Origin of the sequence: Mycobacterium sp. EPa45 (assembly GCF_001021385.1) — a bacterium.
GTDB lineage: Bacteria > Actinomycetota > Actinomycetes > Mycobacteriales > Mycobacteriaceae > Mycobacterium.
Map to the genome: position 1 here is coordinate 5,839,603 of NZ_CP011773.1, position 337,804 is coordinate 6,177,406.

The following is a 337,804-nucleotide window of genomic DNA, read 5'->3' on the forward strand; positions in this document are numbered from 1 at the left end:
GGTGCCCGGCGCCATCTGGAATTCGATCTCGATGCCGTCGATGGTGTGCTTCTCACCGGTGGTGGTGATGTCGACGGTCGGCACGATGATCGCGACCTCACCGGTCGACGGTGTCTGCCCGAGCCCGCAGCCGACCTGCCCCTGCGGCCCGCGGTCGAGGACCGCGCCGTACATGTAGCCGGCCCGGCGGGCCATCGCGGTCCCGGCGTAAACGTTCTCCTGCACCGCGTGTTCAGTGAAGCCCTCGGGCGCGAGCACAGCGACCTTGCCGGCGTCGACGTCGGCCTGCGTGGTCACCCCGAGGACACCGCCGAAGTGGTCGACGTGCGAATGCGTGTAGATCACTGCGACGACGGGGCGGTCACCGCGATGCGCGCGATAGAGCGCGAGGGCGGCCGCGGCGGTTTCGGTGGAGACCAGCGGGTCGATCACCACGATCCCGGTGTCGCCCTCGATGAAGCTGATGTTGGACAGGTCCAGGCCGCGGACCTGGTAGATGCCCTCGACGACCTCGTACAGACCCTGCTTGGTGGCCAGCATGCTCTGTCGCCACAGACTGGGGTGGACCGATGTCGGTGCGTCCCCGTCGATGAATCCATAGGCGTCGTTGTCCCACACCACCCGTCCGTCGGCGGCTTTCACCACGCACGGCGTCATCGCGGCGATGAAGCCGCGGTCGGCATCGGCGAAGTCAGCGGTGTCCTCGAACGGCAGGGACTTCAGGTGCTCGGCATGTGCGGCCTCGATGACCGCGGACGGCGGCTTGCTTGTCATACCGCCATCTTCGCTCAGAGCGGTGAACTCAGGCCCAGAATCCGTTCAGCGGTTGGGCGTACTTGTCGTTGTTGGTCATCGGGGACAGTCCGAAGGCGTCCTCGATGGTGCGCAACGTGCTGTAGTGGTCGTAATGATCGGTGACGACGAAGGCACCGCTCTTCATGCCGGCGTCGCTGATCGCCTTGGGCGACGGAATCACCACTGTGACAACATGGTTGCCCTCGTTGCCGAAGCCCAGCGTGATGTTGTTGTTGTCCTCGTCGAACGTGACGATAAGCGCCGACTTGGTGTTCTTCCAGACGTCAGAATTGATGATCGTCGGCACATTGTCCGCCAAGAACTGGTCGAGCGCGGAGACGTTGTACTGATGGCGCGGATCGATCTGCGACAACGCGAAGCGCGCCACCCCTTCCAAGGTGTTGACCGGCCCCTCGCCGTTGGAATCCTCGTCCGCGGCGAACCATACGAAGTTCGGGATGGTCCCCGCCTGGAGATCGGCGGACATCTTCGTCAGCGGGAACATGTGCGCGGCCGCGTAGGCCTGGTTGTCACCGATTCCGGCGAAGGCCGGCCATGGTGTCTGGTCCGGCGAGTAGTCCGCAGTGGCCTGCAACGGCTGCCCGAGCGTCATGCCCTGCGCATAGGCCGCCCACGTCACACCGGCATGGTCCATCGTGAAGGCGAGGTTGTTCGGGTCGTTGATGCACACCGACGCACAGTTGTAGGTCTTGCCGTAGACCTGTCCACCGGCGATCGCGTAGTAGTTCGGCAGGCTGGGATGGGTCACCGCGTAATAGTTGTTGGCGAGCCCGTAGGCATTGATCAAGCTGTTGAGGAACGGCGCGTTGGGACTCCCGACGATGTCGTCGTAGCCCTTGTTCTCCATGTAGACCAGGAACACGTGGTCGAGCGCCTGGACATCGGACAACGGCGGCGCCGGATCAGGCGGTGCGGATTGGGCCGTGCCGATGCTGAACGACAGGTTGTCGGCGTAGGCGTTGTTGTATCGGGCGGTGAAGCCGATCACCACCGGATTGAGGTCGTGCATGGTCAGGGTCACGACGGCGGTACGTGTGTCGACCGGAAGGGTACCGATGGCGGTCCGTTGCTGGAATCCGGTCTGCCCCCAACGTTCCAGGTTGGAGACCGGCCCGATCGTTGCACCACCGAGGTAGAGCTTGTTCTCGTCGAGGAACTCGACTTTCACGGTGGCAAAAGACGGATCCAACAGGTAGCCGCCCAGATAGCCGCTGAGGTTGAATGGCACGCCGCCGCTGTCGATATCGGTCTTCGAAGCGCTGAGGTCCACCGTCTGCGAGAGTGCCGACGTGGCCACATCACCGCCACCGAAGAACTGGTTACCGCCGCCGGGCGGTGCCGCGTTCACGCCGGGGAACGACACGATGGCGGGAAGATTCGGCCACGCGAAGCTCAGGCCCACCGGCCACGCATTGCGCAGCTCACCGTACTGAACCACCGTCGGAGTGCCGCTCGCCGTCCACCCGGGCACGCTGACCGTGCTGTTCCCGTATCCGGCTGGATCGCCGAGCTCGGCGCCCGGATTCGTCAGGAGGTTGGGGCCCGTGGCGGGGACTGCGGTGGTGGTCACCGCACCCGCCTTTCCGATGCCGGTGATGCGCCGCAGCTCGTCGCCCAGATAGGCCAGCATCGACGAGAGTGGCGGTGGCGGCGGCGGCAGCGTGCCCCCCGGCAATGAGCGCGGGCTTGTGGCGATCGGATGAACCGACGCGGCGCGCACGGCCGGAGCCGAAAGTTGCTGTGGTTTACCCGCTTTCGCTGACGACGGGGCCGTCGACAAGTTGGGCGCCACACGGTTTGATCTGGCCACCGACGCCGGCTTGGGGTTCGCCGCCGCCGCTGTGCTTCCTGAAGCAGTCGAGGTGTTCGACGGCTGGGCGTCTGCCACAGGCGCCGTGCTGGCCAACCAGGAACCGATTCCGAGGGCTACTGCGAGTGCCCCAACCCTGCCGATATGTGCTGCGCTGCCCATGACCCGTACTCCCGCCGCCCGATACATCAGGATGGTACGAAGTATGGGCCCTGCGCGGACCGTAATTGACGAGTTAGTTCGGCATGTTCAGGTCGTAGACCTCCGTGCCGCCGATGTCCTGGGCAGTGAAGTGCTGCTGAACCCACTTCGTGATCTGCGTACCGGGGCCCGAGTCGCCGCCGGGGCCACCGTGATGGCCGCCGCCGGGACCACTGCCGACGATGAAGTAGTGGACCTGTCCCGTGGCGACGTAGTTCTGGAACTGCTCCAGAGTGGGCGCGTTGTCACCGCCGCTGAAGCCCCCGATCGACATGATCGACTTGCCGGTCGCGAGTTCCAGCGGGCTGGTGCTCATCGACCCGATAGTCGCTGCGGCCCAACGGTTGTCGGCCTGAGTGAGCATCGTCTTGAGTTCGGTGTTATCGGACGCCTGCTGGCCGCCAGGACCACCCGGGCCGCCGAAACCCATACCCCCGTCCGCGCGAGCCGGTCCCGATGTCGGAATCGGTCCGGTGTGGCTGCCCGCCACGGTCTCGACGGTGTAGGCGGCTGTGGCACCGAGCCCGAAGAGTAGACCCGCCGCCGCCAGCGTGGCCGTCCAACGCCCGAGGCGATGTCCGCCCGCCACAAACACCGCGGTGACCGCGATCGAGCCGGCCAACACCACCCAGCGCAGCCACGGAAGCCATTCTGGTGTGCGGTCAAGAAGGATGAAGTTCCACACTCCGGTGGTCACCAATATCGCCCCGAGTACGACCCGCGATGACACAAACTGCTTGCCGCGCCATAGTTCTCGAACGCTGATGCCGATCACGGCGGCGATCGCCGGTGCCAGGGCGATGGTGTAGTAGGGGTGCATGATCCCCTTCATGAAGCTGAAGACCGCTGCGGTGACCAGTAACCAGCCTCCCCACAGCAGCAGGGCCGCCCGGGTGCGGTCGGTGCGCGGCGCCCGGCGGGTGAACCACAAGCCGGCAACCAGGCCGATCAGTGCGGCAGGCAGCAGCCAGCTGATTTCGGTGCCCATCGAGGTGTCGAACATCCTGGCTATGCCGGTGGACCCACCAAACATCCCGCCACCGGGACCGCCGCCCTCGCCGGCGCCGGAGCTCGAGCTCCCGCCCGGATTTCCGTCGCCGCCGAACACCCGGCCCAGGCCGTTGTAACCCAGCGCCAGCTGAAGCAGGCTGTTGTCGGTGGACCCGCCGATGTAGGGGCGAGAGTCGCTGGGCCACAGGCTGACCAGTGCCAGGTACCACCCGGCGGAGAGCACGATTGCGATCAATCCGACGGCAATATGATGCAGCCGCAGCCAGACACTGCCAGGAACCGCGACCAACACCACCAGCGCGAAGGCCGGCGTGACGAGCAGGGCCTGCAGGAGCTTGGCCAGGAACGCGAATCCAATGGCCACACCGGCCAGGGCGATCCAGCGAGTGGCGTTGGCGTCCAGCGCGCGGACCACGCAGTAGGCGGCCACCACCATCAGCAGGACGAGAAGCGCGTCGGGATTGTTGAAGCGGAACATCAACGCCGCCACGGGCGTGAGCGCCAGCACCGCACCCGCCAACAGGCCGGCGCCGTAGCCACTGACGCGCCGTACCGCGCCATAAATCAGCGCTACGGAGGCAACACCCATCAGGGCCTGCGGCACCAGCATGGACAGCGTGCCGAATCCAAAGACCCGCCCGGACAATGCCATCACCCACAGCGCAGCCGGTGGCTTGTCCACCGTGATCGCGTTGCCCGCGTCGAGGGACCCGAACAGCAACGCCTTCCAGCTCTGGGTGCCGGCCTGCACGGCGGCCGCGTAGTAATCGTTGGCCCACCCGGCGGCGTCGAGTCCCCACAGGTAGAGCACGGCGGTGACCGCGAGGAGCAGCCCCAGCGCGGGGCGCACCCAACGCGGCCGCAGCGAGCTCGGCTGTTCGTGGGGCTGAATGTCCGTCGGCCTTTCTGTGAACTCGGCGAGCACGGTCATCACTTTCCTCCAACAGTCTGGCCGGTGCGCCGGGGGTGGAAGACCCAGCCGCGCAACAGCACGAAGCGAACGACGGTAGCCATCAGGTTGGCCGCGATCAGCACCAGGAGTTCGACGGCGCGGTGCGGTTCGCCCATCATGTGCAGCAGCGCCAGTGCGCCGCTGGTCAGGCCCAACCCGATACCGAAGACCACGAATCCCTCGAATTGATGGCGTGCCACGCCGCTGCGGCCGCGGACTCCGAAGGTGAACCGCCGGTTGGCGGCGGTGTTGGCGATCGCGGTCACCAGCAGCGCGACGAGGTTGGCGCCCTGGGCGCCGATCGGGCGCAACAGCAGGAACAACAGCAGATAGGCCAGTGTGGAGCCGATGCCGATGGCCGCGAACCGCACGCCCTGGTTCAGCAGTGACTTCGGCGCACCAGCCCGGCTGCCGAACTGGGCACCGATCGCCTTCACCGGAATCTGCCCAGTACCGAAACCCTTGAGCAAGCGCGCAATTCCCTTCAGATCGGCGATGGCGGTCGCCACGATGTCAACACGGCTGTCGGGATCGTCGATCCAGTCGACGGGGACTTCGTGGATACGCAGTCCACTGCGTTCGGCGAGGACCAACAGCTCGGTGTCGAAGAACCAGCCGGTGTCCTCGACGTACGGCAGCAGCTCCGCGGCGACATCGGAGCGGATTGCCTTGAACCCGCACTGGGCGTCACTGAACTTGGCGGACAACGTCGAACGCAGGATCAGGTTGTAGCACCGCGAGATGACCTCCCGCTTGGCTCCACGCACTACTCGCGAGCCGCGGCTCAGTCGCGTCCCGATGGCCAGATCCGAATGTCCCGACACCAGCGGTGCCACCAGCGGCGCCAGCGCGGCCAGATCCGTCGAAAGGTCGACGTCCATGTAGGCCAGCACCGGTGCATCTGAGGTTGACCACACCGCGTGCAGCGCCCGTCCGCGGCCCTTCTGCTCCAGGCGTACCGTGCGCACCTCGGGCAGTTCCTCGGCCAGCCCGGCGGCCACCGAGGCAGTGCCGTCGATGCTGGCGTTGTCGGCGATCGTGATGCGGAACGAGAACGGGAAGTCCTCGCGCAGGTGGCGGTGCAGCCGGTGGACCGAGTCGGCCAGTACGGCCTGCTCGTTGTACACCGGCACGACGACATCGAGCACCGGCACACCGCGGTCGGCGGCGATCAGTGCGGCATTGCGTCGGCGTGCCACGGGGACGTCGGTGATGGTCATGCTTTGATAGTCGGCCGTGGCGGTGAGGGCTCAATTTGTGTTTGCTATGCGGCAGCTGTGAATCCCGACGACAGGTCGTAGACGGTGACGCTGTCGACCTCGCGGGGCGTGAAATTCGCACTCACCCAACGCTGAACCTGCTCGGCCGCGTCACTGCCAGACCGGTTGCCGAACATGAATCCGGGCATGTCAGCGCGGATGAACCAGTGGATGCGACGCTGGCTGACGTAGGCCTGGAACTGCTCGAGGGTCGGAGCGGGATCGGTGCCGTTGAAGCCGCCGACGGCCATCACCGGCAGGCCGGTCGCAAGCTGATATCCGGCGGCATTGCTCGAACCGACGACGGCGGCGGCCCAGGTGAATTGGCCGGCGTCTTGGCGCAACGACGCCGTCAGCGCCGCGCCCGGTCGAGGCGCGTCGAACATCCCGCCCGGCGGCCCGCCCTGCCCGCTCGATGGCCCGACCGACGGGATGGCACCGCTATGGGGCGCCGCGACGGTAGCCAACGAGAACGCGACCGGGCCGGCCAGCGCGGCTACCACGGCCACCGTCCCCACCGCGATACCGACCCGCCGCGGCAGGCGCACCACCACAAGCAACAGGAGGGCGCAGCCGATCGCGGTGACCACCACGGCCACCCGAAGCCACGGCATCCACGGCGAATCTCGCTGCAGCAAAAGGTAAGCCAGCACGCCGGTGATGACAGCCATGCCGGAAAGCGTGGTTGCGGCGCGGATATCGGTGCGGTACCGCCACAGCAGTGCCGTCCCGATCGCCAGGCCGCCGCCGATTGCCGGGGCCAGCGCCACGGTGTAGTACGGGTGCAGAATGCCGTTGGCGAAGCTGAAGACCACCGCGGTGAGGACCAGCCAGCCGCTCCACAACAGCAGCGCAGCCCGGGTGATGTCGGTACGCGGCGCGCGGCGGGTGATCACCAACCCCGCCACGATCGCGATGACCGCTGCGGGCAGCAGCCAGGCGATGTGGGTGCCCATCTCGGCACCGAACAGCCGTGCCCAGCCGACATCGGAGTTCATGTTACCCAGCCCGCCGGTCTCCGCACCGGTGATACGCCCAAGGCCGTTGTAGCCCAACGTCAATTCGACGATCGAATTATGTTGCGAACCACCGATATACGGCCGCGCTGCCGGCGGCCACAGCGCGACCAGCAGCAGATACCACCCACCGGACACCACCAGTGCGCCCACGGCCGCCGCCAGCCGAACGAACCGCGTCCGCAACGGCGCGTCGGCAGCGATCAGGAACACCGCGCCCAAGGCAGGCAACACCAGGAAGGCTTGCATCATCTTGGCCAGGAAGCCGACCCCGACCGCCACTCCCGCCAGCGGCATCCACCACCACGCGGCGCCGTCGTCTAGTGCGCGCAGTGTGGCATAAGCGCTCACGACCAGCGAAAGGACCAGTAGCGCATCGGGATTGTTGAACCGGAACATCAGCGCCGCCGCCGGGGTGAGGGCCAGCACCGCCCCGGCCAACAGTCCGGCCCAGGGCCCGCTGACGCGGCGTACCGCGGCGTAGAGCACCGCAACCGCGGTCACACCGAACAGCGCCTGCGGCACCAGGATGCTCCAGGGATTGACCCCGAACATGCGAGCTGACAGGCCGGTCACCCACAGTGCGGCAGGGGTTTTGTCGACGGTGATCGCATTGGCTGCGTCGCTGGACCCGAACAGCCACGCCGTCCAGTTCTCGGCGCCGGCCTGCGCAGCCGCCGAATAGAACGGATTCGCCCAGCCGCTCGCGCCCAGGTTCCACATGTACAGCACGGCTGTGACTGCCAGCAGCACGCAGGCAGCGCCATAGTGCTTGCGACGAATCATGTCTGGGCCGACCTGGGCAGCCGCACCGTGAATTCGGTCAGGCCCGGCACGCTGTTCAACTCGATGCTGCCGCCGTGGGCGCGCACCACCGCGGACGCGATCGCCAGGCCAAGCCCGGTCGAGCCACCCTTACGGGATCGCGACGTGTCCCCGCGCGCGAATCGCTCGAACACCTCGGACTGCAGCTCCGCAGGGATGCCCGGACCGTCGTCGACCACCCGCAACACCGCGGCGTCGGGCTCCGCGTGCAGCGACAACGTGACCGTCGTTCCGGGCGGGGTGTGCGTGCGGGCGTTCGCCAGCAGGTTGGCCACCACCTGGTGCAGTCGCGCGTCGTCGCCGGTGACATACAGCGGATCCGATGGCACGTCGAGGTTCCACTCGTGGTCGGGTCCGGCGATGTGCGCATCGCTGGCGACGTCGGCCGACAGCCGGGAAAGGTCGACCGGCTCGCGTTCGAGCGGGCGACCGGAGTCCAACCGCGCCAGCAGCAGCAAGTCCTCGACCAAGTTGGTCATGCGCTCGGCCTCGGACTCCACCCGGCCCATCGCGTGTGCTACGTCGTCGGGTACCTGGTCCCGTTTGCGTTGTGCCAGTTCGGTATAGCCGCGGATGGCGGCAAGCGGGGTACGTAGCTCATGGCTGGCGTCGGCGACGAATTGGCGCACCCGGCTCTCGCTGGCCTGCCGCGTCGACAGTGCGGTCGAGATGTGGTCGAGCATCCGGTTCAAGGCGAGCCCCAGGCGGCCCACCTCGGTATAGGGATTCGCGTCGGCTTCGCGCACGCGCACCGGCAGCTCCACTTCGCCGCGGTCCAACGGCAGGTTCGCCACCTCGCCCGCGGTGGCCACGACCCGGGTAAGCGGCGCCAGCGCTCGACGGTTGATCAGGATGCCGACGGTGGTGGCCACCGCCAGCGCGGCCGCCGTGACCACCGCGAACGTCAATGCCACCCGCAACAACGTCGCGTTGAGATTGCCCAAACTCAGGCCGATCACCAGAGTCTCACCGGTCAGCCTGCTCCGAACCGCGATCACCCGGTAGTCGCCCAGTTCGTCGAGGTGGCGCGTCACCGGCCGGCGTTGTTCCGCGTTCTGCGTCAGTTCGGCGATGGCGCCGGGCGGTACCTGCACGCGCACGCCGCCCGGACCGAGCATGCCGGCGTCGCTGGGGGTGCCGTTGGTGAGGACGGCAGCGACCATTCCGATCGGCTGCCCGGGAGCGTCCAGGAACTGCGGCCCGGGCCCCGGCCGCGGCCACGGCGGCCGGTTCTCGCGCAACGACGGCGGGAGCGGCGGAGGCGGTGGTTCACCGTAGATGATGGCCGAACGGTGGGCGGTCTCGCGCAGCTGACTGTCGACTTCGCCGATCAGATACTGGTGCAGTGCAAGGATTGTCACCGCGCCGATGCCTAGGCAGACGACCAGCAGCAGGCACAGCTGACCGATCAGCAGCCGCGCACTGAGAGACCGGGTGTTAGCTCGCAGGTTTGAGAACATAACCCGCGCCGCGCAACGTGTGGATCATCGGATCGCGGCCGCTGTCGATCTTCTTGCGCAGGTATGAGATGTACAGCTCGACGATGTTGGACCGACCGCCGAAGTCATAGCTCCAAACCCGGTCCAGGATCTGAGCTTTCGACAGCACCCGCTTGGGGTTGCGCATGAGGAAGCGGAGCAGTTCGAACTCGGTGGATGTCAGCGAGACCGGTTCACCGGCTCGGGTCACCTCGTGGCTGTCCTCGTCGAGCACCAGATCGCCGACGACGATCTGTGCGCCACTGTCCTCGGTGGTCACGCCGGTACGACGCAGTAAGGCCCGCAGCCGCAGCACGACCTCCTCGATGGAGAACGGCTTGGTGACATAGTCATCGCCGCCGGCGGTCAGCCCGGCGATGCGATCTTCCAATGCGTCTTTGGCGGTCAACAGCAGCACCGGCAGTTGGGGGTTCTGTTCGCGCAGCTTGCGCAGCACGTCCAAGCCGCTCATGTCGGGCAGCATGATGTCGAGGACCACCGCATCCGGACGTGCGCTGCGGGCGGCGGCGATCGCCGACGCGCCGTCCGCGGCGGTGGCGATGGTCCAGCCCTCGTAGCGCAGCGCCATCGACACCATCTCGGCCAGCACGGTTTCGTCGTCCACCACCAGCACCGTGATCGGGTTTCCGTCGGCCCGGCGCATCACCACACGTTCCGCCGCTGAAGAGGTCATGTTCTCCAGTATGGGAGCGGCGATGAGCGGTTCCTATGGCATTCCTATGCGCCCACTGTGAAACCGCACGCATAGTGAGCGCTGACCGAGGACACAGCGGGCGCACAGCTTGACTGCCCACCGTGGGGGCATGAGTGTCGAACAGCAGCCCGTATGGGGAGCGCCTGCGGAGCACCCCAAGACCTGGTCAACCCGCACGACTGTGGCTGCGGTCGCAATCGCGGCCGCGCTTGCCGCGGTCGGTGGCGCGGTGGTGTACGCCGCTACCGGCGGTGGCGGACACGCGGGCGGCCCGCCCGGTTGGGGTGGCGGCGGGCCGGGTGGTCCCGGTGGCCCGGGTGGCCCCGGCGGCTTTCAGCGGCCGCTGCACGGCGAGAACGTCGTCTCCGACGGCAAGGGCGGATTCACCACCGAACTGACCCAGACCGGCGACGTCACCGCCGCGTCGGACACCTCGGTCACCGTCCGCAGCCAGGACGGCTACAGCCACACCTACGTGCTGAACACCGACACCCGTAAGCCGCCGCAACCGCTGCAAACCGGCAGCCAGGTTTCAGTGAAGGCGACCGAGCAGGGCGGCGCGGCTACAGCGACGGTCGTGATGCCCGCCAGATAATCGTTCGGTGAACTTTTTCGAGGTCATCGAGACGGTGGGCAAAGCGATCGACGCGACGGGGGTCGCCGCCATCGCGATCGGAGCGTTGCTCTCCGCTGCGGGTGTGCTCCGGCGCTTGCGAACCGGCGACGCCTATCGGGCGTTCCGCCAACAGCTCGGACGTTCGATCCTGCTGGGACTGGAACTGCTGGTCGCCGCGGACATCATCCGCACCGTCGCCGTGACACCGGACGCCCGCAGTGTGGCGGTGTTGGCCGGCATCGTGCTGATCCGGACGTTCTTGAGTTTCTCGCTGGAGCTGGAGATCACCGGCTATTGGCCGTGGCAGAAAAACCGCCAGCCGCAAGCCACGCCTGACCCCGCCGAGCCGACGCCCGGGACAGCCACGCATCCGCAATGAGCTCACGCAATTCGGCTCGCCCGATTTCACCGAGACGGCCGGCGCGGACGAGCACCGACGGATGCCCACCGAAATGTTCGGTGGTGAAGAACGGTGAGTTCGGGTCCTGGACGAGGCTGAGCTTGTCGGCCTCGGACTCCACCCAAAGGATGACATCGGTGTAGCGTTCGCCGGTTTCCGGATCGGCCGCGTCCGGCCGCGGAGTGCGGAAGTACACGAACGACTTTCCGCCGACCTGATAGATCGGGTTGCCCTTGGGGCCTTCGATCCGGGTGACGTGCGGCATCGACGCCGCGAACTCGTGGACATCGCTGACCTTCGCCGGACGGTCATGCATACCTTGACGCTACCGGTTCGCAATGATGCGGATATGGACGAAAAGCGGCATGCCCGGCGCACACGGATCTTCGATGCGATCCGCAAGACTCCCCCGGAACCGCTTGGTCCGCCGGATTCCCACGACCAGGCCGAGGTGGCGGCGATGCTGCGGGAGATCGGTATCGCACTGATCGAGGTAGAACAGCCGACGCAGCTGGTGTTTTCACGGCTGATGGAGATCGCCACGCAGTACACCACCCAACCCGTGCGCCTGGTCGTGTTGCCCACTGTGCTGATGATTCAGGTGGGCACCGTCGGCTATGAGGTCGACACCTCCACGACGTACTCGCTGCAGCTGGACATGGCCGGGCGCATCGACGACATCGCCAGCCTGGCCGCGGTCGGCGCGATCACCCCCGCTGACGCGATCGCGGCGATATCCCAGGCGCGCAGTCTGCGCCCGCGGTTCGGTCCGGTCACGACCACGCTCGGATATGCCCTCACCACAATCGGTTTCGGCATGATCATCAATCCGACCTGGGCATCGCTGCCGGGGTACCTGTTCCTCGGCCTCATCGTCGGGGCAATCGCCCAACTCGGCAGGCCCTTCCCGTCGCTGAACCCGGTGCTGCCGACCGCGGCGGCGATGATCGTGACGATGCTGGCGACCTGGTTCGTCGCGGACACCGCCAACGACGGCCTGCTGCGCGTGATCGCCCCAGCACTGGTCGCGATGCTGCCCGGAATGTCGCTGACCATCGGCGCGATGGAGCTGGCCAGCAACCAGCTGATCAGCGGCACCAGCCGGCTGGTCTACGGCGTCGCCCAGCTGGCGCTGCTGGTGTTCGGGGTGGCATTGGGCGTCCACGTGGCGGGAGAGGTCAGCCCGCAGACTCCGTCGACGCAAATGGGTCCGTGGTCGTTGTACGTGGCGATCATCGTGGTGGCGATCGGGCTCTACGTGTATCTATCCGCCCCGCGCGGATCGCTGATCTGGCTCGCGGCCGCCATCGGAGTTGCACTCGTCGGTCAGGCAATCGCCGGAAAGTTCGTCGCCGCAGCCTATTCCGGCTTCATCGGCGCCTTCCTGACCGTTCCGTTCGCAATGCTCGCTGCCCGGATCAGAACCTCTCCGCCGGCAATCGTGATGATGCTGGCGGCGTTCTGGGCCCTGGTTCCCGGCGCGCTGAGCTTCGAATCGGTGAGCGTGGCCGCGACCGGCACCCGCGTCGGCACAGCGAGTCTGGGGGTCACCGGTGCGGCAATCCTGTCGATCGCGTTGGGCACCGTGATTGGCTGGAGTGTGTTCCATACCATCGACAGCCGGTTGCCGTGGCCGAAAGGATTGGCTCAACCAACCGTACGGTAGGTTCACCGGGGTGGACGAGCTGAGCGCAGTCAGCGCATGGATGTCGAAGCAGGGCCTGGGTGAGGGCCCGCTCGAAAACGTCTCCGAAATCACCGGCGGCACCCAGAACGTCATGCTCCGCTTCACCCGGTCGGACCGCGAGTACGTGTTCCGCCGAGGCCCCCGCCACCTGCGTCCCGTGAGCAACAAGGTGATCCTCCGGGAGACCCGGGTCCTGCACGCACTGGCCGGCACCGATGTCCCGCACCCGCGGTTGATTGCAGTGTGTGACGACACGTCCGTGCTGGGCGAAGCGGTGTTCTATCTGATGGAGCCGGTCGACGGATTCAACGCCGGATCGGTGCTGCCGCCACTGCACGCCAATGATCCCGGCATCCGGCACGGAATGGGCCTGTCGATGGCCGATGCGGCGGCCAAACTCGGCGCCGTCGACCATGTCGCGGTCGGCCTGGCCGATTTCGGCAAGCCCGACGGATTCTTGGAACGCCAAGTGCCGCGGTGGCTTTCCGAGCTGGAGTCCTACAGCGGGTTCGACAACTACCCGGGGCCCGACATCGGCGATGTCGACGCCGTCGCCACCTGGCTGCAGAAGAATCAGCCCGCCACGTGGCAGCCGGGCATCATGCACGGCGATTACCACGCTGCCAACGTGATGTTCTCGCCGACCGGCCCCGAGGTGGTGGCGATCGTCGACTGGGAGATGTGCACCATCGGCGATCCCCTGCTGGACCTCGCCTGGATGCTGGCCACCTGGTACTCGCCGGGCCGCGACTCGGTGCTGGGCAACGCCCTCATGGGTGCCGGCGACCTGGCCGGCCCTGACGAGCTGATCGAGCGCTACGCCCAGAACACCACCCGCGACCTGTCCAATATCGACTGGTACACGGTGCTGGCCTGTTTCAAGCTCGGCATCATCCTCGAGGGTTCGAATGCCCGGGCCGCTGCAGGCTTGGCGCCCAAGGAAATTGGCGACCACCTACACACCGCGACGGTGCGCTTGTTCGAGCGAGCTGTGGCACTGATGGAGGGACAACGATGATCGATTTCGAGATTCCCAGCGACACCGCGGCGTTGCGCGACGAGATTCGCGCGTTCGTCGTCGACAAAATCATTCCCTACGAACGAGATCCGCGCATCACGCGGCACGGACCGAACGAGGAGCTGCGCACCGAACTGGTCGGACTGGCACGGGACGCCGGCCTGCTGACCTTCCAGGCGCCGCACCGATTCGGTGGCCGTGAGCCGTCCCACCGCGACCAGGCGGTGCTCTTCGAAGCCGCCGGCTGGTCCACGCTCGGCCCGGTCGCGCTGAACTGCGCAGCGCCCGACGAGGGCAACATGTTCGTGCTGTCCAAGATCGCGACCGAAGAGCAGGCAGAGAAGTTCCTGGTTCCGGTGATCGACGGCAGGCAGCGGTCGGTGTTCGCGATGACCGAGCCGGGCGGGGCCGGATCCGACCCGAATCAACTTGCCACCGAGGCTGTTTTCGACGGCACCGACTATGTGATCAACGGCCGCAAGTGGCTGATCACCGGTGCCAATAAGGCACGGACGTGGATCATCATGGCTCGGGTAGCGCCGAATCCCCATGGTGCGGACGGCCCGACGTTGTTCCTGTGCGATGGACAGACGCAGGGCATCGAGCTCGAGCGGGTGATGGACACCATGGACCGCAATTACGTCGAGGGCCACGGCGTGATCCAGTTCAACAACCTGCGGCTGCCCGCCTCAGCGGTGCTCGGCGAGGTCGGCCAGGCCTTGCGCTACGCCCAGTTACGCTTGACGCCGGCTAGATTGACCCACTGTATGCGGTGGCTGGGTGCGGCATCACGAGCGCACTCGATCGCGGTCGAACATGCCCGAACGCGCACCGGTTTCGGCAAGCCGCTCGGAGAGCATCAGGGCGTGAGCTTCATGCTGGCCGACAACGAGATCGCACTGCAGCAATGCCGGCTGGCGATCTGGTGGGCCTGCTGGGCGCTGGACACCGGGGCCAAGGGCCGCCACGAGAGTTCGATGGTGAAGGCCTACGTGTCCGAGGAATTGTTCAAGGTGGCCGACCGCTGCGTGCAAATCCTGGGCGGCATGGGCATTTCCGACGAGACACCGGTCGGCATGATCTTCTCCGATATGCGCGCGTTCCGGATCTACGACGGCCCGACCGAAGTGCACAAGTATGCAATCGCCCGCCAGGTACTGAGGAACCCGTCATGAGCATCCTGGATAACTTTCGGCTCGACGACAAGGTTGTCATCGTGACCGGCGCGTCGTCCGGATTGGGAGTGTCGTTCGCGAAGGCCTTCGCCGAGGCGGGCGCCCACCTGGTGCTGGGCGCCCGGCGGGTGGAGCAGATGGCGGGCACCGCGGCGCTCGTCGAAGAGGCCGGCCGCAAGGTCTACACCCGCAAGACCGATGTGGTCGATCCCGACCAGTGCCAGCAGCTGGTCGAGTCGTCTATGAAGGAATTTGGCCGGGTCGACATCTTGGTCAACAACGCCGGGGTGGGCACCGCGGTGCCGGCCACCCGCGAAACGCCCGAACAATTCCGCAAGGTCGTCGACGTGAACCTCAACGGTTCGTACTGGATGGCACAGGCTTGCGGTCGCGTCATGCAGGCCGGGAGCTCGATCATCAATATTTCCAGCATTCTTGGCATCACGACCGGCGGTCTGCCGCAGGCCGCGTACAGCGCGTCGAAAGCCGCCGTGATCGGCCTGACCAGGGATCTGGCCCAACAGTGGGGACCGCGCAAGGGAATTCGCGTCAATGCCCTCGCTCCCGGCTTTTTCCAGAGCGAGATGACCGACGAATATCAGCCCGGCTACCTCGAGACCCAGCTACCACGCGTCATGCTGGGCAGAATGGGGGATCCCGCCGAATTGGCCGCTACCGCAGTCTGGCTCGCGTCGCCGGCTGGTGGGTATGTGACGGGCCAGACAATTGTTGTCGACGGCGGGCTGACCATCACCTAGTGATAACGATCACGCGTCAGTTCAGCGCCTCTTAGGACTCTCACATGATTGTGACACCCGCCCTTAAGACCGATCTGGGACTCTCGTTTCATGGGGTTCGACCTGTACGTGGTGTCGGCGGTCATCGCGACCGTCGGCGTCTGGCTGGTCAGCCCGCGCTTTCAGTCCTATGACCCGCCGGGCGACCTCGCCCGCGGCTTTTGGTCGGTGGTCGCCGGAGCGCTCTGGCCACTCATCTTGGTAGGCGCCGCTCAGGTCGTCGCCGTTCGCTACCTCGCGCGCCGTTCCACCCACGTCGAAGCGATGGATCTCGGTCCGTCAGTCGCTCTGCCGCACGCCAGCTTGCGTTCCTGACCGTCGCACACGCTCGACGCACGGCTGTTTGCGTGGAAATCTCGTCCCACCGGCCGAGTGTCGGCGACTATTGACTCCTAACGAAAAGGAGATCGTCGATGATGATGCGCCAAAGACTGGCTTCGGTGGGTTTTGCGGCCATCGCAATGACCGGCATCATGCTCTCGGCCGCAGCGACAGCCTCTGCTGACGACTCGGGGAGCGGCCTGTTGTGGCCGGACCCCAACGAGCCGTCCTACTGGGATGCCAACGAGAATCCCGGCAGCACGGGGCCGGCGCCGCTGCCCACCGACGATCTGTATTGGAAAGAAGGCCAGGACGCGGGCGGCACGGGCAATGCGCCGCAGCCGAGCGGTCCTGAGTACACCGATGAGGGTGAGAACGCCGGAGCTGTCTAGCCCGGGCCGATTACGACGACCAGACGAGTAGCGCGTCGCTGCGGGATAGCTCTGCCCGCGCGCGGCGTTCGACCAGGAGCGGCACGAACTCGCGAATCCGGCTGTCCTGGAAGCGTTTGTGGGCTTCGGCGACGGTCTGCGCTACATCGTCACGAGGTACCTCGGCATAGGCCGCGGCCAGGCGGTCCACGAGCTGCTCGATCAGCATAAGTTCACTTACGTTTCCCACTCTGACTACTTTGCTGGATCCCACAGGGCCCGTCAATTGGATGTTCGTCACGCCGGAATGCACCCCAAATCGAGGTCCGGGAATCGGGCGCGAACGGGCGGCGAGGGCGGGGCCGACGGGTGGGAATGGTGGCCCGGGCGAGAGTGAGTGCGCCCGAAGGGATTCGAACCCCTAACCTTCTGATCCGTAGTCAGATGCTCTATCCGTTGAGCTACGGGCGCCGTCTGTCTTCAATTGTTCGTGGCTGACGAATCAGCCGCGGCGGAGGCGAGAGGATTTGAACCTCCGGTCCCCTGTAAGGGGGACAACTCATTAGCAGTGAGTCCCATTCGGCCGCTCTGGCACGCCTCCTGAACTACCTGAGCGTACCGGAGCCTGACAGATGCCCCGAACCGCCGATGGATGAGAGTACACAGCGGTGACGGCTCGTGGCAAAGCAGCTTCCGGCCGGACCCTAGACTTGACCGAGTGACCGCCCGTCTGCGCCCTGAACTGGCCGATCTACCGGCCTACGCCCCGGGTAAGACGGTCCAGGGTGCGATCAAGCTGGCCAGCAATGAAACGGTGCACGGCCCGCTGCCCGGTGTGCGCGCAGCCATCGCCGCCTCGGCCGAGACCATCAACCGCTATCCCGACAACGGCTACGTGGAGCTCAAAGGGCACCTGGCCAAGCATTTGGACAAAGACGGGCCTTTCGCCCCGGAGAACATCGCGGTCGGCTGCGGGTCGGTCAGCCTGTGCCAGCAGCTCATCCAGATCACCTCATCGGTCGGTGACGAGGTGGTGTTCGGCTGGCGCAGCTTCGAGATCTACCCGCTGCAGGTACGGGTGGCCGGCGCCACCGCGGTCCAGGTGCCGCTGCGCGACTACACCTTCGACCTCGACGCGATGCTGGCCGCGATCACCGACCGGACCCGCCTGATCTTCATCTGCAATCCGAACAACCCGACCTCGACCGTCGTGGACCCTGAGGACCTGGCCCGGTTCGTCGCCGCGGTGCCGTCGGACATCCTCATCGCCATCGACGAGGCCTATGTCGAATACATCCGCGACGGCATGCTTCCCGACAGCCTGGGCCTGATTCGGAGCCACCCCAATGTCGTTGTGTTACGCACTTTTTCGAAGGCGTACGGCCTGGCCGGACTGCGTGTCGGCTACGCCGTCGGGGACCCCGACGTGATCACCGCGCTGGGCAAGGTCTACGTGCCCTTCAGCGCGACCACGGTCTCGCAGGCCGCCGCGATCGCCTCGCTGAGCGCCGCCGACGAACTGCTGGCGCGCACCGACACCGTCGTCGCCGAACGCCGCCGGGTCTGCGCCGCGCTCACCGCACTGGGTTACACGTTCCCGCCGTCACAGGCGAACTTCGTGTGGCTGCCGATGACGCCTGAGCAGACACCCGACTTCGTCGAGCAGGCCGCGGACGCCCGCGTGCTGGTGCGTCCGTACGGCACCGACGGTGTCCGGGTGACGATCGGCGCGGCCGAGGAGAACGACGCGTTCCTGGCGTTCGCCGGGAAGTGGATCGCTACCCGCTGACGGGCGTCCTGCCGGTGAAGGCCACCAGCCGGTCCAGTTTGGAGGCGTGCTCGGCGACATCGACAGGGTCGTCGAAGCCGGCTCGGACACGGCCCTCCGGGGTGATGATGCGGTGCGCCAGGCCCGAGACGTACTCGGTCAACGAATCCGGGGCATCGATCGGACGACCGATCGCCGACGCGTAGTCCCACGCGTGGATCAGGAATTCAATCGAGAGGATGCCGGCCATGAGCTGCGCGGGCGCCTCGTTCTCGCCGAACGGAACCGTGCCGTCCAGCCCGCGGCGTCGCCAGGCGTCGACTGCAGGCCGGGCAGCGGCGATCACCTGGCGCTCGACGGAGTCATCGGGGTTGCGCTCCGGGATCTGCGCGCCGGCCGCACCCCCGAGCAGCGTGATCGAATTGAGTAGGTGATCGGTGAGCCCGGCGACGTCGAACTCGCGGCACGGCGTCTGCTTTTTTAAATCATCGGAAGCAATACCGTGCATCGCTTGTTGGAGAACCTGTAGCGATGCTTCGGCACTGGCCAGTTCGTCGGTGGGCGGAGCTTCCGGTCCTGAGGTCAGTTCGTCAGCCATGCCCCAACCGTACGACCAGCGGCCGACAGAATAGTGTTCGGTGGGGTGCCACGAGGAAGGGACGCGCAGCATGGGCAAGATCTATGACAACGTCACCGAGCTGGTCGGCCACACGCCGCTGGTCCGACTCAACCGGCTGACCGAGGGCCTGGATGCCCAGGTCGCGGTCAAGCTCGAGTTCTACAACCCGGCCAACAGCGTCAAGGACCGCATCGGCGTGGCGATCATCGACGCCGCGGAGGCGTCCGGTGAGCTGAAGCCCGGAGGCACCATCGTCGAGGCCACCAGCGGCAACACCGGTATCGCGCTGGCGATGGTCGGCGCGGCCCGCGGCTACAAGGTGATCCTGACGATGCCGGAGACGATGTCGACCGAGCGCCGGGTGATGCTGCGCGCCTACGGAGCCGAGATCGTCCTCACGCCTGGCTCCGAGGGCATGGCCGGCGCGGTGGAGAAGTCCCGCCAGATCATCGCCGAAACAGAGAACGCCGTCTCGGCGAACCAGTTCGGAAACCCGGCCAACCCGGCCATCCACGAGAAGACCACCGCCGAAGAAGTCTGGAACGACACCGACGGCAAGGTCGACATCTTCGTCGCGGGCATCGGCACCGGCGGGACCGTGACCGGGGTGGGCCACGTGTTGAAGCAACGCAAGCCTGACGTCCAGATCGTCGGGGTCGAGCCCAAAGACTCCCCGCTGCTCACCGAGGGAAAGGCCGGCCCGCACAAGATCCAGGGCATGGGCGCCAACTTCGTACCCGAGGTGCTCGATCGCGGCGCCTACGACGAGATCGTCGACGTCGAACTCGACGACGCCATCAGAGTGGCCCGCGACCTGGGAACAGACGAAGGCATCCTGGGCGGCATCTCGTCCGGCGCGATCGTGTGGGCAGCACTGGAGATCGCCAAGCGCCCGGAGAACGCCGGCAAGCTCATCGTGGCGGTGGTGTGCGACTACGGCGAGCGCTACATCTCCACACCGCTTTTCGAGCACATCCGGGACTGATTTCATGGGCCTGCTGTCGACACTGCGTGAAGACCTGAGCAACGCGCGCAGTCATGATCCGGCTGCGCGCGGTGACGTCGAGAACGCGTTGGTGTATTCCGGCCTCCACGCAATCTGGTCCTATCGGCTGGCGCACCGCCTGTGGGCCAAGCCGGCATTGCGTGGTGTGGCACGGGTGCTGTCCCAGTTGACCCGTTGCGCCACCGGAATCGAAATCCATCCGGGGGCCGCCATCGGCCGCCGGTTCTTCATCGACCACGGAATGGGCGTGGTGATCGGCGAGACCGCGGAGATCGGCGACGACGTGATGCTCTATCACGGTGTGACGCTTGGCGGGCGGTCTCTGCAACACGGCAAGCGCCATCCCACCCTCGGGAATAGGGTGGTCGTGGGCGCCGGGGCAAAAATATTGGGCCCCTTGGTGATTGGTGATGACAGTGCCATCGGCGCGAATGCCGTGGTGACTCACGACGTGCCGGCGGACTCGATCGCCACCGGCATCCCCGCCGTAGTGCGTCCGCGCACGGAAAAGCAGCGCGAACAGCTGGTGGACCCGACGACATACGTCGACCCGGCCATGTACATCTGAGCGGGCATCGAATCCCGCTGATCCGAATTGTCTGATCCTGCCCCGCTCGGGATTAGCGTCTGCAGGCGCGAATCCAGCGAAAGGGCACCATGTCGAACCAGATTGATCAGGGCACTGCCCCGGATGCGGTGGATAGTCCGCACCGCAAGCTTCGCGGGACGCTCGGCGTGTGGGGCATCGTCTTCGTGGTGGTGGCCGCCGCCTCCCCACTCGGCGTCATGGGCGGCCCGGTTCCGCTCGGCATCGCCAACGGCAACGGGATCGGTTTCCCCGCCATATTCGTCGTCAGCACGCTGATCATCCTGCTGTTCGCAGTCGGATTCACTGCTCTGACGCCCTATGTTCCCGACGCGGGCGCCTTCTACTCCTACATCGGCAAGGGGCTGGGCCGGGTAACCGGTTTCGGCTTCGCGTTCGTTGCGCTGATCTCGTACCTGACGCTGGAGATCGCCGTATACGGCCTGATCGGTCAGGGCGCCCAGGCCTTGTTCACCTCCTATGGACTTCCCAATATCCATTGGGGCATATGGGCTTTCGTCGCATTTGCGATCGTGACGGCACTGGGCCATTTCAACATCGACCTGTCGCGCAACGTTCTCGGCGTCCTCCTGATCGGCGAGGTGGCGATCGTGCTGGCACTCGACGCCGCCGTCGTCGTCAGCGGCGGCCACGAAGGTTTGTCCACCGGCATCGTGGCGCCATCTGAAATCCTCTCGGGCGCACCAGGTATCGCGTTGCTGTTCGCGATCCTGAGTTTCATCGGATTCGAGGCCACCGCGGTGTTCCGCGACGAGGCGCGCGAGCCACTGCGCACCATCCCGAAGGCCACCTATCTGGCCGTCATACTGATCGGGGTGTTCTACACGGTCTCGACATGGGCGCTCATCAGCGCGGTGGGCGACAGCAAGGCCGTCGAGCAGGCCCAGGCCGACCCGTCGGCCCTGCTGCCGGATGCGACTGAGCAATACCTCGGCGCTGTTGGCCTCCACATCGTCCAGGTGCTGTTCGTCACCAGCCTCTTCGCCTGCATCCTGTCGTTCCACAACATCGTCGCGCGTTACGTCTTCACGCTGTCCAACCGCCGGGTGTTCCCGAACCGGTTGGGGCAGGCGCACGCCGCGCACGGCTCTCCGCACGTCGCCTCCGGGGTCGACGCGATCGTCGTGGCGGTGGCCATCGTTGTGGCGGTCCTGTTCCAGCTCGACCCGGTGACGCAGTTCTACACCTGGCTGGCCGGCATCTCCACCGTCGGCATCACGATCCTGCTGATCGCCACCACCATCGCCGTGCTCGCCTTCTTCGTCCGCCGCAAGCGTGCCGGCCGGCTGGAGGTGTCGACCTGGCGCGCGTTCGTCGCACCCGGCCTGGGCCTGCTCGGCCTGTTGATCTCCTTCGCGCTGATCCTGCAGAACCTGCCGGGCCTGGTCGGCGACTCGACACCCATCGCGATCGGCGTCGTCGCGCTGCTGGTCGCATTCTTCGCCCTGGGCGCCGGTATCGCCGCACGCCGACCACACGTGACCCTGGAGTGACGCAGGCGCCGCCGGGCGTCGTAGCCTTCAGGGCATGAGCCAGCAGTATGAATCCCTCACTGTCGAGGTCAAGGACCACGTCGCCCAGGTCACGCTGATCGGCCCGGGTAAAGGCAACGCCATGGGCCCGGCGTTCTGGACCGAGATGCCGGTAGCCTTCGGCGAGCTGGATGCCGATCCTGACGTCCGGGCAATCGTGCTGACCGGCTCCGGCTGCAACTTCAGCTACGGCCTGGACCTGATCGCGATGGGCGACACCATCGGCGGTGCGATGTCCGGAGAGGTGACGGCCCGGCCTCGCGTTGAATTCCACGGCAAGCTCAAGCGCATGCAGCAGTCGATCACCGCGGTGGCCGACTGCCGCACCCCGACGATCGCGGCCATACACGGGTGGTGCATCGGCGGGGGCGTCGACCTCATCAGCGCGGTCGACATCCGCTACGCCAGCGCCGACGCCAAGTTCTCGGTGCGCGAGGTCAAGCTGTCGATCGTCGCCGACGTCGGCAGCCTCGCCCGGTTGCCCTACATCCTGTCCGACGGACATCTTCGCGAATTGGCGTTGACAGGCAAGGACATTGACGCGGCACGCGCCGAGAAGATCGGTCTTGTCAACGACGTCTACCCGGACCCGGATGCCACGCTGGCCGCAGCCCACGAGACTGCAGCCGAGATCGCCGCGAACTCGCCGCTGGTGGTGCACGGCATCAAGGACGTCCTCGACGAGCAGCGCACCGCCGACGTGGCGGCCAGCCTGCGCTACGTCGCGGCCTGGAATTCGGCGTTCCTGCCCTCCAAGGACCTCAACGAGGGCATCGCGGCGATGTTCGCCAAACGCAAGCCGGAGTTCACCGGCGAATAGCCGCTACTTGCCCGCCTTCACGGCCGGTGTCGCCTTGGGCGTCGCCAGCGCGGTCGGCTCATCGGTCGGCTGCGTGGTCGTGGTTGCACCGAGGTTCATTCCGGCGACGGCCGGTGATGAGAAGGTGGGGAACTTCGTTTCCGAACCGGAGTCCGCGGTGAGGTTTCCGGTTATCGAGGCCGGGGCGGGGTGAGTCAACCCGAACAAGCCGAGGACGGCGATCGCACCGCCACCCACGACAACACCCAGCAACCTCTTATCCAGAGCCAAGCTATTCCGAAGTTTCTGTGGGGTGGACATGTTGAACAGCACCTTTCGGGAATTTTTAGACGGCGCCACCCCGCCGGGCCAGTCAGCAGAATTGGTCCGGCAACCTTTCGGGCGCCTATATCCTTTGTATGCCCCGACACGGGTCGAATGCACGCGTCCCAAGCTGATCCACAGACGTCCTGATCCCGCTCCACAGCTGATCGGCAGCGGCCGTCAACTCGGAAGGCAAACCTGAGCGGTGGCGGAGGGATTTGAACCCCCGGACGGTGTTAGCCGTCTCTCGCTTTCAAGGCGAGTGCATTAGGCCGCTCTGCCACGCCACCGCCGACAAGAGTAGCGGTTAGACGCGGCCGACCCTTGCCGAGCTGCCACCGTTCTTCAACGCCGCACTGATGCGGCGGCAGTTCTCCCCCATCGCCGCCATCTGCGGACGAGACAGCGGCGTCAGAAAGTTTTCCCGAACACCCTTGGCGTAGGTCAGCATCGCGTCCTCGACCACCTCACGACCAAGGTCGGTGATGCTCGCCAAGACTCCGCGGCCGTCGTCCGGACTGGCCTCTCGACGCACCAGGCCCGCCGTCTCCAACCGACGAATCTGACGCGTCACCCGACTCGGCAGCGACATGATCTGTTCGGCCAGATCTCCCATCCGTGCCGCGCCGGTCTCCGAGTTGTCCAGAATTTCCAACAGCCGGACGTCAACCAAGCTCAACTTGTGCTTGTCGACGAGCCCCCGATTCAGTGTTCCGTACAGACGCAGTGCGGCGTCGAGGAAGTTCTGCCAAGACCTTTCCTCGGCTATATCCAACCCCGGCATCTCACTAGCGGTCCGCCCCGCAATGATCCCTCCCATTGCGCAATCGTAAGCGACACAGCGCCGTACAAGGCCGGAATGACTCGGGAGTAACCTGACGCCCATGTTGGCCATCGTCGCTGAATCTCCCGATCGACTGACCTGGAGCGAAGTGCCTGACGTGTCGCCCGGACATGGCGAAGTTCTGATCAAAGTCAGCACCGCGGGTATCAACCGTGCCGACCTCCTGCAAGCGGCCGGGAATTACCCGCCGCCCCCGGGAGCCAGCAACATCCTGGGCCTCGAAGTTTCCGGCGTGATTGCGAACGTTGGTGACGGCGTCTCGGGATGGACTGTCGGACAAGATGTTTGCGCCCTGTTGGCCGGAGGCGGTTACGCCGAGTACGTCGCGGTCCCCGCCGGGCAGGTGATGCCGGTTCCGCTCGGGGTCTCGCTGCCCGACGCGGCCGCGCTGCCGGAGGTCGCCTGCACGGTGTGGTCCAACATCGTGATGACCGCCCGCCTGGCCGAGGGCGAGTTGCTGCTCGTCCACGGCGGCGCCAGCGGGATCGGCACGCACGCGGTCCAAGTGGCCACCGCTCTGGGCAATCGTGTGGCGGTGACCGCGGGCTCGCGATCGAAGCTCGAACTGTGCGGCGAACTGGGCGCCGACGTCCTAATCTCTTACCGCGACGAGGATTTCGTCGCACGCGTCAATAACGAAACAGACGGTCGCGGGGCCGACGTCATCCTCGACATCATGGGCGCGGCGTACCTCGATCGCAATCTCGATGCGCTCGCACCAGACGGCCGGATGACGATCATCGGCATGCAGGGCGGCATCAAAGCCGAATTCAATATCGCCAAGGCGGTCGCCAAGCGGCTGCACGTGATCGGTACGTCGTTACGCGGCCGGCCCGTCGACGGTCCGCACGGCAAAACGGCCATCGTCGACGAAGTGGTGTCATCGGTCTGGCCGATGATCGCCGACGGCCGAGTCCGTCCCATCATCGGTGCGAGGTTCCCGATCGCCGAGGCCGCCGAAGCGCACCGAGTGCTGTCCGCCGGGGAGACGTTCGGGAAGGTCCTGCTGACTGTCAGCGAGTGACGCCGGCTGAAATTCAGCCCAGTGACGCCAGCGCCCGCACCAATTGATCGACTTCGGCCATCGTCGAGTAATGCGCCAGCCCCACGGTGACCGCACCACCGATGTCGTTGACGCCGATGACGTCGAGCACACGTGAGTTGGCATTGCACACGGCCAGGATTCCGTTGTCGGCAAGCCGCTGGACCACCCGTTCGGCGGGCACTCCGGTCACCGCGAAACTGACCACCGGGATGTGCGCCTCCGGCCGGCCGATGACCATGACCAAGGGCAGCGATCGCAGCGAGGTCATCAGATAGTCGAACAGGCCGTTGAGGTAGGAACCCGCGGATTGCATTGAGACAGCAAGTCTTTCGCGGCGGCTTCCCCGCGCGGCCTCATCCAGTCCGGCCAGATATTCGATGCTGGCGACCACGCCGGCCAACAGACCGTACTGATGACCGCCGAGTTCGAGCCGTTCCGGTCCGCTGGCGTAGGGATTCATCGACACCGACCCGAAGCTGTCGATGAGCGACGGGCTGCGGAACACCAGCGCGCCGATCGGTGGGCCGCCCCACGCCGGTGCGTTGAGCGCGATGACATCGGCTTCTGTCTCGTTGAGGTCCATCAGCTGATACGGGGCGGCAGCCGAGTGATCCACGACGACGAGTCCGCTGACATCGTGGACGAGTTTGGTCACCGCATTCACGTCGGTGATCGTGCCCAGCGTCGAGGATGCCGACGCCATGGCCACCAATCGGGTGGGCGGCGTGATCAAGCTCTCCCACTGCCACGACGGCAGCTCGCCGGTCTCGATGTCGACCTCGGCCCACTTGACCTTGGCCCCGTATCGGTTGGCCGCCCGCAGCCACGGCGCGATGTTCGCCTCGTCGTCGAGCCGGCTGACGACCACCTCGTAACCGATGCCCGCGCGGGACGACGACGCGTCGGCCAGCGACGTCAGCAGGATCGAGCGATCGGCTCCGAGCACGACCCCGCTCGGATCACCGTTGACGAGGTCCGCGACCGCCCGGCGGGCGGCGTCCAGAACGGCGACGCTGCGCCGGGCCGACGGGTGCGGACTGGCCGTATTCGGGACCGAGCCGCGGAACGCCGTGGAGACCGTGGTGGCGACCGACTCGGGGATCAACATCCCGGCCTGAGCGTCGAAACGCATCCAGCCGTCGCCCAACGCGGGGTGCAGACCACGCACCCGGGCGACGTCGTATGCCATGAGCCCACCTTAGAGCGTCGGTGATTGCGCTATTGAGACAGCGAGGGCGCCTGCGGCCCTCGCCGATGGGCGATAAGGGCAGGTTCACCTGGCCAGCCATACTAGTCCAGTGAGCTTCGGGTTCGGAGTCCTGATCGCGGTCTTGTTGCTGATCCTGCCGGGTGCGGTGGTGGCGCTGGCCGGGCGGCTGCGCTGGTACGTCGCACTAGGCGTTGGGCCGGTGCTGACGTACGGCGTTGTGGGCCTGGCCATCATCCCGTTCGGTGCGATCGGCATCCCTTGGAATGTCTGGACGGCGCTGCTTGCACTGGCCATCGTGACAGCAGTTGTGTTTGGTTTGCGGGTTCTGCTTGCCCGGTATCGTGCCGCCGACCCGGCTGTCGACGAGGTGTCGCTGTGGCCCGCCCTCATGGTGGGGGCCGGGGTGCTCTTGGGCGCACTGTTCGTCGGTGTCGCGGCCTGGCGCGGGATGCCGTACTGGCAATCCATCCCCAGTAACTGGGACTCCGTCTGGCACGCCAACACCATCCGTTGGATCCTCGACACCGGCCAGGCGTCGTCGACGCACATGGGTGAACTACGCAACGTCGAAACCCACGCAGAGCTGTACTACCCCTCGGTCTTCCACGCGCTGGGCGCTGTATTGGCTCAGCTGACCGGCGCCGCGCCCACCACGGCGTACACCCTGAGCTCGCTGGCCGGAGCGGTGTGGCTGTTCCCACTCAGCGCGGGGCTGCTGACGTGGCAGCTGCTGCGGTCCTCCGGCGGGCAGGAGCGAAGCGACCGGGGGATCAACAGAGCGTCGCAGTGGCGCACCGCGGGAGCCGCGGCTACCGCAGCCGCGCTGTCGGCCTCCTTCACCGCGGTGCCCTACGTCGAATTCGACACCGCCTCGATGCCGAACATGGTGGCGTACGGCCTCGCCATACCGGCCTTCGTGTTGGTCACGTCGTCGCTGCGGGACCGCGACCGCATACCGCTGGCGGTGGTCTCGCTGGTCGGGGTGTTCTCGGTGCACATCACGGGTGGCGTCGTGGTGGTCACGTTCGTGGTCGCGTGGTGGCTGCTGGAAGCGCTGGTACGGCCGGTACTGGGCCGGCTGCGCGACTTCCTCACGCTGGTGGTCATTGCCATTCCGACGTTGGCGGTGCTGCTGCCCCAGTTCCTCGGGGTGCTGCAGCAGGCCGAGGTCATCGCCGGGCACGCCTTCGTCACCCACCAGGGCCGCAAGCGGACGCTGTTCAATGCGGTCGTCCAGCACACCCGGCACCTCAACGACTATCCGATCCAGAACGTCATCATCGCGCTGGCCGCTGCCGGCTTCGTCCTGCTGCTGACCAGGCGGATCTGGTGGCCGGCGGCGGTGTGGCTGGTCCTGATCGTGGCGATCGTGCACTCCGGGGCGCCATTCGGCGGTCCGGTCGGTGAGATCGTGGGTAAGTACAGCGACCTGTTCTACAGCGACCCGCGGCGGCTGTCGGCGGTGGTCACGCTGCTGCTGACGCCGATGGCCGGGTACGCCCTGTACTCGTTGGCGTTGGTGGTGGTCGCGGGAGCTCGCCGGCTGACCCGGCGGTGGGCCGCCGCGCGGGAGCCCGACCGCGGATTCTGGATCGGCGCGACCGCGGTGCTGCTGGTCGCCGTGGTCTTCGGGCTGACCTGGCACTACTTCCCGCGGCACCGGTACCTGATGGGCGAAAAGTACGACCGCGTGATCGTCGACAACAAAGATCTGGAAGCGATGGCGTACCTGGCCACCTTGCCCGGGGCCCGCGACACCCTGATCGGCAATGCGAACGTCGACGGCACCGCGTGGATGTACGCGGTGGCCGGTCTGCACCCGCTGTGGACGCACTACGACTACCCCGTGCAGCAGGGTCCGGGCTACAACCGGTTCGTGTTCTGGGCCTACGCGGATGACGCCGACCACGATCCACGGATCGCCAAGGCGGTGGAGGCACTCAACATCCGCTATGTGTTGACCAGCGCACCGGTGGTTCGCGGGTTCGTCATGCCCGACGGACTAGTGTCACTAGACAAGTCCAAGTCGTGGGCGAAGATCTACGACAACGGCGAGGCCCGCATCTACGAATGGCGCGGATCTGCGCCGCAGGACACCCAATAACCGTGGGACACGAGGGAACGCTTAACGCATGACAGCCAACGCAGACGACGACAACATCGAGATCATCACCGGCGGCGACGAGGGCGGGGACGAGGATGGCCGCGCCGTGACCGACCTGGTGGAGCAGCCGGCCAAGGTGATGCGCATCGGCACCATGATCAAGCAGCTGCTCGAGGAGGTGCGGGCCGCGCCGCTGGACGACGCCAGTCGCAGCCGGCTCCGCGAGATCCACGCGACGTCCATCCGTGAACTCGAAGACGGCCTCGCCCCCGAGCTGCGCGATGAGCTCGAGCGGCTGGCGCTGCCGTTCACCGACGACAGCATCCCGTCGGACGCCGAGCTGCGGATCGCGCAGGCTCAGCTGGTCGGCTGGCTCGAGGGTTTGTTCCACGGGATCCAGACCGCACTCTTCGCTCAGCAGATGGCGGCGCGCGCTCAGCTGGAACACATGCGTCAAGGTGCGCTGCCCCCGGGCATCGCGCAGCCCGGCCCCCCCGGAGTGCCCGGTCACGGCACCGGGCAGTACCTGTAGACATAAGACGCACCGGTGTCCTCCCCCGACCCCTACATCGAAACCCGCGACGCCTGGGTTGAGTTTCCGATCTTCGACGCGAAGACGCGGTCGCTGAAGAAGACCTTCCTGGGCGCCGCCGGTGGCGCGATCGGGCGTAACACCGAGAACGTCATCGTCATCGAGGCGCTGCGCGACATCACGCTGTCGCTGAAGATGGGCGACCGGGTGGGCTTGGTCGGCCACAACGGCGCGGGCAAATCCACGCTGTTGCGGCTGCTGTCGGGGATCTACGAACCCACTCGCGGGTCGGCCACTGTGCGGGGCCGGGTCGCGCCGGTGTTCGACCTCGGCGTCGGGATGGACCCGGAGATCTCCGGCTTCGAGAACATCATCATCCGTGGCCTTTTCCTGGGGCAGACCCGTAAGCAGATGATGGCCAAGGTCGACGAGATCGCCGACTTCACCGAGCTCGGCGAATACCTGTCGATGCCGCTGCGGACGTACTCCACCGGTATGCGCGTGCGACTGGCCATGGGCGTGGTCACGAGCATCGACCCGGAGATCCTGCTTCTCGACGAGGGCATCGGCGCGGTGGATGCGGACTTCCTGAAGAAGGCGCAGTCCCGGCTGCAGCGTCTGGTAGAGCGGTCCGGAATCCTGGTCTTCGCCAGCCACTCCAACGAATTCCTGGCACGGCTGTGCAAGACCGCCATGTGGATCGACCACGGCACCATCAAGATGTCCGGTGGCATCGAAGATGTCGTGCGGGCTTACGAGGGTGAGGATGCGGCCCGGCATGTGCGAGAAGTGCTGGACGAGCACAAGTCCGATTGGTCCGACGGGGTCGCCACCCCGTGACCGAATTGGTGTGCGCCGTCGTCGTCACGCATCGGCGTCCCGATGAGCTGGCCAAGTCCCTCGACGTACTGTGCACACAGACCCGGATGGTCGACCACCTGATAGTCGTCGACAACGACAACGACGAGCGGGTGCGCGACCTCGTCGTGGGCCAGCCGGTCCCGTCCACCTACCTTGGTTCCCGCCGAAACCTCGGCGGTGCAGGCGGTTTCGCGTTGGGCATGCTGCATGCGCTGACGCTGGGTGCGGATTGGGTGTGGCTGGCCGACGACGATGGCCGACCCAAGGACGCCGAAGTGTTGGCGACGCTGCTGGATTGCGCTTCGCGGCATCAGCTGGCGGAGGTGTCGCCGATGGTGTGCGATCTCGACCAGCCGGACCGGCTGGCCTTTCCGCTGCGCCGGGGCCTGGTGTGGCGGCGGCACGTCTCCGAACTCGGCGATCAGGACCTGCTGCCCGGGATAGCGTCACTGTTCAACGGTGCGCTGTTTCGCGCTTCCACGCTGGAATCGATTGGTATACCGGATATTCGCCTCTTCATCCGCGGCGACGAGGTGGACATGCACCGCAGACTGGTGCTGTCGGGGCTGCCGTTCGGGACATGTCTGAAAGCTACATATCTGCATCCCCAAGGCAGTGACGAGTTCAAGCCGATTCTCGGTGGCCGCATGCACACCCAATATCCCGATGACCCGACCAAGCGATTCTTCACCTATCGCAACCGCGGCTACCTGCAGGCGCAGCGGGGCATGCGCAAGCTGGTGCCTCAAGAGTGGGTGCGATTCGGATGGTTCTTTTTAATACAGCGCCGCGACCCGAAGGGCTTCGCCGAGTGGATCCGGCTGCGGCGCCTGGGTAGGCGGGAAAGGTTCAGTAGATGACGTTCGTAGACGCCGCCGCACAGTCGAAGACCTTCACCCGCGCCTGGGGTGACCTGCTCGACGGGTACCGCAAGCGCGAACTGTGGTTGCACCTCGGTTGGCAGGACATCAAGCAGAAGTACCGACGCTCGGTGCTCGGCCCGTTCTGGATCACGATCGCGACCGGAACCACGGCCGTGGCGATGGGCGGGCTGTATTCGCAGCTGTTTCACCTCAAGCTGTCCGAGCACCTGCCGTACGTCACGCTCGGGCTGATCATCTGGAACATGATCAACGCCGCGATCCTCGAGGGCGCTGACGTGTTCATCGCCAACGAGGGCCTCATCAAACAGCTTCCGACGCCGCTGAGTGTGCACGTGTACCGCCTCGTGTGGCGGCAGATGATTCTGTTCGGGCACAACATCGTCATCTACGTGGTGATCGCGATCATCTTTCCGAAACCCTGGTCGTGGGCGGACTTGTCGGCAATCCCGGCCCTGCTGCTGATCATGCTGAACTGCGTATGGGTGTCGTTCTGTTTCGGCATTCTGGCGACCCGCTACCGCGATATCGGGCCCCTGTTGTTCTCGATCGTGCAACTGCTGTTCTTCATGACGCCGATCATCTGGAACGACAACACGTTGCAGCAGCAGGGTGCCGGCAAGTGGGCCAAGATCATCGAACTCAACCCCCTGCTGCATTATCTCGACATCCTGCGCGCTCCCCTGCTGGGCGCTGACCAACACTTGCGGCACTGGGCGGTCGTGATCGGGCTGACGGCGCTCGGCTGGCTGGTGGCGGCGTTCGCGCTGCGGCAGTACCGGGCTCGCGTGCCGTACTGGGTCTGACTTTTTGTCACACCCCGGTGGCATACTCGAACATATGTTCGATACTCGTTCGGCGAGCGATGCGGCGGTGGTGGATGCCATCGGCGACTTCGCGCGGGCCGAGGCTCAGCATGCCGCCCGTCGGTTGGCCTGGATCGGGGAGTTGGTAGCCCGGCGGTGCAGTGATGACGAGCGGGCGCATTGGGCCTGCGATGCCTGGGACGCCGCGGCGGCCGAGGTGTCGGCAGCTCTGGCGATCACGACCGGCCGGGCCTCGAATGAGATGTTGATGGCGACGTCGTTGCGGCACCGGCTGCCCCGCGTCGCGGCACTGTTTCTAGCGGGGTCGCTGAGCTACTGGGTGTGCGCGGCGATCACCGATCGCACCGACTTGATCCGCGACCGCGCGACATTGGCATTGGTGGACAAGGCGATCGCCCAGGACGCGGTCGCGTGGGGTGCGTTGTCGAAGCTGAAGTTGCAGCGCGCCATCGATTTCTGGGTGAATCGCTACGACCCGGGGGCGATTCGGCAGGTGCAGGCACGGGCCCGGGATCGCGACGTGATCGTCACCGTGGACGCCGCTGCCGGCACAGCCGAGATCGCCGGTCGGCTCTCGGCCGCCGACGGTGAGATCGTCAAGCGCAGGTTGACCCGCATCGCGTATTCGGTGTGCGACGACGACCCCCGCACCATCGCCCAGCGCCGCTCCGACGCCATGGGCGCCCTGGGGGCCGGCGCGGACCGGCTGGCCTGCCTGTGCGGCAACCCCGACTGCCCGGCTGCCGTCGACGACGCACGCGCAGCCGCCGTGGTGGTCCACGTGCTCGCCGAGGCCGACGTGCTCGACGCCGCGCCGGATCCGCAGATGCACGGGGACGGTCAAGAGGCGCAACCCGCTGAGCCGGCACGCCCGCCGGCGGCCAGTGCGGCGATCACCGGCAACCGGGGCATCGTGCCCGCCCCACTGCTGGCCGAGGTGATCAAGACCGGGGCCACAGTGCGAATGGTGCGCCGCCCGAAGGACGAACCCGAACCGCAGTACCGGCCCTCCACTGCATTGGATGAATGGGTGCGGATGCGGGACATGACGTGCCGATTCCCGAATTGCGACGTGCCCGCCGAATTTTGCGATGTCGACCACACCATCGCCTGGCCCTTCGGCCCCACCCATCCGTCGAACCTGGCGTGTATGTGCCGAAAACACCACCTGCTCAAGACTTTCTGGGCCGGCTGGTCGGACCGTCAACACCCCGACGGCACCATCACCTGGACCTCACCAACCGGACGCACCTACACCACCAGGCCCGGCAGCCACCTGCTGCTGCCCACCTGGAACACCACCACCGCCACCCTGCCACCACCACCACGCGAGCCCCCACCCGCCATCGGCATCCTGATGCCCACCCGACGCACAACCCGGGCAGCCCAACGCACGCAACGCATCACCCGCGAACGCAAACTCAACGACACCAACGTCGCCGAGCGCAACAGACCACCACCGTTTTAACAGGGGTATGACCCTCGCTCAGGCTCCGGCCCGAAGACAAAGCGCCTGCCGGACATCTCACTTGGGGTGATGCGCACGAAGCGCAGCTTCTCGGTCGCAATCCACGGCATCAGCTGCGCGCGTTCGGCGTCGTGTATTTCATCGGACGAACTGAGCACGCGCGCGGTGCCGCGGATGATCACGCTCCAACCCCCGGCGACGTTGTGGTCGTCGACTTCGAAGAGCACCTTGTCGTTCATCACAGTGCTGAAAAGCTTGGTGCCCTCGGCCGTACGGAACAGCACCGTATGGTTCTGAGTCACGAAGTTGACGGGAAAAATCTCGACCTGATCGCCGATCTGCGTGACCAACCGCCCCAGCGCGGCGCTCTTCAGCAGATCCCAGCTTTCGTGGTCGCTGAGCACCACGATCGGATCTTGTTCGACTGTCATGAACAGATCTTCCCGCCGCAAACACGCACGGTCATAGGGTCGAACGGCCCTCCGCGGGGGTCAGCCGTCACCACGCGTGTCGATGCCCCGGTCCGCGACATCCTCGCGGGCCCTTCAGCCGGTCAACATCGCGAGCTCGGCCCGCAGATTGCCCTGGGCCAGCGCTTCCCACTCGCGGCGCGCGTATTCGGTGCGGAATACTCCCGGGCCGCCCAGCAGGGTCACCAGCACCTGAACCCGTCCGCGGCGAAAGGCCTCGCTGGGCACGTGGTCGTACTCGGCGCGAATCGCCGCCGTGTTTCGCTCGTAGCGGTCCCTCGGCACGGCCAGCGCCGCCAGATCAGCATCGGACAGAACCTCGCCGTTGTGATCCCCCGGCGCGGGATCGTGTGTGATGGTCAACCGAATCAGCCTGGCCACCTCGTCGACCAGCTGCGGCTGCAAGCCGAGTCGGGACAGGTCCTGCTCGGCGCGTTGGGCGCTTCGTTCCTCGTCGTCGGGGAGACCGGCGTAGACGGCATCGTGATACCAGGCGGCGAGGCGCACAGCGTCCGGATCCTCGGCGAATTCGGCCAGCTCCTCGACGTGGCGGAGGATGTCGCGAAGGTGCTCCAGTGAGTGGTAGCGACGGTGCGGCTCGGACCAGGACGCCAGCAAGGCACGGCCGACCTCGGCCACCCTTGGTTCGTCGGTATGCCGGGACAGCAGCGTCGCCCACGCCTCATCCAGATCCTGCACACCACCATGGTGCACTCGCCGGCGCGCAGGAGTGAAGCGACCCGAGGATCAGGTTGTGCGGTCGGAGGCCGGCGAGTCAGTAAGTAAGCTTCCGCCGTGGCCGAATTAGCCCCGTCAACGCCGTTGAGCCTCAAAACCCAGGTGCTGCGCTTCATTCTCACCGGCGGGTTGTCGGCGATCGTCGACTTCGGGCTCTACGTGCTGTTCCTGAAGCTCGGGCTGCAGGTCAACGTAGCCAAAACACTGAGCTTCATCGCCGGCACCACCACGGCGTACCTGATCAACCGCCGGTGGACCTTCCAGGCCCCGCCGAGCACGGCACGCTTCGTCGCCGTGATCGTGCTGTACGCCCTGACGTACGCCGTCCAAGTCGGCATCAACTACCTCTTCTATCTGAAGTTTGCCGGCCATTCCTGGCAGGTCCCGGTGGCCTTCGTCATTGCCCAGGGCACAGCCACGGTCATCAACTTCGTGGTCCAGCGAGCAGTGATATTCCGGTTGAAGTAATCACGCCGGGTAACCTTTGGCACTGATATGGCTACCGCACTCCCCCTCACCCCGCGTTCCCTGACCGGATTCGGGCGGACCGCGCCGAGCGTGGCACAGGTGCTCTCCACGCCCGACGTGGCAGTGATCGCCGACGCCGTCCGGCAGGTCGCCGACGCCGATTCCGCCAGCCCGTCGTACCTACGACGCGGCATCGTGGCTCGCGGACTCGGCCGGTCGTATGGCGACCACGCGTGCAACGGCGGAGGCATCGTCGTCGATATGACGCGGCTGAACCGCATCCACTCGTTGTCCGCGGAGACCGCCGTGGCCGACGTGGATGCCGGGGTGAGCCTGGATCAATTGATGAAGGCGGCACTGCCCTTCGGCTTGTGGGTTCCGGTGCTTCCGGGCACCAGGCAGGTGACCGTCGGGGGTGCCATCGGCTCGGATATTCACGGTAAGAATCACCACAGCGCAGGCAGTTTCGGCAATCACGTGCTGTCGCTGGACCTGTTGATGGCCGACGGCGAGGTGCACACACTGACCCCGGACGGCCCCGACACCGAGCTGTTCTGGGCCACGGTGGGTGGAAATGGCTTGACGGGCATCGTGATTCGGGCGCGCATCGGGATGACCCGGACCGAGACCGCATATTTCATCGCCGACGGGATAGCCACCGCCGACCTGGACGAGACGGTCGCGGTCCACCAGGACGGCAGTGAAGACAACTACACCTACTCCAGCGCCTGGTTCGACCTGATCAACCCGCCGCCGAAGCTCGGTCGTGCGGCGGTCAGTCGCGGCAGCCTGGCCCGGCTGGATCAACTGCCGCCGAAATTGGCGAAGAACCCTCTGCAGTTCACCGCGCCGAAACTGCCCGCGATACCGAACCTGTTCCCGGTCAGCGTCATGAACAAGCTGTCGCTGAGCCTCGTCGGCGAAGCGTTCTACCGGGTCAGCGGGAACTACCAGAACAAGATCGTCAATCTGACGCAGTTCTACCACATGCTGGATATCACGATCGGATGGCAATATGCCTACGGCCCAGCCGGTTTCGCGCAGCACCAATTCCTCGTGCCACCCAATGCGCTGGACGAGTTCAAGGACATCATCCGGTGGATTCAGACCCAGGGCCACTATTCAGCGCTGAACGTGTTCAAGCTGTTCGGCCCGGGCAACCCGGCGCCGCTGAGCTTCCCGATGGCCGGCTGGAACGTGGCCATGGACTTCCCCAACAACGTCGGCGTCAACGCATTCCTCAACGAACTCGACGACCGCGTCATGAAATTCGGTGGGCGGGTCTATACCGCCAAGGACTCCCGGGTGAGCGCCGAGAAGTTTCATCGGATGTACCCGCGGGTCGACGAATGGATTGCCACGCGGCGCAAGGCGGATCCCAATGGCGTCTTCGCCTCCGATATGGCCCGTCGCCTCGAACTGCTGTAGAAAGGCATCCCTCGCAACCATGATCGACGCCACGGGTAACCCCCAGACCATCCTGCTGCTCGGCGGAACGTCCGAGATCGGCCTGGCCATCGTCGCGCGCTATCTGCGCAACGCGAAGGCCCGGGTCATTCTGGCCGATCTGCCGAACGCACCCAAGCGTGACGCTGCCATCGCCCAGCTGCAGGCCGCGGGCGCCAAATCGGTCGAGTACCTCGACTTCGACGCCCTCGACACCAAAAGCCACCCCGATGTCATCGAAAAGGCTTGGGCGAACGGAGATGTCGACGTAGCTATCGTCGCGTTCGGCATTCTCGGCGACGCCGAGGAGCTCTGGCAGAATCAGGCCAAGGCCGTCCTGAGCGCACAGATCAACTACACCGCGGCCGTTTCCGTGGGGGTGTTGATCGGCGAGAAGATGCGCGCGCAGGGCTTCGGCCAGATCATTGCCATGTCCTCGGTGGCCGGTGAGCGGGTGCGCCGCAACAACTTCGTCTACGGCTCCACCAAGGCCGGTCTGGACGGTTTCTACCTCGGTCTCGGAGAAGCGCTGCGCGAGTACGGGGTTCACGTGCTCGTCATCCGCCCGGGCCAGGTGCGCACCACCACGACGCTGGAGCACTGGAAGGCCACCGGCGCCAAGGAAGCGCCCTTCACGGTGAACGCCGAAGACGTCGCCGAACTGGCGGTGACGTCGGCGGCCAAGGGCAAAGACCTCGTGTGGGCGCCCGGGCAGGTCCGTGTGCTGATGTCCGTGATCCGGCACATCCCGCGGCCCCTCTTCCGCAAGCTGCCGATCTAGCAGCCCCCGAATGGGCAGGAGCGCACTGGCCACCGCGGGCCAGATGGTCGCGGCAGTTGTTGCAGCCGTCGTGGTTTCGACTATCGCGCTGATCGCGATCGCCCGGGTCCAGTGGCCCGCATTCCCGTCGTCGAACCAGCTGCATGCGCTGACCACCGTCGGCCAGGTGGGGTGTCTGGTGCTGCTGCTGGGTACGGCGTTCGTGTGGCGGCGGGGATATGCCTGGGCCGCGCGGATCGCCGCCGCGGTGTTCCTCTCCGCGTTCACGGTCGTCACCCTCGGGATGCCGCTCGGCGCGACCCGGCTCTATCTGTTCGGCATCTCCGTCGACCAGCAGTTCCGCACCGAGTACCTGACCCGGCTGGCGCAGAGCCCCGCACTGCACGACATGACCTACATCGGCCTGCCACCGTTCTATCCGGCCGGCTGGTTCTGGCTCGGTGGCCGGGTCGCCGCGCTGACCGGGACACCGGCCTGGGAGATGCTGAAACCGTGGGCCATCGTCTCGATAGCGATCGCCGTCGTGCTGGCAATGGCGTTGTGGTCGGCCCTGATTCGCTTCGAGTACGCACTGATCGTCACGATCGCCACCACCGCGGTGACCCTGGCATACAGCTCGCCGGAGCCCTACGCCGCGATCATCACCGTCCTCATCCCGCCGGTCCTGGTGCTGGCGTGGTCGGGCCTGCGCGGCAAGACCAGACAGGGCGGCTGGGCGGCAGTCGTCGGAGTCGGGCTGTTCCTCGGTATCTCGGCCACCTTCTACACACTGCTCGTCGGCTACACCGCGTTCACTGTGGTGGTGATGGGCCTCATCGCCGCAATCGCGCGGCGCAGCGTCGAACCGCTGCTGCGGCTGCTGGTAGCCGGCGTCATCGCCGTCGCCATCGCCGCCATCACCTGGTTGCCGTTCCTGCTGCACGCCGCGCGGCACCCGCTCAGCGACACCGGCAGCGCCCAGCACTATCTGCCCGACGACGGCGCGGTGCTGACCTTCCCGATGCTGCAGTTCTCCCTCCTCGGCGCGCTCTGCATGCTCGGCACGCTCTGGCTGGTGTGGCGGGCCCGCACGTCGGTGCGCGCCGCAGCACTCGGCATCGGCGTCCTGACGGTCTACGCCTGGTCGATGCTGTCGATGCTGACCACTCTGCTGGGCACCACCCTGTTGTCGTTCCGGTTACAACCCACCCTCACCGTGCTGCTCTCGGCGGCCGGGGTGTTCGGTTTCCTCGACGTGACGCTGGCCCTCGCGGCGCGGACCAATCGCAAGGTCATCGGAGTCGCCGCGGCGATCGGGCTGATCGGTGCCATCGGCTTCAGCCAGGACATCCCGGACGTGCTGCGCCCGGACCTGACCGTTGCGTACACCGACACCGACGGCTACGGCCAGCGTGGCGACCGCCGGCCACCCGGAGCAGAGAAGTTTTATCCCGAGGTCGACGCCGCCATCCAGAAGATCACCGGCCGGCCCCCCCAGGACACCGTTGTGCTGACCGCCGACTACAGCTTCCTGTCCTACTACCCCTACTACGGGTTTCAGGGGCTGACGTCGCACTACGCCAACCCGCTCGCCGAGTTCGACAAGCGGGCGGCCGCCATCGAATCCTGGGCCGAGCTGAAGAACGCCGACCAGCTCGTCCACGCCCTCGACACCCTGCCCTGGCAGCCGCCGACGGTGTTCCTCATGCGTCGCGGCGCCAATGACACCTACACCCTGCGGCTGGCCCAGGACGTCTACCCCAACCAGCCGAATGTGCGCCGCTACACCGTCGACTTCGACGTCAACCTGTTCAGCGGGCCGCACTTCACCGTCAAGACGATCGGGCCGTTCATACTCGCCATCCGGAATCCGTAGCGATGGTCGCCCACGCCCGCCAATTACCATCTAGCTCCGTGGACCAGACGCGGGCGAATTACCGGAACGCCCGACTTGTCGCCGTCATCGCAGGCCTGCTGGGCGCCGCGCTGGCGATTCTCACGCCGCTGCTGCCCGTCAAGCAAACCACCGCAGAGCTGAACTGGCCGCAGAACGGCGTGCTCAGCAGCGTCACCGCACCGCTGATCAGCTACGTGGCTACCGACTTGACCATCGACGTGCCGTGCCGCGCCGCGGCCGGGCTGAACAGTCCCGACAAGACGGTGTTGCTGTCCACGGTCCCCAAACAGGCACCCAAGGCTGTCGATCGCGGACTGCTCATCCAGCGCGCCAACGACGACCTCGTCGTCGTGGTGCGCAACACCCCTGTCCTCGTCGCCCCCATGCGCCAGGTGCTGAGCCCGGCGTGCCAGAAGCTGACGTTCACCGCCCACGCCGACCGGGTGAGCGCCGAATTCGTCGGCCTCACCCAGGGCGCCGACAGCAGCGCGCCTGGCAAGCCGCTGAAGGGCGAACGCAGCGGTTATGACTTCCGGCCCCAGATCGTGGGTGTATTCACCGACCTGTCCGGACCGGCGCCCGACGGTCTGACTCTGCGCGCCACCATCGACACCCGCTACAGCAGCGCCCCGACCGCACTGAAGATGGCGGCGATGGTGCTCGGTGTCGTGCTGACACTGATCGCCCTGATCGCCCTGCACGTCATGGATCGGGCTGACGGCGTGCGGCAGCGACGCTTCCTGCCGGCGCGCTGGTGGTCGGTCGGCCCTCTCGACGGGCTGGTGCTCGCCGTCCTGGTCTGGTGGCACTTCGTCGGGGCCAACACCTCCGACGACGGCTACATCCTGACCATGGCCCGGGTGTCCGAACACGCCGGCTACATGGCCAACTATTACCGCTGGTTCGGCACCCCGGAGTCGCCGTTCGGCTGGTATTACGACCTGCTGGCACTGTGGTCGCACGTCTCCACCACCAGTGCCTGGATGCGGCTGCCGACCCTCGGCATGGCCCTGGTGTGCTGGTGGCTGATCAGCCGTGAGGTGATTCCGCGACTCGGCCACGCGGTCAAGACCAGCCGCGCCGCCGTCTGGACGGCGGCAGGCATGTTCCTGGCCTTCTGGCTGCCGCTGAACAACGGCCTGCGGCCGGAACCGATCATCGCGCTGGGCATCCTGCTGACGTGGTGCTCGGTGGAACGCGGGGTGGCCACCAGCCGATTGCTGCCGGTCGCATTCGCCTGCATCATCGGCGCGCTGACCCTGTTCTCCGGGCCGACCGGCATCGCGTCGATCGGCGCGCTGCTGGTGGCGATCGGCCCGCTGCGGACGATCCTGCACCGACGCTCCCGCCAGTTCGGCCTTCCGGCGCTGTTGGCCCCGATCCTGGCCGCAGCGACGGTCACGATCATCCTGATCTTCCGAGACCAGACTCTGGTCGGCGAGGTCGACGCCAACATGCTCAAGTCGGCGGTCGGTCCCAGCCTCAGCTGGTTCGACGAGCACATCCGCTACGAGCGGTTGTTCATGGCCAGCCCCGACGGGTCGGTGTCGCGACGCTTCGCGGTACTGGCTCTGCTGGTCGCGCTGGCGGTGTCGGTGGCAATGATCCTGCGTCGCGGCCACATCCCCGGAACGGCCGCCGGCCCAAGCCGGCGGATCATCGGGATCACGATCATCTCGTTCCTGGCCATGATGTTCACCCCGACGAAGTGGACCCACCACTTCGGGGTTTTCGCCGGGCTGGCCGGTTCGCTCGGTGCACTGGCCGCCGTCGCGGTCACCGCCCACGTACTGCGCTCCCGAAGAAACCGGGCGATATTCGCCGCCGCGGTCCTGTTCATCACCGCGTTGTCGTTCGCCAGTGTCAACGGCTTCTGGTACGTCTCGAACTTCGGCGTGCCCTGGTCGAACCAGTTCCCCGAGTGGCACTTCGGATTCACCACGATGCTGCTCGGCCTGACGGTCGTCGCCCTGCTGGTGGCCGTGTGGTTCCACTTCTCCGGCCCGGACACCGGCGAGTCCGGACGCACCCGGTGGTGGTCGCGATTCGTGGGCTCGCCGTTGGCGACGATGGCGTGGCTGCTGGTGGTCTTCGAGGTGGTGTCGCTGACGCTCGGAATGACCGAACAGTGGCCGGCGTGGTCGGTCGGCCGCTCGAATCTCCAAGCAGTTGCCGGTAAGACGTGCGGCCTGGCCGACGACGTCCTCGTCGAGGAGGACCCGAACGCCGGGACACTCGCCCCGATCGCCGGAGTGTCGGTCGGTGATGCGCTGGCCGCGACGACGGCCGAGGGCTTCACACCCGACGGAATTCCCGCGGACGTGTCGGCCGACCCGGTGCTGGAGCCGCCCGGCGGCGGCAGCTTCGTGGACAGCGACGGCATGGTCACCAGCAGCGAGGCCGGCACCGAAGGCGGCACCACCGTGGGTGCCGGGGTCAACGGATCTCGCGCCCGGCTGCCCTATGGTCTCGATCCGGCCCGCACTCCGGTGATGGGTAGCTGGCGCCCGGGCGTACAGCAGCCGGCGGTGCTGCGCTCGGCGTGGTATCAGCTGCCCGCCGACTGGGCCGCCTCCCCGCTGCTCGTCGTCGCGGCGGCCGGCCGCTTCGATCAAGACGAAGTCCAGGTCCAGTGGGCGACCGACCAGCAGGCGGCCGAGGGCAAGTCGGGCGGCTCAGTGCTGTTCGGCGACGTCGGCGCCGCACCCGCGTGGCGCAACCTGCGGGCTCCGCTGGCCGCGATCCCGCGCGATGCCACCCACATCCGCCTCGTCGCCACCGATGACGACCTGGCGCCTCAGCACTGGATCGCGATCACCCCGCCGCGCATCCCGAAGCTGCGCACCCTGCAGGACGTGGTCGGGTCGAAGGACCCGGTTCTGCTGGATTGGCTTGTCGGACTTGCCTTCCCCTGCCAGCGACCGTTCGCCCACCAATACGGCGTCATCGAGCCGCCGAAGTGGCGGATCCTGCCCGACCGGTTCGGCGCGGAGGCCAACTCGCCCGTGATGGACAACATCGGCGGCGGACCGCTCGGTATCAGCGAGCTGCTCTACCGCGCGGTCACCGTGCCGAGCTACCTGCGCAACGACTGGTTCCGCGACTGGGGTGCGCTGCAGCGGCTCAACCCGTTCTATCCCGACGCCCAGCCGGCGCGCCTGGATCTCGGCACCGCCACCCGCAGCGGACTGTGGAGCCCGGCTCCGCTGCGACCTACCTAACATTCGCCTCTCGATTCGCGTCGGCGCCCGCAGGCCTTCCCAACCGGCATAACTTCGTCGCCTACCATCGACCCTCGTGCCAAGCGACAGAGCCGACTCCACCCGGATCGCTCGGCTCGTCGCCGTCGTGGCCGGCATCCTCGGTGTGCTGCTGTGCGGTGTCGTGCCGTTGCTGCCGGTCACCCAGACCACCGCCACCATCGTTTGGCCGCAGGCCCCCGGCCCAGACGGCATGATCAGCGACATCACCGCACCGCTCGTCTCCGGTGCGCCCCAGTCGCTCGAGGTGTCGATTCCCTGCCAGGTCATCGCGACGTTGCCGGCCGAGGGCGGCTTGGTCTTCTCGACGATCCCTCCCGCGGGTATCGACGCCAGCCGCAACGGGCTGTTCGTCCGGGCCAACGCCGCGACCGTCGTCGTCGCGTTCCGCGACACGGTCGCTGCTGTCGCGCCCCGCCCCGCCATCGCGGCGGGTGGCTGCAGCGATCTGCGCATCTGGTCCGGTCCCGGCGGCGCCGGCGCCGATTTCGTCGGCATCCCCGGTGCCACCGGCACGCTGCCCCCGGAGAAAAAGCCCGCGATCGACGGCATCTTCACCGATCTCAAGGTGGCATCGCAGCCGGGCCTGAGTGCGCGCATCGACATCGACACCCGGTTCATCACCAGCCCCGGCACGCTGAAGATCGCGGTCATGGTGCTCGGCATCGCCTGCGTCGTGGCGTCGATCATCGCGCTGGCGGTACTGGACCGGGCGTCCGGCCGGCGGATACCGGGCGCTTGGCGGAGGTTCCTTCGCGTCGGGGTGGCCACCTGGGTGGCTGATATCGGCGTGATCGGCGGTCTGCTGCTCTGGCATGTCGTCGGCGCCATCTCCTCCGACGACGGCTACAACCTCACGATCGCGCGGGTGTCCGGTGCGGCCGGGTACACAGCCAACTACTTCCGGTTCTTCGGCGCCACCGAAGCGCCGTTCGACTGGTATCAGTCGGTGCTCGCCCACCTCGCCGCGATCAGCACCGCCGGGGTGTGGATGCGACTGCCCGCCACCATCGCCGGCATCGGCACCTGGCTGATCCTGAGCCGTTGCGTCCTGCCCCGGCTGGGTAGGCGGTTGTCGCACAACCGGGTCGCGGTGTGGACCGCCGGCGCGGTGTTCCTGGCCGCATGGCTGCCGTTCAACAACGGGCTGCGACCGGAACCGCTGATCGCGTTCGGCGCATTGGCAACCTGGATTCTGGTGGAGAACGCGATCGCCACCCGGCGGCTGGTCCCGGCGGCCTTCGCGATCATCGTCGCGGTGTTCAGCGTGACGCTGGCCCCGCAGGGCCTGATCGCGCTGGCGCCGCTGCTGGTCGGCGCCCGCGCCGTCGCGCGGGTGATCAAGTCGCGACGCGGCACCGACGGGCTGCTCGCACCGCTGGCCGCGCTGGCCGCCTCGTTGGCGGTGATCTTCGTGGTCGTGTTCCGCGACCAGACCCTGGCCGCGGTCGCCGAATCCGCCCGCATCAAATACGTCGTCGGGCCGACGATCGCCTGGTACCAGGACTTCCTGCGGTACTACTTCCTGACCGTCGAAGACAACGTGGAAAGCTCGCTCACCCGCCGATTCGCGGTGCTGCTGATGATGCTGTGCCTGTTCGGCATGCTGGCGGTTCTGCTGCGCCGCGGCCACGTCCCCGGGGTGGCCGGAGGTCCGGTGTGGCGGCTGCTCGGCAGCACCGCGATCGGCCTCCTGCTGCTGCACTTCACCCCGACCAAGTGGGCTGTGCAGTTCGGTGCGTTCGCCGGGCTGGCCGGTGCGCTCGGCGCGGTCACCGCGTTCGCCTTCGCGCGGGTCGGCCTACATAACCGACGCAATCTGGCGCTGTACATCACCGCCCTGCTGTTCGTGCTGGCGTGGGCGACCTCGGGCACCAACGGCTGGTTCTACGTCGGCAGCTACGGAGTGCCGTGGTTCGACCGCCAGCCGGTGATCGCCCACCAGCCCGTGACGTCGATGTTCCTCGGGCTGGCGATCCTGTCCGGTCTGCTCGCCGCCTGGTTGCACTTCCGAATGGACTACGCCGGACACACCGAGGTCAAGAACACCGGGCGTAACCGGGCTTTGGCGTCCACTCCGCTGCTCGTGGTCGCGATCATCATGGTGCTGCTCGAAGTCGGCTCGATGACGAAGGCCTTCGCCCAGCGCTATCCCGCCTACACCACCGCGTCGGCCAACCTGTCGGCACTGAAGTCCGGCCTCTCCGACACCAGCTGCGCGATGGCCGACGCCGTTCTGGTCGAAGCGGACCCGAACGCCGGGATACTGCAACCGGTTCCGGGTCAGAAGTGGGGCCAGTACGGCCCGCTCGGCGGGGAGAATCCGGTCGGCTTCACTCCCAACGGCATCAGCGACACCCTGGAGCCGGCCGAGCCCTTCGTGGCCAACCCCGGCACCGTAAACTCCGACGGTTCGCCAAACAAGCCCAATGCCGGCATCGCGTTCGCGGCCGGTACCGGCGGCGGCTATGGACCCGTCGGCGTCAACGGCTCGCGAGTGTTCCTGCCGTTCGGGTTGGACCCCAAGACCACCCCGGTGATGGGCAGCGCAGGCGAGAACACCGTTGCGGCCAAGGCCACTTCGGCGTGGTACCAGCTGCCGCCGCGGACCCCGGACCGTCCGTTGGTGACGATCGCGGCTGCCGGCGCGATCTGGTTCTACGACGAAGAGGGCCAATTCAACTATGGGCAGTCGCTGAAGCTCCAGTGGGGTGTTCAGCGTCCGGATGGCAGCTTTGCGGCCCTGAACTCGGTGCAGCCCATCGATGTGATCGCCCAGAAGGCCTGGCGCAACTTGCGTTTCCCGCTCGCATGGGCACCGCCGGAGGCCAACGTCGCGCGCGTCGTGGCCGACGACCCGAACCTGAGCACCGACCAGTGGTTCGGCTTCACCCCGCCTCGGGTGCCGGTGCTGCAGACCGCTCAGCAGTTCCTGGGCTCGCAGACCCCGGTGATGATGGACATCGCCACCGCCGCGAACTTCCCGTGCCAGCGACCGTTCTCCGAACATCTCGGTGTCGCCGAGGTGCCGGAGTATCGGATCCTGCCCAACCTCAAGCAGGTGGTGGTGTCGAGCAACATGTGGCAATCCGCCCGCGCCGGTGGACCGTTCCTGTTCATCCAGGGACTGCTGACGACCGCGACCGTCCCGACGTATCTGCGCGACGACTGGTATCGCGATTGGGGCGCCATCGAGCGGTACATCCGGTTGGTGCCGTCGTCACAGGCACCCGACGCCGTCATCGACCAGGGTGCCAAGACCGTATTCGGTTGGAGCCGTAGCGGACCGATCAGGGCACTGCCATGACACGAGACGTCACCATCGCGCGTTGGGTGGCCACGATCGCCGGACTGGTCGGCTTCGTGCTGTCGGTGCTCACGCCGCTACTTCCGGTGGAACAGACCACCGCGACGCTGAACTGGCCGCAGGCCGGTCAGTTGAACAATGTCACCGCGCCGTTGATCTCGCAGGCGCCGGTGTCGCTGACGGCTACGGTTCCGTGTGAGGTGATCCGGTCCATGCCGCCGGCCGGCGGTCTAGTGCTGGGCCTGGCCCCGCAGAAAGGCAAAGAGGCAGCGCTGAACTCGCTGTTCGTGAATGTGAACGCCCAGCGCGTCGACATCACCGACCGCAACGTGGTGGTCGCCAGCGTTCCGCGTGCCAGGGCGGCCTCGCCTGAGTGCCGGCGCATCGAGATCACCTCCACCACGGACGGCACGTTCGCCACATTCGTGGGGTTGAACGATCCGACCACCGGCAAGGACCTGCGCAGCGGGTTCGCCGATCCCAATCTGCGGCCCGCGATCGTCGGGGTGTTCACCGACCTGGTCGGTCCGGCACCCCCGGGGTTGAGCGTGTCGGCGACGATCGACACCCGCTTCTCCACCGCGCCAACGGTTCTCAAGCTCGCCGCGATGCTGCTGGCGATGGCCGCCACCGTGATCGCGCTGCTGGCCCTGTGGCGGCTGGACCGCCTCGACGGGCGCCACATGCACAAGTGGATCCCGCAGCGCTGGCGGACGTTCACCGCGGTCGACGTGACCGTGGTGGCGGGCTTTCTGATCTGGCATGTGATCGGCGCCAACTCGTCCGACGACGGCTACATCCTGCAGATGGCCCGGGTGGCCGACCACGCCGGCTACATGTCGAACTACTTCCGCTGGTTCGGCAGCCCCGAAGACCCGTTCGGCTGGTTCTACAACGTGCTGGCGCTGATGACGCACGTCAGCGACGCCAGCATCTGGATGCGGTTGCCGGACTTGATCTGTGCGCTGGTCTGCTGGTTGCTGTTGTCCCGCGAGGTGCTGCCCCGGCTGGGTCCGGCCGTGATCGCCAGTCGCCCGGCGCTGTGGGCTGCGGGCCTGGTGCTGATGGCGGCGTGGATGCCGTTCAACAACGGCCTGCGTCCGGAAGGCCAGATCGCCACCGGCGCGCTGATCACCTACGTGCTCATCGAACGCGCGGTGATCTCCGGTCGGCTGACCCCGGCCGCGTTAGCGATCGTCAGTGCGGCGTTCACCCTCGGCATCCAGCCGACCGGCCTGATCGCCGTCGCGGCGCTGATCGCCGGTGGCCGTCCGATCCTGCGGATCGTCGCGCGCCGCCGTGCCATTGTCGGCACCTGGCCGCTGGTGTTGCCGCTGCTGGCCGCGGGCACCATCATCCTGACCGTGGTCTTCGCCGACCAGACGTTGGCAACGGTGTTGGAAGCGACCAGGATTCGCACCGACATCGGACCCAGTCAGGCCTGGTACACCGAGAACCTGCGCTACTACTACCTGATCCTGCCGACCGTGGACGGGTCGCTGTCGCGGCGGTTCGGCTTCCTGATGACGGCGCTGTCGCTGTTCGTGTCGATGTTCATCATGTTGCGCCGCAAGCGCGTTCCCGGCGTAGCCCGGGGACCGGTGTGGCGACTGATGGGCGTCATCTTCGCGACGATGTTCTTCCTGATGTTCACCCCCACCAAGTGGGTGCACCACTTCGGCCTGTTCGCCGCGGTCGGTGCCGCCATGGCGGCACTGGCCACCGTACTGGCCTCACCGGCGGTGCTGCGGTGGTCGCGCAACCGGATGACCGTCGTCACCGCGGTGTTCTTCCTGCTCGCTCTGTGCTTCGCCACCACCAACGGCTGGTGGTACGTCTCTAGCTACGGTGCACCGTTCAACAACGCGATGCCGAAGATCGCCGGGATCACGGTCAGCACAATCTTTTTCGCGCTGTTCGTGATCTCGGCGCTCTACACGATCTGGTTGCACTTCAGCACCCGCGATCACGGTGAGGGCCGCTTCGCCCGCGCCGTGACCACCGCACCCATCCCGGTGGCCGCCGGCTTCATGGTGCTGGTGTTCATCGCCTCGATGGCCGCGGGTGTGGTGCGCCAGTACCCGACCTACTCCAACGCGTGGGCCAACCTGCGATCGTTCTCCGGCGGCTGCGGACTGGCGGACGACGTCTTGGTCGAACCGGACGCCAACGCCGGGTTCCTCACCCCGCTGCCCGGTGATTACGGACCGCTGGGGCCGCTGGGCGGCACCAACGCGGTCGGCTTCACACCGAGCGGGGTGCCGGAACACATTGTTGCCGAAGCGATTCGGATGACCAATCCGCAACCCGGCACAGACTACGACTGGGATCAGCCGATCAAGCTGGACAATCCGGGCGTCAACGGCTCGACCGTGCCGCTACCGTACGGCCTCGACCCGGCGCGGGTCCCGATGGCCGGCAGCTACCTCGTCGGACCGCAACAGGACGCCACCCTGAACTCGGCGTGGTACCAATTGCCGCCCAACGACAGTGGGCATCCGCTGGTCGTCGTCACCGCCGCCGGCACCATCGCCGGCATCAGCGTGCTCAACGGCTTCACCGATGGCCAGACGGTCGAACTCGAGTACGGCAAGCCCGGGCCCAACGGCGCGCCAGTGCCCGCCGGGCGAGTCAGCCCCTACGATCTCGGTCCGGCCCCGTCGTGGCGGAATCTGCGCTTCCCCCGCTCGGAGATTCCGCCCGATGCCACCACCGTGCGGATCGTGGCGCAGGATCGCTCGCTGTCGCAGGGCGACTGGCTGGCCGTGACCCCGCCACGGGTGCCCGAACTGCGGTCGGTGCAGGAATTCGTCGGCTCCACGCAGCCGGTGTTGATGGACTGGGCGGTGGGGCTCGCGTTCCCGTGCCAGCAGCCGATGCTGCACGCCAACGGCGTCACCGAGGTGCCGAAGTTCCGCATCACCCCGGACTACACCGCCAAGAAACAGGACACCGACACCTGGGAGGACGGCCGAAACGGCGGCTTGCTGGGGATCACCGACCTGTTGCTGCGTGCCCATGTCATGGCGACCTATCTGTCACATGACTGGGGACGCGACTGGGGTTCGCTGCGTCAGTTCGAGACGATCGTGCCGGCCGAACCGGCACAGATCGACCTGGGCACAGCAACGCGAAGCGGCCTGTGGAAGCCCGGCCGGATCAGGATTAAGCCCTAAAATGCAGTAGCCCGTTACTTACATCTCCTCGCCCCGGCTGATTAGCGTGGCGTGATGGACCACATCCGCAGGAGTCGACCAGCGGTCGCCACGGTGGCGGCGACCGCTGCAATCGCAATCATGCTGACCACCACCACGGCCCCGCCGTCGAACCCGAATCCGGCCGAACCATCGCCTCGGATTTCAATCGAGGCGGTTCATCTCGCCGCACTTCCAACTGCCCTGGACGCCGCCGCACGCAACGGGGTCGATGCGAGTCAGGTCGCCAACGACGGCGCCGACCCGGGCGGTCCGCTGAAAGCTGCCCTGGGGACGATAGTAGTGAGCGCGATAGTCGCGGTTTACCAAGCCACCCTGCTCGGTGCCCGATTGGCTGGCAGCGTCGCGAACGTCCCGGTAATTGGACCGTCGCTCAGCGGGGTGGTGTTCTACGCCGCCCTCATCTGTGCCTGGGTCATAGGTCCTCCGATCGGCGCGGTCGTCGGGGCTCTCTACGCCGTGCAGAGTTTGGTGCCCGGCCTCGCATCACCGCCGGCGCCGGCAGCCTCGGCTCGCCCGGCCGCCGCCGGCCGTAACACGGTCACCACACCGCACCGGTCGGCCAAGTCGGGCACGCGGTCCAACCGGCACACCGCGAAGTCGGCCCTACCGGCGAAACCCACGGCACCACAACAGGATTCGATCCGGTCGCGAGCCGGCAGCGGTCGCGGGCATATCGCGAGCTCGAATCGGGCCGCCAGTCGGACTCGCTGAGTCGGGTCGGATCCGGCACACGACGTAAATGCAGTAGCCCAGTACTTACATCACCCCGACTTGGTGCTGTCAGCGTGAAGACACTCTAAGGAGGACACCATGGACCACACCATCAAAGGCCGGCCGCTGGCCGGTGCGGTAGCGGCGGCAGCTGCAACCGCGGTAATGCTGACCACCACCACGTTCGCACCGCCGCAACCGAATGTGGCCGCGCTATCACCTCGAATTTCCATCGAGGAGGTTCAACTCGCCGCGCTTCCAGCGGTCCTCACCAGCACCTCGCCCAAGACGACTGGCGCTGGTGTCGTCGCGAACGACCTCGCCGATTCGTGGGCGGCGATTCCTCAAGCGATCACGATGGGGATCGGCGCCGGAGTTTTCGGAGGATTCATCATCGGTGGACTTCTGGCAGGCAACATCGTCTCGCAGATCCCGGTGATCGGTCCAGCGCTCATGCCGGTCGTGCCGATCGCCGCCGTCATCGGCGCACTCGTGGGAATTCCGATCGGTGCGGTCGTCGGGACGTTCTACGCAATCCAGAATTTGGTGTCGAGCCTGGCGCCTGCACCGCCTTCACCGCCTTCACCGCCGGTGGCATCGGCCCGCCCGGCCGCCGCCAGCCGTAACACGATCACCACACCGCAGCGGTCGGTCAAGTCGGGTACGCGCTCCAACCGGCACACCGCGAAGTCGGCGCTACCGGCAAAAGCCACAGCACCACAACAGGATTCGATCCGGTCGCGAGCCGGCAGCGGTCGCGGGCATGTCGCGGCGTCGAATCGAGCGGACCGGCACTGAGTCGGCTTTTGCCGTAGCGCGGCCAATCTACGGTTGCGGTGACAGAATCCCGCACATGGCGCAAGACTCAGCAACCGTCGACCCGTTGATGCATGGCCTGCGATCCAAGGGGCTGAAGAAGGGCTCGGTCTCCCTCGTCGGAGCGGTGGCAATCGGTCTGGCGGCCACCGCCCCGGCGTATTCGCTGACCGGCGCTCTCGGGCACGGCGCGGAGGAGTCGGGCTATCAACTGCCGATCGTCTTCGTTCTGGCGGTCATCCCGATGTACTTCGTGGCCTTGGCGTACAAGCACCTCACCGACGCCGCCCCGGATGCCGGCACCGTGTTCACCTGGGGATCGAAGGCCATCGCGCCGCACATCGGCTGGATGGGCGGCTTCGCCCTGGTGCTGTCCTCCGTCCTGGCCGGCGTCGGCGCCGCCGGAATCCTGACCAATGCGGCCGCCGTGCTGCTGGACATGGACTCCTCGCCGAAGTGGTTCGACATCCTCGTGGCGACGATCTTCATCCTGCTGACGACGTGGCTCGTTGCCCGCGGCGCGGAAGAATCCTCCCGCACCACGCTGATCCTGACGATCGTCCAATACGGCGGGCTGCTCCTGTTCGCAGTCGTCATGGGAGTCGCGGTGGTCCGCGGCCAGCAGAGCCCTGATGCCGCGACATTCTCGTGGGAGTGGTTCAACCCGTTCGCAATTCACGACTTCAGCAGCCTGTTCGGCGGATTCCTGGTGGCCATCTTCATCTTCTGGGGCTTCGACGCCTCCCTGGCCATGTCCGAGGAGACCTCCGGAACCTCCGCCGAGGCCGGCCGCAGCGGCGTCACCGCGATCCTGATCACGGTTGCCACCTACGTCATCTTCAGCGTGGCCGCGCTGTCGTTCGCGGGAATCGATCCGAACAGCGAGACGAGCCTGACCCATGAGGGCAATATCGACGACGTCTTCACCACGCTGGCCACCCAGTCGATCGGCGAACGCGGTGCATTGTTGGCGGCGCTGGTGGTCGGGTTGTCCGCGTTCTCGGCGACGATGTCCACGGTGATGCCGACGGCTCGCGGTCTGTTGTCGATGGCGACCTATAGGGCGCTGCCGGACCGGTTCGCCTCGGTGAGCGCTGTGAGTTCGACACCCAAGTTCGCGACCTGGATGATCGGCCTGACCAGCCTGGCGATCTACTGCGTGCTGGACGTGATCAGCGACAGCGTCGTGTCGGATTCGGTCTACAGCGTGGGGATCGCGATCATGACGTACTACTCCGTGGTGGCGATCTCCTCGGTGGTGTACTTCTGGCGGACCGCTTTTCGGTCATGGCGCACCGCGATGGGGCAGGTGATCCTGCCCGGTATCGGCGCGTTGATCCTCATCCCGGTCGGCGTCGTCGAGGCGTACCTGATGGCGGACCCGAGCACCGGTTCAGGAGGGTCCCTTCTGGGTGTCGGCACCGCATTCGTCGTCGGTGTTCTCAGCCTGGCTTTGGGCGTTGTGCTGATGATTCTGTGGAACCTGAAGGCCCCGGCCTTCTTCCGCGGCGAAACCCTCCCGAAGGAACGCACCTAGCATCTCCCGCCGCTTGACATTTTGTTAGGTGCCTAACATGATCGTTAGGTGGCTAACAAACATTCCGGATCTCGCGACGCAGCTGTCGGAATGTGGGCGAAGCGGTGTTATCTGGCAGCCCGCGCGACAATGGAAGATGCCCTGCGCCCCCACGGCCTTGGCGCGACGCAGTGGTATGTCCTCTACCAGCTGGCCCACGAAGGACCCACGTTGCAGCGCGATCTGCAGCGGATTCTCCAGGTTGAGCGGGCAACGCTGAGTGTCGTCGTGACTACATTGGTCCGCAAGGGTCTTGTCGAGCAGTTACCGGATCAGGCCGACCAGCGACAGAAGCTTCTGCGGATGACGGCCGCCGGAACTCGCTTGTGGAACACGTTGCCCGACCTGTCCCAAATCGAGGACCTGGCATTCAGCGGAATGAACTCGGCCGATCTTGCAACCGCGGCTCGTGTTCTCCGCGCGGCCACCGAGCGACTCGAAAAGACTACCCAGGAGAGGATCTAGGCCGATGACTGTATTGCTCACTGGCGCAACCGGGCTGGTCGGCAAACGGCTTCTTCCCCGGCTGCTGGCGCAAGGCGTGGAATGTCGCGTTCTCGTACGCGGCGACAACCCCGCACCCCACGGAGCCACGGCGGTGCGCGGGGACCTTCTGGACGGCGGCACACTAGCCGCCGCAGTCACCGACGTCAGCGCCATCATCCATCTCGCGGCGAGCTTTCGAACCACCGACACCGGCCTCATCTGGAAGAGCAACCTGGAGGGGTCACGCAATCTCATCGCCGCGACCCAATCCCATGCACCGCGGGTGCGGTTCATCATGGCGAGCACTGCCTGGATTTACGACGCCGACGCCAAACGACCTGGGCGCGAGGACGATCCGGCGGCTCCGACACTAGACTATCCGGCGAGCAAGCTGGCCGCCGAGAACGCACTGCGCGGCAGCGGATTGAATTGGTCGATCCTGCGGTTGGGCTTCGTCTACGGCGACAAAGACGGGCATCTGGAAGCGCTACCGCAACTTGCTCCCGGCAGGTTTCATCCGGCCCAACGCATGAGTATGGTCCATCACCGCGACATCGCGACTGCCATCTCCTCGGCACTCGACGGCACCTTCGACGGGCAAGTCGTCAACATTGCCGACGACGCACCGACGTCGGTCTACGAACTCGTCGAACTGGTCGGTGGCTCCATGGAGCCTTCATCGGACCCGTTGATGAATCCGTGGTCCATCCATATGGATTGTTCGCTGGCGCGCCGGCTCGGTTTCCGACCGGTGGTGCGCACCGTCTATCAGGCCGTGCAGGAAGATCTTCTATGACACACGGCCGGCGAGACATTCGGACCATTCGCCGTTGCGATTGCCGAAACCATCAGGGCAGAACGAAAGTTGACGTCCGGCGAGGTTCCTGATGCCGAACCGTCTTCGATACGTTATCGCTCCCCTAGGTGGCGCCCACGCGTGTTACAGCTGGCACAAATCCACGATCCATAACGTCGTCATCGCAAGAGCAATCCGAGCGACGAAAACGGAGATGACGATGAACCTCAAACGATTGGTCTACGCCTCGACCGCGGCGATCGGTATCGGTGCCGCCGGACTGTTCGGGCTCGGTATCGGAACGGCGAGTGCCGATCCCGGCCAATGCGGCGGACCGGGCCCGCAGAGCTGCCAGGGCCCCAACAACGGGCACGACAACAACTGGAACAACGGCCCGGACAACCGGAGCGACGGGCCCGTCGACTGGCAGCACCGGAACGTGGACCAGGCTCGCCAGGACCATCAGCCGTTCAACTGGAACGGTCAGTGGGTCCAGCCGATGCCGGCCGGCAACGGGGTGGGCTGGGGCTTCTGGTTCCTGGGGCAGTGGATCCCGCTGTAAGGGCTGGCGCGATCGGCGGAACGCGGCGCTATCCCGTCCCGCCGGTCACCAGCTTCTCCGGCTGCAAAGACCACACGATTGCACCGCCGCCCGGGGTGGCGTGCGCACAGTAAGCCGGCGCGCCCTTCTCGCTGACCGCGGCCGCGCCCAGCACGGCACAGTTCGCCCCGATCACCACGACGGGCAGATCCATCCGGCTCGATACGGCGGGCGGCGGTGGAGTCGTGTGCGCCGACTGCGCGGTTGCCGTGTTCCGGTGGCCCAACATCGAAAGGCCTGCGGCCGCACCGGCAATGATGACCACCGCGCCCAGGATCGCCGGGATCAGCAGCCGCCGGCGCGACGGCGAGCCCGACTCCGGCTTGGCGTGACGACCCGCGCCGGCCTTCTCGGCGGCCGCGGACGCCATCGCGGCGCTCGTCACGTCAGTCGCCCCAGTCTGCTCTTCCGCCGTGCCGATACCCTGCCGCAACGCCCGCGCGAAGTCGATGCAACGGGCGTAGCGTTTGCTGGCGTCCTTTGCAAGCGCGCGAGCGAAAACCGGACTCAGACAAGCTAACTCGGGTCTCTTGGCCCCGATGGACGGCGGGTCGGAGCTCAGGTGCTGGCTGATCACAATCGCCGGATTGGTGTGCTGGAACGGCGGGATTCCGGTCAGCAGGTGGTAGGCCGTCGCGGCCAGCGCGTACTGGTCGGCATGACCGTCGATCTGCTCGCCTTTGAGTTGCTCGGGCGCAGCATAAGCGACGGTTCCGACGGTCATGTTGGTCCCGGTCAGATCGCTCGATTGCCCCATCCATCGTGCGATGCCGAAGTCGGCGAGCATGACTCGCTCGTCGCCGGAGCCGGGACGGCCCAACAGGATATTGGCGGGCTTGACGTCGCGGTGGAGCAGGCCGCGGCCATGCGCGTAGTCCAGCGCCTCGGCGACCCCGGTGATGATTCGGACGACCTCATCGGGCGGCATTCCGTATGGGTAGCGCTCCGCCAGCAGACGGGACGCGTCGGTGCCGTCGATGAATTCCATCGCGATCCACAGCTTGTCGTCGAACTCGCCGCGGTCGTAGATCGTGACGATATGCGGATTCGACAGCGTGGCCACCATGTCGGCCTCGAGATTGAAGCGCTTGCGGTATTCGTCGTCGGCGCTGACCGTGGAACCGAGTACCTTCAGCGCGTCGTGCCGGGGCAGCCGCGGGTGCTGGACGAGGTAAACCTCGCCCATCCCTCCGGCGCCCAGTGTCCGCAGGATGGTGTAGCCCGCGACGATCTGGCCGTCAGCTAACGGCATTGGGGCATTTTAAGGGGTGGATGCGCCGATCCTCGATCCGAATCAGCAAACCCGGCGCCGTCAGGCACCGACCGGGGCGGGCGCGCTGGCCTTCAATGCGGCCAGGGCGGCAACGGTGAGGCGGGCCAGTTCGTCGGCCTCATCCGGGGTCAGTGCGGACTGGTAGATCTGCGCCATCCGCCGGTTGGTGATCTCCTCGACCTCGTCGTAGACGCCTTCCTTGCCCGCCGCGTCGACGAACGGCGGCTGCCATCCCATGAATGCGGCGTAGTCCGTCCCGTGATTGAGGATGTGCGCTTCGACGGGGCTCAGCCCCGAGATCGTGAGCGCGTTGAAGTGGACGGCGGCGCGCAGTTCGCGCAGCACCATCATGACCTGAAGTGCCCGTGCGGGTGCGTCCTCGGCCAGCGGCATGGCCCGCCAGCCGGCATACAGCGGCAGACCGGGTTCTGGCGCGTCCGCGATGACCTTTTCGCCCAGCGCCGCGATGCGGTCCAGCCCCTCGGCGCCGCTCAGGTATCTCCTGCCGAAGTCAGCGAGCTGATCCCAGTAGAGACGGCAGCTCTCGGACGCGGCGTGAACGGCGACGCCGTTCTCCCAACACGACTGCGCCAGATTCGGTTCGAAAACGGCGAACACCGCGCTGACCGTGGTGCCGGTGGCATCACCGAGCACACCGCCCCGGCCCGCGAAATACGCGGCGAACGGGTCCGGGTAGCCGGCCGCCAGGCTCTTCTCGAAGGTGTCCGGGTTGAGCATGAAAACGCTGATGGCTTCGCCGATGGCGGCCCCCGCAGTCCGGATCGATTCGACGTCGATATCGCTCATTCGCCGGAGTTTACGGACTGGGCGGCGGCCGCCGAGGCCGAACGAGACCTACGCGTGCTACGTGCCCCGGCAGGCCGCGGCGGGGGCGACGGTCACCGGGATCCCGTTGAGCGCGCCGTTACCCGACGGTTCGTCCAGGAATGTCGGCGGCGACAGGATGTTGGTGTTGACCCCTGGCGAGCCGTTGGCCACCGACATCCGGGTGCCCGGCTGGCCGTGTCCCCAGCCGTGCGGCATCGACACCACGCCGGGTTTGATGGCGTCGGTCAGCTCCACCGGCACCTCGATGCGCCCGGCCGACGACTCGACCAACACCGTGTCGCCGGCGGCGACCCCACGGCTGGCGGCATCGTCGGGATGCATGAGCAACGTGCACCGGTCGCGGCCTTTCATCAGCGCCGAAACATTGTGCAGCCATGAGTTGTTCGACCTCAGGTGGCGCCGGCTCACGAGCACCAGCCCGTCGGGTTCGCGCTCTACGCGGCGGCCGAGTCGCGGAATGTCGTCGAGCAGATACTGCGGGGCGAGCCGGATCTTCTTGTCGGTGGTGTTGAGAATCTCGGGCACCTGGGGCACCATCGGCCCGAAGTTGATGCCGTTGGGTTGTTCCTTGAGTTTCGCCAGGGTCAGCCCGTCGGCGATTTCGCCGTAGCGATCACCGAACGGGCCTGTGCGCAACGTCAGATCCAGGATGCGTTCCGGGCCGCCATGTGTGTAGTGGCTGCGGACCTGCGCGCCGTCGAGACCCTGGGTGAAGCACAGGTAGTCGAAGAAGCCGTCATCGATCGCGGCGACGTCGACGTCCTCGGCCGGCATCCCCGCGCACAGGCCGGTGAGCCGGACCAAAATCTCCCACTCCTGCGGCCGGTCGGGGTCCTCCGGGGCGAACACCGGCGCGGAATAGTTGGCGATGCTGTTGATCGCGAACGCCAGGATCAGGTCGTCGTGATGCGGTTGCTCCAGCGGTGAGAGGCCGGGCAGGATCACATCGGCGTGCCGGGTGGTTTCGTTGAGCCACAGGTCGACCGAGATCATCGCGTCCAAGCCGGGGAGCAACTCGTCGAGCCGATTCCCCTGCGGGGTGGAGAGCACCGGATTGCCCGCCACGGTGATCAGCGCCCGGATCTGCCCCTCCCCCGGCGTTTCGATCTCCTCGGCGAGACAGGACACCGGTACCTGACCGAGCACCTCCTTGGCGCCGCGTACCCGGGTCTGCCAGCGGCCGAACTCGGGCAGCCCACCCTCCAGGCCAGGTTGCGGCTGCGCGGTGACGGTCCACACCGCCGGCCGCGGGAACATCGCGCCGCCCGGGGTGTCGAAGTTCCCGGTGAGAATGTTGACGACGTCGACCAGCCAGCTGGCCAGGCTGCCGAACTCCTGATTGCACAACCCGATTCGGCCGTACACCACCGCGTTCTCGGTACCGGCGAGCTGGCGGGCCAGGCCCTTGATCCGCTCGGCGGCGATACCCGTCACCGGGGCGACCCGTTCCGGAGGCCAGGCCCGGGCGACCACCCGCAGCGTGTCGACACCGTCGACGTGGTCGGCCAGTGCGCCGAGCCGGACCAGGTCCTCCTCGAACAGGGTGTGCACGACGGCCAGCAGCAGCGCCGCGTCGGTGCCCGGCGTGATCGGCAGCCATTCGTCGGCTTTCGCCGCGGTCGCGGTGCGCACCGGGTCGACCACGATCACGGTGTCGATCGCGCCGAGAATGCCCATGACGTCCGGGGCGGCCAACAGCGATCCCTGCGAGGCAGCCGGGTTGGCGCCCATCACCACCAGCAGGTCGGTGCGCTCGATGTCGGGAACCGGGAAGCCCCACCAGTTTCCGTACATCAGATGAGACGTCAGGTTCTTCGGCCACTGGTCGACGGTTCCGGGCGAGTAACTGACCGGGATGCCGGACATGCCCAGCAGCACACCGGTGTAACGGCCCAGGGAGAACGAGTGCGCCAGCGGGTTACCGGTGTAGCAGGTGACCGCCCCGATACCGTGCTCGGCGATGACCGGGCCCAGCAATTCGGTGCAGCGGCGGAACGCAGCCTCCCAGCTGACCTCCTGCCATTGCCCGTCGACCTTGATCATCGGCTTGCGGATCCGGTCGGGGTCCTCGTGGATGGCGCCCAGCGAAGCGCCCTTCGGGCACAGGTGCCCTCGGCTCCACACGTCATCGCGGTTGCCGCGGATGCCGTCGACGCGGCCGCCGGAGACCTGAATCTCCAAGCCGCACATGGCCTCACACAGCGGGCAGGTGTAGAGGTGGCGGCCGTCTTGGCCGATGGCGGCCAGCTCGATGTGCTCGGTGGTCACCGACCCACGGTAAGTCGGCCGAGCCTTCGATCAGCGCGGTTTCGTCAACTTTGACATTGACGCGCCACGCGGCAAGCGAATTACACAGGTGTGAGTAAAAGCTGGGGATAACCCGCCGGCCGCTTAGATCGGGATCAGGCCGTGCTTGCGCTGCACACGCAGGATCTGCTTGTCCCGCAGGATCCGCATCGCGCCGCGCAGTTGCAGGCGGGTCTTGTGCGGCTCGATCACCGCGTCGACGTAACCGCGCTCGGCAGCCACGTACGGGGTCGCCATGTCACGGTTGTAGCCCTCGATGAACTGGCGCCTGATCTCCTGGACCTCGGGGGCCTTGGGGTCGGGGAACCGCTTGACGATCAGCTGCGCCGCGCCCTCGGCGCCGATGACGGCGATCCGGGCCGTCGGCCACAGGAAGTTGAAGTCGGCCGTCAGCTGCTTGGAACCCATCACCGCGTACGCACCGCCGTACGACTTACGGATGGTGATCGTCACCTTCGGCACGTCGGCCTCCACGACGGAGTAGAGGAAACGGCCACCACGCTTGATGATGCCGTTCTTCTCCTGCTCGACGCCCGGCAGGAAGCCGGGGGTGTCGACGACGAAAACCAAGGGCGTGTTGAACGAGTCGCAGAATCGCACGAACCGCGCGGCCTTGTCGGACGCCTCGTTGTCGATGGCACCCGACAGGTGCATCGGCTGGTTGGCGACCACGCCGACCGGACGGCCGTCGACACGGGCGAAGCCGGTGATGATGGCCTGGCCGGCTTGGGCGGCCACCTCGAGGAAATCACCGTCGTCGAAGATCCGCAGCAGGATCTCGTGCATGTCGTATGCGACGTTGTCGGCATCGGGGACCAGGCTGTCGAGCTCCAGGTCGTGCGGGGTGATCTCGGGCTCGAGACCCGGGTTGACGACCGGTGCATCGTCAAAAGTGTTGGAGGGCAAGAACTCCAGGTAGTCCCGGACGTATTGGAAAGCGTCCTTCTCGGAGTCGACGACCTGGTGGATGTTGCCGTACTTGGCCTGCGCATCGGCGCCACCGAGCTCGTCGAGCGTGACATCCTCGCCGGTGACGTCCTTGATGACGTCCGGGCCGGTGACGAACATGTAGCCCTGGTCGCGCACGGCCACGATGAGGTCGGTCTGGATCGGTGAGTACACGGCACCACCGGCGCACTTGCCCAGGATGATCGAGATCTGCGGCACCAGACCGGACAGCAATTCGTGACGACGGCCCAGCTCGGCGTACCAGGCCAGCGAGGTCGCCAGATCCTGGATGCGGGCGCCGCCGGAGTCGTTGATGCCGATGATCGGGCAGCCGACCATCGCCACCCATTCCATCAGCCGAGATACCTTGCGGCCGAACATCTCTCCGACCGAACCACCGAAGACGGTGTAGTCGTGGCTGAACACGCCGACCGGGCGGCCGTTGATGGTGCCGTGCCCGGTGACCACACCGTCGCCGAACAATGCATTCGGATCACCCGGCGTGCGGGCCAGCGCGCCGATCTCCAGGAAACTGCCGGGGTCCAGCAGCGCGTGGATTCGCGCCCGCGGGCTGGGGATGCCGCGCTTGTCGCGCTTGGCGGCGACCGCAGGACCGCCCGGTTCCTTGGCGAGTTCCAGCTTTTCGCGGAGTTCGGCGAGCTTTTCGGCAGTTGTGACCGGATGGTGGGCGGGAGCGCTCTCAGTGGTCACTTGCTCTCGTTCTCCTCGGCATCGATTCGGTTGATGGCTTCGCTCATATGGGCCCCGACCTTGGCGATGTACGGCTCGTCGATCGCCTGGATGTGCTCGCCCCCGATGGGGACGATCTCCAGATCGGCGACGAATTCACCCCAGCCGCCGTCAGGCCGGCGGACTGCGTAGCGCGGCTCGAACATGATCGCGTCGTCGTGATAGCGATCGGCCATGTACAACGCGACGTGTCCGTCATAGGGCTCGATGGTGGCGGTGTCCAGGGCGCGGTTGTCCAGATAGGACGTGCGCTGGTGCTCGATGATGCCGCCCGGGATGTCGACCCCGCTCTCCTTGACGGCGTCGAGCACGAACCGGACCTGACCTTCGTCGTCGAGTTGTTCGAGCTGCTCGTAAGGGATCTCGGGGATCTCGACGTTGAAGGTGCGCGAGGCGAAGACCGCGTAGCGGTCCCAGCGCGCGCGGATCTCCTCCTTGGTCTGCGGCACCTCTTCGCCGGCGCGCACGGTGTCGATCAGCCCGACGAAGCGGACGTCACAACCGTTGCGCTTGAGACCGACCGCGCAGGCGTAGGCCAGTGCCCCGCCCAGCGACCAGCCGGCGAGAATGTAAGGCCCCTTGCCGTTGATCTCCATCAGCTTGGGCACATACTCGGCCGCGCGCTCCTCGATCGAGCCCTCGACCCGCTCCAGGCCGTAGATCGGGGTGTGGGGGGGAAGGCGCTTCATCAGCGGCTCGTAGACCACCGACGACCCGCCCGCCGGGTGGAAGACGAACACCGGGACGTGCTTGGTCCCCTCCGCGGGCGCGCGCAGCGTGCGCACGAAGCCGTCGACCACACCCTCCTCGAGCTGGGCTCGAACGATGTCGGCCAGCGCCTCAATCGTCTTGGCGGACTTCACCTCATCGACGCTGATCTCGCCCTCGGCACGCTCGGAGAGCCGTTCGGAGAGCTTGGTCGCAATGTCATCGTTGATGGCGGGCAACTCGTTGAAGATGCCGCCCGGTGACTTCCCGGTGACGATCGCCCACGTCGCGAACGTGACCCGCTCCGCGGCGTCACGCGGCGGTACGTCGGCCCCGAGCGCTTCGGTGACGGCCTCCTGGGTCAGCACCTTCGCGGCCGCGGCCGCGGCAGTGGACTTCACCTCTCCGGTCGCTTTGCTCGCCCCGGCGGCTGGCCCGGCCGGATCAGTCGGCGGCGGTGGGATGTTCGGCTCGGCCTCTGCCTCGGTCTCTGCCTCCGTCGCGATCGGGTGGCCGGCCTGGGCGAGCTTGGCCTCCAGTTCGGCGACCGTGCTGGCCCCGCCCATCAGCTCGGCCTGCTCGGCGGCGATCTCCTCGGCGGACTTACCCTTCTGGGCCTCGGCCAGGTCTTCGACCTCGTCGCGATGCTCGATCGCGTACTGGATCAGCTTCTCGACGGCATAAAGGTTGGCGTCCCGCACCGCGGTCAACTGGATCGGCGGCAGGTCGAAGTCGTACTCGACGCGGTTCTTGATGCGCACCGCCATCAGCGAATCCAGACCCAGCTCGATCAGCGGGACCTCCCACGGCAGGTCCTCGGGCTCGTAGCCCATGGCACCGCCGACGATCGCGGCGAGTCGGTCATGCACAGTCTCACCAGAATCCGGCGACCACTTGGCGAAGCCGGCCGCCAGGCCGGCACCGGCAGTGAGGTTGTCGGACAGGATCTCTGCGTCGTCATCCGGCTCGTCGGCTTCTGCGGCGTCGACAGCAGGTGCGGTGACCGCGACACCGGTCGCGACCGCCGACGGCAACGCCGAGACCGCACCGCCGCGGGTGACGACGGCGTCGTATACCAGCGTGAAGGATTCGTCGATCCGGGCGTGCACCTGCACCGAGGCGCCGCCGGGATGGCGGGTCAGCGTCGTCACCAGCCGGGCGCCGTCGCCGGGTACCGCGCGCTGTTCGGATGCCGTCAGCTTGGCATCCGGGAGCACTTGTGCCGCAGCTGATTTCACCAACGCGGCGAGATCGGTCTGTCCCTTCGGGGAGTACTCCCAGACGTGCCGGCCGTCGGGGGTGGCCACGTGATTGCCCGGCATCATCACCGAGCTGTCGCCGGTGAACTGCGCGTCCAGCCAGTGTTCTTTGCGCTTGAACCGGGTCGGCGGGATGTCGGCGTACTCGCCGGCCTCGAAGAGGGTCCGGAAATCCAGGTCGTGGCCGTAGACGTAGAGCTGCGCCATCGCGGCGAGCATCGACTCGACCTCGTCCTGCTTGCGGGCCAGGGTGGCGATCAGCTGTCCGTCATGCAGCCCGGCAGCAGCCGTGGTGAGCCCAACCTGCATGAGCGCCACCGGGTTCGGCGCCAGCTCCAGGAACGTGGTGTGCCCGTTGTCGACCGCGTTGCGAATGCCATGGGTGAAGTAGACGCTGTGCCGCAGCCCCTTCTTCCAATACTCGACATCGTGGATCGGCTCGCCGCCCGGGCGGATGTAGCTGCCCTCGTGCACGGTCGAGAAGTAGCCGGTGTGCAGCGGATGCGCCTCGATACCCTGGATTTCCGCGGACAGCTCACCGAGCAGCGGGTCCATTTGCTGAGTGTGGCTGGCGCCCTTGGTCTGCAGCTTGCGGGCGAACTTGCCCTCGGATTCCGCGCGGGCGATGATCGCGTCGATCTGCTCGGGCGGACCGCCGATGACGGTCTGGGTGGGGGCGGCGTAGACGCACACCTCCAGCCCCGGGTAGTCGGAGAAGACGGTCTTGATCTCGTCGGCCGAGTACTCCACCAGGGCCATCAGCCGGATGTACTCACCGAACAGCATCGCTTCGCCCTCGCCCATGAGGTGTGCGCGCGAGCAGATGGTGCGGGTGGCATCGGCCAGCGACAGGCCACCGGAGAAGTACGCGGCCGCTGCTTCACCGAGCGACTGGCCCACCACCGCACCGGGTTTGGCGCCATGATGCTTGAGCAATTCACCGAGCGCGATCTGGATGGCGAAGATCACCGTCTGGACCACTTCGATGGGGTACTCGCAGGTTTCGTTCGTGTAGTCGATCGCGTCGTCGAGGATCAGCTCGACGATCGAGTAACCGCGCTCGTCCTGGATGAGCGCGTCGACCTTGTTGATCCACTCGGCGAACACCGGGTCGCGCAGGTACAGGCTCTTGCCCATCTTGCGGTGCTGGGCACCGAATCCGGCCAGCACCCACACCGGCCCGTTGGTCACCGGCCCGTCGGCGCTGTAGACCAGCGGACTCTGCTTGCCTTCGGCGATCGCCCGCAGGCCCTTGACCGCCTCGTCGTGGTCGTGGGCCATCACCACGGCCCGCGAACGGCCGTGGTTGCGCCGCGACAGTGAGCGGCCGATGGCCTCCAACGACGACGCCCGGCCCGCCGGGCTGTCGATCCAGTCGGCCAGCTCGGCCGCCGTCGCGCGTTTGCGCGACGTCAAGAATCCCGAAACAGCCAGCGGCACAACAGGAACGGGCTTCTCCGAGGCCTCCCACTCGGCGCGGGCGGCCTCGATCAGCTCCAGTGCCTCGTCGGTCAGGCCCGGCAGCTCGGGCTCGTCCTCGTATGCGACAGCTGATGCGTACTCCTCGGCCACGTCCGCGGCGCTGTCATCGACGAACTCGCCGTACTCGTCCATCCGCACTCCGCCGACGTAGACGGCGTTGGCGTCGGACGTCGACGTCTCGTCGACCGGTGCGGATTCCGCCTGCGGTTCAACCAGATCCGCCGGCAACACCTCCCGTAGCACCAGGTGGGCGTTGGCGCCGCCGAAGCCGAATCCGGATACGCCGGCGATCGCGTGGCCGCTGTATCGCGGCCAGTCGGTGACTTTCTCGACCACCCGCAGCCGGATCGCGTCGAAGTCGATGTAGGGGTTGGGCCCGGCGTAGTTGATCGACGGCGGAACCTTGTTGTGGGTCAACGACAATGCGACCTTGGCCAGGCTCGCCGCACCGGCGGCCGACTCCAGGTGACCGAGGTTGGACTTCACCGCACCGAGCAGCGCGGGCTGGTCGGCGGGGCGGCCCCTGCCCACGACGCGACCGAGCGCGTCGGCCTCCATCGGGTCGCCCAGGATCGTGCCGGTGCCGTGCGCCTCGATGTAATCGACGCTGCGCGGGTTGACTCCGGCATTCTTGTACGCCTTGCGCAGCACATCGGCCTGGGCGTCCGGGTTCGGCGCGAGCATGCCGTTGGATCGGCCGTCGTGGTTGATCGCGCTGCCGGCGATGATCGCGAGGATCTCGTCACCGTCGCGACGGGCGTCGCGCAGGCGCTTGAGCACCAGCATGCCGCCGCCCTCGGAGCGCGAATAGCCGTTGGCGTCCGACGAGAAGGACTTGATCCGGCCATCCGGCGCGAGCACGCCGCCGACCTCGTCGAAGCCGATGGTCACCAGCGGGGTGATCATCGCGTTGACGCCTCCGACCACCGCCATATCGGCCTCACCGGATCGCAGCGCCTGCACACCCTGGTGGGCGGCGACCAGGGAGCTGGAGCACGCGGTATCCAAAGCCATTGAGGGACCGCGGAAGTCGTAGAAGTAAGAGACCCGGTTGGCGATGATCGAACTCGTGGTGCCGGTGATCGCGTATGGGTGTGCGGTGGTCGGATCGGCCACCGCGAGGAACTGGTAGTCATTGTTCGACGCGCCGATGTACACACCAACGCATGCGCCCCGCAGGGTCGATGCCGGAATGCGAGCGTTCTCCAGCGCTTCCCAGGTGAGCTCGAGTGCCATCCGCTGCTGCGGGTCGATGTTGTCGGCTTCCATCTTCGACAGCGCGAAGAACTCGGCGTCGAAGCCCTTGATATCGGAGAGGTAGCCACCGCGGGTGGCGGCCTTGGCGACTCGCTCGGCGATGCGCGGTTCGGCGAGGAATTCCGACCAGCGCCCGTCGGGCAGATCGGTGATCGCATCGCGGCCCTCGAGCAGCGCCTGCCACATCTCGGCCGGAGTGTTCATGTCGCCGGGGAATCGGGTGGCGACGCCGACGATCGCGATGTCTTCGACATCGGCTGCGCGCGACCAGTCCTCGCCCGTTTCGTCGAACTCGATCTCCGGCTCGCCCTCGATGATCACGGTGGCGAGCGACTCGATGGTCGGGTGGCGGAAGGCCACCGTCGCGGTCAGCGTGACACCGGTGAGGTCCTCGATATCGCTGGCCATGGCGACCGCGTCCCGAGACGACAGACCCAGCTCCACCATCGGGGTGGACTCGTCTACCGCGTCAGGAGCCTGCCCGGTCGCGTTGGCCACCCAATTACGCAGCCACTCGCGCATCTCCGACACCGTCATGTCGGTGCGGGCAGGGGCCGGCGCGTCCTGGGACGAGGCCAGCGTGATCTCGGGCGTTTCGGGCGTTTCTGATTCAGACATGAGGCCTCTGAGTACTTCCTTGGGTCGTCATTCCTCGTCGTCGGGGAAGGCGTTGGCCACCTTGCCGCTGCGCAGGGTGCCGTCGAGGTAAGCCGAGCGGCAGGCGCGCCGGCCGATCTTGCCGCTGGAGGTCCGCGGGATCGCACCGGCGGGGGTCAGCAGCACATCGCGAACCGTGACGCCATGGCGCACCGCGATCGCTGCGCGGATGTCATCGGAGATCGGCCCCAGCTCCATCTTGTGGGAACCCGGCGCGCGCTCGGCGACGATCACCAGCTGCTCGGAGCTGTCGTTGGCGTCACGCTTGAGCCCGGCGTGCGCGTTCTCGAACACCTCGTCGGGCAGCTGGTTGGCCGGCACTGAGAACGCAGCGACGAATCCGGTCCGGACAGCCTTGGTGGCTTCCTGAGCGGAGTACTCCAGGTCCTGCGGGTAGTGGTTGCGACCGTCGATGATCACCAGGTCCTTGACGCGGCCGGTGATGTAGAGGTCACCGTCGTAGAACGCGCCGAGGTCACCGGTGCGCACCCAGGTGGCGTCGTCGGCGGCACCTTCGGCGTGCGACGGGCTGGTCCGCGACTTGAGGATGTTCTGGAACGTCGCGACGGTCTCTTCCTTCTTGTTCCAGTAGCCGGTCCCCATGTTCTGGCCGCTGATCCAGATCTCGCCGATCTGCCCGTCGGGCAGTTCGGTGGCGGTCTCGTTGTCCACGATCACCGCCCACTCGGCGACGCCGACCTTGCCGGCCGAGGCCTGAGCCACCGCCGTGGGTGAATCGTCGGGCACCACGACGAAGTGGCCCGCGTTCAATTCGTCACGATCGACCGAGACGATCTTGGGCTCTTCCGACGATGGCGTCGTCGACACGAACAATGTCGCCTCGGCCAGGCCGTAGGACGGCTTGATGGCCCTCGGCTGGAAGCCGAACGGGCGGAACGCGTCGTTGAAGCGCTGCACGGTGGCGGCCGAGATCGGCTCACTGCCGTTGAGGATGGCCTTCACGTGCGACAGGTCCAGCGGTTCTTCGTCATCCTTGGGGACACCGCGGGCTGCGGCGTGGTCGAACGCGAAGTTCGGGGCTACCGAGATGGCACCGCCGGTGTCGCCTTCCCGCCAGGCGAGCTCGCGAATCCAGCGACCGGGGCGGCGGACGAAGGCCGCGGGTGTCATGAACGTGAAGTAGTGGCCGATCATCGCCGGCAGCAGCGCGGTGACCAGACCCATGTCGTGGAAGAACGGCAGCCAGGAGACACCGCGGTCGCCTTCCTCGCCTTCGAGGGCCTCGATCACCTGCACCACGTTGGTGGCCATGTTCAGGTGGGTGATCTGCACGCCGCTCGGGATCCGCGTGGAGCCGGACGTGTACTGCAGATAGGCGATGGTGTCCTCGTTGACCGCGTCGAACGGTTGCCAGGTCACACCGACCTCGTCGGGGATGGCGTCCACGGCGATGACGCGAGGCCGCTCTTTGGCCGGACGGCTGCGGAAAAACTTGCGCACACCCTCGGCTGAGTCGGTGGTGGTCAGGATCGCCGAGGCACCACAGTCGTCGAGCACCGCGTGCAAGCGGCCGACGTGCCCGGGCTCGGCCGGGTCGAAGAGCGGAACCGCGATTCGGCCGGAGTACATGGTGCCGAAGAAGGCGATCAGGTATTCGAGGTTCTGCGGGCACAGGATGGCTACCCGGTCACCGGGCTGGGTCACTTGTTGCAGCCGAGCTGCGACGGCCCGGTTGCGGCTGCCGAAATCTGCCCAGGTCAGCTCGCGAACGACGCCGTCACGTTCGGTGGAGAAATCCAGGAAGCGGTAGGCGATCTTGTCGCCGCGAACCTTGGCCCAGCGCTCCACGTGCTTGACCACACTGGCGCCCTCGGGGAAGGTGATCAGGCCGTTCTTGATGAACGGATTGTGGAACGGCATACCAATCTCCTGTCAGAACAACATCTGTGTCGGGCCCCGCGGCGGCCGCGCGAGATCGCGCCACCGGTCACCCTGCGTCGCCGGCCCCAAACCTCCAAGATCGTACAGATCCATCCCAGGTCCTTCTGGGACCTCGATGGCCCTGCGGGCCGCTCACGCATGCAGCTCTTATTTTCTTCTTAATGTTAGGCGTAGTCGCGGCGGCGGCCAAATCCATCAGCCGAAGGGCTTCCACGTCATCCATGTTTTGGATGTGGCGCGTTCTCGATCAGATCGCGCGCCCAATTCAGTGTCCACTGCGTCGAGGTTTGACCGTCGAGGTTCCAGAACTGCGGCGTGTTGTAAAGCGCGTGCACCGGCTGTCCGGCGCCGCCCGCCAGGACGTCGAGCGTCGTCGGCAGATTGGTGATGTTGAACGCCTCCTGGGGCGAAGCGCAGATCAGGTCTCCGACGGCGCAGATCTCATTGGTGCGGTTGTTCAGCGCACCGAAGCCGCCCGGCCGCTCGCCCGTCATGGTCAGGCCCATCGCCGACAGCACCGGAACCTCGTGCAGGGTGATCTCAGCGCCGGTGCCTGGCGGGTTGGGGCCGATGTCCTGCCCGACCCCCAGCTGGCGGCGCCCGTCGGCGATCAACGTCACACCCAGGACCAGGTCCTCGTCGACCGGACCGCGCCCATTGCCGATGTCGCTGGCAATATCGCCCCCGATCACCGCGCCCTGCGAGAAGCCGGCGATCACGTAGCTGGTCAGCGGGCAGCGATTGTTCATGTCGGTCATGGCCTTGACCGCGGCGCGGGTGCCCTCGGCGCGACTGTCGTTGTAAGACATCTGGTTGTCCTGCGACAGCGGGTTATGGAACTGCGCGGTGTACGGGACGGTGTAGATCTGGAGCCGGTCGGGGCCGAACTGGCCGGCGAGCGGCCGGGTGACGTTGCCGAGCAGGGCCAGCGGGAACTGGGTCGGGTTCAGCGGATCGTCGGTCGGCCACGATTCCCAGGTCCCGGGGATGACGACCATCTGGACGTCCGGGCAGCTGGCGTCCTGGAATTCCGGCCGCGGCTTGTGCTGGCCCGGTGAACTGGTGGGCGGGAGCGCGGTCGGCGGCACCGCCGTCGGGGGTGCTTCGGGCCGGCGGACGACGATCACGATGATCGCCACGACGAGCGCCACCGCGACGGCCATGGCGCCGGCGGCGATCAACCCGAGGATGCGGTGACGTTTGCGCTGGGCGGCGGTTCGGGAGTTTCGAGCCATTGAGAGAAAGGGGTCTTCCTGTTAGCAGAGCTGCTGGGTGGCGATCCGGATGTAGTCGGCGGTGGCCTCAGTCACCTGCGGATCGGGGGCAGTGTGCGGCGGCGATCCCGCGTCGACGACGTCACTGCGCACCATCGGAGCAATGTAGTCCCATACCGCCTGGTCGCTTTGACCGGCCGCGTGGGCCTGACAGACGTGAGAACCGATGCTCAGTGCTTCCAGCTCACTCGAGGGATGCACACCGGCGGCGGTCAGCGCGTCGAGGAACCCACGCTGCGTCGGTGTGACGTTGAACTTGGTGGACTGCAGGTCGGCGTCCGCGGGTAGCGGCGCGCCGTGACCGTGGACGGCGCCGCTGGTCTGGGCGGTTGGCGGCACGGCGGTGGTGACCAGGTCCTCACCGGAAGTGCAGGCCACCAACAGCACGGCCGCCGGGCCGAGCAGTCCGGCCATCAGCAGAGCGTGACGGACGGCGCCGGCAGCGTTGCCGTTCACCAAACCGTCCGAGCGCTGCACGTCTCCACGTTACCGGCTGGCGCTGCGTCGCCCCGAGCACCGCAAGATTGCGGAAAGTTAACATTTCAAATTTGTCTGGGCGATCCGAGCGACTTACTTGATCGCTGCCGCAACATCTCCCGACATCGCGGCCAGCTGCGCGGCCCAGTTGCCCCAGTCGTGGTTGCCGCCGGCCGGGAAGTCGAAGTGGCCGTTGCGCCCACCCACCGAGCGGTAATGCGCGTAGAAGGTGCGGTTGCTGCCCTGGGCCTGATCGCAGTAGCCGATCATGGCCGGCACGTCGCTGCACGTCAGCGTCTGGGGGCTGAACACCCACAGCCGGGTGTTGTTGTCGACCAGCAGCTGCACGTGCACCTCGGGGTCATGCCACTTCCACCGGCCCAGCTGTGCGGCACCCCACATGGCTTGGGTGTTCACGCCGCCGAACTCGTTCATACCGGCCGTGATCGCACCGTTCAGGAACGTGTTCGACGGGGTCAGGAAGCCCGACATGGACCCGGCGTAGCGGTAGCGGTCGGGGTGGAAGGTCGCTTCCATCATCGCCCCGAGACCACCCTGGGCGGCTCCAACGATCGCATGGCCACCGGGCGCCAGGCCCTTGTTCGCCGCCAGCCAGCTGGGCAGCTCGTCGGACAGGAACGTCTCCCACTGCCGAGTGCCGTCGGCCTCCCAGTTCGTGTAGAGGGTGAACGCACCGCTGGCGGGCGCCACGACCGAGATGCCCTTACCGGCCAGGGTGTTCATCGCGTTGCCCGCGGTAACCCAGTTGCTGACGCCCTCGCCGGCGTTGAACGCATCCAGCAGCACCACGGCGTGCGGACCGCCGCCCATGAAAGCCACCGGGATGTCGCGGCCCATGGCCGGCGACGGCACCATCAAATACTCGACGTCGGCGGCGTCGCCGCGCGGCGCGGTAGCACTCATGAGGCCGAGCGCCAGAACCGCGGCGCACATTCCCCGAAACAGGCCCGACAGACTCTTCATAGTCACCTCAATGTCGACTTGTCGCATTTCACAGCCCCGCCCCACCTGCACATGAGTGAATCACACTGCTTAGTCGGTTGGTCCGGATATGCCAACGGCGACGACCCGAAGGTCGCCGCCGTTGGTGTGTCGATACCTGATGATCAGGCGGTCGGCGTAGCACCCAGCACGCGCTGGATGTCCGGCTTCATCTGCTGCAGCTGCTGACCCCAGTAGTTCCACTGGTGGGTGCCGTTGGCGGGGAAGTTGAACACCCCGTTGCTGCCACCCTTGGCCAGATAGGTGTCGCGGAACGTCTTGTTCGTGCGCAGTGTGAAGCTCTCCAGGAACTTCGCGTTGAACAGGTTCCCACTGCTGGTTCCGGCGTCCAGGTCGGACGGCTTGCCGTCACCGCAGTAGATCCAGATCCGGGTGTTGTTGTCGATCAGCTGCTGGATGTTGACCAACGGGTCGTTGCGCTTCCAGGCACTGTTCGGATCCTCGGTCGGGCCCCACATGTCGTTGGCCTTGTACCCGCCGGCGTCACCCATCGACAGGTTCACCAGCATCGGCCACCAGCCCTCGGACAGGTTGAGGAAGCCGGACAACGCGCCGGCGTACGGGAACTGCTGCGGGTGGTAGATCGCCAGGGTCAGCGCGGCCGAGCCGGCCATCGACAGACCGACAGCCGCACTGCCGGTCGGCTTGACCTGCTTGTTGGTGGCCAGGTAGGCGGGCAGCTCCTGGGTCAGGAACGTCTCCCACTTGTAGGTGCTGCAACCGGCCTTGCCACACGCGGGCTTGTACCAATCGGAGTAGAAGCTGGACTGGCCACCGACGGGCATGATCACCGACAGGCCCGACTGGTAGTACCACTCGAACGCCGGCGTGTTGATGTCCCAGCCGTTGAAGTCGTCCTGAGCACGCAGACCGTCGAGCAGGTAGACCGCAGGCGAGTTCGGACCGCCACTCTGGAACTGGATCTTGATGTCGCGTCCCATGCCGGCGGACGGCACCTCGAGGTACTCGACCGGGAGGCCCGGCTTGGAGAATGCTCCCGCCGTTGCGGAGCCGCCGACGACGCCGATCAGGCCGGGCAGCACGGCAGCAGCCGCCGCGGCGACCGTGAGCCGGCGCAGCCAAACGCCGCGCAACTTCTCAACGAACTTCATGTATTTCCATCCTTTTTCGGGGGCCGCACCGCATGCGATCCACGCAGCCGTGCCCTGGTAGTCAACCACAGGTGTCGTGATCGTTCCTCTTCACAGATGTTGTCGTGACCGCCCTCTCACCGATTGATCGTGGCGATGAGGTCGGGTTTCAGTGCCGCGAGTTGAGCTCCCCAGTACGGCCACGAATGGTTGCCGGACGAGGGGAATTCGAAGGTCGCGTTCGTGCCGCCGGCGGCGGTGTAGGCCGCCTGAAAATCCTTGTTGCTCTTGATCGCCATCGACTCCAGGCTGGTGGCGCTCAGCGCTGCGCCTGGGTCTGCGCCGACGTCGAGATCGGTCTGTCCACCAGGCGCGCAGTAGATCCAGAGCCGGGTTCCGTTGTGCGCGATCGTGGCGGCCTGCACCACCGGGTCGTTGCGCTTCCACGCCGGATCCCAAGGGGGACCCCACATGTTGTCGACGTTGTAGCCACCGGCGTCGAGCATGGCCACTCGGATGGCTTGCTGCATCAGCACCGCCGAGGGATTGAGGAATCCCGACAACGAGGCTGCGTAGGTGAACTGCTGGGGGTGGTAAGCCGACAAGATCAGTGCTGCACCGCCGGACATCGACAGTCCGACGACGCCGTTACCGGTCGCGGAGACGCCCTTGTTGGCGGTCAGCCACTGCGGCAGCTCGCTGGTGAGGAATGTCTCCCACTTGTAGGTGTAGGTCTGCTTGTTGAAGCTCGACGGCGAGTACCAGTCGGTGTAGAAGCTCGACTGCCCGCCGACGGGCATCACCACCGAAACTCCCGTGTTGTAGAACCACTCGAAAGCCGGGGTGTTGATGTCCCAGCCGCTGTAGTCGTCCTGGGCACGCAGACCGTCGAGCAAGTAGACGGCTTTCGAACCCGACCCTTGGAACTCGACGCGGATGTTGCGGCCCATCGACGGCGAGTACACATCGAGGTACTCCACCGGAAGGCCTTCTCTGGAGAAAGCTTTGGCGTGCGGAACCACGCCGAGGACCATCGCAAGTGCGGTCATCAGCAGGACGGCGGTGAGGGAGGCTCTCACGGCACGAACCATCGGTTGCTCAACTCATTCATTCACGGCATGGCAGAACCACTGTCGACACTGACGTTGGTCTCGCCAAGCGCTCTCACACTTGACCTGTGTATCGCCGCAAACTGACCGCAGCGTTACCGGCTGGAGCCCGGCTGGCAACCAAAGCTACCGCGTCGACCTGGGAATCGTGAAAACCGCTGCACGGCAGGCGTGCCCTGCAGTGTGTCGTGCGTAACAACTTGCACTCAGCCCACATTGGCCACACGAGGGCCCCCAGCAGTGCGACAGAAACTGACGCGAGAGTCAGCCAACGGATACTACGGGCCGGTGGCCGGCAAGCCGGTATACGGAGTGCCCTTCAACGGCGGCTCGGGCAGATTGCAGCGCTGCAGCTCGTACTGCGGCACGCGATCGATGCGGTACCGGGTGAAATCGAGCGCGTGCAACACATTTGACACGAAGCGGCGGACGCCCAGGGGGGCGCGGATCGATTTGAGCATCGCATCGGTCTCGGGGCAACCCAGGGCCACCCCCGCCTCGGCGATCCAGCCCTCGTCGAGATAAGGCGGGACATACGGATGCTCTTTGAGCCAGGGGCCCTCGGCCACCGCCCAGTCCGGAAAGAGGTTCTTGTCGTGCCCGATCCGGCCGTCTTCCAGCCGCGCGGTGTGCGCTGCGATCGGGTTCGCGAGACCGATCTGGTCGATCACCCTGACATTCAGGCCGACGTTCATGCCGAGCATGCCGAGGTTGGTGAAAAAGACTGTGTGCGGTGCTATTTGGCGACGCCAGGTGTCCATCGAGACACCGGGGGGCGGCGGTGGCGGCGGGTAGGCGGGCACCACATCCCACACGTCGTAGTTGCCCGCCGGCAGCAGCAGCGCGCCGTCGGGGGTGTTGTTGATCGCGGTCAGCACCGCGCGCATCCGCGGGTAGTCGAGGTAGTCCGCCGCGGTCAGCGGGTGGGCATGACCGGTCGCCTGCGAATAGAACCGCCGCTCATCGACGATTCCCGAATAGGTGACCCGGGTGGCGTCGCGACCCATCCCCGGTGAGTTCGCGGCCCACAGCGACCAACCGACCAGCGCGAGCCACAATGCCACCGTCGTGCCGGCCAGCACGGTGGCACGCTCACGGGAGAACCTGACGGCGTCCGGCAGCACGACGGGAATCAGGGCAACCGGAGTCAGCAGGCAGAACACCGGCGTCAACAAGACCCGGCCATGCATGAAATCGCCGCCCTGCCGGATCCAGTACAGGGCCTGCAGTACGCCGCTGACGAGCATGAAAATCACGACGGCAGTGGGGCTTTGGATGCGACGAGCCAACCGTCGGGCGCTTCGGGATGCGTCCGGCGGGCCGGCCGCGGCTCGGCGTGCCGCCACCACCATCGCGCCAAGCGCCATCACGAGCAGGGCCGCCAGCCACAGCGCATACGGCTGGTTGAAGTTGGCCAGATAGATCAGGCCTTGGCCCCACTTGTCCCCCGAGGCATCCTTGGCCAACGCGGTCTGCGGGAAAAGCAGCCCGTAGTAACCCATTCGGAAGATCTGATAGCCGACCGGGAACAGGCCGCCGGCGACGAGGATGAGCAACCGGGTGATCCAGCCGCGGGCGGCGATGAGAATCATCACCAGCGCCAGTCCGCCGATCAGGGCGAGTTCGGGCCGGACCAGCACGCTCAAGCCGGCGACGAAGGCCAGCGCGGCGGTGAAAACGGGGCCGCTGCGGTGCAGCCGGGGCTGCTGCGACCAGACGACCATCATCCACCACAGCAGGCCGATCCAGGCGAGCACCAGGCCGTTCTCCAGCCCCGAGGTGGCGAAGTCACGCGCGGGCGGGATCGCGATGTACACCAGCGCGCCGGCCGGGAGAAACACCGCCCGGCGACCCTGCAGACCGGGCGCGAACAGCCTTGCGGTGCCGAGCATTACGAACACCACACCAGCCACCGACAAGCTCAGCGCGAGTGCCAGCGCCACGTACTCCAGCTGCACCGGGCCGGCGATCAGGGCACCGACATAGTTCAGGTAGGTCCACAGCGTGGAGGTGTTCGACTCCACCCGCTCGCCGGCATTGAACACCGGGCCGTTGCCGGCCAGCAGGTTGCGCACCGTGCGCAGCACGATCAGACCGTCGTCGGCGATCCACCGTCGTTGCCAGGCACCCCAGGTCCACAGCGCCGCGACCACACCGACACTGACCCACAAGCTGATCCGGGCCGCCCGAAGGTACGTGGGCTGCGCCGAGGCCGGCTCGGGCGTCAGCCGCTCAACTGAAGGCGATCGCTGCACCGATGGTCCCGATCCACGCCAGCAACAGCAGTTGCAGCACCCGATCCTTCAACGCGATGTCCTCGGGTTCACCGGCCAGTCCACCGTCGACGTCGACGGCGTAGCGCAGGATCGCGATGGTGATGGGAATGATCGTGACCGCGTACCACGACGCGTTCGCCCCGTCCCGCTCGAAGGCCCACAGGCTGTAGCAGACCACCATCGCGGTGGCCGCCACCGTCCAGACGAACCGGAGATAGGAGGCCGTGTAGCTCTCGAGCGACTTGCGGATCTTGGCGCCGGTGCGTTCGGCGAGTTGCAATTCGGCATAACGCTTTCCGGCCACCATGAACAGAGAACCGAATGTCATCACCAGTAGGAACCACTGTGACAGCGGAATGCCCGCCGCGGCGCCACCAGCGATGGCTCGGATCAAGTAGGCCGACGACACGATGCAGATGTCCAGCACCGCTTGATGTTTGAGCCCGAAGCAGTAGGCCAGCTGCATCCCGATGTACACAGCGATCACGATGAGGAGATTCACCGAGGCCAGTAGTGACAGCGCCAGCGCGCCGACACCAAGGACGACCGCGACGGTGTAGGCCAGCCATTCGGGGACCACGCCCGCGGCGATCGGGCGGAACCGTTTGGTCGGATGCTGGCGATCGGCCTCGACGTCACGCGAGTCGTTCACCAGATAGATGCACGACGCCGCCAGCGAGAAGGAGGCGAACGCGATCAGGATCTTGATCGCGACTTCGTCGTAGTCGTAGTTGATGTCACCGCCGAGTGCCGCGATCGGGGCGAGCAACACCAGCAGGTTCTTGACCCACTGGCGCGGGCGGATGGCCTTGATGAGCCCGGTGAACACATTGCTCGGCGGTCGGCCGACCGGCGCCGCTTCATTACTCATGGGCGCTCACTTCCGCGTCTCCTCCTGCGATGAGGCGAAACAACCGGCCGTCCTCGCGACAACGGCGCCGACCGCCGCCCCGGCCAGGACGTCAGTCGGATAGTGCACGCCGAGCACCAGCCGCGACAGGGCCATCGCGGGCACCACCACCAGTGGCAGTCGCGAGCGGGTGGCTCGGCTCAGCAGCATAGCGCCGGCGGTGGTGGACGTGGCGTGCGCAGACGGAAAGCTGAGCGCGCTGGGCGTACCGACATTGACCGCGACCGCCGGGTGACTGGGCCGGGCGCGGTGCACCACCAGTTTGATCGCGATCGCGGCCGCGTGCGCTGCGACGGCACCGACGCCGACCAGGATCCAGTCTCGTCGCCGCTTCGGCATGGCGAGCGCACCCAGCGCCGATAACGCGATCCAGCCCTGGGCATGCTCACCGAAATGCGACATCGCCCGCGCCACCTCGATCACCTGCGGGGTACCGAGCGTGGACTGCACGGCGACCAGGGCGGCGACTTCGCCGGTCGCCGGCGGCGCGACGGGTTCGGCGTCAGGCATGGGTGGAGGAGTTCTGGATGAGCACCGTTTCCCACTTCTCCTTGCTGGACAACACCGGCAGCGCGTCTCGATAAACCTTGCGCATCCGGTTGAACTTGCGGGCCAGTCGCAGCTGACGACGCGTCGAAGCACGCAGCAGTGCAAACATTTTCGCGCGATCACGCTGCCGGTAGACCACGCCGCGGCCGTCGGCGGTGGTGACTGTGACACCGTCGACCCGCGACAGCGAGAACCACCGGGCGTCCTGGGTCGCCACATTGATCTGCGGCCGCTGGTGATGCACCGGGTCGTGCGGCCGGAGCTGGTGAGCCACTCCGCGGGCGAGGCGCACCGAGATCGACAACGGATTCGTCGGGATGCTCACTTTCTTACGCCAGCGCTTGTCCGACGGAGTGGGCAGCGTGGTGGCACTGGGCAGCACGACGGCGTCCGGGTACTGCGACCGCAGCTGGCGCACCTCTGGCAACGCGGCCTCGAGGATCGAGAAGATGTGCTCGGGCCCGGCGAGGAAGTCGTCCATCGCCTTGTTCTGAATCGCGACCGTCGAATACTCAAGGCAGAGAAGGTGTTTGAGGGTCGCCTTCATGTGGCTGGCGATCAGCCCACGGACGTTGCCGTCCCAGTGTAGGGCGGCGACGACCAACCGGTTCCGCAGGTGGAAGTAGGCCTGCCAATCGATGGCGTCGTCCTTGTCGCTCCACGCCATATGCCAGATCGCCGCACCGGGCAGTGTGACGGTGGGGTAGCCGTGTTCACCGGCCCGCAGGCCGTAGTCGGCGTCGTCCCACTTGATGAACAGTGGCAGCGGCTGGCCGAGCTCCTCGGCGACCTGCCGCGGGATCATGCACATCCACCAGCCGTTGTAGTCGACGTCGATCCTGCGGTGCAGCAACTTGCTGCGGTATTCCTCTTCGTCGTTGAGCGGATACTTGGCGAAGTTGTGGTCGTACTCGGTGTTGACCGCGTTGGTCCACATGAAATTCTGCGAGTCGACCATCTCACCCATCACGTGCAGGTGCGAGGGCTCCTGCAGGTTGAGCATCTGTCCGCCGACCAGGGTGGGCGTCTTGGCGAAGCGGTTGAGCGCCAACGCCCGCAGCACCGAATCCGGCTCGATGCGGATGTCGTCGTCCATGAACAAGATCTGTTCGCAGTCGGTATTTTTCAGCGCCTCGTACATCACCCGGCTGTAACCGCCCGAGCCACCGAGGTTGGGCTGGTCGTGGATGGACAATCGGTCACCGAGCCGTTCGGCGGCCGCCGCAAAGCCGGGATGATCCTTGGCCTTGGAAGTCCCCTGGTCGGTGACGATGACCGCACTGATCACAGTGTCCACCAACGGATCCGAGGTCAGCGCCGCCAGTGCGTTGACGCAGTCCGCGGGCCGGTTGAATGTCGGTATTCCGACGGCGACACTGGCCCGGCCGGGTGCCGCCACCGGCGCGTACCAGCCTGCGCTGTGCACTGTGACCTTGCTGTTGCTGGTGATGTCGAACCAGATCCAGCCGCCGTCTTCGAACGGGCCGAGGTCGATCTCGAACTCCGCGGCCGTCGGGGTTGTCGCATCCACACTGCCGACCTCGGTGCCGCCCACGGTGATTCGGGCTCCGGTGGCCTTGGACCGGTAGACGTCGACACGGGCCGAGCCGGTGAGTTCGACGCGCAGCACCACCGACTCGAGCATCGACCAGCGCCGCCAATAGCTGGCCGGGAAGGCATTGAAGTACGTGGCGAACGACACCTCGGACTCCGCGCCGATCTCCAGCGTGGTGCGGGTGGGCGCGTGCGCCCGGCGCGCATTCGTGTCGGACTCTTCGATATAGAGCTTGCGGACGTCGAGCGGTTCGCCGGGGCGCGGGAGGATCACCCGGCTCAGGAGACTGACGGCCTTGGTTTCACCGGCCGCGATCGGACCGGACGGAATCTCGCTCATTCTGTGCTGCTTTCGGTCAGCGGAGTCCCGTCGCGCAGGTGTGGCGCCAGGATGTTGTCGTACATGTTCAGCGCGCTGGCGATCGCCATGTGCATGTCGAGGTATTGGTATGTGCCCAGCCTGCCACCGAAGAGCACCTTCTTCGCGGATGTCTCCTGACGGGCCCTGTCCCGATAGGAGGCCAGCAGCGCGCGGTCGGAGTCGGTGTTGATCGGGTAGTAGGGCTCGTCGTCATCGGCGGCGAACCGGGAGTATTCGCGCATGATGACCGTCTTGTCGGTCGGGTACTCGCGCTCGGGGTGGAAGTGGCGGAACTCGTGGATGCGGGTGTACGGCACGTCGAGGTCGTTGTAATTCATGACGGGTGTGCCCTGGAAGTCACCGGTCTCCAGCACCTCCAGCTCGAAGTCCAGGGTGCGCCAGCCCAGCCGGCCGTCGGCATAGTCGAAGTAGCGATCCAACGGCCCGGTGTACACCACCGGGGCATCAGGGCTGGCGCTGCGCAGTTCGTCGCGAACATCGAACCAATCGGTGTCCAGGCGCACCTCGATGCGGTCGTCGACCGCCATGTTCTCCAGCCACTTCGTGTAGCCCTCGACCGGCAGGCCCTCGTAGGTGTCGTTGAAGTAGCGGTTGTCGAAGGTGTAGCGCACCGGGAGGCGGCTGATGACGGCCGCCGGCAGTTCGGCGGGATCGGTCTGCCATTGCTTGGCGGTGTAGCCCTTGACGAACGCCTCGTAGAGCGGGCGCCCGATCAGTGAGATGGCCTTCTCCTCGAGGTTGGCGGCCTCGTCGGTCTTGAACTCGGCGGCCTGTTCCTGGATCAGCCGGCGGGCCTCGTCGGGCGTGAAGTACTTGCCGAAGAACTGCGCCACCAAGCCGAGCCCCATCGGGAACTGGTAGGCCTGCCCGTTGTGCATCGCGAACACCCGGTGCTGGTACCCGGTGAAGTCGGTGAACTGCCGGACGTAATCCCACACCTTCTGGTTGGAGGTGTGAAACAGGTGGGCACCGTAGCGGTGGATCTCGATGCCGGTCTGCGGCTCAGGCTCGGAGTATGCGTTGCCGCCGATGTGCGACCGGCGTTCGACGACCAGTACCCGCTTACCGAGCTGGCTGGCCACCCGCTCGGCGATGGTCAGGCCGAAGAAGCCGGAGCCGACGACGAAGAGGTCGAAGGAGCCTGGAGCGGTCCCGGAATTAGAAGAGCTCATCGGCGCCTAGGTTATCGGACCCGGGCGGTGTGACCCGCATCGCAAGCCCGGGCGCCGATGGGAAATCACGTGCGCTCGTACCGATTCAAGGTCGCAATTGGCTCACGATTCCGCATCGTCACTCTAGACACACCAGTCACACCCTTACCATCGATCACGTTGGCTTCGGTTCCGGCGCACGGCCGTTTTCGGGGCTCACGAAGTAGTCAGACACGAAACGTTGTCTAGATATTGAGGAGACTTCCGTGCCTAACCGCCGTCGACGCAAGCTCTCGACAGCCATGAGCGCAGTCGCCGCAGTGGCCGTCGCAAGTCCTATTGCCGCTATTGGTGTGGTCGAGCTGACCGCGACCCCGCAGAAGGCACCCGAACAGCGCGAGTTCGTCCGCGCTGCGGTGGTGACCGATCTGCCCAACGAGTTGATGTCCGCGCTGCAGCAGGGCCTGTCGCAGTTCGGGATCAACTTGCCGCCGCTGCCGACCGGGTTGAGCCCGGCCGGTGCCCAGCCCGCGCAGGCGGGCCCGGCGCTGACCACCCCGAGTCTGGGCGCGCCCGGACTCACCACGCCGAGCCTGACCACGCCCGGTCTCACCACCCCGAGCCTGACCACACCCGGTCTCACCACACCGAGCCTGACCACGCCCGGACTCACCACCCCGAGCCTGACCACGCCGGGTCTCACCACACCGAGCCTGACCACGCCGGGTCTCACCACGCCGAGCGTCAGCACGCCAGGGCTCACCACACCCAGCCTGACCACGCCCGGACTCACCACACCGAGCCTGACCACCCCGGGGGCCACGGTGCCGTCGGCGTCGGCGTCGCTGACCGATCCCGGGTTGACCAACCCGGCGCTGACGACCCCGCAGCTCGGGGCCGGCACGCCGTCGCTGGCCACGCCGGGCTTGACCAGCCCGTCGGCGACCGGCCTCGGGCTGCCCAACGAGGTGCCGATCAGTGCGCCCGCGGCAGGGACGTACCCGATCCTCGGGGGCGATCCCTCGCTGGCCATCCCCAGCGCGCCGGCTCAGTCCGGCGGGATCATCAGTGATCTGAGCAGCGCCGCCAACCAGCTCGGCGTCGGGCAGGCCATCGATTTGCTCAAGGGCGTGGTCATGCCGTCGATCACCCAGGCCATGCAGAGCGCCTCGTCTGCCGCCGCCGCTGCCCCCGCGGCAGCCCCAGCTCCGGCCGGTTAACGAAGACCTGCGTCGGAACGGCACCGCAGGGTGGGTCAGGCCGCTAGGTCAGTGAACCCGGAGAGGCCCCTGCGGTGCCGTTGCAGGCTTCTGATGTCACTTTCTTCACACTGGCCCGTGTCGAAACACTGGTATCAAAGGGCACATACGTAACATCGCCTTGTGTTGTCCCGCCGACCTGCGCCGACGCTCGTGTTCACTGCGATCGCGGCGACCGTCGTGATCTTGCCGTGGGCGGTCACCGGCGTGCCCGGCTCCCAGCCCTCGGATGGACCGAAGGCCGCTGACACGGTTCTCGCGCAGCAACCGCTGACCGGAGTGGGTGGCGGAGTGACGGTCCGCGAGATCAGCCAGCAGAAACCTTTCTCCATGGTCGCCCTGACGGGGACCGACCTGACGGGAACGTCAGCCCGGGTGCGCGCGAAGCGACCCGACGGTTCCTGGGGTCCGTGGTACGACGCCGACACCTTGGAGTCCAACGCCGACGACAGCCAGCGCGGCGGTCCGCGCGGCACCGACCCCGTTTTCGTCGGGACTACGACGTCGGTGCAGATCGCGGTCACCCGGCCGCCCAATGCACCGGTCACCACCGCTCCGCCGGAGACCGGACTAGATGCCGGCAAGGAACTCGGCTACGTGCCCGCCACCGCCGAACAGCCTTTTGCACAGAATATTTCGGCGGTCTTGATCACCCCACCCAAGGCGCCGGTCGATTCACAGTGGCAGCTGCCGACGGCGGCGTTGGGACCGGGTCAGCCGCCGAACATCATCAGCCGCGCCCAGTGGGGTGCCGACGAGCACATCCGTTGCGGTAACGCCGCCTACGGCAACGGGATTCGGGCCGCGGTGGTCCATCACACCGCGGGCAGCAATGATTACGCGCCCGAGGACTCGGCCGAAATCGTGCGCTCGATCTACGCCTATCACACCCGCACCCTGGGCTGGTGCGACATCGCGTACAACGCGTTGGTCGACAAGTATGGCCAGGTGTTCGAGGGCCGGGCCGGCGGTATCACCAAGGATGTATTGGGTTCGCACACAGGCGGTTTCAACACCGACGTGTGGGGCGTATCGATGATCGGGGATTTCGAGGAGGTGCCGCCCACCGAAATCCTGGTCCGAACGGTCGGCAGGCTGCTCGGTTGGCGGCTGGGCCTGGACCACGTCAACCCGACGGGCACGGTGATGCTGCGGTCGGCCGGCAGCGACTACACCTTCTTCCCCGCCGGGGCGACGCCCACACTGCCCACGATCTTCGCCCACCGTGACGTCGGCAACACGGCGTGCCCGGGCAACGCCGGCTATGCGGCACTCAACCAGATCCGCGACATCGCATCGAGATTCAACCGGCCACCGGACCTGATGGACTCGCTGCGCGGCGGCGCGATCCTGGCCAAGTGGGAAGCCATGGGCGGCAAAGACAGTCCGCTCGGGATGCCGACCACACCGGAGGCGGCGGCCGACGGCAATGCGCGGTACGTGACATTCGAACACGGCGCCATCTACTGGTCACCGACCACCGCCGCGCAGCCGCTGACCGGTGCAATCTACGAAGCCTGGGCATCGCTGGGCTACGAGCGCGGTGCCCTGGGCCTGCCGACCAGCGGTGAAATTCAGGAACCCGAATGGATCGTGCAGAACTTCCAGCACGGAACGCTCAACTTCGACCGGCAGACCCACAACGTGTTGCGGGTGGTCGATGGGCTCACCCTGGTGATGCCGCCACCCCCCGCCGACGGGCCCCCGGTGCAGCTGGAGCGGTTCAGCCGAATCACCAACCCGGTGACCTAGCTAGAGCCACCAACGTTCGAGGACTCGCGCCAGCCCGTCGTCGGAGTTCGGTGCGGTCACCTCGTTGGCGGCCGCGACCGCATCGGGGTGGGCATTGCCCATCGCGACGCCGAGGCCGGCCCAGCGCAGCATCGGGACATCGTTGGGCATGTCACCGAACGCGACCACCTCATCGGCGGCGATACCCAGGGGTCGGGCGATGTGTTCGACGCCCGTCGCCTTACTGGTCCCGGTCGGGTTGATTTCGATCAAGCCGTTATTGGTGGAGTAGGTGATATCGCCGTGAGGCCCGATGTGTTCGGCGAGCGCGGCCGCCATATCCGCACTGCGGGCACCGGCCTTACGAATCAGGAGCTTCACTGCGGGTGCGCTGAGCAGGTCCTCGATCGCAACCTCGGTGTTGTCCGGGTTGAGCCAGGCGTGCTCGTATCCCGGTGAGCTGACGAATTGCGGTGTCGCCGAGTCGTGCGCGCTGCGGCCGACCCGCTCGACGGCCAGGCCCGCATCCGGGATCACCCGAGTAGCGATGTCCGCGAGCTCGCTGAGGACCTCGATGCTCAACGTGCGCGCGGAGATGATGCGGTCCTGCTCGGGGTCGTAGATCACGGCACCGTTGGCGCACACCGCCATCGGCGCGAACCCCAGCTCTTCGACGATCGGCGGGATCCACCGCGGCGGGCGGCCGGTGGCCAACACGAACTGAACACCCGCGGCCACCGCGGCCTGCACCGCGCGGCGGGTGCGCGCGGTGACGTGCTCGTCCTCGTCCAGAAGGGTGCCGTCCACGTCGGTGGCGATCATCGCGGGCAGCATCAACGGTGTTCCGTTGCGCGGCGCGCACGTTCGGCCAACTCGGCCTCGTCGAGTTTCTTGGCCTCCTCGAGGGTGGGCGCCCCGCCCCCGAGTTCCGCCGGCACCCAGTACTCACCGTCCGGATGCGGATACGCCGTCTGCACCTCACGCAGGATCGTGCTCATCTGCTCTCTGAGCGTCGCTTCCAGTTCCGTTGCCGTGCCCACCGGCGGCAGCGGCCGACCATATCGGACGGTGAACGGAATCCCGTTGCGTCCCAATTGTTTCGGATGATCCTTGGTCCACACCCGGTGGGCTCCCCAGACAATGCAGGGGACGATGGGCACCTGTGCCTCCAGCGCCATGCGCGCGGCTCCGCTCTTGAAGTCCTTGAGTACGAACGCCCGGCTGATCGTTGCCTCGGGGTACACCCCGACGAGCTCACCCGCCTTGAGCCGGCGCACCGCCTCGGCGTACGCGTCGGCACCGGCCTGCCGGTTCACCGGGATTGTGCCGGTGTGCTTGATGAGGAAGTTGACCACCCGCACGTTTTGCATCTCCGCCTTGATCATGAATCGGATGCGACGCCTGCGCCGCCGGGTGCCGAGCGCGGCGGGCAGGAAATCGACGTAGCTGGTGTGATTGATTGCGACAACGGCGCCGCCGTGGGCGGGGATGTTGTCGAGACCCTCGAATGTGATCTTGGTCCCCGCCGCCCGGACCGCCATCGAGGCTGCGATCTCCAGGGTGCGGAAAACGGGTTCCATGCTGGCTACCCCGGCGGCCCTGGGGGGTCCGGGCGCTCGGCCCGCCTGGCGGCTTTCTCGGCGGCCTCGGCGGCGTCCATGGCGGAGGCTTCGGCCAGCGTCGGAGCACTCCCGCCCAACCGCCGCGGCACCCAGAATTCGCCGGGCGGGTAAGGGCCGTAGTCGTCCTGTACGCGTTCGAGCAGATGTTGCATGCGCGAGTGCAGCAGCGCGGTCAGCTCATTGGCCGGCAGCGTCGGCTCGATGGGCTCGCCGACCGCGATCGAGATCGGCACCTTGGGACGCCACATCTTGCGCGGGTGCCCCTTGGTCCAGATGCGCTGGGCGCCCCACACGATGTGCGGGATGATCGGCACGTCGGCTGCCAGAGCCATCCGCGCCGCCCCGGACTTGAACTCCTTGAGCTCGAAGCTGCGGCTGATCGTCGCCTCGGGATAAACACCGACCAGCTCCCCGGCCTTCAGCGCCAGGCACGCCGCGTCGAAAGAGGCGGCGCCGCTGGCCCGGTCCACCGGGATGTGGCGCAAGCTGCGCATGATCGGGCCGGTGGCCTTGGCGTCGAACACCTCGCGCTTGGCCATGAACCGCACCTTGCGGCCGTGGCCCTGCAGATAGGCAGGCAGTCCGGCGAAGGTGAAGTCGAAGTAGCTGGTGTGGTTGATCGCCACGACCGCCCCACCGGTGGCGGGCAGGTTCTCGACGCCGGTGACCGTGAACTTCAAGCCCTGCACGCGCCAGATCAGGCGGGCGAGCTGAATGACCGTTCCGTATACCGGTTCCACAGCGGTCAGCCTATCTCGCGAACTTCCGGCAGCTAAGCTCGTGGCGGGTACAGCTACCACGGAAAAGGGGATTTGTGCAGGTCACCAGCATCGGCCATGCCGGTTTTCGGATTGACACAACGGCGGGAAGCATTCTGTGCGACCCGTGGCTGACGCCTGCGTATTTCGGCTCGTGGTTCGTCTTCCCCGACAACAGCGGCCTGGACTGGGCTGCACTGGGTGACTGCGACTACCTCTACGTTTCGCACTTGCACAAGGATCACTTCGACCCCAAGTTGCTCGCCGAGCACGTCAACAAGGACGCCGTGGTCTTGTTACCGGACTTCCCGGTGCCCGACCTCAAGCGCGAACTCGAAGCGCTGGGCTTTCACTCGTTCTACGAGACGGCCGACTCCGTCAAGCACCGGATCAGTGGACCAAAGGGCGAGCTGGACGTGATGATCGTCGCGCTGCGCGCCCCGGCCGACGGGCCCATCGGCGACTCCGGGTTGATCGTTTCCGACGGCACCACGACGGTGTTCAACATGAACGACTCTCGGCCACTGGCGGTGGACGTACTGGCCGAGGCCTTCGGCCACATCGACGTGCACATGCTGCAGTACTCGGGCGCGATCTGGTATCCGATGGTCTACGACATGCCCGAGCGTGCCAAGCAGTCGTTCGGCACTCAGAAACGGCAGCGTGGAATGGACCGCTGCCGGCAGTTCATCGCCGATGTCGATGCGACCTGGGTCATCCCGTCGGCAGGCCCGCCGTGCTTCCTGGACCCCGAGCTGCGCTACCTCAACGACGACCACGGCGATCCCGCCAACATCTTCCCCGACCAGATGGTGTTCCTGGACCAGATGCGGCGGAACGGCAATGACGGCGGTCTGCTGATGATCCCCGGTTCGGTGGCCGATTTCACTGGGCGGGAATTGAATTCGCTGGAGCACCCGATCCCCACCGTCGAGGTCGAGGCGATCTTCACCACCGGCAAGGCCGACTACATCGCCTCCTACGCCGAGCGGATGGCTCCGGTGCTGGCCGCCGAGAAGGCCCGGTGGGCGCCGGCGACAGGCGAGTCACTGCTGGAACCGCTGCGCGCGAAGTTCGAGCCGATCATGCTGCAGAGCGACCAGATCTGCGACGGCATCGGCTATGCGGTGGAGCTTCGGCTCGGGCCCGAGACTATCGTGCTTGACTTCCCGAAACGCGCTGTGCGCGAGCCGATTGCCGACGAGAAGTTCCGTTATGGCTTCGAGATCGCACCGGAACTGGTGCGGACGGTGCTGCGCGACGACGAGCCCGACTGGGTCAACACCATCTTCCTGTCCACCCGGTTCCGGGCGTGGCGGGTCGGCGGCTACAACGAGTATCTGTACACCTTCTTCAAGTGCCTGACCGATGAGCGGATCGCCTACGCCGACGGCTGGTTCGCCGAGACGCACGACGACACCAGCGACGTGGAGTTGGGTGGCTATAAGATGCAACGTCGGTGCCCGCACCTGAAGGCTGACCTGTCGAAATTCGGCGTGGTGGAAGGCTCGACGTTGACGTGCAATCTGCACGGCTGGCAATGGAATCTGGAGACCGGACGATGCCTGACGACCAAGGGTCACGAGCTGCGGTGTTCCCGGCAATGAGCGCCCCGCCACAGCAGCACTACGACGACGGCCTGGTGCAACTGGATCGCCACGCATTGACGTTGCGGCGCTACCACTTTCCATCGGGCACGGCCAAAGTGATTCCTCTGCAGTCGATTCGCGGTTACAAGTCCGAGCCGCTGGGGTTCTGGATGCAGCGCTTCCGGCTCTGGGGCAGTTCGGATCTGCGACGCTGGCTGCCGCTGGACATCTACCGTCCGGTGAAGTCGACACTGGTGACGTTGGATGTGCCCGGCACCTATCCGAGTCCGGCGTTCACCCCGGTCAAACCGCGCGAGTTCCTGTCGGTTCTGGACGAACTGCTCGGGCGGTAACGCCTACACATCACGATCTTCGCCGAGATCGACGAAATGCTGCGATCGACTCGAACTTTCCCTGCCAAACGTCGGTTTGGGCGCGGGGATACGAAAGACTAGGGCTGCCAGACCAGCTGTCGCAGTTCGGATGCCGCGTCGCTGTCGGTGTCATAGACCCGCACGATGGCCTCGTCACCGGGCTGCAGATACGTCGATTCGCCAAGCTTCGTGTAGCGGGTGGCGCCGATTCCGATGAGCACCCGCTGCGGGCGCCCGCACGCCACCATCAACGCGCCAACATCTTCCAAAGGCGTATCGGGAGAACCCTTTTGGTTCGCCAGCCGCTCGACGATCCAGTCCAGCAGCACCTCGCCATAGTACGAGTAGCCCAAAAGCGGGCTGTCGACCCCGTATTCGTGGTGTACGCCGTCGGCAGTACGCAGATGGCACAACAACCGCAGTGTCGCGGTCGGCCCGTCCGGGGTGAGGTCGTGGGTGTCGAAGAACTGCTGCGCAACGCCTTTAGATGCCGGGCCCCAGTTCTTCTTGTAGCTGATCTTGGGTGCGTTCGGGCGGCGGATCGAGCAGTCGTTGAACGCTCCGAGCGCGAAGGGCCGCAGTGTGACCACGGTGTCGCCCTCCCACACCACGTCACAGGCCAACCCGACCTCGGGCTCGATCTGCAGGTTCAGCGGGCCGCCATCCTCGGCGCCTTCCGTGGGCACGATCAGCGCGTCGTGGGACAGCGGGAACTCCCCCAAAAAGCTGTCGTGACCGGGCGCGTACCAGGGGAAGATCCCCTTGGGCGCAGCACCCTCGCTGGCGACGTTGACGAAATCGACTGCTTCACCGGCTTGTTCGAGGTGGCCGGCGAAGTTGCCGGCGACGCCGAAGCCGAACCAGCTTTTGACCTCGTCGAGGTCGAGTTCGATCACGGTTGCAGGACCTCCGTCCCCACGTAAGGCACCAGGGCGGCGGGAACACGCACGCTGCCGTCAGGCTGTTGATGGTTCTCCAGGATCGCGACCAGCCACCGCGTTGTGGCAAGCGTCCCGTTGAGCGTCGCCGCAATCTGCGGCTTGCCGTTCTCGTCGCGATAGCGGGTGGCCAGCCGGCGGGCCTGGAACGTCGTGCAATTCGACGTCGAGGTCAGCTCGCGATAGGCCTGCTGGGTGGGAACCCATGCCTCGCAGTCGAATTTGCGCGCCGCCGATGAGCCGAGATCCCCGGCGGCCACATCGATCACCCGGTAGGGCACGTCGATGAGCTCGAGCATCTGCCGCTGCCAGCCCAGCAGCCGCTGGTGTTCAGCCTCGGCGTCCTCGGGGCGGCAGTAGACGAATCCCTCCACCTTGTCGAACTGGTGCACCCGGATGATGCCGCGGGTGTCCTTGCCGTAACTGCCGGCCTCACGGCGGAAGCAGGACGACCACCCGGCGTAGCGCAGCGGACCGCTCGACAGGTCCAGGATTTCGTCGGAGTGGTAGCCCGCCAGCGGCACCTCGGAGGTGCCGACCAGATACAGGTCGTCGTCCGCGAGGTGGTAGACCTCGTCGGCGTGGGCACCGAGGAATCCGGTGCCTGCCATCACCTCGGGCCGCACCAGCACCGGCGGGATCATCAGCGTGAAGCCGTTCTCGGTCGCCACCCGCACCGCCAGCTGCAGCAGGCCGAGCTGCAGCAGCGCGCCGCGACCGGTCAAGAAGTAGAACCGCGACCCGGACACCTTGGCGCCGCGCTCCATATCGATCAGCCCGAGCGATTCGCCGAGTTCGAGGTGGTCCTTCGGGTTCGCCATGTCCCGCGGCTGACCGACCACGTCGAGAACGACGAAATCGTCCTCGCCGCCGGATGGAACGCCCGGGATGATGACGTTCTGAATGCCCAGGTGAGCGGCGGTGAACGCCGCTTCGGCCGCGGCCTGCTCGGCTTCGGCCGATTTGACCTGCGCGGCAAGCTCTTTAGCGTGTTCGAGCAGCGCGGGCCGCTCGTCCGGTGAGGCCGAGCCGACCTTCTTACTGGCGGACTTCTGCTCGGCCCGCAGTGAGTCGGCCTTCGATATCGCCGCCCGACGGGCGGTGTCGGCATCCAGCAAGGCGTCGACGAGGCCCGGGTCCTCACCACGGCTGAGCTGGGACCGCCGTACCGCATCGGGGTCGTCGCGCAGCAGTTTCAGGTCGATCACGCCCGCAACCCTAGCTATTGGCGTCGGCCGCCGCGTCGGCCCCTCCGGCCGATCGCACAGCACAACCCCATAACAGTACAACTGCATCACTTGTCACAGACCTCGGCGCGCCTGCCACAATAGAGGCGATGCTGCAGTTATCCGAGCACGAGGACGTGACGCCTGAGCTGCCCGAACCGGGCGCGCCGAGGCGAACGTTCCTAGGCACTTTCCAGGCCACGTCGACCCGACGGGCGCTGTTGCTGACCGCGCTCGGCGGCCTGTTGATCGCCGGTGTCGTCACCGCTTTGCCGATCGGCTACAACAACCGGCTCGCCGGGTACGCCGGCTCGGACCCGTTGTCGGGAGCAAAGGGCACAGCAGCCTTCGCCAACGCCAAATCCGGTAGCTGCCTGACGTGGCCGGACAAGAGTCCGGACGCGGCCACCATCGTGGACTGCAAGGGCGACCACAAGTTCGAGGTCGCCGAATCGGTCGACATGCGCACCTACCCCGGGACCGAGTACGGGCCGAACGCCGCGCCGCCGAGCGCCGCGCGGATTCAGCAGATCAGCCTCGAGCAGTGCCAGCCGGCCGTCGAGCGCTACCTCGGCACCAAGTTCGACCCGAACAGCAAGTTCTCGGTAAGCATGCTGTGGTCCGGTGACAAGGCGTGGAAGCAGGACGGCGAGCGGCGCATGCTCTGCGGTCTGCAGCTGCCGGGGACCGACAACCAGCAGACTGCCTTCAAGGGTCGGGTGGCCGAGATCGACCAGTCCAAGGTCTGGCCTGCCGGCACCTGCCTCGGCATCGATCCGCCCACCAACCAGCCGAATGACATCCCGGTCGACTGCGGCGCCCCGCACGCCATGGAGGTCACCGGTGCGGTGAACCTGGCGGAGAAGTTCTCCGGCGGGCTGCCCTCGGATGCCGAGCAGGACGCCTACATCAAGGATTCCTGCACTCGGATGACCGACGCCTACCTCGCGCCGCTGCAGCTGCGGTCGACCACGCTGACCCTCATCTACAGCACGATCGCGCTGCCCAGCTGGACCGCGGGCAGTCACCAGGTGGCTTGCAGCATCGGCGCCACCCTGGGCAACGGCGGCTGGGCGACCCTGATCAATCCCGCCAAGGGGGCTCTGCTGATCAACGGCATGCCCCCCATCCCACCGCCGGATATCCCGCAGGAGCGGCTGAGCCTTCCGTCGATCCCGCTGATGCCGGACGTTCCGACGACGCAGTACTCGCCGTCGACCACCGACAGCAGTAGCAGCGGGTCGAGCCAGTCCACCCAGTCGACCCAGACCCAGCACCTGCCGCAGCAGCAGACCCAGGCGCCCACGTCGACTGCGGCACCCACCACGGCCGCCGCGGTGCCGCCGCCGACCGACGGCAACGTGGTCAACGGGGAGCCGGTGCCCGCTGGCCCGCCGGCGCCGGCGCCGGGTGCGCCGCCGATGGACGGGCCCCCGCCGGCCGCTGGTCCGCCGCCCGGGCCGGCCGACGCCCCCGTTCCGCCGCCGGCCTAGTGCCCGTCCGGATGGAGCCGGCGCGGTTCGAGGAATTGGTCGGCGACGCGCTGGATTTGATTCCGCCCGGGCTGGCCAAGGCGATCGACAACGTCGTGATCATGGTCGAGGATCACCACCCGGACGATCCAGAGCTGCTGGGCCTCTACGAGGGAATCGCCCTCACCGAGCGTGATTCGAGCTATGCCGGATCACTTCCCGATACCGTCACGATCTATCGGGCGCCGCTGCTCGACATGTGCGACACCGAAGCAGACGTAGTCGAGGAGGTCGCGATCACCGTAATCCACGAGATCGCACACCATTTCGGCATCGATGACGACCGGCTGCACGAATTAGGTTGGGGCTGAACGACGTCAGCGTTGCGGGTCACCCTGCCACGTGAAGCTGTTCACGTACTTGCCCATGTCCTGGGCGATCTGCAGGTTTGCCCCCGACGGTAGGCCGGGCCCGAAGTCCGGGCCGAACGCGTGATACGGACCGGTCGCGCCCGCGACCAACGCCAGATCGTTCTTGATCGACACCAGCAGCACCGTGCGAAGCCGGATGTAGCTGTTCGACGTGCCCTGCGGCCAGGTGTCGGCCACCTCCCCGTATCCGGGCTGATAGCCGACCATCGCATTGGGGATCTCGTAGGCGATCTTGGCGTCGGGGAATTTCTTTCTCAGCAGGTCGCGGGCGATGGTCTGCGGATCGCGTCCATTGGCCGGTTCGGAAAACAGCTGCAGCACACCGGTATCCCCGCCGGTGAATTTCGCGGTCACGCCGTTGGCCTGGGTGGAGACCTCATAGGCCGAATTCGGTGTCGGATACGACACCGAGAACGATCCGTCGGGCGCAGTGAAGCGGGGCAGACCCGTCACCGGTGTGCCCATCGGTGGAGCACCGCATTCCGGCGGGCACATGTAGCGCGGAACCTTCTTGGTGACCGACAACGACACCCCGACCAGAATCAGGGCGACGACGACGATCCCCGCCGTCCACAGCCCGATCGTGCGGCTGAATCGGGTATGCCGAATCTCCGGGGCGACGTACATGCCCGCCGGCAGTGCGTAGCCGACGAACTGCTCCGAATCGGAAGCAGCCGAAGGTGTGGTCACGACCCCTCCGCGGCGACCTGCCGCACCGGGCGCAGCTCGCGCCGCTCATGTCGCGACGCACGCGACGACGCCCTGGTCGCCACGCCACACGCCGGACAGAAGGCCATGTCGGGCACCACGTGCTGACAGTGGATGCACAGTATCGGCTCGTCTTGCTCGATCGGATCGTGAGCCTCATGAATCAGCGCCAGCTGCAACCCGATTCGCAGCAGCACCAACACCACCGCCGTCATGACGAGGTGAACCGTGAGCATCCGGAGTTGCGGCATCCCCATGATGTCGGTGACCGCTACCCCGACGTGGATGAGCACGACCACGATGGCCAGGACGAAAAGCAGGGCACGGATCCGGCTCGGGCGCTCGTGGGGGTTGGAGTTCTGGCCCTTGAACCACAAGGCGATACCGATCATGCCACCGGCCGCCGCGGCGGTGAGTGGAATCGTCACCCCGCACAGCAGAGCTTCGACGATGAGCCCCTTGATTGGCCGGCTGCGCGCCAAGAGCCCGGTGGCGAACTGCGGAGCCAGCCGGGTCAGAGTCGCGCCGGCGGCGAAGGTCAATGCCGTCAGCGCACCAACCACGAAGCCGTCCAACGATTCTCGTGAGTTTGGTCGCAGCAGGCGCACGAGAACGATGGGCACCAGCATCAGCACCATTCCGCCGGCGGGAATGATGATGCCTTCACGCACGAGGTGGTGAATGGCCATGCCTGCGGCCATCGGGACGCCGTAGGCGCGGGCGACCATCTGGCCGGTCAACAGCGTCCAGCCCACACCGAGTGCCGCGCCCAGCGTGCCGGCCAGCGCCAAAGACCATGGCGACATGTCGCGATAGACCGCCGATTCGGCGAGATACAGCACGAACAACAGCGGCAGGCCGAGCGCCGCGACCGTGATCAGCGCGGCCGGCATCTTGACGACGGCGAAGACGACGAGGCCGAGCAGGATGAGAGCCAGCCCTACCCGGAACGGCGTGCGCGAGCGCTGTGGCAAATGAGGGAACAGCGAGCTGGCGATCGCTGGCAGCAACACGCTTTCGCCGGGCGACGCGCCGAAGGTGTCGCCGCGCAACCGGGCCAACCAGCGCGGCCCCCGCCGGTGTTCGTCGGTGGCGTGGGCACCGCAGTAGCCGCAGAACGCTCCGGCCGGGACGTCGATCTGACAGACCGAACACTCCATCTTCGGGACGTCATCGATCCCGTTCTCCGGCGAACTCATCCGACCACCTTCTGAGTCACGAGAATATTCTGCGCGAGGTTCTCGACATTCGGAGTACCCAGGCCGGTCACCAGGTCGTATCCGGGCCCGGCGTTGGCCACGGCGTTGCCGCCCAGAACGACGTCCCGAAACGCGGGCAGCGGTGTGCCCTCGGCGATGGTGTACAGCACCGGGTTGATGTTGCCGATCAGTGAGCCACCCTTGTCGACCACGAACTGGTTCATCAACGCGGTCAGCCCGGCCCAGATGGGCGCCGCCAGCGACGTGCCACCACCGACGATGACCTGCTGGTTGAACACGATCTGCACACCGGTGAAGGGGTCGGCGACGGCCGCGATATCGGGGGTCAACCGCTTCCCGTCACCCTTGGGGGCGGTGAGGTTCTGCTGCCACTCGGGACGTTCGAAGAGGGCCGACACTCCCCCGCCGGTGCCCTGGGACAGCGGCGGGTCGAACCAGGACTGCTCGGCCAGCCAGTCGCCCTTGGCGTCGGTGGACACCGTCGTGCCGCCGACGTCGGTCATCTCCGGCATCGAGGCCACCGCGTCCAGCCCGACATCGTTGTCGCTCGGCGGGGCTGACCATTCGTCGCCGCCCTTGCAGTCGAGTCCGGCCAAGTCGCCGCTCGCGTCGTACGCCGTGGTGCCCGACCGGTGCGCAGCCGACAGCGCCGCGCGCACCGGCACCAGGTCGGCGGCGGTGATGAGCTTGTCGCAGCCCCAGCCGATCGAGAAGCTCCACACCGCGCCCGGATACGTGCGTTCGGTGTCTTCCATCAGTTTGGCGATCTTCTCGTAGGACCCGTCGCCCTCGACCGTGGACCGCGCGTTGACGAGCACCTTCTTGGCGTCGGGGGCGATCGCGTGGACCGCCTCGAGGTCCATCGTCGCCTCGCCGCGGCGCGCGGGTGGCATGCCGCCCACCACGTCCGGGGTGAACTTCGGCAAATTGAAGGTCGTCGCGAAGGTGTCGAGGTCGGCCTGATCGAACCCGTCGAATGCGAAGACGACGACCGTCGTGCCCTTGCCCCTATACCCCTTGTCGTGCAATGGCATCGCGTTGTAGGTGCGTAAGAGCGCGCTGGGGCTCAGCCCTTGATCCGGCACCTCGAGCGGCAGCATCCAGGTTTTGGATTCGCGGTGCGGCGTGTAGCCGAGGATCCGGCCGAGGCCGGCCACCTCCACATCGAGGGCCTGCGGAACCGATGGCTGTTGGGGCGAGGCGTAGAACACCTGGCCGCGCTTACCGCGGTAGTCGTGAACGTCCACATCGAAAGCACCGGACACCGCGTCGGGCGCGCCTTCCAGGATCGCCCAGCGGTCGCCGGGACGCCATCGCACTGAAAGGCCTTGTTGGACAGCCCATCCCATGAGAAGGTCCGGGCGAGAGTCGTCACGCAGTGCGGCAGTCAGCTGAACGTGATCGGTGCGCGCCGGGCCGAGGTCGACGGAGCTGGCAAGCAAAGACGCGTACGGGCCGCTGATCGCACCACTGTCGGCGGGCGCCGGCGAACGGTGCAGATCAACGACCAGCACGACGGCAGCGGTCAGCATCGCCGACAGCGCCACCACAGACAGCACCCGGAGGCGTTGAACCCCGATCACTGTCGGTGGCGGGCTGAGGGCGGATGCAGACCGAGCGGCTTAGTTGCCGCCGGTGATGACGTTGCCCGGCAGCGCGGTCGGCGCCGGCGGAGCCTTGACCGTGGGCGTGAACGAGTTGGGGCCACCGGGCGACACAGCCTTCTCAGTGGGCGACGGCGCGGGAGCGCTCGTCGTCGTGGTCGGCGTAGTGCTCTCCGGCGACTTTTCCTTGTCCTTACCGCACGCGGTCAGCGTGCCCATCCCGACAATCGCGAGCCCGCCAGCGAAAAGCGCAATCTGCCGAGTCAAACGACCTGACATCATGATCAGTCCTTACTTCGTATGCCGGGGTTAATCCCTGAGTTGCTGGCTGGCCCGGCAGTTCACCAGCCCACCCCCGAAGGGCCGAGGACACTCAAGATATCTCACCACACCAGCTATTGCATAGCTAATTTCGCGACGGGCGAAAATGAGCTTGCTGGCATCAGCGTGGCAACGGCGCGCCGTCGGGCCGCAGTGCTATGAACGAACCATGGAACCGAGCTGCCGAGAATGCACTGCTGGCCTGGCACATTGCCACGGTACCCTGATCGTCCACGCCCTGCATCGCGGCGAGTGCACGGAGCCGGAATGCGATGGTCCCGAGCTGGCACTCCACACCTTGATCATCGATTGCGAAGCGGTCGGGTGTGACTGCTCTCAGCAAACGATGCACTCGTTGGCTGTGTGAGGTCGCCTCACCCCATCGGGTCGACGGATTCCAGTGCGTCCTGGACCGGATGCGCATCAGGTTCGGGGTAGAACGGCGGGCTGAGCGATCCCCACTGCACACAGCTCCACCGGCCGTCGGTGATCGGCGACAGGATCACCGACTCGGTGTTGGCCAGATGGTGGTCGAGGACGAAACTGCTCTCCACCCCCGCGAGGGTGGCCGCGATCAACCGGATCGCGGCGCCGTGGCTGACCACCACGATGTCATCGGTCCAGGCATGGTTGTCCAGGTAGCGCAGCCGCAGATCGGTGATCGTCGGTAGATAGCGCTCCAGCACGTCGTCGGCACTTTCACCGCCGGGCATGGGGACGTTCAATTCGCCCTGGTGCCAACGCTGGTAGATCGCATTGAACTCCGCGATCGCCTCGTCGTCGTTGCGGTCTTCCAGTTCGCCGGCCTGCACCTCGTGGATGCCCGGGAACTCCTCTGCCGACAACCGCAGTTGGGCGGCGATCTCTTCGGCGGTCTGGGCGGCACGCCGGGCGACCGAGTGCACCAGCAGCCCCGGTCGGCGACTGCGGGACAGCGCGAAGTCGCGCGCCTGCTGCCGGCCGAGGTCCGTCAGGTCCGCTCCGGGCGGACGGGTGTCGAGGCGCCGCTCGACGTTGCCGTGCGACTGCCCGTGACGCAGCAGGATCAGCCGTCCGCTCATGCCGGGCCGCCTTTGAGTCGCATCAGCCAGCGGTCGGCCTCATCGGGTTGCGGCGGCGTCGCACCGGTCGCCGATTCCGTCGGCCACGAACCCAGATACCGCACATCGGTGCAGCGGCGATGCAAGGCCTTGAGCGCCTCGGCCACCGCGGAGTCGTCGATGTGGCCGACGCAGTCCAGGAAGAACACGTACGTGCCCAATTCGATTCGGGTGGGCCGGGATTCGATGCGAGTCAGGTCGATGTCACGGATGCTGAACTCGGTCATCGCCGACACCAGCGCACCGGGGGTGTTGGCGAGTCGCAGCACCACTGAGGTGCGGTCGGCGCCAGTACGCGCCGGCGGCGGCCCGGGCCGGCCGACCAGGACGAACCGGGTCCTGGCGTTGGGCTCGTCGACCACGCCGTCAGCGAGGGTGGCCAGTCCGTACCGCTGCGCGGCCAGGGCCGTGCTGACACCGGCATCGGCGCGACCGGCGGCAACCTCCTGAGCGGCAGCGGCATTCGAGTTGGCCGGGACCAGTCCTGCGTCGGGCAGGTGCTCGGCCAGCCACCGGCGCACCTGCGCCGCGGCGATGGGAAACGCGGCGACGGTCCGTACCGCGGCGCCGTCGTTGTCGTCGCGCACGACGATGCTGAACGCGACATCGAGCGTCAGCTCGGCGTAGATCTGGAGCGGTTCGCCGCTGGCCAGGCTGTCCAGGGTCGGCAACACGCTTCCCTCGATGGAGTTCTCGATCGGGACACATGCGAAATCGGCCGTGCCGTCCCGAACGGCCGCCAACGCCGCCGGAGTGCTGTCCATCGGCTCGGGCTGCGTACCGCCGTCACCCGGAATCACTCCGGCAGCGCACATCTTGAGCAGTGCCGCTTCGGTGAACGTCCCCTCTGGACCGAGGTAGGCGATGCGGGCCACGGTTCAACCCTATCGGGTCCGTGCCACGGGAAAGCCTTGCGCGACCACCGCTGTGTAGTTAACTTAGGCTTACCTCACTAACCCGGAAGGTGCGCGATGACATCAGCGACGCTCGAAACGCCGACCACCGCCGAACGCGTCCGCAGTGCCTGTGCGCGCGCGACCGGAGCGATGCTGGTCGCCGACGGCGTCGCCCCTGCCACCACGCCCTGCACCACCTGCTGCCAGGCGGATCCTTCGCGGTCAGCCTCGCCAACGAATCGGCCCTGGCAGTCCGCGCTCGGGAAGCACGCACCGACGGCATCGCCGGAGTGCTCGAGCTCGCCGACTACGCCCCGCTGCCGCTGCGGGAACCCGTGCGGTCGCTGGTCTGGATCCGCGGCCGGGTCCAGTGCGTGCCCGACCATGCGGTGCGGTCGATGATCGACATGATCGCGACCGACCACCCGAACCCTGCCCTGCTGGACATCGGGTCCGGGCAGGCGCTTTTCCTGCTCGAGGTGGAGTCGGTCGTCGTGGCCGACGCCGCGGGCGCGGAGACCGTCGTCCTGCACGAATTGCTGACCGCACAACCGGACCCGTTCTGCGAGTTCGAGTCGGCGTGGCTGCGCCATCTGGACAACGACCATCCGGAGGTCCTCGCGCGGCTGGCCGGCAAGCTGCCCGCTTCGCTGCGGCGCGGCCGGGTGCGTCCGCTCGGCCTGGACCGCTACGGGGTACGGCTGCGCGTCGAGGGCACCGACGGCGATCACGACGTGCGCCTGCCGTTCACCGCTCCGGTGCACGACGTCCCAGCCCTCGGCCGGGCGATCCGGCTGCTGATGGGCTGCCCGTTCGTCAACGGGCTGGGCGCACGGCGCACGTAGGGGCCGTTACCGTGTCGGGGTGACCGCGTCCCGCGACGATTTCCTCGCCACCGACCGCCGCGGACTGCGCATCGAAATCGGCGTGATGCTCGCGGTCACCTTCGGTGTCAGCGCCGTGACCGCCGTCCTGCAGCTCATCGACGGGGTGCTCTCCGGACTGGCCGGCCGTCGAGTTCGGTTGAACCCCAACCTGTCTCGCTACGACCTGGTCAACCTCGGCCTGAACCTCGCCTCGGTGGCCCAGCTGGTGGCCTGGGGCGCCCTCGGCCTGTATCTGTTGTGGCGCAGCGGAACCAGCCCCACCCGACTCGGGCTCGGCCGGATACGGTGGCGCGCCGACGTGCTGGGCGGTCTGGGGTTGGCTGCTCTGATCGGGATTCCCGGCCTGCTGCTGTATCTGGCGGCACGCTGGCTGGGCATGAACGCCGACGTCGAACCCTCGGCGCTGCATGACAGTTGGTGGCGCATCCCGGTGCTGATCTTCTCCGCATTCGCCAACGGCTTCGCCGAGGAAGTAGTGGTCGTGGGTTACCTGATCACCCGGTTGAAGCAGCTGGGGCTGACGCAGAATCGGGCGATCCTGGCGTCCAGCCTGCTGCGTGGGCTGTACCACCTCTATCAGGGCTTCGGAGCGGGGCTGGGCAACCTCGCGATGGGCCTGGTGTTCGGGTACGCCTGGTGCCGAACCGGACGGTTGTGGCCGCTGGTGATCGCCCACGGCGTCATCGACACCGTTGCATTCGTGGGTTACGTCGCACTCGCCGGTCATCTTGGCTGGCTCACGTGAGCCGGGCACGTAAATTGACCTGGTGAGCGACGACTGGCAGCGGCGACCCGCGCCGGATCCGCCGACCGAGCGGATACCGCGTTCCGCGCCGCCCCGGCGTGAGCCGTCACAGGTGATTCGTCGCGACCCCACCCACCGGCCGCCACCACCACCCCCATCACCGCCTGCTCCGCCCCGTCAGCCCCCGCCGCGCCAGGCTCCGCCACCGCCGCCACCACCGCGGCGGCCACCCCCACCACCACCCGCGGTCCGACCATCCGTTCCGCCGCCGCCCGTCGCCGCCGCGCCTAAACGCAAAAGGCGTTGGGGCCGAAGGTTTTTCGTCACGCTGGTCATCGTTGTCCTGCTGGTGGCGGGCGGGCTGGTCGGGGGCGCCATCTGGATCGACACCTCGCTGCACCGAACCGCGGTCTTCGACTACTCCGGCCGTCCGGCGGCAGGCACGGGCACCACCTGGCTGCTCGTCGGGTCCGACAGCAGGGCCGGACTGACCCCCGAGCAGCAGGCCGAGCTGACCACCGGCGGCGACCTCGGCAACGGCCGGACCGACACCATCCTGGTGGTCCACATCCCGGGCTTGGGTTCCGGAGCCCCGACCACGATGGTCTCGCTGCCGCGCGATTCTTACGTGAACATCCCGGGCCACGGCAAGGACAAGATCAACGCCGCCTTCGCCGAGGGTGGCGCGCCACTGCTGGCTCAGACCGTCGAGAACGCGACCGGTCTGCACCTCGACCACTACGCCGAAGTGGGTTTCGACGGCTTCGCGGTGGTGGTCGATGCCCTCGGTGGTGTCGACGTGTGCCCGGCCGATCCGATTGACGACCCACTGGCCGGCATCAACATTGCCGCGGGCTGCCAGACCCTCGACGGGCGCACCGCACTGGGCTACGTGCGCACCCGCGCGACGCCGCGCGCTGACCTCGACCGCATGATCCATCAGCGAGAGTTCATGGCCGCGGTCATGCACCGGGCGAGCAGTCCGCTGGTGTGGGTCAACCCGTGGCGGTGGTACGCGGTGCCACGCGCTGCGGTCGGATCACTGACCGTCGACACCGATGACCACGTCTGGGACCTGGCTCGGCTGGGCTGGGCGCTGCACGGCTCGACCACCGCGATCACGGTGCCGATCGGGGAGTTCACCGGCAGCGACTCCGGTTCGGTGGTGGTGTGGGATTCCGACGCCGCGGACCAACTGTTCCAGGCACTTCGCACCGACTCCGCCATTCCGCAGTCGGTGCTCGACGCGCAGCCCTAATCGCCAGGTACGGCGAGCGGGTTCTCCAGCCAGGTCTTGGTGCGTCCCGGATGGTTGGTGGCGATCCAGCCGACCCCGAGGTCGCGGCAGTATCCGACGTCCTCGTAGTGGTCGACGGTCCAGCAGTACATCGCTCGGCCCTGAGCGGCGGCCCGGTCGACGAGTTCGGGATGCTCACGCAGTGTGGCGATCGACGGGCCGACAGCCGTGGCCCCGACGGTCGTGGCGGCGCCGCCGCCCAGATATCGCGACGTGTCTCCGAGCAGCACCGTCGGCAGGAGCGGCGCGGCACGCCGGATCCGCCAGACCGCCGCGGCCGAGAATGACATCACCACCGCACGGGACAGATCAGCCGAGGCCGGCGCGGCGATGCCGTAGCGGTGCAGCAGGGCCAGCACCTTGCTCTCCACCAAACCCCCGTACCGGACCGGGTGCTTCGTCTCGATGAACAATTTCACCGGCCGGTTCCAGTCCAGAACCAGGCGGACCAGGTCGTCCAGGGTGAGCAGCCCGGTGCCCTCGGGCGGGTTCTCGGTGCGGGCGCTGCTGTGCCATGCGCCCCAATCGAGCCGTTTGAGTTCGGCCAGCGTCATCTCGCTGACCAAACCGGTGCCGGTCGACGTGCGGTCCACCCGCCGGTCGTGCACGCACACGAGGTGACCGTCGCGCGTCAGGCGGACGTCACACTCGACCCCGTCGGCGCCTTCCCGCAGTGCGAGGTCGTAGGCGGCCAGGGTGTGCTCGGGGCGGTCGGCCGAAGCGCCGCGGTGGGCGACCACGAAGGGGTGCCCGCCGTGCGGTTCGCCGGCCGAGTCCATGTGCCTATGCTGCCGGTTCCCGCTGGTCTGGCTCAACCGCTGGCGGCGTTTCGGATTCGGCGGGCCGGGGTTGATCCGGCTTGGGTTCGTCTTGCCCGACGATCACCCACCGGTGCAGCGGTCGTTCCACCGGCTTGCGCACGAAAGCATTGAAGACCTGCCACAACAACACCAGCACCGCCGCGCCCAACAGGTAGGCGATGATCACGGCCACGGTGTTGTCGGCGACGCCTTGAGGCTTGGTGGTGAAGCTGGTGGCGATCGCGAAGATCGAGACCGCGGTCGACAGCACCCAGGCGATCCACCAGGCGGCGATCGGTCCGCGCAGGCGGTGCTGCGACTGCTCGGCATGGGCGAGTTCGACGACATACACCGGCGCCCAGACCAGGTTGACGACGGGCACGAGGCAGCCGGCCCACAGCGCCCAGGCCGGCCGCGGGTCGTCCTGCCCCAGGTGCGCATAGACCGCCGCTCGGCGCGTGATCAGCCACCAGGTCACGACGGTGGCAGTCAAGATCACCGACACGATGGCGGCCAGACTGGCCAACACGCCGAGCCAGAGCGCCGCGCCGGCAACCAGCGGCGGCAGCAGAGTGGTCCGATTGATCAGCAGCAACACGTAACGAACGATGTGGATCGCCGCGGCGACGCCGAAAATCGCGATCGCCGACAACAGCGCGGCCCGGACGGTGACGAGCGCCGGGCCCTCTTTCGCCCGTGCCTCGTCTTCCGGCGACACGGGCGGGAGGTGGTCGCCGAGGCCCCAACGCGGGATATAGGCATAGCGGGGTGTCGGGCCGAGATGACGACGCGGACGGCGCGGCGGCGGCGGCGGGCCCGGCCGGACCGCGATCCACCGGAATCCAGACGGCAACCGCGTAGCGGCTCCCTGCTGCGCAGGCGGACGAGTAGGTGGGTGCGTGGTGGCGCCGGGACTCCAGCGTGAGTCCGGCGGACCGGTCGGTGCCATCAGTGCGCCATTGCAACGGGGGCACCAGGCGCGCTGCCGGTCGCGCACGTTCCACCGTGTCCCGCATTGGGAGCACACCTGAATCACGCGGACCAGCCTAGCGAGCGCACGCGCCACTGGGTGCGATGCGCGAGACCTCTGCCGGGGCGGATTGTGGCACGCAGTGCATCTTCGATGATCCGGGACGTGCAGCAATGACTCGGCTATCCACAGTTTCCACAGGTTTATCCACAGGGTTCTTCGCGGTTGAGAGCCAGTGAGCGCACCATCTCCCCATGAAGACGGGGGGTATCTGTGGATAACCGCGCACCCGCGCAGCGCGCTGATCAACAAGTTGGTGACGGGCGAGCGAAATCGGTCGCCTCGCTAACCGTCCGAACCACCGGGGCGACGCGCCGAGCGACACGCCGACACCGGCGGACCCACTGTGATCTTCAATACCCTCGAACGCGGATCGCCAAACCAAGATTTTTTCGCGGGCTGGTCAAGGGGCGGCCCGATTTTTCTACTGCCACTCGAGGGGTTATGATCGCGCTCACAGTTAGCCTGTGACGATTTTCACTGGGGGCGGTAGTTGAACATGCTGGTCAGGACGGTGTGATGGCATCTCACCCATACCGGGCGCGGTCCGCGTCGCAGCCGTCGCAGTGGTACACCTCGTCCGCGACCTGTAACCGGTCGTACATGCTGGCCGCCCTGCGTGCCGGCGTCATCGCTTTGGTGTTGCTGGGCATTCTCGCCCTGATCGTTCTGTTCTGACGCCCGTCGAAAGCCTTTCCGGCGCGCTCGCTCTCCGGAGGCGACTTCCCTCTCGTTAGCACTCGTGTCCTCTTGCGTGCCACGTACCAGGTGCCTCATCCTGATCGAACCGACCCACTGTCGAGTCGCACTGGCATATCGAGTGTCGCGGAGGCGAGATGGAAACTGGTTCCGGGCGTGCGGTCGAGATCGCTCCCTTTCATTCTCGTGGTGCCCTCAAGGGGTTTGTGGTGTCCGGCCGGTGGCCGAATTCGACCAAAGAATGGGCCCAGCTTCTGATGGTCGCGGTGCGTGTCGCATCACTTCCCGGATTGCTCTCCACGACAACGATTTTTGGTGTTCGAGAGGAATTGCCTGACAAGCCGCAGCCGGGCACGGTCGGCCTCGTGCTTGCCGAAGGCACCGTCGTCGGTGAATCAGCCGTTCCGCCAGGGCATTTCGCCGAACGGCAACCACCGGCCCTGCTGATGCTGCACCCGCCGTCGGAGACCACGCCGTCATTGCCCGAATGTTCCGGTGCGGCATCGGGTTGCGTTCTGCTGCCCGGCATCCCGCATCTGGGACTGGAACACCGCGCCGCATGGGTCGAGGCGGAATCAGACGGCACGATCACCGGCATGGTCAGCCGGGTCGGCGTCGACCCGATCAGCCATCCCGACACCGCGATCCTGGCGATGTTGCTGGCCGCCTAGCGATTGTGAGGGCGGCCGAACTTTCCCACGCGGTGCGCCAAATTTATTGCTGCGGTTAGTCTTTCGCTGATCCCGAGTTGCGGGGTTCGCACTGATGCACGTAGAGTTGGCCTCAGCGAAGGGGAGTAGCCCCCAATCGGACAATCGACATACTGGCCCTGGCACGTTGCGGGGCCCGGTTGTCCGGCCGGTAGTAATACCGGTGGGCGAGACCTTCGGCCGTAGACCGTTAGTGGTTGCCGGCCGGAGGCATCTGTACCGCCCCTGACGACAGCCACCCGATCGAGGAGTTCCGGGTGCTCGCCGCGCTGATCCTGAGTTTCGCCGTCATCTTCGTCGCCGAGTTGGGCGATAAGTCACAGCTGATGGCGATGACGTTCGCTCTCCGCCATCGCTGGTGGGTCGTCTTGAGCGGCATCACCGTCGCCACCACCGCGGTGCACCTCATCTCGGTCGCCGTCGGCCACTACCTCGGCGCGGCGCTGCCGACGCACCTGTTGGGCATCCTCGCCGGCGTCGCCTTCGTCTTGTTCGGCCTGTGGACCCTGCGTGGCGACTCATTGTCCGACGACGAGGCCAGCAAGGCCCAGCGCAACAGCGCACCGGCCTTCTTCGCCGTGACCTCGGCATTTCTCCTGGCTGAGCTGGGCGACAAAACGATGCTCGCGACGATCACCCTGGCCGCCGACCATGACTGGGTCGGCGTCTGGATCGGGTCGACCATCGGCATGGTGGCCGCCGATGCACTGGCCATCATGGTGGGCGCACTGGCTGGCAAGCATCTCCCGGAACGGTTCATCCAGGTGGCCGCCGCGGCACTGTTCCTCGTGTTCGGGCTATCGATGCTGATCGAAGGCGCCTTCCCAGCCGCGTCCAGCGTTGTCGTCGGCGCAGTCTCGCTCGCGACGGTGGTGCTGGGCGCAGCCATCCTGCGGATGCTGCCGGCCCGCCTGCGACCCGCCGCCCTGCGTCCCGCTCCCGAGGGCGCCGAACTGCCCGGCGAATCTGCCGAGGCTGCGTCGTCGGTGGTCGGCGGCGAGCGCGGCCGAGGATCGGCGCCGCAATCATCCGGTGACCCGACATAACCGCACTTACAGCAAAGTGGTTTTCGGCGATCGCCAACGACAGCCTCGGTTGCTCAGGGTACTCTCAGGTTCTTGGTCGAGCGATTATCGATCACGCTCTGCGCCAAGATGCGCCCTACCATGCGTTTCTTTGCCTCGCCGCGCGTCCTCAGTAGGTGCCCACCTCGGGAATTGTCCACACCATTGTTTGCCAGATCGCCGAAAAAGCACGCACGCGTCAATTATCTAGTAGTTTGCACTTGGTTGTCGGGGGATGTGTCGCTACGATGATCAGCAAATAAGCCAACGCAAACGACCGCTCTTCCGCATGTGGAGGTCAATAAGATGAGCACGACGTTCTCGGCGCGACTGAATCGCCTGTTCGACACGGTGTATCCGCCCGGCCGGGGTCCTCATACCTCCGCGGAAGTGATCGCCGCGCTGAAGTCGGAGGGCATCACCATGTCGGCTCCGTACCTGTCTCAGCTGCGTTCAGGCAACCGGACGAATCCGTCAGCCACCACCATGACGGCGCTTGCCAACTTCTTCCGGATCAAGCCGGCCTACTTCACCGACGACGAGTACTACGAGAAGCTCGACAAGGAACTCACCTGGCTGGCCAACATGCGCGACGAGGGTGTGCGCCGCATTGCCGCGCGCACTGTCGGGCTGTCGCCGGAAGCCCAGCAGGACATCGTCACCAAGGTCGATGAGCTGCGTCGTCGGGAACACCTGGACGATTAGCCCGCCGACTCCGGCACGGGGCCTTCGGCAACGTTAGATCTCTTTCACAGTGCAACGGTTGGCTTGCGCTGGTCCAGCGCGCGGTACTGGCGCGCGATTTCGAGGATCCATTCCCGGTCCGAATAGGTTTCCGGCTGCCCGAGCCAGGTCATGCCGGGAAACTGTCCCTGCCCGGCGGGCCGCGCCACGCGCGGTGTGCTCCGCCCGGCATGGATCCACTTCGCGATCGCCCTCGCCTGGTCGGCAGGGCTGACCCCGACGCACTCGACGTCGGACAACACGTGCACGCCGGTACCGTCCGACGCGCCGGCTCGGAGGTGCTCGGCCATCGTGGCCTCCATGTACAAGGCGTCTGAGATCAGCGACAGCCGCTCGGCGACTCGGAAAACCAGCGGACCGCGCGGCCGTTCGCCGATCCCGACTTCGGGCTGACGTCGCTCGAGCTCGGTCAGCAGCGGCTCGATGAGGCGCAGTTCGCGCCGGCCACCGAACCAGTCCTCGATCGCGGGCAACAACGATCCCGCCGCGACGATCGCCATCGCTGCACCCAGGAGCGTCGCCGCGGTTCCCACACCCACCAGATGCGACGTGCCGGCGGCGCGAATCAGGAAGAACGCAGTGGCTGCGACCAATAAAGCAATGCCGAGGGTGAACACGAACAGCGCGCGGCCGCGGCGCGTCCGGTTTGAATGTCGCATGCCCGCCCACAACACCAATGTGAAGGCCAGCATCACGTACAGCAGCGGCAGCAACCACGGCAGCGACGTGTTGGCCGATCCCAGGTTGCGCCGCAGATACTCCTCTGGCGACATCTCCGGCTGCTGTCCGGACAGGAAGAACAGCACCAGGCTGCCGACGCCGATCACCGCGGCCACGGCGTACTGCACCGCTGCGATCCGGCGGATGACGGCGGGGCTACGGGTCGACGCGACGCTGGTGATCATCACGCAGCTACCGGCCGCGCAGCCGATCAGAGCCAGCTGACTCAGTCCGATCGAGATGTTGGACCAGTGCAGTGCGCTGTCGATCAACAGCGTCAGCGGCGGCCAGTTCAGCGCGGCGACCGCGGCCAGGCTGCCCAGTGCGAGGATCATCGCCGAGCTGACCACCGACTGCTTGTTGACCAGCGCCCACCCGATGCGCAGCCCGGTGGCCATACCCAGCAGACCGGCGATCACCCAGACGATCAACCAAACGCCTCTCCGAGGCGGACTTGCACAATCGACGACCGATCCGACGGCGAGCGACCCAGCCGGTACAGCAGCAGTGCGGCGAAGTCCTCCGCCTCCTGCTCGATGTCCTCTCCCCCGGGCCCCATACATCCGGTGCGCTGGTTGAGCATGTAACCGATGAGGTCGTCGCTGGCCAGCTCTGCGAGATCACGCGCGGCCTCGGTAACCGGAATGCCGTAGTGGCCGAGGACCAAATGGCCGAGCTCGTGAGCCAGCGTGCGGTCCCAGGTGGGCAGGCCGTTCTGGATCAGGAAGACGTCATGGTCTTCGTATTGGCGCCACTGGCCGCACACACCGGGGGGCAGGTCAGCCATCGTGACCTCGATCGGACGGTCTCGGTCCGCGCTGACCGCCGCCACCAACCGAATCAGGGAGATCTCCCCCTGTCGGGGCGCAAGATCAAGAACGTCGTTGACCGCAGTGGTGACCCGGCGGCTGGCCGACACCTTGTCCCCCTTCCCCGACGGTGGGTGGCGATGCGAACTGCGCTATTGCATGAACCGCGTCGTCCCGGCGGTCCGTACGAGCTGGCCGGCCTTGGCTTGGCGGTACCCGAGAAAGCCACCGAGACCGGTCAGGGCGAGCAGTCCGGCGAAACCGGGTAGAGCAACCGCCGCGACCTCACCGATCTTGGCATCCTGAAGGTATTTCGGATAGCCAACCCTAGACGACGGCGGGACTTCTGTACCGGCTCCGGCGGACGTGGCCGGCGGACGTTCGCGCGTCGGCTGGGATTCCCGGCCGGGTCCGCTTCGAGGCCCCGGCTCCACACCCGGACCGGGCGGGCGTACAGGCGCCTCGAACACCGGCGGCAGTCCGATCAGTGGCGGCATCGTGATGGGCGGCGGCTCGGTACCTGCGGGTCCGACCGCCCCGCTCGACGCATCGATCACCGGTGGCTCTCCCGGCTCCCCCGGCTCGCCGGGCGGCGGAACCGTCCGCGGCGCGGCGTCGATGAGCCCGCCACTGCCGCCGCCGCCACCGCCTGCCGCCTCCGGTGGCCCAGCGATGCGGGCGCTCGGCGGCGCGGCCACGCCGATACCGTCACCGATTGCGGCTTGCGGCCACTGCAACGGCGGTAGTGGGGGTAAGGGGGGAAACGGCGGCAGCACGATCGGGGGGAATTGCGGCAACGGCAGGCACGGCCACGCCGGCGGCTGCCAGCCTTGATCAGCGGGATTCTCGGGATGCCATGCGGCGGAGGGGATTTGGTCGGCCGGTTGGAAAGATCGGCGAGGGCCACTCGCCACACCAGCGTCCGGGCGGACCGAACCCGTGGTGGCGTCATCGGTACGCGGCTTGTGCGGTCCGTTGTGGCGCCGGCTGCCCTCATGCCTATTACCCGGTGGGGCGTTGCTGTCCGAGTCGCCGTGCGCCCCTTGGCCGCCGTCACTGCTACCAATCGTGCCGGGAGCGGCACCGGCGGGCGCGGCCACGAGCATGGCCGCACCGCTGCATAGCAAACCGCACGCGATCACCCAGCTAATCGCTGCGGCACTCATCGGCGAGCGGTTCACGACGTTCCTCGGGTTAGCGGCGCAGGTCGCCGCCGCATCGGACAGTTCGGGATCATTGTGGCATATCCGCAGGTCGTGGTAGGCCTCGTTGAGCCGGGCGATAGGGTTGACTGACCCGGTCGCGAGCGCGTCTCGCCGATCGCCGACGACCTACTCGGGAGGCATCAGGTATGGGCCTGTTCACCAAGCGCAAAAGCCGTGCGACCCGCCGCGCGGAGGCTCGGGCGATCAAAGCCCGCGCCAAACTCGAGGCCAAGCTGTCGGCCCGGAACGAGGTCAAGCGCATCAAGGCCGCCGAGCGGTCCGAGAACAAGGTGCTCAAGGCGCAGCTGAAGGCCGCCCGCGAAGCCGACCGGGCCGCGGTCAAGGTCGCCGAGGCGCAACTGAAGGCGGTCCGCGAGGGCAAACTCCTGTCACCCACCCGGGTGCGACGGGCGTTGACCGTGTCCCGGTTGCTGGCGCCCGTCGTGGTCCCGGTGGCCTACCGGGCTGCGATCGCGGCGCGCGGCATCATCGACGAACGCCGGGCCGACCGTCTCGGCGTGCCGCTGAGCCAGCTCGGGCAGTTCTCCGGCCAGGGCGGCCAGCTGTCGGCGCGGATTGCCGGCGCGGAGAACTCGCTGCGGCTGGTGGCCGAGAAGAAGACCAAAGACGCCGAGACCAAACAGTTCGTTGCCGCGATGACCGAACGGCTGAACGCCCTCTCGGCGGCCATCCCTGCCGCAGAGAACATGCCGGGGCAACGCCGGCGCGATGCACACGCCGCGATCGCCGAACAGCTCGACGGAATCGACGCCGATCTGATGGCGCGCCTCGGCGTGCTCTGATGGGCCGCGATCGGGTGCTGACCCGTGCGCTGGCCCTGGCCGCGTTGCTCACCCTCGGATCGTGGACTGTCGCGGCGACCGCGGGCGCGCACGTCCATGTCAGCGCCGAGCACGCCGTGCGCGGCGACTACGCGCTGATTACCTTTCAGGTGCCCAACGAGTCCGAAAAAGGCGTTCCCACAACCACAGTCACGATCACGCTGCCCAATGTCGCGTCGGCGAGCACCGACGTGATGCCCGGCTGGACCGCCGCCCTCGACCGCGATCCGGCCAGCGGCGCCTACCGATCCGTCACGTTCACCGCGACCGCCAATGCCGGCATCGGCGCCGCCGAGTTCGAGTTGTTTCCGCTGTCGATCAAGTTGCCCGACGCCGATTCGGTGTCGTTTCCGGTGACGCAGACGTACGCCGACGGCACCAAAGTCAACTGGGACCAACCGCCGCTGCCAGGCGGTGGCGAGCCCGAATACCCTGCCCCGGTCTTGCCGCTGACGGCCGGACCGCACGAGCCCGAGGAACACCACGGGACCCCGCCGGGGGCCGCGGGGCCGTCGGTGACCGCAGCACCGCCGGCGGACGCGCAGGCGCCGGCGCGCGGCGGCTCCGACAACACCGCCCGAGCGTTGGCCGGCGGTGCACTGTTGCTGGCCGCGATCGGTGTCGGCGTCGCATTGGCCCGCCGGCGGACATGACCAGTCTGCGGCGGGCCGTGGCCGCGGTGCTGTTGATGTCTGCGATGGCATTGGGCGGGGCGGCCGTGGCGTGGGCGCACGCCGCGCGAGTTGCGGCCGATCCGTCGCCCGACGCCATCCTCACTTCTGCGCCGTCGCGGGTCAGTGCCACCTTCAACGAGCAGTTGCAGACCGATTTCGCTGCGATGACCGTGGTGGGTCCCGACGGCAATCTGTGGTCCGACGGGCCGCCGCAGGTCCAGGGCGCGGTGGTCAGCGTCGGGGTGCGTCCGCTGGGCCCGGCCGGGCCATACACCGTGAATTACCGGGTGACTTCCGCCGACGGCCACGTCGTGTCCGGCTCCTGGGCATTCACCATGACCGTCACCGGCAGCGGTACCCCAGGTCCGTCGGCTTCGGCGTCGGCCCCTGCCGTCGAGCGGGCGCTGCCGGTGTGGCCGTTCGTCGTCGGCGCCGTAGCGGTGATTGCCCTCGGGGTCATCTGGTCTCGGCTTCGCCGTTCGTGACCCTGGCATGATGGGTGCCACTGCCGGCGACGACAAACTGCAAAGGAGCGCACCTGATGGCAGACGAGCAGGACCGGCCCGATGAGGGTCGCGATGCCACGCCGCCGGGGCCCCCGCCTCCGGAAAAGGCCGTTGCCAAGAAGCAGCCGGCCAAAAAGGCGCCGGCCAAGAAGGCTGTGAAGAAAGCGCCTGCCAAGAAGGCGCCCGCAAAGGGCGGCGAGGCCGCGAAGAAGGCTCCGGCCAAGAAAGCACCGGCCAAGAAGGTTGCCCCGCCGCCACCAGAACCGCGCGCTGACTCCACCTCGCTTGCCGCGGGAAACGGCTCACCGCCGCTGGCGGAAGGCGCCCGTGCGGCGGCCGCCAGCGCCAAGGCGTCGGTCGAACAGGCGGCCGACCCGGTATCCACCCCGGCGATCGTGCCGGCTCCGCAGACCTCGCGCTCTCCGTTGCCGTTCGCGGTGGCCTTCGCCGCGACCGTACTGATCGCTCTCCTGGTGCGTCGGATGCACGCACGGAACGCCGAATGAGCACGCGGAACGCCGAATGAGCACGCGGAACGCCGAATGAGCATGAGTGTGACCTTCCGGCCCACCGCCGACCTCGTCGACGACATCGGTCCGGACGTTCGCAGCTGCGATGTGCAGTTCCGCCAATTCGGCGGCCGCGCCGAATTCGCCGGGCCGATCAGTACCGTGCGGTGTTTTCAGGACAACGCGCTGCTGAAGTCGGTGCTGTCCGAGCCGGGCGACGGCCGGGTCCTGGTGATCGACGGCGATGCCTCGGTGCACACCGCTCTTGTCGGTGACGTGATCGCCGAGCTCGGCCGCTCCAACGGCTGGTCGGGGCTGATCGTGCACGGCGCCGTGCGGGACGCATCGACGCTACGCACCCTCGACATCGGCATCAAGGCGCTGGGCACCAATCCGCGCAAGAGCACCAAGACCGGCGACGGCGAGCGCGACGTTCCGGTCAGCTTCGGCGGCGTCACGTTTACCCCCGGCGACATCGCCTTCAGCGACGACGACGGCATCGTCGTCACTGGAGCGGACTAAACACCCACTGCGACAGGGTGTTTGGTGAAGCTCAGCGCTTCGTCGTCGACCTTGCCGTGCCGGATCAGCCGCAGGTCGAGCAGGTAGTTCTGCTTGAGCCGCCACGGCGCGCGCGATCCGGCCTTGGGCAGCCGGTCCAGTGCCCGCAGGACGTAGCCGGGGGTGAAGTCCATCAGCGGGCGTTCCTCGATATCGGCCGACGGCTGGCTGGGGGCGACCCGGTCGTAGCCTCGCGCGTCCATGTGATTGAGGACGCGGCAGACGAATTCGGAGACCAGGTCGGCCTTCAGCGTCCACGACGCGTTGGTGTAGCCGATGGTGAAGGCCATGTTGGGCACACCGGAGAGCATCATGCCCTTGTAGGCCATCGTGGAATTGAGGTCCAGCGGCTCGCCGTCCATCGCGATCTCCGCGCCACCGAACAGCTGTAGGTTCAATCCTGTTGCGGTGACGATGATGTCGGCGTCGAGCTGCTGGCCTGAGGCGAGTTTGATCCCCGTCGGCGTGAAGCGTTCGATGGTGTCGGTGACCACATCGGCCTTTCCTTTGCGGATCATGCGGAACAGATCCCCGTTGGGCGCCAGGCACAGTCGCTCGTCCCACACCCGATAACTGGGACCGAAATGCTTGTCGACGTCGTAGCCCTCGGGCAGCCGGCGCTGCGCCATGGTCATCAGCTGCTTGCGCATGAAGTTGGGGAACCGCCGGGCGATCCGGTACTGCGCGGACTGGAACACGATGCTCTTCCAGCGGTTGGCGACGTAGGCGGGTTTGGTGGGCAGCAGCTTGTTCATCCGCACCGCGAACGGGTCGACGTCGGGCAGCGAGCCGATGTAGGTCGGCGAGCGCTGCAGCATAGTCACGTGCCCGGCACCTGAATTGGCAAGGGCGGGAATAAGAGTCACGGCGGTCGCGCCGCTTCCGATGACCACGACGCGTTTGCCGGCGTAGTCCAGATCCTCCGGCCAGTGCTGCGGGTGAACGATGGTGCCGGTGAAGTCGTCGGCGCCGGGGAACTCCGGCGAGTACCCCTCGTCGTAGTTGTAGTAGCCGCTGCAGGCGAACAGGAACGAGCAGGTGATGTCCTTGAGCTCACCGTCCGCCTCGACCCGCACGGTCCACTGATTGTCGGCGGTGGACCATTCGGCGCGAACCACGCGGTTACGAAAGCGGATGTGCTTGTCGATGCCGTACTCGCGCACCGCCTCCTTCAGGTACGACATGATCGAGGGACCGTCGGCGATCGCTTTCTCCGACGTCCAGGGCTTGAATCGGAAGCCCAGGGTGAACATGTCGGAATCCGATCGGATGCCCGGGTACTTGAACAAGTCCCACGTGCCGCCGAGGTCCTCGCGGCGCTCGAGCATCAGGAAGCTCTTCGACGGGCAGCGGTCCAACAGGTGCCAGGCGGCGCTGATGCCGGAGATGCCGGCTCCCACGATCACAACATCGACGTGTTCGGTCATGTCGGCGACGCTATCAACACCATGTTGAATAGGTCAACACCGTGTCGAAAAAATCAACACACTGTAAAGTAGAACGCGTGCCAGCAGTCAGCCCGGCCCGCGTTCGCGGGCGGCGCGCCACCCGCCCGTCCGGTGACGATCGCGAAGCGGCCATCCTGCGCACGCTGGAGGACATGCTCGGGCAGCGGTCATTCGCGGAGATCTCCGTAGACGACCTCGCCAAGGGCGCCGGCCTGTCGCGCCCGACGTTCTACTTCTACTTCGCCTCCAAGGACGCGGTGCTGGTGCGATTGTTCGCGCGGGCCATCACCGCCTCCGGAGCCGAAGTGCAGCAGGCCGCCACTGTGCCCCTGGACCCGCGGCGGGCCTGGCATGACGGCATCTACGCCTTCTTCGATTCCCTGCGTCCACACCGGGCGGTGGTACTGGCCGGACTGGGCGTTATGGCCACCAACACCGAGTTACAGGAGTTGTGGTCAGGCTTCATGACGGGCTGGATCGACTACACGGCCGGATTGATCCTCCGGGAACGGGAGCGCGGTGCCGCACCCGGCACCATCCCGGCGCACGATCTGGCGACCGCGCTGAACTTGATGAACGAGCGGGTCATGGTCGCCGCCCAAGGAAGCCAACAACCGGCGCTCCCGGAGGAAGCCGCGCTGGAGGCGCTGGCCCACATCTGGATCACCAGCATCTACGGCGGGCCATCGGCCTCGGTTTGATTCCGGCTTCGCATATTGAATTCGCCGCCCGCGCGGGTGGCCCTAGTCTGGCGGCATGTCGGAGCCACGCCCAACGAGGGGTGCCACCGTTGGCAAGCTCGCGTTGTACTGCCTGCTGGCCGGTGTCTTGGTGGCCGCCATGCTGTTTCCCCTCGCAGGTGGCGCGGGGATCGTGGTCAATCACGCATCCGACGTGGCCGCGCAGGACTCCGCCGACCTGATGACGGGCGAGGTGCCCACGGTCACCACGATGGTGGACACCGCCGGAAATCCGATCGCCTGGATCTACGCGCAGCGCCGCTGGCCGGTACCCACCGACCGGATTGCCGACACGATGAAATTGGCAATCGTCTCGATCGAGGACAAGCGCTTCGCCGACCACAACGGCGTCGACGTCCAGGGCACCCTCACCGGCCTGATCGGCTACCTCAGGGGTGATCTCGACACCCGGGGCGGGTCGACGATCGAGCAGCAGTACGTCAAGAACTACAACCTGTTGGTCAACGCCCAGACCGACGCCGAGCGGCGGGCGGCGGTCGAAACGACGCCCGCCCGCAAGCTGCGTGAGATCCGGATGGCCCTGGCCCTGGACAAGGCGATCTCCAAGCCCGAAATCCTCACCCGGTACCTGAACCTGGTCTACTTCGGCAACGGGGCCTACGGAGTCCAGGACGCGGCGAAGACCTACTTCGGTATCAATTCGACCGACCTGAATTGGCAGCAGGCCGCGCTGCTCGCAGGCATCGTGCAATCGACCAGCGCGCTGAACCCGTACACCAACCCCGACGCCGCGCTCGCCCGCCGCAACGTCGTCTTGGACACGATGATCGAGAACCTGCCGGACCGGGCCGACGAGCTACGCGCCGCCCGCCGGCAGCCGCTGGGCATCCTGCCGCAACCGAACTCATTGCCGCAGGGCTGCATCGCCGCCGGGGACCGAGGCTTCTTCTGCGACTACGTGCTGCAGTATCTGGCCCGCGCGGGTCTGTCCAAGGACGATGTGGCGCGCAACGGCTACCTGATCCGCACCACCCTGGACCCGAAGGTCCAAGACAGCGTGAAGAAGGCGATCGACACCGTCGCCAGCCCGAAGCTAGACGGCGTGGCCAGCGTGATGAGTGTCATCCAGCCCGGCAAGACCAGTCACAAACTGCTCGCGATGGGCGACAACCGCGGATACGGCCTGCAGCTCGACGCCGGCCAGACCGTTCAGCCGCAGCCGTTCTCGTTGGCCGGTGATGGCGCGGGCTCGATCTTCAAGATCTTCACCACCGCCGCCGCTCTGGAGATGGGCCTGGGCATCAACGCTCAGCTCGATGTGCCGGGGTCGTTCCAGGGCAAGGGCTTGGGTACCAGCAACACGCCTGGTTGCCCGAAGGAGACCTGGTGTGTGAAGAACGCCGGCAACTACCGCAGCCCCATGAGCGTGACAGACGCGCTGGCGCAGTCACCGAACACCGCCTTCGCGAAGCTGATCCAGCAGATCGGCGTCACCCGCGCCGTGGATATGGCGGTACGGCTGGGGTTGCGCTCCTATGCCGAGCCGGGCACAGCGCGCGCCTACCAGCCCGACAGCAATGAAAGCCTGGCCGACTTCGTCAAGCGCCAGAACCTTGGTTCGTTCACACTGGGACCGTTTGAGCTCAACGCACTCGAATTGTCCAATGTGGCAGCCACACTGGCGTCTGGCGGTGTGTGGTGCCCGCCGAGCCCGGTGGACAAGATCTTCGATCGACACGGCCGTGAGGTCGCCGTCGAGACGCAGGCCTGCGAGCAGGTGGTACCCGAGGGGCTGGCCAATACCCTGGCCAACGGGCTGTCCAAGGACTCCACCGGCGGCACTGCGGCCGGTTCGGCCGGCTCGGTCGGCTGGAACCTGCCGATGTCAGGCAAGACCGGCACGACCGAATCACACCGCTCCTCAGGGTTTTTGGGATTCACCAACCAGTACGCCGCGGCCAACTACATCTTCGACGACTCCACCAACCCGGGCGGCCTGTGTTCATTTCCCCTGCGCAAGTGCGGATACGGCAACCTTTACGGCGGCAATGAGCCGGCCCGGACATGGTTCCTGGCGATGAAGCCGGTCGCCGAAGCCTTCGGCCCGGTCGTATTGCCGCCCGTCGACAAACGCTACGTCGACGGCGGCCCGGGCAGTGTGGTTCCCAGCGTCACCGGGCTGAGCTTCGATGCCGCCCGAAAGAGGTTGCGGGAAGCGGGTTTCCAAGTACCTGACCTGCCCACGCCGGTCAACAGCTACTCCTCGAAGGGTGCGGTCGTCGGGACGACGCCGTCAGGCAAGACCATCCCCGGTTCGATCATCACGATCAACACCAGCAACGGAATCCCGCCTGCGCCGCCCCCGGATCTCGGGCCGCCAACGCCTCCCCCACCGCCGGATGCCCCGCCGCCCGACGTCAACGTCATCAACATCCCCGGCCTGCCGCCCATCACGCTGCCGATGTTTCCGCCGCCGGCACCGCCGGCACCGGAACCTGCGCCGCCTCCGCCGCCGGCACCCGAGCCGCCGCCCCCGCCGCCCCCGCCGCCGGCCGACGCGCCCCCGCCGCCATAGGTTGTCGGACCGGCATGCGAACATATGTTCGTGTCCGGCGACCGGGCGACCATCCTGCACGCTGATCTCGACTCTTTCTACGCCTCGGTCGAGCAGCGCGATGACCCCACGCTGCGTGGCCGCCCGGTAATCGTGGGCGGTGGCGTGGTGCTCGCCGCCAGCTACGAGGCCAAGGCCTACGGAGTGCGCACCGCAATGGGCGGTCACCAGGCCCGCCGGCTGTGCCCCGCGGCGGTGGTCGTACCGCCGCGGATGTCTGCCTACAGCCAGGCCAGCGACGATGTCTTTGCAGTCTTCCGCGACACCACACCGCTGGTCGAACCACTCTCGGTCGACGAGGCGTTTCTCGACGTGTCCGGCTTGCGGCGGCTGGCCGGTAACCCGGTGCAGATCGGGGCGCGACTGCGCGAGGAGGTGCGCGACCGCGTCGGACTGCCCATCACGGTGGGCATCGCGCGTACGAAATTCCTGGCCAAGGTCGCCAGCCAGGAAGCCAAGCCCGACGGGCTGCTGCTGGTGCCGCCCGAGGGCGAGCTGGCATTCCTTCATCCGCTGCCGGTGCGCCGACTCTGGGGAGTGGGACCCAAGACCGCCGACAAATTGCACGCGCACGGCATCGAGACCGTCGCCCAGGTTGCCGAACTCGGGGAGACCATGTTGGCGTCGATGGTCGGCCCGGCGATGGGCCGACAGCTGTATTCGCTGTCGCGCAACATCGACCGGCGCCGCGTCGACACCGGCCGTCGCCGCCGCTCGGTCGGTGCCCAGCGGGCACTCGGCCGACGCCGGATCACGCCCACTGAGCTGGATGCCGTGGTGATCGGCCTCGTCGACCGGATCACCCGCCGGATGCGCTCGGCGCAGCGCACCGGGCGAACAGTCGTGCTGCGCTTGCGTTTCGACGACTTCACCCGCATCACCCGCTCGCATACGATGGCCCGCGCCACCGGCTCCACCGCGCCGATCCTGGCCGCCGCACGCGGTCTGGTCGCAACGGCCGAACCGCTGATCGCCGAGCGCGGCATCACGCTGATCGGGTTCGCGGTATCGAATATCGACCCCGGCGGCGCGCAGCAGCTGGAACTACCTCTCGACGGCGCGCGCCCCGAGACACTGGACCTCGACGCCGCCGTCGACCGGGTTCGGCGGCGCTACGGCAATGCGGTGCTCACCCGCGGTGTGCTGGTCGGCCGGGACCCCGGCCTGGAGATGCCGCACCTGCCGGACTAGCGAGTTGGCGCCCGTTGGCAATTAGCTTGCGGCCCAACCCAACAGCTTCTCGACCGGCCAGGTGTTGACGATCCGTTCGACGGGCACGTCGCTGTCGACAGCACGCTGCGCACCGTAGCCGAGGAAGTCCAGCTGGCCCGGTGCGTGGGCATCGGTATCGATCGAGAAGTTGCACCCGATATCCAACGCCAGCTTGAGCAGCCGGGTCGGCGGGTCACGCCGCTCGGGGCGCGAATTGATCTCTACGGCGGTGTTGTTGTCCCGGCACGCGGTGAACACCTTCTCGGCGTCGAACTTCGACTCCGGCCGCAGGCCGCGGCTACCGGTCACCAGCCGCCCTGTGCAGTGCCCGAGGACATTGACCCGAGAGTTCGTGACCGCGCGGATCATTCGCCGGGTCATCGACGGCTCGTCCATCGCCAGCTTCGAGTGCACGCTGGCGACGACGACATCGAGGCGGTCCAGCAGCTCGGGCTCCTGGTCCAGGGTTCCGTCTTCGAGGATGTCGACTTCGATGCCGGTGAGGATCCGGAAGGGCGCCATCGTCTCGCGGAGTTCGTCGATGACGTCGAGCTGATGGCGCAGCCGGTCGGGTGAGAGCCCGTTGGCGATGGTCAACCGCGGTGAGTGGTCGGTGAGCACGCAGTACTCGTGGCCCAGTGCAGCCGCGGCGGCCATCATCTCCGGGATCGGTGCCGAGCCGTCCGACCAATTCGAATGCAGATGCAGATCGCCTCGCAGCGCGGCGCGAATGTCGCCGCCACCGAGATCCTCGGCGCCGCCCCGCAACTCGACCAGCACGTCGGGTTCCTGGCCGGCCCAGGCCTGCGCGATCACCTTGGCCGTCTTCGGTCCGATGCCAGGCAGGCTCTGCCAGCTGTTGGCGCGGCCGTGCCGGTCGCGGGTCTGCTCGTCCAGCGCCTCGACGATGTCGGCGGCCTTGCGATAGGCCATCACGCGTCGGGAGTCTTCCCGCGCACGGTCCTTGTAGTACGCGATCTCACGCAGCGCGGCCACGGGGTCCATGACTCCAGTGTGCCCCGCGCGGTCCGGACGATTTGCCTGGGAGACGGGATCCGGGATACATTGGATTGAATATTTCGTCAATCCGTCAAGTGATCAATCCGAGGCTGCTTGTGCCCACCAACTTCCCCGGCGGCGGCGAGCGGCCGCTCTATGAGATCAAGGCCAACCTGTTCAAGGCGCTCGCGCACCCGGCCCGTATCCGCGTCCTGGAGATCCTGTCGGCCAGCGCCGGGCCGACACCGGTCAGCGAGATCCTCGCCGCCACCGATATCGAGCCCACGCTGCTCTCGCAGCACCTGGCAGTCCTGAAACGTCATCACGTCGTTTCGGCCGAACGCACCGGCAATGCGGTCTACTACGAACTCGCCCATCCCTCGATCCGGGATCTGCTGGTGTCCGCCCGCGGCTTCCTGGCCGACACCCTCAAGGCGCGCCATGATCAACTCACGGCGTTCGACGCGCTACCGCCGGTGGGGAATCCGCGGTGATCGCCAGGGCCACCGGTCAACTGGCGCGGCTGCTTCCCCGTCTCAGTGACTATGCCGACCTACCCCGGTCGTGGCGTCGGGACATCCTCGCCGGGATCACGGTGGGTGTGGTCGCGCTGCCACTGGCGCTGGCATTCGGCATCAGCTCCGGTGTCGGGGCGGCCGCCGGATTGATCACCGCGGTGATCGCGGGAGTGGTCGCCGCGGTGTTCGGCGGCTCCCACGTCCAGGTCTCGGGGCCGACGGGCGCGATGGCGGTGGTGCTTGCCCCCATCGTGGCTCAGCACGGCGTCGGCAGCGTCGCGCTGGTCACGGTGTCGGCCGGGGTGATCGTCCTGACCGCTGGCATCACCGGCCTGGGTCGCGCGGTGACATTCATTCCCTGGCCGGTCATCGAGGGCTTCACGCTCGGCATCGCGGCGATCATCTTCCTGCAGCAGGTGCCGGCCGCATTCGGCGTCGTCGCCCCGGCCGGGCAACGCACGCTGGCCGCCGCCTGGACGGTCACCGTCCATGCCGACTGGTCGTCGGCGTGGCGCACCCTGGCCGTCGTGGGCTTCGTCGCCGCCGTCATGGTCGCTCTGCCGCGACTGCACCGCGGCATTCCCGCATCGCTGACCGCCGTCGTCGCCGCCACCCTGATCGTGGTGGTGTTTCACCTCCAGGTGGGGACGATCGGGACCCTGCCGTCACATCTGCCCGCGCCCGTCATGCCGCACACTGACCCCGGCGCGCTGCGCACGCTGCTCGGCGCCGCAGTGGCCATCGCCGCGCTCGCCGCGATCGAATCGCTGCTGTCGGCGCGAGTGGCGGCGACCATGTCGCCTACCGGCCCCTACGATCCCGACCGCGAACTCGTCGGGCAGGGTCTGGCGTCGATGGCGTCGGGGCTGTTCGGCGGCATGCCGGCCACCGGCGCGATCGCCCGCACCGCCGTCAACGTTCGCTCGGGAGCTCGCACCCGCGTGTCGGCCATCGCGCACTCGCTGTTGTTACTGGGCGTCGTCTACCTGGCCACCGGTCCAGTGGCGGCAATCCCGTTGTCCGCCTTGGCCGGAGTGCTGATGGTGACGTCGTTTCGGATGATCTCGGCGGCCACCATCCGCAAGATCGTCCGGTCCACCCGCTCGGACGCACTGGCGTTCGTTCTGACGGCCGTCATCACCGTGTGCTTCGACCTCGTCGAGGCAGTCGAGATCGGGATCCTCATCGCGGCGTTCTTCGCGCTGCGCACGGTGGCACGGCGCAGCAGCGTGGCCCGCGAGGATCTGCCCGGCCCACACCAGCCGGGCGACGAGCGCATCGCGCTGCTGCGGCTGGACGGCGCGATGTTCTTCGGTGCGGCCGAGCGCCTCTCCGCTGCGATCACCACTCACCCCGACGTGTCCGTCGTCATCATTCGCATGTCGCAGCTGGGCATGCTGGACGCCACCGGCGCCCACACTCTCGCCGAGATCACCGAGGAGCTCGAGGCGCAGGGGGTCACCGTCATCGTCAAAGGGGTGCAGCCCGAGCACATGTCCCTGCTCACGAACATCGGCATCCTCGACGCGCTGCGCCACGAGAACCACCTGATCGACTCCCTCGACGACGCGATCGCCCACGCACGATCCCACGTGACCCCGCTGGTTTATCCCTGACGACCTCCGGGTACAGGACGTGCCATGTCGTCCCTGCAGTGGGTGATCGCCTATCTGTGCGCAGCAGCGCTCGTCGCCGGCGGCGCGATGGCGTTCGCCGCCTGGTCACGCAAGAGCGAATCAACCAATCCGAGCGTCACCGCCGTTCCAGCCGTTCTCGCAGGCGCGTTGTGGCCATTGATCGTTGCCGGCCTGGCCCAATGGCTGCTCGTGCACGCACTCGGCAAAGCGTTGCGCCGCGAGACCGTCCGCGGCGGCCAGCTGACCCAGCTGGACACCGCCGCCTGACAGGTGTCCCTCAGCGAACCGGACTAGGCTCGACCCAGTGCAATTCGCCTTCAAGACTTCACCCCAAAACACCACGTGGCACGACATGCTGGCGGTTTGGCGTGCTGCCGATGACATCGACGTCTTCCATTCCGGCTGGACCTTCGATCACTTCTATCCGATCTTCTCGGACCCGACCGGCCCCTGCCTTGAGGGCTGGACCACCCTGACCGCGCTGGCGCAGGCGACCTCTCGGCTGCGGCTGGGCAATCTGGTCACCGGCATCCACTACCGGCACCCCGCCGTGCTGGCCAACATGGCCGCAGCGGTGGACATCATCTCCGGCGGTCGCCTGGAGCTGGGCATCGGCGCCGGCTGGAACGAAGAGGAGTCCGGCGCCTACGGCATCGAACTGGGCAGCGTCAAGGAGCGCCTGGATCGTTTCGAAGAAGGGTGTCAGGTGCTCATCGGCCTGCTCAGCCAGGAGACCACGTCGTTCGACGGCACGTTCTACCAGCTCAAGGACGCACGCAATGAGCCCAAGGGTCCGCAACGGCCACACCCGCCGATCTGCATCGGCGGCAGCGGCGAGAAGCGCACGCTGCGCATCGTCGCCAAGTACGCCCAGCACTGGAATTTCGCCGGCGGTACGCCCGAGGAGTTCGCCCACAAGCGCGACGTGCTGGCGTCCCACTGCGCGGACATCGGCCGCGACCCGAGCGAGATCATGCTCTCCGCGCACATCCGGCTCAGCGAGGACCACGATTACGCGAAGGCGATCGACGAAGCCGCGGCGCTGGCAGCCGAAGGCCTGGATCTGGCGATCGTCTATCTGCCCCCGCCCCACACTCCGGCGGTGTTGGAGCCACTGGCCGAAGCGATCCGGGAGTCGGGACTGTAGATAACAGCTTGGTAACGGCGGGCAAAGCTGCGCCGGCGTCAACCCGCCGCGAATTCAGTTGCTAGAAACCGAAGCGGACGAGTTCGTCGGCCGTAACGAGCCGCTCGTGCTTGGCCGGCCACTCGCGGCTTTTCACCGGGTGACGGAAGAAGGACCAGGCTATACGCCCGACCCGCGAACGAGATATCGGGTTGAGGTACACAAGGATCACTCCTGTGGTCGGATCTCGATTCAACCGGAGCCCCACGTTACCGCAACGCTCGCTCCAGCAATTAGAGCCAAAGCTAACCGCAAACGTCAATAGGCGCGCCGGTCAAAAAGCAGATGATTCTGCTGTTACAGAAGTGATCAGAGTTTCCTATGGCTGATCAGCGCTGCGGGGCGGCCGTCGGCTTGATCGGCGCCGGCAACGCGGAGTGCCCCATGAGATAGCGGTCGACGCCCTTGGCTGCGGCGCGGCCTTCGGCGATCGCCCAGACGATCAGCGACTGGCCGCGACCCATGTCACCGGCGACGAACACGCCCGGTACCGAGCTGGCGAACTCGTTGTCGCGGGCGACGTTGCCGCGATCAGTGAGGTCAACGCCGAGGTCGGTGAGCAGACCCGGCTTCTCCGGGCCGACAAAGCCCATCGCCAGCAACACCAGGTCGGCCTCGAGCTCGAAGTCAGAGCCGTCGACCTTCTCGAACTTGCCGTCCTTCATCACCACTTCGTGGGCACGCAGCCCGGTGACCTTGCCCTCGTGGCCGACGAACTTCTCGGTGTTCACCGAGAACACTCGCTCGCCGCCCTCCTCGTGAGCCGAGGACACCCGGTACATCAGCGGGTACGTCGGCCACGGGGTCGAGTCGGCGCGCGTCTCGGGCGGGCGCGGCATGATCTCGAACTGGTGGATGCTGACCGCGCCCTGCCGGTGGGCGGTGCCCAGGCAGTCGGCGCCGGTGTCGCCGCCACCGATGATGACGACCTTCTTGCCCTTGGCGGTGATCGGGGGCTGACCGTCCTCATCGACAACGGGATCACCGTGGGTGACCTTGTTGGCCCACGGCAGGTACTCCATGGCCTGGTAGACGCCCTCGAACTGGCGGCCGGGAATCGGCAGATCGCGCCAAGCGGTGGCTCCGCCGGCGAGCACGACGGCATCGAAGTCGGCACGCAGCTGATCGGCGGAGATGTCGACCCCGACGTTGACGCCGGCGCGGAACTTGGTGCCCTCGGCCTCCATCTGAGCCAGGCGCCGGTCGATGTGCCGCTTCTCCATCTTGAACTCGGGGATGCCGTAGCGCAGGAGCCCGCCGATGCGGTCGGCCCGCTCGAAAACGGTGACGTCGTGGCCGGCGCGGGTCAGTTGCTGGGCAGCGGCCAGCCCGGCAGGCCCGGATCCGACGACGGCGACCTTCTTGCCGGTGATGACGTGCGGCGGCATCGGAACGACCCAGCCCTCGTCGAAGGCGTTGTCGATGATCTCCACCTCGACCTGCTTGATGGTGACCGCATCCTGATTGATGCCCAGCACGCACGAGGCTTCACACGGCGCCGGGCAGAGCCGGCCGGTGAACTCGGGGAAGTTGTTGGTGGCATGCAACCGCTCGATCGCGTCGCGCCACCGGTCCCGGTACACCAGGTCGTTCCATTCCGGAATCAGATTGCCCAGGGGGCAGCCGTTGTGGCAGAACGGGATTCCGCAGTCCATGCAGCGGGATGCCTGGTGCTCGAGGGCGTCGTGGGAGAAGTCCTCGTACACCTCTTTCCAGTCCTTCAGGCGCAGCTCCACGGGCCGGCGTGCCGGCGTCTCGCGGTGGGTGTACTTCAAGAAGCCGGTCGGGTCAGCCATGAGCAGCCGCCATGATCGCCTTGTCGACGTCTTCGCCGGCGGCTTCGGCCTCGGCGATCGCCTTCAGCACTGCCTTGTAGTCGCGCGGCATCACTTTCACGAAATTCCCCACCTGTCCGGACCAGTCAGCCAAGATGCGCTGGCCCACAACCGAATCGGTGGCATCCACGTGCGCGACGATGATGTCGCGCAGCCACTCGACGTCGGCGTCGTCGAACTCATCGATATCGACCATCTCAGTGTTGAGGTTGGCCGGCAGTTTGCCATCGGGGTCGTACACGTAGGCGATACCACCGGACATGCCTGCCGCGAAGTTACGCCCGGTCTCCCCGAGGATCACCACCCGACCGCCGGTCATGTACTCGCAACCGTGGTCACCGACACCCTCGACGACGGCGTGGGCACCGGAGTTGCGTACCGCGAACCGCTCGCCGACCGTGCCGCGGATGAAGGCGGTACCGCTGGTGGCGCCGAACAGGATCACGTTGCCGCCGATGATATTCGCTTCGGCGACATAGTCTTGTGGCGCGTTGTCCGACGGCCGCAGCACGAGCCGCCCACCGGAGAGGCCCTTGCCGACGTAGTCGTTGGCATCGCCGTAGACCCGCAGTGTCACACCCTTGGGCACGAATGCGCCGAAGCTGTTACCCGCCGACCCGTCGAACGTGATGTCGATGGTGCCGTCCGGAAGACCGTTGGCGCCATAGGCTTTCGTCAGCTCGTGACCGAGCATTGTGCCGACGGTGCGGTTGGTGTTGGCGATGGTCGTCGAGAACCGGACCGGGGTGCCGGAGTCCAGCGCTTCGCGGCTCATCACGATCAGCTGCTGGTCCAACGCCTTGTCCAGACCGTGGTCTTGACGCGAGCTGCAGTACAGATCCTGGTTCATGAACGCCGAATCCGGCTCGTGCAGCACCGGGGTCAGGTCCAGCTTGTGGGCCTTCCAGTGCTCGGCGGCCTGTGCGGTGTCGAGCGCGTTGACCTGGCCGACCATCTCGTTGACGGTGCGGAAGCCCAGCTGCGCCATCAGTTCGCGGACCTCTTCGGCGATGAACAGGAAGAAGTTCTCGACGAATTCCGGCTTGCCTTCGAAACGCTCACGCAGCACCGGGTTCTGGGTGGCCACACCCACCGGGCAGGTGTCGAGGTGACAGACCCGCATCATGATGCAGCCCGACACCACCAGCGGCGCGGTGGCGAAGCCGAATTCCTCGGCGCCCAGCAGCGCCGCGACCACCACGTCTCGACCGGTCTTGAGCTGGCCGTCGACCTGCACCACGATCCGGTCGCGCAATCCGTTGAGCAGCAACGTCTGCTGGGTTTCGGCCAGGCCGAGCTCCCAGGGCGCACCCGCGTGCTTCTGAGACGTCAGCGGCGTAGCACCGGTGCCACCGTCGTGGCCGGAGATCAGCACCACGTCAGCGTGCGCCTTGGAGACGCCTGCGGCGACGGTCCCAACACCGTTCTCACTCACCAGCTTCACGTGCACCCGGGCCTGCGGGTTGGCGTTCTTCAGGTCGTGGATCAGCTGCGCCAGATCCTCGATCGAGTAGATGTCGTGGTGCGGCGGCGGCGAGATCAGACCGACGCCGGGCGTTGAGTGCCGCACCTCGGCCACCCACGGGTAGACCTTGTGGCCCGGGAGCTGGCCGCCCTCACCGGGTTTGGCGCCCTGAGCCATCTTGATCTGGATGTCGGTGCAGTTCGTCAGGTAGTGCGACGTCACACCGAAGCGGCCTGACGCTACCTGCTTGATCGCGCTGCGGCGCCAGTCGCCGTTGGGCTCGCGCTCGAAGCGGCTGACGGCCTCGCCACCCTCGCCCGAGTTCGACCGTCCGCCAAGGCGGTTCATCGCGATCGCCAGGGTCTCGTGCGCCTCGGCCGAGATCGAGCCGTAGCTCATGGCTCCGGTGGAGAACCGCTTGACGATCTCGCTGGCCGGCTCGACTTCGTCGATCGGAATCGACGGGCGCACACCATCTTTGAACTTGAGCAGACCACGCAGCGAAGCCATCCGCTCGCTCTGGTCGTCGACCAGCTGGGTGTACTCCTTGAACACCTCGTACTGCCCGGTGCGGGTGGAGTGCTGCAGCTTGAACACCGTGTCCGGATTGAACAGGTGATACTCGCCCTCGCGGCGCCACTGGTACTCGCCGCCGACCTCGAGCTCGCGGTGCGCGCGCTCGTCGGGGCGGTCCAGGTAGGCCAGCTGGTGGCGGGTGGCGACGTCGGAGGCGATGTCGTCGAGGTCGATGCCGCCGACCGGGCAGCTCAGCCCGGTGAAGTACTCGTCGAGCACCTGCTGGGAGATACCGATGGCCTGGTACAGCTGTGATCCGGTGTAGGACGCCAGAGTGGAGATGCCCATCTTCGACATCACCTTCAGCACACCCTTGCCTGCGGCCTTGATGTAGTTCTGCAGCGCCTTCTCGCGGTCGATGTCCTCGATCACACCGCGGTCGATCATGTCGCTGATCGACTCGAAAGCCATGTAGGGGTTGATGGCCGCGGCGCCGAAGCTGACCAGGGCCGCCATGTGGTGCACCTCGCGGGCGTCGCCGGCCTCGACGACCAAGCCCACCTGGGTGCGGGTCCGGGTGCGAACGAGGTGGTGGTGGATGGCCGCGACCGCCAGCAGCGACGGGATCGGCGCCAGGTTCTCGTTGGACTCACGGTCGGAGATGATCAGGATCCGGGCGCCCTCGGCGATGGCCTTCGACGCCGCATCGCGGATGTCGTCAAGCGCACGGCGCAGGCCCTCGCCGCCCTTGGCCACGGGATACAGACATCGGATGACGGCCGAACTCATGCCGTGCTTGCGGCCGCGCACGGTGTCGTCCGGGTTGAGGTTGATCAGCTTGGCCAGTTCGTGGTTGCGCAGGATCGGCTGGCGCAGCCCGATCTGGTGGCACGACTCCGGCTGCGGGTTGAGCAGGTCGCCCTCCGGGCCGACGGTGCCCTGCAGGCTGGTCACCACCTCTTCGCGGATCGCGTCCAGCGGCGGGTTGGTCACCTGGGCGAACAGCTGCTGGAAGTAGTCGAACAGCATCCGTGGCCGCGACGAGAGCACGGCGATCGGAGTGTCGGTGCCCATCGAGCCCAGCGGCTCGGCGCCGGTCCGCGCCATCGGCGCGACCAGGAGGTTGAGCTCTTCGTAGGTATAACCGAACGCCTGCTGGCGCAGCACCACGCGGTGGTGCGGCATCCGCACGTACGGGCCCTGGGGCAGGTCGTCGAGGTGGAACTGCTGATCGTCCAGCCACTCCTGATACGGCTCGGCGGACGCCAGCTCGGCCTTGATCTCCTCGTCGGAGACGATGCGGCCCTGCGCGGTGTCGACCAGGAACATGCGGCCGGGCTGCAGACGCATGCGCTTGACCACCGTGGATGGATCCAGGTCCAGCACGCCGGCCTCGGAGGCCATCACCACGAGGCCGTCCTCGGTGACCCAGATGCGCGACGGACGCAGCCCGTTGCGGTCGAGCACCGCGCCGACGACGGTGCCGTCGGAGAAGCACACCGACGCCGGTCCGTCCCACGGCTCCATCAATGAACCGTGGTACTGGTAGAACGCCCGCCGGGCGGGGTCCATCGTCTCGTTGCGCTCCCAGGCCTCCGGGATCATCATCAGCACCGCGTGCGCCAGGCTGCGCCCGCCGAGGTGCAGCAGCTCGAGCACCTCATCGAAGCGCGCGGTGTCCGAGGCGCCCGGGGTGCAGACCGGGAAGATCTTCTCGACGTCGGTGCCGAAGATGTCGGTCTTGATGAGCGCCTCCCGGGCGCGCATCCAGTTCTCGTTGCCGGTAACGGTGTTGATCTCACCGTTGTGGGCGACCCGGCGGAACGGGTGGGCCAGCGGCCACGACGGGAAGGTGTTGGTGGAGAACCGCGAGTGCACGATGCCCAGCGCGCTCTCCAGCCGCTCGTCCTGCAGGTCCAGGTAGAACGCCTTGAGCTGCGGGGTGGTCAACATGCCCTTGTAGACGAAGGTCTGCCCGGAAAGGCTTGGGAAGTAGACGGTTTCGCGACCCGGGCCGTCCTGGCCGGGCCCCTTGTTGCCCAATTCGTGCTCGGCGCGCTTGCGGATCACGTAGGACTTGCGCTCCAGCTCCATGCCGGAGGCGCCGCCGATGAACACCTGGCGGAAGGTCGGCATCGCGTCACGGGACAGCGCCCCCAGCGACGAATCGTCGGTGGGCACGTCGCGCCAGCCGATGACCTCAAGACCCTCGGCCTCGACGATCTTCTCGACGCCTTCGCAGGCGGTGGCCGCGTCGCGGGAGGATTGCGGCAGGAAGGCGATACCGGTGGCATAGGCGCCCTCGGCCGGAAGATCGAAGTCGACAACGGCGCGCAGGAAAGCGTCGGGAACCTGCAGCAGGATTCCCGCGCCGTCACCGCTGTGCGGCTCGGCGCCGGCGGCGCCGCGGTGCTCGAGGTTCAGCAGCGCGGTGATCGCCTTGTCCACGATGTCGCGGCTCCGGCGGCCGTGCATGTCCACCACCATCGCGACGCCACATGAGTCATGCTCAAATGCGGGGTTGTACAGCCCGACACTCCTGGGCATTCGCACCTGACCCTTCACAAGCTTTTATGCGCGGTGGTTCGTCGACGTCACCGCGCCCCGCCAGGGATTCCTCCGTGCGTCACTGAACGGGGCTCCACTGTGGTGTCAACAAGTTGTAAAACGATATGCCAAACCCCGCCTGACATGCCAACTTAGTCTAGGCTAACTCGGTTGCTCCGCCGCCATTCGCGCTGCGCCGTCGGCGCGTGGCCTTGGTCTACGGAATCCGTTGCTGCCGCTGGCTTTTGGTGGCGTGATCGGTTCATTTCACACTGCCGGCCCGGCAGGCTCCTCCGGCAGTGACGCCGCACGTTGTTTGCTGAGGGCGTAGAAGGCCCACGGCAACGCTATCGGATGCATCACATTGTGACTCGTCACCGGCGCTCTGACGTGCAGCGACGCCCGGTCCGGGACTTTGCGCAAACTCTGGTCGGATTCTTAGCTTTTGCGCGGGTGGAATCCGCGAAACCGCCGATGTGGCGCACGAGCGATACTGAACACGATGACTGACCGCGACGACTACCGATACCGGCAGGGCCCGCCCCCGCCGGGGTACGGCGGCCCGCCCACAGAGCGGCTTCCCCGCATCGAGGTCCCGACGCCGCCGATGCCCCAGACGCCATATCCCCCACCACCCCCTTCCACTCCCGCGCGCCAGGTCAAGCCCAAGCCGACGCGGGGTTGGCGTCGCGGTGTGCACGCCGCGACGTTCGGGCTGGTGAATCCCGGTCCCTCGCGGGAGGACAAACGGCAGGCGGCGATGGAGGCCATGGTGGCTGCCCCGCTGCGGGGGCATTACAAGATCGGCGTGCTGGGCAAGGGCGGAGTCGGCAAGACGACGGTGTCCGCCAGCGTCGGGTGCGTGCTGGCCGAGTTGCGTCGCGGTGACCGCGTGGTGGCAGTGGACGCCGATACCGCGTTCGGCCGGCTGGGCAGCCGGATCGATCCGCGCGCCGACGGTTCGTACTGGGAGCTGGCCAAGAACAAGAACCTGCAGTCCTTCGCCGAGGTGCTCACCCGAATGGGCAGCAACTCGTCGGGATTGTTCGTGTTGGCCGGGGAGAACGGCAGCCGCCGAGGAATTCTCGACCCGGCGATCTACCGCGAGGCCACCATGCGCCTGGACCGGCACTTCACCATCTCGATCGTGGACTGTGGTTCGACGATGGACGCCCCGGTCACTCAAGAGGCGATGCGGGACATGGACGCGCTGATCGTGGTGTCCTCGCCGTGGCCCGATGGCGCTTCCGCTGCCGCCCAGACAATGGAATGGCTTGCCGCTCATGGCAAGACCGGATTGATGCAGCGGTCGGTGATCGTGCTCAACGACTCCGACGGCCATTCCGACAAGAAGACCCGCGGGATCCTGGCCGACCAGTTTCGTTCTCGGCGGCAGGCGGTGGTCGAGGTGCCGTTCGATCCAGGCCTGCGCCCGGGTGGGGTCATCAACAACACGAGTGAGATGTCTCTGCCGACCCGGCGCGCATTCGTTGAAGTGGCAGCGGTCATTTCGCAGTTCTTCGCGACCATCCCGGCCCGTGGCCCGTACGCCCGCTAGCCTCGGCGGATACGAGATCCAATCGGTGCTGGGCACCGGTGGGACGGGCACGGTCTACCTGGCGCACAACTCCTCCGGGCTGGTCGCACTGAAGGTCTTCGATTCCGGTTTGGCCCCGCCGTACGACCTCAACCATCCCAATATCGTGCCGGTATACGAGCACGGCCTGCTGCCGGACGGAACCCGTTGGCTGACAATGCAATACATGTCCGGAGGTGACGCCGACAGCGAGTTGCGGGCAGGCCGGATGCCGCCCGCGCGGGCGGTGCACATCGTCGGGCAAGTCGCGTGCGCCTTGGATCACGCCCACGATCGGGGCGTGGTGCACGGTGATGTCAAACCGTCCAACTTCCTGCTGTCCGACGACGGCAGGGCGCTGCTGGCTGACTTTGCGGTAAGCCCGATCGTTCGCGCCGCAATGGTACTGACGTCGGCGGCTTACGCATCGCCGGAGGTGTTGCGCGGCAAGGACCTCGACGCACGCTCCGATGTGTACTCACTGGGCTGTTCGCTGTTCCGGCTGCTGACCGGAAAGCCACCGTTCTTCGACGGGGGGTCGAAGGACGAGGTGGTGCAGGCACACCTGTACCGTGCCGCGCCTGAACCCACCCGATTCGCGCCGTGGCTAACCGTGGCAATGGACGACATTATCGCCAAGGCCATGGCGAAAGATCCCGATGAGCGCTTTCAAAGTGCGCGAGCGTTGGCGGCGGCGACCGCCGCCGCGTTGCACCGCGGCGACTGATCGGATGTGGAACAGCTCGGCGGTCGGCGGCGAACCAGCTGAACCGCAACGGTCATCGCGTCCTCCCGAGGATCTCGGAGAGCACGGCGGTGAGCTGGCCCTCGCGCGTAGAGTACGGAAGCTTCTCGGCGCGCCAGGCGACGAAGTCGTCGGGGCGCACCAACAATGCTCCGTCCGGCGTGAGTCCGGTGGCGGCAGACCAGGACCCATCGATATCTCGCTCAGTTCCGATGCGCTGGACACTGATTGGCAACCCCAAGGACTTCGACGCACTTTTCGCGGCGTCCGACCACATCGCATCGTGGTCTCCGGTAACCAAGGTGAAGCCGTGACCGAGTAAATCGAGTGTAGAGACCCGCTTCCCGCTCTCGATGACCCAAGCGTGCGGGACCCGGGTACCTGGCTGTCCGCACAATTCCTTCACCAGCGACACCGCGTCAGTATCTTTCGGAGCAGGTTCGTTGGAAACCACTGCGGCCGAGCGGTACTGATAGCCGATCAGCAAGGCGAACATCGACACCTCTTCGCCCGGTTGCAACCGCGGCCGGCTGTCATCCAGTCGCAGAAAGCTCAGCGCCGGCCCCGTGAGCGATTGCCGGGCATTGAGGCGCCCGACCGGATGTCGCTCATCGTGGTAGGTGGTCAGCAAGGCCGGGGCGGCGGTCCCGTTCAGGACTGCGGCCAGCTTCCAGGCCAGGTTGTGTGCACTCTGGATGGCGGTATTGGCGCCGCCGGCCTTGAACGGAGGCATGGTGTGGGCCGCGTCGCCAACGAGAAACACCCGGCCGCTTTGAAATTGGTCGGCTACCAGCTCGTAGGGTTGCCACGGCGCAACGTCAACGACGTCCACGTCGATCGGCTCGCCAATCGCGTTGATCAGGAGCTCGCGACAATGCTGAGGGGTGAACTGATCGGCGTTTTCCCCCCGAGCTGGGAAGTACGTGGTGATGAACATGCCGAAGTCGCCACGTACCGGGAGAAAGATTCCCGATACGTTGGGGTTGCTGACTTGGATGCCGGCGCCGACGTCCAGCTCTGGAACGAATTTTCGCCACGGCGCCCGAAAATAGATGAACACGACGTAGATCGGCAATGCTCCGTAGCCGGAGGTGGTGACCCCAGTCGCGGCGCGGATCGTGCTGTGCACCCCGTCGGCGGCAACAAGGTAGTCGGCGCGCAGTGTCTCCGTTGCGCCCGACAATCGGTCGCGTATCACCGCCGTGATGCCGCTGGGGTCATGCTCGAACGATGCCAACTCCGCGTTGTAGCGCACCGGGCTACCGTTCCGGCGGATATGCGCCAGCAGGATCGGTTCGAATGCGCTTTGCGGACAATATTGCCCACCCGGCTCGGGGCTCAGATCTTTGAACGGCGCGAAGATCGCATTGGCGTCGAATACCTGACGCAGTTCGGCGCTGTTCAGCGTCTGCTTGGCGAGCATGTCCGAGACGCCGGGTGCGATCGCATGAACTTCGTCGGCCAGTCCCAGACCGCGCAGGATCTCGAGGCTGCGAAAGCTCAGGTTGCGCGCTCTCGGGTAAATGAAGACCTCATTGCGCTTCTCGACCAGCAACGAGCGAACACCGTGTTGGGCTAGCAACGCAGAGGTCGCCAACCCGGCGGCACCACCGCCGACGATCAGGACCGGAACATGCTCGACGGCCATCGTCCTCCCATCTAGGCGGAACTGATCAGTTCCGCCTAAATGTCAGAGTCCCACCGCGAGATGGAAAACGCAACAACTAAGGCGCCGGCGCTCCGGCAAGCGGCAAGATCACGTCCTCGAGCACACGCCGGACATAGACGCGGTCGACCGGCCGCCCCGTGATCACCCGCAAGACATTGAGCCCCAACGCAACATCCGGTATCAAGCTCAGGTCCCGCCCGGCCGGTATCTCGCCGCGTGCAACCGCATGGTCGAGCACCGCTCGGACCACCTGGCGCGGGGTGGACAACACAAGATCGTCCAGCGCGGCCGCCAGAACAGAATTGTGCATGGCAGAGGTTGCCACCCCGACCACGACACGGATCATCTGCGAGTCGGCGTCATCGATGTTCGGTGTGGCGGCAACCAGCGCATCTATGTCACCACGAAGGCTGCCTGTGTTGGGGGGCTCAACGGGTCCCAGCCGCCGTCGCCAGTGGGCGATCGCATCGGCAACCACCAGGGCCTTCGATGGCCAACGACGGTATATCGCCGCCTTACCGACGCCGGCGCGCGAGGCGACGACGTCCATGCTCAACTGGTCGTAACCCACTTCGGCAACCAGCGCCAGCGTCGCGTCGAGGATGGCGGCGTCCAACGATCGGTCCAGGCGCCCAGGCCTTCGCGCACGGCTTTTCGCGCTACCGGGCTGGCCGCTTTCGAGTTCCATGGTCGTCCCTGACGATACGCGCTAGTTCCGTTGGATAATACCGAGGGCCGCAGTCGCCCTAGCGTTACGCTCGGCGGCGGCCAACTTCAAAGCTGCACCGGCACATTCTTTTCCGCACAGGCATCGGCAACCGCCGCGATGAGGTCCTGCGTCCGTAGCGTCTCGAGATCCTCGACCGTCACCGAGCCGCGGCTGGTGCGGTTCTGCGCGGCGACCCGCGAGTCGCGCAGGCGCTCCGCGCGTTCGACGACGTTGCGGGCGAACCGGCCGTTCTGCATGACGTCGATACCGTGGGTGCCGTCCGGGGCGAGGTAGGCCCGCAACTTGCGGCAGGCCGCGTTCAATGCATCCTGCGCGGCGGGTTCGATCACCGTGGCGCGCGGTCCGCCGTAGCGGATGGCGATCTCCACCAACTCATCGGGACTGTACGACTCGAACCGGAGCTTACGGTTGAACCGTCCCGCCAAACCTGGGTTCACGGTGAGGAATTCGTCGACTTCCTTCTCGTAACCGGCACCGATGAAGCAGAAGTCGAATCGGTGCACCTCCAAGGCGACCAGCAACTGGTTCACCGCCTCCATACCGATCATGTCCGGACGACCGTCGTGATGGCGCTCGACCAGGGAATAGAACTCATCCATGAACAGGATCCGGCCCAACGAACGCCTGATCAGCTCATTGGTTTTCGGCCCCGACGACCCGATGTGCTCACCGCAGAAGTCTGCGCGTTTGACCTCGATTATCTCCGGATGCCGGACGATCCCCAACCCCGCGTAGATCTTGCCCAATGCTTCGGCCGTCGTCGTCTTACCGGTACCCGGCGGGCCCACCAGCAGCATGTGGTTGGTCTGGTTGGTCACCGGTAGACCGTGGGCCAGCCGCAGCTCGCGCACCTCGATCTGGTCTTCGAGTTCGGCGACGGCCCGTTTGACGTCGGCCAGACCCACCTGATTGTTCAGCAGCGCACGGCCCTCGGCCAGCAGCTCGGCTCGCCGTTCGGCGTTCTCTTCCTCAGCCCGCTCGTTCTCGGACTGCTCGGTGCTGACGTCCCACTTGTTGGTGCGGCTGTTGATCGTGTCCTCGTCGGTCACCACGAGCTGTAACCGCTGATCGGCCAGCGCCTGCTTGGCCGGCTCGATCAGCACACCGTTGATCGTGGCCTTGGACAACCAGATCTGCGCCTTGTCCTCTTCGCCCAGCTGACGGTGCGCCATCCCTCGCACATACGCCAGATCAGCTGCAATCAAAGGGAATTCGAGTGGATCGATTGCGGTTACGGCAGTGTCGAGGAGGCTATGCCTGCGGGCTTCGGTCCCGCGCTCGGAGCGCAGGTCCACCCGGTCGGCCCAATCCAGGGCCACCCGGCCCTGCCCAAGATGCGCGGCGGCATGCGCGGCCAGCGCGTTGGTGGCCGCTGTCACCGCCGACATGATGATGGCCTGTGGTGGCAGCACCCGCGCTGCCTCCGCAATCACGTCCGGCCAGCGCTGCGTGGCGAACATCAGATACGCCCGCACGTACTGCTGCCACTGGTGGTTCTCCCACGTGTCCAGCAGCGCCGAATCCTCAAGCACCGCTTCGGCTTTTTCGAACTGCTTATCGTCGACCAGTGCGCTGGCCAGCGCCAGCCCGGCATGCGAGGACTCGGTGACGGTGATCGACAGGTACGGGCCCGCCTTGATCGGTGCACCCAGCCGCACACCGAGCCGATTGGACTCGCGGTGCAGCCGTGAACCATAGGCGTACAGCTGCTGGAGGGTGTCCAGTGCGTCGTCACCCGCCGAGATGCGGCCCAACCACGCGTCGGCCATCGACGGGTCGATGCCGGTGGCATCCCGGAAATGCCGCAACGCGGTGGCCGGGTCGGTTTCCAGCACGGCCATGGCCTGGTCGAACTGGCGCCTGGCCGCCGCGGTGTCGGTACTACTGGTCATGACTAGTCCGCCAGTTCCAGCTCTTCCGAGCGCAGACTGGTTGGTTCTGTTGACACGTAACGGTTCTCGGCACGGAACAGTTCGACCTCCACCATGTACACCTGTCCGGCGGCGTTCACCTCGACGGTAGCAGGACCGATCTGGGTGATCACCACGTCGGCCGTCCCGCGCTGCGCCTCCCCGGGCCGGCCCACCGAGATCACCGTATTGGGGCGCGGTGCCGGCGAGACGGTTCCGTCGACCACGCTGACAGTGGTTCCCGACGCCGGCCGCGGCTGATCCGACACGGCGATGTGCGGCATTCGGACACTTTCCCAGCGCTGCAGGTCGCGGGTGTGCACGGTGATCCGGTCACCTGCTCCTGCCGTACGGATGATGATGCGTTTGGCGATGGGATCCTCGGCCGCGATGTGGACGCGGCTGAACTCGCCCGGATCGCCGAGCGGCAGCAGAAGCCGATCACCGGCGTTGACCTTGCCCAGCAGCACCCCGGACGGACCGATCGGCACATCCAGTGTCGCCGGGGCTCGGCCACGGGAAAGGCCGTGCAATTCCGGTCTCGGTCCGCAGAGATTCGCGGCGACCGCGCTGGCCTGCTCGCCCGGCAGGGTCTTGAGCCTGACGCTCGGCGGGGCCGTCGGCGGCTGCGCACTGCGGACGGTGATGGTCGCGGTCGCCGTTCCGTCCGGGAACAACGTGATGTTCTGGATGATCCCGTCGGCGCGCAGTGCCCACGCCTGTGAAAGCAGTTCGGCGGTGATGTCGCGCGGCGGATAGGCGTAGGTGGTCAACCAGCCGGCGTCGCTGCGGGCGGTCTTCCACCTCTGGTTGTGCGACTCGAGCGCGGTGCGACCCAGTCGGCGTTCCAGCTCCACCATGTCGGTCGCGGTGGCGACCTTGGCGCGAATCCCGCTGCAGCGCAGGCTTGCCGCGATGCGCTGGGCGGCGGCCAGCGCCGCGGTCCCCACGGTCGCGCGCCGCCTTAAGGCGTCGGCGTTCGCCAGCGCCCGCAGCCGGATCACCAGCCAGGTCTCGCGTGCGCCGGCATAGGGCGGTGTGCCGATCAGGGTGTCGTAGACCCGCGGATAATCGCCGGTGCTGCGGCGCCGGGAGCCCGCGGTAACCACGGACAGCGACTCGATGGTCAGCCCGAGACTCTGATGCATCGCCGGCAACAACTCGCTCACGTCGAGGGTGTTGCGCGTCACGGCCGCGGCGGAACCAGTGAAAATTGTTGGGGTGTGCGCCTTTCCGATCAGCTGAACGGCGACGATAGCGACGCCGTCCTGATAGCGGACGCCACCTCCGGAGCGGTCGTTGGCCACCGTGACCGGCTCGCTCAGCCGTATCGGGCGGTTGCGCCGCAGATACAGGCCGGCCCACGACCACAGCGGTTGGCGCCGCCACGGGACCGCAAACAGGATCAGACCCAGGGCGAGTCCCACCCCCGCACCGATCGGGCCGTAAACGATCCACCCGATCAGCCCCAGCGCCAACACGGCGAGGATCACCGCGAGCTGGATGGTGTGCCGTTTCATCTTGCCCGCCTGGCCCGAGCGATGATGCTCGCCAACAACACCGCCCCGACAACGGCCCCGGCGAAGATCAGCGCCACGTTGCGGGCGCGATGATCAGGCGCGACCGGGGGTGGCGGCGGCGCCATCACCCGGGTCATCGAGCCGGGAGCCAGCCGGTCCCCGGGCGGAACGTTGAACGTCAGTGCCGCAACGGGATCGACGACGCCGTAGCCCACCTGGTTGTCCACCCCGCGGGGCGGATTGTGTGCCGTCTGCAGAATGCGGTGGATGATCTGGTTCGCGGTGAGTGTCGGGTACTTGGCCCGCACCAGCGCCGCGACACCGGACACGTACGCTGCCGAGAAGCTGGTGCCCCAGAACGGCATGTTCCGCTCGCCGGGACGCACCGGCGGGTAGGCGTTGACCGGTCCCCCGGTCTGCGGCGAGAGACCCATGACGCCGACGCCGGGCGCGGCCGCAGCCACCCACGGCCCGGCCAGACTCTTGTTGATCGGTGCGCCGGTGTTGTCGACGGCGCCGACCGAAAGCACGTAGTCGGAGAACCACGACGGCGAGGACACCGTCTTCACTTGATGCCAGTCGCGGGGGTCCGAGGTGTCCAGCGGGTCGAATGAGGGGTTCTGTGCGCAGCCGTCCTCACCCTCGTTTCCGGCAGCGGCGACGATCACCGCGTCCTTGATCGTCGCCGCGTACCAGACCGCGGCACCCAACGCGCGCTGATCCAACGGGTCGGCGGCCGAGACGCAGGACGTCACGCTGATGTTGATGACCTTGGCGCCCATGTTCGCGGCGTGCACGATCGCACTGGCCAGTGTGGCCACGGTGCCCGCCTTCTTGCGTGCCTCGTTGTCACCCGGGCCCGGGTTTTCCGGCTCGTACGCCCGCGACGACTGGCGGATCGAGATCACCACCGCGTGTGGAGCCACCCCGGCGACCCCGTCCGGGGCTCCCGGTGGGGGCGGCGGTACCTCAGGATCTTCCGGCCCGTTGGGATCCGGGTCGCCCGGACCTGCGGACGGCTCGTCCGGTGGCGGCGGCGGTGGTGGCGGCGGCGGGGGTGGGGCCGGCTTGGTCTCGGTGACCGTCACCGGGACGGGTGGGGGCGGCGGCGCGGGAGGGGCGGGCGGCGAGCCCGGTGGGGGTGGCGCGGCGATGACCGGCGGCGGGCCGGCGGGCGGCGGGAAGGCGGGCGCGGGCGGCATGGGAGCCGGCGGCGGGCCGCCCTGCAGCGTGGCCCCGATGAGCGAGGCGACGATCGTGCCGTGCGCATCGCAGTCCATCAGGCCGTCGCCGCCCATGATGTAGTCGCCGCCGGGCACCACCGGTAGCCGCGGGCTGGGGTTCACCCCGGTGTCGATGACCGCCACCGGGACACCGTTGCCCGTCGAGTACTGCCACGCCTTGACAATGTTGAGCATCGCCAGGTTCGGCGCGGGCAGCGCCACGTTGGGCTCGGCCACCGTGATCGTCCTGGCGCAGATGTTGCTCTGCCGCATCGGCTGATCCGGACGCGGCGGACCGTCGGGCGGAACCATCGACGGATCCACGGTTGGCGGCGGAATTGCTTGTGCTGCTGGAATATTGGCGATCAGACCGGTCAGCAGGATGACCATCGCCGTTGCGGCAAACCGCTGTCCGATCATCGCATCCTGACCCAGGTGAACAAACCGCCGATCCACGCGGCCAGCGGGAAGGCGGCCACGATCGCCGCCAGTTCCAACCACTCGGCGACCATACGCACCAACGGAGTGAACCGGGTGACCGGAACCAGCAGTGCGGCAGCCAAACCGGCGCCGGCGAAGATCGCCACGGCCAGCGCACCCCACAACAGTGCCGCACCGGAATCGGCCGGCTCGTGCAGCACGTAGCGGATGACCCCGACGCACAGCGCGGCCGCGGCGCCCAGCACCAGTGCCACGGCCTGACGCTTGTCGGCGAACGCCCGGCCACGGCTGATGAAGATGAGCACGAACAGTCCGGCCAGGACGGCGGCGGCAATGCTCTTGCCCTGCCCCGGCATGAGGGTTGCCCACACCGCCGCGGGCAGCGTGATCGCGGCGGCCACGCAGATGCCGGTCAGCACGCTGTTGGCTCGCCTCGCAGCCTCGGCGATGATCGCGCCCGTCGGCGTGGTGTCCGGGTTCGGTTCGTCTTCGGCCTCGTCGTCGACGGGTGAGACGGTGTCGACCGGCAGTCCGTCACTTCGGCGGAACAGGTCGCGCCCGGTGATGGAACCGAAGTGCGGCGGGCGAATTCGCGCCGTCCACAGCGCGAAGGTCGGCGCGAGCGTCAGCAGCAGGAGCAGGCCGATCAGCGCGCACATGCCCAGCCATTGAGCCGGGATCGGATTCCACATCCGTGCGAGACCCACCAGGGCGCCGATGCCGCACAGGGTTACCACCGTCGCGGCGACCGTGACGTGACGTCCGGTCATCGTGACCACGCCGACGGTGAGCACTGCGGCGGCCAGCGCGGCAATGAACACGTGCGCAGCCCCGACTCCGCCGGGGGCCGCAGCCGCAAAGCCGAACGCCAACAACGGAACAGCCAGCCACGCGAAACCGCTCAGCAGATCTGTGCGCTGCGGCCACCACCGCCACACCGAACCGGCGCCCACCGCGAGAAGCAGGCCGGTCACGCCGGTGACGATGGCCGGGATCGCCGAATCGGTGTGCAGCCGGGTATGGACGCCGAGCCCGAGTAGGGACAGCACCACCATCGCCAGGATCGCCATCGCGGTGTGCGCGGCGGTCTCGGCGGTCACCGGAGCGAACAGTCTCTTACCGACCCTGGCCAGACCGGTCGACAGCGATTCGTACTGCGGCTCGAAGGACTCGCCCTCCTGCGCCGGGACCAGGACCAGCGTGGCCCCGTCCTCGACACCGAGCTCGTCCAGCGTCTTGGTGACGTCGAGCCGAGTGCCGTTGGCCCGGTTCAGCTCGTACGCGATGCCGGGGTCCAGACCTGGCACGCCACGACGCTTGAGCTCTTCGTTGAGCAGCTCCACGACATTGTCGATGAAGACTTCGACCGGCACCGACGCCGGATAGACCTGGGAGACAAGGTGTTCGCCGCAGATCACCGCGACCGCGCAGCGAGCCGGAAACGAGACCTTCGCCATCAGCGCGGCCTATCGGCGTCCGGGATGTACTTGTCGGCCAGTGCGGCAGTGATCTCGAACAACCGCAGCCGAGTCTTCTTCTGCAGTTCGTGCTGGGCGTCGATGATGCCGCCCTTCGCCAGATGTGGGTCGTAGGGCATGAATTCGACCGATGCACCCGACTGACTGAACCGTTCGGTCAGATATTTCCGCGCGTCGGAGTCGTAGTTGTTGCGGCTGTCGTTGAGGATCACCATGCTGCGGCTTACCAGCTCGTGGTAGCCCAGCGAGCGCAACAGATCGATGGACCTTGTGACCGGCAGCGAGGTGTCGGCGGTGAGTCCGGACACGAACACCAGGGTGTCGCACGCGTCGAACACCGCCTTCATGACGGGGTGCTCGAGATCGTCGGCGGTGTCCACCAGAATCACGTTGTGGGTGCGACGCAGCCGCGACAGCACGCCGGTGAACATCGCGGGCACCAGCGGGCGGGGCTGGTCGGAGGCGCGGTTGCCCGCCAGCACGTCGAGTCCGATCTGGTTCTGCCCCAAGTGCTCCCGGATGTCGGCGTAACCCTGTACGTCGGTGTCGTTGAGCACGGCGGAGTAATCACCCGGCGGCGCCTCGTCGATCCGGCCGGCCAGCGTCCCGAAGCCGGGTGCGGCGTCGATGGCCACCACGTTCTCCGGACGACATTCCCGGAATACCGCGCCGACACTGGCGGTCATCGTCGTTTTTCCGACGCCACCCTTACCGGAGACGAAACCGATCACGTACTGCTTGCGGATGTGCCTGCGGATCCGTTCGCGCAGTTCGCGATAGTGCCGCTCGGCAGGTGACTCACCGAGGTTGATGGTTTTGAACGACGCGTTGTAGATGAACTTGCGCCACCCCGAGCCGGGGGGAATCTTGCGCGGCGCCACCATGTCCGAGATGCGCAGGGTGCCGGACACCGAGTCGGAGTGTCCGCGATGGTGTGCGCCGAAGCTTTCGCGGCCGACCGGATCGCGAGGGTCGGCGGAACGCGGCGGTTCGTTCCAGGGGTTGGTCACCTAGACAACCTTTCTGTGCGAGTACCACTCGTCTTCGGCGGGCAGTCGGCGAACCATCTTCAACACCGCGGACGCGATGTTGGCGGCTGACCCAGGCGAGATGATCATCCACGATTTTCCACCGCGCGTGACGTGTTCGGACACCAGCCTGCCCTGCGGGGTGTCCATGATGGTCACCGCCCCGGAGTCGATGTACGTGCGGGCTGGGCCACCGGAGATACCGGATTGCAGGGCCACTACCGAGGCTTGTGCCGACTGGTCGGTGTCGGCAGCCATGGTCAGCAGGGCGATCTGGTCGCTGTCGACTTTGCGGTCGAGCAGGAAGGCTCGCAGACTCACCCGATCATGCACGGCGGCAAGCAGTTCCGGGACATCGAAGGTCACTGGCCGCAGAGATGCGGCCTTCATCTGCCCGCACAGCCGTTCGATCTGGGAGTTGATCAGCATGCCGGCCGACTCTTCGGAACTGGCGGTGCCGACACCGGACAGCCGCACCAGGATCCCGTTACGTTCCAGCGCAACCCACCACTGGGCGAAGCGCGCCAGCAGGACTCGTTCTGATTCCACCCCGGGCGAGGGTGTCTGGGCATAGATCAGCAGGGCGACATCCCGGCGGGACAACACTGTCAGCCATTCCAGCACCGCCTCGTCGACCCGTCCCGCGTCGGTGATGACGCCGGCAGCGCGCAACTCGTCGGCAATGGGGTGCGCGAGGGCCATCTCAGCGGTCTCGACACTAGGCAGATGTGGCCGAAGGCCGAGCTCAGGCGCCACTACTTCGATGCCGGACAACACCTGCAGGACCCACAGGCCGTCCACCGTCGTCGTCAACATATGTTTCCCCGAATTAGATCCCGTACCAAGACAGACAGCAGGGGCGCACCGACCGTGCGCCCCCACCGGCTGAAAATGTCGGTGTTAGAAGAGATTGCCCATCTGGAGGTCGGTCTGATGGGCGCTGTCGTTCACGTTGCTGATCGTGGTGCCGTGCTGGTTCATCGTCTCGACGAGACCCTGCAGGCCCTGCAGCATCTGCATCTGGGCCTCGTGGAACGAGCCCGCTGCAGCACCCTGGAAGAAATCAGCAATTGCGTTGGTGCGCTGCAGGATATCGTCGTGGATCTCCATGAGCTGAGCTGAACGCTGGCCGACGTCGGAGGCGAAATCGGCAACGCCGCCGTGGTTGTACGTGATGTTGTCCATGATGAAGTCCTTTTCGTAGGTGGTCTGGGGATCAGGCGTTCGCGGCGAAGCTGGTGAGGCTGTGAGCCGCGTCGGCCTCGTGCTGCTCCATCATGGAAGCCGCCTGGCTCAGACCGTGGGCCAGCCGGGTGCCACCGGTGATCGTCTGCTGCAGGTCGTGATTGATCTGTGCGGCGGTGTTCACCGACGCCAGCTGCGCCTGTCCGCCCCAGACCGCGGAGCCCAGACCTTCGTGGCTGCTGAGGTAGCCGTTGGCGATGGCGGTGGCGTGCTCGAGCGCGGACTCGATGGCCTGCTGGGTGCTACGCAGCACCTCCGGTGTGACGACGAGTGTCATGTGCTTCTCCCTTTTGCTGAGTGTGGTGCCGTTATGTGGACGTGTTGTCGAGTATCGGATGGGGTGGACCAGCTGTCACTTCACCCTCTGGCAAACGTTGACGGACGCACCCCCTAAAACCAAGCCCTTAGCTGATCCGCTAGTTCCGTTGCGAATCATGCCCGACGACGACCTGTACCCGTGCGACGTCGTCTTTGCTGTTCTCTCCCTTGCCCTGACCGAGCATGCCGGCATGCGCGGGCGACATCGGCATCGCGCCGCCGCCCATCGGCGACGTCGTCGGCCCTTTGACTTCAGCAGCGCTCAGCAGCCCGGTCTTCAGCGACGTCGGCCTGCCTGAGCTCTCTGGAGCAAAGCTGCTCGTGGGCCGGGTGTAGCTCGTGAGGCCCGCGCCGGGCACTCCACCGCCACCGCCGCCACCAATGCCGCCGCCGGCGCCCCCACCGCCGATTCCGCCGGCCCCGCCGGCAGGCGCGCCGGCCTTGACCAGGTCCGCGGCCGGCATCGCCGCGTCAGCACCCTTCATCCCGCTCATCAGGCCGCCGAGCTGACCCATCATCGACTGCGGAAGACTCGACAGGCCCTGGAACGCCTGCATCGGCGCCTGGAACATGCCCATCAGCGGCTGCATGGCGCCCATCGCCGCCTGCATCGGCTGCATCATCATCGAGCTCATCTCACCGCCCGCTGCTGCCGGAGCAGAGGCGGTCTGACCGGCCATCTGGGTGACCTGCCCGGTGCCCTGCGTGGCAGCCTGCATCCCCGTGGTTCCGGCAGCCTGCGCGACTGCCGCGGCGGCAGATGCTCCCGCGGCCGGCGAGGCGCCCAGCGGTGCGAGCGGGGGTGGGATGGCCAGCGCCGCGATCAGAGCGGCGAGCGCGGCACCATATGCCGCTCCGGCGCCGGCGTTGTGCGGCCAGTGCTCGCCGTAGTACTCGGTGTCCAAAGCGACAATCGCCGGCGTCAGCGCGCCCCAGACGGCGGGGTTGATCGCCACGTCAGACGCCTGTTCGGTGCGATTTGCGATGGAGACTTCCGCCGGGATCATCGACGACACCGCGGTCTCGTACGCCGAGACCGCGCTGGCGGCGATCGGTGGCTTCTCCTGCACCCACCCGGCCAGCAGCTGCAGTGCGGTGTTGAGGCCGGTGACCGCTGTCATCGAACTCAATCCGCCGACACCCTCGAAGTTCAAGGCAGTGACCGCGGTGTTGAGCTGGGACATCGAGAAGGCCAGCTCGTTGCTGCCCATCAGAGCCTGCCAAGCAGCGCCGCTGGCCATCGTCGTCGCCGTCCCACCCGCCCCCGGCCCCACCAGCCGGAGGTAGTTCATTTCAGGCGTGAACGTCGGCCATGACGGATCGGGCATCGCTCTAGAGGGCCAGCGCCGTGTTGTTGAGGATGTCCGTGGCGGTGTATGTCGCCGCCGCCAGCTCCTGCGCTCCCGCGAACATGCCGCGATTGGCCAGGTGCTCGGTGGCAGTAGTGACATATGAGGCGCCTGCGGCATTGAGCGCCGCAGCGAACTGGGCCGAGTCCAGATCCGCACCCATGGGCAACACACCCATCAGCGCCTCGGACGCGGCCGACGTGGCAGCACCCATTTCTGCGCTGAGGCTCGTCTCGGTTGTCGCAGACGTCGAGACCGTAGCCGCATTTACATTCAAAACCATGTTGCTCTCCTCCCGGTAATCACAGGCGTACCTGCGATCTTGCCTGATACTAGAGTGTGCTGGCGACCTAAGGCTACTTATGTCTTTTCGTACGCAGCTAATTCACCGACGGTCGCTCACTCCGGTGTTCCAACCAATACTCCTTCCATTGCGCCATCGGTAGTCACCATCAATCCGCGACCCGGTGGCAGTTGCTGGGCACTGGTTCGTCCGAACACCTTCACGGTCTGCGGATCGTTGTCCATGAACAGCGTGGGAGCCCGAGAACCGGTGAGCTTCTGGAGGAATGGGCTCATCGCCGACACCCCTGCCCAGTTTCCTGGCAGCCGGGCGGCGATCACGTGTAGCCCGATCTCCCGACTGCGTTCGATCAGCGGCCACAGCGGTGCCGTCGCAGCGGCCTTCCCGATGGCCCCGCTCGGCCGCAGTTCCTGCTCATCGTCGATCAGCACATAGTGGTGCGGGCCGGTCCAGGTCGATCGAGTCAGCAGCTCTTCCTGACTCAGCCCAGACGGTGGCAGCCGGTCCCGCATCATCTCGGCCAGCTCGGCCAGCACCTGGTCGATGTCGTCCGGGGTGTAGGCATAGGCCCGCACGTGTGGCCCCTGGATCTTGCCGATCAGGCTCGTCTTCGGGTCGATGATGGTGATCTGCGCCTGTTCCGGTGTCAACCGCGCGGCGATCGCCTGCCCGAAGGCGGCCAGGCTGCTGGTCTTACCGCAGCCCTGCCGGCCCACCACCAACAAGTTGGGTGTCTGCCGGCTCGGCAGGGCCACCGCTTGCAGCGCGCTCTCCCCCATCGCGAACGGGATGTCCAGGCTGTCGGCGGTCGTCGGATACGCCGCGATGATCTCGCGCAGGCCGATGCGCTCGGGCAGCCGGGCCAGCGTCTCGATCTTGCCCGCACCGGTCTGCGCAGCGATCACCTGACCGACCTGCCGGGTGGGGATCCGCTCGCCGCCGGGACCGACAATCTCAGGCAGGCCGATCAACAGTTCCTGGCTGAGCCTGGTAACGCCGAAACCGGGACGGTCCAACGTGTTTCGCGCAGCCCGGCGGTGTTCCATGCCGGTGCCCATCTGCGTTTCGTCGGGGTTGCTCAGCCGCAACTGGATTCGCGCGTTCGACACGTTCAGCAGCGCCTGCTTCTGGCCGACCAGCCAGCCGCTGGCGCTGGTGGCGACGTGGATGCCGTAGGACAGACCCTGGCGCGCGATCGAGATGGCCCGATCCCCCATGCCGTTGTCCTTGTCGTACAGGTCGCCGAAGTTGTCGATGACGAGGAAGATGTCGCCGAACTTGTCCTCGGGATCGGTCCCCCCGCCGCCGGCCGCCCCGAAGCGGCGCTCGCGAAACTCGCCGATGTCCATCTGATAGCGCTTGAACGACGCCTCCCGCGCCCGGATCAGGCCTTCGATCGTGGCCAGCGTGCGCGACACACCCTCGGTGTCGGTGAGGCTGACGACGCCCGCCACGTGGGGCAGATCCTCGATCGGGTACAGCGACGCCCCCAGACAGAAGAACGTCACCCGCTCGGGCCGGTACATCAGTGCCGCCGCGGTGATCAGCGTCATCAGCGTCGTGGACTTACCGCGCTGCGCTGTCGCCACCACCATGATGTTGTCCATCTCGGCGTCGATGACGTGCACCCGCTGGGCGTGGTCCTCCGGGAAGTCTTCGATACCGACCGGAATGATCAACCCCGGGTTCTGGCCGTAGTCCACCCACCACGGCTTGCCCCGCCAGCGCTCCACCAGGGCGTCCGCAGTCTCGCTGACTTCCAGCGGCGGCAACCAGATCTGGTGCGGCGCACGGGCCGGGTGCGAAATCAACGACTCCCTGATGACGTCGAGCAGCTTCTTTTTCTTGAAACCGTCTGCGTGGTAGAGGAATTCGTCGGGCTCCTCGGGAGCATCAGCCTCGGCGAGTGCCGCGTTGTCCTCGGGGGACAACGGCTGGTACTCCCACGTCAGTGGGCGCGGCTGAGTGAAGCTGACGTCCACCGTGGTGTCGGTGGTCACCACCTTCTTCGGCACCACGAACGGCGCCGAGACATAGAAGCAGCGGAACTGTTCGAGTTCGCGCGGCCCGACCTTGAGCAGTCCGTAACCGGCCTCTTTGGAGGGCAGGTGCAGGGCGGCGTCGCTGCCGATCACATCGCGGGAATCCTCGGCGGTCTCCGCCCGTAGCGCGACCCGGAAAGCGATGTTGCTCTTGGCTTTACTCAACGACGACAAATCCAGCCGCTGGCCGCCGAGCGTGAAGAAGACGTTGCACCCGCGGCCCTCCTGCCCGATGTGGATGACCAGGTCGATCCACTCGGGGTGATGATGGAACAGCTCGAGGTACTCATCGATGATGACGAGCAGAATCGGGACGGGCTCGAGGTCTCGGCCGGCCAGTCGCATCTCTTCGTACTCGTTGGCGTCACGGGCACCGGCATCCTTGAAAAGCCGGTAACGACGGGCTATTTCGCCGTCGATGGCTTTGCGCATCCGCTCGGCGAGGTGCCGGTCATCCTTGCCGAGGTTCGACAGCGAGCCCGCCACGTGGGGCAAGCCCGCGAGGTCTTGGGCGGCCGACTCGAACTTCATGTCGACGAAGATCACGATGAACGTCTCCGGCGAGTGGGTCAGCGCGATTCCGTTGCACAGTGACAGGAAGTACTCGGACTTGCCCGAACCCGAGGTGCCGATCACCACGGAGTGGAAGCCGAAGCCACCGAAGTCCTTGGCTCGCAGCACGATGTACTGGAGTTCGCCACCCGGCTTGACGCCGACCGGCACCACCGCCCACTTCGGATCGCCGCGGCCGCGGCTCTCGGCCCACAGCCGGTCCACGTCCAGCCGGCGCGGATCGGTGATCCCCAACGCCCGCAGCAGCTCTCCACCCTGGCTGTCCGTTTCCGACAGCTCACCCGCGGTCATCGGCGACCACCGGGCGAGTGAGCGGGCATACCGGTCGGCGGTGCTCTCGGCGAGCATGTCGGCGACGGCGTAGAACGCGTTGCGGTGCCGCAACCGCCCTTCACGCATGCTGAAGCGTTCCTCTTCGTCGGAGAAGCCGACCCCGACGCCGGGCCGGGATGCCAGGCGCAGCACGGTGATTCCAGCCATTCCCTTCTGGCCGGTGATGCCCTCCCACTGCTCGGGGGTGCCGACGTTGTCGTCGACGATCACCCAGTGCGGGCCGAGCGCGTTGCCGGACAACGCCTCCATCGGCGATCCCATGGTGGTCGGGCTGGAACCGCTGGGCGGCGCCCACGGCCCTCGGCCCTTGCGGTGGAGCTCGGCATCGAGCGCGTCCTCCAGCTCGGTGGGCGAGGTGAAGACCAACCGGCGCAGTCCGCAGGCGTCGAACATCTCGTCATGCTGATTGTGCGGCAACCACACCAGCCACGACCACAGTTCGGGGTGCCGGGTGACGACCATCAGCTTGATGTCGTTCGGGCTGTGATATACCGCCAACTCGCACAGGACCGCCCGCATGAAGGCGTGTAGTTGCTCGGGGTCGTCGCCGACGAAGCTGAATCCCGGCCGCGACCGCAGGCTCAACACCTTGCCGATGCCCCGGATCTTGCTCTGCTCGAGGATGAAGTCCCGCAACGCCCGCCCGGTCACGGGTTCGAGCTCCTCGCCGACCGGCACCTCGGGCCACTGCAGGGACACCGCGGAATCGGCGGCCGACTGAACCCCGATGCCCAGCCGCACGTCGAGGAAGTCGGCGTCAGCCGGCCTGCGCTCCCACATGCGCGGTCCGCCGATGACGGTGTCGAGCTCCTGCGGATCGCCATGAACGAACAGCTGGCTCCGGCGCTGGTCCTGGGCAGCGCGCTGCACCTCGTCACGGTCGTCGTCGAGCTGGCGCAGATACATCCGCCGCTGCTTTTCCTGCTCGCCCCAGCTGATTCGTCGACCGCGGCCGAGCCGGCCGCTGAACATCAGCGCGCCGAACCCGACCAGACCGACCATCGGAAAGAAGCCGGACTGCAGCGAACGAACGCCGGAGGTGTACATCACGACGAGGGTGCCGATGATGCCGACCAGGAGCGCCGGCAGCGCGATCATCAGCAGGATGTTGCGGGGCTCGCGCTCCGGCAGTGCCAGCGGCGGAGCGATGGCCACCCGCACCGGCGGGACCGGGGGCGTCGACTTACGTGCACCGCGGACGAATCCCCTTTTCGACACCGCTATCCTCCCGCGTTCTGTTGGCCGGGTGCAGCCACCGGGGCCACTGCGCCGCCCGGATCGATGGTGTCGCGCGCCAATAACGCGGTCGCGCGATTGATGGCCGGGCCCGCGGCGAAGGTGCGCAATATCGGCCACGGAGCCTGGACCGCCTGACGCGGATCCAATCCCAGCGCTTGCAGCGTGCTCTGGTCCCACTCGATGCCGAACCGAACCCCTTGCGGCGAAACCCAATACAGGCTCTCCCGGGTGTCCGAGGCGACCGCGGCACTGGTTGACGCGACGAAGTTCGCCGCTCCCGGCAGGATCAGCGTCTGGGTGGCCTCGACGGAATCGGAATCGCGGCTGTCTCGGACCAGCCGCACGATGTGCGAGTCCATGGCTTCCGGGCTCGGCAGTCCACGCCCGCTGAAGAACGTCACCGCCGCCTGCCGGTCGGTGGTCTGCTTCTGCCAGCCCACGCAGGTCACCGGATTGGCGTCGGTGTCGATGAAGTCCAGTTTGCCGGTCGGATAGAAGTCGACGTTGAGCGCCGTGACCACAGGGATGTCGACCAGCTTGTCGGGCGAGATCAGTTGCGGCGTCGTCGAACCCTGGCTGTTGGCAGTTCGCAGCAGGTCGGCGACGAAGGCGGTGATCTTCTGCACCCCGTCGGGGAGCAAGGCATAGAACCCGCTGACATTGCCGCCCGCGTCCCTGGTCTCCAGGACGCTGCCCACCACCGAGCCGGCCAACAGCCGCGACGGCGTTCCGGCCTCCGGAATGGCTGGTACCACAAGGGGTTCCGTCGCCGGCATCGCGTCGAACAGGGCGTTGGAGATCTGGATGGGACGCGTCACGCCCGGGTCAAGCCCGAGGTTGAAGGTGACAGAACGGTCGGCCGGGTCGATCTGCGTGCGCTGACCGTTCCACACCAGATACGTGCTGGCGCCGTGGGTGGCCAGGACCGCCTGCGTAGGCCGGATCGGCTGAGCCCGGCCGCCGCCGTAGATCTCGCCGGCGATGGCCGTCACCATGGGTGGCTGGCCGCTGCCGCGCGTCGCGGCGGTGTCGCACAACGACCACGCGGAGACCGTGTTCGCCGCAACGGTCAGGTCGTCTGGGATGCCCGGGATCCCGATCATCGGTCCGGTCGGGTACTTGGCGATCTCTTTGGCGTTCACCCAGGTCGGCGCCGACGAGCTACCGGTCGCCAGTCGGGCGGAGGTCAGATTCAGTGCCGGATACAACCGGTTGTCGATCTTCGCGTACAGCGCGCCGGTGTCGCGGTTGCCGATGATGTTCGACTGGCCCACCAGACCGGCCGGCTTCATGAAGTGCAGCAGGGCCATCCACCCACAGCCGATCAACACGAAGACGATCGACAACGCCACGGCCGCCTGCTGCTTGCGATCGTCGTGCTTCATTCGTACGGAGAAGCGGGTGATCGCTGCCCGCAGCCGGCGGTTGTAGAACAGGTGCCCGGAGTTCTGGTCCCGGTTGGACAAATTCAGCGGCACGGGTGGTGTCCCTCCGCCAGGTCTGCTGGGGTCACCGCAATCCACCTCCGTACCGTGCCTGGTTGTCCGTTTGGGCTTCCTCGCGCAGGGCGGCGAATGCCAGGTTCAGCCGGTCGCCGAGCTCACGGTGGCTGTAATCGGTGACGACCGCCGGGTGCAAGGTGAGCTCGATGAGTTTGCCATCGGAGTTTGCCACCGCGTGAATGTCCCCCAGGTCGACGCTGTACGTGATGGTCTCGGCCTGCGCGACGAGCGCCTCCCAACGCTCGGCAGCCTCGCTCAGTTCCTTCAAGACCGCGTCGACGAGATCCCTGTCGCTAAGCTCGCGATCGCTGCTGGATCCCGCCACGTGACAAGTATGTCGACCGTCGCTACCTGCGTCAATTCACCTTCGCAGCATCCGCTGCCGGGATGGGCGAAAATCGCCCCAGCAACCTCCGAATTTCTCACGCGTCACGTCGCGGTGCCCCAGTGGCTGGCGGGCGGAGCGCTGAGCGCCTCGAACCAGGCGAAGTGATAGTTGGCGGAAACCTCATCACGCACGGCGATCGCCTCGGTCGCGGCCAGCAGGAGGCAGTTGCTCAGCAGGGCGGCATCGACGTCCGGATACTGGGCCATCAGTTGATAGCGCGCAGTGTCCGAATGCACTCGTAGTACGTCGACTTCGGCATCGAGGACGCCGGTGCGGCCCGCGCCCGCCTTCGCGAGCGTGTGCACCATCCGGGGCAGGCCATCGCGCCAGTGGGTGGCCTCGACCAGCTTCCAGCCCAGGTCATCGACGCGGGGCAGCTCGCGGCCCCTGGCCGAGGTCGCCACCGGGTCGGCCCGGCCGGCGGGGAACGGGTCACCCGGGTGGTAGACCACGGACCGAACGACGTCGCCGAGAAGTTCGCCGATCCGTCCCGGACGTCTGGCCGGCGGCAGCAGTGCGACGCCGGTGGGCACCGCGACGCCCGGCGGGATCCAGCCGTGCGCGAGGTCGGTCACCAACAGGGTTGTCCCATCAGTGCGCTCCCCGACCGCCCACCGCAGGCCGGGTTCCTGCCGGGCAACAAACTCCAGCACGCGTTCCAGACTGCGCTCGTCGAGTTTCGGTTCCGGCTCGGGTTCGAGCGCAACGGGCTCGGGCTCCGGCTGCAGCTCGATGACCGTCGGCTCGACATCCGGTGTGACTATGGGAATTGCCGGATCGGTGTCGAGATCAATTGCCGCAGAGCGTAATTGGCGAATCGTCGACTCGACGCGCTGCACCGCATAGGACCTGGCCGTCTCGATGATCCGGACTTCCTCGGCACGACGGGCGAAGTCGGGAACATCGGCGTGCCGCAGCGCGCGCAGCCGCTCGTTGGCCGAGTCCGCGATGCGCTGCAGGGCAATCTTCAGGTGTTCGGCGACGGCCGCGGTCGCCTGACTCACCGTCTCCAGCTCGGCGGGCCACAGTCCCCCGATCACCCACGGCGTGGCGTCCGGGGGCGCGTCGAAGGTCGGCACGGAGAGGGCCTGCCGCGTCGCCCTCTTCAAGCGCTGGCGCGCCGTGTTCCGACCGAAGATCGCCACGGCCAGAAGCCTACCGTCGATCACGGCGCTGTCAGTTCGGCCGCAACCGCCCGTACCAGCTGGGTTCAGGCCAGCGGCTGATTCTCTCGGACGCCCTTGTAGATGCCGCGCCGCACGATCCACGGCATCAGGATGCGGTCGATCGACCACGCCGGGAATCGGTAGGCGGTGCCGTTGGGAGCGAACACCTCCAGCCCGTCGGCCTGGATCCCGACGATCGACCCCCACCGTCGCCGGGGCGCTCGGTACTGCTTCAGCGGACGGTCGGCGAGCGTCGCGCGGATGTTGTGGGCCAGCAGCGAGTCGGCCCGCGCCCGCGCCGAGGCTCGCAGCGGGTCGGTGGCGGCCACGTCGCCGATCGCGAATACGCGGTGATGCCCGCACAGCTGCAGCTCCGGAGTGACTTTGACGAAGCCCTGCTCGTCGAGCAGCTCCGGCGGCAGCCACTCGGTGTTGGGCTTGACGCGTCCGATCGCCCACAACACCGCGTCGGCCTTGGCGTCCGGCTGTCCGGTGCTCCACTGCACCCGGGCGTCGGTGATCTCGTCGCCGTCGAACCCGTCGGGCAGTACCGCACGGTGCCCGGGGTGCACGCCGACACCCAGGTGAATCAGTTTGTCGTGCAACCGTTCCCATGCCCGGTGGTGATGCTCGGTCAAAGCCCGCTCGCCCGGGAAGTACAGGTCCACCTTCTTGCCGGGCCACCTGGTGGCGATATTGGCGGCCGCACTCACTGCCGCGGCACCGCCGCCGATGATGACCACCGATTCGGCGGCGGCCAGCCGCTGATGCGTCCCGGTCAGGTCGGCGGCGATCTCCTCGGGGGTCTGCAGCGTGGGCTGGCGCCAGAAGCCGTTGCGCACTCCGGTCGAAATCACCAGTACGTCATAGGTTTCGGCGACCGGCGACCCGTCCGGCGCGGTTGCCAGCACGGTACGGTTCTCCAGATCCAGACCGGTGAGCGTGGCCTGCACGGTGCGCACGCGATCCAGGCCCCGGTACTTGTCGAATGAGATCCAGTTGTCGCGAGCCCAATCCGTAGGCCGGGCCAGCCGCAACCCGAGCTCCTGACCACTGACCAGGGCCGGCTTGACAGTGATTCCGACCACGTCGGCGTGGCGGGCCAGTTTGATCGCGGTGAGCAGCCCGCTGTCACCGAGCCCCGCGATCACAACGCGCGGCTTATCAGTCATACGACGGCCTTTCGCGGCGGGCGGGGAATGAGCATCGGCACCCGGTCGATCACGTCCTGGTACTGCGGACGCCGGGCCAGGCTGCGCTTCTCCATCATCGGGATACTCGCGCCGAGGAACATCGCGACCATCGCCACCACCCCGACGAACAGCCACCAGGCGTCGTCCGGTGCGGCCGCGACTCCGAAGAGGGCCAGGGCGAACCAGAAGCTGATCTCGCCGAAGTAGTTCGGGTGCCGCGACCATGCCCACAGGCCCCGGTCCATCACGGCGCCGGGTTTCTTGTCGCGGACGAAGCGGTGCATCTGGGTGTCGGCGACCAGTTCGAGCGTCACCGCCGCGATGCCGATCGCGAACGCGACCCAGCTCAGCCAGATCAGGCCGGTTCCGGGCCGGGTGACCGCGACGTACACCGGCAGCATGCCGAGGAACACCTGCACAGTCGGGATCAAATGGATACCGAACAGGTCGGCGAGTAATTCCCAACGGCCGGCGCTGTCGCGTAGCTGCGGATAGCGCCAGTCCTCGTGGTGCAGCCCGGGGAAGCTGTAAACCCAGTTGCCGGTCAGGCGGATGGCCCAGTACATGACGACGACCGCGACCAGCCAGCAGCGCACCGAGTCCAGTCCCAGCGGCCCGGCCGCCCACCAATAGATGAGCAGCAGGGGCGGGATCACGCTCCAGAAGGCGTCGTAGAAGCTGGAGTTGCGATACGCCCGGCTGAACACGAACACCACCAGGGTGGCGATGACATCGGCGATGAACGCGTCTAGCCACAGCCGCCCGGTCGCCGACGGACCGTACAGCAGCCAGGCCGCGCCGGCCGCGACCGCGATGGCGTAGGCCGCCGTGACCAACCACAGCGAGTGCGCTTTGCTCCGGTTCACCATTTCCAGCCTCCTGCCGCGGCCGAACTGTAACACGTTCTAGTTGTAGTTCGACCCTGCAACCTCGGCATCGACTCTGCACTCAGCGCGCGTTTCCGGGTCCGATTCACGCTCCGGTCGCAGGCTCGATGCGGTGCCCCCACCCAAAACTTGACACCTGCCAACAACCGGCCGCGGGGGGCTGCTTATCGTGTCGGAATGAGCACCGTCGCTGATGCCGACCGGGTCGAAGACCTGGCCCGGCGGGTTGTGGCCGACCACGACCCGAAGAAGGTCCCGATTCCGGAATTCCTCGGCGCCTGTTACGACGCCGGCCTGTCCTGGGTGCATTTCCCCGAAGGTCTTGGCGGGCTCGGCCTGTCGCGTGGCCTGCAGGCGGTCGCCGACCAGATCCTGCAGGGCGCGGGCGGCCCGGTTCCGCTGGGCCTGAACCCCATGGGCTACGGCATGGCCGCGCCGACCGTGCGTGAGCACGCCCAGTCCGACGACCTCAAGAAGTCACTGCTGCGGCCATTGGCCACCACCGAGGACATCTGGTGTCAGCTGTTCTCCGAGCCCGGCGCCGGCTCCGACCTGGCCGGCCTGGCCACCTCGGCGGTGCCCGACGGCGACGAGTGGGTGATCAACGGCCAGAAGGTGTGGACCAGCCTCGCGCACCGCGCCCGGTGGGGTCTGCTGCTGGCTCGTACCAATCCCGACATCGCCAAGCACAAGGGCCTGACCTACTTCGTGCTCGACATGCACGCCCCCGGTGTCCAGACCCGCCCGCTTCGCCAGATGACCGGGCAGGCGGAGTTCAACGAGGTCTACATGACCGACGCCCGCATCCCCGACAGCCACCGCCTCGGCGCGGTCGGCGACGGCTGGCGGGTGGCCATGACCACCTTGATGAACGAACGCAGCGCCCTGGGCGCCAGTGGCAACCGGCGCGGCAGCGGCACCATCAAGGAAGCCGTCACGCTGTGGGCGTCACGCCCGGACCTGCAGACCCCGGTGCTGCGGGATCGCTTGACGCAGTTGTGGTTACGCTCGGAGGCCCAGCGGCTGACCTCCGAGCGCTCGCGCGCCTCGGCCACCGCGGGCGGCCCGGGTCCGGAAGCCTCCATCGGCAAGCTGGTCGGCGCGGAACTCAACCAGCACATCTACCAATGGTGCATGGATCTGCTTGGGCCCGAAGGCATTCTGTACGACAGCTACGCGATGAGCGACGGTACCGCCGACGCAGGCGACTGGCGCGGGCCGATCCAGCAGCGATTCCTGCGCAGCCGTGCCAACACCATCGAAGGCGGCACGTCGGAGGTCATGCGCAACATCCTCGGCGAGCGGGTACTGGGCCTGCCCGGTGACCTGCGTGCCGATGCCGGCATGCCGTGGAAGGAGATCCCGCGTGGCTGAGAACGCTGAGTTCAGGTTCACCGATGAGCAGCAACAGCTGCGCGCCGCGGTGCGCAAGTTCTGTGCCGACAACTTCGACGAGTCGACCGTGCGCCGGTTGATGGAGTCCGAGGTGCCCTTCGACGCCAAGGTGTGGAACCGCCTGGGCGCTGAGCTCGGCGTGCTCGGACTTTCGGTGCCCGAGGACGACGGCGGCGCCGGCGGTTCGCTCGTCGACCAGGCCGTCGCGGTCGAGGAGTTCGGCGCCACTCTGGCCTGCGGGCCGCTGGTCGGCACTGTCTATCTCGCGGTTCCCGCGTTGGTGGCCAGCTCGGCCGGTGCGGCGCGGGATGAACTGCTGGGCCAGCTGGTCGAGGGCACGACCACCGCCGCCTTCGCCGTCGCCGACAGGGCCGGCGCATTCGATCCGGCCGCGGTGACAGTGACTGCCGCCGGTGACACGGTGTCCGGCACCGTCGAGCGGGTGGTAGACGGTACTGCTGCCGACGTGATCCTAGTCGCCGCAACAGGTTCCGATGGTGTCGGGCTGTACGCGGTCGACGCCAAGGACGTTGCGCGGACGCCGCTGGCGACTCTGGACCTGACGCGTCCGCAAGCCACCATCGCCTTCTCCGACTCCCCCGCCCGGCTGCTGGCCGGTCCCGAGGAAGCCGAGCGCGTGATCACCCATGCACTACAGGTGGGTTCGGCTCTGCTGGCCGTCGAACAGGTCGGCGCCGCACAGCATCTGCTGGATCTGGCCGTCGAGTACGCCAAGTCCCGCCTGCAGTTCGGCCGCCAGATCGGCTCGTTCCAGGCGATCAAGCACAAGCTGGCCGACATGCTGGTCGATGTCGAGCACGCCCGCTCGGCGGCCTACCACGCGGTGTGGGCCTTGACCGACGGCTCCGACGACCCGGCCCTGGCGGTCAGCATCGCCCAGGCCACGGCATCGGCGGCGCTCAGCCGCGTCGCCGCCGACACCATCCAGGTGCACGGCGGGATCGGCTTCACATGGGAACATCAGGCACACCTGTACTTCAAACGGGCTGCCACCGATGCCGCACTCTTGGGCACGGCCGAACAGCATCGGTCCCGGGTTGCCGCCATGGTGCTGGACGAGGCGAGCGCCGAAGGGGCCACCCGGGTGGCCGACGGACTACCCGTCTGACACCGGAAATACGAAAAGTTCGGGTGCGAGAAGTGCTGAGAACTTCTCGCACCCGAACTGTTTCCGTGGTACGCCCGGCTCGTCAGCCGCGATGGCGATTCCACTGGTGGTGATGATGGATCGAGGAACCCGGGACCGGCTGGTTGTGCTGGTGGGGGAACGCGGCGTGCGGCGTCGGCGAGCTCATGTTGGGTCCGGTCGTGTCGGCGTGGCCGGCGCCGGCCGCGCCAATCGCCACCATCGCGGAGCCCGCGGCCAGAACTGCACCCGCGGCAATGCGCTTGAACCAGAGATTTGTCGAGTTGTCGGCGTTCATCGTGATCGTCATGTCCTGCAATGTCCTTGCTTCGTCTTTTCATCGGCTGGCGGTGATCTAACGATCCCGCAGATCCGCGCCGACGTCTGTCGGGTGACCAGCCCAAAGCAGGGGTGAAACCGGCGTCCACCGATCGGGGGACGCCCGCTGCAGTAAGTTCTGAACGCGATGACGATGCAGTTGGTCACCTCCGCCCCCGCCGCAATGGGTCCCGGGGAGATCGGCCCGTGGGCGGGCCGCGCCGAGCGGCTCGGATTCGACGTCATCCACATCTCCGAGACCATCCACGATCCGTTCACCGTGGCCGCACTGGCCCTGCAGCACACCGAGCGGGTGCTGGTGCGGACCAGCATGGTGCTCGCTTTTCCGCGCAGCCCGATGATCACCGCTTATGCCGCATGGGATTTGGCGCAGTACTCCGGCGGCCGGTTTCAGCTCGGCATCGCCTCGCAGGTGCGCGGCAACATCGTCGGCCGGTTCTCGGCGCAGTGGTCCGAGCCGGTCGCCCGCCTCGCCGACTACATCCGTGCCCTGCGGGCGATCTTCACGTCGTTCCAGACTGGAGCCAAGCTGAATTACATCGGGCCGCATTATCGATTCGAGCGTCTGCAGCCGTACTTCAATCCCGGGCCCCTCGAGCACCCTGCCCCGCCGATATGGACTGGCGCGGTGAACACCCGAATGTGCGAGATGGCAGGCGAACTGGCGGACGGTTTCGTCTGCCATCCGACCAACTCGCATCCCATCGTGCTGCGATCGCGCACCCTGCCGGCGTTGAAAGAGGGCGCATCCCGCGCCGGCCGCACCCTGGACGACCTGGCGGTCATCGCCAACCCGCACGTGATGACCGGCGCCACCCGCGAAGTCGTCGCCGCGATCCGCGACGACCGCCGCTCGGAGCTGGCCTTCCTCTACAGCACGCCCGCCTACCGCAGGCAGTTGGAGGACTTCGACTTGGCCGAGATGGGAACCACCCTGTCCGAGATGGCGCGACGCTCCGAATGGGACGGCCTGCCAAGCGTTCTCACCGACGAGGTGATGGATCGCCTTGTTCCGCAGGGCACCTACGACGAAATCCCTGATGTGCTGCGTCAGTGGTATTCGGGGCTGTGCAGCGGAATCAACCTGCCGGTACCCGCCGAGGAAGCCGACGACGACCGCGTCGCCGCCATGCTGGCGGTCTGCCGTCAGATTCCGGCAGCCGCACGCAATTCCTCGTAGGCGGCGTCGATACAGTCTGCGAGTCCGGCGATGTCGGGCAGCGCATTCGGATCGGTGCACAGCCCGATTCCCATGTCGCCGGCACACGAGATGGCCGAGATCCGCAGCGCGTGATGAGCGGCCGGTTCTGATGACGAGAACAGATGCTGCACACGACGGCCGGCCACCTGAACCGGATGACGAGGTCCGGGCACGTTGGAGATCGACAGGCAGAATTCCTCTGCGCTGCCGGCCAGCCGCCGGATCGCCGCCTCGAGACGCGGGACGCAGCCCAGCGCATGAAACAGGTCGTACATCTCGTCGGCATCGTCGAGGCGCTTGCGCTCGCGGGTCTCGGCACTGATCCGGTCCAGTCGCGCGAGCGGATCCACCTGCGTCAGCGGCAGATCGATGTTGAGGAACGAATCCCGGTTGCCCAGACCGGTTTCGCCGCGGTGATGCAGACTCACCGGGATCTGCGCCCGCAGGTCTCGTGCCCGGGTTTCCCCGAGCCAGCGCCGCAGGGCCCCGGCGATCACGGCGAGCAGGACGTCGTTGACGGTGGCGGGGGTGGGCCGCGACGCACCGACAGCCTTGAACTCGGCCAGCGGGGCGACGGCGAATGCCAGTTCCCGCGCGGCGGTGACGGGCCGGTCGAACGGCGAGTTGCCACCGGGATGACCCAGCTCGCGCAGCAGAGCCGACGGCATTCGCCAGGCTTCCTGCAGCGGCGTCAGGGTGGGCGAATCATGCTGACCGGGGCGGCTTTCCGTGGCAGCTGGCTCTTGGTGTGCGTCGAATAGCACCGAGTTCAAGAAGCGAACGCCGGCGATCCCGTCGGCCATCGCATGGTGAATGCGCGCCGCGATCGCCTCTCGGCCGTCGGCCAGCGGCCCGATGACGTCGAAGGTCCACAGCGGGTTGCGGCGATCGAGGTGCTCCGACATCAATGTGCTGACGATGCGCCACAGGTCTGCCCGGCTGACGCAGTTCGGGTCGGTGTGACGCCGGACGTGGTCGGTGATCTGGAAGTCGGTGGCGGGCACCCACCGGGGTGCGGGCCCCGAGGTGTCGACGCGGTAGGTGGCACGCGGTTGGCTCGGCAGCCGCTCGCCCACTGCGGCCCGCAACGCCTCGACGTCGAGGGCACCGGAACTGGGTTCCAGGACCACCAGTTTCAGCGTATGGCCGGTGATCGACGCGGATTCCACGCCGAGGATGCGCGCGTCGTCGGCGGAGAGCAGTTCGGAATCGTCGGGCCCCACCCAAGCCAGCCTAGGTCCGGAAGCGTTCGAGGTAGGCCCGCTCGTCCCAGGTGGACAGAAACGTCGTCGCCGCGTCGTGGCCCGCTGTGTAGAGGGCGTCGATCTGCGGCTGCTTGATGTCGAAGTCGAGCACGCCGACCTTCGCCGAGTCGACCCGGATTGTCCTGGCACTCACCCATGGCAGGTTCAGGTAAGCCTGGTCGCGGCCGACGAGGATCGTGGTGATGACGTCCTCGAGCAGACTCGGGCCGCCGAACAACCGCAGCGGGGCCAGCGCGGAGATCACTTTGTCGTTGTGTTCGGGCAGGTCGGGCAGCAGCGTCACCCCGAAGGTCGGCCACCGGGGTTTCTTGCCGTCGCAGCGGTCCAACGAGTCGATCGGGTAGTTCGACAGCAGCCCGCCGTCGACGAGGGTCGACTCGCGCCCCGTCGAGCTGGTCAGGGTGACGGGCTTGAAAAAGAACGGGATCGACATCGAGGCACGCACCGCATCGGCGACCGGCTGCTCGTCCGGGTCGAGGCCGTAGAGCCGGAGGTAGTCCCACGGCAGGCGGACCAGCTGGCCGGTCGTCACGTCGGCCGCGGTCACCACGAGCCGGTAGCGCTGCTCTGGGGGAAGTTCGTCATCGTCGAGCCGCAGGTCGCCGAACGTGGTGACGCCGAGTTCGCGCATCTGGTCGGCGATGAAGTCGTGCGCGTAGGCGCCCCGGTAGATGCCGGTGCCCTGCAGGATCGCCCAGCCGGCGCCGAGCAGTGGCACGCGCTCGACGGGTCCTGGATCCAAGAACTTGCGGTAGTCGATGCTCAGGGTGAGGTCGCGGACGTCGTCCGGGGTCAGCTGGTCGTTCTTGGCGGCGGCAGCCACGATCGAGCCGACGATCGACCCCGCCGAGGACCCGGCGACGCGATGCGCCCGATAACCGGACTCCATCAGCTTGACGACGGCACCGGCCAGGCCGATGCCCTTCACCCCGCCGCCGGCCAGGACCAGGTCGATGGGCTTCGTCGCGGTGTCGGGCATCGCCCCATGCTAGGAGTCAGCGGTTAACCGGCGTGGTGCCACTGGTGGTGATGGTGTTCTGGCGAGCCCGGCGCCGCAGGATGCTGGCCGGGGAAGGCCTGGTGATGTCCGGGCTGACTCATGTTCGGGCCCCCGTTGAAGGAGCTGCCGTCGGCGAGGGCGTCGGTGGCAGAACCGAAGGCGAACAGTGCCGAGCCCGCGGCGAGGGCGCTGCCGGCGGCGAATCGCTTCAGCCAGGTCATGGTGGTCATGTCGTATTCCTCTTGGTCGTCGTTGACTGTGACTTGGCCGTTGCGCTTCGCCAGTGCCTAAACGGTCTCGCATCCGGGCATCGTTGTCTGTCGGGCAGCCGGCGGAGGGCCGGGGGGAATTCGCTGTCCCCCGATCAGCCGACACCGCTCAATTTCTGCCAACCGGCGATCATCTGCTGCCAGCGGAATTACCACGCCCCTACCTGATGTTGAGACAGTCAGCGGCCCGGAAACCCCACACCGGACGCAGACGAAGAAGAGGGAATGACATGAAGAAGTACGCAATCACCACAGCGATCGCAGGCGCGATGACCGCAGCCGTTCTCGGCCTCGCCGGACCCGCACAGGCCGACCTCGGTCACAACGACTGGGTCAACAACATGGGCCCGACGGCGACCGCGCCGCACGTAGACACAACCGTCCACGGAAGCCGTTGATCGCCAACGAACTCAAGAGGGGCACCCGATCCGGGTGCCCCTCTTTCGTTGTCAGGCCAGGATCGCGTCGATCGCCCGGTAGATGCGTTGCTCACTGACCGGCCGCGGGGTGCCGAGCTGTTGGGCCCACAGGCTGACTCGCAATTCCTCGATCTGCCAGCCGATGTCCCGAACGTCGGAGGCCGCGGCGCGGGCAGGCGAGAGTGCCTGACGCAACTCGGAATACGCCTCCTGGACGGCGTGTACGCGGTGCATGCGCTCACGATCGGCCTGAGGGGCCTGCGGCAGCCGGTCCAGGCGACGTCCGATCGCCGTCAGGTAGCGGGTCAGGTCGGTGAGGCGCCCCGCCCCGGTCGCGGTGACGAAGGGAGTCGAGACCAGGCCGGCGAGCTGCGCACGGATGTCGGCGACCGCGTCGGCCTGCGCCGCCGACGGCGTGTCCGGCAGCGCCAACTGCACCTCCTGCAAGGCGGTCAGCGCCCTCTGTACCCGGGTCACGATTTCCCGAGTCGCCGACGGCAGTGCCGCGGCCACCCGGTCGCGCAGCACGGCGAAGTCCGACTTCGTCCAAACCGGTTGGTCGGCAAGCACATCGACAGCCGCGTCGGCGCAATCTTCCAGCAACGCGGCCAACGACCCGTCGGGGTTGGTCCCCAACATCAGTCGGGTTCGCGGGTCCAGGCCCTTCTCCACCGCCTTCACCGGCGAGGGCACCGCCAAACGCAGCAGCCGCCTCGTGCCCGCACGCATCGCGGCGTCACGCTCTGCCCCGGTGGCGAAGACCCGCACATCCACCGTGGTGCCGGCATCCACCAATGCCGGATACCCGCGGACGATGTGGCCGCCGACCGTGCGCTCGACGCTGGCCGGTAACCGGTCGAGATCGTCGGGCCAGGCGCGCAACCCCTTTCGCTCCACGTCACCGGCCACCGCGTCGGCCACCGCCTTGCGGGCGGATCCGGCGAGCTGACGCTGCAGTACATCGAGATCCTTGCCGCGGGCCACCTCGGTTCCATCCGGTCCCTCGACGGCGAAGGTGACCCGCAGGTGAGCGGGCAGCTTGTCCAGATCGAAGGCGGTGATCGGCACCAGAACACCGGTGCGACGATGTAATTCGCGCTGCAAGGCTTCCAGGAGAGGTTCGCGACCCGCTTGGATGTCGGCGAGAACAGCACGCGCGGTGTCGGGGGCCGGAACGAAGTTGCGGCGCAGGTCTTTCGGCAGGGACTTGATCAGCGCGGTCACCAGCTCCTCGCGCAACGCCGGTACCTGCCAGCCGAATTCGTCGCCACCCAGCCGGGCCAGCACCTCGACCGGGATGTGTACGGTGACTCCGTCGTCGGCGGCGCCGGGGTCGTACCGGTACGTCAGTGGCAGCGACAGATCCCCGGCCTGCCAATTGTCCGGCCGCTCGGCGGCGTCGTCGTCGACCCGCAGCAGGTCGTCACGGGTGAAGGTCAGCAGGCCGGGAGTGCGGTGCCGCTGCTTCTTCCACCAGCCGTCGAAATGGCGCGCGGAAACCACCTGTGGCGGAATCCTGCTGTCGTACCAGGCATAGATGTCGTCCTCGCCGACGAGCAGGTCGCGCCGCCGGGCACGCTCCTCCAGCTCCGCCAGCTCGGTCCGCAGCCGTGCGTTGTCGGCGAAGAAGTGGTGGCGTGTCTGCCACTCCCCCTGCACCAGCGCGTGCCGGATGAACAGCTCGCGGGACACCGCCGGGTCGACCGTGCCGTAGCCCACCCGCCGGCGTGGGACGAGCGGGAGTCCGTAGAGCGTCACCCGTTCGAAGGCCATGACGGCACCGCGCTTGGCGTCCCAGTGCGGTTCGCTGTAGGTGCGCTGCACCAGATCGCCGGCGACCCGCTCGACCATCTCGGGTTCGACGCGGGCTGCGATGCGTCCGTACAGCCGGCTGGTCTCCACCAGGTCGGCCACCACGAGCCAGCGCGGCGGCCGTTTGGTCAGCACCGATCCCGGCGCGAGTACGAAGCGTGAGTTGCGCGCACCGGTGTACTCCCGCGAGTCCCCTTCCCGCAGGCCGATATGCGAAAGCAGACCGGCGACCAGCGCTGCGTGTATCCGCGCCGGATCGGCGGGCTCCGGGTCATCGGATTCCCGAATACCGATGTCACGGGCAATACTGCGTAGTTGCCCGGTGAGGTCCTGCCACTCCCGAATGCGGAGGTAGTGCAGAAACTCCTCGCGACACATACGCCGGAAAGCGTTGCCGGAGCGGGCTTTCCGCTCCTCACGCAGATATCGCCACAGATTCAGGTAGGACACGAAATCGGAATGCTCGTCGGCGAATCGGGCATGTTTCTGTCGGGCCGCCTCTTCGCGGTCGGACGGCCGCTCACGCGGGTCGGGAATCGATAGTGCCGCGGCTAGCACCAGGACTTCACGAACGCAGCCTTCGGTGTCGGCCTGCACGATCATCCGCGCCAACCGCGGATCGACGGGCAACTGCGCCAGCCGCCGGCCGATATCGGTGATGGCGCCGGCGGAGTCGAAGGCGCCGAGTTCCTGCAGAAGCTGAACGCCGTCGCGGATGCTGCGCTGTTCCGGCGGGTCGAGAAACGGAAAGCTTGCGATGTCGCCGAGTTGCAGCGCCGCCATCTGCAGGATCACCGCGGCCAGGTTGGTGCGCAGAATCTCCGGGTCGGTGTAGCGCGGACGGGCCGCGAAGTCTTCCTCCGAGTACAGCCGGATGCACACCCCCGGTGCGGTACGACCCGACCGCCCGGCCCGCTGCGCTGCCGAGGCCTGCGAGATCGGTTCGATCGGCAGACGCTGCACCTTGGTCCGCCTGCTGTAGCGGGAAATCCGTGCAGTGCCGGGGTCGACGACGTACCGGATGCCCGGCACCGTCAGTGATGTCTCGGCGACGTTGGTGGCCAACACGATCCGGCGTCCGGTGCGCGACGGCTGGAACACCCGCTGCTGCTCGGCGGTCGGCAACCGGGCATACAGCGGGAGCACCTCGGTGTTCCTCAGGTCACGCAGCGCTTCGGCGGTGTCCCGGATTTCGCGCTCTCCGGACAGGAACACCAGCACGTCGCCGGGCGGCTCGGCCTCCAACTCGCGGACGGCGTCGACGATGGCCTCGGTCTGATCGCGAATCTCGGTGCGCACGATCTCGTGGTCGGGATCGTCGGGGTCGTCTGAATCATCGCTCACCACAGGCACTTCCAGCGGTCGATAGCGGATCTCCACCGGGTAGGTGCGCCCCGATACCTCGACGATCGGCGCGCCGTTGAAATGCCGCGCGAACCGTTCCGGCTCGATCGTCGCCGACGTGACAATCACCTTGAGATCCGGCCTGCGCGGCAACAGTTCACGCAGATAGCCGAGTAGGAAATCGACGTTGAGGCTGCGCTCGTGTGCCTCGTCCAGGATCAGCGTGTCATACCGCAGTAGCCGCCGGTCCCGCTGGATCTCGGCGAGCAGGATGCCGTCGGTCATCAGCTTCACCAGGGTGCGGTCGCTGGCTTGGTCGGTGAAGCGGACCGTGTAGCCGATCGTGTCACCCAGCGCAGTGCCCACTTCGTCGGCGATGCGCTGGGCCACCGTGCGCGCCGCCAACCGGCGTGGTTGGGTGTGGCCGATGGTTCCGCGGATTCCGCGACCGAGCTCCAGGCAGATCTTGGGCAGCTGGGTGGTCTTGCCCGAACCGGTCTCACCGGCGACCACAACCACCTGGTTTTCGGTGATGGCCTTGGCGATCTCGTCGCGGCGGTCGCTGACCGGCAGGTCAGGGTAGGTGATCGCCGGCACCGCGGCTTCCCGGGTGGCGATCAGAGCCTCGCCCGCGGTGATTTGGTCCGAGATCTTCTGCAACGTTTCGGCAGGCACCTCACCGCGCAGGGACTTCAGCCGCCGGCCGAGCCGGGCCGCGTCGCGGAACGTCAACCCGTCGAGGCGGGCGCGCAGCTGACGCACCTGCTCGACGGAGACCTCGGACACTGGCGCCACAATAGCGGCGAGCGCCGCTGCGAGCGTCTCGGAGTGCGTAGGCTCGACAGCGATGACCATTTGGATCGTCGTAGGTCTGCTGCTGGTAGGCCTCGGAATCGTGGCCAGTCAGCTGTTTCGGCTCAAGGACTGGCTCAATAGGCCAGCCCCGCCCAGCGAGCCACCCATTGAGCATCCCGACGAACCCGAGACGTGAGCGACGTGCCCGCGGGGGTGCGGGCGATGGCCGCGCGCGGACCGCAGTGGGCGGCATGGATCGACGCGTTGCCGCGGTTCACCCGTGACGCCGTCGCGCAGTGGCAGCTTCGGCCCGACGGTCCCCCCACCCACGGTTACTGCTCGCTGGTGCTGCCGGTCCGCGCGGCCGACGGGGCGAGCGCCGTGCTCAAAATCAGCTTTCCTGACGGCGAATCCGAACACGAGCACCTGGCGCTGCGGCGCTGGGGCGGCGACGGCGCCGTCAAGCTGCTCAGTGCGGACCCGCACCGGCGCGCCCTGCTGCTCGAGCGGCTCGGCACCGAAGACCTGACCCACGTCGACGATGTCGAGGCCTGCCAGATCGTCGCAGGCTTGTATCGGCATATCCATGTCCCGGCCATGCCCCAGCTGCGGACGCTGACGTTCTACCTCGACCGGTGGACCGCCGAACTCGCCGATCTGCCGCGCGGCGCGCCGATACCGCACCGGCTGGTCGAGCAGGTACTGAGCCTGTGCGCCGACCTGACCACCGATCCGCTGACCACCGCACGGGTCATCCACGGTGATCTGCACTACGCGAACGTGCTTTCCGGCCGTCGCCGGCCGTGGCTGATCATCGATCCCAAGCCGGTCAACGGCGACCCGGCCTACGAGATCGCACCCATGCTGTGGAACCGCTTCGACGAGCTCGCCGGTGACGTCCGGGACGGCGTGCGACGGAGGTTCTACACCCTGGTCGACGCCGCCGGGTTCGACGAGGACCGAGCGCGAGCCTGGGTCATCGTGCGAATGGTGCTCAACGCGATGTGGGCAATCTACGACGGCGACCGGGCCGAGCCGGGCTGGCTGACCACCTGCATCGCGGTCGCCAAAGCCGTGCAGGACTGAAAGCCAAGGGCCACAACAACTATCGAGGCGGGTCGCCGCGCCACATGAAGCTGTTGACGTACTTGCCCATGTCCTTGGCGATGTCGAGGTTCGCCGGTGACGGCGGTCCCGGCCCGTCGTCGGGCCCGAACTGGTGGAACGGCCCCACCGCACCGGCCACCAGAGCGAGGTCGTTCTTGACCGCGACGATCAGGAGGATGCGCAGGTGCTGCGCGTCAGTCGTGGTTCCCTTCGGCCAATCGTCAGCGACCTCGCCATACCCGGGTTGGTATCCCAGGATTGCGTTCGGCAGCTCGTAGGACGTCACCGCGTCGGAGAACATCTGACCCTTCAAGTCGGCGGCGACCTGGCGCGCGTCACGACCCCTCGCCGGCTCACTGAACAACCGCAAGGTCCCGCCGTCGCCGATGTTCAGTTCGGCCCGCACCCCGTTGGGTTCGGTGGTGACGTCGTAGGCGGTCCCCGGCGCCGGATACGACACCGAGAACGATCCGTCCGGAGCGAAGAAGCGGGGGTTGACCGCCACCGGCAACCCCGTCGGTGGACGACCGCAGTCGGGTGGGCAGTGGTAGGTGGTCGTGGTCGGCGTGATGCGGGTCGCGAGGACGCTCAGCGCCATCATCGCCGCCACCAAGACGACCACCCAGAGGCCGATCGTCACGAAGTAGGCCGGGCTGCGTTCCCGGCGGGCCCGGTAGTCGCCTGCTGGTACCGCGTAACCGCTGAACGACTCGGCATCGTCGGAGAATGTCGTCGTGTCGTTCATCGGCGCAACGACTTCAGGACGAGGAGAGCCTTGACCAGGTTGTCGACGTTAGGCGTGCCCAGGCCGGTGATCATGTCGTAGCCGGCCATCACCGGAGTCACCGCGTTGGCACCGAGAAAGATGTCCCGGAAGGCGGGGAACTGGGCGCCGCCGGCGATTTCGTACAGCAGCGGGTTGAAATCGCCGAGCTGCCCCAGCCCGCGCGCGGTGAGAAATTGATTCATCACCGCGGCCATTCCGGCCCAGATCGGCGCGGCCTGCGAGGTGCCCCCGCCGACGAGTATCTGCCCGTTGAATACGAACTTCACCCCGGTGAACGGATCGGCCACCGCCGCAATGTCAGGGACCAGTCGCTTGTCGTGCGGGCCGGTCCGCATTCCGATGTCCTGCCAAGACGGCCGCGCGAACAAGACGGATGCGCCGCCGCCGCTGCCCTGGGTCAATGGGACGTCGTACCAACCCTGTTCGGCCAACCATTGGCCCTGCGAGTCGGTCGACAGCGTGGTGCCTCCGACTCCGGTCACCTCCGGCAGGGACGCCATGACGTCCACGCCGTAGTCGTCGGGGCTCGGCGGATCGGACCAGGTCTTGCCGCCTTTACATTCCAGGCCTGCCAGATCCCCACTGGCGACGAAGGCCGTCGTCCCGTGGCGCTGCGCGCGGGCCAGCGCCGACCGCACCGGCGCCAGATCCGCACGAGCGAGCAACCGATCGCAGCCCCAGCCGATCGAGAAGCTCCACACCGCGCCCGGATACCTGTGGTCGACGTCCTCCATCAGCTTTCCGAGCTTCACGTACGGCGCGTCGCCTTCGGCGGTGGACCGAGCGTTGACCAGAACAATCTTCGCCGAGGGCGCTATCACGTGGGCGAACTGGACGTCCATGGTCGCCTCGCCGCGCCGCTCCGGCGGCATCTCGCCCATCACCTCCACGCTGAGCGGCGGCAGGGAGAACCACTCGGAGAACCTGTCCAGGTCACGCTGGTCGACACCGTCGAAGGTGAAGACGACGACGGTCTGGCCCTTACCCGTGTAGCCGGCGGTGGTCAGCGGGATGGCGTTATAGGCGGTGAGCAACTCGGTTGGCGCGAGCCCGGCATTGGGGACATCCAGCGGCGGGGTCGGCGGCAGGCCCTCATGAAATGGTGTGTAGCCGAGGATCCGGCCCAGCTCGGTCACTTCGCCGCTCAGCTGGGGCGGGACGACGGGCTGTTGAGGCGACGCGTAGAACAGGACCCCGTTGTTGCGGCGGTAGTCGTGCACAGCGACGTCGAGGGCACGGGCCACCGCGCGGGGTGCGCCCTCGACGACTGCCCAGGCGTCGCCGTCGCGCCAGTGCACCCTCAGGTCGTGCATGGCGGCCCAGTCGGTCAACGCCGCCGGCCGGGTGGGCGATCGCAGCTCGACGGTCAGCTGCACGTCTTGGGTGCGGGCCGGTCCGAGGTCGACGGACTGAGCGAGCAGGCGGGCAAACGGCCCGGCAATCACGTTGTAGGGCAGCGGCGGGGTCGGGCGGTCGGCGGCGAACACCACCATGACCATCACCAGCGTCGCAAGTAATGGTGTCAGCGGGCGCCCCTGGCGACGCCGGTGCCACAAGCGTCTCAGCATCACGGAAACGATCCCACACCGATGCTGCACGCACCTGCCGCGACAGGCGCGTGCGTTAACGATCTCGTTCGCCGCCGCGATGAACTGGGTATCCGAACTTCACTTGAGGTTTGTCGTCGAGGAGGTGGACGGTGAAGAAACTCGGTTCATTGGTGATCTGCGCGATCACCGCCATTGGTATCGGTGTCATCAGCGCGCCCACAGCGAGCGCGGGATGCCAGGGACTGTGGACGCCGTGGGGTGGCGGCGAGCGCTGTGACGGCCCGATCGATTCCAATGGCTTCTTCCAGCGCTGCGAGACGGGCGGCGCGTTCGGCTTCAACACGCCGCAGCAGTGCTACCAGGTGGACGCCAACAATCTGGGCAACAGCCAGCCCTGGATCGCACCCTGAGCTACAGCGGGATGGCCAGCTGACTCCTGATCAGCGGCGCGATCTTGTCGGCCATATAGGCGTGGCCCGCATCCGTGGGATGCACGCCGTCGGGCCCGATCAGTTCGGGGCGCCCGACGAACCAGCCTTCGGCGAGGGGGTCGACGAAGACCGCGCCGACGGCCTTGGCTTGGCCGCGCAGGCTGTCTCGCAGGGCCAGCACCTCGGGCGGCGGATCCGCTGTCGGCCAGGGCGGGCCGATGACCAGAACCTTCGCATTGGGCGCTACCCGGCGGGCGATCTGGAACGTCTCCCCGACCAGCACCGGATACTTCTCCATGTCGACGGGCTGGTCGTTGCGGGACCCGAAGAAGACCACGAGGGCGTCGTCACGGTCCACGGCTCGCACGGTGAGATCCTCGAACAGGCTGCCCTGGTTTCCTCGGATCCCGTAGCCCGCACCGCCCTCGGCGGCCACGTCGGCGTCGATCCTGGCGCCCTGACCGGCAAGCAACAACCAGGCGCGCGATGTCCACGACTGCGGTCCCTGGCCGCCCTCGTCGGTGCCGGTCGTATAGGAGTCACCGATCACCGCGACGCGACTGAAAGCTGAACCGCGATTTGCCAATTCGTAGCCCGCGACCGAATGCGAGTAGCCGACGACAGCGGCGATCACCGCGGCGGCCGACAGGCCCGCCGTGATGACGCGCAGAAGTCCTTCGCTGCGGATCAATGACACCCCACTGAGTTTTGCGCCCGACGGAGGCAGCCTACTGCCCCGAAGATGTTGTCGCACACGGATGCTGGGTCGTTACTACCCGGCCCGCGCCGAGGTCTGCGGCGGACGGGCGTCACGGGCCTGGTCGACGGATGCCAGGCGGGTGCCCTCGGCCCCCGGCGGGCCGGTGTGCTTGTCGTGTTTGACGTCGCGGAAATCGATCATCCGGCGCATCCACCGCCGAGCCGGTTCCTCCACCCAGTGATAAAGCGCCACAGCGCCGAGGACCGCAGCGACGATAAGCCCGACGACCACCACTTTCTGCACCGATTTCGGCAGTTCGATCTGATACTCCTGGACCGCCCAGTTCCACGAGGTGTGCACGATCTCGTGAACCATGTAGAGGCTGAACGAGATCTGGCCGCCGTAGACCAGGAGCCGGGTGGACAGCAGCGCGGGAAGCGTGCCCACGCCGATCGCCAGCGTGACCACCAGTGGCATGAACAACACGTCGACCAGTCCGCCGGGGTCGATCATCCCGGCGACCGGATGTGCGTCGTAGTAGTAGAGGATCCCCACCATCGCGGCGGTCAGGAGCACCGCGGCGATGCCGGCGCCGTGTTGCGTCCGTCGACCGATCTGCAGCCGCCGCACCGCCGCGCACGCCAGCGCGCCCGCCAGGAACTGGGCGACGATGCGCGGCAGCCAGCTCCACGGGGTGTAGAACTGTCCGCTGGCCAGCAGCAGCAGGGTCGGCGGCAGCGCGGCCACGAAAGCGAGGAGCAGCAGTGTGCGCGCCCGGGAGACCCGTGCCATCCGGAAGATCACCAGGATGATCGCGCCGAACAGCAGGTACGCCAGCCACTCCGCACTGATCGACCAGGCCGGCCCGTCCCAGCTGGTGCCATCGAAGAACGGTTCGAACCACAGTTGCACCATGAACAGCTGGCGCACGTAGCTGATCGCGGTGAGCTTCTCGACAGCGGGCGATGGGGTGGCGCCGAAGTGCAGCGTGAAGATGATCCACGCGGCCGCGAGATGCATCGTCACCAGATAGACCGGCCACACCCGGGACAGTCGCAGCCACAGGAAGTGCAGGGTGGCCCGGCCGGAGAAATGCGATCCCATTCGGTCGAGATAGTTCCAGGTCAGTACGAATCCGCTGAGGATGAAGAACAGGTCGACACCCTGCGCCCCGGCGTTGAGCAGCGGCGCGAGGTCGTCCTTGAGTCGTGGGGACGCTTCCCAGATGAGCGGACGGAAGTGAAAGAGCACCACCCACAGGGCGGCGACGAAGCGAAGACCGGTCAGCGCCTTGATTTCTCCGGTTCGCACAACACCCATTCCGGCTTCAGCTTTACGTTTCGACGCCACTCCGTCAGACGGGTCGGACCCCGCCGCCCCCGCGATTCCACCTGGCAGCGTATCAGCGCGGCCGTCGCCGGCCTGGTCTCGCAATGCTGTGGGATTGCTGGACACACCCCTGTCGCGACGTTTGCTGGCGTGTGATCCCGGCAACACCGCGTGGGTTGGCACCCGTTTGACTACGACTTTCTCGACGCAACTCACGGTTCAACTGATCGATCAGGTTGCCGCCCAACCACCGTCGACGCTGAGCACGGTTCCGTGGATGTTGGCGGCGTCGTCGCCGGCGAGGAAAACCACCGCGGCCGCGACCTCCTCGGGGGTACTCACCCGCCGCGACGGCAGGCGGCTCAACGTCGGCGCGATGTGGTCGGCGAACTCCGCCTGCCGCTCGGTCCCGATCGGGCCGGGTGCCACAGCGTTGACCCGCACACCGCCGGGGCCGTACTCGTCGGCCCAGGACTGGGTGAACGAATGAATGGCGGCTTTGTTGGCGCTGTAGACCGCCGACCCGCTGGATCCACGCAGGCCGGTGATCGACCCGATGTTGACGATCGCACCGCCACCCTGGGCAACCATGCGCGGTGCCAGCACGCCGGTCAGCAGGAACGGAGCGAACACGTTGACGCCGAACACATCTCGGAGCTCCTGCTCACCGACGTCGGCGGTCGGGCTGGGCATCAGCAAGGTGGCCGCGTTGTTCACCAGAATGTCGATGCCGCCGGCCGCCTCGGTGGCCTCATCGGCAAGACGGCGGGCAGCAGCACCTCCGGCACCCAGATCGGCGGCGACAAATGCGCCGTTCCCGCCTGCCGAACGGATCGCGGCGACGACGGCATCGCCGCGGGTCTTGTCCCGTCCGCTCACCACCACGAACGCGCCGTCAGCGGCCAGGGCCGTTGCGATGGCCACCCCGAGGCCGCCTGTGGAACCGGTGACAAGTGCTCTGCGCCCGGCCAACCGGGTATCTTTTGGACTCATGAGTCCATATGCTTCGCCTCCAAAAATGGACCTGCAAGTCCAAAATTTGACGGCAAAGGGCCGGGCCACCCGCCAGCGGATCATCGAGGGAGCTGCCGCCGAGATCCGCGCCCGCGGCGTAGCGCTGACCACACTCGAAGACGTCATGGCGCGCACCCGCACCTCCAAGAGCCAGCTCTTCCACTACTTCCCCGGCGGTAAGGAACAGCTGCTGCTGGCCGTCGCCGCGCTCGAGTCCCAGATGGTGCTCGACGACCAGCAGCCTCACCTCGGTGCACTGACGTCCTGGGCCGCCTGGCAGCGGTGGCGGGATTCGGTGGTCGACCGCTACCGCCGACAGGGCCAGAACTGCCCGATCGCGGTACTGATGTCCGAGATCGGGCGCACCACCCCGGGGGCCGGGGCTGTCACCGCCGAGCTCATCGTCCAGTGGAGCGGTGCGATCGCGGCCGGCATCCGGTCGATGCAGGAGCAGGGCAAGGTGGCCGACTCGGTCAATGCCGAGCGCGCCGCAGCAGCATTGCTGGCCGGAATCCAGGGCGGGGTCGGCATCATGCTCGCGACCGGCGACCTGAGCTATCTGGAAGCCGCCCTCGACGAGGGTATCGGCGCGCTGCGAGCGGCGTGAGGGCCGGAGATCCCGAGGGCCTAGCCGCCGTTCTGCGCCATCGCCCAGCACGTGACCGAGTGCCACAGGTTGCAGGGGATGCCGTTCATCGTGGGGATCTGGTTGGGCTGGATGTTCGTCGTGACGTTGTCCGGACCGACCGCCTGCGGCACCTGGCCGCCCGACTGGCCGGACGTGCACACCCCGGGGAAACGGCTCGGGACCGTGCCGTACGGGCAGTCGGCGGACGCGGGTGCGGCGAGCACCAGCGAACCCGACGCGAGCGCCACTGCACACACGCCGATGGAAAGTCGCTTCACAGTCACCTGATTCCGCCTCGGGAAATCCGCGGGTCCAACTACTTAAGCACGATATCGACGGCGCAGCCAGATTCGTTAGCGGTTATCAGTGACGACGCCCTACGGACTGAGCACACCGGCGGCCGGCAACGTCAGCGACGGGGCGCTCGCACCGTTGAGCGTATTGAGTGCGCCCGACGCCTGGTTGGCGGTGCTGAGCATCTGCATCAGCGGCCCGAAGTTCCCGTTGCCGAGTTCGGCCATCACCGCCGGACATTGGGATCGGATGGCTTGCTCGGCCACGAACCCGGTCACCTGGGAGGCAAGGCCGCCGTGTCCGCTGGCCGTCGTGGCATTGGAAACCAGGCTGCTACCCGGCTGGACCAGCATCGGGCAGATCTGTTGGCCAATTTGCACGATCAGCTGACTGATACCGGTCGAGTTCAGCAGGCTACTGACGCCGGCCGTATCCGCGTGGGCGGGCGCCGGCCACACGGAGGCGGCGAGAAACGTTCCCGTCAGCACGGCCAGCGATCGCAGCGCGAAGGAAGCGCCCCTGGTCGATTCACTGCCGAATGTGCACCCGGTCATGTGGTCCTACTCTCGCTCGACGGGCTCAAGAGCGAGAGCCACTGATGTCACTTGAGTAACAATGGGCTGCTCAGGTCACACTTCTGGCACGGAACGGTAAAGGTTCGAAGCCTATGCGTTTCCTTTGCGTGTTCCTCCCGGACCGGTGCGACACTTCCCAGTTTCGGCGGCACTACTCGGCCCGCGCCGTTACAGGGCGTCGTTGATCTCGTTCTTCAGCACCTCGGCCTGGGTCCCGAAGACGGCCTGCACACTGGTGCCGACCTCGATCACACCCGCGGCGCCCATGCCCTTCAGCCGGTCGTGATCGACCTTGCCGGGGTCAACGACTTCCATGCGCAGCCGCGTGATGCACGCGTCGACGCTGCGCAGGTTTTCCCGGCCGCCGAACGCGGCGATGAGCTGTTCGGCCTTGCTGTCGACGGCCACCGGGGCCGTTGCCACCGCACCCCCGCCCTCGACCGGGGTTGCTGACGCGGCACCCTCGCCGAGGTTGGCCCGTTCCTCGGCATCAAATTCGGCTTCCGGCTCGCGGCCGGGCGTGCGCATGTTCCACCTGGTGATCGCGAACCGGAACAGCAGGTAATACACCGCGAAGAAGACCAGGCCCATGACGATCAGCAGGGGGATGTTCTTGGCGGCGGGTGCGGTGCCGTACAGCAGCAGATCGATCAGGCCGGCCGAAAACGAGAACCCGAGATGGATGTCGAGTAGGTACGCGATAGCCAGCGACAGTCCAGTCAGCACCGCGTGCACGATGTAGAGCGGGAACGCCACGAACATGAAGGCGAACTCCAGCGGTTCGGTGACGCCGGTGAGGAACGCGGTCAGCGCGGCGGCCGACAGGATGCCGAACGCGACCTTGCGCTGCTTGGAGTTCGCGACGTGGATCATGGCCAGCGCCGCACCGGGCAGACCGAACATCAGGATCGGATAGAAGCCCGACGTCAACAGCCCGGCGCTGGGATCGCCCGCGGCGAACCGGCTCAGCTCGCCGGTGACGACATGACCATCGCCGCTCGGGTAGCTGCCGTAGATGAACCACACGTAGGAGTTCAGGATGTGGTGCAGGCCCAGCGGAATCAGCATGCGGTTGGCGAAGCCGTAGACAAAGGCGCCCAGCGCACCGGCGCCGCCGATGAAGTGGCCCAGTCCGGTCAGACCGGCGTCGAAAATCGGATAGAAGTAACTCATCGCGAAGGCCACCACGAGACTCGCCAGCGAGACCACGATCGGCACGAAGCGCCGACCGCCGAAGAACCCGAGATATGACGGCAGTTGGATGGTGTGGTACCGGTCGAACAGCCATGCGGTGAGCAGGCCGACCACGATCCCGCCGAACACGCTGTAGTTGATCTGCGCCTGTTCGCCGGCCTTGTCGAGCTGACCGGCCAGTACGAACGGTGACATCGTCTTGAACACCGCCTGCATCACCAGGTAGCCGACGACGGCTGAGAGCGCGGTAGAACCATCGGCCTTGCGGGCGAAGCCAATCGCGACGCCGACGGCGAACAACAACGCCAGATTGTTGAACAATGCCCCACCGGCGGCGCTCATCGCCTGGAAGAACGGGCCGATCACCGGCGCTTTGATCCGGCCCAGCAGGTCATCTTGGCCGAGGCGCAGCAGGATGCCGGCCGCCGGGAGCACGGCGATCGGCAGCATCAGACTCTTGCCGAGACGCTGCAGCTGGGCGAAGCCCGGTATGCGCAGTCCCGACTTTTGCTGTGCCCCGGACTTTTTCGTGGTGTCGTTCATGACCGCCCGGCCTCCCTGTGTCGCAGCACAGCCGAAGCCTAGACAACGGCGGGCAGATGAGACGTTGTTTCGGCCACCCCCGCAGGTACGGACTCTCTATTGTTGACGACCAGGGGTAAGGAGTCGATGTGAGCACAACGCCTGTCCACGCGCCGGTGTCCGGGCGTGCCGTCGCACTCGGTGACGTACCCGATCCCGTTTTCTCGCAAGGCATGGTGGGTTACGGCGCCGCGATAGATCCGCCGCACGACGTCATCGACGCGGTCGCGCCGGTCAGCGGTCGCCTCCTCAAGCTGATGCCCCACGCCTACATCATCATGACGAGCGAGAACGTCGGCGTGCTGGTCCATCTCGGACTCGACACGGTGACGCTGAGCGGCGCCGGCTTCAGTGCCCGTGTCGCCGAGGGCGATACGGTGACCGCCGGCCAACCGGTCATAACCTATGACGTGCCCTCGGTGGTGGCGGCGGGGTTGAATCCGATAGTTCCCGTCGTGGTAATGGATGAACGCGAGCCGGGCAATGTCACGGTAAGCGCAGCGGTCACCGCGGGTGCCGAAATCAGCTCGGGCTCAGTGCTTTTCACCGCGAACAAGTAGGGGCCGATGGAAGTCGTCATCCTCGAGGACGCCGCACAGATCGGCGCCATCGCGGCCGATGCCGTCGAGTCGCTGCTCACTCGCAAGCCGGCGGCGGTGCTGGGCCTGGCCACCGGCTCGTCACCGCTGGCGATCTACGACGAACTCGCAGCCCGCCACAACGCGGGCCGCATCTCATTTCGGCAGGCCCGCGGCTTCACCCTCGACGAGTACGTCGGGTTGCCCGCCGATCATCCCGAGCGCTACCGCAACGTCATCGACACCGTGTTCGTCTCACGTGTCGACTTCGCGCCTGGCGCCGTTGCGGGTCCCGATGGGTTGGCCGAAGACATCCCCGTGGCGTGCGGCACCTACGAGGCGGCCATCGCCGCGGCCGGCGGTATCGATCTGCAGATCCTGGGTATCGGCACCGACGGCCACATCGGCTTCAACGAGCCGGGGTCGTCGCTCGCGTCACGTACCCGGATCAAAACGCTGACCCGGCAGACACGCATCGACAACGCCCGCTTCTTCGGTGATGACCCCGACCGGGTGCCGACCCACTGCCTAACCCAGGGCCTGGGCACGATCATGGCGGCCCGGCACGTGGTTCTGGTGGCCATCGGCCGCACCAAGGCCGAGGCCGTGCACCAGCTGGTCGAGGGCCCGGTCAGCGCGATGTGGCCGGCCACCATCCTGCAGCACCACCCCCATGCCACAGTGCTCCTCGACGGCGGCGCGGCCCGGCGACTGCAACTGGCCGACTATTACCGGGAGACCTACCGCTCCAAACCACACTGGCAGGGCATCTGAATTGCTGCTCATCGCCGAAACCTTGCTGACCGGCCGAGAGTTGTTGCGCCCCGGCTGGATTGAGGTGTCGGGTACGACAGTTCGAGCGCTCGGCCAGGGAGTGCCACCCCACGCCGCCGACCGCGAGCTGACCACTGTGGTGCCCGGCTTCGTCGACACCCACGTGCACGGCGGCGGCGGCTCGGATTTCTCGGCGGCGACAGCGGCGGACACCGCCGCTGTGGTGGAGCTGCACCGCCGGCATGGCACCACCACCTTGATCGCCTCGCTGGTATCGGCCGGTCCGGCCGAGCTGCTGCACCAGGTCAGGGTGCTCGCCGGCCACGTGCGGGACGGTTTGATCGCCGGAGTTCACCTGGAGGGGCCGTGGCTCGCGGTGCAGCGCTGTGGGGCGCACGATCCCGTGCTGCTCCGCGATCCGGACATCGACGAGGTCGACCGGCTGTTACAGGCCGGTGGTGGAGCAATCCGAATGGTCACCCTGGCGCCGGAACGGGTGGGCGCGCCGGCGGCGATCGAGCGAATCGTCGCCGCCGGTGCGGTGGCTGCGGTCGGCCATACCGAGGCGACCTACGAGCAGACGCGCGCAGCGATCGCCATGGGCGCGACGGTGGGCACGCATCTGTTCAACGCCATGCGCCCGATTCACCACCGTGAGCCGGGCCCCGTGATCGCGCTGCTGGAAGACCCGCGTGTGACGGTCGAGTTGATCGCCGACGGCGTGCACGTCGACGCCGCCCTGTACCGGCACGTGGCTCACGCGGCCGGCCCCGACCGGATGTCACTGATCACCGACGCCATGGCCGCAGCGGGAGTCAGCGATGGTCGCTATCGGATCGGGAGGATGGACGTCGAGGTCGACGACGGGGTGGCCCGGTTGGCCGGCACGTCGACGATTGCGGGCAGCACCGCCACCATGGACCGGGTGTTCGCGTTCGCCGTCGCCCACAGCGGGCTGCCCGACGACGAGGCACTGCTGCTCGCGGTACGCCAGTCTTCGGTGAATCCGGCTCGCGCACTGGGGCTTCCGTGTCCCGAACTGACCCCGGGAGCGCGCGCCGACCTGGTCGCGCTCGGCGCCGACCTCACGGTAACCGACGTCCTGAACGGCGGCGCCTGGGTTACACGCTGAGCCGACGAACGCCCGTTCGAATTCTTGTCGGACCCCTCGGGCATGGTGTCTGAAACGCCGTCGCGCCGACGAAAGGGGCCCGCAATGTGCTGGTTGTGCGACCATCCGGACAACACCGTTGCCGACTACCTCGACGAGGTCCGTGCCAAGATCCTGCGGCGGGGCTGGGCGGTGCAATACGTCGAATCGTCCACGATGCCGTTCGCGTACACGATCGGCTTGAGCGATTACGACGTACCGGAGCTGCTGATGACGAACGTGTCGCCGCAACGCGCCGCTCGCCTGCTGAGTCGGTCAGCCGAGCTTGTGGTGGGCGGTGCCGACCTCACGGCCGGTCAGCAGTTCACCCTGTGCGGCGGCCCGATGCTCGAGGTCGTCGAGGTCGAACATCCTGATGCGCACATGGGCTTCGCGATTGCCCTGTACGGCAGGGATATTCGTGCGCTGCAATTGGTCTGGTCGGACGGTCGCGGCCGGTGGCCGTGGGCGGCCGATTTCTGCGATCGGGAAAGCCGTCAACCGGTATTGGGGGTGCGCACCAGAGCCGCGTGATATCGGTGGTCACAAAGCAATCACGGCAGGCGTGCCAGGGCCGGCCGACGCTGTCGGCGTTGTTACGTTGCTGGCTGTGAGGACCTTCGTGCATCGCGCGACCCGCTGGTTGCGGCGGCTCGGGATCCTCACCACGACCCTGCTGCTGGCCCCCGGACTGGTCGGCGTCGTAGGCCAGACCGCCCCCGCCGCCGGGTACTCCCGGTCCGGTCTGCCGGTGGAAGCCTTCGATGTGCCATCACCGGCGATGGGCCGCACCATCCGGATCCAATTCCAGGGCGGTGGCGCGCATGCGCTCTACCTTTTGGACGGCTTGCGCGCCCGCGACGACGAGAACGGCTGGGACATCAACACCGCCGCGTTCGAGTGGTATTACCAATCCGGGCTGTCACTGGTGATGCCGGTCGGTGGCCAATCGAGCTTCTACAGCGATTGGTATCAACCGGCGGCCGGGTCGAACGGGACCTTGACCTATAAGTGGGAGACGTTCCTCACCCAGGAGCTGCCTGCCTGGCTAGCGCTCAACAAGGGTGTCACTCCGATCAACAATGCGGTCGTGGGTCTTTCGATGTCCGGCAGCGCAGCACTGACGCTGGCGATCTGGCATCCCCAACAGTTCATCTTCGCGGGCTCGCTGTCGGGATTCCTCAACCCCTCACTGGGATTGTGGCCCACGCTGATCGGGCTGGCGATGAAGGACGGCGGCGGTTATCGCTCCACGGACATGTGGGGCCCCACCAACGATCCGGCCTGGCAGCGCAACGACCCGATGGTCAATGTCGCACGGCTGGTCGCCAACGGGACCGCGGTGTGGATCTATTGCGGCACGGGCGCACCGTCGGAACTCGACAACACCGACGACCCCACCTTCGGCGGACTGTTCACGGCCGGATACCTGGAGAACATCACCTTGAACACCAACAAGGAGTTCCAGCGCAAGTATCAAGCCGCCGGCGGCCGCAACGCGGTCTTCAACTTCCCGCCCAGCGGTACGCACAGTTGGGGGTACTGGGGCGCACAGCTGCAGGCGATGAAGGGCGATCTGCAGCGGGTGCTGGGAGCAACCCCGACCGCCTGATACTGCGAAGTCCCCTGCGCGCGCGCCGGGGTCGCATACCATCCACGAATGGGTGGGATCTCGTTGCAGTCAGTCGAGCGTTCCGTCGCCCAGACGCCGTTGATCGGTCAGATCCTGGCTCGGCTCGCTGACGCTGAGCGAGCCGTAATCCGTGCGATAAAAGCACATCTCGCCGAGATCGACCCGCCGCCCGACGAGCCGCCGGAACTCTCCACCGATCAGCCGCCCGCAACTCCGACCGACGTCCTGCGTGACCTACTCGACCGGTCTATGTACAGCCGCCCCGACGACAGCCGGACGGCCCTCTACCTGTCGCTGCTGCAGGAGCTCCTACCCGACGAGGCGCGCATCCTCGCCGCGCTGTCCGACGGCGCCTCCTACCCCGTCATCGATATCGCCGAGCCGCTGCTGGGCACCAGCACCGCACTGGTCCTGACCAACGCCTCGACGGTGGGGCGCGCCGCCGGCGTCTCGCTTCCTCATCACACCCCCCTCTACGTCAGTCGCCTCGTTCTCGCCGGGCTTGCGGTCATCGGGCCCGAAGGCGGGAACGCGATGTACGACGACTACGAGATGCTGCTCACCGATGCTGTCGTGAACATGGCAATTGCCAAGGCGCGGCGCGGTATCCGCTCCGCACGTGTGATCCGGCGAACCGTCCGGATATCCGAGCTCGGCCAAGAGCTGTGGGAGGCCGCCAAGTGAGTATCGACATGGCCCACGTCTTCACCTATCCGTGGTGGGTCTATGTGTCCATACCGCTCGGGGCGGCGTTGGTCGGCTGGGCTACGAAGATCCTCGCGCTGAAGATGATGTTCTATCCCGTCGAATTCAAGGGCATCAAGCCGTATCTGGGATGGCAGGGCCAGATCCCCAAGCGGGCGCCGAAAATGGCTGCCGTTGCCGTGGATTCACTCACCTCGGGGATCCTGAAACCCGAGGAGATGTTCGATAAGATCGATCCCGACGAGCTCGTGAAGGAACTTGGCGAGCCGCTCAACGCGGCGGCCACCGAACTCGTCGACACCATGATGATGGCGCTTCAACCCCAGTTGTGGCGTGCCACACCAGACCAGGTCAAAGACCTCATCGTAGCCAACGTGAACAACCGTATCCCGGCCGCCTCACGGGCGATGTTCGCCGAGCTGCGCGGTCAGGTGGACCAGATCTTCGACATCAAGCACATGGTCGTCACCAACCTGGTCCGCGACAAGGCCAAGCTCAACCGCGTGTTCCAGGACATCGGCCAGTCCGCGTTCAAGTTCCTGGTCCGGGCCGGTTTGTGGTTCGGGTTCACCATCGGCCTCGTCCAGGTTCTGGTCTTCGGCTTCACCGGATGGGTATGGACGTTGCCTGCGTTCGGACTCTTGACCGGTGGCCTCACCGATTTCGTTGCGTTGCAGATGATTTTCCGTCCACTGGAACGGCGTACGGTGTTCCCCGGCATCAAGTGGCAGGGCGTTTTCCAGGCTGAACGCGATGACGTGATCAAGGGGTACGCCGCGTTGATGGCACGGGAGATCTTCACGCCGAAGGCCATCATGGAAAGCGTGCTGACCGGTCCGATGTCGGACAAGTTCTTCGATCTCATTCAAACCGAGATCAGCAACACGATCGACGCTCAACTCGGCAGAGCTGTCCGGGTGATCAATGCTGTGGGCAGTCGGCAGTACCAGCAGATGAAGCAGCAGATCGCGGCCTCCATCATCGCGAAGCTGCCCGAGACATCAAGCTACATCGAGGGATACTTTCAGGAGCGGCTCCAACTCGAAGACATGATGGTCGAGAAGATGCGCGACCTCGACGCACAGTCCTACGAGAATCTGCTGCGGCCCGCGTTCAAGGATGACGAATGGATCATCGTCGTGCTCGGCGCCGCCCTCGGCTTCCTGTTCGGCGAAGTGCAAGCCGAACTGATCGTGATGCTCGCCGGCCACTAGTCCCGGTGTGCCACAACGTTGATGACGTTGCCGTCCGGATCGCGAACGAAGAAGCGCCGCACTCCCCACGATTCCGTCGTCAGCGGGTGCACGATCTCGTAGCCACGGGCGCAGGCTTGCTGGTACGCGGCGTCGACGTCATCGGTCGCGACCGAGATGACGGGCGCCGCAGGCGCGGTCGCGTCATCGGTCAGCAGCTGCAGGTTCGCACCGGTGTCGGGGCTGGTGAAGCGGGCCACCCAGCCGAGGTTGAACTCTTCGGTCGTCAGCCCCAGGTAATCGGTGTAGAAACCCTTGGCCGCCTCGATGTCGGCGACCTGGAGGTCGGCAATGATCCGGTTGACACGCATCCGTCCATTCAACCCTCCGCGGCATCGCGATGGGAGACTCATTTCGACCAGGAGGCCCGCATCATGCACACCGTCGTGTTGGTAGACAGCAGAACCGCTAGCACGCTGGCTCAGGTGCTGCCCCTGCTTTTGCTCACGCTTGTGGTGGAAGTGCGCCGTACGCAACGACATCGCCGCTTGTCGCAGCTGGGCATTGGCGCGTTCCTGGCGATCTTTGGTCTGGTTGAGGTCATCTTGGTGCTCTCGATCGACGGTGCGTTCTACCCGTTCCAGTGGTTCGACTTCTTCTCGGCGGCGATCATCTTCGGGCTGATGTACCTGATCGCCTCGCTGTCGTTGTCGGACCCCTCGAACGATGACAGCGGCGAGAACTTCCAGGCCTAACCACCTTCGTCGCTTTTCGGCAGGAAGCGTTCTGGATGGTGGAAGTCGTTGACGCCGCCGACGTGGATCGGCAGGTGTGGTGGTGGTATCCATTCGGTGTCGCCGTTGGGTTGTTTTCGGGTGGTCCAGCCGCCGGTTTCGACGAGTTGGTTATCGGGTGGGCAGGCAAAGGCGAGTTCGTCGATGTTGGTGGCGCCGCCGTGTTTCCAGTCTTTGGCGGCGTGGTGGACCTGGGCGGCATAGCCCGGGACGGTGCAGCCTGGTTTGGTGCAGCCGCGGTCTTTGGAGTGCAACACGATTCGTTGATCGGCCGAGGCGATGCGTTTGGTGCGGCCCAGCCACAATGCTTGGCCGGTGACCCCGTCGAAGATCGTCAGGTAGTGGTAGGCGTGTCGGGCCATCCGGATGACGTCGGTGATCGGCAGCATGGTGCCGCCGCCGGTCACCCCGTGGCCGGTCTTGGTCTGCAACTGCTGCAAGGTGGTGGACACGATCACGGTGACGGGTAGCCCGTTGTGCTGGCCCAGTACCGGGTCGCCGAGGGTGCGGCGCAGCATCGCCATCAGGGCGTCGTGTTGGCGTTGGCCGAGCGTGCGGGTGTCAGCCTGCGCGTGTTCGGCGGTGGGCTCACCTTCGGTGACCGCGGTCTGATCGGCCGGGTTGCACATACCCAGCGTGGCGTACTTGGCGAATGCCGCCTCGACGTACGAGCTCATCTCCGGGGTGGCCTGGATACGGATCTCGGTCATCCCGTCGGGCTGCTGGCGCCCGACGACCACGGTGCGTTTACGGGCCCGGTCCTCATCGGAGAACTCCCCGTCAGGGTTGATCTCCAACGCCAGCCGGTGCGCCACTCGGCTCAACTGATCCGGACGCATTCGCAGTGCGTGCTCGGCCAGGAACCGTTCAGCGTCTTCGCGGACCTCGCCGGGGACGTCGACCGGCAGCGCACCCAGGAATTTCTGGATGATCCGCACATGCTCGCCGTCGAGGAGCCCGCCGCGCCATGCCTCGGCCGTGCCCGGCTGACGCGGCGCCACCGGTTCACCGGTCAGGCTGGTGCGCGGGGTCAGCGGCTCGATGACCTCGGCGCGGCGGCGGGCTTCGGCCGGGGTGATCCGCAACCAATCCGCGAGCAGTTTGCCCGGCTTGCCACCAAGCTCGCTGAGCTCACGCCGATGCAGCTCATGGCTGAGGTCGTAGCGCACCACATCATGACGGCGGGTTGCCTTCTCACACCGAGCGGCCAACTCCAACACGTCGATCACCGCAAGCCCGGCAAGATCGACCTTCGCCAGCGTGGTCAACGCCGCCTCGATCGAATCGAGCGCCTCATCCACTTCGATCGAAAGCATGTTCGAATCCTATGCCCGCCGGGGCCGGCGGAAACCGACGTCAGATCCGATCTGTGGACGAACCCGAGACTGGGGATAACAGCGCTAATCGCCGAAGCTGATGACCTCGCCCCGGTTGATGGAGACCCAGTCGCGCGCCTCCAGATACGGGCGGAAGGTCTCGGCGATCAATCGTTCATCGGTCGGCGTCTTGGGCCGCTGAAGCTCGTAAAGGTGCGGAAATTCGGTCCACGCGACGACGGCGTCCCACAGCCGCACCGCGGCATCCCCGGTCGGCGGGTCGATGAGCACCGGCCCGAACAGGCACTGCCCGTCGGGGAAGAACAGCGTCGGTACCCCGTAGCCATCCGCCGCCACGACCCGATTGTGGTCGGCCAGGACTTCGTCACCCGTGGTGGGATCCGCGATGGCCTGGTCCACCAGTGCAGGGTCGAATCCCAACTCCGCCAGCAAGTGCCGGGCCACCGCCGGGTCGTGCGGTTTGTGACCATCGACGTGCAAGGCCCGCCCGGCACGTTGGTACCAGGCCTCCACAGCCGCCATCGACTCGCGGCGCAACAGCGCCCCGACGCGCATCATCGACCAGCCGTAGGACCAATCGCGTTCCCAGGGGTGCTTTTTGCCCTCCTGGCGATTGATCTCCTCAAGGCTGAAGAAGCGCCAGTTCACCACCACCCCGGTCCGGTCCCGCACCTCGCGGATCCAGAGCGACGTCTGGTAGGCGTACGGGCACATGACGTCGAAGTGGAAGTCGACGGACTCGGGCCGCCCGCTCACATCGTGAACCTCAGGTTGCGGGCGGCGCGTTCACCGAGCTCGGCGTCGCCGGTCCAGCTGACCGCACCGGAGTCGATCTGCGCCTGGGGATCGATGCGGCCACACGCGAGCATGATGAAGGTGGTCGAGTCCGTCGTCAGCGTCGCTGTCGGGTTATCAAGGTGGTCAACCTGTTTCGCCCGTCCGTTGACGGCGACATCGATCTCCCGAACCAGCGGCCCGGTCAGCTGGAAGGCGATGCTGCTGCCCTCGGGGACACCGACCTTCTTACCGGCGATGTAGCCGATCGAGCTTTCCACCTGCGCCAGCGCCAGTTCGGCGGCCAGGCCGGTGTCGTCGGTGGGCCGGCCGAGTGGAATCGTGATGTCGCGCACGTGAACCCAGAAGTCGAAGACCCGGATCTCCAGGAATCGGCCGTAGGTTCCGCGGCCGGTGGGCATCCACGATGGCCGGTCGAGGTCGGCGGCCGTCAGCGTGCTGAGGTCGCGCCGCCGCTCGGCGAAGACGGAAGTGACCTTGTCGGCCAGGATCGCGGGATCGTCCGTGCCGGCCAGGAACTCTGCCGCCCGGCCGAACGGCGGCGGGGTGGCATCGTCCTGCGGCAGCCAGCCCGCCATGACGGCTTCAATGCTGACAACGTGCTGAATGACATCGCGGACGACCCAGTCCGGGCACAGCGACTGTGCCTTCCAATCGGCCTCGCTCAGGTCGGCGCACAGGCCCTCGATAGCGCCGTAACACGCCTCGAGTGCGGCGCGGATCTCGTCCAGACTCCTCATGACTCGATCAAACTACGCGCGGCGGACGGCCGGGTCTGATCGGGCTGATCCGTCAGCCCGCGGCGTTGGTCAGCATCGGCGGGCAGTTGCCCGCAGGATCGGTCGCCAGCTCGAAATGCCACACCTCGTTGGCGTAGATGCGGCACAGCCCGAACCGCGCACCGTTGGCCGTCAACCACTGGTCAGCGCCCACGCCCCCCACGTCGACCGCCTCGCCGACGACATGCCTGGACGCCTCCGGAGTCTGCACGTACTCACGCGCGGCCGCCAGGCTGCCGTACTGAGCCACTGCGCTGTCAAGCAGACGCTGCTGGAACTCCGGCGACCGCCACCCGGAGGTGATCGTCATCGTGATGCCGGCGGCCGACGCCGCCGTGGCCGCCTGCTGAATCGCGTCGAGCAGGCTCGGGTCCAAGCGCCCGATGGCGGGGTTCTGCACATCGAACGGCGTCACGATCTGGCCGTCTGCCAACGATCCGTCACCGGCGATAATTGCCGGCGGATCGACGCTGACTGTGTTGTCCGCCAGGGCAATTCGGGTCGCCGGGGCGGCACCCACCACGACCGCCGCCGCGATCGCCGCGCCAACCATCCCGGCCGCCACGAACGTGCCATCTATCCGCATGATCTCCTCATCATCGCAGACCGAATCCTGGTGCTCACCGCTGCGATGCGACAGACTTCAGCGGTGCGCACCCGACTGTCCCTCCTACTCGCCGCGGCCCTGCTGGCCGTGACCGGGTGCACGCCACGGACGGTCGACTCTGCGACAACACCGGTAGCGGGCCCGTCGGCCACCTCTGTACCCGCGGCCGCCCTGGACGCCACAACCACTCCCGGCGCGCTCGCGGGTGCCCAGCCCCGGCTGGCATCGGATCCCGCCCAGCTGGCCGACGACCTGGTCGCCGATGAGCTGGCCATCCGCGACCCGTCGACCCCGGAAGCCGCTCTTGCGGCGGCTGCGCGGCGTCAGCAGGTCGCCTACCGCAGCATCGGACGCCACCCCGAGTGGGATGGGACCATCCGGTCGCGGATTCCCGCGACGCTGATCGACGCCTACGACCGCCATGTCGACGCGCGGCGACAGCTCGCCGCGATGGCAACCACGCGAGACACCCTGCCTGCGTGGCGCGTCCAGCCGCCGCCTCCGGCCGACGAACTGCTCGGCTACTACCACGAGGCGGAAGCCGCGACTGGCGTCGGTTGGAATTACCTGGCGGCGATCAACCTGATCGAGACCCGCTTCGGCAGCATCGCGGGACTGAGCACCGCCGGTGCGGATGGACCGATGCAGTTTCTGCCGTCGACCTTCGCCGCCTACGGCGACGGTGGTGACATCCGCTCGCCCCGCGACAGTGTCCTGGCCGCCGGACGGTATCTGGCTGCCAACGGCTTCGACGCGGACCCCGATCGCGCCATCTTCCGCTACAACCACGCCGACCAATACGTGGCCGCCGTCAAGGATTACGCCGCGGTCCTCGCCGATCCCGCCACATTCGCGGGCTTTTACCGGTGGGACGTCTACTACGTGACCACTGACGGTGACGTAGTCCTGCCGATCGGGTACGCAGCGGATGCGCCCATCCCGGTCGGCGAGTACCTGGCCACCCACCCGCAGTAGCTCAGGTCTCGTCTGCGACCTGGTGCCGATCTACCTTTCCGGGCCCAGCTGGATCATCGTCCTGATGATCCAGCTGCTCCTGGAGGACGCGCTGCTCTTCGCTCGCTTTCCTGGCGTCCACCGGCGTTGCCGGCGGCTCGTTGCGAAGTTCCATTACTTCTTGAAGGCGTCTTTGACCTTCTCGCCCGCGTCCTTGAGGCTGGACTTGGCCTGATCGAGCTTGCCCTCGTTTTCGGTGCTCTTGTCACCGGAGGCGCGGCCTACTCCCTCTTTGGCCTTGCCTGCGACGTCGTCGACCTTATTGCTGATCTTGTCAGAGATACCCATGCCCCGGGTGTACCTCGGTAACCCGATTACGAAACTCGCACTCAGCCCTGGACGTGCCGGACCGTCCACACCACAAGGTAGGAACCGACCGCCGGCACCCAGCCGAATCGCCGCGAATCGACGACGCCCGGCGCGCGGGGATTGTCCGAGCATGCTTGGAAAGTGGCGGCGCGACCGCGCCCCCGAACCTCCCCCACCCGTTTGATGAGCCACCGCGACGGCTGCGTGGGATCGGGGAACACCCGCAACTGGCCCTGGCGGACGCGACCACCGCGCACCGCCAACAGTCCGTCACCAGGGCGAAGGGTGGGTGCCATCGACTCCTCGACCACCTGGAAACGGCGCATCGGCCAGTACCCGAGCCCATGGTTCTCGCGCATATTGAAAGGGTAAGTTAGGGCCATGCTGCAAAGACTTTTCGCCAACGCCACCCCTGCCCACGCTCACTGCGACCTGTACTGCGGCGTCTACGACCCCGCCCAGGCCAAGATCGAGGCGCTGTCGTGCCTCAAGACCATCCAGAAGTACAACGACTCCGATGACGAGCACTTCCGGACTCGCGCGATCCTCATCAAGGAGCAGCGTGCCGAGGAGGTCAAGCATCACCTCATGGTGCTGTGGGCCGACTTCTTCGCCAAAGAGCACTTCGAGCAGTTCCCCAACCTGCACCAGCTGTTTTGGGACGGCGTCCACGGTGCCGGCGAGGTCAAGAAGTCGACCGACGCCGCCGTCGCTCAGAAGCTGCTCGACACCATCGACCAGATCTCGGATATCTTCTGGCAGACCGAGAAGGCCAAGGGCATGGGCGTCTACCCGCCTGCCTGACAACTGCTGTTCTTGAGTGCCGCGCGGTCGCAATGGCCGCGCGGCACTTACGTTCCGGGGCCTATTTCCAGGCGAACAGCGGCTGCTCGAGTTCGTCGACCGGGTCGTGCCGGCCTTCCAGGCACAGCCACCGAAGCTGCAGCAGCACAGCGCCGGTCGGCGCGTGGATGAGGTCATTGCCCAACGGCAGCTGCACAACTGGCCGAGGACTTTCCGCAATCGTGATGAACCGCGGCGAGTCCGGCCGCTGCAGTTGATGCAGCCCCACCCGATAGACGGCGACGACCTCGTCGGGGGAAGGGCGGGGGTCCAGCCGGCCGCCACCCCAGATCACCACCGGCGTGATGATGTAGCCGGAGCGCGTCGAGTAGTCGTCAAGGAGCCCCAACACCGATGAATCGGGCAGCCTGACGCCGATCTCCTCGTCGAGTTCTCGCAGCGCCGCGTCGACAACGGTCTCCCCCGGGTCCAGCCGCCCGCCCGGAAGAGCCCACTGTGCGGCGTGCGAACTGAGTCGGGAAGCTCTGCGGCACAGGAAGAATGCGGCGCCACCGGATACCCCGACCATCCGGCCGTCCAGACCGGCCTCCATCGGCCGCCCCGCGATCCAGTCGTCGACGGGAGCTGGATCCACCCGATCCTCGCCGATTTCGGAGTCGACGAGCACCACCGCGACGGCGGCATGGCGCTTCGTCGGGTCGGCGACCGCGCGGCGTTCATGCCGGGCCAGGTGGCCGTGAATCTGTACCCGCAGCGCCTCGTCGTAGGTGATCGTCACCGTTCGACCATAGAGCCGGATCCTCGTCGCTCAGACACGAGGACGGAGATCAATCAGTAGGTCGGAATGAAGACGTTGTTGATCCAAACGCCCCAGTGGTTCCAGCCCGTGTCCCATACCTGCTTGTTGCCGTTGGCCCACGATGGGTCGACCGGCTTCGGGGGCGCCCAGGCCGGCGGGCTACCGGCTTCGGGTCCGGCCGGCGGAAGTGCGGGCTGTCCCGGAGCGGGCGGCGGCGGCGGCGGGTTGGCGCCCGCGGTCGCGGGGCTCAATCCCAATGCGCCTGCAGCCAGTCCACCGGCGATCGCAGCGCCGGCAACAATGTCGAGCAACTTCATGGCTTCGTGCTCCAATCGTGCGTCAATCGTGCGTGAGTAACGACCCGCCTGGCACCGATATACCTATCCAGATCTGCAATCGATAAACATCCGGCGTCTGATCTGGGCAAATTTTGGGTCGTTCAGTCCGACCCCATCGCCGCCGCGATGGACTGCGCCATCAGTCGCGCAGCATCGTTTCGGTCCATCGATGCCAGTAATTGCCCGATGCCGCGCATCTGCTCGCCGACGAGAACGGTGGGGCCGTTGGTCAGGTTGGCGAATGCTTCGGTAACCACCTCCCCGACGGATACCGCGTCGGCCGGCGTCTCGTCCTCAGAAGAGAGCGTCCCGCGTTGGTATTCGAGCTTGCGCAACGCGGGCGTGTCGGTCTTGCCGAGGAGAAGGCCGATGACGTCAACGCCCTTGCCGTGCAGTTCACTCCACAGCGCCTCGGCGAACACCATGTCGAAGGCCTTGGACGCGCCGTACGCCACCATGTTGGGACCGCCGACAAAGCCTGCCCCGGACCCGAACACCACGATCCCACCTCGGCCCCGCTCGACCATCGGGGCGGCGAAGTGATGGCAGAGTTGCATGGGCACCACACAGTTGCGCTGTACCATCGCCTCGGCCGCTTCGATCGAATTGGCGAGGAACGGCTTGAAGTCGGGGTCGGCGCCGGCGCAGTACACCAGGAAGCCGACCTCGAGGCCCGAGACCGCATCGATCAGCGTCGCCGCCGTACCGGGTGCGGCGAGATCGATTGCCAGTGTTTTGGTTTCGACGCCGTGCCGGTCGCGGATGCCCGTTGCCACGTCGTCGAGCACAGCCTGGCGGCGGGCGACCAATACCACGTTGACTCCACGCTCGGCGAGGGCGTCGACGAAGGCCGCACCCACGCCGTCGGACGCGCCGGCGACCAATGCCCAGGGGCCGTAGCGGTTGGCGAAGTCGTCACTCATCAGTTCGCCACCCGCACCGACGTGAAGGTGCGCCGTGCGATGCGCCAGCCGGCATCGGTACGCACGACCTCGTCATCGTAGAAACCCATCGCGTTCACCCCGGAAGCATTGTCAGCCATCATGATCCACGCATCGACGTAGCATCGCGTGACCGCTTGGTCGCCCTGCAGATCGATCGCGATATTGCTGATGCGATGCATCAGGTAGCCGAGCTCGGCATGGACGACGTCCATGAACTCGGTGATCGCTTCCACGCCGTCCCACACGCCGATCTGGCCGTAGTCGGCGTGGCAGTCGGGGGTGAACACAGTCCGGAACAAGTCCCAGTCGCGGCGATCGATACCGCTTGCGTAGCGGATCAGCAGATCCGAAATGTCCTGGCGGTCTTGCAATTCATTCATGCGATGTCTCCGTTCGGGTGCACGATGATGCGCGGCGGCCCAACGGAGCGCCGGGCCATGTCGATCGCTTCCGGTACCTCGTCGAGGGTCACGATCCTACCCACGCTGGGCAGGGGGTCGAGGCGCTTGGCCGCTATCGCGTCCAACGTCCCGTACCAGTCCTGCGGCATCGGTCCGCCGCCGAATTGGATCGTCACCCCCTGACGCGTCGCGGTGGTGATGTCGAGGGTGTCACCGGTGTACCAGCCACCGGCACAGTAGATCCGGGTGGCCATGTCCGCGGATTCGACGAGCTTCTGGATCAGCCCAGCGGCCCCGACACACTCGAAGACGACGCACGGTCCCCACAGATTGCGCTCGACCCGCAGTTGTCGCCACACGTCGAACGGGGACTGTTGCGCCGGATCGACGACGACGTGCGCACCGAAGGCGTCGCGTGCCAGGTCGCGGCGGTCCTGTTGGTAGTCCGACACGACGATGGGGTCGATCCCGCGGGCCGCCAGCGCGGCGACCGCCGAGAGGCCGATTGCGCCCGCCCCGATGACGATCGGGATCTCACCCGGCTGCACGTCGGCCGAACGCACATAGAACTCGCCCACGGCGAACGCGTCGACCAACGCCGCGGCATCGCTGGAGACATCGCCTTCGACCACCCGGGCAATCGACTCGGCTACCACCAGGAACTCGGCGAAGCTGCCCTGCGCCTCCGGGTGCTGGCCGATGATGCGCGCCCCGTCAGCTCCCCCGTTGACCAGACGGATGGGAATCGAGGTCACCCGGGCACCAATCGGGATCTGCTCGCTGCAGCCGGGCCCGCGGGCGACGACCTCCCCGACGAACTCGTGCCCGAGCACGATGTCGCGCTCCGCGTCATAGAGGGAGCGGCCGGTCGGATCGTCGAGGCTCAGTTGCGGGTGGTCCATGAAGTGCACGTCCGAGGCGCAGATCGCGGTGCTCAACGTCCGCAGGAGCAGTTCGCCCGGACCGGGAACGGGATCCGGTGTCTCTCGCACCTCGATCGTGCCGTGTCGCAATACCGCTGCCCGCACGTACTGCACCTCCGGTGGCTTTTCTCTAATAATCGAGATACGATCTCGATCATTCAAAATGACAGTAGGAACAGCGACGGCTGGAGTCAAGGATGAGAGGGGCAACGTCCGCGCCGACCGAACGCGTCCTCGACGTCGTCGAATTATTGGCCAAGCCCGGCAACGAGCAGCTTCGGTTCTCGGATATCGTGCGTGCGCTGGACCTGACCCAAGCCACCGCGCATTCGATCCTGAAGACCCTCAGCGACCGGGGCTGGGTGACTCGGGATTTGGTGAGCAAGGCGTTTCGCCTGGGCCCAGCGCTCGCCGTCGTCGCCGCGCGCACCGACGCGGCACGGCCGTTGGCGCATGCCGCCCACTCTGCCGCCGTGCAGTTGTCCGCTGAAATGGGTTATGCCGCTTCGGTGGTCGAGCGCGTCGGTGATGCACTGATCATCACCGCATTCGAAGGACGCGAAGCCGGCTTGCACACCACTCCGCCCGGGGAACGGATCGCCTACGCCCCGCCCTTCGGCGTCGCCTTCGCGGCCTGGGACACCCCGTCGGAACAACAGGCCTGGATCGAGCGCTCGGGTTCGTCGAATCCCGAACTGGCGGAGCGTCTCGAGCGGGTGCTGGTTCGCACCCGCGAACGCGGTTTCGACATCGACTGGACCACGCCGGCGCTGGGTCAGATGACGCAATTGGTCGGTGCCTTGCGCGACGATGTGCCCGAACACATGCGGGCGATGCTCGATCAGTTACTGGTGGAATGCGCCACGATCGGGCTGCTGCCCGAAAATGACTCGGCGCCAAGGCCACAACCCATCGCCTCGATCTGCGCACCGGTCTTCGACGAGCGTGGCGCTGTGCCGATGATCCTCGCGGTCCATCCGTTCGTGGCGCTGCCGATGCGTCAGGTCACCGCGATCGGCAAGCGGCTGGTCGCGGCCGCGTCCGCAACGCACTCTGGGAAGTGAACCTATTTGCGCGCGAGCGGGCTGTAGAAGACCAGTCCGTTGCCCTTGTTGTCGTAGACCACCGCTCGACGCTCGTGCGCGTCATCGTAGGGGCCCTTGACGATTCCGCCACCGCTGGCCTCGACGGCTTTCGCGGCGGCGTCGACATCGGCGGTCTTGATCCCGACCACGACCTGGCCGGGAATCGGGTGGTCGATCTCCGTGGCCAGGGCCAGGGTGACCGGCCCGCCGTCGAGCGCCGCGAAATGCGCGCCGTCGCGGAACTTCAAGGCCATACCGAGGGTGTCGCTGTAGAACCGGATCGATTCATCCAAGTCGTCGGTCGACAGGATGATCATCTTCACTTCGTGCTCGCTCACGGGCGCCTCCTGTGTCTGAAGCGCTTCTCAGATTACGACAACGAGGCGTGCGTCATGGGGGCTGCGTCGGCCCGTAGGCGGCGGGATCAGGCGGTGTGCGCGGTCAACTCCACGGGCGAGGTGGGCTCAGCGGCCGTCACGAGGGTGTACAGCGGCGTGCCCCACGCGTGCGGGCCACTGAGGGCCGGCGCATACGAGGTGTGGATCGCGATGGCGGCTTCGGAGACCTTGCCGGTATCGGGGTTGTAGTCACACACCGGATCGCCGACGTCACAGACGCTGATCGTGCGGGTGCCGATCACCGGCGGCAGTTGCGAGGTGTTGGTCGACGCCAGAAACGAGTGGTCCTGCGCCACACCCTCGCCGTGGCCCAGCGCGACGGCCGTCGACCCCAGTTTGATCGTGGTGTCGACAGGCAGCCGGTCGCCGTCGGCGATCAGCAAGGCCGCCGCCAGGTGCGGGTCAGCGGCCAGGTCGTACAGGTTGCGGTGGACGACCATCGCGCCCTGCGAATAGCCGGCCAGGATCACCTTGCTGTCGGGGCAGCGCTCGGTGAACGCCTTGTACTGCTTCTCAGTCGCGTCAGTGCCGTCACCGACGCTGCCGAGGAAGCCCAGCCAGCCACTGATCCCACCCTCGAGCGGGACCGGGGCCGCCGGGTATTGGACAGCCTCGGCATCGATCGTCCGGCCGTCCGCAGCCAGTTGTGCCTTGAGCTGCTGGTAGGACTGGTACACCACCGAGCCCATTCCGCCATTTGCCGTCAGGCCTGCCGCGTCGCGCTGACCAGATCCGGCTGCGCCGATCCAGTGGTAGTCGGCGCACCCCGGCGCGGCCGACGCGGTTCCGGCGGTCAGCCCGGCCAATGCGATACCTGCCGCGAGCACGGCCGATCCCAGGCGCCCAATCACGATGTGTTCCCTCCACGGTTGTCAGCATGTTGATCGCCCGTGACCACGCCCGGCGTTACCGCGCATGGTCAAGGTGACCCGCGATGAGCTCCTTCGGTGAGGTTCGGGGCAACTGGCGACAGCCGGCCGCGGCGACCGCGGGACTGAGCGCAGGGCTGAGCCTGAGCGCCTGCACGAATGCTGCGATGGCACCACATTTTCTCGCCGCATTTCACTGGCAACGCTCGGACTTGGCCCTCACCAGGTGGTGAGCGCGTCCGCCGAGCCCGAGCCTTAAGGCCGTCGAATGTGGGTGTTAAGCAGTACTTTTGGCGTTCTTGGGTGCATAGTGCCCACCCTCGAGCGTCTCGCGCCGTACCTCAGCCAGGAGCGCCCGGGCCACCCACTCAACGTGATTGAGCGATTCGTCCAGCGTCAGCCGGCCCGCACGCAGACCCGCGAGCGCGGCGCTCAGCGCAGCATTGAGGCCGAAGGTCACCTGGGGAATGGCGTCGGGGGCCACGCCGGCAAGCAGGCGGTTGAACAGCTCGACGTTCGTGCGCTCCATCTGATCGATCGATGAGCGCACCTCGGGATCGGTCGACGTCATCATCTGCAGCATCAGCGCCGTCATCGCCGGGTTGCGGTTGAACGCCCGCTGCGCGCGGCGCAGATAGTCCAGGACACCAGGGAGCGGATCGCTGTCCGGTGGCCCACCGCCGGACAGGATGCGCCGAGTCAAACGTTTCTGCCAGTCCGCCAGCGCCGCGGCCAACAAGTTCTCTTTGGACGAGAAGTAACGGTAGAGCGTGGCCAGCGCGACCCCCGCTCGCTGAGCCACATCCCGCATCTGGACCGCGTCGGCGCCGACCGCGCCGATCAGGTCGATCACCTCTTCGATGATCTTTGCGCGGCGCGCGAGTTGGCCGCTGGTCATATCTGACAGCGGGATGACACGTCCGGCCGGCGACATCAGGTCGGGAGCTGGCGTATTGACGATGTCACCTCCGACGAAGGTAGAACGTTCTTCTGCGATGCTACGACAAAGTAGCGCGAGATAGACCAGTAATAGCAGCTAGAGACCTTGACACCAAGTAGAACCGTGTTTCACTATAGGTCTTCGCGGCGGTATCCCGCCGGTCTCTTCGTGATGGGAGGACGCCATGGCCGGACCGGTAGGTCTGCCGGTGATCGACACGATGATCGGCTTCCCGCACGAGGGGACCGCTCAGTACGACTTCATCCGTAAGCAGACGAAGGATCGCGAGTCCAAAGAGGACTTCGAGTTCCCGGTCGAGTACATGTTCAAGGACGTGCCCAAGGGCCTGCCCACCGACGATCCCGTGTCACTGCTCCTGCAGCAGATGGACCGGTTCGGAATCGAGAAGTCGATGATCGGCGTGAGCGAAGGCAGCGCGGCGGAGGTGGCGCTCAAGATGTTCCCCGACCGCTTCATCGCCTCGGGCAATGTGAACGACCCGAACGACGTCATGGGCACCGTCAACAGCATCCGCCGCGAGTACGAAACCTACGGGATCCGTGCAGTGTCGTGTTTCCCGTCGGGCACCTTCCCCCAGGTGCCGATCGACGACCCGAAGATGTACCCGGTCTACGCCACGTGTGTCGAACTCGGCCTCCCGATCTTCTGCTGCGCCGGCGTCCCCGGGCCACGCATACCGATGGCGCCGCAGGAGGTTTCGCGGATTGACATCGTCATGTTCGACTTCCCCGACTTGGTCTTCGTCACCCGGCACGGCTGCGAACCGTGGCAGGATCTCGCCGTCAAGTTGATGCTCAAGTGGCCGAACCTGTACTACTCGACATCGGCGTTCGCACCCAAGTACTACCCCAAGGAAATCATCGACTACGCGAACACCCGCGGCGCCGACAAGATCATCTACGCCGGCTACTTCCCGATGGGGCTGTCGCTGGAACGCATCTTCAGTGATCTGCCCAAGGTGCCGTTCAAGGATGACGTGTGGCCGAAGTTCCTGTACGGCAACGCCGCTCGGATTCTAGGACTGGAGAACTAATACCCCATGGCGTTAGCAATCTCGATCGAACAGGAGCAGTTGGCGCAGGCCGTCACTCAGTTCGCAGCCCGGCACGCCCCGATCGACAAGACCCGGGCCGCCCTCGACTCGATCGCAGCAGGGGAATTGCCAACGTGGTGGGAGGAATTCACCGCCAACGGCTTCCACGCGGTGCACCTGGCCGAGGAGGCCGGCGGACAGGGTGGAACCCTCGCCGATACCGCGTGTGTGATCGAGGCAGCGGCAGCGGCGCTGCTCCCCGGTCCCCTGCTGAGCACCGTGTCCGCCAGTGCCGTGGCCTCCCTCGCCGATGATTCGGCGGCGAAATTGATGGCCGATCTCGCCGGCGGCGCAACGGCTGTGGTGGTACTTCCGGAAGACTCCGACGTGCGCGCCGTCCCTGACGGTGAGGGCTGGCGACTGACCGGTTCCATCGGCAGCACCCTGGGATTGCTTGGGGCACAATACGTTCTGCTGGCCGCCCACGGCGAAGACGGCTCGCTGATGTGGTTCGCCCTGGAGTCCGGCGGCCTTGCCGTCGAGCCGCAGCGCGGCACCGATCTGAGCACCGACGTGGGCGTCCTGGCCCTCGACAACTACCGCGCGGACGCCACGGTGACCGGAATAGATACCGATCGGGCGCGGTGCATCGTCGCTGCACTGACGGCGTGTGCGTCGGCCGGCACCGTGCGCAAGGGCGTCGAGACCGCGGTGAACTACATTCGCACCCGCGAGCAGTTCGGCAAGCCCGTCGGCTCATTCCAGGCGCTTCAGCACAAAGCCGCTGTGCTGCTGGTGAACGCGGAACTCGCGTCGGCGTCGGCGTGGGACGCGGTGCGTGCGGTCGACGAAGGCATCGAACAGCATCGACTGGCGGCCGCGTCGGCCGCACTGATGGCGGTGTGCGCCGGTCCCGACCTCATGCTCGACGCGCTGCTGATGTTCGGCGCGATCGGCTACACCTGGGAACACGACACACACCTGTACTGGCGGCGCGCCACCAGTCTGGCCGCCTCTGTGGGGTCGACGCCACGCTGGGCCCGTGAAGCGGGCGAACTGGCACGCACGCTCAAGCGTTCCACCGCGATCAATCTCGGCGATGTCGAATCGGAGTTCCGCGCCCGCATCGCCGAGACGCTTAATCAGGCGCTGACCCTGCGGAACGAGACGCCCACCGACGACCGTCGAGCACCCGGGTTGGCGTACGGATCGCAACGTGACCTGCTGGCCGAGGCAGGCTTGGTCGCTCCCCACCTGCCTGCCCCCTGGGGCATCGCGGCGACACCCGTGCAGCAGGTGATCATCACCGAGGAGTTCGACAAGCGCCCCGATCTCGTGCGGCCCTCGCTCAACATCGCAGAGTGGATTCTGCCGACGATCCTCGACAGCGGAACCGATTCGCAGCGTGAACGATTCGCCTGGCCGATGCTGCGCGGGACGCAGCGGTGGTGCCAGTTGTTCAGCGAACCGGGCGCCGGGTCGGACCTCGCGTCGTTGGGCACCCGAGCCCAGAAGGTCGACGGCGGCTGGCTGATCAATGGACACAAGATCTGGACGTCGTCGGCGCACGTCGCGCAGTTCGGTGCGATGCTGGCACGCACCGATCCCGACGCGTCGAAACACCGTGGCATCAGTTACTTCCTGGTCGACATGTCGTCCCCCGGTATCGAGATCAGCCCGATCAAGCAAGCCAGCGGACACTTCGATTTCAACGAGGTCTTCCTCACCGACGTCTTCATCCCCGACGACATGCTCGTCGGGGAGCCGGGACACGGCTGGGATCTGGCAGTAGCGACCATGGCCGTCGAACGCACCGCGATCGGCAACTACGTCAACATCGACCGGTCGGAGGCGCTCCGGCGGATGGCCGATGCCGACGGCCCCGATCACGACACGATCCTGCAGGCCCTGGGCGGTATCGAAGCCCACACGACCGCCATCAAGGCCATGGTCCTGCGCGAGACGCTGCGTCTGGTGCAGGGGCAGGGCCCAGGCCCGACGTCGAGCATCGCCAAGTATGCGATGGTGCTGCTGCTACGCCGTGCGTCGACCGCCACCCTCGGGCTCACCGGACGCCTTGCCATGCTGGAGGATTCGGATCCCGAAGTGATCAGGCCCTACTTCGACATGCCGTCCGAGCTCATCGGCGGCGGCACGGCAGAGATTCAGCTGACCATCATCGCCTCGATGATCCTCGGCCTGCCACGGAAATAGCCGGAAAGGACACCGCCCGCATGACTACTGCGCTTCCGTTCAAGTTCTTCGACTGCGACAACCATTACTACGAGGCCGAGGACGCGTTCACCCGCTACATCGACCCGAAACTCAAGAAGCGCGCCATCCAGTGGGCACAGCTCGACGGCCGGCAGCGGCTGATGGTCGGCGGCAGAGTCAACCGGTTCATTCCCAATCCGACGTTCGACCCGGTCGGGAAGCCCGGCGCGCTTGACGAGTATTTTCGCGGCCGCAATCCCCATGGTGCGGACCTGAATTCGCTCTTCGGTGAGCTGGAGCCGATCCGGCCCGAATACCGCAACCGCGACGCGCGTCTGGCGACCATGGACGCGCAGGGCATGCAGGGCTGCATCATGCTGCCCACGCTCGGCGTCGGCATGGAGCAGGCCCTGCTGCCGGATTTCGACGCGACGGTTGCGACGTTCAAGGCATTCAACCGCTGGCTGGACGAAGACTGGGGATTCGCCTACCAGGAGCGGATTTTCACCGCTCCATACATCACGATGTGCCGGCCGGCCGAAGCGGTGCGCGAACTGGAGTGGGCGCTGGAACGCGACGCCCGCTTCATCGTCATGATCCCCGGCCCGATCACCACCGAGGTCGGCATGCGGCCGCCGGGCGACCCGATGTTCGACGAGTTCTGGCAACTGGCCAACGATTCCGGCATCACGGTGTGTTACCACTCGGGTGAGACCTACTACTCGAAGTTCATGCCGGCCTGGGGTGAATCGGATTACATGATGTCGTTCAACGCGCTGCTCGGCTTCCGGAGCCTTTTCAGTGGGGATGCGATCCAGGACACCTTCGCCAACCATCTGCACAACGGGTTGTTCCTGCGGTTTCCGAATCTGCGAGTGGCGTGCATCGAGAGCGGTTCGACGTGGGTGTTCCACCTGTTCGAGAAGCTGACGAAGTCCTGGGGCCAGATCCCGTTCATCTATCAGGAGGATCCGCGGGAGACCTTCCGGCGCCACGTCTGGGTGTCACCGTTCTACGAGGACGAACTGGCCAGCCTGCTGAAGCTGATGGGTGACGACCACATCCTCATGGGTTCGGACTACCCGCACGTCGAAGGACTGGCCGAGCCGGCGTCCTACATCAAGGACCTGGAGAACTTCGACTACACGCCCGAGCAGTGCCGCAAGGTGATGCGGGACAACGGGATCGAGCTGTCGGTCCGCCGTCCGGTGTAGCCGCGGGTTCGTGAAGGTCGCCAAGGCCAATCTGGTCGCCATGCTGTTGGAGGCCGGTGAGGAGAACGCCGCCGTTCTACTCGCCCGCTCCACGCTGCCCGACGAACTCGACACCGACACCGACCTGGAGGTTCTCGTCAGCTTCGGGCTGGACCCGGAGCAGGTCGACGAGGTGGCTCGCATGGCGATCGGGGCACTCGAGCCCGACGACGTGAACACCCGCCGTCGCCGCGACCTGATGGACAAGACCATCTCCCGGCGGTGGGCCGACCTAGTCGACCGCTGGCAGAAGTAGTCCACTCGCCGAGCGCATCCGCCGAGCGTGCGGGTTATCGGTGACAAAACCCGTCACAACCACCGAAAACCCCCACGCTCGCCACGCTCTGGGCGACCTGGCGCTGGGAGTGCGCTCCGAAAGCCGCGATGTCCCACTGCCGTGGACCGCCGTCAACCTCACCGACTATTTGTTCGTCCGTCGCGGCCATTACGCGATCACCGAATTGTTCACCCCGAGCGGCGTTTACGGCCGGTGGTCGTGGCGCGGGCTGATCGCGTACTTCCTCGGCTTCGCGGCGATGTTGCCGTTCGCTGCGCTGCCGTTCTTCACCGGGCCATTGGGCGCTTGGCTCGGCGGCATCGACGTCTCGTGGTTGGCAGGACTCGTGGTGTCGGCGGGAAGCTACTTCATCGTCACCCCGAGCGCAGCGATGGGGATCTGCAATTGCTGGCGGCGACGCCCGCAGCGGATGCGCACCGCCCTGGTCAGGAATATCGTCTGCTCGACGGAGAGTAGGCGGAATCACGTGACAAGTAACAAGAAGTTTCATCTGGGCTGGTTTGCGAATTTCTGCGTCGACGCGTGGAACGACCAGTGGGGCGCCACCGGTGGCGAGGACTGGTCGGGCAGCTTCTACATCGAGCTCGTGCAGCATCTCGAGCGGGCGAGGTTCGATTACCTTCTGCTCGAAGACAAGCTGATGGTCTCCGACGCCTACGGCGGAAGCTTCGAGCGTGAACTCAAGCATGCACTGCATTCGCCCAAACACGACCCGGCCCCGCTGATCCGTTGCTGGGCAACGTGACCAAGCATCTGGGCCTGGTCGTGACGCTGTCCTCGACGTTCTATCCGCCGTTTCTGCTGGCCCGATTGTGCAGCACCCTGGACCACCTGACCGGCGGCCGCGTCGGCTGGAACATGGTGACCTCCGCCGAGGATCGCTCGGCGCAGAACTTCGGGCTCGATCACCTGCCCCGGCATGACGAGCGCTACGCCCGCGCCCACGAGTACGTCGACCTGGTCCGTCAGCTCTGGAGTTCTTGGGAACCCGACGCCGTGGTGCGCGATCGGGACACCAACACTTTCGCCGACTACACCAAGGTGCACACGATCGATTTCGAAGGTGAGTATTACCGCAGCCGCGGCCCCCTCAACACCGTGCCATCGCCGCAGTATCACCCGGTTCTCGCGCAGGCCGGCGGATCACCACAGGGCAAGGACTTCGCCGCCAAGTACGCGGACACCGTCGTCGGGACGGCCGCCGATCCGGAGGGCATGATCGCCTACCGCGATTACATCCGTTGTCGCGCAGTCGAATACGGGCGCGACCCCGACTCCATCAAGGTGCTGTTCCTGATCACGCCGCATCTAGCCGACACCGACGATGAGGCCCGAGCGAAATTGAACCGCATCGTCACCAACGATTACTACATCGAGAGGACCCTGGCCCATCTGGCCGCGATTGTCGAGATCGACTTCACCAAGTTCGATTTCGACAAGCCGCTTCCCGACGACCTGGAAACCAACGGCGAGAAGGGTTCTCTGGAAGCGTTCATCCAGCGTGGCAGTGGCAAGACGCTGCGTGAGCTGACCGCGGCGTACCTTTCCACCGACGATGCACTGGTGGGCTCGCCCAGCACGGTCGCTGACAAACTCGAGGCGCTGATGGCCGAGGTCGGCGGTGACGGATTCCTGATCACCGCCCCGGGCATGCGGCTCACCCGCAAGTACGTCATCGAGGTGGTCGACGGGCTGGTGCCCGAATTGCAGCGCCGCGGACTTGTTCGCACTCAGTACGACCACACCCTGTTCAAGGACAATCTGCTGTCCTACTGATTCCGCAACGGGATTCTTATATCGCAACGAGAACGCGGCCAGGCACGTCCCCGGCTGCATGACCTGGTCGTCACGTTGGAGCGCTGAACCGGCCCGGGTGAGGCAAGGTAGGACTGTGGATATCAACCTCACCGACAAAATCGCGGTCGTAACCGGAGCCAGCAAGGGCATCGGTCTGGCCATCAGCCAGACCCTGGCCGCTGCCGGGGCGCATGTGATTGCCGGCGCCCGACACAACAGCACCGAGTTGGCGGCGCTGGAAGTGTCCGGTTCGGCCACCTTCGTCGCTGCCGACCTGGCAACCGCCGACGGGCCACGGGCCGTGGTCGACGCGGCTGCGCAACGCGGGGGCGTCGACATCCTGGTGAACAACACCGGGGCCGTCACGCCGCGCTTCGAGGGCCTGCTGTCAGTGACCGACGACGACTGGCTGGCAGGATTGTCGGTGAATTTTCTTTCCGCCGTGCGCACCACGCGGGAATCCATCCCACACATGCTCGGCCGCGGCGGCGGTTCGATCGTGATGATCGGTTCGGTCAACGCGACGCTGCCGGAATGGAACATCGTCGACTACGGCGCAGCCAAGGCCGCGCTGGCGAACTTCGCCAAAGCCGTCTCGAAGGAGTTCGGCCGCAACGGAATCCGCGTCAATACGATCAGTCCCGGCCCGGTGGCCACCCCGCTGTGGCTGGCCGATCACGGAATCGCCGCGCAGTTTGCCGCGGCCAGCGGAGCCACCCCCGACCAGGTCGTGGACTCCGTAGTCGCCGGGTCGGCGACCGGGCGCTTCACCACCGCGCAGGAGGTGGCCGACCTCACGCTGTTCCTCGCCGGTGAGCATTCGGCCAACATCACCGGTTCCGACATTCGCATCGACGGCGGCTACGTCGCCACTCTGTAGAAATCCCGAAAGGAACTATGAGCACCAAATTCAATTCCGTCATCTTCATCCACGGCCTGTGGATCCACGCCAGCGCCTGGCAGCCGTGGCTGGACTTATTCACCGAAAGGGGTTATGCGGTTTCGGCTCCGGGCTGGCCCGGAGACGGTGACACCGTTGCCGCGACTCGTGATAATCCGGACCCCCTCAACGACATCGGGATCGAAGACATCGTCAACCACTATGCCGAGACCATCGACAAAGGCGGCAAGCATCAAGCCAAGCCGGTCGTCGTCGGTCACTCCTTCGGTGGCCTCATCGCTCAGGAGTTGCTGGCCGGCGGACACGTCGCGGCGGCCGTCGCGATAGACCCGGCTCCCATCAAGGGTGTCAAGGCGCTGCCCCTGGCGCAGCTGCGGTCGGCCTTCCCAGTACTCGGCAACCCTGCCAACCGGCATCGGACCGTGGCACTCAACGCCAAGCAGTTCCGATACGCCTTCGGCAACACCTTGACCGAGCAGGAATCCGACGAGCTGCACGAGATGTGGACGATTCCGGGCCCAGGCCGCCCACTGTTCGAGGACGCCACCGCCAACTTCCACAAGGACTCGCCGGCCAAGGTCGACACCCACCTCGTCGATCGGGGTCCGCTGCTGCTGACCTCGGGTAGCGAAGACCACACCGTGCCGCTGAAGGTCACCAAGGAGGTGTACGGCCTGTACGAAAAGGGCGGATCCGACACCGAATTTCACGAATTCGAGGGCCGCGGTCACTCGCTGACCATTGACGCGGGCTGGCGTGACGTGGCTGAAGTGGCCCTGGAGTGGTTGGCGCGCAAGGGTTTTTGACGATGTCCGGCATCGTCGTGCCGCACGCACAGCGAGGGGCGCCAGCGCAGCCGGGATGCGAATCGCACGCTCCGGCAGTTTTCCTCTGCAGGACGGCCGCCGCGTTCGCAAGCGGCCACAGGCCACACCGTCGGCCCGGTAAGTTCGTTCTGATCGTGCGCGACCGATGAAGGCGAGAAGCGATGTACGACCTCGAGAACGCGATCCACGAGCGCCGCTCCATCCGTCTGTTCCTCCGCGACAGACCGGTGCCCAAGGAGTTGATCACAGAATCGCTGGAGCTCGCGATCCGCGCACCGTCGAACTCCAACGTCCAGCCGTGGCATGTGGTCTTCGCTTCCGGTCCGGCCCGGGACCGGCTGGCCGAGGCGCTGCTGGAACAGGCCGACATCGAGGCACCGAACGTTCCTGAACTGCCGGAAGCGTTCGCGCACCTGCGTCGTGAGTTGGGCGCACTGGTTTACGGGGCGATGGGTGTCGCGCGCGACGATGCCGAAGCGCGACGCCTCGCGGTGCTGCGGAACTGGGAGTTTTTCCGAGCGCCGCTGGCCGGCATCGTGTGTATGCACCGCGACCTGAGCTACGTCGACGCCGTCGGCGTGGGCATGTTCCTGCAGACCTTCCTTCTCGCGCTCACCGCGCGTGGACTCGGCAGCTGCGTGCAGGTCTCGGTCGCCGGCTATCCCGACGTGCTGCGTGAGCAGCTTGGCATCGGCGAGGAGATGCGCATCCTGTGCGGTGTCTCGATCGGCTATCCCGATCCCGAGTTCGCCTGCAATCAGCTCAACGTGCCACGCAATCCGCTGGCGAACAACGTCGTGTTCGTCGACCGTTGATCAGCGGGCCAGGCCCCACTGGCCGAAGTCCGGCGCCAGCACGTCGTCGACATCGACGCTGACACCGTCGATCACCGCGCCCGGGTCCGATGCGGTGACCACCTCACGCTGAAAGAGCACGGCGGCGGGTTCGCGCACACCGCCCGACCATGCCTTGGTCTGCCACCCCCAGCGATAGCCGGGTGTCGTGGAATGGCCGACGACGCCGTCGCCGATCGCCCATCCGAGTTGACGGGCGCCGCCGTAGATTCCGGTGCGCTCGACACCGAGAACCGAGTTGATGCCCCGAAACCACTGGATGGCCGTGCTCTTCCAGGTGTCGGCGCTGATGTCCTCGTCGACGCTGAAAAAGATCGGCGCCGACGCCGGGCCACCCGCCACGCCGTGCAGGCGCAGCGCGGTCTGCGCGTCGGCGACACCGCCGTCGAAGCCGCGGGTGAAGTCCGACGGTGCGTTGGGCCAGCCGGGTTTTCCGTACTGATAGCAGCTGACGACGTGCAGCCCGGCCGCGATGAGGCCGTCGGTGTACTGGCGGGTGACGGGCTTGAAATCGAAGGTGGCGCCCGGGCGTAACTCGGACACGTACACCAGTGCCCCGTCGTAGCCCGCGGCCTTGATCTGTTCCGGCGAAACCTGGCGTACCGCGAAATCGATGAGCCGCAACCCGTCGGCCGATGCCTTCGGCGCCCCGAGGACGGCGGCTCCGGCCAGCGCCGTCAGCGCATACCGGAAGACGTCGCGCCGACCGAGCTCGGTCACGATCGCGCCGTGATCAGCGAGGGTTCACCGACCCCGATGGTGATCTGCGGGTTGGCCGCTGGGTCAAGCCAATTCAGTATCGACTTCATCTCCTCGCGCCCGATCGCGACACATCCCCATGTGGGATTGCCGTCGGTCACGTGCAGGAAGATTCCGGCTACCTTCCCCGGAATGCGTTGAGGATTGGACGTGATGTTCACCGCGTAGTCGTAGACCGGGCCGGAGTCGTAGAGGTTCTCGGCGATGCCCGAGGGTTGGCCGACCGCGCGGACGTGCGTGTTGTAGGTCGGAGACTTTCCGTCCTCGTCCCACCAGTCCTGATTGGTGGCCTGGAAGTAGGGCATCTTGGTGCCGGGGCTGGGCTGGCGCCCGAAGGCTTGGTCGAATCCGAATGTGCCCTCCGGCGTGCGGTAGACGCCGTCGGCCGGTGCGCCGACTCCCAATTCGCCGACTTTGGCCGGCGTGGGACCCAGGACGACCTTCCAGTCCTGGCCAACACGCTGGAAAGCGGTCAGGGTGCCGGTGGTGGAGCTGGCGGCGGGCACGCCCACGACAACCCACTGCGATGACTCCGGTGCGGCGCTCGCCGGTGGGGCCAGCAGCAGGCTCAACAGCAGTGCCAGGCCGGATCGCACCACGAGGCTCGCCACGGCATTCATGGTAACCGCAGGGTGTGCGCGATCCGGTGTAGCGAAATGGACTTTTGGGCAGTTTTGGTAGTACTGGACCGTACTGCCGTATGCGCTCTATGGTGAGCGCGTGACCAAGATTGCCGACTACGAGGCGGAATCGTCGCCGTGGTCGCCGCGTGAAGCGGAGCTGCTGGCTGCCACCCTGCAGCTGCTGCAGCAGCACGGGTACGAGCGGCTGACCGTCGACGCTGTCGCAGCAACCGCCAAAGCGAGCAAGGCCACGGTGTATCGGCGCTGGCCTTCGAAGGGCGAATTGGTTCTGGCGGCCTTCATCGAGGGCATCCGGTGCGCAGCGGTCCGCCCCGACACCGGCACTCTGCGCGGCGACCTGCTCCACCTCGGCGAAGCCATCACCGAGCAGGCCGCCCAACACTCCGCCACCATCCGCGCGGTCATGGTCGAGGTCTCCCGCGACCCTGCACTGCGGGAGGCGATGCAGCACCAGTTCCTCGACCAACGCAAGGCGCTGATCGAGTCGGTCCTGCAGCAGGCCGTCGACCGTGGTGAGATCAATGCGGAGGCGATCACTGAAGAACTCTGGGATCTGATGCCCGGCTACCTGATCTTCCGGTCGATCGTTCCCAATCGCCCGCCTTCGGAGAAGACCGTGCTGGCTCTGGTCGACAATGTCATCGTCCCCAGCCTCACCCGTCCTCTCAGCTAGACCGAAGTGTTGCCCGAGGCGATCCAGTACCGTACCGTACCGTCTAGAGCGATCGGCCCCAGCTGACCGGGAAACGATCTCTCCCCGCCATGTACGCCATGTAATCGTGTTCGCCGGTTATCGAAAGGCCAACGGGTGCAGAGGGTTTCGACGGACGCTCCAGACCAGCAGGGCGCCGACAAGTCGCTGACACACCGGTTCGCGCGGGCAACCCGGACGCTCTGCATCCCGATATTGCTGTTCTGGCTGGCGATTACCGTCCTCAGCAACGCGCTGGTACCGCAGCTGGAAGTCGTCGGCAAAGAGCACAACGTGGCGCTGAGTTCGCCCGACTCACCGTCCCTGCAGGCGTTCAAACGCATCGGCCAAGTCTTCGGTGAATTCGACTCCGACAGCGCGGCGATGATCGTCCTCGAAGGCGACCAACCGCTCGGTGCCGACGCGCACCGGTACTACGACGAGCTCATTCGCCGAGTGTCCGCCGACCACAAGCACGTCCAACACATCCAGGACTTCTGGGGTGATCCCCTCACGGCCGCCGGAGCCCAGAGCCCCGACGGCAAGGCCGCCTACGTTCAGGTATTCCTCTCCGGCAACCAGGGCGAAGCGCTGTCGCTGGCCTCCGTCGACGCCGTCCGCGACATCGTCGACCACACCCCGGCGCCGCCCGGCGTCAAGGCATATGTCACCGGTGCGGCACCTCAGGTCGCCGACCAGTTCGAGAGCGGCGATAAGGGGACAACGAAGGTCACCCTGCTCACCATCGGGGTGATCGCGATCATGCTGCTGCTGGTCTACCGGTCGGTGGTCACCTCGCTATTGATGCTGATCACGGTTCTCATCGAAATGTCCGCCGCCCGGGGCATCGTGTCGTTCCTGGCCAACTCTGGGTTCATCGGACTTTCGACGTACTCGACGAACATCCTGACGCTGTTGGTCATCGCCGCCGGCACCGACTACGCAATTTTTCTCGTCGGCCGCTATCACGAAGAGCGGTCGGCCGGCGTCGACCGGGAGACCGCCTTCTACGACACGTACCGCGGAACCTCCCACGTGATCCTGGGTTCGGGGCTGACCATCATCGGCGCGGTCTACTGCCTGAGTTTCACCCGGAATCCCTACTTCCAGAGCCTCGGCATTCCGGCCGCCATCGGCGTCTTCATCGCGCTCATCGCTGCGCTCACCCTCGCCCCGGCCGTGCTGACGATCAGCACGCATTTCGGTCTGCTGGACCCCAAGCGCCGCGCCCGGACCCGGGGTTGGCGACGTATCGGGACCGCCATCGTGCGCTGGCCGGGGCCGATCCTCGTCGTGTCGCTGGGGATCGCGCTGATCGGCCTGCTGGCGCTGCCGGGTTACAAGACCAGCTACGACGTCGGCGCTTACATGCCCGGCGATGTTCCGTCCAATGTCGGCTACACCGCGGCGGAGCGGCACTTCTCGAAAGCGCGGCTCAATCCCGAACTGCTGATGATCGAGACCAACCACGACCTGCGGAACCCCACCGACATGATCCTGTTGGAGCGGGTGGCCAAGGCCGTCTTCCATACCCCGGGAATTGCGATGGTCCAATCCATCACGCGCCCACTGGGAACCCCGCTCGACCACAGCTCCGTGCCATTCCAGATCAGTGCTCAAAGCAGCGCTCAGATCAACAACCTGCCCTACCAACAGGCGCGCGCCGCGGACCTTCTCAAGCAGGTCGGGGAGATCGACAAGACGATCAACATCCTGCGCCAGCAGTACGCGCTTCAGCAAGAGAGTTCGGCAGCCACTCACGAGCAGGTCGAGGCGTTCCACCAAACCGTCGCCGTCGCACAGGATCTGCGCAACAAGATTGCGAACTTCGACGACTTCTTCCGGCCGCTGCGTAACTATTTCTACTGGGAGCCGCACTGTTTCGACATTCCGGCGTGCGCGGCGTTGCGTTCGGTCTTCGACGCGCTCGACGGGATCGACGCCCTGACCGATCAATTGGCCAATGTCACGGCGAGCCTGGACAAGCTGGACGCGCTGCAGCCGAAACTGCTCGCCTTGATCCCGCAGCAGATCGACAGCCAGCAGGCCAACCGCGATCTGTCGATGACGAACTACGCCACCCAGTCCGGTCTCTACGATCAAACGGCGGCGGCGCTACAGAATGCGACCGCCCTCGGTGCGGCCTTCGACGCATCCAAGACCGACGACTCGTTCTACTTGCCGCCGGAAGCCTTCAGTAACAGCGAGTTTCAGCGCGGCCTGAAACTGTTTCTCTCACCCGACGGCAAGGCCGCCCGGATGATCATCACCCACGATGTGGATCCGGCTACACCCGAGGGTCTTTCGCACATCGAGTCCATCCGGCACGCCGTACAGGAAGCGGTGAAGGGAACCCCTCTGGCCGGGTCGAGCATCTACATCGGCGGCACGGCGGCGACCTACAAAGACATCGCCGACATGGCCAAGTACGACTTGATGATTGCCGGCATCGCCGCGCTCAGCCTGATCCTGCTCATCATGATGTTCATCACCAGAAGCATTGTGGCCGCGTTGGTTATCGTCGGTACGGTGGCGCTGTCGTTAGGCGCCTCGTTCGGGCTCTCAGTGCTGGTGTGGCAGGACCTGCTGGGCAAGCCGTTGTACTGGGTGGTCCTCGCGTTGGCGGTGATCCTGTTGCTGGCAGTGGGTTCGGACTACAACCTGCTGTTGATATCGAGGTTCAAAGAGGAGATCGGGGCAGGGCTGAACACCGGCATCATCCGCGCCATGGCCAGCACCGGTGGCGTGGTCACGGCCGCCGGCCTGGTGTTCGCCTTCACGATGGCCTCGTTCGCCTTCAGTGATCTTCTGGTGCTCGGCCAGATCGGCACCACCATCGGACTGGGCCTGTTGTTCGACACGCTGATCGTCCGGTCGTTCATGACGCCGTCGATCGCCGCCCTGCTGGGCCGGTGGTTCTGGTGGCCGTTGCGCGTGCGGCCGCGGCCGGCCAGCGCGATGTTGCGCCCTTACGGATCCCGGCCCGCGGTGCGCCAACTACTCCTCTGGGATGACTGACGGCACTGTCAGCAAGAACACATTGTTTCCACATTGAGATCTAGGTTTGTCTCAATTGCAACATGGGTAACTTTAGTAACAGCGCTGAGGCCTCGGCGCCGCCCTGACCAGCTAAGAAAGAGTCGAATGGATCACCCTTATGAACACAATCCTGTACTTCAGCTCCAATGGCCCCGTATATGAGACCCGCGCCTACACCAAGGCCGATATCGACCGCCTCTTCAAAGGCCGGCAGCTTCACTGCCTGACCAGCCCCGACCGACAGTTCGACTTCTGGTTCAGCCCGTCATCACCGGGATGCCAGAGCCGGATCAATGTGCAAGCAACCGAAGTTCTTCTGGCAACAACCAATTTCACCGCCAAGTCGGTGCCGCTGCTGCCCGGCTGCGTAGTCGTCGCCACTCACGATGCAGACGGCGACCTCGACGGGCTCAGCTGGCAACAGCTCGACCTCCTGGTCCGTAAGAACCGCTCGCTGACCACCCGCGAACTGCGCGTGCTGGACAAGAGGATTCAGCGCCACAACCGGCGCCAGTCCCGGCCGGTCCGCCCCGCCGCGGTCACCCCCCTGCCCGCCGCGAAATCACGCACACCGGTGCAGCGCACCGCGAAGGCGGCTTCCTAAACCCTCGGTGTCCCGCGCTGAACTCGATGGGCACTTCTGCCGGCCCGCTGATGCCGGACGCTCGCGATAGTCGGCTCCCGCATCGACTTTCACCTTTCGCAGCGGAAGATCGAGTGCGGCGGTCCAAAACGTGAAAGTCGACGCGGGCCGCGGTCAGGGGTCGTAGATCCGCGCGCGATGCCCGCGTTCTACGCACTTTCGCTGATGTTTGGCCAATCGCTGGGACCGATGCTGGCTAGCATGAGCGCAATCGAAGCGGAGTCGCCGCTGCTGACTTGGAGCGAGCACATCGTGGGGGAGCTGCCAACCGGAACCGTGACGTTGTTGCTTGCCGACGTCGAGGGCTCCACCCGGCTGTGGGAAACCCAGTCCGAGTCCATGGCGGCTGCCCTGGGGCAGCTCAACCGCACCCTCGACGATCTGGTCAGCGCCTATGGCGGTGTGCGGCCCGTCGAGCAGGGCGAGGGTGACACTTTCGTCGTCGCGTTCGCCCGGGCCAGCGACGCCGTCACGTGCGCCCTGCAGCTGCAGCTGGCACCGCTGACGCCCATCCGTCTGCGCATCGGGCTGCACACCGGCGAGGTACAGCTGCGCGACCCCGGCAACTACATGGGGCCCACCATCAACCGGACCGCACGCCTGCGCGACTTGGGCCACGGCGGCCAGACCTTGCTGTCAGGTGCCACCGAACAGCTCGTCGTCGACCGGCTGCCCGCCGATGCCTGGATGACCGACCTCGGCGTGCATCCGCTCCGCGATCTGCCGCGGCCCGAGCGGGTTGTTCAGCTGTGCCACCCGGAGTTACGCAACGATTTTCCGGCGCTGCGTACCGCCGGCGACGTCGCCGGCCGGCATCTTCCGGCGCAGCTGACCAGTTTCATCGGCCGTGATGTGCAGCTCAGCGAGACCGAGCAGGTCCTCAAGGAGAACCGGTTGGTCACGCTGACCGGCTCGGGCGGCGTCGGGAAGACCCGGCTGGCGGTGCGGGTGGCCGGGCGGATGGTCGATGTCTTCGCCGGCGGAGTATGGTTTGTCGACCTCGCTCCGGTCACCAATCCTTCTGTGCTACCCCTGGTTCTGGCGCGCACACTGGGTCTCGCAGATCAGGCCGGCCGCTCCACCATGGAGATCGTCGCGAAGTTTGTCCAAAATCGCCGGATGCTGCTGGTACTCGACAATTGCGAGCATCTACTCGACGCCTGCGCGGAACTGGCGGTGGCCATCCTTGACGCCGGCCCAGAACTCAGCGTGCTGGCGACCAGCCGAGAGCCGATTGGGGTCGGCGGCGAGGTGATTTGGCGGGTGCCCTCGCTGTCTTTGGTGGACGAGGCCATAGAGTTGTTCGTTGACCGCGCCCGACGCACCCGGCCGGATTTCGCTCTCACAGAGGGTAATTCGTCGGCGGTCGCCGAGATTTGTCGCCGTCTCGATGGCATGCCGTTGGCAATCGAGTTGGCCGCAGCGCGGACACGCACGCTGTCGCTGCCCCAGATTGTCGACGGCCTCCACCACAGCTTCCGGTTACTCGCCGGCGGGGCGCGCAGCGCTGTTCGCCGCCAGCAGACCTTGCGCGCGTCGATCGACTGGTCGCACACCATGCTCACCGATCCGGAGCGTGTGCTCTTCCGTCGCCTCGCGGTCTTCATGGGCGGCTTCGATCTGGCTGCCGCCGACACCGTCGGAGCAGACGCAGACGTCGAGCACTTCCAACTCATCGATCTGCTCGGTCTGCTTGTCGACAAGTCACTGGTGGTCGCCGAAGAAGTTCACGGGATGATGCGGTACCGCCTGTTGGAGACCGTCCGACAGTACGGGCTCGAAAAGCTCGCTGAATCGGGCGAGGCCGTGACGGTGCGCAATCGGCATCGCGATCACTACACCGAAGCCGCGGCCACGCTCGAGGCGCGATCAGGCGGCGACGGAACACCGCTGATTCCGTGGGCCGAACTCGAGATGGACAACCTGCGAGCGGCTCACGCTTGGAGTTGCGACGCCGCTGAGTTCGGGTTCGCTCTGCGGTTGGTATCGGCCTTGCAGCGACTCTGGTTGGCAAGTGGGCGGTTTCGTGAAGGCGTGGCCGGATTCGACGCCGTCTTCGGCGACGCGCGCTACCGCGACGCCGATGTGGAGCCCGAGGTATGGGTGCGGGCGGTTGCCGATGCGGGTCTGCTGGCTATCTGGTTCTCCGTCCCCTTCGACCTGCAGCGAGCGGAGGAGGCTCTGGCAGCGGCGCGTCGTTTCGATCACTCGGCGCTCACCGTGCGGAGTCTCATCACCTGCGCCATGCTCGCTTTCTCCGATCCCGAACGGGCGCACCCCTATTTCACCGAAGCGGCTGATCTTGCCCGCGCATCCGGTGATCTCGCCGCGCTGGCTCAGCTACGCGCCTACCAATGCTTCGTCAGCGGTGCCATGGGTGACCCACTCGCTGCGCAGTCGGCAGGCGAGGAGGGGCGCGATCTTGCCCACGCGACCGGCGACAGCTTCATGTCCCGGTACAGCAGAGCGTTTCTCAGCAGCGCGCTGGCAATGCAGGGCAAGCTGGCCGAGGGGGTCCTGGTGTCCCGGGCGCTGGTCGATGAGGCGCAGGCGGTCGGTGACGCCGCGATGGAATTCTTCGGGCGGATAACACTCGCGCAAGCGTTCGCATTCGCCGGCGATGCTGCGGCGGCGCGCGAATCGGCCGAAATCGCGCTGGAGACTGCGGCCGCTCTGGGCGGCTTCCACGAGGACAGTGGATACGCGGCGCTGGCGGTGGCCGCGCTTGCGGCGGGTGATGCCGAGGGGGCCAAGCAGGCCTGCGACGCAGCCTGGCGGGTTACCTATCCGCTGAAAGAACTGCTCACCAGAACCATGCTGCCGATGGTTGACGCGGCACTGGGATGCGGCGATCTGCTCGGTGCCCGCCGATGGGCGAACGACACCGTCGCGGTCGCGCCGGGGTTCCATCGGATGCGCGCTCTGACTTCGCGGGCGCGGGTCGCCCTCGTGCAGGGTGAACGGCAACAGGCCGACACCGACCTACACGACGCCGTCACGATCGCAGAGCACACCCGGGCGTATCTGTTCCTCCCCGATGCCCTCGAATGCCTCGCGGCATTGGCCGCCGACAACGCCCCGGAGAACGCTGCCCGCCTTCTCGGCGCGGCCGAGAGTATGCGGCAACGGCACGGCGAGAAGCGCATTCCGATGTTTCAGGCGATGTATGACGCGATGTTGTCGTCGGTTCGGGACATATTGGGTGAGAACCACTTTGATGCCGCGTGGCTGGAAGGAACAGCGCTGTCAACCACCGCGGCGATTGCCTACGCGCAGCGAGGTCGGGGTGTGCGTGGGCGACCGGCCAGTGGCTGGGAATCGTTGACCCGCAGCGAAGTGGACGTCGTACGACTTGTCAGCGAAGGGCTGTCCAATAAGGACATTGCGTCGCGGCTGTTCATCTCGCCCCGCACCGTGCAATCACATCTCACGCACGTGTACACCAAACTCGGAGTCACATCGCGCGTGCAACTCGCGCAGGAAGCCGCCCGGCACAGCTGACTTTCAGGCCGGCCGGGTCTCGACGAAGGTAAGCGCGGCGCCTACGCCATCCTTCGGCGTGTACCGCAAGACCGTGACCTGACCATCGTGGACCGTTGTCGACAAGTTTGCGCCATAGATCTTGCTCGCAACGGCGTCGGAGCGCGGGCCCCCTGCATGAACATCTCGACGGTGTGCTCGCCGGGCTCGCACGCGACGAAGTGGGCTTCGTAGAACGGCTCCTCGGTCCGCCGACCGTCGACCTCGATGACAGCCGTGCTGCCCTGCGCGACTGCTCTGCCGATGACGTCGAGATACGCGGCATGCAGCAGCTTGCCGATGACCTTCTGGCCGGGCGTCAACCCAACCTGGATCTCGATGCCGGTCGGCCCGTTCACAGAGAGGGAGCCTAGCCCACGCGATTAGCGGTTTTGCGTCGTCGGCAAATACGATCGATGGCGCAATGAGCGATCAAGACCTCGGTGTCCGGACGGCGCCCACGACGGCTGCGGCGAACCGGCTCCTGGCCGAAGCCGGTCGCCGTCGAACCTTCGCCGTCATCAGCCACCCCGACGCCGGTAAGTCCACGCTCACCGAGGCGCTGGTGCTGCACGCGAGAATCATCACCCAGGCCGGTGCCATCCACGGCAAAGCCGGGCGGCGGTCCACGGTCTCGGACTGGATGGACATGGAGCAGGCCAGGGGTATCTCCATCACCTCCACGGCACTGCAGTTCCCCTACCACTCGCCGGAGGGCCAGGACTGCGTCATCAACCTGCTCGACACCCCCGGGCACGCGGACTTCTCCGAGGACACCTACCGGGTGCTGAGCGCCGTCGACTGCGCGGTCATGCTGATCGATGCAGCCAAGGGCCTGGAACCCCAGACACTCAAGCTGTTCCAGGTGTGCAAGCACCGCGGCCTGCCGATCCTCACGGTCATCAATAAGTGGGACCGTCCCGGCCGTCACGCGCTGGAACTCCTCGACGAGATCCAGGCTCGGATCGGGCTCAAGCCGACCCCGTTGACGTGGCCGGTCGGCATCGCCGGCGACTTCAAGGGCGTGCTGGATCGCCGCACCGGCAACTTCATCCGATTCACCCGCACAGCGGGTGGTGCCACCGCCGCACCCGAGGAGCACATCGCTCCCGAACAGGCCCACGAGGCAGCCGGCATCGACTGGGACAACGCGGTCGAGGAATGCGAGCTGCTCTCCGCCGATGACGGTGACCACGACCAGGAAGCGTTCCTGCAGGGCGTGACGACGCCTGTCCTGTTCACCTCCGCGGCCCTGAATTTCGGCGTCAACCAGCTCCTGGACAACCTGACACGGCTCGCGCCTCCGCCGAGCGGCCAGGTCGACGTCGAGGGCAATGTGCGGCCGGTCGACGCACCGTTCAGTGCCTTCGTTTTCAAGGTTCAAGCCGGCATGGACTCCGCCCATCGCGACCGCATCGCCTACGCCCGGGTGTGTTCGGGAACCTTCGAGCGAGGCGACGTCCTCACTCACGCCGCGACCGGCAAGCCGTTCGTCACCAAGTACGCGCAATCGGTGTTCGGCCAACAACGCTCGACACTGGACAATGCGTGGCCGGGCGATGTGATCGGGCTCGCCAACGCCGCGGCACTGCGCCCAGGAGACACCCTGTTCCGCGACCTGCCCGTGCAGTTCCCGCCGATTCCGAGCTTCTCCCCCGAGTATTTCTCCGTCGCCCGGGGCACTGATCCGAGCAAGCACAAGCAATTCCGCAAGGGCATCGAGCAACTCGAGCAGGAGGGGGTGGTGCAGGTTCTGCGGTCAGACCGCCGCGGCGAGCAGGCGCCCGTCCTGGCCGCAGTGGGCCCACTGCAGTTCGAGGTGACCAGTCACCGGATGGCCACCGAATTCAATGCACCGATCTCTTTGGAACCGCTGCCCTACACCGTGGCGCGTGCCGCCGACCCTGAGGACGCAGCGTTCATCGACAAGCAGGTGTCGACCGAGGCTCTCACCCGCACCGACGGTGTGACGCTCGCATTGTTCACCACGAAGTGGCGGCTGCAGGGCTTCTGCGAGGACAACCCGAATGTGAAGCTGCGCCCGCTGGTTGCCGCAGGCGACGACTGATCACCACTTCGCGGCGACGTTGATCGCGATCTGGTCAGCGATCTTCGGGGCTGAGTCCCCGGGGTCGGCCGCGCAGGTGTTGACGTCGATGATGATGTTGTTGCGACGCTCCAGTGCCCGGCCACAGGCCCGGCCCGGAGCCTTGGCCTCTTCCTCTGTTGCGGTCGTGCTCAAAGCGTCGTCAGCGGTTGCGATCTGCCCGACCGACCAGCGGGTCCCGCTCTGCGTGTGAGTGAATGCGTGGCACGCCTGCCATTGTTGCGCCGAGGCGGAGAAGAAATTTTCGGCTTGCTCTGCCGTGGGGAACAACACCACTGCCTGCTTGACGTAATGGTCCAATTTGTCTCCGTCGCTGAGGCTTTGGTCGCGCTCCGCCAGGTAGCCACTGTCGGCATACACGCGCGTCTCAGCGGCGCCGTCGATGGCGAGGCAGTCCAGTGGCGCCATGACGCCGGCGTTGTCGGCCATCGACGTCGCCGTATTCGTGACAGCCATATTGTTGACCCCCATCGCGGCGTTCACCTGATCAGGGCTGAGCAACAGCCCTGGCAGTTCCCGTTCGACAAGCGGGCGCGCGATCAACTTGGGGGGCGTCGCCGTCACCGCAACGCCTCCGATGGTGCCCCCGCACCCGGCGCTCATCAGCACACAGAACACGGCCGCCGTCACGACCAGTTTCCGACGTTCCATTTCCCGCAGGGGTATACCCACATTTTGCGATTTCGGCGCGCAATCCGCCGTTGAGCGAACGAAAGCGCGCCGAAATCGCTAGGTGTTGACCGTGGACAGACCCGCCTTGACCTGGCGTGACAGCTCGTCAGCCAGGATCTCGGCGTCGCCATTGAGGACGCCGGTGATGGCCTGCTTGGCCACCTGTGCGGGATCGATCTTCTGCTCGGCCGGGATGTAGCTGACCATGTCGGTGTCCATGTACCCGACGTGTAGGGCGGCGACGTGAATTCCCTTGGGCGCGAGCTCAGCTCGCAGCGCGTCGGTGAGCGCCCAGGCGGCTGCCTTGGCCGCCGAGTAGGCGCCCGAGCTCGGCGGGTGCACCCACGCCAGCACCGACAGCACGTTCAGTACCGCTCCCCCGCCGTTGTTCTCGATGATCGGCACGAACTCCCGGCTGACATTCAGCGTCCCGAAGTAGTGGGTTTCCATCTCGAGCCGGATGTCGTCGATCGGCCCGGTGAGCAGCGGTGCCCGCGTGGAGACGCCGGCGTTGTTCACCAGCACCGTGACATCGCCGGCGATCTCCGCCGCGCGGCGCACCGACTCCGGGTCGGTGATGTCCAGCTGGACCGGGATCGCGCCGGGCAGGTCGACGGTCTCCGGCCTGCGGGCCGCGGCGTAGACCTTCGCCCCCCTCGAGAGCAGCTCGGCGGCCAGCTGTCGTCCCAATCCGCGATTGGCACCTGTTACCAGTGCGGTGATCTGCTCGGTCATCGATGTCCCTTTCCACGGTTCTTTGGTTGGCTCAACACTAGAGCAGGCTGAGTTAATTCCGGTAGACCCAGCTGGTGACCGCCTGGTACAAGCCGGTGCCTCCCAGCTGAGAGCGCGGCGGTCGTGGCGGTCCCACTCGGATGAATCCCACGATGGTCCGATGCAGCATCACAGGCACATCGCACGCAGTGCGGCGGCGCTCGCCGCCGCCATGGGTATCGGCCGGTTCGTTTACACCCCGATCCTGCCGCTGATGACGGCACAAACACCCATGACGCCACATACCGCCGCCACCTTGGCCACCGCCAATTACATCGGCTACCTTGTCGGCGCACTGGCGGGCTTCGTCTGGCCACGACTCGCCCGATCCGTCGTTGCCTGTCGCGCATCGCTGGTCGTACTCGTCGCGAGTTTGGCCGCCATGCCGTTGGCCGGCACCACGTTCGAGTGGATGCTGCTGCGCACCGTGGCCGGCGTGACCAGTGCGCTGGTGTTCGTGATCGCCGTCAACACCCTGCTGGAGCACCTACACGGCAGTCCGGCGCACCTGGCCGGGTGGGCATTCGGTGGAATCGGTGCGGGCATCGCGTTCTCAGCGGTCCTGGTGCTGGCCGGCCAGCAGTGGCGGCTCGCCTGGTGGGGCGCGGCGATCGCAGCTGGGATCCTGACCACCGCCGCTTGGATGATGCGCCCGGCTCCCCCCGGTGTGCAGTCGTCGGGTGTGACTCAAAATCGCCTGCCGCACTGCATATTCGGGTTGCTTGCGGTGAGTTACACCCTCGAGGGCGTCGGCTACATCATCGCCGGCACCTTCCTGGTCGCCGCGGTCACACAGGGCGCACCGCACTGGCTCGGCGGCGCGACGTGGCTCGTCGTAGGGCTGGCGACCATTCCATCCGCGGCGCTGTGGGCGGCGTTGAGTACCCGGTGGTCACATTCGGGACTCTTGGTGACGGCGTTGTGCGCGCAAGCGGCGGGAATCGCCGCGGCAGGCATCTTCGGCGGGGTCGCGGCCGCGCTGATCGGGTCGGCGTTGTTCGGCGGCACGTTCATCGGAATCAGCACGCTGTCGCTGGCGGCCGCGCGTCTGCTGCGCTATCCGCGTGCGGTCGCACTGTTGACCGCCGGATACTCGGTCGGGCAGATACTGGGACCGGTCGTGGTCAGCCCCCTGCTGCATGACGGCTTCCGGCCGGCCCTGGTGGTGGGTGCGGCCGTGGTGCTAGCTGCCGCCGTGGTCGCGGGGCTGATGCGGGTCGTCGGCGGGCAGCCAGGACGAGGAGTCGGCGAGTCCGAAATCCACTATGCCCCGGGTGAATTCGTCGACCAAGGCGTGAACCGCGGGGTTGTCGTCGTCGCGCCGCCACACCAGTGACCACGTCCACAACGGCGACGGGTTGATCACCGCCCGGCGCACCAGGTCTTTGGGCAGCGCCTCGTCCTGGCCTTTCGGGTTGTTGACAACCGGACGGCCCAGGCCGCGGACGTGCTCGAAGAACGTTGGGCCGGTGACACCGCCGTCGTCGGTGCGCATGATGCGGGCGCCGGTGGCGGCCGCGAACTGCTCGGCGTAGCGATTCCACGACAACCAGCTGCCGGCATCCGCGTCGACCAACACGACGGTGTCGGCGGCATCGACCGGCGCATCGTCGGAACCGACCGCAAGCGCGTAGAGCCGGTCCACTCCCAGCAGCCGGGCCTCGAGAGACAGCGCCTCCAGGTCGTCCTTCTGCACCCAGCAGATCGCCAGATCGAGGCTGCCGTCGGCGACCCGCGCGGCCTGCGTGTGCGACGGCATGACCCAGGTGTCCACCCGCAATTGCGCGATCCCGGCCGCCCGCTCGGACCAATCCGTCGGACACCAATTGACATAGCCGACCCGGACCGGCTCCGAACCACCGAGATTAGAAGCGCGCCTTCGCAATTCGTCAGCTTGGGCGATCAGCGCCCTCGCGTCCGGTAATAGCGCGGCGCCGGCTGGTGTCAGGGTCACTGAGCGGCGGTCGCGGTCGAAGAGGGTGATCTTGAGGTCGCGCTCGAGAACCTTGATCTGCTGAGACAGCGACGGCCCGGCGATGCGGAGACGTTGAGCAGCGCGACCGAAATTCAACTCGTCGGCCACGGTGACGAAGTAGCGCAGCTGCCGCAACTCCATCGCTGCAGCCTAGTAGGCGCTGCCTCACAGCAGAGAGGGGATCTGTCGACCCGGCGTGGCATCAGCGTGAAGTCCCACGTGTTGAGCAAGGCAGACAGCGAAGAAAGGACCATCAACATGGACATCCCGGCGCGGGTCGCCGTGATCACCGGTGCCTCCCAGGGCATCGGGGCCGGCCTGGTACAGGGCTATCGCCGGCTGGGCTACGGGGTGGTCGCCAACTCGCGAACCATCCGCGACAGTGACGACCCACTGATACTCACCGTCGCCGGCGACATCGCCCGACCAGGGGTGGGACAACGCATCGCCGACGCTGCGGTGCAGCGCTTCGGCCGCATCGACACGGTGGTCAACAACGCCGGCATCTTCATCCCCAAACCGTTCACCGATTACACCGACGCCGACTACGACGCCATCACCGGAGTGAATCTGCGTGGCTTCTTCGAGGTGACCCGGGCGGCGCTGCGGCTGCTCGGGACCGGTGGCCACGTCGTCAACATCTCGACCAGTCTGGTGGACCACGCCAACTCCCAGGTGCCGTCGGCGTTGGCATCACTGACGAAGGGCGGCCTCAACGCCGTGACCAGGGCGCTCGCCGTCGAGTACGCCGGCCGCGGGATCCGGGTCAACGCCGTCGCCCTCGGGGTCGTCAGCACCCCGATGCACGATCCGTCGACCCACGACATATTGGCCCAACTCAATCCGCTGCGCCGGCTCGGCGATATCGACGACGCCGTCGAGGCCGTGCTGTACCTGGAACAGGCAGGATTCGTCACGGGCGAGATCCTGCACGTGGACGGAGGTCAAAGTGCAGGACACTGAGGATCTCCTACGATCCGTATTGAACCGGTGGAAAGCCGCTATCGACGCCCACGATCCGCAAGCGGTCGCCGCCGTCTTCGCCGCCGACGCGATTTTTCAGGGCCTGCGCCCCTTCAGCGTCGGGCGACAGGGAGTCTTCGACTACTACGACTCTCAGCCTGCCGGGATGACGGTGAACTACTCGGTGCTGGAATCGCGGCAGATCGGCGCCGACACCGTACTGGGCTATGTCGCAGCGAGTTTCGCGTTTCGCGATGGACAGGCCAGGGACCTTCGCCTTGGCATCGTCATCACCCGCTTCGGCGAGCACTGGAGCATCGCGTACTACCAGGCGAGCCCCGCTCCGGATTAGCGGCCGAGGTGGATCTGCAATCCGTGGCTGCGCAATTGTTCGAAGCTGTAGCTGAATTCGCCGCGGCGGCCGATGGATACGACGTAGCGGTCCTGGCCTTCGTTGATCGAGAAGGTGAAGGAGAACGTGCAGTTGGCACTGTCGCCGGTGCCCGCACCCAGCGACGTGGTGGTGAGAATGTCGCCCTTGCCATTCCTGACGGTGACCGGAGTGGTACGCCCGACGTCGGCGTAGCCGTCCGTCCCGTGGCAGGCGCCCCCGTCGGTGACGATCGCGCCGGTGCCGAGGCTGTCGGTCAGTACGAAAACACCGGAGATCTTGGCGGATTCAAGAACGCGAAAACCCTTGTTGAACCGCGGGCAGAACACATCGACCGCGATCTTGTCGGCGAGCAGACCCTGCTGCTGCCCACCGTGTTCGAGCTGATTACACACCTCGTGCCCGTGGGCTACGGCATTGGCCTCGGAATTGAACTGGTCGAACAACCCCGCCGTCTGCAACGCCTGCACGTAGTCGACTTCGGGCACCGGCCCCGGTTTGTGCCGTGCCCACAGTAGGCCCGCTACCACTCCGGCGATGATGACGATGACCGCGGTCGTCACTCCCGTGGCCAGCCACGTCAACCGAATGCTCGACCGAGCCACCGGCACTTCGACGTAGTCCGGCAACATCTGCCCACCGACGGGGTCGTTCGACTCGGCCCTGCCGTTTCGAACCCGATTGGTCGGATGTCCGGCGGTGTAGTAGCGGCCCTCGAAGCGGGCAGTTGGATCGGGCCGCCAGCCAGTCGGCGGGGTCGGTGTCAGGACACCGCCGCAGCGCGCGCAGCTGCCGTGTGCGTCGAGGTCCGCCCCGCAATAGGGGCAGGCCGCGGGCGCACGCTTCATCGCTCTTGAATATCACCGAAACCGGCATCTCGCTGCGGCAATGCGCTCTTTGTGCAGGTGCGCGCGCCGGGCCGCACTGGCGCTGCGGGGCTGGGTATGCCAGGCGGGTTAGGGTGCTTTGGTCGGCTTCAGTGAACAAGCCGACCGGAAAGTTGAGCAAAATCTATGAGTGCACCAGCAGAGACGTCACCGCTCGAAGCCCGGGTCGGCCACTACTACCGGATGGACGGGACCTACCTCGTCGGCCGCGAGAAGCTTCGTGAGTATGCCCGCGCGGTGCAGGACTACCACCCTGCCCACTGGGATGTCGCTGCGGCCGCCGAGCTCGGCTATTCCGATGTGATCGCCCCGCTGACCTTCACCTCGGCGCCCGGTATGCAGTGCAATCGGCGGATGTTCGAGTCGATCGTCGTCGGGTACGACACCTACTTGCAGACCGAAGAGGTCTTCGAGCAGCACCGCCCGATTGTCGCCGGTGACGAGCTTGTCATCGACGTCGAACTCACCTCGGTACGCCGCACTGCGGGCCGGGACTTCATCACCGTCACCAACACGTTCACTGACACCCGCGGCGAGCGGGTGCACACTCTGCACACCACCGTTGTCGGCATCACCGCCGAGGACATCGACGCGGGAGTGAAGACGGCCGTCCAGAACGCGATGATGCACGACATGAACATTCTCGACATCGGCGGGATCGACGACGAATACGAGAAGGAGCTGCGACCCGAGGGCGAGATCCGCATCTCGGACGGCGGTCTGACCCGCACGCCGGGAACGCGGTCATTCGACGACGTCAAGGTCGGCGACGAGCTGCCGACCCACCACACCCGGGTGGCCCGCGGCGACCTGGTGAACTACGCCGGAGTGGCCGGCGATGCGAACCCGATCCACTGGGATGAGGACATCGCCAAGCTTGCCGGCCTGCCCGACGTGATCGCCCACGGCATGCTCACCATGGGCCTTGCCGCGGGCTTCCACTCGAGCTGGTCGGGTGATCCGGGTGCGGTGACTCGCTTCGCGGTGCGGTTGTCGCAGCCCGCTGTCGTCTCGGCGAAGCAGGGCGCCGACATTGAGTTCAGCGGCAAGGTCAAATCGTTGGATCCCGAAACCCGCTCGGGCGTAGTCCTCATCGGCGCGAAATCCGAGGGCAAGAAGATCTTTGGTCTGGCGACGATGAACGTGCGATTCGCCTGACGCCGCGTTACCCGCGAAGCTCGGAAAGCCATCGCCCGATCCCGCGCGGATCCGCGATGTGATCCGGATTGACAACGCGCATGGCGGCATTGACGGCCATGGCTGCCTCGCAACTGTCCGGATCCTGCAACACGACCCGTCCACCGGCGCCTTTCACGTCCTCGCAACCGCGGGCTCCATCTTCGCTCGCGCACGAAAGCAAAACGGCCGTTACCGAATTGACGAGCTGGGCCGCGCTGGAGAACACCGCGTCCAGCGAGGGACGCGAGCACAGGATCGGTGGATCCAAAGTCAGGTGGGCGCGCACGCCGGGACCCGTCTCATACTGCTCGATCGGCGTCTGCGGCTCCGTCGACCGGCCGCGGTCGTTGCCTGCCAGCAGGTGGTATCCGGCAGGGGCGAGGGTGACCTCGCCAGGTGTGCACGGCCACGGACTGTTGCTCGGTTCACGAATCGGAATTGCGGTGTAACTCTGGAGAACTCGATCAAGTCCTGAGTACTGCGGCGCGCGATGCAACACCACGAACACCACCGTGTTGCCGATGTCGACGAGTGTTTCGAAGATCCCTCGCAACGCCTTGATTCCCCCGGCACTGCCTCCGATCACAACGACGTCAGGGCCCGACATACTGATTCTGACTCTTGGCGTAGATGCCCAGACGGCGGTCCTGCGGCTTGAACAACCGCATGCCGTCGACGGTCAGGCCCTCCCGTGGACCGATGACGAGATTGCCGAATGGAGCCAAGCTCTCCCAGAACATGCGTTCGGCCCGGCGTTGCAGCGTTTCCTCGAAATAGATGAAGACGTTCCTGCACAGGATCAGATGAAATTCGCCGAAGGTGCTGTCGGTGGCCAGATTATGCGAGAAGAACTCCAACCGCGAACGCAGTGTCGGGCTGAGAATGCACCGATCATACTTGGCGATGTACCAGTCCGAGAATGGTCTTACCCCGCCGCTGGCTTGGTAATTGCGGGTCGCGCCCACCATGGCATCCGCGGGGTAGATTGCCGACGCGGCGATCTTGAGGGAGTCGCTGTCGATATCGGTTGCATAGATCGTCGACCGATCCAGCAGACCGGCCTCATCCAGAAGGATCGCAACGGAATACGCCTCTTCACCCGTCGCGCAACCCGCGACCCAGATCCGGATGCGCGGGTAGGTGGCCAGTCGGGGCAACAGCTCCGCACGGATGTTGTTGAACACCAGTGGGTCTCGGAACATCTCGGTAACATTGACCGTCATCGTGGACAGCAGCGAGGCCAACAGGCTGGGATCGCGGAGCACCCGATCCTGAGCCCTGGATATGGTGCCCAACGAATGCCGTTCGACGAACGCCATCAGCCGTCTATTGCGCGACGCATCCGTGTAGTGACGAAAGTCGTAGCCGAGAAACTCGTACACCGCGTAGAAGAACGCCTCCGCCTCGATCGCCGTCAGTTCCTTGGACCGAGCCGGATCATTCTCCGCGGGATTACTCATTGGTGCTTGCCGCCCCCTGCTGGCCTCGCAACCGACTGCCCAGCCACACCCTGAGCACGGATGTCAACTGATCCATGTCGACCGGTTTGGTCACATAGTCCGAAGCACCTGCGTCCAAGCACTTCTGGCGGTCACCCTTCATTGCTTTTGCCGTCAACGCCACGATCGGCAAGGTGCGCCAGCGGGATTCAGCCCGGATCCGCCGCATCGCCTCGTAACCGTCCATGACCGGCATCATGATGTCCATCAACACGAGCCCCACCTCTGGATGCGCGGCGAGGCTGTCAAGTCCTTCTTGCCCGTTTCGGGCGGGTATCACCGTGATGCCGTAGCGCTTCAGCGCGCTACCCAGTGAGAAGACGTTGCGGACGTCATCGTCGACCAGCAGGACGGTGTTGCCCTTGAGGCTTTCGTCGACCCGCTTGGGGTTTGACAGAATTTCGCGGGCCGAGTCGGGCATGTCGGTGGCCACGCGGTGAAGGAACAGTGCAGTTTCGTCCAGCAGCCGCTCAGGTGATTTGGCGTTCTTCAACACGATGGCAGAAGCCAGCACCTCGAGGCGCTGCGTCTCGGCGGTGGTCAATTCCCTTCCGGTGTGGACGATTACCGGCAGATGTTTCTGTTTGAGCTGATCCTTGACCCGCTCGATGAGATCTATGCCGTCCATATCGGGCAGCCCGAGATCGAGGACCAGACAGTCGTACGAGGTCGGTCCGGCCAATTCGGCCAGCACCTGCTGGCCGGTTCCGACGCACGTGATCGCGATATCGTCGCTCTCGATCATGTGCTTGACAACCTGACGCTGGCTGGCATCGTCTTCGGCGACCAGCACGTGGCGCGGCCCCGGCTTCAGGAAATCGGCGACCGCGCTGAACATCGACCGGAGATCGGCGACCTCGGCGGGCTTGTTCAACGTGTGGATTGCACCCATCCGCCGGCCGCGGCCGTCGTCGTTCGCACCCGAAATGACGTTGACCGGTATGTGCCGCGTGGCGAGGTCATGCTTGAGCACGTCCAGGACAACCCAGCCGGCCATGTCCGGCAGACCGATATCCAACGTGATCGCGGCGGGTTGCCTTTCCTTCGCCAGCGCCAACGCCATTCGGCCGCTTGCGGTGACGACCGCATCGAAGCCGGCTTCCGTGGCCAGCTCGACGAGCAATCCTGCAAATGTCGGGTCGTCCTCGACCACAAGCAGGACCGGTTTGGACCCTTCCGGCCAGCTGACGGACGAAATATCCACCGCGCCAATGCGTGAGAGCGCACCATCGGCTTCAGGCGACATCTGACCAGGCGACACCTCAGCGGTGGACGCGGATCCGTTTGCGGCCACCTGCTGCGGTGCCGGCGGGGCGAGCACACTGCTCGGTGGCGCCGCAGCGCGCGGGGCCTCGGGCAGCGCGGCGTCACCCGCCTGTGGGGACGTGACGGGCAGATAGCAGGTGAAGGTTGATCCCTCGCCCAGCGCACTGCGCAGCGTGATTTCGCCGCCGAGGTTGCGTGCGAGTTCGCGGCTGATCGCCAGCCCCAACCCGGTGCCGCCGTACAGCCTGGTGTTTCCCTTGGCCGCCTGCTGGAAGGACTCGAAAATCAGGTGGTGGTCCTGCTCGTCGATACCAATTCCGGTGTCGACGACGGCCACTGCCAGGTAACCGGTTCCTGGGTTGCCTTCGATGTCACCCGCCCCCGACAGCTCCACGGTCACCGAGCCTTGGTCGGTGAACTTGATCGCATTGGCCACCAGGTTCTTCGCGATCTGCTTCACGCGCGTGTAGTCACTGAAGAGTTGCGTTGGGGTGGCGTCGCCCACCACCACCCGGAAGCTGACACCCTTGTTGTCCGCGATCGGGCGAAAGGTGCGCTCGAGGAAGGCGACCAGGTCGCTTACCTGGATCAGCTCGCGCTCCAGACGTAACGATCCGGATTCCACCTTGGCAAGGTCGAGCACCTCGTCGATGAGGTTCAACAGGTCCTTGCCGGACTGTTGAATCGTCTCCGCGAACTCCTGCTGTTTGTCGGTGAGGGGGTCATCCGAATCGGCCAACAAGCCCGCCAGGATCAGGATGCTGTTGAGCGGTGTCCGCAACTCGTGCGACATATTCGCCAAGAACTCCGACTTGTACCGCGATGAGACGGCCAGTTCCTCGGCCTTGGCTTCGAGGGTCTGGCTGAGCCGATGCAATTCGTTGTTCTTCTGCTCCAGCGACTGCGCCTGCGTCTCGAGGCGCTCCGAACTCGCCCGCAGTTCTTCCTGTTGCGAGCGCAGCTCCTCGGTCGTCTCCTCCAGCTCGGCATTCTGGGCCGATAACTGGTCTTCGCGTTGCGTCAGCTGTTCGTTCGCGGTCCGCAACTCCTCTTCCTGCGCCTGCAGTTCCTCGGTCTGCGCCTGGGACAACCGCAGCAACTCATTGGTCTTCTGTGCGGACTCGATGGCGCTGAGGGCAACTCCCGCTCCGAAGGCAATGCTCTCCAACAGTTCGACATCGTCCTGCGAGAACAACCGCAGGGCGGCAAGCTCGAGGACGCCGTGCACCTCGGAGTCGGTCTTGATGGGAATGAGGATCAGCGACACCGGGTCCGTCTTGCCCAAGCCCGAGACGATCTCGACATAGTCCCCGGGGGCGCCGGTGACCTCGATCCGATTGCCCTCCAGCGCGCACTGGCCGACCAGCCCGTCCCCCAATCCGAACGAATTCGGCAAGTCCTTGCGGCGGTGGAAGGCATACGAGGCCACCAGGTCGAACCGGTCCATCTCCTGCGCCTGCCGCAGATACAGGGCTCCGTGTTTGGCATCGAGTGCCTGCGCAGTGCGTGACACGATGACCGAACCCGCGGATGCCAGATCAGGCGCCGCCTGAATCTCGGTCATCAGATTCGCCTGAGTTTCCTTGGCACGGCGGGCCTTTTCGTTCTGTTCGGCCGCCCCGGTCACCGTGCGATGGATATTGCGGCTGGTGAAATACAACATGATGCCCAGGACCAGGACGATGGCGCTGGCGAGGATCCACAGCAGTGACCGGGCGAAACGGACCGCATTTTCCGCCCTGGTGTTGGCACTGGCGACGGCCTTTACCGAGTCCTGCTCGATCTGGCCCAACTGACTCTCCAGCGCCGCGACCTGACCGGCGAGGTCTCTCGCGGAAGCCACTGCCTGCCCATTGTTCTGGGCGTTCTGCAGATCGGACCGATAGTTCGACCGGAAGGTCGACCAGGTGCCCAGTGCCTGCTGGTACATCGAGCGGATCGAGCTGTTGTCCTCGGTCTCCGCGCCCGCTCGAAGCTCGGTGTCAACGGTTCGGTCGAGTTCGTCGAGCTCGCCGGCGAGTTCCGCGCGGCGGGCGGGGTCGTTGGAGAACAACAGCCTGTCGTGCGCGACGAGCAACGCCTTCAGATCACGCTGGACGTCGAGTGCGGCGACCTGGTCGTTGCGGGCTTGGGACCGCTCCTCGAACAGGTCGGTGATCTGCCGGAGTTGAACGGTGTAGAGCGTATTCGCCATGATGACGGCGAGAAGCGCGCATCCGCACACGATCGCCAGTCGGGTCGCAAGCTTCATGTCTCCCTAGCTCTCACCGGTAACCTTCGCTCTCCAAGCAGTGGGCCACTTCTCCACCTCCGCGGCCAGGTCCGTCGCCTCGATCGGATGGGCGTAGGAGAATCCTTGCTGCAGAACGCATCCCGCGTCCCGCAACCAGTCGGCCTGCTTCTGGTTCTCGACCCCTTCGGCGATCAAATCGACCTGCATACACGCGGCCAGTGCGATCTGGCTGCGTACCAGCCGTTGTACGCGCCGGTCGTCATGGACCTCGGCGACGAACGTGCGGTCGATCTTCAACCAGTCGACGGGGATGTGCAGCAGGTTCGTCATACTCGCATGGTCGACACCGAAATCGTCTATCGCCAAGTTGAATCCGATGCTTCGAGCGTGGCGCAGCGCCACACACGCCGGAGTTGGGTCACGATAGAACGTGCGCTCGGTGACTTCCAGGCAGATGTTCTCCGGTGAGATCCCGTTGTCTCGCTGGACACCGATCAGGTCGTCGAGGAAGCTTCCGTCGAGCACGTGGTCCGGCGAGATGTTCACGTGCAGCTTCAAGTCGTCTCTTCCCAGGGCTGCGAAGTCCTCGAAACTGCGCACCAGGATCCATCTGCTCAATGGGGCGATCTGCCCGGCACTTTCGGCCAGCGCGATGATGTCGGTTGCGGGCATCTCCTCACCACCGACCCGCCAGCGGACCAGGGCCTCGAGCCCGAAAAGCGCTCCGGTGGCTGAGTTCACGATCGGCTGATAAGCCATCCGAAACTCCGACCGGGCAATGGCATCCGCGACTTCCGATCGCAGGTCTACCCTTCCTCTGTGCCGCGACCCGATCCCATCGGTGTAGAGGACACATTCGTCGAGCCGGTTCTTCTTCGCCTCGAACATGGCGATATCGGCCTGGTTGAGCAACTCCTCGGGAGTGTGTGCGCTCGCGCCGAGACACGAGATGCCCATGCTCAGCGACGGATACAGCGTCACGTTCTTACAGTGAACCGGTTCGCCCTGGACCTGCTGCAGGATCCGGTTCCCCGCTGCGACGGCATCGTCGATCGACCGCACATCTTCGAACACGACGATGAACTCGTCCCCGCCGATGCGGCAGACCAGTGCGTCGTTGCCGGCGGCCAACCTCAGCCGCACAGCGACTTCGACGAGCAGCTCGTCACCGGTGTCATGGCCGTAGGTGTCGTTGACCGACTTGAACCTGTTGACGTCCATGTACATGAGTGCAGCCAGTTTTGTGTGGTCCGGCCGGCGGGACAGCTCCGCGAGTCGCTCGTTAAGTTGCCGACGATTGGCCAGGTCGGTCAGCGGGTCATGGCTTGCGAGGTGGCTGATCACCAGTTGGGCCTGCTTGATCTCCGTCAAGTCATGCACCACGACCGCGACGTGCAGATCGATCGAGTCACCGATCGGCGACAGTGTGATCAGGACGTCGACGGGGCGACGGAGGCCGGCGGCGAACGTCATCTCCATCGACACTTCCTGGTGCGTCGCCAGGGTGCAGTCCAATTGTTCACGCAACCTGTCTCGATGCGCGTCGACGGCGAGGTCCACGATGGATCGGCCGATCAGGCTGTCGTCGTGCCCGCTGAACAGTGCGATGGCGGCCTTGTTGCAGCTGCGGATCGCGCCCGTGGCATCAACGGCGAGGATCGCGTCAGCGGTGGCCTGCATAACGGCGGCATACTCCGCCTGAACCCGGTAGAGCGTGGCGTTGGATATCGCGAGAGCGGCTGCCACGGATGTGCCGCGGAACAGCGCGGTCTCGACTTCGGAAAAGGCGGGACCGTCGGTGCGGCCGACACAGAGAATACCGACAGGTTGTCCTCGGGCCGACAACTCCTGGATCATGACCGCCCCGCCGGGCATCGGGCTGCGCACTCCGCCGGATGCCTGCTCAACGAGCCACTGCTGCAGCAACTCCGACCTTCGACCCGCTTCGGTGTGCGAGAACGAGTCCTGCCACTGGCTGCCCGGGGCCGGCAGACGAAGCAGACATGCCGCGTCGAACAATTGGCTCATCTCGGCGACGATGGTCTTTTCCAAGGTCGGCAGGTCGATGCTGTCCTCGGCGAAGATATTGGCCAGCCGAGCCCGCCGCCGCGTAAAGGCAAGCTCTTCACGCTGGCGGCTCTCGGCGGCACGTGCGATCTGGAGTTGCTGTTCATGCAGGCGCGCCGCCTCCATGTGAAGTTTGGCAAACGATTGGTCCAGCTCCAGCAAAGCTTTCACTTTGCCGTAGAGCACCGCTGCCGAAACTGGCTTGAGCAGAAAATCCACCGCTCCCAGGTCGTAGCCGCGATCGAGATCGCCGTCGTCCGCCTGGCCGGTAAGGAAAATGATCGGCGTAGAGGCCAACTCGTCGGCCTCCCGAATAAGACGTGCGGTCTCGAATCCGCCCATCCCCGGCATGTTGATGTCGAGCACGATCACCGCAACCTTGCGCTGCAGCAGTTCGGTGAGCGCCTCCTCGCCCGAGCCTGCCTGGACAAGTTCGCAGTCCAGGGGCCTGAGCACGGTACACAGCAGCTCCCGCAGCCGGTCATCGTCGTCGACAACCAGGACCGTCTGTTTGCTCTCGGTTGTCGTGGGCTCCTGCACCACGCCATCCATCAGCACGGGATTAATGTTCCCTCCCGCGCGAGGTCTGGCACAAGCACTCGAACTTTCACTCCCCCGACTCTTTTCGTGAACAATGACCCGTTGCAATAAGTGTGCCGCTGCGCCACCCCCATAGGACGCCAATCGACAAATACAGCAAATTTCGTCGCTTAACCGTGATGTAGTCGGTGCGCCCGTCGGCATACGGTCGCTCCGAGACCGTTCGGCGTGGCGTCCCGACGTACCTTCCTCTAGGTTCGGGGCGATCGATCAAACGCGGCAGCGCAAACTCCGCCTGCAGAATATCGACCACCCCGACGCAGCGTTCGGTATCCGCGCGTGTCGGCGAGTCCAGACAGTCGTCGGATCGAGACGAATCCCACCGCGACGCGAGCGCACCTGCAGCACCGGACCTCCGACCCATCCCCAATCGCCGGGCGATCCTCTCCAATGACGCCGCCCGTCGTCAGGGTGATCTCGTGGCGACGGGTCCCTCACGCTGCGTCGACGTCCGGAGCTATGACGCTTCGGCAAACATTCCCACCGGCCGTCGCATTCCAGTGCAGATTCGCGGGTCGTGGGGTCTACTGGTGGCTATGCGGTTCGAGGGGGTCGACGAACCACTCGCAGACGACGGGCCCGAGATTCCCGTCGAACTCATTCGTACCCTCTTGGGCCTGTTGCGAAGCCGTCTCGGGCTGGAAACCGCGTGGCTGGCCTCGTTCCGCGATGGGATGCAAACGTTCGAGGTGCTCGACGGCGACACTGACGCAGTAAGTTTCACATCCGGCGACCGTGCGTCACTATTCGATTCCTATTGTGTTCGAGTCATCGACGGGCGGCTGCCCGGAATCATCCCCGATACCCGGGCCAACCAGACCACCGATGCACTTCCCGTCACTCGTGAATTCGGCCTCGGCGCCTACGTCGGCGTGCCGGTGCTCAACCGCAACGGCGCCACGATCGGAATGGTTTGTGCTGTCAGCCGTGAGGCCAAGCCGTACCTCGCCGATATCGACCTGCGCATTGTCAAGCAGATCGCCGAACTCATCGGCACACTCATCGAATCTCCGGATAGTGGCACCGATACCACCGCGGCTCAGCGGGCGGCGATCCGAAGGGTGGTGTATCAGCGCGATTTCGAGGTGGTGTTCCAGTCGGTCCACGACGTCCCGACCGGCAAGGTGGTGGGTGTCGAGGCGCTTGCCCGCTTTCCCAGAGAACCATTTCGTCCTGACGGATTCCTCGCGCAGGCAGCACTGTTGGGGCTGGGGATCGAGTTGGAGACCGCGATCGTGGCGCGGGTCATCTCAATGGTGCCGCAGCTGCCCGAGGACATCTTCATCGCAGTGAACATCTCGCCCGCGGCGGCGCTGGTCGCTCCGTGGAGTCAAATGCTGGCCGATGTCGACCCCTCGCGAATTGTGTTGGAGCTGACCGAACACGATGCCGTCCTCGACTACGGCGCGTTGGACGACGCGTTGGAGCCGTGCCGCGCACGAGGCGTCCGGGTGGCGGTCGACGACGTCGGCGCCGGCTTCTCCTCGTTCTCTCACGTCCTCGAACTGAGCCCCGAATTCGTCAAGATCGACCAGTCGATCACCCGCCACATCGACGTCGACGATGCCCGACGCAGACTGGCGCACGCCATCGCCGAGCTCGCCGGTCAGATGGGCGCGACGGTGATCGCCGAAGGTGTTGAGACACAAGGTGAACTCGATGCCATCAACGCGGTCGGCATCAGCTCGGCCCAAGGGTATTACCTCAGCCGCCCACGGCCACTCGTGCACGGGTTTCCGGCTGCTGCTGCGGCGGCGTCGAGTGATCTGCTTCCCACCGCGGTCGACCTTCTCGGCGAGCGGCGGTTCGAACTGGCGCTCGCCCATTCGCCCATCGGCATGGCTGTTGTGGGGTTGGACGGGACGTTCCTACGCACCAATCGCGCTCTGCGGACGATGCTCGGATACACCAAACGCGAGTTGGCCGAACTCACCTTTCAGGAAATAACCCACCCCGACGATCTCGAGGCCGATATCGCACTTCTCACCGAATGCCTGGAGGGACGGCGCCGCTCCTACCGCATCGACAAGCGGTACATCGCTGCCGACGGCCGTGTCGTGTGGGGCGCGTTGACCGTAGTGGTGGTGAACGCACCGCGAGATCAGCCGCGCTATTTCGTCTCGCAGATCGTGGATGTGACTGCCGACCGCATCCGTGAGGCCGCTCTGGCACGACAAGCCGCCACCGACCCGCTGACCGGGGTCGCGAACCGGTCGGCCGGTTGGAGCCGCCTGGAACAGCTCCACGTCAGCGGACGGGGTTACGGGATCCTGTTCTGCGATATCGAACGCTTCAAAGCCGTCAACGATCAGCACGGCCACCGCGCGGGTGACCAGTTGCTGGTGCAGGTCGCCGGGCGGCTGCAAGCGGCGGTCGGAGAGGACGATGTCGTCGCCCGCTGGGGCGGCGACGAATTCCTGGTGATCACCGATTCAGTCAACGACTGGGAACTCGCACGCCTGGCCGACCGGATCACCGACCAGCTGGACACGGCGCCGGTGATGCTCGGCGAGGGCAAGCAAGTTGCGGCCAGGTTGACCATCGGAATCGCCGCGCACCACACCGGTGACGGACGCTCGATCGATGCCGTCCTCGAACATGCCGACCAGGCCATGTACAACAAGCGACGCCGACGACGCCGACGGGCCGCGGGTAGTTAGACCCACCTGCCGAGCCGAACGCGGCAATGCCTACATCACGCTGCGATGCGATGGACGGTCTAGTTAGTTGGGGTAACGTTTCTGGTATATCCGCGCAGGAGGGAGTGCTCGCGTGAACCTTGGCCCCTGGGGTGATCTCACGATTCTTGCCGCCATGCTCGAGATCGTCTTCGCCGCTTGCGTATTCGTATACATCGGCCGACTGGAGCGCCGCCCGCCGCACCCGATGGGCGAGCAGGTGGGTGCCCACAAAGCAGTGCTGGCGAAGGTCCGCAAACGTGATCCGCTGACGCGAGAAGAATTCGACTACGCGAGCGAACTGGTTGCCGACGCCCGCTCGCCGCTGGCGTACGCGATTCCCGCGGCGTTGTTCACCATCGGCTTCTTCTACGTCGTCGGCTGCCTGTTCATGTTGCATCTCGACGGCGGCAACCCTTCGTTCCGGACGTTCATCGGCGGCATCCCGATGCTGACGTCGATGAACATGGCCGCTCAGTTGCGCCGGGTGGCGGGAATGAAAAACAAATTGCGCGACATCCCGGTGGTCGAGAACCAGACCACCGACCAGCTCACGTCCGTTGACCGCGACTGATTCTCGTCACTTCGGCGTTTTGGCGATCCCGTCGCCGTCCTCCCACAGCAGAAGCTGACGAACCGACTGGCGGGTTCCATACGGCTGAAGCATCCGGCTGGCGGGGCGGGGCCGCACCCTCAGTGGCCACCAGAACCAGCGACCGAGTAGTGCCGCGACCGCCGGCGTCATGAAGGACCGCACGATCAGCGTGTCGAACAGCAGGCCCAGGGCAATCGTCGTGCCGATCTGCCCGAGGATCCGTAAGTCGGCGAAGATGAACGACGCCATCGTCGCAGCGAAGACCAGACCAGCTGCCGTCACCACGGCACCTGACCCGGCCATCGCCCGGATGATGCCGGTGTTCACCCCGGCGTGGATCTCCTCTTTGAACCGGGATATCAATAGCAGGTTGTAGTCGGATCCCACCGCCAGCAACAGGATGATGGCCAGCGCCAACACAATCCAGAACAGATGAATCCCGAAGATGTCCTGCCAGATCAACACTGACAGCCCGAACGAGGCACCCAGCGACAACGCCACGGTGCCGACGATCACGAACGCCGCGACGATGCTGCGGGTGATGAACATCATCACGAGCAGGATCAGACTGAGCGCGGCGATCCCGGCGATCATGAGGTCGTACTCGGCCCCGTCCTGGATGTCCTTATAGGTGGCCGCGGTACCGGCGAGATAGACCTTCGAGCCCGCCAGCGGCGTTCCCTTGACGGCCTCCTGCGCGGCGTGCCGAATCGAGTCGATGTGCGAAATGCCCTCGGGCGTGGCCGGATCACCGTCGTGGGTGATGATCATCCGGGCGGCCTTGCCGTCGGGAGAGAGGAACAGCTTCATCCCGCGCACGAACTCCGGGTTGGTGAACGCCTCCGGCGGCAGATAGAACGAGTCGTCGGTCTTGGAGGCGTCGTATGCCTGGCCCAGTGCAGTCGAGTTCTGCAGTGCCGCTTGCGCTTGGTCGTTGATGCCCGAGGTGGTGGCGTAGTTGGTCAGCGTCAGATCGCGGTTGGTCTGCTGACTCTCGATCTGCGGGGGGATCAGCGCCAGCAGCTTCGGTTGCAGCGCATCGAGTTTGGCGATGCTCCCGGCCACATTACCCAGCTGGTCAGTCAGCGCATCAATGCCGTCGAGTGCGTCGAACAGAGATCGCAGCGCGGCACAGGCAGGAATGTCGTAACAGTGTGGCTCCCAATAGAAGTAGTTGCGCAGCGGCCGGAAGAAGTCGTCGAAGTTGGCGATCTTGTCGCGCAGGTCCTGGGCGGTGGCCACGGTGTCCTGGAAGGCCTTGGTCTGCTCGTCGGTGACCGCGCTGGACTGCTGCTGCAGCGCGTACTGCTGGCGCAGAATGTCGATCGAGTTGTTGATGACGTCGACCTGCTTGAGCAGGTCTTCTCCGCGAGCCTGTTGGAAGGGCAGATTGTTGATCTGAGAGGCACTTCCGGCGCTGATCTGGAACGGGATCGACGTGTGGTCCAGGGGCGTACCCAGCGGCCGGGTGATCGACTGCACCTGAGCGATTCCGTCGCTGTGGAACACCGCCTTGGCGACGCGCTCCAACAGGATCATGTCGGTGGAATTGCGTAAGTCGTGATCGGTCTCGATCATCAGCAGCTCGGGATTGAGCCGGGCCTGGGAGAAGTGGCGTTCGGCTGCGGTGTAGCCGACATTGGCCGGGGCACTTGCCGGCATGTACCCCCGGGCGTCGTAGCTGGTCTTGTAGGCGGGCAACGCAATCAGACCGATCAGTGCGATGGCGACCGTCACCACGAGGACAGGACCGGGCCAACGCACGATCGCAGTACCGATGCGACGCCAGCCTTGGGTGCGCATCGGGCGGGCGGGTTCGAACAGGCCGAAGTGGCGGCCGATGATCAGCAGCGCCGGCGCCAGGGTCAGCGCCGCCACCACGGCGACGAGTACGCCGATGCCGGCCGGCACGCCGAGGCTGTTGAAGTACGGCAGCCGCGCGAACGTCAGACACAGCACCGCCCCGGCGATCGTGAGGCCGGAGCCGAGGATGATGTGCGCGGTCCCGTGATACATCGAGTTGTATGCCGAGACCCGGTCCTGCCCGGCATAGCGCGCTTCGTGGAAGCGGCCGAGCAGGAAGATCGCGTAGTCGGTGCCGGCGGCGATCACCAACAGCGTCAACAGGTTTGTCGAATAGGTCGACAGTTGGATGATCCCGGCGTTCGCGAGCACGGCCACCGACCCGCGCGACGCGGTCAGCTCGATCATCACCGTGAAGATCACGAAGAACACCGTGGTGAGCCGGCGGTAGAGGAAGAACAGCATCACCGCGATCACCCCGATGGTGATCAGCGTGGTTTTCAGTGTGCCATGGCGGCCCACCTCGAACTGGTCGGTGACCAGGGGCGCCGCGCCGGTGACGTAGACCTTGAGGCCGGGCGGTGGCGGCGTGTTGTTGACGATGTTGCGCACCGAGTCGACCGACTCATTGGCCAGCGACTCGCCCTGGTTGCCGGCCAGATACAGCTGAACCAGCGCCGCCTTGCCGTCGGCGCTCTGCGAGCCGGCCGCCGTCAGCGGATCACCCCAGAAGTCCTGGATGTGCTGGACGTGCTTGGTGTCCTGCTGGAGCTTCTTGATCAGGCCGTCGTAGTAGTGGTGGGCTTCGGCGCCGAGCGGCTGGTCACCTTCCAGGACGATCATCGCCGAACTGTCGGAATCGAATTCGCCGAAGACCTTGCCGATCCGTTTCGCGGCCAGCAATGACGGCGAATCCTGCGGGCTCAGCGAGACGTTGTGCGACTCGGCAACGGTTTCGAGCTGTGGGACGAAGACGTTGGTCACCACGGCCAGGCCGAGCCAGAACAGCGCGATGAGGACCGAGAACCGCCGGATGAAATCGGGAATCCGGTGGCTCATCCCGACTTGTCCAGGCAGTAGGTGAAGGCGTTGAGCGTGTTCACCGTCCGCTCGTCTTTGACGACATCGTCGATCTTGATGCGGCAGCCGATCGAGTCGCTGTCGCCCTGGGCGGAAACGTTGACGAAGACCGCAGGCTGCGTGGTGGTCGTGTCATACGCCCACGGCAGCGTGACGGAATCGGCGCGTTGCGGCTGCGCGTTCACGTCCAGGTAGGTGATGGTCGCGACGGTGCCCGGTGGGCCGAAGACCTCCAGGACCACGTGCTTGGGGTTGAACGGGACGATGTCGTTGCCCGCCCCGCTGGGTGTGGAGGTCACATCGTGGGAGGCGAAGATGCCATGCAGCCGATACACAGCAAAGCCCGCCACTGCGACGACGACGACCGCCACCAGCAGCATCCAGCGTTGGCTGAGCCGTCGGCTGAGCGAAACCCGCTGCATCCGTGACCCTTTCATGAGCGGCGACAGGCGCGGACGGTACGGCGTTCTCTAGGACTGCTTATCAACTAGATTGACCGTACGGTACCGGACCGGACTCCACAACAGCGGAGCGGGATCAGCTAGCCGCCGCGGTACTCGGCAACTTTCTGTGCATAGTCATCGAGCAGCCGAAGTGAGTCGTCTCGTGATTTCGTCGGCAGCAGCAGGTTCGCCTGGCGGTATCCGAGCCCGTCGAGTGCCTGCCAGTAGTCGAGGTTGACCGGCGTCCCGAACGTCGTCAGAAGGACGTCGTGGTCGGCACCCGAGCGAATCTGCTCGATCCGTTGGGTCAGCCTTTCGACCGGCAGCGGGTTGGAGATCCAGCCGGCCTGGTGGCGGATGATCCGCTTGACGGTCGCGTTCGAGTCGCCACCGATCACGATCGGCGGGTGCGGTTTCTGTACCGGCTTCGGTCTGGCATAGGAAGGTTCGAACTCGACGAACTGTCCGTGATACTCGGCCGGCTCATCGGTCCACAGTGCCTTGATCGCTTCGATTCGTTCGTCCAATAGGGTGCCGCGCGTCTTCGGGTCGGTGCCGTGATCTCGCATCTCCTCGAGGTTCCAACCGGCGCCGACGCCGAACACGAACCGGCCGCCGGAGATCAGGTCAATGCTGGCCGCCTCCTTGGCCGTGGTGATCGGGTCCCGCTGGATGAGCAGGGCGATCCCGGTGATCAGCTCGATGCTCGAGGTGACCGCCGCCGCGGCGGCGAGGGTGACGAACGGGTCCAGCGTGCGGTAGTAGACCGACGGCAGATCGCCCCCCTGCGGGTACGGGGATTCGCGGCTGGCCGGGATGTGCGTGTGCTCGGCGATGGCCAACGCGTGGAAGCCCCGCTCCTCGATCGCGCGGGCCAGGGAGATCGTGTCGATGGTGTCGTCATTGACGAAGGTCGAGATGCCGAATTCCATAACGCCCACACTGCCACTGTCTCCGGCCGCGAGTGTCAGGCGAGCTCGTCGATCAGCGAGGCGATGAACGCCTGCGTCCGTTCTCGCGATGCTCGCCGTTCATCGGCGTCCCGGCCCAGCGGTACGACTCGGGCGGCGAGGTCGGTGACCCCGGCGTCGCGATAGCGCCGCAGCCGGGACACCACTGTCGCCTCGTCACCGGCCGCCATCGTGTCCCCGACGTCCTCGGCGTCGCCGTGTTCGAGCAGCCGGACGTAATTGGGTGAGAAGTCGGCGTGGCCGAGTACGTCGCTGGCATAGGTCCGGGCTTCGTCGACGTCTCTGTCAGCGCAGAGCGCCACTGGGACACCGGAGACGACTCTGGTCTTCGAGGTCCCGGCTGCGGCGGTCAGCGTTGGCACCACATAATCGCCGATCGCGCGCTCGTCGGCCATCCACAGGATGGTTCCGCCGGCGCGCTCACCGGCGATCTTCAGCATCGTCGGGCCGAGCGCCGCGAGCAGGATCGGCACCTGTTCATCGGCGACATCGATGGGGCTGTGCACGCTGAACGTGCCGTTGTCGACGTCGACGGTGCCCGGTCCCTCAAATGCCCTGCCGAGTACATCGAGGTAGTCGCGCACCAGCTTGGCGGGCCGGTCATAGTTCAAACCCAGCTGGTCGGTGATGATCCAGTGGTGCGACGGACCGAGCCCCAGCGCCAACCGGCCGGCGCAGGCGACCTGGGTGGTGAGCGCCTGCTGCGCCATGATCAGCGGGTGGCGAGTCTGGATGGGGACCACCGCGGTGCCGATCTCGATCCGCTCGGTCACCTGCCCCAGTAGCGCCACTGCCGTCAGGGCGTCGAGGTATCCGGGCACCTGTGGAATCCAGAACGAGGCGAATCCCTGGTCCTCGGCGACCTTTCCGTCGTCGAGCAGTCCCGTGAGCCGATCCTTACGCAGGCGTTCCTTGTCAGAACCCACCATCAATCCAATGCGCATCACAGTCTCCGTTCACGGCACATAGCGGTCCCACTCGTGCGGGACAAGGGTGTGAAACGGTGCGGCCAGTAGGACTTCGGTCGCTCGTTGTCGGAGCGCCGGTTGCAGTCGCTCGGCGACGGCGACCGGGTCGTCGTCGAGGAAGCAGTAGGTGAGCGACTGGCCGCTGGGCGCGTTGGCGAGCTTGGCGTCGACGTCGAGCGCTCTGGCCGTCCAGGTTCCTGCCACCCCGTCGATGTCGAGCAAATGGTCGGTAGGCCCGTCGCCGCGCTCGAGCAGCAGGTAGACGCCTTTGGCCGGCCACCAGGGCAGGACATCGGCGCCGATCTTGACTCGGTCTGCGGCCCTTCGGCTTTCGACGTCGTAGACACCGCGTTCGACCGGCGGCAGCAGTGTCAGCTTGCGGCCTGCGTCGCCGAGTGCCTGCGAGAGATCGAGGAAGCCGTCCATTCCGCTGGGCGCGGTGAAGAAGTACGTCATCACGTGGTCGATCTCGTCGTACTGGCCGGCGCTCGCCGCGCGGGCGACCCGGCAGTCCGGGGTCGACACCAACCGCAGCGAGGCGCGGACCGCCGACAACCGATGCTGCTCGGGACGGTGATCGAGGGTGTGCCAGCGCAGATACTCGGCGTCGGTGCCCTCGGGGTGGCGGCGGGCCATCGACACGAACAGTGTGGTGATGTCTCCGCTGCCGTTGACGAGAACGCCCTGCACGTAGTCGGACGGGGTTCCGGGTAGTGACATGGCGTTCCTCAAAGCTCAGGGGAGGTCAACAGTTCGGGATTGCGGGCCTCGATCATGCGTCGAAACCCTTCGCGCCAGGGCACTTTCGTCCTACCGAGCACTTCGTGCATGTAGGTGACGTCGGGCCACAGCGGGGTGTGCGCGTCGGCGGTGTAGTCGAGGACCGGCTCGACGCCGACGAGCTCGCTCATGTAGGCGCAGTAGTCCTCGACGCTGACTGTCTCGCTGCCAGCCCAGTTGACGATGATCGGCGGGGTGCCGGCGACCTCCATGGCACGGATACCGAGCTCGACGTAGTCGTCTTCGTAGATGGGGTTGTAATTGTTGGGCTTGTCGGGATGCAGCCGAATCGGCTTGCCGGCCAGCATCATCTGCAGCCGATCGGCGGGTGCACCGCCTTCGGGACCGTAGGTGGAGCAGATCCGGATGATCGTCAGCGGGATGCCGAACTGCATGGCGATCCACGTGCAGGTCTGCTCGGCGGCAATCTTCGAGAAGCTGTAGTTGGCGCGCAAGGGCACCCCGGGCGGGTCGTCTTCGCGTAGTGGTCGTCGGCCTTGGTAGGCGTAGATCGAGCCGGTCGAGCAGTACACGAACCCTTTGGCCGAGCGGCAGTGGTAGAGCAGGTCACCGGATTTCTGGGCGTTGGTGTCGACGCAACGGACCCAGTCGTCGGCGCCGGGATCGACGGCGGCGTGGAAGACGTAGGTGAAATCGTCGGGCAGGGCGGAGAAGTCGCCCCTGCTGATATCCAGCGCGATCGGGGTGATGCCGGCGGCGCGCAGCCGATCCCGGTCATGCTCGTTGCGCAACCGCGCGGCGCCCCACACCTCGTTGCGCTGCGCCAGCGCACGGGCGATCGGGAACGCGATCTTGCCGGTGGCGCCGGTGATGAGGACCTTCTCTGCGTCGAGCATCCCATCAGTCATAGCGCACCGGGCGGGGAATGTTAAGTACTTGATATGTTGGGTCGGTGCAACTGACCTTCGACCCGGATGTGGAGGCGTTCCGCGCGGAGTTCATCGAGTTCCTCGACCGGCATCTGCCGTCGGAGGCCGAGGCGGCCGAGCGGTCCCGGTCGACGTCGCACGTTCCGGCTTGGGCGCGCCGCTGGCAGCAACTGCAGTTCGACCACGGCTGGCTGCTGCCCGGTAACCCGCCGGAGTTCGGCGGCCGCAACGCCACCGTGCTGCAGCAGTTCGTGCACCGCGAAGAGTTGGCGCGGCGGCGGATCTATCACGTGTTCAACCCGCAGGGCGTCGGCATCATCGCCGCATCACTGCTGTCGTTCGGCACCGATGAACAGAAGCAGCGATGGGCCGTACCGATCTTGCGCGCGCAGATGACGGCCTCGCTGGGGATGAGCGAGCCGGGCGCCGGCTCGGACCTGGCCGGACTATCGACCCGCGCGAGTGTGGACGGTGACCATTTCACGGTCAACGGGCAGAAAGTATGGACCTCCGGCGCGCACGACGCCGACGTCATCCTGACGTTCGTACGCACCGATCCAGATGCCCCGCGGCACAAGGGAATCAGTGCGCTACTCATCCCGACCGGCACCCCGGGCGTCGTCTGCCGGCCCTTTCCGTCGGTGCATGACCGCGAAGTGCTGGACTTCAACGAGGTGTTCTTCACCGACGTGACCGTGCCTGCCGAGAATCTGCTCGGTCCGCTGCATGGCGGCTGGAAGGTGGCCAACGGCTCACTGGGCCACGAGCGCACCATGATGTGGATGGCGTTCGCCAATCGGCTGGAGCAACTGCTCGAGGACTTCGATCCGGTCGGTGAAATCAACAGGGATCGCTATGCGACTGCCGTGATGGACTACTACGCGCTGCGGTTGCTCGGGTCGGTGGCGGTCAGCCAGGCGGCTCGAGGCGAGCGGGATGTGCCGGCGGTGTCGGTGCTCAAGGTCCTGGGTTCGGAGTCCGAACAGAACGCGGCGCGTTATGCGCTCGAGGCGGCGGGGGCAGACGGGCTGGTGGACCCGGCACTGACCGCGCCGTACAACGCTTACGCCCCAGAGCTTTTCGGTGCGAGCTGGTTCGCTCGGTACATCACCACATACGCGGGCACGATTGCGGGCGGAACGTCGGAGATCCAGCGCAATATCATCGCCCAACGGGTATTGGGATTGCCTGCGCGCTGAGGAATAATTCAGCAATGAAGAAGAAGCCGCTGACGCCGCGCGACAAGCTCGTGCTCGCCGTCGTCGTGGCCATCTTCGTGGCGGTGATCGCCGGATTCGTCGCGCTGTTCGTCGATGGGTCTTCACCGGCCTTCCACCGCTGCGGGAAGGACCCGTGCCCGTTCAGCATCGGGGCACCCTAGCCCGCTAGGGCAGCTTCGCCTCCAATCCCGCAATGACGGTGTCCACGCTGAATTCGAGCTGCCGGCCGTCATCAGGTGACGCGTCGCGGGCCGCCACCACTTGGCGCAGTACCGGAAAGTCTTCTGCAGCAGCAGTATTCAGCGCAGTGGCCACCTCTGCAACGTACGGATGCTCCCGGCTTCGGGACAGGAAAACCGCTTCTCGGCCCGCGGCATGACCCAGCTCGCTGACCAGGCGAAGGATATGGCTGGCGTCCTCGACGGAGAAACCCGCGTCGATCAGGTTCTGCAGCACGCGCTCGACGGGTTCGAGTGCTCCGACGCCGCTGGCGGGTAGGCGAAAGTAGGTCACCAGCTCCCCGAGCTTGACGGTGGCATCGCGAAGAGCCGTGGCGTAGCGGCGCAGAACGTCGCGCCAGTCGCCGCCGGTGGGCATGTCGATGCGGCTCAGCTCGACAGCGAATGCGTCCACCGCAACCAGCTCACGCAGCGCTTCGCGATCGCCGACGTGGTAGTTGAGTGCCTTGGGATCCACGCCGAGGACGTCGGCGACCGCCTGCATGGTCAGCTCCTCGAGCGGCAACGTCCGGGCTGCGGACAGAATCCGATCACGGGTGATCTGCCGTGGCCGCCCGCGCTGTCGGGGCGCCGTTGATTCGTGCACGCCGTGCCTTTCCATTCCGAACAGGGTCGAAGCGTGATATTTTCCCGTTCGGGATTAATTCCAGCACTCAAGCACGCGATCAGCAATGAGGACAGCCTAGGACCGATGGCGACCACCACCAGACCGGGCATCTGCCGCATCTGCTCGGCGCACTGCGGTGTGCTGGCCACAGTCGTCGACGGCAGGCTGGCGAAAGTCACCGGTGATCCCGACAATCCCCTGTTCAAGGGCTACACCTGCGCCAAGGGCCGGGCGCTTCCCGAGATCCACAACAACCCCGACCGGCTGCTGCACAGCCAGAAGCGGAACGCCGACGGCACGTATGGACCGATCGAAGCCGGTCAGGCGATGGACGAGATAGCGACGACCCTGCAGCGGCTGATCGCAGAGTTCGGACCGCGATCGGTGGCGCTGTATTTGGGCACCAACGGCTTGCCCTATCCCGCATCGGCGCTGATGGCCAACGCCTTCATTCGCGCCATCGACTCGCCGATGTTCTTCACCGCCAACACCATCGACCAGCCCGGCAAGCAGATCGCGCTGGCGGCCCACGGTCATTGGCTGGGCGGCGACGTCAACTTTCACGAAGCCGACACCTGGCTGCTCGTCGGTACCAATCCCCTGGTGTCCAAGTCGATCGGCATTCCCGGTCAGAATCCCGGGCAGAGCCTGAAGGCGGCGATCAGCCGCGGCATGAAGCTGATCGTCATCGATCCCCGCCGGTCCCAGACCGCCGCGCGGGCGGCGATTCACATCCAGCCCCGCCCGGGCGAAGATGCGGCGATCCTGGCCGGGATCATCAAGATCGTCATCGCCGAGAAGCTCTACGACCGAGAGTTCGTCGAGGAGAACGTCGACGGCTTCGCGGCGCTCGCCGCGGCGGTCTCGGGTTTCACCCCCGCGTACGTCGCCGAGCGGGCAGATATCGACGAGCAGCAATTGGTCGATGCGGCACGGCTATTCGCAACGCACGGTGAGCGCGGTGGCATGGTCAACGCCGGCACGGGAGCGAACATGGCCATGCACGGCAATGTGGTCGAGTACCTGTGTCTTGCTCTGACATCGATCTGCGGACGGTGGCAACGCGCCGGTGAGCGAGTCACCAGACCCAATACGCTGCTGCCCGCATTCACCGCCAAGGCCCAAGCGCACCCGCCGTATGAGGGGTGGGGGTACGGCGAACGGCTGCGGGTGCGGGGGCTGACCGACGCGGTGTGCGGAATGCCGACCGCCGCCCTGGCCGACGAGATACTGCTCGACGGCGACGGACAGGTGAAGGCGCTGGTCTGCATCGGCGGCAACCCGATGGCGGCGTGGCCGGATCAGCGAAAAACGCTGCGAGCGTTGGAGAGTCTGGAGTTACTGGTCACTCTCGATACCGAGATGTCACTGACATCGCGACTGGCCGATTACGTCATCGCACCCAAGATGCAGATGGAAACGCCCGCCATGACGATGGGCAGCGAGCTGATCAAGTACTACACCAGTGGCACCGGCATTCCCGCCCCGTATGCGCAGTACGTGCCGCGACTCACCGAACCGCCACCCGGATCGGACCTGACCGAGGAGTGGCAGTTCTTCCTGGGTTTGGCGAAGCGGATGGACCTGGAGTTGTGGTTCATCAACTTCTTCGGCGGGGGCGGCGGCAGGTTCATGGAGTCGCCGCCGATCGTCTGTAACTTCGACGGCGACACGGAGATCACAACCGAAGAACTATTCGAGAAGATGTGCGAGACCTCGCGCATCCCCCTCGACGAGGTCCGCCGCCATCCCCACGGCCACATCTTCGACGTGGAGGCCGTCGTCGAGGACAAAGATCCCGACTACACCGCCAAGCTCGACGTCGGGAATGCCGTCTTGCTGGGCGAACTGGCCGAGTACTTGGCGGAGGACTTCCGGCCGAGCAGGGTCGACGCGGACTTCCCGTTCCGGCTGATTCCGCGGCGGCACAACAACTTCATGAACTCCTCGGGCACCGGCCTGGCCAAGTTGAACAAGGGCAAGGCGTACAACCCCACCTACATGCACCCGGATGCCATCGCGGCGCTGGGGCTCAGGTCGGGTGATGTGGTGACGGTGACGTCTCCGCATGACAGCATTCCCAGCGTCGTCGAGGCCGATGACAGTCTGCGTCCCGACGTCGTCGCCACCCATCACGCGTTCGGCGGGCTGCCGACCGAGGACGACGAGGTGCGCGACCGCGGAAGCACCGTCGGCCGGCTGATCCCGACCGAGCTCGACTACGACCGCATCACCGGCCTACCGCGCCAGGGCAACATCCCCGTGCGCGTCACTGCGCGATCCTAAGAAAGGTGTCGCTATGACCAATGTTGTCGCACGCGAGCCGAACCTCGTGAACCCGTGGGCACCGCACCGGGTTCGGATGTACCTGGCCGCCGCACTGTTCACCGGACTGGTGTTCGTAGGGATGACCATCGGGGTCGGAATCGGGGTGATCGAGCCGACGTTCACCTCAGACGTCGTCGCCAACCTGCTCTTCGGCATCCCGGCGATCCTGATTCCCGTCGTGCTGCTGTGGGACGCACCCGGCGAGGTTCGCCTGCGTGAAGAGCGGGCAGCCGAGCTGACGCTGTTCTATCTGCCCTACACCGCGTTCAGCCAGATCTGCTACGAACTGGTCTTCTTGATCGGCCATCCGCTGGGGTGGTGGACACCCACTACCGACCCGGGCATCAAGTGGCTGTGGTGGCAGTACGGGCTCGCCGACACCCGCTATGCCAGCGGCAATCCGTGGACGTTCGCGCTCGAGGTGGTCGGGGTGAGCACGGGTGTCGTCGTGATCCTCATGTGGACTCGGCTCGTGCGGCAATCGCTTCCGATCGAGAAGCGGATCCGCTCGCTGTGGGTGGCCTTCGCCGGTATCGCAGTGTTGATGAGCAGTACCGCTGTCTACTTCATCTCCGAGGTCGGCGCCGGCTTCAAAGACATCGGTCAAGGCGCGTTCGGGCTCTGGTTCAAATTCATCGGAGAGAACATCCCGTTCGTCGTGCTGCCCGCAATGGTCCTGTACGCCATCCACATTCAGATCGACTACTTGACCCGCAAGGCCGCTCTATCAGGTCCCGAGCGGTGACGTAGCGGTCGACCCAGCAGTGATTCGGGACGGCTCCCGGTTTGTGGGCGTTTCGATCGCTGACCGGCGGGGCAATTTATGCCCCATGGCTGACATCATCGATCTCGTCTACGCCGATCACGACTGGCTGAGGCGGCAGTTCTTCCGGCTCGACGACGCCACGTCCGACGACGAGCTGGCGGCGATCTGGAAGACACTCAGTGACCGTCTCGACGCCCACGCCGATGCCGAGGAGACCGTCTTCTACCCCGCTCTGCTCAAGCACGGCGGCGACGACGATCCCGGCAATCCCGAAGGTGACCCGGAGGACGAGACCGAAGATGCCATCACCGACCACAATGCGATCCGCGACGCGGTGCGTGAGTCGCGCAAGCACCGGCCGGGCACGAAGGTGTGGTTTGAAGCCGTCTTCAAGGCGCGTAAGGAGAATGGCGAGCATCTCGACGAGGAGGAGCGCGAGGCCATGCCGGACTTCATCAAGAGCGCAACCCTGGAGCTTCGCCACGAGCTGGGCATGAAGTGGTTGCAGTTCTACGCCGAGCGGGAGTCGATCAAGGGCGTTGACGCAGACGACAAGGACGCCGGCGAGTACATCGAGAAGCACTCGTGACCGACACCAATGCCCGCATCGACGAGGTCGCACCGGGCGACATCGTCGCTCTCGACCGGGGCGCCGGCGAGCAGGCCTACAAAGTCGTCCACAAAGAGACCGCGGATTCGGGCTTCCTGATCACGTTCGAAGGCGACGACGGTGAGACGTTCGATCTGGAAATGGCCTCTGGTACAGGGGTCAAGCGGTCGTTGGAATCGAAGTGGGAGTCGTCGCAGAGTCCGACCCCGCATTCGTCGGAATGAGACAACACGGCAGCGACCCGGGGGCGGCGGACACCGTCGAGTACGCCCCCGGACGGTGGGCCGACGTATTCGGTGAACGGTCGGACCCGACCGCCCTGCTGTGGCACGGCACTCAGACCGATTCCCGGGCAGCGGTGCGCGGTCTCGCCGGAGTGATCGCTGACCATGGAATCTGTGTCGTCGCACCGGATTGGGATTCACACGCCGCCGATCGCGGCCGCGCGGACCTGCTGAGGTCAGCGGAGTTGGCGCACTCACTCGGCGGGGATGGGGGTTTCGTCGTCGTCGGTTGGTCGTTGGGTGGAGTGGCAGCGGCGGGTCTGACGTTGCGCGCGCCCGAGTTCAATGTGCGGGTGGCACAGGCGATCTGCCTGGGTGGCGCATTCATGGTCGAAGATCCGATCTCCGGTGGACCTGTGCTCGGTCGCGTTGCCGACGGCGCCGCACACGCCCCGTTCACACTGTTCTCCGGCCGCGCCGACGACGTCGTCCCGACCTCGGTCGCCACGGACTTTGCCGCATCGCTGCGGGCGATCGACTGGCCGGTCGAGATGGTCGAAGTCGAGGCTGACCACGGCTCGATAGCCGGTGCACGGTACGACCCCCACCTCGACCGCTACGACGCCGCCGACGACCCCGCGACGCGAGCAGTTGTCAACGTGATCGCCGACCACATCGCCACCCTCACGCTCGGATAGGTGCCCCACCACCTTCTGCCCGGATGATAATCGGCGAATGGCTTCGCCTGGTTCTACGCCTCCTGCAACCTCCCGGTTGGTCGTGATCTTGGTCTACGACGGCGTCAGTCTGCTGGACGTCGCGGGTCCGGCAGAGGTGTTCACGCAGGCCAACCGTGTCGGGGCTGACTACCGAATCAGGCTGCTGTCGCCGACGGGAAGCGAGGTCACCTCAAACGTCGGCTTCTCCATCGCCGTCAACGCATCCGTTGATTCCGGACTCGTCCCCGACACCTACCTGGTCCCCGGTGCCGACCACTATCCCAGGACACCGGTACCTCAAGACCTGGCCGATGCCGCCCGATTGCCCGCGGCCGGCGCCCGTCGCGTCGCTTCAATCTGCACCGGCGCGTTCATCCTCGCCGCTGCAGGACTACTTGACGGCAAACGTGCGACCACACATTGGAAGGTCACCCGGGAACTCGCCCGGAGATGTCCGACGTGCCATGTGGATCCCGATGCCATCTATGTCCGGGACGGCAACACCTACACCTCAGCTGGAGTGACCGCGGGCATCGACCTGGCCCTCGCGCTGCTTGAAGAGGATCACGGCCCCGACATCACCCGCGAGGTGGCCCGGGCGCTCGTGGTGTACATGCAACGCTCCGGTGGCCAATCGCAGTTCTCGGCCCCGTTGCAAGGGTCGCCACCTCAATCTGTCACTCTGCGGAAAGTCGTCGATGTCGTGACGGCCGATCCTCGCGGCAACTATTCGCTCGATGAACTCGCCAAACACCTGCACCTGAGTACGCGCCACCTCACCCGACTCTTCCGTGACGAACTGTCCACTACGCCAGCCCGTTACGTGGAGAGCATCCGGTTCGACATGGCCAGGGCCCTGTTGGACCAGGGCTACAACGCGACCGAAGCGGCCGCGCGCGCGGGGTTTCCCAGCTACGAGAGCATGCGCAGGGTGTTCGCCAGAGAGCTGTCGATCAGCCCAGCTGCATACCAGCGCCGGTTCAGCACGGCTCGGCGCGTTGAATCGAGTGCCCGTCCAACCTAGCCGTGGGAGTCGTCGACCTTGAGCGGAGCACCCGTCGGGCCCACGAAGACCACCAACAACTTTGCCGGATCGGTTGAGCTGGTGTTCTCCGTGGCGAGGTGATGGGCGCCCGGCGGCTCGGACCAGTTCTCACCGCGGTGGTAGACGTGTGCCGGTTGACCCTCGAGCTCACTGCTGATGGTGCCCTGGAGAACGTAGGCATAGACAAAGTCGTCGCCGTGCCGGTGAGGTGTCGCACGAGAACCTGGCGGGAAGGTCACGACCGCGGAGGTGAAGGTCTTGCCAGGCACGTTGGTCAGCGCCTGCTGGAGCAATGGTGTCACCGTCTCGGACGGATGGCTCGAATTCTGCTGTGTCAGAGGTTCTTCCGCCGGAGGCTGCGGTTGAGAAGCACAGCTGCCCACCGCCAATGCAAATGCGGCACCGAGGATTGCGACAGGAATGGGTAGTCCGATCATGATCGTTCTCCTTGATCGGGCGTCACCCGGATGATCGTCTTGCCCGGGACGCGCTGGCGACCGGCGAAAGCGTCGGGGGTCTCGGTAAGGGGACGGACGGCACTGACGATTGGCGTGATGCGGCCGTCCCGCACCCGCTGAGCCAATCCCACGAGCTGCGCGCGGTCGGGTTCGACCACGAAGAAGACGGCATGTGCACCGACGGGGTGGACGGGCGGCGGCATGGCGATGGACACCAGGGTGCCGCCGGGACGCACCAGAGCGGCTGACCGCTCGAGAACACCTCCGCCGATGACATCGAAGACCACGTCGACTTCTCCAATCCCATCCAGGGAATCGGCACCTAGATCGAAGAATTCGTCGGCACCGAGACCAACCACGACGTCACGATCGTCGGCTCGCCCGGTCCCGAGCACCCGCGCACCCACCTCACGCGCCAGTTGGATCGCAATCGAACCCACGCCGCCGGCAGCGCCGTGAACCACGACCGTCTGCCCGGCAGCCAAGCCGGCATGTACGAACAATCCCTGCCAGGCGGTCAGCCCCGAAATGGGAAGGGCGGCAGCAACCGAATGATCGATGTCTGCCGGCAGCGGTGCCAGATTGCGCGCCTCGACAGCGGTGTACTCGGCCAGGGAACCGTTTCGAGTCCAGTCGGTGAGGCCGAACACCCGTTGCCCGACGGTGAGCCCGGTGGTGCCGTAGCCCAGCTCGACGACCACACCGGACAACTCGTGCCCGGGAACAGTGGGTGTGCGGTCCCGGCCGGCGCGGTCGGTCCAGGTGGCCGGCCAATCGAGTTCGCCGGGCGTGAACCCGGCCGCGTGAACCCGGACGATGACGTCATTTTCGGCTGCGTGCGGATACGGCATCTCGGACAACGTGAGCCCGTTGACGCCGCTGTCGCGGTCTTCTACGGTGATCGCCTGCATGTCAACCCCTTTCATCAGCTGGGCCACGCCGAGCCCAGGATGCGCTCGACCGAGGTCGGGCGCCGATAACCCGGCATGAAGTGCTCCACGACATCGGAGTTCACGGTTCCGTTCGTCGTCTCGGGGCGGTTCTTGAATCCGTCGAAGTAGGCCTGAAGAAACTCGTTCTTGAAATCGCCGCGGGGGTGGTGTTGCAGGATCTCGGCCACCTGTTGGGTGTGCAGCCCTTCGAGACCGAACCCGATCACGTCGGTCAACACGCCCAGATAGGTCGCTGCGATCTCTGGGCCCATCCGATCCGGGATTCCCGGCGTCGTATGCAGAGCGATGGCCGTCCAAACGGTGTCGGCGGCCGACGCGGAGAAACCGTGTTCGACCAAGAATTTTCTGGCATGGTCTGCGCCATCGACCTCGAATCGCTGCTCTCGGTCGGAGAACGGCATCACTAGACCAGTGTCGTGGAACATGGCAGCCAGGTAGAGCAGTTCGGCATCGGGCTCGATGCCGAGGCTGCGGGCATGCATCTGCCCGAAGAGGTAGACCCGACGGGAGTGGTGATAGAGCAGCGGACTGGCGATGTCCTGCAAGAGTCGGGTGGATTGGGCAACTGCCTCGGTAGCGGGTACCTCTATATCGGCGATCACTGTGGACATGGTTCGAGCTTTCGTTGGTAGTGGTCAGTTCGGTGTGTTTCCGATGTTGCCGTTCACCGCCCACGTCACGCCGCCTTAGTCCGGCCACAAATCCCTCGAATGTGGACCTACGGCCGGGTGTGCGCGTCACCTCGGCTGCGGTCCGCCCCTGTGTCTCCGGATTGCCCCGGTAGCGACGGCAACTGCGGCGGTACGCTGCCCTATCACCCGAATAGTTACCACGAGTGGGTGCCACAATCCGGAATTCGATACGCCACCATAATATTTGGCAGCTACTTCGGCCTCGCATGGGGATTTCGCCGAGATGACTTTGCGCACGGCCCGATCCAGATTACGGCGCGGGCGTGGCGAACTCGATCGCGCAGCTCGCGTCGGCCTAGGCCCCGCGGATTCAGCCGAACAGCGGCAGCGCCCGCTTTCGCGCCAACGCGTCCATCCCACTTTGAATGCTGTCCTGTACTTCGCGGTGCTTCTGTTCAACGTAGTCGTCATCGTCGGCGCGGGACGGATCGTGATCGACCTCCACGGCGGGCATCAGCCGGGTGCGGATCTTCGCCGGCAAGGGCAGCTGCGGCAGTGCTGCCGGTGCGATACCCCAGGGCAATGACACCGCCAGCGGAAACACCTTGAGCCGCAACAGCTTATCCAGCCGCAGCACCCGCGAGAGCCCGTCACCGCGGATGAGCACCGGCATCGCATCGGCCCCGCCGACCGTAGCGATCGGCACGATCGGGACCCCTGCCTTGATGGCCATCCGCACGTATCCCTTGCGGCCTGCCAGGTTGGCGACATCGCGTTCACTCCAGGGCCGCAGCGAGTCCACCTCACCACCCGGCCACACCGCCACGTCGTGACCCTCTGCCAGCGCCGTCGCCATCGAGTCGGGCGCCGCCGGCAGGACACCCATCGCCCGGAAGTACCGGCCGATCACCGGCATGGCCATCAAAGCGTCATGAGCGGTGCCGTGCAGCGTGCGCTCCTGACCGAACCTGCGCCACCACTGCACACCCACCGTCCAGGCATCCCAGACGAACGGGGCGCCGGAATGGATTCCAACGAGCAGCACGGGCGAGTCGGGCAGGTTCTCCCAGCCGTCGAATTCCATTCGGAACCAGTGATCCACCAGGAAGTTCCACAGGTACTTCTGCCGCTGCATCGTCGTTTCGTCTTGGCCGCTGAGGTCCCACTGCCCGGTCCGCTCGTTGAGCCATCCGCTGACCCCGCCGCCCTCCGCGCTTTCGGCGCGGCGCTCAGCCATCTTGCGGCGGGCCTGGTCAGCGTGTTCCTGTGCCTGCCGCCGGACGGCGGCGGGGCGTGTATCGGCGTTGGTCATGTCGGCGGAGTACCCGCGCTATGGGGCGCGTCACACTCGTCGGAAGGCGTCGGTCATGCGGAACCTAGTCGGGCGGCGAGGTACGGAGCCGTCCGGCTCACCTTGTCGGCGGCGACCACAGCCGGCGGGCCGGCCACCACCACCGCACCGCCGTCGTCGCCTCCGCCGGGTCCGAGGTCGATGACATGATCCGCACCGGCCACGACCGACATGTCATGTTCGGCCACCACTACGGTGTTACCCGCATCGACGAGACGGTGCAGTTGCCGCTCGAGTAGCTCGACGTCGGCGGGGTGCAGCCCGGTGGTGGGCTCATCGAGCACATAGAGGGTGTGGCCACGGTTGGCGCGCTGCAACTCCGAGGTCAGCTTGATGCGTTGGGCTTCGCCGCCGGACAGTTCGGTCGCCGGTTGACCCAGCCGCAGATATCCGAGACCGACGTCGCGCAGCGTAGCCAAACTCCGTGCGGCACTGGGTAAATCAGCCAGGAATTCGGCCGCCTCGTCCACAGTCTGCGCCAGCACGTCGGCGATCGTGCGGCCGCGGTAGGTGACCTCGAGGGTCTCCTCGGAGTAGCGGGCCCCACCACACGCCGGACAGGTGGCATAGGTGCCGGGCAAGAAGAGCAACTCAACCGCCACGAAGCCCTCCCCCTGGCAGGTGGCGCATCGACCCTCGGCGACGTTGAACGAGAAGCGACCGGCGCTCCAGCCACGGCGACGCGCTTCGGCGGTGTCGGCGAACGTCTTACGGACAGCATCGAACAAGCCGGTGTAGGTGGCCAGGTTCGACCGTGGGGTGCGTCCGATCGGTCGCTGGTCCACCGTGACAAGACGGTCGATCATCTCGGCGCCCTCGACAGTCACGCCCACACTGGAATCGGTGTCGATGTCGAGGAGTTCACCCTCAGCGTCTGCGCCGTCGTCAGCGGGTTCGACCAGTCTTCCCAGCTGCCTGGCCATCACATCACCGAGCACTTTGCAGACCAGCGTCGATTTGCCCGAGCCCGACACCCCGGTGACAGCTACGAACGCACTCAACGGGATGTCGACGTCGACGTTTCGCAGATTGTGAAACGTGATGCCGCGCAACCGTATAGCACTCGACAGCGTACGGGGCCTGCGTTGAGCGGGCGGATCGTCGGCGAACAGGTATTGCCGGGTGACTGAGGGCTCGATCTCCCGGAGGCCGGCCACCGGTCCGCTGTAGAGTACGTCGCCACCCAGCTCCCCGGCGCCGGGGCCCACATCGACGATCCAGTCGGCGCGGCGGACCACGTCCATGTCGTGCTCGACCACGAACAACGAATTGCCGGCTCGCCGCAGCCGATCCAGGACGTCGAGCAGCGGTTCGGCATCGGCTGGATGCAGCCCTGCCGACGGCTCGTCCAGCACGTAGAGGACCCCGAACAGCCCCGCCCGCAGCTGCGTCGCCAACCGCAGACGCTGCAGTTCCCCGGGCGACACGGTTGGCGTACGGCGATGCAGGCTCAGGTATCCGAGCCCCAGATCGATCAGCACGGCGATCCGCGCCACCAGATCGGCAGCGATCATGGTTGCGACTTCGGTGAATTCACCGGATTCGGTGGATTCATAGGCCGCGGCGAATTCCGTTCTGGCTGCCGCCGGTGCCAAGACTTCGGCGAGTGACGTCAAGGGCAGCGCCACCAGTTCGGCGATGTTGCGGCCTGCGAACGTCACCGCGAGAGCTTCGGGCCGCAGCCCCGAGCCGCCGCACACTGGGCAATCCGCGCTGTGCACGTATCGCAACACCCGGCGTCGCATCGACGCGCTCTGCGAGTTGGCCAGCGTATGGCGCACGTGCCGCTCGGCGCTGGAGAACGTCCCGTTGTAGTAGTAATCCGCGGTCACCGGGTGCTGGCTCGGATCGATCTCGACGGTGGGTTGATCGTCGGTGAACAGAATCCAATCCCGTTGCCGTTTGGGTAGTTTGCGCCACGGCTTATCGATGTCATAGCCCAGCGTGATGAGAATGTCACGCAGATTCTGCCCCTGCCATGCACCCGGCCACGCCGCGACCGCACCGTCACGGATGCTCAGCGACGGGTCGGGCACCAGCGTCTGCTCGGTCACTTCGTGGATGCGCCCGAGACCATGGCACTGCGGGCATGCACCGATCGTCGTGTTCGGAGAGAACGCATCGGAGTCCAGACGCTTGGTAGCACCGGGCGGATAGGTTCCGGCACGGGAGAACAGCATGCGCAGCAGGTTCGACAGCGTTGTGACGGTGCCAACCGTTGACCGCGACGTCGCCGTGCCGCGACGTTGTTGCAGCGCGACCGCCGGAGGCAGCCCCGTGATGTCGTCAACCTTCGGTGCATCCTGAGGCAGCAATAGCCGGCGCGCGTAGGGCGCCACCGATTCGAAGTACCGTCGTTGCGCCTCGGCATAGATGGTGCCGAACGCCAGCGACGACTTACCGGATCCGGAGACCCCGGTGAACACCACGAACTGGTCGCGCGGGGCGACGACGTCCACGGTCTTCAGGTTGTGCACCCGGGATGCGTAGACGCGGATGTAGGGATCCGGCTGCGGTGTCCCCGTGCCTGTGCCTGCGTCCATCGTGTCCGTTGTGTACCCGCCAACGGTTCGGTCATTCATCGCTGATCGGCCGGCCACTCACGATCAAGCCCGCCCCGTGGCCCAGGGGTAGGGCAGGATTGCAGAAGGGTACGGGCCCGCGCCGGAACCCGCCGCGCGGTCCCAGAACAGGAGGGCGTTCGTGGACACCGACAAGTCGGCAGGCGACGAGCCCTTGTTGGTGTCAGGGGAAACGTGCTGGCGATCAGCGCAGGCAGATCGATTCGCCGCGATCATCGACGGCGCCGACTACCTGTCGCATCTGAAGACCGCCCTGTTGGGTGCCCGTCATCGGATCGTCATCGTCGGGTGGGATTTGGATTACCGAACCGCCTTCGAGCGCGGTGAGAAAACGCTGGACGGCCCCAATCACCTCGGCCCGTTCCTGCACTGGCTGCTGAGGAGGGAGCGCAATCTCAGGGTGTATCTGCTGAAGTCCAACCTTCGCCTCCTGCCTGCGTTCGACGGTTTCTGGTTCGGCGTCACCCCGGTCAGTGTTCTCAACCAATTCACCTCGGCACGTTTGCATTTCGCCGTCGACGGCGCGCACCCCACCGGCGCTGTGCACCATCAGAAGATCGTCGTCATCGACGACGCCATGGCATTCTGCGGCGGCATGGACCTGACGCTCGGACGTTGGGACACCTCCGAGCACCTTCCCGCCGATCGCCGCAGGACCGGACTGGGTGGTGCGTACGGGCCCCGCCACGAGGTGGTTGCCGCCGTGGACGGCGCCGCCGCGGTGGCGCTCGCAGAGCAGGCGTGCGACCGCTGGCAGGCGGCGACCGGGCAGACGCTGCCACCGCTGAGTCCGTCGCCACCGGCTTGGCCGAACGGTCTGGCGCCCGGGCTCCGCAGCGTCGAAGTCGGGGTGGCACGCACGCTCCCCAAGCTTATGGAGCGCAGCGAGATCCGCGAGGTCGAATCCCTTGACCTCGCCGCGATCGCTGCCGCGCAGGATGTCGTCTACCTTGAGAATCAATATTTCGCGGCGCGCGGTATCGCCGAAGCGATCGCCACACGTCTGCGCGAGCCGGACGGCCCCGAGGTCGTGATGATTCTGCCCCGCAGCTCGGAGAGCCGCTTGGAACAGGAATCGATGGACAGCGCCCGTGAACTGCTGATGCGGATGCTCAAAGAGGCAGATGTCCATGGGCGGCTCGGTGTGTACTGGCCGGCGGCCGGTCGCGGAGTGTCGGTCTACGTTCACTCGAAGGTGCTGGTGGCCGACGGCCGGCTACTTCGTATCGGCTCATCGAACTTCAACAACAGGTCACTCGGTTTCGACAGCGAATGCGATATTGCGATCGAGGCGCGGCCTGCGCGGGCGGACTTTGACGCGGTCCGCACTGAAATCCTCCGTCTGCGAGACACGCTCGTCTCCGAACACCTCGGCGTTTCGATCGATACGTTCCGCGATGAAGTGCGGCGCACCGGAACCTTCCTGGCGACGGTCGAGACGCTGCGCGGCACCGGACGGTCGCTGCGTGCGCTGACCGACACGATGGTGGCCGCGGACGCCAGCCCCTTCGCCGAGAACGACCTCATGGATCCCGACCACGTGCCGCAGTCCATCCCGGAAAGCGCGGTCAAGCTCGTGGAGTCGGTGGTGACGTGGCCGCTGCGGCACACGGTCCTTGGTACGTGGCTGCGGAAACTGCGGGGTTCGTGAGGTGTGGATCTCGGCCCAGGTGCCGCAGGATTCGGTCCAGGTCACCTGCGCCGTCAACCGGTTCGATGGCCGGGTCGAACGGCACGGCGTCAAGCAGACGCACCTCACCGTCGGGCACCGCAAGCACCAATGGCATTGCCGCGGTGAGTACGTCAGCGGGTAACGCGTAGTCGACCCCGAGTGAGGCGGCGACGTCCCAGCCGTGCACGACGTAGTCCACAAAGTGGAAGCCCATGGCGATGGAGCCGGGAAAGAGTGCGTTGTCGCCGAATTCGGGCAGGGTGAACAGAGCGTCGTCGATCCCGGCTTGGGAGAAGGCGTCGAGGACGTCGTGGGCGGCTTCGGCGTAGGTGTGCGCGGGGTCGTGCCGAACGTCGGCGATGACGGACTCGACGCGCCAGTTGCCGAGGTCACCACCGTGGCCTCGGGCCGCCGCGGCGAATCCACGATGCTGGACGGTCATGTGCGCAAGGAGGTCGGTGAGGTCCCAGCCCGCGCAGGGGGTCGGGCGGGGCAGGTCGGAGGGTTGAACCGTATTGACGAGGTCGACCGTTGCGAGCACGGCGACGCGGTGTTCATTAATAGGCATATGCGTATGATATGCACATGCCTATCGTAGAGCAATGCCTATGATGGCGCGGTGGCGGACGATTCCCCGCGCCAGGACCTCGCGGCGATGCTTGCCCCACTGCTGCGGGAGCTGATCGCGGCAGAGGAGCCTGTCCTGGCCGCGCACAACGTGTCCATGTGGGGCTATGTGGTGCTGGTGGCGCTCGACGGCTGGTCGGTGCGCACCCAGGCCGCACTCGCAGCGGCGATCGGCGCCGACAAGACCCGCATCATCCGGGACCTCGACGAACTGCAGCAGCGCGGGCTGATCGAACGGACCCCCGATCCCGACGACCGCCGGGCGCGGGTGCTCGCGATCACCGAAGCCGGCCGCGCCCTGAAGAACGCGGTCCAGACGGAGATCCAGCGCGGGGAGGAGCGCTGGCTGGGAGAGCTCGATCCGGAGGAGCGAGCTACGTTCCTGCGGGTACTCGGCCGGTGGTCCGCCCGTGGGAGGCGCTGGACCGGTCGTCAGTAGTGTTGGCGTCTGTAGGAGCTGCCGGACGGAGTCGCCGATGAGATCCACCGCTGCGGTCGACGTGAGCACACCGCTTCGCGAACTCCCGGCGGATGGGTACGTCTATTCCACGGCATGGAAGATGTCGACCAGCGACATCGATCGTCACCAGCAGTTGCGGCTCGACAGCGTTGCGCGCTACATCCAGGAGGTCGGCGCCGAGCAACTGATCGACGCCGACTTCGCACATGTGCATCCGCACTGGATCGTGCAGCGCACCGTCATCGACGTTCTGACGCCGATGACATGGCCGACAGACATCACCTTCCATCGATGGTGTTCGGCGCTGTCCCTGCGTTGGTGCACGATGCGTGTCCGCCTGGACAGTCCAGACGGCGGCCGCATCGAGACCGAGGGCTTCTGGATCAACATGAACAAGGAGACGCTCACCCCCTCGTTGATGGACGAAGAGTTCTTCAACAAACTGGCGACCACCACCGACGAACACCGCCTGAAATGGCGCGCTTGGTTGCCCGGCGCAGTCTCACCGGACGCGCAGGCCCTGCCATTTGCTCTGCGCGACACCGATATTGACATCTTCAATCACGTGACCAACACCGCGTACTGGCACGCCATCCACGAAATCACCGCTCGCTACCCGCACATCGCATCGGCACCGTACCGGGCCGTGGTGGAGTACCGGCGACCGATTGCACTCGACGACAACGTGACTATTCGCCACCAGGCCGACGGGGACCTCGTCCGCTGCTGGTTCTGCGTCGGCGACGACGTCCACGCGGCAGGATTGGTGACACGACTTGAGCGCTGAACAGACTCTGCAAGCCGACTACCTCGTCATCGGTGCCGGCGCGGTCGGGATGGCTTTCGCCGACACGATCGCGACCGAGAGCGACGCCACCGTCGTCATCGTCGACCGCGCCGAATCGCCCGGAGGTCACTGGACAACGGCCTACCCCTTCGTGCGGTTGCACCAGCCCGCCTCCTACTACGGGGTGAACTCCCGCGACCTGGGCTCAGGCATGATCGAGGACAGCGGTGACAACGCCGGACTGTACGAGCTCGCCAGTCTCGACGAAATCCGTTGCTACTACGACACGGTGATGCGCGATCTGACGGGCAGCCAGCGCGTTCGGCATTTTCCCTTGAGCCAATATCACGGCGACGGGACGTTCACTACGGCGTCCGGCGAGCGTATTGCCGTCGACACCGCCCGCCGTGTCGTCGACACCACGCATTCCAAGGTGATCGTGCCCTCGATGCGGCCGCCGAATTTCGGCGTCGACCCGGGCGTGGACTGCGTCCCGCCAAACGCGCTGCCTCAGAGTGCGCCCGGCCACGAGCGTTTCGTGGTCATCGGGGGCGGCAAGACCGGGATGGACAGCTGTCTGTGGTTGTTGCGCAATGGTATTGACCCCGAGCGGGTGACCTGGATCGTGCCTCGCGAGTCGTGGTTGCTCGACCGCGCGTATGTCCAGCCGGGCGCGGAGTTCGCCGACCGGGTCAAGCTGGCCTTCGCGGCCCGACTGGAGGCAATTGCTGCCGCAGACAGCATCGACGACCTGTTCGCCCGGCTCGAGAGCTCTGGATCGTTGTTGCGTCTGCATGACGATGTCGAGCCGACCATGTATCGGTGCGCGACCATCACGCAGGCCGAGGCCGAGCAGCTTCGCCGGATCACCGACGTCGTGCGGATGGGTCACGTGCGCACGCTCAGCACCTCCAGTGCGGTTCTCGATCTCGGTGAGCTTGCCACCGACAAGTCCACACTGTGGATCGATTGCGCTGCTGAGGGTTTGGGGCTTGGGCCGACGAGCACGATTTTCTCCGGGGCAACGTTGACTCCGCAGTGTGTGCGCGCCTGCCAGCAGGTCTTCAGTGCCGCCTTCATCGCTCACGTGGAACTCACCTATGACGATGACGCCACCAAAAACGCGCTGTGCGAACCGATTCACCTGCCCGGCGAGCCCCTTGACTGGCTCACCATGAGCGAGATCGAATACCGCAATCAGATCACCTGGTTCGCCGAGCCCGAGCTCATGGAGTGGCTGCACTCCTCACGGCTCAACGCAATCCGCGCGATGATGGCGCCGGTGATGGAGCGCCCGCGCGTTCGACAGCGGGTGTTCGATGCCATCGCCGGGCAGTTGCGCGCGGCGAACGACAAGCTGGCGGATCTGCTCGCGGCGCAGAGTGAAGCTCACGCGGCGGCGGGCTCCTCACCGTAGGGCTCCTCCCCCGCGGGCCCGAATCGCGACCCGGATCTCGCCAGGCGACGTTCGAACACTCGCTGCAGTGGGGTGGCGACGAAAGTGGTGATGATCGTCATCACTGCCAGGATCGTGTAGAGCTTGCCCGAAATGAGTCCGGCTTCGAAGCCGATGTTGAGCAGGATGAGTTCCATCAAGCCGCGGGCATTGGCGAGTGCTCCCATCGATCCGGCTTCGTACCAACTCATCCCCTGCCATCGCGCGGCCAGCCCGACGGCACCGAACTTCGCGACGAACGACACGACGAGAACAATGCCCGCCATGAGTAAGGTCGGTCCGTCGAAGATCAAATTCAGCTGAGTGTTCAGTCCGGAGTAGATGAAGAATGCGGGCAGTAGCAGATAGGCCACCAATGGCTCGAACCGCTCGCGGACCGCATCGAGCAACTCACCGCGAGGCATGACCGCACCGGCCACGAAAGCACCGAAGACGGAATAGATCCCGACCAGATCAGTGAACCAGCTTGCGGTGAGCACGACGAGCAGGATGATGCTCGTATGCGCGATCGGTAAGCCACCGGTGCGCTCGACGTGGGCGCGGGGTGGGTTCCACGTCTCCAGTCGCGCCAGCAGTGGGCGGCCCACATAGATCATGAACAGGAGGTAGGCCAGCCCTCCTCCGATGGCCAGAATCGCTCCGGACGCATGTCCTTTGGACGTCGCCACCACCGTTGCCAGCAGTACCCATGAGCATGCGTCGTCAATAGCGGCACAGGACAACGCCATGGTTCCCAGCCGGGTCTCGAGCAGCCCGGAGTCGTAGACGATCCAGGCCAGCATCGGGAAGGCGGTGATGGCGACCGCTGCCGCCACGAAAAGACCGCCCTGCCAATGCACCACCTTGTCGGTGAAGTAGCCGCCGAGGCTCACCATCAGCCAGCCCAAGACGCCACCGAGGATCAGGGGTACGCCGATGCCGGTGGCCGCGGTGGCACCGGCTTGGCGCATGTGGGCGCCGAGGATGTTCAACTGGAACGAAGAACCCACCAGGAACATGTAGAGCACGAGGCCGAGCTGGCCGACGACATAGATGACCGTGAGGTTGGGGTGCACGATCGATTCGGCACCGATCGTGAGTTTTGCGGGGAAGAGCCAGTGTTGAGCGGCCGGCCAAATCCAGCCCAAAACCGAAGGGCCGAGCAGGAACCCCGCGACCATGATGGCGACGACCTGCACCTGAGCCAGCCGGCGGAACAGCGGCCACAGCAGTCGGTAGGTCAGCAGGATGACCGCGATCTGCAGGAAGAAGTGGTAGGCGATCGACAGCATCGACGGCATCGGTTCAGCCCCTATCCGACCATCGAAAAACATACAAGCAGGCCATCAGTCCGCCGATGCTCCAGGCGGCCAGCACCAGGAAGATGCGGCCATGCTCCCAGCTGCCCGCCGGCTCGAAGACGACCATCTGCGCGGGCAGCAGCACCGAGCGAAATCCCTGCGCCATCCACTTGACCGGGAAGATCGACCCGACGATCAGCATCCAGGTGGGAAGCGCCATGAGTGGCACGTAGGTGCCCGAGACGAACTGCAGGCCGACGGCCGGGCCATTGGTCATGACCGCCGCCGAGACCGCATTGCTGGCGAAATTGCTCACGAAGATGCCCAACAGCGAACAGCTGATGATGCCCAAGACGAACACCCAGGCCAACGTGAACCACGAATACACGTCGGTGGGCAGCCGAAGCTGAAAAACCAGCACACCCAACAGCAGCAGGACGACAGCCTCGGCCAGGCTGGCGATCGCGACCAACATGATCTTGCCGATGAAGTACGACGATGCGGTCGCCGGGGTTCCGCGCAACCGCCGCAGCGCGCCGGTCTCCCGGTCGGCTGCGATGCCGATACCCAGGTTGATGAACGACGTCGACAGGATGCCGTAGGCCAGCATGCTGGCCGCGATCACCGCACCGGTGCTGGTCTGGGTGCCAGGCAGTTTCGCCGAGAAGATGGACCCGAGAAGCAGACAGATGATCGCGGGCATCGAGAAGGTCAGCACGACTTGCTCAGGGCGTCGATAGAACATCTTGAGCTCGGGAAGTACTCGTGACACCCCGATGCGCACCGCCGAGGGCAGTGCGGTCGGGGCGTCGCCGCGGTGCCTGGGCTGAGCCGCGTCGCGCTGCGTGGAATCGACGGCCATCACGCCATCCCGATCAGTTGCAGATAGGCGTCTTCCAGCGTTGGCCTGCTGACGGTCAATTGGGTCAGTTCCGTGCCGTCCGCGGACAGCCGCCTGATGAGTTCGGTCGGGTGGTCGGTGTGTTCGACGCGCAACTGATCGCCGTCCATCCACTGCACTGTCGCAGCGGTGTTGACGTGTGCCGTCAGCCGTGCGGGCGTGTCCACCGCGGCTACCCGTCCGTCGGCGATGACGGCGACACGGTCCGCCAGAGCTGCAGCCTCCTCCAGGTAATGGGTTGTCAAGAGGATGGTGGTGCCGTCGCCGGCCAGGAGCCTGATGAGGTCCCAGAACTGGCGCCGCGCTTCGGGATCGAATCCCGTGGTCGGCTCGTCGAGGAAGAGAAGCTCTGGCTCGGCGATGATGCCCAGCGCAACGTCGAGCCGCCGCCGTTGGCCGCCGGACAGGTTCCTGACCCGGGACCCGGAGCTGGCAGCCAACCCGACGAGCTCCAGCAGCTGCTCGGGTACTCGGGACCGCCCCTCGCCGTAGCACTTCGCGAACATGTGCACGGTCTCAGACACCGTGAGGACGCCGAAGTCGCTGGTTTCCTGCAGCACGATGCCGATCCGGGCGCGCCAATCACGCCCGGCGTCCGCGGGATCTTCGCCGAGGACGCTCACTCGCCCGGCGTCGCGTTTCCGATGGCCTTCGAGAATCTCGATCGTTGTCGACTTGCCCGCCCCGTTGGGGCCGAGGATCGCGAAGATCTCGCCGTAGCCGACGTCGAGGTCGAGGTCCTGTACGGCCGGCACCCGTCCGTAAGCCTTCGACAATCCGCGCACCTGCACCGCCGGTCGGCTCACGGTCGGCATCACGAGTGAGCCTCTCCCGCATCCGAATCCGAGCGGGCCTCCAGTTGCGCGAGCAGCTCCTGCAATTCAACATCGGACAGTTCATCCATGAGTCGGTCCAGCTCGTCGTCGACATCCGCGGTGTGATCGGACGGCGATACTTCTGGCGTCAACGGAGCCGCGCCGCCGTGGATGAAATGCAGCTCGGTGAGCACCCGGTCGGCCAATGAGTTGACGCTGACGCCTCGGAGTATCTCGAGGACGGGTAGGTCGATCGAGAAGGTCATGTTGATTCGCACCCGGAATTCCATCGCCATCATGGAGTCCAAGCCGATGTCGTCGAGCTGATCGTCCGGCTCGAAATCATCAATGCCGCAGTCGAAGACGGTAGCCACGATCTGCCGCAACTGATCGGCGATGACGGCTGGCCGGTCAGCCTCGGGAGTCGCCGCGAGCAGCATGAGAACCGAGCCGTCCGCATCGCCGTCCACGGTGACCGCCTCGGACGTGCCGAGTTCGGCGAACATCATCGGTAACCGGGCGCCGAGACCGGCTTGGCGCGCCCGGCCCCAGTCGGCGCTGATGGCGACGACGTTCGGCGGCTGTTGATTGATCACCCGATCGAGGATCAGCGCGCCGACGGCGGGCGTGATGAGCTCGATTCCGCGCTTGGCATAAAGCTTTTCGAGGTTGAGCTCCTCTACCATTCCCACCGACCACGGTCCCCAGCCGATGGTGAGCGCCGGCAGACCCTGCGCTCGGCGATAGTGCGCGAACGCGTCGAGGAAGGCGTTCGCGGCCGCGTAATTGCCCTGCCCCGGTGAGGCGATGGTCGATCCGGCGGAGCCGAACATCACGAAGAATTCCAGGTCGTGGTCTTTGAGGGCGTCGTGCAGTACCCGGGTACCGGTGACCTTGGGTGCCATCACCGCCGCGAAGTCGGCTTCGTCGATGTTGACCAGCAGTTGGTCATTGACTGTTCCCGCGGCGTGGACGATCCCGCGTATCGGCCTGCCGCCACGGAGGGCGTGGTCCCGCAGCCAATCGGCCACCTGCTCGCGGTCGGCGATGTCTACGCTGGCCGTGGTGATCTGGACGCCGAGCCGTTCGATCGCGCCGATGGTGCTGACAGTCGCGTAGTGGGGATCGTTTTCGGCGAGGCTGGGCCAGCGGTCTCGGGATGGGATGACGCTGCGGCTCAGCAGTGTGATGTGCCGCGCTCCACGCTCGGCGAGGTAGGTGGCGACCACCCGGCCCAGCGCTCCGGCACCGCCGGTGACGACGTAAGTCGCGTCGCGGCTGAGCTTGGTGGGGAATGGTCGGGTCAGCTGATCGCACGGTCGCAGACGGGGCACGAACGTCACCCGGCCGCGGATCGCGACCTGGTCTTCGGCCTCCCCGTCGAGGAGGTGTTCGCAAATCCGCGTGGCGGTTTGGGCGCGGTCGTCAGCGGTGTCGACGTCGATCAGCCCACCCCAGTGCTCCGGCAGCTCTTGATGGCCGATGACGCGGCCGAGGCCCCAGATGGCGGCCTGGTCGACTCCGCACAGTTCGGTTCCCGGTGCGGGTTGCGCATTTCCGGTGACCAGGTAGAGGCGGGTCTTCACGGCGGAGTCTTGTGCGGCGAGCGCTTTGGCCAGTCGAAGGGCTGGGAGCACGCCGAGCTGTTGTTGTTCGTCGGTGGAGCAGGATTCGGTGATGTTCAGCGGCCAGCAGTCCACGATCCCGTCGATATCGTCGTGCTCGGCGAGCAATGCACTGAAGTCGGTATCGGTGTCCTCAGAGCGAACCTCGTGAACGCGATGGCCGCGGCTGCGGATCTCGTCGGCGAGCGAAGCACCCACACCGATGTCATCGAGGAGAACCAGCCACGATTTCGGCTCACCGCCTGCAGTGTCCGGACCTTGTACATCGTCGTCGAGCGGGCGCCAGTGAACGTGAATGAGCCCCTTGTCAATACGTTCGGGCGACATGCGCGACGACGCGCTCAGCGACTGAACCGCGAAGCCGGCGATGACGACGAGCGGTCTCTCGGCCGTGCCCATGATGGTGATGTCGCATTCGACCCGCTCCTTGGTCACCGACACCACACGAACGTGAACCTTCATGTCCGCTTCGGGTGGACCGTAGACGGCACAGTGGCGTATGTGGGTCGGCAGGAACGGTTCCTCGTTCTGCTCCTGACCCAAAAACGGTGCGCCGAATAGCGCCTGGAATGCTCCGTCGACGAGGGCCGGATGGAAGCGGAACCCCGGTATCTCGTCGGCGATCGACGCGGGGATCGTGATGTCGGCGACGGCCCAGTCCTCACCCGCTGTGACGCCGCGGATGGTTCGGAACGCGTCACCATAATCGAATCCGATGGACTGGGTCCGGAGGTAGAAGTCCTCACCGTCGATCCAGACGATCGGCTCCGAACTGTCCGCTGCGGCCGGCGGTTCGGGCGCAGGCGGGCGGATATTGAGTTCGGCCGTCGCAGTGATGGCCCACTTTGTTTCACCGTCGGCCGTTGCCGTGAAGGCTGCGAACTCCAAAGTGCCGTCGTCCTCGTTGAGCGTGGTCCGCAGAATGGGGTCACAGGTGTCGTCGAGGATCACGGCGCGGTGCAGGACGACGTTGTCCACGCTGAAATCCGACCCGTAAACAGCATTGGCCACCGCCATGCCCATCTCCAGGTACACCGCTCCGGGCACCACCACACTTCCCTGCACGCGGTGGTCGGTGAGGAACGCGTTGAAGACGGCGCTCAGTTCCGCCTCCCAGGTGAGATGAAGTCCACTGACCTGTTGACCCAGCAGGGGGTGCACCGGGTGGTAGAACAGGCTTTCGGTCGCCTCCCGGGTCTCATTCCAGAACCGTTTCGTCTGCCACGGGTAGGACGGCAGCTTCAGGAGACGGCCACCCTCCCCGCTCCGCAGTGCGTCCCACGCCACGTCACGGCCGCTGCAATGCAGCATCCCAACGCAATTGAGTAGGGAGCGGACATCGTCGGTGTCGCGTCGCTGGGCCGCCGACACCGAAACTTTCTGTTGGCCTGCGGTTTCCAGGATGGACGATGCCAGCGCCGGGTGCGGTCCCAGCTCGACGAAGTGGGTGTAACCATCCTCGACCATCCGTTGGATCGCGGGTTCGAACAACACCGTGGCCCGGGTGTTCTGCCACCAGTAGGCGGCACCGGCCTGGTAACCGTCCAACCGCTCACCGGTGACCGTCGAGTACAACGGGATCGTGGCGTCCTTAGACGACATTCCATCGAGCGAATCGAGCAGATCGTCCTTGATAGCGTCCATGAAATGCGTGTGGTAGGGCACCTTTCCGTTGAGATACCGGTTGAAGATGCTGTGCTGGTCCAACTGGCGGGCTAGGTCGGCAAGGACTTCGGCGTCACCGGCGACGGTGACCGCCGACGGGCTATTGATGGCGGCTATCGAGAGCCGCCTGCCGAATTCCGCCCGCATCTCGGCATCGATCGTCGCCATCAGAGAATCAGCGTGTGCGCCGACGGCGAGCATCCGCCCCTGCCCACTGGTGCGCTGCTGGAGTCGGCTGCGGTGGTAGACGACCTCGACCGCTTGCTCGAAGGTGAGCAGCCCGGCGATGTGATGGGCGGCAACTTCACCGGCGCTGTGGCCGATGACCGCATCCGGTCGAATGCCATATGCAGCCAGCTGCTCGGCCAGCGCGATTTGGACGGCGAAGTTCGCCGGTTGCGCGACCTCAGTCTCGCCCATACGGGAGCCGACTTCGTCGCGTCGCAGTTCCTCGACGAGCGACCACCCGGTGTAGGCGGCCAGTTCGCGGTCGGTGCCTAGGATGCTGTCGGTGAAGACGGGAAAGACGTCCATGAGTCCCCGGCACATCTTCCACCACTGCGGTCCCATCCCGGTGCAGACGAACGCGACCTTGGGTGGGGAACCCACGGTACGTCCGCCCGATATCGGGCCGCCGTCGCCGAGGACTCGAAGTTGCTGTCGCGCATCGTCGATGCTCTCGGCGATGACGACGCTGCGGTAGTTCAAATGCGCGCGTCGTTGACCCAGTGTGCGCTCCAGATCCGGCAGCGACAGGCCGGGGTTCGCGTCGAGATGTCCGGCGAGCCGAGCAGCCGTCGCAACGAGCGCCTCCTCGCTGCGCGCCGAAATCGGCAATAAAGCTGGTAACTGTGGGCCGGGATCCTCGGCCACGGGACCGGTGTCGGCGGGCGGTTCGGCCAGCACCACATGGGCATTCGTGCCGCCGAAACCGAACGAGTTCACGCCCACGACGCGCCGCTTCGCGGTGGGGAATGGCCGCCCGTTCGCGGGAATGTCGATCTTGAGCTCGGTCAGGGAAACGTGCCGGGTCGGTTCACCCAGATGCAGATTCGCGGGAATGTAGCCATGCTTGGCCACCAGCGCCGCCTTGATCAGACCCGCCACACCGGCACCTGCTTCGAGGTGACCGATGTTGGTCTTGATGGATCCGATCAACAGCGGGTCGGTTGCCGCCCGATCGGCGGTCAGCGCGCTGGCCAACGCACGCATTTCGATCGGGTCGCCAACCGGGGTTCCGGTGCCGTGGGCTTCGACATAACCAATCTCGTTTGGCTGCACGCCTGCTCGCTGCAGCGCGGTCGTGATGGCGGCTTCCTGAGCTTCCTGGCGTGGCACCGTGATGCCGTCGGTGTGGCCGTCCTGGGAGACCGCCGTTCCGAGGATCTGAGCGTAGATGTCGTCGCCGTCGTCGAGTGCCTGCTGGAGGGGTTTGATGATGACGACAGCGCCGCCTTCCCCACGGGCGTAACCGTCGGCGGAGTCGCTGAACGCCTTGGACCGTCCGTGGGGGCTGAGGAATCCACTCTTGGACTCCGCGATGGCCGTGTTGGGGCCGATCATGATGTTCACCCCGCCGGCGAGCGCGAGATCGCATTCGCCATTCCAAATGCTCTGCGCGGCAAGGTGTACGGCGACGAGCGATCCGGAGCACGCGGTGTCGACGGTGACGCTTGGCCCGCGGAAGTCGAAGGCGTGCGAGATCCGGTTGGCCAGCATTGTCATCATCATTCCGGTGGCGGAATGTGACTTGAATCGATAGCGACTGGTACGGCCTTGGTTCTGGAGCAGCTGGTAGTCGAGTGTGAACCCGCCGATGAAGACTCCGACGTCACTGCCCGCGAGCCGGTCTGCGGGCAATCCCCCGTCCTCCAGTGCCTCCCAGGCCACGTGCAACAGGAGCCGCTGCTGGGGATCGAGAGAATGCGCCTCGCGGGGAGACATCCCGAAGAACTGCGGATCGAATTGGTCTATGCTGCTGAGGAATCCGCCCCGCCGGGTGACGATCTTGCCCACCTTGGACGGATTGGGATCGTGATAGCGGTCGGCGTTCCAGCGGGACTCGGGAACGACGCGGGTGGCGTCGGTCTCACTGCAGAGCAGGTTCCACAGGTCGGCGGCCGAATCAGCCTCGCCGGGCAGCCGGCACCCGATGCCGACGATCGCGAGCGGCGCACGGCCACTGGGATCAGTGAGCGTCGTCACCGGTCAACTCGACTGCAGAGCAGGTGACGTCGTGACGATCCAGTCACTGCTTATCGGGTCGCTGCCCTGCTCCCGTCGGTAGGCCGACCGCAGCTCGTGCAGCAGCGGATCGCGCTGCCATTCCTGGACCTGCCGCATCACCTCGTCGTCGCCGAACATCGTCGACTTTTCGGCAAGCACCGTCTCGACCAGCTGCCCGGCTAACCGCTTCAGCAAGCGCGCGTTGCTGTCGAACTGTTCGTTGAAGTCCTCGCTCGGATGCATCATCGCGGTGTGCAGTGAGACCATGAAGTTCAACGGCGCGTAGAGGTCGACGAACGGCACAGTGGGGGTTGTGGTTTCGATGGCGGCCCATTCACGGAAGAATCTCTGGACACGGTTACTCAATGCGATGACGCCGTCGAGATGCGGGACGAAACCGGGATCGTCCGCCAGGCTCACGAAGCGCCCGTTCATGTAGAGCAGCCCGATGAAGCCCCAATAAAACGCGACGTCCCAGATGATCTTGGCCGACATCACGTTCGGCACGCCCATCAGTGAGTACTGGTCCTGGTAGACCGCGAGCCACATTTCGGTGAGTGAGCGAAACAGCGTGTCGCTGATCTGCGCCCGCGCTAGGACATCCTCGCCGTTGAGTTCCCGGACGATCATGTCGGTGATCAAGCCGTTGCCGATCGCGACGAGATCCAGGCCCGAGGAGTACAGCGGATCGAGGAAGATTCCCGCATCACCCGTCAGACACCAGCGGGCACCGCCGTCATACACCTTCGCCGCGCCGTGGCTGTATTTCTTCATGACGCGAAAGTCCTGGATTTGCTCGGCGTGCTCGGCCAGGACCGCGGCACACTGCGGCTCGTGATCCCGCAGCCACGCGGTGGCCTTGGCAAGGGTGTTGAGCGAGTCGAAAGGGTGATAGGCCGGGTCGGCAACGATACCGACGCTGGTGGCCCCAGATGCCAGCCGAATCAGCCAGACCCAATAGCCTTCGCCCATCAGGTGATTGGTGGAAAGTGCACGATCGCCCTCTACCAGCCTGCCCTGCCAGTCCGGGTCGTCGCTCCAGCGGCCGACGTCGATCTCTGTCGCGACACGGAACCACACGGCGTTGCAATGGTGTTCGTTGGCTTGCCTGATACCCAAGTGCCGGGGTAGCAACCGATTTCGCCCCGAAGCGTCGACCACCCACCGCGCCGTGGTCTCGGTGACCGCTTGACCATCCTGGACCGAAATCGTGTGGGGACTGTTTCCGTCCGTCACCTGCACCGATCGCACCCGGCCTCGCGTGATCTCGACGCCCTGCGCAACGCAGCGCCGGCTGAGCTCGTTCTCCAGTCTCCCGCGGTCGATCTGGTAGGTCACCTGCGGAACGAAGGATGAGCTGCCGAGCTCCATCCGTTGTGTGATGTCGGTGTTGCGGCCCACGGAGAAGAACATCCGCAAACCCATCTTGCGAATCTGCGCGGTGCTCAAGTGATCGCCCAGCCCCAGCCGATCGCGGAGATAGTGTGCCGACACCTCGACGGTCGACTCGCCCACCGTGTGGGTGATCTCCGACACCGGGTGGACGTTCGGGTCGATCACCTGCACTCGGGTGGCGGGCCGCTCCCGGCGAAGTTCCAACGCCAAGGTCAGCGCGGCTGCCCCGCCTCCGACGATGGTGACATCGTGGTCGGCAGGCGACTCATCCGGGCGCGACATGCGCGACCGTAGGCGCTGTGCAAGGGCTTCCCGCCGTTCGCGACTCAGCTGCGACACTTGCGCCCGCGTGTCCACCGCTTGACCTCCTCGGAATCGTGCCGACGGGCACCCGCGAATGTGGCGGGTCCGCATCGCGACGCTCATTCGAGCGAATCACAGCAACGGCACCCCGAGCATGTCGAGAGTGATTACCGATTGCTGACGTCTGTGTCGCGTCACGCCGGCCCGCAAACTGAAAGCACCACGCGGAGCTGGCTATCCGATGGCAAATTATGGTTACAGCTACTTCTCGTGTTGATCGCGAAAGCCGGAGATGCGCTTCGGCTGTATCCCCGGCCACTTCGGCGGCTACGCGGAAAAGTCGGACCAGCCGCTTACCATTTTCACGGCGACCCAACCCGATGGAAGGACGAGACGTGAGTTACACCGCCGCTGACATCACCGAGCTCGACGATGTGCAGCACACACGCCTGCGGCCGGCGGTCAACCTCGGTCTGGACATCCTGAACACCGCGCTGCGCGAACTGATCGACAACGCCGTGGAGGAAGTGGCAGACCCCAGCCACGGCGGGTCAACCGTCACGATCACGCTGCACGCCGACGGATCGGTGAGCGTCGCTGACGACGGGCGTGGACTGCCCGTCGACACCGACGCCGCGACCGGAAAGAACGGAATCGTCAAGACGCTGGGCACCGCCCGTGCGGGCGGCAAGTTCTCCGCGCACGTCGACGCAACCAGCACCGGAGCCGGCCTCAACGGAATCGGCGCTGCGGCGGCCGTCTTCATCTCGGCGCGTACCGACGTCACGGTCCGTCGCGCCGGAAAGACGTATGTGCAGAGCTTCGGCCGCGGCTACCCCGGCGTGTTCGAGGGCAACACCTTCGACCCGAACGCGCCGTTCACCCGGTCCGACACCCAGAAACTCCGCGGCACCGGCAACCGGAAGCCCGACGCTCAGGGCACCGAAGTGCGGATCCTGTTCGACCCGGTTGTTGTGCCGGACTCCAGCGTCGACATCGGCGAGGTGCTCCTCCGCGCGCATGCAGCGGCACGGATGTCCCCCGGAGTCCACCTGATCGTCGTCGACGAAGGCTGGCCCGGCGACTCGGTTCCGCCGGCGCTGCTCGCTCCTTTCCACGGTCCCTGGGGTACCGAGACCCTGTTAGATCTCATGTGCACCGCCGCCGACACTCCGGCACCCGTCGTACGGGCGGTTGTGGAGGGTCGCGGCGAGTACACCACCGGCCGCGGCCCTACACCGTTCCGGTGGTCGCTGACAGCCGGTCCGGCCGAGCCGGCGACGGTGGCCGCGTTCTGCAACACCGTGCGCACCCCGGGCGGTGGCTCACACCTCACCGCGGCGGTGAAGGGTCTGTCCGAAGCGCTGGCCGACCGCGCCTCCCGCATCCGCGACCTGGGCCTGGCAAAGGGCGAAGAAGGCCCGGAGCCACAGGATTTCGCGGCGGTCACCGCACTGGCGGTCGACACCCGCGCCCCCGATGTGTCATGGGACTCCCAGGCCAAGACGGCGGTGTCGTCACGGTCGCTGAACGTGGCAATGGCCCCCGACGTGACGCGCAGCGTCACGATCTGGGCGGCCAACCCCGCCAACGGTGAAGCCGTGTCGCTGTGGACGAAGCTGGCACTCGAGTACGCCAGGGCACGGCGGAGCGCCGAAGGCGCCAAGGCACGCTCACGTGCAGCGTCAAAAGCCAAGGGTCTCGGCACGAACCTTTCCCTGCCCCCGAAACTCCTGCCCAGCAGGGAGACCGGGCGGGGCTCCGGCGCAGAACTGTTCCTGTGCGAGGGCGACTCGGCGCTTGGCACGATCAAAGCCGCACGCGACGCGACCTTCCAGGCCGCTTTCCCGCTGAAAGGCAAGCCGCCCAACGTCTATGGGTTTGCCTTGAGCAAGGCACGGGCCAAGGACGAGTTCGATTCGATCGAACGCATTCTGGGCTGCGGGGTTCGGGACAAGTGCGATCCCGAGCAGTGCCGCTATGACCGGATCTTGTTCGCCTCCGATGCCGACCCCGACGGCGGCAACATCAACTCCAGCCTGATCTCGATGTTCCTGGACTTCTATCGGCCGCTGGTCGAAGCCGGGATGGTCTATGTGACGCTGCCCCCGTTGTTCGTGGTGAAGAACGGTGACGAGCGGATCTACTGTCAGGACGAGTCCGAGCGTGACGCCGCCGTCGCCCAGTTGAAGGCGGCCTCGAAGAAGCGGGTGGAGGTGCAGCGCAACAAGGGTCTCGGTGAGATGGATGCCGACGACTTCTGGAATACCGTGTTGGATCCGCAGCGGCGCACGGTGATTCGTGTTCATCCCGATGACGACGAAAAGAAGCTGCACCACACGTTGTTCGGCGGGCCGCCTGAGGGCCGGCGCACGTGGATGGCCGATGTGGCCGCCCGTGTCGACACCTCTGCGCTGGACCTCGACTAGGAGTATCACGTGACTGCCACCTTGGACATTCCGGAGCAGAACGCCGACCTGGTGCTCGACCAGAGTGCCGATGACTACTGGAATCACTACCAGCTGACGTTCGCGCTGTACAGCGTCAGCGACCGCGCCATCCCATCGGCATTCGACGGGCTGAAGCCGGGCCAGCGACGGCTGCTGTACCAGATGCACGACTCGAGGCTGCTGCCCGGCAACAAGCCGCAGAAATCTTCGAAGGTCTGCTCGGCAGTCACCGGTAATCTGCACCCCCACGGCGGCGCGTCGATGTACGGCGCCGCCGCGCTGATGGCTGCCGAGTTCCAGCGCGTGAAAGTCATTGACGGGCAAGGCGCGTTTCCCCGCATCCAAGGTGACATCCCCGCTGCCGACCGGTACACCGAGATGCGGTTGTCTGCACCCGGGGCGGCGCTGACCGCTGAACTCGACGACCACGCGGTCCCGATGGTCCCGACATTCGACGGTGAATGGACCGAGCCGACGATGCTGCCGGCCCAGTGGCCGGTGTTGCTGTGCAACGGCGCCGTGGGTATCGCCGAGGGGTGGGCCACCAAGGTCCCGGCGCACAATCCCCGCGAGGTCATGGCCGCCTGCCGGGCGCTGCTGAAGACGCCGAACATGACTGACGACAGGCTGGTGAAACTCATTCCCGGACCCGATTGGGGATGTGGGGCGACGGTGGTCGGCACCGCCGGACTGCGGGAGTACATCACCACCGGCCGGGGTGCCTTCACCGTGCGCGGCACGGTCAGCGTTGACGGCAAGAACTGCATCATCACCGAGCTGCCGCCCGGCGTCGCGAGTAACACTGTGCAGGACAGGATTCGGGCACTGGTCGAATCGGGCGAGATGTCCGGGGTGGCTGACATGTCGGACCTCACCGACCGCCGCAATGGGCTGCGGATCGTGGTGACCGCCAAACGCGGCCACAGCGCCGACCAGATCCGCGAGCAGCTTCTGGCACTGACTCCGCTGGAGTCGACATTCGCCGCCAGCCTGGTCGCCCTTGACGAGAACCGGGTGCCACGCTGGTGGTCGGTGCGCGAACTGATATCCGCTTTCCTGCATCTGCGGGACTCTGTGGTGCTGCACCGCAGCGAGTATCGGCTGGAGAAGGTCACCGCGCGCCGGCACCTGGTGGCCGGTCTGATGACGATCCACCTCGACATCGACGCCGCGGTTGCAGTGATCCGGGGCTCGGATACCGTCGACGAGGCGCGACAGGGATTGCAGGAGCGGTTCGCGATCGACGCTGTCCAAGCTGATTACGTTCTGGCACTGCAACTTCGCCGGCTGACCAAGCTCGACGTCATCGAACTGCGGGCCGAAGCGGAGAAGCTCGACGCCGAGTTCGCCGCGTTGAACGAGCTGGTATCCAATCCCGAGGCGCGCCGAAAGGTGATCGACGAGGAGCTCGTCGAGACCGCGAAACTGTTCAAGGGCCCCGAGTTCGATCGACGGACCGTGCTGGACGCCGAGGCCACGCCAGTGACGTCTGGTTCCGATGAGGACGGGCCGCGTGAGCGAAAGGTGAACACCGCCTGGCGGCTGGACGATCGCGGGGTGTTCTCCGACAGTCACGGCGAGCTGCTCACCTCCGGGCTCGGTTGGGCGGTATGGAGCGACGGGCGAGTGAAGTTCACCACCGGAAGCGGGCTGCCGTACAAGATCCGTGACATTCCGGTGGCGCCGGACATCACCGGGCTGCTGAGCTCGGGCGTGCTGCCGGCCGCGTACCACCTGGCGCTGGTGACTCGGCGCGGCAAGATTCTGCGGATCGACCCGGCCGCGGTGAATCCGCAGGGTGCCGCCGGCAACGGGGTCGCCGGGATCAAGCTCGCCGGTGAGGGTGATGAGGTGATCGCCGCACTGCCGGTGTCGTGCGGTAACGGCGAGGCGATCTTGTCGGTCGCTGAAAAGAGTTGGAAGGTAACCGAAGTCGCCGATATACCGGTCAAGGGCCGCGGGGGCGCCGGTGTCGGGTTCCATCCGTTCGTCAAGGGCGAGGATGCCGTGCTGGCGGCGTCGATCTCCGTGAATGGTTACGTGCGCGGCAAGAGGTCCGTGCGCGCGGAGAGCCGTGCGAAGGCGTCGATCAAGGGTTCCGGGGCAGACGTGACACCGGCGGGCTAGTCGGTGAGGCCCTCGCCTTTGACTGAGTGGTCATCGCCCATGCCGTCCGCTGGTTCGCCGACGAACTCCACCCCGGCGCTGATAGCGGGGCGGTGGCGTAGGACTCGGTAATGAGCCAGTCGGCCCAGCCCCTTTGTGGTCAGTAACCGTGCGCCCTTCCATGCCGCGGCCAGCCGCTCACTGGCGGCGTAGGGGCTGTCCGGGTCGTCGGGGTCGTGGATGAGAAGCAACGGAGGGTAGTCGGCCCGCTGACCGATTCGGGTCATATTGGTCTCATGCAGCGGCATGGCGATTCGATCTTCCAGCCGACGCTGTAGGCCCGCGCGGATACGTCGACCGAAGCCGTGGCGTGCGGCGAACAAATCGAGATACAGCGGAAAATCGCCCATGGGCGCAAAGAAGACCAAGCGTCCCACCGGTGCGCCCTGCGCCGCCGCCAATGCAGTCGCGTTCGCGCCCAGTGAGTGAGCGACCACCGCGTGGGCCGCCCCGTGGGTCTCGATCATGGCCGCGATCGCATCGGCACACTCGGTGGCTGTGGTACGCCCGGGGGCGAGCGCACCCGGATCGGATTCGTTATGACTGGGCAGGTCGAACGCCACGACCCGATACCCCTCCGCCACCAGGGGTTTGACGAACATGGCCAGATGCGGGCGCTGCCCGCCCCAACCGTGCACCAGATATACCGGCGGACCGTCGCCCCATTCCTCACCAGCGACTCGATGCCCATCCCAATACGCTTCTATCGGCCGCCCTGGAGCCACACCCGGTGGCAGGCGCAGACTCGACTCGAGAACCGGTGGCGTGCACCACAACTCGACCGCCCATCGTGATCCCAACCACGGCGCGAGCCGCTCGAGCAGCCAGAAGCGTCGACGAACCGAGACCTCGACCGGGGGAAGAATGCCAGAGCCAACGACGTCGAGCGGGGGGACCTCGCCAGGCTGCCCCTGCGCCGACGCCGGTTGAGGTGCTCCGTCAGTCATGAACCTCGATCGTAGTACGACCCTGACAGCGGCTGCCGCTGGTGCTCTCCGATGTGGAACTGCTGCGGCGCCCCTTCGCCGGCGACGCCTCGCATGCAGGCCGGCGGCCTAACCGGTGAAGCCCTCACCCGTTGTCGAACGGTCGTGGTGGCTGAACGTCAACGGGATATGCCGGCCGCGGGCGATCTTGTTGAGCATGGCGATCCGCTCGCGCGCGGCCGCACCGCTCTTCTTTCTGCGCTCGCGGATCGGGTTGGACCACGGCAGGCGGTCGGCCACGATCGCGATGCCGACGTTGAGTTTGGTGAGGTTGGTGAAGTAGCGCACCCGGCGTTCGAAGTTGTAGCCCAGGGGCTCGAAGAGCGTGCCCGCCACCATCGCTTCGATCTGCTGATACCCGAACACGACGCCCGCCGGCGCAAGGGCGACGCTGGCGGTGATTTGGTTGACGTGCCGGGCGATGACCTTCTTGACCAAGCCGGGAAGCGCGTCGGTCAGCGTCGTCAGGTGCACTGGGCCGGCGATGGCGTCGACGAGTTGAGCGCGCCACGGGGACGGGTTACCGCCCCGGGCCAGAACGTAATTCAGCGATTTGATCAGCTCCAGGCCGTTGGCCGAATGGAGCAGTTCGGGAGCCCCCCACAGCCGCCCCGAGAAGGACGAGTATTCAGCAAGATCCTCGAGCTGTTGGGCAGTCAGCTTGCGCCCGAACGCGTGGTCGACGAGGCGGCCGAGCAACATCCCGCTGCCGAAGCCGAGCAACGACGTCACGGGGATGGGTTCGCCGAACTTCAGATAGACGTCGTCACCCCACTTTCGCCGCAACCCGCGACTGGCCAGTGCGTGCATCAGCCGCACCCGCACCACATCCTGGAAGGCCTCCGAATGGCGGTCGAAGATGTCCGGCAGCGTGAATTCTGCGAATACCCGCGCTGTTTCGATGAAGCGACGCGGACCGTCGTCGGCGAATCGTCCCGTGGCGCCGGTGGCGGCAGAGATGTCGCCGGTCATCGCGGTCTCGTAGAACGCCCATCCTCGGATGATCGTGGTGGCGGCGAACGTGCTAGACATCGCCAGCATCCGCCCTCGTTCGGCAGCGACCAGATCGAACTGTGCGGGCAGCTGGTCCAGATGCTCGAACAATTCGACCAACTCGTGCTGGGGATCTTGGAGGGTTTCGATGCCTTCGGTCAACGCCTGCTCGAACAGCGCGCGGCCCTGCTCGTAGCCAAGGCGCTCGAACGCCGCGACCACGCCGATCATCAGTTCGTCCCGCTGCCAGAAGTAGTCATCGCGCAGGCGCGTGAGGTCGCTGGGTTCGAGCTCCTTCTCGATGTCGATCCACTCACCGAAGATGAACTCCCGCATCTGCCGCCACTGGTCAGCGAAGTGGTCGCGACCAGGTGGGATGGGGCGCAAGGGCCGGTCGGGATGATCACGCCGATTGAAGTCGACGTCCTCGAGGAGGATGTCTGGACGCTCACCGGTCACCGTCATGAAGCGACGTTATCGCGGACGCGACTTTCTGGCAACGACCGTTGTCAGTTTGGTCAGTTGATGATCTCACCTCGTTCATCAGCGCGGAGCTCAGCGAGCCGGTCCCTCCACGTCTGTAGAGCCTCCGGTGTCAACCTCGTCCAGTCGGTGACTTCACGCACGACCCGAAGCGGTGCGCGGCTGCGAAACGAACGCGTGGGATTGCCCGGAAACTTCTTGTCGGTGACGTTCGGATCATTCTCGAACGATCCTGTGGGTTCGACTTCGTAGACATGCGGGGTGGACCCGTCCAGCGCCGCCAGCTCTGCCGCCAGTCCAGCCCCGTCGCGCAGCGCGGTGAAGTAGATGTGATTCATGACGACCTCCGGACGATAGTTCGAATTGAAACCGGGCCGCAGGAGGTCCCCGGGGCGCAGCTCTGCCTTCGTACCGTGGAAGAACGGCCCCTCGTCCAGCACTTCACCCATGCGCACGCCCCGGAAACCGCGAATCACCCTCGGCAAGAACGGCTTTCGTGCCGCGAGTTCTCAGACCACTTCCGGCTACGTCACCAGATACACATGGGTTCGCCACACCATCTCCTCGTTCGGCGTCCAATATCTCGTCAGTGAATGGGTGCAACACCGGACGATTGTGCAGCAGGTCAGGGGCCTTGCGGCAAGGCCCCCTCCCGGCCCTATAGTGAGAGTGGGAGGGATGCTCGGGCGCACTCCACCTGCATTGCCGCAGTGCGACACGCCATCCGAAGGAAACTCCGCTCGCCTGTGGCCGGCGACCCGATGTTGGTGCGACAGTTGATAATTGGTGCTGATCCGCTACCGCTGGATCAAATGCAGGCCGCCCGTCCCCGACGACGACGCCGCCGCCGATTGGTGGCTACTCCAGCAGCGCTCAGGACACCGTGACGTGGACGTGGTTGAAGTGGTTGGCCACCCGCCACATCGTGTACGACACCCCGAAGCGTTGGGCCTGGCTCTGGACGTCGGCGTTGATCGCATCGCCCAGCGCCATATCGGAGCCGATCATGATGTCGATGGCGTGGCCGCTCGGATGATCTGGAATCGGGTCAGGGCGCACGCCGCCGATGGACTGCACACCCGGGAATGTCGCGATGATGTACGCCGCGAGAGTTCGGGCGTTGGGAACCAGACCGCTCATCCCGACTGTGGGGATCGCGCCGCCGGGGCCCAATAAAGCCTGCTGCGCGGCCGGCAGCGCGTAATAGGTCGCCCGGACCAATCTGACCTGACTCTCGACTTCCGACTGCTTGACGTCCAGGGTGGTGCGCACGGCAGCAGTAGCGTCGGCGGCAGCTTTGGCGGTGGCGGCTGATTCGGCCGAGGCGGCCGCGGCGGTCTCGGCCTGTTGCTTGGCTTTGCGGAAGCTCTTCAATTGTCCCGACATCTGGTCGGTCATCGCTCGCTGGAAGGCCAGCTCGTCGATCAGGCGCTGAGGCGACGGCGCCGTGAGGAATGCGCTCACGCTATCGGTGCGTCCACCGGTGTACATGGCGGCCGCGGCTCTGTCGACGGTCCCTTGATAATCGGCCAGCTGCGCCTTGGTGGTTTCGAGCGCGGCCAGATCATTGGCGTACTTGCGCTCCGCGTCGTTCTGCAGCTGCTGCTTCTTCTCGAGGTCCAGCTGAACGGACTGAGCGGTTTCGATCAGCTGCTGAGCCGTCTGGGTCAACTCGTTCAGCTTGGCCAGGTCGTCCACTTCTGGCTCGGCGAACGCCGAGCCGGCCGACACCACGCAAAGGGCAGTGAGGATCGCGATCGCTCCCGCTGTCCTGCTGGGGCCCGATTTCGGCGCGAACGGCCGGTGAAACTGCACCACTGCGCATCCTTTGACTGCCGCCGACGTCGTCTCCGCCGGACTGCCGACCCGTGTGCCTGAGGTCTCGGAAAGGTTACGAAACGGTGCGGAGGTTGTCCAACCGGGTCCGCCTACCGAACGACGAGCACCGAGCACTCCGCATGATGAATCAGGTTCTGGCTGACCGAGCCAAGCCCCGCCCCGGCCAGCCGCCCGCGGCCGTGACTGCCGACGACCACCAACTGAGCCTCCCGCGACAGATCGGTCAGGCCCCTCGCCGGACTGATGTCCTGGAAAACCTCGACGACATGAGCGTTCGGGTCCTTGCGGGCGAGCGGTTCAACCAACTCGTCCATCCGGCGGCGCTGTTGGGTTTCCAACACATCCAGGAGCTGCCAGTCCATGTTCCCCTGGCCACCGAGATCACCCATTCCGACCGCGGCGTCGATCTCCCACATATGCACCACCGTCAGCTGCGTATGCAACGCGCGGGCGATGTCGAAGGCTTCCGCGAGCGCCCGGCCGACCGCCTCGGAGTCGTCGACGCCGACAACGACTGGCAACGGCTTGCCGGTCCGCTTGGCGACGGCGGTTCGCCAGACCAGGACCGGACACTGAGCCCGATGGGCAATTCGCACCGCATGGCCGCCCAGCGCCCGATGATCCGCCGCGCCGGTGCCCACCACGAGGGCCCGGGCCGACTGTGAGGCGTCCCCCAAGACGGTCGCGACTGCTCCCTTGATTGTTGATGTGCGGATCACAAGATCGGGATGCGCCGAACGCGCGACCGCTTCCGCCGCCGCGAGCAAACCGTCGTCCTTCCCCTGGAGTTCGGCGGGCGCTTCAGTGGTGGCGAAGTGCCAGTCGATTCGCGGGACTGCGTACAGCAACGTCAACGGAAGGGCACGCGCGGCCGCATACTCCGCGGCCCACCGGGTAGCGCCGAGGGCGGCGTCTGATCCGTCGATGCCGACGACGACAGGCCTATCTTGGGCGGCGGTGGTCATCCCTCGAGACTATGGGGACGCCCTGTGGATGTGCGGCGACCACCGAGACACGTGCGCTGATAGGCGCACGCCGGGGCGCAGAATCAACTGCGGCGTGGCCCTGACAACGCAGAACGAGTGCGCCGAGAGGAGACCCAGATGGTAGACACCGTCGAACGTCGAGGATCCAAGAGCGCGGTAGCGCTGGGCTTGTCACTGCTCGCCGTCACCGTCACCGCCGCGGTGGGCGGCCTTGCCACCAACAGCGGTCAGCAGTACGGACAGCTGCGACAACCGCCGTGGGCGCCGCCGCCGTGGCTGTTCGGCCCGGTGTGGACCACCCTCTACGTGCTGATGGCAGTGGCGGCCTGGTTGGTGTGGCGCAGCGGACCGATCGCCGAAACCCGCGCCGCGCTCAGCGCCTACGCCGCACAACTGGTCCTCAACGCGATCTGGACACCCTTGTTCTTCGGACTCGGCTGGCGAGGCGTCGCGTTCGTCGACATCGCGATCCTGTGGGGGGTCCTGGTCACCACGGTCGTGTTGTTCATTCGCCGTAATGCTGTCGCGGGCTGGCTCCTGGTGCCTTACCTGGCCTGGACCACGTTCGCACTGTGCCTGAACTTGGCGGTGTGGCACCTCAACCGGTGACGTCGTCACCACGCTGGTGCACGATGATGCCGATGGATGTCTTGGTGGTCGGCGGCGGACCGGCCGGGTCGGCGCTCGCGGGTGCCTGCGCTCGCCGTGGGCTGGACACCGGTCTGCTCGACCCGTCGCCAGCACGCCCGTGGACGGCGACGTACGGCCTGTGGAGCCGGGAGCTGCCCGACGACCTGCCGGAATCTGTGGTTGCCGCCCGAGCCGCCGGACGGGCGATCGCGGTGACGGACCACCGGCTGGGTTGGGAGTACGCCGTACTCGATGTGCCCGCCCTGCAGACCCACCTTGCCGGTCAACTGACCGGGGTGCGCATCCACACCGGGCGGGCCGTCGGATCCCCGGAACCCGGGGTCGTCGCCCTTGCCGACGGCACCCAGTTGCGAGCGTCGGTCGTGGTCGACGCCGGTGGCCGCGCCCGACCGTTGGACCCGGCCACGCGACGCGGAACCCCGGCCGAACAGACGGCGTACGGCCTGATTGTCGACGAGGATAAGGCCGCACCGTTCACCGCTCCCGGCGAGGCACTGTTCATGGACTGGCGCCGCGACCACGGGGAGGACGGGTGGGCGACCTTTCTCTACGCCGTTCCGCTCGGTGAAGGTCGGGTTTTGCTCGAGGAAACCTCGCTGGCACGCCGGCCAGGGTTGCCCCTTTCGACGCTGCGCCGCCGGTTGCACGCCCGGCTGGCCCATCAGGGCGTCCGCCTACCGGACGAGCTGCGCAGCGAGAAGGTTTCATTTCGCGTGGACCATCCACGGCACCGGGGACCGGGGGTGCTCGGCTTCGGCGCCGCTGCGCCACTGATCCATCCGGCCACCGGATTCAGTGTCGCCGCCTCGCTCCAACTGGCCCCGAAAGTCGCCGCCGCGGTCGCCACGCATCTGGCCGACGGGCCGGAGCGGGCGCTGGCCGAAGCGCGGGAGACGGTGTGGTCCGCCGGGGCCCGAGCTGTGCACCGGGTGCGCCGGATCGGCCTGGAAGCGCTCCTGCGTATGCCGCCGGCAGACCTGCCAGGGTTCTTCGAGCAGTTCTTCACCCTGCCCGAGCGGCACCGCTGGACCTACCTGACCGCACGCGACGACATCTGGGGCACTCTGGCCGCGATGGGTTGCCTCTTCCGGTCGTCCAAGGGACGGTTGCGTCGTCAGCTGGTGATCCCCGCACTGCTTCCCCCGCTGTCCACCAACGAGATGCCCGAATCGTAGTGTTGTTGTCGGTCAACGGCTTTCGCTGTCGGGTGTTGTCACAACTAGGCCTGGTCCGCCGTCGAGTCTCCGTAATCCCACGACAGTGTTCTGACGGGGGTCATGCGGATGTAGGCGGCGCCCGGTCTGGGTGCCATGGGCCAGTCGGACTCTGGCACGCCCCGCGCCCGAGCACCTTCCCTCGCGAGCTGAAGTGCTTCAATCGGCTCACGAACAACGCGCGCGTGACCTTGCAACATCACGCCGCGGATGTCGGCCATGGTGGAGCCGTCTTCGAGCAGAATGCTCACGTTCGGGTTGCGTTCGACGTTGGCGGTTTTGCGTGTCCCATCCCGCACACCCATGACGATGTCGCGGTCCAACCGGAAGTATCCGAGTGGCACGGAATGCGGGAATCCGTCCTTATCGATGGTGCTCAGTACCGCCCAGCCCGGACGGCTATCCAGATAGGTCTTGACTTCTTCGTCACTGAGCTTTCTTGGCATGGAACGAGTTTAGGCTTTCCCGGGAGTCATCAGCTTGACTTGTTGATGGCACGGACGATGAGCTGGAACGGGCCTTCCTGCTTGTCGAGGATGTAAAGCGAGACCCGGCTGATGGTCGACGGGTCCAGAGGCGACGTGCTCGGGACGGGATCGAGGAACCTGCCCACCGACTCGAAGCCGCCGACCGGAAGGGCGTAGGTCCGCAGGACGCCGGCCTCGGTGGTGAAGCGCTGGATATAGGACCAGGGCTGCCCGGTCTCGACCCTCAACACGTATGTCTTGCCGTCGCCGAGTGCTCGCACACCCAGTGACGTCGCGCCGGATGCCCGGCGCCCGATCTCCGGGTCGAGCGGACCGCGGGCCGAGGCGAATCCACCATTGTTGTCCAGCGAGATGTCGCCCGAAAACACCAGGCCGCCGGCACCGAAGGTGACCGCCGAGGTGGACCGGCCGCCCATGACCGGATCGTTCACCGTTGTCCAGGTGGCTACCGCGTCGGGATCACCGAGATCGACGAGAACTGCTGGGTCGGACGTCGGCTCGTCGGCGCGGGCGATGGGCCCCGTGCTCGCGCACGTCACGATCAGGGCCGCCAGGCAGGTGAGTGCCACACCTGTCCGCGCCCGCCAACGTCGTAGGTAGCTTCCCATTCCCCCAATGTAGGGACGTGGCACGAGCGTGAGAATGCCAACGGGATTACGGAATCAGGACGGCGCCCGTTGGGTCCGCGCGTCTCCCGCTGGCTCAGGCAGCTGAGTTCGGCCGCTGCGTACGCGCCCCAGACCGGATGGCGACAACGGCTGTCGGCCCATACCACTTGCAGCGCAGGGCTATTCGGGCCGAAGCGCTGGTCGCCATCCGGCGAGAGCGCGGGTGTTCGGGAAGGAGCTACCCGACGAAGCAAGGAGCGTCGCCGGGGGTGTAGTACGGCAACCCGGCCGGGGAGATGCAGGGCTGCTCCCCCGGGAAGGCCGGGACCAACGAAAACGCGTAGGTCTCCGGCAAGCCGTACCGAGCCCAGTCGGCGTCGGCTACCGCGGCACCCGCGACAACGTCGCCGGCGATACCCGGGGTACAGCCGCCGACCGACACATGCCGGCCGCCGATGTCACCGCACACGTCGGCCTGGGCCACCGGGGCGATCGCCGTGGGGATTGCCGCCAATGCGGCCGCGCTGAGCAGGACAGCTGCAGTTTTCTTTACCATGCCGTCATATCGGCGCCCGACGTACTTTGCGTTACCACGCTCAGAGGTCGTAGCGGCTCGGCGCGGTCGCAGGACCGTTCACAGCCGCAGGTTCGGCGGTGACGAGGCGAGCGTGAGGACCAGCACGCGCAGTTCGCGTGGCCTTCAATTTCCCGCCATCTTTTGCGCCACACTACCCACCGCAGTCTCTGCCGTGCTGCCGCCCTGGTCCCGTCATCGCCAGGCGATGGACCTGCAATCACGTTGTCATCTGGCGATTTTCGCCATCGTCGCGGACAACCATCGAGCCACCGGCGGGGCGATGCGCGACAGCACGTACATGACATGGGCCTCGGGTGCGATGGGTGCCACCGCCCGGTTGTGGTCGACCGCCTTCAGAATGTTGGCAGCCGCTCGTTCGGGGGTATAGCCCCGCTTGACGTAGGTATTGGCCGTTTTCGCCTTGCGCGCGTCGACATCTCCTCCGCGGTAAGGGCTGTTACGCGTGATGGCAGTGTTGATGATGCCGGGACAGACCGCCGTGACACCCACGTGGCGTGGTGCGAGCTCGATGCGCAGCGCTTCAGACAGCCCGACCACAGCGTGCTTGCTGGCGCTGTAGCCACCCAACTGTGGGTTCGCCAGCAGGCCCGCCGCCGAGGCGACATTGACCACGTGTCCGCTCCCGCGTTCGGCCATGGCCGGCACGAAGGCGTTGATGCCGTGCACAACTCCCATGACGTTGACCCCTAGGAGGCGGTCCCAATCGGCCAGGGTGGTGTCCATGATGCCGCCGATCACGGCGACTCCGGCGTTGTTGATCACCAGGTCCGGTGCCCCGAACTGCTCGATGGTGGTCTTGCCGAACACAGCCATCTGCTCGGCGTCGGAGACGTCCACGACGTGGCCGTCGGCCTCGACTCCCCAATCCCTCACGAGGGTGAGTGTGTGTCCCAGTCCGACCTCGTCGCGGTCGCATAGCGACAACGACGCTCCCCGGCGCGCGGCGAGCACGGCCAGTTCGCGGCCGATTCCGCTGCCGGCGCCGGTGATGACGACGACCCGGCCGGCCAGATCCTTGGTGTTGAGGCTCATGGTGGTCAGGCCTCGCCGTGGGACGTCAGCCCGGCGGCGCCGCCACCGACGTAGTTGATCGGCCCGAGACCTTGGGCTTCGCCCAACACCTCGACGAGGTGCGCACCGCTGACGGCGTCAAGGATCGAGTGGAAGCTACCGTCCTCGTTGAAGTTGATGTTGGCGCCCGCAACCCAGGTGAGCAGAACGGTGTCTTCGGTGTTGGATTCCGGGCAGACGAACGTGTGCACGGAGCCACCCGGCTCGAACAGGTACGAGCCCGCCGTCTGGAGCTGGTCCGGGTACTCCAGGTAGTGCCAGGAACCCGACAGCGTGTATCCCTCGGCGATGCCGGTGTGGTAGTGCAGAGGCACCCGGGAGCCGGGCTCGAAGATTGCCAGCACAACCCAGCGGCCCGCCTCGAGGTCGAAGCGGAGCGGCTTGAAGTGGATGCCCGGCCCAAGAGCGTTCTTGATCACGGGGATGTCGTTGCTGTTGACGGTAAGTAGTTCGGCCTGCGGCAGGGCGACTAGCGGTAGAGGCGCGCCGGTACCGGTCGTGGCCGCGCTCGGCGCGATGGTGAGGGTCATGATGGTGTCCTTTCCAGACGGTGTTGTGATGCCGAGATGGCGGTTACCGGGAAGCCCCGGTGACAGTTGTGGTGGTGAGGTGGTGACGCAGGAACGGGACGAGGATCTCGGTGACCCGCTCCGGCTGCTCGAGCCAGACCCAGTGCCCCGCGCCCTCGACCAGGTGGACCTCGGCCGAGGGAAACGGTTCGACCTGGCGGTGAGCCTGTTCAGTTGGGATGTAAACGTCGTTCGTTCCCCAAATGATTTGGGCTGGAATATTTTTCGCGGTCAACGGTGCGACTAGACGGTTCATCGTCTCCGCCGTGGTGGAGCGGTACAGATCCAGGATCGCCCTTTTGGTGCCCCACGGGCGGAGCAGACGGGCCAGGTGCTCGACCCATCGCTGGTCCAGCCGCGGGTTGTCGTGGGCCAGCAGTGTCCGCACTGCGGCGGGTACTGCGGCGGCCTGGAACACATTGCCGATCAGCGGCGTACGCCAGACGCGTGCCAGCCGGTGCCAGTCGTAGTCGAGGAGGACTCCCGTATTGAGCAGGCTGACGCTGGCGACGCGCTCGACGTTGGCAGCGGCCCACGTCAGTGCCCACGGGCCGCCGAAGTCGTGGGCAACCAAGTGAACTCGCTCGACGCCCAGCGCGTCGACGATGCCACCGAGGTGGCGGGCGTAGCCGGCGACGGTGTAGTCCATATCGCGGCGCTTCTCCGCGCCGCCGAAACCGGGCATGTCCGGGGCGATGACGGCGGCGTGCGGGCACACGGCGTCCAGCAATGGCTGCCAGTCCGCGCCGGACCCCGGGTTGCCGTGGACGAACACCACCGCTTCCCTAGAGCCCGCGCCCCGGGGGCTGCCGACAAGAACCGGTGAACGCACGTCGCCGACCAGAAGTTGACGTTGAATCAGCTTGGCGACCACGTCAGTTCGCGATCCACTGCTCGGTCGCAATCAGACCCGAGGTCTGCAGGGCTGCGGTGCGGTATTCAGCGATGTCCCGGTAGCCGGGATCGAGAACCATCTCCAGGAATTTCGCCCGGGACGGGTACTGAACCAGGAGGATGGTGTCCCACCACGGCGCGTCCTCGCCGCCGATCACCGTGTGGGTGGCGTCGCCGACGTACACGATCGAGGCGCCGACGCGGTCCAGATGAGGCTGAACGGCCTGGGCGTAGCGCAGATATGAGTCACGTCCGGCTCCATCGTTGAACGCCAGCAGGTTCACCATGACAACCGGGGAGTCATTGTGCTGGGCTGCCGTGACAAGAGTCTGTACCTGGGCCTCGGTGGCATCGATATGACGGGTTTCGGTGGACATTCGGATCTCCTCGGAAGGTGCGTAGTGCCTGTTCAGGTGTATTTAGGACACTAGGTACCGGCGATTGGTCTGCGCTTGGACCACCGCGCCAGCATCCGGAAGAGTTTTGTACTGGCAGTACAAAACGGGCTGCTGAAACGACCCGCCGATCGGCCTGGTCGGCGCTACTCTCGGACCCATGGGAGAACCCTGGGGCCCAGCGGCCGACGCCGGCACTCGCCGGTCCTGGGAGCAGGTTCTGCGTCCCGTGGCCACCGAGTTGCGGGCCGAAGCGCCGCAGTTGACGCAATCGATGGTCACGCGGATGCAGGCCGCCCTCCCCGCTGTGATGCCCGACGCGCAGACTGTCGCCGAGAACGCGGTCAGCACCCAGCAGACGATCGAGGCGCTCGCCGACGGAATGTCCGAAGGAATCGATCCGCGTAAGCTCGAACTCCCCGCGGCCACACTGGCCTTCGCGCAGGCCGGAGTCCATCGACAGGTGCCGCCGTCGCAGTTGGTCCGGGCCTACCGCCTGGGCCACGAATACATCTGGCAATGGTGTTTCGAGCGGATCGCGCTGCGCTGCGAAGATACAGCTGTCCTACGCGCGGCCACCGAACTGTTCACCCGCTGGACCTTCGCCTACGCCGACACAGCGATCACGCGAGTCGAGGAGGCGGTCGAGGCGGAACGCGAACGGTGGTTGCGCAGCGCTATGGCCGCGCGGGGCGCGGCGATCACCGCGATTATTTCCGGCGAAGAACGAAACCAGGACCGAGCGAGCAAACGCCTTCGTTACGCGCTGGGACACGACCACCTCGGGGTGGCCGCGGCCGTGGTCAATCGCGTTGGGGATGATGACCCGCAGGAAGTGTTGTTGCAGGCCGTTTCCCGGCTTGCGTCAATCGTCGGGGCCGCCGCGCACTTGGTAAATCCGACCGGTGTTACGACGTGCATCGCATGGATCAGCCGAGCCGGCGGATTCAGCGCGCGAGATACCACCGCGCTCACCCAGTGCCATCTGCCCGGTCTGCGGATCGGGGTAGGCGAGCCCGGTCGGGGGCTCGATGGCTTCCGTCGCTCCGCTGTGGAAGCCGGCCATGCCCGCCGCGTCACTGCCGACGCCAAACTCACCGGTGTAGCGCTCTACCGCGACCTCGCGGTCCCCGCCCTGGCCAGCGTCGACTCAGAACTCGCCGCCACGTTCGTACACCGTGTCCTCGGCCCACTCGCGGGTACCGACGGCCCAGCCCGGCGCGCGGCCGAAGCTCTGACCGTCTACCTCGAAGAAAACCGCAGCCGCACAGGGGCGGCCGCGAGATTGCTCGTGCACCCGAACACCATCACCTACCGCGTCAAGCAAGCCGAACAGATCCTCGGACGTCGGCCTGACGTCGCGTCGCTCGACCTGCGCGTTGCGCTCGCACTCCTACCTTCATTCCGCGCGAAGGATACGAGCTGAGCGGACCAAGGCACCCAGCGCGGCCACACCGCTGCAGCGTGCTCCTCCGCTGCTAGCGCGCCATGTTGGTAAACCGGGACAGGTGCAGCTGATGCGCAACAGTCACTGTCTTCGTCGGTCCCGCACGGTGTTTCGCGACAATCAGGTCGGCTTCACCGCCGCGCGGGTCGTCTGTTTCGAAGGCATCGGGCCGGTGCAGCAAGATCACCATGTCCGCGTCCTGCTCGATCGATCCCGATTCGCGGAGGTCGGCCAGCATGGGCTTCTTGTCGGTGCGCTGCTCAGGACCACGGTTCAGCTGGCTCATCGCGACAACCGGAACTTCCAGTTCCTTGGCCAGAAGTTTGATCTGCCTTGAGAACTCGGATACTTCCTGCTGGCGGGACTCGACCTTCTTTCCGGATGTCATCAGCTGCAGGTAGTCGAGCACGATCAGTCGCAACCCCGCCTTTTGATGCAGGCGGCGCGCCTTCGCGCGAATCTCCATCATCGTCAGGTTCGGTGAATCGTCGATATACAAGGGCGCTTCACTGATTTCGCTCATGCGGCGCGCCAGTCGCGTCCAGTCGTCGTCCGTCATCCGGCCCGACCTCATGTCGGCGAGTTTGATCTTGGCCTCAGCCGAGAGCAGTCGCATCACGATCTCGGACTTGCTCATTTCGAGTGAGAACACGATGCTCGGAAGCCTGTGCTTGATCGAGCAGGACCGCAAAAAGTCCAGTCCCAGAGTCGAATTGTGCGTCGGGATCATCGCTCGCCCCGCGAGGTACATGTGGTCGCCATTGTCGACCTCGACGCACCGCACGGGAACGCTCTCGATCGGTCGAACATCGGTGATGAAGCGCGAGGACACCCGCGCTGGACGGCCCGCCCGCTGTTCCTTATGCGCCAGCGCCTTCCGCGGTATCTGAAAAACGCCGTCGTCGGTGGAGAAGTTCAGGATGAAGCCCGTCGAACCATCGGCGCGATGGCACCGGTATCCGAGGCTGACAATCAGTTCGCAGGCTTCGTCGGCGAGCTGTCGGTCGGTTACCGCTAGTTGAACAGCCCCACCGCTCTTCACGGTTCCGGCGGCATCCAACAGGCCTGCGAGCAACGCGCGGCGCTGGATTTCGGAGGCGCGCAGGTAATTCACCGGAATGTGCGTGGCGTCTATCGCATCAACATCAGCACCCTCGGCTTCGACACGCATGACCACTTCGGGATCGCCGTCGATGAGGCCGCCGCCGAGCCACGCGCCCAGGGTGTACGGCGCGACCGGCAGGTCGGTGTGCGGAGCCTGCAGCGGCTTGGCATTGGTCACCGAGTGATTCAGGCGGTGGTCCGGGGTCGGGCAACGCAGCGTTGCGGCAATTTGTCGCGTGGTCCGCACGGCAGCACATGATTGCATCGACGCCCGCGTCTCCGTCAGCCACTGGTGCTCGGCATCGGCGATGAGCACTGTGCCGTCGGAGAATTCGACCTCGTAGCAGGGCCGACCGAACATGACGTCGGTCGCCGCCACCACCCTTGTGGGACGTCCCTCGGCGTCGATGAGGTAATCGCCGACCTTGACCTCTTCCATCGTGGTCCAGCCCGTCGGCGTCGAGAGGGGCGTGTCCAGCCCCAGCGCCTTGCCCATACCGGGCCTGGCCGCCACCACGATCATCTGTCCCGGATGCAGCCCGTTGGTCAACGCGTCGAGCTCCTCGAAGCCCGTCGGCACGCCCTTGGACAGACCGCCGTTCGAGGCGATGGCGTCGATCTCGTCCATCGTCGGCTGCAGCAGATCTTCCAGCGGCAGGAAATCCTCCGCGGTCCGGCGTTCGGTGACGTCATAGATCTCGGCCTGCGCACGATCCACGATCTCGTTGACGTCGGCACCTTCGGCGCCGGCGTAGCCGTACTGCACCACCCGGGTGCCGGCCTCCACCAGCCGCCGCAACAACGCCTTCTCCGCGACGATGCCGGCGTAGTAGCCGGCGTTGGCTGCGGTCGGCACCGTCGAAATCAGCGTGTGCAGATACGGCGCTCCGCCGATGCGGCGCAGCAGCCCGCGGCGATCCAGCTCCGCGGCGACGGTGACGGCGTCCGCCGGCTCACCACGCCCGTACAGGTCCAGGATCGCGTCGTAGACGTTCTGGTGGGCCGGTCGATAGAAGTCACCCGGACGCAGCCGCTCCAGCACGTCGGCGATGGCGTCTTTGGAAAGCAGCATGCCGCCCAACACCGATTGTTCGGCTGCGAGATCTTGAGGCGGCTGGCGGCCAAAGTCCTCAGAAGGAGGAGGACTATCCATCCCGGGCTGACCGAGATCGTCGACGACCGCCATGTGGCTGCCCCCACCTCCTCCTGATCCGTCGAACTCATGTTCGATGCACTATCGGAGGTTGTACCCCAAGCCCCCGACAAGTACTCGGCGTCGCGATGATGATCCGTCCCGCCGACGGCTCACGGTAGACGTTGCTGGAGCCGTCGGAAACCTGGGTTGTTCATCAACCTGTTAGTGGTTTGTGGATAGCTGGGGACAGGGGTGTTGAGTCGTTGGGGAGAACCTGTGGATTACTGGCCCTTTTTGCGTTATCTGCCCAGCTAAACGCACGGTAGCGCCAGGTGTGTGTTGTGGATGGCAACTTCATCGGCGTGTCGGCTCCGGTTGCGATCTCGGGCGTGTTGTGTTGCCGGACGTTATGCGCCAGGTTAACGGCCGGTTAGATTAGCTGTGCCGACGCCGCCGGGATGTGTTCGCCAGAAATGCAGCAATTCCCCGGGAGCGGCCGCTGACGGCCACCACCCGGGGAATTGACGCAGACGGCTAACTCTGAGCCACGACGTCGACGGTGATGTCGACGTTCACCTCGGGGTGCAGATGCACGCCGACGGTGTGGGCGCCAGTCGCCTTGATGTGTGCCTTGGGCAGCTGCACGGTGCGCTTGTCCAGGCTGGGTCCGCCGGCCTTCTTGATGGCCCCGACGATGTCGTTGGCGGTCACCGAGCCGAACAGCTTGCCCGAGTCCGCGGCTGACTTCACCGGCAGCTGGATCGAACCCAGCGCGGTGATGGCGGCCTTGATCTCGTCGGCGTGCGCACGGTCGCGCACGGTCTTGATCTCGCGGGCGCGACGGATCTCGTCGGCCTGCTTCTGGGCACCGCGCGAGGCCACGATGGCCAGGCCGCGCGGCAGCAGGTAGTTACGTCCGTAGCCGTCTTTCACCTCGACGGTGTCACCGGCTACGCCGAGGTGGTCGACCTCAGCGGTCAGAATGAGCTTCATGTCGATACTTCCGTTCTCTACCGTGCCGCCGACGTGAACGGCAGCAGCGCAACCTCGCGCGCGTTCTTGACGGCGATCGCGATATCGCGCTGGTGCTGCACGCAGTTACCGGTCACCCGGCGAGCGCGGATCTTGCCCCGCTCGCTGATGTAGGTGCGCAGCAGCTGGGTGTCCTTGTAGTCGATGTCCTGCCCCTTCTTGGAGCAGAACACGCACTTGCGGGTCTTGACCGGCTTTTCCGGTGCAGGACGCCGCTTGTTGGTCTTGGCCATGGGTCAATCTCTCTCGTTCTTCACAGTCGCGCCTTTGGCGCGCAAAGGTTTTCGTTGGTTATCAGAAGGGCGGTTCGTCGTCACCGCCGGCGAACGAACCCGATGCCGGGGCGCTGCCCCACGGATCGTCATTCGACTCACTGGCCGCTTGCGCCGGACGGGAACCGCCGCCCCCGCCGCCGCCTCCACCGAAGCCGCCGCCCCCGCCGCCACTGCGCGAGGCCTTGTTGACCTTGGCGGTGGCGTAGCGCAGCGACGGGCCGATCTCGTCGACCTCGAGCTCCACGACGGTGCGCTTCTCGCCCTCACGGGTTTCGAAGGAACGCTGCTTCAGCCGGCCCTGAACGATCACCCGCGACCCGCGGGTGAGGCTCTCGGCCACGTTCTCCGCCGCCTCACGCCAGATGTTGCAGCGCAGGAACAGCGCCTCGCCGTCTTTCCACTCATTGGTCTGACGGTCGAACGTGCGCGGGGTAGACGCCACCGTGAAATTGGCGACGGCTGCACCCGACGGGGTGAACCGAAGTTCGGGGTCGGCGGTCAGATTTCCGACGACGGTGATGGTCGTGTCACCGGCCACAAGGTCCTCCTGGCATAGGCGGATGGATTCACCGCGAAGCCTACGTAAGAGCTCCGACGCGCGGCGAGGTTATCCACTGACGCGGATTGTGAGTCGATGAGGACTCAGTGCTTATCGGTCCGCATCACCTTGGTCCGCAGGACGGACTCATTCAGGTTCAGCTGGCGATCGAGCTCGGACACGGTGGCCGGTTCGGCCTTCACGTCGACGACGGCATAGATGCCTTCGGCGTGCTTGGCGATCTCGTACGCCAGCCGGCGCCGGCCCCAGATGTCGACCTTATCGACCGAACCGCCGTCACTCCGGATCACGTTCAGGAACGTCTCCAGCGACGGGGCCACGGTGCGCTCGTCGAGAGTGGGGTCAAGGATGACCATGATTTCGTATGGACGCATGGGAACCTCATCACCTCCTATGGTCGTAGCGGCCACGGCGTATCCGTGGCAGAAGGGTCGCCTGCGTCGGCAACCTGGCAAGGCTACTCCAACATGGGCTGATCAGCGAAATCGCTGCGCCGGTCGGATTTAGACTTCGGCCGTGTTCGCCGAGACGCGGTATGCGCTCAACGGGGGTCTGCGTGTCGCCTACCGGGCGTCGGCGCCGGGTGCCCGCGACATCGTGTTCGTGCCGAATTGGTTCACCTGCTGTGAGATCGTTCCCGAACTGAAGTCGATACAAGGTTGGGTCGAGGCGATGACGTCGCTGGGCCGGCTCATCTTCTTGGACCAGCCCGGCACCGGGGCATCCGACCCTGTTGAACCCGGCGCGATGCCAACCCTCGAGCAATGGACCGACAGCATCGCCGCGGTGCTCGACGACCTCGACAGCAGCGAAGCCGTGCTTGTCGCGATCGACGGTGCCTTCGCAGCCGCGGCGCTCTTCGCCGCCACATATCCATCGCGAACCACCGCTCTCGTTGCCCTCGAGGGCTACGCCGAGATACAAACCATCCGGCCTCACGAGACCTTCGCGGAGACGATGACCGCGTTGTGGGGCTCAGGCGAGCTCCAGGCCCTGATGAATCCCGACATGCCGTGGAACGAGGAAATCCGGGCGCAGTGGGCGCGGATGGAACGCCTCGCGGTCAGTCCCGCCACCCTGGCGGTGATGCTTGAAATGGTGCAGTGGCTGGACGTCCGGGCGGTACTTCCCAGCATTCGCGTGCCGACCCTGGTCATTAATCATCTCGACGATCCGTTCGTCGTGCCGCAGATGGGTCGCAATATCGCCGACAACATCACCGGTGCGAAATATGTTGAGCTGCCAGGCCGCAACTTGTTTCATTTCGTCGAGCCCTGGCGCGCGTCCTTTCAGCGGGTCGCCGAGTTCCTCACCGGACATGAAGCCGAGGTGCCCGACGATCGGGTGCTGGCCACGGTGCTGTTCACCGACATCGTCGACTCGACTCGCCGGGCGGCTGAGTTGGGGGACCGTGACTGGCACGCGCTGCTCGACGCCCACGACGCCGTCGTCCGCGCCCAGCTCTCTCGCTTCCGTGGCCATGAAGTCAACACTTCCGGCGATGGCTTCCTCGCCACCTTCGACGGACCGCAACGAGCGATCCGCTGCGCCATGGCAATTCGAGGCGCGACCGGAGCGCTCGGCATCGAAATCCGGGCCGGGCTGCACACCGGTGAATGCGAAGTCCGCGGCGATGACATCGGCGGCATCGCGGTACACATCGGAGCCCGGGTCAGCGCACTGGCCGGCCCGAATGAGGTCTTGGTGTCCAGCACGCTGCGCGACCTCGTCATCGGCTCGGGGCTCGAGTTCGATGACCGCGGCAGCCACCGCCTCAAAGGGGTCCCCGGCGATTGGCGCCTGTTCGCCGTCGCCCCGAACGCCTAGTTCCGCCGGCCGTAGTACTCCAACGCCAGCTGCAGGGTGGCGTCCGAGACCTGGTCCACCGCGCCGGCGTGAAACGGCGGCTGCGGGTCGTACTCGATCATCAACTGGCTGGCCTCCGCGGCCCGGCGCCCGATCAGCAACTCCACCAGCCGCAATGCCATGTCGATGCCGCTGGACACCCCGGCCGCGGTGATGATGCGCTCCGGCAGGTGCTCGACGACCCGCGCCGGGGAGTAGATCGCGCCGAGGGATTCCAACAACTCGGTGGCCCGCCAATGCGTGCCTGCGGTCAGCCCGGTCAGCAGCCCCGCGGCGGCGAGCACCAGACTGCCCGTGCACACCGAAGTGGTGAAGGTCGTATGGCGGTGCACCTCGCGAACCCAGTCGAGCACCCGCTCGTCGGTGACGAGGGTCCGGGTGCCGATCCCGCCGGGGAACACCAGGACGTCGGGCTCGGAGACTTCGTCGAAGGTGGCGTCGACGGTCAGACCGAGCATGCCGTTGTCGCTGCGGACTTCGCCGCGCTGGTGCCCGACGAAGACGACGTCGATCGACGGGATGCGCTGCAGCACCTCGTAGGGGCCGATCGCGTCCAGTGCGGTGTTACGCGGGAACAGTGCTATCGCGACTTGCATCGGGTGCCTCTTGCTCCTCGGCCTTGTCTGCCGGCGCCTCACGCGGCCGCAGCCACCGCGGGAACCACTTTGGGTGCGCGTCGTCGGCGCCGTCGAACACTCCCCCGGCCGGATCGTCCACCCGGCCACCCCAGCGCACCAAGTCCAATTCGGGCCGGTAGATCTGGCGCACCACCAACACCATCAGGGCCGCCACCGCGATGTCACGCAGGAGCACTGTGGCGGTGAACCACTGCTCGGGCAGACCCTTGTTGGCCTCGCCGTAGAGGTAGTACATCCGCGGCACCCACACCAGCATGTCAACGGTCATCCACGCCAACAGAAGTCGCCGGTGTGGCAGCGCGAGCACCGCCAGCGGCACCAGCCACAGCGAGAACTGCGGACTCCACACCTTGTTCACCAACAGGAACGCCGCTACCGTCAGGAACGCCAGCTGCGCCACCCGCGGCCGCTGCGGTGCGGTCAGTGCGATGTAAGCGATTGCCGCACAACACAATAGGAACAGCACCGCGACGAAGGTGTTGAGGATCACCGGCGGTTGCCAGAACCCGAGGTTGGTGTCAAAACCACCCCATCCGGTGAACGACTTGACCACGTTGTAGAGCGAGTCCATGTCATCGCCGCGGCGGGAGTTGAGCCGGAAGAACTCCGACCAGCCGCGCGGAAACAGGGCCATCACAGGAAGATTCACCACAAACCACGCACCCACCGCGGCCACCACGGTTTTGGCCGCCTCGGGCATTCGGTCGGTGCGAATCGCCAACACCACCAACGGGAGGAGCAGGAGTGCGGGATACAACTTGGCGGCCACCCCGAGGCCGATCAGGATGCCGGCGAGCACCGGCTTCTTGCGCGCCCACGCCAGCAGACCGCCGATCGCGAAAGCTGTAGCCAGCGCATCGAAATTGGTGAAGACCTGGAAGACGAGCACCGGCGACGCCGCCACCAGCGCGGCATCCCACACTCGCCGGCCCGCCAGCCACGACGACGCCCACACGGTCGCCAGCCACGCCAACGCAAGACCGATCGCCGCGAAGTTGAAGAACATCACCACTTCGGCGACCGTCGGTAGCGAGACCATCTTGGCCACCGCGGTGTAGGTCTTGGCCAACGCCATCGACACGTACTGGTACACCCCGGTCAGAACCGGATACTCCATGTAGCGCACCGCAGGCTTGCCGTCGTACCGGATCTGCGGCCGTCCGCTCGAGTCGGTCTCGAGCCAGCTCGATTTGTACGGAAAGCGGCCTTGGCTCAACAACTCCGCGCCGTAGAGCGGCACGGTGTCGGAATAGCACAGTTCGAAGTAGGCGCGCTGATTCTGCCAGTTCGCGACCCGCTGATCGGGTGCCCCGTTACCGACGGTCTGCAGGCACGGCGCCTTCGTCGACCACCCGAGCGCCAGGACCACCAGCGCCATCATGAACATGACCCGCAGCGGAGTGAAGATCCGCGTCCGGCCGATCAGCGCATGCCGGCCCACCGGGCCGCCCACCACCTCCGACAGCGCAGAACCTAAAGCATCAGTGCGACTTGGCATGTCGCGATCGTCCGCGCTGCGCCGATCCTCGGCCAGCGGTTGAGGGGAGACGGTGGCGCGGCCGTCGGTCACGGCGGCGGAGGCGGTAGGGGTGCGCCTGCGTCACCGCCGCCGATCGGCGCCGGTTGTTGCGGTCCGCCTGACGGCGGTGGCACCGGGCCACCACCCGGCGGAGCCGTGATGGTCGTCGGCGGTCCGAGCGGAATCGTGATGCCCGGAGCCACTTCGATACTGGGCTGGATGACCGTCTCAGACGGCGGCGGGGGCGGCGGGGGCGGAGCCGCCGGAACGCCGGCATAGCCACCGATCTCGGTTGGCTTGGGGAACGACTCGTTGTCGGTGCCCTTGAGCGCCCCGTCCATCGTCGACTTCCAGATGTCCGACGGGATGCCCGAGCCGTACACCTGCCCGCCCGACGCGGTGACGAGTGGCTGGGTGCCGTCGGTGGTGCCCACCCACACCGCCGTCGCCAACGACGGGGTGTAACCCACCATCCACGCGTCGCGGTTGGCGTCGGTGTCACCGAGCTGATTGGTTCCGGTCTTGGCCGCCGACGGCCGGCCTCCGGCCAGGTTGTGTCCCCGGGAGTAGCCGGCGATCGGCTGCATGGCCGCGGTCACGTTGTCGGCGACCGCCTTGGGGATGCGTTGTTCTCCGGTGTTGTCGGTGGTGCTGGCATCGAAGAGCACCTCGCCGCGGGAGTTGACGACCTTCTGCACGAAGTGCGGCTTGTGGTAGACCCCGGAGTCGGCCAGCGTCGCGTAGGCAGAGGCCATGTCCAGCACTCGAGACTGGTACTGACCCAGGACCACGCCGTTGTTCGGTGGCCCGCCCTTGCCGTCCTCGGACAGCGTGTGCTCCACGCCCGGGAAGCTTTCGGCGATACCGGCTCGGTGTGCGGCATCGGCGACATCGCTCGGCCCGTTCTTGAGCTTGAGCATCAGCCGGTAGTAGGAGGTGTTCAGCGACCGCTTCAGGGCCTCGGCAATGTTGCAGACCCCGCAGCCTTCGCCTTCGACGTTGGTGATCTTGATGCCGTTGACGGTGACCGGCGAGCTGTCGATCTGATAGCCCAGGCCCATCCCCTGCTCGAGGGCGGCCACCAACGCGAACACCTTGAACGACGAACCGGTCGGCAGGCCGGCCTGTGCGAAGTCGAAGCCCTGCGCATCCGAACCGCCGTAATAGGCCTTCACGCCACCGGTTTTCGGGTCGATAGACACCACTGCCGAACGCATGTCCGGCATCTCACCCTGGAGATTCTTTGTCACCGCATTCTCGGCGGCTTGCTGCGCCTTGGGGTCGATCGTCGTGGTGATCTGCAGACCTTGGGTGTTGAGAGTCTGCTCGTCGATGTTGAACAGGTCGAGCAGTTCCTTGGTGACCTGGCGTTCGATAAGACCGTTTGGCCCGGTCGTCACATTGTTGGAGCGGGCCTGCTCCGGCGACACCGTCTGCGGGAACACCTGTTGAGAGCGTTCGTCTTTCGAGAGCGCGCCCATCGACACCATGCCGTCGAGCACCCAGTCCCAGCGCTTGGCGGCGCCGTCGGGATCGATCGCCGGATCCAGGGTCGACGGTCGCTGGATCAGCGCGGCCAGCAGGGCGCCCTCCGCGACGGTCAACTGCTCGACCGGCTTGTCGAAGTAAGCCTTCGCGGCCGCTGAGATGCCGTAGGCGCCGCGGCCGAAATAGATGATGTTCAAATACGCCTGCAGCACTTCGTCTTTGGACCACTCGCTCGACATCTTCGTGGAGATGACGAGTTCTTTGGCCTTGCGCACCACGCCGCCGACGCCTGAGCGGGCATCGCCCACGAGCGCGTTCTTCACGTACTGCTGGGTGATCGTGGACCCGCCCTGCAGGTCACCGCCGAAGAGGTTGTTCTTCAGCGCGCGGGCGAAGCCGGAGAACGAGAAGCCCGGATTGCTGTAGAAATCGCGATCTTCGGCGGCCATCACCGCGTTGCGAACCTGGACCGGAATCTGGTCGATGTTCACGTCGACCCGGTTGCCCTCCGGCGGAACGATTTTCGCCAGTTCCGAGCCGTCACTTGCCAGGATCGTCGACACCTGGTTGGTACGCAGGTCACCCGGCTGGGGCACCTTGACGATCAGGTAGGCCATCCCGAAGGTCAGCAACGGCAACACGATCAACACCACCGCGGCCAGGTACAGCGACCGGCGCACCCATTTCCAGTTGACCTGCTGCGAGAAGCTCGGGGGCTTGAACGGCGGACGGCCACCCGGTCCACCGGGGCCACCCGTGCGTCGTGGCGGTGGCGGTGGCGGTGGCGGCTTCGGCGGCGGTGTGCCATCGAGGGCGGCCTTGACGACGTCGACCGGGTCGCGCAGCAGGGGCGCGGTGTCGTCGCGGATCGGCTCGATGATCGACGTCAGCCGGTCGTCGGGCGGGACCTGCCTGCGGGGCGCGGACCGCGACGGAACGGAACCCTCGCCGGCCACGGGGAATCGCGTCGTCGGCGGTTCGAAGCTACCGGACGCACCCTCGGCCCCTGATCCCTTGCGGATGTCAGCGGCAGGCCGGTCGGGACGCCCTTCGCTATTCACTGGCCGTACGCGCGCCGGAACGCGCCGTCTGGGTGCCCCGGCGTCCGCGCGTCCCGTTGGTGGGACGCGGCGCTCCGAGCACGTAGGACTTGACCAAGTGATTCCATTCGCAGGTCCGGCATACCTCCACCACGTGTACTGAGAATTCGTCGAATCGAGTTGCCAGCAACACCAGCTCCTCGGCGGTGCGCGCGGATCCCGAAACCGCACCCAGGTGATCACCGAACACCCAGGACACCAATGTCAGCGGCTCCTTGCGGCAGATCGGACACATCACCGAACTGGGCTTGCCGTGAAACTTCGCGGCCCGCAACAGATAGGGATTGGCGTCGCAGACCTCAGAGACACCGGTTCGACCGGAGTACACCTCAGCCAGCAGGGAGCGTCGCCGAAGGGCGTAGTCCACCACCTGTCGCTGCAATCGCACGATCACCAGAGTACGTCGGCGATCTGGGCAACGACGCGCGACCGACTCGAGGCGCCGGAGAATATGTGCCTGGTCTGCACTCTTGCTCGGAGAACTCTTACGATCATCGCCGTGGCGACATCGCAGACGGCCAGCACGCGCGCGAAGGACAGCGACCGCAACGACACGTGCCAGATCCTGGACACCGCGCTGTCCGAGGGGCAGCTGTCGATGAGCGAGCACCAGCAGCGCGTGAAGGAGGCGACCACCGCGACGACGCTCGGCGACTTGCGTGCCCTCGTCTCCGATCTGCAGACCGCGAACGCCCCGGTGCAGCTACCCACGCTGAAGAAGCCGCGGCTGTCGGCGCCCGGTGCCGGCGGCAGCTGGGGTATCCGCCTGGCGATCGTGGGTGTGCTGATCGTGCTCGGCATCGGCATCGGCTGGGGGTTGTACGGCAACACACCGTCGCCGCTCAACTTCACCTCCGACCCGGGCGCCAAGTCCGACGGGGTGGCCCCGGTCGTGCTGACCCCGCCGCGTCAGCTGCACTCGCTGGGCGGACTCAACGGGTTACTCGAGCAGATGAAGAAGAAGTTCGGCGACACCCAAGGCAACCGCCTGGTGATCTACCCCGACTACGCGTCGCTGACCCGGCCCGATCCCAACGACGACCGCCGCGAGCTCAACTACACCTACCGCGGCGGCTGGGGCGACCCGAGCACGTCGGCGGCCAGCAGCGACGCCGCGCTGGTGGACCTGAGCAAGTTCGACGCCAAGGCCGTCGTCGGCGTTCTGCGCGGGGCTCCCGAGACGCTGAATATGAAGCCCGGCGACGTCAAGAGCACTTATCTGATCATCGAACCCAGCCGTGACCCCACCGCCGCGGGCACGGTGACCGCCGAAATCTACGTCTCGAGCGATTTCGGCAGCGGGTACATCCAGCTGTATCCGGACGGCACGGTCAAGCAGGTCAACTACCCGTAACCGTCGGGCAGCCATCAGGACCGTTGGCGGATAAGTAGCGTTAAATATATCGCTCCGATACTATCTGCGGAGGTGTCGAAGCGCCGTAACGGTCGAGCAAAGGAGGTGACCCGATGTTGGAGCTTGCCATCTTGGGTCTTCTGCTCGAGTCCCCCATGCACGGCTACGAACTGCGCAAGAGACTGACGGGTCTCCTAGGGGCGTTCCGCGCCTTTTCTTACGGCTCGCTGTACCCGGCCCTGCGCCGGATGCAGGCCGACGGGCTGATCGCCGAGGACACCGCACCGGCGGGAACCACGGTGTTACGCCGCGCACGGCGGGTATATGCGCTGACCGATGCCGGTCGTCAACGGTTCGCCGAGCTGGTGGCCGACACCGGTCCGCAGAACTACACCGACGACGGCTTCGGTGTACACCTGGCGTTTTTCAACCGCACACCGGCCGAGGCACGGATGCGGATCCTGGAAGGCCGCCGGCGCCAGGTGGAGGAACGTCGCGAAGGTCTGCGGGAGGCCATCGCGCGGGCGAGCAATTCGTTCGACCGCTACACGAAACAACTGCATCAGCTGGGCCTCGAGTCCAGCGAGCGGGAAGTCAAGTGGCTCAACGAGCTGATCGCCGCTGAGCGGGTGGCCCAGAGCCATCCAGATCAGGCCTGACGCGGCCACTGCAGTACCTGACAGCAGCCAGTAGAAGTACGAGTTAGGAGAACGTCCCATGACGGAGCACAACGGAACGTCGACAGATGTGCGGGTCGCCATTGTCGGCGTCGGCAACTGCGCGTCCTCACTGGTCCAGGGCGTGCAGTACTACAAGGACGCCGACGCGAACGCCACCGTTCCCGGTCTGATGCACGTGAAGCTCGGCCCCTATCACGTACGCGACGTGAAGTTCGTGGCCGCGTTCGACGTGGACGCCAAGAAGGTCGGCTTCGACCTGTCCGAGGCGATCTTCGCGTCGGAGAACAACACCATCAAGATCGCCGACGTGCCGCCGACCGATGTCGTCGTTCAGCGCGGCCCGACCCTGGACGGCATCGGCAAGTACTACGCCGAGACCATCGAGATCTCCGACGAGCAGCCCGTCGACGTCGTCAAGATCCTCAAGGACGCTCAAGTCGATGTGCTGGTGTCCTACCTGCCGGTGGGCTCGGACGAGGCCGACAAGTTCTACGCGCAGTGCGCCATCGACGCCAAGGTCGCGTTCGTCAACGCGCTGCCGGTGTTCATCGCCTCGGATCCCGAGTGGGCCAAGAAGTTCGAGGACGCCGGAGTGCCGATCGTCGGTGACGACATCAAGAGCCAGGTCGGTGCCACCATCACCCACCGCGTGATGGCCAAGCTGTTCGAGGACCGCGGCGTCACCCTGGACCGCACGTACCAGCTCAACGTCGGCGGCAACATGGACTTCAAGAACATGCTCGAGCGCGAGCGCCTGGAGTCCAAGAAGGTGTCCAAGACCCAGGCCGTGACCTCCAACCTCACCGGCTCGCTGGCCGGCAAGATCGAGGACAAGAACGTGCACATCGGCCCGTCCGACCACGTCGCGTGGCTCGATGACCGCAAGTGGGCCTACGTCCGCCTCGAGGGCCGCGCCTTCGGTGACGTGCCGCTGAACCTGGAGTACAAGCTCGAGGTGTGGGACTCGCCGAACTCGGCCGGCATCATCATCGACGCCGTGCGCGCCGCGAAGATCGCCAAGGACCGCGGCATCGGCGGCCCGATCATCCCGGCCTCGGCCTACCTGATGAAGAGCCCGCCCAAGCAGCTGGCCGACGACATCGCCCGAGCCGAGCTCGAGAAGTTCATCGCCGGAGGGCAGGAGCGCTAGCGACCCGGGAAACAACCCGGCGAGTAACACCCACCGCACAGGGTGCGGCCAGATCCAGATGGGACGCCCCATCGCGATCTGGCCGCACTTTCGCGTTAGATGGCTGTGTGATCTCCGATGACGAACTGATCCGCCTCGACGACGAATTCGCGCTGCTGCCCGAGAACGCCGCGCAGGCCGGAGTCAGTGGCGAGTTACCGTCGGTCGCCAGGATCGAATCCGGCCCGATCAGCGCGCTGAAGTGGGGCGCCGAAGCGCCGCAGGTCGTCTTCCTGCACGGCGGCGGCCAGAACGCCCACACCTGGGACACCGTCATCCTCGGTCTGGGTGTTCCGGCGCTCGCGATCGACCTGCCCGGCCATGGCCGCTCGGCCTGGCGAGAAGACGGCGACTACGGCCCCCGGCTGAACGCCGAAACGTTGCGGCCTGTGCTGAACGAATGGGCGCCGAGCCCCCGACTGGTGGTCGGGATGTCATTGGGCGGGTTGACCGCGCTGCGCATCGCGACCGTCGAGCCGACCCTGGTTCCCGAGCTGGTGCTCGTCGACGTCACCCCCTCGGCGCCCGAGCGTCATGAACAGATGAGCCAGGCTCAGCTGGGCGCGGTCGCCCTGGTGCAGGGCGAGCGCACGTTCGAGAGCTTCGCGGCCATGCTGGACGTCACCGTCGCCGCCTCCCCGACCCGGAGCCGAGAGTCGCTGCGCCGCGGCGTCTTTCACAACTCAAAGCAGCTCGACGACGGCACCTGGACCTGGCGTTACGACTCGTTCCGAAAGGGCGCGAAATCCGGCGACGGACTGCCCGAGTCGTTCGCCGGCCTGTGGGACGACGTCCCGTCCATCACCATGCCCACCACGCTGGTGCGCGGCGCCAACTCGTTCTTCGTCAACGACGAGGATGCCGACGAATTCGCCCGAACCGCACCAGGATTCCAGCGCGTGATCAAGGTTCCCGACTCAGGTCACTCGGTCCAGGGTGACCAACCCCGCGCGCTGATCGAGATTCTGCGAGACGTGCTCGCCGGCTGAGCGTCTGCGCCCACCGGGAATACCGGCGCCGACACCGACGTACGGTGGATAGGTGACCTTCCCCATTCGCATCGGCGTGCAATTGCAGCCGCAGCATTCCACCGATTACGACCAGATCCGCGATGCCGTCCGCCGCTGTGAGGACATCGGCGTCGACGTGGTCTTCAACTGGGACCACTTCTTCCCGCTCTACGGCGATCCCGAAGGTGCGCACTTCGAGTGCTGGACCATGTTGGGCGCCTGGGCCGAGCAGACCTCGCGCGTGCAGATCGGCGCGCTGGTCACCTGCAACTCGTATCGCAACCCGGAACTGCTGGCCGATATGGCTCGCACCGTCGACCACATCTCGGACGGCCGGCTGATCCTGGGCATCGGCTCGGGCTGGAAGCAAAAGGATTACGACGAGTACGGCTACGACTTCGGCACGGTCGGTAGCCGCCTCGACGACCTCGCGGGTGCGCTGCCGCGCATCAAATCGCGGCTGGCCAAGCTGAACCCGGCGCCGACCCGGGAGATCCCCATCCTCATCGGCGGCCAGGGCGAGAAGAAGACCCTGCGCCTGGTTGCCGAGCACGGGGATATCTGGCACGGCTTCACCAACGCCGAGACCTACCCCGGCAAGGCCGAGGTGCTCGACCGGCACTGCTCGGACGTCGGCCGCGAGCCGGGCCAGATCGAGCGTTCCTCGGGTGTGGAAGGCCGCGACCGCGACACCATCGTCGCCAACGCGGAGGCCCTGACCGGGTTGGGCGTGACGCTGCTGACCGTCGGCTGCGACGGACCGGACTACGACCTCGGGCCGGCCGAGGCTTTGGTGAGCTGGCGCGACAGCCGCTAGATCCGATTGCCGCTAGCAGGGCTCGAATTCCAGCGGCAGCGACTCCAGACCGAAGGTGCCGGCGGGCCACAGCGTGGTGGCCTCGCCGGCCAACCGGTAGTCCGGAATGCGCGCGTGGAACTCCTCGATGGTCAGCCGCAGTTCGCGGCGTGCCAGGTGCGAACCGAGGCACCGGTGGATACCACCGCCGAATCCGAGGTGGACGGCCTTGGCGTTCAGATCCATCTCGTTCGCCGTATAGGCATACGGCCCATCGCGATTCGCGGTGAACAGCATCAGCATGACCTGTGAGTTCGCCGGGATCGTCACGCCTTCGACCTCGACGTCGGCGGTCGTCACGCGCGGCACGCCCGGTACCGGGCCGTCCAAACGCAGCACCTCTTCGACGAAAGGCGGGATCAACGACGAGTCGTCGATCAGCCGGTGACGCAGTACCGGGTCCTTGGCCAGGGTGAGCAATGCGAAACCGATCGCACCGGTGACGGTGTCCAGCCCCGCCAGGATGATCAGGAAGCACAACCCGAGGATCTCGGCGTCCGTCCAGGCTTCGTCGCCGTCGAGGGCCAAGATGTTGCTCAGCATATCGTCGCCAGGGTGAGTTTTCTTGATCTCGATCTGCTCGGCGAGGAACCCGAAAAGTGCTATGCTGCAATCGATTACCGACTGCGACGTCTCCTGGCCCAGTGACGAGATGTCGGCACCCTTGATGATCCCGCTCACCCAGGTCAGGAATGTGGGCAGGTGCTCCAGCGGCAGGCCGAACAATGTCAGGATCGCCTGGGTGGGGAATTTGTAGGACAGGTCGGCGACGACGTCGCAGCGGCCGAGCGGGGCGAACTTGTCGATGTGCCCGCGCAACTGCGCCCGCAGATCGCCGTCCATTTCCGCCATGCGTTTGGGGCCGAACATCGGATCCAGCACCCGCCGGTAGTCCGCGTGCTTGGGCGGATCGATCGCGATCGGAATCATCTGCACGGCGTTGGCGACCCCGTCGAAGGCCCGCGCCGAGGAAAACAACTCGGGGTGCTTCTGGGCGAACCGGACGCCCTCGTAACTGGTGATCATCCACAGCGAACCGACCCGATACACCGGCCCTGGCTTCCGCAGATAGTCCACGGCGGCGGTACGCCCGCTCGGGATCGGAGTATCCGCATAGTAGCCGTCAGGCATTTCCAGCGTCGTCATTGGCGGAGCGTAACGAGACTCACAGTCTTGTTTGCACAGATTCGGCGAGATACCCGCTAGTAACCAGGAAGATTGCGGCGAGTGCTACGCCTCCTGGATGCGGCGGAGAGGGAAATGCCCAAACGCTACGGGGTCAAAGAGAAGGACTTGGTCGTTGCGTACGTCCTCGACATGCTCCTCACCGGCCGGCTGCGGTCGGGAGATCGGCTGGACCGCAACGAGATCACCGCTGCCCTCGGGCTGAGTCGCGTGCCCGTCCAGGAAGGGCTCAATCAGCTCGAACACGACGGCATCCTGGAGTCGCGTTATCACCGCGGGGCGTTCGTCCGCCGCTTCGACGCGGACGTACTACGCGAGCACCATGAGGTACACGGTCTGTTGACCGGTGCGGCGGCCGCCCGCGCCGCCGCCGATCCCCGGCCCGATGTACTCGACAGACTCGAGCAGTTGATGGCCGGCATGCGTGCCGCGACCGAATCGCGCGAATTCCTCAACACCGCAGACGCGTACCGCGAGATCGTGCTCGAGGAATACGCCGGCCCGCGCCTGACCGCGGGCATCCGCGCGTCACGCGGCTTCATGCCGCAGGAGTTCTGGGCCACCCATCCCGACACCGTGGCCCAGCTGTTGCCGCTCGCCGAGGCCGAGCACGCCGCGATCCGCCGTCGCCATCCGGCGGCAGCGCGACAGGCCTGCCTGGACCGTACCGATCTGATGGCCGACGTGCTGGTCGTCGAGCTGCATCGGCGCGGGGTGCTCGGTGGTCACTTGGATTCCGTCTGATCGCAAGGCGTGCCGGGATGGCCCCGGGCAGTACCTTGCTAGTGATGCCTTTACACATACGTCTGGCGGCAATGCTGTCGGTCCTGCTGATGGTCGCCGGGTTGGTGGCCGCCGCACCCGCGGGCGCGGACCAGTGCGCACCGCCGGGCAAGGAGTCGGCCAGTGCGCTGCCGACCAACCTGGCCGCCGCGGCCAAGGGGCCGGAAGCCGACAAGTACACCACCGCCACCGTGGAGCCGCTGACGTCGGTGAACCGGGACGGGCTCGGCCTGATCACCCCGGGCACGCTGACGGTGGGCACGCTGTCGGATGCGCCACCGAGTATCTGCATCGACTCGAAGGGACAGTTCACCGGGTTCGACAACGAGCTGCTGCGGGCGATCGCCGACAAGCTCGGCTTGAAGATCTCGTTCGTCGGCACCGAGTTCTCCGGTCTCCTCGCCCAGGTGGCCGCCCGTCGCTTCGACGTCGGATCGTCGTCGATCACCACCACCGATGCGCGCAGGCGAACCGTCGGCTTCACCAACGGCTACGACTTCGGCTACTTCTCGTTGGTGGTGCCGTCGGGTTCACCGATCACCGGCTTCGAAAAACTCGGACCGGGTCAACGCATCGGGGTGGTGCAGGGCACCGTGCAGGAGGCCTACCTGGTCGACACACTGCACCTGCAGCCGGTGAAGTTCCCCGACTACAACACCGTCTACGCCAGCCTGAAGACCCGACAGATCGACGCATGGGTGGCTCCGTCACAGCAGGCGGTCGGCACGGTCAAGCCCGGCGATCCGGCGCAAATCGTTGAAAACACTTTCAGCTTGGACAATTTCGTCGCCTATGCGGTGGCGAATGAGAACAAGCCGTTGATCGACGCGTTGAACGCAGGGCTCGATGCCGTCATCGCCGACGGCACCTGGTCGCGGCTGTACTCCGACTGGGTGCCCAGAGCTTTACCACCGGGCTGGAAGCCGGGGTCCAAGGCGGCGCCCGTACCGCAGCTGCCGGACTTCGCCGCAATCGCCGCGGCTCACAAGAAACCCGCCGGCACGGCGACAGCCCCGAAGTCGGTGCTGACGCAGCTGCGCGAGTCGTTCGTGGACTGGAACCTCTACAAGCAGGCGATCCCCGATCTGCTCACCACCGGGCTGCCCAACACGTTGATCCTGACCATCAGCGCCAGTGTCATCGGGCTGCTGCTCGGCATGGTGCTGGCCGTCGCCGGCATCTCGCGCTCGCGATGGCTGCGTTGGCCGGCCCGGGTCTACACCGACATCTTCCGCGGGTTGCCGGAGGTGGTGATCATCCTGCTGATCGGCCTGGGTATCGGGCCGGTCGTCGGCGGTCTGACCGGCAACAACCCGTACCCGCTGGGCATCGCCGCGCTCGGACTGATGGCGGCGGCCTATATCGGCGAGATCTTCCGCTCCGGCATTCAGAGCGTGGACGCCGGGCAGCTGGAGGCGTCGCGCGCACTCGGGTTCAGTTATGCCTCGTCGATGCGATTGGTGGTCGTCCCGCAGGGTGTGCGACGCGTGCTCCCCGCCTTGGTGAACCAGTTCATCTCGCTGCTGAAAGCCTCGTCGCTGGTGTATTTCCTCGGTCTGATCGCCAGTCAGCGCGAGCTGTTCCAGGTGGGCCGTGACCTCAACGCACAAACCGGCAATCTGTCGCCGTTGGTGGCGGCCGGCCTGTTCTACCTGTTGCTGACGATTCCGCTGACCCACCTGGTGAACTACATCGACGCCCGGCTACGCCGCGGCCGCACGGAGCCCGACGACGATCCGCTCGCGCCGCCCACCACGACCCAGGAGATGGTGTGATGGCGTCTCTTCCCGAGCCGGTTTCGTTGGCCTCCAACGACATTCACCTGGCATTCGGCACCAACCAGGTGTTGCGCGGCGTAGACCTCGACGTTCCCGCCGGCACCACGACGGCAGTGATCGGGCCGTCGGGCTCGGGTAAGTCGACGCTGCTGCGCACGCTGAACCGACTCTACGAACCCGACCGCGGGGACATCCTGCTCGACGGCAAGTCCGTGCTGAGTGACGATCCCGACGCACTGCGCCAGCGCATCGGCATGGTGTTCCAGCAGTTCAATCTCTTCCCGCACCGCAGCGTGCTGGACAACGTCGCACTGGCGCCACGCAAGCTCAAGCGGCTGTCGGCCGACGAGTCTCGCGAGCTGGCGCTGGCACAACTGGACCGAGTCGGGCTCAAACACAAGGCCGAGGTGCGCCCGGCCACGCTCTCCGGCGGCCAGCAGCAGCGCGTCGCGATCGCGCGGGCACTGGCGATGGCCCCGCAGGTGATGTTCTTCGACGAGGCCACCTCGGCTCTGGATCCCGAGCTGGTCAAGGGCATCTTGGCGCTGATCGCCGAGCTCGGTTCGGACGGGATGACGATGGTGGTCGTCACCCACGAGATGGGGTTCGCCCAGTCGACCGCGGATTCGGTGGTGTTCATGGACTACGGCCAGGTGATCGAATCCGGGCCACCGGACAAGATCTTCACGGCCGCCGAGACCGAGCGTCTGCAGCGTTTCCTGTCGCAAGTTCTGTAAGTCCTGGCAGAAAACCGCGTATCACGCGGTTGACAACCGCTGACAGGTTAGACTAGCGAACTATGATTGAGGCCGAGCCGCAGGTCACTGACCTGTCCGGGGACCTGCAACGGGTCCTGTCGAAGCTCTTTTCGGTCTTGCGCCGTGCCGACACCAAGTCCAGTACCGCCGGAGCCGACCTCACCCTTGCACAGCTGTCCATCCTGCTGACCCTGCTGGATCAGGGTCCGATCCGGATGACCGAGCTGGCCGCGCGCGAACGCGTGCGCACCCCGACCACGACCGTGGCGATCCGCCGTCTGGAGAAGCTCGGGTTGGTCAAGCGGTCCCGTGACCCCTCGGATCTGCGGGCCGTGCTGGTCGAGGTCACCCCGCAGGGGCTGGTGCAGCACCGCGAGGCGCTGGCCGTGCGGCGCGCGAACCTGGCCGCCCTGCTGTCGAAGCTGACCGACGAAGAGCGCGACACTCTGGCCGCGGCACTGCGACCGCTGGAGCGGTTGGCCGAACAGGCCGAGACCTAGGGTCTAGCCCAGCCAGTCCAACACCGCCGCGGCGGTCCAGGACTGTTGCATGCTGCCCAGTGGCTCGCCGGTGAACGGCTCGTAATACTCGGCGAAGGTGCCGTCGCTGGCCTGCCGAAGACCTTCCTGGCGTAGCAGCAGCGAGCGCTCCGACCATCCCCGGCGCGCGAACGCCCACGAGAACAGCCATGTCAGCACCGGCCAGACCGGGCCACGCCAGTACTCCCGGGGCCGGAAATCCTTGGAAACCGGTGACGTCGAGGGGATCACCGCATATTTCAGGTCCGGGTGTCCGCTGAACCGGGGGCCTTCCAGAACCCGCAGCAGCGCACGTTCGCGGTCGTGCGGCAAGCCGCCGCACAGCAGCGGTGCAAACTGCGCGGCCGTCTCGGTGGCGATCCATTTGTCTGTTCTGACATCGAAATCCCGTGCAGCCCCGGTCCTTTCGTCGGTCGTCTCGACGACGCCCTGCCGGAACCGCTGGGCCCACGAGTAGAGGTCACGGACGTCGGCGTTGGGCCGTTTGTAGTCCTCGCCGATGTTGGCCAACACATCGCACGCCACCGCGAAGATCGCCGAGACGAAGACGTCTTCGACGGCGAAGCTCATCACCTTCGGCAGCAGATCGTCGTCGTAGCGAACCGATTTCATCTCTTCGAGCAGCCACAGGTAGCGGTCGTACTCGGTGTCGGACGGCCGCTGGCTGGCATCGGTGACGATGTGGTTGTCCTCGCGCTGGTACTCCGGCAGATTGCCGGGAATCACGTTGGCGTACGCGGAATCCCAGCGTGGCGAGTTGTCCATCCCGGATTCCCAGCCGTGGTACAGGGTGATGCGCCCGTGGCCGTTTTGATCGCGGGCCTCGGCCAGCCAGCGATGCCAGCGCACCAGATCCGGCCAGCGGCGGTCCAGGAATGCTTCGGCGACGGCACGGGTGGAGCGGCCCCTGGTGCGGGCACGATCCAGAATGCGTTGCACCGCAATGGCATGCACCGGCGGCTGGGTGATACCCGAGGTGTGCCGGGTGCGCGGGGCGTTGGCCGCCAACGCCGAGGTGGCCCAGCGGGCCGGGCCCGGGAAGTATCCGTCGACCCCGTTGGCGAACACGATGTGCGGGATCATCCCGTTCGTCCACTGCGCCGACAGCAGGGTGTCGAGTTCGACCACGGCGCGCTCGACGCTCAGCGGGGCCAGTCCGACGGCGACGAACGCCGCGTCCCAGCTCCACATGTGCGGATAGAGCAGTGGCGCCGCGGAGGTCATCACGCCCAGGTCGTTACCGCGCAGAAGGTAGGCCGCGCGGGCCGCCAACTGTGTCGGGCCGAAGCTCGGGTCGTATGCCACGCGTTCATTCTGCGGCGCGGGAGTCCGAAACGCAGGTCGGTAGGGTGGGTTTGTGCCAATCGGAGGGCAGGAGCGTAGCGACCCGGTAATGAAGACCGCTCTCATCACCGGGGCCAGTGGCGGGATCGGATCCGCGATCGCCGATGCGCTGGCGCCCACCCACACACTGCTGTTGGCAGGCCGGCCGTCCGCCCGGCTCGACGCCGTCGCCACCCGCCTCGGCGCCACCACCTGGCCGCTGGACCTCACCGACCCCGACGGGATCGAGGCTGCAGCCGAGCCGCTCGCCGAGCTCGATGTGCTGGTCCACAACGCCGGCGTCGCATACCCGGGGCGGTTCGACGACTCGATCCCCGAACAGTGGCGGGCCTGCTTCGAGGTGAATGTCACCGGGCCCGTCGCCCTCACCCAGGCGCTGCTGCCTGCGCTGCGGGCAGCGCGCGGACACGTCGTCTTCATCAACTCCGGCGCGGGACTGAACGCATCGCCCGGGCTGGCCGCCTATTCGGCGAGCAAGTTCGCCCAGCGAGCGTTCGCCGATTCGCTTCGCGCGGACGTACCCGAGCTGCGCGTCACCAGCGTGCACCCCGGCCGGGTCGACACGGAGATGCAACAGGACCTCGTCGCCTACGAAGGCGGCCAGTACGACCCGGCGAAGTTCCTCAAGCCGGAGACCGTCGCGCGGATCGTCGCCGACGTGATCGCCAGCCCACCCGACGCGCACACCCATCAGGTGGTCGTCCGGCCACGCTGACCTCAGGCCGAGATCGACGTTTTGCAGGGTTTCACTCGCTCTTTCCCTGCGAATTGTCGGTTTGGGCGAAGGAGCGGGCTAGACGACGAGGTTGACCAACCGGCCGGGCACCACGATGACCTTCTTCGGGGTGGCGCCGGCCAGGAAGGCTTGGACCTTCTCGTCGGCAAGCGCAGCGGACTCGAGGCTGGCTTTGTCGGCGTCCGCGGCGACGGTGATCCGTCCGCGAACCTTCCCATTGACCTGCACCGGGTATTCGACGGTGTCGTCGACCAGGTATTGCGGATCCGCGACCGGAAAAGGCCCGTGCGCCAATGACTTCGAGTGGCCCAGCCGCTGCCAGAGCTCCTCGGCCAGGTGCGGCGCCAGCGGCGCCACCATCAGCACCAGCGGTTCCAGCGCAGCCCGGGCGCTGACACCCTCCTTGGTGAGGTGGTTGGTGTACTCGATCAGCTTGGCCGCCGCGGTGTTGTTGCGCAGGCCCGCATAGTCCTCCGACACCCCCGCGATCGTGCGGTGCATCACCCGCAGCGTCTCCTCGTCCAGCGCGTCGTCCTCGGAAGCCCTTGTGTCGCCTGTGGATTCGTCGACGACGAGCCGCCATACCCGCTGCAGGAACCGGTAGGCGCCAACGACGTCCTTGGTCGCCCACGGCCGCGACGCGTCCAGCGGGCCCATCGACATCTCGTAGACCCGAAGGGTGTCAGCGCCGTAGCTGTCGCAGATCTCGTCCGGGGAGATCGAGTTCTTCAGGCTCTTGCCGATCTTGCCGAATTCCTGGAGGACCTCGACTTCACCGTCGGCGCCGGGCAGGAAGAACCTGCCGTCCCGCTCGACGACATCGGCCGCCGGCACGTAGGCTCCGCGCGAATCGGTGTACGCGAAGGCCTGGATGTAGCCCTGGTTCACCAGGCGGCGGTAGGGCTCCCGCGACGTGACATAGCCCAGGTCGTGAAGGACCTTGTGCCAGAACCGGCAGTACAACAGGTGCAGCACCGCGTGTTCGACACCACCGACGTAGAGGTCCACCCCGCCAGGGTCGCCCGCCCCGTGCTCGGCCGGGCGCGGACCCATCCAGTAGGCCTCGTTCTCCTTGGCACAGAACTCCTCTGAGTTGTGCGGATCTGCGTAGCGCAGCTCGTACCACGAACTGCCGGCCCACTGCGGCATGACGTTGGTGTCGCGGGTGTAGGTCTGCAGGCCGTCGCCCAAGTCCAGCTCGACGTGGACCCAGTCGGTGGCCTTGTTCAGCGGCGGCGACGGCTCGCTGTCGGGATCCTCCGGGTCCAACACCACCGGTGAATAGTCGGCGATATCGGGCAGTTCCACCGGCAGCGCCGATTCGGGCAGCGGGTGGGGCCGGCCGTCGCCGTCATAAACGATCGGGAACGGCTCGCCCCAATACCGCTGTCGCGCGAAAAGCCAGTCGCGAAGCTTGTATTCGACCCGGGCGCGCCCCCAGCCATCGGCCTCGAGGCGTTCGGTGATCACCTTCTTGGCGTCCTCGACTTGAAGCCCGTCGAGATACTGCGAGTTCACCAGCGTGCCGTCACCGGAATACGCGGCCTCGGAAATATCTCCGCCGGAGATGACCTCTTTGATCGGCAGACCGAACTCTCCTGCGAACTCCCAGTCGCGCTGATCGTGACCGGGAACCGCCATGATCGCGCCGGTGCCGTAGCCGGCCAGGACGTAGTCGGCGATGAAGATCGGAACCTGTTGTCCATCAGCCGGATTGGTCGCGCATGCGCCCAGGAAGACGCCGGTCTTGGTCTTGTTCTCCTGGCGTTCCAGGTCGGACTTCGCCGCGATCGAGCGCCGGTAGGCGGCGACCGCCTCGCCCGGGGTGGCCGCGCCGGAGGTCCACCGTGGGTCCACACCGTCGGGCCACCGGGCGGCGGCCAACTGGTCGACCAGCTCGTGCTCGGGAGCCAGCACCAGGTAGGTGGCGCCGAACAAGGTGTCGGGTCGGGTGGTGAAGACCTCGATGTGGGCACCGTCGGCGTCGAACAACACCGCCGCACCGGTGGAGCGGCCGATCCAATTGCGCTGCATGGTCTTGACCTTCTCCGGCCAGTCCAGCACCTCGAGATCGTCGAGCAGGCGGTCGGAGTAGGCCGTGATGCGCATCATCCACTGCCGCAATCGCTTTCGGAACACCGGGAAGTTGCCGCGCTCGCTGCGGCCCTCGGAGGTCACCTCCTCGTTGGCCAGCACGGTGCCCAGCCCCGGGCACCAGTTCACCAGCGAATCGGCCAGGTAGACCAGCCGGTAGCCGTCGATGACGTCGGCCCGCTCGATCGCCGACAACGCCGACCACTGCCGACCGTCGTCGAGAGTGCGTGCGCCGGAGTCCAATTCGGACACCAGGTCGGTGATCGGACGGGCTTTTTGCTGTTCGGTGTCGAACCAGGCGTTGTAGATCTGCAGGAAGATCCACTGCGTCCACTTGTAGAAGTCGACGTCGGTGGTCGAGAAGCTGCGCCGCTGGTCGTGGCCGAGGCCCAGCCGGCCCAGCTGGCGGCGGAAGTTGACGATGTTGGCCTCGGTACGAATCCGCGGGTGGGTGCCGGTCTGGATCGCGTATTGCTCTGCGGGCAGGCCGAACGCGTCGAAGCCCAACGCGTGCAGCACATTGCGCCCCGTCATCCGGAAGTAGCGGGCATAGACGTCGGTGGCGATGTAGCCCAGCGGATGCCCCACGTGCAAGCCCTCACCGGAGGGGTAAGGGAACATGTCCTGGACGAACATCTTGTCGCCGGGCACGGCCGCGCCGTCGGCGGGTGCCAGCGAGCCAACCGGGTTCGGGACGTTGAAGGTGCCCCACGACTGCCAGTTGTCCTGCCAGGTCCGCTCGATCCGCCCCGCCAGCTCGGCGGTGTAGCGGTACCGCGGAGTGTCGGCGACGTCGGATTCCGCAGGTGCGGCGGTCGGGGTGTCGGTCACGCACACAGGGTATAAGGGCCGTTCGGGCTGCTCCCAATCCGTTTCCGTCGGCCTGTGGCGCTGCTGCCCTCCGGGACGGGATTGTGATCGTGGTCGCACCACGAGGCAACGGCCCGATCTCGGATGCGTTGCAGTGCGGTCGACGGTTGATTCCAGCTGTGTTCCAGCCCTATCCGGACGGCTCGGCGCACCGATACAGTCGGCCTCCTGACCAGGGGCCTCACCTGGCCCGACCGTGTCGAGAAGGACAGCTGAGATGATCACGATTGCCCGTAACTGGCGGGTGTTGGTAGGTGGAATGGCAGCTGGTACGGCCGCCGTTCTCGGGTTCACCGGCGCGAGCGCGTCCGCCGAGCCGTTCGTTCCCGTTCAGCCCGCTCCGGTCACCGTCACCCAAACCGTCACCGCCGCCCCTGAGGTCGCCGCCGCCAACGCGGGCCCGGCTGCTGTGCCCGCCGCCGCGCCGGCAGCCGTCCCCCAGGCAGCCGTCCCCCAGGTCGCTGCTCCGGCCATCGCGCCGGCCAACGCCGCACCCCAAACCTTGTCTCCGGCAGCGTCGGGCACGCTCGCCGACTTCTTCAAGGACAAGGGCGTGAAGATGGAGCCGCAGAAGGCAGCCGGTTTCACCGCACTGAACCTGGTGCTGCCGATGCCGCGCGGTTGGACCGTCGTGCCGGACCCGAATGTCCCCGACGCGTTCACAGTGCTCGCCGACCGCCTCGGCGGTGACGGGCTGTACACGTCGAACGCCCAGCTCAAAGTCTTCAAGCTGATCGGCGACTTCGATCCCAAGGACGCCATCACGCACGGCTACGTGGACAGCCAGCAGCTGTTCAACTGGCAGGCCACCGATGCGTCGCTGGCTGACTTCGGTGGCTTTCCGTCGTCGATCATCGAGGGCACCTACCGCGAGAACGACATGACGCTGAACACCTCGCGTCGTCACGTCATCGCCCAATCCGGACCGGACCGCTACCTGGTCTCGCTGTACGTGACCACCGCGGCCAACCAGGTGGTCGCCACCGCCGACGCGACCGACGCCATCGTCAACGGCTTCCGGGTTTCGTCGCCGACGGCGGCGCCGGCACCCGCACCCGCACCCGCTGCCGCGCCGCTGGCCGATGCGTCGGCGTCCGCCGTCCTTCCCGCGGTGCCCGCGCTGCCGCGCTGAACCCGGGCTCGTATTGTGGCCCCATGTTCATCGTCGGTGTGGTGTGCCTTGGCATGGCCGTCCTCGTCGGTGGCTCGGGCGCGTGGACGCTGACCCGACCGCCCAGTGCTGACATCACCGCGCAGGTGATGCGGTCGGTCGCACCGACTCAGCTCGCCGCGGCCGTGATGCTCGCCGCGGGCGGGGCAGCGGCCATGGCCGCACCGGCACACACGGGGCTGCCGGTGCTCATCGTCTGCGTCCTCGGCGCCGTCGGAACCATCGCAGCCGGCTCATGGCAGGGCGCGCGCTACGCCGCCAGCCGGCAAGCGCAGGCCGGTGGCGGCTGTGCAGGCAGCTGCGCGAGCTGCACGCTGTCATGCAAGTGAGGGAGCCGGCCGCTATCTAGGCCGGGCAACATCCGGCGAAGACCTCAACCGGCCGCCGCCGGACGCAGGGCGCGGCCCCAGGCCAGCGGATTGAGGTGGCGGAACGGGTCGGTGTCGCGGCGCGCCTGAAGTTGATCGAGGATGCCCTCGAGGGCGGTCTGCGTCTTGTCCTTGATGGCGGCTTCCCACTCGGCGGCGGCGATATCGGCGGGCCGGGTGGTGTCGATCGGGGGCCCGAACCGCAGGTACATGCGCTGCGGACGGGGCACCATCGTGGGGCCCCATCCGCGAACGAGGGGGATCCCGACGCCATTGACACCGTGTAGGCGTTCACCGATACCGCGGGTCATCCGCTCCCAGGTGCCGCCGCGTTCGACGAGGCTGTTATAGACGTCGTCCCCACCGACCAGTCCGACCGGGACGATCGGGTAGTCGTGCGCGATGGCCAGGCGCGCGAACCCGCTGCGGCCCTGCCAAAGCAGTTGGTAGTTCTCGCCTTTGAACTTGAGCATGTCCCGTCCTCCTCCGGGGAAGACCAGCACCGTCTCGCCCCGGCGCATCAATTCGGCGCCGGTCTCGGGGTCGCCGACCACCGCGCCGGCCGCCTCCATCACGTCGCGGCCGATGCCGCGCATGTCGGCCAGCTGCCGGGTCGCCAATCCCCGGACGCGGACGCCGAGCTCGCGGTGCACGAAATACGGAGTCAACACGATCTCGGCCCAGCCCGCCGTGGTGTGGTTGCCGACGAGCAGGAACCGTCCGTCGCGGGGCAGGTTTTCCAGCCCGTCGACGTAGATCCGGGACAGGTCGACGGCGGGCCCGATCAGGTCGGCGACGGTGAAGATCGCCTTTTGCAGCGCCTGAACTCGGTCGGCTCGATCAACGAACGGGTTGGCCACGATGGTCTCCTCGCCAGGGGTGCCGATGAACACTCCACCGAGCGTACCCGACGGACTGACCAAACGACTGAAATGGTCAGTTTGTCCAGTCGGTGCGGACCGCTGGCTATAGTCACCCGGTGAGCACTGCGCCCGGCGAACTGCCCGAGCAGAACTCGACCAAGGCGGCCCGCCTGCTGGCCGCGGCGAGCGACCTGCTCATCCGACGAGGTGCCCGCGGCTTCACCGTTGCCGACGTCGCCCAGCGCGCCCACGTCGGCAAGGGCACCGTCTACCTGTACTGGCCGACGAAAGAGGATCTGCTCATCGGCCTCGTCGGCCGCGGCTTCCTCGAACTGCTGGACGACCTCATTCGCCGACTCGGCGAAGAACCCGACCTCGCCCGACCGTCCCGGTTCTGCCCGACGATGCTCGACGTCGCGACCAGCCACCCGCTGCTCGCGGCGCTGCAACGCCACGACGAGAACCTGCTCGGCATCCTGGCCGACCACCCTCGCTCGATCGCGTTGCACGAGGCGCTCGGCCCCGGCGCGGTGATCGGCGGGGTGCTCCCCGTGTGGCGTACCCATGCGATGGCCCGAACAGATTGGGAGACAACCGATCAGGCTTTCGCCCTGCACGGACTCGTGACCGGGATCGCGTTATCCCTCGTCGGTCCTGCGCCGGGACCACGACCCGCGGAGTCCCCGCTCACGGTGTTGAGCGCCGCGGTGACCGCGCTGCTGGGACCGGAGCGGGCCAGCCAGAAGCAGTTGCGTTCAGCCGCAACGGAGATCGTCGAGTTCCTGAATCGCGGCCGGGACACTGCATTCCGGCTCATCACCACGTGAGTTCCTGCGGGCCGTTCCACCTGACGACTGGCTACCCGCCGCGCAGGTCAGTTGCGGCTGACGTCGATCGGATGCGTGGCCAGCAGTGACAGCGGCAGCGGCTGGCGTCGCAACACCCGCGACCACAGGTCCACCCGCTGCTCGACCAGTACATCGGAAGGCAACGCGGACAACACAATCCAGTCATCGCGTTCAATCTCGCCCTCGAGCTGACCGATGGTCCAGCCGGAGTAGCCGGCGAAGATGCGCACCCCTTCGACCGCCGGGGCGATCAGATCCGGGTCGGCGTCCAGATCGACCATCACCATCCGGCCTGCGACGTGACGCAGCCCCGGCATGCCCTGGGGATCGGTGCCCACCCGCAACGTGCCGAGGCACAGCGCGGCGTCGCGTTTGACCGGCCCGCCGATGAACATGGTCTTGGGTTTGGCGGTCAGCTTCGCCCACTGCGGCAACACGTTGTAGACGGCGGTCTCGCTCGGACGGTTGAGTACGACACCCAGCGTGCCGCCGTCGTTGTGCTCGACGACGTAGATCACGCTGCGCCGAAACGTCGGCTCCAAGAGATCGGTATTGGCGAGCAGCAGCGTTCCCGGCCGCACTCGGTTCGCCGCGGGCGCGATGAAGTCTTCGGGGTCCTCAGACTGTGCCACCACACCATCATGGCATCAGGTAGGGGTTGCTGTGGTAACGGGCGCGTGTGGATATTTGTACTGTTGTTCCGATGGTCGACGCCCGCGCACCCGGTTCGCTTTGGCGCTCGGTGCGCAGCCTGCCCGAGTTCTGGCGGCTGCTCGAGCTTCGGACCGCCAGTCAGTTTGGTGACGGGCTGTTTCAGGCCGGGCTCGCCGGCGGACTGCTGTTCAATCCGGAACGGGCCGCCGATCCCTGGGCCGTCGCCGGCGCATTCGCGGTGCTGTTCCTGCCCTATTCGATCGTCGGCCCCTTCGCCGGAGCGCTGCTGGACCGCTGGGATCGGCGGGCCGTCCTGGTCGGAGCGAACCTCGCCAGGCTGGTGCTCGTCATCGGCGTCGCGGTGCTGCTGGCCGTTGGGGCCAGAGACCTGACCGTGCTCTGCGGCGCGCTGATCGTCAACGGGTTCAGCCGCTTCGTCACCTCCGGACTGTCGGCGGCGCTCCCACACGTCGTGCCCCGCCAACAGGTCGTGGTGATGAACTCCGTCGCCACCGCCACCGGGGCCACCGCTACCTTCCTCGGCGCAAACTTCATGCTGCTGCCCCGCTGGCTGTTCGGCTCCGGGGATGCCGGCGCCGCCACCATCATGCTGCTGGTCGCGATTCCGATCGGCGTCGCGTTCGTGCTCTCGCTGCGTTTTCCGCGGCACGTTCTCGGACCTGACGACAGCGCGCGTGCCGTGCACGGGTCGGTGTTCTACGCCGTTACCACCGGGTGGATCTACGGCGCCCGCACCGTGCTGACCACCCCGACGGTCGCGGCCACGCTGTCCGGCCTTGCCAGTCAGCGGATGGTTTTCGGCATCAACACGCTGCTGATCCTGGTCATCGTGCGCCACAGCGACACTCAAGCCGTCGCCGGCCTCGGCACCGCCGTCATCTTTCTCGCCGCCACCGGAAGCGGCTCGTTCCTGGCCAACGTGCTCACCCCGATGGCGATCAAGCGATGGGGGCGCTTCGCGACCGCCAACGGAGCATTGCTGTGTGCCGCAGTCATTCAGTTGGCCGGTGCCACCCTGCAGTTGGTGGTGATGATCGCGTGCGGATTCCTGCTCGGGTTGGTCGGTCAGATAGTCAAGCTCTGCGCGGACACCGCGATGCAGATCGACGTCGACGACGCCCTGCGCGGACACGTTTTCGCCGTGCAGGATTCGGTGTTCTGGGTTTCGTTCATCGCGGCCACGATGTTGGCGGCCGCGGTGATTCCGGCCGATGGTCGCTCCCCCGCTCTGGCCTTGGCCGGGTCGGCGATCTATCTGGTCGGCCTGGCAACGCACACCGTGGTGGGCCGGCGGGCGTGAGTTCGGCGCGCTGAGCGCCGCTGAGCGAACGAAAACGCGCCGGAATCGCAGTAGGTTCGAGCTATGGCGGCCGCGGACCCGATCATCGACGACCTGCGTGACGAAAGCGATGCCCTCGACGCGCTCGTCGCACCCCTGGATCCCGCCGGCTGGGCGCAGCCCACGCCCGCGCCGGGCTGGACTATCGCCCACCAGATCGCTCACCTGCTGTGGACCGATCAAGCGTCGCTGATGTCGATCACCGACGAGGCTGCGTTCGGTGAACTGATCGCCGCTGCGCAGACCGACCCGTTTGGCTTCGTCGACAAGGCCGCCGAGACGTTGGCGCTCACCCCGCCCGAGGAGCTGCTGGCGCAGTGGCGTGACACCCGGACTCGGCTGCACGCCGCGCTGCGCGGCGTGGCCGAAGGCCGCAAGCTCGTCTGGTTCGGGCCGCCGATGAGTGCGCCGTCGATGGCCACCGCGCGGCTGATGGAGACCTGGGCGCACGGCTTGGACGTGGCCGACGGCCTCGGTATCAAGCCCACGCCGACGAAACGGTTGAAGTCGATCGCCCACCTGGGCGTGCGTACCCGCGATTTCGCGTTCACCGTGCACGGGCTGACGCCCCCGGCCGAGCCGTTCCGCGTCGAGCTGACCGCTCCCGACGGCAGCCGCTGGACGTGGGGGCCCGAGGAGGCCGGCCAGCGGGTGACCGGTTCGGCCGTCGACTTCTGTTATCTGGTCACCCAGCGCCGGCCACGCTCGGAATTGGACGTCGTCGCCGAAGGAGCCGATGCCACAAGGTGGCTCGGGATCGCGCAAGCGTTCGCCGGACCGCCCGGTGAAGGACGGTAGCGTCCCGGCTGATAGTTGCCTCGGGCAGTATCATCGCCCTTCATGCGCAACCGCCTCCTGGCCGTCGTCACGGCCGGGGCGATAAGCCTGGCGGTCGGCGGCTGCGCGGTCGGCCCCGGCTCCGACGACCCCTCCGCCGCCCCCGCGGCGCCGAAGTCCGGGCAGCCGCTCAACCCGTACACACAGGGGACCGTCGACCCGGCCGCCCCGAATTCGCCCGTCCTGACGGTGGTCGGCGGGACGACACCACTGTCGCTGACCCTGGACCAGCTCAACTCGCTGGGCAACGCCACGATTTCGATCGACGAGCCATTCGTCAACAAGCGCGAGACCTACAGCGGCGTGCCGTTGGCCACCGTGCTCGACAGGGCCGGAATCCCCGACTCCGCAACCATCGACACCGACGCGATCGACCACTACCACTACGTCAGCGTCGTCAAGCCGATGGTCGACTCACAAGCCCTGATCGCCACCCGACGTGACGGCGCACCCATCCCCTACGATCAAGGCGGCCCCATCCGGATCGTGTTCCCGGACGGCACCCCACTGTCGTCGGTGCTCGACGCCTGGAACTGGAGTCTGACCTCGATCACGGTCAAGATCCCGAGCGGCTCCGGCGGGTGATCACCGACCGGTGGCTCACCCCGCCCGGCCCACGGCTGACCCTCAACCGCGGGCAGCAGATCGTGGCGGCCGTGCTCGTGCTGCTGCTCATCGCCCTGGTCGCGATCGGATTCCAGTCCTCGGCGGATCAGAACGCCTACAGCTACCACAGCGCGCGCAGCGAAGCGGCCAGCACCAACACGTTTTTCACCGTCCGCGACTCCCTCACCTATATCGACCGGGCCCAGCAATACCTGCTCGGCGCGGTCCCCCGTCGTGACGTCCAGCTCGCCCGGGCGATGCTGGCCCAGCGGCTGCGGGTGGTCGCGGCCAACGGTGCGACCGCCGCCGACAGCACCGGTCCCGACTACCGCACGGCGCTGGCCGCACTGGACGCGGTGGTCGCGCAGGCGCCTGCCGGTGTATTGCCCGCAGACCAGCGCGCCCGATGGGCCGACACCATCCTGCCTCGCTCCGAGGCACTCTCCGAGCGCGCGCACGAGCTGGCCGCCGACAATCAGGTCGAACAGCACCGGATGAATCGGCTGGCCGAGCGAAACCTGCTGCGCGGCAGAGTGATTCAACTGGCCATGCTGATCACCGCACTCATACTTGCCGGCATTCTGCTGTGGTGGGTCGCGGCAAATGTGCTTCGCCAATACCGCACCGCACGCAGGGCGTTCGACGACGAGCGGGAAGCGTTACGGCAGACCGAGACTCGGCTGGACCGGGTGTCGGCACTCGAACGCGGACAGGCGCAGATTCTGGAGCGGATCGCCACCGCGGGCCCGGTGTCCTCGGTGCTGCGACAGATCGTGCGGTTGGCCGCCGAAGTGTCCGGCGCGCCTGCGGTCCGCATGGCAATCGGGAGGCGGTCGATCATCTACCCGCCCGGCGCCGACGTGTCCGGCACGCCCGCGTGGACCGGTGTTGTCACCGACAACGCCGACGGTGCCGGGACTCTCGCGGTGTTCGGCGACGCCGCATCCCTCGACGACCTCGCCGTCACCGCCCTCGTCCGGTGCCGAGATCTGGTGACCCTGTCACTCGAACGCGACGCATCGGCGCGGCAATTGTCCTACCAAGCCAGCCACGACGCGCTCACCGGCCTGGCCAACCGCAGCCTGCTACTCACCCGGCTGTCGAAGAGTTTGGTGATGTCCCGCCGCCGCGGAACGCCGCTGGCCCTGCTGTTCTGCGACCTGGACCGCTTCAAGATGGTCAACGACTCGATCGGGCACGCCGGGGGCGACCAGTTGCTGATCGACGCGGCGCGGCGGCTGTCGGGCACCGTGCGGGAAAGTGACACAGTGGCCCGCCTCGGCGGCGACGAGTTCGTGGTGCTGTGCCCGGAGCTGCCGGACCGGGCCCAGGCCATCGCGCTGGCCGAGCGGATCCGTGCCGCGCTGAGCGCCCCCTACACGATCGACGGCAAGGAAGCGTTCGTCGACGTTTGTATCGGCATCACCTTCGCCGACGAATCCACGGTTTCTGGTCATGAGCTCATGCGCGAGGCAGACGTAGCCATGTACCGCGCCAAGCTGACCGACGGCGACCACATCAACGTCTTCGATTCCCTACTGGAAGCAGAGGTCGCTCAACGGCTCGACCTCGACGCCGCCCTGCGGCACGCTGTCGAACGTAACGAGCTGCGAGTCAGCGCCCAGCCGATCGTCATGCTCAGCACCGGCGTGATCACCGGCTTCGAGATGCTGTTGCAGTGGCACCGGCCCGGGCTGCCCGTGCTCTCTCCCGGTGCGTTCATCCCGCTGGCCGAGGACAACGGCATGATCGTCGAGATCGGCCGCTGGGTGTTGTACGAAACCATTCAGACCCTGGCGCAGTGGCGCGACGACGGCCTGGCCCTCGACCTGACGATGTCGGTCAACGTGTCCCCGCGCCAGGTCCGCGAGGCCGGATTCGCCGAGGAAGTGCTGGACCTGCTCGACGCGACGGGGCTGCCGCCGGAAGCGCTGATCATCGAACTCACCGAGCATGCGCTCGTCGACCTGCGGGTGGCCCACCCCACGCTGGCCCGGCTCCGCGAAGCCGGCGTCAGCGTCTCTCTCGACGACTTCGGGACCGGCTATTCGTCGCTGACCCAGCTACGCACGCTGCCGGTCGACCAGATCAAACTCGACCGCTCGTTCGCCGCGGCGCTCGACCAAGGGGACGCCAAGCAGCGCGCGGTTGTGCAATCGGTGGTGGCCTTGGCCAGCGCGCTGTCCCTCGATCTCGTCGTCGAGGGCATCGAGACAATCGCCGAACGAGACACCCTGCTGGACCTCGGGGCCGACAAAGGCCAGGGCTTCCTCTACCACCAGCCGGTGCCGTGGGATGCCGCGCGAGCGTTGCTCGAATCGGGCGGTGTGTGCGCGGTGCAGGCGGACGGCGGCTATACCACCGTGGCGTCGTCAGACGCGCCGTCCGCGTCGGCGTCGACGAACTTGAGGTCCCACCGGCCGTCCCCGTCGGTGTCGACGTAACCGGTGTCGAAGCCGCCGTCGGGCCCGCTCCGCAGTGCCCGGTCGGCCAGGCCGTCCCGGTCGACGTCCAGCAACCGGTCGACTTTGCCGTCGGCGTCGAAATCGATTGGGCCGCTTCCTGTGTGCTCGACACCGTCGAGGCCGAACCAGCGCAGCGGGCCGCCCGGCCCGGCCGGCGTCATCGCCCACGCTCCCGACCCGTCGTCGGTGAATATCGCGGTGCCGTCATCGAGATCGAACGCGGCGTGATCGGCCAGGCCGTCGTCGTCGAAGTCGGCCAGCGCGTCGTCGATGACCCCGTCACCATCGAGGTCCAGGCGCACCCCGTCGAGCTCACCGTCGCCGTCGACATCCACATCGGGGTGGCCGCTGAGCATTGCCGCCGTTCCGTCGCCGTGTCCCAGGCAGTAGTCCATACCCTTCTCAGACGCCGGGCTGGTCCTTCGCGTTCCACCAGGCCAGCAATTCGGCCACGGCCTCGTCGTGATCCAGCGGCCCGCGGTCCAGGCGCAGTTCCTTGAGGAAGTTCCACGCCTGCCCCACCTGCGGGCCGGGCGGGATGTCGAGCAACCGCATGATCTCGTTGCCGTCCAGATCCGGACGCACCCGCTGGAGGTCTTCCTTGGCGGCCAGCTCGGCGATCCGCGTCTCGAGTTCGTCGTAGTTGGCCTGCAGCCGGGCCGCCCGCCGCTTGTTGCGGGTGGTGCAGTCGGCGCGGACCAACTTGTGCAGCCTCGGCAGCAACGGGCCGGCGTCGGCGACATAGCGGCGCACCGCCGAATCGGTCCACTTGCCGTCGCCGTAACCGTGGAATCGCAAGTGCAGGTACACCAACTGGGACACGTCGTCGACCATCTGCTTGGAGTACTTCAGCGCGCGCATCCGCTTGCGGACCATCTTGGCGCCGACCACCTCATGGTGGTGGAAGCTGACACCGCCGTCGGATTCGTGGCGCCGGGTGGCCGGCTTGCCGATGTCGTGCAGCAGCGCGGCCCACCGCAAAACCAGGTCGCGTTCGCCCGGTTCTTCCAACGCCATCGCCTGGCGCAGAACCGTCAGCGAATGCTGGTAGACGTCCTTGTGCTGATGGTGCTCGTCGATGGCCATCTGCATGCCGCCGATCTCGGGCAGCACCACCTCGCCCATGCCGGTCTGGACCATCAGGTCGATGCCCGCGACGGGGTCCACCCCCAGCAGCATCTTGTCCAGTTCCACGGCCACCCGCTCGACCGTGATCCGGCCGAGCTGGGGCGCCATCTCCACAATTGCGCGGCGGACCCGGTCGGAGACGTCGAACTGCAACTGGGAGGCGAAGCGCGCAGCCCGCAGCATGCGCAGCGGGTCGTCGCCGAAGGACACCTCCGGGGCCGCGGGGGTGTCGAGAATTCGTTGCCGCAGCGCGGTCAGGCCGCCGAGCGGATCGATGAAGTCGCCGGGACCGTCCGCGGTGATGCGCACCGCCATCGCGTTGACGGTGAAGTCGCGCCGGACCAGGTCGTCCTCCAGCCGGTCGCCATAGCGGACCTGCGGATTGCGCGACACCTGGTCGTAGCTGTCGGCGCGGAAGGTGGTGATCTCCAGCCGATCCATGTCCGTACCCAGGCCCTTGCCCACTCCGACGGTGCCGAACTCGATACCGGTATCCCACAGCGCGTCTGCCCACGGACGCACGATCTTCTGGATGACCTCGGGCCGGGCGTCGGTGGTGAAGTCGAGGTCGGGGTTCAACCGGCCCAGAACGGCGTCGCGCACACTGCCCCCGACGAGATAGAGCTCGTGCCCCGCTGCAGCGAACAGACCACCGATCTCCCGCAGCACGGCCCCCTGCCGGTTGAGGGCGACGAGGGCCCGGGCGAGCAGCTCGACGTCATGGGTGGCTTCGGACACGTGGCGAGAGCCTAGTCGGCAGACAACCGGTGTTCTACCGGCGAGTGCGGTCGGGGCGCCATCCCGTGCCAGCTACTATCGCTTGGGTGTCGGACGGCGAACAGGCCAAACCGCGACGGCGCCGAGGGCGTCGCCGCGGACGTCGCGCTGCCGGTCCGGCAACTCCCAGCCCGGCCGACGCCGGCGTCGCCGAATCTTCGGACGTCGCCGCCGCATCCCCCGCCGCCAACGCCACCAACGGCCAGCCCCGACCGGGCAAACCCGGCCGCCCCCGGTCCCCCCGCCGCGCGCCCGCACGGCTGCGCACCGTTCACGAGACGTCGGCAGGCGGATTGGTGATCGACGGGATCGACGGGCCGCCCGAAGAGCAGGTGGCCGCGCTCATCGGGCGGGTCGACCGGCGCGGGCGAATGCTGTGGTCACTGCCCAAGGGTCATATCGAGCAAGGTGAGACCGCCGAAGAGACGGCGATCCGCGAGGTCGCCGAGGAGACCGGGATCCGCGGCCAGGTCCTGGCCGCGCTCGGCAGCATCGACTACTGGTTCGTCACCGAAGGCCGCCGCGTCCACAAGACGGTGCACCACTATCTCCTGCAGTTCTCCGGCGGTGAACTCTCCGATGAGGACGTAGAGGTCACCGAGGTGGCGTGGGTCCCGGTCGGAGAGCTCGCGAAACGGCTGGCGTACGCCGACGAACGCCGCCTGGCCGAAGTTGCCGGCGAGCTGATCCAGCTGTTGCAGTCCGACGGTCTGGCCGCACTGCCGCCGCTGCCGCGCACCACCCCTCGCCGGCGGCCGCAAACGCACTCGCACACCCGCAACCGTCGCTCCGATGACTCAGGGCCGCGTCAATCCGGTCCGCGGACGAACGGCTGCGGACCGGGAACGTGACCACGCCGAGGTGGGTCGGCAAACTGCCCCGGATCGTGCTGATCCTCGGTTTCCTTGCCGTACTCGCGATGCCAACGACCGCGCCGGCCGCCGCCGGTGAACCGGGGTCGGCGCCGTTCCTGCAAGTGCGGGTGGACAGCGTCACACCGGATCTCATCACCACGACCAGCGAGCCGACGGTCACCGTCACCGGCACTGTCACCAATGTCGGTGACCGTCCAGTTCGCGATGTCGTCGCCCGCCTCGAACGTGCTACAGCGGTGACCTCCTCGGCGGGGCTGCGCACCAACCTCGACGGCGCCAACGACCAGTTCCAGCCCGTTGGCGAATTCGCCACCGTCGCCCCCGAGATGCAGCGCGGCCAGGCGGTCGGATTCACGTTCAGTTATCCGCTCCGGTCACGCACCGCACCGTCACTGGGCATCGAACGCCCTGGGGTGTACCCGCTGCTGATCAATATCAACGGCACCCCGGACTACGGCGACGCCGCCCGCCTCGACGACGCGCGCTTCCTGCTGCCGGTTCTCGGCGTACCGCCGGACCCGACCAACACCTCGGCCGACACGCTGACCGATGTCGTGCCCCCCGACACCACCAAACCCGTTGCGGTGACCATGCTTTGGCCACTGGCCGACAAGCCGCGGCTGGCCCCCGGTGTCCCCGGCGGAAGTACACCGGTGCGGTTGATGAACGACGACCTGGCGGTGTCGCTCGCCGCGGGCGGCCGGCTGGACACGCTGCTTTCGGCTGTCGACTTCGCCACCACCCCGCCGGTGGATCCCGGCGGTGACACCGCCCGGGCGCTGTGTCTGGCGGTCGACCCCGACCTGTTGGTCACGGTCAACGCAATGACCGCCGGCTACGTCGTCTCCGACTCCCCCGACGGGCTCGGAACCGCCGCGCACCCCGGCACCGGACAGGCCGCGGCGGTGGCGTGGCTGGACAAGCTGCGCGCCCTGGCCAAACGGATGTGCGTCGCGCCGACGCCCTACGCGCAGGCCGACCTCGGCGCGCTGCAACGGGTGGGCGACGCCGGACTGAACTCCGCAGCGACCGTCAGCGCAGGCGACATCATCGATCAGATCCTCGGCATCACGTCGGTGCGCGGCGCGACGATCCTGGGCGACGGGCCGCTGACGCCCGCCGGGGTCGCATTGTTGAGCGGCCAAGGTCCGACGGTCGCGATCGCGGCCGCGAACTGCTCGGCGCAGGACTCCTCGACCGGGGCACCCATGATCGCCGACGTGGCCCCGCGACGGTTGTCACCGCAAGTGGTGCTGGCCCCGTTCGACCCGGCCGTCGGCGCCGCTCTGGCCGGCGTCGGGACCGACCCTGACCTGCCCACCTATCTGGACTCGTCGCTGACCGTTCCGCTCGACCACGACTCGATGGTCGCCCGCCGCCAGGACGCCATCGCGTCGATAATGTGGCGGGCCCTGCAGCCGGAGGCCGAACCGCGCGGCCAGATCCTCCTTCCCCCACTGAAGTGGAGCCCCCAGCCCAACGACGCGCAGTCAATGCTGACGGCACTGGCCACCACGATCCGCTCGGGGCTGGCTTTCGCCCGGCCGCTCGATGCGGTGATCACGCAATCGTCAACATCCGCGGCGGCCGCGAGCCCCGGCGCCGATCTCCTGCGGAATGCCCGCGGCGGGTTCGACGACGACGTCATCTCCACGATCACCGGGCAGGTCGGCCGGCTGTGGGGACTGACCGCGTCGCTGACCACCGACCCGCGCACCGGGCTGACCGGGCCGCAGTACACCGCGCCACTGCGGGAGGACATGCTGCGCGCCCTGAGCCAGACCGAACCGCCCGAGGACCGCAACAACCTGGCCCGCCACCGCCTCGGTGCGGTCGGAGCCACGATCAACGACCTCTTCGGGGCGGTGACAATCGTGAACCCCGGCGGCTCCTACACGCTGGCCACCGAACACAGCCCGCTGCCGCTCGCGGTCCGCAACGACCTCGCCGTCCCGATCCGGGTCCGCCTCCAGGTCGACGCGCCGCCCGGCATGACGGTCACCGACCTCGGTGAGCAGGAGATCCCGCCGGGATACCTGCCGCTGCGAATCCCGATCGAGGTGCACTTCACCCAGCGGGTCGCCGTCGACGTCACGCTGCGCACCCCGGACGGGCTGCAGCTCGGCGAGCCGGTGCGCCTGTCTGTGCACTCCAACGCCTACGGCAAGGTGCTGTTCGCGATCACCCTGATCGGCGCCACGGTGCTGGCCGCACTCGTCGGGCGCCGGCTCTACCACCGCTTCCGTGGCCAGCCTGACCCCGCCGATCTGGACCGCCCGCGCCGGGCCACCGCCGAAGGCCGCGAATGAAGCCGCCGCCCCGGCGGCCGGTCGCCTACGTTCGGCCGGGCCCCCGCACCCGCGCGGTTCGCGCCGAACTGTCCGACGCCGCGGTCGTGTCTCGGTCCTGGGGCATGGCGCTGGCCACGTTGGTCAGCCGCATCACCGGGTTCATCCGCATCGTCCTGCTGGCCGCCATCCTCGGCGCGGCACTGTCCAGCGCGTTCACCGTCGCCAACCAGTTACCGAACCTGATCGCGGCGTTGGTGCTGGAGGCCACCTTCACCGCGATCTTCGTCCCCGTACTGGCGCGCGCCGAGCGCGACGACCCCGACGGTGGCGAGCGGTTCGTGCGCCGGCTGGTCACCCTGGCCACCACGCTGCTGCTGGTCGCCACCCTGTTGTCAGTCGCGGCCGCGCCGCTGTTGGTTCGGCTCATGCTCGGCCACGACCCGCAGGTCAACCAGCCGCTGACCACCGCGTTCGCATACCTGCTGCTGCCGCAGGTGATCTTCTATGGGCTGTCCTCGGTGTTCATGGCGATCCTGAACAACCGCAACGTGTTCGGGCCACCGGCCTGGGCGCCGGTGGTCAACAACGTGGTCGCTATCGCCACTCTGGGGCTGTATCTCATTGTCCCCGGCCAACTCTCGGTCGATCCGGTGCAGATGGGCAACGCCAAGCTGCTGGTGCTCGGCATCGGAACGACGCTGGGCGTGGTGGCCCAGACCATGGTGCTGCTGGTCGCGATCCGCGCCGAGCGGATCAGCCTACGCCCGCTGTGGGGTATCGACGATCGGCTCAAACGGTTCGGCGCCATGGCCGGCGCGATGGTGCTCTACGTCCTGATCAGTCAGATCGGTCTGGTGGTCGTCAACCAGATCGCCAGCACCGCGGCCGCCTCCGGTCCGGCGATCTACAACTACACCTGGCTGGTGTTGATGCTGCCCTTCGGCATCATCGGCGTGACCGTGCTGACGGTGGTGATGCCGCGGCTGAGCCGTAACGCCGCCGCCAACGACCGCCCCGCCGTGCTGGCTGATCTGTCGCTGGCCACCCGCCTGACGATGGTGACGCTGATCCCGATCGTGGCGTTCATGACCGTTGGCGGCCCGGCGATGGGCAGCGCCCTGTTCGCATACGGCAAGTTCGGCGAGGTCGACGCGAACTATCTCGGCGTGGCGATCAGCCTGTCGGCGTTCACCCTCATCCCGTACGCGCTGGTGCTGTTGCAGTTGCGGGTGTTCTACGCCCGCGAGCAACCGTGGACGCCGCTCCTGATCATCATCGCGATCACGATCGTCAAGATCGCGGCGTCGCTGCTGGCTCCGCACCTGACCGGCGATCGGGAACTCGTCGCGGGCTACCTCGGCCTGGCCAACGGTCTCGGCTTTTTGGCCGGCGCCGTGCTGGGCTACGTGCTGCTCCAGCGCGCGTTGAAGCCGCCGCGGGGCACGCTGCTCGACCTCGCGGTGGTGCGCACGATCCTCGTCACCACCGCCGCGTCGCTGCTCGCCGGACTGATCGCCTATGTCCTCGACCGGCTACTCGGCCTCAAGGTCCTGACCGAGCACGGGGGTGGAATCGGATCGCTGCTGCGCCTGGTGGTCCTCGCCGTCATCATGCTGCCGATCCTGGCCACGGTCATGCTCGCCGCCCGGGTTCCCGACGCGGTGGCGGCCTGGGGCGCGGTCAAGCGTCGCATCACCCGCACCGCGCCGCAGACCGTCACCGCAGTCGCAGCGCCCGACCGGCCGCAGGTCCCGAGGCACTTCCCGTACCCTGAGCACATCAATTCGTATGGAGCCGCGGGCTCGACGGGGAAAGGACCGGCGGTGAACGACCAACCCTCGGGCAATACTCCCGCCGAGCCCACCGGAGACGCCACAACGAAGATCCCGCGCCAGGCCGCGGACGACTTCCAGCCCGACGTGGCTCCGGAACTCCACGTCGGTACCGTTGCGCCCGCCGTTCCGCCCAAGCAGCCCAACGCCGACTTCGCCGGCGATCCCACCCGTGAGCCGCTCGGGTTCGAGTCCCCGCGGGAACCGGCAATGGAAGCCAGCGCCGACGAGGATGCCCACCTGATTCCGGGAGCCAGCATCGCGGGCGGGCGTTACCGGCTCCTGGTGTCCCACGGTGGCCCGCCCGGACTCCAGTTCTGGCAGGCTCTGGACACGGCTCTGGACCGGCAGGTCGCGCTCACCTTCGTCGACCCCGACCGGACCATGCCCGATGAGCAGGTGCAGGAAATCCTCTCTCGCACAATGAAACTCAGCCAGATCGAGCGCCCCGGCATCGCCCGGGTTCTCGATGTCGCCAACACCGGCGCCGGCGGCCTGGTGGTCGCGGAGTGGATTCGCGGTGGGTCGCTGAAGGAAGTGGCCGACACCTCGCCGTCCCCGATCGGTGGCGCGCGCGCCGTTCAGGCGCTTGCCGCGGCGGCCGACGCAGCGCATACCGCCGGGGTTGCGCTGTCGATCGACCACCCCAGCCGGGTGCGGGTCAGCATCGAAGGCGATGTCGCGCTGGCGTTCCCCGCGACGATGCCCGGCGCCACCCCCGAAGACGACATCCGCGGTATAGGCGCCGCGCTGTACGCCCTGCTCGTAGACCGCTGGCCGCTCCCCGAGAAGGGGGTACCCAGCGGGTTGCAGCCCGCCGAGACCGACCCCGGCGGCATGCCCCTCGAGCCTCGCGCGGTCGACGGCGCCATTCCGTTCCAGATCTCCGCCGCCGCTGCCCGATCGGTGCAGGCTGATGGCGGAATCCGCTCGGCACCAACGCTTTTGAACCTGTTGCAGCAGGCCACCGCGGTGGCCGACCGCACCGATCTCATCGAACCGGTGGCACCTGTCGGCGTACCGCCCGCGCCGCAAGCCGCCGCCGTTGATCCCGAAGCGCAAGCCCGCCGCAGGCGCAATCTCTTGATCGGCGTCGGTGTCGGCGCCGGGATCCTGGTGATCGCACTGATCATTCTGGCGTCGGTACTGTCCAGCATCTTCGGTGACGTCGGCGGCGGCCTCAAGGGTGACCAGCTGGGCCTCAACCCGTCTGCCACGACAACGGAGGGTGCCAGCGCCGCCAATGGCAGCACCGTCAAACCCGTTAAGGCGACTGTCTTTTCCCCGGGAGGCGGCGCCGACAATCCGGACAAGGCCGACCTGGCACTGACCGGTGGCCCCGGTACCGGCTGGCCGACGGACATCTACACCGACCCGAATCCGTTCCCCAACTTCAAGAGCGGCGTCGGGCTGCTGGTGCAGCTGCCGCAGCCGACGACTGTGGGCAGTGTGTCGCTGACGGTACCCAGCACCGGCACCCAGGTACAGATCCGCGCGGCGTCGTCAGCCAATCCCGGCAGTCTCGACGACACCACCGTGCTGACCCAGCCCACCGCATTGCAGCCGGGCGCCAACACAATTCAGGTCAACGCCAAGGCGCCGACGACCTACCTTCTGGTGTGGATCTCCACCATGGGAACCACCGACGGCAAGAACAAGACCGAGATCTCCGGGCTGACCGTCAAGGCCGCTTCCTAGTTCTCAACAGGCGCGGCCCCGGGTGAAGTGCTCGCGCAGGCTGCGAAATCTACTGTCCGGGCATGCGCAGCTTCCCCGGCACGGCCGTCGTCCGCAGTGATGCCGAGCTGCTGGCGGCGCACGTCGCCGGCGATCGCTACGCCTTCGAAGAACTGTTCCACCGCCACCACCGCCGGCTCTTCCAACTCGCCCGCAGGCGAACCCGCAGCCCCGACGACGCCGCCGACGTCATGCAGGACGCGATGCTGGCCGCACACCGCGGGGCTCCGTCCTTCCGCCACGATGCGGCGGTCGGCAGCTGGCTGCACCGCATCGTGATCAATGCCTGCTCGGACCGGATGCGGCGCGGGTCGCTGCCCACGACTCCACTGGAAGACGAGCATTGCGTCGGGGACCGCACCGCCGAGGTGGACACCGTGCTGCTGGTGCGCCGCGCACTGATGCGACTGCCCGCCGAGCAGCGTGCAGCGGTCCTCGCGGTGGACATGCACGGCTACTCGGTTGCCGACGCCGCCGCGCTGCTCGGCATCGCCGAAGGCACGGTGAAGAGCCGTTGCGCTCGGGGGCGGGCGAGGCTGTCGGGGCTGTTGCGCAGTTGACGTTTTCCCGGGTCGCTGCGCTCCTGCCCTCCGGAAGACCCGGCACACTGGTCGGGTGGAGCCCACGCATACCGTGACACCGGCGTCGTCAGCGCCTGCGGCCCATGCGCGGCGACCCGCGGCGCGCACCGGGCGCCTGGTGGCGGCCGGCGTCGGCACGGTGGCGGTGGTGGCGGCGATCGGACTCGGCACCGCGGCGCTGCTGAGATCCGGCGGCCCCACGGCGAGCACCCTGACCAGTGCCAGCATGATCACCGTCACGCCGAAGATGCCGATCAGCAGCCGTGAGCTGAACGCCCTGATCGCACGCAGCCCCGATTTCGGTCCACTGACCGATCCCAAACGGCGGTCCGCATGCCTGAGCGCCCTGGGTTATCCGGGATCGGTGCAGGTCCTGGGCGCCGAGCAGGTGCAGATCGACGGCAACCCCGCGATCGTGCTCGTGCTGCCCGGCGACCAGCCCGACGTGATCGTCGGTGTCACGGTCGCCGCGTCCTGCAGTTCGGTGGACACCGGCCTGATTGCCGACACGACTGTGCGCCGCCCATAGTGCACGGCGGGGAACAGTGCGGCCTACCCTGTTGTTTGATCAAGTGCCCCGAGCGGCACCCGAATTGCCGGCTCTTCGCCCGCAGTCCGGGACCGGAGCAGAAAGGCTGGTATGAGCGCCAACCCAGTACATGACGTCATCGTCATCGGATCAGGCCCCGCCGGCTACACCGCGGCCATCTACACCGCCCGCGCGCAGCTGCAACCGCTGGTGTTCGAAGGGACGTCCTTCGGCGGCGCGCTGATGACCACCACCGAGGTGGAGAACTTCCCCGGCTTCCGCGCCGGCATCACCGGTCCGGAGTTGATGGACGAGATGCGCGAGCAGGCCCTGCACTTCGGTGCCGACCTGCGGATGGAAGACGTCGAGTCGGTCGATCTGGAAGGCCCGGTCAAGAAGGTGGTGACCGGCGACGGTGAAACCCACCTCGCCCGTTCGATCATCCTCGCGATGGGCGCCGCAGCCCGCTACCTCGGCGTCCCGGGCGAACAAGAGCTGCTCGGCCGCGGCGTCAGCGCCTGCGCCACCTGTGACGGCTTCTTCTTCAAGGAGCAGGACATCGCCGTCATCGGCGGCGGCGACTCGGCAATGGAAGAGGCGACGTTCCTCACCCGCTTCGCCCGCAGCGTCACCCTCGTGCACCGCCGCGACGAGTTCCGGGCATCGAAGATCATGCTCGAACGCGCCCGGGAGAACGAGAAGATCACCTTCCTGACCAACACCGCGGTGGACGCGGTCGAGGGTGACACCACTGTCAGTGGGCTACGCGTCCACAACGTGATCACCGGCGAGGAATCGGTTCTGCCGGTGACGGGCGTGTTCGTCGCGATCGGTCACGACCCGCGCTCGGAGCTGGTGCGCGGCGCCGTCGACCTCGACCCCGAGGGCTACGTGCTGGTACGCGATCGCACCACCGCCACCTCGGTCGACGGCGTGTTTGCTGCCGGAGACCTGGTCGACCACACGTACCGGCAGGCCATCACCGCCGCCGGGATGGGCTGTTCGGCCGCGATCGACGCCGAACGCTGGCTGGCCGATGCCGACGACACTGCAACCACCGAAATGATTGGAGCACACCAATGAGCGACGGCGGCGCGACCGTAACGGTCTCCGACGACTCCTTCTCCCAGGATGTCCTGTCCAGCAATACCCCTGTGCTGGTTGACTTTTGGGCCACGTGGTGCGGTCCGTGCCGGATGGTCGCGCCGGTCCTCGAGGAGATCGCCAGTGAGAAGGCCGGCGCTCTGACGGTGGCCAAGCTCGATGTCGATGCCAACCCGGCGACCGCGCGTGACTTCCAAGTCGTCTCGATCCCGACCATGATCCTGTTCAAGGACGGTCAGCCGGTGAAGCGCATCGTGGGCGCCAAGGGCAAGGCGGCGTTGCTGCGCGAGATCGCGGACGTCGTTTAGCGCAAGCGGGAGCCCCACTTCTCGCTCTTCCCCCGTCTCGCGCCTCGACAGCATCGTCGACTCGATGGCCGAGACGATTCCGTTACCGGCGGCGTCGCCTGCCGTTTTCCGGAATGCGGTGAGCTTCTGCGAGAATGCTCCCTAGCCTGTGAGCAATCGTCAGCGCTGTGACAGGCGGCTAACACAGTGACCGAAGGGCCCTGCATGTCGAGTCTTCGCCACGGTGCCGGGGGCGACGCCTCCCGACACCGCAGCGGTCGGGATGACGTGTTGCGCCGCGGTGACCGCAGCAACGCCGTCGTCGAGATCCGCGAGGCGCTCTCGGCGTTGGGCCTGGTCGACAATCCCGACGCGGACCTGACCACGGGTAAGCGGGTGGCCGTGGACGTGTTCGACGCCGATCTCGACGAGGCGGTGCGGGCATTCCAGCAGCGCCGCGGACTTCTGGTCGACGGGATCGTCGGCGAGGCCACCTACCGCGCACTCAAGGAAGCCTCCTACCGGCTCGGAGCACGCACCCTGGTGCACCAATTCGGTGCTCCCATGTATGGCGATGACGTCGCCACACTGCAGGCCAAGCTGCAGGAGCTCGGCTTCTACACCGCGCTGGTGGACGGCTACTTCGGGTTGCAGACTCACAACGGGTTGATGTCCTACCAGCGCGAGTATGGACTGTCCGCCGACGGCATCTGCGGCCCGGAAACGTTGCGCTCCTTGGACTTTCTGGGTTCCCGCGTCACCGGCGGCTCGCTGCACGCCATCCGCGAAGAGGAACAGGTCCGCCGCTCGGGCCCCCGGCTCTCCGGGAAGCGGATCATCATCGATCCGGGCCGCGGGGGTTCTGACCACGGCCTGATCACCCAGGGTCCAGAGGGACCGATCAGTGAAGCAGACATCCTGTGGGACTTGGCCAGTCGGCTCGAAGGCCGGATGACCGCGATCGGCATGGAGACTTTCCTATCCAGGCCGCCGAGCCACAGCCCGACCGACGCCGAGCGCGCCGCCACCGCCAACACCGTCGGCGCCGACCTGATGATCAGCCTGCGCTGCGAGACCCAGCCCAGTCCGTCGGCCAACGGTGTGGCTTCGTTCTACTTCGGCAGCTCGCACGGCTCGGTATCGACGATCGGCCGGAACCTGGCTGACTTCATTCAGCGAGAAGTTGTGGCGCGCACCGGGTTACGTGATTGCCGGACGCACGGCCGGACCTGGGATCTGCTGCGTCTCACCCGGATGCCCACCGTGCAGGTCGACGTCGGCTACATCACCAACCCGCGGGACCGCTCCATGCTGGTGACCAGCCACTCCCGCGATGCGATCGCCGAAGGCATCCTGGCCGCCGTCAAGCGGCTCTATCTCCTGGGCAAGAACGACCGTCCCACAGGCACTTTCACGTTCGCCGAACTACTCGCCCACGAGCTGTCGGTCGAACAGGCCCGACCCGCTTACTGATCAGCCGCGAACTTCTGCGCCGGCACCGACCGGCTCCTGCAGCTGTGCGCTTTCCAGCAGCCGCTCCAGCGCGGCCTCCACTTCGGCTTTCCAGCCGAGCCCTTTGTCGAGCTCGAGCCGCAGCCGCGGAAAATGCCGGTGCGGGGCGACGACGGTGAATCCGGCGTCCAGCAGGAAGTCTGCGCCGATCATGCATTGGTCGAAGGAGCAGTCCCCCAAGACCTCGACGGCGGGACGCAACTCAGGGTCGACGGCGTCGGGGTCGAGGAGTTCGGTGGCCTCGGATGTACGGCCGAACGCCTCGAGGGCGCGCACACCTCGTCGAACGAGTTCGTTGACCACCTGGCTGATCAACGCGTGCGGCAGGCTGTCGGCCTGGCCGGGTTCGATCGCCATGGAGGTCAGCAGAACAGCGTCCGCACTGACCGGTCCGGTCGGGAAGAGTTGCGCCCGCGGCACCGCACGGGGCGGGGCGTACAGCACGTAGCCGAGGCACGGCTGCTCGTCGTCCGACGCCGATCCCTCGGCGGGCACCGTTGTGGCCACTTGACCACACGATCCCCACTCGAGCATGACCATCGACAGCCATGCTTCCTTCTCGAACTCGGGGTCGGGAAGGTAGTCACCGCCCCGTAGTGTCGCGGGATCGACTTCCCAGAACACACACCGGCGCGCGTGCTTGGGCAACTGCTCGAACGCCTCGAGCCGAAGCGGCGTGATGCGGACGGACACTAACCTCCCCGACTTTCATGCGGCACAAAAGGGCGAATGCGCCCCTTCAGGATAGGAGAGGCAACCGGCAACATGCCAGTGGCGGCGGAGCTACCTACTCCGGCGGCTCTCCGGGACGAAATGTGTTGGCCCCCTGTGCGATCCCGCGATTGAGGGACTGCGCAGCGAACACGAAACGCGGCGGGCGTCACTGTGACGGAATTGGCTGGAGTCGTCGTACCTACGTTTTCAGCCAGCCGGCCGGTTCATCATGTCCACAATGCGCTGCAGATCGTCCACCGAGCCGAACTCGACGACGATCTTGCCCTTGCGCTTGCCGAGACTCACCGTCACCCGGGTGTCGAAGGTGCTCGACAGCCGCTCGGCCACATCTTGAAGCCCGGGCATCTGAATCGGTTTGCGCCGCGGCGCCGGAGGCGTCTTGGTGTCCGACCGATTGGCGAGGGTGACTGCCTCCTCGGTGGCGCGGACCGACAAGCCTTCGGCGATGATGCGCGCGGCCAGCTCCTCCTGGGCCTCGGGCCCGGCCTCCAGCGCGAGGAGCGCACGCGCGTGCCCGGCCGACAACACACCGGCAGCCACCCGGCGCTGGACCGCGATCGGCAGTCGCAACAACCGGATCATGTTGGTGATCACCGGTCGCGACCGCCCGATGCGGACGGCGAGTTCATCGTGGGTCACTTCGAACTCTTCGAGCAACTGTTGGTAGGCCGCCGCCTCTTCCAGCGGGTTGAGCTGAACGCGGTGGATGTTCTCCAGCAGGGCGTCGCGCAGCAGATTGTCTTCGGCGGTCTCCCGGACGATCGCCGGGATGGTTGCCAGACCGGCCTCTTGGGCCGCTCGCCAGCGCCGCTCCCCCATCACCAGTTGGTAGCGGATCGGCGTTGACATCGCCCCGGTCGCCGCGCCCCTGCCCGCCGATCCCGGCGCCGTGTCCGGAACGGCCCGCACCACGATCGGCTGCATCAGTCCGAATTCGCGGATCGAGTGCACCAGTTCGGCGAGGGCCTCCTCGTCGAAGACCTGGCGCGGCTGCCGCGGATTCGGTTCGATGGCGGCGGGGTCGATCTCGCGGTAAACCGCACCGACGCTATCGGCGTTCAGCGAGGTTCCGCCGATCACCACATCGGCCGCCGCCGCGCCCAGCCGTGGGCCGCCGTCCGCCGGCCCGGTGGGGATCAACGATGCCAGCCCCCGACCGAGGCCGCCCTTGTTCTTCGATGACATGTGCGCCTCCATTTATGCCCGGGTAGCCCGTTGCGCGAGTTCTTTACTGGCATCCAGATAGCTCATCGCACCCCGTGAACCGGGATCGTAATCGATGATTGTCATGCTGTATCCGGGCGCCTCCGAGACCTTGACGCTTCGCGGGATGACGGTCCCGAGCACCTTGTCGCCGAAGTAGCGGCGCACCTCGTTCGCCACCTGGTCGGCCAGTTTTGTCCGGCCGTCGTACATCGTGAGGATGACGGTCGAGACCGTCAGTTGGGGGTTGAGGTGGGCCCGCACCATCTCGATGTTCTTCATCAACTGCGAGACACCTTCCAGCGCGTAGTACTCGCACTGGATCGGAATCAACACTTCCGGTGCCGCGACGAGCGCGTTGATCGTAAGCAAGCCGAGCGAGGGCGGGCAGTCGATGAAGACGTAATCGAAGTCGGAGTCCTCGAGGGCGGCGAGCGCATTGCGCAGTCGGTTCTCACGGGCGACCATGCTGACGAGTTCGATCTCCGCACCCGCGAGGTCGATCGTCGCCGGCACACAGAACAAGCGCGGGCTGTGCGGACTCTGTCGGATGGCGGCCTGCAGCGGGATCTCCCCCAGCAAGACCTCATACGACGACGGTGTGCCAGACAGCCGATCGGCGATCCCCAGCGCGGTGCTGGCGTTGCCCTGCGGATCGAGATCGACCACCAACGTCTTCAGTCCTTGGACCGCAAGGGCGGCCGCCAGGTTCACCGCCGTGGTCGTCTTGCCCACGCCGCCCTTCTGATTGGCGACAGTGAAGACTCGTCGTCGACCGGGGCGCGGTAGCTGGCCGGCGACCGTGTGAAGGACCTGCATCGCGCGTTCCGCAGCGGCGCCGATCGGGGTCTCGAAGTCGCTGGGTGGGTTCCATGTTTCACGTGAAACATCGGATGCCGCCCCCGTTCGATCGGGGTTGGGTGGGATGGTCATGATCCCCTTCTCTCCGAAGTCCGCGTGGGCTTCTTGCCGCCTGGCGCCCGCTCCCCCCGCACCGCGATCACCACGGTCGCGGGAGGATCCGAATAGCTCTCGCCACATCTCATCACCCTTACATCGGTTGCGCCTAACGACGCCATCCCCCGCCGTCCTTCGACGACTTCCTCTTCCGCCCGCTCACCCTTCATCGCCAGCATCCGACCGCCGGGGCGCAACAACGGCAGACTCCAGCGGGTGAGCTTGTCGAGGGACGCCACCGCCCGCGAGACGACGACGTCCGCTCCCCCAGCGCGGGCCCGGACCGCCGGTTCCTCGGCTCGGCCGCGAATGATCTCGATCGGCAGACCCAACGCCGCGACCGACTCCGCGAGGAACTCGGTCCGGCGCAGCATCGGCTCGATGAGCGTCACGTGAACATCTGGCCGGGCGATCGCGATCGGCAGGCCGGGTAGGCCGCCCCCGCTCCCGATATCGACCACCCTGGCATCCGGCTCGATCAGTTCGATCACTGCGGCGCTGTTGAGAATGTGTCGCTCCCACAGCCGGTCGACTTCGCGTGGCCCAATCAGTCCACGCTCGACACCAGGACCGGCAAGCAGATCGGCGTAACGGTGGGCCAGGCCCACGCGGTCGCCGAACACCATCTCGGCAGCCGTTGGAGGAGGAGGCGCGGTGCCATGTTTCACGTGAAACATCCTCCGTTAATGGTGCTGTCCAATTTATGAACTACACCGGTGTAACTTCAGCCCTTCAGGACGACGACGCGACGCGAGGGCTCCACACCCTCGCTCTCGCTATGCACGCCGTCCACGGCGGCCACAGCGTCGTGCACGATCTTGCGCTCAAAGGGCGTCATCGGGGCCAGTTCTTCACGGTCGCCGGACTCGAGCACTCGGCGGGCCACCTTGTCGCCCAGCGCGGTCAGCTCTTCACGACGGCGACGGCGCCAGTTGGCGATGTCGAGCATCAGCCTGCTGCGCTCGCCCGTCTTCTGATGAACGGCCAGCCGGGTCAGCTCCTGCAGCGCGTCGAGGATTTCACCTTTGCGGCCCACGAGTTTCGACAGGTCGTCGCCGCCGTCGATGCTCACGATTGCGCGGTTCCCCTCCACGTCGAGGTCGATGTCGCCGTCGAAATCCAACAGGTCGAGCAGCTCCTCCAGATAGTCGCCGGCGATCTCGCCTTCGGCGACGAGGCGCTCTTCGAGATCCTCGCCCTTCACTTCGGCCTTATCGGGATTCTGCTCGAGGTCGCTGTCGATCGCGACATCGGACTCGGTCACTTCAGTGGTATCGGCATCCGCCATGTGTCTCTCCCTCTTCTCACCGGAGCGATCTCCGGTCAACGCTTACGTTTCTTGGGCCGCGCTCCCGGGCGCGGTGTGCGGGCCGTCGGCCCGCCGTCGGTCGGCTTCGCGGACGCAGCATCGGTATCGGTGTCCGCCTCGACGGCGGCTTCCTCCGCGGAATCTGCCGCCGCGCCGTTGGTCGCAGCCGGCGCGCTCTTCTTCGGCTTGGTCGGCTTGACGCCCGGCGCCGGAGCGTTCGCGGCTCGACGGGCCAGCGCCTCTTCCTTCTTGGCTTCTTCTTCCTTCTCGATCCTGCCGAACACATAGTGCTGCTGGCCGAAGGTCCAGATGTTGTTGGACACCCAGTAGATGATGATCGCGATCGGCAGGAAGGGGCCACCGACAACCACACCGAGCGGGAAGACATAGAGCGCAAGCTTGTTCATCATCGCGGTCTGCGGGTTGGCTGCGGCTTCCGGGCTCTGGCGTGCGACCGACGCCCGGCTGTTGAAGTAGGTGGCGATACCGGCGAGCAGCATCAGCGGAATCCCGACGCCGATCACGGCGGTCCGGCTGAATTCGGTGAAGGCGTCCAGACCGGTGTGCTGGGTCATGAACGCACCGATCGGCGCACCGAAGAGGTTGGCGTCCAGAAAATGGGCAACGTCGTCAGGGCTGAAGACGTAGTTGCCGGTCGATCGGTTCTCCGCCACCGTGAGATGCGGCTGGCCCCAGCCGCCGGTGGTGCGGTTGAACGACCGCAGCACGTGATAGAGCCCGATGAACACGGGGATCTGGGCCAGCATCGGCAGGCAGCCGAGGATCGGGTTGAACCCGTGTTCGCGCTGGAGCTTCTGCATCTCCAAGGCCATCCGCTGGCGGTCCTTGCCGTACTTCTTCTGCAGTGCCTTGATCTGCGGCTGTAACTCCTGCATCTGCCGCGTGGTCCGGATCTGGCGGACGAAGGGCTTGTAGAGCAGCGCGCGCAGGCTGAACACCAGGAACATGACGGCCAGTCCCCAGGCGAAGAAGTTGGTGGGGCCGAGGATGGCGGCGAACAGCTTGTACCAGAGCCACATGATGCCCGACACCGGGTAATAGATGACGTCCAAGCTGAACCAATTAAACATGCGTGCTCCTGCGCTCTTCTTCGAGACCGGCCCCGGGCGCCTGCAGGCGCCGCTCGGGTATTGGATCCCATCCTCCCCGATGCCACGGACCACACTTGCCCAGCCGGATCACGGTCAGCCAACTACCGCGAATCAATCCGTACTCAGTCAGCGCGTCCACTGCGTACTGGCTACAGGTCGGCGTGAACCGGCATGTCGGCAGTCGCAGCGGCGAGATGGTGTGTCGATACAGCTCGACGAGGAAGATCACGACGCGAGCCGGCAGATGGCTCACCGCGTCTTCTCCATCAGAGAATGGGTGCGCCGGACGCCGTTCTTCAGCTGCTGCTCCAGGCGGGCGGAGATCGCATCGCGGCTACTGGGCAGGGCCCGGATCACGATGCGTTCGTCGGCGCTGAGGTCGGGTAGAACGGACCGCGCCACATGGCGCAGCCGGCGGGAAACCTGGTGACGTTGAACCGCGTTGCCGACCGATTTTGCGACGACCAATCCGATCCGGGGTCCGTCATCGCTGCCCGCCGTACGTCGTGCGTGCACGACAATATCTGGCTGCGCCGCTCGCACCCCGTGCTTGATGGTGGCGCCGAACTCCGCAGACCGTGTCATCCGGAACTGAGCCGGGAGCACGCCGCGTGATCCCGTGGATCAAGCAGTCAGTGAACGACGACCCTTGCGGCGCCGGCCCGACACGATGGCGCGCCCGGCGCGCGTGCGCATGCGCAGACGGAAGCCATGAACCCGCGCCCGGCGCCGGTTGTTCGGCTGGAAGGTCCGCTTGCCCTTGGCCACGGCTATATCTCCTCGTCGTTTGGCGGTCGCTGTCCGGTGTACACGCTTGGGTGTGTACACCGGCGAACGCGACTGCCGTTGTTAAGCTCTGGTCTCGCTGGTAACCGGCGCTGTCCCGAAACTTCCGGTCGCAGCCGTATCGCCGACGTATGGGCGACTGTTCGAGGGTACTGACCTCACTTGCCCTGGTCAAACCGCCTTGTCGTGCCATCGATCACCACCGCCTCCCAGCGCGGGGTCAGCCGACCAGGGCACTGCCGTCACAGCCGTCACTGATGCTCCGAACGCCGTTATACCTTCGTGATCGCAATGTTGCAGAACGGTTGGCACTCGCCCCG

The 337,804-nt window shown here is 66.4% G+C and carries 303 protein-coding genes, 3 tRNA genes and 2 pseudogenes (1 of these 308 cut by a window edge); 142 read left to right on the plus strand and 166 right to left on the minus strand.

The annotated features are described in order from the left end of the window. The 7 genes from AB431_RS27790 to AB431_RS27820 all read right to left on the minus strand — a co-directional run. Positions 1-774, minus strand: the beginning of a protein-coding gene (locus AB431_RS27790) for an alkyl/aryl-sulfatase (RefSeq protein ID WP_047332665.1). 1,104 nt of this gene lie to the left of the window's left edge; only the first 774 of its 1,878 coding nucleotides appear in the window; it begins with the start codon at positions 772-774; the stop codon falls past the left edge of the window. A gap of 28 nt (positions 775-802) precedes the next feature. Next, positions 803-2,536: an alkaline phosphatase family protein gene (locus AB431_RS27795; protein WP_052960417.1), complete on the minus strand. Its 1,734-nt coding sequence runs from the start codon at positions 2,534-2,536 to the stop codon at positions 803-805. A 325-nt stretch (positions 2,537-2,861) separates the two neighbouring features. Then, entirely contained in the window at positions 2,862-4,769 is a 1,908-nt protein-coding gene (locus tag AB431_RS27800) for a glycosyltransferase family 39 protein (protein ID WP_047332666.1), read from the minus strand. Beyond that, positions 4,769-6,010 carry a bifunctional glycosyltransferase family 2/GtrA family protein gene (locus tag AB431_RS27805; RefSeq protein WP_047332667.1) on the minus strand — a complete coding sequence of 414 codons (1,242 nt, stop codon included), beginning with the start codon at positions 6,008-6,010 and terminating at the stop codon, positions 4,769-4,771. Before AB431_RS27805 ends, AB431_RS27800 begins: the two co-directional genes overlap by 1 nt. A 44-nt stretch (positions 6,011-6,054) precedes the next feature. Further along, entirely contained in the window at positions 6,055-7,851 is a 1,797-nt protein-coding gene (locus AB431_RS27810; RefSeq protein WP_047332668.1) for a glycosyltransferase family 39 protein, read from the minus strand. After that, positions 7,848-9,350 carry a cell wall metabolism sensor histidine kinase WalK gene (locus AB431_RS27815; RefSeq protein WP_047332669.1) on the minus strand — a complete coding sequence of 501 codons (1,503 nt, stop codon included), beginning with the start codon at positions 9,348-9,350 and terminating at the stop codon, positions 7,848-7,850. The genes AB431_RS27810 and AB431_RS27815 overlap by 4 nt, the downstream gene beginning before the upstream one ends. Then, entirely contained in the window at positions 9,328-10,032 is a 705-nt protein-coding gene (locus AB431_RS27820) for a response regulator transcription factor (protein ID WP_047333866.1), read from the minus strand. The genes AB431_RS27815 and AB431_RS27820 overlap by 23 nt, the downstream gene beginning before the upstream one ends. Positions 10,033-10,192: 160 nt before the next feature. On the opposite strand from AB431_RS27820, the gene AB431_RS27825 reads away from it, so the two are divergent. Beyond that, positions 10,193-10,678: a hypothetical protein gene (locus AB431_RS27825; protein WP_047332670.1), complete on the plus strand. Its 486-nt coding sequence runs from the start codon at positions 10,193-10,195 to the stop codon at positions 10,676-10,678. A gap of 7 nt (positions 10,679-10,685) precedes the next feature. Beyond that, entirely contained in the window at positions 10,686-11,078 is a 393-nt protein-coding gene (locus AB431_RS27830) for a DUF1622 domain-containing protein (RefSeq protein ID WP_047332671.1), read from the plus strand. Here AB431_RS27830 and AB431_RS30230 read toward each other — a convergent pair. Next, on the minus strand, positions 10,984-11,415 hold the full coding sequence (locus AB431_RS30230; RefSeq protein ID WP_082135826.1) for an MmcQ/YjbR family DNA-binding protein: 432 nt from the start codon (positions 11,413-11,415) through the stop codon (positions 10,984-10,986). The genes AB431_RS27830 and AB431_RS30230 overlap by 95 nt on opposite strands. A gap of 33 nt (positions 11,416-11,448) precedes the next feature. Between AB431_RS30230 and AB431_RS27835 the strand changes: the two genes are divergently transcribed. The 6 genes from AB431_RS27835 to AB431_RS27860 all read left to right on the plus strand — a co-directional run bounded on the left by AB431_RS27835 (position 11,449) and on the right by AB431_RS27860 (position 16,489). Next, positions 11,449-12,765, plus strand: coding sequence for a threonine/serine exporter ThrE family protein (locus AB431_RS27835; protein ID WP_052960491.1), 1,317 nt, complete (start codon positions 11,449-11,451; stop codon positions 12,763-12,765). Positions 12,766-12,805: 40 nt separating this feature from the next. After that, positions 12,806-13,804, plus strand: coding sequence for a phosphotransferase family protein (locus tag AB431_RS27840; protein WP_144418532.1), 999 nt, complete (start codon positions 12,806-12,808; stop codon positions 13,802-13,804). Beyond that, the gene (locus AB431_RS27845; RefSeq protein WP_047332673.1) at positions 13,801-14,979 is read left to right on the plus strand and encodes an acyl-CoA dehydrogenase family protein; all 1,179 of its coding nucleotides are present in this window, start codon (positions 13,801-13,803) and stop codon (positions 14,977-14,979) included. The genes AB431_RS27840 and AB431_RS27845 overlap by 4 nt, the downstream gene beginning before the upstream one ends. Then, positions 14,976-15,737 (plus strand): SDR family NAD(P)-dependent oxidoreductase, encoded by a 762-nt coding sequence (locus tag AB431_RS27850; RefSeq protein ID WP_047332674.1) that lies wholly within the window; start codon positions 14,976-14,978, stop codon positions 15,735-15,737. Before AB431_RS27845 ends, AB431_RS27850 begins: the two co-directional genes overlap by 4 nt. A 90-nt stretch (positions 15,738-15,827) precedes the next feature. Next, the gene (locus AB431_RS27855; RefSeq protein WP_047332675.1) at positions 15,828-16,091 is read left to right on the plus strand and encodes a hypothetical protein; all 264 of its coding nucleotides are present in this window, start codon (positions 15,828-15,830) and stop codon (positions 16,089-16,091) included. Between the two features lie 98 nt (positions 16,092-16,189). Continuing rightward, positions 16,190-16,489, plus strand: a complete 300-nt coding sequence (locus tag AB431_RS27860) for a hypothetical protein (RefSeq protein WP_047332676.1) — start codon at positions 16,190-16,192, stop codon at positions 16,487-16,489. Positions 16,490-16,499: 10 nt separating this feature from the next. Here the strand turns inward: AB431_RS27860 and AB431_RS27865 are convergent, their stop codons facing one another. The 3 genes from AB431_RS27865 to AB431_RS27875 all read right to left on the minus strand — a co-directional run bounded on the left by AB431_RS27865 (position 16,500) and on the right by AB431_RS27875 (position 17,069). Further along, entirely contained in the window at positions 16,500-16,697 is a 198-nt protein-coding gene (locus AB431_RS27865) for a three-helix bundle dimerization domain-containing protein (RefSeq protein ID WP_047332677.1), read from the minus strand. Positions 16,698-16,866: 169 nt separating this feature from the next. Then, positions 16,867-16,939: transfer RNA gene (locus AB431_RS27870), tRNA-Arg, on the minus strand. Between the two features lie 41 nt (positions 16,940-16,980). Then, positions 16,981-17,069: transfer RNA gene (locus AB431_RS27875), tRNA-Ser, on the minus strand. A gap of 117 nt (positions 17,070-17,186) precedes the next feature. Here AB431_RS27875 and hisC point away from each other — a divergent pair. Beyond that, positions 17,187-18,257, plus strand: coding sequence for a histidinol-phosphate transaminase (gene hisC / locus AB431_RS27880; RefSeq protein WP_047332678.1), 1,071 nt, complete (start codon positions 17,187-17,189; stop codon positions 18,255-18,257). On the opposite strand, the gene AB431_RS27885 is transcribed toward hisC, so the two are convergent. Beyond that, positions 18,247-18,834 (minus strand): TIGR03086 family metal-binding protein, encoded by a 588-nt coding sequence (locus tag AB431_RS27885; RefSeq protein WP_047333868.1) that lies wholly within the window; start codon positions 18,832-18,834, stop codon positions 18,247-18,249. The two genes, hisC and AB431_RS27885, sit on opposite strands and share 11 nt — an antisense overlap. A 70-nt stretch (positions 18,835-18,904) precedes the next feature. On the opposite strand from AB431_RS27885, the gene cysK reads away from it, so the two are divergent. The 4 genes from cysK to AB431_RS27905 all read left to right on the plus strand — a co-directional run bounded on the left by cysK (position 18,905) and on the right by AB431_RS27905 (position 22,820). Further along, positions 18,905-19,840, plus strand: a complete 936-nt coding sequence (gene cysK / locus AB431_RS27890) for a cysteine synthase A (protein WP_047332679.1) — start codon at positions 18,905-18,907, stop codon at positions 19,838-19,840. 4 nt (positions 19,841-19,844) lie between these two features. After that, on the plus strand, positions 19,845-20,429 hold the full coding sequence (gene epsC / locus AB431_RS27895; protein WP_047332680.1) for a serine O-acetyltransferase EpsC: 585 nt from the start codon (positions 19,845-19,847) through the stop codon (positions 20,427-20,429). Between the two features lie 89 nt (positions 20,430-20,518). Then, on the plus strand, positions 20,519-21,961 hold the full coding sequence (locus AB431_RS27900; RefSeq protein ID WP_047332681.1) for an APC family permease: 1,443 nt from the start codon (positions 20,519-20,521) through the stop codon (positions 21,959-21,961). 34 nt (positions 21,962-21,995) lie between these two features. Next, positions 21,996-22,820: a crotonase/enoyl-CoA hydratase family protein gene (locus AB431_RS27905; RefSeq protein WP_047332682.1), complete on the plus strand. Its 825-nt coding sequence runs from the start codon at positions 21,996-21,998 to the stop codon at positions 22,818-22,820. Between the two features lie 3 nt (positions 22,821-22,823). On the opposite strand, the gene AB431_RS27910 is transcribed toward AB431_RS27905, so the two are convergent. The 3 genes from AB431_RS27910 to AB431_RS27920 all read right to left on the minus strand — a co-directional run bounded on the left by AB431_RS27910 (position 22,824) and on the right by AB431_RS27920 (position 23,943). Further along, a complete protein-coding gene (locus AB431_RS27910) occupies positions 22,824-23,120 on the minus strand; it encodes a hypothetical protein (protein WP_144418390.1) in 297 nt (98 codons plus the stop codon). A gap of 206 nt (positions 23,121-23,326) precedes the next feature. Continuing rightward, a tRNA-Ser gene (locus AB431_RS27915) sits at positions 23,327-23,413 on the minus strand. A 17-nt stretch (positions 23,414-23,430) separates the two neighbouring features. Continuing rightward, complete coding sequence (locus AB431_RS27920; RefSeq protein ID WP_047332684.1) at positions 23,431-23,943, minus strand: MarR family winged helix-turn-helix transcriptional regulator; 513 nt, start codon at positions 23,941-23,943, stop codon at positions 23,431-23,433. A gap of 64 nt (positions 23,944-24,007) precedes the next feature. On the opposite strand from AB431_RS27920, the gene AB431_RS27925 reads away from it, so the two are divergent. Then, entirely contained in the window at positions 24,008-24,991 is a 984-nt protein-coding gene (locus AB431_RS27925; protein ID WP_047332685.1) for an NAD(P)H-quinone oxidoreductase, read from the plus strand. 13 nt (positions 24,992-25,004) lie between these two features. On the opposite strand, the gene AB431_RS27930 is transcribed toward AB431_RS27925, so the two are convergent. Further along, complete coding sequence (locus AB431_RS27930; RefSeq protein WP_047332686.1) at positions 25,005-26,201, minus strand: cysteine desulfurase-like protein; 1,197 nt, start codon at positions 26,199-26,201, stop codon at positions 25,005-25,007. Positions 26,202-26,310: 109 nt separating this feature from the next. Here AB431_RS27930 and AB431_RS27935 point away from each other — a divergent pair, with 109 nt between their 5' ends. Genes AB431_RS27935 through AB431_RS27960 form a run of 6 tightly spaced genes read left to right on the plus strand, consistent with a single transcriptional unit; the run spans position 26,311 to position 32,895 of the window. Further along, positions 26,311-28,326, plus strand: a complete 2,016-nt coding sequence (locus AB431_RS27935) for a DUF6541 family protein (RefSeq protein WP_047332687.1) — start codon at positions 26,311-26,313, stop codon at positions 28,324-28,326. A 28-nt stretch (positions 28,327-28,354) separates the two neighbouring features. Further along, the gene (locus AB431_RS27940) at positions 28,355-28,858 is read left to right on the plus strand and encodes a bacterial proteasome activator family protein (RefSeq protein WP_047332688.1); all 504 of its coding nucleotides are present in this window, start codon (positions 28,355-28,357) and stop codon (positions 28,856-28,858) included. A gap of 15 nt (positions 28,859-28,873) precedes the next feature. Next, complete coding sequence (locus AB431_RS27945) at positions 28,874-29,698, plus strand: ABC transporter ATP-binding protein (protein WP_047332689.1); 825 nt, start codon at positions 28,874-28,876, stop codon at positions 29,696-29,698. Next, a complete protein-coding gene (locus tag AB431_RS27950) occupies positions 29,695-30,579 on the plus strand; it encodes a glycosyltransferase (protein WP_047332690.1) in 885 nt (294 codons plus the stop codon). Before AB431_RS27945 ends, AB431_RS27950 begins: the two co-directional genes overlap by 4 nt. Further along, positions 30,576-31,406 (plus strand): ABC transporter permease, encoded by an 831-nt coding sequence (locus tag AB431_RS27955; RefSeq protein WP_047332691.1) that lies wholly within the window; start codon positions 30,576-30,578, stop codon positions 31,404-31,406. Before AB431_RS27950 ends, AB431_RS27955 begins: the two co-directional genes overlap by 4 nt. Before the next feature lie 34 nt (positions 31,407-31,440). After that, the gene (locus AB431_RS27960) at positions 31,441-32,895 is read left to right on the plus strand and encodes an HNH endonuclease signature motif containing protein (RefSeq protein ID WP_047332692.1); all 1,455 of its coding nucleotides are present in this window, start codon (positions 31,441-31,443) and stop codon (positions 32,893-32,895) included. Here the strand turns inward: AB431_RS27960 and AB431_RS27965 are convergent. Then, positions 32,892-33,326 (minus strand): pyridoxamine 5'-phosphate oxidase family protein, encoded by a 435-nt coding sequence (locus tag AB431_RS27965; protein WP_047333869.1) that lies wholly within the window; start codon positions 33,324-33,326, stop codon positions 32,892-32,894. The two genes, AB431_RS27960 and AB431_RS27965, sit on opposite strands and share 4 nt — an antisense overlap. A 114-nt stretch (positions 33,327-33,440) precedes the next feature. Further along, positions 33,441-34,064: an HD domain-containing protein gene (locus AB431_RS27970; protein WP_047333870.1), complete on the minus strand. Its 624-nt coding sequence runs from the start codon at positions 34,062-34,064 to the stop codon at positions 33,441-33,443. Positions 34,065-34,160: 96 nt separating this feature from the next. Between AB431_RS27970 and AB431_RS27975 the strand changes: the two genes are divergently transcribed. From AB431_RS27975 to AB431_RS28035, 13 genes are all read left to right on the plus strand, one after another. Next, positions 34,161-34,571 carry a GtrA family protein gene (locus AB431_RS27975; protein WP_047332693.1) on the plus strand — a complete coding sequence of 137 codons (411 nt, stop codon included), beginning with the start codon at positions 34,161-34,163 and terminating at the stop codon, positions 34,569-34,571. Positions 34,572-34,598: 27 nt separating this feature from the next. Then, positions 34,599-35,999: an FAD-binding oxidoreductase gene (locus AB431_RS27980; RefSeq protein ID WP_047332694.1), complete on the plus strand. Its 1,401-nt coding sequence runs from the start codon at positions 34,599-34,601 to the stop codon at positions 35,997-35,999. Positions 36,000-36,018: 19 nt separating this feature from the next. Continuing rightward, a complete protein-coding gene (locus AB431_RS27985; RefSeq protein ID WP_047332695.1) occupies positions 36,019-36,798 on the plus strand; it encodes a decaprenylphospho-beta-D-erythro-pentofuranosid-2-ulose 2-reductase in 780 nt (259 codons plus the stop codon). Positions 36,799-36,808: 10 nt separating this feature from the next. Further along, on the plus strand, positions 36,809-38,653 hold the full coding sequence (locus AB431_RS27990) for a galactan 5-O-arabinofuranosyltransferase (RefSeq protein WP_047332696.1): 1,845 nt from the start codon (positions 36,809-36,811) through the stop codon (positions 38,651-38,653). Positions 38,654-38,655: 2 nt separating this feature from the next. Beyond that, positions 38,656-41,895: an arabinosyltransferase domain-containing protein gene (locus AB431_RS27995; RefSeq protein ID WP_047332697.1), complete on the plus strand. Its 3,240-nt coding sequence runs from the start codon at positions 38,656-38,658 to the stop codon at positions 41,893-41,895. Between the two features lie 76 nt (positions 41,896-41,971). Further along, positions 41,972-45,241, plus strand: coding sequence for an arabinosyltransferase domain-containing protein (locus AB431_RS28000; protein WP_047332698.1), 3,270 nt, complete (start codon positions 41,972-41,974; stop codon positions 45,239-45,241). After that, a complete protein-coding gene (locus AB431_RS28005) occupies positions 45,238-48,417 on the plus strand; it encodes an arabinosyltransferase domain-containing protein (protein WP_047332699.1) in 3,180 nt (1,059 codons plus the stop codon). The genes AB431_RS28000 and AB431_RS28005 overlap by 4 nt, the downstream gene beginning before the upstream one ends. 54 nt (positions 48,418-48,471) lie before the next feature. After that, positions 48,472-49,170, plus strand: a complete 699-nt coding sequence (locus AB431_RS28010) for a hypothetical protein (RefSeq protein WP_144418391.1) — start codon at positions 48,472-48,474, stop codon at positions 49,168-49,170. A 99-nt stretch (positions 49,171-49,269) separates the two neighbouring features. Continuing rightward, positions 49,270-49,968 (plus strand): hypothetical protein, encoded by a 699-nt coding sequence (locus tag AB431_RS28015; RefSeq protein WP_047332701.1) that lies wholly within the window; start codon positions 49,270-49,272, stop codon positions 49,966-49,968. A 55-nt stretch (positions 49,969-50,023) separates the two neighbouring features. Beyond that, the gene (locus AB431_RS28020) at positions 50,024-51,523 is read left to right on the plus strand and encodes an APC family permease (RefSeq protein ID WP_047333871.1); all 1,500 of its coding nucleotides are present in this window, start codon (positions 50,024-50,026) and stop codon (positions 51,521-51,523) included. A 48-nt stretch (positions 51,524-51,571) separates the two neighbouring features. Beyond that, complete coding sequence (locus AB431_RS28025) at positions 51,572-52,027, plus strand: MarR family winged helix-turn-helix transcriptional regulator (protein ID WP_235435778.1); 456 nt, start codon at positions 51,572-51,574, stop codon at positions 52,025-52,027. Between the two features lie 4 nt (positions 52,028-52,031). Beyond that, positions 52,032-52,844, plus strand: a complete 813-nt coding sequence (locus AB431_RS28030; protein ID WP_047332703.1) for an NAD(P)-dependent oxidoreductase — start codon at positions 52,032-52,034, stop codon at positions 52,842-52,844. Positions 52,845-53,064: 220 nt separating this feature from the next. Beyond that, the gene (locus AB431_RS28035) at positions 53,065-53,406 is read left to right on the plus strand and encodes a hypothetical protein (RefSeq protein ID WP_047333872.1); all 342 of its coding nucleotides are present in this window, start codon (positions 53,065-53,067) and stop codon (positions 53,404-53,406) included. 28 nt (positions 53,407-53,434) lie between these two features. Here AB431_RS28035 and AB431_RS28040 read toward each other — a convergent pair whose 3' ends face one another. The 16 genes from AB431_RS28040 to glf all read right to left on the minus strand — a co-directional run bounded on the left by AB431_RS28040 (position 53,435) and on the right by glf (position 78,654). Further along, positions 53,435-54,697, minus strand: a complete 1,263-nt coding sequence (locus AB431_RS28040) for a serine/threonine-protein kinase (RefSeq protein WP_047332704.1) — start codon at positions 54,695-54,697, stop codon at positions 53,435-53,437. Positions 54,698-54,757: 60 nt separating this feature from the next. Next, a complete protein-coding gene (locus AB431_RS28045) occupies positions 54,758-55,525 on the minus strand; it encodes a hypothetical protein (protein WP_047332705.1) in 768 nt (255 codons plus the stop codon). A gap of 57 nt (positions 55,526-55,582) precedes the next feature. Then, complete coding sequence (locus AB431_RS28050; protein ID WP_082135827.1) at positions 55,583-57,835, minus strand: molybdopterin-dependent oxidoreductase; 2,253 nt, start codon at positions 57,833-57,835, stop codon at positions 55,583-55,585. A gap of 123 nt (positions 57,836-57,958) precedes the next feature. Further along, positions 57,959-59,533 (minus strand): acyl-CoA carboxylase subunit beta, encoded by a 1,575-nt coding sequence (locus tag AB431_RS28055; protein ID WP_047332706.1) that lies wholly within the window; start codon positions 59,531-59,533, stop codon positions 57,959-57,961. Then, positions 59,530-64,896 (minus strand): polyketide synthase Pks13, encoded by a 5,367-nt coding sequence (gene pks13 / locus AB431_RS28060; RefSeq protein WP_047332707.1) that lies wholly within the window; start codon positions 64,894-64,896, stop codon positions 59,530-59,532. Before pks13 ends, AB431_RS28055 begins: the two co-directional genes overlap by 4 nt. Before the next feature lie 27 nt (positions 64,897-64,923). Beyond that, positions 64,924-66,816, minus strand: a complete 1,893-nt coding sequence (fadD32, locus tag AB431_RS28065; RefSeq protein WP_047332708.1) for a long-chain-fatty-acid--AMP ligase FadD32 — start codon at positions 66,814-66,816, stop codon at positions 64,924-64,926. A gap of 236 nt (positions 66,817-67,052) precedes the next feature. Further along, a complete protein-coding gene (locus AB431_RS28070) occupies positions 67,053-68,072 on the minus strand; it encodes a cutinase family protein (RefSeq protein WP_047332709.1) in 1,020 nt (339 codons plus the stop codon). Positions 68,073-68,093: 21 nt separating this feature from the next. Continuing rightward, complete coding sequence (locus tag AB431_RS28075) at positions 68,094-68,588, minus strand: DUF732 domain-containing protein (RefSeq protein WP_235435779.1); 495 nt, start codon at positions 68,586-68,588, stop codon at positions 68,094-68,096. A 93-nt stretch (positions 68,589-68,681) separates the two neighbouring features. Then, entirely contained in the window at positions 68,682-69,572 is an 891-nt protein-coding gene (locus AB431_RS28080; RefSeq protein ID WP_047332710.1) for an alpha/beta hydrolase-fold protein, read from the minus strand. Between the two features lie 143 nt (positions 69,573-69,715). Continuing rightward, complete coding sequence (locus tag AB431_RS28085) at positions 69,716-70,723, minus strand: esterase family protein (RefSeq protein ID WP_047332711.1); 1,008 nt, start codon at positions 70,721-70,723, stop codon at positions 69,716-69,718. A 116-nt stretch (positions 70,724-70,839) separates the two neighbouring features. Next, positions 70,840-71,751, minus strand: a complete 912-nt coding sequence (locus AB431_RS28090) for an alpha/beta hydrolase family protein (protein WP_235435973.1) — start codon at positions 71,749-71,751, stop codon at positions 70,840-70,842. Positions 71,752-72,089: 338 nt separating this feature from the next. Continuing rightward, positions 72,090-74,039 (minus strand): flagellar motor control protein ZomB, encoded by a 1,950-nt coding sequence (gene zomB, locus AB431_RS28095; protein ID WP_047333875.1) that lies wholly within the window; start codon positions 74,037-74,039, stop codon positions 72,090-72,092. Positions 74,040-74,043: 4 nt separating this feature from the next. Then, positions 74,044-74,958, minus strand: a complete 915-nt coding sequence (locus tag AB431_RS28100) for a decaprenyl-phosphate phosphoribosyltransferase (protein ID WP_047332713.1) — start codon at positions 74,956-74,958, stop codon at positions 74,044-74,046. Between the two features lie 6 nt (positions 74,959-74,964). After that, a complete protein-coding gene (locus AB431_RS28105; protein WP_047332714.1) occupies positions 74,965-75,507 on the minus strand; it encodes a phosphatase PAP2 family protein in 543 nt (180 codons plus the stop codon). Further along, on the minus strand, positions 75,500-77,440 hold the full coding sequence (locus AB431_RS28110; RefSeq protein ID WP_047332715.1) for a glycosyltransferase: 1,941 nt from the start codon (positions 77,438-77,440) through the stop codon (positions 75,500-75,502). Before AB431_RS28110 ends, AB431_RS28105 begins: the two co-directional genes overlap by 8 nt. Then, the gene (glf, locus tag AB431_RS28115) at positions 77,437-78,654 is read right to left on the minus strand and encodes a UDP-galactopyranose mutase (RefSeq protein WP_047332716.1); all 1,218 of its coding nucleotides are present in this window, start codon (positions 78,652-78,654) and stop codon (positions 77,437-77,439) included. The genes AB431_RS28110 and glf overlap by 4 nt, the downstream gene beginning before the upstream one ends. 245 nt (positions 78,655-78,899) lie before the next feature. Here glf and AB431_RS28120 point away from each other — a divergent pair, with 245 nt between their 5' ends. Then, a complete protein-coding gene (locus AB431_RS28120; RefSeq protein ID WP_047332717.1) occupies positions 78,900-79,853 on the plus strand; it encodes an exported repetitive protein Erp in 954 nt (317 codons plus the stop codon). A gap of 162 nt (positions 79,854-80,015) precedes the next feature. After that, the gene (locus AB431_RS28125; RefSeq protein WP_047332718.1) at positions 80,016-81,644 is read left to right on the plus strand and encodes an N-acetylmuramoyl-L-alanine amidase; all 1,629 of its coding nucleotides are present in this window, start codon (positions 80,016-80,018) and stop codon (positions 81,642-81,644) included. Here AB431_RS28125 and AB431_RS28130 read toward each other — a convergent pair whose 3' ends face one another. The 3 genes from AB431_RS28130 to AB431_RS28140 are packed head-to-tail and all read right to left on the minus strand — an operon-like array spanning position 81,645 to position 83,985. Further along, positions 81,645-82,457 (minus strand): Cof-type HAD-IIB family hydrolase, encoded by an 813-nt coding sequence (locus AB431_RS28130; RefSeq protein WP_082135828.1) that lies wholly within the window; start codon positions 82,455-82,457, stop codon positions 81,645-81,647. Further along, entirely contained in the window at positions 82,457-83,203 is a 747-nt protein-coding gene (locus AB431_RS28135; protein WP_047332720.1) for a 1-acyl-sn-glycerol-3-phosphate acyltransferase, read from the minus strand. Before AB431_RS28135 ends, AB431_RS28130 begins: the two co-directional genes overlap by 1 nt. A 5-nt stretch (positions 83,204-83,208) precedes the next feature. Beyond that, the gene (locus AB431_RS28140) at positions 83,209-83,985 is read right to left on the minus strand and encodes a 1-acyl-sn-glycerol-3-phosphate acyltransferase (protein WP_047332721.1); all 777 of its coding nucleotides are present in this window, start codon (positions 83,983-83,985) and stop codon (positions 83,209-83,211) included. 74 nt (positions 83,986-84,059) lie between these two features. Here AB431_RS28140 and AB431_RS28145 point away from each other — a divergent pair, with 74 nt between their 5' ends. Beyond that, the gene (locus AB431_RS28145) at positions 84,060-85,610 is read left to right on the plus strand and encodes a Rieske 2Fe-2S domain-containing protein (protein WP_047332722.1); all 1,551 of its coding nucleotides are present in this window, start codon (positions 84,060-84,062) and stop codon (positions 85,608-85,610) included. Next, a complete protein-coding gene (locus tag AB431_RS28150) occupies positions 85,607-85,945 on the plus strand; it encodes a hypothetical protein (protein ID WP_047332723.1) in 339 nt (112 codons plus the stop codon). Before AB431_RS28145 ends, AB431_RS28150 begins: the two co-directional genes overlap by 4 nt. Before the next feature lie 98 nt (positions 85,946-86,043). Here AB431_RS28150 and AB431_RS28155 read toward each other — a convergent pair whose 3' ends face one another. Both AB431_RS28155 and serS read right to left on the minus strand, forming a co-directional pair. Next, positions 86,044-86,862, minus strand: coding sequence for a DUF5718 family protein (locus tag AB431_RS28155; RefSeq protein ID WP_047332724.1), 819 nt, complete (start codon positions 86,860-86,862; stop codon positions 86,044-86,046). Then, the gene (gene serS, locus AB431_RS28160) at positions 86,859-88,112 is read right to left on the minus strand and encodes a serine--tRNA ligase (RefSeq protein ID WP_047332725.1); all 1,254 of its coding nucleotides are present in this window, start codon (positions 88,110-88,112) and stop codon (positions 86,859-86,861) included. The genes AB431_RS28155 and serS overlap by 4 nt, the downstream gene beginning before the upstream one ends. Positions 88,113-88,240: 128 nt before the next feature. Here serS and AB431_RS28165 point away from each other — a divergent pair, with 128 nt between their 5' ends. Together AB431_RS28165 and AB431_RS28170 are read left to right on the plus strand one after the other, a co-directional pair. Further along, positions 88,241-89,623 carry a septum formation family protein gene (locus tag AB431_RS28165; RefSeq protein WP_047332726.1) on the plus strand — a complete coding sequence of 461 codons (1,383 nt, stop codon included), beginning with the start codon at positions 88,241-88,243 and terminating at the stop codon, positions 89,621-89,623. Further along, the gene (locus tag AB431_RS28170) at positions 89,623-89,973 is read left to right on the plus strand and encodes a metallopeptidase family protein (RefSeq protein WP_047332727.1); all 351 of its coding nucleotides are present in this window, start codon (positions 89,623-89,625) and stop codon (positions 89,971-89,973) included. The genes AB431_RS28165 and AB431_RS28170 overlap by 1 nt, the downstream gene beginning before the upstream one ends. 6 nt (positions 89,974-89,979) lie before the next feature. Here AB431_RS28170 and AB431_RS28175 read toward each other — a convergent pair whose 3' ends face one another. The 6 genes from AB431_RS28175 to pheA all read right to left on the minus strand — a co-directional run bounded on the left by AB431_RS28175 (position 89,980) and on the right by pheA (position 95,861). Then, positions 89,980-90,660, minus strand: coding sequence for a hypothetical protein (locus AB431_RS28175; protein WP_047333876.1), 681 nt, complete (start codon positions 90,658-90,660; stop codon positions 89,980-89,982). A 59-nt stretch (positions 90,661-90,719) separates the two neighbouring features. After that, positions 90,720-91,940 carry a zinc ribbon domain-containing protein gene (locus AB431_RS28180; RefSeq protein WP_047332728.1) on the minus strand — a complete coding sequence of 407 codons (1,221 nt, stop codon included), beginning with the start codon at positions 91,938-91,940 and terminating at the stop codon, positions 90,720-90,722. Further along, positions 91,937-93,493, minus strand: coding sequence for a S53 family peptidase (locus AB431_RS28185; protein WP_052960492.1), 1,557 nt, complete (start codon positions 93,491-93,493; stop codon positions 91,937-91,939). The genes AB431_RS28180 and AB431_RS28185 overlap by 4 nt, the downstream gene beginning before the upstream one ends. A 90-nt stretch (positions 93,494-93,583) precedes the next feature. After that, entirely contained in the window at positions 93,584-93,847 is a 264-nt protein-coding gene (locus tag AB431_RS28190) for a hypothetical protein (RefSeq protein ID WP_047332729.1), read from the minus strand. Positions 93,848-94,260: 413 nt separating this feature from the next. Continuing rightward, positions 94,261-94,947, minus strand: coding sequence for a histidine phosphatase family protein (locus AB431_RS28200; RefSeq protein ID WP_047332731.1), 687 nt, complete (start codon positions 94,945-94,947; stop codon positions 94,261-94,263). Continuing rightward, a complete protein-coding gene (gene pheA / locus AB431_RS28205; protein ID WP_047332732.1) occupies positions 94,944-95,861 on the minus strand; it encodes a prephenate dehydratase in 918 nt (305 codons plus the stop codon). The genes AB431_RS28200 and pheA overlap by 4 nt, the downstream gene beginning before the upstream one ends. A 96-nt stretch (positions 95,862-95,957) precedes the next feature. On the opposite strand from pheA, the pseudogene AB431_RS28210 reads away from it, so the two are divergent. From AB431_RS28210 to AB431_RS28220, 3 genes and pseudogenes are all read left to right on the plus strand, one after another. Next, positions 95,958-96,727, plus strand: a pseudogene (locus AB431_RS28210) (DUF2470 domain-containing protein). Between the two features lie 19 nt (positions 96,728-96,746). After that, a complete protein-coding gene (locus tag AB431_RS28215; RefSeq protein WP_047332733.1) occupies positions 96,747-97,514 on the plus strand; it encodes a CPBP family intramembrane glutamic endopeptidase in 768 nt (255 codons plus the stop codon). A 73-nt stretch (positions 97,515-97,587) separates the two neighbouring features. Continuing rightward, complete coding sequence (locus AB431_RS28220; protein ID WP_082135970.1) at positions 97,588-98,772, plus strand: LCP family protein; 1,185 nt, start codon at positions 97,588-97,590, stop codon at positions 98,770-98,772. Here the strand turns inward: AB431_RS28220 and AB431_RS28225 are convergent. Together AB431_RS28225 and AB431_RS28230 are read right to left on the minus strand one after the other, a co-directional pair. After that, entirely contained in the window at positions 98,769-99,590 is an 822-nt protein-coding gene (locus AB431_RS28225; RefSeq protein WP_047332734.1) for a glycerophosphodiester phosphodiesterase, read from the minus strand. The genes AB431_RS28220 and AB431_RS28225 overlap by 4 nt on opposite strands. A gap of 4 nt (positions 99,591-99,594) precedes the next feature. Further along, positions 99,595-100,647, minus strand: coding sequence for a DUF4328 domain-containing protein (locus AB431_RS28230; RefSeq protein WP_047332735.1), 1,053 nt, complete (start codon positions 100,645-100,647; stop codon positions 99,595-99,597). 513 nt (positions 100,648-101,160) lie between these two features. Between AB431_RS28230 and AB431_RS31075 the strand changes: the two genes are divergently transcribed. From AB431_RS31075 to AB431_RS28245, 4 genes are all read left to right on the plus strand, one after another. Further along, positions 101,161-101,319, plus strand: coding sequence for a hypothetical protein (locus AB431_RS31075; protein WP_200902676.1), 159 nt, complete (start codon positions 101,161-101,163; stop codon positions 101,317-101,319). Between the two features lie 158 nt (positions 101,320-101,477). Further along, the gene (locus AB431_RS28235; protein WP_047332736.1) at positions 101,478-102,011 is read left to right on the plus strand and encodes a hypothetical protein; all 534 of its coding nucleotides are present in this window, start codon (positions 101,478-101,480) and stop codon (positions 102,009-102,011) included. A 296-nt stretch (positions 102,012-102,307) separates the two neighbouring features. Next, positions 102,308-103,096: a TMEM165/GDT1 family protein gene (locus AB431_RS28240; RefSeq protein ID WP_047333879.1), complete on the plus strand. Its 789-nt coding sequence runs from the start codon at positions 102,308-102,310 to the stop codon at positions 103,094-103,096. Between the two features lie 324 nt (positions 103,097-103,420). Next, entirely contained in the window at positions 103,421-103,819 is a 399-nt protein-coding gene (locus AB431_RS28245; protein ID WP_047333880.1) for a secretion protein EspR, read from the plus strand. 44 nt (positions 103,820-103,863) lie between these two features. Here AB431_RS28245 and AB431_RS28250 read toward each other — a convergent pair whose 3' ends face one another. From AB431_RS28250 to AB431_RS30670, 3 genes are read right to left on the minus strand one after another with little or no spacing between them, the layout of a single operon-like run. Then, a complete protein-coding gene (locus AB431_RS28250) occupies positions 103,864-105,009 on the minus strand; it encodes a hypothetical protein (RefSeq protein WP_047332737.1) in 1,146 nt (381 codons plus the stop codon). Further along, a complete protein-coding gene (locus AB431_RS28255; RefSeq protein WP_047332738.1) occupies positions 105,006-105,497 on the minus strand; it encodes an ImmA/IrrE family metallo-endopeptidase in 492 nt (163 codons plus the stop codon). The genes AB431_RS28250 and AB431_RS28255 overlap by 4 nt, the downstream gene beginning before the upstream one ends. Positions 105,498-105,539: 42 nt before the next feature. Further along, positions 105,540-106,085 (minus strand): hypothetical protein, encoded by a 546-nt coding sequence (locus AB431_RS30670; protein ID WP_144418394.1) that lies wholly within the window; start codon positions 106,083-106,085, stop codon positions 105,540-105,542. Between the two features lie 653 nt (positions 106,086-106,738). Between AB431_RS30670 and AB431_RS28265 the strand changes: the two genes are divergently transcribed. Genes AB431_RS28265 through rraA form a run of 5 tightly spaced genes read left to right on the plus strand, consistent with a single transcriptional unit; the run spans position 106,739 to position 109,645 of the window. Further along, positions 106,739-107,395 carry a DUF6474 family protein gene (locus AB431_RS28265; protein ID WP_047332739.1) on the plus strand — a complete coding sequence of 219 codons (657 nt, stop codon included), beginning with the start codon at positions 106,739-106,741 and terminating at the stop codon, positions 107,393-107,395. Continuing rightward, positions 107,395-108,087, plus strand: coding sequence for a YcnI family protein (locus AB431_RS28270; protein ID WP_047332740.1), 693 nt, complete (start codon positions 107,395-107,397; stop codon positions 108,085-108,087). Before AB431_RS28265 ends, AB431_RS28270 begins: the two co-directional genes overlap by 1 nt. Continuing rightward, a complete protein-coding gene (locus AB431_RS28275) occupies positions 108,084-108,593 on the plus strand; it encodes a copper resistance CopC family protein (protein WP_047332741.1) in 510 nt (169 codons plus the stop codon). The genes AB431_RS28270 and AB431_RS28275 overlap by 4 nt, the downstream gene beginning before the upstream one ends. A 56-nt stretch (positions 108,594-108,649) precedes the next feature. After that, positions 108,650-109,120 (plus strand): hypothetical protein, encoded by a 471-nt coding sequence (locus AB431_RS28280; protein WP_047332742.1) that lies wholly within the window; start codon positions 108,650-108,652, stop codon positions 109,118-109,120. Positions 109,121-109,162: 42 nt separating this feature from the next. After that, positions 109,163-109,645: a ribonuclease E activity regulator RraA gene (rraA, locus tag AB431_RS28285; RefSeq protein WP_047333882.1), complete on the plus strand. Its 483-nt coding sequence runs from the start codon at positions 109,163-109,165 to the stop codon at positions 109,643-109,645. On the opposite strand, the gene AB431_RS28290 is transcribed toward rraA, so the two are convergent. Then, on the minus strand, positions 109,642-111,111 hold the full coding sequence (locus AB431_RS28290) for an NAD(P)/FAD-dependent oxidoreductase (protein ID WP_047332743.1): 1,470 nt from the start codon (positions 111,109-111,111) through the stop codon (positions 109,642-109,644). The two genes, rraA and AB431_RS28290, sit on opposite strands and share 4 nt — an antisense overlap. A gap of 77 nt (positions 111,112-111,188) precedes the next feature. Between AB431_RS28290 and AB431_RS28295 the strand changes: the two genes are divergently transcribed. Genes AB431_RS28295 through dinB form a run of 3 tightly spaced genes read left to right on the plus strand, consistent with a single transcriptional unit; the run spans position 111,189 to position 115,638 of the window. After that, positions 111,189-111,833 (plus strand): TetR/AcrR family transcriptional regulator, encoded by a 645-nt coding sequence (locus AB431_RS28295; RefSeq protein WP_047332744.1) that lies wholly within the window; start codon positions 111,189-111,191, stop codon positions 111,831-111,833. 55 nt (positions 111,834-111,888) lie between these two features. Then, positions 111,889-114,408, plus strand: coding sequence for a transglycosylase/D,D-transpeptidase PonA2 (gene ponA2, locus AB431_RS28300; protein ID WP_047332745.1), 2,520 nt, complete (start codon positions 111,889-111,891; stop codon positions 114,406-114,408). Between the two features lie 24 nt (positions 114,409-114,432). Then, a complete protein-coding gene (gene dinB / locus AB431_RS28305; RefSeq protein ID WP_047332746.1) occupies positions 114,433-115,638 on the plus strand; it encodes a DNA polymerase IV in 1,206 nt (401 codons plus the stop codon). A gap of 21 nt (positions 115,639-115,659) precedes the next feature. On the opposite strand, the gene AB431_RS28310 is transcribed toward dinB, so the two are convergent. Next, the gene (locus AB431_RS28310) at positions 115,660-116,664 is read right to left on the minus strand and encodes a PHP domain-containing protein (protein WP_047332747.1); all 1,005 of its coding nucleotides are present in this window, start codon (positions 116,662-116,664) and stop codon (positions 115,660-115,662) included. Positions 116,665-116,774: 110 nt separating this feature from the next. Between AB431_RS28310 and AB431_RS28315 the strand changes: the two genes are divergently transcribed. The 4 genes from AB431_RS28315 to AB431_RS28330 are packed head-to-tail and all read left to right on the plus strand — an operon-like array spanning position 116,775 to position 119,960. Beyond that, on the plus strand, positions 116,775-117,152 hold the full coding sequence (locus AB431_RS28315; protein ID WP_047333883.1) for a metalloregulator ArsR/SmtB family transcription factor: 378 nt from the start codon (positions 116,775-116,777) through the stop codon (positions 117,150-117,152). Further along, a complete protein-coding gene (locus AB431_RS28320; protein WP_047332748.1) occupies positions 117,149-118,792 on the plus strand; it encodes a SulP family inorganic anion transporter in 1,644 nt (547 codons plus the stop codon). The genes AB431_RS28315 and AB431_RS28320 overlap by 4 nt, the downstream gene beginning before the upstream one ends. Before the next feature lie 24 nt (positions 118,793-118,816). Then, positions 118,817-119,080 carry a hypothetical protein gene (locus AB431_RS28325; RefSeq protein ID WP_047332749.1) on the plus strand — a complete coding sequence of 88 codons (264 nt, stop codon included), beginning with the start codon at positions 118,817-118,819 and terminating at the stop codon, positions 119,078-119,080. Between the two features lie 37 nt (positions 119,081-119,117). Further along, positions 119,118-119,960: an LLM class F420-dependent oxidoreductase gene (locus tag AB431_RS28330; RefSeq protein WP_047332750.1), complete on the plus strand. Its 843-nt coding sequence runs from the start codon at positions 119,118-119,120 to the stop codon at positions 119,958-119,960. A 368-nt stretch (positions 119,961-120,328) separates the two neighbouring features. Here the strand turns inward: AB431_RS28330 and AB431_RS28335 are convergent, their stop codons facing one another. After that, the gene (locus AB431_RS28335) at positions 120,329-121,795 is read right to left on the minus strand and encodes a glutamate synthase subunit beta (RefSeq protein WP_047332751.1); all 1,467 of its coding nucleotides are present in this window, start codon (positions 121,793-121,795) and stop codon (positions 120,329-120,331) included. Beyond that, positions 121,788-126,362, minus strand: coding sequence for a glutamate synthase large subunit (gene gltB / locus AB431_RS28340; RefSeq protein ID WP_082135972.1), 4,575 nt, complete (start codon positions 126,360-126,362; stop codon positions 121,788-121,790). The genes AB431_RS28335 and gltB overlap by 8 nt, the downstream gene beginning before the upstream one ends. A 502-nt stretch (positions 126,363-126,864) precedes the next feature. Between gltB and AB431_RS28345 the strand changes: the two genes are divergently transcribed. After that, positions 126,865-127,920 carry a MinD/ParA family protein gene (locus AB431_RS28345; RefSeq protein WP_047332753.1) on the plus strand — a complete coding sequence of 352 codons (1,056 nt, stop codon included), beginning with the start codon at positions 126,865-126,867 and terminating at the stop codon, positions 127,918-127,920. Next, complete coding sequence (locus AB431_RS28350; protein ID WP_052960419.1) at positions 127,901-128,665, plus strand: serine/threonine-protein kinase; 765 nt, start codon at positions 127,901-127,903, stop codon at positions 128,663-128,665. Before AB431_RS28345 ends, AB431_RS28350 begins: the two co-directional genes overlap by 20 nt. 52 nt (positions 128,666-128,717) lie before the next feature. On the opposite strand, the gene AB431_RS28355 is transcribed toward AB431_RS28350, so the two are convergent. From AB431_RS28355 to AB431_RS28440, 18 genes are all read right to left on the minus strand, one after another. Next, positions 128,718-130,331 (minus strand): FAD-dependent monooxygenase, encoded by a 1,614-nt coding sequence (locus AB431_RS28355; RefSeq protein ID WP_047332754.1) that lies wholly within the window; start codon positions 130,329-130,331, stop codon positions 128,718-128,720. A 76-nt stretch (positions 130,332-130,407) separates the two neighbouring features. Beyond that, positions 130,408-131,040: a TetR/AcrR family transcriptional regulator gene (locus tag AB431_RS28360; RefSeq protein WP_047332755.1), complete on the minus strand. Its 633-nt coding sequence runs from the start codon at positions 131,038-131,040 to the stop codon at positions 130,408-130,410. Between the two features lie 86 nt (positions 131,041-131,126). After that, positions 131,127-132,974 carry a type VII secretion AAA-ATPase EccA gene (gene eccA, locus AB431_RS28365; RefSeq protein ID WP_047332756.1) on the minus strand — a complete coding sequence of 616 codons (1,848 nt, stop codon included), beginning with the start codon at positions 132,972-132,974 and terminating at the stop codon, positions 131,127-131,129. 2 nt (positions 132,975-132,976) lie between these two features. Next, entirely contained in the window at positions 132,977-134,512 is a 1,536-nt protein-coding gene (gene eccE / locus AB431_RS28370) for a type VII secretion protein EccE (RefSeq protein ID WP_047332757.1), read from the minus strand. Beyond that, positions 134,509-136,155: a type VII secretion-associated serine protease mycosin gene (gene mycP / locus AB431_RS28375; RefSeq protein WP_047332758.1), complete on the minus strand. Its 1,647-nt coding sequence runs from the start codon at positions 136,153-136,155 to the stop codon at positions 134,509-134,511. The genes eccE and mycP overlap by 4 nt, the downstream gene beginning before the upstream one ends. Then, entirely contained in the window at positions 136,152-137,633 is a 1,482-nt protein-coding gene (gene eccD / locus AB431_RS28380; RefSeq protein ID WP_082135830.1) for a type VII secretion integral membrane protein EccD, read from the minus strand. The genes mycP and eccD overlap by 4 nt, the downstream gene beginning before the upstream one ends. Further along, entirely contained in the window at positions 137,633-138,664 is a 1,032-nt protein-coding gene (locus tag AB431_RS28385) for a MinD/ParA family protein (RefSeq protein ID WP_369802950.1), read from the minus strand. The genes eccD and AB431_RS28385 overlap by 1 nt, the downstream gene beginning before the upstream one ends. Then, positions 138,665-139,498: an ESX secretion-associated protein EspG gene (locus AB431_RS28390; protein WP_047332759.1), complete on the minus strand. Its 834-nt coding sequence runs from the start codon at positions 139,496-139,498 to the stop codon at positions 138,665-138,667. An 84-nt stretch (positions 139,499-139,582) separates the two neighbouring features. Next, on the minus strand, positions 139,583-139,867 hold the full coding sequence (locus AB431_RS28395; RefSeq protein ID WP_276048142.1) for a WXG100 family type VII secretion target: 285 nt from the start codon (positions 139,865-139,867) through the stop codon (positions 139,583-139,585). A gap of 31 nt (positions 139,868-139,898) precedes the next feature. Beyond that, complete coding sequence (locus tag AB431_RS28400; RefSeq protein ID WP_047332761.1) at positions 139,899-140,204, minus strand: WXG100 family type VII secretion target; 306 nt, start codon at positions 140,202-140,204, stop codon at positions 139,899-139,901. A gap of 139 nt (positions 140,205-140,343) precedes the next feature. Further along, positions 140,344-141,573, minus strand: a complete 1,230-nt coding sequence (locus AB431_RS28405; protein WP_047332762.1) for a PPE domain-containing protein — start codon at positions 141,571-141,573, stop codon at positions 140,344-140,346. A gap of 4 nt (positions 141,574-141,577) precedes the next feature. Further along, the gene (locus AB431_RS28410; protein WP_047332763.1) at positions 141,578-141,877 is read right to left on the minus strand and encodes a PE domain-containing protein; all 300 of its coding nucleotides are present in this window, start codon (positions 141,875-141,877) and stop codon (positions 141,578-141,580) included. 116 nt (positions 141,878-141,993) lie between these two features. Further along, positions 141,994-146,064, minus strand: coding sequence for a type VII secretion protein EccCa (gene eccCa, locus AB431_RS28415; RefSeq protein WP_047332764.1), 4,071 nt, complete (start codon positions 146,062-146,064; stop codon positions 141,994-141,996). Between the two features lie 2 nt (positions 146,065-146,066). Next, complete coding sequence (gene eccB / locus AB431_RS28420) at positions 146,067-147,563, minus strand: type VII secretion protein EccB (RefSeq protein ID WP_047332765.1); 1,497 nt, start codon at positions 147,561-147,563, stop codon at positions 146,067-146,069. A gap of 31 nt (positions 147,564-147,594) precedes the next feature. After that, the gene (locus AB431_RS28425; protein WP_047332766.1) at positions 147,595-147,912 is read right to left on the minus strand and encodes a DUF2710 family protein; all 318 of its coding nucleotides are present in this window, start codon (positions 147,910-147,912) and stop codon (positions 147,595-147,597) included. A 104-nt stretch (positions 147,913-148,016) separates the two neighbouring features. Beyond that, positions 148,017-149,120: a DUF5631 domain-containing protein gene (locus AB431_RS28430; RefSeq protein WP_047333887.1), complete on the minus strand. Its 1,104-nt coding sequence runs from the start codon at positions 149,118-149,120 to the stop codon at positions 148,017-148,019. Positions 149,121-149,185: 65 nt separating this feature from the next. Next, positions 149,186-150,313 (minus strand): FAD-dependent oxidoreductase, encoded by a 1,128-nt coding sequence (locus tag AB431_RS28435; protein ID WP_047332767.1) that lies wholly within the window; start codon positions 150,311-150,313, stop codon positions 149,186-149,188. Next, complete coding sequence (locus tag AB431_RS28440) at positions 150,310-151,203, minus strand: DUF1295 domain-containing protein (RefSeq protein WP_082135831.1); 894 nt, start codon at positions 151,201-151,203, stop codon at positions 150,310-150,312. The genes AB431_RS28435 and AB431_RS28440 overlap by 4 nt, the downstream gene beginning before the upstream one ends. 195 nt (positions 151,204-151,398) lie before the next feature. Here AB431_RS28440 and AB431_RS28445 point away from each other — a divergent pair, with 195 nt between their 5' ends. Next, a complete protein-coding gene (locus AB431_RS28445) occupies positions 151,399-152,595 on the plus strand; it encodes an acyl-CoA dehydrogenase family protein (RefSeq protein ID WP_047332768.1) in 1,197 nt (398 codons plus the stop codon). Beyond that, the gene (locus AB431_RS28450; protein WP_144418397.1) at positions 152,558-153,745 is read left to right on the plus strand and encodes an acyl-CoA dehydrogenase family protein; all 1,188 of its coding nucleotides are present in this window, start codon (positions 152,558-152,560) and stop codon (positions 153,743-153,745) included. Before AB431_RS28445 ends, AB431_RS28450 begins: the two co-directional genes overlap by 38 nt. Before the next feature lie 82 nt (positions 153,746-153,827). Here the strand turns inward: AB431_RS28450 and AB431_RS28455 are convergent, their stop codons facing one another. Continuing rightward, a complete protein-coding gene (locus AB431_RS28455) occupies positions 153,828-154,073 on the minus strand; it encodes a hypothetical protein (protein WP_082135832.1) in 246 nt (81 codons plus the stop codon). A 162-nt stretch (positions 154,074-154,235) separates the two neighbouring features. Here AB431_RS28455 and AB431_RS28460 point away from each other — a divergent pair, with 162 nt between their 5' ends. Then, a complete protein-coding gene (locus tag AB431_RS28460; protein WP_047333890.1) occupies positions 154,236-155,282 on the plus strand; it encodes a TIGR03617 family F420-dependent LLM class oxidoreductase in 1,047 nt (348 codons plus the stop codon). On the opposite strand, the gene AB431_RS28465 is transcribed toward AB431_RS28460, so the two are convergent. The 3 genes from AB431_RS28465 to AB431_RS28475 are packed head-to-tail and all read right to left on the minus strand — an operon-like array spanning position 155,249 to position 157,798. Then, positions 155,249-156,526 (minus strand): wax ester/triacylglycerol synthase domain-containing protein, encoded by a 1,278-nt coding sequence (locus tag AB431_RS28465; RefSeq protein WP_047332770.1) that lies wholly within the window; start codon positions 156,524-156,526, stop codon positions 155,249-155,251. The two genes, AB431_RS28460 and AB431_RS28465, sit on opposite strands and share 34 nt — an antisense overlap. Positions 156,527-156,536: 10 nt before the next feature. Then, positions 156,537-157,547 (minus strand): patatin-like phospholipase family protein, encoded by a 1,011-nt coding sequence (locus tag AB431_RS28470; protein WP_047332771.1) that lies wholly within the window; start codon positions 157,545-157,547, stop codon positions 156,537-156,539. A gap of 23 nt (positions 157,548-157,570) precedes the next feature. Next, on the minus strand, positions 157,571-157,798 hold the full coding sequence (locus tag AB431_RS28475) for a hypothetical protein (protein WP_052960421.1): 228 nt from the start codon (positions 157,796-157,798) through the stop codon (positions 157,571-157,573). A 269-nt stretch (positions 157,799-158,067) separates the two neighbouring features. On the opposite strand from AB431_RS28475, the gene AB431_RS31080 reads away from it, so the two are divergent. Further along, positions 158,068-158,235, plus strand: coding sequence for a hypothetical protein (locus tag AB431_RS31080; RefSeq protein WP_096312558.1), 168 nt, complete (start codon positions 158,068-158,070; stop codon positions 158,233-158,235). Between the two features lie 51 nt (positions 158,236-158,286). Here AB431_RS31080 and hrpA read toward each other — a convergent pair whose 3' ends face one another. Continuing rightward, a complete protein-coding gene (gene hrpA, locus AB431_RS28480; protein ID WP_047333892.1) occupies positions 158,287-162,207 on the minus strand; it encodes an ATP-dependent RNA helicase HrpA in 3,921 nt (1,306 codons plus the stop codon). Positions 162,208-162,259: 52 nt separating this feature from the next. Here hrpA and AB431_RS31085 point away from each other — a divergent pair, with 52 nt between their 5' ends. Then, positions 162,260-162,403 (plus strand): hypothetical protein, encoded by a 144-nt coding sequence (locus tag AB431_RS31085; RefSeq protein ID WP_200902677.1) that lies wholly within the window; start codon positions 162,260-162,262, stop codon positions 162,401-162,403. Continuing rightward, on the plus strand, positions 162,400-163,293 hold the full coding sequence (locus tag AB431_RS28485) for an aminoglycoside phosphotransferase family protein (RefSeq protein WP_047332772.1): 894 nt from the start codon (positions 162,400-162,402) through the stop codon (positions 163,291-163,293). The genes AB431_RS31085 and AB431_RS28485 overlap by 4 nt, the downstream gene beginning before the upstream one ends. Positions 163,294-163,312: 19 nt before the next feature. Here AB431_RS28485 and AB431_RS28490 read toward each other — a convergent pair whose 3' ends face one another. Both AB431_RS28490 and AB431_RS28495 read right to left on the minus strand, forming a co-directional pair. After that, the gene (locus tag AB431_RS28490; protein WP_047332773.1) at positions 163,313-164,059 is read right to left on the minus strand and encodes a hypothetical protein; all 747 of its coding nucleotides are present in this window, start codon (positions 164,057-164,059) and stop codon (positions 163,313-163,315) included. Then, entirely contained in the window at positions 164,056-165,669 is a 1,614-nt protein-coding gene (locus AB431_RS28495; protein ID WP_052960493.1) for a S8 family serine peptidase, read from the minus strand. The genes AB431_RS28490 and AB431_RS28495 overlap by 4 nt, the downstream gene beginning before the upstream one ends. Before the next feature lie 131 nt (positions 165,670-165,800). On the opposite strand from AB431_RS28495, the gene AB431_RS28500 reads away from it, so the two are divergent. Continuing rightward, positions 165,801-166,061, plus strand: a complete 261-nt coding sequence (locus AB431_RS28500) for a hypothetical protein (protein ID WP_047332775.1) — start codon at positions 165,801-165,803, stop codon at positions 166,059-166,061. 1 nt (position 166,062) lies between these two features. Here AB431_RS28500 and AB431_RS28505 read toward each other — a convergent pair whose 3' ends face one another. The 3 genes from AB431_RS28505 to AB431_RS28515 form a co-directional block, all read right to left on the minus strand. Beyond that, a complete protein-coding gene (locus tag AB431_RS28505) occupies positions 166,063-166,743 on the minus strand; it encodes a GDSL lipase (RefSeq protein ID WP_369803099.1) in 681 nt (226 codons plus the stop codon). 111 nt (positions 166,744-166,854) lie between these two features. Continuing rightward, positions 166,855-168,102 carry an acyltransferase gene (locus AB431_RS28510; RefSeq protein ID WP_047332776.1) on the minus strand — a complete coding sequence of 416 codons (1,248 nt, stop codon included), beginning with the start codon at positions 168,100-168,102 and terminating at the stop codon, positions 166,855-166,857. Between the two features lie 240 nt (positions 168,103-168,342). Next, positions 168,343-169,104 carry an SDR family NAD(P)-dependent oxidoreductase gene (locus AB431_RS28515; RefSeq protein ID WP_047332777.1) on the minus strand — a complete coding sequence of 254 codons (762 nt, stop codon included), beginning with the start codon at positions 169,102-169,104 and terminating at the stop codon, positions 168,343-168,345. 25 nt (positions 169,105-169,129) lie between these two features. Here AB431_RS28515 and AB431_RS28520 point away from each other — a divergent pair, with 25 nt between their 5' ends. Further along, positions 169,130-169,732 (plus strand): TetR/AcrR family transcriptional regulator, encoded by a 603-nt coding sequence (locus AB431_RS28520; RefSeq protein WP_047332778.1) that lies wholly within the window; start codon positions 169,130-169,132, stop codon positions 169,730-169,732. 20 nt (positions 169,733-169,752) lie between these two features. On the opposite strand, the gene AB431_RS28525 is transcribed toward AB431_RS28520, so the two are convergent. The 3 genes from AB431_RS28525 to AB431_RS28535 all read right to left on the minus strand — a co-directional run bounded on the left by AB431_RS28525 (position 169,753) and on the right by AB431_RS28535 (position 172,359). Further along, on the minus strand, positions 169,753-170,037 hold the full coding sequence (locus AB431_RS28525) for a hypothetical protein (RefSeq protein WP_047332779.1): 285 nt from the start codon (positions 170,035-170,037) through the stop codon (positions 169,753-169,755). 93 nt (positions 170,038-170,130) lie between these two features. Next, positions 170,131-170,601 (minus strand): DUF732 domain-containing protein, encoded by a 471-nt coding sequence (locus tag AB431_RS28530; protein WP_047332780.1) that lies wholly within the window; start codon positions 170,599-170,601, stop codon positions 170,131-170,133. A 189-nt stretch (positions 170,602-170,790) separates the two neighbouring features. Further along, a complete protein-coding gene (locus AB431_RS28535; RefSeq protein ID WP_047332781.1) occupies positions 170,791-172,359 on the minus strand; it encodes a PTS transporter subunit EIIC in 1,569 nt (522 codons plus the stop codon). 128 nt (positions 172,360-172,487) lie between these two features. Here AB431_RS28535 and AB431_RS28540 point away from each other — a divergent pair, with 128 nt between their 5' ends. The 7 genes from AB431_RS28540 to AB431_RS28570 all read left to right on the plus strand — a co-directional run bounded on the left by AB431_RS28540 (position 172,488) and on the right by AB431_RS28570 (position 178,452). Next, complete coding sequence (locus AB431_RS28540) at positions 172,488-172,958, plus strand: glucose PTS transporter subunit IIA (RefSeq protein WP_047332782.1); 471 nt, start codon at positions 172,488-172,490, stop codon at positions 172,956-172,958. A gap of 6 nt (positions 172,959-172,964) precedes the next feature. Then, complete coding sequence (nagB, locus tag AB431_RS28545; protein ID WP_047332783.1) at positions 172,965-173,750, plus strand: glucosamine-6-phosphate deaminase; 786 nt, start codon at positions 172,965-172,967, stop codon at positions 173,748-173,750. A 1-nt stretch (position 173,751) separates the two neighbouring features. Then, on the plus strand, positions 173,752-174,882 hold the full coding sequence (locus tag AB431_RS28550; RefSeq protein ID WP_047332784.1) for an N-acetylglucosamine-6-phosphate deacetylase: 1,131 nt from the start codon (positions 173,752-173,754) through the stop codon (positions 174,880-174,882). Positions 174,883-174,966: 84 nt separating this feature from the next. Next, positions 174,967-175,434 carry a DUF4262 domain-containing protein gene (locus tag AB431_RS28555; RefSeq protein ID WP_047332785.1) on the plus strand — a complete coding sequence of 156 codons (468 nt, stop codon included), beginning with the start codon at positions 174,967-174,969 and terminating at the stop codon, positions 175,432-175,434. Between the two features lie 70 nt (positions 175,435-175,504). Beyond that, positions 175,505-176,512, plus strand: coding sequence for an esterase family protein (locus AB431_RS28560; protein ID WP_369803100.1), 1,008 nt, complete (start codon positions 175,505-175,507; stop codon positions 176,510-176,512). Between the two features lie 48 nt (positions 176,513-176,560). After that, positions 176,561-177,217 (plus strand): hypothetical protein, encoded by a 657-nt coding sequence (locus AB431_RS28565; protein WP_052960423.1) that lies wholly within the window; start codon positions 176,561-176,563, stop codon positions 177,215-177,217. Then, positions 177,214-178,452 carry a DUF445 domain-containing protein gene (locus AB431_RS28570; protein ID WP_144418399.1) on the plus strand — a complete coding sequence of 413 codons (1,239 nt, stop codon included), beginning with the start codon at positions 177,214-177,216 and terminating at the stop codon, positions 178,450-178,452. The genes AB431_RS28565 and AB431_RS28570 overlap by 4 nt, the downstream gene beginning before the upstream one ends. Here the strand turns inward: AB431_RS28570 and AB431_RS28575 are convergent. Then, complete coding sequence (locus AB431_RS28575; RefSeq protein ID WP_047332787.1) at positions 178,449-178,802, minus strand: glyoxalase superfamily protein; 354 nt, start codon at positions 178,800-178,802, stop codon at positions 178,449-178,451. The genes AB431_RS28570 and AB431_RS28575 overlap by 4 nt on opposite strands. Positions 178,803-178,865: 63 nt before the next feature. On the opposite strand from AB431_RS28575, the gene AB431_RS28580 reads away from it, so the two are divergent. Further along, positions 178,866-179,186: a hypothetical protein gene (locus AB431_RS28580; RefSeq protein WP_047332788.1), complete on the plus strand. Its 321-nt coding sequence runs from the start codon at positions 178,866-178,868 to the stop codon at positions 179,184-179,186. On the opposite strand, the gene AB431_RS28585 is transcribed toward AB431_RS28580, so the two are convergent. From AB431_RS28585 to AB431_RS28600, 4 genes are all read right to left on the minus strand, one after another. Beyond that, positions 179,183-180,541: an HNH endonuclease signature motif containing protein gene (locus tag AB431_RS28585; RefSeq protein WP_047332789.1), complete on the minus strand. Its 1,359-nt coding sequence runs from the start codon at positions 180,539-180,541 to the stop codon at positions 179,183-179,185. The two genes, AB431_RS28580 and AB431_RS28585, sit on opposite strands and share 4 nt — an antisense overlap. Positions 180,542-180,625: 84 nt before the next feature. Continuing rightward, positions 180,626-181,318 carry a DsbA family protein gene (locus AB431_RS28590; protein ID WP_047332790.1) on the minus strand — a complete coding sequence of 231 codons (693 nt, stop codon included), beginning with the start codon at positions 181,316-181,318 and terminating at the stop codon, positions 180,626-180,628. After that, complete coding sequence (locus AB431_RS28595; RefSeq protein ID WP_047332791.1) at positions 181,315-182,097, minus strand: maleylpyruvate isomerase N-terminal domain-containing protein; 783 nt, start codon at positions 182,095-182,097, stop codon at positions 181,315-181,317. The genes AB431_RS28590 and AB431_RS28595 overlap by 4 nt, the downstream gene beginning before the upstream one ends. Positions 182,098-182,149: 52 nt before the next feature. Continuing rightward, entirely contained in the window at positions 182,150-182,722 is a 573-nt protein-coding gene (locus AB431_RS28600) for a M15 family metallopeptidase (protein WP_047332792.1), read from the minus strand. Positions 182,723-182,767: 45 nt separating this feature from the next. Here AB431_RS28600 and AB431_RS28605 point away from each other — a divergent pair, with 45 nt between their 5' ends. Further along, positions 182,768-183,718: a lytic transglycosylase domain-containing protein gene (locus AB431_RS28605; protein ID WP_047333896.1), complete on the plus strand. Its 951-nt coding sequence runs from the start codon at positions 182,768-182,770 to the stop codon at positions 183,716-183,718. Between the two features lie 153 nt (positions 183,719-183,871). Here the strand turns inward: AB431_RS28605 and AB431_RS28610 are convergent, their stop codons facing one another. Continuing rightward, positions 183,872-184,045, minus strand: a complete 174-nt coding sequence (locus AB431_RS28610; protein WP_047332793.1) for a CsbD family protein — start codon at positions 184,043-184,045, stop codon at positions 183,872-183,874. 41 nt (positions 184,046-184,086) lie between these two features. Continuing rightward, positions 184,087-184,392, minus strand: coding sequence for a S26 family signal peptidase (locus AB431_RS28615; RefSeq protein ID WP_047333897.1), 306 nt, complete (start codon positions 184,390-184,392; stop codon positions 184,087-184,089). A gap of 55 nt (positions 184,393-184,447) precedes the next feature. On the opposite strand from AB431_RS28615, the gene sodN reads away from it, so the two are divergent. Continuing rightward, positions 184,448-184,870, plus strand: coding sequence for a superoxide dismutase, Ni (sodN, locus tag AB431_RS28620; protein WP_047332794.1), 423 nt, complete (start codon positions 184,448-184,450; stop codon positions 184,868-184,870). A gap of 61 nt (positions 184,871-184,931) precedes the next feature. Here sodN and AB431_RS28625 read toward each other — a convergent pair whose 3' ends face one another. From AB431_RS28625 to AB431_RS28645, 5 genes are all read right to left on the minus strand, one after another. Next, entirely contained in the window at positions 184,932-185,648 is a 717-nt protein-coding gene (locus AB431_RS28625) for a CoA pyrophosphatase (RefSeq protein WP_047332795.1), read from the minus strand. A 53-nt stretch (positions 185,649-185,701) separates the two neighbouring features. Beyond that, positions 185,702-185,986, minus strand: coding sequence for a hypothetical protein (locus tag AB431_RS28630; RefSeq protein WP_047332796.1), 285 nt, complete (start codon positions 185,984-185,986; stop codon positions 185,702-185,704). Between the two features lie 122 nt (positions 185,987-186,108). Then, positions 186,109-186,930, minus strand: coding sequence for an SDR family oxidoreductase (locus AB431_RS28635; RefSeq protein ID WP_047332797.1), 822 nt, complete (start codon positions 186,928-186,930; stop codon positions 186,109-186,111). Then, on the minus strand, positions 186,930-187,331 hold the full coding sequence (locus tag AB431_RS28640) for a nuclear transport factor 2 family protein (RefSeq protein ID WP_047332798.1): 402 nt from the start codon (positions 187,329-187,331) through the stop codon (positions 186,930-186,932). The genes AB431_RS28635 and AB431_RS28640 overlap by 1 nt, the downstream gene beginning before the upstream one ends. Further along, the gene (locus AB431_RS28645) at positions 187,328-188,380 is read right to left on the minus strand and encodes a zinc-binding dehydrogenase (protein WP_047333898.1); all 1,053 of its coding nucleotides are present in this window, start codon (positions 188,378-188,380) and stop codon (positions 187,328-187,330) included. Before AB431_RS28645 ends, AB431_RS28640 begins: the two co-directional genes overlap by 4 nt. Before the next feature lie 92 nt (positions 188,381-188,472). Between AB431_RS28645 and AB431_RS28650 the strand changes: the two genes are divergently transcribed. Next, on the plus strand, positions 188,473-189,339 hold the full coding sequence (locus AB431_RS28650; RefSeq protein ID WP_047332799.1) for an IclR family transcriptional regulator: 867 nt from the start codon (positions 188,473-188,475) through the stop codon (positions 189,337-189,339). Positions 189,340-189,341: 2 nt separating this feature from the next. Here AB431_RS28650 and AB431_RS28655 read toward each other — a convergent pair whose 3' ends face one another. The 3 genes from AB431_RS28655 to AB431_RS28665 all read right to left on the minus strand — a co-directional run bounded on the left by AB431_RS28655 (position 189,342) and on the right by AB431_RS28665 (position 191,480). Then, the gene (locus tag AB431_RS28655; protein ID WP_047332800.1) at positions 189,342-189,698 is read right to left on the minus strand and encodes a VOC family protein; all 357 of its coding nucleotides are present in this window, start codon (positions 189,696-189,698) and stop codon (positions 189,342-189,344) included. 86 nt (positions 189,699-189,784) lie between these two features. Beyond that, on the minus strand, positions 189,785-190,609 hold the full coding sequence (locus tag AB431_RS28660) for a cutinase family protein (RefSeq protein ID WP_047332801.1): 825 nt from the start codon (positions 190,607-190,609) through the stop codon (positions 189,785-189,787). A 295-nt stretch (positions 190,610-190,904) separates the two neighbouring features. Next, positions 190,905-191,480, minus strand: coding sequence for a TetR family transcriptional regulator (locus tag AB431_RS28665; protein WP_235435782.1), 576 nt, complete (start codon positions 191,478-191,480; stop codon positions 190,905-190,907). Positions 191,481-191,751: 271 nt separating this feature from the next. Here AB431_RS28665 and AB431_RS28670 point away from each other — a divergent pair, with 271 nt between their 5' ends. The 9 genes from AB431_RS28670 to AB431_RS28705 all read left to right on the plus strand — a co-directional run bounded on the left by AB431_RS28670 (position 191,752) and on the right by AB431_RS28705 (position 200,726). Next, on the plus strand, positions 191,752-192,621 hold the full coding sequence (locus AB431_RS28670) for an amidohydrolase family protein (RefSeq protein ID WP_047332802.1): 870 nt from the start codon (positions 191,752-191,754) through the stop codon (positions 192,619-192,621). Between the two features lie 6 nt (positions 192,622-192,627). After that, the gene (locus tag AB431_RS28675; protein WP_047332803.1) at positions 192,628-194,835 is read left to right on the plus strand and encodes an acyl-CoA dehydrogenase; all 2,208 of its coding nucleotides are present in this window, start codon (positions 192,628-192,630) and stop codon (positions 194,833-194,835) included. A 20-nt stretch (positions 194,836-194,855) separates the two neighbouring features. Beyond that, positions 194,856-196,049, plus strand: coding sequence for an amidohydrolase family protein (locus AB431_RS28680; protein ID WP_047332804.1), 1,194 nt, complete (start codon positions 194,856-194,858; stop codon positions 196,047-196,049). 10 nt (positions 196,050-196,059) lie between these two features. Then, on the plus strand, positions 196,060-196,344 hold the full coding sequence (locus tag AB431_RS28685; RefSeq protein WP_047332805.1) for a hypothetical protein: 285 nt from the start codon (positions 196,060-196,062) through the stop codon (positions 196,342-196,344). A gap of 40 nt (positions 196,345-196,384) precedes the next feature. Beyond that, the gene (locus AB431_RS31650; protein ID WP_369802951.1) at positions 196,385-197,131 is read left to right on the plus strand and encodes a cytosine permease; all 747 of its coding nucleotides are present in this window, start codon (positions 196,385-196,387) and stop codon (positions 197,129-197,131) included. Next, on the plus strand, positions 197,128-198,162 hold the full coding sequence (locus AB431_RS28690) for an NtaA/DmoA family FMN-dependent monooxygenase (RefSeq protein ID WP_369802952.1): 1,035 nt from the start codon (positions 197,128-197,130) through the stop codon (positions 198,160-198,162). The genes AB431_RS31650 and AB431_RS28690 overlap by 4 nt, the downstream gene beginning before the upstream one ends. Positions 198,163-198,277: 115 nt before the next feature. Next, positions 198,278-199,063 carry an SDR family NAD(P)-dependent oxidoreductase gene (locus AB431_RS28695; RefSeq protein ID WP_047332806.1) on the plus strand — a complete coding sequence of 262 codons (786 nt, stop codon included), beginning with the start codon at positions 198,278-198,280 and terminating at the stop codon, positions 199,061-199,063. Between the two features lie 17 nt (positions 199,064-199,080). Further along, positions 199,081-199,890, plus strand: coding sequence for an alpha/beta hydrolase (locus AB431_RS28700; RefSeq protein ID WP_047332807.1), 810 nt, complete (start codon positions 199,081-199,083; stop codon positions 199,888-199,890). 182 nt (positions 199,891-200,072) lie between these two features. Continuing rightward, a complete protein-coding gene (locus AB431_RS28705) occupies positions 200,073-200,726 on the plus strand; it encodes a nitroreductase (RefSeq protein WP_047332808.1) in 654 nt (217 codons plus the stop codon). On the opposite strand, the gene AB431_RS28710 is transcribed toward AB431_RS28705, so the two are convergent. After that, positions 200,727-201,446, minus strand: coding sequence for a DUF1906 domain-containing protein (locus AB431_RS28710; RefSeq protein WP_082135975.1), 720 nt, complete (start codon positions 201,444-201,446; stop codon positions 200,727-200,729). A gap of 35 nt (positions 201,447-201,481) precedes the next feature. Next, positions 201,482-202,144, minus strand: coding sequence for a L,D-transpeptidase (locus tag AB431_RS28715; protein ID WP_047332810.1), 663 nt, complete (start codon positions 202,142-202,144; stop codon positions 201,482-201,484). Positions 202,145-202,244: 100 nt separating this feature from the next. Between AB431_RS28715 and AB431_RS28720 the strand changes: the two genes are divergently transcribed. From AB431_RS28720 to AB431_RS28735, 4 genes are all read left to right on the plus strand, one after another. Further along, positions 202,245-202,841: a TetR-like C-terminal domain-containing protein gene (locus AB431_RS28720; protein WP_047332811.1), complete on the plus strand. Its 597-nt coding sequence runs from the start codon at positions 202,245-202,247 to the stop codon at positions 202,839-202,841. A gap of 186 nt (positions 202,842-203,027) precedes the next feature. Continuing rightward, the gene (locus AB431_RS28725; RefSeq protein ID WP_047333900.1) at positions 203,028-205,877 is read left to right on the plus strand and encodes an RND family transporter; all 2,850 of its coding nucleotides are present in this window, start codon (positions 203,028-203,030) and stop codon (positions 205,875-205,877) included. A 139-nt stretch (positions 205,878-206,016) separates the two neighbouring features. After that, entirely contained in the window at positions 206,017-206,502 is a 486-nt protein-coding gene (locus AB431_RS28730; protein ID WP_047332812.1) for a hypothetical protein, read from the plus strand. A 228-nt stretch (positions 206,503-206,730) separates the two neighbouring features. After that, entirely contained in the window at positions 206,731-210,042 is a 3,312-nt protein-coding gene (locus AB431_RS28735; RefSeq protein ID WP_047333901.1) for a LuxR C-terminal-related transcriptional regulator, read from the plus strand. 41 nt (positions 210,043-210,083) lie between these two features. Here AB431_RS28735 and AB431_RS28740 read toward each other — a convergent pair whose 3' ends face one another. Further along, complete coding sequence (locus AB431_RS28740; RefSeq protein ID WP_047332813.1) at positions 210,084-210,419, minus strand: hypothetical protein; 336 nt, start codon at positions 210,417-210,419, stop codon at positions 210,084-210,086. A 65-nt stretch (positions 210,420-210,484) separates the two neighbouring features. Between AB431_RS28740 and AB431_RS28745 the strand changes: the two genes are divergently transcribed. Beyond that, positions 210,485-212,128: a peptide chain release factor 3 gene (locus AB431_RS28745; RefSeq protein WP_047332814.1), complete on the plus strand. Its 1,644-nt coding sequence runs from the start codon at positions 210,485-210,487 to the stop codon at positions 212,126-212,128. On the opposite strand, the gene AB431_RS28750 is transcribed toward AB431_RS28745, so the two are convergent. Next, positions 212,129-212,818 carry a sensor domain-containing protein gene (locus AB431_RS28750; RefSeq protein WP_047332815.1) on the minus strand — a complete coding sequence of 230 codons (690 nt, stop codon included), beginning with the start codon at positions 212,816-212,818 and terminating at the stop codon, positions 212,129-212,131. It lies immediately after the preceding gene. A 78-nt stretch (positions 212,819-212,896) separates the two neighbouring features. Then, positions 212,897-213,574: an SDR family oxidoreductase gene (locus AB431_RS28755; RefSeq protein ID WP_047332816.1), complete on the minus strand. Its 678-nt coding sequence runs from the start codon at positions 213,572-213,574 to the stop codon at positions 212,897-212,899. A 253-nt stretch (positions 213,575-213,827) separates the two neighbouring features. Between AB431_RS28755 and AB431_RS28760 the strand changes: the two are divergent. Next, positions 213,828-214,754 (plus strand): annotated as a pseudogene (locus tag AB431_RS28760) (YbfB/YjiJ family MFS transporter); the annotation flags it as partial. A gap of 42 nt (positions 214,755-214,796) precedes the next feature. Here AB431_RS28760 and AB431_RS30245 read toward each other — a convergent pair. Beyond that, on the minus strand, positions 214,797-215,729 hold the full coding sequence (locus tag AB431_RS30245; RefSeq protein ID WP_082135835.1) for a LysR family transcriptional regulator: 933 nt from the start codon (positions 215,727-215,729) through the stop codon (positions 214,797-214,799). A gap of 117 nt (positions 215,730-215,846) precedes the next feature. On the opposite strand from AB431_RS30245, the gene AB431_RS28770 reads away from it, so the two are divergent. Next, positions 215,847-216,551, plus strand: a complete 705-nt coding sequence (locus tag AB431_RS28770; protein ID WP_047333903.1) for an SDR family NAD(P)-dependent oxidoreductase — start codon at positions 215,847-215,849, stop codon at positions 216,549-216,551. Further along, positions 216,538-216,903 carry a nuclear transport factor 2 family protein gene (locus tag AB431_RS28775; protein WP_047332818.1) on the plus strand — a complete coding sequence of 122 codons (366 nt, stop codon included), beginning with the start codon at positions 216,538-216,540 and terminating at the stop codon, positions 216,901-216,903. The genes AB431_RS28770 and AB431_RS28775 overlap by 14 nt, the downstream gene beginning before the upstream one ends. Here AB431_RS28775 and AB431_RS28780 read toward each other — a convergent pair. Beyond that, on the minus strand, positions 216,900-217,790 hold the full coding sequence (locus AB431_RS28780; protein ID WP_047332819.1) for a DUF732 domain-containing protein: 891 nt from the start codon (positions 217,788-217,790) through the stop codon (positions 216,900-216,902). The two genes, AB431_RS28775 and AB431_RS28780, sit on opposite strands and share 4 nt — an antisense overlap. 165 nt (positions 217,791-217,955) lie before the next feature. Between AB431_RS28780 and AB431_RS28785 the strand changes: the two genes are divergently transcribed. Beyond that, positions 217,956-218,987, plus strand: a complete 1,032-nt coding sequence (locus AB431_RS28785) for a fused (3R)-hydroxyacyl-ACP dehydratase subunits HadA/HadB (protein ID WP_047332820.1) — start codon at positions 217,956-217,958, stop codon at positions 218,985-218,987. A gap of 7 nt (positions 218,988-218,994) precedes the next feature. Here the strand turns inward: AB431_RS28785 and AB431_RS28790 are convergent, their stop codons facing one another. From AB431_RS28790 to AB431_RS28805, 4 genes are read right to left on the minus strand one after another with little or no spacing between them, the layout of a single operon-like run. Further along, on the minus strand, positions 218,995-219,615 hold the full coding sequence (locus AB431_RS28790) for a chemotaxis protein CheB (RefSeq protein WP_047332821.1): 621 nt from the start codon (positions 219,613-219,615) through the stop codon (positions 218,995-218,997). Continuing rightward, the gene (locus AB431_RS28795; RefSeq protein WP_047332822.1) at positions 219,602-220,468 is read right to left on the minus strand and encodes a protein-glutamate O-methyltransferase CheR; all 867 of its coding nucleotides are present in this window, start codon (positions 220,466-220,468) and stop codon (positions 219,602-219,604) included. The genes AB431_RS28790 and AB431_RS28795 overlap by 14 nt, the downstream gene beginning before the upstream one ends. Continuing rightward, positions 220,461-224,024 carry a response regulator gene (locus AB431_RS31515; protein WP_047332823.1) on the minus strand — a complete coding sequence of 1,188 codons (3,564 nt, stop codon included), beginning with the start codon at positions 224,022-224,024 and terminating at the stop codon, positions 220,461-220,463. Before AB431_RS31515 ends, AB431_RS28795 begins: the two co-directional genes overlap by 8 nt. Positions 224,025-224,030: 6 nt before the next feature. Further along, complete coding sequence (locus tag AB431_RS28805; protein WP_235435784.1) at positions 224,031-226,817, minus strand: EAL domain-containing protein; 2,787 nt, start codon at positions 226,815-226,817, stop codon at positions 224,031-224,033. Between the two features lie 275 nt (positions 226,818-227,092). Between AB431_RS28805 and AB431_RS28810 the strand changes: the two genes are divergently transcribed. Then, on the plus strand, positions 227,093-229,333 hold the full coding sequence (locus AB431_RS28810) for an EAL domain-containing protein (RefSeq protein ID WP_369802953.1): 2,241 nt from the start codon (positions 227,093-227,095) through the stop codon (positions 229,331-229,333). A 112-nt stretch (positions 229,334-229,445) separates the two neighbouring features. Further along, positions 229,446-229,925, plus strand: a complete 480-nt coding sequence (locus AB431_RS28815) for a hypothetical protein (protein WP_047332825.1) — start codon at positions 229,446-229,448, stop codon at positions 229,923-229,925. Positions 229,926-229,931: 6 nt separating this feature from the next. On the opposite strand, the gene AB431_RS28820 is transcribed toward AB431_RS28815, so the two are convergent. The 6 genes from AB431_RS28820 to AB431_RS28845 form a co-directional block, all read right to left on the minus strand. Beyond that, positions 229,932-232,808 carry an RND family transporter gene (locus AB431_RS28820; protein ID WP_047332826.1) on the minus strand — a complete coding sequence of 959 codons (2,877 nt, stop codon included), beginning with the start codon at positions 232,806-232,808 and terminating at the stop codon, positions 229,932-229,934. After that, positions 232,805-233,251, minus strand: a complete 447-nt coding sequence (locus AB431_RS28825; RefSeq protein ID WP_144418400.1) for an MmpS family transport accessory protein — start codon at positions 233,249-233,251, stop codon at positions 232,805-232,807. The genes AB431_RS28820 and AB431_RS28825 overlap by 4 nt, the downstream gene beginning before the upstream one ends. Positions 233,252-233,370: 119 nt before the next feature. Further along, the gene (locus AB431_RS28830) at positions 233,371-234,204 is read right to left on the minus strand and encodes an LLM class F420-dependent oxidoreductase (RefSeq protein WP_047332828.1); all 834 of its coding nucleotides are present in this window, start codon (positions 234,202-234,204) and stop codon (positions 233,371-233,373) included. A 35-nt stretch (positions 234,205-234,239) separates the two neighbouring features. Continuing rightward, positions 234,240-235,187, minus strand: a complete 948-nt coding sequence (locus AB431_RS28835; RefSeq protein WP_047332829.1) for a TIGR03564 family F420-dependent LLM class oxidoreductase — start codon at positions 235,185-235,187, stop codon at positions 234,240-234,242. A 12-nt stretch (positions 235,188-235,199) separates the two neighbouring features. After that, positions 235,200-235,931 carry a hypothetical protein gene (locus AB431_RS28840; RefSeq protein WP_047332830.1) on the minus strand — a complete coding sequence of 244 codons (732 nt, stop codon included), beginning with the start codon at positions 235,929-235,931 and terminating at the stop codon, positions 235,200-235,202. An 8-nt stretch (positions 235,932-235,939) separates the two neighbouring features. Continuing rightward, on the minus strand, positions 235,940-236,848 hold the full coding sequence (locus AB431_RS28845; protein ID WP_047332831.1) for an NAD(P)-dependent oxidoreductase: 909 nt from the start codon (positions 236,846-236,848) through the stop codon (positions 235,940-235,942). 56 nt (positions 236,849-236,904) lie between these two features. Between AB431_RS28845 and AB431_RS28850 the strand changes: the two genes are divergently transcribed. Continuing rightward, the gene (locus AB431_RS28850) at positions 236,905-238,080 is read left to right on the plus strand and encodes an acyl-CoA dehydrogenase family protein (RefSeq protein WP_047332832.1); all 1,176 of its coding nucleotides are present in this window, start codon (positions 236,905-236,907) and stop codon (positions 238,078-238,080) included. Positions 238,081-238,094: 14 nt separating this feature from the next. Continuing rightward, a complete protein-coding gene (locus AB431_RS30910; RefSeq protein WP_158423568.1) occupies positions 238,095-238,262 on the plus strand; it encodes a hypothetical protein in 168 nt (55 codons plus the stop codon). Positions 238,263-238,266: 4 nt separating this feature from the next. Here AB431_RS30910 and AB431_RS28855 read toward each other — a convergent pair whose 3' ends face one another. Continuing rightward, entirely contained in the window at positions 238,267-238,941 is a 675-nt protein-coding gene (locus AB431_RS28855; protein WP_047332833.1) for a TetR/AcrR family transcriptional regulator C-terminal domain-containing protein, read from the minus strand. Positions 238,942-239,031: 90 nt separating this feature from the next. Between AB431_RS28855 and AB431_RS28860 the strand changes: the two genes are divergently transcribed. From AB431_RS28860 to AB431_RS28885, 6 genes are all read left to right on the plus strand, one after another. Continuing rightward, on the plus strand, positions 239,032-241,233 hold the full coding sequence (locus AB431_RS28860) for a molybdopterin-dependent oxidoreductase (protein WP_047332834.1): 2,202 nt from the start codon (positions 239,032-239,034) through the stop codon (positions 241,231-241,233). A gap of 13 nt (positions 241,234-241,246) precedes the next feature. Next, positions 241,247-242,020, plus strand: coding sequence for an emopamil binding protein (locus tag AB431_RS28865; protein WP_047332835.1), 774 nt, complete (start codon positions 241,247-241,249; stop codon positions 242,018-242,020). A gap of 85 nt (positions 242,021-242,105) precedes the next feature. Then, positions 242,106-242,630: a hemerythrin domain-containing protein gene (locus tag AB431_RS28870; RefSeq protein ID WP_047332836.1), complete on the plus strand. Its 525-nt coding sequence runs from the start codon at positions 242,106-242,108 to the stop codon at positions 242,628-242,630. Further along, a complete protein-coding gene (locus AB431_RS28875) occupies positions 242,627-242,875 on the plus strand; it encodes a hypothetical protein (protein WP_047332837.1) in 249 nt (82 codons plus the stop codon). Before AB431_RS28870 ends, AB431_RS28875 begins: the two co-directional genes overlap by 4 nt. Then, the gene (locus tag AB431_RS28880; RefSeq protein WP_047332838.1) at positions 242,872-243,573 is read left to right on the plus strand and encodes an alpha/beta hydrolase; all 702 of its coding nucleotides are present in this window, start codon (positions 242,872-242,874) and stop codon (positions 243,571-243,573) included. Before AB431_RS28875 ends, AB431_RS28880 begins: the two co-directional genes overlap by 4 nt. A 37-nt stretch (positions 243,574-243,610) precedes the next feature. Continuing rightward, complete coding sequence (locus AB431_RS28885; protein WP_047332839.1) at positions 243,611-244,618, plus strand: GlxA family transcriptional regulator; 1,008 nt, start codon at positions 243,611-243,613, stop codon at positions 244,616-244,618. Here AB431_RS28885 and AB431_RS28890 read toward each other — a convergent pair. From AB431_RS28890 to AB431_RS28910, 5 genes are all read right to left on the minus strand, one after another. Further along, positions 244,615-245,076 carry a cupin domain-containing protein gene (locus AB431_RS28890; RefSeq protein ID WP_047332840.1) on the minus strand — a complete coding sequence of 154 codons (462 nt, stop codon included), beginning with the start codon at positions 245,074-245,076 and terminating at the stop codon, positions 244,615-244,617. The genes AB431_RS28885 and AB431_RS28890 overlap by 4 nt on opposite strands. Further along, entirely contained in the window at positions 245,073-246,008 is a 936-nt protein-coding gene (locus AB431_RS28895; protein ID WP_047333905.1) for an NADP-dependent oxidoreductase, read from the minus strand. The genes AB431_RS28890 and AB431_RS28895 overlap by 4 nt, the downstream gene beginning before the upstream one ends. A 14-nt stretch (positions 246,009-246,022) precedes the next feature. Next, complete coding sequence (locus tag AB431_RS28900; RefSeq protein ID WP_047332841.1) at positions 246,023-246,661, minus strand: HD domain-containing protein; 639 nt, start codon at positions 246,659-246,661, stop codon at positions 246,023-246,025. 391 nt (positions 246,662-247,052) lie between these two features. Then, positions 247,053-247,994 (minus strand): lysophospholipid acyltransferase family protein, encoded by a 942-nt coding sequence (locus AB431_RS28905; RefSeq protein WP_047332842.1) that lies wholly within the window; start codon positions 247,992-247,994, stop codon positions 247,053-247,055. 53 nt (positions 247,995-248,047) lie between these two features. Next, entirely contained in the window at positions 248,048-250,576 is a 2,529-nt protein-coding gene (locus AB431_RS28910; RefSeq protein WP_047332843.1) for an excinuclease ABC subunit UvrA, read from the minus strand. A gap of 160 nt (positions 250,577-250,736) precedes the next feature. On the opposite strand from AB431_RS28910, the gene AB431_RS28915 reads away from it, so the two are divergent. Beyond that, positions 250,737-252,266, plus strand: coding sequence for a phospholipase D-like domain-containing protein (locus AB431_RS28915; protein ID WP_047332844.1), 1,530 nt, complete (start codon positions 250,737-250,739; stop codon positions 252,264-252,266). On the opposite strand, the gene AB431_RS30250 is transcribed toward AB431_RS28915, so the two are convergent. Beyond that, positions 252,184-252,855 (minus strand): TIGR03086 family metal-binding protein, encoded by a 672-nt coding sequence (locus AB431_RS30250; protein ID WP_082135836.1) that lies wholly within the window; start codon positions 252,853-252,855, stop codon positions 252,184-252,186. The genes AB431_RS28915 and AB431_RS30250 overlap by 83 nt on opposite strands. A gap of 87 nt (positions 252,856-252,942) precedes the next feature. Here AB431_RS30250 and AB431_RS28925 point away from each other — a divergent pair, with 87 nt between their 5' ends. Genes AB431_RS28925 through AB431_RS28935 form a run of 3 tightly spaced genes read left to right on the plus strand, consistent with a single transcriptional unit; the run spans position 252,943 to position 255,578 of the window. Further along, positions 252,943-253,353, plus strand: a complete 411-nt coding sequence (locus tag AB431_RS28925; protein WP_047333906.1) for a MarR family winged helix-turn-helix transcriptional regulator — start codon at positions 252,943-252,945, stop codon at positions 253,351-253,353. Between the two features lie 37 nt (positions 253,354-253,390). Then, complete coding sequence (locus AB431_RS28930) at positions 253,391-254,161, plus strand: acyl-[acyl-carrier-protein] thioesterase (protein WP_047332846.1); 771 nt, start codon at positions 253,391-253,393, stop codon at positions 254,159-254,161. Then, entirely contained in the window at positions 254,151-255,578 is a 1,428-nt protein-coding gene (locus AB431_RS28935; RefSeq protein ID WP_052960426.1) for an NAD(P)-binding protein, read from the plus strand. Before AB431_RS28930 ends, AB431_RS28935 begins: the two co-directional genes overlap by 11 nt. Here AB431_RS28935 and AB431_RS28940 read toward each other — a convergent pair. From AB431_RS28940 to AB431_RS28960, 5 genes are read right to left on the minus strand one after another with little or no spacing between them, the layout of a single operon-like run. After that, positions 255,551-256,897 carry a cation:proton antiporter gene (locus AB431_RS28940; RefSeq protein WP_047332847.1) on the minus strand — a complete coding sequence of 449 codons (1,347 nt, stop codon included), beginning with the start codon at positions 256,895-256,897 and terminating at the stop codon, positions 255,551-255,553. The two genes, AB431_RS28935 and AB431_RS28940, sit on opposite strands and share 28 nt — an antisense overlap. A gap of 4 nt (positions 256,898-256,901) precedes the next feature. Beyond that, complete coding sequence (locus AB431_RS28945; RefSeq protein WP_047332848.1) at positions 256,902-257,759, minus strand: ABC transporter permease; 858 nt, start codon at positions 257,757-257,759, stop codon at positions 256,902-256,904. After that, positions 257,759-258,604, minus strand: coding sequence for an ABC transporter ATP-binding protein (locus tag AB431_RS28950; protein ID WP_235435785.1), 846 nt, complete (start codon positions 258,602-258,604; stop codon positions 257,759-257,761). The genes AB431_RS28945 and AB431_RS28950 overlap by 1 nt, the downstream gene beginning before the upstream one ends. A gap of 8 nt (positions 258,605-258,612) precedes the next feature. Further along, the gene (locus tag AB431_RS28955) at positions 258,613-264,108 is read right to left on the minus strand and encodes a type I polyketide synthase (protein WP_082135838.1); all 5,496 of its coding nucleotides are present in this window, start codon (positions 264,106-264,108) and stop codon (positions 258,613-258,615) included. Between the two features lie 3 nt (positions 264,109-264,111). Further along, positions 264,112-265,806, minus strand: coding sequence for an NAD(P)/FAD-dependent oxidoreductase (locus tag AB431_RS28960; RefSeq protein ID WP_047332849.1), 1,695 nt, complete (start codon positions 265,804-265,806; stop codon positions 264,112-264,114). A gap of 416 nt (positions 265,807-266,222) precedes the next feature. Between AB431_RS28960 and AB431_RS28965 the strand changes: the two genes are divergently transcribed. Continuing rightward, on the plus strand, positions 266,223-268,256 hold the full coding sequence (locus AB431_RS28965; RefSeq protein WP_047332850.1) for a toprim domain-containing protein: 2,034 nt from the start codon (positions 266,223-266,225) through the stop codon (positions 268,254-268,256). A gap of 9 nt (positions 268,257-268,265) precedes the next feature. Then, entirely contained in the window at positions 268,266-270,404 is a 2,139-nt protein-coding gene (locus AB431_RS28970; RefSeq protein ID WP_047332851.1) for a DNA gyrase subunit A, read from the plus strand. Here the strand turns inward: AB431_RS28970 and AB431_RS28975 are convergent. The 5 genes from AB431_RS28975 to AB431_RS28995 form a co-directional block, all read right to left on the minus strand. After that, entirely contained in the window at positions 270,401-271,390 is a 990-nt protein-coding gene (locus tag AB431_RS28975) for an alpha/beta fold hydrolase (RefSeq protein WP_047332852.1), read from the minus strand. The two genes, AB431_RS28970 and AB431_RS28975, sit on opposite strands and share 4 nt — an antisense overlap. A gap of 108 nt (positions 271,391-271,498) precedes the next feature. Continuing rightward, positions 271,499-272,887: an oxygenase MpaB family protein gene (locus AB431_RS28980; protein WP_047332853.1), complete on the minus strand. Its 1,389-nt coding sequence runs from the start codon at positions 272,885-272,887 to the stop codon at positions 271,499-271,501. A 53-nt stretch (positions 272,888-272,940) separates the two neighbouring features. Then, entirely contained in the window at positions 272,941-273,354 is a 414-nt protein-coding gene (gene arr, locus AB431_RS28985) for an NAD(+)--rifampin ADP-ribosyltransferase (protein ID WP_047332854.1), read from the minus strand. Positions 273,355-273,778: 424 nt separating this feature from the next. Then, positions 273,779-274,723: a hypothetical protein gene (locus tag AB431_RS28990; RefSeq protein WP_052960428.1), complete on the minus strand. Its 945-nt coding sequence runs from the start codon at positions 274,721-274,723 to the stop codon at positions 273,779-273,781. Positions 274,724-274,833: 110 nt separating this feature from the next. Further along, positions 274,834-275,709: a universal stress protein gene (locus tag AB431_RS28995; protein WP_047332855.1), complete on the minus strand. Its 876-nt coding sequence runs from the start codon at positions 275,707-275,709 to the stop codon at positions 274,834-274,836. Positions 275,710-275,847: 138 nt separating this feature from the next. On the opposite strand from AB431_RS28995, the gene AB431_RS29000 reads away from it, so the two are divergent. After that, positions 275,848-276,339, plus strand: a complete 492-nt coding sequence (locus AB431_RS29000; RefSeq protein ID WP_047332856.1) for a TspO/MBR family protein — start codon at positions 275,848-275,850, stop codon at positions 276,337-276,339. 23 nt (positions 276,340-276,362) lie between these two features. Then, positions 276,363-277,556 (plus strand): lycopene cyclase family protein, encoded by a 1,194-nt coding sequence (locus AB431_RS29005; RefSeq protein ID WP_047332857.1) that lies wholly within the window; start codon positions 276,363-276,365, stop codon positions 277,554-277,556. A gap of 44 nt (positions 277,557-277,600) precedes the next feature. Here AB431_RS29005 and AB431_RS29010 read toward each other — a convergent pair whose 3' ends face one another. The 7 genes from AB431_RS29010 to AB431_RS29040 all read right to left on the minus strand — a co-directional run bounded on the left by AB431_RS29010 (position 277,601) and on the right by AB431_RS29040 (position 282,200). Beyond that, positions 277,601-278,041, minus strand: a complete 441-nt coding sequence (locus tag AB431_RS29010) for a pyridoxamine 5'-phosphate oxidase family protein (protein ID WP_052960429.1) — start codon at positions 278,039-278,041, stop codon at positions 277,601-277,603. Positions 278,042-278,070: 29 nt separating this feature from the next. Then, on the minus strand, positions 278,071-278,691 hold the full coding sequence (locus tag AB431_RS29015; RefSeq protein WP_047332858.1) for a CIA30 family protein: 621 nt from the start codon (positions 278,689-278,691) through the stop codon (positions 278,071-278,073). A 238-nt stretch (positions 278,692-278,929) separates the two neighbouring features. After that, the gene (locus tag AB431_RS29020; RefSeq protein ID WP_047332859.1) at positions 278,930-279,247 is read right to left on the minus strand and encodes a hypothetical protein; all 318 of its coding nucleotides are present in this window, start codon (positions 279,245-279,247) and stop codon (positions 278,930-278,932) included. A 246-nt stretch (positions 279,248-279,493) separates the two neighbouring features. Further along, on the minus strand, positions 279,494-280,321 hold the full coding sequence (locus AB431_RS29025) for an SDR family NAD(P)-dependent oxidoreductase (protein WP_047332860.1): 828 nt from the start codon (positions 280,319-280,321) through the stop codon (positions 279,494-279,496). A 5-nt stretch (positions 280,322-280,326) separates the two neighbouring features. After that, complete coding sequence (locus tag AB431_RS29030; protein ID WP_047332861.1) at positions 280,327-280,890, minus strand: 2,4'-dihydroxyacetophenone dioxygenase family protein; 564 nt, start codon at positions 280,888-280,890, stop codon at positions 280,327-280,329. Between the two features lie 43 nt (positions 280,891-280,933). Beyond that, entirely contained in the window at positions 280,934-281,803 is an 870-nt protein-coding gene (locus tag AB431_RS29035) for an alpha/beta fold hydrolase (RefSeq protein WP_047332862.1), read from the minus strand. A 1-nt stretch (position 281,804) separates the two neighbouring features. Next, on the minus strand, positions 281,805-282,200 hold the full coding sequence (locus AB431_RS29040) for a DUF1330 domain-containing protein (protein ID WP_047332863.1): 396 nt from the start codon (positions 282,198-282,200) through the stop codon (positions 281,805-281,807). Between the two features lie 178 nt (positions 282,201-282,378). On the opposite strand from AB431_RS29040, the gene AB431_RS29045 reads away from it, so the two are divergent. Continuing rightward, the gene (locus tag AB431_RS29045) at positions 282,379-283,644 is read left to right on the plus strand and encodes a CdaR family transcriptional regulator (RefSeq protein ID WP_047332864.1); all 1,266 of its coding nucleotides are present in this window, start codon (positions 282,379-282,381) and stop codon (positions 283,642-283,644) included. A gap of 52 nt (positions 283,645-283,696) precedes the next feature. Here AB431_RS29045 and dnaB read toward each other — a convergent pair whose 3' ends face one another. The 5 genes from dnaB to rpsF form a co-directional block, all read right to left on the minus strand. After that, positions 283,697-285,955, minus strand: a complete 2,259-nt coding sequence (dnaB, locus tag AB431_RS29050; protein ID WP_047332865.1) for a replicative DNA helicase — start codon at positions 285,953-285,955, stop codon at positions 283,697-283,699. A gap of 483 nt (positions 285,956-286,438) precedes the next feature. Continuing rightward, positions 286,439-286,897: a 50S ribosomal protein L9 gene (gene rplI / locus AB431_RS29055; RefSeq protein WP_047332866.1), complete on the minus strand. Its 459-nt coding sequence runs from the start codon at positions 286,895-286,897 to the stop codon at positions 286,439-286,441. Positions 286,898-286,914: 17 nt separating this feature from the next. Further along, entirely contained in the window at positions 286,915-287,169 is a 255-nt protein-coding gene (rpsR, locus tag AB431_RS29060) for a 30S ribosomal protein S18 (RefSeq protein WP_005142196.1), read from the minus strand. A 61-nt stretch (positions 287,170-287,230) separates the two neighbouring features. After that, entirely contained in the window at positions 287,231-287,749 is a 519-nt protein-coding gene (locus tag AB431_RS29065) for a single-stranded DNA-binding protein (RefSeq protein ID WP_047332867.1), read from the minus strand. Between the two features lie 104 nt (positions 287,750-287,853). Next, on the minus strand, positions 287,854-288,144 hold the full coding sequence (gene rpsF / locus AB431_RS29070; protein ID WP_036342207.1) for a 30S ribosomal protein S6: 291 nt from the start codon (positions 288,142-288,144) through the stop codon (positions 287,854-287,856). 142 nt (positions 288,145-288,286) lie between these two features. Between rpsF and AB431_RS29075 the strand changes: the two genes are divergently transcribed. Next, positions 288,287-289,597 carry an adenylate/guanylate cyclase domain-containing protein gene (locus AB431_RS29075; protein ID WP_047332868.1) on the plus strand — a complete coding sequence of 437 codons (1,311 nt, stop codon included), beginning with the start codon at positions 288,287-288,289 and terminating at the stop codon, positions 289,595-289,597. On the opposite strand, the gene AB431_RS29080 is transcribed toward AB431_RS29075, so the two are convergent. The 4 genes from AB431_RS29080 to AB431_RS29095 all read right to left on the minus strand — a co-directional run bounded on the left by AB431_RS29080 (position 289,594) and on the right by AB431_RS29095 (position 294,769). After that, positions 289,594-290,232, minus strand: a complete 639-nt coding sequence (locus AB431_RS29080) for a DJ-1/PfpI family protein (protein WP_047332869.1) — start codon at positions 290,230-290,232, stop codon at positions 289,594-289,596. The genes AB431_RS29075 and AB431_RS29080 overlap by 4 nt on opposite strands. Continuing rightward, a complete protein-coding gene (locus AB431_RS29085; protein WP_235435978.1) occupies positions 290,201-291,772 on the minus strand; it encodes a glycosyltransferase family 87 protein in 1,572 nt (523 codons plus the stop codon). Before AB431_RS29085 ends, AB431_RS29080 begins: the two co-directional genes overlap by 32 nt. 68 nt (positions 291,773-291,840) lie before the next feature. Then, positions 291,841-294,237, minus strand: coding sequence for a transglycosylase domain-containing protein (locus AB431_RS29090; protein ID WP_047332871.1), 2,397 nt, complete (start codon positions 294,235-294,237; stop codon positions 291,841-291,843). Positions 294,238-294,334: 97 nt separating this feature from the next. Then, positions 294,335-294,769, minus strand: coding sequence for a DUF5318 family protein (locus AB431_RS29095; protein ID WP_047333912.1), 435 nt, complete (start codon positions 294,767-294,769; stop codon positions 294,335-294,337). 111 nt (positions 294,770-294,880) lie between these two features. Between AB431_RS29095 and AB431_RS29100 the strand changes: the two genes are divergently transcribed. From AB431_RS29100 to AB431_RS29120, 5 genes are all read left to right on the plus strand, one after another. Then, the gene (locus tag AB431_RS29100) at positions 294,881-295,735 is read left to right on the plus strand and encodes a DUF1707 domain-containing protein (protein ID WP_082135840.1); all 855 of its coding nucleotides are present in this window, start codon (positions 294,881-294,883) and stop codon (positions 295,733-295,735) included. A gap of 113 nt (positions 295,736-295,848) precedes the next feature. Further along, a complete protein-coding gene (locus AB431_RS29105; protein ID WP_047332873.1) occupies positions 295,849-296,394 on the plus strand; it encodes a PadR family transcriptional regulator in 546 nt (181 codons plus the stop codon). 58 nt (positions 296,395-296,452) lie between these two features. Further along, positions 296,453-297,565 carry an inositol-3-phosphate synthase gene (locus AB431_RS29110; RefSeq protein WP_047332874.1) on the plus strand — a complete coding sequence of 371 codons (1,113 nt, stop codon included), beginning with the start codon at positions 296,453-296,455 and terminating at the stop codon, positions 297,563-297,565. A 107-nt stretch (positions 297,566-297,672) separates the two neighbouring features. Beyond that, a complete protein-coding gene (locus AB431_RS29115; protein WP_047332875.1) occupies positions 297,673-298,593 on the plus strand; it encodes an alpha/beta fold hydrolase in 921 nt (306 codons plus the stop codon). 52 nt (positions 298,594-298,645) lie between these two features. Next, positions 298,646-299,431 (plus strand): LLM class F420-dependent oxidoreductase, encoded by a 786-nt coding sequence (locus AB431_RS29120; RefSeq protein WP_047332876.1) that lies wholly within the window; start codon positions 298,646-298,648, stop codon positions 299,429-299,431. Between the two features lie 12 nt (positions 299,432-299,443). On the opposite strand, the gene AB431_RS29125 is transcribed toward AB431_RS29120, so the two are convergent. After that, positions 299,444-300,616: a cytochrome P450 gene (locus AB431_RS29125; protein WP_047332877.1), complete on the minus strand. Its 1,173-nt coding sequence runs from the start codon at positions 300,614-300,616 to the stop codon at positions 299,444-299,446. A gap of 114 nt (positions 300,617-300,730) precedes the next feature. On the opposite strand from AB431_RS29125, the gene AB431_RS29130 reads away from it, so the two are divergent. From AB431_RS29130 to AB431_RS29145, 4 genes are all read left to right on the plus strand, one after another. Further along, complete coding sequence (locus AB431_RS29130; protein ID WP_047332878.1) at positions 300,731-301,399, plus strand: GntR family transcriptional regulator; 669 nt, start codon at positions 300,731-300,733, stop codon at positions 301,397-301,399. 44 nt (positions 301,400-301,443) lie between these two features. Continuing rightward, positions 301,444-303,213 (plus strand): ABC transporter substrate-binding protein/permease, encoded by a 1,770-nt coding sequence (locus AB431_RS29135; protein WP_047333913.1) that lies wholly within the window; start codon positions 301,444-301,446, stop codon positions 303,211-303,213. Continuing rightward, positions 303,213-303,953 (plus strand): amino acid ABC transporter ATP-binding protein, encoded by a 741-nt coding sequence (locus AB431_RS29140; RefSeq protein ID WP_047332879.1) that lies wholly within the window; start codon positions 303,213-303,215, stop codon positions 303,951-303,953. The genes AB431_RS29135 and AB431_RS29140 overlap by 1 nt, the downstream gene beginning before the upstream one ends. A 62-nt stretch (positions 303,954-304,015) precedes the next feature. Beyond that, positions 304,016-304,474: a MarR family winged helix-turn-helix transcriptional regulator gene (locus AB431_RS29145; protein ID WP_047332880.1), complete on the plus strand. Its 459-nt coding sequence runs from the start codon at positions 304,016-304,018 to the stop codon at positions 304,472-304,474. A 3-nt stretch (positions 304,475-304,477) separates the two neighbouring features. Here AB431_RS29145 and AB431_RS29150 read toward each other — a convergent pair whose 3' ends face one another. Next, positions 304,478-305,818: an amylo-alpha-1,6-glucosidase gene (locus AB431_RS29150; RefSeq protein WP_047332881.1), complete on the minus strand. Its 1,341-nt coding sequence runs from the start codon at positions 305,816-305,818 to the stop codon at positions 304,478-304,480. Between the two features lie 88 nt (positions 305,819-305,906). Here AB431_RS29150 and AB431_RS29155 point away from each other — a divergent pair, with 88 nt between their 5' ends. Continuing rightward, a complete protein-coding gene (locus tag AB431_RS29155; RefSeq protein ID WP_047332882.1) occupies positions 305,907-306,572 on the plus strand; it encodes an SDR family oxidoreductase in 666 nt (221 codons plus the stop codon). A gap of 78 nt (positions 306,573-306,650) precedes the next feature. On the opposite strand, the gene leuS is transcribed toward AB431_RS29155, so the two are convergent. Then, the gene (leuS, locus tag AB431_RS29160) at positions 306,651-309,518 is read right to left on the minus strand and encodes a leucine--tRNA ligase (protein WP_047332883.1); all 2,868 of its coding nucleotides are present in this window, start codon (positions 309,516-309,518) and stop codon (positions 306,651-306,653) included. Positions 309,519-309,774: 256 nt separating this feature from the next. On the opposite strand from leuS, the gene AB431_RS29165 reads away from it, so the two are divergent. Together AB431_RS29165 and AB431_RS29170 are read left to right on the plus strand one after the other, a co-directional pair. Further along, positions 309,775-310,689 (plus strand): LpqN/LpqT family lipoprotein, encoded by a 915-nt coding sequence (locus tag AB431_RS29165; protein WP_047332884.1) that lies wholly within the window; start codon positions 309,775-309,777, stop codon positions 310,687-310,689. 23 nt (positions 310,690-310,712) lie between these two features. Further along, a complete protein-coding gene (locus tag AB431_RS29170; RefSeq protein WP_047332885.1) occupies positions 310,713-311,057 on the plus strand; it encodes a hypothetical protein in 345 nt (114 codons plus the stop codon). Positions 311,058-311,101: 44 nt separating this feature from the next. Here AB431_RS29170 and AB431_RS29175 read toward each other — a convergent pair whose 3' ends face one another. Continuing rightward, positions 311,102-311,983 carry a lysophospholipid acyltransferase family protein gene (locus AB431_RS29175; protein WP_047333914.1) on the minus strand — a complete coding sequence of 294 codons (882 nt, stop codon included), beginning with the start codon at positions 311,981-311,983 and terminating at the stop codon, positions 311,102-311,104. Between the two features lie 92 nt (positions 311,984-312,075). Here AB431_RS29175 and AB431_RS29180 point away from each other — a divergent pair, with 92 nt between their 5' ends. Further along, positions 312,076-312,786, plus strand: coding sequence for a TetR/AcrR family transcriptional regulator (locus AB431_RS29180; protein WP_047332886.1), 711 nt, complete (start codon positions 312,076-312,078; stop codon positions 312,784-312,786). Between the two features lie 47 nt (positions 312,787-312,833). Here AB431_RS29180 and AB431_RS29185 read toward each other — a convergent pair whose 3' ends face one another. After that, positions 312,834-313,442 (minus strand): YqgE/AlgH family protein, encoded by a 609-nt coding sequence (locus AB431_RS29185; RefSeq protein WP_144418402.1) that lies wholly within the window; start codon positions 313,440-313,442, stop codon positions 312,834-312,836. A gap of 68 nt (positions 313,443-313,510) precedes the next feature. Between AB431_RS29185 and AB431_RS29190 the strand changes: the two genes are divergently transcribed. From AB431_RS29190 to AB431_RS29715, 4 genes are all read left to right on the plus strand, one after another. Further along, positions 313,511-314,782: an MFS transporter gene (locus AB431_RS29190; RefSeq protein ID WP_047332887.1), complete on the plus strand. Its 1,272-nt coding sequence runs from the start codon at positions 313,511-313,513 to the stop codon at positions 314,780-314,782. 63 nt (positions 314,783-314,845) lie between these two features. Further along, on the plus strand, positions 314,846-315,619 hold the full coding sequence (locus AB431_RS29195) for a TIGR03084 family metal-binding protein (RefSeq protein ID WP_047332888.1): 774 nt from the start codon (positions 314,846-314,848) through the stop codon (positions 315,617-315,619). Positions 315,620-315,661: 42 nt separating this feature from the next. After that, positions 315,662-316,243 carry a molybdopterin-dependent oxidoreductase gene (locus AB431_RS29200; protein WP_047332889.1) on the plus strand — a complete coding sequence of 194 codons (582 nt, stop codon included), beginning with the start codon at positions 315,662-315,664 and terminating at the stop codon, positions 316,241-316,243. Continuing rightward, the gene (locus AB431_RS29715) at positions 316,240-318,708 is read left to right on the plus strand and encodes a bifunctional diguanylate cyclase/phosphodiesterase (RefSeq protein WP_052960430.1); all 2,469 of its coding nucleotides are present in this window, start codon (positions 316,240-316,242) and stop codon (positions 318,706-318,708) included. The genes AB431_RS29200 and AB431_RS29715 overlap by 4 nt, the downstream gene beginning before the upstream one ends. Here the strand turns inward: AB431_RS29715 and AB431_RS29210 are convergent. After that, a complete protein-coding gene (locus AB431_RS29210; RefSeq protein WP_047332890.1) occupies positions 318,618-319,124 on the minus strand; it encodes a hypothetical protein in 507 nt (168 codons plus the stop codon). The genes AB431_RS29715 and AB431_RS29210 overlap by 91 nt on opposite strands. A gap of 7 nt (positions 319,125-319,131) precedes the next feature. After that, on the minus strand, positions 319,132-320,595 hold the full coding sequence (locus tag AB431_RS29215; RefSeq protein ID WP_047332891.1) for a CCA tRNA nucleotidyltransferase: 1,464 nt from the start codon (positions 320,593-320,595) through the stop codon (positions 319,132-319,134). 86 nt (positions 320,596-320,681) lie between these two features. On the opposite strand from AB431_RS29215, the gene AB431_RS29220 reads away from it, so the two are divergent. The 8 genes from AB431_RS29220 to AB431_RS29255 all read left to right on the plus strand — a co-directional run bounded on the left by AB431_RS29220 (position 320,682) and on the right by AB431_RS29255 (position 331,343). Then, positions 320,682-321,485: an NUDIX hydrolase gene (locus AB431_RS29220; RefSeq protein WP_162489426.1), complete on the plus strand. Its 804-nt coding sequence runs from the start codon at positions 320,682-320,684 to the stop codon at positions 321,483-321,485. Then, complete coding sequence (locus AB431_RS29225) at positions 321,482-323,818, plus strand: DUF6049 family protein (RefSeq protein ID WP_144418403.1); 2,337 nt, start codon at positions 321,482-321,484, stop codon at positions 323,816-323,818. The genes AB431_RS29220 and AB431_RS29225 overlap by 4 nt, the downstream gene beginning before the upstream one ends. Then, positions 323,815-327,330 carry a murein biosynthesis integral membrane protein MurJ gene (gene murJ / locus AB431_RS29230; protein WP_047332892.1) on the plus strand — a complete coding sequence of 1,172 codons (3,516 nt, stop codon included), beginning with the start codon at positions 323,815-323,817 and terminating at the stop codon, positions 327,328-327,330. The genes AB431_RS29225 and murJ overlap by 4 nt, the downstream gene beginning before the upstream one ends. Positions 327,331-327,392: 62 nt before the next feature. Next, positions 327,393-327,929: an RNA polymerase sigma factor SigM gene (sigM, locus tag AB431_RS29235; protein WP_047332893.1), complete on the plus strand. Its 537-nt coding sequence runs from the start codon at positions 327,393-327,395 to the stop codon at positions 327,927-327,929. 55 nt (positions 327,930-327,984) lie between these two features. After that, on the plus strand, positions 327,985-328,479 hold the full coding sequence (locus AB431_RS29240; protein WP_082135841.1) for a hypothetical protein: 495 nt from the start codon (positions 327,985-327,987) through the stop codon (positions 328,477-328,479). Positions 328,480-328,590: 111 nt separating this feature from the next. Then, positions 328,591-329,562: a thioredoxin-disulfide reductase gene (gene trxB, locus AB431_RS29245; protein WP_047332894.1), complete on the plus strand. Its 972-nt coding sequence runs from the start codon at positions 328,591-328,593 to the stop codon at positions 329,560-329,562. Further along, positions 329,559-329,891, plus strand: a complete 333-nt coding sequence (gene trxA, locus AB431_RS29250; RefSeq protein WP_047332895.1) for a thioredoxin — start codon at positions 329,559-329,561, stop codon at positions 329,889-329,891. The genes trxB and trxA overlap by 4 nt, the downstream gene beginning before the upstream one ends. Positions 329,892-330,095: 204 nt before the next feature. Beyond that, complete coding sequence (locus AB431_RS29255; protein WP_162489427.1) at positions 330,096-331,343, plus strand: N-acetylmuramoyl-L-alanine amidase; 1,248 nt, start codon at positions 330,096-330,098, stop codon at positions 331,341-331,343. Here the strand turns inward: AB431_RS29255 and AB431_RS29260 are convergent, their stop codons facing one another. From AB431_RS29260 to rpmH, 9 genes are all read right to left on the minus strand, one after another. Beyond that, positions 331,344-332,075 carry a hypothetical protein gene (locus tag AB431_RS29260; protein WP_047332896.1) on the minus strand — a complete coding sequence of 244 codons (732 nt, stop codon included), beginning with the start codon at positions 332,073-332,075 and terminating at the stop codon, positions 331,344-331,346. It lies immediately after the preceding gene. A gap of 228 nt (positions 332,076-332,303) precedes the next feature. Beyond that, complete coding sequence (locus tag AB431_RS29265; RefSeq protein WP_369802954.1) at positions 332,304-333,314, minus strand: ParB/RepB/Spo0J family partition protein; 1,011 nt, start codon at positions 333,312-333,314, stop codon at positions 332,304-332,306. Then, positions 333,315-334,253: a ParA family protein gene (locus AB431_RS29270; protein ID WP_047332897.1), complete on the minus strand. Its 939-nt coding sequence runs from the start codon at positions 334,251-334,253 to the stop codon at positions 333,315-333,317. Then, positions 334,250-334,954 (minus strand): 16S rRNA (guanine(527)-N(7))-methyltransferase RsmG, encoded by a 705-nt coding sequence (rsmG, locus tag AB431_RS29275; protein WP_047332898.1) that lies wholly within the window; start codon positions 334,952-334,954, stop codon positions 334,250-334,252. Before rsmG ends, AB431_RS29270 begins: the two co-directional genes overlap by 4 nt. A 47-nt stretch (positions 334,955-335,001) precedes the next feature. Further along, positions 335,002-335,565 carry a R3H domain-containing nucleic acid-binding protein gene (locus AB431_RS29280; RefSeq protein WP_047332899.1) on the minus strand — a complete coding sequence of 188 codons (564 nt, stop codon included), beginning with the start codon at positions 335,563-335,565 and terminating at the stop codon, positions 335,002-335,004. Between the two features lie 35 nt (positions 335,566-335,600). Next, on the minus strand, positions 335,601-336,677 hold the full coding sequence (yidC, locus tag AB431_RS29285) for a membrane protein insertase YidC (protein ID WP_047332900.1): 1,077 nt from the start codon (positions 336,675-336,677) through the stop codon (positions 335,601-335,603). After that, complete coding sequence (yidD, locus tag AB431_RS30255; RefSeq protein ID WP_082135842.1) at positions 336,670-336,951, minus strand: membrane protein insertion efficiency factor YidD; 282 nt, start codon at positions 336,949-336,951, stop codon at positions 336,670-336,672. The genes yidC and yidD overlap by 8 nt, the downstream gene beginning before the upstream one ends. Continuing rightward, entirely contained in the window at positions 336,948-337,304 is a 357-nt protein-coding gene (gene rnpA, locus AB431_RS29290) for a ribonuclease P protein component (protein WP_047332901.1), read from the minus strand. Before rnpA ends, yidD begins: the two co-directional genes overlap by 4 nt. A gap of 18 nt (positions 337,305-337,322) precedes the next feature. Then, positions 337,323-337,466: a 50S ribosomal protein L34 gene (gene rpmH / locus AB431_RS30260; RefSeq protein WP_019735309.1), complete on the minus strand. Its 144-nt coding sequence runs from the start codon at positions 337,464-337,466 to the stop codon at positions 337,323-337,325. Positions 337,467-337,804 lie beyond the last annotated feature (338 nt).

Bases quoted from the DNA above. Each gene is read 5' to 3' on its own strand.
- AB431_RS27800 (WP_047332666.1), bottom strand. From the start codon at position 4,769: ATGACCGTGCTCGCCGAGTTCACAGAAAGGCCGACGGACATTCAGCCC.
- AB431_RS27805 (WP_047332667.1), bottom strand. From the start codon at position 6,010: ATGACCATCACCGACGTCCCCGTGGCACGCCGACGCAATGCCGCACTG.
- AB431_RS27810 (WP_047332668.1), bottom strand. From the start codon at position 7,851: ATGATTCGTCGCAAGCACTATGGCGCTGCCTGCGTGCTGCTGGCAGTC.
- AB431_RS27815 (WP_047332669.1), bottom strand. From the start codon at position 9,350: ATGTTCTCAAACCTGCGAGCTAACACCCGGTCTCTCAGTGCGCGGCTG.
- AB431_RS27820 (WP_047333866.1), bottom strand. From the start codon at position 10,032: ATGCGCCGGGCCGACGGAAACCCGATCACGGTGCTGGTGGTGGACGAC.
- AB431_RS27825 (WP_047332670.1), top strand. From the start codon at position 10,193: ATGAGTGTCGAACAGCAGCCCGTATGGGGAGCGCCTGCGGAGCACCCC.
- AB431_RS30230 (WP_082135826.1), bottom strand. From the start codon at position 11,415: ATGCATGACCGTCCGGCGAAGGTCAGCGATGTCCACGAGTTCGCGGCG.
- AB431_RS27835 (WP_052960491.1), top strand. From the start codon at position 11,449: ATGGACGAAAAGCGGCATGCCCGGCGCACACGGATCTTCGATGCGATC.
- AB431_RS27840 (WP_144418532.1), top strand. From the start codon at position 12,806: ATGTCGAAGCAGGGCCTGGGTGAGGGCCCGCTCGAAAACGTCTCCGAA.
- AB431_RS27845 (WP_047332673.1), top strand. From the start codon at position 13,801: ATGATCGATTTCGAGATTCCCAGCGACACCGCGGCGTTGCGCGACGAG.
- AB431_RS27850 (WP_047332674.1), top strand. From the start codon at position 14,976: ATGAGCATCCTGGATAACTTTCGGCTCGACGACAAGGTTGTCATCGTG.
- AB431_RS27855 (WP_047332675.1), top strand. From the start codon at position 15,828: ATGGGGTTCGACCTGTACGTGGTGTCGGCGGTCATCGCGACCGTCGGC.
- AB431_RS27860 (WP_047332676.1), top strand. From the start codon at position 16,190: ATGATGATGCGCCAAAGACTGGCTTCGGTGGGTTTTGCGGCCATCGCA.
- AB431_RS27865 (WP_047332677.1), bottom strand. From the start codon at position 16,697: ATGCTGATCGAGCAGCTCGTGGACCGCCTGGCCGCGGCCTATGCCGAG.
- AB431_RS27885 (WP_047333868.1), bottom strand. From the start codon at position 18,834: ATGGCTGACGAACTGACCTCAGGACCGGAAGCTCCGCCCACCGACGAA.
- cysK (WP_047332679.1), top strand. From the start codon at position 18,905: ATGGGCAAGATCTATGACAACGTCACCGAGCTGGTCGGCCACACGCCG.
- epsC (WP_047332680.1), top strand. From the start codon at position 19,845: ATGGGCCTGCTGTCGACACTGCGTGAAGACCTGAGCAACGCGCGCAGT.
- AB431_RS27900 (WP_047332681.1), top strand. From the start codon at position 20,519: ATGTCGAACCAGATTGATCAGGGCACTGCCCCGGATGCGGTGGATAGT.
- AB431_RS27905 (WP_047332682.1), top strand. From the start codon at position 21,996: ATGAGCCAGCAGTATGAATCCCTCACTGTCGAGGTCAAGGACCACGTC.
- AB431_RS27910 (WP_144418390.1), bottom strand. From the start codon at position 23,120: ATGTCCACCCCACAGAAACTTCGGAATAGCTTGGCTCTGGATAAGAGG.
- AB431_RS27920 (WP_047332684.1), bottom strand. From the start codon at position 23,943: ATGGGAGGGATCATTGCGGGGCGGACCGCTAGTGAGATGCCGGGGTTG.
- AB431_RS27925 (WP_047332685.1), top strand. From the start codon at position 24,008: ATGTTGGCCATCGTCGCTGAATCTCCCGATCGACTGACCTGGAGCGAA.
- AB431_RS27930 (WP_047332686.1), bottom strand. From the start codon at position 26,201: ATGGCATACGACGTCGCCCGGGTGCGTGGTCTGCACCCCGCGTTGGGC.
- AB431_RS27940 (WP_047332688.1), top strand. From the start codon at position 28,355: ATGACAGCCAACGCAGACGACGACAACATCGAGATCATCACCGGCGGC.
- AB431_RS27955 (WP_047332691.1), top strand. From the start codon at position 30,576: ATGACGTTCGTAGACGCCGCCGCACAGTCGAAGACCTTCACCCGCGCC.
- AB431_RS27960 (WP_047332692.1), top strand. From the start codon at position 31,441: ATGTTCGATACTCGTTCGGCGAGCGATGCGGCGGTGGTGGATGCCATC.
- AB431_RS27965 (WP_047333869.1), bottom strand. From the start codon at position 33,326: ATGACAGTCGAACAAGATCCGATCGTGGTGCTCAGCGACCACGAAAGC.
- AB431_RS27980 (WP_047332694.1), top strand. From the start codon at position 34,599: ATGGCTACCGCACTCCCCCTCACCCCGCGTTCCCTGACCGGATTCGGG.
- AB431_RS27985 (WP_047332695.1), top strand. From the start codon at position 36,019: ATGATCGACGCCACGGGTAACCCCCAGACCATCCTGCTGCTCGGCGGA.
- AB431_RS27990 (WP_047332696.1), top strand. From the start codon at position 36,809: ATGGGCAGGAGCGCACTGGCCACCGCGGGCCAGATGGTCGCGGCAGTT.
- AB431_RS27995 (WP_047332697.1), top strand. From the start codon at position 38,656: ATGGTCGCCCACGCCCGCCAATTACCATCTAGCTCCGTGGACCAGACG.
- AB431_RS28005 (WP_047332699.1), top strand. From the start codon at position 45,238: ATGACACGAGACGTCACCATCGCGCGTTGGGTGGCCACGATCGCCGGA.
- AB431_RS28010 (WP_144418391.1), top strand. From the start codon at position 48,472: ATGGACCACATCCGCAGGAGTCGACCAGCGGTCGCCACGGTGGCGGCG.
- AB431_RS28015 (WP_047332701.1), top strand. From the start codon at position 49,270: ATGGACCACACCATCAAAGGCCGGCCGCTGGCCGGTGCGGTAGCGGCG.
- AB431_RS28020 (WP_047333871.1), top strand. From the start codon at position 50,024: ATGGCGCAAGACTCAGCAACCGTCGACCCGTTGATGCATGGCCTGCGA.
- AB431_RS28030 (WP_047332703.1), top strand. From the start codon at position 52,032: ATGACTGTATTGCTCACTGGCGCAACCGGGCTGGTCGGCAAACGGCTT.
- AB431_RS28035 (WP_047333872.1), top strand. From the start codon at position 53,065: ATGAACCTCAAACGATTGGTCTACGCCTCGACCGCGGCGATCGGTATC.
- AB431_RS28040 (WP_047332704.1), bottom strand. From the start codon at position 54,697: ATGCCGTTAGCTGACGGCCAGATCGTCGCGGGCTACACCATCCTGCGG.
- AB431_RS28045 (WP_047332705.1), bottom strand. From the start codon at position 55,525: ATGAGCGATATCGACGTCGAATCGATCCGGACTGCGGGGGCCGCCATC.
- pks13 (WP_047332707.1), bottom strand. From the start codon at position 64,896: ATGTCTGAATCAGAAACGCCCGAAACGCCCGAGATCACGCTGGCCTCG.
- fadD32 (WP_047332708.1), bottom strand. From the start codon at position 66,816: ATGCCGTTCCACAATCCGTTCATCAAGAACGGCCTGATCACCTTCCCC.
- AB431_RS28070 (WP_047332709.1), bottom strand. From the start codon at position 68,072: ATGGCTCGAAACTCCCGAACCGCCGCCCAGCGCAAACGTCACCGCATC.
- AB431_RS28080 (WP_047332710.1), bottom strand. From the start codon at position 69,572: ATGAAGAGTCTGTCGGGCCTGTTTCGGGGAATGTGCGCCGCGGTTCTG.
- AB431_RS28085 (WP_047332711.1), bottom strand. From the start codon at position 70,723: ATGAAGTTCGTTGAGAAGTTGCGCGGCGTTTGGCTGCGCCGGCTCACG.
- AB431_RS28090 (WP_235435973.1), bottom strand. From the start codon at position 71,751: ATGACCGCACTTGCGATGGTCCTCGGCGTGGTTCCGCACGCCAAAGCT.
- AB431_RS28100 (WP_047332713.1), bottom strand. From the start codon at position 74,958: ATGAGTAATGAAGCGGCGCCGGTCGGCCGACCGCCGAGCAATGTGTTC.
- AB431_RS28105 (WP_047332714.1), bottom strand. From the start codon at position 75,507: ATGCCTGACGCCGAACCCGTCGCGCCGCCGGCGACCGGCGAAGTCGCC.
- AB431_RS28110 (WP_047332715.1), bottom strand. From the start codon at position 77,440: ATGAGCGAGATTCCGTCCGGTCCGATCGCGGCCGGTGAAACCAAGGCC.
- glf (WP_047332716.1), bottom strand. From the start codon at position 78,654: ATGAGCTCTTCTAATTCCGGGACCGCTCCAGGCTCCTTCGACCTCTTC.
- AB431_RS28130 (WP_082135828.1), bottom strand. From the start codon at position 82,457: ATGCTGCCCGCGATGATCGCCACCGACGTGGACGGCACCCTTCTGGAC.
- AB431_RS28135 (WP_047332720.1), bottom strand. From the start codon at position 83,203: ATGGAACCCGTTTTCCGCACCCTGGAGATCGCAGCCTCGATGGCGGTC.
- AB431_RS28150 (WP_047332723.1), top strand. From the start codon at position 85,607: ATGAGCGCCCCGCCACAGCAGCACTACGACGACGGCCTGGTGCAACTG.
- AB431_RS28165 (WP_047332726.1), top strand. From the start codon at position 88,241: ATGCTGCAGTTATCCGAGCACGAGGACGTGACGCCTGAGCTGCCCGAA.
- AB431_RS28175 (WP_047333876.1), bottom strand. From the start codon at position 90,660: ATGTACGTCGCCCCGGAGATTCGGCATACCCGATTCAGCCGCACGATC.
- AB431_RS28180 (WP_047332728.1), bottom strand. From the start codon at position 91,940: ATGAGTTCGCCGGAGAACGGGATCGATGACGTCCCGAAGATGGAGTGT.
- AB431_RS28185 (WP_052960492.1), bottom strand. From the start codon at position 93,493: ATGCTGACCGCTGCCGTCGTGCTGGTCGTTGATCTGCACCGTTCGCCG.
- AB431_RS28190 (WP_047332729.1), bottom strand. From the start codon at position 93,847: ATGATGTCAGGTCGTTTGACTCGGCAGATTGCGCTTTTCGCTGGCGGG.
- AB431_RS28200 (WP_047332731.1), bottom strand. From the start codon at position 94,947: ATGAGCGGACGGCTGATCCTGCTGCGTCACGGGCAGTCGCACGGCAAC.
- AB431_RS28225 (WP_047332734.1), bottom strand. From the start codon at position 99,590: ATGGACTCGGCCGGCGAACCGCACGGCGGGCACCCCTTCGTGGTCGCC.
- AB431_RS31075 (WP_200902676.1), top strand. From the start codon at position 101,161: ATGGCATCTCACCCATACCGGGCGCGGTCCGCGTCGCAGCCGTCGCAG.
- AB431_RS28235 (WP_047332736.1), top strand. From the start codon at position 101,478: ATGGAAACTGGTTCCGGGCGTGCGGTCGAGATCGCTCCCTTTCATTCT.
- AB431_RS28245 (WP_047333880.1), top strand. From the start codon at position 103,421: ATGAGCACGACGTTCTCGGCGCGACTGAATCGCCTGTTCGACACGGTG.
- AB431_RS28265 (WP_047332739.1), top strand. From the start codon at position 106,739: ATGGGCCTGTTCACCAAGCGCAAAAGCCGTGCGACCCGCCGCGCGGAG.
- AB431_RS28270 (WP_047332740.1), top strand. From the start codon at position 107,395: ATGGGCCGCGATCGGGTGCTGACCCGTGCGCTGGCCCTGGCCGCGTTG.
- AB431_RS28275 (WP_047332741.1), top strand. From the start codon at position 108,084: ATGACCAGTCTGCGGCGGGCCGTGGCCGCGGTGCTGTTGATGTCTGCG.
- AB431_RS28280 (WP_047332742.1), top strand. From the start codon at position 108,650: ATGGCAGACGAGCAGGACCGGCCCGATGAGGGTCGCGATGCCACGCCG.
- rraA (WP_047333882.1), top strand. From the start codon at position 109,163: ATGAGTGTGACCTTCCGGCCCACCGCCGACCTCGTCGACGACATCGGT.
- AB431_RS28290 (WP_047332743.1), bottom strand. From the start codon at position 111,111: ATGACCGAACACGTCGATGTTGTGATCGTGGGAGCCGGCATCTCCGGC.
- ponA2 (WP_047332745.1), top strand. From the start codon at position 111,889: ATGTCGGAGCCACGCCCAACGAGGGGTGCCACCGTTGGCAAGCTCGCG.
- dinB (WP_047332746.1), top strand. From the start codon at position 114,433: ATGTTCGTGTCCGGCGACCGGGCGACCATCCTGCACGCTGATCTCGAC.
- AB431_RS28310 (WP_047332747.1), bottom strand. From the start codon at position 116,664: ATGGACCCCGTGGCCGCGCTGCGTGAGATCGCGTACTACAAGGACCGT.
- AB431_RS28325 (WP_047332749.1), top strand. From the start codon at position 118,817: ATGTCGTCCCTGCAGTGGGTGATCGCCTATCTGTGCGCAGCAGCGCTC.
- AB431_RS28335 (WP_047332751.1), bottom strand. From the start codon at position 121,795: ATGGCTGACCCGACCGGCTTCTTGAAGTACACCCACCGCGAGACGCCG.
- gltB (WP_082135972.1), bottom strand. From the start codon at position 126,362: ATGCCCAGGAGTGTCGGGCTGTACAACCCCGCATTTGAGCATGACTCA.
- AB431_RS28345 (WP_047332753.1), top strand. From the start codon at position 126,865: ATGACTGACCGCGACGACTACCGATACCGGCAGGGCCCGCCCCCGCCG.
- AB431_RS28355 (WP_047332754.1), bottom strand. From the start codon at position 130,331: ATGGCCGTCGAGCATGTTCCGGTCCTGATCGTCGGCGGTGGTGCCGCC.
- AB431_RS28360 (WP_047332755.1), bottom strand. From the start codon at position 131,040: ATGGAACTCGAAAGCGGCCAGCCCGGTAGCGCGAAAAGCCGTGCGCGA.
- eccA (WP_047332756.1), bottom strand. From the start codon at position 132,974: ATGACCAGTAGTACCGACACCGCGGCGGCCAGGCGCCAGTTCGACCAG.
- eccE (WP_047332757.1), bottom strand. From the start codon at position 134,512: ATGAAACGGCACACCATCCAGCTCGCGGTGATCCTCGCCGTGTTGGCG.
- mycP (WP_047332758.1), bottom strand. From the start codon at position 136,155: ATGATCGGACAGCGGTTTGCCGCAACGGCGATGGTCATCCTGCTGACC.
- eccD (WP_082135830.1), bottom strand. From the start codon at position 137,633: ATGGCGAAGGTCTCGTTTCCGGCTCGCTGCGCGGTCGCGGTGATCTGC.
- AB431_RS28390 (WP_047332759.1), bottom strand. From the start codon at position 139,498: ATGTTGACGACGACGGTGGACGGCCTGTGGGTCCTGCAGGTGTTGTCC.
- AB431_RS28395 (WP_276048142.1), bottom strand. From the start codon at position 139,867: ATGGACAACATCACGTACAACCACGGCGGCGTTGCCGATTTCGCCTCC.
- AB431_RS28400 (WP_047332761.1), bottom strand. From the start codon at position 140,204: ATGACACTCGTCGTCACACCGGAGGTGCTGCGTAGCACCCAGCAGGCC.
- AB431_RS28405 (WP_047332762.1), bottom strand. From the start codon at position 141,573: ATGCCCGATCCGTCATGGCCGACGTTCACGCCTGAAATGAACTACCTC.
- AB431_RS28410 (WP_047332763.1), bottom strand. From the start codon at position 141,877: ATGGTTTTGAATGTAAATGCGGCTACGGTCTCGACGTCTGCGACAACC.
- AB431_RS28435 (WP_047332767.1), bottom strand. From the start codon at position 150,313: ATGACTGATAAGCCGCGCGTTGTGATCGCGGGGCTCGGTGACAGCGGG.
- AB431_RS28440 (WP_082135831.1), bottom strand. From the start codon at position 151,203: ATGGTGAACCGGAGCAAAGCGCACTCGCTGTGGTTGGTCACGGCGGCC.
- AB431_RS28445 (WP_047332768.1), top strand. From the start codon at position 151,399: ATGAGCACCGTCGCTGATGCCGACCGGGTCGAAGACCTGGCCCGGCGG.
- AB431_RS28450 (WP_144418397.1), top strand. From the start codon at position 152,558: ATGCCGGCATGCCGTGGAAGGAGATCCCGCGTGGCTGAGAACGCTGAG.
- AB431_RS28455 (WP_082135832.1), bottom strand. From the start codon at position 154,073: ATGACGATCACGATGAACGCCGACAACTCGACAAATCTCTGGTTCAAG.
- AB431_RS28460 (WP_047333890.1), top strand. From the start codon at position 154,236: ATGCAGTTGGTCACCTCCGCCCCCGCCGCAATGGGTCCCGGGGAGATC.
- AB431_RS28470 (WP_047332771.1), bottom strand. From the start codon at position 157,547: ATGCCCGACACCGCGACGAAGCCCATCGACCTGGTCCTGGCCGGCGGC.
- AB431_RS28475 (WP_052960421.1), bottom strand. From the start codon at position 157,798: ATGACCACCATGACCTGGCTGAAGCGATTCGCCGCCGGCAGCGCCCTC.
- AB431_RS31080 (WP_096312558.1), top strand. From the start codon at position 158,068: ATGAAGAAGTACGCAATCACCACAGCGATCGCAGGCGCGATGACCGCA.
- AB431_RS31085 (WP_200902677.1), top strand. From the start codon at position 162,260: ATGACCATTTGGATCGTCGTAGGTCTGCTGCTGGTAGGCCTCGGAATC.
- AB431_RS28490 (WP_047332773.1), bottom strand. From the start codon at position 164,059: ATGAACGACACGACGACATTCTCCGACGATGCCGAGTCGTTCAGCGGT.
- AB431_RS28495 (WP_052960493.1), bottom strand. From the start codon at position 165,669: ATGCTGAGACGCTTGTGGCACCGGCGTCGCCAGGGGCGCCCGCTGACA.
- AB431_RS28510 (WP_047332776.1), bottom strand. From the start codon at position 168,102: ATGGGTGTTGTGCGAACCGGAGAAATCAAGGCGCTGACCGGTCTTCGC.
- AB431_RS28515 (WP_047332777.1), bottom strand. From the start codon at position 169,104: ATGAGTCCAAAAGATACCCGGTTGGCCGGGCGCAGAGCACTTGTCACC.
- AB431_RS28520 (WP_047332778.1), top strand. From the start codon at position 169,130: ATGGACCTGCAAGTCCAAAATTTGACGGCAAAGGGCCGGGCCACCCGC.
- AB431_RS28530 (WP_047332780.1), bottom strand. From the start codon at position 170,601: ATGACCGGGTGCACATTCGGCAGTGAATCGACCAGGGGCGCTTCCTTC.
- AB431_RS28535 (WP_047332781.1), bottom strand. From the start codon at position 172,359: ATGAACGACACCACGAAAAAGTCCGGGGCACAGCAAAAGTCGGGACTG.
- nagB (WP_047332783.1), top strand. From the start codon at position 172,965: ATGGAAGTCGTCATCCTCGAGGACGCCGCACAGATCGGCGCCATCGCG.
- AB431_RS28555 (WP_047332785.1), top strand. From the start codon at position 174,967: ATGTGCTGGTTGTGCGACCATCCGGACAACACCGTTGCCGACTACCTC.
- AB431_RS28565 (WP_052960423.1), top strand. From the start codon at position 176,561: ATGGGTGGGATCTCGTTGCAGTCAGTCGAGCGTTCCGTCGCCCAGACG.
- AB431_RS28575 (WP_047332787.1), bottom strand. From the start codon at position 178,802: ATGCGTGTCAACCGGATCATTGCCGACCTCCAGGTCGCCGACATCGAG.
- AB431_RS28580 (WP_047332788.1), top strand. From the start codon at position 178,866: ATGCACACCGTCGTGTTGGTAGACAGCAGAACCGCTAGCACGCTGGCT.
- AB431_RS28585 (WP_047332789.1), bottom strand. From the start codon at position 180,541: ATGCTTTCGATCGAAGTGGATGAGGCGCTCGATTCGATCGAGGCGGCG.
- AB431_RS28595 (WP_047332791.1), bottom strand. From the start codon at position 182,097: ATGAGGAGTCTGGACGAGATCCGCGCCGCACTCGAGGCGTGTTACGGC.
- AB431_RS28600 (WP_047332792.1), bottom strand. From the start codon at position 182,722: ATGCGGATAGATGGCACGTTCGTGGCGGCCGGGATGGTTGGCGCGGCG.
- AB431_RS28605 (WP_047333896.1), top strand. From the start codon at position 182,768: ATGCGACAGACTTCAGCGGTGCGCACCCGACTGTCCCTCCTACTCGCC.
- AB431_RS28610 (WP_047332793.1), bottom strand. From the start codon at position 184,045: ATGGGTATCTCTGACAAGATCAGCAATAAGGTCGACGACGTCGCAGGC.
- AB431_RS28615 (WP_047333897.1), bottom strand. From the start codon at position 184,392: ATGCGCCGTTTCCAGGTGGTCGAGGAGTCGATGGCACCCACCCTTCGC.
- sodN (WP_047332794.1), top strand. From the start codon at position 184,448: ATGCTGCAAAGACTTTTCGCCAACGCCACCCCTGCCCACGCTCACTGC.
- AB431_RS28630 (WP_047332796.1), bottom strand. From the start codon at position 185,986: ATGAAGTTGCTCGACATTGTTGCCGGCGCTGCGATCGCCGGTGGACTG.
- AB431_RS28635 (WP_047332797.1), bottom strand. From the start codon at position 186,930: ATGAGTGACGACTTCGCCAACCGCTACGGCCCCTGGGCATTGGTCGCC.
- AB431_RS28640 (WP_047332798.1), bottom strand. From the start codon at position 187,331: ATGAATGAATTGCAAGACCGCCAGGACATTTCGGATCTGCTGATCCGC.
- AB431_RS28650 (WP_047332799.1), top strand. From the start codon at position 188,473: ATGAGAGGGGCAACGTCCGCGCCGACCGAACGCGTCCTCGACGTCGTC.
- AB431_RS28670 (WP_047332802.1), top strand. From the start codon at position 191,752: ATGGCCGGACCGGTAGGTCTGCCGGTGATCGACACGATGATCGGCTTC.
- AB431_RS28675 (WP_047332803.1), top strand. From the start codon at position 192,628: ATGGCGTTAGCAATCTCGATCGAACAGGAGCAGTTGGCGCAGGCCGTC.
- AB431_RS28680 (WP_047332804.1), top strand. From the start codon at position 194,856: ATGACTACTGCGCTTCCGTTCAAGTTCTTCGACTGCGACAACCATTAC.
- AB431_RS28700 (WP_047332807.1), top strand. From the start codon at position 199,081: ATGAGCACCAAATTCAATTCCGTCATCTTCATCCACGGCCTGTGGATC.
- AB431_RS28705 (WP_047332808.1), top strand. From the start codon at position 200,073: ATGTACGACCTCGAGAACGCGATCCACGAGCGCCGCTCCATCCGTCTG.
- AB431_RS28715 (WP_047332810.1), bottom strand. From the start codon at position 202,144: ATGAATGCCGTGGCGAGCCTCGTGGTGCGATCCGGCCTGGCACTGCTG.
- AB431_RS28730 (WP_047332812.1), top strand. From the start codon at position 206,017: ATGAACACAATCCTGTACTTCAGCTCCAATGGCCCCGTATATGAGACC.
- AB431_RS28735 (WP_047333901.1), top strand. From the start codon at position 206,731: ATGCTGGCTAGCATGAGCGCAATCGAAGCGGAGTCGCCGCTGCTGACT.
- AB431_RS28745 (WP_047332814.1), top strand. From the start codon at position 210,485: ATGAGCGATCAAGACCTCGGTGTCCGGACGGCGCCCACGACGGCTGCG.
- AB431_RS28750 (WP_047332815.1), bottom strand. From the start codon at position 212,818: ATGGAACGTCGGAAACTGGTCGTGACGGCGGCCGTGTTCTGTGTGCTG.
- AB431_RS28755 (WP_047332816.1), bottom strand. From the start codon at position 213,574: ATGACCGAGCAGATCACCGCACTGGTAACAGGTGCCAATCGCGGATTG.
- AB431_RS30245 (WP_082135835.1), bottom strand. From the start codon at position 215,729: ATGGAGTTGCGGCAGCTGCGCTACTTCGTCACCGTGGCCGACGAGTTG.
- AB431_RS28770 (WP_047333903.1), top strand. From the start codon at position 215,847: ATGGACATCCCGGCGCGGGTCGCCGTGATCACCGGTGCCTCCCAGGGC.
- AB431_RS28780 (WP_047332819.1), bottom strand. From the start codon at position 217,790: ATGAAGCGTGCGCCCGCGGCCTGCCCCTATTGCGGGGCGGACCTCGAC.
- AB431_RS28785 (WP_047332820.1), top strand. From the start codon at position 217,956: ATGAGTGCACCAGCAGAGACGTCACCGCTCGAAGCCCGGGTCGGCCAC.
- AB431_RS28790 (WP_047332821.1), bottom strand. From the start codon at position 219,615: ATGTCGGGCCCTGACGTCGTTGTGATCGGAGGCAGTGCCGGGGGAATC.
- AB431_RS28795 (WP_047332822.1), bottom strand. From the start codon at position 220,468: ATGAGTAATCCCGCGGAGAATGATCCGGCTCGGTCCAAGGAACTGACG.
- AB431_RS31515 (WP_047332823.1), bottom strand. From the start codon at position 224,024: ATGAAGCTTGCGACCCGACTGGCGATCGTGTGCGGATGCGCGCTTCTC.
- AB431_RS28805 (WP_235435784.1), bottom strand. From the start codon at position 226,817: ATGCCGACGGGCGCACCGACTACATCACGGTTAAGCGACGAAATTTGC.
- AB431_RS28820 (WP_047332826.1), bottom strand. From the start codon at position 232,808: ATGAGCCACCGGATTCCCGATTTCATCCGGCGGTTCTCGGTCCTCATC.
- AB431_RS28825 (WP_144418400.1), bottom strand. From the start codon at position 233,251: ATGCAGCGGGTTTCGCTCAGCCGACGGCTCAGCCAACGCTGGATGCTG.
- AB431_RS28830 (WP_047332828.1), bottom strand. From the start codon at position 234,204: ATGGAATTCGGCATCTCGACCTTCGTCAATGACGACACCATCGACACG.
- AB431_RS28835 (WP_047332829.1), bottom strand. From the start codon at position 235,187: ATGCGCATTGGATTGATGGTGGGTTCTGACAAGGAACGCCTGCGTAAG.
- AB431_RS28840 (WP_047332830.1), bottom strand. From the start codon at position 235,931: ATGTCACTACCCGGAACCCCGTCCGACTACGTGCAGGGCGTTCTCGTC.
- AB431_RS28845 (WP_047332831.1), bottom strand. From the start codon at position 236,848: ATGCTCGACGCAGAGAAGGTCCTCATCACCGGCGCCACCGGCAAGATC.
- AB431_RS30910 (WP_158423568.1), top strand. From the start codon at position 238,095: ATGAAGAAGAAGCCGCTGACGCCGCGCGACAAGCTCGTGCTCGCCGTC.
- AB431_RS28855 (WP_047332833.1), bottom strand. From the start codon at position 238,941: ATGGAAAGGCACGGCGTGCACGAATCAACGGCGCCCCGACAGCGCGGG.
- AB431_RS28860 (WP_047332834.1), top strand. From the start codon at position 239,032: ATGGCGACCACCACCAGACCGGGCATCTGCCGCATCTGCTCGGCGCAC.
- AB431_RS28865 (WP_047332835.1), top strand. From the start codon at position 241,247: ATGACCAATGTTGTCGCACGCGAGCCGAACCTCGTGAACCCGTGGGCA.
- AB431_RS28870 (WP_047332836.1), top strand. From the start codon at position 242,106: ATGGCTGACATCATCGATCTCGTCTACGCCGATCACGACTGGCTGAGG.
- AB431_RS28880 (WP_047332838.1), top strand. From the start codon at position 242,872: ATGAGACAACACGGCAGCGACCCGGGGGCGGCGGACACCGTCGAGTAC.
- AB431_RS28885 (WP_047332839.1), top strand. From the start codon at position 243,611: ATGGCTTCGCCTGGTTCTACGCCTCCTGCAACCTCCCGGTTGGTCGTG.
- AB431_RS28890 (WP_047332840.1), bottom strand. From the start codon at position 245,076: ATGATCGGACTACCCATTCCTGTCGCAATCCTCGGTGCCGCATTTGCA.
- AB431_RS28895 (WP_047333905.1), bottom strand. From the start codon at position 246,008: ATGCAGGCGATCACCGTAGAAGACCGCGACAGCGGCGTCAACGGGCTC.
- AB431_RS28900 (WP_047332841.1), bottom strand. From the start codon at position 246,661: ATGTCCACAGTGATCGCCGATATAGAGGTACCCGCTACCGAGGCAGTT.
- AB431_RS28905 (WP_047332842.1), bottom strand. From the start codon at position 247,994: ATGACCAACGCCGATACACGCCCCGCCGCCGTCCGGCGGCAGGCACAG.
- AB431_RS28910 (WP_047332843.1), bottom strand. From the start codon at position 250,576: ATGGACGCAGGCACAGGCACGGGGACACCGCAGCCGGATCCCTACATC.
- AB431_RS30250 (WP_082135836.1), bottom strand. From the start codon at position 252,855: ATGCCTATTAATGAACACCGCGTCGCCGTGCTCGCAACGGTCGACCTC.
- AB431_RS28925 (WP_047333906.1), top strand. From the start codon at position 252,943: ATGCTTGCCCCACTGCTGCGGGAGCTGATCGCGGCAGAGGAGCCTGTC.
- AB431_RS28930 (WP_047332846.1), top strand. From the start codon at position 253,391: ATGAGATCCACCGCTGCGGTCGACGTGAGCACACCGCTTCGCGAACTC.
- AB431_RS28940 (WP_047332847.1), bottom strand. From the start codon at position 256,897: ATGCCGTCGATGCTGTCGATCGCCTACCACTTCTTCCTGCAGATCGCG.
- AB431_RS28945 (WP_047332848.1), bottom strand. From the start codon at position 257,759: ATGGCCGTCGATTCCACGCAGCGCGACGCGGCTCAGCCCAGGCACCGC.
- AB431_RS28960 (WP_047332849.1), bottom strand. From the start codon at position 265,806: ATGTCGCGCCCGGATGAGTCGCCTGCCGACCACGATGTCACCATCGTC.
- AB431_RS28975 (WP_047332852.1), bottom strand. From the start codon at position 271,390: ATGACTGACGGAGCACCTCAACCGGCGTCGGCGCAGGGGCAGCCTGGC.
- AB431_RS28980 (WP_047332853.1), bottom strand. From the start codon at position 272,887: ATGACGGTGACCGGTGAGCGTCCAGACATCCTCCTCGAGGACGTCGAC.
- arr (WP_047332854.1), bottom strand. From the start codon at position 273,354: ATGGGTGAAGTGCTGGACGAGGGGCCGTTCTTCCACGGTACGAAGGCA.
- AB431_RS28995 (WP_047332855.1), bottom strand. From the start codon at position 275,709: ATGACCACCGCCGCCCAAGATAGGCCTGTCGTCGTCGGCATCGACGGA.
- AB431_RS29000 (WP_047332856.1), top strand. From the start codon at position 275,848: ATGGTAGACACCGTCGAACGTCGAGGATCCAAGAGCGCGGTAGCGCTG.
- AB431_RS29005 (WP_047332857.1), top strand. From the start codon at position 276,363: ATGATGCCGATGGATGTCTTGGTGGTCGGCGGCGGACCGGCCGGGTCG.
- AB431_RS29010 (WP_052960429.1), bottom strand. From the start codon at position 278,041: ATGCCAAGAAAGCTCAGTGACGAAGAAGTCAAGACCTATCTGGATAGC.
- AB431_RS29015 (WP_047332858.1), bottom strand. From the start codon at position 278,691: ATGGGAAGCTACCTACGACGTTGGCGGGCGCGGACAGGTGTGGCACTC.
- AB431_RS29020 (WP_047332859.1), bottom strand. From the start codon at position 279,247: ATGGTAAAGAAAACTGCAGCTGTCCTGCTCAGCGCGGCCGCATTGGCG.
- AB431_RS29025 (WP_047332860.1), bottom strand. From the start codon at position 280,321: ATGAGCCTCAACACCAAGGATCTGGCCGGCCGGGTCGTCGTCATCACC.
- AB431_RS29030 (WP_047332861.1), bottom strand. From the start codon at position 280,890: ATGACCCTCACCATCGCGCCGAGCGCGGCCACGACCGGTACCGGCGCG.
- AB431_RS29040 (WP_047332863.1), bottom strand. From the start codon at position 282,200: ATGTCCACCGAAACCCGTCATATCGATGCCACCGAGGCCCAGGTACAG.
- AB431_RS29045 (WP_047332864.1), top strand. From the start codon at position 282,379: ATGGGAGAACCCTGGGGCCCAGCGGCCGACGCCGGCACTCGCCGGTCC.
- dnaB (WP_047332865.1), bottom strand. From the start codon at position 285,955: ATGGCGGTCGTCGACGATCTCGGTCAGCCCGGGATGGATAGTCCTCCT.
- rplI (WP_047332866.1), bottom strand. From the start codon at position 286,897: ATGAAGCTCATTCTGACCGCTGAGGTCGACCACCTCGGCGTAGCCGGT.
- rpsR (WP_005142196.1), bottom strand. From the start codon at position 287,169: ATGGCCAAGACCAACAAGCGGCGTCCTGCACCGGAAAAGCCGGTCAAG.
- rpsF (WP_036342207.1), bottom strand. From the start codon at position 288,144: ATGCGTCCATACGAAATCATGGTCATCCTTGACCCCACTCTCGACGAG.
- AB431_RS29080 (WP_047332869.1), bottom strand. From the start codon at position 290,232: ATGCAAGTCGCGATAGCACTGTTCCCGCGTAACACCGCACTGGACGCG.
- AB431_RS29085 (WP_235435978.1), bottom strand. From the start codon at position 291,772: ATGCCAAGTCGCACTGATGCTTTAGGTTCTGCGCTGTCGGAGGTGGTG.
- AB431_RS29105 (WP_047332873.1), top strand. From the start codon at position 295,849: ATGTTGGAGCTTGCCATCTTGGGTCTTCTGCTCGAGTCCCCCATGCAC.
- AB431_RS29110 (WP_047332874.1), top strand. From the start codon at position 296,453: ATGACGGAGCACAACGGAACGTCGACAGATGTGCGGGTCGCCATTGTC.
- AB431_RS29125 (WP_047332877.1), bottom strand. From the start codon at position 300,616: ATGACGACGCTGGAAATGCCTGACGGCTACTATGCGGATACTCCGATC.
- AB431_RS29130 (WP_047332878.1), top strand. From the start codon at position 300,731: ATGCCCAAACGCTACGGGGTCAAAGAGAAGGACTTGGTCGTTGCGTAC.
- AB431_RS29135 (WP_047333913.1), top strand. From the start codon at position 301,444: ATGCCTTTACACATACGTCTGGCGGCAATGCTGTCGGTCCTGCTGATG.
- AB431_RS29140 (WP_047332879.1), top strand. From the start codon at position 303,213: ATGGCGTCTCTTCCCGAGCCGGTTTCGTTGGCCTCCAACGACATTCAC.
- AB431_RS29145 (WP_047332880.1), top strand. From the start codon at position 304,016: ATGATTGAGGCCGAGCCGCAGGTCACTGACCTGTCCGGGGACCTGCAA.
- AB431_RS29155 (WP_047332882.1), top strand. From the start codon at position 305,907: ATGAAGACCGCTCTCATCACCGGGGCCAGTGGCGGGATCGGATCCGCG.
- AB431_RS29165 (WP_047332884.1), top strand. From the start codon at position 309,775: ATGATCACGATTGCCCGTAACTGGCGGGTGTTGGTAGGTGGAATGGCA.
- AB431_RS29170 (WP_047332885.1), top strand. From the start codon at position 310,713: ATGTTCATCGTCGGTGTGGTGTGCCTTGGCATGGCCGTCCTCGTCGGT.
- AB431_RS29190 (WP_047332887.1), top strand. From the start codon at position 313,511: ATGGTCGACGCCCGCGCACCCGGTTCGCTTTGGCGCTCGGTGCGCAGC.
- AB431_RS29195 (WP_047332888.1), top strand. From the start codon at position 314,846: ATGGCGGCCGCGGACCCGATCATCGACGACCTGCGTGACGAAAGCGAT.
- AB431_RS29200 (WP_047332889.1), top strand. From the start codon at position 315,662: ATGCGCAACCGCCTCCTGGCCGTCGTCACGGCCGGGGCGATAAGCCTG.
- AB431_RS29210 (WP_047332890.1), bottom strand. From the start codon at position 319,124: ATGGACTACTGCCTGGGACACGGCGACGGAACGGCGGCAATGCTCAGC.
- murJ (WP_047332892.1), top strand. From the start codon at position 323,815: ATGAAGCCGCCGCCCCGGCGGCCGGTCGCCTACGTTCGGCCGGGCCCC.
- sigM (WP_047332893.1), top strand. From the start codon at position 327,393: ATGCGCAGCTTCCCCGGCACGGCCGTCGTCCGCAGTGATGCCGAGCTG.
- trxB (WP_047332894.1), top strand. From the start codon at position 328,591: ATGAGCGCCAACCCAGTACATGACGTCATCGTCATCGGATCAGGCCCC.
- trxA (WP_047332895.1), top strand. From the start codon at position 329,559: ATGAGCGACGGCGGCGCGACCGTAACGGTCTCCGACGACTCCTTCTCC.
- AB431_RS29255 (WP_162489427.1), top strand. From the start codon at position 330,096: ATGTCGAGTCTTCGCCACGGTGCCGGGGGCGACGCCTCCCGACACCGC.
- AB431_RS29265 (WP_369802954.1), bottom strand. From the start codon at position 333,314: ATGGAGGCGCACATGTCATCGAAGAACAAGGGCGGCCTCGGTCGGGGG.
- AB431_RS29270 (WP_047332897.1), bottom strand. From the start codon at position 334,253: ATGACCATCCCACCCAACCCCGATCGAACGGGGGCGGCATCCGATGTT.
- rsmG (WP_047332898.1), bottom strand. From the start codon at position 334,954: ATGTTTCACGTGAAACATGGCACCGCGCCTCCTCCTCCAACGGCTGCC.
- AB431_RS29280 (WP_047332899.1), bottom strand. From the start codon at position 335,565: ATGGCGGATGCCGATACCACTGAAGTGACCGAGTCCGATGTCGCGATC.
- yidC (WP_047332900.1), bottom strand. From the start codon at position 336,677: ATGTTTAATTGGTTCAGCTTGGACGTCATCTATTACCCGGTGTCGGGC.